Below are 445405 nucleotides of genomic sequence, written 5' to 3'. Positions count from 1 at the left end.
ATTTCTCCCAAACGATCTCTAGTGAGTGCGGGAGACCCCTCTGGCCTGCGTAACTACTGACACTTGTGGTCGCGGACCATTGCTGATAAGGATGAGGCCACAGGTTCAAATCCTGTTAGCCCCACATCGTCAAAAAGGCGTCTCCCTCAGGGAGGCGCCTTTTTCGTGTCCGGTGCTTTTTCGGGGCAGCAAAAGACCCGGTCGCTGGCGACGGGGGATGCACCAGCGACCGGGCTATGGCCAAGGCTAACAAGGGTGTTGGGGGCGGTGGGGGGTGACTTCGCGGACGGAGTGGGGATATGTGAGCGGGATCACTCTGGGGGTGTCAAGTCCGCGCCCCGTGCGCGGGCTTGGGCGGCGATCGTCTGGAGCGCTTCGAGGTGGGCTTCCAGGCGGGTGCGGCCCTGGGGGGTGAGGGAGAGCCAGGTGCGGGGGCGTTTGCCGACGAAGCCCTTGCGGGCCTTGACGTAGTCGGCCGCCTCCAGTGCCGAGACCGTCTTGCTCAGTGCTGAGTCCGAGAGGTCCAGGGCGTCCCGGGTGGTCCTGAAGTCCGCCTCCAGGCAGCTGGAGAGGAACGCGACCAGGGCGAGGCGGGTGGGGTGCTGGACGGTGGGGTCCAGGCGCGGGGGTTCGGCGGCGCTCATGTCGTCGGCCTCGTGCGGTCCGCCGGCTTCGTGCGCGCGCGGTGCAGCTGGGACCACGTCAGGGCGCCCTGGGTGATGCCGAACACGGCTAGGGCGGCTGGGGGGTTGATGGCGAAGGCCGTCACCACGGCCGCGGTGAGGGAGATCAGGACCGGGGACTGGCGCGACCACCGCTCGCGTGCGGTTCCGGTGGGCCGCAGGAGGACGCCGCCCGCCCGGGCGGTGGCGACGAACAGGGTGAGGAAGCCGAGGAGGCAGGCCAGGGAAGCCAGCATCAGGGCGACGCTGGGGTGGTCCTGGGTCGTGAGGAGCGCGAGGCCCGTGAAGCCCGCCGCGTACAGCAGGCCTGCGGCCGGGGGGTGCCAGGCGGGGACTCTGCGGGCGTTGACGGCCGCCGTGCGCGCGCTGCGGGCGGCGGCGAGGGCGGCTTCCGCTGCTGCCGGGGTGGGGTGGTCCGTCGTCATGTGATCAGCGTGGCAAGTACTTTCCTAATTGGCAAGTACTTTCACTCGATCGGGCAAGGCGAAGGCCCGGGGCTCGTGGGAGCCGCCGGGCCTGGCGTGTGGGGCGTACGCAAGTTCGCCGTTACGTCGGTGAGGGTGTGCGGAGCCGTCAGGTCTGGAGGGGGGCTTCCGTGTCCGTTGTGGGGCCGTCCGGGGCCGCCTCGGTGAGGGGCTCCGCGTCCGTGCGCGGGAGGTGGCGGCAGTTCGGGGACTTGCCGTGGGCCTCGGCCCGGATGCGCTGCTTCATCGTCGGGGGGAGGGAGCGGGTGGGGGACCAGTCCCAGAAGGGGGTCAGTGCCGGTTCCGCCGTCAGTGTCGCCGCCGCGTTGCGCGTCGGCTCCTGGTGGGCTACCGCCGCCGTGGCCGTCGTCGTGATCAGGCCGAGGGCCGTGAAGAGGGACAGGAGGGCGGTGACGATCGTGGTCCAGAGCTTCGTGACCTGCGTGCGGGCCATGGCCCCTCACTTTCGGGTTGGGCTGATTTGCGTACTTTCCTCATGATGTGTATGTCGGGCGGGGAATCACGGACCGACGCACGTGGCGTGGCGATGTTCAGATGAACACCACCCGGATGGGTGCATGAGGGAGGGAAGGGGCGAAAAGTCACGGTCCGTGGGGGTGCGATCACCCTCCGATCGGACCGGTGGCGGGCTCCCGCGCGGGGCGTCTACTCGGCGGTACCGAGCGGTAGTTGGGCGCCCGGGGAGGTCACCGATCGGTCTCGGCCGGTGTGTATAGTCGGGCGCCAAGAGGTCCCCTACGTCAAGAAAGACGAGGTCGCGCGGTGAAGAAGCTTCTCCTGGTCGCACTGGCCGCCATCGGCGGGCTCCTCGTGTACCGCCAGATCCAGGCGGATCGCGCCGAGCAGGATCTGTGGACGGAGGCGACCGACTCCGTGCCCACGGGTTCGTGACTGCCGATTCCCAGAACTCCAACAGGCCCCGATCGCGGACGCGGTCGGGGTCTTGCGTTGTCCGGTGACCGGACCTGAAAGTTTCGACGTCCACGCGATGCCGGAGAAACGGTTACGTCACGGACGTAGAAGCGATCGAAAACGGTCAAGGGGTGGCAGGAACGGGGCCGCGTGGGTTAGGACGGACAGCGGCTTCGGTGCGGTGAGCGAGGGGGCGGGTGCATGGGACCGGCGGGTTCGGTGGGGCGGCGGTGGGCCGTGCCGCTGTGTGTCGCGGGCATGATGGTGGCCGCAGCGCCGGGGGCGGTGGCCCGGGCGGCCGAGGCGCCGTCGTACGCGTACGACACCGAGGCGCGCGGCGTCAACGCGGCGAGTGCGACCAGTGACGCCGTACGGCTGGAAGCGGGGGGTGTCTACCAGAGCGCGCTCGTGGGGCGGGGGAAGGCGTACTTCAAGGTCGAGCTGGACGCGCGGACGACGACGTACGTGTCCGTGACCGCCGTGCCGGGGGGTGACGAGGAGCTGTCGTTCAACGACGGGGTGAAGGTTTCTCTTCAGGACTCCAATGGGCTCAACTGCTCCAGTGACACCGCGACGTTCGGGTCCGTCGTGGGGGCTCGGCCGGTTACCGCTTGGGCTGTGCGGGAGGTTCGGGCGGGGCGGTCGGTCTGTCAGGACGCGGGGACTTATTACGTCGTGGTGGAGCGGGCCGGGGAGGGGGCGCGGGGGTCTGCGAGTCCTTCGGGGGATGGGGAGGGGGGTTCGGGGGACGTGTTCGGGACGCCGTCCGGGTCTTCGGGGGGCTCCTCTTCCTCTTCCTCTTCCTCTTCCTCGCCGGGTTCCTCCTCGTCGGGGTCCGGCGGGTCCTGGGGGCTTGAGGTGGCTGTTGTCGGGGAGCCGCCTCTTGCTGAGGGCGGGGCCACCGTGGCGCCCAAGGGGTGGAGTTCCGCTACGCCTTCTCCTATGGAGGGGGATGCGCGGCGGCTGCCCGGTGGGGACGGGTTCGCCACCGCCACCGACCTGGGGCAGGGGGCCTGGCGGGACGACATCCTGCCGGGGCAGACGCTGTTCTACGCCGTTCCCGTCGAGTGGGGGCAGCAGGTGTATGTCGCCGCTGAGCTGGGGAGCGGCGGTGACGGGTCCGGGTATGTCGCCTCCGCGCTCGACGTCACCCTCTACAACCCCGTCCGCGCCAAGGTCGACGACCTGCGGTTCGGGTACGACGGGGAGCAGAAGGCGGGTTCCCTGCGGCCCCTCGCGCCCGTCGAGTACGCCAACCGGTACTCCGCGAACGAGGCCGTCAGCGGGATGCGGTTCGCCGGGGGGTACTTCCTCGCCGTCCATCTCTCCGCGCAGGTCGGGGAGAAGTTCGGGGACTCGGCGTACGGGGTGACGCTGCGGGTTCGGGTGAAGGGGGCTGTGCAGGCGGGGCCCGGGTATCGGGGGGAGTCCGTGCCGGGTGGGTTGTTCGGGACGGGGACCGGGACCGGGGGCGCGAGTGGGGGTGCTCCCGCGCATTCCGGGGAGACCGATGCCGCCGGGGTCGAGGAGGGGGCGGGGGGTGGTGGCGTGGCCATGGTCGCCGTCGCCGCCGGCGGGTTCGGGGTGGGGACCCTCGTACTCGTCGTCCTCGGTGTGTGGACCGTCGTCGGGCGGCGGCGGGCCGGTCAGATGCGGGTCAGGGCCCAGAAGCCGATCGCGTAGCAGGTCAGGGCCAGGAGGAGGAGGGGGATCGCGATGGCGGGGGGCGGGCCGGGGCGGGGCGCTGCGCGGCTGTGGCGGGCTGTGGTCTGCGCGGGCTGCGGTGTCGCGGTCTGTGGGGGGCGGGCCGTGTAGGTCGCGGTGGAGGCGGTGTCGGGGGTGCGGGGGAGGGCGTAGGTGGTGGGGTCGTAGGGGGGTGGTGGGGTGGTGTGGACGGGGGTGAAGGCTGGGTCGTGGGGCTGGTGGGGGGTCAGTGGGGGTGGGAGGTGGAAGCTGCCTGTGTCCGACATCGTGGGGGTCGGTGTCGGTGTGGGCGGCGTGTGGGGGTGTGCGGTGGGGGGTGTTGTCGAGGGTGGGGCTGCGGCTGGGCCCCAGCCGGCTTGGGTCGTGGTGGGGGTGGTGGTGGGGGTGGGCCAGGTGGGGGGTGGGGGTGTGGTCGGCCTTGGGGGGATGGGGGTGTTTGCCGGGGTGCGGGGGGCGTCTTCAGACTCGTACCCGTCGTAGCCCTTGGACCGGGGTTCGCCGTACGACTGGCCGGTGTACGACGGGCCCGTGCCCGTCGCTGTCACGTTCAGGGACGTCGACGTGGGGCCCTCGGGGGTGAAGCCCTTGGGGAGGGGGCCCAGTTGGTCGAAGATCTCGATGGACTCGTCGTCCGGGGTGGGGGTGAGGAGTTCCGTGGCCGTCAGGAGGGCCTTGCGGGCGCCTGTGGCGGTGCGGAAGCGGGACGTGGGGTCCGGCTGGAGCAGGGAGGCTATGACCTGCCAGAGGGGCGCGGGGATGCCCTGGGGGGCGCCCGGGGTGCCGTGTTCGGCGAAGTGCTGGATCAGGGCCTTGGCGTCCGGCTTCTTGCCCTCCAGGAGGTACAGCGCGACCAGCCCTACGGCGAACAGGTCGGCCGGGAAGTCCGGGTCGGCGCCCAGGAGTTGCTCGGGGGCGATGTAGCCCGGGGTGCCGACGACGAGGTTCGTGTCGGTGAGGCGCGGCTCGCCCAGGCGCATCGAGATGCCGAAGTCGGACAGGCGCAGGCGCGGGCGTGCCGTACCCGTCGCCTCCAGGAGGATGTTCGCCGGTTTGATGTCGCGGTGGACGACGCCCTCGGCGTGCACGGCGGCGAGGCCGGCCAGCAGCTGGTCGACCAGGACGCAGACGAACGGCGGCGGGAGGGGGCCGTAGTCGCCTATCAGGTGGACCAGGGAGCCGCCCGCGACCAGGTCCATCGTGAAGAGGACCTTGTCGTCGTCGGCGGCCCAGCTCGCCGGGGCGAGGACGTGCGGGTGGTCGATGCGCAGGGCCTGTTCGCGGACGAACCTCAGCAGGGAGTGGGCGTCGCTCTGCTGGAGGACCTTGGCGGCGACGTACCGTCTGCGGCGGTGGTCCCAGGCGCGCCAGACCGCGCCGACTCCGCCGCGGCCGATCGGGTCGACGAGTTCGTAGCGTCCGGCGAAGACCTCACCCATGCCGTGTACCCATGCTGTGTGGCGCTCCTCCCCCTGCGGTCGCCCCTGGGCGGGGCGGTGTCTCGCTGTGCCGTTGTGCCGTTGTGCGGTCACTCCTTTTTACTTCGCGCCCGCGCCTCGCTCAGGGTTTCGCCCGGGGATTTCTCCGGGTTGTGTCCTGCGGTGGTGCGGGTCCCCCGTGATTTGCTGCTGTTCGCCCTCGAAGAGGGTGGTTTCCCCCGTGGAGCCGACCGGGCCCGTCCGCCGAACCCCCTTCGGCGTCCGGGCCTTCGGTCAGTTCTGGTGGGACTGGTAGTGCGTCACCGCGTCCGACGTGCGGCCCGCGCCGTAGACCCGGAGGAACTCGGCGAGTTCCGGGTGGGTCGGGGCGAGGGTGTCCGCCGCGTCGATGATGTCGCCGGCGGCGGCGACCGAGCGCAGCAGGGACTGGATCTCCCGGACCACGCGCTTGACGGTGGGAGCACCTGAACTGCTCGTCGTCTGCGTGGTGTTGCTGAGCACGGAGCCTCCCTGCGAACGCTTGATCTCGTCCATCCGCTGGGTCGCCTCGGCGGCGCTGACGCTGCCGTCCGCGACCTGGGCGGCGAGGTCTTGCAGCAGTTGTACGCGCTGCACGACCGCCGGGTTGCCGATCTTCGCGCGCTGTCCGCTCATGAGTTGGGACAGCATCGGGGCGGAGAGCCCCAACACGCCTGCGAGACGAGCCTGGTTGAGACCAAGATCGTCGATGAGCTTGCGGAAGAGCGCCCCCAGCGGCTCTCCGTACCAGTTCCGCTGAAGCTCCCGCGCTCTCGCGGTCGCTTCCTGTTGTGCGGCGTCCATTCGCGTCTCCCCATCGCTTCCCCAGAAAACCGCGGTTCGCTGTAGCGAACCACGTCCGAGCATCTTACGGAGAGTGGTCGGTCGCGGGGACCCCCAATCTTTTTGCGGGATCAGGGGGGTGACCCGGTAGTCTGGTCTCCGACGTCCCTCGGAGCGGTGTTCCTTGTGGGTGTTCTGGGGCCTTAGCTCAGTTGGTAGAGCGCCGTCTTTGCATGGCGGATGTCAGGAGTTCGACTCTCCTAGGCTCCACCGCAGGTCAGATACCCTCCGCAGGAAACTGCGGAGGGTATTTTCATGATCGGAGTCCGCATAGAGTCCACATCCCCTGAGGATTCGCTCCGATCGAGGGACTGGACTCTGTGCAACGGGCACGTAGAGTGGATTACACCGAGAGGGGCAGGCCGTCTCCCCGCGCGCGCCTGAGACGCGCCTCTCGCGTACCTGCTCTGCGTCGTCGGGGAGGATGACCGGAGCGGGCAGAGGCCCCCACCGCTGAAGTCGGTGGGGGCCTTCTGATGTTCAAAGTAAACCGCCCCGGAGTCCAGTGGACCCCGGGGCGGGACGCCTTGACTGAGTCTTAGCGTCTAACGGCCGAAAGGCGGAGACGCGCACGCCCGCCAGCCGCTCTTGTGCCGCACACCAGCCCAGGCGGAGCAGGGCGGTGAGCGGTGTCTACGGTGTCCCCCACTAGCAAGATCATTAAATTTGCCTGGCTGGGCAAAGACACCAGACCATGATCCATACAGCTTGGTCGAGTGCCTCTCGACCCCATGCCCGACTGGGTACTCACCCGCCGCTGGCAGATCGGGGAACGCATCCGCCAAGAGCGCCTCCGTGCGGACCTGACCCAGGTCCGGCTGGGTGAGCTGATCGGCCGTGACCACCGGACCGTGCACCGTTGGGAGACTGCCCAGCGCATTCCGAACCTGGTGGATCTACTGCTCCTCGCTCACGCCTTCGGCATCGAGGTGTCCGACCTTGTGGGATGACCCGCCGCCGGCGTACGGGGGTACGCGCGGCGGCGGGCCTGGCCGCCTCTCCGTGGGGGACGTACGGGCGGCCGTCGTACCCGCTCTCTACCGTCCGGCGCCGCCGCCGTCACGGGAGAGCGCGGGGGATCGCGGGGTGCCGTTGTGGCCGGTGTCGTGGGTGCGGATGCGGACCCGGCAGTCGATGGCGGCGGAGTGGTCGCCCCGGGCGGCGGCCTCCTGAGCCATGCGGGCGAAGGCGGCGCACTCGGTGCAGGTGTCGACGGTGGGCGGAGGAGGGGTGGTCGTCACGGGATGTCTCCTTCGAGTTCGTTGATCGCGCAGCCGAAGCCGGGCGGGCACTGGAACACCTCGACGCTGAGGTCTATGCGGGCTATGCGGCCCTCGGCTCGGCCGGCGGACACCGCGAGGGTGTGGGGCAGGAAGCGTGCACCGCACCAGACGCACGCCCAGCCCGAGTAGCGGTCGCGCGGGAGACTGGCGGCATCCGGGAGCTTGTGCTTCACGGCCGGTCCGCTTGTGGGGTGAGGCCGTACATGGTGCGGCAGCCGCCGCACGCGTACAGGACGTAGGCCGCGCGTCCCTCTTCGACGAGGCTGATCACCCGTAATCCGTACGCGTACGCCCGGTGCCAGGTGCACCAGCCGTAGACGCCCGCCCCCTCGGCGGCCCGCCCGTTCACGAATGGCCTTCTCGGTTGTCCCTGATCAGGCACCACAGGGCGGTTGCCGTCTCGCAGCGGGTGCTGTCGTCAACGCACTGCTCGCACATGCCCGCGTGCGCCCGCAGTGTCTGCGCGGCAGCCTCATGGGTGCACGGGTGGCAGGCGCGGGGGAACGTCGAGTAGTGACCGCGCCGACGCTCCCCGAGGTCTACCGCCGTCGCGGTCGTGATCTGTATCCCGCACCAGACACACGCGACGCCCCGGGCCTCCGGCTGCGGCAGGTTGTCGAGTTCCGGCAGCGCCAGCAGGGCGAGCGCGTCGATGGGTGGGGCAGTCTCGGGTGGCATGTCACGCCTCCACGGTCACGGTGATCCGTCTCACACCGCGACCGTAGGGGCGTGCAGGTCATGCGAGTGGTAGGAGTCCTACCACCTTGTCCGGGGGTAGGATTCCTACCACCTAAACGATCACACGGGTACCCCGAGCGACATCGCCAGCTCCCGCGCATCCCTCTGCACCATGCGTGGCCCCGCCTTCGCCAACCCCGGCAGCGCCCGACGCGCATACAAGCTGTACTGCAACGTCTCCCGGGATTCCTCGAACGCCTTCTTCAGGTAGCCCACCGACGCGGCCCCCTCGCCGAGCAGGTCGTGAGCGCGAGCCGTCTCCGCGAGGTGGTACGAGCGGCGGGTCGCCGAAGGGATCAGGTCCAGATCGAGGCCGTTGGCAACCTCCAGCGCCTTGACCGGCTGGACGAGGTCGTTGTGCATGGTGATCTTGTACGCGTCCACGATGCCCCTGCCGAAGATCAGCCACGGGTGCGCGTAGTCGTCACCCAACTGCGTCGCAGCCTTGTCGGCCTTGTCCCAGTACCGCTGGGCGTCCCCATCCTGCCCCGTCTTCGCATACGACAAGGCGACCGCCAGATAGAGGAGACCCCGGCGGGCGATGTGGTCGGGGTCGTCGTCGAGCGGCAGGAGCGCGGCAGCCTGCTCGGCGAGATCGACGCGAGCCTCGGCGGCCTCCCCCGCGTCACGGTGGACATGGTTCACGTACCAGGCCGCAGCGGCCATCGCGCGCGGGCTGTCCGCGTCCTGCGCGGCACTCATCGCCCGATCCCCGGTGAGCACGACAAGATCCGGAGCAGGCTGGAAGCTGAGGTAGAGCTGGGCGAGGTGGTACGTCTCGGCGAGCGCCACCAGCGCCCGCCGCCGACCGGTGCCCTCCAGGAGTCGGGCCGACCGTTGCGCGTCTGCGAGGAGCCCGGGGACGAGGGCAACGATGCCCGTGCGGTGGTCGCCCTCGGCATGCCAGAGCTTCCACGCCTGCCTCAGCCTGGCGTCGAGGTGTTCAGCAGGCGCGGGTGGACCGTCCGGGGTGGCGAGGTGGTAGCTGGTCAGGGCCCGCTTCAGGAGCGGGAGCTTCTCGTGCTCGGCTTTGGAGTAGGTGGCGGCGGCGATGCGGTCGTCTCCGAGAAGTTCGGTGATGTCGTCTACGCCCAAGGTGTGGGCCAGGCGCAGCAGCTTAGGCAGCCCCGGCATGCCAATGCGGTCTTTCTCGACGGCCCTGACCCATTCGACGGATTGCCCCATCACGTCGGCGACGTAGGGGCGCGTCTTCCCGGAGCGCTCGCGGGCCCGCTGGAGCCTCTGCCCGAAGGTAAGCGTAGGAGTGGTCGGGTCCGGGGTAGCATCAGACGGCATGGCCTTGCCTCTCTCTGAACAGCTCGACACTGCCAGGGTAGAGGCGAGGCCCTTTGCGTGTGAGGGCTCGGTGCAGACGGCCCTCGATCGGGCGGCAGGAACGACGAAACCGCCCCCTCCCGAAGGAGGGGGCGGTAGTCACGCGCCGTCGGGTATCCGGGTCTCGACTCTGGTGATCCGCTGCTCGTGGTCGTCCAGGCGGCGGCCGTGCTCGTCGAGCTGGTCGTCGTGGGTGCCGAGGCGGGGCATCACGCCGGGGCGGGCCGGGACGCCCGGCCGCGCTGGGACTCCGAGCCAGTCGTCGCGCATCTCGTCCACCAGATCCGCGATCCGCAGGACCGCGCGCAGCAGGCGCCACAGCAGTCCCGCGAAAGCGGCCAGTGCGACGACTCCCACGGCCCACGCAACCATCATGTCGACGGTCGCCACGCCGGTCGTAGCCTCCGCCGTCATCTACCGCCCTCGCCCTCGTCGGTACGCAGCCACCCCGGGAGGAGCGCCTGAACACCGGGCAGCGCCATGACCCGGGTCACGCCGGCCGAGACGGCGAGCGCGCCCGCCACCCACGGCAGGGCGGCCGGGATACCCGAGGCGGAGACGACCGCGGGGAGGACGGCTGCGATACCGAGCGCGGTCTGGAGGACGGTGCGCGCGGTGCGCTTCGCTGCGTCGGACATGGGTCAGGCTCCCTTCGCGGCGAGGGCCGCGGTCAGCTTCTCGACGGCCGTGGTGAGGCTGTCGACCTTGGCGACGAGGACATCGAAGTGGGAGTCGCCGTACTCCAGGAACGTCCCGGCGGGGGTCGGCACGGGCTTGCCCGCGGCGTCCTTGCGGAAGCGGTTCGGAATCGGCTGCGCCCAGACGGCGGTGGCGATTTCCTTGGCAGTGGGCATGTCGGTGTCCTCCTCGGACGTGGGGTTGGTGCCCTTCGCGAGGGCTATGAGGCGGGGGAAGTTGATCGATCCCGGGTCGCCGTGGGTGTTCTCCGGTACGTGCATGTGCCCACACACGCCGCGGAACCCGTTCCACTGCTCGCCCGTCATGCGGGCCCGAGTCGCGCCGTACGACCCCGGGTAGGCGGGCCACGACGACGGGCCGCTCAACGGGACGCCGTGCTGCCGGTTCATCCACCGAAGGAATGCCGCGAGTTCGGCGAGCGCCCAGTCGGGAGCCTCGGGCCAGAAGATGAAGTCGGCGTTCTGCCGCTTCCCCGCCTTCACCCACTCGGCCCGGGTCGCCGGGTCGCAGGTGCCGACCAGCTCGATCTGAGCGACGTTGTTCGTGTTCGTCTCGACGCCGCCCTTGAGGTTGACGAGGGCGCGCGCGGAGACGTCTATGTCGAAGTGCTGGTACCAGCGCAGCTTCTTCGCCGCGGTGTCGGGCACAGCGGTGAGGGTCGGAGCACTTGCACCGCCGCCGTAGTCCGGCAGCGTCCGCCCCTCCGTCGTGTGCAGCACGACGACGTTGACCTCCATCGGGCTCCCGCCGTACTTCCCCTGATAGCGGTACTGCTGGCTGGCTCCCGGGTAGAGCTGGGGTCCGGTCTTGGACATGGTGTTCCTCTCGTCAGATGAGCCGTGCGTATGTGGGGGCGCCGCCGATGCAGCCGCCCGTGCCGAACTTCCCGCCGGTCGTGGCGCCGCTGGTCCGCCGGACGTTGATCTGGACCTTGAGCTGCCGCGCGGCGCGGTACGGGGTGAGATCGAGGGAGAGCGACGCGAACGAAAACGAGAACGTTGCAGGGACCGATCCCGAGGCAACAACCGTGGTGTCGTTGAACAACACCTGCCACGCGCCGCCCGTGTTCGTCGTCCCGACCTGGTCCCCGATGAACACCAGGCCCAAGGCCAACGTTGCGGTGCGCGGGCTGAGAATCCCCTCCCACAACGTGGTGAAGGCGGTGGCGTCCTCGTACGCCAACCCGTGCAGCGACGTCGGGTAGAACGGCATCTCGTCCCGCTCCCACCCCGCCCGCCGCAACGCGGCAATCTCCGACTCAAGGCGGGCGATCCGCTGGAGCAGGCCCGGAGTCTGCGCTGTCTGCGGCATCACGCCCCCACACAGGTCAGGCGAACCCGCTCGGGCCCGGCCGCCGCGGTGTTCTCGATGCGGACGATCCGCAGGACTGCCTCCCGGCCATGCGGAGACTGAGGCTCGGGGTCGATGACGAACAACGCCTCGTCGCCCACGCTGTAGCTGCCGAACTCCGGGTCGGTGTCCGCCGACACCTCGAAGACCGGCTGCACCTGCGCCTGCGACTGGGCAGTCAGCGCCGACGACGTCAGCCCTTGCACCTGCGCCTCGTCGATCACCCCGTCGTACGACGCCACCCCCTCCAGGAGCGGCCACCCCGAGGCGATCATGTCGTCCGCCGACGCCGTCCGTACGATCCGCGCCTCGCCCGTCCCAGCCCCGAGCCCGGACATCTCCGTGACCAGCGAGGTCCCGTCCTCGGGCCAGTCGTACGAAAGGATCGAGCCGTATCCTCCGCCCTTCGAGAAGACCAGGCCCGACTGTGCCGCCGTACGGCCGCGGCGGGGAAACCACGTTTTCACCCTGCGGTAGCGGACTGGCGGGTTGTTGTTCGCTGGGGATGTCCAGCCGACCTCGACGCCGAAGTCGAACCCGTCGTCGGCGCCGGAGAGTTCGACGATCGCCTTGTAGATCTCGGGCCGCTCGTAACCGAAGTACGTGGCGGACCGAGTGATGCCGTCGCCGGTCCCGGCCAGGGCGGACGTGTCGAGGCGGATGTCCCCGCCCGCCTGATCCCGCGCATACCGCAGCAACGACCACACGATGTGCTTCTGGTCGGGGTAGAGCCGCTGCGAGGCCGGATTGGTGCCGACGTACGTGGGGTCGATGAGCAGCGACGTGTCTGTGGACAACGTCCGCTTCACATAGCGGTGCTGGAAGTACGACAGAAGTTCCGCCGCCTGGATTTGCTTCCCGCCCCGGGCGGACGTACGGGTCCACACGATCCCGGCCCATACGATCACCCCGTCGCGGTCGACGTACAGCGTCGTGCGGGCCGGGGTGGACGCGGTCTCCGGGTCGAGCGGCAGCGTCTCCGTGGAGTACGGGATGGTCCCCGTGAGCGTGCCGACGCCGTTCAACTCGCAGCTGTACGAGACGTCGGACATGGGGAGTTCGGCGAGCAGCGTGTCCGTGCGCAGGTCGCAGAACAGGTACGTGTACGTGTGTGCCGCGCTGGCCTGTGACCCGGCCAGCAGTGCCGACGCGAAGTCCACGGGCGCGCTCATCAGGCGATCCTCTGCGCGCGCAGCCACGACCCGGCCCGGAGGATGGTGGCTTGCGCGGCGTTGGTCGTACCCTGCGCCCACCTCAGCCTCAGAAGACCGGACGTGCCAACGGTGGTGATCCGGCCCTTGAAGTGCGCGCTGACGTCAGTGCCGCCGCCGAACGTGCCGAGGAGCCGGACGGTCGACTCGTCGGTGACGACGACGTCCATACCCGTTGCGGCGTTCTGAGCAGGCCCGTTCCGCGACCACCTGAACGTGCTGCCCGCAGGGATGCTCCACACCGCGCGGAGATCACCGGGGCCCGCTGAGAAGGTCTGCCCCGTGTAGGCCAGGAGACCATCGATCAAGTAGGTGGCGTTCGCAGCGAGGGAGACAAAAAGGTGGTCGTCGTCCTGGAGGGTCGCGTTGCTAACGGACTCGTCCGCCGCCTTGTACGCGGTGATCCACGGCGAACCCGCTGAGGAGAGCAACTGGCCCGTGGTGCCGTCGCCCTTGCCGTAGACGAAGGTGTCCGTGTCGGTCCGGTAGCGCACCTGACCAGGAGCCGGGTGGTCCATGTCGACGGTCGACAGGATCGGCACAATGCCGCCCGCCGCGACGGAGTAGATGCGGACGTCGCCGATGTTGGCGTTGGTCACGCTCGTCTGCGACGGACCGATCGCGATATCCGCGAGAATCTGCGCGTTGCTCGGCAGCGCGGGCCGCACCGCCGCGCCCGCGCTCGCCGCGTACGCCCCTTGGATCACCTCCAGGCGCCACTCCGACGCCGAGCCCGAGTACTCGGCGTCGTACACCGAGGCCACCACGCAGTCCCGCCGGTACTGCCCGGCCCCGCCGGCGGGCTGCACGGTGAGGGTGACGTCGCCGTCGTTCGCGCAGATGTAGGTACCGACGCCCCCGGTGTCGTGCTGGTCGATGAAGCAGACGCCGCCGCTGACGATCACGGTCATGTTCGGGGTCGACGCTGCTCTGACCTTCAACTGGTAGTTCTGGTACGACGGCTTCACGCCTTGCCTGATCCGCAGCGGGGTCGCCTCGTCGAAGCTGAACCCGGAGTACGACATCAGGCCCGTCAGGGCCAGCCGGTCGTTTCGGGCCGGGTAGTTCCCGGCCTGCAACCAGGCCGGGGGGTTGATCGCGGCCACGGGCCGCCTCCTCTCTTACAGGCTGGTGTCGCGCCAGGTGACGGTGAGCAGGGACTCTTGCCCGGGGGAGCCCGGCAGCGACGACCCTCGGTAGGCGAGTTCGTTCGGGCCGGGGGTGAGCAGGGGCCACACCGAGCCGGCGCGCACCCACGCCCTACGCGGAGCCGTCCCCATGTAGAGGACCGCCCGCGACCGGGTGTCGATCAGCACGTACTCCCCGGCCTGGAGGTCGGCGTCGAGCTGGAGGATGCCGCCGTTCGTCACCTGCTCGACCGCCGGATCAGACACCGGCCCGTCAAGGCGCAGCACCGGATAAGCCGGGGACGCGCCGCCGTTGACCGCCGTCAGCCGCCCCGAGGTTCCCGCGCTGCCGTACGACCTCGGGTAGGCCATCGGGTACGTGCGGCCGGCAGACGGGCTGTACGCGGTCGTCGACTCCGACCGCTCTTCGAGGCCGTACAGGTAGGGGTCGGCGCAGTACCACTCGATCGCTGCGTCCCCGATCCGCCACAGCGCCTCGGCGTCGTACGGCAGGTTGCGCCTCCGGACCTTGCCGTAGACGAGCGTCCCCTGGTCAATGAACTGGAGCGTGGCGGGCTGCGCTTGCGGCTGTGTCGCGGCCCGCAGCGCGAGGGTCAGCGCGCGGAGGTCGTCCGGCGAGTCACCGCGGATACCCAGCTTGAGCTGGATCGTGCGCGGTCCGGTGTAGTCGGGGCCCGTGTAGTCCCCGTGCTGGCCCGGCCGCTCCACGTCCTCGGCGCGGATGTCCGGGAGGTCGTCCAGCCCCTCCACGGCGGTGACCGCGTACGGCGTGCCGGGCCCGATCAGCAGGTCCCCCCACTGCACGTTGCCGAGTCGCTGCTGCGCCATCGTCACCGCCCCCCGACCAGGCCCTGCCACGACAGCGCGCGCAGGATGCCGTCCGGCGTGGCGTCCCCGCCGGACAGGTAGAAGTTGTTCGTCGTGTCTCCGCCGCTGGCCCCGCCGCCGTACACCGCCGCGACCTGTCCGGCCGTCGGAGTCGACGCGAGCGCGCGGGTGCCGACGTCGAGCGCGGCCCCGGCCATCGAGCGCGCCGCGTCCCGGACGCGGGCGACGGACGCGAGGATGCCGACCCGCAGGCCCTCGCCGTCCATGCGTCCGATGTCGCGGAAGGCTTGGCTGGGGGACTTCGTCCGGTGGACGTCCTTGACCGTCGTCAACATGCCTTGGGCGATCCGCTTCATCTGCGCCTCGATCACCTTCTCCTGGCTCTTCAGCCCAGCGACCAGTCCCTGCGCCGCGCGGATGCCCGCGCCGTACAGGGCGTCGCCCACCGTGTTGCCGGTCGCCGTCGCGCTCTTCGCCAACTGCGCCTGAAGGCCGTTGATCTGCGCGAGCTGCTGCGGTGTCGCCTTCGCGAGCGCGGCGGCCGTCGCCGCGCCCCCGGCCACCCCCGCGTCAGCGATCTGCTGGAGCAGGTCCGCGCGCAGGCCCGACTTCTTCAGCGCGGCGATGTTCGCCTGGAACTCGGTGCTCTTCTTCAGCGCCTGCTGGAGCCCGACCGTGATCGCTGTGACGCTGTTGACGTCCTCGCGCCCGGTGGTGATGTTGGCCTCGTCGAGGATGCCCGACGTGATGTCCCCCGCCGCTTTCGCGCGCGCCTTCACCAGGTCGTCGAGACGCTTCTGCGCCGCCGCGAGTTGCTTGAGGACGCCGTCCCGCTTGGTGACCTGCGTCTGGAGTTCAGCGGTCGCCTTCGCCAACACCTTCCCGTACCCCGAGCGGACGTTGGCGGGGAGTGCCTTGGTGATCGAGCCGAGGGTGGCACGCAGCTTGGAGGTGGTGCCGTCGATACCCCGGATGAACCCCTCGATGAGCAGGCGTCCGGCTGGGGTGAGGATCTTCGCGTCCCTCTGCTTCGGCCCCTTCCAGTCCGTCAGCTTGCTGGTCAGGCCCGACAGAGTGGACTGCACGTCGGCGATCTTCGACTTGATGCCGCTGATGAACCCGGAGATCAGCGAGGCGCCCGCGCTGGCTAGCCGTCCGCCGAGGTTCCCGAGCGCCGATGCCGCGCGGCCTGGCAGCGACGCGACCAGGATGACGGCCTCGCCGATCTTTGTGCGGATGGTGCTGATCATCCGATCGTGCGCGGCTCCGGCCGCCGCCATCAGCCGCCCGGCCAGCGGCGCGAGCGCCGTAGCCAGCTTCATGGGCAGGCCCACGAAGAGGCTGATCGCGATGGACACCATCCCCGAGACGGCCTTCTTGACCCCGTCCATGGCGCCGGACACGTCACCCCGCAGGAGTGCGGTCAGGGCCTGGAGAGCGGGGGCCACGACGGTGCGGATCACGACCGTGAGGCCCGTCGCGAAGAGCGCGGCGAGCTGGCCGACGCCGGACAGGATGGGCCCGATCGCGGGGGCGAGCTGGGCCATCAGCAGGGCCGCCAGCCCGGCGACGGCCTGGAGCAGCGGGGCGAGCGCGGCTAGGAGTTCACCGCCCGCTACCCCGAGCTGCACGAAGCTAGGGGCGAGCTTGACCAGGAGGTCGCCCAAGTTGGTCAGCGTGAAGATCAGCTGCCCGGCGAGGAGCTGGGCGAGCGGATCGATGATGGCCGGGAGCTGCGCCAGGATCGGGGCGAGCGCGCCTTCTAGGACCTTCGCGACCTGATCGACCACCGGGGCGAGCGCCTGGAATACGTCTTGGCAGGCCACCAGAAGCGGAGTCAACGCAGGTAGGAGCGCTGCGGCAAGTCGCCCGATGACGGGCAGTAGGGGCGACGCCGCGTCGACCAGCACCCCGACGGCGGCAGCCGCCTGTTCCAGGACGGGGCCGAGCGCGGTGATGATCGGCTGGATTCCGGCGCTCAGTGCGCGAATCAGGGTCTGCGCGGGGGGACCGAGGGCGGTCAGTACGGGGGCGATCCCGGCCAGGGCCTGCCCGAGGAGCGGGGCGACGGTGGCACCGAGCGTGGCCATCGTTTGAAACAGGGCAGTTAGCCCGTTTTGAACTGGGACCGATGCGGTGACCTTCGCGATCTCCCCGGTGATGTCCCGGAGGATGCCGAGGAATGCGCCCCCGCCGGGGCCCGCCGCGAAGAGGTTGCTGAGGATCTGGCCGACGTTTCCGCCGACGTCGGCCAGCGTCCCCAGCAGGCTGACCGCCTGGTCGATGGCCTTCTGTAGGCCCCCAGACTCGAACGCGGCCCCGAGCCTCTGGCCGATCCGGGTAGCGGCGTCTCCAGCCCCCGCAGTCAGCCGTTCAAAGGCGGGCCCCGCCGCCGCAGCGACCTGCCCCAACCCCGTGACCAGCAGGCCCGGAACCTTGCTCAGGTTCCCCAGACCTTTGCTGGCTGAGCCGAGCGCCTTCCCCAACGTGCCGCTGTCCGCCAGCCCCTTGGCCGCGTCCAGCGTCCCGGCCGCCATCCCTCGTAGCGCGCCCGCCGTCGACAGGAGATTCGTTCGTAGCGTCGGCAGCACGGACTTGCCCGTACGCTCCAGCCGGTCCGCGAGCCCCTTGAAGAACTCCTGCTGCACACCCTTCTGGAGATCGCGCAACGCCGGGCCCGCATCCCGCACCGACCGCGCGAACTCCTGCGCAGAAGGGGCCAACCCCTTGAGCGCCTCGTTGAACTCCTTCGTCTTGCCGGGGTCCAACGCGGCCGACAGTGCGTCGCCCATCCCCTGCGTCGCGAGCTTGACCGTTCCGGCCGCGAGCGCCACCGACAGGAGCCCCGTCGCCGCGAGGCCGGATGCGGGCAGTATCTCGGCAACCGCTGCCGACGCGCCGGCGAGCAGCGGCAGCGCGGCGCCAACCGCCGCCGTTACCTTGCCCATCGACGCGGCGACGCCGCCGAGCGATCCCGCCATGCCGCCGAGACGGCCGAGGATGCCGGTCAGCCGGTCCATGCCCCGGACGCGGTCCTCGTCCACGTTGACGTGTACGTCGACCTCGACGTCCGTGTCGTCCACGTGGCGCGCAGCAGCAAGCAGGGACGCGAGCTGAGCCGTCGCCTGCTGCGTCGCGGCCCGCACCTCGACGCGCGGGTGCTCATCGCTGATCCGCTGCATGTGCGCCTGGAGGCGCTCCATCTGACGGACCGCGTCGTCGATCGAGATGTCGACGCCAATGCGCTGCGAGTCGAGCTGCGCGAGTTCGCGGTGGATGCGGACGAGGTCGCGGTCGAGCGGGTCGCTGTTCCCGTCGATCTCGACCTGCGGCAGATTCCTGAGGAGGCGGTCGAGTTCCCTGTTGACGCCCCGGCCGAGCGCCGCGCCCATCGAGGAGCCCTGCGTGGAGGCGTCCGCGACCGCACCGGACACACCGTCCAAGTTGACCTGGAGGTGCGACACCAAGTTCGGCAAGTTGATGTCGTTGGCCACAGCTCACCTCCTCGGCGGTTACTTGCGGTGCATCGCGGCGAACCCCAGAAGGGAGCTGCCGTCGGCGGGTTCGGTCTCACGTCGGCCGCCGGTCTGGTGGGCGGCCTGGTGCTCGTCGGCCAGCGTCATGAGCTGGCCGAGCGTCATGTCCCAGAAGGCGTCGGGAGGAATGTGGAGGGCACCGACGGCGAGATAGAAGAACTGTCCCCAGGGAAAGGCAGCAGCGTCGCCTCCGCCGGGGTCGGGGCGTTTCCCGGGCTCCGGGACTCCAGCGCGCGGCCGAGCGCGGCCGTGAACGCCTTTGTGTATTCGTCGAGGCGGCCGGGGTCGAGGAGGTCGTCGAGCATCACGCCGTCGGCGCGGCGGCGGTACACGATGTCGCTGATGGTCCGCTTTCCCTTCGCGTCCACGTGCTCGCGGATGTGTGGCTCGAAGCCTCCGGGGCCGACCGTTCCGGCGCCGATGATCTGCGAGAGCGGACCGAAAGCCGCGCCATCACCGGTGGAGTCGATCGCGGTCTGGACGGCGCCGACGCTGCCGAAGCGGGCCTCCAGCAGGGCAAGGGCGCGGAAGCTGTAGCGGAGCGGCACTTCGGTGCCGTCGGTGAGGGTGACGGTGCCGCCCTCGGCGAGGAGGTCAAGGCCAGTGGTCATGGTGGGTCCCTACGTGAGTGCCGGGGTTCGGCCTGCGGATGAGGAGGGGGACCGGGCGGGCGCGCTGAGCGATGGACGCGCCCGCACGGGGTCACGGGGTCGCGGCCGTCGCGATCGCGGTGGCGGTCTCGTTGATCGTCACGTCGATCCAGTCGCCGGTGCTGATCAGCGGCACGGCGCGCGCCTCGTTCTCCGGGGTCTTGTAGTCCTCCTCGGCGAGGCCGAGGCCCGGGAAGCTGGACATGATGCACTTCAGCAGCGCGAAGTGCACGTCACCGCCGACGAGGTCACCGCCGGACGTCGGGGTCTTGGCCTCGATCTTGAAGGGCTTCGGCTTGGCGCCCTTCTTCAGCTTCCACTTCGTCGTCTGCGACGGCGTGGCCCCGGAGTCGGTGACGGTGCTGTCCATCAGCGCGACGAGGACGTCCATCGACAGCTTGGCGTGCGGCCACGACACGGTGATGTTGGAGATCGACGAGTCGCTGTCGAGGAGCCCGTTGTCGCCGCGCAGCTCCTTGACCTCCACGTCGCCGGAGATCTCCAGCGCCTTGATGCCGGGCACGTCGATGCCCGCGGCGTACGACGGAGTACCGCCGTCCGGGTCGGAGAGCAGCGGGAAGATCTTGCAGTCCTCCACCGCGTACAGCTTGGTCACTCGGGAGATGGCCATGAGAGTTGTCCTTCCTGGTGCCGGGGTTCGGCTCAGCTCGGGGGCGGGGTGTCCGCCAGGTCGGCGGGGACGACGCCCAGCACCGAGCCCGGCAGCAGCTCGGCGAGCGCCTCGTCCGGGACGCCGGCGGCCTGGGTGGGGATCGTGGAGTCGACGACCCACCAGCACGTGCCGGGTCGACCGGCGGTCGGGTAGACGATGGCGGCGCCGTCGGTGACGGTCTGCTCGGGGAGCGTCAGGTAGGCGGTGTCGGGGCGCGGCGGCCACGACGGGGCGAGGTAGGAGATGACCTCGTCGCGGTCCATCGGGAGGTACACGGGGTCGCTCACGGGGTCACCTCGTCGCGCAGGAGGGTCCGCCGGACCGTGACGGTGATCGAGTGCCGGACGCGGTTGTCCTCGATGGGGATGCGGTCGATGTCCTGGACGCGGACGGCGGTGACCTTCGCAGGGTGCGCGGGAAGGGTGCAGCCGTGGAGGGCGTGCGCGATCGCCTCGGCGAGGCCGTACCGCTCGGTGACCTTCGTGGTGGCGGCGCCGGTCTGGACGCGGGCGCGCTGAACGAGGTCGACGATGACGGTCTCAGCGATGTTGATCTCGGCGTTCGGGTCGCCGAAGTCGCCGTTGGCGATCGTGTCGAGTCCGGCGGGGATGCCTTCCTGGACGACGACGTACGGCTCAGCCTGCCCCTCGCGGGGGCCGTCACGGAACACGGGTACGCCGAAGCTCAGGGACTCCAAGTACGCCTTGATCGCGCCGGACGTGGTGGCGGCCATCAGCGCCGTCCGATCTGCGAGGCGTGCGCCCGCCAGAAGATCGGCGTCAACTCGATCGCCGGACGAAGGAACGGTCGCGGCGCGGTGCCGGGGTGGTTGACCTGCGCAACCGGGTGAGCAGCGCCCGGCCAGAACAGGGCCTTCTTGTCCTTCGGCTTGATGACGTGCGGCGCGGTCCCGTACTCCACGTCGGCCGCGTAGCTGACGTTCGTACCGACCGCGTACCCGAGCGACCGGCCGCCACCTTCAACGCGCGAGACGATCGAGGAACGCAGACGGCCGGTGTCCACGGGAGCACGGCGGCGCGCTTCGTTCTGGACATCGATACGGGTGCGATCGACGGCCTTCGCGACGTCCGCCGACATGCCGCCGAACCAGCGGCGCAGGCCGGTCTCGTACGCGCGGGTGTTGATCGTCGTCGTCGCCTCGGCCCGCATCCGTGTCGAGACGCGCGCTCTCGCCCTCACCATCACACGCCCCCGATCAAGGTGTGACCCCGATTGAGATAGCTCGCGAGGAGGGCGTCTACCTGCGTCGATCCGGTCGACGACGACGGGGAGACGTCCTCCGACGACGAGGCGTCGGTGTTCTCGATAGCGACGTTGTTTCCCTCGTCGTCGACCTGGAGCGACGGATCGGTGGCCGCGTCCGCATCCGACGGCGCAGCCTGCGCCTGGAGGTCGGCGGCCAGCAGCGCGCACGCCTGCGCGACGAGGAGCGGCACCTCGGCGTACCCGAAAACGCCGGCCACCTCGACCTGCCGCGCACCCCACCGATCCCACAGCCTCGCCCAGCCGCCGTTGTACGACTCAGCCCCGACCACCAGGTCGTCCCAGCCACCGAGCCTTAGGTGCACGGCGTCGACCTGTCCGAGCACGTCAGACGAGGTGACCCGGTAGGCAGACGACGGGACCGACGGGGCGTCGTCGGACGCCAGCACAGGCCGGACCGAGGACACCGTGCGGACGCGGCGCGGGAGGATGATCAGTCCCCCCGCGCCCACGTCACTCACCACCACCAGGGGAGTTGGCTCGAAGAGGTCCTGCGTGTACCGGGTGATCCGCTCCATGGCAGCAGCGATCCAGGCCGCGACGTCGGCGTCATCGCCGGTCACGCCCTTCTCGCGCGCGTCAGCCAGGGAGCAGTACGCCATCGGTCAGCCCTCGGCGCTCTCGGCCTCGGCCGCGTCCAGCTCACGGCGGACGCCGGTCGTGATGACCGAGTCCTTCACCGCGATCTGCCGTGCGTAGCCGCCGGGGTGGGTGTGCACGACCGGGCCCGTGGGCTCGCCGGTCCCCGCCGCGTCGAGCGCGCGGAACGCATCGTCGGGCGCGGTCTGGCCGATCTGCCAGCCGACACCGGCCGGGTACTCCTGGGTGCGGACGGCGGCGGGGTTCGGCTGCTCGGTCTCGTCCTCGGTGGTCTTGCGGGTGGTGGCCATCGGTGGCTCCTCACGGTGTGGCCGGCGGTTGGGGTGGGCGCGGCGCGGGGGAGGGCGCCGCGCCCGGAGAGGGGGCGTCAGGTCGCTGCGGCGAAGGTGATCCGGACGAACGCCTGAGGCGTGTGCACGGCGACGTTCGCGCGCCGCTCCGCGAGGATGACCAGGGTGTTCGCGGTGAAGTAGTCCGCGTGCGAGTCGGTCATGAGGATCGTGATCCCCTGCCGCTCCCACAGCGTCGCCCCCGTACGGAACCCGCCGAGGAGCGCGGTCCCGGCCGCCATCGCCACGGTGGTGACGACGGTCAGGCCCCACAGGCGCATCGGGGCGCCGGGGTCGGTGACGTTCGCGATGACACGGAACTGTCCGTTGTCGTCCTCGTCGAGCTCGATGTCCTGCCAGTCCATCGGGTTGAGGACGATCGCGGTCGGCGGGTAGAGCGCCAACTCCCCCTGGGTCTTGGCCTTGCGGACCGTGATCAGCTTGACGTCCGTCGACCCCACGCCGGGCTGGTAGGAGCCGATGCCGGGGGTCGTCAAGATCCCCTGCATCTCCGTGGTGCCGTTCCCGGTGAGGATCTCGCGGTCCATCTTGTACTCAAGGCCGTACGTGAGACGGCCGTTGATGTAGCCCATGAGCTGCGAGTTGTCGTCCGCAGCCTGCCGGGTGATGGGCACCCAGTGCGCCACGGTCTTGAGCGTCGTCGTGATCAGGTCGAACACGAACGGGCCGGACTTCGGCTTGTCGCCGCCCTCGGCGACGACCGCGGCCTTGTTCCACGTCGACTGCGGGCCGGACGCGTCTCGCATGTACTCCAGCGTCGTCCCGTCCGACGTCTGCCGGTCAAGGAGGCCAGCGACGAGCAGGGGGAAGTCGGGGTTGTTCGGGATGATCCCCGGCACCCGGGTGTTTTGCTGCGGCTGCGTGGTCGTGGTGACCGTGCCAGCGGGGGCGGCGCGCTGGTCGACGGGCTGGGAGAAGTCGACGCCGAACTTGCCGCGCATGCCGCCGGAGCGGAAGGTCTCCAGTGCCACGGAGCGGACGAACGCTTCGGCGACGGTGACCGGGTGGTTGTTGCCGCGCTCGTCGGGCTGCATGCCGGGCTGCTGCCGCTGGCCGGGAGAGGGCTGCGGGTCGCCGGGCGGGACGAGGCCCTGGAGCTGACGGAGGCGGGCGTCGCGCTGGTTGGCCTGCTCGATCTGCGCACTGACCTGGTCGGCGCGCGCGAGCAGCTCCTCGATGTCACCGTCGTAGGTCGGGTCAGCAAGGAGGCGGGCGACCTCGTCGCGCTGCTCCAGCAGGGTGGGGGCGCCGCCCTTGATGGGGTAGATCGGTCGTCCGTCGCGGCGGCGACCGATGGGGCGGATCTTCGCGAAGTTGCTCACCGCGAGTCCTCTCGGTCCGTGGACGGCTCGCAGCCGCCCATACGTGATGGGTGTCTGCGGTCCGTCTGTCACGGCCGGTGGATCGCGCCCGGCAGCGCACTGGGCTTTCACGTCCGGTCAGTGCGGCCCGGATGGGGGGAGGGTAGATCGATTCGGCGGGTGCGCGGAGGTGGGGGCTGCAATCCGCCCGTCAGCCGGTGGCGACGCCGGTCAGACGCAGCAGCGCCGCCCGCCGCTTCCGCTCCTGCATCTGCTCGTCGACCTCGGCCGCACGGCGCTCCTGCTCCTCCCGGATACGGTCGGCGATCGTTGGGGCGTCGACCTCCGCGTACAGCTCGCCCAGTGCGCTGCGTACGGTCTTCAGCTTCGAGCCGGGCACGGCCGCCATGCGGGCGGTAATCTGCGAGACCTCCACCAGCCGCGCCGACTTGATGTTGTTGAGGAGTTCCTTCCGGGCCTCCTCCTCCATCTCGTACAGCTTCTTCCAGTCCGGGAGGTCGGTGCGGACGAACCCCACCGACAGCTCGGACGCGCTGCCGCTGCGCGCCATGGTGCGCGCGTCCCGCCCGGCCGCCGTGTCGTCGTACCGGCCGCTGATGTACAGACCGTCGTCCCGCTCCTCGGCGGTGAAGGTCCCGACCGGCTGCATGGGGCTGTGCATGAACAGCAGGGCGTACGAGCCCCTCAGCCCCTTGCGGAACGTCCGCTGGTGAAAGGTCGTGCCGTAGCTGTCGACGACTCCGTACTGGCAGGCGCGGCCCTCGAAGGTCCCGTCGTCGCCGTCGGCTACGCGCCAGTCGATCTCGTCAAGGCTGCGGAACTCGATCTCCGTCATCACTGGCCTCCCTTGGCCTGGTTGAGGGCGTGCGCGGCGTACACCTCGGCCACGCCGTTCATCACGTCGCGGTGCGCCGACGACAGCTTCGGGGAGTACCGGTACACCGCCCTGTGCTGCTTGTCGCGGCCGTCGTATTCGTAGACGACCTGCCCGTGGGCAAACGTCATCAGCTTGGGGACTTCGCCGTCAGTCCCGAGGCGAACGGCGATGTTCTGCTTCCCGTCGTACGGCCCTCGGCGCACCTCACGGAACGGCACGCCTGGCGGGCAGTAGGCGCCGGTGTATTGGGCGTGCCCGGCGGGCTGGAGGATCGCGCGGACCTCGCCGCGCAGCAGGGTGGCCATGGTCAGGACTCCTCGAACGAGTAGGTCAGCGCGCACCGGCACTGAATGGATTGCGCGGCCGGTGCGGTCGGGTCCGCCGGCCACCGCGACTTGGTGAGGGTGAACCGCTTGTTCATCGCGGCCGTGCTGCCGTTCTCCTGCCGGTGGGTCTCTCGCGTCCGCTGGTCGCCGGTCGCCAGCCATGTCTTCTTCGTGGCGCCCGCGTCCAGCGCGGCAAGGAAGCTCGCCTGTGAGTACCCGCCGACGGTCTCGGTGCGGGCGATCATCGTGGCCCGGTAGTCGCCCAGGTTGGTGAACACCTGCTGGATTCGGGCGCGCAGCTCGGGCACCGACTCCCCCTCCGCGACGCCGTGCGCGAGGAGCTGCGAGCGCAGCACCTGCTCCGTAGTCGCGGTGACCTGCCCAGCCAGCTCCTCGATCCGGTCGGCCAGGGCGCGCGTCACGTCAGGCTCGTCGAGGTCGAACGACCCGCTGATCGAAGCCCCGCCTCGGCGCCACACGCGCTCGATCCACGGCCGCAGCGCCTCCGCTGTCCGCCGCCTCCAGTAACGGCCGTCGAACAGATCCCGCACGCTGACGCGCTCCTCCCAGCCCTCCGGGCCGGACGCGACGTCCATGTCGGTGAGGCGCGCGGCCGGTACTTCCTCCGGGTCCGGCGGCGCGAGGAGGACTTGCTTCTCCCGAGCAAGTGCGCAGGACTGCGCCCGCACCTCGCTGAGCCATGCCGCCGATCGCTCGGGCTTCTTCATCAGCCGGTCGAAGTCGCGGAGGGTGCGCTCCCGCTGTTCCCGGGCGAGGGCCTGCACCGCGCGCCGGCCGTTGGGCTCCAGGTCGTCGTACGCCGCGTTGATGTCGGCGAGCGACGGGGACGACGGGGTGTCGTCGGCGCGCTCCAGGCGGGGCGTCGGATGGTCGTCGACCTGCGGCGGAGTACCGCCGAGCAGCCGTACTAGCACGGCCTCAACCGCCCGCTCGACGACGGCGCCGACGTCCGGAGACGACGGGGCGAGACGGGAGAAATCGACGTCCCACGACCGCGCCTCGTCGGTCCCGGGCGCACCCTGTACCGGCGCCCACTGCGCCCGGTACGGCGTCAGCGTGTGCTCGCCGATCCCGCCCGGCAACGGCTCCTTACCCAGCTCGGCGCGCGCCTCGTCGATCGTCAGCGTGTCCGCGTACACCGAGGCCCGGGTCCGGTTCGCGATCGAGTCCCGGCCCTCCTGGAGCGCATCGACTCCGGAGAGATCCCACTCGGCTTCCTCGTCGTCGGACGGCAACAGGCGGAGGTCGATCTCGCTGCCGATGATCTCCAGCTTGGGAACGATCGTGTCCGACCACAACGTGGTCTTCGCCGCCGCCCGGTTCTCGTACGTGGTGCCGCCCGCGAGGTAGTCGTGCGGGATACCGAAGGCCATCATCACCTCGGCGCCGTTGGCCATGCGGCTTTCGAGATACTCCATCTCGGCGGCCGTGAACGTCAGCCGCTCATACCCGATGCCCTTCTTGCTGCCGTTCTGCCCGCCGCCGGGCGACGACCGTACGAGGAGGGTCTTCCCGGCGTTCTCCGGGCCTTGCATCGACGACCGCCACGACGCCTTGACCTGAGTGAACTCCCGGTCTTCCATGTCACCGAGGTAGACGACGCCAGCCGGGCGGCCCCCGTTCTTGTACGACTGCCGTTGCCACTCACGAGCGTACGCGTCCATGTCGACGGCGTGCCGAGCCGCGCGCCACGGCGGCAGGCAGCCGAGCGGGTCCCACGGATGCGGGTAGCGGAGCCACAGCATCTCCTCAGGGAGCACCGGGACCTGTGTGCCGTCTCCGCGCCGGATCATGAACCCGACGATGTTCGCGGTCGTCGGACGCTGAGCGAGCGGCCGGTCCACGATGACGTCCACCTGGTCGAAGACGAGGTGCACCTCCGTGACGTCGCCGAGGCCGGTTTCCCCCCGGTCCAGCCACACGAACGACTGCCCGGCCAGCTCCAGTTGCTGAAGGAGCAGGGACTTGAAGACGCGGGCGGACGTCAGGGGATTGGGCCGCTTGTTGAACAGGTGGGCGACGGGGTGGCCATCGATGATGTCACCGTCCGGCCGTCGCACAACGAGGGGGACAGAAGACCCGTTGTCGGCGATCGCAGCAACGCACCGGTACGCGACCGCGCTGTTCGCGTAGCCGCGGGCCTCGGCGTCCAGCGCCATGGTGAGGGAATGCTGACCACCGATGGAGGCGACGGTGATGGGCATGCGGTCCCGGAGCATGTCGAGTCCGAGCGCGGCCCGGGTCTCGGCGGCCCGGCGAAGGGCCCGGTTCCTGTACTGGCTCACGGTGGTGTCCTCCTAGGCGATCGCGGCGGTGTTGCCCGCGCTCGCGAGCATGAGATCGGTGAGGGCCCACACGTACGCGTCAAGCCGGTCCGGGCTGGAGTCGCCGGGGACCCACGTGGTGAGCTGCTCCTCCAGGTCGGGGAGCGAGCCGACGATGTGCGCGGAACCTTGCTCGGTGAGCGCGGCCACCGGCTCGGCCCGGGTGACCTTGCCCCGCGAGGCCGTGACGGTCCGGTAGTTCACGGTCGGGTCGATCTGCCGGATGACGGTCCCGATCCACTCCCCGCCGTTGTTGACCTCCGCCACGATCGCGTCGGCCCGGTGCTCGTGGTACGCGCGGATCGCCCGGCGCGCAGCTTCGACCGGCGGCATCCGCCCCGACAGGTCGTCGAGCGCGTACCCGTGCTGGCGGGCGAACCCGTTCCGATCCGGGATGTACTGCTGACCGCGCCCTGCGACGACGATGCCCATCTCGTCGGCGTCGTCGTGGCTCGTGGCGGCGGGGTCCATGGCGACGACGACACTGGCCAGCGGGGGGATGGCGCCGACGCGCGCGGTGTCGAGCCCGGCCCGCGACCAGAGGGCGCCCTCGATGTCCTCCAGCAGGATGCCGTCCAGCTCCTGCGCTTCGGTGCGAGTGCCGGCGTACTTAGCGATCAGCTTGTCCCGCTGCTCCTGCGGGAGGTGGACCGCGTCGCGGGTCCGGCCGCGCGTCATGATGACGTCCGCGCGCCGGGTCAGCTCGATCAACTCGGTACGCGGCTTCGGCGTCGTCGACCCGATGTAGTGCGGGTTCGGTCCGATGCGGAGACCCATCTCCGAGTGCGTGATCGCGTCACCGAGGCGGCGCTGCGCGGCGACCTCCTCCATCCACACCAAGCACCGGTTGCCACCAGCGCGGAGGCGCTCCACGTCGTCCGGGGTGTGGCAGCCGAAGAGCTTCGCTTCGGCGCCGGACGGCCACCGCGCGAAGGTGCCGCCGGCCGTCGTGCGGAGGACGACGCGCGGGTCGTGGGTGCGCAGCCCGGATGGGCCGTTGACGCACGCTTCGACTGCGTCGCCTTGGGTCGGGGCGATGATGGCCATGCGGTGCCCGCCGCGTAGCCGCGGGTCGCACGGGGGGCCGTTGACGTGGGCGACCATGTAGCGGGCGCACCCGTCGGTCTTGCCAGTGCCCCGCCCTCCGAGCTGGAGCCACCAGCCGAGCGTCTCGATCGCCGGGGGCGGGACCTGCCACGGGTACGGCTTCCACTTCCCCCACCGCTTCTGCCACAGCCGGTCCGCCAACTCCTGCTCCAGCAGCTCCAGCTCGGCGGGGCTCATCCCGGCGAGGCGCGCGTCGAGGTCGGCCGGGGCGATCACGCGTCGTCCAGGGCAGCGAGCTCGTCGGCGAGCGCCTTCACGCGGGCGGTCATCTCGTCGGTGACGGTGACGTTGTGTTTCACCGGGGCGTACAAGCCGAGCAGCTTCGCCTCGTGGTCCATCGCCCGGATGATCGCCTCGCCCGCCTTCGGCGCGTGCATGCCCCCGGCGCGGACCATGGGCATCAGTCCGTCGACGACCTGTCGGCAGGTGGCGAGCTGCTCGCCGACGTACGCGCCGAAGCTCTCGGCTGCTTCCTGGTGAAGGCGGGCCCGGCCGCGCTTCCATGCCTGGTAGGTGTTCTTGACGTCGGCGCCGATCTCGGCGGCGATCTCCCGGAACTCCATGCGGTCGCGGGTGCGGAGGAGCATGACGCGGTCCTCGCGCTCGCGCGCGATGTCCTCGTTCATCTTGGTCGCCACTCCGTTACCTCCCTGTCGTGGAAGGTACGGAAAACGGGCGGGTCAGGATCTTGGGGGCTGCAATCCGCCGGGTACGACGAGGCCCCGCCGACGCTGGTCGACGGGGCCCGGTGGTGCTGGGTCAGCAGGCGTCGTACTTCCAGGCCGCACCCTCCCGCACCCACGCCTGCCCGGCCTGGCTGAACTTGGGCAACGACACCTCGTACGAGACCCGCGCGAGGTCCCCCGCGATCTTGTCCACGGTCACCGACTTCACGGTCTGCGCCCCGTAGTCGGCTTTCGCCTGCTGCACCACCCCGGCGTAGGCGTCCTTGCCGATCTGCCCCTGGCAGCGCTTCGACAGGGTGTCGTACGCGCTGGCGTCGCCCTTGAAGTAGGCGGCGGTGTACGCGGTGACGGCCTGCTCCAGGGCGGCGGTGCCGGTGGCGGACGTGGGCGTGGTCGACGCTTCGGCGGGGCTCGGTTCGCTGCTCGGGGTGCTCACGCTGGGCGTGGTAGGCGCGGCCTTGCCGTCGTCGGACGAGGAGCAGGCGGCGAGCGTGGTGAGCGTGAGGATCGCGGTGGTCGCGGTGATGGTGGCGCGGATGCGCATCGTGTCCCCCCTTGGACAGTGTGTGAGTGGATGGTGCCACAGGGGGCAGACAGCAGGGCCTCGCCCGGGGGGATTCCGGCGAGGCCCTGTGACCAGTCTGCTACGCGGGTGTGCCAGCGGTCAGTGGCCGCAGTCCTTGACCCACCAGCCGCACTTCGCGCAGTACTCGTAGGCGGCTGCAAGGAGACGTCGGATCATCAGTCGGTCACCCCCTCGGCGATGTGCACGTGCGTGTAGCTGGGCCGGTCGGGCGGGGCACTGGTGTAGATCGACATCCCCTTCTGGCCTTCGAGAGGGGTCACGCCGAGAAGCGTGTGACCTGCGCATTCGCGGCAGGTTGGGCGCCCCTTCTGCGGTGGGGGAGTGGCGGACGAATCGGACATGCGGCGGGCTGAGCGCCACAGTGCCGCCGTACCGGCCGTGACGACGAAGAGCACGCCCGCCGCTTCGTCGATGGCGAATGCGACCGCCACCACCACCCCGCCGAGGACGGCCAGCGCGCACGCGCCAGACGCCCGCGACGGCTCCTCCGCCTCCTCGCTCGCCTTGCTCATCCGATGCGCCCGTACGTGTTGTCGCCGAGCCAGTTGGCGGCGAGGGCGAGCGGGACGGCCGCGAATCCGGCCACGCCCGCGCTCGTACCGAGCGTGATCCCGCACCAGGCTCCGCGCTTCAGCACTCCGGCGTCGTGGTCGTTGGCCTTCTTCACGCACGCGATGAACACGGCGGTCAGGATCAGCACGAGGCATGACCCGGGCCCGGAGAGCGGAGTGAAGGTCGCTCGGGCGGCCAGTTGGCCGGGCTGCTCGCCGACGCCCCACAGCAGGGCGGCGTCGCCGAGCCAGTTGGACAGGCCGAGGACGCTGCTGGAGGCGGTTCCGATGAGTCCGGCGATGCCGAGGGTGGTGAGGCAGCCGTACGACCAGGACAGGAGGAACGGCAGGAAACGCGCCGCGTGCTTGACGGGGTCCTTCCTCAGCGGCTTGAGGCCGGGCCACCAGATGGTGAGTTCGTAGCCGAGGATGCAGAGTCCGACGGTCACGCCGCCGTAGGTCACGTAGTTCACGAGGGGTCCTAGCGCAGGACGGCCACGCCGAGCGCGGCGAGGGTGAGGATCAGGGCCGCGGTCCCGGTGATGGGCGGGATGGTGCGGAGGTCGACCAGGGCGAGGCCGATGAGGGAGGCGGCGAGCGCCAGCACGAAGAACACGGCGAACGCGGCGGTGCTCACGGGCGTTGTCCGGCGGCGGGCGGGAGCGCGGGGGCGAGCTGGGGGAGCTGCGCGAGGTGGGGTTCGTGGCGCTCGATCTCGGCGCGGATGACGCCTCGGATGGTGGAGTCGCCGGGCGCGGTGCCGTACGCGGTGATGAGGGCGGCGCGCATGGCCGACGTCGAGGGGCGGGTCCCGGCGTCGTAGAGCGGGCGGACGGCGGCGCAGCGCGGGTCGGCGTACGTGATCGCGGGCGGCTGCTGCGCGGTGGCCGGGGCCGGGGCGGCGGCGGGGAGTTGCGGGGCCTGAGCGGGCATCGGCGGTACGGGCGCGGCCTTGGTCCGCTCCATGGTGACGACGGGCGCGGCCTGCGTCGCCTCCGCCCTCGGCACGGGGGTGGCCGCGAGGTGCAGGAGATGCGCCAGCACGGCGGGCGGGACCATCGAGGTGACCGCGATCAGCCACGGCTGGTTGTGGTCCATGTGCCCGGTCTGCACGAGGTGCGCAACGACCTGGGCAGCGAGCGCGAGGCAGATCGCGAACCCGGCGCCGAGGGTGGCGGACCAGCGTCCACGTGCGCCCTTGGGCCGGGTCGCGGCGACGACGGCGGCGATACCGGCGTACGCGGAGAGGGAGAACGGCATGCCGTACGCCCAGGGGTCGGACCAGCCAGCCATCTTGGCGACGTGGTACTCGCCGGGCATCGACATGAGGAGGGTGGCGGCGAGGACAGCGGGGCGGCCGGCGGTGGTAGCGAGTCTGGCGTACCAGGGGCCGGGGGGTGGTGCGGTGTGCGTAGGCTTCTGCTTAGCCATGTGGAGTCACGTCTCCTGTGGTCAGAGCCTCGGCCTGGATGACCGTCCCGGCCGGGGCTCGCTTGTTGTGGGGCGTCGTCGGGCGTCGTCGGCCCGTCCGAACAGCCGAGAGGGGTACCCCTCTCGATCGGAAGGGTACCCCTCTAATGGGTGCTCATGCAGCCCTACGCTCCGGTCAGGAGGTGCGGATCATGGCGGGCGAGGCTGAGGCGGTACGTGCTGCGCTGCGGGCGCTGGAGGCGATCAGTGATCCGATGGAGCGGGCGCGGGAGACGTCGGCGCTGCTCAGGGACTGGCCCGGGCTGCACCGGGAGTTGCGGGAGGTGCGGCAGCAGGCGGTGATCTCGGCGCACGACGAGGGGCGCACGTATGACGAGATCGGGGTGGAGATCGGGACGTCGGGGTATCGGGCGTCGCAGATCGCTCGGGGTGTGGTGAAGGGGTCGCGGCGCGACGACGCCCCGTCGGCGGAGGACTGACGGGCGTCTGGCCCGCGTCGCTCAGCGCCTACGGAAAGAGGAGACGGGAAACTCCTGCTCAACGGGTGTGCGGCGACCTGCTGGCGCTCACACTGGGGGCATGGCTTCCATCGACTTACAACCGCTGCTCCGCGTGATCTCCTTCGGGTTCGGCCACATCGGAACCCTCGACGAGACGACAGGCGCCCCCCTCGCGCCCCCACAGGCGGACATCACCCTCGACCTGCGCCGCGTCCTGCGGAACCCCCACCATGATCCTGCGATGCGGTATCTGACCGGCCTCGACGAGGTGGTGTACGAGCATGTGCGAAGCACTCCGGGCGCCGAGTCGCTGGCCTATAACACCGCGCTGGCCACGCACATCCTGATGGACCAGGCGCACCCTGCGGAGTTCACGGTGGCGGCGGGGTGCGCGGGCGGACGTCATCGAGCGGTCGGGATGGCGCGAATGGTTCACGGTGCGCTGATGGAGTACTCGCGGGCGGGCGCGTACCGGGTGGAGTTGATCCACCGGGATGTGCATCGGCCGGTGCTGCCGTCGTCGAAGCACGCGTGACGACGCCCCGTCGCCTGCCGTCGTCGGACGGGGTGACGGGGCGTTGGTCTGCGTCGGCTAGTAGGTCCCCCACTCCATGGCGAACATGTTCGGCGGCTCGCTGTCGTACGCCTCGTTCTCGGCGTTGATCGCCTCGCACCGGCACTTGCGCGGCGCCCAGGCGGGGCCGTCACCTGTGTTGACGGGGCAGTCGTCGTAGTGGTCGGGGTCGGGCTGCTGAGGCATGGTTCCCCCTCGGTTGGTGGGTTTCAGGATGGCCGACAGCGGGGTCAGTTCTCTACTGAGGCGGGGCCCTCGGTGACCGTGATGACGCGCTCCATCAGCCGGTGTTCCCACGTCGGCTGCATCTCGCGCCGGGAGCCGAGCCGCTCCAGGGCCTTGGCCTTCGACTCCCAGGAGGCGTCGATGCCCGAGGCGCGCTGCCAGGGCTGGCTGGTGGCGGGGCGGGACTGGATGAAGTAGGTGGTCCGGGTCTGGTCCATGGGTCCTCCGGTCAGGTGGTGGGGTCGGTCGTCGTGGCGATCTGTTCGGCGTAGGGCAGCACGGCGCGCACGCGCTCGATGGCGGCCTGCGCCTGCTCCAGCTCGGCGGTGAGCCGGTCGATCTCGCCCGCCAGGTAGCGGACGTGGTCGCGGTTCCCTCGGGCGACCTTGCGCGCGGTGTTGCAGTCGCGGATCTCCGCCTCCATATGGGCGCGGAGCTGGGCGGCCTCGGCGGTGGTGAGGACGCCGCGTTCGGCGCGGGAGAGGAGGACACCGAGTGCCTCGCGGCGGGTCCAGCGGAGCTCGTCTTCGTCGTCGGCCGTGCCGTGCTCGGCCTCATACCGGCGCTTCGCTGCGCGCACGATCTCCTGGAAGAAGTTCGCGTCCTGTTCGGTGAAGTCGCCGCTGCCGCGCACGCTGATCGTCTCGCCGTCGACCTCGATGGAGCGGCAGGTGTCGGGCTCGGGTCGTACGCCGGTGAGCATCTCAGTCAGCCGGGTGACGCGGCCGTCGTCGGTGGGCGTCGTCGGCCCGTCGGGGGTGGTTTCGACGGGCGCCTGTAGGGCGTTGGCAAGGCGTCCGACCTCCGTCTTCACCCTGTTGACGGCATCGACGATGGCTCGGGCGTCGCGGCTCAAGGCGCTCATGCGGGGTGGTCCTTCCGGGTGCAGGTGTGCGGGGCGCCGGCCGTCGTCCACCACGTCTCGCAGCACGGGGTGACGAGGTCGGTGACGGTGGTGTCTTGGGCGGTGGTGTAGGGGCGGAGGGCGCGCTCCAACTCGGCGCGGGCCGCGCGGAGTTCGTCGCGGCTGTAGGCGTGGTGGGCGATCGCCACGGCGAGGAGCACGGAGGCGGCGCCGAGGAGGAGCGCGTACGGGACGGAGGCCGTCCAGGTGCGGACGGCGAGGTGGGCGACGGCGAGCGCGACAACCGCGTAGAGGGCGGCGAGGGCGTGGGTGAAGCGGCGCGTCACGGGACGACCCGGATCACGGCGAGCGGGGTGCCGGCGGTCAGCTCGGCGTGGAGCTGGCGGAGGCGGAGCATGGCGCGGGCGTCGCGGCGGGAGAGTCGGCCGCGGGTGGAGGCGGGGAGGGTGCGCCAGCAGGCGAGGCAGAGGTAGTGGTTGCGGTGGCGGCGACCGGTGGGGCAGCCGGGGCACTTGGGGTCCATGGGGTCCTCCGGGGGTCTGGTGGATCAGGCGGCGAGCGGGAGGCGCTGTACGGGCCCCTGAGGGCCGTTCAGTGGATCACTGGACGGGAGCACCACCACGCCCGCGTGCGCCCGCTCCCGGCGCTCCTTCGACTTCCGCGCCTGCGCCCGCTTGCACTTCACGCACGCCTCCTCCCCCAGGCGGCGGTGCATCCAGTAGCCCCGCGTCGTCCCGCCCGCCCGGTGCGCCTCGGCGAGGAGTTGGCGCCGGTTCGCCTCCACCGCCTCGTCGTGCGCCGACTGGCAGCGCGGGCAGATGCTCTCCTTGCGGCGGATGTGGATCTGGTAGCCGCGTTCGGTGCCGCAGCCCATGGCCCGCGCCTCGAAGTCGACCCCGCCCCACACCCCGTGCTGCTCCCCGGTGGCGAGGGCGTGGTGCTGGCAGGCGAGGAGCAGGGGGCAGGCGTGGCACTGGCGGGCGGCGTACTGGCGGTCGGTGGCGTTGGGGCTGAAGAACGGCTCAGGGTCGGTGCGGCAGGAGAGGCCCTCGGTGCGGGTCATGAGGTCGTGGAGGGCGGCGGTCATCGGATACCCCCTGGGGTGTTGGTCGTGGGGCGGTTGGCTTGCGGTGCGGGTCAGGTGGTGGGCTGGTCAGGTCATGCACCAGCCGCTGTCACAGAGACCGTCTGCCTCGTCGAACATCGGCAGCAGGTCGACGCCGTCGGGGATGGCCTCGCGGAGTGGCTTGCCGAAGCGGGTGAGGTAAACGTGGTCCTTGCCGAGTTCGTCGCGGCGGCGGTTCAGTAGTCCTTCGAGCTGGCACGCCTTCTCGAACAGGTCGGGTTCGTCGCGCCGCTGGTCGTGCCAGGTCTCCGGGCGGTGGAATGGACAGAAGAAGCAGCTGCTCTTGGGCGGCACGGGAAGCCCGGCCTCACGGATGACCCGGGCGCAGTCGGTACGTCGCAGCCCTAGATCCAGCAGCGGGTACGTGACCACCTCGTGCGGTTCGGTGCGCCGGTTGTTCGCGCGGTGGATCTCGTCGACGGAGATCCCTATCCCGATCACGGCCGGGGCCGCTTCGGTTGCGCCGCGCCGCTTCAGTTCCTTCCCGATCACCTTGATCTTGAAGTCGGCGGTGCACGAGCGCTGACCGGGGGCCCCGTTGGACATGCGGACCGGGATGGGCAGCGAGCGGGAGCCCTCGCGGGTCAGGCGTCCCCACAGGGTTTCCACGGTGCCGTCGCGCTTCACCCGGTCCAGCACGGCGAGCTCTATGCCGTGACGGGCGGCGAACGGGCGGGCGTGTTCCTCGACGTACCGCAGGGTGGCCGGGTTCTCCGAGTCATCGCCGACGTTGGCCATCAGGAACAGAGGGAAGTCGATGCGCTGCTGAGCGGCGAGCACGAGGAGGGCGGTGGATTGGACGCCACCGCCGTAGCTGATGGAGCGCAGGTTGGTGGTCACGCGCTGTGCCTTTCGTGGTTGGTGGTGGCGTGCCAGTCGGCGCAGCCCTGGCACAGGTCGGTGGCGCCGTACGGCAGGGGCATGGAGCACTCGGTGCAGCGGGTGAGGGCGGCGCGGGCCTGGACGGCGGCGAGTGCGGCGTCTGCGGGCGGCGCGGTGGCGTCTCGACCTTCACCGGCGGCTGACTGGCTTTCACGGGCTTCGCCCGCGCGCGGCTGTGGCTGAGGTTCAAGGCCAGCCATGTTGTGGTCGGGGAGGGGGTCCCTACCGAAGGTAGGGATGTACTGGTAGACCCCCGCCACGGACGCTGTCCGGAAGGCGTCCACGGACGCTGTCCGGGGGCGTCCACGGACGCTGTCCGGATTCTCTACGGTGGCTTCGGAACCCCCGGCACGGACGCTGTCCGGACCGCGTCCGTCGTCGCTGTCCGGAGGGTTTTCCACAGCGTCCGTGGACGCTGTCCGAGGGGCGTCAGCCTCCAGCGCAGCGACCGCCGCAGCGGTCTCGGCCGCCTTCTTCTTCGCGTACGCCTTCCGCTGTCGGGTCTCGGTCATGTGGTGGAGGTGCGCTCCCCAGTCCAGGCCACCGCTGAGCGGCATGAGGAGCTGGTACATCGGGGACGCGTTCGGCCGGCGGCGCCGGGCGAGGACACCGACGCCCATCAAGACCTTCACGGAGTTCGTGACGGTCTCCTGCGAGCAGCCGGACAAGGTGGCCAAGGTGTCGCGGCCGGGGAAGGAGTTGGAGCCGTCCGCGTCCGCGTACGTGGCGATCCACACGCCGACGCCGACGGCGCGCGCCACCTCGGGCACGCCCTTGCCGACGCGCAAGACCTCGGCCCTGAGGGCGTTGATCCACGCGTTGCGGACGCTCTGCACGCGGTCGTCGGCGTTCAACCTGGTCTTCCCTTACTGATGTTGCGGAACCGATCCGGCAAGATCTCGGGGGCGGACTCGTACGACCGCCCCCGGGGTGCGGAGCTAGCGGACGTACTCGTCGCGGCGGCGCTGCTCCTGGCGGCGCCGGTGCTCCTTCAGCTCGTCCTCGGACGGCTTGGTGACCGTGACGTCGAGGAGCGCGCCGTCCGGGCGCTGCGGGCCCTCGCCGACCTCGTCGAGCGTCCCGTCGATCTGACGGCCCCTCCACATCGCGCGCTTGGCGTCCGCGAGGGCGGCGGCGTCCTCGTCGGATCGGGCGACCTCGCACGAGGTGATGCGGACCTTCACCTCGGGGTCCTTGTCCTCCTGCTCGGCGTGACCGGTGTAGCTCTTGGAGGTCAGTTCGACGATCGCGAACACGGTGCGGCCGGGCTTCTCGAACAGGCCGCGCCGCATCTCGCGGGTGAGGCTGACCTCGATCGCGCCGGACGCGGAGTCGAGCTTCACGGTGGGGACGTCGGCGGGGGAGAGCTTGGGCATGTGTTGGGCCTTTCCGAATTGGGTGGTGCCGGGGTGGGGGCCGGTCCCGCCGTGGGGGTCGGCGGGACCGGGTGACGGCCGGGCGTTGGGGTGCCCCGTGTGCCGTCGGAGTGGTGGCTACTTGGCCATGAGCCCGGCCCTGACCGCAGCGGTGATCTGGTCGCTGACCTTGTCGCCGAGCTGGGTGGCGACAAGGTCGCGGGCCTGCTTGACGGCGTCGGCGATCTCCGCGCTGAACGCCTTGTGGACCTCGTCCCGGACCAGCGTCTGAAGGACGGTGCCGCCCTCACGCCGGTACTTGTCGGCGGGCTCGTTCATGAACTTGCGAGCTTCGTCGACGATGACCTCGGACAGGGTGGTCTGCTGCCCGGTCGGCTCGCCCCATGTGTTGGTCTTGTGGATGGGCCGGTTGACCGCCTGCTCGATCGCCGGGCGGATAGCGGCCCTGATCTCCTCGTCGCGAATCTCGGTGACCCGGTCCTTAAGCCGCGGGTAGCGGTCGTCACGGACGACGCTCGCGACGATCCGGTCCGCGACCAGGTCGGCGACGGTCTTCTCCTTGCCGTCAGGGACAAGGTCGCCGTCCTCGTCGTAGCTCATGACCTCTGCGACGACGGTGCTGAGGGTGATGTCGTCGACCTTGATCTCGATGTTCATGCGGTTTGCTGTCCGTTCTGGTGGTAGGCGGCGGCCGTCTCGGCGGCCTGGATGGCGAGGGCGTCCTCCGCGCAGACCTTGTGCGCGGGCTTGCCCTTCGAGTCGCGGAGGCTGGTGTCGAACCCGCAGTACCGGCAAGGGAGTTCGCGCTCAGACCAGTGCGAGGAGTCGCGCCAGTCGAGGAGCGCCCCGGGGGTGTACGCGGGCTCGGCCGGCGGGGCGCGACGGCGCCGACGGGCGGTCACGACGCGAGTCCGAATACGCTCGTCCGGTCGGCGAGGAGCCGGATCGCGGCGGCGGCCTGCTGGGGGACGACCCCGTTGCCGAGCGCCTTGAGCTGGGCGCCGCGCGGCAGGCCGGGGACGCCCGTGACGTGGCCGGCGGGGAGGCCCTGCATCCACTCGACGAACGGCGGGTCTAGTCGTCCCAGAGCGTCGGTTGGCCGGGGTGCGGAGCGTCCGAGGATGGACTCCCAGCGCCGGACGGCGGGCTCGTACTCGCCCCACGCGACACCCTGTTCGCCGCCGAGGGCAGTGTCAGGTCCCCGCTGCTGCCCCGCTGGTTCGGTCCGCCCTTCGTCCCGTCCGTTGCCCGAGGTGCCGGCAGCAGGGCCGTCGCGTCCGTCAAGGTCGTCCCGTACCCGCTGCTGTACGGCGATCCGTCCGGCCGCCGGTTCCTGGTCCCCCTGGAGTCCGCCACGGTCGGCGTGGGCAGCAGCGTTGGCGCCAGCGAGTCGAGCGACGGGCGTACCGCAGCCCCGGCCGACGTCGACTGGTTGTTCCCGTACGGCGTCGCTGTCGGGGTCGGCAGCAGATGTGCCACCTCGGCGGCCAGGCATTTCCCGTGCGTCCCCGCTTCCTGCGACGGCGTCCGCCTGGTCTGCCGGTTCTCGTTCTCCGACGCGCGCGGGGTCGGCAGCAGCGTCATCGGGGCGCCCGAGTTCAGGGTCGGTGCAGTTGTGGCATCCGGCGCAGAATCCTCCGGCGTCGTGCATCCACTCGCCGCATTCGCAGGTCGGACACCGGGGCTCGTCGGCAGCAGGGAGATGGTGTGCCGCAGGTTCATCCCGCCGTCCGCTGCGTGCCCGATCCCGTTCGCCTCCGACACCGTCGGCGTCGGCAGGAGCTGCACCACGTTCGGCAACGCGTCGCTGAAGCCCTTCCCTCGGGCGTCCCGCGCTCGCGGCGTCGGCAGGCCAGGCGAGGAGGATGACACGTCGACGCTGGTGGGGAGCACCAACGGCGGACGCTCCGAGCACACCCCACTCCGCATCGAACCCGAGGCGGGCCAGGTCTGCGAGAACGGCACCGAGTGCCCGCAGAAGAGGTTCATCGCCGACGTCTCCCACACACCACGTGCAGGGTTCCACGTCACCGTCGGCCGGCGCGGAGAGAAGGCCGGGGACATTTTCGATCACCACCAGTCGGGGTCGGAGTTCGGCGACGGCGCGGGCGACATGCCGCCACAGGCCGGAGCGGGTGCCCTCGGCGAGGCCCGCGCGGCGCCCGGCGAGGCTGACGTCCTGGCAGGGGAACCCGGCCGTGAGGATGTCAACGGGCTCCACGTGCCGGAAGTTGATGGCGGTGAGGTCGCCGTGGTTGGGGATGTCGGGCCAGTGGTGGGCGAGGATCTGGGCGGCGTACTGGTGGGTGTCCTCGCGGCCGTCCTTGTCCGGCGGCTCGTACTGGGAGTGCCAGGCGACCGTGCCGCCGAACACCTGCTGTACGGCCATGTCGAGTCCGCCGTAGCCGGTGCACAGGGAGCCGATGCGGGGTGTCACCGGGGCACCGCCTCGCCGAGCGGCCACACGCGGATCACGCACCCCGGCATCGTCAGCACGTCGACCGCGTCCGTCCCGGCGTACCACTTCCCGAGCTGGCTGTAGCCGACCACGCGGGCGTCGTCCGCCCAGACGACGCCGGTCAACGCGTCCTCCGTCGACCTGAGGATCTTCGAGAGGTCCGGCGTCACCGACGGGCGCGCGGGCGCGGAGTCGCGGAGCAAGTGGGCGTTGCGGCCGGTCCGGTAGTGCCCTTTGGGGCGGGCGAAGGTGAACACCATCGACGCGACGAGCGGGCCGTCGAGCGGCGTCCAGCCGTCCAGCCCCGCGATGGCGTCCAGCGCGGCCTGCTTGACGTCCTGCCGCCACGGCTTGACCTTCTTCGACGACTCGATCATCACGCCGTTGCCCACGTGGCGCTTCGAGCCCTGCGGGGCGGGGAGGCCGTAGACGGTGATGGAGAGGCCGGGTGCGGGCCGGGGCCCGGCCGCCGTGATGGCGGCCGAAGCCTCGGGGTCGAACAAGGTGGTCACTCGGCACCACCGGTCGGCGGGGTGCTGGTGAGCGGTCCGGTCTCGGTGTACGTGCGGCACGTCCAGCAGATCCGGCCGCCGGTCGTGAGGAACGCGTGCAGCGTCGTCCGCTCCTCGGCGGGGCAGTGGGCGAGGTCGGTCACGAGCGCCTCGACCGGGCGCAGCATTCCGATGTGCGGGTCCGCGGGCTGCGCCGAGGGACGACCCGCACGGCGGCGTCCCTTCCCCGGGCGGACCAGCGCGCAGAGCATCGACAGGGCGCTCACGAGCGGGCCCCCGTCCCCGGCTGACGGGTCGACGGCCACGACTGCCCGTCCTCCGCCGACGGCGTCTCGGCGGCCGTCGGCTGGCCGTTCTGCTGCTCGTGCTGCTGTCGGATCTCCCCGGCGGTCACCCTCGGCTGCGGGAACTCCTCCTCCACGGTGATCTCACCGCGCCGGATCGACTCCGAGATGATCGAGAGCTGCCCGAGGTCGAGGTTCGTCCACTTTCCCGACGGACGCCCGGAGCGGTTCTCCTCCAACTGCTCAACGGTGACGCCGAGGCCCTCGAAGTGGGCGATACAGTCGGCGGCGCGCTGCGCGAGCGGCTTGCTCCCCTGCCCGTTCTCCACGGTGTTCGTGGCGATCGCCTTCGCCTGCTCGCGGAACCAGTCCGGCAGAACGGAGAAGATCATTTCCCGGAGACGGCGGGCGCCGTTGTTCGAGTTGTTCTCGTAGACGTCGCGCGGGTCCTCCAGCCGGGTACCGCCCGAGTCCTTCGTCCACCGGGTGTGCGGCACGATGAACGTCGTGGACGCGCGCTCGTTGGTCTCCAGATCCCACGCCCACGCCTGCATCTCCGACTCGCCGGCCGCGTCGTCGCGACGCAGCTCGTGCACGCCGTAGTGGATGTTCGTCCAGCAGCGGGCCAGCTCCTTGGCGAACTGGATCGTCTCGCCGGACACGTTCGAGGAGCCACGGCGGAAGCGGAAGAACGAGCGGACGGCGAGGCTGTGCTGCTCGAACCCGGTGCGCATCTTCTGGACCGCGATCGCCTCGTTGCGGGGGAACTGGCGGGCGACGATCACGGCGGCCTGTACCTCGGCGACCGCGCGGGACTGCTCGACCGCCGTTCCCTGCCCGATGAACGTCGGCGCGGGCGCGGCCGGGGCCGCGAACTGCTGCTCTACGGGGTAGTTCACAGGTACTCCAGGGTGTCTCGGGTCTCGGCCCAGCCGGGGAGGGAGAGGGGGACGACGTCGTCGCTGTAGCCGGGCCAGTAGCCGGTGCGGGTGCACTCGGCGAAGACCTCCAGGGCACGGCGGTTGCGGGCGGCGCCGATCCGGCGGGCGGTCGCGTTCACCTCGACGACGGTGATCACGTACGGGGCGGTCTTCTCCTGGCAGACGAAGACGAACGCGGCGTCGTCGTCGGCGATCCCGAGGGCGCGGCAGCCGGACCGGTAGGTGTCGTCCTGCTGGTGGTAGCCGTACTCCTCGATCGCCCGCTCCAGCGCCTCCGGGTTCGCGCTGCGGCAGGTCTTGTAGTCCGGGATGATCAGCCGCCCGGAGCGCGGGTTCGGCAGCCAGTCCAGCCGGGCCCGCCGCATGACGCCGGTCGGCTCGTCGCGCCAGAACAGGGAGCGCTCGGGGGTGCCGTGCTCGGGGTCGAACAGGAGCGAGGCGACAGGGTGACGTCGGAGGACGTCCGCCATCGCGTGCACCTGCTCGTACTCTCCGCGCTTCAGCGGGACCGCCCCGGCCTCGCGGGCCTCGGCGACCTCGGCCTTCGCGACCTTCGTGTCCCACCGCTCGTAGTCGACGAGCTGGAGCGTGGGGCCGTTGCCGAGCACGAGCCTGTGGGCGGCGTTGCCGATGTCCCACACCTTCTTCGGCTCCTGCGGGTTGTCCTGCTCGTAGCGGAAGTGCGCGGGCGAGGACGGCGCGAGGAGCTTGCGGGCGCCGCTGGAGGAGAGGGCGTACCGGTGGGAGTGGTACTCCTCGTTCGTCATCTCGTAGATGCCGGGCTCGGTGATGGGGTCCGGGCCGGCGGCCGGGGCCGAAGCCCCGGCTTGCACGACGGTCGTCATGAGGCGCCGTCCTTCCTGGGGGTGTGCTGGCACTCGTGCTGTGCGGCGAGCGCCATGAGGTCGACGAGGGAATGCGGGCCGACGCCCTGGAGCAGGCCCCCGCACGAGCGGTGCCGCAGCTCGGAGATGGGCCGGTCGGTGCCGTCGCTGGTCGTGAACACGGGCGTGTACTCGGCGAGCCGCCACCCGTCGGGCCCGGCATGCATGCGGCCGGTGGTGTAGCCGTCGCGGTACGCACGGTCGGCCTCGGTGGGAGTGGCATCGGCCCCGACGGGGCTGCTCTTCTCCCGCTCGATCCCGGCTGCCGTACGGCGGAGGCGCTCGACCGCGTCACCCCGGCCGGGGTCGCACTCGTAGTCCTGCGGCAGCGCGGCGATGGCGTCGGCCGCACGACGGAGGACCGCGGCCTCGCACCCGGCGGTGTACTGCGCGAGTACGTCGCGGGCGATGGGGCCCGGTTCGGCGGCGTCCGCGTAGTAGGCGCGCAGGGCGCTCTCGATGACGTGACGGATGCTCATCGGGTCCCCCTGACGACGGCCCAGCAGCCGAGGAGCCAGAAGGCGAGGAACGCGCTGGTGATGATGACGATCACTCGTCGGCCTCCTCGTCGTACTCCGAGGTGACCTCCAGCGGGACGACCGTGTAGCCGGTCGGGCCCTGCTCCCCGTCGACCGTGGCGTGCAGCTCGGCGACGCCGTCCTCCGGGTCCGTGACCCAGTCGATGGCGGCGGCCGTCGGCAGGTCGCGGCGGGCGTGGTCCTCGCAGTGGGCGCGCGCGGCGTCCGGCGTGGAGTAGAGGCCGAGGGGCATCGAGTCCCACTGCGCGCGGTGAATGATGAGCGCGGGCGCCTCGGGCTCGGGCTGGAGGGTCTGCGTCGGCGCGAGCCGCCGCGTGATCCCGTCCGGGACGAACTCCTCCGCCCCCGTGAGCTGCGCCGTCGGGCACGGCCAAGGCACCGTGTAGTCCTTACCGCGCCCCAACGCGTCTGCGTCGATGCACACCGGGCAGGGACCCATCGGCGAGTCGGTGTGCAGGTACCGGATCTGACGGAGGGTCCCCTCCAACTCGGCGACCCGAGCCCGCAGTACGCGACGGTCCCGACGCGGCGACTCCAACGCCACCCGCAACCGCTCGTACGCCAAGTGCTCCGACCCCACCTCCGCGCGCAACTGCTGAATTTCCGCGTCCCGCACGATCACCTGCTCGTGCAGCCGCCGCGTGATCGGGTCCCGGAGAATCCGGTCCGAGACCCACGCCGCATGCATCGCAACCTTGTTCTCCGGCTCCGCCAGCCACCCGCGAACTCGCTCACGCGCCGCCCTCACCTGGGCGTCCGGCTCAGGCAAGAACCGCCGGTCCGAGTAGAGGAATACGTCACGGAGCGCGTCCTCCCACGGGCTCAACACCAGCGAGGCGTGCATCCGAATCGGCAGACGCCACCCGACACGGGCAACCCCGGGGACCTGAACCTGGACCAGCACCTGCTGCTCCTGCTGGCCGATCCGGTCATCGCGGTCAACCAGGGAGATACGGACGAGGATCGAGTCGCTCACGCCGCACCACCCAGCAGCGGCAGCTCCGTACCGAAGATCTCCTCCAGCTCCATCCGCGTCGACATCACCAGACGCGGGCACTTCTCCGGGTCGACGCCGTCGATCACGTACAGCACCGCGCCGTTCCGCGTGTGCGGGGTCGCGCGCCAGACGTTGCCGTTGGGGGCGATCAAGTCGCCGGACGTGGGGTGGGTAATCTCGATGGCCACGGTGGCCTCTCTTTCTGTGATGGGTAGGGGCGCCGAGTCGGGGGTCGCCGGGCCGGGAAGTCGGGCGGCCCTTCGGCGCATCAGGGGTCAGGCGCTGGCGGCGAGCTGCTGGCCGTGCTCGGCCATCCAGCCGCTGACCTTGTTCAGGTCGAAGCGCCGGCCACGGCCCGCGAAGGGCTCCACGGGCATTCCCGCCTTGATCCACTGGAGGACGGTCCAGTCGGACACGTCGTAGTACTTCTCCAGCTGCTTCTGGTTGAGCAGCGGGACCAGGCCACCCGGGAGGGAGACGACCTGGCGGTCACTCTTCTTCGGCATCGGAGGAGTTCAACCTTTCTACTGTTGGTGTTGAAGGTGAAGGCATGCGGAAGAGGTCCTGGAGGGGTTGTCCAAGCGCATCGGCGATAAGCCATGCGGTGCGGAGTCGGCACTCGTTGCGGGCGGTCTTTCCCCTTCCTGCAACCCTGCCGACGGCTGCTGCGCTGATGCCGCGCCCTTCGGGGTCGACCCGCCTGGTCTCGGCCGCCAGCTTCGGGCCGGATAGTCCGGCCCGCTCCATGGCGGTTCTGAGTGGCTGGCCTTCGCCCTTGCGGTGCAGGTTGGTCATGCGGGACCTCGTGCCGATTGGTGTGTATCTGCCCCACCAGGTGAGGCGTTGCAACAGTTCTACAGTTGAAGTTGTGGTTGCGTCAACAGGGTCTCGCCGAGTTTCGCCGAGAGAGGGGTGGGGGCTTCACGTCTATCGAATGTGCGTTCTATGGTGGTGGTACATGTTGTGCGCGGTGGCGTACGACGGGGAGGTTGCGCGCCGCCATGGAACCGGCCAACCTTCTACTTTTAGTTGCGTAAAGTAGAAGGTGAGGGCACCCTTACGCCTGTGAGTGACCAGGGAGAGGGCGAGACGTTCGCCGAAGCGCTTGCCGCGTTGAAGGCGGAGTACGACGTCAGTGACAGTGAGATCGCGCGGCGCCTCGAAAAGCAGGGCCTGAAGCTCTCCGCCGCCGCAGTGAATCACTGGTCGCTCGGCAAGCGCGTTCCACGCTCCGATGCCATCCGCGCCCTGTCTGCCGCCTTCCCTAAGTTCAGCGAGCTGAGACTCTTCGCTGCCACCGGAAAAAGACCGCCTGCCCCGCTTTCGCCGGACCGCCGGGAAGCGATGCTGAAGGAGATGGACCGACTTACGGAGGAACAGCAGAAGATGCTGTTGATCCAGGCCAGGGCCCTAGGTGACAGCAACGAGCAAAACGTCTGATTGGCTATCAGAAACTCACGTACAACCCTCGCTTGCCTAGCTGAGTCTCAACAAGAAGCGGACTTCGTCACTCCCCGCTACTGAATCTGCACAGGGCGGTCGCTTTCCGCTGACTCGCGGGGTACGGTCGAGCGCACGGCCGATGTCCTCCCCCATTGGCATCACCACGCCACACGTGTAACCAGGGGGGAATCATGTGCATCCGTGTCCGCTACGCGCCTCTCGCCAGGCTCAAAGAGCCCTGGGATGCCGAGCAGAACCTGATCACTCTGCCCAGCGAATTGCTACACGAATTCGCCCTCCGAGCGCTCCGCGCCGTTCTTTCTGAATTGGCCGTCGAGCAGCCGGAGTTGGGTGCACGATGCTGGTGTGGGGATCCCATCGGGCTACTGCCCCGCATACCCAACCAGCGACAGACTGACGAGGTGATGCGCCTTGGCGCCTGAACCCGAGCAGGTCGGCAGCCCCAAGTGCGGCTGCCACGACTGCTACATCGACTACCCGCCCGAGACGCACGGCGAGCGCCCACCGAACTCCGCGTGTGTCGGCCCGTGGAGGGCGCGATACCGCACCGGCGGAAAGCACCGAAGCAAGACCCTGCCCTCCCGCGCGGAGGCGACGGCATTCCTCGCCACCACCCGCAGGGGGCGCAATGCCTCGTAGGGCCACCAACAACCCCCGCCAGCTCAGGACGAAGTCGTGCGGCTGCATCCTCTGCATGGAGGAATACCCGACCGACAAGTTCGGCGACCGAAAGCGCCGGCGCGACTGCCTCGGCTCCTGGCAAGCCCGGTACCGCGACGCCGACGGCAACCAGAAGGCGAAGAACTTCCCGAAGGCCAAGGACGCCAACGCCTTCCTCGACAAGGTCCGGGAAGCCGTCCGCTCCGGCACGTACCTCGACCCCAAGCGCGGCGAGATCACCCTCGCCACTTGGTGGGAGGAATGGTGGCCCGGACACATGCCCGTCCGACCCACCACACGCAACCGTAAGCTGTCGCTGTGGACGTGCCACATCGAGCCCAAGTGGAGCAAGCGGAAGCTGAGTTCCATCCGGCACGCCGAAGTTCAGGCGTGGATGCGGACCGACGTGAAGGGCCACGCCACCCAGGTGAAGGTCCGTGAGTTGATGCGCGCGTTGATGCGCGCCGCAGTCATCGACGACCGCATCGTGAAGAACCCGCTGGACTCGGTCACCATCACGGCGCCTGCCCCGGCCAAGCACCCGGAAGAGCTCAAGCCGCCCACCGAGGAGCAGTACGCCCTCGTCCGCGAGGTGATCCCCACCTGGTACCGCCCCCTCGTCGACTTCGCGCACGAGACGGGCATGCGCTGGGGAGAGATCGTCGGCCTGAGGGCTTGCTACCTCGACCTGGACAAGGGCACCGCCGAGGTCCGACACATCCTGGTCGACGACAAAGGGACCATCGTCCGCCAGGCAATGCCGAAGACGGTCGCGGGCTACCGCACGGTGCCGCTCACCTCGGCGGCCGTCGCCGCCGCTCGGCTCATGTTGGAGCGCCTGCCGGCCTCCACCGCCGTGACGGCCGTAGGTGACGGGCTCTGCCCGGAAGAGCTGGTGTTCCGCGGCCCCATGGCTGGCGAGGTCCGCTCGCTGAAGGGGGTGAAGACCAAGATGGACGGGGTGCTTCGAGGCAACAACTTCCGTAGGAGGGTATGGATTCCCGCGATCAAGGAAGTGGGATTGGCGCGGCTCATCAAGGACCCGGAGACGGGCCGGGAGGAGTACTGGCCGCGCCTGCACGACTACCGGCACGCGCTGGCGAGCCGTCTGCACGCTCGCGGTGTGAGCGAGAAGGACGTCCAGCTCATGCTGGGGCAGGAGCGCGGTGGCCGGGTCACGTGGCTGTACACGCACGGCAGCGAAGGTGCTGCGGACCGGGTGCGTGAAGCTCTGGAGGGCGGCGGCGATGGTCGTCACCTGCGGGCCGTCTCGTGACGCCGCACGGGGGTGGAGTCCACATCGAATCCACAAACCCCACTCGGTGAGGCTCGGCGACACTCGGCGAGCCTCGTTTTCGGTGGGGCGCAATTCCCTGACCTGCACTCGGAGCTACTCGGCGAGACTCGGCCAGCCTCGGTAATCACGTGACGTGATTTTGCATGGCGGATGTCAGGAGTTCGACTCTCCTAGGCTCCACTTCTTTGGACCCCCTCTGACCTGCGGAAACGCTTGTCGGAGGGGGTCTTTTGTGTCTCCTGTGGGCACACTGGCTCTGATTGGGGACGTGGAGCCTTTTGCGCTGTTCCGGCGGTGGGGGGGGCGGCGCATGGTGCACATCGAGGTTCGGTAGCTCTCTGAGGGGAGGTCTCCCGTACCGTCCGCTGGCGCGCGGGAGGGGTTCGGGCGGCAGTGGCCGCTGGGGTGGATATGGGGGCAGGGGGGCGTCGCTGATCTGCGGTCGCCTCAGGGGACCCTTTTCCGCAGTGGATCGGAGGGCGCTGCCGGCGTATGCAGCGCGGGTCTCGCCTGTGGGCAGCGCGGACAGCCGAAAGCTCCCGGGACCGACGTCGATGTCACCGATGCCGGGAACTTTCCACCCCGAGATCTCCCGCCTGGCCGGGCCTGGCTCGTCATCGGGGACCGGTGTGCAGCCAAGCCACTGGGTACAACCTTTCACTTCACAGCACTTGGGGAGCGCGAGGGAGGAGTCCTGCCCCCCTGCTCCGCGCTCCCCGAGTCTCATGTCAGCTGATGTGGGCTCTCGGCTCTGGATCGAGCGTTACTGGGATTGCCAGGTGCGGGGACCACGCCGGGCGAAGGAAGCGCAACAGCTCCCGTTCGGGACCACCCCCGCATGTGCGGGGACCACAGCGCGTGAGCTGGGGCTTTATCTGGTTGCTGGGCTGGGTTTCGTTACTTGTGGGGGAAGTTCCGGTCGGCCTCGGTGTTCGTGGCGTTCATCGGTAAGGCAGAGGTTCGGGAATCTGGGCAATGCCGACACGTCCCATCCCTGCTTCGGGGTCGACTCTTCTGGGCTCTGCATCCCCGGGTCACCTGACCCTGACGTAGACGCTGATGCGTGCCCCGTTGACCTGCGTTGATCCATGTCGGCGGAAGTGGTCGCGCAAGGTGGTCGTCTTTGCCTTGTCCTGGGGTGTGGTCGGGCCCCCTGTGTGGATCACTATGAGGCGGTCGAATCTCAGCATCCGGGTGGGTATGGCCTGGGCGGGGAACTCGATGCCCGTCAGGGTGTTCGAGGCCTTGGGGGTCTGGGCTAGGGCCAGGTCCATGGGGAGGGGGGTCGTCAGGGTGCGGGATTGGGACGGGAGGTAGAGGACGCCGTCGGTCGGGTGGGCTGTCTCCTGGACGGTTGTGGTGATGGCCGTGGCGTTGTTCGTTCGGCTCTCGGGAGTGCGGAGGGCGAGGCTCGCCGGGGTTAGGGCCAACAACGCCGTGAGTGTTGCTACGCCTGTGATTAGCGGGGTTCTGCGGAGCGTGTAGTCCAGGCACGCGCCCAGGAGCAGGGCCGTTCCCGTGCTGCTGAAGAGGACGTAGCGGTCCACGAACACCGGCTTGATCAGGGAGGCGAGGAGCAGGAGGAGCGTCGGGAGTACGGCCAAGGGGACGGCCAGCGCCTTGAGGTGTACGGGGCGCCGCAGCGGCGTCACCGCGCAGGCCAGCGCCAGCGCCGTCATGAGCAGGACCCCGGGAAGCCGTACCGGGCTCTCGATCCACGCCAGTTGGGACGACTGGCCCGCGCTGCGGAGCGCCAGCGGGAGCAGGCCGGCGACGATGACCCCGGCCGTCCATCCCCACGCCCTCAACGCCCCCCCGACGCGAGACGAGCAGCGTGACCCCGTGAGCCGCCAGAGCCAGCGCCGCGAACTCGTGGAGCAGGCACGCCAGCAGCATCGTCGAGCCGTACAGCGGCCAGCGCCACCGCGTGGGGGTCACCAGCGCGTACGTCGCCCACGTGACCAGCGCGCAGACCATCGCGTACGACCGGCCCTCCTGCGCGTACTTCTGGACCTGCGGGAGGACCGCGAACGCCAGCCCGGCCAGGAGACCGGCGCGCGGGCCCGCCAGGCGCAGGCCCAGGAGCGTGACCCCGGCCGCCGCCGAGGACATCGCCAGGGCCGAGGGGAGCCGTAGCGTCAGCAGGCCGTCGCCCAGGACGGTGAAGACGGCGTGCATCACGGCGTAGTACAGGGCGTGGACCAGGTCGACGTGCTGGGCCGTGGCCCAGATCTGGGCCAGGTCGCGGTGGGCCAGGTCGTACGTGACCGCCTCGTCGCCCCACAGGGTGTTCTGGCGGCGGATGCCCCACAGGCCCAGGGCCAGGGCCAGGGCGGAGGGGGCCAGGGCGATGGGCCAGACAGAAAGACGAGGGCGTACGGGGGTGGAGACCGGCTCGGCTGCGACAAGAACGGACATCAATGGGGCCCTTCCGGTGGCGGGCCGTCAGCGTGCCCGGGCCCCGTTGACCCGTTGCTGATCCAAGCTGACCGGACGGTCAGGGAAGGGCTCCGGCGCTGTGCGAGGCTGCACCGCATGCGGATCCTGGTGGTCGAAGACGAGGTGGACCTTGCGCAGACCCTGCACACCGGACTGACCGCCGAGGGCTACAGCGTCGACCTCGCGCACGACGGACGGCAGGGCCTGTGGATGGCCCGGACCGGCGAATACGCCCTGGTCGTACTGGACTTGATGCTCCCCGGCCTCAACGGGTACAAGGTCTGCGCGCAGTTGCGCCGGGAGGGCAACGCGACGCCCATCCTGGTGCTCACCGCGAAGGACGGGGAGTGGGACCAGGCGGAGGCGCTGGACACGGGCGCGGACGACTACCTCGCCAAGCCGTTCTCGTACCTGGTGCTCGTCGCGCGGCTGCGGGCGCTGGTCCGGCGGGCGGCGGCGGTCGCGCCGCCCGTACTCGCCGTGGGGGACCTGTCGTTGGACGTCGCCGGGAGGGTCTGCCGGCGGGCCGGGACGCGGGTGGATCTCACGCCCCGGGAGTTCGCCGTGCTGGAGCTGCTCGCGCGGCGGGCCGGGCAGGCGGTGTCCAAGGCGGATCTGCTCTATCACGCCTGGCCCGACGAGGCGTTGGATCCCAACCTGGTGGAGGTGCGGGTGAGCGCGTTGCGCAAGAAGGTGGACGCCGCGTTCGAGCGGCAGTCCCTCCAGACCGTGCGGGGTACGGGGTACCGGCTGGTGGACGACCGTGAACGCGGCTGAGCGGCGGCGGAGTTGGTGGCCTCGGTCGGTGCGGGCCGTCTCCGCGGTGACCGCCGCGGTGACCGCCGCCGTCATCCTGCTGGGGATCGGCTGGCGTACGCATCACGAGGTCGACCACGAGAGCGCGCGGATCGTCGAGGAACAGGCTCGTCTGCAACTCTTCGCTCTCGTCGACCAGTTGAAGGATGGGGCGGTTCCCAGTCGCAGGAGTGTCCTGCCGTTCGAGGTCGTCGCGACCGACCGGCTCAGCCCTGTCGCCGCCGGCGGGGGCATGGACTTCTTCGATCCCCGCACCGGCCATGCGCTGCCCGCCCCGCCCAGGGTCCACGCGCCGGTGAACGCGATCACGGAGGACAGCTGGGGCTACACGATCCAGCCGCTGACCATACCCGAGCGCAGCGACTACGACCCGCCCGTGAACGAGTTCCACATAGCGGGCCAGACCCACCCCGTCCTGTCCGTCGACATCTGGGCCGGTGAGCTGGGCCGCGGCAGGGCCACCGCGCTGGGCGTCGCCGCCGACGCCACGCTGCGGGCCTACGTGGTGGCGCTCCCGGACACGGCCCGCGCGATCACCGGCACCGTCGACGGCCTGCTGCTGCGGGCCGCCCTCATCGGCATCGTCCTCGTCGCCGCCGCGACCTACGGCGCCGTACGCATCGCGCTGCGCCCCATCGAGGCGATCCGCGTCCTCACCGCCTCCGTCACCGCGACCAACCCCCGTGAACGCGTCACCGTGCCCGCCTCGGGGCACGAGATCGCCGCGCTCGCGACCACCATCAACACCACCCTCCAGCGCCTCGACACCGCCGCCACCCAGCAGCGCCGGTTCGTCGCGGACGCCGCGCACGAACTGCGCAGTCCGCTCACCACGTTGCTGGCCAGCCTGGAGGTCGCGCTCGCCTATCCGGAACGTACGGACTGGCCCGCCGCCGCGACCACCGCCGCCCGGCAGACCCGGCGGCTCCAGGCGCTCGCCGAGGATCTGTTGCTCCTCGCGCGGATGGACACGCGGACGGCCGGTGGGGACGAGGCCGTGGACCTGGCGGGGGTCGCTTCCCGGCTCGTCGAGCAATATCCGCTCGGGGGGAGGGAGTTGGCGCTCAAGTTCGGCGGTGCGGAGACCGCGTACGTCCTCGGGGACGCCGACGGGTACGAGCGGCTGGTGCGCAACCTAGTCGACAACGCCGTCCGGCACGCCGCGCACCGGATCCAGGTCACCGTCCGGGAGGAGGGCGGGGAGGTCGTGCTCGCGGTGCACGACGACGGGCCGGGGGTGCCCGGCGCGGATGCCGAGCGGATCTTCGAGCGGTTCGTACGGCTGGACGACGCGCGCTCCCGTGACCACGGGGGGACCGGGCTGGGGCTCGCCATCGCCCGAGACCTGGCCCAGCGGCACGGCGGCACCCTCACGCTCGCGCCCCGGACCCTCGGGGCGTGCTTCCTGCTCCGGCTTCCGCCTGCCGAAGCGAGTCCAACTGATCGCATAGTTGGATCGAACGGGAGGTAATCACCCGCCGGATGGGGGACGTTGGGGGAAACCCGAGCGGCTGGAGGAACGGCGTGAACAAGAAGCAGCGGCGGCAGATCATGGCCGAGGTGTACGCGGAGCGCGAGCGGCTGCTGCCGCTCCGGGGGCAGGCCTCGCGGACCACCATCGAGATGGTGCGCTCCAGCGCGGGCAGTGCGCAGGAGCCGGAGATGGTGCCCTACCTCAACCTTGCCTACCTGCTCGGCGTGAAGCGGGGGCTGGGCGAGGACGCGCTGATGGCGTTCGGGCTGTCGCTGGCGAACTGGGCGGTCGCGGCGGTCGCCGAGGTCGCGCGGTGCACGGGCCGGACGGTGGAGCAGGTGGTCGACGAGTACGAGACGGCGATCATGGCGGCGGGGGCGGAGCTGCCGGAGGAGGAGAAGGTGCCGCTGGACGAGGAGGCGGTGCGGGAGAAGTTCCGGGACGAGGACTGAGAGCCTGCGCTCTCAAGGCGGGGCTCTTAATGCGGGGGAGCGGGCGGAAGCGCATCGGAAGCGGATCGGCTCTGGTGGCGGAAGCGGGCGTACTGGTCGGATCGGCGGTGTCCATCAGCCGCTCCGCGCGCTTCTTGCCGTCGGCTCGCTGCCGACTCGTGCGTCTCACGGGTCGTGAATGTTGGAGTACCCATGAACGACCCAGGACCGCCACCGTCCCCGAAGAATCCCGGGGACGGCTTTCCCGTCGCGCCGGCGGCCTACCACGGTGTGGGGCTCGTCCCCCCGGCCGGGCCCGCCCGCACCTGGGGGCTCGCCGTCGTCGGCGTACCGCTGGTGCTCGTGCTGCTCCTGACGCTGGCCGGGAGTCTGTCGGGCGGCAGTGACGACAACTCCGCCCGGTCCGGCAGCACTTGGAGCGGCTCGTCGGGGTGGCCGGGTACGTCGGAGTCGTCGTCCCCGGCCGACACCTCCGCCGGCTCGTGGGGGTGGTCGGGTGCCTCGGAGTCGGAGACGGCCACTGCTCCCTCCTACTCCTACGAGGAGAGCGTCACGCCGTCCGATTCCGCCTCCGCCTACGTGGAGAGCGCCACCCCGACCCCCTCGCCGTCCCCGTCCGGCCCCGAGGCCGTCGTCACCGCCTACTTCGCGGCCATCAACAACGGTGACTACTCGACCGCCTGGTCCCTCGGCGGCAAGAACCTCGACCCCGACTACGACGCGTTCGTCGCGGGCTTCGCCACCACCCAGTCGGACACCATCACCGTCACCTCCGTGCAGGGCGCCGACGTACATCTGACGCTCGTCGCCCGCCAGACGGACGGCACGACGAAGACGTACGACAAGGTCTACACCGTCAGCGGTGGAGAGATCGTCAAGTCCTCGGGCAATCAGATCAGTTGACCATCCGGCAGGAGTCCGTCGTGACCACGCAGGTGATCCATCCCCGTCCACCGGACCCGGGGCACCAACCACCGCAGGCCCCCCGCGCGCACGCGCGCACCAAGGCCACCCGCCTGCTGTCCGCGGGCACTTACCTCGACGTCGGCTACCGCCGCGCGGTCATCCGGGAGTTGCTGCGGTACTACCCCCGGGTCGTGGCGCCGTCGTACGGCTACGACGCCGTGTCGGTCCTCGCCCACGCGCTCGCCGCCCGCCGGCTGCACCGCCTCCAGTGGGCCGTGGGTCTCGGCTCGGCCGTCGTGATCTGGTGGCTGCTGGTCCAGGGCACGCTCAGCGGCCTCACGGCCGTGCTGTTCCTGGTGTGGGTGGTGTGGGGCGCCGCCTATCTGCGGCGCATCGCGACCCTGCACATCCTGATGACCCGGCTCAAGGAGACCCGCCCCGACGGCGGTTTCGACGGCGCCTACCCCGCCAACCGGGCCCTCACCGACGCCGTCGTCCACAAGATCGACCAGGAGCAGTCCAGCAGCAGCGGCATCGTCTTCTACGGCGGCTTCCGGCCGTTCGTCGGCGCCGGTGAGCTCATGCGCGAGTGGTCCAACGCCCAACTCCTGCTCGGTGCGCGGAAGAAGGAGATCGACACCCGGAAGGGCGGCGGCGCCACCGTGGACCTGGCGGCGCGTGAGACCCCCGTCCCGTTCACCGTCCGCGAGATCACCGACTACGTGGCCACCCGGATGCGGGCGGAGCTGCGCGAGGAGGCACGCGAGGACGAGCGCATCGAGGGCCTGACCGTCGAGCAGCGCCGCTTCACCACCGCGATCCGCACCAACGACCGTACGCGCGGGCCCGGTTGGTCCCAGCTGCCCGGCAGGGACGACCTGCCCGGCATCCGCTGGCGGGAGGACTACGACTCCGCCCGCGAATACCTGTGCGTGCGGGTCGGTTCGTGGAACGAGGAGCTGGTGACCTCGATCTTCGTCGGGTTCGACCTCAAGGGCGACACCCTGCACACCGAGTTCTACACCTACGTACTCGGGCCGCTGGTGGGGGACTTCCACCTCGCCGACCGGCTGCCCGACACCTTCGACGGCCGGCTGGCCGTGCGGGTCGCGTGGGGCATGGTCAAGGCCGTGCCGATGCGCGCCCTGGTGCTGCCGCTGTGGCCGCTGTACCTGGTCCCGCAGCGGTTCCTGCCGGCGGCGGTACGGCGGCTGCTGCGCCCCGGACGCAGCCGCGCCAGCGTCGCCGGCGCCGAGGTGAAGCTCGTCTCGGTCGACAACAGCGAGTTCCAGCTGGGCCGTTACGTGACCAAGGCGGTCGACTGCGGTGCGCTGACCAGCGTCCGGGAGATGGCCACCAGCGACGTCTACCACCACTTCTTCCAGAAGACCGACGCGATCAAGTACATGCAGATCGTGCAGCGCCGCACGCTCCAGAACATCCGGGCGTTCCTGGCGGAGAAGAAGGTCGATCTCGCCGAGCACGACCGGGCGCAGACCAACATCCTGATGGGGGACAAGAACCAGGTGATCACGGGCGACAACAACCGTGACTTCGGCTACGAGTACCACGAAGCCGGCGGCGGTCCGTCCGGTTCGTCCGGCGATCGAGGGGGGCAGTGACCATGACCGAGCACTACAAGTTCGGCGACAACAACCAGGTCGTCACCACCAGCGGCAACAAGCGGTTCGGCTACAACTACAACGAAGCACCGGCGGCACCCGCCGTCGAGGAGCGGGCGCAGGCGTCGGGGACACCCACGTTTCCCTCCGACGACGTCCGTGCCCGCAGCGTCTTCGTCGTGCACGGCCGCGACGAGGAGGTGCGCTCGGCGATGTTCGAGCTGCTGCGCCGGCTGGACCTGAAGCCCCTGGAATGGGAGCAGTTGGTGCGCGCCACCGGCAAGGCCTCGCCCTTCCTCGGCGAGGTCGTCGCGCACGCGCCGTCCCAGGCGCAGGCGGCGCTGGTGCTGCTCACGCCGGACGACATCGCCAAGCTGCACCCCCAGTTGCTGGGTGACCGGGAGAGTGCCGACGAGACCCAACTCACCGGCCAGCCACGGCAGAACGTGCTGATCGAGCTGGGCATGGTGCTGATGGCCTATCCCGAGCGGACCGTGATCGTCGAGGTGGGCCGGCTGCGGCAGCCCGCCGACACCGCGGGGCGCAACGTCATCCGGTTCGACGGTTCGGAGGAGTCCCTCAGGAAGATCGTCGCGCGGTTGAAGGTGGCCGAGTGCCAGCTGGACGACTCCCGGGGCGACTGGCTCGACACCTCGCGCTTCGAGAACCTGTCGGCCTATCGGCGGGTTGCCTGAACGGCCGCCTGTACGGGGTGAGTTGAGACGGCGGCGGGTGTGGGGGCGGGCGCGGTGGGGACGCTCGCCCTCACATTGCCTCGCCCTCACACCGCTGCCGGCCCCGACGCGAGGTTGCGCAGGAAGGCGCCCAGCTCCCGCATGTCGATCCGCTCCAGGTCCGACGGCCGTACGATCACCCGCAGTTCGCGGCAGATCGCGCCCTCCCGGGAGCGGGCGACGAAGGACATCAGCAGCAGCCGCAGCAGGCTGTCCTGGTCGAGATGGCCGAGCCGGGCCAGCCCCGAGCCCACCAACGGCATGGCCACACACTCCAGTTGGGCGTGGCCGCGCAGCGCCTCCCACAGCCGGGTCAGCCCGGCCGAGAGGTCCTCGACGCTGGAGGCGGCCACGTAGTCGTTGCCGATCCGGCTGTACGCGACGGCGAACACCAGCCGGGGCCGGGCGCCGAGCACCGCGACCGTCCCGACCGGGTACCGGTCCAGTTTGCCGAGCGGCTTGCGGGCCCGCTCCTCGCGCGCGACCGGGGTGAAGGGGGCGAGCGCCGCGTCCAGTTCGGCGTCCAGCCGCCGTACGTCGCCGTCGTAGCACCGGGCCAGCAACTGGGCCTGCACGCTGGCGCCGTTGATGACGACGGACGCCTCCGGCTCGGTGTCGAAGGTGTCGCAGAATCCGACGACCAGGTGCGCGTCCTGGTCGAAGACGTCGCCCGCCTCGACCACCACCGTCATGTCCGGCCGCCGGAACTCCTGCCGTACCTGCTTCACCGGCCGGGCCGCGCCGAGCCCCCACACCAGGCAGGCGCCCACCGACACCACGCTGACGACGCCGGCGTCGGGCAGGCCGCCGGGGAAGAACTGGCCGGCGAACTGGAGCACCGCCGACACGCCGCCGAACGCGACAGCCGCGTTCCGGACGAAGACCTGCCGGGCGCGGCGGGTGCCGTACAGCCGCCGTAGCAGCCGTGGCGTACCGAGTCCACCGGAATCACCCGAACACATCGCTCCTCCAAGGCATCGTGATAATCTGCCAGTCACTTGAGAGTTACGCAGAGTGGCGCGCAGATGCGGCGGGGGCGACGCGGGTGGCCGATGCACAGACGCACATCCAAGTGAAGGTGTTGGGGCCGGTCCGGCTCGAAGTCGACGGTGTCGCGGTGCGGTTGACGCCGCTGACCACCCGGCTGCTGGTCCGTCTGGTGGCCGCCGAGGGCGAGGCCGTTCCGGTACGGCAACTGCGGCGTGACGTATGGGGGTTGGCCGACGAGCCGCGCCATCTGGCCCAGCGCAACCGCAACGAGGTGCAGAAGCGGGTGCTGGAGCTGCGGCGCGCGCTCGATCCCCGGCAGGACGGCACCGGCGCGCGCGTCCTGCGCACCGAGCAGCATGTCACCGTGCACGGGACGGAGTCGGCGTACCGACTGGTGCTGCGGGCCGGGGAGTTGGACAGTGCGCGGTTCGTCGACGTCGTCCGCGCGGCCCTGCTCGATCCGCCCGCGACCGCCGCGCATCGGCTCGACGAGGCGTTGTCCCTGCTCTACGGGCGTCCGCTGGCCGAGGTCGACGGCGAGGGGTTCGCGGAGCCGTTCATCCGCCGTCTCGCCGCTCTGCGGGATGCCGCTCGGCGTGAACTCGTGAGTGTCCAGGCCGACTTGGGGCATCCTGAACTCGCCCTGCCGGTTGCCGAGTTGATCGTCCGGGACCATCCCGACGACTCCGAGGCCGCGCGCACCCTGGACGCTCTGCGGGCCGCGCTGCGTGCTCGGCACGGTGCCGAACTCATGCGTCACCGGGTGCCGTTGCCTGGGCAGCGGGCCGATGTCGTGCTGGTTCGGGGGGACTTGTTCGAGCAGACCGACTCCAACCTGGTGGTCGGGTTCACGGACACCTTCGACACCGAGTCCGATCAGTCGATCGTCATCAGCAGTGAGAGTGTGCAGAGTCAGCTCGTGGACCGGCTGTTCGCCGGGGAGCGGCGGCTTCTGGACGAGAAGCTCAGGTCCGGGCTGCGTACGGTTCGGGCCGTTGCGACTGAGAGCGCGCGGGCCAAACCCCGTGGGCGGCGCGTGCGGTATCCGGTGGGTACCACCGTTGTCGTCCCTGTGGACGGTGGACGGCGGGTGTTCGCGACGGCGTACTCGCGGATCGGCAATGACCTGGTGGCCCACTCCGGGCATGACGATCTGCGTGTCAGCCTGGAGAGTCTGTGGGCGTCGGTCGCGGTGCACGGGCTGTTCAAGCCGGTTGCCGTTCCGCTCATCGGGTCCGGGCTCGCGCGGGTCACCGATCTCGACCGGGGACAGCTTGTGGGGCTGATCGTCGACTCGTTCATCGACGCGTGCCGCCGCTATCCCGCGCTCACGCCCGAACTCCGCATCGTGGTGCGGCCGGAGGACCTGGCTCGGACCGATCTCTCGCTGGTCGAGAGACGGTTCCAGGAGTTGGTGCCGGACGGGCCGACTCTCGCCGGCTGAAGGTGAGACCGGGCGGCGGGTGTTGGTTCCCGCCCCCCGAGCCGGTGGGTTCCTCCGCATCCTGGGCTCCCCGCGGCATCGTCCCACCGGTCACGCGGTCCGCCACCGCCGCCCGGCCTCACCGGGTTCCACTGCACCGCGTCCGCCGCTTCCGGGGGCACCCGCCCTCCGCTTCCGAACCGATTCCGGTCACGAGGACGGTGTGGGGGCCCGCAGCGCGATGCGGTAGCCGGCCGGGAGGGTGGGGCCGGCGGTGAGGGTGCCGTCGAGGAGTTCGGCGCGTTCCCGCAGGCCGATCAGGCCGTGGCAGGCGCTGGGGAGGGGGACGGTGGGGCGGGTGGGGGCGGTGTTGGTGACGGTGACGCCGAAGTGGTGCGGGTCGTGCCAGAGGTGGATGTCGGCGCGGGCGCCCGGGGCGTGCTTGCGGACGTTCGTGAGGGCCTCCTGGACCGTCCGGTAGATCGTGCGCTGGGCGGTCGTGCTGATGCCGGGCGGGAGTTCGCCGGTCAGGGTGGTTTCGATGCCGCTGCCCGCGATCAGCCGTTGCAGGTCGGCGAGGGTGGGCTGGGGGGAGAGCTCGGTCTCCTTGCCGCTGGAGGCGCGCAGCAGGGTGACCATGTGGCGGAGTTCGTCGAGGGTGTTCACGCTCAGCGTGCGGATCGCACGGGCGCCGTCACCGGCCTGCCGGGGGTCGTGGGCGGCGACCTGGAGGGCCGCCGCCTGTACGGCGATGAGGCTGACCTGGTGCGAGACGACGTCGTGCATCTCGCGGGCCAGCTGGGCGCGTTCCCGGGCGAGGACGTTCTGCGCGTACAGCGCGCGCTCGTGTTCGCGGGCGTCCTCGATCTCGACGAGCTGTCGGCGCAGGTCGTGCCTGGCCTGGACGAGCTGGCCGACGAGGACCGGGGCGAAGGACGTGGCCAGCGTGTAGACGGACTGGACGAGCGTCCAGGTCCGGTCGCCGGAGAACGACTCGGACAACGGCCACACGAGGGTGCCCGCCGCCGTGCTCAGCAGGGCGCAGCCGACCAGCAGCGGGCGGTTGCGGGTGCGCGTGGCCAGCGTGTACAGGGCGGCGAGCGGCGCGACCGCCACGTCCAGGAACAGGGTCATGGGCAGGGTCAGCAGGACGACGGCCAGCGGGATGTACCGGCGCAGCAGCAGCCCCGCGCAGCCCAGGGCGGCACACGCCCACATGAACGGCGTCGCCTCGTCGTGCAGGTTGCCCCACGCGTCGAGCGCGGCGAGCACGGCGAGGCCCGCGTCGAGGGCGGGACGCGGCACACGCCGCCACAGCGCCCGGCCCGTGTTCATCGCCGACCGTTCCCCGCCGGCACCTGCATGTCGTCCACTGTCGTTTCTCCTCTCACCCGTCTCTTCCGCTGCCGACGGTACGTCCGGTACGTCACCCGGTGACCGGGTACGCCGGGAAGGGTGGCCACCTGGCGGGGGAGATCCCGCCGGTCGGGGGGGCTCACGTACGGTGGGCTCGCCCGCGCCTCGTCCTTCCTGGTCAGCAGCTCGAAGACCGGCGAGCGGCTCAGCAGCGCCCAGTGGCTCCTGATCACGGCCGTCGCGTCGGCCGTGCCGACGGTCGTCCTGCTGCTCGGCGCGGGGTGGGGGTGGTGGCCCTCGGAGGGGGTCGAGTACGTGGCCTTCGCCGTGAACGTGGTGCTGCTGTTCGCGTGGGGTCTGCTCGCGGCCCGCGCCGCCGGGCGCACGTGGCTGTCCGCCTGGACGATCGGGGTGGCGGACGCGCTGCTCGGGCTTGCGGTCGTGGCGGCCAACGCCGTCATCAAGTAGGCGTCACCTCGCGGCCCGCGACCTCCTGCGGAAGAGGGCGGGCAGGCCCGGCGTCGTCACGAAGCCCTCCGCCCGGCCGCAGGCCAGTGCGATCCGCAGCAGTTCGCCGCTCTTCTGGAAGAGGATGTAGCGGGGCTCCCAGATCGGCCGGTACTTGGCGTTGGCCCGGTACAGCGACTCGATCTGCCACCAGCGGGAGAAGAACCCGAGGACGGCGCGCCACAGCCGCAGCACGGGCCCGGCGCCGAGCCGGTCCCCGCGCTCGAAGACCGACCGGAACATCGCGAAGTTCAGCGAGACCCGGGCGAGGCCCACCTCGTCGGCCCGCCGCAGGAGTCCGATGACCATGAACTCCATGAGCCCGTTGTCGCCGGCGCGGTCCCGGCGCATCAGGTCGAGGGAGAGCCCTTCGCGCCCCCAGGGGACGAAGCTGAGCAGCGCGCGCAGTTCGCCGTCCGCGTCGTGGCACTCGACCATCACGCAGCGCCCGTCGTCCGGTGCGCCGAGTCTGCCGAGCGCCATCGAGAACCCGCGCTCGGTCGCCCCGTCGCGCCAGCGGTCGGCGTCGGCCACCAGGCGGGCCGTCTCCGGCTCGGGGATGTCCTCGTGGCGGCGGATACGCACGGTGTATCCGGCGCGCTCGACCCGGTTGTACGCCTGCCTGACCCCGCGCATCGCGCGCCCTTCGAGGGTGAAGTCCGCGACCTCGACGACGGCCTCGTCGCCCAGTTCGAGGGCGTTCAGACCGTGCCGTGCGTAGATCACGCCCGCTTCCTCGGAGGCCCCCATGACGGCCGGGACCCACGCGTGTTCACGGGCCTCGGCCAGCCAGGCGTCGATCGCGCCCGGCCACGCCTCGGGGTCTCCGACGGGGTCGCCGGAGGCCAGGGAGACACCGCCGACCACGCGGTAGGTCACCGCCGCTTTCCCGCTCGGGGAGAAGACGGCCGCCTTGTCGCGGCGCAGGGCGAAGTAGCCCAGGGAATCGCGCTCGCCGTGCCGGTCCAGGAGGGCGCGCAGCCGGTTCTCGTCGTCCTCGGTGAGCACCACCCGGCCCCTCGGGCTGCGGAACGCCACGTACAGGACGCTCAGGAACAGCAGGGCCGCCGTCACGTTGAGGGTGCCGTCGACCCAGCCGGGGACCTCGATGAGGCGGGATGCCTTCTCGGTGGGATCCAGGGTGACGAAGCGGGCCAGGACGTAGCCGAGCCGGTCGGACAGGCTCGCTCCCGTGGCGGTGCCGGTCGCCCCCACCAGCGCCACGCCCAGCGCGCTGCCGAGGACCAAGCCGCCGGCCAGGGTCGCGAGCGCCGTCCGGGGGTTGGAGCGGTCGCCCTTCGACGTGAACTCCCGGCGCCCCACGATCAGGGCCAGCAGGAAGAGGGCGGTGAGCGCGGCGGAGGCCCAGTTCATCCAGTGGTGGCCGAAGTCGACGTCCTCGTCGGGCACGAACAGGAAGAGGGCCATCCCCGTCAGGGTCAGCGCGGCCAGGACCGTGTTGACGATCCACGCCGCACGCTTGCGCCTGCGCATCGCCACGGCCAGCCACAGCGCGAGGATCGCCGACACCAGGCCGGCGGTGAGCAGGTACGGGGTGAAGTACTCGCCCTCGTCGTACCGCCGCAGCCGGTCGTGCAGGGGGACGGAGAGCACCGCCAGGACGTTGAGCAGGGCCATGGCACGCAGGTACCAGACGGCGGCCGAGGCTGCCGCCCGGCGGTATCGGGGCGGTTTCACGGTTGTCGTGGGCGGGGTGGTCTGTGCGGTCACGTCTACGACATTCGCGAAAGTCCGGAGCAATCGGCATCCGGCAACCGGGGGCACGTACCCCGCCGGGTGGCGGGGGATGACCGGCCACCTGCCGGATACCGGCGGACCGGGGCGTCGGCGAGGTTGGAGACACACACCCCCACCGGCAAGGAGAACGTCATGAGTGTTTCGCTGTCCAAGGGCGGCAACGTCTCGCTGAGCAAGGAGGCGCCGGGGCTGACGGCCGTACGCGTCGCCCTCGGCTGGGACGTCCGCACCACCACGGGCGCCGACTACGACCTCGACGCGAGCGCGCTGCTGTGCGGCGAGAACGGCAGGGTCCTGTCCAACGCGCACTTCGTCTTCTACAACAACCTCAAGAGCCCGGACGGCTCCGTCGTGCACACCGGCGACAACCTGACCGGTGAGGGCGACGGCGACGACGAGGTCATCGAGGTGAACCTCGCCGCCGTCCCCGCCGAGGTCGCGAAGATCGTCTTCCCCGTCTCCATCCACGACGCCGCCGCCCGCGCGCAGAGCTTCGGGCAGGTGCGCCAGGCCTACATCCGGGTCGTGAACCAGGCGGGCGGGGCCGAGATCGCCCGCTACGACCTCAGCGAGGACGCCGCGTCCGAGACCGCGATGGTCTTCGGCGAGCTGTACCGGCACGGCGCGGAGTGGAAGTTCCGCGCCGTCGGCCAGGGCTACGCGTCCGGTCTGGGCGGGATCGCCCAGGACTTCGGCGTCGACGTCTGACCTCTTGTTCTCTATCTGCTCCGGGAGTTCCTCATGTCCATCACCCTCACCAAGGGCCAGACCATCAGCCTGGCCAAGTCCGACACCACCCCCCTCACCTGCGTACGCATGGGCCTGGGCTGGCAGGCGCGGCCCCGCAAGGGGTTCTTCGGGAAGCTGATGGGTCCCGCCGAGATCGACCTCGACGCGTCCGCGGTCCTCTACTCGGGCCGGACCGTCGTGGAGGTCGTCTTCTTCCAGCACCTCGTCTCCACCTTCGGCGCGGTCAAGCACTCCGGCGACAACCGCACGGGCGGGGAGGGGACCGGGGACGACGAGGCCATCACCGTCGACTTCACGCGGCTGCTGTCCGAGGTGGACCAGATCGTCTTCACCGTCAACTCCTTCACCGGGGTGACCTTCGACGAGGTGGACAACGCGTACTGCCGCCTCGTCGACGAGAACACCGGCGCGGAACTCGCCCGCTACACGCTCTCCGGCGGGGGCTCCCACACCGCGCAGATCATGGCCAAGTTCTCCCGCACGGACGCCGGCTGGCAGCTGGCCGCCCTCGGCGAACCCGCCTCCGGGGCGACGTTCCAGTACCTGCTGCCCGCCATCGACCGTCATCTGTGACGCGTCTACCGGAAGCCGAGATGCGGATCGCAGCCGGTCAACTCGCCGCTGGCGGCCCACAGTTGAGCGGCGACGGACGGGTCGGCCATGTGGGAGGGGACGGGCTCGCGCCGTGGTGTGCCGCGCAGGCCGAAGACCCTCGGACCCCACAACTGCCCTCCCCGCACCCGCGGATCGAGGACGGCACGGACGACCGGCCACGCCCCCGCGTCCTTGCCCTGCACCAGCAGCCCGGCGGGCAACGCGCGCAGCCGCTCGCCGGGAGTGGTCACGCTGACCGGCGGGCGGGACGGGGTGAGGGCGTCCAGCGCGCCGCCGGGGTGCGCCACCACGCTGAGCGCCGTGCTGCCGACGGCCCGCAGACGGCGGTCGAGTTCGAAGCCGAAGGACATCTGCGCCAGCTTCGACCGGCCGTAGGTGCGCTTGGGCCGGTAGTCCCGGGCCGACTGGAGATCGTCCAGGTCCAGCCGCTCGGACCGCGCGGCGAAGCTGCCCACCGTCACGACGCGGCCCGCCGAGGCGGACAGCAGGGGGGCCAGTCGCTGGGTGAGCGCGAAGTGGCCGAGGTGGTTGGTGGCGAACATCAACTCGTGGCCGTCCGCGGTCTCTTGGCGCGGTGGGTCGTCGAGCGCGATCCCCGCGTTGTGGACCACCGCGTCGAGTCGATCGAGGTCCAGCCCGTTCAATGACGACAGGTCGGCGAGGTCGAGCCGGAGGTGCCGTACGTGCGCGCCGGGGACGTGGGAGCGGATCGAGGTCATGGCGGCGTCGGCCTTCGTACCGTCCCGGCTGCCGAGGACGACGACGGCACCGGTGCCGGCGAGCTGCTCCGCGACGAAGTAGCCGATCCCGGCGTTGCCTCCGGTGACGAGGAAGGTCTTGCCCTCGGCGGGCGGCAGGCGGTGGACGTCCCATGGGGGGCGCTGGGAAGACATGGTGGCGGGCTCCTTGTGGTCGGGGGTGGCTCCGACCAAGCTCGCATCCGCCGCCGACAGACCGCCGACAGACTTCCGACATGCGCCGGGGCTGTGCCGACGGGGTGAATTGGGTGGGTCCGACCGAGGGGATCGGTGCGTAGGGAGGATTCGCGGGGGGTGTCCCGTGCTCGAATTCCCCCGGCTTTGCTCACGGATCGTTGGGACGGTGTCTGCGGTGAAGAGTTTTCGGCGCGTTGCTCTGGTCGGTTCGGCTTTGCTGGCCTGCGTGGCGCTTGCTCCGTCGGCGGCGGGTAGGGATGCGGGGTGGAATTCCGCTACCGCGACGTTCTACGGCGGCGCCGACGCCTCGGGGACCATGGGGGGTGCCTGCGGCTACGGCAACCTGTACGACCGTGGCATCGGCATCATGAGTACGGCGGTCAGCACGGCTCTCTTCAATGACGGCGCGGCCTGCGGGGCTCGGTACAAGGTCCGATGTGCGGAGAGCCGCAGCTCGTACTGCATTCCGGGAGCTGAGGTCACGGTGACGGTCACCAACCTCTGTCCCCCGAACTGGGCGCTCCCCTCTAACAATGGGGGGTGGTGCAACCCGCCGCGTCAACACTTCGACCTCTCTCAGCCGGCCTTCGAGAAGATCGCGAAAATCTCGGCGGGCATCGCGCCCATCGAGTACAGCGAAGCGGACACCGACAGGAATACGCCACTCAAGTTCACGATGAATGGACGTGACTTCTTCAACCTGGTCCTCGTCGACTCCAACTCGCGATGGGGTACCAAGCAGGTGTTGATCAAGGGCAGTAGGACCAGCTGGTTGCCGATGACGCGTAACTGGGGTGCGAACTGGCAGTCGTTGGAATCCCTCAGGGGCCAGTCCCTCAGCTTCAGGGTGACCGACACCCACAACCGCACCGTGACCGCCACGAACGTCATCCCCGCGAACTGGAGCTACGGCCTGACCTATGCGGCACCCGGGTTCTGAGCAGCCGTTCGACGTTGGCCCCGGCCGGGTGACTGGCCGGGGCCGGTTTGTTATCGGCGGTGTGTGCCGAACTCGCACCACACCACCTTGCCCGGGTTCCTGCGCTCCGCGCCCCACTTGTCCGCCAGCGTCGCGACGAGCAGCAGGCCTCGGCCGCCGTCCTCCCTCGGCACGGGGACGATCGGCAGCGTGCCGTCACCACTGTCGTGGACCTCGACCCTGACGCCGGCGTCTCCGTGCGGGCGGAGGCGGAGCAGGAAGAAGCGGCCCGGGGGGACGCCGTACAGGAGGGCGTTCGTGGTGAGTTCGCTGACGCACAGGAGGACGTCGTCGAGGGGGGCGCGGGTGTTCCAGGTGGTCAGGGTGGTGCGGGTGAAGTCCCGGGCGGCGGGGATGGAGCGGCGGGAGCGGGAGTAGAGGCGTTCGCGGGTGGTGGGGAGGTGGGTTTCCACGTTCATGGGACGAGGGTTGCGAGTGGTGGAGATCATGTGGCAGTGACGCAGCTGGTACATCGCGTTTGTACCGGCCCGCACCAGTGAGAAACGCCGAACGGGTGGGGAGTTGGGCGGCATGGGAGCGAAGAAGCCCCGGCGTAATGCCACGGCACACAAGATGGTCGGTTCCGCGCTGGCCGCCCTCCGGCACAAGGCCGGGTACACGCAGGAATCGCTAGCACAAGCGTTCCGTATCAGTCTGGGCAGCCTGTCGTCGTATGAGCAAGGGAGACGGCCACTTCCACAGGACATCGCGGAAAAACTCGACGACTTCCTCGACACGGGTGGGGTGTTGACCAGGCTGGTCAAGAATCTGCCCGAGGCGGACCTGCTGGAGTTGTGGGCGAACGAGTTCCTCACGGAGGAGATGAGGGCCATCTTCATCTCCTGGTTCGAGGTGCATGTGATCCCTGGCCTGCTCCAGACGGACCGGTACGCCCACGCGATATTCCGGTGCCGTCTACCGGCGTTCAGCGAGGAGAAGTTCGCGGAGGCGGTGGCGGAGCGCGCCGAGCGCCGGGGGATCCTGCATCGGGACGAGCCGCCGATCTCGACCTTCGTGATCTGGGAGCCCGCGCTGCGGATGCCGGTCGGAGGGCGAGAAGTCTGGCTGGAGCAGTTGCGGTACATCCGAGAGTGCTGCGATCTGCCCAACTGCACCATTCAGATTCTGCCGTTGGACAGGCCGGGGCACGCTGGTCTCGACGGGCCGTTCGTCCTGCTGGAGACGCCCGACAACGACCGGCTCGCCTACATGGACAGCCAGAAGGGCAACCAGCTGATCGCAGATCTGAAAGACATTGCGGTGCTCACCCAGAGGTATGGGATGCTGCGTTCACAGGCCCTCAGCCCCGACGATACGAGGGCTCAGTTGGACCAGATGCTTGGAGAGCAAGAGCGATGAGCAACACGGTACTTCGGTGGGTCAAGTCGAGTTACAGCAATCCTGATGGTGCCGCCTGCGTCGAGGTCGCCTGCCATTGGGTCAAGTCGAGCTACAGCACCGACGAGGGCGCCAACTGCGTCGAGGTTGCCACCCACACCGCCGCGATCCACATCCGCGACTCCAAGACCCCCGAAGCGCCGTACCTCACCATCGCCCCCACCACCTGGACCGCGTTCCTCCACAGCACCGCCAGCTGATGAAGTCGAGCAGCGGTGGCGCCACAGGGCAGCCGAGAGCTCGGAGGGGTCGAGCCGGATGAGCATCCGGATGTGGACCTACCGGTAGAGGAAGGTCTCGCCGGAGCCGGTTCGTCTGATCCCCATGGATTCGATGGATTTGTCGCGGTCTTGGCGTCGGTCGAACTCACGCAGCGCCTCCACGCCGGACGGCGGGAGAAGGTGGGCTACTTGGGCGATGAGACCAGGAAGCGGAGTGCCGATCAGGGACGCGCTGTCATTGATCGCGGCGAGCGCGAACAGGTTGTCGTGCGGGTCCTCGAGATGCACCTCTGCCAGGCCTACGGCGACGAGTCCGTGGCGCAACGGTTCGGGGGAACGGGTTCTGACCGATACGGACGCCATGCGCTGACCATAGGCACTCAGTACCGCTGCGGCCCGCCGGTCCATGCCGTCCATAACCCTCCGCCGGAGCGGATCCGGACCGCTCGCGTATGCGGAGACGAAATCCCCTACCTCGGAATCCAGTTCGTGCGGAATCCTGACTCTCAGGTATCCGTTGAATCGTCTGTCCTTGAAGCGCGACGGACTGACTTGCGGGCCGCTCATTTCATGGTCATGTTCTCGGCGGGACAAGGTAATCTCCACTCCACCGGTATCCGGCTTGCAGGAGTTGCTGGATCTCGCGAGCGAATACGGTGGGTTCCACGCGTTCATCGTTCCAATAGGTACCTGAGGTGGGGGTTCCGACGTACACCGTGCCGCGGTGGTTGATGATGCTCTGGATCCATGCGTCATTTTTGCCCAGGGTCCAGGGGTCGGCAATGAGCTTCCTGTAGCCCGGCCACTCACCGGCAACGCTTGTGTCAGGAAGGCGCCCGATGACAGGTATGCCCTGGCTGGGATGCCAGGCCTCACCGGGGCCAAGGACGTCTGTCGCTACATTCGGCGGCGCCCACTGGTAGCCGGTGCCGTCGACCACGGCACGCGGTTCGCCCAGTCCGCCGCGGCCAAGTCCGCTGAACGCGCCGCCAAGAGCACCGAGCAGCAGGTCGCCAGGGGTGACCGGTTCGCATAGGGCGGTGTCGAATGCCCAGGCATAGGCGGCGCCGACGCCAGCGTTTACCGTGGCGGAGGTCACGGTGGCCGCGGTGGTGCCCGCTTCGAGGCCCAGGAATTCCACAGCAGCGGCGCCCGAGGCGGGCATGAAGAGGCCGGCGCCGATGCCGTAGAGCGCGCTCTTTCCGGCGGCCCTGCCGAGGCCGCTCCAGCTGAAGTCGTTCTGGTGGCTGAGGGTATAGCTGATGCCGCCGAAGACGCCTCCGACGATGCCGCCGACCGCCGCACTCACGCATGCGGGGCAGGCACCGGAGGGGTCAGTGAGCGTGGTCGGGTCGTCGTCGGCGTACGCATACGCCGAGATGGCCGGTTCAGCCAGGGAGCTTCCGGCGGGGTCGGTGCTGGTGAATCGGCCGGTGCTCGGGTCGTAGGTGCGGGCCCGGAGCTGATAGCCGAGTGCCGTGCCTGCGGGGTCCTGGTACTGGCCGGTGTAGGCGAAGGGGTTGGCGGGCGCGCTGGTGGTCAGTGCGGTTGTCTTGGTGGTGCCGTAGGCGTCGTACGCGTAGGTGTACTGGTCGACCCCGGCCGCGCTCGTCAGGTCGGTGACGGAGCCGGACAGGTCGTGGTGGTCGTAGAAGTTCCCAGCGCTTGTGTGGAGCAGCTCGGGTTCGCCGAGCGGGTCGTAGCGGTAGTCGGCGATCAGCGTGCCGGAGCCATTAGTCTCGTCTGAGACCTGGGGCAGCGGGTTGTTGACATCCCAGTGGGTGATGCGGGAGAGAGTGCCGTCGGTGCGGGTCGTGGTGCGGTTGCCGGTGGCGTCGTAGGTGTAGGCGTAAGCGTGAGAGCCGACGGTGGCGGTGGTGAGCTGTCCGGCGGCGTTGTAGGCGAAGGTGTTCGCGCCTGCGGTGGTCTGGGCGCCGTCGGCGTTGTATTTGTAGGGCGTGGTGGTGGAGCCGGTGGTGCTGGAGGTCAGTTCGTCGGCCGCGTCGTAGGCGTAGGACGTGCTGGTGGTGGCGGCCGAGGTGCTGGCCGCCTTGGTGAGGCGGTTGCCGACCTTGTCGTAGGTGTAGGTGTTCTTCGACGAGCCGGTGGGGCAGCCGGTGGAGCCTGAAGGGGCGGTGCACTCGGACAGCAGCCGGCCGTTGGCGTCGTAGCCGTAACTGGTCGGCGGCGCGGTCGTGCCGCTCCGTACGGGCGACACGGTGATGAGCCGGCCGTTCACGTCCCGGGTGGCGGTCCAACTTGTCAGAGTGGCAGTGGAGTTGGCCGATCCGATGGTGGCGAGCCGTCCGGCCCGGTCGTAGGTGCGCGACTCTGTATATCCGTTGGCCGTGGGGAGTGTGGTGGTGAGCAGGTTTCCGGCGGCGTCGTACGTGTGCCTGACGGTGGCCGAGTGCGCGGTCTGGGCCGTGATCTCGTCGTCGGAGTTGTAGGTGAAGGTGGCCTTGGTGCCGTCCGGGTAGGTCCGGGCGGTCACGTCGCCGTCGTCGTCGTAGGTGTAGGTGAACGGCGTGGTGCTGCCGGGGACGGAGAGGGTGAGCAGTCGGCCCGAGCCGTCGTAGGTCGCGGTGCGGCTGCCGGTGGCGTCGGTGACGCCGGTGACCTGGCCTGCCGCGTCGTAGGTGTAGGCGGTGGCGGTGGTGCCGTCGCTGTAGGTCGTTCCGGTCGGCAGGCCTCTGCCGTTGTAGGAGGTGGTGATTGTCTGGCCACGGGCGTTGGTCGTGATGGTCGGGTTGCCGTCCACGTCGTAGGCCTGGGAGACGCTGCGGCTGAGGGGGTCGGTGGTTTTCGTCAGGCGGTGGGCGACGTCGTAGGTGTAGCGGGTGGTGTGATTGTCGGCGTCGGTACGGCTGGTGATGCCACCGAAGGAGTCGTAGGTGTACGCGGTCACGCCAGCGTCGGGCGCGGTGACCGAGGTGAGGCGGCTTGCGGCGTCGTAGGCGTAGGCGGTGGCCTTGCCGAGAGCGTCGGTCGCGCTGGTGATGTTGCCGTCGGCGTCGTAGGAGCGGTGCGCGGTGGCGCCGGTCGGATCGGTGACGCCGGTCGGGTTCCCGGCGGCGTCGTAGGCGTACGTCCACGTGTAGTCAGCCGGGGTGGCGCCGGAGACGTTGCCGCGGGGATCGGTCGCGGTGAGGCGGCGGCCGTCGTCGTCCACCGTGTAGGTCGTCTTTCCGCCGAGCGGTGAGGTGACGGAGACCAGGTCGTGGTCGGCGTCGTAACCGTAGACGGTGGAGTAGGAGCGCCCGCCGGTGATCTTGGTGTTGTTGTTGGTGTCGTCGTACGTGAAGCCGGTGTTGTCGCCTTCGGGGCGGGTGATCTTGGTGTTGTTGTTGGTGTCGTCGTAGGTGTACGCGGTCGCCCTGCCCAGCGGATCCGTGATGGTCACCGGTCTGCGGTCCGCGTCGTATGCGGTGGCGGTGGCGGCCCCAGACGGATCGGTGACCGTGACTCGTTCGCCAGCGCTGTTGTAGCCGTACTTCCAGGTGTAGTTGGCCGCGTTGGCCCCGGAGACATTGCCGCGCGGGGCGACCATGGAGACCAGTTGGTGGGCCTTGTCGTAGGTGTACTTCGTGGTGGCGCCCAGCGGGTCCGTGACGGAGGCGACCAGGCCGGCGGTGTTGTAGGCGCGGGAGGTGGTCTCGCCGCCCGGGCCCGTGACGGTAGTCATGCGATCGGCCGCGTCGTAGGCGTAGGCCGTGACGGCGCCGAGCGGGTCGGTGGCTGAGGTGAGATTGTGCGCCGCGTCGTAGGCGTACGTGGTCTTCTTGCCGCGCGCGGTGGTGATCGAGGTGACGGCGTCCGCGTCGTCGTACGTGGAGGTGGTGGCGTGGCCGAGCGGGTCGGTGCTGGTCAGGCGTCTACCCGAGGAGTCGTAGGTGTAGCTGGTCCGCTCGTTCAGTGGGGAGGTGACGGAGGTGAGGTTCCCGGCCGTGTCATAGCCGTACGACGTGGTCTTGCCGCGAGGCGTCGTTGCCGAGGAGACGAGGCCCATCGTGGTGGTGTACGTCAGGCTCGTCACTCCGCCTGCCGGGTCCGTGACCGAGGTCAGGTGGCCTGCGGTGTCGTAGCTGTACGTCGTCTTCTTCGCGCGCCCGTCGGTGTGGCTGGCGACGTTTCCGGAGGCATAGGTCCACTTCTCCGTCGTGCTGGGCGTCGCATGAGTGATCAGGTGGCCCGACGCGTCGTAGTCGTAAGTGGTGTGGTCGCCGAGCGGGTCGAGGACGGAGGTGCGGTTGCCGTAGCCGTCGTAACCGAAGTAGGTCCGGTTGCCGAAGGGGTCGTAACGGGCCGTCAGCAGGCTGCCGGCGTACAGGTCGCTCCACACCCCGCCGTCCGAAGCGGTGATGTCGGTTTCCCCGGACCGGTACGCGAACGTGCTCGCCGAACCCGTGGCGTCTGTCTGCGTGACGACCCGGCCCGAGGAGTCATAGCCGTTGCTTACGACGTCGTGGCCGCGCGGGTCGTTGATCTTCGAGAGCCGACCGGCGGCATCGTAGGAGTAGGTCGTGGTTCCGCCGACGAGATCGGTAACCGTCGACAGTCGGCCACTGGAGTAGCCGTAGTCGACATGCCGTCCGTCCGCCAGGGTGGCCTTGGCCAGCTTGCCGCCGCTGTACGACAGGGTCACCGTTCGTCCGGCCGGGTCCGTGATGGTCACCGGCAGGCCGCCGGAGTAGGTGAAGGTCAGTCCCTGGCCGGACCGGTCCTTCCGGCTGGCGAGCAGGCCCGTGGTGGTGAAGGTGAGGACCTGGCCCTCCAGCGTGGTCAAGGTGTAGCCGCCGCCTGAGACCGCTGTCAGGGTCGATCGGGCCAGGACCGGCGTCGTGAACGTGCCGCTCGATGTCTTCGTGTAGGTGAACCGGGCCCCGTTCTCGTCGCGGACGGTGACGTTGCCGTCAGCGGCTACGGTCAGGGAGACCTCCCAGGGCAGGGTCCAGCCCGCGCCGAGAGCACCTGACGTGGTGTCGTTCGAGGAATAGCCGCGTGACAGGGCGAAGGGCACGCCTGCGGCGGGCACCGTAGCGTCGGTGAACGACTCGGTGAACGCGCCCGTTGCGGTGTTCACTGGGTCGCAGTCCAGCGCCTGTGGACGGACCGCTCCGGAGGCGGTGCCGCCGCATTGGCTGCCATAGGCCTGTGCGACCTCTATGGCGGAGAGAGTGTGGGCGTTGACGGCCCTTCCGCCGGACGTTCCGCCGGAATTCGTCACGGTGCCGACCACATTGAGACCGACGTACCTGGTGCCACCCGTGGGGCAATTCGCGGGCACGGTGTACATCGTGGAGACCCGGGGCGGAGTCGGCGTTGGGCCGCCGTTGCTCGTGTTGAGCCGCGTGAAGTACGAGTGAGCTGTCACGACTTGGCCGTTGTCGATGGTGACGTTCGAGCCGCATCCGGAGAGCTCCCAAGTGACGTGCACCTGGTACGTCACGTCCAGATAGGTCCCGCTCGTCGAGTCCCAGCCGTCGACCGAGTTCCAGATGTTCGCGCTCAGTGTCAATGTTTCGCCGGGAATGACCGCGCCTGTGTTGAACGAACCTGGCGAGACCTCGGTGTTGGACCAGGACCGCGGATCGCCGGCCGGTCCCGCCATCACCACGTTGTCCGGTACGCCCCACATGCTGGTGTCGGCGGTCACGGCCTCCGAGGTATCCGTCGAATGACCTGGCATCTCGGCGGCTTTGCTGACGGTCTTGCGGAGCGACGCCTCGGAAGGGTGGCCCCCGCGCAGGGACACTGCCTTCGTCGCGGTCGAACCGGTCGCACGGTCGCGCGCGACTTCCATGCGACGTTGCGAGAGCGACATCGCGTGCTGTGGTTCCACAGGGGTGGGCTTGGCCGACGTGAAGGATCTGTCACCGGCGGAGGTCGCGGTAGCTGCTACAGCAGGCACGGCCGTGATCATGCTCGCCAGCACGGCGAGAACAACTCCCGATCTGAGCAGACCAAACCGACGCACGTTCACAACTCGGCCCCCCTGGGCCCGGCGTGACGAGACAGTAGACCGATCATGGACACGCCAGAGTGAATGCTTTCCTGCCGGGTTTGCGAGGTCAACGCCCATGGCGTCGAGTCAGTCGAAGACGCACCTTTTCGGCCGAGTGGCGGAGGCCGGAGCGTAGGCCGTCGAATCTTCTCCTGCTCCCACTTGGGGCTTTCAAGTGGAGCAATTTGCCCTTTGATTGCCATTTTTGTGCTCGCGGCAATCGCCTGCGCGGAACCGGGAACGTTTCATTTCAGGGATTCGATCAATTATGGCCGTCCATTCGTCGGATATCGTTCTTGAATTGTCCAAAACCGTTCCGGTATTGCAGGTGAAGTTTGCGATGCGCTATGGGAAATCTGGCTCCTTGATCCCACGTGGCCGTCGACTGACATCCGTGGGGCCCGCCCAGGGCCCCGGCGTTTGCCCGGGTCGTCCGGTTTGATCATGTGATGCCGTAGAGGCTGAGGACGAGGGTGCGTTCGGTGTGGGCTCGGCGGCCGGCGGCGGTGTTGACGTACCCGGCAAGCTTGAGCGCACCGCGGATCAGGTCGCGGACGGCGGCGAGGACTGAGGGCGTGTTGTGGGTCCTGACCTGGGACTTGTCCTCGTTGAAGGTCACATCCCGACACCAGTGGACGGTGTTCTCCACGGTCCAGTGCCCGCGAGCCCATGAAGCGATCTCGGCGGCACTCGCTTCCTCGGCGGGCAGGTCGGTGATGGCGTAGACGGTCTCGCTGGACCACTTCTTCGCTCCGTAGAGACGGCGTCTGCGCTGGATGCGCAGGACCTGGGCCGCGTGGGGAAAGAGCAGGCCGTTGACGGTGACGACCTGGACGAGACGCTGTTCGTGGCGGCCGTGGCCGCGGGCGTCGTCACGGTGGATGACGGGGATCTCCTTCCAGGGCAGGGCGTGGAGCTGACGGGCTTGGCCGCGCTGGTTGTTCTTGATGGTCAGCAGGTAGTGGGCGCCGCGTTCGTGCAGGTAGGTGGCGTGGTCGCGTTGGGCGTGGAGGGCGTCGGCGGTGACGACGGCCCCCTTGAGATCGGCGTCGTCGAGCTGGTCGAGCAGGGGTTGGAACTCGGGGATTTCGTTGGTCTTCGCGCCGATCTCGCGGGAGGCGAGGGTGATGCCGTCGCCGTGCCGGACGGCGGAGAGCACGAAGACGCGGCTGCCGTCCGGGCGCTTCGCACTGCGCAGGCACTTGCCGTCCACCGCGATGGCCCGGCGCCGGGAGCGCACCGGTTCGGCGCGGGCGGCCGCCCGGTGGGCGCGGCGCTGTTCGCGTTCGATGCCGCCGTCGGGCATGAGCGGCTCGGGAGAGTGGGACACCGTGGACAGCAGGGGCCGCAGGTGGTCGTAGCCGGCCGCGCTGACCTCACCGGGATCGAGCCGCCCCAGAACGGTGCGCAAGGTCTTCTCGCTCGGGATCCGGTAGCGGCCGCGCAACGGATGGTAGGGCAGACCGAAAGCGGCCAGTTCCTCAGGCGTCGCACGTCGGCACCACTCCGCCGCCGCGGTGATGGAGTCATGGCCCGCCGGGGTCATCGCACAGACCACCAGGGCCAGCAGCGAGGAGACCCGGTAGCGCACCCCGCACGCCCCGCGAGGATCGGTGACCGACTCGAACTCGGCAACCAGGCCGCGGACTTGGTCTCGCGCGGCATCCGAGCCGAGGGCCTCCAGGCGGGGCGCCGGAGAGACGGGAACGACGGCAGGGGATGATGGAGGAACGAACACGGCACCTTCGTGGATCTTGCAGCGTAGAGAACTCCATGATCCACAGGTGCCGTGTTCATCTGCTTCCGAGGCCCGCCAGCATGATCAACCGGCCCAGGCCGGGGCGATCCGGGCAAACGCCGGGGCCCTGGGGGCCCGCCGTGAGGACCGAGTGGTCATGGCCGGGCGAGTTCCGTCTCTTCCGCGCGCACCGGCCGCTGCGCCAAGCTCCTCGCGGCGATCCAGGCGAGCAGCCCGACGGCAGCGGTCAGGGCGCCGCCCGCCGCGAAGGACGGCCCGGGGGCGCGCTCCAGCAGCGTGGGCAGCAGCAGCATGCTGCTCATACTGGCGACGTGCAGCTTGACCGAGTCGGCGGTGAACAACCTCAGCCGCTCAGGCCCCGGCAGGGCGCCGATCTCCGCGTTGAGGCCGATCGAGGTCAGCGGTACCAGCGCGCCCATGGACGCGGTCACGGCCACGACCTCCAGGAGGCTGCCGCTGAGGGCCAACGCGGCCAGCAGCAGCCCCCGTACCGTCCACATCAGGCAGTACACGCCCGGGAAGCGGCCCGGCAGGGACACGTTCCCGGCCAGCAGATTGCCCGCCACGGCGCCGATCCCTATTGCGGACAGCACCACCGCGTACGCCCCGGCGCCGAGGTGCAGCCGACCGGTCAGCCAGACGGGGACGCCGATGGTGAGCGCGGTCGAGAAGAACTCCCCAACGCCGCCGAGCGCGAGCGCGCACCCGATCCCCGGATGCGCCCGCAGCACCGCGAGCGCCCGGGGCGCGGCTGCCTCGGTGTCTTCGCGTGTGGGCCCCGTCGGTCGGGGTGCCGTGGTCCGGCCGAGCCAGGCGAAGGCCGTGGCGGACACGGCGAAGGTGGCGGCGTCCAGCAGGAACAGCCTCTCGGCGGGCATGAAGGCCAGCAGCACCGCGGCCGACCCGGGGCCGAGGAACCAGGTGAGCCGGTTGGAGATGTCCATCAGCCCTGTCACCTGCCGTACCCGGTCCTTGTCCACCAGGCCCGGGACCAGGGCTGACAGGCTCGGGCCGGTCAGCGCGTCACAGGTCCCGATCAAGGCGATGACGATCAGCACGCCGGCCAGGCCGAGCGACTGCCACAGCCACGGCATCGCGCTCACCACGACGACCTGCACCGCCTCCACCGCGGCGAGTGCGCGGAACGCGGCGAAGCGTGCGATCAGCTTCCGGCCGAACGTGCCGATCAGCAGGTGCGGCACCGACTCGACCACCACGACCAGGCCCATCGCGACCGCGCCGGATCTCTGCCAGGCCGTCCAGGCCAGGGCGAGGGTGAAGAAGCGGTCGCCGAAGACGGACAGTGTCTCGGCGAGCCACAGGACCAGGACGGGGCGCTGCCGCAGCAGGCTCACGTAGCTCACCCGCGTGACTGTAGGGGGCGGGCGGGTGACACGAGGCGTGTTAGGCCGCTCCTCCGTCGAAGGCGGTAACTCTGCGGGCGGGGCAGGGGTTCGGCAGGCTGCCGTGGTACGTCGCTGAGGCTCAGCTCTCCTCAGGGGTCGCGTCCGTCGGCTTGCGTTCCGCGACGTACGTTCCCCGCTGGGGCACGGTGAAGACCCACCCCTCCTCGCGGAGGTACTTCACCGCGTTGCGGACGGTCGCTCGGGCCACCCCGAAGCGCTGGGTCAGCGTGGACTCGGACGGGATCTTGCGGTTCACCTCGATGCTGCCGCTCTTGATCTCCGCGATGAGCAGCGCGGCGATCTGCTGGTACACCGGCGTCGGGGCCTCGTGGTCGATCTCAGACATATGGCCAGCGTAGACAACTGGCCATGTTGTCGTTCGCTGCTAAACGAGCATAAACTTCGATGGACCTACGTATACAAGTTGGGTTAGTGTGCGGGGACGACAAGACCCCGGCGACGGAGGCGGCTGGTCCCCGCCTTGATCCGTCCCGGGGCATGGCCGACAGCTGAAAAGGAGCTGACGACATGCGCGATTTTATCGTGCGCACCCTCTCCCGCGCCCTCTGCAACCTCGTCCCCCGACGCCGCCCCGGACGCCACAGCGCCACCCACCTCACCCTCGCTCCCGGACCCGTCATCCCGGTAAGCCCCTGGTCACGCCCCTGGACCTCGCCGTCCAAGGAGGAAGCCGCGGAGATCTTCCGCCGTCAAGCGGAGGAGGCGGAGCTTCAGCGGGAGCGACGCCGGGCGGCCGAGCCGGTGGGGGTGGTCGTGTGAACCTCGACCGCGTGACCGGAGGTCCCGAAGGGTTCCGGTCCCCGTCTTCCGGCCCCGCTGACTACCCTGGAACCATGACCACACGGGAAGAGCTTCACGCGCTCATTGACCGCGTGCCTGACAACGACATCGACGCCGTGGCGCAGAGCCTGCGGCCGTTCATAGGGTCCACCGACCGTCCGGGACGTCCCTCGTTCATCGGGATGGGCCGTTCCGGGCACTCGGACACGTCGGCCCGCGCGGACGAGATCCTCCGGGAGACGGGGTTCGGCGAGTGATCGTGGTGGACACGGGCCCCCTCGTGGCCCTCGCGGACGCCGACGACGCCTACCATGCCGCGTGTGTCCGCTGGTACGACACCGTCCACCCACGCAACCTCGTGATCCCGGCACCGGTCCTCGCCGAAGCCTGTCACCTCATCGGCACCCGGTGCGGCGCCCAGGTCGAAGCGGCCTTCCTCGACGCGCTCGCGGCCGGGGACCTCGGTACGGTCACGAGCGTCATGCCCGAGGACATCCGGCGCATGGCCCACCTCGTACGCCAATACGCCGACCTGCCGCTAGGCGGCACCGACGCCTGTGTCGTCGCGATTGCGGAACGGTGGCAGACCAAGCAGGTCGCGACCGTCGACCGCCGCCACTTCACCGTCGTACGCCCCTCTCACGTACCCGCGTTCGAGCTGCTCCCCCAGAACCTGTAGCCCCCTGGACCACGCACCCCCTACCGTGGCGCCATGAGCAACCACCCCGACGCACCTGTCCCTCCCTTCGAACCCCCCTACTACGTCTCCGTGTTCACCACCATCCGCGCCCAGGACCAGCAGGACTACGCCGAAACCAGCGCCCGGATGGAGGAGTTGGTGAAGGGCATCCCTGGGTACCTGGGCATGGATCACGCGCAGACGCCTGGTGGGCTCGGGATCACCGTCGGGTATTTCCGGGACGGTGAGGCGCTCGCCGCGTGGCGGGGTGATGAGGAGCATCGGGCCGCGCAGAAGCGGGGGCGGGCGCAGTGGTACGAGAGTTACTCGTTGCATATTGCCAAGGTGGAGCGGAGTAGTGGGTTCACGCGGGGATAGACGTGGGCCGGACCGCGAACGGGCGGAACATCGCCCGGAGGGTTTCGTGGTCCGGGGTCCAAGGGGTGCCGGGGTGCGTGCGGGTGAAGTGCTGGGGGTTGTTGAGGAAGGGGACGTAGACGCCTAGGGCCAGGTCCAGGAGGGGGTCCATGTCCACGGGTGTGTAAGTGGGGGGCTGGGCCTGGCAGTTGGCGAACAGTGCCGTGAGGAGCGCGCCCGTTGAAGGGGGTGTGGGGTTCGTCAGGTGGTGGATGCCCGTCACGCCCTGGGCGCTCAACTCGTGGGCCTCGGCCACCACATGGTCGACGGGGACGATGTTGAAGGGCTCATCGGGCAGCGCCCGCACGCAGGGGCGAACCGTGGGCGGCACCGCCCGGTAGTACGCCGCGAGCAGTTGCTGGATCTTGTACGCCCCGCTCGGCGTCCCGGGATACGCCAACGTCCCGCTGTGCCCCACGACCACCGACGGCCGCAGCACCCGTACGGGCATGTCCCGCACCTCCGACACCACCCGCTCAGCGGCGATCTTGCTCAACTCGTACGGCGTCCGCGCCGCCGAGGGCGACGCTGGGACCTCCCCGATCGCGCCGGTCGCCGTACCCGCGACGTACGCCGTACTCAGGTAGTTGAACCCCTCGGCGCCGGCGGCGCGCGCCAACTCCAGTAGCCGGCGCGTGCCTTGGACGTTGGTGCGGAAGGTCGTGCGCCAGGTGGAGCGGCGGAAGTGGAGGACGGCGGCGGAGTGCCAGACCTCGACGCGGGCCCTCCCCAGCGGGAACGGCGTCGTGAGGTCGCCCTCCACGACCCGGGTACGTCTCAACGCCCCTGCGAGCAACTGGGGTTCGACCCCGTACGCCGACGCCGCGCGTCTCAGCGTGTCGTGCAGACGCGACCCCGGCGCCCGGACCAGGCACACGAACTCGTCGTCCGTATGCTCCGCCAGTCGGAGTAGAAGTGCCGCGCCGATCAGGCCGGTTGATCCGGTGATGACGTGAGTCTTGGACATCAGTGCTCCCAACTGCGCAGAACCAGGGCCGTGTTGTGGCCCCCGAAACCGAAGGAGTGGCTGACGGCGATCGCGGGTGAGGCGGTGCGGGCGGTGGTCACGAGGTCGAGGTCGGCTGCGTCGGGCGTCAACAGACCGGCGATCGGAGGGACTTGGCCGTACGACAGGGTCAGCGCCGTCAGTGCCGCCTCCACCGCCCCCGCAGCGCCGAGGAGATGCCCCAGCGCCCCCTTCGCGGAGGTCACCGAGGGCCCGTGCGGAAAGCAGCGGGCGATCACAGCGGCCTCCGCCTTGTCGTTCAACGGGGTGGACGTGCCATGGGAGTTGATGTGATCCACGTCCGAGGCGTCCACTCCAGCCGACGCCAACGCACCGCGCACCGCCCGCTCCGCCCCCCTCCCCGTCGGGTCCGGCGCCACAGCATGATGCGCGTCGCCACTCGCGCCGTACCCGGCGAGGACCGCGTACCCCCGCCGCCCCCGCCTCTGAGCGTCAACTACCCGCTCCAGCACGAGAATCCCGGCCCCCTCCCCCATCACGAACCCGTCCCGCGAGGCGTCGAAGGGCCGTGACTCCCCGCGCCGCGACAACGCCCCCATGCTGTCGAACCCGGCGATCCACAGGGGGTGGACGGCCGCGTCCGCGCCCCCGGCGAGGGCGACATCGCAGACGCCGTCCCGCAGTAACCCCATCGCCGTACCGATCGCCGTGGCCCCCGAAGCGCAGGCCGTGGAGACCCCGGAGACCGGCCCGCGCGCCCCGATCCGCAGGGCGACCTGTGCTGCGGCCATGTTGGGCAGGAACATCGGCACGAGGTACGGAGACACCTTGGCGCCGGACAACAGCCGCTCGTGCTGGCCGAGTTGGGACTCCGTCCCGCCGAACGCGGTCCCGACGACCACGGCGACCCGCTCACCGTCCCAGCCCCCGGGATCCAGCCCCGCATCGGCAAGGGCCTCGTCGGCGGCGGCGAGAGCGAACCGGGTGTGGCGGTCGTACTGCCAACTCTGCTTCAAGGACGGCGGGTCGGAGATCGTGCACGCGAACTCGGCGTTGAGGCCCTTGAGTTGAGGGACACGAGCCGCCGTCGCCCGCCCCTCAAGGACCGTACGCCACGTGGCCTCACGACCGGTGCCCCCCGGCGTCACCAGCCCGATTCCGGTGACCGCGACCTCAACTCCGTTCATTCCGCGCCTTCTCCACCAGTGCGGCCGTCGCCGCGACCGTCAGCCCGGGGTCCGCCTCCGTGTCCGGCAGGGCGATCGACCAGTGGTCGGAGAGGGTGACGAACAGCTCCACGACGGCGAGGGAGTCGAGGTCGAGGTCGGTGAACGTGGCTTCCGGTGTGGGGGAGTTGACGTCGAACTTCGTCGTCAGGAGGTGCACGAGGTGGTCGTACACGGGGGATTCGGTGGTTGTCATGGCAGGCTCCTTCTTCGGATCGGGCCAGGTCAGCGCGGCGGAGCCCCAGGTCAGGCCGCCGCCGAACGCGGTGAGGAGAGTGCGGGTGCCGGGCGGTACGGCGCGGCGCGCCACGACGTCCGCGAGGACCAGGGGGATGGAGGCGGCGGCCGTGTTGCCGACGTCGTGGATGTTGCCGTGGCGGTGCTCGGCGGCGATGCCGAGGCGGTCGGCGACGGCGTCGAGGATGCGTTGGTTGGCCTGGTGGCCGATGAAGGCACCAACGGAGCTTGTGGGCCAGTCGAGTTGGGCCAGCGTGCGGTGCGCCGAGGCCGTCATGCGGCGTACGGCCTGGCCGTACACCTCGCGGCCCTTCATCCGCAGGGTGTGTGCGGCCGTGCCGTCCAGTCGCGCCGGGTCGGGCCAGCGGGAGCCGCCCGCCTCGATCATCACGTGGTCCGCGCCGGTGCCGTCGCTGCCGAGGTCGGTGGCGAGGATCGCGCCGGGTTCGTCGCGGGTGCCGCTGCTCAGGACGACCGCGCCGGCGCCGTCGCCGAACAGGATCGCCGTGTTGCGGTCGGCGGGGTCGATGATCGTGGAGTACGTTTCCGCGCCGATGACCAGCGCGGAGGTGGCTGCGCCGGCGCGGATCCAGGCGTCTGCGGTGGCCAGGGCGTACACGAAGCCGGAGCAGACCGCTGCGAGGTCGAAGGCGGGGATGGTGCCCAGGCCGAGTCTGCTTGCCACTTCCGGGGCGGTGGCCGGGCAGGGGTGGTCCGGGGTTGTCGTTGCCAGGATGAGGAGTTGGGGTGGGGGGAGACCGGCGAGCGCTTGCTTCGCGGCTCCGGCCGCCAGGTCCCCCGTACTCGTACCGGGAGTGACATGGCGTCTGGCCGCGATACCCGTACGGGTCCGGATCCAGTCGTCCGAGGTGTTCAGGCCGCTCGCGACCAAGTCCTCGTTCGTCACGGTGAGTTCGGGAAGACAGGCGCCGACACCTCGGATCACCGAGGCGGGGGTGGGGGACATGCGATGACTCGCTCCGTGAGGGGGGTAACGCCGGGTTCCAGGAAAGCGGTTGTGGACACCGGGAGTCATCACTCACACGGGGGGCGGTCGGGGCGCCAAGGGAGGTGCGGCGGGTTCGTAGACTGCCGTCATGGCATGCCGGATCAGCGAACTCGTCATCGACTGCGTCGACCCCGAGGGGCTCGCCGCCTTCTGGGGGGACGTGCTCGGGTACGTCGAGGTGGGGCGGGAGGAGGACGGGAGCATCGAGATCGGGCCGCCGGGGACGGGGTTCGGGGGCCCGCAGCCGACACTCGTCCTCAGCCCGACCCACGACGCCCGTCCCGTGAAACTCCGCCTCCACATCGACGTGAGCCCTACGGACCGGGATCAACAGGCTGAGCTGGAGCGGCTGTTGGGGCTCGGGGCGCGGCATGCGGAGATCGGGCAGAGCGGGGAGGAGAGCTGGTATCCGCTGGTCGATCCTGAGGGGAACGAGTTCTGTTTGCTGCGGCGGCGGATCGCGCCATGACCTCAGTGAACAGCCTCGTCGCGTCGAGGCGTGATTTTTCTGCTTCTGTTCAGGCTGCCGAGCCCGATGCCCTGCGGGAGGCCGATGCTCTGCAAGAAGCTCAGTTGCTCGACTCGCGTGTGTGCCCGCTGACTTCGACGGCCGCGCTCCTCTTCGAGCTGCGTACCTCGTTGCAGTTCGACGCCGGGAACGCCGCGCTGCTCGTCGTGCGGGGGCTGCGTTCCTTCGCGTGGAGTTCCTCGGTGGTGCCGGTTCCGTTCGCGGCGTTGACCGTGGTGTCCGGGCTGCCCGATCCAGCTGCCGGCGTATTTCGCGCGAGGTTCGATTTCTTCCCTGCCGCGCGGCTTGAGGTCGTGGGCTCGCAGGCCGATTTCTACGTCCTGGAAGTGGACGGGATCGGCGATGTCCCGCCCGACTATTCGGGTACGGACCATGAGCGCATCGCGCGGGAACTGCCTTCGTGGTCCTCCCTGTGCCGGCCGGTCCAGGTGTCGACCGCCTAGCCTCACGCCGGTACCCCCCCTCCCGTGCACCACCCTGAAGTCACCTGGCACAACCCCCGTCATCCTCGCGAAGAATTTGCTGAAGTTCGTTGTCTCGCCGAAGCCCAGGAGGGAGTTGGAGGACGTGGCGTCGATGTTCTGACGGGTGAGGGGGCGAGCCCAGAAACAAGGGCTCGCCCCCTCTTCTACGACCCCGACCCCATCCGATCCACCGGAATCCACAGCGCCGCGTCCGCCTCCGCCCCCGCCTCCCGCAGAGCGACCCGCAGAATCTCCGGCCCCGGCCGGCTCTCGTACGGATTCGACGGGAACCACTGCGTGAACACGTCCCGCCACAGGTACTGCAACGCCAGCGGGAACGCCCCCGAGTTCTCGAACACCGCCCACGTCCCGGCAGGGACCGTGAGGACGTCCAGATCCTCGGGGATCTCCCGCCCCGGCGACGTCAACACGCCGTGGTAGTAGTCGAGTTCGGTGCCCTCCGCCCGGCTCGGGTCGAGCTGGTCGCTGACGCCTACGACGCCGTACGGCTCCTCGTCGGACAACGCCGTGACGCGGGCCATCGTCTCCGCCCCGATCCCCCGGATGAACTCGGCGATCGCCGGGTTGACGCCCTCGTGCACGAGCGGCACCCGGGCCCTCCTCCCCACCACCCGGAACTCCCCCTTCTCCACGATCCGGTACCGCATGCTGCTGCTCCCTTCGACGACGAGCCGGAAGGACAGCCGGGGCTGGGAGCACAGCGCCGCACCCGTACGGCGGGCCTCGCCCGGGCCCACGCCGTGCATCGCGCGGAACGCCCGTGCGAAGGACTCGCCCGAGCCGTAGCCGTACGTCGTCGCGATGTCGAGGAGCGTCCGCCCGCCCGCGAGCACCTCCGCGCCCGCCACGGTCAGCCGCCTGCGCCGGATGTACTCCGAGAGGGGCTGGCCCGCGAGGGCCGAGAAGAGGCGGCGCAGGTGGTACTCGGAGGTCAGGGCGATCCTCGCGAGGTCGGCGGCGTCGATGTCCTGGTCGAGGCGGGCCTCGATGTGGTCCATCGCCCGGTTGAGGTGCTCCAGCATGTCCGGTGTCCTTCCTGGTTACGGGTTCACGGTAGGAAGGGGACGGGGGGCCGGACCCGACATTCCGTGCCCGGTCAGGTCAGTTCCAGCTTGGGCTCGTCGGTCCAGTTCAGGATCAGGTGCACCACCGGCGCCGAGACCAGCACGATCAGGGGCGGGGTCAGCCACCACGGCATACGGGTCGCGAGCCCGACGATCCCCACGACGCCCGATACGGCGCCCACGCTCAGGGCGAGCCGGCGCGGGTACGGCGACGGCAGGAAACGGGGGTGCTTGCGGGGGCGTACGAGGCGGACCGTGCCGATGGTGAGGAGGAGCCCGGCGAGGAGGGCGTCGTACGTGCCGATCGCCGCTTGCGGCTGGGGTTCGTCGCGGGGCTCGTCCGTGGTGTGCTGGCGGACCTCGCCCTTCGCGATCCCGACGAGGTGGTCCCGCCAGGTCGTACCGGTGATCTCGTCGCCCTTGTGCAGCCCGTCCGCGAGGGGGCCGTCGGCGCCGAAGGACGTCTCGTACGTCCAGAACGGGGCCTCGGTCGTCGTCGCCGTCATGTCCCTGCTGCCTTTGCGATGCCGCTTGACCTTGTCGACCCGCATCGGGACGTCCCGCAGGCAGTCGTCCCCCGCCCGGACCGGGCCGTCGCACACGCTCGTCGCGCGGTACGCGGCGTACTCGTCCGCCGACGACGGCATCCACACCGTGAACACCACCCAGGCGAGGGCCGCCGGTGCCCCCGCCAGCAGGACGAGGAGGGCGCCCCTCACCCGGGCACGCCTCGCGCTGAACTGCCTCTTGGTCTTGCCCCAGGCCGTTCCGGTCACCGGCATGCGTACCCGCCCCCCTCGTCCTGCGGACCATCATCGGCGGCGGGGGCGGGCGGGGGTGAGGTGGGGGGTCGGCAGTGTGCGCGGGTGCCGGGCTGCCGGGGTCCGGCAGTGGGGTCGGGCAATGGAGTCGGGCAGTGGGGTCCGGCAGTTTTCTGCAAGGGATTCCTGCACCAAGTTGCAGCGAAAGCCATTGCGTGGGCACAGATCGCTCTGGAAATATTCACGACGTCAGCAGCCGATGCCAGAGTCGGAAGTCACCGTCCGGGGGGAATGAATGGACTACTCGATATTGGTGCCATTCCTGCCGCGCCGGACGGAACAGGTTCTTCCTTTCGCTGCGCTGGTGGAATGGACCGGAGCCGCCAGGCTCTGGCAGGGGCAGAGTCTCCTGATGGAGCCTTTCCAGAGTTTCTCCGCAGCAGCCGGTGCCGGATTCCGGGTGCCGACGGGACTCGGGGTCACGCTGATGCCGCTGCGGCACCCCTTCGAGGCCGCGCACAAGGTCAAGACCCTGGCGATGGCGACCGGCGAGGAGGTCGTGGCCGGCTTCGGGCCGGGCGCGAAGACGCTCCAGCAGAGCCTGCTCGGCGCCCCGTACCGCAGTCAGCTCGGGGCGGTTCGCGAGTACATGACGGTCGTACGGGGGCTGCTCAGCGGCGAACCGGTCGACTTCGACGGCGAGTACTACACCTGCCACGCGGGGATGGGGCCGGCGATGTCCGCGCCCGTGCGGCTCGGGCTCGGGGTGCTGCGGCCCGGCATGGCGCGCCTCGCGGGTGAGGTCGCGGACGTGGCGATCACCTGGCTGACGCCCGCCGCCTATCTCGACGGTGTCGTCCGGCCCGCGCTGCGGGAGGGGGCTCGTACGGCTGGTCGCGCCGCGCCGAGGATCACCGCGATGGTGCCGGTGGCGCTGGAGCGGGCCGATCGGGACGTTTCCGAATTCGTGCTGGCGAGTAATTCCGCGCATATGCAGGCGCCGCACTATATCGACATGCTCGGGAAAGCGGGGATCGATTTTGCCGAACGCGATCCTCGGTCTGCCGGGCGGATCATGGCGGATTCCGGGGCGTTCGTCTACGGGAATCTCGATCAGATCGTGAAGCAACTGGACGAGTATCGGGATGCCGGGGTCGATGAAATCGTGCTCAACCTGACGGGTGTGTGCCGGCTTTACGGGGCCAGTGCCGCAATGGACGACTTGAAGAAGATTCTGGCTGCGGTCGGCGCGGATCGGAGAGACTCCGGTGAATGAGGAACTGATCGCCCGGGTGGGGCATCATCTGCGGTCCTGGGTGACCGGGCGTCCGCTGGGCGCTGCCGCGCCGGAGAGCGGTGACATGTCGTCGCTGGGTACCGCCACCGTCGTGCTCGAAGACGCGGCCGGGCTGGACGCGCTGCTCGGCTCCGACGTCGTCGGGGCGGGGACGGTTGTCCTCGCGCCGGAGACGCGGGGTCACCGTGACGCCACGGTTGTCGGGTACGAGGGTTCGCTGAGCGGTTCCGAGGGGGACGCGTCGGTCGACGACGTGCTGTTCCTCCAGATCCAGGATTACGGGGTCAGCCCGTACATGTCGCTGCTCGGGACGACGCTGGTGCGGATGTCCGGGGTCACGGACTTCGAGTTGTTCCTCGCGGATGCCGATGCGGCTCGGGGGGAGGGGCGGTTCGCTTCCTTCGCGGTCAGTCCGGCTGTGCAGCTTGCCGATCTTTCCGCGCTTGGTGCGCGGGTTCCTGGGGATGGGCCGGGGACTCGGCTGTACGTGGGTGGGGACGGGGGTGTGTCCGTGTCGCCGCAGGGGTTGCGGCTGGGGACCGTTGGTGACTCTGCGGCTGAACTGCGTGCGGAGTGGGAGCGGTTGAACGCGGTGCCGGGTGCGGTGCCGGGTGCGGTTCCGCTCGGTGCGGCTGTGCCGGAGGCGCTGCGGGGGGATGCTGTGCGCCAACGGCCTTGGCTTGCGCGGTACTTGGTGACGCTCGATGTTCTGCGCGATCTTCAGACGCGGGGTATCACGGAGCCTCGGGTTTCGGGGTTCGGGCATCGGCTTGTGCCTGAACTCGTGGAGTTCGAGGGGGCGTTGGACGTCGACGATCCTGAGGCGCCGATTCTGTGCTGGACGGCGGAGCAGGCGTACGTCAGGGTGCCGGGGATCGGGCGGACCTTCCAACTCGGGCGCAGGGCTGCGGAGATCACGGAACTGGTGCTGGTGCTCGGTGCCGCTGAGGCTGCGGCGCGGCATCCGAACCGGGCCGAGGTCGAGCGGGTGCTCGCGTTCTTCGCCGGTAAGGGAGTCGTTGTCGGGGAACTCCCCTCGCCCGAACTTGTGTTGGAGGCGACCTCATGACGACGCTTGCCGTCCCGGGCCTCGCCGGAGAGATCCTCGCCGGTTACGGCGACCGCGCCCGCGTACATGACCTCTACGACGAGGCAGGCGCCCCGGTCTACCACGACCTCGCCGCCGCCGACACCACCGAGATCCGGGAGTTGACGCGGTCCGTCCGCGCCGTTCCCGGCAAGGTGCTCGAACTCGCCGCCGGTTCCGGGCGGTTGACGCTTCCGCTGCTCGCGCTGGGCCGTGAGGTCACCGCGCTGGAGCTGAAGGAGAGCATGGTGGCCCTCCTCAAGGAGCGGCTCGCCGAGGCCCCTGCGGGTATGGGGGCGCGCTGCACGGTGGTCCAAGGGGATATGTCCGCCTTCGAGTTGGGCGCGCGTTTCGCCGTCGTCGTACTCGGCACCACGTCGATCTCGCTGCTCGATGCGGACGGCCGGGCCGGGCTCTACGCGGCCGTCCGTACCCACCTCGAACCCGGCGGCAGGTTCCTGCTCTCGACCGTCGATGTGGCCGACGACGGTGCTGACTTGGACCTGGAAGCCTCGGGTGCCAGTGGTCGGCGGTATCGGATGATCGAGCACTGGCGTGCTGGTCAGGAGGTCCGCAAGGTGACCATTCTGGCGCCCGAGCGGGAGACGGCGGGGGACGGGCCGGTGCCGGTGTTCACCACCGCGATCCGGGTTCTGCCGCCTGACGATCTAACCCGGGAGCTGGCGGCGGCGGGTCTGCGCGTTGTCGCGCGGCACCCTTTGCCCGCTGCGTCCGCCCGCCATACCGGTGTACTTCTGGAAGCGGAGGTCGCGTGATGTTGTGGCCCTCTCTGCTTGAACCCCGTCTGCATGGTGCGGACGAGTTGTGCGCCGTGTCGGCGGACGGTGTCCGAGTCCGCTTCCTGGACGGCCGTGAACTGCTCGACGGATCCAGCGGCTTGTGGAACGTGAACCTTGGTTACGGCAACGAGGCGATCGCCGATGCTTGCGCTGACGCTCTGCGCGATGCCTCCTATCTGTCGGTGTTCCGCTACGAGAACGTCTATGCCAGGCGTGCGGCGCGGGCGCTGGTCGAGGCGGCGGGCGCCGACCACTACGGCCGGGTCGTCTTCTCGACGTCCGGCGGCGCCGCGAACGACCTGGTGATGAAGCTGGCCCGGCACTATCACGCTCTGCGCGGGGAGGGTGCGCGCAAGCTTGTCGTGGGTCTGCGGGACAGTTATCACGGCCTGACGTTCGGTGGGTTCGCGCTCACCGGTGAGAATCTTGGGCAGGCCGTGTACGGGGTCGATCAGCGGCTCGTACGTCATGTCGCCCCCAACTCCGTTGACGAGCTAACCCAGTTGGCGGCCCAGCAGGGCGGTCGGATCGCGGCGGTCGTCGTGGAGCCGGTGCTCGGCAGTGGGGCGGTGCCGCTCACGCCGGAGTACGTGGCGACGCTGCTCGAACTCCGGGACCGGTACGGGTTCCTGCTGGTCGCCGACGAGGTCGCCACGGGGTTCGGCCGCACCGGAGACTTCTTCGCCTCCCAACGCTGGCCCGCTCCACCGGATCTCCTCATCACCTCAAAGGGCCTGACGAACGGCACGCAAGCGGCGGCGGCCGTCCTGCTGCCCAGCGCCCTCGCGGAACCCTTCGACGCGGCCGGCGACATCCTCGTCCACGCGGAGACGCAGGCGGGAACGCCGGTCACGTGCGCGGCGATTCTGGCGACGGTCGAGGAGATGCGGCGACTCGACGCGGTCGCGTCTGCGCGACGCCTGTCGGCGGTGCTGGACGAGAGGCTCGCGGAACTGGTCGCCGCTGAGCCGCTGGTGTCGGCGACGACTGGCCTCGGCTGCTTCCGGTCCATCCGGTTGCTGACGCCTGGCGGAGAGCCGTTGCCGCAGCAGGAGGTGCCGGGGGTCGTCGCCGCGATCCGCGCGGCGGGGGCGATCGTGCATCCCAGCGTCAACGGGGTGCAGATTCTCCCGGCGCTGGTCTACACGGACGACGAGGTCACCGAACTTCTCGACTGCGTACGGGCCGGGGTGGCTGCGCATGCTCGTCAGGCTGAGGTGGTTTGAGTGGGCGGGGCGGTGGACTTCGGGGGTGCGGCGGCGGGTCTTGGCGGCGCGGCGGTGAACCTCGGTGGTGTGGCGACGAGTCGTGGTGGTGCGGTGACGGACCTTGGTGGTGTGGCGGCGGATCTCGGCGGCGTGGCCACGAGTTCCGCTGGCGTGGCGACGAGTTCTGGTGGCGTGGCGGTGAACCCTGGCGGTGCGGTGACGGGCCTCGATGATGCGGCGGCGAACCTCGGTGGCGTGGCCACGAGTTCCGGTGGTGAGGCGGCGAGTTCTGGTGGTGAGGCGGCGAGTTCTGGTGGCGCGGCGACGAGTTCCGCTGGCGTGGCGGTGAACCCTGGCGGTGCGGCGGCGAACCTCGGTGGTGCGGTGACGGACTTCGGCGGCGCGGCCACGAGTCCCGGCGGCGCGGCGGCGAGTTCTGGTGGCGTGGCCACGAGTTCCGCTGGCGTGGCGACGAGTTCCGCTGGCGTGGCGACGAGTTCTGGTGGTGCGGCGGTGAACCCTGGCGGCGTGGCGACGAGTTCCGGTGGCGCGGCGGCGAACCCCGGCGGCGTGGCGGCGAGTCCCGGCGGCGTGGCGGCGAGTCCCGGTGGCGTGGTGACGGACCTTGGTGGTGCGGCGGCGAGTTCCGGCGGCGCGGCCACGAGTTCCGGTGGCGTGGCGGCGGACCTCGATGGTGCGTTGGCGAATTCCGGCGGCGCGGTCACGAGTCCCAGTGGTGCGGTCACGAGTCCCAGTGGTGCGGCGGCGAGTTCCGGTGGTGCGGCGGTGAAGCTCGGTGGTGCGGCGGTGAGTTCCGGCAGCACCGCAGCGAACCCCACCAACACCCCGTGGAACCTCAGCCCCCGTCGGCCCACCCAAGTCGTCCACGGCATCGGCGGATTGGCCAAGTGGCTGAGCCACCAGAAGGGTCGGACTCTGACCCTCCTCGCCGACCCCGCCGTTGCAGAGTCGGAGACAGTTGATCGGATCATCGCCTGCGCGGCCTGGGCGGATCGGGCCGTGGAGCTGTACGTTCCCGACGGGCCCGGCACTCTGGAGAGCGTGACGGAGTTGGCCGAACGGCTCCGGGGTAGTGAACTCGTCGTTGCGATCGGTGGGGGCACCCTGCTTGATCAGGCCAAGCTCGCGGTGCTGATCAGCGCAGCCCCCGTCGTACGGGACCGGCTGGCGGCGCGCGGGCGGAGTGGGCTTGTGCTGCTGCCCGCCGAGGCCGAACCCGCCGTACCCGTCGTCACCGTGCCGACCACCGTCGGTACCGGCAGCGAACTCAGCGGTGGTGCCTGTCTCGCCGGGCCGCAGGGCAAGCGGCTCGTGCTCGGGGGTGGGCTTCAGCCGGACGTGGCCGTGCTCGATCCGGTCGCCACGCGGACGCTGCCCGTGGAGCTTCTCGCCGAGGGTGTCTTCGAGGTGTTCTTCCGGGTCGCCGGGATGTACGTCGGGGACCCGCAGGACCTGCCCACGGAGGACGCGTTCACGCTGACGCTGCTCCGGCGGATGACCGAGCTGGGCGCGGAGTTGGCGTCGGTCCGGCGGGCCGGTCTCAAGCCCGGGGACGCGCTGCGGCTGGAGATCGCCAAGCTCAGCGGCGTGAGCCACGGACCGTGGTTCAACGCCGGCCGCGATCCCTCAGCCTGCAAGGGCTGGTACCTCGCCAACGAGCTGTCCACGGGCCTCGGCCTGCGCAAGATGACGGCCGCCGCCGCCGTACTGCCACCCCTGTGGCGCCGCATCGCGGAGGGCGACGTCCACTGGGGCTCGGCGCGTCGGCTGCGTCGGCTCTGGCAGGCAGTCACCTCGGCCCACAGCCCGGCGCTGCCGGAGGACCCGGTCGAGGGGATCGCGGCGCTGCTGGACGCCTGGCTGATCGGACGGGACATCGAGGCGAGCGAGGAGCGCACGGAGCTGATCGCCCGGTCCACGCTGCGCGCATGGGGCGACGGCCTGCCCACGCTGGGCGCGCTCACGCTCACCGACGTACGGCGGGTACTGACCGAGGCTGTCCACCGGCTGCCTGCCGCTGAAGCCGTGCATCGGCTGCCTGCCGCTGGGGCTGTCTGCCAGGCGCCTGCTGCCGAGGCTGTCCACCGGCCGTCCACGGCTGGGGCCGTCCGCCAGACGCCTGCCGCCGAAGGCGTGCACCGGCTGCCCACCGCTGGGGCCGTCTGCCAGGCGCCTGCCGCCGAGGCCGTGCACCAGCTGCCTGCCGCTGGGGCTGTCTGCCAGGCGCCTGCTGCCGAGGCTGTCCACCGGCCGTCCACGGCTGGGGCCGTCCGCCAGACGCCTGCCGCCGAAGGCGTGCACCGGCTGCCTGCCGCTGGGGCTGTCTGCCAGGCGCCTGCTGCCGAGGCTGTCCACCGGCCGTCCACGGCTGGGGCCGTCCGCCAGACGCCCGCCGCCGAAGGCGTGCACCAGCTGCCCACCGCTGGGGCTGTCCGCCAGGCGCCTGCTGCCGAGGCTGTCCACCGGCTGCCCACCGCCGAGCCCGTCCACCGGCCGTCCACGGCTGGGGCCGTCTGCCAGACGCCCGCCGCCGAGCCCGTCCACCGGCCGTCCACCGCTGGGGCTGTCTGCCAGGCGCCTGCTGCCGAGGCCGTGCACCGGCTGTCCACGGCTGGGGCCGTCTGCCAGACGCCCGCCGCCGAAGGCGTGCATCGGCTGCCTGCCGCTGGGGCTGTCTGCCAGGCGCCCGCTGCCGAGGCTGTCCACCGGCTGCCCGCTGCCGAGCCCGTGCACCGGCTGTCCACGGCCGGGGCCGTCCGTCAGACGCCCGCCGTCGAAGCCGTGCAACGGCCGCTCGCCGCAGAGGCCGTCCGTCAGACGTCCACCGCCGCAGCCCTCCACCGGCCGCCCACCGACTAGGCGGCCCACCACAGACTTCCGTCGGCAACCGTCGGCGGCTGACCCGAAACACCAAAGGGAGGGGGAAACACCATGCAGACCGTGAACACCACGTCCGCGCCCCTGGAGCTGGCTCTCCAGGAGCTGGACCAGCAGCTCGACATGCGGGAGATGGAGGCGCTCGACGCCCCGGACTTCAGCTGGAGCGCGGCGCTCAGCGCCATCGGCGGCCTGAGCGCGGGCGGCGTCATCTCGTACGTCTCCATCGTCACGCTCGCCACCTGAGCCGGCTGAAGTGGCTCAGCCACTGAGCCACTGATCCACGCCGCTCGCACCCGAGACCCCCGAAGGAGGTGAAAGAAATGAAGGAGAACACGAACCCCGCTCTGGAACTGGCCATGCAGGAGCTGTCCATGGAGGAGCTGGAGGGCATGGAGGCCCCCGACTGGTGGGACAGCTTCCTCGCCAGCGCCGCCATCTCGGCCGGCGTCAGCGCCGCCTACAGCACCATCGCCGTCACCTCGGTCATCGCGACCTGAGTCTGAACGGACACTGCCCTGTTCCGGAGGCCGGCCATTGGCCTCCGGAGCAGGGCCGCTCCGAACGAATATACGTGCGGCCCCGAGCCGCAGGGGAGGACATGGCGTGACCGACGCCATCGACATCACAGGACTCACGAAGCGCTACGGCGACCACACCGCCGTCGAGGACGTGTCCTTCACCGTCCGTTCGGGCCGGGTGGTGGGCCTCCTCGGACGCAACGGGGCCGGCAAGACCACGACCCTGCGGATGCTGCTGGGACTCGCGCGCCCCACGCACGGCACCGCCACGATCTTCGGCCACCCGTACCCCCAACTGCCGCGCGCAGCGCACCGCGTGGGCGTCAGCATCGACGGCATCGGCCCTTCCGCCGCCGCCTCGGGCAGGGCCGACCTGCGGATCTGGGCCCAGGCGATCGGCCTGCCCCGGACCCGCGTCGACGACGTCCTCGAACAGGTCGGACTCGCCTCCGACGCCCACCGCAAGGTCCGCGACTACTCGCAGGGCATGCGGCAGCGGCACGCGCTGGCCACCGCGCTCCTCGCGGACCCCGAGCTGCTCATCCTCGACGAACCCGCCAACGGCCTCGACCCCGACGGCATCCGCTGGCTGCGCGAACTCCTGCGCTCCCTCGCGGCCGAGGGGCGCACGGTGCTGGTCTCCAGCCACATCCTCGCGGAGGTCGAGCAGATGGCCGACGACATCGTCATCCTCCAGAAGACGCTGCGATACAGCGGCACGGCCGCCGAGTTGACGCGCGACGGTGAACTCAGCCTGGAGAGCCGCTTCTTCGACCTCGCCGGTCCCGCTGTGAAGGAGGACGTCCGTGCGTGACCTGATCGGAGCCGAGTGGCGCAAGATCTGGACTGGGCGCGCCTGGTGGGGAGTTGCCGCGTTCATCGTCCTCATGTGTGTGATGGCGGACGCCGGTTTCGTCCAGCAGGACGCCGCGAAGAGCGGCGCGAACGGGGACATCACCTCCACCCTCGTACAGGGCTGGTTCATGGTCGAACTCGCCGCCGCTGTGATCGCGATGCTCTCGGTGACACGGGAGTTCGGGAACGGCGCGATCAGCCGGTCCGTGCTGCTGGGCGGCGGGCGGGCGCGGCTGCTTACGGCGAAGCTGGTCGCCGTCGTCGGCTGCGGCGCGGTGTTCGCGCTGGCCGCCGGGGCGCTGGCCGCCGTCAGCCCGTGGGTGTTCCTCGTCGGGCGCGACCGGGGGCCCGAGTGGACGATGACCACGACGTGGACGCTGCTCGGGGTGATGCTGACGATCGTGGTCGGCGCGGTGTGGGGGGCGCTGCTCGGGCTGCTGATACGGCAGCAAGTGGCCGCGATCCTCGTCCTGTTGGTGAGCACGTGGCTGGTCGGGGAGGGGCTGCTGAGGGTCGTCCCGGCGGTCGGCAGGCTGACGATCGACGAGGCCATGGCATCCGTGTACCGGGGCGGCAACGAGAACCTGCTGCCGATTCCGTGGGCGCTGCTGGTGCTCGCGGTGTGGATCGGGGCAGGGACGTTCGCGGCCCGGACTCTGTTCCTGCGCAGGGATCTGCCGTGAGAACGGCACTGAAGCGGGGCGGCGAGGAGACGCCGGGCCGGGGCCAGGAGGAGACGCCCGAGGGTGTCGCCGGGCCCCGCCGCCGAGGCTTCAAGTGGGCACCCGGCGACGGGAGTCGACTCAAGCGGGCCCAGGAAGAGAAACCCCCAGCCCCCCTCCCCGACCGCCCCCGCCTAGCCCCCGACGTCCGCGTCCACGAACCCATCGAGCCCGGCGCCCCCTGGCTCGTCCAATCCGGTTCCCAGCGCTACCTACGCGTCGCCCCCGGCATGGCAAAGCTCCTGACCCTCGCCGACGGCACCCGCGAAACCGAGGACCTCGCAAGGGAGTTGGGCTGGTCCGTCGAGCTGGTCGGCGAGGGCCTGTTGCGCGCCCAGCGAGGCCGGCTCCTCGAAGACGCGGACAACAAACCGCGCCGGGACCGCCGCATCACCTTCGTCCCACCCCTCACCATCCAGTTCACCGTAGTCCGCCCGGAACGCATGCTGAACGTGTTCCGCCCCCTCACCGCCCGCCTGGCGCACCGGAGTTGGGGGATCGTAGCGGCGGCCCTCGCCGGTGCGGGGCTGCTGGCCCTCGTCGTACAGGCGCAGACGACGATCACCGCCCTGTCCGAGCCGATCTCCTGGCCCGCGCTGCTCGCGCTGCTCGTCGTCACGTACTGCGGCACCATGCTGCACGAGCTGTCCCACGGCCTGGTCCTGAGCCACTACGGCGGCCGGCCCAGCCGGATGGGCTTCATGCTCTTCTACCTGACGCCCGCGTTCTTCTGCGACGTCTCCGACGGCTGGCGGCTGCCGAGGAACCGGCAGCGCGTCCGGGTCGCCCTCGCGGGGATCGCCACGCAGAGCCTCATCGCCGGTCTGGCGGGCGTGAGTTCGGTCGTCGTGGCGCTGGCCGGGGGCCCGATGGGGCTCCGCGATTTCCTGCTCCTCCTCACCGTCACCAACTACGTCTCCGGCCTCTTCAACACGATCCCGTTCGTCAAACTCGACGGCTACCTCGCGCTGATGAGCCACCTGGACATTTCCCACCTGCGCGACCGCTCCATCACCGACGCCCGCCGCCTCGTCGCCCGGCTGCTGTTCGGCGGCCGGTACGAACGTGCGCTGCCCGGCGTCGAGTGGGCGCCGCTGTTCGGGCTGGCCTGCATGGCGTTCCCGCTGTACGTCGTCAGCATGGCGTTCACCCTCTGGGGTTCGATCCTGGAGAGCGCGGGCATGGTGGGCGCCGTCCTCGTCTCGATCGCGCTCGGCTATCTGTCGCTGCGTGTGTACGTCGGTGTCGCGAAGCTCCTCGCGGAGGCGCGTACGGCCGGGTCGGCGACCTGGCGGCGCGTCACCGTCTCCCTCGCGGCGGCCGGAGCGGTCGCGGCGGCACTGCTCGGGATCTCCGTGCCGTACACCGTGACCGGCGGTTTCGTCGGGGAACAGGGGCGGACGGTCCTCGTCGCGACCGGCACGACCGACCGGGACGCGATCTCGCCCGGCGCGGAAGTGAAGTTGCTCAGCGGGGGCGTCGTCCTCCAGAAACAGCTGGGTACGGGGACGGTCTCGTCCGGCGAGTTCGTGCAACTGTCGGTGCCGTTCTCCGCGTTCGTGCCGGTGACCGGGCTCGACTCGCTGAAGGTGCCGGTCGACGGGGTCGTCCTCGACGGGGCGCGGCTCGCGCCCGGGACCACCGGGCAGGCCGTGGTCGACGCGGGGACGCGGAGCCTCGGTGACTGGCTGTACCTGAAGTATGTGGCGCCGTTCTGGCGTTGATGCTGCCTCTGAACTCCCGTACTCCTGAAAGCGGTTGAACCTGACATGGACGCGTATCGGCGTGTGATGTTCCTGGCGCCGGGAACCCCCTTCTTCGACCGGACCGAGGCGGACGCCTCCGACCCGGACGACGACTTTCTCGCGTCCGAGCCGCCCGCCGACTGGTCCTGCCACACCGGCACGGACTGGACGATGCTCACCCCGCACGGCTACCAACTCCCCGCGCAGGGCTGGAAGGTGCACGTCTCGGCGACGTCCGAGAACGCGCGCACCATCCTCGACCGGTCCTGGGAGTGGCTCGTCGAGCAGCGCATGGCGTTCAAGTTCATCCGCAGCAGGCAGGTGCTGTCGCGTCGCAACGGCAAGTACGGCGACCGGGGCGCCAGCGGCAAGTTCATCACCATCTACCCCGAGGACGAGGCTCGACTGGCCTCCGTACTGGGCGAGTTGGGGGAACTCCTCGACGGGGAGCGAGGCCCGTACATCCTCAGCGACCTCCGCTGGCGGTCCGGCCCGCTCTACGTGCGGTACGGCGGGTTCGTCGCGCGCGTGATGAAGACGGCGAAGGGGGAGACGGTCCCGTGTATCGAGGACCCCGAGGGTCGTTTGGTCCCCGACGTACGCGGCCCCTCCTTCCGTCCCCCGGAGTGGGTGACGATCCCTGAGTGCCTCGCACCGGCCATGGAGGCGCGCAACGCGGGTACGTTGCACGACTTCCCGTACCGCGCTGAGCGTGCCCTGCACTTCTCCAACGGCGGCGGGGTGTACCGGGGTACAGACACGCGCACCGGCGAACCCGTCCTCCTGCGTGAGGCCCGCCCCCTCGCCGGGATCGACACGCACGGGGAGGACGCGGTCGCCCGCCTGGTGCGCGAGCGCGACTGCCTGGAACGCCTCGCCGGGCTGCCGTGGGTCCCCCGCTTGATCGAGGCGCGGGTGGGACACGAACATCACTTCCTGGTAAGGGAGTTCGTGGAGGGCGAGACGCTGGCGATACGTACGACCCGGGACAACCCGGCGTCTCCATCAGCGGACCCGTCCCGGACGGCGGACTACACCCGCTGGGCGATCGACGCCCTGAACCAGATCGACGAGGGCATCCAGGCGATGCACGCCCGAGGCGTAATCTTCGGCGACCTCCACCCCGGCAACATCATGGTCCGCCCGGACGACTCGATCGCGTTCATCGACCTGGAAACGGCGACAACAGACCTAACCTCCCGCCAGATCCACGCGGCCCCGGGTTTCGCGGCACCACCCACACACCGAGGCACGGCGATCGACCGCTACGCGCTGGGCTGCTTGCGAATAGCCCTGTTCACACCGCTGACGAGCCTGCTGGCATGGGGCCCGGAGAAGCTGGACCAGTTGATCGAGCTGATCGAGACGAGGTATCCGGTGCCGGGGGACTTCGGCGCGAAGGTACGGGCGGACTTGGGCGCGGCTCCTGAGGGGGACGGCGTTCTTGAGGGGTACGACGTGGAGGCGCGCGCGGACCTCGACGCCGACGCGCATGACTGGTCACCCGGCGTGCGGCTCACGGCCTCGGGGGGTGCCGGTGCCCAAAACCCGGCGCCCGCCGAGCAGTTCACGACCCCGGTCGACACCCCCTCCCCCACCGCCATAGCCCAAGGCATCCTCACCACCGCCACCCCCACCCGCCAAGACCGCCTCTACCCCGGCGACACAGCCCAGTTCCTCCTTCCCGAGGGCGGCACCTGCCTCGCCTACGGCGCCGCCGGCGTTCTCTGGGCCCTCGCCGAGACCGGCGTCGAGATCCCCGACGCGCACGTCGACTGGCTGGCCGACGCCGCGCAGCGGACCGTGCATCCGGCCCCCGGCCTCTACACCGGCACCTCCGGCGTCGCCTGCGTCCTGCACCACCTCGGTCGTACCGACGCCGCCGAGCTCATGAAGGACGTGGGCGAACCCCTCAACGACACCCTCCTCGACGGCCGTGCCGGACTCGCCCTCGCCCAGCTCTACTTCGCGCGCGCCACCGGCGACGATGACGCCCTCAAGCAGGCCACCCTCCTCGCGGAGCGCCTCGTCGAGAGCGCGGCGGGGCAGCCGACCCGGCGTGGTGAGGCCGGGCTGTTGCGTGGTCGGGCCGGTACCGCGCTGCTTCTGCTGCGGCTGCACGGATACACCCCCGACACCGCCCTCCTCGACGCCGCCCACGACCTCCTGGACGCCGACCTGCGCGCCCTCGGCTGGACGGACGACGGCTGGACACCCGGCTCAGCCGGTACGCGGCCCACGTTCGCGGCGGGCAGCGGCGGTACGGCCATGGTGCTCAAGGAGTACCTCGCCCAACGCCCCGACGCACAGTACGAGTTGGCCTGCGACACCGTCCTCCGCTCGGCCCTCGACTGCGTACCCCACACCGCCGGCCTCTTCCACGGCTTCGCGGGCGTCCTCCTGACCGCCACGAGGCTGGGCGGCACCACGGAGGCCCGCCAACTCCGCCTGTACGAGGTCCCCCACGAGGGCATGCCCGCATTCCTCGGCCTGGAGAACGTCCGCCTGACGACGGACCTGGCGACCGGCGCGGCAGGCGTCCTGCTGGCCCGCAGCGTCTCAACTCCCCTGGCGTTCCTGTGACTCCGCTCGTGTCGGTGATCTGCCCGACGTACAACAGGTCGCGGAAGATCACCGAAACCATCGACTCGGTCCGCGAACAGACCGTCCAGGACTGGGAGTTGCTCGTCGTCTCGGACGGCTCCGACGACGACACGGACGACTGCGTACGCAACTCCGCACGCCACGACCCCCGCGTAAAACTCCACCGCCTGGACCGCACCGGCCACCCCAGCGCCCCCCGCAACGCCGGACTGGCCCTGGCCCAGGGCGAGTTCATCGCCTACCTGGACCACGACGACCTCTGGCGCCCCGACCACCTCGACACCCTGCTCGAACTGCTGCGCACCGGCGCTGACTTCGCGGTGACAGGCTGCACGTACCACGACGCGACCGGCGCCGAAGCCGCCGAGTTCGCCCCGCTGTCCGCCTTCTGGCACCCCCAACTCCAGCTCCTGGGCCCGATGTTCGAACCGTCGAGGGCGGGCCACCGGCGTGGCGTCGTGGAGGGCGTAGGCGGCTGGCGCGGCGGCGCGGGCCTGGAGGACTGGGACCTGTGGCTGCGGATCGCCGACGCGGGCCACAGCTTCCGTACCGCCGTGGAACCGAGCGCGGCCCTCCTGATGGACGGCGGCACCCGCAGAAACCGTATGGCGCGCCCCCACCGCCTGCCCCTGGCGATCGTGGACGACGCACGCAAGGCGCACGCCCTGCTGGGCGAACTCCGCTCCGGCCGGTACGACGAGGCGTTCCGCGAGGCCGTGTTCGCGGACACGCGGGACTGGTACCGGCGGATGGACGCCTCCGGCGACCTGGTGAAACCGGCCGACTGGAACGGGGACTTGGACGAGGAGATCCGCCGCGTGGTCTCGGGCGAGGTACGCCTCTTCGACGAACTCGTCCTGGTCCCGGAGCGGGGAGGTTACGCGATCGCCCGCAACCTCCTCTGCTCCAGGGCCGAACACGCCCGCCGGGCAGCCAGGTTGGTGCCCTCGGTCCAGCCGCGTGTACTGCGGCTGGTGAGGGACCTGGCCGAGGGCAACCCCAGCGGGCGTACCTCAGATGAGGCCCAACTCCTTAGCCCGTAGCGCTGCTTGGAACCGAGTCGCCGCCTGCAAATGCTTCAGCAGCTCAGCGACCCGCCCCCGGTACGTACGGACGGAGATCCCCAGTTCGCGCGCCCCGACCTCGTCCTTGTCGGCGTGCGCCATGACCTCAAGGACCTTCAGATGCGTGCCGTCCAGCAGGCCGGGGTCGAGCAGCGCCGACGCGTCCAGCGCCTTCGACCAGCACAGGTCGAAGAACGACAGGAGGACACCGGCCCGCGCCCCCTGCTCGACGAGCGCGCCGCCCGGCGAGGCGGCGTCCGGCTCGGCCTGGACGAGGGCGGTCTCCCGGTCGGCGATCAGCACCCGCTGGAACTCGCCGTCCAGCAGCCGGACTTGCGCACCGTACCGGATCAGCTCGGCGAAGAGCGCGGACGTGGCCTCGTCCTTCAGGGCCCGCCGCTGGGCGAGGACCTTCACGGTCACCCCGCGCCGCAGGCAGGCGACCCCGACGCGGATCGCCTCCGGCGTCAGGGTCCGGTCGGGCTGCATCGTCAGGACTTCGCGCCGGGCCTGGGACGTGAGGTCCGCAGCCCAGTCGCACACGCTCCGGTCGTTCTGCCGCAACTCCCCGTCGGGGTGCCGCAGTAGGGACTGCCGGATCAGCGAGTAGCCGAACGACAGGATCTCCTGCTGCTCCGCGTGGAGCTTCCGGAGCCGCTCGTCGAGCTGGCGCCCGACGCTCTCGATGTCCTCGCCGGTTTCCGGCAAGGGTGTTGTGTAGACACTCATGACTGTTTCCCCCGTGGTCGAGTCGAGTGGTGGTGCGGGTGGTTACAGCGGGCCGGTCACAGCGCGGACGAGGCGATGACCGCCGTGAGCGCGCCGATCGTGGTCCGGATCGACTCGCCCAGTTCGGCGGCCTGCGCCTGGCCCTCGGTGAGCGTGGTCAGCCGCTCGTCGAAGCCCTGCGGGAGGACGGCCGTGAGCCCCGAGTGGCGCAGGACGGCGAGCAGGACGGCCGTACGCTCGTCCGGCTCCTGCCCCTGCGCGAGGACGGCGGTCAACCGCCCGCGCAGCGCGACGAGTTCGGACGGGTCGGTGACCGGGTGCTTCACCGAGCCGAACGCGCCGAGGACGCGCCGCCCCTGCTCCTGCACGATCCCCTTCGCCAGCAGCCCCTGGTACGCGGCGTCGAGCGCGGGCTCGCGTACGGCCAGCAGCCATTCCCGGGGCGTCTCGTCGGGGTGGGTGCGCCGGTGCTCGTCCATGGCTGTGGCCGCCGCGCTCACCGGGGCGGGCCCGGTGGGCAGTTCCAGTTCCAGCAGGGCCGCGGCCGAGGCCGCGAGGGACACCCGGAGCGGGGCCTCGCGCAGTTCGCCGGTCTTCTCGTCGAGGGCGAGCAGCACGATCTGTTCGCCGATGGTCAGTTGAGTGGTCATTGAAGCCCCCGGTTTTTCACGTAGAGGTATACGAACGGAGTCAGGGGGGAGGTCCTGACGGCAGAGGGAAGCGGTCGACTTGCCCTCTGCGACGCCTCGCGTCCCGGTGGACGCGTAGGAGGAGGCGGGCCGAAGAAGCTCTCACGGACGAAGCCGTCGGGCGGCGTCCGGACGCTCACTGTGGTGTCGGCGACCGGTGCGGCGAGGCCTGCGGGGTCGCCAGGGCGAGTGGGACGGCGAGCAGCGCGCTCACCGCCGTTTTTCTTATTAGCCTGCACATTTCAATCCCCCTTGCTGGTGACGCCAAGGCAGGATCGCTGCGGCGCCGTCGAGCGGGGTCGGTCCTCCCCGGCGGCCGAGGCGTGACCTCGACCGGCCACCCCGACCGCCCATGTGTGGGGCGGCCCGCAGGTACGCGAAGGGGTGCTCTTGAGCCAGATTAGGCACGAAACTCAGCCACGATCAATGAAAAGCCAGGTGAGAACATCGTGAAGCGCCGCGTCACGCGGTACTGACATGACCGAAACGAACCCGGAAGAACGGACCCGAAGTTGGAAGCGTCGCCCGCGCAGGGAACCATGGTCGGCCTGTTCTGGATCGAGGAGCCCCGCGTCTGCCTGGGCGCACCTCCCGCCGAGGGAATCGCGGGGGTCTTCCTCTCCCCCACGGAACTCTCGATCACGGGCCCGGCCCTGCGCATCCTGCCCTGGGCGGACATCACGGACATCCAGGTCGAGCACATCCCCATACGCTCGGCCCCCGCCCGCTGGGCGATCCGAGCGGCGACGGTAGCGGCGGCGGCACTGGACGTCTGGTCACCGACGGACCCACCAGAACTGACGGTAGTGATCCACACAGGCGCCCAACGCACCGAAGCAACGGCCCCCTCGGCCGCAGCCACGGCGTACACCCAACGAGAGGTAGACCTCTCCCTAGCCCTGCTCTCCCACTTCGTACGAGGCACGGCTTCCCCCGCCACCCTGACCGACTGGTGGACGAGGACCCGCCCCACAGAAACCCTGCACTCCCGCGACCGCGAAACGATCCTGGAGGAGTGGCTGGGCCCGCTGCTGTGACGTACGTCAGGGCACGAGGCTCGTGAGGTCGAGGTCCAGGGGGAAGGGGGCGGCGGTCTTGAGACGGTCCCGGGCCGCCGACTCCTCGGACACGACCTCGACGACGAGGACGATGTCCTCGGGGGCGTACCAGGTGCGGTCGGGGTCATACGGCGGACTCCGACTGTTTGAGTAGATTCCCGGCCACCGTGTACGCGTGCCTGCGGTGCGAGTAGAGCAGCGAGCCTGCCGTGCAGGCCACTGCCAGCAGTGCGACGGCCTCTTGGGCCGTGTCCGCCCCGGGTGTCCGGAGCGCCCAGGCACCCGTCGCCAGGACGGCCGCCCCCATCAGCACATTGCTGACACCCAGCGGGCGGCTGCTGCCCGCACCGAAGCAGCCGCACGGCTCGGTGCTGCCCCGTACCAGCCCGAGGATTCTGGCACCCGCGAAGAGCGCCCCGAACACCACCAGCAGCACGTGCGCGACCCCGCGCAGAGGGGGACCGCCGTGGCCACGGCCACCGAGATCTCCCCGATCGCCACGGCACGGATGACGGTTTCGGGGATGGGGCGTCTGTCGGGCCGCAGTTCCCCCACGGCCGTGGCCGAGAGAGCCGGCGCGACGGTTTTGGCCGCGCCACTGCGTATCAATAGAATGCCGTACCTGATACGGCCCGCTCTCAGCCGGCCAGGTACTCGACGTCGAGACTGTCGGAATGTCCGGGCCAGGAGAGGGAGAATTTCCAGCATCCCGGCTTCGGCATGTCGACGAGAGAAGGACCGGGTCCTCCGGCGATCGAGCGCGTTACGACCTCGTTCGTGCCGGCGAGGCTGGCTTTGATGGTCAGCTTGTCATCGGGTCCCATATCGGCAGCGCCTTCGGAGTCTTTCGGAACCCAGAGAATCTTGTTCTCCCGCCCCTTGGCGGTCGGCGCATGATAGGGGAAGCCGAAAAGCACGGCGGCGATCTCGCCCTTTTCCCCGACCATGTGACGCTGGGCTCCGCCCTGCGGGAAGTCCTTGCGTGCCCATGAGGGGAGAGCGTCGTTCCGCACCACGGGCCGACAGCGGCCACCCGCCTCCGACTTCGCGGTGTTCGGGCTGTCCCCGGATCCGCTACAGCCTGTTGCCGCGAGCGTCACCGCGGCCACGAAAGTCAGCAACCGACTCAGGCGTACAGACATCCCGACTCCGATGCAGGGCGAGCCGCTCGCCGAGCGGACCTCAGCGAGTCGATTTGAACGGTGAATGAGAAGTCGTGACTCTTTCATGACTTCTGTAAGACAGGAACGCGCTAATCGGCCAGGCCGGCAGCTGCCCCACCTGCGGCGCGCCGGTCACCGACAGATTCCGGAAACATGGCTGCTTTACCGGGCCGGAGGCAAAATACCCCGTCTCCGCTTGTTGATGCCGCAACGGCCAGGGCGGTACGGGAGGCCCGGATCGTTCCCGCCCGAGCCGCTCCTGAACGACTGAAAACAGCTCTTCGAAAGGTAATGGTTTCCCCATGTCCTCCGATGTTCCAGCAGGCCGGCTGGAACCGAGGTCGGCTACCGGTTGGCCCACACGACATGCGACTCGGCGCGGAACGTGGATCTCTCATCGGCTCGGCGTGCCCCGTGCCCGGTCACCCTGTGCGGCGGGCCGCTACGCCGCTGTGGTGTGGCTGAAGCCGAGGGAGGCCAGCCCCTCGGCTCGGCACAGGCTGTCGGACGGGCCGCCGACTTCGGTCTGGAGGAGCTGGTAGGCGGCGCCCTGGGACTGGCCCCAGTGCATCGCGGCCCTCCACAGGGCGCGGCCCAGACCGCGTCCCCGCGCCTCGGGCAGGACGGTGAAGTACTGCGGCATGAGCTGGGGGCATCCGGTCGCGTCGGGGCGTACCTCCATGGGACCGATCGCCCCCACGATCCGGCCGTCGACGGCGGCGGCGAGGACCGGCCCGCACCGCCCGGCCCGCATCCGGCCGTGGAGGAAGGCCAGGCCGTCAGCGGCCATGGACTCGGCGAACGCCCCGAAGGTCTCCCGTACGGCGGCAGGCCAGTCGGTGACGGGACGGACCCGGCCGCCGGGAGCGGGGCACGGGCGGCCGGTGAAGTCCTTCAGCTGGATGCGCGTACCGCGCGGGAAGCCGGTCTCGGGGCCGAGCGGGCGCACCACCCGGGCCCTCGTCACGCCGTGCGCGGCGGCCTCGTCGACGACGTTGCAGTGATGCCCGTAGGCGAAGACCTTGACGGTGCCGCGCCCACGCCGGGCCAGCGTGGGAATGAGCGTGCGGTCGGGCCGGTGCACCACATCGCCGCGGAGCACGGTCTCGTCCTTCTCGCCGCCCCAGCGCCGGTCCTTGTCGTAGCAGGACTTGCGCGTCGTCGTCGACGAGTACGGCTCCGGCGGTGGCGTGCCCCCGGAACTCCTTGCGGCTGGTCAACTCGGCGTCGGTGCCGAGGAGTTCCAGGACCGGTGCGAGGAACTCCTTCTCGCCGGGCCGGGTGTCGACGTACGCCGTGAGGGTCTCGCGGATGTGGTCGCGGGCGATGGCCACGGGCTGCTCCTCGAAGGAGGGGGGCTTCATGCTTGCCGGGTTACGAGGGTGCTCCCTCGGCGCTCAGTAATACGCCCTGTTTATGCGGGGGCACGCATAGTAGCTTCCCGGTGTGGGCGGAGATTCCGTGTGGAGGGAGACATCTCGTGCTCTTGGATGGTGACGCGTGGAGCGACTGCTTCGACTCGATGCGGAGCGAGGCGTGGCGGCTGGAGACGCTGCCGGTCTACACGATGCCGCAGGAGGCGGAGAAGCCGGCGAGGTTCCTCGCGGGGGAGAAGTCGCCGGACGGCTACGCGTCGGCGTGGATGGATGAGGTCCGAGCATGGACCGCGGAGGGCAAGTACGTCGGCCGCGTCCACATCCTCACCCGCCCCCTCTCCGACTACCTCCGCTTCGAGTTCGAGTACTACTACCGCCACCACGTGACCGCCGGCGAGGACATCCGCATCCTCGACCTCACCGACCGCCCGAACCCCGGCCTCCCGGCCCAGGACTTCTGGATGTTCGACGAGTCCAAGGTCGTCCTCAAAGATCCCGCGTCAGCCCCAACCGCATGAGCGTCATCACCAAGGCCGTCCTCACCCTGGAGCGGCACTGCGCAGTCAGGTTGCCGAGCTCGCCGCACGCGGTGTGCCCAAGGGGGTGGAGCAGTACATCGCACAGACAGTTCTGGCGGAGGGCGTAGAAGCGCGGGCCGGACGTCAGTCGACCTTGACGAGGAATCCATCGTCCGGCCCGTCGATCAGCCCGTTCAGGTCGTAGAACTGGCTCAGAAGATTGCCGCCGACCCCATTACTCGTTTTGCGGATGGGCTGCATGCTGAAGTTTCTTGGGTCCTGGCGAAATTTATACTCTGAGCCTGGATTCACTAAATTCGAAGACCCTGTTTACCGTGTGTGAGCCGCATTGCCCGGCGGATGAGTTCCGCCGGGCAATGCGTTTACACGCGGGTTCGGGACCTAGTCTCCGACGAAGTACAGGTATCCCGATTTACGGATGGCCCGTCGAGCCCCGTCGAGGACCTGCTGGATTTTCGGCGTTACCTCGCTGGACGGGAGGGCTTCCAGTTCTTCTACGAATCTGTACAACTGATACGAGTTGAACATTGTATCCCCGTACTGCATTACGCCACGCCGCAGACTGGTCTCTGGAGCCTGCCGACACATGGCGCCGAATGAGTCTTCGGCGTCATCGCTGATGCACTCCAGCTCATCGCGTCTAACATCCTTGACATATATTCCGAGGCCCATTGCGCGATTCCTTCCCGGGCTAGGAGATGGGGAACATTGTGATTACATCGCCCCACTTGCTGCAGACCAGCATGATTCTACTGGTGGCCTGTGCGCCTTGGTCTGCCGAGGTGACCCCTACGTTGGGGATGCCACTGTCGAAGACGCGCTCGTAGTAGTTATCCGCGTTGGGGCCCGTCATTTGGGTCTCCAGGCCCTTCTGGAATATGTGTTCCAGTTGTTCGTCGGTCAGATCTGCCCGGAAAAGTCCCTTGCTGGGGTCCGTCAGGGATCCACCAGGGAAGTGATAGTCCCTGATGTCGTCGATGGCCCGCTCGTCAAGCTCGGGGAATTCGAAGCCGCATGGTACTGTAGCGGCCTCTAGCTCAGATGAGTAGAGCACCGGAGTGAAATCCCGGAGGTCACTGGTTCGAATCCAGTGGGGCCGACGAGGTGCCCGTGCCGCGTAACACGGGATAGCCCAGCAGGTGTATGCGATATCGGACCGCAGCCCGATCCCTGCTGGTTCTATGGCCCCTAGCTCAGTCTGGTAGAGCGCCGCCCTCATAAGGCGGAGGTCCCTGGTTCAAATCCGGGCGGGCCAACTGTGGGGTAGCTCCCCTGTCTCTGAAACTCCCCCTGATCAGGGGATGGAGGAGACGCGCGTTTCGTCTAGCGGTCAGGACTCCTCCCCTTCCGGGAGGCAACACGGGTTCGAATCCCGTAACGCGCCTACATTCCCTGTTGGTGTAATCGGCAGCACACCGGGTTCTGGCCCCGGCAATCAAGGTTCGAGTCCTTGACGGGGAGCTTTGGATCTGTAGCTCAGTTGGTAGAGCAGGGGACTCTTAATCCTCTAGCCGTAGGTTCGAGTCCTACCAGATCCACTAGGAGTGATTCACGGTTCTACTCCTATGTCTAAACTCTTCCCGTGCGTGTTTCCGGATCATGTAAATACCGGGCCCGCCCACTTAGGCAAAACGGCAAAGCCGTCTGGCTAAGGCCCAGATGCGTGGGGGTTCGAATCCCTCAGTGGGTACGGAGTGAGAGACGCAAGCGAGGCATGCACTCCTCGGCCGTCAGAGGGCGGCTCTCTCACAATGGGACGTAGCTCAACTGGGAGAGCACCGGTCTCCAAAACCGGAGGTTGTTGGTTCGAAGCCAACCGGCCCAGCATCGGTTGCCGTCTCCTCTGACCGACTGACCGACTCGCGGTCATGACGCGGCAACACCACCGTGGCACATACGAGGTGGCCCAGACATACAGCGCTGGGGGAATCGGTGCAGGCCCACTGACACCAGCTCGGTCCTGGTGGTGGGTCCCTCTGGTCGTAGCTCAGTAGGCAGAGCGCCGCATTTGGGATGCGGAGGCCGCAGGTTCGAGACCTGCCGACTAGACCATGCCAGGCCCCCGAGGAGGGGCCTTCTTTGTTGTTACCTCAAGGAAGTGGTGCACCAATGTTCGACGCCCAGGACGAGCCCGAGGGCCCCCGTCTGCGTGCTGCCGACCAGCCCAACCGGGCTCAGCGCAAGAACAGTTGGCGTCAGGACGCGATCTTCGAGCTAGAGGATCTGGCCGACCTGTACGGCGTGGACGTGTCGGGGGTGCAGCTCGGATGACCAGGGGTCCCGCGCCCAAGGACAACGCGCAGAGGCGCAACACCCACCAGCACGCACAGAAGTTGCCGGCGGAGCCCCAGCCCGGCCGTGAGCTGCCGAAGGGGCTCGGGATCACGACCCCCGGAGCCAAGCGGTTCTGGAAGACGTGGAGCACGGCGCCGCAGACGGCGGCTTGGGCTGAGACCGACTGGGCTGAGCTTGAGCTGACGGCAAAGCTCGTGGATGGCCTCTTCAAGGGCGATTTGAAACTAGCCGGGGAGATCCGGCAGCGGGTTGCCAAGTGGGGCGCGACGGTCGAGGACCGCGCCCGTCTCCGAATGACTTTCGACAAGCCCGATGAGAGCGAATCCTCAGCGTCTTCTGAGGCTCCTCCGGAAGTCGACATGGACGAGGAGCTTTACAAGCTGCTGAACGGCTCCTAGTTCTGCAATCCGATTGCATCACCTACCGCTGATGCAAATAGATTCCTCGCCAATTCCAGACGTTCACAAGCTGCACTCCATCTTTTACTGGGCTCCGAATCAGGGTCTTGAGCATAAGTGGGATTCGACCGCACGAAGTCCGCAGCCTTTATGAGGGCACGAACTTCAGAATCCACCAAGTTCGCAGCCTTCTTCAATTTCTCGTCCGCAACAGCGGGCGTGATCTCTGCACGGATAGCACCCCTCGCCATCGCCGCGGCGGCACGGTAATCGGTCTCAACTTGCGCAGTCCACTGACCTGCGCGGAGTGATTCAACAAGACTCGTCGCAGCTTGATCTAAAGCCGTGATCTTGACGTCGAACTTGTCAATACGCCCCTTTAGTTCGGTTCTGCCTTCTTTCTCCAGTTCTGCGGCACTCTGGTGCGCCGCCACTTTGAGGTTCCCTCGCCCCGACATACCAGCCCCGAGGACAGCCCCCGCCGCACTCGTGAAACCGGTGATGGCCGCCGTCCACATCGCCACTAGTCCCTGATCCACACACGGCATTTTTCCCCACCGCCCGGTGCTTCGCACCCCTACTCAGGTTGAACTCGTAGGTTCCGTCGGGTCGTGACGTTCCTTGATCCTCGCGGTACGACGGGATCATGAGGTACGGGCAGCGGGGCGGGTACACGCCCGCCGAGCAGGAGCGCAGGGAGCGGCTGCGTCTGGAGGCGGCCGAGTGGTTCGGGCGGGGCGAGTCGACTGCTGTGATCGCGGCGGAGTTCCGGGTCTCCGGGCGTGCGGTGCGCACGTGGCGCCGGGCCTGGAAGGCGGGCGGTGTCGAGGCGTTGCGGTCGAAGGGGCCGGTGTCGCGTGAGCGGCTGTCGGTGCGGCAGTGGCTGCGTCTGGAGGCGGCGCTGGAGCGGGGGCCGGCCGCATTCGGGTTCACCGACGACCAGCGGTGGACGCTGAAGCGGATCAAGACGGTGATCGGGCGGATGTTCCACGTCGGGTACACGGTCGAGGGCGTGTGGAAGCTGATGCGCCGGCACGGCTGGTCCAGCCAGGTCCCGGTGCGCCGGGCCGTGGAGCGCGACGAGGAGGCGATCGAGATGTGGAAGGAGCAGGTGTGGCCGCAGGTAAAACCACCGCGGAGCACCTGGGCGCCTACGTCTGCTTCGAGGACGAGGCCGGGCAGGGGCTGAGGCCGCCGAAGGGCCGGACCTGGGCGCGGGGCACGGCCGGTGGTGCGGGTGCGTGGCAGAGGCAGTGGGCGGGTCAACGTGGCAGGAGCGGTCTGCTTCCGCTCCGGCCACCGTGCTCACTTCTTCTACCGGCTGCACGTCTGCCGCGGGCGGCGCGGGGAGTCGAAGACGTTCGCCTGGAGCGACTACCGGGACCTGATCGAGGCGGTGCACCAGCAGCTGGACGCGCCGCTGGTGTGGTGCTGGGACAACCTCAACGTGCATCTCGACGCGCGGCTGACACGGTACGTCGAGGAGCACAGCGACTGGCTCACGGTGTTTCAGATGCCCGCGTACGCACCCGAGTTGAACCCTGCCGAGGGCGTGTGGTCCCTGCTCAAACGGAGCATCGCCAACTTCGTTGCCGCAGACCTCGACGGACTCGTCCGCATCGTGAAGCGCAGGCTGAAGAAGATCCAGTTCCGACCCCATCTCTTGATCGGCTGCCTGACAGCAACCGGGCTGACGATCGAAGGGCCGGAACCTACGAGTTCAACCTGAGTACTCGTTTTGCGGATGGGCTGCATGCTGAAGTTTCTGGGGTCCTGGCGAAATTTATACTCTGAGCCTGGATTCACTAAATTCGAAGACCCTGTTTACCGTGTGCGAGCCGCATTGCCCGGCGGATGAGTTCCGCCGGGCAATGCGTTTACACGCGGGTTCGGGACCTAAGGACTGTCCCGTAAATGATCTTCGAGCTGTCTCGGGCGTGGTTGGCCGTCGTGCGGGCCGCTCGTCTATCCGGCGAGGGCGAGGTTGTGTATCCGGGCGATGCCGAGCATGGCGTGGTGGACGCCATCGCCTTTGAGGCGGCAGTCGCGGAGGATCTTCCAGGTCTTCATGCGGGCGAAGACGTGCTCGACGCGGGCGCGGACCTGCTTGTGGGACTTGTTGTGTGCTTCCTTCCAGTCCGGAAGGTCTTCGCCCTTGCGCCGGCGGTGGGGCATGACGAGCCCGGTCCCGGGATAGCCGCCGTCGGCGATCGTCATGGTCTTGCCGACAGCGGCTTTGGCGCCGGATTCCTCCCACGCCTTGCAGTCGTTGCGGTTTCCGGCGAGAGGCCGGCCCACCACGACGACCAGGCGGGTGTCGGCGTCGATGACGACCTGATGGTTGGTCGAGTACCGGTAGTTCTTGGACTGCTCCGCGACCGTGTGGTCCCGGGTGGGGACCAGGGTGCCGTCCACGATGAGCACGGTGTCCTTGGCGAACCGCTTGCGGGGCTGGAGCGCGAGCATCGGCCCGAGGTGGTCGATGATGCGGTCGGCTGCCGACTTGGACACCCCGAAGAGCGGGGCGAGCTGGCGCATCGTCAAGTTCGTGCGCCAGTACGCCGCGACCAGCAGAGCCCGGTCCTCCAGCGGGAGGCTCCACGGCCGGCCCTTGCGGACCGCATCCGCACCTTCGCGCCGCAGTACGGTCACCAGCTTGCCGAACAGGCGGGGGCTCAGCCCGGTGAACGGGGCTATCCAGGACGGCTCCGACGCCGTGATCACACCAGACACATCAAGATCATCTCACCCGTGACCAGCAGTTACGGGACAGCCCTTAGTCTCCGACGAAGTACAGGTATCCCGATTTACGGATGGCCCGTCGAGCCCCGTCGAGGACCTGCTGGATTTTCGGCGTCACCTCGCTGGGCGGGAGAGCCTCCAGTTCTTCTACGAATCTGTACAACTGATACGAGTTGAACATTGTCTGCCCGTACTGCATTACGCCACGCCGCAGACTGGTCTCTGGAGCCCGTCGACACATGGCGCCGAATGAGTCTTCGGCGTCATCGCCGATGTACTCCAGCTCGTCGCGTCTAACATCCTTGACATATATTCCGAGGCCCATTGCGCGATTCCTTCCCGGGCTAGGGGATGGGGTACATCGTGATTACATCGCCCCACTTGCTGCAGACCAGCATGATTCTACTGGTGGCCTGTGCGCCTTGGGTTGCCGAGGTGACCCCTACGTTGGGGATACCACTGTCGAAGACGCGCTCGTAGTAGTTTTCCGCGTTGGGGCCCGTCATTTGGGTCTCCAGGCCCTTCTGGAATATGTGTTCCAGTTGTTCGTCGGTCAGATCTGCCCGGAAAAGTCCCTTGCTGGGGTCCGTCAGGGATCCACCAGGGAAGTGATAGTCCCTGATGTCGTCGATGGCCCGCTCGTCAAGCTCGGGGAATTCGAAGCCGCATGGTAGTGGCCACGGCACCCCACCACGCCGCACGTCTGGATCTTGCGACGGCTTGCCTGGCGAGCGGAGAGATCGAAGGAGCCGGCGCGAAGCTCTCGGAAGTGTTCGCTGCGGGGACTTACACGGCGAGCATCACCATCAGGCTCCGCGATCTGGCCGCACTCCTCGGCAGCGAGCCGTACCGTGGCGCGCGGTCGGCGGTCGATCTGCGCGCACATTTTCGAGGTGACCGGCCGTCCCGGCTTTCGCCGACAACCTACGGAGCCTTGATGACCACTCGGCCCACACCTGACCCTTCCGTCACCGACCGCGGCCTTCTCACCACCAAGGCGTACGGCACGGGTGAGCACCTTGCCGCCCGCCAGTCCCTGTACCGGTGGCAGACCCCGCGCCACGACCTCCCGGGCATCGTCGTGAACGAACTGGCCGACGTACGCGGCGCGGTCGCGGACGTCGGCTGCGGCAACGGGAAGTTCGTCACCCGGGTACGGGGGGAGCGTCCCGACTTGCGCGTGCTCCCCATGGACGTCTCCCCCGGAATCCTCGGCGCGGTCCCCGGGGCGGTCGTCGCGGATGTCCAGCAGCTTCCCGTCGCCGATGGAGTCCTCGGCGCGGTCCTGGCGCTGCACATGCTGTATCACGTGCAGGATCAGGCGCTGGCGGTGCGGGAGTTGGGCCGGGTCCTCGCGCCCGGCGGTATCGCGGTCGTCTCCACCAACAGCCGTACCGACAAGCGGGAACTGGAGCAGCTCTGGCGCCGGGCCGCAGGCGATGTGCTCGGCATCGAGAAGGGCCCGGCCCGAGTACAGCTCTCCGCCCGCTTCACTCTGGAAGACGCCCCGGCGATCCTCGGCCAGGTCTTCGGCGACCTTCGGACGATCCCTCTCCCCGGGGTGATCGAGGTGACCGAGGCCGAACCGGTCGTCGCGCACTTGGCCTCCTACGAAGCCTGGGCGGACAAGGAGGGCGTTCCGTTCCGGGAGACGATCGAGCGCGCGCGAGAACGGGTCGACGAGGTCATCGAGACGGAGGGCTCGTTCCGCATCACCTGCCTGGGAGGCATCCTCGTCTGCCGAGGGCCCAAGGGGGCGTCTTAGGCGGAGGTTCGCCAGGTCAGGGGCGTAGGGGTCTTCTTGGCGACCAGCGTCCTGTGGCTCGGCGGCCGTTTCAGCGGAGGGCCTCATGGACGTGTCGTCGGAGCGTCGCGTCGCCGAGGTCGTCCAGGGGACGCCAGGCGAAGCCGTTCACTTCCTCTGCCTGCAAGGTGATGTCACGGTCTCCGGCCAGCCGGAACAGGTACCTGAAGTCGAAGTGCTGGTGCGCCGGTTCGTTCTTCGCGGGGTTGGCCGGGATGGCGTGGACATCGATGTGGACCGGCAGGGTCAGGAGCGGGGTGACACCGGCGGAGATGCCGGTCTCCTCGGCGAGTTCGCGCAGGGCGGCGTCCAGGAGGGTGCTGTCCTCGGGCTCCAGGTGTCCGCCCGGGGTGAGCCAGGTGCCGAGGGCGTTGTGGTGGATGAGGAGGACTTGCGCGTCGTCGTCGACGAGTACGGCTCCGGCGGTGGCGTGTCCCCGGAACTCCTTGCGGCTGGTCAACTCGGCGTCGGTGCCGAGGAGTTCCAGGACCGGTGCGAGGAACTCCTTCTCGCCGGGCCGGGTGTCGACGTACGCGGTGAGGGTCTCGCGGATGTGGTCGCGGGTGATGGCCATGGGCTGCTCCTCGACGGAAGGGGCTTCATGCTTGCCGGGTTACGAGGGCGCTCCCTCGGGGCTCAGCAACACGCCCTGTTTATGCGGGGGCACGCATAGTAGCTTCCCGGTGTGGGCGGAGATTCCGTGTGGAGGGAGACATCCCGTGCTCTTGGACGGTGACGCGTGGAGCGACTGCTTCGACTCGATGCGGAGCGAGGCGTGGCGGCTGGAGACGCTGCCGGTCTACACGATGGCGCAGGAGGCGGAGAAGCCGGCGAGGTTCCTCGCGGGGGAGAAGTCGCCGGACGGCTACGCGTCCGCGTGGATGGACGAGGTCCGCGCATGGACCGCGGAGGGCAAGTACGTCGGCCGCGTCCACATCCTCGCCCGCCCCCTCTCCGACTACCTCCGCTTCGAGTTCGAGTACTACTACCGCCACCACGTGACCGCCGGCGAGGACATCCGCATCCTCGACCTCACCGACCGCCCGAACCCCGGCCTCCCGGCCCAGGACTTCTGGATGTTCGACGAGTCCAAGGTCGTCCTCATGAACTACCGCCCGGACGGCACGCAGACCGGACGTGAGTTGTACGAGGGCGACCCGGAGCCGTACCGGAGCTGGCGACGGCTCGCGGTCGCGGAGTCGGTGCCGTTCCTGGAGTACGTGAGTGGCGCGCGTCGACCTTGACCTGAGAGGTATGCCGGATGACGACGGAGACGGGCAGTGACCGGCCCGGGATCGCGGCTGCGGTTGTTGTGCGGGACGGGTGTGTGCTGCTCGTTCGGCGGCGGGTGCGGGAGGGGGAGTTGTTGTGGCAGTTCCCGGCGGGGGAAGTTGAAGCCGGGGAGTCGGCGGAGGAAGCCGCTGTGCGGGAGGTGGGGGAGGAGACCGGGGTGGTGGTGAGGGTGGTGCGGGGGCTTGGGGGGAGGGTGCATCCCAAGACGGGGCGGCGGATGGCGTACGTGGCCTGTGAGGTGGTTTCGGGGGAGGCGTACGTCGCGGACCGGGAGGAGTTGGCCGAGGTGGTGTGGTGTGGGGTGGGGGAGCTTCCTGAGTATGTGCCGTATGGGGTGTACGGGCCGGTGCAGGAGTATCTCGACCGGGTGGGGGCGGTTTAGAGGGAGGCGAGGAAGGCGGTGAAGGCGGGGGTGGGGATGTGGAGGGTGGGGGCGTTGGGGAGGGCTTTGGAGTCGCGGATGAGGGTGGTGGTGGGGGTGGGGGCGATTTCTACGCAGGCGCCGCCGTTTTCGCTGTGCGTGGATTTGTGCCAGGTGGCGACTTGTACGCACTGGCCGCCGTTGTTGCTGTAGGAGGAGGTTCGCCAGGCGGAGGTGGCTACCTCTACGCACTGGCCTCCGTTTTCGCTGTACGAGGACTTTCGCCAGGTCAGGGGTGAAGGGGTCATGGAGCCCCATGCTGAGTGGTCGCATGGGGCTCCGCCAGGTCAGATTCCGCCGAACTCAGGGGAGTTGAGGGCCGAGAGGAAGGCCGTGAAGGCTTCCGGGCGGACGTTCAGGGCAGGGCCCGACTGGTTCTTCGAGTCGCGGACGGGGACCATCCCGTGGGACGCGGCGAGGTTGGTGGCTACCTCGACGCACTGGCCGCCGTTGCTGCTGTACGAGGAAGTGAACCAGAGAGGGTGTTCGGTGCTCACGGAGTGCCCCTTCGAAACTTTCTGATCATGGCCACAGAGTCCGCTTGGGAGAACGATTCGGCCTGAAGCTGATGGTAGGCCGTCAGCGCCGGTACGACGAATGTCTTGTCACGTTCGAGGTGGCCGCGGAGTGCGGACTCTGCGAAGGACACCAGAGCGCGGTCCGGCATGGTCAGGAAGGTGATCGGCAGGTCGAACGGTCGGCGCTCTCCCAGGGCGAACGGGGCGATCTGGAGGTGAGTGTTCGGCAGCTCCGCGAACTCGATCAGCTTGTCCAACTGAGCGTTCATGACCTCTGGTCCGCCCAAGGGGCGATGCAGGACGGCCTCGTCCAGTACCGCGACGACCAGCGGCGCAGGCGTCCGCTTCAACGTGGCCTGCCGATCCGCGACCAGCGCTATCCGCTCATCGGCCTGAGTGCTTGTGATTGCACCCCGCCTCACCTCGCTCTGCGCGATCACTGATGCGTACTCCGGTGTCTGGAGCAGGCCGGGGATGACGCTGACCTCGAACAGACGGATCTCGACCGCCTTCGCCTCATCCACCAGGAACTGCGGGAACCCCTCCAGCAGCCCCGCCCTGTTCATCTTTCGCCACTTGCGCTCGAACATGTCTCCGGTGCCCAGCGCTACGTCGACGCTTCTGGCCAGCGGAAGAGTTGGCTTCTTGCGAGCCGTTTCGACCGCCGAGATGTGGGAGCTGGAGAAGTTCGTGCGGAAGGCAAGCGCCTCCTGCGTCAAGCCCTGCTTCTCGCGTTCTTCGCGAAGAAGCGCTCCGAACGCCGCCTCCGGCGAGCTGTCAGGGTTGAGTTTCTTTCGGTTCAACGGCTCATCCACCGTCCTTCCAATCCGGCCGAGTCAGTTGAAGAATTCCCGGCGGCTCGGTCACTCTGAGGCTCACGGTAGTGGACTTGTTACGGAGAGGAGTGGTCATGTCCGGAAAAAGCGCTGAACCAGAGCCCGAAGTGCCGCCCCCGGTACCGGAGATCGGGACGCTGTACCTGGATTCCGTACGGGGGTTGGTGGGGGAGTTCAGGGGCACCTGGGCGGGACGCTGGCTGCTGCGGCCGGTCAGGGGCGGCGTGGAGTGGGAGGTGGAGCCGGGCGACGTACGCGCGTTGAACGCCGAGCAGCGGTTACGGGCCCAGGTCAGGGAGGCCAACGCGCGCAGCCGGGGGGAGGTGCTGTGAGGGAACGGGTGCTGGCGGAACGGGAGTTGGTGGTCCGGCGGTACCGGGAGGGCGTCCCGCTCAGCCGGCTCGCGGAGGAATACGGCGTCAGCGCGGGGTGGTTGGGGCGGCGCTTCGACGAATGGGGCGAGGAACGGCGCGGGTTGGTCGACGCGCTGCTTTACCGCAGGGCGGGTGCGCGCGTCTTCAGGGGGCGCGCGAGGCGCCGTACCAGTGAAGAAGTTCGCGAAGCGCGCGCGGAGTTCGTGGCGGCGCGGGACAGTGTTGAGGCGCGGTATCGGGAGGGGGTGTCGGCGGCGGCGCTGGCCCGGGAGTTCCGGGTGAGCCCGACGTTCGTCGCGGAGCGGCTGGTCGAGTGGGAGGTGCCGCGCAGGGAGCCGCGGGCCTCTGCACCGTCGTACGGAGAATCTCTCAACTGACTTGTGAGGGCGCCATGTTGCAGTGCACCGCCGTGAAGCTTCTGCCCGTGCGGGACGTGCTGGCCTTGCTCAAGGCCAACCACGAAGAGCCGTACGACCACGCCGAGTTCGCGGACGGGTACGTCTGCTGCGAGCTCGCCGAGGGGCACGACGGGGACCACGCGGACTTCCTGTGGGACGGGTTCGCGCTCGACGAGGGGCAGTGGTTCCTGTGGGGGGAGGAAGAGTTCAGGTTCACCGTGCTGCGCTGGTGCCCGGCGTCGCACGAGGAGGGCGACGCGTGCGGGCTGTACGACGGACACTCCCTCGCCCACGCGTGGGACGTGACCGACCCGACATCCGACGCGTTGCTCCAGGACCTGCTCGAGAACCCGGAGAAGTGGGGGCTCCCTCGGGAGTTGTAGCGGTGCCGAGTTCGTCGTCTGGCGCACCGGGCTCGTCCGGGGGCAGGACAGTCCGGGGTTTCTTGTGCCGTTTCAGGAGGGGGCGGCGCGGCGGTACCGGGTCACTGGTCTCTTCGGTGACGTCGATGTTAGGGAGGCAGGGATGGTTGTCTGGCATCCGGGGGTTGTGCGGGGGCCCAGTGGGTTGTTCGTCTCGCTGGAGGTTCGGGCCGAGCGGGGTGAACTCCTCGGGGCGGAGTGGGAGTTGGGGGAGCGGCCTATCGGTGTCACCTCCTCGGCAGGTGACTCGTCGGAGACCGTACGACGTACGGCCGTTGGGGGTGCTGGGTTTGCGCGCGGGAGCGTAGTGGGTGGTGCTGCAACTGGGCTGCCGTTTGCGGAAGTTCACTCGAACGAGTGAATGATCGGAATCCTCTTCCCCGCTTGTGTGAGTTGGCCCTACCGTCTGTGACCAACACAAAAAAACGCCCCGAGGGATCGTTCACAGCGATCCGACGGGGCTAAGCCGAACAGCCAGCTAGAGGAGCTGATCGACCTATGCGCGATTTTATCGTGCGCGCCCTTCTGAGCGCCCTGCGTGTCCTCATCCCCCGCCGTCGTCCCGGACGACACAGCGCGGACCACTTCACCCCCACCGCGCCCCCCACCCCCGTAATCCCCGAAAGCCCCTGGTCACGCCCCTGGACCAGCCCCTCCAAGGCCGAGGCCGCCGAAATCCTCCGCCGCCGGGAACAAGAACGGGCACAGGCGGAAGCGGAAGCGGCATGGCAACAGCAGGAACGCCGCCTCCAACGCGAACGGCTGTACGCCGCCGAGCTGGCCTCGATGGGGATCGACCACCCGTACACGTACCCGGGCGCACCGTTCACGGAGTTCCCGGCGAGGGTGTGAGCGGGGCCTGGACGGGAGGGGATCACGGCATGACCTGGGGTCCTCTCCCCTGCACCGCCACGAGCCGGACCCGTTCACCGCAGAGTTTGGCCATGTCACCGATGCCGTACGTCGTCTCGGACATGGTCCCAGTGTGCCGAACAAGCCGGGGATGCCTCCACCGCTGGCACCCCCGGCCGCCCGTCAACCCCGTGGCGTCAGTCCTTGACGTAGTCCCACGCCACCCAGCCCCACTTGCCCTTGTTCGCGCCGGACATCACCTTGCCGCCCTCCCAGTTCGTGCCGCCCTTGTTGGCGAGGCAGTAGGAGGTGAACTTCGTGCCCTTGGTGAGTATGCCGAGGGACGTGGAACCGGTGCCCGGAGTCTCGCGGAGGTTCACGTTCGCCGTGACCGTCATGTCCAGCGGGACCGGGAAGGTCATGTCCTTCGTGCACTGCGAGGGCAGCGCGGACGCGGCGGGCGCGGTGGCCATCAGGCCACCGAAGAGGGCCGCCGCGGACAGGGCCGTCGCGGCGATTCGGCCGAGGGTGCGCATGCGCAACTCCTTCTAGATCGTTTTTCGGACGCCGGAAAGAGTAGAGGGCCGGTGTGCACGAGCGGCGATCGGACGGCGGAGGAGTTGTGGGGAGGGCTTACGCCTCCGGGACGGGGAGTTCGTCCAGGTCCAGCGTGAAGGTACGGCCGTCGGCCAGGGGGATGGGGAGCTTGCCGGTGCCGTACTTGTGGGTGTGCGTCGTGATGTAACCGTCGCCGGTGGGGCTGGTGTGGACGAGCACCTCGCGGGCGTACGGGTCGACGACCAGGTAGACGGGGATGCCGTAGCGGCCGTACTTCGCCGTGCAGTCGTCGTAGTCCTTGCGGGCGGAGGAGACGGACACGACCTCGGTGATGAGGAGGACGTCCTCGAAGCTGTAACGCTTGTTCTGCTTCTGGGCGTCCTCGCGGATGATCGCGAGGTCGGGGGCGGAGTACTCGTCGGCCGGGAAGTTGAGATACACGTCGGATGTCACCCGTGGGTGACTCCCCAGCGTGAGCGTGGCGATCTGCATCGAGCGGATCGTGTTGGAGTGCTCGAAGCTCCGCGGAGTCATGATCACCTTCCCGTCGACACCGAAGAAGACCGTGTGCCCTTTGGGAAACTCGGTGCGCATGACAGCCTTGGCACTCATCGACAGCTCCTTCCCGTCGCTGCGCAGCGTATCGCCGATGGCCGGTCGGACGGCATCACGGTGAAGTTCAGCGGTTGTCCGTCCGGCTGATGTACAGGACCCGTACCGCCTGGTCGCGGTTGACGCCCAGGTGGTAGTCGAGGGGGCCGTGCTGGGTGGCGTGGCCCGGGCCCGTGCTGGGGCGGTCGATGTGGGTGGTGAGCCAGGTGCGTACGGGCGCGGGGGCGCCGGTTGCCGCTTCGGCGCAGGACAGGAGGAAGCGGGTCGCCTCCGCGACGTCCTTGCCGAATGCCTGGCACGCCAGGGACGTGAGGGTGTCGGTGGTCGACTTCGTCTCCACCACGCCGATGCGCAGGGACTTCCGTCCCGCGCCGGTGCCCATGCGGCGGTCAGTGTTCGGCATGTCGCGGTACGTCAGGTGCCAGTCCTTGCCGAGCGCCTGCTCGAAGGGGGCGGCGGTGAAGGGCTTCGCGTCGGAGCGGGGCTCGTGCGGCGTCGCGGTGCAGGCCGTTGCCGCGAGGAGGAACGGGGTCAGGCAGGCCAGCGTGCGGAGGAGGGTCGGCATGGTCGGAGTCAAGACCCGGGGGTGGTGGCGGCTCGGGCGACACGGTGATCATCGGGGCCGGACGGGGGATTAATCAGACCTACATGATCAATACGCTTAGATTCTGTGCATACCCCTCCTGCTGACGTGTCGTCACGTGACCACAGGCAGGGAACCCGATGTACGAGAAGATCACCCGCTGGCCGGGCCGCACCCTCGCGGCTCTCGTCGTGCTGTTTCTCGGGATCGGGGCAGCGCCTGCGCTGGGTGAGCCGACGGGGGTGCGGGATGCGTTGGGGGGCGGGGGCGCGCGGTTGTTGGTGGAGTGGCCGGGTGGGGTGGGGGTGCTGGGGGATTCGCTGAGTGGTGGGGGCGGGTATCGGGTGAGGTTTACGCCGGGGGAGGGGGCGGAGGAGGGTACGGGGGAGGGGCTCGCGGGGGAGATGCGTGCTGGTGAGGGGCGTGCGGTTGAGGGGCGGGGGGATCAGCCTCGTACGGCGCCTCGACCTCGTACGGTGCCTGAGTCTCGTACGGCGGAGCAGCCCCGTACGGAGGGGTCTGGCGCGCGGCGGGAAGAGGCGAAGGCGTCGATCTCGCCGGAGGACTCGGTCGCGCCGAAAGCCTCTGCCGCACCGAAAGCCTCTGCCGCGCCGGAGTCGTCCGCTGCGCCGAGGTCGTCCACTGCGCCGGGGACGTCCGCCGTGTCTGGGACGTCCGACGACCCCAAACCCCCCTCCCCCAGCCCCCGTTGGCGGACGGTCGAGCTGTCTCGGGAGGTCGCCGGGCGGGACGGTGCGCGGGGGATCGAGCTGCCTGCCGCGCCTCGCGGTCGGCCGTACACCGTGACCTTCACGCTTCCCGAGGCCCGGCCCGCGTGGGTCAGTGTGCTGGGGGACGGGGCGGACGGGGTGTTCGCGGAGGGCGCTCGGCGGGACAACCGGTTCGACCGGCGGGAGCGGGGCGCGGACCTGGTGTTCACGGAGGCTGTACGGACGATCGAGCTGACCGTGTCGGAGGGTGCGCCGGAGGGGCTGGTGCTGGCGGGTCCGTTCGGGTCGGTGAAGGACGAGCCCGGCGCTTCAAACGGGGGCGACCGCTCAAAGAAGCCTCGCGACAAGGCAGTTGAGAAGCCCGGCCACCTCAACCTCAACGCCCCCCGCGCCGCGACCCCCGCCCAGACCTCCCGCCGAGCCTCCGCCTGCACCCCCTCCGCCGGTTTCACGAACTGCACCCTCCTCAGCTACACCGGCGCCGACCAGACCTTCACCGTCCCAACAGGCGTCAGCAGCCTGAACGTTCAGCTGTGGGGCGCGGGCGGCGGCGGCGACAACTCCGCGTACTACTCCGGCCAGGTAGGCGGCGCAGGCGGCGGCTACACGACCGGCACCCTCGCGGTCACCGCAGGCCAGTCGCTCACGGTGATGGCGGGCCAGGGCGGCAACGTCAACTCGACGGCCACGACGTACGGCGGCGGCGGCGCAGGCGGCGCCTCCCCCGTCACCCCCGGCGCGATCGGCGCGAGCGGCGGCGGCATGTCCGCCCTGTGGAACGGCGCGAGTTTCTCAACTCCCTTGCTGATCGCGGGCGGTGGCGGCGGAGCCTCCCCCGGCGCGGACACGCAGAACCCGAAACCGGGCGGCGGCGGTGGCACGAACGGCGGCGGCGACGGCAACACCAACACCTCGGGCCAGGGCGGCACGCAGACGGCGGGCGGCACGGCCGGCGCGTACGGCAGCCAGTGCGAGGCGACCAGCAACACGGCGGGCCGCCAGTGGTTCGGCGGCAACGGCTTCAACACCCTGTCCAGTCGGCGGGGCGAGGGCGGCGGCGGTGGTGGCGGCGGCTACTTCGGCGGTGGCGGCGGCGCCTGCCAGCCGGGCGCACCAACTCTGAACCCCAACGGCCCTGGTGGCGGCGGTTCCGGCTACATCGGCGGCGCCGGTGTCACGGGCGCCTCGACGACCGCCGGTTCGAGCCCCACCGCCAACAACCAGGGCGGCGCGGCGGCCGGTACGGGCTCGGCCCAGTACCCGGCGGGCGTCGCGATCGGCGGCGCCGACTCCAAGAGCGGCGGCAACGGCGCGGTCGTCATCCAGTGGGTGACGCAGACCAAGTTGAGCGTGACGAAGACGGCTTCGCCGAATCCGTACGTCCCCGGCAACCCCGTCACCTACACGATCACCGTCGCCAACGCGGGCCCGGCCCCGGCGACGAACGCGAGGATCACGGACACGATCCCGGCGGGCCTGACGGGTACGACCTGGACCTGTACGGCGTCCAACGGCAGCTCCTGCGGGGCGAGTTCGGGCACCGGCAACACCCTGAACACGACGGCGACCCTCGCGGCGAACGGCACGGCCACCTACACGGTGACCGGCACCACCTCCCCCTCCGCGACCGCCGCCCTCACCAACACGGCGACCGTCACCCCGCCGAGCGGCGTCAACGACACGACCTGCGGGGCGAGTTGCTCCGCGACGGCGACGACCCCGGCGGCACCCCGCGCCGACCTCGCCGCGACGAAGACGGCGAGCACGGCGAACGTGTCGCCGGGCCAGACGTACACGTACACGCTGACCGGCACGAACAACGGGCCGTCCACGGCGACGAACGTGCGGATGACCGACACGCTGCCGTCGAACGTCACCTTCCAGTCCGGTTCGGGCTGTACGGCGTCGGGCCAGAGTGTCACCTGCGGTCCCGTCGCCTCGCTCGCGCCGGGTGCCACCCAGTCCTGGACGATCACCGTCAAGCTCGCGTCCTCGTACAAGGGGAACGGCTCCGACATCGGGAACACGGCGACCGTCGCGACCGACACGACCGACCCCAACTCGGCCAACAACACGGCGACTTCGGGCCCGCCGCCGATCGTCGCGCAGTCCGACTACGACGTGACGCCGAGCGGTCCGGGCGGGACGGTCGCGCCGGGGCAGACGACGACGATCCCGGTCGTCGTGAAGAACAACGGGCCCGCCGACGCGGCCGGGAACGTCACGGTCACGGTCACGCTGCCGACGGGGGTGACGGCCTCGGGGACGCAGCCGTCGGGGTGCACGGCCAACTCGGCGGGGACGGTGGTGACTTGTACGGTCACCTCGCTGGACGCCGGGTCCTCGCTGAACCTGCCGATCAGCGTGCTCGTCTCGCCGAGCGCGGCGCCCAACAGCACGCTCACCCAGCCCGGCGGGATCGTCGTCAGCGGGCCCAACGACAACGTGACCAGCAACAACACGGCCGATGTGGTGGTGCGGACGTCCGGTGCGGTCAGCGATCTGGCCGTCACCAAGAGCGCGAGCCCGACGAACGTCAACTACGGCGAGAACACGGTCTTCACGGTCACGGTCACCAACAACGGACCGAGTGACGCGGCGAATGTGCAGGTGAGCGATCAGCTGCCGAGCGGGCTCACCTATGTGAGCGACGACTCCAACGGGGCGTATTCCGGGGGCGTTTGGAAGCCCGGGACCGTCGGGGCGGGCAAGAGCGTCACGCTGAAGATCGCGGCCAGGGTGAGCAGTACGACGGCTCAGACCAACACGGTCACGCAGGCGACGTCCGACTCGACCGATCCGACGCCGTGTTCGGGGAGCTGCGCGTCGGCGACCGTGACGCCGGTCGCGGCCGATGTGGCGACGACGAAGACGGCCACGGGGACGCCGATCGCGCCGGGGGAGACGTTCCAGTACGACATCAAGGTCACGAACAACGGGCCGTCGGCCGCTGCGGCGGTCGCCGTCACGGACACGCTTCCGTCCCAACTGACCTTTGTCTCCTCGGCGTCCGGCTGTACGGCCGCCGGTCAGAACGTCAGCTGTCCGCAGACCGCGTCGCTCGCGAACGGGTCGAGCCAGACCTTCACGATCACCGTGCGGCTCGCGTCCACCTACACCGGGAACGGGTCCGACGTCGCCAACACGGCGACCTCGACCTCGACGACTCCCGACCAGACGCCGGGGAACAACACGTCTCCGCCCGCGTCTCCGCAGGTCACAGCACCTAAGACAGGGCTGACCGTGTCCAAGGTCGGGTCCTCCACCTCGTACCAGCCCGGTGAGACCTTCTCGTACACGGTGACCGTGAGGAACGCGGGGCCGTCGACCGCGCTGCCGACCGTGACGGACACGCTGCCCGCCGGGTTCTCCAGCTTCGGGTGGAACTGCGCCGCCTCCAACGGGAGTTCGTGCGGGGCCGCGTCCGGGAGCGGGAACATCTCCGACAAGCCGAGTGTCGCGCCGGGTGGGACGATCACGTACACGATCAGTGGGACGGTGCCTGCTTCGACGTCCGGGAACCAGACCAACTCGGCGACGGTGACGCCGGGTTCGGGGTCGACGGACTCCGGGTGTTCGCCCTCGTGCACGTCGTCGGTGGTGACCAACGGGCCGAGCGTGCAGGTGACCAAGACCTCGGCGCCGGCTCCTGCCAAGGCCGGGCAGACGGTGACGTACACGATCACGTTGAAGAACAGCGGTACGGGGGACGCGAGTTCGTTCACATACACCGATGACTTGAGCGACGTGGTGGACGACGCGTCGTTCGTGGCGGGGTCGATCACGTCAACTCCGGTCGGTGGCACGGGGAGTTATGACTCCGGCGCGAAGAAGCTGACGTGGACCGGGGCCGTCGCGGCGGGGGCGACCGTACGCGTGACGTATCAGGTCACCGTGGGGAATCCGCCCGGCGGGAACCAGGTGCTGAAGAACGTGGTCGCGGCACCGGGGACCAACTGCGCTGCTGGATCTACCGATTCGGCCTGTTCCGACGACAACGGGGGTGGCATTCCCCGGCTCGCGATCAGCAAGGCCAGTGACGCGAACGGGACCGTGCATCCGGGGCAGAAGGTCACGTACACGGTGACGGTGCGGAATCCGGGGACGGCCACTTATACGGGGGCTGGTTGGTCGGACGATCTGACCGACGTCCTCGACGACGCGGCGTACGGCGGTGACGCCACGGCGTCGGCCGGGTCCGTGTCGTACGCGGAGCCGAAGTTGAGCTGGAGCGGGAACCTTGCGGCGGGGGCGTCGGCGACGATCACGTACTCGGTGACCGTGAGTTCGCCGGATGCCGGGAACAACGAGCTTGTCAACCAGGTCACTTCCAGCACGGATGCGGATTGCTCGGCGTGTACGACCACCAACGGCGTGGCCGGGCTGAAGATCTCGAAGTCGGTGTCCAACGCGAATCCGAAGCCGGGGTCGAAGGTGACGTACACGGTCACCGCGACGAACACGGGGTCGGTGACGTACACCGGGGCCTCCTGGTCGGACGACCTGACCCGGGTGGTGGACGACGCCGCGTACAGCGGTGATGCGGCGGCGTCTTCGGGTGCGGTGTCGTACGCGGCGCCGGTCGTGAAGTGGACCGGCGATCTGGCGGCGGGGGCGACGGCGACGGTCACCTACTCCGTGACCGTGAACAACCCTGACGCCGGGGACAAGAAGCTGGTCAACTCCGTTACCGGGCCCGCTGGTTCGACGTGCGACCCCTGTACGACGACGAGTTCGGTGCCGCAGCTCAAGCTGACCAAGACGTCCTCGCCGGCGAATCCGGCGGCGGGGCAGACGGTGACGTACACGGTGGTCGCGGAGAACACGGGTGCTGCCGCCTACACCGGCGCGACCTGGTCGGATGACCTGTCCGACCTGATCGATGACGGGACGTACGCGGGTGACGCGGCGGCTTCTGCGGGTGCGGTTAAGTACGCGACGCCAACGCTCACTTGGACCGGCGACCTCGACCCCGGCGACAAGGCGACCACCACCTACTCAGTGAAGCTCGCCAACCCGCTCTCCGGCAACAAGCAGCTGGTCAACAAGGTCGTGTCGACCACGGACACCAACTGCGCCTCGGGGTCGACGAGTTCGACCTGCGGTGACCAAACGCCGGTCACCGTCCGCGAGTTGACCATGAAGAAGACGGCGTCCAACACGGCGCCGAAGCCGGGCGACACCATCACGTACACGGTGACCGTGGAGAACACGGGGACGGCCGCGTACCCGGGTGCCACCTGGTCCGACACGCTGGTGAACGTGCTCGACGACGGGGCGTACAACGGGGACGCCTCGGCCACTTCCGGGTCGGTTTCGTACGCCTCTCCGAAGCTCACCTGGACCGGCGACCTCGCCGCGGGCGCGACCGCGACGGTCACCTACACCGTCACCCTCGCCGACCCCGACGACGGCGACCAGGTCATCAAGAACACGCTTGTCTCGACCTCCGACGGCTCCAACTGCCAGGCGGACAGCACCGATCCGGCGTGTACGGCGGGCCCGTACGGCATCCCCTCGCTGACCCTCACGAAGACGGTCTCCCCCGCGAACCCGCTCCCCGGCGACACCCTCACCTACACGATCAAGCTGGTGAACAGCGGCGCGACCGACTACCCGGGCGCGAGCTTCAGCGACGACCTGACCGGGGTCCTGGACGAAGGGGTGTGGGGGAACCGGACGACGGCCACGACGGGAACGGTCAGCTACACGGCGCCAGTTGTGAGCTGGAGCGGCACCGTCCCCGCCGGTTCCACGCAGACGGTGACCTACCAGCTCAAGCTCAACAACCCGCGCACCGGCGACGGCACGATGGTCAACACCGTTGTCGGACCGGCCGGTTCGAACTGCAAGCCGGGTTCCACCGACAATCGCTGCTCCAGCGACGTCGGCGGTCTGCCCGAACTGCACATCACCAAGACGCAGTCCCCGGCGAACCCGGTCGCCGGGCAGAAGGTCACGTACAAGGTGGCCGTCGAGAACACGGGTAACGCCGTCTACAACGGCGCGACTTGGTCCGACGACCTGAGCGAGGTCCTGGACGACGCGGTGTACGGGAACGACGCCTCGGCCTCGGCCGGTTCGGTGTCGTACGCGGCGCCGGTCGTGAAGTGGTCCGGCGATCTGGCGGCGGGCGCGTCGGCGACGGTCACCTACAGCGTGACCATCAACGCGCCCGTCAGCGGCGACCAGAAGCTCACCAACTCCGTGGCGGGGCCGCAGGGTTCCAACTGCGAGGCGGGTTCGACGGACGACGACTGCTCGGCGTCCAGCGGGATCGGCGTGCTGAAGATCGCCAAGAGCTACAGCCCGCAGGTCGCGACGCCGGGGTCCGTGATCACGTACACGGTGACCGTCGAGAACACCGGCACCGGGACCTACCCGGGCGGCTCCGGGTACGACGACCTGTCCGGGGTGCTCGACGACGCGGTCTACAACGACGACGCCTCGACGGACGGTGGATCGATCAAGTACGAGGCACCGAAGCTGACTTGGACCGGTGACCTGGCTGCCGGGGAGAAGGCGACCGTCACCTACAGCGTCACCGTCAACGACCCGGACACCGGCGACAAGAAGCTCGCGAACGCGGTGACCGGTCCGGCGGGATCCAACTGTGCCGCTGGTTCGGTCGACCCGGCTTGCGCACCGACGCCCGCCGGGGTACCGACGCTGGCGATCAGCAAGACGGCGTCCAGCAACCGGCCCACGCCGGGTTCTGTGGTCACGTACACGGTGACCGTGTCGAACACGGGGACGGCCGCCTATGCGGGCGCGGTGTGGTCCGACGACCTGACGGACGTCATCGACGACGCGACGTACGGCGGTGACGCGGCGGCGTCTTCGGGTGTGGTGTCGTACGCGGCGCCGGTCGTGAAGTGGACCGGCGATCTCGCGGCCGGTGCCTCCGCGACCATCACCTACTCCGTCACGGTCAAGGCCCCGCTCGCCGGGAACGGCAAGCTGGCCAACGCGGTCACCGGCCCCGCCGGGTCCAACTGCCAGTCCGGCAAGCAGAGTTCGGAGTGCTCGACCGGGGAGGACCCCGGCGACGGGATTCCGCAGCTCACGCTGACGAAGACGTCGAGCCCGGCGAACCCGGTGCCGGGGACGAAGGTCACGTACAAGGTCGTCGCGAAGAACACGGGGACGGCGGTGTACAGCGGGGCGACGTGGTCGGACGACCTTACTGGGGTTCTGGACGACGCAACGTACGGGGACGACGCGGCGGCTTCTGCGGGAGCCGTCAAGTACGCGGCGCCGAAGTTGACTTGGACCGGCGATCTGGCGGCGGGCGCTTCCGCGACCACCACCTACTCCGCCACCGTCAACGCCCCCGACACCGGCGACCTTACGTTGAAGAACGCCGTCACCGGCCCCAACGGCACGGAATGCACGGCCTGTTCGACCTCCAGCGGCGTCGGCGTCCTCAAGCTCAGCAAGACCTACACACCGGACACGGCGACCCCGGGCTCGAAGCTGACATACACGGTGACCGTCGAGAACACGGGCACCGGTACCTACCCCGGCGCCTCGTGGACCGACGACCTGACCGGTGTCCTGGACGACGCGACGTACGGCGACGACGCTTCGGCCTCCTCCGGTGAAGTGAAGTACGCGGCACCGAAGCTCACTTGGACCGGTGACCTCGCGGCGGGCGCCTCCGCGACCACCACCTACACCGTCACCGTCCACGACCCCGACACCGGCGACAAGAAGCTCGGCAACGCCGTCGTCGGCCCCAAGGGCTCCAACTGCGCGGCCGGTTCGACCGACCCGGCCTGCACACCGACCCCGGCGGGCGTCCCGACCCTGTCGATCACCAAGACGGCGTCCGAGAACCGGCCCACGCCGGGGTCGAAGGTCACGTACAAGGTGGTCGTCGAGAACACGGGGACGGCTGCCTACAAGGGCGCGTCCTGGTCGGACGACCTCACGGACGTCGTGGACGACGCGACGTACGGGGACGACGCTTCGGCCTCTTCCGGTGAGGTGAAGTACGCGGCACCGAAGCTGACTTGGACCGGCGACCTCGCGGCGGGCGCCTCCGCAACTGTCACCTACTCCGTCACCGTCAAGTCCCCCCTCTCCGGGAACGGCAAGCTCGCCAACGCGGTCACCGGCCCCGCCGGTTCCAACTGCCAGGCCGGCAGCAAGGCCCCCGAGTGCTCGACCGGCGACAGGACCGGCGACGGGATTCCCCAACTCACCCTGAACAAAACGGTGTCGGAGGCGAACCCGAAGCCGGGGACGACGGTGACGTACACGGTCGTCGCGAAGAACACGGGGACGGCGGTGTACACCGGCGCCTCCTGGTCCGACGACCTGACCGGGGTCCTCGACGACGCGGTGTACGGCGGCGACGCGACGGCCTCTTCTGGTTCCGTCTCGTACGCGGCGCCCGTCGTGAAGTGGACCGGCGATCTGGCGGCGGGCGCGTCGTCGACCACGACGTACTCCGTCACGGTCGACACCCCCGACGCCGGGGACAAGAAACTGGTGAACTCCGTTACCGGGCCCGCGGGTTCGGTGTGCGATCCCTGTACGACGAACAGTTCCGTACCCCAGCTCAAGCTGACCAAGACGTCCAGCCCGGCGAACCCGGCGGCCGGGCAGACGGTCACGTACACGGTCGTCGCGCAGAACACGGGTGCCGCCGCCTACCCCGGCGCGACCTGGTCGGACGACCTGTCCGAGCTGATCGACGACGGGACGTACGCGGACGACGTCTCGGCGTCTTCGGGTGACGTGAAGTACGCGGCGCCCACGCTGACTTGGACCGGCGACCTCGCGGCCGGCGCCTCCTCGACCACCACCTACTCCGTCAAGCTCGCCAACCCGCTCTCCGGCAACAAGAAGCTGGTCAACAAGGTCGTCTCGACCTCGGACACCAACTGCCCCTCGGGGACGGCGAATTCCGCGTGCGGTGACCAAACGCCGGTTCCGGTCCGCGAGTTGACCATGAAGAAGACCTCGTCCAACACGGCACCCAAGCCCGGCGACAAGGTGACGTACACGGTCACGGTCACGAACACGGGGACGGCCGCCTACCCGGGCGCGACCTGGTCCGACGACCTGAGCGGCGTGCTCGACGACGCGGCGTACGGCGGTGACGCGGCGGCCTCTTCTGGTGAGGTGAAGTACGCGGCGCCGACGCTGACTTGGTCCGGTGACCTCGCGGCGGGCGCCTCCGCGACCACCACCTACACCATCACCCTCGACGACCCCGACACCGGCGACCAGACCCTCAAGAACACCCTGGTCTCGACCTCGCCGGGCGCCAACTGCGGTTCCGGTTCGACGGATTCGGCGTGCACGGCGGGCCCGTACGGCATCCCGTCGCTGACCCTGACCAAGACCGTCTCCCCGGGCACCCCCCTCCCCGGCGACACGATCACCTACACGGTCACCGTCCAGAACACGGGCACGGCCGCCTACACCGGGGCCACCTTCACGGACGACCTCACGGACGTCCTGGACAGCGCGACCTGGCTCAACACCACGACGGCGACGGCCGGTTCGGTGGCGTACGCGTCCCCGAAGCTGACCTGGACGGGCACGGTGGCGGCGGGCGCGACCGAGACCGTCACCTACGCGCTGAAGCTCAACAACCCCAAGACCGGCAACGACACGATCCTCAACTCGGTTGAGGGCCCGCCCGGTTCGAACTGCAAGAAGGGTTCGACCGACAACCGCTGCTCGGCCGCCATCGACGGCCTCCCCGAGCTGCACCTCACGAAGAAGTCCTCGCCGGCCAGCCCGGTCGCGGGCGGCAAGACCACGTACACGGTGACTGTCCAGAACACGGGCAGCGCGGCCTACAAGGGCGCGGTGTGGTCGGACGACCTGAGCGGGGTGCTGGACGACGCGGTGTACGGGGGTGACGCCTCGGCCTCTTCCGGTGAGGTGAAGTACGCCTCTCCGAAGCTGAGTTGGTCCGGCGATCTCGCGGCGGGCACCTCCGCGACCATCACCTACTCCGTCACCGTCAACTACCCTCTCACCGGCGACGGCACCCTGAAGAACGCCCTCACCGGCCCCCAGGGCTCCAACTGCGAGGCGGGCTCGACAGACGCCGACTGCTCGACCTCGAACAGCATCGGCGCCCTGAAGATCGCCAAGACGTACAGCCCCCAAGTCGCCCTCCCCGGCGGCAAGATGACGTACACGGTCACCGTCGAGAACACCGGCACCGGCGCCTACCCGGACGCCACGTTCACCGACGACCTGACGGGCGTCCTGGACGACGCGGTGTACGGCGACGCCTCGGCCACCTCCGGTTCGGTGTCGTACACGGCCCCTGTCGTGAAGTGGACCGGCGACCTCGCCGCGAAGGCCAAGGCAACGATCACCTACACGGTCACCCTCAAGGACCCCGACACCGGCGACCAGCACCTCACCAACTCCGTTGTGGGCCCGCCCGGTTCGAACTGCGCGGTCGGCTCCACGGACCCGGCCTGCGCACCGCCCCCCGCCGGAATCCCCTCCCTGGAGCTGGCCAAGACGGTCTCCACGAACCGCCCGACGCCGGGGACGAAGGTCTCGTACACGGTGACCATCCAGAACACGGGCACGGCCGCCTACGAGGGCGCCTCGTGGTCGGACGACCTGACCGGGGTGCTGGACGACGCGGTGTACGGGGGTGACGCGGCGGCGTCGGCCGGTTCGGTGTCGTACGCGGCGCCGGTCGTGAAGTGGACCGGCGACCTCGCGGCGGGCGCGTCCGTCACCGTCACCTACTCCGTCACCGTCGACAACCCGCTCAAGGGTGACGGCAAGCTGACGAACGCGGTGACCGGTCCGGCTGGCTCCAACTGCCAGGCGGGCAAGAAGGATCCGGCCTGCTCCACCGGTGACGATCCCGGGGACGGCATCCCCCAGCTGAAGTTGAAGAAGACGGTCAGCTCGGGGACCGCGACGCCGGGTTCGAAGGTGACGTACACGATCACCGCGCAGAACACCGGAACGGCCCTGTACACCGGGGCGAGTTGGTCCGACGACCTCAGCGCGCTGCTGTCCGACGCGGTGTACGGCGACGACGCGGTTGCCTCGTCGGGGTCGGTGGACTACGGGGCCCCGATGCTGACCTGGACCGGTGATGTGGCCGTCGGTGAGACCGTCACCACGACCTACTCGGTGACCCTCAACAACACGACGACGTCGACCAACCCCCTGAAGAACACGGTCACTTCGACGTCCGACACCAACTGCCCCTCCGGTACCGCCAATTCGGACTGCTCATCGACCCTCGGCGTTCCCCAGTTCTCCCTCACCAAGACCGCCTCGACGAACCACCCCCTCCCGGGGCAGGACGTCACGTACACGGTGACCGTCCAGAACACGGGTTCCGTCGAGTACAAGGGCGCGGCCTGGTCCGACGACCTGACCGGTGTCCTCGACGACGCGGTGTACGGCGACGACGCCAACGCCACGTCCGGAAAGGTGAGTTACTACTCGCCTCGGTTGAGCTGGACCGGTGACGTCCCCGTCGGCGGGACGGTCACCGTCACCTACACGGTCAAGGTCAAGTCCAACCCCGCCCAGCTCGGCGACGGCGTCCTAGCCAATGCCATCACCTCGGCCTCGCCGGGCAACAACTGCGCGGTGGGGACCAACTCCGGTTGTTCCACGACCTCCAGCCCTGTTCCGACCCTGAAGTTCACCAAGTCGCGGACCACGCCCGTCGTGTTGCCGGGGGCGAAGGTCGAGTACAAGGTGACCGTCGAGAATCCGACGGCCTCCGACTACCCGGCAGCGTCCTGGAGCGACGACCTCAGCGGGGTGCTCGACGACGCGGCGTACGGGGGTGACGCGGCGGCCTCCTCCGGTTCCGTCTCGTACGCCGAGCCCGTGCTGAAGTGGAGCGGCGACGTTCCCGGCGGGGCGACGGTCACCATCACCTACTCGGTCACCGTCGATGTGGTGGACCGGGGCGACGGGAAGCTCACGAACACGGTCGTCTCCGGGGTGCCCGGCACCAACTGCCCTGCCGGGTCCAGGAATTCGGCCTGCTCCTCGGGCAGCGGCACCAGCGGCGTCGTACCGCGTCTGAAGATCGTGAAGAGCGTCGACGCTTCTGATGTGCTGCCGGGTGATCTGCTGAACTTCAAGGTCGTGGTTACGAACGACAGTGCCGCCGACTATCCCGGGGCTACCTTCACGGACCAGATCGTGCAGGGTGCCGGGCTGCTCAACAAGCGGGCGGTGAAGGCGCCGAGCGCGGATTCGGGGACCCTTACGCCGGGTTCCGGGCTGGCGTACACGTGGGTCGGGGATGTCGCTGCGGGGGCCTCGGTGACCGTGACGTACACGTACATGGCCAACGCCGTGCCAACTGCCGGTGCTCGTAAGGTCGTCAACGAGGTGACCGACGCCAGCGCCAACACCTCGTGCTACGGCAACACCGCCGACGGTACGTATCCCCCGGGGTGCGGGGCGACGGTCAACACGCCTCAGTACGAGTGGGGTGAGGCGCCGGACTCGTACCGGACCTTGGCGGCCTCCGGTGGGCCGTACCACGCGATCGTGCCCGGTCTGTACCTCGGCAAGGGGTCGTTCCCGGACATCGACGGGCACCCCGGGAGCGCGCGGCTCGACGAGGGCGGGCGTGGTCCTCGGGTACTGCCTGCCGCGTACACCGGTGGTACGGGGTACTCGACCACCGTCGATCTCACCAACACGACCGGTACGGCCACGCTGCTCGCCGCCTGGCTCGACTACGACTTCAACGGCCGCTTCGACCAGGGGGAACGGATCCTCCGGACCATCCCCGCCGGGGCGCGGTCGACCGTGCTGGACTGGGCCGACGCCTCCTTCGCCAAGGCCGGTACTACGTACCTACGCCTGCGGTTGTACGGGGCCCAGGTGCCGGCCGGGCGTAGTCCCGACGTACCTCCGGGGGAGTCCCTCGTCCGGGTCGGTGGTCACCTGCGGACCGTGCCCACCCAACGGGCCCTGCCCGCCGACCCCCAGCCGTACGGGTACGGCGGTGCCGGGCAGGTCGAGGACTTCCGGGTGCGGGCGAGCACCGGGAAGCTGAACGTGCGGATCACGTCCGACAATGCGCATCCCCGGCCCGGGGACAAGGTGACGTACACGGTCACGGTGTGCAGTGCCACCGGGGCGCCGTATGTCGGGGCCACCGCCTCGGCCGGCTTGGCCCAGGTCCTCAAGTACGCGACGTACAACGGTGACGCCGCTGCCTCCAACGGGACTGTCCGGTACGGGAGTTCGGCCGTCAGCTGGACCGGGACCGCGCCGGGTGACTGTTCGCATCCCGCTCGGATGACCTTCTCCGTGACGTACGGGCGGGCGCATGTGCCGCCGGGGACGGTCGTGGACGTACCCGTCGTGGGCGGGCCCGGGGCCAGCAACTGCCCTGCCGGGTCTTCCGCCGCCGAGTGCAACGCGTCTGCCGTGTTCAGGGGGCATGGGCAGCTGCCCGATACCGGGGGCGGGCGTGGGGTGTCGCCGGTGTGGGGGGTGGTCGCGGGTGTGTCGGTCGGGCTCGGGGGCCTGCTGTGGCTCGCCATGTGGATGCGGCGTCGGCGTGGATGGAGGGTCGGGCGATGAGGCGGGTGGTTACGGCGGCTCTGGCCGGAGCTCTGCTGGTCGGCGGTTCGACGGTGGACGGGGCGAGCGCGCTGCCGGTTTCCCGGGTGGCGGCGTTCGGTGAGGGGCGTTCCGCCGGCGGGCCCGGTACGACCGTCCTGCTCATGGGCATCGATGAACGGACGCTCACGCGCGAGGAGTTGAGGAAGTTCCACGCGAGCGGGGAAGCGTGCCACTGCACCGACACGCTGATGCTCGTCCACATCTCCGCCCGGCAGGACCGGGTCAGCGTCCTGAGCCTGCCCCGCGACTCCCTCGCGCGAATCCCCGCGCACCGGGACGCCGGGTCCGGGGAGTGGGTGCCCGACCATGACGCGAAGATCAACGCTGCGTTCCGGGAGGGCGGGGCGGCGTTGTCCGTCCGTACCGTCGAGGAGATGACCGGGGTGCCGGTGGACCGGTATCTCCAGGTCGACTTCCGGCGGTTCGTGGACTCCGTGAACGCGGTGGGCGGGGTGGATGTCTGTACGGCTCGGGGGATGAACGACCCCGGTACGAAACTGGAGTTGACGCCGGGTACCCATCGCCTCGACGGCGGTCGTTCCCTCCAGTACGTCCGCTCCCGCAAGTTCGACGGCGCCGCCGACATCGGCCGCGTCCAGCGCCAACAACGTTTCCTGGTAGGCGTGTTGAAGCGGCTCCAGTCCAACCCCGTGGACATGCTCCGGCTCAGCCGCACGCTGCTCGGCTCCGTCACCGTCGACCAGGGCTTCAAGGACGCGGAGTTGGTGTCCCTGGCGCAGGCGTTGGTGCGGCTCGCGCCGTCCGCCACCGAGTTCGCGACGGTTCCCATCGGGGGGTTCGAGGATGTTCCCGAGGTGGGGTCGACGCTGGTGTGGGACCGGGGGCGGGCGGATGAGGTGTTCGCCCGGTTGCGGGAGGACCGGGCGTTGACCTCGGCTTCTTCTCTTCAACGGCCTTCTGAGGTACCTGAGTTCGGGTCTTACGAGCCTGTGCGTGGGGGGACGATGGTGTGTGGTTGAGGAAGTGTGCGGCGGGGTTGTTGCTGGGTTCGGTGTGTGCACTCATCCGTGGCGTTCTGGACCGACCCTGACACGGCGGCGGCCCGCCAGGTAGTTGAGTTCCGCGAGGCCGGTCGCCTGGCCGACGCGGCACGCATCGAACGCATCTCCCATGATCCGCAGGCGAGTTGGCTGACGGACTCCAACCCCGGCCCGGAGACTGACCTCTGCGGCGTCGGCTTCGGTCCGGTTCGCGATTCTGGTCGCGTACAACATCCCGAACCGGGACTGCGGCTCCTTCTAGTCCGGGGGCGCGACCGACTACCGGACGTACATCGACTCCTTCGCGGAGGGCCTGGCCGACCGGGCCGCCTGGGTAATCCTGGAACCGGACGCGGTGCCTCAAGCGCTGTCCGGCTGCAAGGCGGCCAGCCTGAAGGAACGCCTGGCGCTCCTCTCGTACGCCGTGTACCGCCTGAAATCCCACACCGGCACACGGGTCTACCTGGACGCCGGCCACCCGGTCTGGATCACCGACCTGCCGTGGCTGGCAAGGGCGTTGAACCAAGCGGGGATCTCACGAGCGGACGGCTTCTCTCTAAACGTCTCCAACTTCCACACGACACCGACAGTCCTGACGTACGCCCGCCGCCTGTCCAACACCCTGGGCGGCACCCCCCACTTCGTGATCGACACAAGCCGCAACGGCAACGGCCCGTACGCGGGCCCGGACGCGTGGTGCAATCCGCCGGGGCGGGCGTTGGGGGTGCCTCCGACTGCGGACACGGGGGAGGCGGATGTGGATGCGTACCTGTGGATCTAGAGGCCGGGGGAGTCGGACGGGGGGTGTCGGGGTGGGCCGGGGGCGGGGGTTTGGTGGGGGGAGTATGCGGTGGGGTTGGCGGGGTAGGGGGTATTCCCGCGCGGGCGGGGACCACTGCTGAAGCCAGGCTCCGGGAACATCCCCGCACGCGCGGGGATTACAGGGCGAGGACAGGGGCGGTCACGACCGCCACGGGACCACCCCCGCACGCGCGGGGACCACAGACCCCGACCTGATGCTTTACTCCGCCGGCAGCCCGGAATCCGTCACTTCCAGAGAAGCGGACATTTATCCCTCGCTGTCCCTCCCTGAAGATGCCATCGCCCCTCATAGTGCACCGCCAGAACCTCGCGCGGACGCGATACCGCACAACCCCTACCCCGAGACGCCCCCAACGCGTCCCGAACCGTACGCTCCCAGACTCGTGCTCCGGCCCCTGACCCCGCGTGCCCCACGAACCCCCGGTGGCCGCTTTCGCGTGGATGCCATCCCCGTACCGGCGACGAACCCCGCACGAGGCCCAGACCCTCGGCCCCCGCCCATCCCCTGCCGTCAGTTGGACGGTTGCACCCCCACGTGAACCTCAGCCCCGTACACACCAGAGTTCACCCCGCACCACCAAGCCGGCGCGCGAGTTCCGCGTCCGCCGCGCGGTCCTGCTCGGGGGCGGGGTCCTGGGCCGGGTCGCTCGACGGCTCAGGACCCCGTGACGCGAGAGGCGTCAGGCGGAGAAGCGGCCGTCGCGGACGCCGGTGAGGAAGGTGCGGAAGGCGGCGGGCGGCATCAGGAGAGCCGGGCCGTCGGGGTTCTTGGAGTCGCGGAGGGCGATGGCGGTGGGGAGGGGGGTGGCTTCTACGCAGTTGCCGCCGCCGTTGCTGTAGGAGGACTTCACCCAGGCCACTCCTGCCAGGCTGGATGCTTTGACCGTGATGGGGTGGCGGTTCATGCTGCGCTCTCTCGTGCTAGTCGGTGCAGAAACTTCGGGGTGTCCCGAGGGGGAAGCGCGTTCGAGGCCATCGCGTCGAACATCCGGGAGAACCGGTTCACTTCGCGAGGCTTGTCGGAGACGGCGACGGTGCGCATCGCTGTGTCGCTCTGGATGGTCGTCGGCAGCCCTTCGCTCAGGATCATGATGCTGATGTCGTGAAACGCTACGTACCCGGGCTCGCCTTGCGGAAGCACCTGCAGTGTGACGTTCTCCAACTCCTCCAGGCTCAGGAGCTGTTCGTACTGGTCACGCATGACATCCGCACCGCCCACGGGATAGCGCAGGGCCGGTTCGTGGAGGATGGCCCAGAGCTTCACGGGGCTGTCGCTCCGGGTCAGCGCCTCCTGCCGCTTCATGCGCATGTGCACGCTCTGCTGCACGAACTCGGTCGTCATCTCGTCGATGGGCTTGTGTAGTTCATGTACGGCCTGCGCGTATGAATGGCTCTGGATGAGGCCAGGGACGACCTGCGGGTGGAAGGTCCGGATCTCACGCGCCGCCGCCTCGATGCCCAGAAACCTCGGCATTCCCGACAGCATGTTCGTGCTGCCGTCCGACCACCACTCGCGGCTGGACGACTCACGCTGGAGGACGATCAGCCTGTCGACCTGCCTGTCGTCCGTGATGCCGTACCGCTCCAGCAATTCCCGCAGGTGGCCTGCCTGCCGGAAGGACTTCCAGCCGGTCTCGACGCGCTGGAGCGTGCTCTCGTCACAACTCAGTCCATCGACAGCCTGAGCAAGGGTCAGACCAGCCTCCTTGCGTAGCTGCCTCAGCTCGTGGCCGAGACCGATACGCCGGGCGGTTGGCTGTGGCCGAGCGGCCATGTGCTCTCCGTTCTCGCGTATGCGCTCACGGTGACCCGCGATGTGCACAGCGTGGCAGCCAGTCGGGCGCCACGGAAGCCATGCGTTCGCTTTGGCAATTGCCATTTTTCTCGGCAGGGCTGAATCGAAGCAGATTCTATTGCGCACCCGACAGCACACCGAGGACCGTTGTTCCGCACCCGACCACAAAACCCCGGCGACCGCTCGCGACGGCCCCGGGGCGTGGTCGACGCCTTCCTCCCGTACCGAAAGGGCCACGCCAACATGCCCAACCGTACCGCCGAGCCCCCGGACGGCCCCCGCCCTCCGCACCCCGGCCTGACCCTCCACGTCTACAAGGTCGACCGCCACGGCACGGTCACCGAAGACCAGGGCCCCCGCACCTTCCGCATCGACCCCAAGAACCCCCCGCCCCTCTTCCCCACCCGAACCGCCCCCTGCGCCTGCCCCCGCTGCACCACCCCGCCGGACCTGACGACCATGCGTACGACCCTGGCGAGGCTCCTCGACGACAAGGGCAACCCGGCAACGCCCCCGCCCCCGGACCTCCCCACCCTGATCGAAACCCTCCGCGGCCACCTCCACCTCCTCCTCCCGGAGGTCGAGGCAGCCGCCCTGAAGCTCGGCAAGGACAGCGTCCTGCGTTACTGCTGCCTGGCCTGTATCGGTGAGGCCCGCCAGAAGCTCGGCACCGGTCCGCACCCGCAGGGCGAGTACCGCAGGGCCCTGCGCCTGGCCCACTCCCTGAACGCCCTGTGCGAGCACTACGAGGAGCTGATCCCGAGGGCGACCCCGTGAACGACCGCTGGCGCACGATCGCCTACGTCACGGTCCTGCTGTCGATGGCGTCGGCGCTGGTCTGGGGGATCGCCTCGAACGGCCCGCCGCCTCCCTGAATCCACGGCACGGCGGACAGCAGCTCACCGTGCCCTCCCCGCCCCGTCCGTACGCCGCCCCCACGGCATACGGACGGGGCAACCCACCCCAAGCTCAGCCCCTCGGCCGCTCATCCGCCACGAACGACCCCAACGCCGGAGTCGTCGTGATCCACCCCTTCTCCCGCAACGACCGCGTCGCGTTCCGCACGGTGTCCCGGTTCACCCCGAACTCCTCCGCCAACCGGACCTCGGACAACTGGAAGCGAGGCGGATACTCACCCCCGCACGCGCGGGGACCACGGGAACGGCGGCGGGGTGTAGGTCGCCGGCTCGGGACCACCCCCGCACGCGCGGGGACCACGCCCGGATGAACGGCGGGTGGCAGCTGGACCTGGGACCACCCCCGCACGCGCGGGGACCACAGACCCCGACCTGGTGCTTTACTCCGCCGTCAGCCCGGAATCCGTTACTTCCAGAGAAACGGATATTTCTCCCTCGCTGTCCCTCCCTGAAGATGCCATCGCCCCTCATAGTGCATCGCCAGAACCCCGCGCGGACGCGATATCGAACAACCTCAACCCCGAGACGCCCCCAACGCGTACCGAACCGTACGTCCCCAGAGTCGTGTTCCGACACGGTGCCGCCCCCCTGACCCCGCGTGCCGCACGACCCTCGGTGGCCACTTTCGTGCGGATGCCATCCCCGTATCGGCGCCCCCCCGCACGGCGGGAGAGTCGCGAACGGAGAGCCCGTCCCCGCCTGACCTGTACGGCGGGAGAGCCGCAATCGGCGGGCTCGCCCCGCCGCACCGGCATGGCGGGTGAGTCGCGTACGGCGGGAAGCGGGGTGCCGGGGGTGCGGCGCAGCCCGTCGCTTACGAAGACAGCAGCGCACGGCTCGATCTACCCCACTGGCCAACACCGTCCGCGACGGGCTCGCCGCACCCCGGCACCCCCGACCCACCCCAAGCCCTCACCGCCCCCACTCCCCGAACACCCACCGCAGACGCCAACTGACAACCACCCTGACCTGGTAAATCACGCAGAACGCCCCCAACCCACCGACACAACGAACTCCCCAACATCCAGCCCCCGTTCCGCTCCCATCACCCCCCACACAGGACTACCGTTGACGCCCACGACGAAGGGGAACGTCATGCTGGACGAAGCAACCCTGGCCCTAGCCGCATCCGTGGGAACAGCAGTCGCCCAGGCCGCCGGAACAGACGCATGGACGACATTCAGGGACCGCCTGGCAAGCACCCTGGGCCGAGGCAACGCAGAGCGAGAAGCGGCACAAAGGGAACGCCTCGACCGCACAGCGGGGAGAGGAGAGGAAACGGCAGCAGCCTGGCGCACGCGAACAGAAGACCTACTGGAGGACCTGCCCCCGGCAGAGCGAGCCGCCCTGGAAGCCCAACTAAAGGCTCTGGTGCGAGAGTTCAACAACCCCGGAATCCACGGCAACCTCTTCCTGGGCAACACCGCCATCCAGCACGGCAACGACAACATCCAGGTGAACAGGTTCGGTCCGCATCAGTGAACCGGCGAAGAAAGAGCACCTTCCACGGCCCAGGAGCCATCCAGGAAGGCTCAGGCAACCTCCAGATCAACGTCCACGACAACCGCATGACGATCCTCGCGGCCTGCGTCGTAGGCATAGTCTTCGGCACAACCCTGGCGGTAGTCCTACTGAGCGGCGGCTCAGGCAAGAAGGACACACCCGCCAACACCCCGGACACATCGACGAGTTCGGCGACAGAGACGACCCGCACGGACACAACCCTCACCGGCAACTTGGTGAACGACGACAGCGGCCTCTGCCTACGAGCCCCCGGCACAGCCCCCGGCCTGGTCCCCGTCCTGGCAACCTGCACGAAAACCCCCGACCGCACCTGGACCCTCCCCACAGGACACGACAACAGCGAGGCCCGAGCCCTACGCAACAACCACAGCACCCGCTGCCTAACCCACCGGCACGGAAAACTCCGCCCCGGTCCCCCAACTCCCCTGCACCACAAGCCCGAACGCCCACTGGCAAGTCCTCTGGGGAACCGGCGACAGAGCAGGCCACTTCATGCTCCGCAACACGGCCAACGCGAAATGCCTGATGGCCCAGGGAACCGACCAGAACAGCCCCACGGCCCAGATCTCGTGCGGAGAGCAGTACGCCGACCAGTGGTGGCACGTCACCAGGTGACCCGCCCAGCTACCCCGGCCCCAGGGCCCCGGCGTTTGCCCGGATCGCCCCGGCCTGGGCCGGTTGATCATGCTGGCGGGCCTCGGAAGCAGATGAACACGGCACCTGTGGATCATGGAGTTCTCTACGCTGCAAGATCCACGAAGGTGCCGTGTTCGTTCCTCCATCATCCCCTGCCGTCGTTCCCGTCTCTCCGGCGCCCCGCCTGGAGGCCCTCGGCTCGGATGCCGCGCGAGACCAAAGTCCGCGGCCTGGTTGCCGAGTTCGAGTCGGTCACCGATCCTCGCGGGGCGTGCGGGTGCGCTACCGGGTCTCCTCGCTGCTGGCCCTGGTGGTCTGTGCGATGACCCCGGCGGGCCATGACTCCATCACCGCGGCGGCGGAGTGGTGCCGACGTGCGACGCCTGAGGAACTGGCCGCTTTCGGTCTGCCCTACCATCCGTTGCGCGGCCGCTACCGGATCCCGAGCGAGAAGACCTTGCGCACCGTTCTGGGGCGGCTCGATCCCGGTGAGGTCAGCGCGGCCGGCTACGACCACCTGCGGCCCCTGCTGTCCACGGTGTCCCACTCTCCCGAGCCGCTCATGCCCGACGGCGGCATCGAACGCGAACAGCGCCGCGCCCACCGGGCGGCCGCCCGCGCCGAACCGGTGCGCTCCCGGCGCCGGGCCATCGCGGTGGACGGCAAGTGCCTGCGCAGTGCGAAGCGCCCGGACGGCAGCCGCGTCTTCGTGCTCTCCGCCGTCCGGCACGGCGACGGCATCACCCTCGCCTCCCGCGAGATCGGCGCGAAGACCAACGAAATCCCCGAGTTCCAACCCCTGCTCGACCAGCTCGACGACGCCGATCTCAAGGGGCCGTCGTCACCGCCGACGCCCTCCACGCCCAACGCGACCACGCCACCTACCTGCACGAACGCGGCGCCCACTACCTGCTGACCATCAAGAACAACCAGCGCGGCCAAGCCCGTCAGCTCCACGCCCTGCCCTGGAAGGAGATCCCCGTCATCCACCGTGACGACGCCCGCGGCCACGGCCGCCACGAACAGCGTCTCGTCCAGGTCGTCACCGTCAACGGCCTGCTCTTTCCCCACGCGGCCCAGGTCCTGCGCATCCAGCGCAGACGCCGTCTCTACGGAGCGAAGAAGTGGTCCAGCGAGACCGTCTACGCCATCACCGACCTGCCCGCCGAGGAAGCGAGTGCCGCCGAGATCGCTTCATGGGCTCGCGGGCACTGGACCGTGGAGAACACCGTCCACTGGTGTCGGGATGTGACCTTCAACGAGGACAAGTCCCAGGTCAGGACCCACAACACGCCCTCAGTCCTCGCCGCCGTCCGCGACCTGATCCGCGGTGCGCTCAAGCTTGCCGGGTACGTCAACACCGCCGCCGCCGCCGAGCCCACACCGAACGCACCCTCGTCCTCAGCCTCTACGGCATCACATGATCAAACCGGACGACCCGGGCAAACGCCGGGGCCCTGACCCCGGCCCGCCCAACACCGCATGCACGGCCCGAGCGACCCGCTCGATAGTGGCGACCCCGTATTTCATACTCGCATTCCCATGAGTGAACACCGTAATGCTGTACGTCTGCCCACCCCCGACAAACACCCCACTGCTATGCACCCGCCACCCCAGACTGGCCCGCTGAAGCCACCCGTTCTTAATATGAACCCGCACGGACCCAGGCGCCCCTTTACTGACCCCCCACCTCTGAGATTTCACCACCTTCCCCATCAATTCCAGCATGTACGACCGTGAGGCAGCGTCCAGTACGTCGTTCTCCTGAACCAACAGCCCCGTCAACCTCTGCTGATCCCGCGCCGTAATCTGCGTCAACCCCCAGTACCCGTACGGATTCGGCTCGGTCTGCGTCATCTTCGCCGCCTTGAGAAACCCTCGTACTTTCTGCACCCCAAGCTGATTCCACAACACATTCGTCGCCGAATTCCCCGACCGCGTAATCATCGAGGCGGCCAGCTCCTTCTCCCTCTCCGTGAGCCCCCGCTCATCCCTCTGCGCGTCCCACAACAACGCCCCGAGCACCGTCACCTTCACCACACTCGCCGCGTCGAACGCGTACGCACTCCGCAGCGCACACCACGTCCGGCTCCCCCGATCGTGCACCACCACGGCGACCGTCCCCCGCCGCCCCTCCAACGCCTCCACGATCCCCGCGCGCACCTTCGCCGCGAGCCCCTTCTTCCCCGACGTACAACTCACCCCGGCCGCAGCCCCCGCCTCCCCGGCCCCGCCCAGCACCACCAGACACACGCACAAGACCTGCGCCCACCACACCCGCCCCCTCATTCAGGATCAGGATTCGGCGGCGGCCCGACCTCGGTGACAGGCGCGGGATCCCCACTAGGCACTGGCGCCACATACGGCACGCTCCGCGCGGTCCCAGGCTTCACACCGTAAACAAAAACGGCATCCTCCAACGCCAGCACACCCCACAACCGCCGAGCATCAGCAAGCCGCAGATTCACACACCCATGAGACCCCCCGGCAAAAAGATCCCCATAGGTCCCATGAAACGCCTGCCCCCCATCAAAGAACTGAGAATACGGCATAGGGGCCCCATCATAAAGACTGGAATAATGATCCCGATCCCGCCAATAAACCCGATGCCACCCCACCCGAGTCTCATACCCATCTCTCCCCGACCGCACAGGAACAGGCTTATAAACAACCCGCTTCCCACTCTGCACCCACATCAACTGCCGAGTCAGATCAACACAAGCAACCCGGTACTCCCGCACCGGGCACTTCCCCCCGACATTAGGATTCCGAGCAGCCTCCACAACCAGCACCATCCGATAAGTCCCCAACCCGGCATACCCATCGGCCGGCGTAACCCCATTCCTCCCCTGAAACCCCCGAATAGCCCGACAGTCCCCCAAGGACTGAATCCCATCCACCACCAACCCCAAATGCCGCTCAAGCTGCCGCTGATAGGGCCCAGTACCAGCAGCACAAACAGCAGGCGCAGCCCCCGCAGGAGCCGCCACCACCCCCACGGCACACAAAACCCCCACCACCCCGGACACCCACCGCCCGCTCTGCCTCATCCAGCACCTCCTAGAACGCGGCCCCTACCGCATCCCTCCCACCCACCCCAAACCCCCACGCCGCAACCCCCCGCTTTACCCCCGATCGGCGGAGGCCACCCCGACGGCAGACGGATGACACCTGCGAGAAAACGCCACAGTTCGTCTCTTCAGCCGTCAGACCCTCACTCCTCCCAGCCCCCCGAAACCCGCCGGTAAGCCGCCCGCGCGTCCACCACCCGAGCCAGCGCCGTCCCCGCCAGCGCCGCGCCCAGCAGACACGCCAGCCACAGCGCGTCCCGCGAGACCGCCCAGGTCAGGGTGCCCGCGGGCGGGATGGCGAAGCCGTTGAGGAAGAGCCAGCACAGGGCGGCCGTCCCCGGCGCAGCCGTGAAGCGGGCGCACAGCCCGAGGACCGCGGCGAGTGCGGACAGCGCGAGGAGCGCGAGGTGCGGGCGGTCCATGCCGACGGTCGTGTTGAGGACGCCGACCAGCAGGAGCGCTCCGGCGAAGGCGCCCGCCCAGACCAGGGGCGTGGCCACCGGTTGGGGTACGGGCCGTACGCCGCCCGTACCGAAGTCGCTCCACTCGATCATGTCGACGCTCCTCCTCCGTCCCGCCCTACGCCGCGCGGGAACCCGTCCCGCCCTGTGCCGCGCGAGACCCTGGCCCCGCCTTACGCAGCGCGAGACCCCGGCCCCGCACAACTCCGCGCGAGACCCCCGGAATTCTCCCACCCGGCGCTCAGCTCAGCGGTCTGGACGGCCAGTTGAGCAACCTCGCCCCGATGACGGCGGTTTGGAGGGCATAACGGTGCGCGGGGTCGGCGGGGTCGACGCCGGTGAGGGTGTGGATGCGTTCGAGCCGGTACGTCAACGCCCGTACGCTCAGGGAGAGTTCACGCGCGGCAGCGGCGGCGACGCACCCCGTGTCGAAGTACACGGTCAGCGTGTCCAACAGCGGCTGCGCCCCGCCGCGCGCCTGTTCCAGCGCGGCCAGCGTGTGGTGCACGAGATCCATCAGTGCCTGCCGGTCGCGCGCGAGCACGGGGAAGACGAGGAGATCGGCGGCGCGCAGCAACGGGTCGTCGAATCCCATGCGTTGAGCGACATCGAGCGCATTGAGGGACTCCTCGTACGAATGCCCGATGCCCACCGCCCCCGTACGCGTCCGCCCCACCGCGACCTGCCCGGCGCCGCCGGTCACCGCGTGGACGAGCTTCGCGAAGTGGACGAGTACGTCCTCCTGGTCGCCCGGCGCGACGCACACCATCCGGCCGTCCTTGGTGGTGAACAGGATGCGCCGGTTCTCGAAGCGGGTGAACAACTCGGCGGCCACCTGCCGGGGTACGGAGTCGGACTCGTCGTACGCCTCCGGTCCCGCCGCCACGGCGACCGCGTGCGCGCGCGAGAGGCGCAGCCCGAACCGCTCGGAGCGGGCGGCGAGTTGGCCCGGGTCGCCGTGGCCGGCGAGCAGGTCGTCGATGAACTCCCGCCGGGCGGACTCCTCTTGGCGCACGACGAGCCGTTGGGCCCGCTCGTACCCGTCGGAGAACGCGTCGACGGCCTGTTCGAGGACGCCGAGTACGTCGTCCAAGTCGGCGTCGGCGGGCCGGTGTTCCCGCCCCGCGCTCAAGTAGGCCCGCACCAGCGGTCGCCACGCCACCCCGGCCTCCGCCGCGCGCGCCCCCAGCGCCCGCCGCGACTCCAACTCCCCGCGCGTCAGCCGCCGTCCGGTGCTCACCGCGTCCGCGAGGATCTCCGCGAACCCCTCGACGAACACGGCCGTCCCCCCGTCCCCCTCCACGCCGTACGCCCCCTCTCTCATCGCCTGCTGCGTACGACGCTCGGCGGGGGCGTACGGATGCAGAGGGCTCCGCCCGGTGCGGCCGAGGTCGCCGCCGGGACGCGGTCGGCGGATGCGGGTGGCTTCGGCCGCGAGCACGCCCGCCCCCGACGAGGCTCCCCTCACGCCGGTCCCGCCCGTCGTCGTCCGCCGCGCCCCCGCCTTCGCGTCCGCCCCGCCCATCGTCGCCCTCCCCGCCCTCGTCGCCGTACCCGCCGTCTCACCCACCCGCATGCGCCGCCTCCCTCTGCCGCGCACGCCCCACCGCCGCCGTCCGCGTCAGGCGCCGCGCCAGAGGTTCCGTCCAGCGCGCGGTGAGCGGGCCGAGAAGGACCAGGATCAGGACGTACGCCGTGGCCAGAGGCCCGATGCGGGGTTCCACCCCGACCGCGAGGCCCGCGATGACGATGGAGAACTCGCCGCGTGCGACGAGGACTCCACCGGCCCGCCAGCGTCCGGGGACGGAGATGCCCGCGCGGCGGGCGGCCCAGTAGCCGGTGGCGATCTTCGTACCGGTGGTGACCAGCGCGAGCGCGAGCGCGGGTACCAGTACCGGCGGGATCGCCGAGGGGTCCGTGTGCAGGCCGAAGAAGACGAAGAAGACGGCGGCGAAGAGGTCACGGAGCGGGGTGATGAGGTTGCCCGCGCCCTCCGCGACCTCCCCCGACAGCGCGATCCCCACGAGGAACGCCCCTACGGCGGCGGACACTTGGAGCTGCTGCGCGATCCCGGCGACCAGCAGGGTCAGGCCGAGGACGACGAGCAGCAGCAGCTCGGCGCTGTCGGAGGCGACCGCGCGGCTGACGAGACGCCCGTGGCGCAGCGCGACGTACAGCACCGCCCCGACCGTACCCAGCGAGATCAGCAGCGTGAGCGCGCCGCCCGCGAGGCTGACGCCGGCGAGGACGGCCGTGAGGATCGGGAGGTAGACCGCCATCGCGAGGTCCTCCAGTACCAGTATCCCGAGGACGACCGGGGTCTCGCGGTTGCCCAGGCGGCGCAGTTCGCCGAGGACCTTCGCTATGACGCCGGACGACGAGATCCAGGTGACACCGGCAAGGGCGACCGCCGCGACGGGGCCCCAGCCGAGGAGCAGCGCCAGCACCGCGCCCGGCGTCGCGTTGAGCACGAAGTCGACGGCGCCGGACGGGTATTGGGTCTTCAACGTGGTGACCAGATCGGACGCGCTGTACTCCAGTCCCAGCATGAGCAGCAACAGGATCACGCCGATCTCGGCGCCGGTCGCGATGAACCCCTCGCTCGCCTCCAGCGACAGCAACCCGCCCTGCCCGAAGGCGAGTCCGCCGAGCAGGTAGAGGGGGATCGGCGAGAACCCGATCCGCCCGGCGAGGCGTCCGAGCAGGCCCAGGGCGAGAATGATCGCCCCGAGTTCGATGAGCATGGCGGTCGTGTCGTGCACGGGCGTCTGACCTCCGTCGATTCGGTTCAGGTCGCGGGCGTCTGTGCCGACGCGGCGCCGTCCCGGAGGCGGGCGCGCGCGTCGTACGTACGTGAAGGTGATGGGGTGTTGTCGGCGGGCCCGAGGTTGGTACGCGGTGAGCGGTACGTCGGGCCGGGGGGCGGGCAGCGTTAGAAGCTGCGGCCGGTATCAGGAACGCCGTCGCGGGCGGCGTTGTCGACACGTACGGCACGGATGCCCTGGTACATGGGTACGCCCCCTCTCCCCGACGTTCGTAAGTATTCGGTAAAGAACTTTACCGTATCTCTCCTTGCCGCGCGGCAAGTTCAGCGGGGGAGGGTGAGCTTGCGCCTGCGGGGGCGGGTGGTCAGCTTGAACGCGATCATGGCGCTGAGCAGGCCTGATGCGAGGGTGAGGGAATCCGCGAACGATCTGCCGAACTGGTCCCGCAGGGGTTCGAGGAGCACAACCATGACGACCACCCCGGCAACCCCCGCCGCCACCGCGGCTCCCCAGAACCTGTGCCGCGCGAAGAACCACTGCACCAGCAGCAGCAACACGGGGTAGGCGAGCATGCCGGTCTCCTCGCCGACCAGGCTCAGGATTCCGGCGGTCACCGCGATGACGGCGAACCCGGCGAGGGTCACGAAAGCTGCCTCGCCCCAGGACACCGGTTGCTGGTGGTCGTGCATGGATTCCCCCGCTTCCCGAGACGTCGCTCGACCACCGTAGTGCGGATGAACCACCCCTGAGGCTGGCAGAGTTGGGGTGATCGGCGTGGGTGCGTGGTCGGCGTGCCCGGGAACCGGGACGGAAGGCACCCCGTGAAGCGACTCGTCGCCCGCCTGTGGCGGCTCATTCGAGGATCTTGGCAGTGGCGGATCCTGTGGCTCGCCCATGCCAAGTTCATGGTCGGGGTGACGGGGGTCGTGCGGAACGACGCGGGGCAGGTGCTTCTGCTCAAGCATCGGCTGTGGCACCCGGAACGGCCTTGGGGCCTGCCCACCGGCTGTGCGAACAAGGGGGAGGAGTTCCCGCTGACCGTCGTGCGGGAGGTGAAGGAGGAGACCGGGCTGGACGTCGTACCGGGGCGCCTGCTGAAGCTGACCAGCGGCTACCGGCTCCGGCTGGAGGTGGCGTACGAGGCCCGGCACACCGGCGGCACGCTGAAGATCGACCCGTTCGAGATCCTGGAAGCCCGCTGGTTCGACCCGGACGAACTGCCGACGGCGATGCAGGACTCCCACCGGGAGCTGATCAGGAGCACGGAGCCGTCTGCGGGGAGGGCCTGATCCTGTGGCCTGACCCTGGTTTCACGTGAAACATGGCGGTGGGGATGGCGACTTGATCATGTCGCCAGCCCCACCATTCCGTCCGACCCACCGTTCCGCCCAGCTAGGTCAGCCGTGCTTCTTCTGCTGAGTCTCAGCCTGCGCGGCCTCGGCTTCCTTCGCCTCGACCTCAGGATCGAGCCCGGTGTTGTCCACCGACTTCAACCCACCCGCCGCCGGAACCTCCGTCGCGGCCGGGGGCTCGACCAGCCAATCGGGGTTGGCCTGCCGCTCCCACCAGCGCCAGGCGGCGTACGTGCCCCCGGCGAGGACGCCGAGAACCGCGAGCCCCTTGACGGCACGTCCCGCGCGGGCGCGGCGGCGGTTGGCGCGGACCAGGCGGTCGATCTGCGCCGGGGTCACCTGACCGCGCAGGGCGGCAAGGGCGGCGGCGCCGCGAGACGCCGCCTCGTCCCGGACGGGCCCCGCCGCGGCCACCGCCTGTTCGAGGCGCGGACGCGAGTAGTCGGCGGCCTGACGCGAGTACTCCGCGGCCTGCCGCGCGGCGACCCGCGTACGGAGCGCCGCCTCGTGCGCCGCGTGGTCCACCTTCGGCGGGACATGGGTCCGCGCCTGTTCGAGGCGCGGCGCGAGATGCGCGTCGTACTGGACCCGGGCCTGCTCGGCGGCCTGGGACACTTTCGGCGCGAGCAGTTCGGCGGCCTGGGACACCTTGGGCGCGAGCCGTACCCGCGCCTCCTGCGCGTAGTGCGCGGCCTTTTCCTTCGCCGTGTCGGCGTAGGGCGCCACCACTTCCGCGGCGTGCAGGACGCTGTCCTTCGCCGAGCCGGTCGCGGCGCGCACGCTGTCGATGCGGGTCACGGGTTCCTCCTCCTCGGTGGCGTACGTTCCATCGCTGTTTGTCGGCTGTCCACCCAATTGAGGATCATGCCTGTTCCGGTGGGACCGGGCCTGCGGAGGCGGGCATACGGGTGCCGATCGGGCATGCCGTCGACGATGCCACGGAACCGCTCCCCGCGCAGGAGGACGCCACGAGACGGGCAAAGGGCGGCCGTGGGAGGATCGGGGCGTTAGAGAGCCGGTGTCACATCCCCGGCCGGGCGCCCGCCGCCTGGCACGCCCGCTCGCCGCGTTGCCGAACCGCCCACGTGGCTCCGCCACGAGGACGCTCCGGCGCCTTGCGATCGCACGCACCAGACGACGCGCGCTGATCCGACCGGGGATGTGACACCGGCTCTAAGAAGGCAGTCGACGAAAGGCACACCCGTGGCCGACACCATCGCCACCCTCAAGACCAACCACGGCGACATCGTGATCAAGCTTTTCCCGGATCACGCCCCCAAGACGGTCGCGAACTTCGTCGAACTCGCCACCGGCGCGCGGGAGTGGACCAACCCGACGACCGGCCAGAAGACCACGGACAAGCTGTACGACGGTACGGTCTTCCACCGCGTGATCGACGGCTTCATGATCCAGGGCGGCGACCCGCTGGGCAACGGCACCGGCGGCCCCGGCTACCGCTTCGCGGACGAGTTCCACCCGGAGCTGAAGTTCTCCAAGCCGTACCTGCTGGCCATGGCCAACGCCGGCCCGGGCACCAACGGCTCGCAGTTCTTCGTCACCGTCGGCCCCACCCCGCACCTGAACAACCGCCACACCATCTTCGGTGAGGTCATCGCGGGCACCGAGGTCGTCGACGCGATCGCCAAGGTCGACACCGGCCGCAACGACCGCCCGAAGAACGACGTCGTCATTCAGAGCGTCGTCGTAGAGCAGCGCTGAGTCCGGCCCCGGGATCCTTCCGGGGAACCTTTCGCCCCGCTCGTCCGTGAAACAGGATGAGCGGGGCAAAGCGTTGTGTACGACCCACTCACGACCGACCCACTCACGACCAGCTACGACCAGCCAGGGGGACCAGTGGACCAGGCGCAAGGCGGCGGACGTCAGGAGGCGCTCGGCCTGCCCGGGTGTTACCGCCACCCCGACCGGGAGACCGGCGTGCGCTGCACCCGCTGCGAGCGGCCGATCTGCCCGGAGTGCATGGTCAGCGCGTCGGTGGGCTTCCAGTGCCCGGAGTGCGTGAGCAACGGCTCGGGTACGGGCCACGCGCCGGACGCGAACAGGCCGCGCACGATCGCCGGCGGCAGCATCGCCGAGGACCCCCGGCTGGTGACGAAGATCCTGCTCGGCATCTGCGCCGTCGCGTTCCTCGCCCAGCAGGCGCTGGGGGACGAGTTCACCGACCGGTTCGACCTGATCGGCCGCGCGCTCATGCCGGCGCTCGGCTGGGACCAGCTCCAGGGCGTCGCCGAAGGCCAGTGGTACCGCCTGCTGACCTCGATGTTCCTGCACGGGAGCATCATCCACATCCTCTCCAACGCGCTGAGCCTGTGGTGGATCGGCGGTCCGCTGGAGGCGGCGCTGGGCCGGGCCCGCTATCTCGCCCTGTTCTTCGTCTCGGGGCTGGCGGGCAGCGCGCTCACGTACCTCGTCGCCGAACCCAACCAGGCATCCCTCGGCGCCTCCGGCGCGATCTTCGGCGTCTTCGGCGCCATGGCCGTCCTCATGCGCCGCCAGCGCTACGACATGCGCCCCATGATCGCCATCCTGGTGATCAACCTCATCATCACGTTCGGCTGGAGCGGCATCGCCTGGCAGGCCCACGTAGGCGGTCTGGTCGCCGGTGTGATCATCGGCGCGGGCATGGTCTACGCGCCCCGCGAGAAGCGCACGATCGTCCAGTACGGCACCTGTGCACTGGTCCTCGCCGCAGTCGTGATCGTGACCCTCTTGAGGACCTCTCAGCTCACCTGAGCCCAGAGTTGTCCACAGTCTGTAGCACACTCTGCGCACCCTGTGGAAGAACGAGTTCGCCCCCTGTCCCCGACCGGCGTTCTAGCAGGTCAGGCAGGGGGCGTACGCGTTTTCGAGGGGTTGTGGGTTCGTCGTACCGGCGTCAACGTCCTGGGAGTTATCCACAGATCGTCGTTCTTTTTCCCCACCGTGTGGACAACGACCCCTGGCCTGTGGATAACTCCCCGAACAGCCCTGGGGAAAACTCCGGTACTAGGCCCAGGACCCCGTCACTTCCACTGCGTCGAGACACCGAACCCGGCGGCGATGAACCCGAACCCGACCACGATGTTCCAGTTGCCCAACGCGTCGAGGGGGAGGTCCCCGTCGGTCACGTAGAAGAGGACGATCCAGGCCAGCCCGATGAGGAACAGCGCGAGCATGACCGGTGCCACCCACCCCCGGCTGGTCAGCTTGATCGCGGTCGCCTGCTTCGCCGTGGGCGGCGTGTAGTCGGCCTTCTTACGGATGCGTGACTTCGGCACGAGGGTCTCTCCTGCTGGCAAGGGGGACACGGAGCGCTCCCCCGGGCGTCGGTTAGCGTAGTGCTTCCACGCCGCCGAAGGAGATAACGGTACGTTGAGCAATTCTGCCGACTCCCCCGGGACGGGTTCAACGGGTTCCGCCCCCGGTCGTACCGTTCGTGTCCGTCCGATGCGTCTTCTGACGGCCGGAGTCTTCGCTCTCGCGGGCCTGATCTTCTTCACCAGCTTCGACACCGCCAAGGGCACCGACATCCGTACGGACGCCTCGCTCCTCAAGCTCTCCGACCTCATCCAGCAGCGCAGCCGCAAGAACGGCGAGGTCGACGAGTCCAACGCGCGCCGCCGCGAGGAGGTCGAGAGACTCGCCGCGTCGGACGCCGGACGCTCCACCACCGAGGACCGGAAACTCGCCGCGCTGGAGCACAGCGCCGGCACCCAGGAGATCAAGGGCAAGGCCCTCACCGTCACCCTCAACGACGCCCCGCCGAACGCCACCGCGAAACTCCCCGGCTACCCCGCCCCCCAGCCCGACTACCTGGTCATCCACCAGCAGGACCTCCAGGCCGTCGTCAACGCGCTCTGGCAGGGTGGCGCCCAGGGCATCAAGGTGATGGACCAGCGCCTCATCTCCACCAGCGCCGTCCGCTGCGTCGGCAACACCCTGATCCTCCAGGGCCGCGTCTACTCGCCCCCGTACAAGATCCAGGCGGTCGGCGACCCCCGGAAGCTGAAGGACGCCCTCGCCGCGTCCAAGGCGATCCAGAACTACCGGGTGTACGTCGACGTCTACGGCCTCGGCTGGAAAGTCACCGACGACGGCACGGTGACGCTGCCCGGCTACTCGGGCACAGTGGATCTGCACTACGCCGAGCCTGTGGAGTAACCGGGGGGTCCCGTGCCGCTACGGGGGATCGTCAGGACCGTCAGCGAGCTGTGCGTGACCGTGGGCGCGGTGATCGTCCTCTTCGTGGTCTACGTCCTGTACTGGACCGGCGTCCGCGCCGACCACGACATGGCCGCGCAGATCGACGCGCTGGAGCACAGCTGGTCGAGCCCGGCGCCGGTCGCCTCGACCCCCTCGTACCCCTACCGGAGCGCCAAGCCCTTCGCCGTCATGTACATCCCCCGGCTTGGTTTCACGTGGAACAAGCCCGTCCTCGAAGGGACCGCCGTCGGGACCCTGAAGAAGGGGCTCGGGCACTACGCGGACACCGCCGTTCTCGGGGGCGTCGGGAACTTCGCCGTCGCGGGGCACCGGCGGACGTACGGAGATCCGTTCAAGGACTTTCCCGAGCTGCGCCGGGGTGACGCGGTGGTGGTCAGCGACGGGACCACCTGGTTCACGTATCGGATCGACAAAGGGCCCTACAAAACCGTACCCACCGACGTTGAGGTGATCGCCCCTGTGCCACGTAAGTCGGGGTACACGGCGCCGGGCCGGTACCTCACGCTGACCACGTGCGATCCGGAGTGGGGCCACAGCCACCGGCTCGTCGTCTGGGCGCACCTGGACTCCACGACGCCTGTGGACGAAGGCAGGCCCCCGGCGCTGCGCCGTTAGTCTGGTGCGGTACGGCGTGAGTCTGGTGCCGTGGTACGACGGAAGGGACGGCATGTACGGCTGGATCTGGCGGCATCTGCCAGGCAATGCGTTGATCAAGGCACTGATCTCGATCGTGCTGGTCCTCGCTGTCGTCTACGTCCTCTTCCAGTACGTCTTCCCGTGGGCCGAACCGCTGCTTCCCTTCAACGATGTGACGGTGGACAACCAGTGAGCGCGCGCATTCTCGTCGTCGACAACTACGACAGTTTCGTCTTCAACCTGGTCCAGTACCTGTACCAGCTGGGCGCCGAGTGCGAGGTCCTGCGCAACGACGAGGTCTCCACGGCCCACGCGCAGGACGGCTTCGACGGCGTTCTGCTCTCGCCCGGCCCGGGTACGCCCGAGGAGGCCGGCGTCTGCATCGACATGGTCCGGCACTGCGCCGCGACCGGCGTCCCCGTCTTCGGCGTGTGCCTCGGCATGCAGTCCATGCAGGTCGCGTACGGCGGCGTCGTCGACCGCGCGCCCGAGCTGCTGCACGGCAAGACGTCCCTCGTCGAGCACGAGGGCCGCGGCGTCTTCGCCGGCCTGCCCTCGCCGTTCACCGCGACCCGGTACCACTCGCTCGCCGCGATGCCGACGACCGTCCCCGCCGAGCTGGAAGTCACCGCGCGCACCGAGGACGGCATCATCATGGGCCTGCGCCACCGCGAACTCCCCGTCGAGGGCGTCCAGTTCCACCCCGAGTCCGTCCTCACCGAGCACGGCCACCTCATGCTCGCCAACTGGCTCGCGGAGTGCGGCTACACGGACGCCGTCGCCAGATCGGCCGGCCTCGCGCCGGTCGTGGGCAGGGCCACCGCGTGACCGCGCTGCGCCCGGAGCGCGAGGAGGCGTACGGGGGTGCTGCGTACGGCGGAGAGAGCTACGACGCCGGCGCCACGTACGGCTCCGGCGTTCCCGTCGGTCCCCGCGACGAGGAGACCGTCGCGCTGCGGATACCCGAGCAGCCCCACGGCGGTGAGCCCATATCCGCTTCTGCGGGGATGGCGGCGGCACCCGGCTCTCTCGCCCCCCTCGGGGGACGCGCGGCCCGCAGGAAGGCCGCCAAGGGCCGCCGCGGGCGTGTCGTCGCCGCACCGGCGGAGGAGTCCCGGCCGCTCGGCCAGGGCGGCGCCCCGCTGTCCCGCGTCGAGGCCCGCCGCCAGGCGAAGGCGCGCAAGCCCAGCCCCGCCGTCCTCGCCAGCCGCGCGCTCGGCGAGATGTTCATCACCACCGGCGTCCTCATGCTCCTGTTCGTCGGCTACCAGCTCTGGTGGACCAACGTCCGCGCGCACGCGCAGGCGGGCAGCGAGGCCGACCAGCTCCAGAAGGACTGGGCCAGCGGCAAGGGCGCGCCCGGCACGTTCTCCGCCGGGCAGGGGTTCGCCCTCCTCCACATCCCCAAGCTCGACGTCGTCGTCCCCATCGCCGAGGGCGTCAGCAACAAGAAGGTCCTCGACAAGGGGATGGTCGGGCACTACGGCGAAGGCACCCTCGCCACTCCGATGCCGGACGCGAAGACCGGGAACTTCGGGCTCGCCGGACACCGCAACACCCACGGCGAACCGTTCCGGTACATCAACCGTTTGCAGCCCGGTGACGCGATCGTCGTAGAGACCCAGGACGAGTACTTCGTCTACAAGATGGCCTCGATGCTGCCGGTCACCTCGCCCAGCAATACCAGCGTTCTCAACGCTGTTCCGCCCGGTTCCGGCTTCACCCAGCCCGGCCGTTACATCACCCTCACGACCTGTACCCCGGAGTTCACCAGTAAGTACAGGTTGATCGTCTGGGGCAAGATGGTCGAGGAACGGCCGCGCAGCAAGGGAAAGCCGGATGCGCTCGTCGAGTAGGGGCAGACAGACGTGACAGCGACGACCGACGGGACGACCACCCTGGACACCGGGTCCCCCGCGCCCCGCCGCAAGGGTGGGCGCCTCGCCACCGCCGTGAGCGTCCTCGGCGAACTCCTCATCACCGCCGGTCTCGTCCTCGGGCTCTTCGTCGCGTACTCCCTGTGGTGGACCAACGTCATCGCCGACCGGGAGGCCGCGAAACAGGGCGACAAGGTCCGCGACACCTGGTCCAAGCCGGCCGGGCCCGGCGCCCTCGACACGAAGGACGGCATCGGCTTCCTCCACGTCCCCGCGATGAAGAACGGCGAGGTCCTGGTCGAGAAGGGCACGTCCTCCGATGTCCTGAACGAAGGCGTCGCCGGCTACTACACCGACCCCGTCCAGGCGACCCTTCCGGGTGGCAAACAGGGCAACTTCACCCTCGCCGCCCACCGCGACGGCCACGGCGCGAAGTTCCACAACATCGACAAGCTGAAGAACGGCGACCCGATCGTCTTCGAGACGCGGGACACGTGGTTCGTCTACAAGGTCTACTCGGTCCTTCCCGAGACCTCGAAGTACAACGTCAAGGTCCTCTCCCAGATCCCGAAGGAGTCGGGGACGGAGAAGGCGGGGCACTACATCACGCTGACGACTTGTACGCCGGTGTATACGAGCCGGTACCGGTATGTGGTGTGGGGCGAGCTGGTGCGGACGGAGAAGGTGGACGCGAAGAGGACACCGCCGAGGGAGTTGAGGTGAGGTCCTTAAAGGACCTCACCTCTGTGGATAACTCGGCTGACTGAGTGACTTCAAGTCACTCAGTCGTTCACACCGCGCTCATGATCCGCCGCAGCCTCGCCTTGTGCTGCCGGAGCCGCCTCTCGACGTCCTGTACGTCGGCCCGCAGCGACACCAACTCCTTGCGGTGCTCTCCCGACGTCTCGATGAGCGCGTTGAACATGGGGACGACGGTCTTGCTGAGGATGTGGACGATGCGGTCGTCGATGCGGTCATCCACAGCCTGGAGGAAGGGGTCGGAGAGCCTGTGGACAGAGTTATCCACAGGCTCGGAGCGGACCATGTACTCCATGTCCAGGAGGTACACACGCACCTGACGTGCGGTTTCGCTGTCGCGGAGGAGCATGGCGACGTTGAGGACGGCTCGGCGGGAGTAGAGGGCGAGGGACCGGGTGCGGGACTGAACCCCACTGAAGTCCTTAAAGGACTTCAGTTCTGTACCTGTCAAAACCCGGTAGCCATTGGCTTCCAGCTCCGCTCGGTGGTCCTTGACGAGAGACATGATCGCCTCCGCCCCCACCCCGAAGTACTTCGCCACCATCGCCGTCGTCACATGCACCCCATCCGGCAGCAACGACAACACCTTCACCCGGTCCAACACCTCCGTCCGCTCCGCCACACTCTCCCGCAGCGACTTCGACTCCAACAGCACGGTTTCGTTGATCATGTCCTGCAAACGAGTGAACCGATCCGAAGACACGATCGACATACGAACAGATGAGCAACGAAAAACCCCGGCCCCCTCACGACGAGGGAACCGGGGTTTCGAGGTGGGACCGGACGTCAGTCCTCCGTGCGGAACGCCGCCCCATTGAGCCCGCCGAAGAAACCGCCGCCGCCGTTGTTGTTGCCCCCGTTGTTACCGCCGTCGACGGTACCGAGGTTGACGGTCTGGCCGGGTTGCACGGTCTGCCCGGGGCTGGGGTTGGACCCGAACACCCGGGCGTTGTCGTCCTGCGGCCCCTGGATGTTGCCGACCTGGAGCCCGGCGTTCTGAAGCGCCTGCTTGGCATCCTTCAGGGTGAGCCCGACGAGGTTGCCCGGCACCTGGGTCTGAGCCTGGCCGACCTGGATGTTGACCGTGGTGTCCTTGTTGACCTGCTGACCGATCGACGGGTTGGTCGAGACGACCTTGCCGTTCTGGTTCTGGTCCTGGACCTGGACGTTGGAGCAGGAGCCGGCCGTGAGGTCGTTCTGCTCGATCCGGGCCTTGGCGTCGTCGCAGCTGAGCCCGGTGACGTCCGGAACGGTCTCCTTCGCAGCAGCCTTCGCGACGGTCAGCGTGATGGTCGACCCCTTCTCGACCTGGTCGCCGAGCTTGGGGTCCTGCGCCAGAACCTTGCCCGGCTCCTCGGTGGACTCCTGCGTCACGGTCTTGACGTTGAACTGGTACTCGTCGCCCTCAAGCTTCTCCGTGGCCTTGTCCACGTCCTCACCGAGAACACTGGGAACTGCCACCTTCGGCGCCCCCGTGGAGATCACGAGCTTGACCGTCGTCTGCTTGTCGACGGTCGCCCCCGCAGCCGGGACCTGGGAACAGACCTTCCCGGTCTCGGCGTTCTCACAGGGCTTCTTCTCGGCGACCGCGACCTGGAGATCGCCGTTGACGGCAGTCTGCCGAGCCTGTTGTTCCGTCTGCCCGACGAAGGACGGCACCGCAGTGGTGTTGTTCTTGGCCCCGTCCCCGTTGGTGACGTACCACCCGATCAGCACCGCCCCCACCAGCACCAGCACCGCAGCCAACGCCAGCACGATCGTCGACGTGTTCGACTTCTTCTGCTGACGCCGCCGAGCCGGCCGGTCGTCGTACCCGGCGAACCCCCCGTCATCGGGGTTCATCGGCGGCAACATGGTCGTCGCCCCCGAGTCGGACCGCAGCGCGGTGGTCGCCTGGTCGTCGCCGTAGCCGCCGTATCCCACCGCGCCGAACGCGGCGGTGGCCTGCACCGGCTGCCCGTCGAGGCACGCCTCGATGTCGGCCCGCATCTGATCGGCGGACTGGTAGCGGTAGTTGGGGTCCTTGACGAGCGCCTTGAGGACGATCGCGTCCATCTCCGGCGTGATCTCCGGATCGAAGACGGACGGCGGCTGCGGCTCCTCGCGGACGTGCTGATAGGCGACCGCGACGGGGGAGTCGCCGACGAACGGCGGCCGTACGGTGAGCAGCTCGTACAGCAGGCAGCCCGTGGAGTACAGGTCGGAGCGCGCGTCGACCTGCTCCCCCTTCGCCTGCTCCGGCGAGAGGTACTGGGCCGTCCCGATGACCGCGGAGGTCTGCGTCATCGTCATCCCGGAGTCGCCCATCGCGCGGGCGATGCCGAAGTCCATGACCTTGACCTGGCCGGTGCGCGTCAGCATGACGTTCGCCGGCTTGATGTCGCGGTGGACGATGCCGCTGCGGTGCGCGTACTCCAGCCCCTGGAGGATGCCGACGGTCATCTCCATCGAGCGCTCGGGCAGCAGCTTGCGCCCGGAGTGCAGGAGTTCGCGGAGCGTGGAGCCGTCGACGTACTCCATGACGATGTACGGGATCGAGACCCCGTCGAGGTAGTCCTCGCCCGTGTCGTAGACCGCCACGATCGCGGGATGGTTGAGCGAGGCGGCCGACTGGGCCTCCCGGCGGAACCTGGCCTGGAAGGAAGGGTCGCGCGCGAGGTCCACGCGCAGCGTCTTCACCGCCACGGTGCGGCCAAGGCGGGTGTCATGCGCGAGGTAGACCTCCGCCATGCCACCACGGCCGAGCACCTGGCCCAGCTCGTACCGGCCGCCTAGGCGACGCGGCTCTTCCATAGCTCTTTACCAGCCCTCTCCGTCGGTCCCGACCGGGATACAGGTCCGGTCGGCGGCTGCCGTCCGGGGATACGCTACCCGGCTCGCTCTGTCTCACCTGGCCAAGCGTGTTACTCGATACAGGACCGGTATCGCAACGTGCACCGATGCGCGGATTACGTGAGCGGGGTCACTTCTTGTTGCCGATGACTGCCTGCATCACGGCCTTCGCCACCGGTGCGGCGAGACCGCCGCCGGTGATGTCCTCGCGGACGGCGGAACCGTCCTCGACGACGACGGCCACGGCCACCGGCGAGGAGCCGTCGGCCAGCTTGGCGTAGGAGATGAACCAGGCGTACGGCTTCTCGCTGTTGTTCAGACCGTGCTGCGCGGTACCGGTCTTGCCGCCGACCTTGACGCCGTCGATCTGGGCGTTCTTCCCGGTACCGGTCTCGACGACCGTCTCCATCATGTCCTGGAGCTTCTGCGCGGTGGCGGAGGAGACCGCCTGGGAGAGCTCCTTGGGTTCGGTGGTCTCCAGGGTGTCCAGGTTGGGCGACTTGAGCGAGTCCACCATGTACGGCTTCATCAGCTTGCCGTCGTTGGCGACGGCCGCGGCGACCATCGCCATCTGGAGCGGGGTGGCCCGGTTGGAGCCCTGCCCGATGCCGTCGAGGGCGTTCTGCGGGCGGTTGTCCTCGGGGTAGACGGACTCGGCGGCGCGGACCGGGACGTCCAGCTTGCCCTCGTTGAAGCCGAACTTCTCGGCCTGCGCGATCATCTTCTTGTTGCCGACGTTGTCGGACATCTTCGCGAAGACGGTGTTGCAGGAGACCTCCAGCGCGAACCGGAAGTTGGCGTTCTCGCAGCCGCTGTGCTCGTTGCCGAGGTCGGTCGAGGACTGCGGCAGCCGGTACGGGTCCGGGGTGTCGGTCTTGTCGTCGATCCCGGAGACGATCCCGTTCTCCAGCGCGGCGGCGGCCGTCACGACCTTGAACGTCGACCCCGGCGGGTACGTCTCGCGCAGCGCCCGGTTCAGCATCGGGTCGTCGGGGTCGTTCTTCTTCTGTACGGCGGTCCACGCCTTGCCGTCGGCCGTGGACTGCCCGGCGAACTTCGAGGGGTCGTACGAGGGGGTCGAGACCAGCGCGAGGATCTTGCCGGTGGTCGGGTCGATCGCGGCGGCGGCGCCCTTCTTGCCGGCGAGACCCTCGTACGCCGCCTTCTGCGCGGCGGCGTTGAGGGTGGTGACGACGCTGCCGCCCGCGCGCTGCTTGCCGGTGAGCATGTCGAGGGTGTTGCGGAAGAAGAGGCGGTCGTCGGTGCCCGAGAGGATGCCGTCCTCCAGGTTCTCCAGGAAGTTGGAGCCGAACGCCTGCGACGAGAACCCGGTGACCGGCGCCCACATGGCGCCGTCCTTCCAGGTCCGCTTGTACTTGTAGTCCCCGGTGGTCTCCACCGAGCCGGTGATCGCCTTGCCGTTCACGATGATGTCGCCGCGCGGGATGGAGTACCGGGTGATCGGCACCCGCCGGTTCTTGTCGTCGGTGGCCAGCTCGTTCGCCTGGACGTACTGGAGCCAGTTCCCCCGTACCAGCAGGGCGAGGATCAGCAGACCGCAGAAGATCGCGACGCGGCGCAGGGGCTTGTTCATGAGGGTCGGACCACCTGGGTCATCTCGGCGTCGGGGCTGGGAGCGGGGGCCGGGGCCGGGCGGCGGGCCGTGTCGCTGATGCGGATGAGGATGCCGATGAGCGCCCAGTTGGCGATGACGGAGGAACCGCCGAACGCCAGGAACGGCATCGTCATACCCGTCAGCGGAATGAGGCCCATCACACCGCCGGCGACGACGAACACCTGGAGGGCGAACGCGCCGGACAGGCCGATGGCGAGGAGCTTGCCGAACGGGTCGCGCGCGGCGAGCGCCGTACGGATGCCGCGCTCCACGATCAGCCCGTACAGCAGGAGCAGGGCCATCAGTCCGGCCAGGCCCAGTTCCTCGCCGAAGGTGGCGAGGATGAAGTCGGAGTTCGCGGCGAACTTGATCAGTTCGGAGTGGCCCTGGCCCCAGCCGGTGCCGAGCGTGCCGCCGGAGCCGAAGGCCCACAGCGCCTGCATGGCCTGCTCGGAGTGGCCGATGACGCCCTGCTGGGAGAGCTTGTACTCGCCCATCGGGTTCTGCCACGCCTCGACGCGCTGCTGGACGTGCGACTCGAAGCTCGCGACGCCGACCGCGCCGACCGAGGACATCAGCAGACCGAAGACGATCCAGCTGGTCCGCTCGGTCGCGACGTACAGCATGATCACGAACATGCCGAAGAACAGCAGCGAGGTTCCGAGGTCGGTCTCGAAGACCAGGATGAGGATCGACAGGAACCAGACCACGAGGATCGGCCCGAGGTCGCGCCCGCGCGGCAGGTAGAGACCGAGGAACCGGCGGCTGGCGAGCGCGAGGGCGTCCCGCTTCACCATCAGGTACCCGGCGAAGAAGATCGCGAGCACGATCTTCGCGAACTCACCGGGCTGGATGGAGAACCCGGCGACCGAGATCCAGATCTTCGCGCCGTAGATGTTCCGCCCAAGGCCGGGGACCAGCGGCAGCAGCAGCAGGAAGATCGCGCCGGCCATCGAGATGTACGTGTAGCGCTGGAGGACGCGGTGGTCCTTCAGGAAGATCAGGACGACGATGAAGAGCGCGATGCCCATCGCCGTGTACATGAGCTGCCGGGGCGCCGCGTTGCCCGCCTGGTCGGCGTTCTGGAGGAACTTCGACTGGTCCAGGCGCCAGATCGCGACCAGCCCGAGCCCGTTGAGCAGCGTCGCCAGCGGCAGCAGCAGCGGGTCGGCGTACGGCGCGAACTTCCGTACGACGAGGTGTGCGACGCCGGCCAGCAGACCGAGTCCCAGGCCATAGCTGAGCAGCCCCGCGGGGACCTGCTCGTTGATGGCGAGGCCCACGTTGGCGTAGGCGAACACCGGGATGAGGACGGCGAACACCAGCAGTCCCAGCTCGGTGTTGCGTCTGCTCGGCGCGCCGATGGCACCGATCGTGGACGTGTGGTGCGTCGGTGTGTTGGTAGTACTGCTCATCGTGTGACGGGGCCTCTCACGGCTTGCCTCTTGCTTGCCTCACGGCTCGCTACTGCTTGCCGCACAGCGAGACGACCTGCTCCTCCTCCTGAGAGAGAGTCGGCCCGGGGCTCGGGGTGGGCGACGGGCTGGCCGCCGGGGACGGGGACGCGTTCGGTGCCGGGCTCTGCGTACCCGTCGTGGCCGACGGGCTCGGCGTCGGCTTGGACGCGGACGACGAGGATCCGGTTCCCGAACTCCCGTCCTGCGCCTGCTTCTTGCACGCGGACGCCTGGACGGACAGCTCGTCGAGTTTCTTCTGGGCGCCCTTCAGGCTGGACGCCGGGATCGTCTCCTCGACCTGCTTCTGCTGGTACTGCGGGAGGTACTTGAGTTCGATCTCGGGGTGGTCCTTCTCGACCTTCGAGAGCGAGACCCAGGCGAGGTCCTGGCTGATCCCCCGGTACAGCGCGAGGTGCTCGCCCTTGGCGGCGACGTAGTACTGCGTCTGCGTCCACCGCCAGCCGCCGTACAGACCGGCGCCGACGACCGCGAGGGCGAGCGCGCTGTACAGGGAGACCTTGAGCCACTTACGGCTCTTGCGGGGTTTGACGAAGTCGTCCTCGGAGTAGTCGCCGAAGCCGTCGGTGGAGATGAAACCGGTCACGTCCCCCGATCCGGGGGGCCCGAACTCGCCGCCGCCGGGGTTCGCGCGGTGCCGTCCGAGGTTCGCGGCGCGGCCGGCCGGGGTCTGCATGATGCCGTTGTCGTGCGGCTGCTGGAGCTGGTTCTCGGCGACCGCGCCGACGACCACGGGGGTGTCGTACAGCTGGCTCGCGAGGGTGTCACCGGTGTCGAGGTCGAGGACGTCCGCGACGATCACGGTGATGTTGTCGGGGCCGCCGCCGCGCAGGGCGAGCTGGATCAGCTCCTGGATGGTCTCGTGGGGCCCCTGGTAGCTGGCCAGGGTCTCTTCGAGGGTCTGGTGGGAGACGACGCCGGAGAGGCCGTCGGAGCAGATCAGATACCGGTCGCCCGCCCTGACCTCGCGGATCGAGAGGTCGGGTTCGACGTGCTCGGCGGAGCCGAGGGCGCGCATCAGGAGGGAGCGCTGGGGGTGGGTCGTCGCCTCCTCCTCGGTGATCCGGCCCTCGTCGACGAGGCGCTGCACCCAGGTGTGGTCCTGCGTGATCTGGGTGAGGACGCCGTCGCGCAGCAGGTAGGCGCGCGAGTCGCCGACGTGGACGAGGCCGAGGCGCTGGCCCGTCCACAGCAGGGCGGTCAGGGTCGTCCCCATGCCTTCGAGCTGGGGGTCCTCGTCGACCAGCGAGCGCAGCTGGTCGTTGGCGCGCTGCACGGCGTTGGCGAGGGAGGTGAGGACGTCCGAGCCGGGGATGTCCTCGTCGAGCGCGACGATCGTGGAGATCGCCTCGGAGGAGGCGACCTCGCCGGCGGCGGCGCCGCCCATGCCGTCCGCGATGGCGAGCAGGCGGGGCCCGGCGTATCCGGAGTCCTCGTTGCCCTCGCGGATCATGCCCTTGTGCGATCCGGCGGCGAAGCGCAGGGAGAGACTCATGCGCACCTCACCGGTCGGTTCGGCGTAAGGCCGGTCGTGTCGAGCCACACTGCCCACCCTCCGGTCGGGAGCTCGCTCCGCTCGCGCTCATTCATGATGCAGCACTACTTCCGCAGCTCGATGACGGTCTTGCCGATGCGGATGGGAGCACCCAGCGGGATGGGTGTGGGGGTCGTCAGCCGCGTTCGGTCGAGGTACGTGCCGTTGGTGGAGTTGAGGTCCTCGACGATCCAGTTGCCGTCGCGGTCCGGGTAGATCCTGGCATGGCGGCTGGAGGCGTAGTCGTCGTCCAGCACGATCGTCGAGTCGTGCGCGCGGCCCAGGGTGATGGTCTGGCCCTGGAGCGCGACGGTCGTGCCGGTGAGGGTGCCCTCGGAGACGACCAGCTTGGTGGGTGCGTTACGGCCCCGGCGGCCCCCGGAGGCGGGCTGCTGGCGCTGCTGCGGGGGCGCGGCGGCGGCCTGCTGCTGCCGTCGTCCCTGCTGCGCGTTCTGGTCACCGCCGCGCCGGGAGCGCTGCGAGCCGCGCTGGGTGACGCGCGTACCGAACAGGTCGCTGCGGATGACCTGTACGGCCACGATCACGAACAGCCACAGTACGGCCAGGAAACCCAGCCGCATGACCGTCAGGGTCAGCTCTGACATTGCCCCCGCTTCACCCTTCGGCTTGCCTATAGATAACGGTGGTGCTGCCCACGACGATCCGCGAGCCGTCGCGGAGCGTAGCGCGGGTGGTGTGCTGTCCGTCCACCACGATGCCGTTCGTGGACCCGAGGTCCTGGACGGTGGAGGGCGAACCGGTACGGATCTCGCAGTGCCGGCGCGAGACGCCCGGGTCGTCGATGCGCACGTCGGCGTCGGTGGAGCGGCCGAGGACCAGGGTCGCGCCGGAGATCTGGTGGCGGGCGCCGTTGATCTCGATCCAGTGCCGGGCGCGGGAGCCGGGGGCGGGCGCACCGGCGAGGCCGCCGCCGCCCTGTCCTGCCGGGCCCGCCTGGCTCGCCGGGCCCGCTGGTCCCGCGCTGGGCGGGTAGCCGTATCCGGGACGCCCGGGCGGCGGGGAGGCGGGCATCGGGGGTGCGCCGTACGGCGCCGGGGCGGCCGGTCTGCCGGCGGGGGCCTGCTGGTCGGTCGAGCCGGAGAGGGTGCGGCTGCGGACCCGGTACAGGCCCGTGTCCAGGTCGTCCGCCTTCTCCAGGTTGACCTTGATCGGCCCCATGAAGGTGTAGCGCTGCTGCTTCGCGTAGTCCCGCACCATCCCGGCCAGTTCGTCACCGAGCTGTCCGGAGTAGGGGCTGAGGCGCTCGTGGTCGGGCGTGCTCAGCTCGACGATGAAGTCGTTGGGGACGACGGTCCGGTCCCGGTTCCAGATCTGGGCGTTGTTGTCGCACTCGCGCTGGAGCGCTCCGGCGATCTCCACGGGCTGGACCTCGGACTTGAAGACCTTGGCGAAGGTGCCGTTGACCAGCCCTTCCAGGCGTTGTTCGAACTTCTTCAGAACTCCCATGGGGCACCTCCTCCGTCGTGACGGCTCTGTCGTTGTCGCTGTGGGCCGTGCTGTTCGAACGTCTCGTGCTGTTGCTCGTACTGCTTACTGATCGTATCCACGCGGCGGTGAAAGAGCCGGTTCCCCTTTCGCGCCGTGCTGCCGAGGATCGTAGAGGCGCTCACGGACCAGTGTCCCGCACCTGACTGTGCACCTGCTCCGGCTTCCTGGGAGACGGGGGAACACCGGTACGAGGTTGATACGTGTCACTCACCGGGGCGGGACGGTGGGTACCCCTGTGTGACAAGTGAGGTGAAGGGGCCGGATCCCCCGTGGTAATGTTTTCCACGTCGGAAGGGGCCAGCCCACAAGGGCGGGAACGCGGAAGACACACCCAATGCGCGGGTGGCGGAATAGGCAGACGCGCTGGATTCAGGTTCCAGTGCCCGAAAGGGCGTGGGGGTTCAACTCCCCCCTCGCGCACAGTGACAGAAGGTCCCTCCCCGGGTTTCGGGGAGGGACCTTCTGCGTTGTGGTGATGGTGTTGGTGCGGTGTTGTGTGATTTTCCTGTCGGTGTGAGGTCTCTCTCATCGGGTGGCGTTGTGCGTGAGAGAGAGAGGGGGGCAGCCGGTCGGCTGCCCCCCTCGGCGCGCTAGCTGGTCAGTCGGTCGAGGATGCCGGCCACTTCCGCCGGTTCGAGCAGGAAGCCGACGTGGCTGGTGGTGAGGGTGTGTACGTCGTACGGGTTGTCGGGGGTCAGGGCGTCGGCTTCGGCGATCAGGCGGTCCTGCATGGCTACGGGGAGCGTCCGGTCGTCGGCCAGGCGGATGTAGGTGCGGGGGATGGTGCCCCAGGTGTCGGCCTGGACCCGTGCGTCGGACATCATCACCGCCAGGGACTCGTCCGGCTGGAGGATGTTGAGGAAGGCCCGGAACTGGTCGTCGGTGCCGTCCGCCATGATCGCCGCCTTGGCCGCGGTGAACAGGGTCGGGTCGGCGGTGCGGTAGTTGGCCCGGCCGACGCCGAGTTCGGCGGGGTCGCCGACGTTCAGTGCTGCCAGCGGGGCGAGCAGGTTGTCGGCGAACTCGGGTTCCTGCATGTACTCGATGGGGTTCGAGCGCTGCACGCACGACCAGGCGGAGATGTACACGAGCCGGTCCACCAGGTCGGGGATCGTGTTGCCGACCCCCGTGATGGTGGTGCCGCCGAGGCTGGCGCCCACGAGGACGACCGGCCCGTGCTCGGCCACCCGCCGGACGACGTCGACGACCATGTCGACGTTGTCCTGAAGGGTGACCTTGGCCAGGGTCGACGGCTCGGCCGCCCAGGCGTCGAGGTCCTGGGGGGCCTGGTAGGCGGCGGAGTACTGCGCGTCGAAGCCGTGTCCCGGCAGGTCGACGGCGAGGCTGCGGTGGCCGAGCAGCGCCAGCTCGCGCTGGACCGGGGTCCACATCAGCGAGCTGGAGCAGGAGCCGTGCACGAGCACGAACGTCGTACTCGGGCGGGAGGGGTTGGTGGAGACGGATGTCATACGGATCAGTCCTATGTCCGGTGGGCAGCGCGGTACGCGGGCATGGCTGAGAAGCCGATGCCGGCGGGATGACTTCTTAGGCTGCGGTCCGGAGGCGGACGAACATGTAGGACATGCCGAGGACCTTATCCGATGACTGGATCATCGGCCTGGGGGTTTCTTCAGGGGGTCTGGCCCTCGTTGCGCGGGGTGCGGATCCACTCGTTGCCGCCCAGGGGGTAGTCCCAGATGTCCCGGCCGTCGTCGGCGCTCGTACGGAACGGGGTGCCCTTGTTGTCGATGTGGACGGTGCCGGTGCGGGCGCCGCTCGACCAGTTCAGGGTGAGGTCCCAGCGGACGTCGTGCGCGGACGTCGTCGCGTTGATGTAGAAGACCTCCGGGTCCGATTCGCTGACCTTGTACGGGAAGTCGCGCTGGCCGCCCTTCACCGTCACCGCCGGGCTGCCCTGGTCCAGGTCGACCGCGAACGACTTCGTCTCCACGTTGCCGCCGCAGCCCGAGCCCATGGCGTACACGTTCCACGCGAGCGGGGTGTGCTTGGTCAGGATGCGGACGTTCAGGGACTCCAGGACGACCGTCTCCTGGCCCGTGCCCTGGAGGGTCAGGCCGATCATCTGCTGGTTCGCGGAGACCGCGCCGTTCGCCGCGGCCCAGCGGGGGGCGTCGGGTTCCGGTGCGGGCGGGCCCATCTGGGCGGGTTCGCTGTCCACGAGGAACTGTTGGCTACAGGGGGACTCGTAGACGTACGGGCTGACGCGGACCGTCAGGGGGGCGCCGGTGGGTTGGGGGGCGGCTTCCGGGGCCGACGCCGAGGGGGCCGTCGTCGAGGGGGACGCGGAGGGGGTCGGCGAGGTGCTCGGGGAGGGGGTGGGGGAGGGGGTTGCCGAGGGGGCGGCGATGGTGGGGGTGGTGAGGCCGGCCGCTTTCTCGTCCGGGGAGGCGTTGTTCGGGCGGTTCGCGACCAGGGCTGCGGCGGTTAGGGCGGTGACCAGTGCTGCTGCGGCTATGAGGGTGGCTTTGCGGGGGAGTTTGCGGGAGGGGGGTGGGCCTTCGAGGGTGTCGGGGGTTTCGGTGGGGGCGTTCGGGGCGGCGGGGGTTGTGGGGGTGGCGGGCTGCTTGGCCCAGGTCGGGGTGGTGGGCTCAGGTGCGGGTGCGGTGGGGGGCGCCGGGGTGGTCTCGGGGGCCGTCTCGGCGGTCGGCTCGACAGGGACGTACGGGTCCGTCGTCTCCTTCGTACGGCGTCTGCGCGCCGTGTCCGCGAGGATCCAGTGGCGGTGGAGGTCCACCAGTTCGTCGGGGGTCGCGCGGCAGGCTCGGGCGAGGCGTTCGACGGGGGCGTACTCGGGGGGTACGGCGGTGCCGTTGCAGTAGCGGTGGAGTGTCGACGTACTCATGTGGAGGCGCTTGGCGAGGGTGCCGTAGCTGAGTCCTGAACGGTCCTTGAGGGTGCGCAGGCGTGCCGCGAATTCCTCGATGTCGTCGGCCCCCACCGTCGCTGACACCTGTCGCTCCCTCTTTCCGTGTCCCGTTCGCGCGTTCCAGGCGGACCGCGTTTCCCCTGGTGGGAGTGTGTTTTTCCGTTCCGGCGTTCCCAACTGGGCGCTGGGCGTGGCGGTTGGGACGGATCGCCCCACAAGCTCGGGTCATCCAAGCACCACACCGACCCGAACGACTAAGGGGCAGCTCAGCCATGTCCGGTTTCCGTACCTCCCGTACCCGTCGTGTCCGTCTCGTGAGCGTTGCGGCGGGCGTCGTGATGGCCGCGTTGTCGATGACCGCCTGCAAGGACGGGACGGGGGTCGATGTCACCGGGGTGCCGGTGCCGGCGTCCTCCTCGGACGCGCCGCCCGCTTCTGCTCCGGCTCAGGGTTCTGGGGGTTCCACGGCCGGTGGGTCCACTTCGACGGGGGGTTCGTCGGGCGGCTCGTCCGGTGGCTCTTCGGCCGGCTCGTCCGGCAAGGAATCCTCCGTTTCCGGCGGCACCTCCGGGGGTACGTCGGGCGGCTCCACCGGCAAGCCCTCCGCCGGGAAGTCCGCCTCGCCCGTCACCTGCGAGGGGTCCAACACCAAGACCGTCGCCTCGCCCGTCAACCGGCCCGTCAACCACATGCTGCTGACCGTCACCAACACCGGCAGCAAGCCCTGCTTCCTGTACTACTACCCGGCCGTCGCCTTCACCGGCGCGCAGTCCGTGCCGCCGGTCATCGAGGACTCGCAGCCGCAGGCCGTCGTCACGCTGGAACCGGGGCAGTCCGGGTACGCCGGGGTCGCGCTCGCGGCGACCGACGGCAGCGCCTCGGGCAGCCGTACGGTGAAGTCGCTGGCGGTGTCCTTCTACGGCCGTGACATGGACGGCGGCAGCGTCGGGACCAGCGCCAAGCCGAAGCTGCCCGCCGGGGGCGTCTACATCGACGACTCCCTCCAGGTGACGTACTGGCAGCAGGACATGGACGACGCCCTGATGTGGTGAACGGCCCGCGCGGGTAGCTAAGTTGGCCCGCATGGTTCAGGGGGCGGGCAGCGTGGCGCGGCGTCGGTACGCGGCGGAGAAGAAGCAGGCGGGGGTCGGGCGCGCGTCCGTCCTGATGGCGCTGGGTACGGTCGTGTCGCGGGCGACGGGGCTGATCCGGCAGGTGCTTCAGGCGGCGGCGCTCGGCACGGGGTTGCTGGCCAGCACGTACAACACGGCCAACACCGTGCCGACCAGCCTGTACACGCTGCTGATCGGGGGTGCGCTGAACGCGGTCCTCGTTCCTCAGCTCGTACGGGCGCGGGCCACCGACGCCGATGGCGGGCGGGCCTACGAGCAGCGGCTCGTCACCCTCGTCGTGACCGTTCTCGCGGTGGGTACGGCGGTGGCGGTGTGGGCGGCGCCGGAGATCGTGTCCCTCTATATGCGGGACACTCCCTCCCATCACGCGGCCTTCGAACTGACCGTCACTTTCGCCCGGTTCCTGTTGCCGCAGATCTTTTTCTACGGGGTGTTCGGGATGTACGGGCAGGTCCTCAACGCGCGGGAGAAATTCGGCGCGATGATGTGGACTCCGGTGCTCAACAATTTCGTGCTGATCGGGATGTTCGGGTGCTATCTCGGGTTCATGACTGTTCCCGAGCGGGTGCAGGACATCACGGATACGCAGGTGAGGTTGCTGGGGATCGGCACCACTGCCGGGATCGTCGTCCAGGCCCTCGCGCTGATTCCCTTCGCGCGGGCCGCCGGGTTCCGGTTTCGGCCTCGGTTCGACTGGAAGGGGACGGGGCTTGGGGGGAGTGTCCATGCTGCCAAGTGGACGTTGTTGTTCGTTCTCGCCAATCAGGTTTCCCTGACTGTCGTCACGAATTACGCCAATGCCGCTGACAATGCTCTGCCTAGTGGTGGCGTGGGGTATTCCTCCTACACCTACGCCCAGACCATCTGGATGCTGCCCCAGTCCATCGTGACGGTCTCGCTGGTGACTGCTCTGCTGCCCCGGATGAGCAAGGCTGTCGCCGAAGGGCGGCTCGGGGATCTTCGGGGGGATATCTCGCGGGCGTTGCGGGTGAGTGGGGTGGTGATCGTCCCTGCGGCTTTTCTTTTCCTGGCGCTCGGACCTCAAATAGCGACGGTTGTCTTCGCGCACGGTGCCGCCGACGCGGAGTCCGTCCGTCCGCTGGGGCAGATGCTTCAGGCATTCGGCCTGGGACTGATCCCGTTCTCCGCGCAGTATTTGCTGCTCCGGGGTTTTTATGCCTTCGAGGACACTCGCACACCGTTCTTCATGACGTGCTGGGTCGTCGTCGTGAACATCGCACTGGCGAGCGTCTGCCATGCGGTGCTGCCGGCTCGGTGGGCTGTGGTGGGGATGGCCGGGGGGTACACGGTGTCCTATTTCGCCGGGTTGCTGATAACTGTGCGGGCGTTGAGGAAGCGGGTCGGGGGGCGGTTGGATTCTGGGGAGGTGCGGCGGTCGTACACGAAGGTGGTTTTCGCGGCGGGGGTCGGTGCGGGGGCTGGGTGGGTGGTGGCTCGGGTTTGTGAAACGGCTCTGGGTGGAGGGGTGTTGGGGGCGGGGGGTGCGCTGGCTGCGGGGGTTGTGGTGGTGGGAGTGGTGTTTCTCGGGGTGGCTCGGGTGGTGGGGGTGGGGGAGTTGGGGAGGGTGCCGGGGTTCAAGTGAGGGGTGGGGAGTCGGGGAGGGCTCCGGGAGTCACGTGAGGGATGGGGTGCGGGTGGGTGACGGAGTTGTCCACAAGTCGGGAGTTATCCACAGGGTGTGCCGGGTTTCGGGGGATGGCTGTACGGTCGGGGCGAGTTGATGATCGTGCGGTGGTGCACGGGGGAGGCGGTCGGTCGTGAGCGGGGTTCGGATTCCTCGGGTGGCGGGGTTCGCGGAGTGGAACGGGGACTCGGGCGAGTCGCCCAAGGAGGCGGGGAAGGGGCTGCGGCGGGCGGTGCCGCGGAGTGCGCACGCCGGGTTCGAGGTGGACGAGGCCCGGCCCGAGGTCGTCGCCGTCGTGGAGGAGTCGAACCGGGGCCGCATCGCCGAGCTGACGCCGATAAGGGTGGGGCGGATGGCGGCCTCGCCGTTCGCGTTCCTGCGCGGCTCCGCCGGACTCATGGCGTACGACCTGGCACGCACGCCCGCGACGAGAATCCCGGCCCAGATCTGTGGCGACGCGCACGCCGCGAACTTCGGTCTGTACGGCGACGCCCGTGGGCATCTGGTCATCGACCTCAACGACTTCGACGAGACGGTGATCGGCCCCTGGGAGTGGGACCTCAAGCGCCTCGCCGCGTCCCTCGTGCTCGCGGGCCGCGAGGCCGGTGCCGACGAGGACACGTGCCGTGAGGCCGCGCACGGCACGGTCGGTGCCTACCGGCGCACGATGCGGCTGCTGGCCAAGCTGCCCGTCCTCGACGCGTGGAACGCCATCGCCGACGAGGAACTGGTCTCCCACAGCGACGCCCGCGATCTGGTGGGCACGCTGGAGAGGGTCTCGGAGAAGGCCCGCGCCAACACGAGCGGGCGCTTCGCGGCGAAGTCGACGGAGGCCTCCGAGACCGGCGGACGCCGCTTCGTGGACGCGCCGCCCGTCCTGCGCCGCGTCCCGGACGAGGAGGCGTCGGCGGTCGTCCTGGGCTTGGAGTCCTACCTCACGACCCTCTCCGAGGACCGTCTTCCCCTGCTGGCCCGCCACTCGATCCACGACGTCGCGTTCCGCATCGTCGGCACGGGCAGCGTGGGTGCGCGCTCGTACGTGGTCCTTCTCCTCGACCACCGCGGCGAGCCCCTGATCCTCCAGGTGAAGGAGGCCCGCCCCTCCGCGCTGGTCCCCCACCTGGTGACCGCCGGTTTCCCCGTCGACCCCGTCGACCACGAGGGGCGCCGGGTCGTCCTCGGCCAGAAGCGCATGCAGGTGGTCAGCGACATCCTCCTCGGCTGGACGACGGTCTCCGGCCGCCCCTTCCAGGTCCGCCAGTTCCGCAACCGCAAGGGCAGCGTCGACCCCGCGGCCCTCGCGCCCGACCAGCTGGACGACTACGCCCGCATGACCGGCGCGCTCCTGGCCCGGGCCCACACCCACAGCACCGACCCCCGCCTGATCGCCGGCTACTGCGGCAAGAGCGAGGAACTGGACGAGGCGATCGCGGAGTTCGCGGTGAGGTACGCGGACCGAACGGAGGCGGACCATGGGGCGCTGGTGACAGGAGTACGGGAGGGGAGGGTGGAGGCGGAGATGGGGGTGTGAGGGAGGGATGCGTGGAGGCGGGGGCGTGGGCCTGGCTGAGGTGGCTCACCTCGCGGCCGTATCCCTGCCAGGATTCGTACGCACCCGGCGTCCTCGGCGGAGCGATTACGCTGGGCGGGTGACGACCCCCGAAGCTGAAGCTGAGCCGGCGCGGCCCGAGGAGCGGCTCGCGCAGGCCGTGCGGGCCGCCGAGCAGGCGCTGATCGAGTTCGAGATCGCGGTGGAGACCTTCCGTGTGGAGGTCGACAACTTCTCCCGGCTGCATCACCAGAAGCTGGGACCGATGTACGCCCGGCTCGATGAACTGGACGCGCAGATCGCGGAGGCGAGGGCCGCGCGGACCGGTGACCCGGAGGACGTACGGATCGCGGCGGAGGCGCGGGCGCGGGTGATGCCCATGCCCGGCGTCGAGGAGCTGTTCCACGGCTGGATGGACGGCGACGGACTGTTCCCGGAGGCGGTGGCGATGCTGACGGAGCAGCCCGTACGCCCCCCGGAGCGCGTCCGCCCCAGCGACGAGGCGCGCAAGCTGTACCGCGACCTCGCCCGCAAGGCGCACCCCGACCTCGCCCAGGAGGACGCGGAACGGCTCCGCCGCGAGGAGTTCATCACGCGAGTGAACGCCGCGTACGCCCGTGGCGACGAGGCGCTGCTCCGTGAGCTGTCCGAGGAGTGGGCCGCGGGCCCGGTCCCCCCGGAGCGCGAACCCGCTCCCGGTGACGTCCTCTACGCCCGCCTCGAATGGCTCGCCCAGCGCAAGGAGATGCTGGCCGCGCTCGCGAAGGAGCTGGAGGACAGCGCGATCGGCTCCATGCTGAAGCTGGCGCCGGACGATCCTGACCGTTTGCTGGAGGAGATCGCCGAACAGTTGCTGACGGACGTGGCGAACAGGGAGCGGGAACTGGCGGGGTTGCTGGGGTAGTTGGGGGCGGGCGTGTACGGGGCTGGTGGGGCTGCAGTGGTGGTTCGGGTGCGGGTTGGTGGGTGGCTGGGCTTGGGGCGTCGGCGCTTGCCCGCGCTGGCGGGGTGTCGCTGCGCCCACCCGTGCCGCCCTGGGGGTCCCCCCTGCTCGAAGAGCTTGGGGGAGGCACGACTGCCCGCAGCTAGAGCAAGGGGGTGGAGCGGGTGCGGGGCGGCTGCCCGTAGCTGCGGCAGGGGGGTGGGACAGGTGCGGGACGGCGGGTGGTGCGGCACGACTGCCCGCAGCTACGGCGAAGAGGGTGGGGCAGGCGCGGTGCCGGTGGGGTAAGGCTCCGCCCGACGCCAGACGCCCGCACCCTGCCTGCCGCCCGGTCCCGCATCCCGCCCGCACTACCTGCCCTGCATCCCCCTGCCCCGCACCTTGCCCCACCCCGCCGTGACCGTTTGTGGGCGTCGACGTGTGGGACCGGTGGTCCCCGGCCGGCCGGGCGCGTGGTTCGGGTAGCGTCGGGGCATGAGTTTCGGAGCTGGTGTGCCCACGGTCGAGGTCGCGGACCTCAAGGACGGCGACTTCCTGCTGGACGTCCGCGAGGACGACGAGTGGCAGGCGGGCCATGCCGCCGGTGCCCTGCACATCCCCATGAGCGACTTCGTGGCCCGCTACGGCGAGCTGACCGAGGCGGCCCCGCAAGACGCCCGAGTCAACGTCATCTGCCGCTCGGGCGGACGCTCGGCCCAGGTCACGGCGTACCTCGTCCAGCAGGGCATCGACGCGGTCAACGTCATCGGCGGAATGCAGGCATGGGAATCCGAGGGCAAGCCGGTGGTACGCCCGTCGGGAGACCCGGGCACGGTGGTCTGAGCCGGGCCGGGACAGTGGGGCGCACGCGCTTGGTTGAAGCCCCAGCGCGGGGCGCCGCTCGGGAGACCCGGCACGGTGGTCTGAGCAGGGTCGGAACAGTGGGGCGCACGCGCTTGGTTGAAGCCCCAGCGCGGGGCGCCGCTCGGGAGACCCGGCACGGTGGTCTGAGCACGGCCGGGAAAGTGGGGCGCACGCAGTTGGTCGAAGCCCCAGCGCGGGGCGCCCCTCGGGAGACCCGGGCACCGTGGTCTGAGCACGGCCGGAACAAGGGGCGCACGTACTTGGCCGAAGGCCCAGCGCGGGGCGCCCCTTGGCGGGCGGGAAACAGCAACGCCCCTGTTCAACAGGGGGCGCCGGAACGCCCACCGGGGTGCATGTTTCCCACGGCGAGCCGCATATCTTTTAGGGGCGCGGGGAACTGCGCGACCAGCCACAACGGCGCCGCACCCGCCACACAACCCCCCCTGGCACCCCCATTAGGCATCACCCCAACGAATACGCCCCCAACAACTCCCCCAACGCCTCCTCATACCCCCCCGCCGCCCCCAGCGACAGCTCAACCTGCTTCGCCCAAGCGTGATACCGATGCAACGAATAATCCGCATCGGCCCCAAACCCCCCATGCAGATGCTGAGCCGTCTGCACAACCCTCCGCACCCCCTCCGCAGCCCACACCTTGGCCACAGCCACATCCCCGGCAACCGGCAGAACCCCCCGCGTGCCGGAGGCAATGCGCCAGGCGGCCTGCCAGAGGGTCGCCTCCATGGCGCGAAGGTCGATGTACCGGTCCGCAGCCTGCACGGCAACCGCCTGGAACGTAGCGATCGGATACCCGAACTGCTCCCGCCCGGCCGTGTACTCCGCGGTCATCAGCAACACCCGCTCCCCCAGGCCGGAGGCCACCGCACAGGTCCCCACAGCCAGCACCCCCCACAACCACTCCCAAGCCCCGTCCCCCTCCACGACGTACTCCCCCGCAACCCGCACGGACTCCAGCCGCACCTCCCCCACCCGCTCCCCGGCGGTCGACACCTGCTCCCCGAGCACGACATCCCCGACCGGCACGACGGCCAGCACACTCCGCCCGTCCCCCACATGCGCCGGTACGACGACGAGGTCCGCGTCGAACGCCCAAGGCACCACCGTCTGCACCCCATCGAGCACCCACCCCGCCCCCTCCCGCCGCGCGGCAACCGAGAGTTCGGCCCCGTCATGCCCCGTCCGCCCGTGCGCGGCGACGGTCAACACCGTCTCCCCCCGCCCGGCCGCCCCGAGCACCGCCTCTTTCAACTCGACGGCCCCGTACGCCTGGATCGCGGCCGACGCCGCGACGCTCTCCAGCAACGGCACCCGCGCGAGCACCTTCCCGGCCTCCCGCAGCACCAGACAGAGCGCGACGACATCGAGCCCGGCCCCGCCGTACTCCTCGTCGAGCAGCAGACTCAGCAGATCCGCGTCCGCGAGCTTCGCCCACAGCTCACGGTCGAACCCCTCGGCGACCGGCCGCCCTTGGGTCTTCGCCGGTGACGGCACCCCGTCGGGCGCCACCCCCGCGAACACCCCGCGCGCCGCCTCGGCCGCCGCCTGCTGCTCCTCGCTGAACGTGAAGTCCACGGCCTGGTCCTCCCGACGGGGTCCACTCAAATCTGACGGTCCGTCAAGATAGAACAGGTTCTAGAAGAAGGGAACGCCCACACCCCTTCACCTGTCGAAGTCCACCTTCACCCCCTCCGTCACCGGACGCGACTGACACGCCAGCACATACCCCGCCTCCGTCTCCTCCGGCTCCAGCGCGAAGTTGCGGTCCATCCGCACCTCCCCGGACACGAGGAACGCCCGACAGGTCCCGCAGACACCCCCCTTGCAGGCGTACGGCGCATCGGGCCGCACCCGCAGCACCGTCTCCAGCAGCGACTCCCCGTCCTGGACGGGCCAGGTCCCGGACCGGCCGTCCAGCCGGGCCGTGAGCGTGCTGTGCGCGGGCGCGGACGGCCGTGTCGGCGCGGGCGCGTCGGCCACGTGGAAGATCTCCTGGTGGACCCGCTCGCGGGGGACCCCCAGCTCACGGAGCGCCTCCTCCGCACCGGTCACCAGCCCGAACGGCCCGCACAGGAACCACCCCGCCACGTCGCCGACCGGCAGCAGCGCCGGAAGCAGCGCGGTCAGCCGCTCCCGGTTCAGCCGCCCGGACGGCAGCCCCGCCTGCTGCTCCTCCCGCGACAGCGCCGTCACCAGCTGGAACCGGTCCGGATAGCGGTCCTTGAGGTCGGCCACCTCCTCCAGGAACATCGTCGACGCCGCCGTACGGTCACCGCGCACCAGGCAGAACCGGGCGGTCCGCTCCCGCGCGAGGAGCGTCGCGGCGATCGACAGCACGGGCGTGATCCCGCTGCCCCCGACGACCGCCGCGTACAGCCCCGGCGCCGGTTCCAGCGTGAACCGTCCGGCCGGGGTCATCACCTCCACCTCGTCCCCGGCGGCGATCTCCTTGAGCGCGTACGTCGAGAACGCGCCCCCCTCCACCAGCCGCACCCCCACCCGCAACGTCCGAGGCCCCTCCGCACCCGGCGCCGGTGAACAGATCGAGTACGTACGCCGGATCTCCTCACCGTCGACCCGCCGCCGCAGCGCCAGATGCTGGCCGGCGGCGTGCCGGTACGCCTCCCGCAGCTCCGGCGGCACCGCGAACGTCAGCGCCACGGAGTCGTCCGTCAGCGGCTCCACCTCGGTCACCCGGAGCGCGTGGAAGCGGGCCATCACAACTCCTTGAAGTGGTCGAAGGGTTCGAGACAGGACCGGCACCGCCGCAACGCCTTGCAGGCGGTGGACGAGAACCGGCTGAGCAACTCGGTGTCGGCGGAGCCGCAGTGGGGGCAGGGGATGGGGACGTCGTCCACCAGGGCGCCCGGCGAGCCGGCCGGGGTCCCGTGCGGCGGGCGTTCTTCAGAAGCCGCACCCGCAACCCCCGCCCCGCGCGTCACCCCCAGACTCACCGGCACCGGCCCCGCACCACCCCTCACCCGAGGCGGCGCGATCCCGAACTCCCTGAGTTTCCGGCGGCCTTCCTCCGTGATGTCGTCCGTCGACCACGCCGGAGCGAGGACCCGGCGGACGGTCACCTCGCGCATGCCCTCCGCCCGCAGCGCCCGTTCGATGTCGGCGGACATCGCCTCCACCGCCGGACAGCCCGTGTACGTCGGCGTGAGGTCCACCTCGACCGCGCCCGGCCCCTGGACGTGCACCGCGCGGACCACGCCGAGTTCGCTCAGGGTCAGGACCGGCAGCTCGGGGTCGAGGACGGAGCCCGCGACCGCGAGGAGCCTCTCCTCCAGGGCCGTCACCATGACGCCCCCGGGTGACTGCGGTGCAGATGCTGCATCTCCGCGAGCATCCGGCCGAACGACTCCGTGTGCAGCCCCTGCCGACCGGCGCCCGCCCGCCACGCGCCGGTGCGCGGACCCTCCGGGACGGGCAGCCCGGCGCGGCCGAGGACCTCCTCCACCGAGGTCCGCCACGCCGACTCCAGCGGCCCGGGGTCGACGCCGAGGCCCTCCACCGGCTCGAACAGCTCGCCGGTGAACCGCCACAGCGCCTCGCACGCCGTGCGCATCCGCGCGTGGCTCTCGTCCGTGCCGTCGCCCAGGCGCAGCGTCCACTGCTCGGCGTGGTCGCGGTGGTACGCGGTCTCCTTGACGGCCTTCGCCGCGAGGCCGCTGAACTCGCCCTCCCCGCGCGCGAGTTCCCCGTACAGCAGGTGCTGGTACGTCGAGAAGTAGAGCTGGCGGGCGATCGTGTGCGCGAAGTCGCCGTTCGGCTGCTCCACGAGCTGGACGTTGCAAAAGGCGCGCTCCTCGCGCAGGTAGGCCAGTTCGTCCTCGTCGCCGACCAGCGAGAGGAGGACGCGGGCCTGGCCGAGGAGGTCCAGGGCGATGTTCGCCAGGGCGAGTTCCTCCTCCAGGACCGGGGCGTGGCCCATCCACTCGCCGAGGCGGTGGGAGAGGATCAGCGCGTCGTCGCCGAGGGCGAGCGCCGGTGCCGTACGCGTCGGCGTCACAGGTGCTTCACCCCCTCCGGGATCTCGTAGAACGTCGGGTGGCGGTACGGCTTGTCGGCGGACGGGTCGAAGAACGGGTCCTTCTCGTCGGGGGAGGAGGCGGTGATCTCGGTGGAGGGGACGACCCAGATGGAGACGCCCTCGCCACGGCGGGTGTACAGGTCGCGGGCGTTGCGCAGGGCCAGTTCCGCGTCCGGGGCGTGGAGGCTGCCCGCGTGCGTGTGCGCGAGGCCTCGGCGGGAGCGGACGAAGACCTCCCAGAGGGGCCAGTCGGTGGTCATGCGCGGGCTCCTGTCTCGCCGGTGTGCTTCGCGGCGTGGGCCGCCGCCGCTTCCCTCACCCAGGCGCCGTCCTCGTGGGCCTGCCTGCGCTGGGTGATGCGCTGCTCGTTGCACGGGCCGTTGCCCTTCAGGACCTCCTTGAACTCCGTCCAGTCGATCGGGCCGAAGTCGTGGTGGCCCCGCTCCTCGTTCCACCTCAGGTCCGGGTCCGGGAGGGTGAGGCCCAGGGACTCGGCCTGGGGGACGCAGATGTCCACGAAGCGCCGGCGCAGGTCGTCGTTCGAGTGGCGCTTGATCTTCCACGCCATCGACTGCGCGGAGTGCGCGGACTCGTCGTCCGGCGGGCCGAACATCATCAGGGACGGCCACCACCAGCGGTCCACCGCGTCCTGCGCCATCGCGTGCTGTTCGCTCGTGCCGTTGCTCAGAGCCAGCAGCAGTTCGTATCCCTGGCGCTGGTGGAACGACTCCTCCTTGCAGACGCGGACCATCGCGCGGGCGTACGGGCCGTACGAGCAGCGGCACAGGGGGACCTGGTTCGTGATCGCCGCGCCGTCCACCAGCCAGCCGATCGCCCCTACGTCCGCCCAGGTCAGGGTGGGGTAGTTGAAGATCGAGGAGTACTTCTGGCGGCCCGTGTGGAGCTTGTCGAGCAGTTCGTCGCGGCTCGTGCCCAGCGTCTCCGCCGCGCTGTACAGGTACAGGCCGTGGCCCGCCTCGTCCTGCACCTTCGCCATCAGGATCGCCTTGCGGCGCAGGGAGGGCGCCCGGGTGATCCAGTTCGCCTCCGGCTGCATGCCGATGATCTCCGAGTGCGCGTGCTGGGCGATCTGCCGCACGAGCGTCGCCCGGTACGCGTCCGGCATCCAGTCGCGCGGCTCGATACGGTCGTCCGCCGCCACGGCCGCGTCGAAGAGGCGCTGACGGTCGCCGTCGTCCCCGGACTCCGGCGTTCGCCGCTCCGCTGCCACTGTCGCCATCCCGATCCCCCTCACCCTCTCCCGACCGATCGTTCGGTCCGTCGAATTCCAGGATGAAACCCCCGCCGAGCCATGTCAACCGCTGTGGATAACCGTTCCTAGTCAGTGAGCAGGAGTGGGTCTTGGACCCATGCCTGGTCACTGCGGACATCCCGAACGGTGTTGGGTGTCCTGGTCGCCCGCGTTCGCTCCGCGTCCGGTGGCTCGCATCGTGTGCGTGGTCCGGGAACGCGGGGGCGGGGTCCCTCACGCCCGAGGGTGTCCGGTCGGGCCTGGACGGTCCGATGCCCGCGACGATCACTCCGGTCGTCGCGGGGCGGGGCCGTCCGACGCCGGATCGGATGCCCTTGGGCGCGTCGCCCGATCGCGATGCTCGCGGCATCGTGACGGGTGGTCTGACGGTTCTTCGTGGTGAGGGGCTTCTTCCAGTACTGCGCGCCCCACATCGAGGTGTACGCCGGGTCGACAGCGATGATCGCGATGCCGGTCGCGTCGGCCATCGACGTCAGCCGAGCACGGAGCTTCCCGGTCGGCATACCGGAGACGATCTGCTTGAAGCGTTTCCTGCGACCGTGCTTCTCGCGGGTCTTCTCCGCCGTGAAGTCGAGGTCCTCGACAGCGATCGCCTTGACGCCGCATGACCTGGCCCAGTTCAGGAGCCGCGTGAGGGCGTGGCGGACCTGCGCGTCGCGGTGGTCGGCGGTGCCGGACAGGTCGTAGAAGAAGCGGCGCGGGCTGCCGATGGGGTTGCCGTGGGTGTCGAGGCGCCAGGCGGCGAGGTGATCGGCATTGGTGTCGACACCGATCACCCCCTCGGCGAGAGCTGCGGCCAGGGGGATCGTCCGGGTGACGGGGAAGGTCCAGGCGGCGGTCAGGTACCAGCGCCCGCGCACCGTGTCCCGGTGGATGCGGTAGGCAACAGCCCGGTTCACCTCGACGCGGTCGGCCCACTCGGTTGCCCGGTGCGGGAAGGACACCCGCGCGGCCAGGACGTACCGGCCGTGCTTGGCGTTCGCGTACCCGGCAAGTGGCGCGGGGAGCTTGATGCTCACCTCGCCGTCCGGGGCGACACGGATCGTCTCGTTGCCGTGGCGCTTGCCGGACTCCCCGTCCGCCTGGAGGAACCAGCGCCCGGCCTCCCACCGCTCACGCCACCCGGCCTCGGTGAGCCGGGCGGCGTCGAGGTGGTGACGGGTGGCGAGCAGACGCCTGCCGCCCCGCACGACACGGACGACACCGGCCTCACGATCAGCACGCACAGCGGTCAGCCGGTCTTGCAGGACGTGCAGGCGGCGGGACTTGTGGAACCACTCCCCCTGCGAGCAGTAGCCGCCCGGCGCCCGTTTGCCGCCCTTCTCCCCGAGGGGGAGTGACAGCCGGTGCCGGATCGTGCGGATGCCGGCTTCGAGGGACTGGACGTGAGCGGCCTGTCCGCGCCGGGCCAACGCCCACTGATCATGCGTGGCCTTCGTGACCGCCCCCGCCCAGCGCGACGACGACAACGGCGTCAGCTCCCGCTTACGGACCGCCCACGTCTCAGCGGAATGCTCCAGCCCGTCAGCACACCGCACCTTGAGATCCCAGGAGGCGAGCGAGCCCAGATGCGCACCCACCAGCCGCAGCACCTCCTCGTCCTCAGGCGGCAGACCCTTCAGACGGGCACGTATCGCCACACCGGCGGGGCCGGGCACCACGAACGGAGCCGCCACCTCCCGCAGCCCGCTCATCCCGATCACCCTCCCCTCCGGAACCGAAGACCTTCCCCATCACCCTCAACGACCACCACCGGGAAAGGTCACACGTTCGACGAAAGAAACTTTGTTCCCTCGCGCGTGAAGCACTCGCCAGGGCTCGGACACACCCCTGTGTGGCCAGAACGCACTCCCGTGCTGTTCCACCGCAGCAGTCCACAACCCCTGTGGACAACTCCCGAACCAGCCTCACCCGGCCCCGAAGGCTGCGCCCGCCCCACCGCCTGAGTACCGTGCCGTGGAGCCGTCCCCCCGACGGCCACCCGACACCCAGACCTGAACCACCGGAAACGGGGCGCAATGAACACGCGTGACGACGCTTCGCGCGGGCCGCAGGAGGACCCGAAGCCGCACGCGCCCCGTGAGGGGGCGGACGGCACCGAGAGCGTCGGCTCGGCCGAAGAGACGGACGACGCCACACCGGACCGGGACGCGCTCGACCTGGAGTCGCCGGACGCCGACACCTCGCCCCCCGACGCCCCCGACAGTGAGTCCCCCACCCGCCTGACCGCCCTCTCCCTCCGCGCCCAAATAACCGTCGCCGGAGTAGTGGCCCTCGTCGCCGCCGTGGCCCTCGTGCACATCGGCATGGTCTTCCTGCACATCGCCCCCTCGAACACCGTCAGCAAGCAGCACGCGCGCGCGGTCGACGACTGGGTGTACCCGGAGTTCGAGCAGAACTGGAAGCTGTTCGCGCCGAACCCGTTGCAGCAGGACATCGCGGTGCAGGTGAGGGCCGAGGTGCGGTCGGGGGACGGCGGGTACCGGACGACAGGGTGGTTCGACCTGTCAGCGGCGGACGGCAGGGCGATCGACGGGAACCTGCTGCCCAGCCACACGCAGCAGAACGAGCTGCGGAGGGCCTGGGACTTCTTCACCGGGACGCACGACAACGACAACCGCGCCGTCGGGATGCGGGGCGCGCTGTCGGAGGAGTACCTGCGGCGGATCGTCGTGATGAGGCTGGAGCGGGCAGGGACGGTCACGGAAGGCGGCACCCTCGCGCGCGTACAGGTGAGGTCGCGTACGTCGAACGTCGCGCCCCCGAAGTGGAGTGACGAGAAGGTGTCGACGCAGCCGACGTTCAGGGTGCTGCCCTGGTGGCGGGTGCCCGCCGCAGAGGCGAACGGGGGAGTGAAATGAACACGGTCGTCGCGAAGGGCCTCGCCCGGGTGACGGAGTCCGCGCTGGGCCCGTACCAGAGCGCGGTGATACGCATCGGCTTCAGCGCCACCTGGCTGCTGTTCCTGCTGCGCGAGATCCCCAACCGCACGGAGCTGTACGGCCCGGACGGCCCGTGGAGCTGGCAGCTGGGGCGCCGTCTGGTCGACGTCAACGGCGCGTTCACGGTGCTGATGTGGTCGGACGCGCGCGCGTGGTTCGAGGTCGTGTACTTCCTGGCCCTCGTCTCTGCGGCGCTGCTGCTCGTCGGCTGGCACACGCGCGCGATGTCGGTCGTCTTCATGGTCGGCGTCCTGTCGCTCCAGAACCGCAGCGTCTTCATGGGCGACGGCGGCGACAACGTCCTGCACCTGATGTCGATCTACCTGGTGTTCACCCGCTGCGCGCGCGTGTGGTCGCTGGACGCGCGCAGGCAGAGCCGTACGGCGCTGGCGCGCACGCGCGGGGAGCACGTGCCCCGCGACTGGGTGGGCCCGGCCCTGTGGGTCGTCCTGGGCGGCACGCTGGCCGTCGCGACGGGCGCGGGGTGGCTCACGGACGGCGAGTGGTTCGTCCCGGCGCTCCTGTGGGCCGCGTGGGCCGCGCAGGGCGTGTGGTGGTTCGCCGCGCGCCGTACGGGCGAGCTGCGGGCCCTGTGCGACATCACGGCGAACGTGCTGCACAACGGCGCGCTGATGGTCGTCATGGCGGAGGCGTGCCTGATCTACGCGACGGCGGGCTGGTACAAGATCCAGGGCTCGCGCTGGCAGGACGGTACGGCGGTGTACTACCCGCTCCAGCTCGACTCGTTCTCGCCGTGGCCGGCGCTCGCGGACATCCTCGCGGCGAGCGGCACGCTGGTGATGATCGCGACGTACGGGACGGTCATCGCGCAGGTCGCGTTCCCGTTCACCCTGTTCAACCGGCGCGTCAAGAACGTCCTGCTGGCGATGATGATGATGGAGCACGCGGCGATCGCGGTCGTCCTGGGCCTGCCGTTCTTCTCGCTGGCGATGATCGCGACGGACGCGGTGTTCCTGCCGACGGCGTTCCTGCTGTGGGTCGGGGCGAAGGCGGCACGCGTGCGTGGAGGCACGGTCGTGTCGGGAACGGACGTCGAAAGGGACGTCGATGCGGACAAAAAAGTGCACGTAGGCTCGACCGCATGACCGACCTGGCCGCCTGGCACCGCCTCGCCGGTACCGCCGTACTCCTCGACGGCTTCCACGCCCTCAAGCACGCCCTGCGCTTCTCCGCGCAGGTCCCCCTCGCGGTGGCCACCGACCGGGCCGCGGCACTGGCCCTCGCGGACGACCTCGCGCCGGACGTCCGCGAGCCGCTCGCCGAGCTGCTGACGGAGGTCACCCCGGAGGAGTACCGCGCGCTGGTCCCCCGCCCCCACCCGACGGGCGTGGCGGCCCTGGCCGTACGGCGGCCTCGCGCGGCCAACCTGGCGGCGCTGGCGGCCCTCCCCCGTACGACCCCCGTCGTGGTCCTCGACAACCCGCGCAACCTCGGCAACGCGGGCGCGGTGATCCGTCTGGCCGCCGGTTTCGGCGCGACCGGCGTGGTCACGACGGGCACGCTGGACCCCTGGCACCCCACGGTCGTCCGAGGCGGCGCCGGACTGCACTTCGCGACGGCGGTCGAGCACCTGGAGGTCGCCGACCTGCCCCCGGGCCCGGTGTTCGCGTTCGACGCGGAGGGCGACGACCTCCGGGGCGTGAAGCTCCCGGACGACGCCGTCCTCGCGTTCGGCTCGGAGCGCAGCGGCCTGTCCGCCGAACTGCGCGCCCGCACGGACCACTTGCTGTCGCTCCCGATGCGCCCCCAGGTGTCCAGCTACAACCTCGCCACGAGCGTGGCGATGACGCTGTACCACTGGAGCGCCGGTTAGCCCTCCCTGCGGACCTCGACGACCCGGAACCGGTTCGCCACGAACGCGCCGTCCGTGAGCGCCGCGTTGGCCGCCGGGTTGCCCCCCGAGCCGTGGAAGTCGGAGAACGCGGCTGTCTGGTTGACGTACACGCCCCCCGTGAGGTTCAGCGACAGTTGCGCGGCCTCCTCCAGGCACGCCTCCTCGATGGCCGTCTCCACGCCCGCGTCGGTCGTGTACGCGCCGACCGTCATCGCGCCCTTCTCGCGGATCGTGCGCTTCAGGAGCGCGACCGCGTCGAGGGAGGAGTCGACGGCGACGGCGAAGGAGACGGGGCCGAAGCACTCGCTGAGGTAGGCGGCCTCGGCGTCCGGCTTGGTGCCGTCGAGCTTGACGACCAGGGGCGTGCGGACGACCGCGTCGGGGAACTCGGGGTTGGCGACCGCGCGCGAGGCGAGGGCGACCTCGCCGAGGGCGGAGGCGGCCTCCAGGCGGGCCTTGACGTCCGGGTTGACCAGCGCGCCCAGGACGCCGTTCGCGCGGGCGTCGTCGCCCAGCAGGCCGTCCACCGCGCGCGCGAGGTCGGCTACGACGTCGTCGTACGACTTGAGGCCCTCGTCCGTGCCGATGCCGTCGCGCGGGATCAGCAGGTTCTGCGGGGTCGTGCACATCTGGCCGCTGTAGAGCGACAGGGAGAACGCCAGGTTGGCGAGCATGCCCTTGTAGTTCGCCGTGGAGTCGACGATCACCGTGTTGACGCCGGCCTTCTCGGTGTAGACCTGCGCCTGGCGGGCGTTGGCCTCCAGCCAGTCGCCGAACGCCGTCGAGCCCGTGTAGTCGATGATCCGGATCTCGGGGCGCGTCGCGAGGGTCTTCGCGATGCCCTCGCCCGGCCGCTCGGCGGCGAGCGCGACGAGGTTCGGGTCGAAGCCCGCCTCCGCGAGGACCTCGCGCGCGATGCGCACGGTGAGCGCGAGCGGGAGGACCGCGCGCGGGTGCGGCTTCACCAGGACCGCGTTGCCGGTCGCCAGGGACGCGAACAGGCCCGGGAAGCCGTTCCACGTCGGGAACGTGTTGCAGCCGATGACCAGGCCGATCCCGCGCGGGACGGGCGTGAACGCCTTGTGCAGCTCCAGCGGGTCGCGCTTGCCCTGCGGCTTCGACCACTGCGCCGTACCCGGCGTGCGGACCTGCTCCGCGAACGCGTACGCCACCGCCTCCAGGCCCCGGTCCTGCGCGTGCGGGCCGCCCGCCTGGAACGCCATCATGAACGCCTGGCCGGAGGTGTGCATCACCGCGTGCGCGAACTCGTGCGACCGGTCCGAGATCCGCTTCAGGATCTCCAGCGAGACCAGCGCGCGCACCTCCGCGCCCGCGTCCCGCCACGCCTTCTGGCCCGCCTTCATCGCGGGCAGCAGCACGTCCGCGTCCGCGTGCGGGTACGTGATGCCGAGCTCCGGGCCGTACGGGGAGACTTCGGCGCCGACCCAGTCGTCCGTACCGGGCTGGTCCAGGTCGAAGCGGGTGTTCAGCAGGGCGTCGTACGCCGTCTTGCCCGCCGCGAGGTCCAGGCTGCCGTTCTCGCCGTACGCCTTGGGGTGCTCGGGGTGGGGGGACCAGTACGCGCGCGTGCGGATCGCTTCCAGCGCCTGGTCGAGGGTGGGACGGTGCCGTGCGATGAGGTCGGCGGCGGTGAGTTCGGCGGCCATGCGGGACCAACTCCTGGGGTGGATGCGTCTGTGTGTCTGGGCAGGAACAGCCGGTCACCGCTAGAGTAACCGAACGATCGGTCGGGACAAGGGGTCCTGCTGCATCTGTGGAAAACCCCGTGCGGGAGGATCGCGCACATGACAGCTATCGACCTCAGCAGCCCCGTGGCCGTCGTCGGCGCCGGAACCATGGGCCAGGGCATCGCACAGGTCGCTCTGGTGGCCGGGCACCCCGTCAGGCTGCACGACACGGTGCCGGGCCGCGCGCGGGAGGCCGTCGACGCGATCGGCGTCCGCCTGGACCGGCTCGTCGAGAAGGACCGCCTCACCGCGGCCGACCGGGACGCCGCATGCGCGCGCCTGACGGCCGTGGAGAGCCTCGCCGGACTCGCGGACTGCGCGCTCGTCGTGGAGGCCGTCCTGGAGCGGCTCGACGTCAAGCAGGAGCTGTTCCGCGCGCTGGAGGACGTCGTCGCGGACGACTGTCTGCTCGCCACCAACACCTCGTCCCTGTCGGTCACCGCGATCGGCGGCGCGCTGCGCAACCCCGGCCGGTTCGTCGGCCTGCACTTCTTCAACCCCGCGCCGCTGCTGCCGCTCGTCGAGGTCGTCTCCGGGTTCGCCACCGACGTGTCGTCGGCCACGCGCGCGTACGAAACGGCCCGCGCGTGGGGGAAGAATCCGGTCGCCTGCGCGGACACGCCCGGGTTCATCGTCAACCGGATCGCGCGGCCCTTCTACGGCGAGGCGTTCGCCGTGTACGAGGCGCAGGGCGCCGATCCGGCGACCATCGACGCCGTCCTGCGCGAGTGCGGCGGCTTCCGGATGGGCGCCTTCGAACTCACCGACCTGATCGGCCAGGACGTCAACGAGTCGGTGACGCACTCCGTGTGGAAGGCGTTCTTCCAGGACGTCCGGTTCGCGCCGTCCCTCGCGCAGCGCCGTCTCGTCGAGGCGGGCCGTCTCGGCCGCAAGGCCGGTCAGGGCTGGTACGAGTATGTCGACGGAGGTGCCGCCGAGCGTTCCGAGCCGCACACCGCTGAACCCGCCCAGGCGCCCGTCTACGTCGTCGCGGAGGGCGACCTGGGCCCCGCCGCCGACCTCCTCCCGCTGATCCGCGAGGCGGGCATCCAGGTCCGTGAGGACGAGGAGGACCACGGCACCCGGCTCGTCCTGCCCGGCGGCGGTCAGCTCGCGCTCGCCGACGGGCAGACCTCCGTCGAGTTCCGGGACGTCGTCTACTTCGACCTCGCGCTCGACTACCGCAAAGCCACCCGGATCGCGCTCTCCGCGTCCCAGGACACCTCCCCGCAGACCCTCTCCGAGGCGATCGGGCTCTTCCAGGCGCTCGGCAAGGACGTCAGCGTCCTCGGTGACGTCCCCGGGATGATCGTCGCCCGTACGGTCGCGCGGATCGTCGACCTCGCGCACGACGCGGTCGCCAAGGGCGTCGCGACCGAGGAGGACATCGACACGGCGATGCGGCTCGGCGTCAACTACCCGCTGGGGCCCTTCGAATGGAGCCGCCGCCTGGGCCGCAACTGGGCGTACGCGCTCCTCGACGATCTGCACCTGCGCGATCCCTCCGGGCGGTACGCGCCCTCCCTCGCGCTCTACCGGCACGCGTACGCCTCCGACAAGCGGCAGGGGAGCACGTCATGACCACCGCCAAGCGGGACACGTACACGCCGGAGACTCTGCTGTCCGTCGCCGTCCGGGTCTTCAACGAGCGCGGGTACGACGGGACGTCCATGGAGCACCTCTCCAAGGCTGCCGGGATCTCCAAGTCGTCGATCTACCACCACGTCGCCGGGAAGGAGGAGCTGCTCCGGCGGGCCGTCAGCCGCGCGCTGGACGGCCTCTTCGCGATCCTCGACGAGGAGCCCGCGCGCGCGGGACGTGCGATCGACCGGCTTGAGCATGTCGTCCGCCGTATGGTCGTCGTTCTGATCACCGAGCTTCCGTATGTGACGCTTCTTCTCCGTGTTCGCGGTAACACGGACACGGAACGCTGGGCCCTGGAACGCCGCCGCGAGTTCGACCACAGGGTCGCCGAACTGCTCACATCGGCGTCCCTTGAGGGCGACGTCCGGGCCGACATAGACGTACGCCTCGCCACCCGCCTCGCCTTCGGAATGATCAACTCCATCGCGGAGTGGTACCGGCCCGACAGCAGGGGGGCGGGGGAGCGGGAAGTGGCGGACGCGGTGACGCGGCTGGTGTTCGAAGGGTTGCGCGGCGTGTCGGACGACTGAATCTCGCCCCCGTCAGGAGGCTGTTTCGGACAGAAACGGTCAATGAAGGGCGAAACATGTCGGAAGTCACCACCCCGTACGCGACCGGAACCCCCTGCTGGGTCGACCTGATGGCCGCCGATCAGCAGGCCGCGCTGGATTTCTACCGGGATCTGTTCGGGTGGCAGGGGGAGGCCGGGCCCGCCGAGTTCGGTGGGTACGCCGTCTGTGAGCTGCGCGGCAAGGCCGTCGCCGGGATCGGGCCGCGGATGGCTCCCGAGGCGCCGGTCGTGTGGACCGGCTACCTCGCGAGCGACGACGCCGAGAGCACCCAGCAGAAGATCGTCGCCGCGGGTGGCACGATCCTCGTTCCCGTCATGGACGTCGGCAACCTCGGCCGGATGCTCATCGCCGCCGACCCGCAGGGTGCCGTGTTCGGCGTCTGGCAGGCCGGGGAGTTCGGCGGTGCGCAGATCGTCAACGAGGCGAGCGCGCTCACCTGGAACGAGCTGCACACCAGCGACGTACCCGCCGCGACCGCCTTCTACGGCGCGGTGTTCGGCGCCGAGGTCGCGCCGTTCGAAGGCGCCGACTCGTACTGGGAGTTCCGCGTCGGCGGCCGGGCGGTCGGTGGCGTCACGCTGCTCGCCAACGACCCGCCCGGCACGCCCGCGCACTGGCTGACCTACTTCTCCGTGGACGACGTCGACTCGACCGTCGCCGCGCTCGTCCGCAGCGGCGGCACCGTCCTCGCGCCGCCGTTCGACATGATCGCCGGACGGATGACGGTCGTCGCCGACCCCCAGGGCGGGATCTTCGCGATGATCAAACCCCAGCCCATGTAAGGCAGTTGGGCCATACGCGTCGTCCCTGCGGGCGCGCGGGATCGGTACGAGGGTCCGGCGCCCGCAGTCTTCCTCGGTCCGCGAGCAGCGCCTCCCGGTTCACGTGCGCGTCCTGAACGACTCGGCGTCGAAAGGCGCGTCGGGGTACGTGTACGGGTGGTCGATGCCCATCGTCGCGAGGGCGGCGGCTCGCCTGCGTTCCCACTGGATCCGCAACTCCCAGGCGCTCAGCGCCAGTTGGTCGTTCTCGATCTGGAGGCGGAAGATTTCAGCGGCTTCTTCTTTGCTGATGCTGGTCCAGGGGCGGGACCAGGGGCTCGGGGGGATGACCGGCTCGGGGGCCGGTGCGGATGCCGGTGCTTGCGCTTGTGCTGTCAGGCACTTGCGGCGGTGGCCTCGGGCCGGGAAAGCGAGGGAGAGCAGGGTACACAGGGACGCCAAAATGGCGCGCGCGATACAGTGGCGCACGGCGACAGGTCCTTCCAAGAGCATGTCGTCACGGCCTCACCAGCGGAGTGTTCGTAGTACTCCGGGCCCTGGTGGGGCCTTTTTCATGTTGTTGCGTATCACGCTAGCACCAAGATTCGCTTTGCGATGCGAAAACCTCGGAATCTGCTGTGAGTTGAGGATCAAGCCAAGTCAAGGGGCGTCGCCCGCAACGAAGTTGGCTGAAAGATCACTCGTGTGGTTGGGTAGGACATGCTTTCGCGCGTGCGAAGAAGTGTTCGCGCGCCACGCGCTGTGCGTCCCCCGAGCCGGCGCAACTTCAGCCCTCGGTCGAAGACCCAAGGAGACGAAAAGTGCGTATCGTTCGGCAAATCGCGGCAACGGCCGCTGCTTCCGCTGTGATCCTCGGCGGTGCCTTCCTCACCGCCCCCGCCGCCTCGGCGGCGTCCCTCCCCTCCGCGTGCAACCTGATCGTCACGCAGACGAAGGAAGCCTCCACGTCGGTCAACCTCCGCAGCGGCCCCGGCACCAGCTACACGTCCCTCGGCATCCTCGCGACGGGGGTCAACTTCACCGAGTACTGCACGAAGGACTACGCGTGGAGCTACGGCAAGGTGACGAGCGGGGCGAACAAGGGGAAGACGGGGTGGGTCAAGTACTCGCTGCTGAACCCGGTCGAGAGCTGACGGGTTCGCGGACGCGGCGCTCACGTGAGGAGCGCTTCTCGCGGCTCTGAGTGATCAGTTCGGCCGGACTCTCCCGCCTGGGCGCGGAGGGGCCGGCCGTTCGCTCGTGTGGGATGTTTCGGCGCGGACTTCTCAGCCGGACCGGCATGATGGGGAACGGGCGCTGTCCCCCTCGCCGGCGACCAGGCAAGGAATGCACTGTGCTGATGACCGGCTCTCCCCCCGTCGACGACGACCGAGGCTGCCTCCGGCTGGTACTCGCCGTCCCCTTCACCCTGCTCACGCTCATCGCCGCGTACTTCTGCCGGACGGCCCTGACCATCAGTCCGTCCGGCGTCTGGGACGACGACGCGTACGCCGGGATCGTCCTGTCCTGCGTCGTGACCCTCGGGACGGCCGCGGCCACGGCGGCGCTGTGGGTGGTGCCGTCGGTACGGAGGATCACGCCGTGGTGGTGGCTCCTTCCGGCACTGCTGTCGGGCGTGGCGGCGGGAGTGCGCTGGGCCGTCGGCGGTTAGGCCGCGGTGGCCTATTGCGGTGTGCTCGTGTTGGTCGATACTCGCGGTATGGAGATGGTGGTCCACCCCGAGTCAGGCTTGAGCAAGGCCACTTGGACGGAGCAGGACCTTGACGCGATGTCGTTCGACTCGTGTCAGATCCACGCCCTCGCCATCACCGACGACGAGGGCCCGCCCGACGACCTGACCCCCGAGGAGTTCCTTGAGCAGGACGACCTCGACGACACCGCGCCGTCGGGCCTGCGACTGCACCTCGACCTCGATTACATCGTGCGCCGGGTCGAGCCGCCGTCGCCCGGGCGGGACGCCAGGTTCTGGGTCTCACCGGCCACGCTGGTCTTCGGCTGCGTGGGCCCGATATCCGGCGACCTGCGCGCCATCTACCTGCCGCTGCGAATGAGGAGGCTGCAACAGTTAGGACCGACGCTCCCCCGCGATGAGAGGCAGTGGCGCCTGGAGGGCGACGGCTTCCTCCTGGAGTTCAGCGCCTGGAATTTCACCCTTCACCTGCGCCAACTGCCGCGATACGGCAGGCGAGTGCTACGGATGGCAGACCGCGGAGGGATCAACTTCGAACCGCGCGCTTTCACTTAGGGCGTGTCCAGAGCTGTGATCGGTTCGAAACGGGTCACCTGGTCCGCCGTCGGAACTCGCCTCGCGGATTTCAGCCGATGAGCGGTAAGCGACCCTCACGTCTGCGGTTCGAGGTCCTCCTCCTCGAAGACCAGCAGGGTGCGGCTGCTGAGGACCTCGGGGATGCTCTGGAGGCGGGTCAGGACCAGTTCCCGTAGGGCTCTGTTGTCCGGGGTGTGGACCAGCAACAGGACGTCGAAGTCGCCGCCCACCAGGGCGATGTGGGACGCGCCCGGGAGTTGGCGGAGTTGTTCTCTGACCGTGCGCCAGGAGTTCTGGACGATCTTCAACGTGATGTACGCGCTGGTGCCCTGGCCGGCGCGTTCGTGGTCCACGCGCGCGCCGAAGCCCCTGATTACGCCGTCCTCCACCAAGCGGTTGATCCGCGCGTACGCGTTCGCGCGCGAGACGTGCACCCGTTCCGCCACCGAGCGGATCGAGGCGCGGCCGTCGGACTGGAGCATCCGCAGGATGTCGTGGTCGATCGCGTCCAGCGGGCGCGCAGGCGGAGCGGGGATTCCGGTTTCCGGGTTTTCGGCCATTTGTTCAGGTGCCATGTCCCCCCGCCTCCCTACCATGGACGTACTGCGTCCATCACAGGTTGTGGAGAACCGTTTGTCCACAGCCTGAGGGCACCCGTAGCCAAACTGTGCCGACGACCGAACAATCGGTAGGGAGACGTATCGCACTCGACGCGTCTCCCGTAGCCGCTCCCACGAGGAGGTGCCGTCATGACGGTCATGGAGCAGCGAGGCGCGTACCGGCCCACACCGCCGCCCGCCTGGCAGCCCCGGATGGACCCCGCGCCCCTGCTGCCGGACGCGGAGCCGTACCGCGTCCTCGGCACGGAGAAGCCGGTGGACCCGGAGCTGCTGCTGAGGCTGCACGCGCAGCTGGTGCGAGGACGGCGCTACAACGCGCAGGCGACCGCGCTGACCAAGCAGGGACGGCTCGCCGTGTACCCGTCCAGCACCGGGCAGGAGGCCTGCGAGATCGCCGCCGCGCTGGCCATCGAGGACCGCGACTGGCTGTTCCCGAGCTACCGCGACACCCTCGCCGTCGTCGCACGCGGCGTGGACCCCGTCGAGGCGCTGACCCTCCTGCGCGGCGACTGGCACACCGGCTACGACCCGTACGCGCACCGCGTGGCGCCGCTCTGCACGCCGCTCGCCACCCAGCTCCCGCACGCCGTCGGCCTCGCGCACGCGGCCCGCCTCAAGGGCGACGACGTCGTCGCGCTCGCGCTGGTCGGCGACGGCGGCACCAGCGAGGGCGACTTCCACGAGGCGCTGAACTTCGCCGCCGTCTGGCAGGCGCCGGTCGTCTTCCTCGTCCAGAACAACGGCTTCGCGATCTCCGTGCCGCTCGCCAAGCAGACCGCCGCACCCTCGCTGGCCCACAAGGCCGTCGGGTACGGCATGCCGGGCCGCCTGGTCGACGGGAACGACGTCCTGGCCGTGCACGAGGTGCTGACCGACGCCGTACGGCACGCGCGCGCGGGCGGCGGGCCGACGCTGATCGAGGCCGTGACGTACCGCGTCGAGGCGCATACGAACGCGGACGACGCGACGCGCTACCGGGGCGACGCCGAGGTCCAGGCGTGGCGCGAGCACGACCCGATCGCGCTGGTGGAACGCGAACTCACCGCGCGCGGGCTGCTCGACGACGCGCACGCGCAGAAGGTCCACGACGACGCCGAGGCGATGGCCGCCGACCTGCGCGCCCGCATGAACCAGGACGCCGCGCTCGACCCCGACGACCTGTTCGCGCACGTGTACGCCGCTCCCACTCCCCAACTGCGCGAACAGCAGGCCCTGTTGCACGCGGAGATGGAGGCCGGGGCATGACCACCGTCGCCGCCAAACCGGCCACCTTCGCGCAGGCCCTCACCCGCGCCCTGCGCGACGCGATGGCCGCCGACCCCACCGTCCACGTCATGGGCGAGGACGTCGGCACCCTCGGCGGCGTCTTCCGCGTCACCGACGGCCTCGCGAAGGAGTTCGGCGAGGACCGTTGCACCGACACGCCCCTCGCGGAGGCCGGCATCCTCGGGACGGCCGTCGGCATGGCCATGTACGGGCTGCGGCCGGTCGTCGAGATGCAGTTCGACGCGTTCGCGTACCCGTCCTTCGAGCAGCTCGCCAGCCACGTCGCGAAGATGCGCAACCGTACGCGCGGGCGGATGCCCCTGCCGATCACCATCCGCGTCCCGTACGGCGGCGGCATCGGCGGCGTCGAGCACCACAGCGACTCCTCCGAGGCGTACTACGCGGCCACCCCCGGCCTGCACGTGGTCACCCCCGCGACCGTCGCCGACGCGTACGGGCTGCTGCGCGCCGCCATCGCCTCCGACGACCCCGTCGTCTTCCTGGAGCCGAAAAGGCTGTACTGGTCGAAGGACACCTGGAACCCTGAGGAGCCGTCGCACGTTGAACCGATCGGACGCGCGACGGTGCGGCGCTCGGGCGGGAGCGCCACGCTGATCACGTACGGGCCCTCGCTCCCCGTCTGCCTCGAAGCGGCCGAGGCGGCGAAGGCGGAGGGCTGGGACCTGGAGGTGGTCGATCTGCGCTCGCTGGTGCCGTTCGACGACGACACGGTCTGCGCGTCCGTGCGGCGCACCGGGCGGGCGGTCGTCGTCCACGAGTCCGGCTCCTTCGGGGGGCCGGGGGGCGAGATCGCCGCGCGCGTGACGGAGCGCTGCTTCCATCACCTGGAAGCGCCGGTTCTGCGCGTGGGCGGCTTCGACATCCCCTACCCGCCGCCGATGCTGGAACGGCACCACCTGCCCGGTGTCGACCGGATCCTCGACGCGGTCGCGCGTCTCCAATGGGAGGCCGAGAGCTGATGGCGCAAGTCTTGGAGTTCAAACTGCCCGACCTCGGCGAGGGTCTCACCGAGGCCCTGATCGTCACCTGGATGGTCCAGGTCGGTGATGTCGTCACCGTCGATCAGCCTGTCGTCGAGGTCGAGACGGCCAAGGCGATGGTGGAGGTGCCCTGTCCGTACGCGGGTGTTGTCACGGCTCGGTATGGCGAGGAGGGTACGGAACTCCCTGTGGGGGCGCCGCTGTTGACGGTCGCGGTGGGGCCGACGGATGGGGTGGGTTCGGCCAGCGCCGAGGGCTCCGGCAACGTCCTGGTGGGCTACGGCACGGCGGAGCCGCCGGCGCGCAGGCGCAGGGTACGGCCGTCGGTCGGTGGCGCTGCGGTTCCCGGTGGGCGCGGACGGGACACGGGCGGCAGGGCCGAGGCGGCTCCCTCGGGGGCCACACGGGCCGGTGACGGGCGCGGTGTCGCCGCGATCCGGGCGTCCGCCGAGGTCGGGGCGGCGGCCGTGGGCACGGGGTCGTGGCACGGGCTGAACGGGGACGCGGGCGACGGGCCCGTACCCGTCATCTCGCCCCTCGTACGGCGGCTCGCGCGCCAAGGCGGCCTGGATCTGCGGGAGTTGACGGGCTCCGGGCCCGAGGGGCTGATCCTGCGGGCCGATGTGGAGGACGCGCTTCGGGTCGCGGCCGTGCAGGGGCGTACGGCGGCTGGTTCGCATGCCGATGTGTACGTCGGTGAGGGCCCCGTTCCCGTTTCCGGCGGGACCCGGATTCCCCTCAAGGGGCTTCGTGGGACTGTCGCCGACAAGCTCACCCGGAGTCGGCGGGAGATTCCGGACGCGACCTGTTGGGTGGACGCGGATGCGACGGAGTTGATGCGGGCGCGGGCCGCGATGAACGGGGCGGGTGTGCCGAAGATTTCGCTTCTCGCGCTGCTCGCGCGGATCTGTACGGCCGCGCTGGCCAAGTTCCCGGAGCTGAACTCGCGCGTGGACGTGGAGGCCCGGGAAGTCGTGCTGCTGGACGCCGTGCACCTCGGGTTCGCCGCGCAGACGCCCCGGGGGCTCGTCGTACCCGTCGTCCGGGACGCGCACGCACGCAACGCCGAGGGGCTGTCGGCGGAGTTCTCCCGGCTCACCGAGGCGGCTCGTACCGGGGGGCTGAAACCGGCCGAACTCAGCGGTGGGACCTTCACGTTGAACAACTACGGGGTGTTCGGGGTCGACGGTTCCACGCCGATCATCAACCATCCCGAGGCGGCGATGCTCGGCGTCGGGCGCATCGTCCCCAAGCCGTGGGTCCACGAGGGTGAACTCGCCGCGCGGCAGGTCGTGCAGCTGTCCCTCACCTTCGACCACCGTGTGTGCGACGGAGGTACGGCGGGTGGGTTCCTCCGGTACGTGGCGGACTGCGTGGAACAACCGGCGGTGCTGTTGCGCACGCTGTGACGTTCCACGTGATCGGGGCGGCGCGCATACTCGGGGCATGACCTCGAACGCGCCCCCCTACGACGCGATCGTCCTCGCGGGCGGCGGCGCGAGGCGCCTCGGCGGCGCGGACAAGCCGGGTGTGCGGGTGGGGGGACGGGCCTTGTTGGACCGGGTCCTCGGGGCGTGTGCGGATGCGGGGGTGACGGTGGTTGTGGCGGCCCCGCGCCCGACGTCCCGCGCGGTGGCCTGGACCCGCGAGGACCCGCCGGGCGGGGGCCCGGTCGCGGCCCTCGACGCCGGGTTGCTCCGCACGAGCGCCGACAGGGTGGTGGTCCTCTCCGCCGACCTGCCGTTTTTGGCGCCGGGGACGGTGCGGGGGTTGTTGGCGGGGCTGGGTGGTGCCGGGGGCGGCGTTGGGGATGTGGCTGAGGGCCGTGTTGAGTCGCAGGGCGCGGGGGTTGCCGGGGAGCGGGGCGGGCGGGACGTATGCCGTACGCCAGATGAGACGCGTGATGTGGGCGTTGCCGGGGGGCGTGGCGAGGGTGCTGTTAGCGGGCGGGGCGGGCGGGATGTACGTCTCACGCCGACCGAGGCGCGTAGCGCGGGTGCTGCCGGGGGCCGTGGTGAGCGGGGCGTACGTCTCACGCCGGTCGAGACGCGTGACGTGAGTGCTGCCGAGGGCCGTGGCGTGGTGGACGGCGCCGAGATGTCCGCCGGGGGTGCTGCTGAGGGCCTTGTCGGAGACGCCGGTCCGGGCCGCGCTGAGGTGCAGGGCGGAGGCGTTGGCCCAGGGCGTGCCGAGGTGCGTGGCCGGGGAGTTGGCCCGGAGCGTGTCGGTGGCGCCGTCGACGGTGTTCTCCTCGTCGACGCCGACGGTCGTGATCAGCCGCTCGTCGCCGCGTACCGTGTTGCCTCCCTCCGTCGTGAGCTGGACGCGCTGCGTGTCGAGCACGGGAGCCTCGTCGGGCTTCCTCTGCGCAAGCTCACCGCAGGACTCGTACTTGCCCGTGTCCCGGACCCCGTCGCGTCGTTCGACTGCGACACCTGGGACGACATCGCCGCCGCCCGGGCCCGGATCAGGGAGCATGAGCACGTGTTGGATGAATGGATCTCCGCAGTCAAGGACGAGCTGGGTATCGAGCTCGACGTCGATACGACGGTCCTGCTGGACCTCGCCCGCGACGCGGCGCACGGCGTGGCCCGGCCGGCCGCTCCCCTGACGACGTTCCTCGTCGGGTACGCGGCGGGCCGTACGGACGGCAGCGCGGAGGCTGTCGCGGAGGCCGCCCGCAAGGCCACTGCGCTGGCTCTGCGGTGGGCGGAGGAGTCGGAGGGTGCTGAGGGCAGGCCGACGGACTCGGCACCGCCGAAGGACGGCGGGCCCACGGACTCCGGCCCGGCCGCAGGATGACCCGGCGCGGCACAGGTCTCGGTATGGACAGGGGGCCGGGTACCGCTGACGCCGACGGCGGGGTCATCGGCCGGGGGCTGGGGACTGGCACTGGTGACGGGGTTACCGGCCTGGGGCCAGGGACCGGCACTGGCGACGGGGTCACTGGCCGAGTGCCGGGGGCCAGCACGGACGACGCAGTCACCGGCCGAAGGCCAGGCACCGGTCTCGGCCAGGACGAGGACTTCGACGTCGAAGAGGCGCTGGCGCTCGTACGGAACTCCGGGAGCACGGGGAGCACCGGGGGCGCTGCGAGTCCCGGGGATGTCCGGAACACCGGAAGCCCTGGGAACGCGGAGAACTCCGCAAGCCTTGAGGGCACTGGAAGCTCTGGAGGGGCTGGGTGTGCGTGTGGTGCCGGGGGCGCCGGAAATCCCGGGCATGCCGGAAGCTCTGGAGGGGCTGGGCGTGCGCGCAGTGCCGGAGACACCGGGAGAGCCGGGAACCCCGGATGCACCGGGAACCCGGGGCGCACCGGAACCCCCGCCACCCCCGACCCGCACCCATCCGCCCCACCCACGAACAACCACGATGACCTCTGGGACTCCCCCTTCCTCGAAGAGCTAGGGAACGGCAGCCCGCCGGCAGAGGGAAATGGCGCTTCCGTCCGCCCCGGTGCCACCCCCACCACTACTCCGACCGTCCGCTCCGGTGCCACCCCCGTCCCCTCGACCGCTCGCCCCGGGACCACCTCCGCCACCCCGACCACCAGCCCCGGTGCCACCTCGGCCACCTCAAACGCCCGCCCCGAGTCCACCCCCACCTCCCCAACCCCCCACCACCAAGCCACCCCCTGGCCCCAAGCCCGAGCCCTAGCCGCCCGCGCCGGTCGGAGCGCCGCCGCTCGGCGTACCCCCCTCTCCGTCCCCCTCGACCGTGCCCTCGGTCTCCCCCTCGCCGCCCCCCTCTCCGCCCTCACCGACCTCCCCTCCTTCGACACCTCGGCGATGGACGGGTGGGCGGTCGCGGGGCCGGGGCCCTGGGTGGTCCGGAAGGAAGGGGTGCTGGCCGGGCAGGGTGGGGTGAAGCGGCTCGGGGATGGGGAAGCCGTGGGGATCGCGACCGGCGCGCGGATTCCGTTGGACACGACCGCCGTGCTGCGCAGTGAGCATGGACGGATCGACGACAAGGGACGCCTGCATCCGACGAGGGACGTCCAGCATGGGCAGGACATCCGTCCCAGGGGGCAGGAGTGCCGTACCGGGGATCTGCTGCTGCCTGAGGGCGCCGTCGTGACCCCGGCTGCGCTCGGGCTCGCCGCCGCCGCCGGGTACGACACCCTCGCCGTCACCCCCCGCCCCCGCACCGAACTCCTGGTGCTGGGCGACGAGTTGCTGACGGAAGGGCGGCCCCACGAGGGGCTGATCCGGGACGCGCTGGGCCCGATGCTCCCGCCATGGCTGCGGGCGCTCGGCACGGAGGTCGTGGCCGTACGGCGGCTGGGCGACGACGCGGAGGCGTTGTACGAGGCCGTCACGTCGTCCGGCGCCGACCTGATCGTGACGACGGGCGGGACGGCGGGGGGACCCGTGGACCACGTCCACCCCATCCTCGCCAGGGTCGGCGCAGAGTTGCTGGTCGACGGGGTGAAGGTCCGGCCGGGGCACCCCATGCTGCTGGCCCGCGTCAAGGAGTGCCAGCACCTCGTAGGGCTCCCCGGCAACCCCCTGGCCGCCGTCTCCGGCCTGCTCACCCTCGCGGAACCCCTGCTACGGGCGCTGGCCGCGCGCAGGGCCGCGGAGCCGTACGCGCTGCCGTTGAAGGAGACGGTGCAGGGGCACCCGTACGACACGCGGTTGATCCCGGTCGCCGTACGGGGGGACCGGGCCGTACCGCTGCACTACAACGGACCGGCGATGCTGCGGGGGATCGCGGTGGCGGACGCGCTGGCGGTCGTACCGCCCGGCGGGATGCGGGCGGGGGACGAGGTGGAGTTGCTGGACCTGCCGTGGGAGTGATGTTTCACGTGAAACACGCGTTCGAGTGTTTCACGTGAAACATGTCATTCAGTGAGGGGCAGGCACTCGGCGAGCAGGTCCACGACGTCGCGCCAAGCTCGCTCCGCGTGCCGTGGGTGGTGGCCGACGCCAGGGACCGTGGCGTGGTCGACCGGTGGGTGGTGGAAGGCGTGCAGGGCGCCGCCGTAGACCACGAGCCGCCAGTCGACGCCCGCCGCCTGCATCTCGGCGCTGAACGCGTCCCGTTGCGCGGGCGGCATGATCGGGTCCTCCGACCCGACCCCGGCCCATACCGGGCAGCGGATGCGCGCCGCCTCGCCCGGTCGGCCCGTGATCAGTCCGTTGACCGTCCCGATCGCGCGCAGATCGACGCCGTCCCGCCCGAGCTCCAGCGCGATCGCGCCCCCGGTGCCGTAGCCGATGGCGGCGATCCGGTCGGGGTCGGTCCGGGGCTCGGCGCGGAGCACGTCGAGCGCCGCGTGGCCGATGCCTCGCATCCGGTCGGGATCGGCGAGCAGCGGCAGGCACCGGGCGAGCATCTCCTCGGGGTCGCCCAGATAACGCCCGCCGTGGAGGTCGAAGGCCAGCGCCACGTACCCCAACTCGGCGAGCGCATCGGCCCGACGCCGCTCGACATCGCTGAGCCCCATCCCCTCGGGCCCGACCAGCACAGCGGGCCGACGCCCGGTACCGGCCGGGAGTGCGAGGTAGCCGCTCATCGTCAGGCCGTCGGCGGCGTATGAGACTGTCAGCGTCGTCATGAGCTGGACTGTAGTGATCGCCGGGCCCGTTGGGGCTGGCGCTCTGCTGCTGGCAGAAGACAGATTTCCGCCGTCCGCTACGCCGGTTCGACCACCGTCGCTCTGCTGACCGTGACCACCCTGTCCCCCCGTTCCAGCGTGGTGAGGCCGGGGTCCGCGTAGTCCAGGAGTTTCTTGCCCCGTACCACCGCGACGATCAGGTCCTCGCAGGTCCGGGGTGCCGCGCCGATCTCCTCGGGGGTGATCGGGCGTTCCACGATGTCCAGGCCGCTGCCCAGGGTCATCAGGTCTTCGAGGGTGTTCGCTACGACCGGGCTGACCATGGCGACACCCAGGAGGCGGCCCGCCGAGCTGGAGCTGGTGATCACCGTGTCGGCGCCGCTCTGCTTCAGGAGGGGGACGTTCTCGTCCTCGCGGGCCGCCACCACGATCGTGGCGCGGCGGTTCAGCTGGCGGGCCGTGAGGGTGACCAGGGCCGTCGTGTCGTCGCGCTGGGGGCAGACGATGACCTGGGCCGCCGTAGAGACCTCCGCCTTCAGCAGTGTTTCCGAGCGCGTCGCGTCGCCGGTCACCGCGACGAGGCCGTCCTCCGCCGCCGTCATGACCGCCTTCTTCTGGGCGTCCACGATCACGATCCTGTCCTTCGCGATGCCCTGTCCGACCAGCGCCTCCGCCGCGTGGCGGCCCTTCGTGCCGTAGCCGACGACCACGACGTGGTCGCGCAGGCGGGAGCGCCAGCGGTGGACGCGGACCTGTTGGCGCGTGCGCTCGGTCAGCACCTCCAGGGTCGTGCCGACCAGGATGATCAGGAAGACGACGCGCAGCGGGGTGATGACGACGATGTTGACGAAGCGGGCCGTGTCGCTGACCGGGGTGACGTCGCCGTAGCCCGTCGTCGAGAGCGTGACCGTCGCGTAGTACGCGGAGTCCAGCAGGTCCACCGCGCCGTCGGAGTTGTCGTTGTAGCCGTCGCGGTCGATGTAGACCAGGAACGTCGTCAGCGCCAGCACGAACAGGGCCAGCAGCAGGCGCCTGAGCACCTGCTGGAGCGGGGGGACCCCGCTGCGGGTCGGCATCGTCACCGCGCGGCTCGCCTCCGCGTCGTCGCGGTTGTCGGAGCGCGAGCGGTACCACAGCGTGCGGAACAGGGAGAGCCTGCTCAGCTTCCTCGGCTGGCGTGGGTGGTCCTTCATACGCGTGCCCCCCTGGGGTGGTGATCCGGTCGGTGGGCACCATGGTTCCTGGCGGCGGTGTGGACGTCACACCCGCCACACGCGATGCGTGTCCGCGTTTCGCCGAGCCTTCGGAGGCCCTCCTTGCGTGACCACACTGTCGTCGTCGGATTCGGTACGAAGGGGCGTTCCGCGATTCGGACCGCCTGTGCGTCGGGGCTGCGCCGGGAGCAGGTCGTGGTGGTCGATCCGAGTGCGAAAGTGATCGAGGCGGCCACGGCCGAGGGGTACGAGGGGGTCGTGGGGGACGCGACCCGCAGCGACGTCCTGCGGCGGGCCGAGGTGCACAAGGCCGGGCGGATCATCATCGCGACGCAGCGGGACGATACGGCCGTCCTCGTCGCCCTCACCGCGCGCCAGCTCAATCGGGGGGCGATGATCGTCGCCGCCGTGCGGGAGGAGGAGAACGCGCCGCTGCTGCGGCAGTCCGGGGCCGACGAGGTCATCACCAGCGCCGGGGCCGCGGGTCGTCTGCTCGGGCTGTCCGTTCTTTCACCTGCCGCCGGGGTCGTGATGGAGGGGCTGTTGCGGCAGGGGAGCGGGCTGGACATCGTCGAGCGGCCCGTCACTCGCGCGGAGACCGGGAAGACTCCCCGGGAGACCGAGGATCTGGTGGTGAGTGTGGTGCGGGGGCATCGGGTGCTGGGGTACGACGATCCGGCGGTCGGGGTGCTGGAGCTGACGGATCGGGTCGTGACGATCGTGCGGTCCTCGGGGGTGGAGGGGGCAGCGGGGGTGCGGCCGGGTTTCGCCGGGTGCGAGGAGTAGCGTCGGGGGCATGCGTGCGATCACTGTTACGGAACCTGGTGGGCCCGAGGCGTTGGTCTGGGCGGACGTCGAGGATGCGGTGGCCGGGGCGGGGGAGGTGCTCGTCGAGGTTGTCGCCGGGGCCGTCAACCGGGCCGATCTGCTTCAGCGGCAGGGGTTCTACAACCCGCCGCCCGGCGCCTCGCCCTATCCCGGGCTCGAATGTTCCGGGCGGATCGTCGAGGTGGGGTCCGGGGTGAGTGGGTGGCAGGTCGGGGACGAGGTGTGTGCGCTGCTTGCGGGTGGGGGGTACGCCGAGAAGGTCGCCGTTCCCGCGGGGCAGTTGCTGCCGGTTCCCAAGGGGGTCGACCTCGTCCGGGCCGCCGCGCTTCCTGAGGTTGCCTGCACTGTCTGGTCCAACGTGTTCATGATTTCCCATCTGCGGCCCGGGGAGACGTTGCTCGTCCATGGGGGGTCCAGTGGGATCGGGACCATGGCTATCCAGCTCGGGAAGGCGGTCGGGGCGAAGGTTGCGGTTACCGCGGGTACGCCGGAGAAGCTGCGGCGGTGTGCCGACCTCGGTGCCGATGTGCTGATCAACTATCGCGAGCAGGACTTTGTGGCGGAGGTGCGGGCCGCGACGGGGGGTGTTGGGGCCGATGTCATCCTCGACAACATGGGGGCGAAGTATCTCGACCGCAACGTCCAGGCTCTTGCCGTCAACGGGCGGCTCGCGATCATCGGGATGCAGGGTGGGGTCAAGGCGGAGCTGAACATCGGTACGTTGCTTGCCAAGCGGGCGGCGGTCAGCGCGACGTCCCTTCGGGCTCGGCCGTTGGAGGAGAAGGCGGCGATTGTCGCGGCGGTTCGGGAGCATGTGTGGCCGCTGGTGTCGGAGGGGCATGTTCAGCCGGTTGTGGATCGGGAGATTCCGATGGCGGAGGCGGCTGAGGCGCATCGGGTGGTGGAGGGGAGTGGGCATGTGGGGAAGGTGCTGTTGGTGGTGGGGCGGTAGGTAGCGGGGGGCTGGTGTTGGGGGTGGGTGCGGGTTCGCTGTGGCTGGTCGCGCCCGCGCGGCGGTAGCCGCACATTGATACAGCCCCGCGCCCCTTAGGTTGGTTGGGGTGGCTGTGGGCTGTTGGCCGGTGGGTCGGACACAGCCCCGCGCCCCTGAGGTCGGTGGGGGGTGGCTGTGTCTGGTTGGGCTTGCGTGGCGGTGGCGGTGGGGCGAACGCAGCGCTGTGCCCCTGAGGTCGGTGGGGGCTGTGTCTGGTTGGGCTTGTGCGGCGGTGGGTCGACCGCAGACCCGCGTCCTTGAGGATCGGTGCGGGTCAGCGGCGGCGTAGGCGTAGGCCCGCCATGGTCAGGGCCAGGCCCAGGCCGATCAGGACCAGGCCGGTGCCCAGGGGGAGGATTCGCAGCGTCGAGGTGGTGGTGTCTGCTCGGCGGAGGGTCTGGCGGGTGGGTTCCAGGGGGATGGGGGTGGTGATCGGGCTGGGTTTCGGGGGAGTGGTTTCCTCCGAGGCCGGGTCCGGCGCGGGTGGTCGGCCCGGGCGTTCGCGGCCTTCTCCCGGGCCGCTTCCGGCGCGGTCGGGGGTGGGGTGGGCCGTGGGGGTGACGGGTGGGGGCAGGGCGCTCGCCGTGCCGGCGCCGTACAGGAAGAGCACCGCGCACACCGCGAGGCTTGCGGCGCGGAGCCCTCTCGGCGTACGTGTTGTGGCTCTGGTGCTGGTGGACTGCGCCGAGGTGTTCCCCGACGACGAGACCCGGCCCCCTGCCGTACCCCCGACTGCCGTCGTTCCGGTCGGGTTGCCCGCGCGTGCGGTTCGCCCGCTTGCCGCGCTCCTCGTGGTCGGTTGTTTCGGCTTCGCCGATCCTGCGGCTGGCTGTCCCGGCTCCGCGCACGCCGCTGCTGGCTGATCCGGTTCCGCGCACGCTGCGAGGCTTGCGGCGTGCAGTCTTCGCGGCGTACGTGTTGTGGGTCTGGCGTCGGTGGGCTGTGCCGAGGTGTTTCCCCGCGACGTGGCCCGGCCCCCTGCCGTACCCCCGACTGCCGTCGTTCCGGTCGGGTTGCCCGCGCGTGTGGTTCGCCCGCTTGCCGCGCTCCCCGCTGTCGGCTGTCCCGGCCTCGTGGTCGGTTGTTTCGGCTTCGCCGATCCTGCGGCCGTCTGACCCGGCTCCGCCCACATCGCAGCTGGCTGACCCGGCTGCGCCTGCCGGGCGGTCGGCTGTTTCGGCTTTGCCGACCCTGCGGCCGTCTGACCCGGCTCCGCCCACACCCCCGTCGGCTGTCCCAGCTCCGCCCACACCCCCGTCGGCTGACCCAACTCCGCCTGCCCTGCGATTGGCCGTTCCGACTCCGCCCGCCCCTTTGCCTGGCCCGCCCGTCTCGGTGTCAGCCGGTCCAGTGCTGCCTGTTCTGTGGTCAGGCGTTCCGGCTTTCGCCGTCTCGCTGTCAGGCGTCTCAGCCCCGCCCGTCCCGCTGTCCTCGGTGAGGGAGGGGGCTCCCTTCGGGCGGTGGGTGTCACGGTGGGGTCCTTGCTGTGCGGGGTCGGGCAGGTGCCGTGGGGTCAGGGTTGCATGGTGGGGAGGGGGCGGCATTTCGGGCCGCGTGGGGGTGGGGCCTGGTCGGAGGGGGTGGGCGGGTGGTGGAGTGGGTGGGTGCGAGAGAATGGCGGTATGGAGATGCCGAGGAACGAAAGGTCGCCGGAGAACGCCCAGAAGATCCTGGTCGTGGGCCAGGACGGCATGGCGCTCGGCGGAGTTGATATGGATGACGAGGGCCGGGAACTCCCCGTGACCGAGATGGTCGAGCAGCCCGCGAAGGTCATGCGCATCGGAAGCATGATCAAGCAGTTGCTGGAGGAGGTGCGGGCGGCTCCTCTCGACGAGGCGAGCCGGGTGCGTCTCAAGGAGATCCACGCGAGTTCCGTCAAGGAGCTGGAGGACGGGCTCGCACCTGAGCTCGTCGAGGAGCTGGAGCGGCTGTCCCTGCCGTTCAACGAGGACTCCACGCCCAGCGACGCGGAACTCAGGATCGCCCAGGCCCAGCTCGTCGGCTGGCTCGAAGGGCTCTTCCACGGGATCCAGACGACCCTGTTCGCCCAGCAGATGGCCGCGCGGGCCCAGTTGGAACAGATGCGCCGGGCACTTCCGCCGGGCGTGGGGGGCCACGAGGGCGGGGAAGAGGGACACCCGGGCGCCCGTACGGGTGGGCCCTACCTCTAAGCCGTACACACAACAAAGAACGCCCCGGACGTCAACCGTCCGGGGCGTCGTCGTACCGCTACACCACTCAGGACGGCGGGTTCCCCGTCGACACGTTCAGCTGGATCTCCGGCATGTTCTTCGGGTCCACGTCCGTGTCCGCCGCCGGGAACTGGTTCATCACCGTGCCCTCACCGAACGTGTTCTCGTCCACGTTGACGATCTTCGGGCGCCAGCCGGCCGCCTGGAGGCACGCCTTGACCGAGTCGATGTTCTTGAACTTGAAGTTGGGGACGCGGATCTTGGCCGGGTCGTTGTAGGACTCCTCGGGCTCGGAGCACTCCGTGTCCTCGATGGTCTTGGACGTGTCCGGCCCCCGGTGCCCGGCGGCGACCGACGGGGACGCCGTCACCTCCAGGATGCTGTCGTCGTCCTTCGTCCCGCCGCCCGCGTTGAGGGCGATGGCCACGAGGAGCGCGCTGACCGCGACGACGGCGGCGACGACGGAGCCGATGACGAGGGGCCGAGTGCTGCGGCGACCGCCGGTGGGCACGGGCGCCGGCGTCGAGGGCCCGCCGTTCATCGGGTACGTCTGGGCACCGTACGCGGGCGCCGGCGTGGCGTACCCCTGCTGCGGATAGCCGTACGAAGGCGGCGGCGGCGTCGCACCGTAAGGACCGGGCTGAGCCCCGTACGGACCGGGAGCCGGCGTGCTCGGACCCACCGGCGGGAACACCGCCGAACCCACCCCCTGCCCGCTGCTCGTGGGCTGCCCCGGCACGATGCTCGGCGGCGCCGCCTGGAAGGACGCGGCGACGCGCAGGCACTCGTCGCGCATGGCGACGGCGCTCGGGAACCGTTCGTTGGGGTTCTTCTTCAGCGCGCGGGCGATCAGCGCGTCGACGGCCGGCGGCAGCGCGCGGTTGATGGAGGAGGCGCGCGGCGGCTCCTCCTGGACGTGCGCGTAGGCGATGGCCAGCGGCGAGTCCGCGTCGAAGGGGAGGCGCCCGGTGACGAGCTGGAACAGCATGATGCCGACGGAGTAGAGGTCGGACCGCGCGTCCACCGCGCGCCCGAGCGCCTGCTCCGGCGAGAGGTACTGCGGCGTCCCGACGACCATCCCGGTCTGCGTCATCGACGTCACCCCGGACTGCATGGCCCGCGCGATGCCGAAGTCCATGACCTTGACGACCCCGCGCTTGGTCATCATCACGTTGCCGGGCTTGATGTCGCGGTGGACGAGCCCCATCTCGTGGCTGATGTCGAGCGCCGCGAGGACGTCGGCGGTGATCTGGAGCGCCTTGTCGGCGGGCATCGCGCCGTACTGCGTCACGTCCGTGTCGAGGACGGAGCCGAGCGGCCGGCCCTCGACGAACTCCATGACGATGTACGGCGTCGTCTCGCCGCCGCTGACGTCCTCACCGGTGTCGAAGACGGAGACGATGTTGGTGTGGGAGAGCTTGGCCACGGCCTGCGCCTCGCGCCTGAACCGCTCCCGGAACGCCTCCTCCCGGCCGAGCTGGGAGTGCAGCGTCTTGACCGCGACCTGCCGGTCGAGGACGGAGTCGTAGGCGAGGTGCACGGAGGCCATGCCGCCCTCGCCGAGCAGCCCGCGTACCTGGTAGCGTCCGCCCGCGAGCGACTGCCCCGTGAAGCGGCCGTCTGCGCCGTCGTGGCTCATTGTCTGCGCGTCCCCCATCAGGCCGTCGCCACCGCGTTCGTAGTGACCGAGACCATTGATCCCATGCGTCAATCTCGGCCAAGTCTGCCTCAGGCCCCTCACACGTCAAGCTCGGTGCCCGTTCCGTGACCGTACGCGAAAGAAGCACCGCACGAGCGTCACAGCCTCCGCATCACCGGAACACGGAATGTGCACGAGCACACGTCCGGGCGGGCTCCTCACAGGGGCCTTCCCGGATCGGGGGCCCGGCGGGAGGCTGTAGCGTGGCCGACGGAGACCGTGACAACACCGCGCGCACCGCGGGCAGAAACGACGGCGAGGACTGATGGCACAGCAGCAGCGCTCTCAGGGCCCGTCCGACCCCGAGGCGACTGACGGCGGTATGTCGGACGCGCCGGAACAGTGGGGCAACGGCGGCCTGGTCGGTGACGGACGTTACCGGCTCACGCGCAGACTCGGCCGGGGCGGCATGGCGGAGGTGTTCGCCGCTGAGGACGTACGCCTCGGCCGGACCGTCGCCGTCAAGCTGCTGCGCTCCGACCTCGCCGAGGACCCGACGTCCAAGGCCCGCTTCACGCGCGAGGCCCAGTCGGTGGCCGGTCTGAACCACCACTCCATCGTCGCCGTGTACGACTCCGGCGAAGATGTCATGGCCAACGGCCAGGCCGTGCCGTACATCGTCATGGAGATCGTCGAGGGCCGCACGATCCGCGATCTGCTGCTGAACGCGGAGGCGCCCGGTCCCGAACAGGCGCTGATCATCGTCTCCGGGGTCCTCGAAGCGCTCGCGTATTCGCACCAGCACGGCATCGTGCACCGCGACATCAAGCCGGCCAACGTGATCATCACGCACAACGGCGCCGTCAAGGTCATGGACTTCGGCATCGCCCGCGCGCTGCACGGCGCGTCCACGACGATGACTCAAACCGGCATGGTCATGGGGACGCCGCAGTACCTCTCCCCCGAACAGGCGCTCGGAAAGGCCGTCGACCACCGCTCCGACCTGTACGCCACCGGCTGCATGCTGTACGAACTCCTCGCGCTGCGGCCCCCGTTCGTCGGCGAGACCCCGCTGTCGGTGGTCTACCAGCACGTCCAGGACATCCCCGTACCCCCCTCGCAGGCGTCCGGCGGCGCCTCCCCGCCGGAGCTCGACGGGCTCGCGATGCGCGCGCTCGCGAAGGAGCCGGACGACCGGTTCCAGACGGCCGAGGAGATGCGCGGGCTCGTCCAGTACGGCCTCCAGATGCTGTACGACCACGGCGCGCACACCGGCACCTGGAACACCGGCCCGGTCACCGCGCCGATCGCCGCGCACCCCGTCACCGGCGGCTACTCCAGCACGACGATGATGCCGCAGGGCGGTCACGGCGGCGCGACCTCGCAGATCCCGCAGCCGATCCTGCCCCAGGGGTACGGGGGCGGCGACGACGGCGGCTTCGAAGGCCACGGCAACCACGGCAGCGGGCGCGGGAAGCTGTGGATCCTCGCGGTGCTGGCGATCATCGCCATCGCGGCGGGCGTCGCGATCGCGCTCCAGAACACCGGCGGCAAGGGCGGCGGCACGGACCCCACTCCGACGCCGACCGTCTCGTCCACGACCAGCTCGGACTCCTCGTCGCCCTCGCCGAGCGAGACCGAGTCCGACGATTCGAGCGACTCGTCGACCGAGAACAGCACGACGTCCGGCGGGAGCGGGAACTACCCCGACCCGTCCACGCCCAAGCCGTCGCCGACGCCTTCGAAGACGCAGGAACAGAGCAGCGAGCCGACGCCTTCGGGCGACGACTCGCCGGAGCCGTCGTCGGACCCGGGCACCACCGGGGACACGTCGACGGGGACGACGAACCAGGGGAGCACGGGGACGTCGTCCGGTACGAACAACGGGGGGACGTCCGACGGCGGGACGTCCAACGGGGGGACGTCCGACGGCGGTACGACGGGGCTGGGCGGGCTGACCGGCGGCTGAAACGCCGGAGCTGAGCAGGAGGGGGCGCGTGCCGATCGGTACGCGCCTCAGTCTTTCTCCGTGTGCACCGTCGCGTACTGCGGCGTGACCCACAGATAGACGGGGTCCGCCGGCGCCTCCCCCGGGAACAGCGCCCGCTCCTCCACCGTCGGCTCGGCCGTCTCGCACAGCCCGACGACCTGCACCGACCAGTGATCGGCCGCGCCGGTCCCGTACGCCACGATCTGCCCCGCGCACGCGCGCTGGTGGGCGCACAGCCGCAGGAGCAGCCGGTCCGCGACGACGGCGTGGCGGGCGGTCGCGAGGAACGGCAGCGCGCGGACGCTGGCCGCGACCTGGCCGTGGTCGGCGTCGGCGAGGAGGTCGAGGGCGTGCCGGGTGTCGGCGGTGAGCGGCATGACGTCCACTGTGGGCGCGGTCCCACTGGCGGGGACAGGGCCTGATGCCCCTGGGGAACGGGACGTAAGTCCCGAGTAAGAGGGAGTGCGCCGGAGTACGCCGGTTCCGGGGCGACGTTTCGATCTTCTTCGAAACGTTGGACCCGCCCGCTTCCGATCTTGCATGCTCTTGATCGATCTCGACCACATCGCACACCCTTGGGGGAATCATGCGCAAGATCGGTCTCGCCTTCGCGGCCGGTGTCGCCGGAGTCGCCGTCTTCGCCGGGTCCGGCTCGGCCCAGGCGCTCACCTTCAACAACGACCCCTGCCTGGACCTCTCGCAGATACAGATCTGCGAGAGGGGCACGCTCTACGGGTTCGCCAAGCCGGCGGGCCCGACGCTGAACCCGTGCGGTATGCCCTGGCAGTCCCGGGTGGTCGGCTCCTGCTGAACCGCTTCGCCGAAGCCGAAGGGGAGCCCGCCCGGGCATGCGGGCGGGCTCCCCTTCAGTTCCGCTCGCTTCAGTTCTGCCCGCCCACCTGCATCCGCGCCACGTACGCCGCCGCCTGCGACCTCCGCTGCATCCCCAGCTTCGCCAGCAGGCTCGACACGTAGTTCTTGATCGTCTTCTCCGCGAGGTGCAGCTCCTCGCCGATCTGCCGGTTCGTGAGGCCCTCGCCGATGAGGTGGAGGATGCGGCGCTCCTGGTCGGTGAGCCGCTCCAGGCGTTCGTCTCCCTTGGGGGCGCCCTCCCGCAGCCGCTCCAGCACGCGCGCGGTGGCGACGGGGTCGAGGAGGGACTTTCCCGCGGCGATGTCCCGTACCGCGGACAGCAGTTCGTCGCCGCGGATCGCCTTCAGGACGTATCCGGACGCGCCCGCCATGATCGCCTCGAACAGGGCCTCGTCGTCCGCGAAAGAGGTCAGTATCAGACACTTGAGGGACGGGTCCTGGGAGCGGATCTCGCGGCACACCTCGACGCCGCTGCCGTCGGGAAGCCGCACGTCGAGGACGGCTACGTCGGGCCGCAGGGCCGGGATACGGGCGAGCGCCTCCGCCGCCGTACCCGCCTCGCCGATCACCTCGATGCCGTCCTCGACCGCGAGCAGCTCGCGCACGCCACGCCGTACGACTTCATGGTCATCGAGGAGAAAAACCCTGATTTCCGCCTTTTCGTGCACGAGATCAGTTTCACACACAACCCTTCCCGTGGCCGGGGAGCGCGGGATAACGTGCCGTTGCTCCGGCCTCCTGCGAGGCTGTGACCAGGGCCCTTCACGGCTTTGCCGAATTTACTTGGAAATCCGAGTAAAAACGCAGGTCAGAAGGGGTTTCACAGAAATGTGGAGCACTGGGTAACGTGAGCGCCCCAGGGCGCTCGCCGGAGCTCATGTCACGCCTGTTCCGGCCGAATGGCGCCCACCCCGCGCACGGGTGTCCGGAAACAGGTAGGCCGCACTGGACCCCGGCAACCCCGGGAGCCGGACCGACGGAGGAGCTACACGTGACCGTGGAGAGCACTGCCCCGCGCACACCGCGACGCGGCGGCGGAGGCAAGGCCGCCTCGAAGAAGACCACCGCACCCGAACTCGTGCAGCTGCTGACCCCCGAGGGCAAGCGGGTCAAGAACGCCGAGTACGACAAGTACGTCGCCGACATCACCCCCGAACAACTCCGCGGCCTGTACCGCGACATGGTCCTCACCCGGCGGTTCGACGCCGAGGCGACCTCCCTCCAGCGCCAGGGCGAACTCGGCCTGTGGGCCTCGCTGCTCGGCCAGGAAGCCGCTCAGATCGGCTCCGGACGCGCCCTGCGCGACGACGACTACGTCTTCCCGACCTACCGCGAGCACGGCGTCGCCTGGTGCCGGGGCGTCCCGCCCGAGAACCTGCTCGGCATGTTCCGGGGCGTCAACAACGGCGGCTGGGACCCCAACAGCAACAACTTCCAGCTCTACACGATCGTCATCGGCTCCCAGACGCTGCACGCGACCGGGTACGCGATGGGGGTCGCCAAGGACGGCGCGGACAGCGCGGTCATCGCGTACTTCGGCGACGGCGCGTCCAGCCAGGGGGACGTCGCGGAATCGTTCACCTTCTCCGCCGTCTACAACGCGCCCGTCGTGTTCTTCTGCCAGAACAACCAGTGGGCGATCTCGGAGCCGACCGAGAAGCAGACGCGGGTTCCGCTGTACCAGCGGGCGCAGGGGTACGGGTTCCCCGGGGTCCGGGTCGACGGCAACGACGTGCTCGCGTGTCTCGCGGTGACCAAGTGGGCGCTGGAGCGGGCGCGCAGCGGGGAGGGGCCGACGCTGGTCGAGGCGTACACGTATCGGATGGGGGCGCATACGACGTCCGACGATCCGACGCGGTACCGGCTGGACGACGAGCGGGTGGCGTGGGAGGCGAAGGACCCGATTCTGCGGCTGCGGACGTATCTGGAGTCGTTCAAGGGTGTAAACCACCCTGAAGAGGGATTTTTCGAGGAACTCGAAGCCGAGTCCGAGGCGTTGGGCAAACGAGTGCGCGAAGCGGTCCGGGGGATGCCGGACCCCGACCGGTTCGCGATCTTCGAGAACGCCTACGCGGACGGGCACTCGCTCGTCGACGAGGAGCGGGCTCAGTTCGCCGCCTACCAGGCGTCGTTCACCGAGGCAGAGGGGGTCTGACACACATGGCAGTCGAGAAATTGGCAGTGGCCAAGGCGATCAACGAGTCGCTGCGCCGCGCGCTGGAAGAGGACCCCAAGGTCCTGGTCATGGGCGAGGACGTCGGCAAGCTCGGCGGCGTCTTCCGCGTCACCGACGGCCTCCAGAAGGACTTCGGCGAGAGCCGCGTCATCGACACACCACTCGCCGAGTCGGGCATCGTCGGTACGGCCATCGGGCTGGCCCTGCGCGGCTACCGCCCGGTCGTGGAGATCCAGTTCGACGGGTTCGTCTTCCCGGCGTACGACCAGATCGTCACCCAGCTCGCGAAGATGCACGCGCGCTCGCTGGGCAAGGTCAAGCTCCCCGTCGTCGTCCGGATCCCCTACGGCGGCGGTATCGGCGCGGTCGAGCACCACTCCGAGTCGCCCGAGGCGCTCTTCGCGCACGTCGCGGGGCTGAAGATCGTCTCGCCCTCCAACGCGGCGGACGCGTACTGGATGATGCAGCAGGCCATCCACAGCGACGATCCGGTGATCTTCTTCGAGCCGAAGCGGCGGTACTGGGACCGGTCCGAGGTGGACACGGAGGCGATTCCGGGGCCGCTGCACAAGGCGGTCCGGGTGCGCGAGGGGTCCGATCTCACGCTGGTCGCGTACGGGCCGATGGTGAAGGTCTGTCTGGAGGCCGCCGACGCCGCCGCCGAGGAGGGCAAGTCCCTGGAGGTCCTCGACCTGCGGTCGGTCTCGCCGCTCGACTTCGACGCGATCCAGACGTCCGTCGAGAAGACCCGGCGGCTCGTCGTCGTCCACGAGGCGCCCGTCTTCTTCGGCTCCGGCGCGGAGATCGCGGCGCGGATCACCGAGCGGTGCTTCTACCACTTGGAGGCGCCTGTGCTGCGGGTCGGTGGCTATCACACCCCCTATCCGCCGGCCCGCCTCGAAGAGGAGTACCTACCGGGGCTTGACCGGGTGCTCGACACCGTCGACCGTGCCCTGGCGTACTGAGGAGAGGGACGTGACGACGATGACCGAATCCGCGGTACGCGAATTCAAGATGCCGGACGTGGGCGAGGGGCTCACGGAGGCGGAGATCCTCAAGTGGTACGTCCAGCCGGGGGACGTGGTCTCCGACGGGCAGGTGGTGTGCGAGGTCGAGACGGCGAAGGCGGCTGTGGAGCTGCCGATTCCGTACGACGGGGTGGTGCGGGAGTTGCGGTTCGCCGAGGGGGCGACTGTGGATGTGGGGGTGGCGATCATCGCGGTGGAGGTGGGGGGTGCGGTGGGTGCTGGTGCGGCGGTTGATGTGCCGGCCCAGGCGTCTGTTGCTGAGGAGCCGAAGCCCGAGGGGCGTCAGCCTGTGCTCGTCGGGTACGGGGTGGCGGCGTCGTCGACCAAGCGGCGGCCTCGCAAGGGGGTCGCGGAGGTGCCTACCGCTGCCGCGCCCGCTGTGCAGGCGGAGTTGAACGGGCATGGGTACGTGGCAGCGGCGCCGGTTGTCGAGGAGCGTGCGGAGTCCGTTGGGCGTACGGAGCCTGCTGGGCGTACGGAGTCTGCTGAGCGGCCGTTGGCCAAGCCTCCGGTGCGGAAGCTCGCGAAGGATCTCGGCGTGGACTTGGCGACGGTGACGCCGACCGGCCCCGACGGGGTCGTCACGCGGGAGGATGTGCACAAGGCGGCGGTGCCTGTGGTGACTCCGGCGGTGGTGCCGGCCGTCGCCGTACCGGCGTACGACACCAGCCGTGAGACCCGCATCCCCGTCAAGGGCGTCCGCAAGGCGACGGCAACGGCGATGGTCGGCTCCGCCTTCACCGCGCCGCACGTCACGGAGTTCGTGACGGTCGACGTCACCCGGACCCTGAAGCTGGTCGGGGAGCTGAAGCGGGACAAGGACCTCGCGGGCCTGCGGGTCAACCCCCTGCTCCTGATCGCCAAGGCGCTCCTGGTCGCGATCAAGCGCAACCCGGAGATCAACGCGTCCTGGGACGAGGCGGCGCAGGAGATCGTCCTCAAGCACTACGTCAACCTCGGCATCGCCGCCGCGACGCCGCGCGGCCTGCTCGTCCCGAACATCAAGGACGCACAGGCCAAGACGCTGCCGGAACTGGCTGCGGAGCTCGGCGATTTGGTGACGACGGCCCGCGACGGCAAGACCTCCCCGGCGGCGATGCAGGGCGGCACGGTGACGATCACCAACGTCGGCGTCTTCGGCATCGACACGGGCACGCCGATCCTCAACCCCGGGGAGTCGGCGATCCTGGCGATCGGCGCGATCAAACTCCAGCCGTGGGTCCACAAGGGCAAGGTCAAGCCCCGGCAGGTGACGACTCTCGCGCTCTCCTTCGATCACCGGTTGGTGGACGGCGAGCTGGGCTCGAAGTTCCTGGCCGACATCGCGGCGATCCTGGAACAGCCGAAGAAGCTGATCACTTGGGCGTGAGGCGCTGCGCGGTTGGGATAAGTTGAACGCTGAAGGGACGGCCGCAAGTTCGGATTGCGGCCGTCCCTTCGTGTTGCGGTCAGTTGAGCACGTACACCGGTGCTCCCTCTTCCGTCGCGCCGCGCGAGCGGATGCAGGCGTGCGTCCGCAGGAGCCGCAGGCACTCGTTGACGCGGTGCACGGTCAATCCCGTGCGCGCCGCCAACGACTTCAGCGGCTGCCGCAGCTCACCTTCCTCCACGAGGACCGGCGCGATGACGACCGCCAGCGTCCAGACGTCCTCCGTCACGGAGAGTCGCCGACGCCAGTCCGCGAGGACGGATTCCGTGGTCGGGTGCGGGGAGTTGGGGGACGCGAGAGCCAGGGTGTCGAACCGGGTCGCGATGCGGTTCATGGCCTCCGCGATGCTCTGCTGGGCGGTGAGGTTCTCCCGCTGCATCGCGAGCATCTCCCTTTGCAGGGACAGGGATTCTTGCTGTGCGGTCGCAAGTTCCTCGTCGATGCGAAGGTTGTGTTCTTCGAGGCGGACGATGGCGTCGGCTACCTGGGCGGGCATGGCGTAGACGACGGGGGCGCCGGGGGCGGTGGGCTGTACCTCTGCCTTCTGGAGGGAGTACGAACCCTCCTGTTGGACTGTCGCGATGACTTCCGCCGCCCACTGTTTGAAGGGGGCGCAGGAGGGTTTGGTGCAGGCGTTCACGAGATGGAGGAGACCTTGGAGAGAGATGAGATTCAGGTCTCGGCGCCACTCTCTACCTGCGGGAACGCTGAGACCGTAACCTCCAGTTACGGTCTCGAGAATCTCTCGGTGGTCTTCGGGGACGTGGTCGGCGAGAGCCTTCCGAGAGTTTGTGTGCCCCAGTTCCGCGCACACATCCACCGCCGGAAACCAATGCGTCCCGTCCGGCATCGTGAGCCGTCGGACCCGGGCGCCCGTCGCCGCGTACACGAAGTCGCTGATGTCGATGGCGTCTTGTCGCCGCTTGCAGGGTTCATTCATGTGAACCACCTCCGCTACGGAACGTAAGGCGGAGGGATTCGCATATGCCATCGGAACTAATGATGTTCACTCTTTCGAGTGGTTTAGCTCTGAGTGGCTTGCGGTGCTGGGGAGTTCAGGGCAACGGCGCCGGTTGCGGGGCCAGGGGGAGAGGGCGGCCCCATACCCTGTGCGCCGCGTTCAACACCGCGTCCGTCAGGCGCGTGCTTGCGTGCCGGAGGCGTGGGCGGGGGTGTGCGGCGGCCTGGCCCTGGGTGCGGATTCGGGTGTCGTGGGGGATGTGGATCACCGCGGCGGCTCGGTCGGTTGCGGACGTGAGGGTTGCGCGGAGAGGGGCCGGGAGGCGGCCGTCCGTCGTGCCTACCAGCGCGATGATCGTCCGGGCCAGGGGGAGGGCCTCCGCGTCCAGGGTTTTTGTTGCCTGGATCAGGGAGTGGATGCCGTCCGCTGTTGCCGGGGCGCACAACACCGGGATCGCGTACGGGAGTTCGTACCAGTCGCGGGTCAGGGCTCGGGTTCCCGTGTGGCGGGCCGTGAGGAGGTCGTGGGACAGGGGGTGGGGCGTGTCCGCTACGACCGCCTGCCAGCCGCCGATCGCCGCCAACTGGTACCAGGCCGTGGGGAGTTGGGGGAGGTCGAGGAGGGGTGGGGCGTGCCAGGCGCGGGTGTCGGAGAGGATGTGCGGGCCGGTGTCCTCCACGGCGCACGCTTGGCGTACCGCCGTACGCGTCAGAGGTTGGTCCGGGGGCAACACCGCGAGCCCCGTTGCCCGTTGGGGCGCGAGGTGGGGTGGCCACGACGACGCCAGCCTCGGCGCGAGGTCCAGCAGCACCGTGTCCGCGACGCCGGCCAGCCTCTTCGCCAACAGGTGCGCCACCGTCGTACGGCCGCTGCCGCCCGTCGCGGCGAGGACCGGGACGAGCAGGCGGGAGCCGACAGGGAGGTGCGGTACCGCGACCGGTGCCGTGCCCATCGTCCCCCCTCGCCGAACGTTTCCGACGTGCGACTTTACGCCGACCCGCAGGCGGATCCGGCGGGGATCGTGTGAAAGTGCGAGCGGTACGGTTCGCGCAGCAGTACGAACCAGTGATGAACTCGCCGTACGAGGGAGCCATGTCCGAGCCGCAGTACCGCCCCTGGGGGACGGTGACCCCCGAGTTCTGGTCCGTGTCCACACCGCCGGGGCTCTCCGCCGAGACCCTCCGCGCGCGGCTGGTCAAAGTCGCCGAGGTCGCGCAGTCGGGGCAGCCCGCCGACGCGGCGGTCCTCGCGGAGAAGCTGGACCAGGACGTGACGCGCGAGTACGGGGGGTTCCACCTCTACACCGCTCAAGTCCGGGAAGTCCGCGGCTACTTGGCCACTCTCACCGGCGACCACTCCACCGGCCTGGCCTGGTACCTCCACGGCGCACAACTCCGCGCGACGATCCAGGGCGCGGACCATCCCGACGTAGCGGCGGCGTCCCGACGGGCGTTCAGCCTGTGGCGAGCAATCCCGTCCGACAACCTCGAACGCCCGCATCTGGGCGCGGAGTTGCTTCGCGTGACGACCGAGTTGCATGGGGAGGGGGCGGCGGTGGTGCGGCGTACTCGGGAGTGCTTGTACGACCTTGTGCTGCCGACGTCGTAGGGGGCGTTTTTCTCGTGGTGCGGCGCGGTGGACGGGGCGGCGCGGCGGTCAAATACTGTTCTGTATGCCCGAGTTGATGTCGGAAGACGCTGTTCGCGATGTTGCGAGGTCGATTGCTGAGGCGCGGTCGGCGGGACATGGGGAGGTTTCCGCCGTGCATGTCCTCCTCAGCATCGCGCGCCATCGGGGTACCGCGCGCAGCTTGTTGGACGCGGCCGGCGCGGATTATGAGACCGTCCGTGCGGCTCTGGTCGCTGGGGAGGGTGGTCGTCTGGGGCGTGAGCTTCCGTGGTCGCGCGAGATGGAGACGATCCTCCATCTGTCGCAGAGCCTCACCAGGAAGTACTTCAACTCCACCCACCTGCTCGGCCTGATCCTCGACCACGACGAGGGGTGTGTTGTCCTGCTGGAGGGGTGCGGGGTGCAAGTGGCTGCGCTGCGTGCGGCGGTGGCGGCGGAACTCGGCTGACCGCGTGGCGTTCTTGTGGTGCTCAGCGGCCCGGGAGGTCCAGCTCTGCCCACACCGTCTTGCCGACGGTGAGCCGCTCCACCGACCAGCGGTCCGCGAGGCGTTGGACGATCAGGAGGCCTCGGCCGGTGGTCGTGTCGGGGGCGGGGGTGCGGTGCTCGGGGAGGGTCTCGCCCTTGGGGTCGGTCACCGCGATGCGTAGGGACTTGGCGGTGAGGGACGTCTCTACGCGGTAGAGGCGGCCGGGGAGTCGGCCGTGGAGGATCGCGTTCGTGCACAACTCGCTGGTGATCAGGGCGGCGTTGAGGGTGAGGGCGGGGTGGCCCCAGGTGGTGAGGAGGGTGGTGATGTGGCGGCGGGCGAGGGGGACGGTGCGGGGGGTGGGGGTGTAGGTGACGGTGTCGAAGTGGATGAGGGCCGGGACGGGGCAGGAGTCGGTCATGGGGAGCTCCTCGTGCGGTGGGGTGTGGGCAGCGCGGTGCCATCCCCAACTCGTTTCGCCGTGTGGCGGGTTGTGCACTTAAGGTAGCGTCGAGTTCGCATGCGCAGCAATCGAACATGGCAGAAAAGTTGATGCCTCGATAGAGGGAGACGCAGGGTGGGGAACAATCCGGACCGCGGGCGCACCATCACCACCGTCCTGGGACGTCGGCTCGGCGGCGAACTGCTGAAGATGCGCGAGGCACGCGAACTGCGCCAGGCGCATGCCGCCGAGGCGCTCACGGCGTCGGTGGCCAAGGTCGCGAAGATCGAGCGGGGCCAAGTCCCCTTGCGGGACCCGGACGTTCGGGCGCTGTGCCATCTGTACGGCGAGAACGACGAGGCCATGATCGGGAGGTTGCTGGCGCTGGCGAAGGCGGACCGGGAGCGGCGTAAGGCCAAGGGGTGGTGGAATCAGTACCCCCAGCTGCCTGCCATGGTCGAGTACGTCGCGCTGGAGGACATCGCCACGACCATGCGTATCTGGGAACTGACGTTCATCCCGGGGCTGTTGCAGACGCCGGACTACGCACGCGCGGTGGCGGTCGGCGCGGGGTCGTGGAAGGACCCCAGCGACATCGAGCCCTTCGTCGAGGCGAGGCTGGCCCGGCAGGCACGGCTGCGGTCCGACCGGCCGCTGGAGGTGTGGGCGGTCGTGCACGAAGGAGTCCTGCGACAACTCGTTGGCGGAAGCGCCGTGATGCGGGCACAGTTGGAGCACCTGCGGGACATGGCGGGACGGCCGAACGTGAAGTTGCAGGTGCTGCCCTTCCACGTGGGTGCTCACGCCGGCATGACCGGCGCCTTCACCATCGTGTCGTTCGCTGAACCCGGTGCTCTGGACGTGGTGCATGTGGACACCAGTTCATCGTCGGTCTGGCTGGAGAGCGATACTGATGCCGACCAGCACAACGGGCTCTTCGACCGGATCGCACGGGTGAGCCTCGCGCAGCAGAACTCGGTCAAGCTGATCGAGGGGATCCTGAAGGAGATGTAGTCGAGGTGGCCGCGTTCGAGTTCGTCAAGTCCAGCTACAGCGGTGGCAGCGACGGTCAGCATTGCGTAGAGGTCGCCCGCAACATCCCCGGCACCATCGCCGTACGCGACTCGAAGAACCCCACCGGCCCCCTCCTCCACCTCACCCCCTCCACCTGGACCTCCCTCCTCAAGGCGCTCTGAGCCTTCGTAAGGAACAGCCATCCCCCTCGCTCAGTTCCCCGTGTTCAAGGGATGGCAGGACGTCGATCCGGCCCGTCACCCCTTCGACCCCGATACCGCGCTCCCCGGCGTCCGCGAGGTCGTCTCCTCCTCGGCCGGTTCGGAGTGTTCTGTCGCTCTCGGTCTCGGTGAGCGTTTCGGGAGGTGGGCCTATCGGGCGCTGGGCTCGGTCGACGAGCACAGACACTCCGGCGCCCTCATCAGGGAACTCCCCGCATATTCCGACGACCCCGAACAACTCGCGCGCAGATACACCAGCGTCCTGCTGCAATGGCGGACCTGGCTCGAAGACCTCGCAGCGGCCTTCGCCTCACTGGCCCCCGCACCGGACGCCGACGCGGACGAGATCCGGAAGGCCCGCGCACGAGCCGTCGCCCCCCTCGTGACGCTCGTCGTCGAGCGGACGGACGCGGGCGAGCTGTGGCTGCCGGCCTGCGAGGACGCGATCGCGTGGTACCTGGAGACGACCGGCATGCCGGCGATCGAGGCGGAAGAGCTGGCGGACGCCTTGGTGGACTCGGAGTTCAGGAGCTGGGTCTCCCCCGACGCCGAGGCCGTGGGCCGGGTCCGGTCGGCCATCGGGGCGCATGATGCGTGACGACCTCGCCGCCTGGCTGAGGGTGCGTTCGCAGATTGGCTGGGAGGAGACGGCCGCCCCGCTGACGGGACCGATCCGAGGGCGCCGGGACGGAATCGCGCACCTCACGGTCGTACATGAGGAACGCTTCCGGAACGCGTGGAGTTCCGTACGGAAGGACGCCGAGGCGGGACGGTCTCTCGACTTCCCGCGTCTCGTCGCCTGGCAGAGCCTGGTCCTCGGCCGGGAGCAGCTCGCGTTCCGCCGGTTTCCCGCGTTCGCGAAGGGCGGGGACGAGCGGTACGGGGTGGACGCCGGGACCCCGGCCCTGTTCGACGCGTGCCTGGCGGAGGCGACCGGCCCCGCCCCCGTCGCTGCCAGAGCCGCACGCCTCTACCTCGACATCTCCTTCTTCCACCCTTTCGAGGACGGCAACGGACGTTCGGCCCTCCTCGCACTCGGGTACGTGCTCGCCCGCGAGGACATCGTCCTGGACGAGGTGGCTCCCCTACGGATCCCCAGATACGCGGACGACGAGCCCGGAGCCCGCTCCCTGACCCACCTCGTCCAGACCTTGGCTCTCGCGGCGCGACGGAGAAAACCTTCCAGCCTCGATGCGCCCGCGCTGGCCGATTCCATGATGGTGAAGTGATCGTCTTCTCGGTAATGTTTGGGCATGCCCGGCATCCCGCCATTCGAGACTTCACGCGACCACGTAATCGGGGGAAAGGAGTCAGGGCTTTCTCCCTCTTACGGCGACGCAAGGGAGGACAAATGAATCGCAACGCTTCACGGACGGCGGACGTTTCCGTGGTCGCCGCCCTCCCCGCAGAACGGAGCACCGGATGACCGGCACCACCCCCGACACCGCTCGCGGCGCGGGGGAGAGCAGCTGGGTTCTTCCTCTGCTGGCCCTCGTCCCCGCTGCGGCTCTCGGATTCTTCACAGACCTTTCCGCCCCCTGGCTCGCGCTTTCCTGGATTTCCGTCGCATTGTCCGTGATATTGCTGGCGGCAGGTTGGGTGACAGTGTTCCGGAACGGGATGCGCGGCGCTTCCGCGTGGGGAATCTGCGTATTCGCACACGCCGTGATCCTCTTGCAGGTGATCGCCGTAGCCCGGAACTGATCCGGGCGAGGTGACCGGATTCGTCGGCGTCGACGGAGCCGGCAAGTCCACGACGATCCAGTGCGGCACCGTGCCGGAAGTGTTCGCCGAGATCGCCGGCCTCTTCCTGGACGTATGGAACAGGACGACGGAGGGCGTCGGTGGCGTGGCCGTCGCGGGAGGGGGGGCCGTGGGGAGGGGACCGGTCGAGGTGAGGGCGGCACGAGTGGTGCTCCGGCGGGAACAGGGAAGCCCGCACGGGTCCGTCGTACACGCCACCTTTCCTGTCTACCTGTAGTCCGAAAGCTGACCCCATGCCCCTGCCCCCCTCGAACATGACCGCCGCTACGGCGAACTCGACCAGGTGATGCGCGCGTTCACCGGGCAGCCGGCCGACGACACCTCGGAGAGTCCCCGCCAGGCCCTCACCGCCTACCTGCGCCACACCTGGCACACCCGCCCCTGGGCGCTCGCGCAGGCGGAACGGCAGTTGAGGGAGTACGCCGAGAACCCGCCGGGACGGCTGAGGCTGCGGCTGGGCGAGTGCTACGCGCTGCCGGACGTCGGCGTACCCGAGGACGGCATCCGGCAGTGGCTGTCCTGCCTGGCCGACCACATCGGACACGGCGTCGAGGAGGGCGAGGCCCCACCTCGTCGCCCGCCTCACCGGCGAGATCCACGAACTCCTCGCGCTCGGTCCGGAGGAGTCCGAGCACGCCCTAGCCCTGGCGGAACTCGGCATGGAGATCGACCCACCGGCCCCGTACGCACCGAGCGCCAGGCTGACTCTGCTCGTGTCCCCTCCACGAGATGCGTGAGCGCGTTCGCCCCCCCGTACCAGTGCACCCCCGGTGCTACGCTTCGCGCGCCGATCGTCAGGCGCGCGCCGACCGGGCGCGTACACGGGTGGACACGGCCGATTCCGGCCGGTGGGACGAAGGGGGAGTTCAGCCATGGCTGAACCCGATCTGGGTGCGGATTCCGACACCTTGAAGAAGGGTGCCAAGGACGTCGTGGAGGCGCTGCGGCCGACCGAGGGCTTCAGCCTCGAAGGCACGGCGGGCCGGAGCGGGGCGTTCGGGGAGTCGGCGGCGGCCGAGGCGTTCGCCGCGTTCTGCGGTACGTGGCAGGTGGGCGCGCAGATCCTCAGCGGCCGTACCGCGAAGATCGCGGCGGGTGTCACCTCGTCGTCGAGCACTTTCAAGAACACGGACGGAGACGTCCACAACACCGTGAACTCCGTCAAGACCGACTAGGGCGAACGGTGGCAGCCTCACTCGGATCGACAAAAGATCCGCAAGCACTCATTCCCGGTGATGTCCACGCGTTGACCGAACTCGCCGAGACCATGACGAAATGGTCGGGGAAATTCGACGACGTCGGGTCGAATCTGAAGGACGTGAAGGTCCCCGGCTGGAAAGGCGAGGCCAGCGACGCGTTCTGGAAGAGCCTCTCCGGGGAGAAGGGCAACTGGTACATCGCCTCCGACCACATGGCGGGAGCGGCGAAATCCATCAACGCGTACCTCGGCGTACTGCGCTGGGCCCAGGGCCAGGCCGCCGACGCGATCGAGAAGTGGGACGCCGGTGACCACGCGGCGGCGCAGCAGGTGCTCGGCACCGCGCGCACCCAGACGCAGGAGGCGGCCGGCACCCTGTCGACCGAACTCGGACAGCTGGCCGGCGGCGCTCCCGACAGCCCCAACTGGCTGCACCAGGCGGCGGACCTCGCCAAGGACCTCGGCATCGGCCAGAGCACCTCCGCGCCCGCCGAGGAGCTGTGGCAGTACGGCAACAACCCGGCCGACCAGCACAAGCGGAACTGGGGCCACCAGAACCCGAACGCCCCCGCCGAGGACCCCACCGGCAAGGTCAGCTGGTCGGTGCGGATCGCCGAGGTCACCGGCGGTGCCGAGGTCTGGTCCAAGGACGCCAAGGGCGAGGTCACCGTGGGCGGCGTCAAGCTGTCCGGGGAGGCCGGCGTCAAGCTGCTGGGCCTGGACGGTTCCGCCGTGGCCGGGATCACGGACGGCAACCTGGAGCTGAAGGCGACCGGCAGCGCGTACCTCGCCAAGGCCGAGGCCAAGGGCGGTGTCGAGTACGGCATCCTCGGCGCCCAGGCGTCGGGCAGCGCGTTCGTCGGCGCGAACGCCGAGACCAGGCTCAGGGCCGGCAAGGACGGACTGCACGGCGGTGCGGAGGCGTTCGCTGGTGCCAAGGCAGAGGGGTCGGTGTCCGCGTCCGTGGCCGGTGTCGGCGCGGGTGTGACCGGCGAAGCCTGGGCGGGGGCGGGCGCCGCGGCCGGTATCGACGTCGGCAAGGGGGAGGACGGCAAGTACCACATCGGCGGTGAGCTGGGCGTCGGTCTGGGCGTCGGCGCCAAGGTGGGGTACCAGATCACCGTGGACCCGGCCGAGGTCCTCGACACGGTCGGCGACGCTGCGGACGCGGTCGGCGATGCGGCGGACTACGCCTGGGACCACACGCTTGGCGGCTGGCTCTAGGCCCCGGGCTCAGCCACCCGTCGTCCGCTCATGAAGGAACATGAAGGAATCGGATTCACCATGGCCACCACGTTGCCGGTCAAGATCTCGTTCTCGCTGCCGGACGGCTGGCAGCCCGCCCCGCCGGACGAGGTGGGCGCACCCTCGGTCGCCTTCGTGGCGCTCCACCCCGCGTCCGTCGACGGCGGCTTCACGGCGAACATCACCATCGCCGGCCGGATGCGCAACGACGGCGCGACCATCCGCCAGATCGCGTACGAGTCGGTGCGGCGGCTCGCGCAGGCGGGAGAGGTCCAGGTCCTCAAGAAGCAGGACGTGGGCACTCCGGACCTGCCGGGCCTGACGGACTCCCCCGGAGTGGTGCAGAACCTGCGCCTGTCCACGACCCTCCACGGCGCCCCGCTGGAGCTGGCGCAGAGCCAGGTCTACCTGGGCCTGGAGGACACGAAGAACCCGGCGAAGCGGGCCGTGATCGAGCTGGTGCTCACCGCGAAGCCGGAACAACTCCCGGAAGTCCTGGAGGACTTCAAGGAGTTCGTCCGCTCGGTGCGGGCCGACGGGAGCTAGGCGGACCAGACCCGCGCAGGAATCCGGTCGAGCACGTCGTACAGATACGCGAGGTGCTCGTCCATCCCCTGCGGCGTGAGCCGCCCCTTGTACCAGGTGATCAGCTCGCCGCCGTGCAGCCGGACCGGGGCCGCCTGCGGGTTCGCGGCCAGGAAGGGCACGACCCCGTCGGCCAGAGCGGCACGGGCGAATGCCTCGTCGTCCGCGAGCACGGTGAATGCCTCGTCGAACTCCGGCACCCCGAGCCGCACCGTACGCCCGCGCCGCGCCACCCCGTCCAGCGCCTCGGGCCGCCGTACGACCAGCTCGGGTCCGGTGCCCGGCGCGGTGACCGCGAACACGGTCCAGTACACGGGCCGGTTGGGTCCCGGACCGGTGCCGTCGACCCCGATGGTCCCGGTCGTGTACTCGAAGCAGCAGAAGCTCCGCCCCCGCTGCTCCCCGCTGATGTAGTGCCGCCCGAGCAGCCGGCTCCCGCTGACGGGCAGCGGCGCCATCCCGCAGAGCCGGTCGATCACCCCGTACGTGGCCTCCTGGTACCCCCACCCCCGCCCCTGAGCCACCTGTACGGCCTGGGCCCTCGCCTCGGCACCCTCCACCTGGCTCCTGCGACTGCGCGCGAACGCGGTGATCACGACGGCGAAGATCCCGCCCACGAGCAGGATCACGAGCACGGGCATCAGTACGTCCATGGGACGCGATTGTGTCGGATGTTCGGTCCCCAGCAAACGCCGAGGGGGCCCACCGCAACCCGCGCGGTGGGCCCCCTCGCACACGACCTACTTCAGGTTCGCGAACCCGTAGTTGAGCAGCTTCGTCGCGTCCTGCGCGCGGACCGTCGCGTTCGTGGACGCGAGGACCGTGCCGACCATGGTCTTGCCGTTACGCGTCGCCGCGAACACGAGGCAGTACTTCGCCTCGGGACCCGACCCCGTCTTGACCCCGATCGTGCCGCTGTAGCTCGACAGCAGCGTGTTCGTGTTGGTCCACGCGGCCATCTTCCGGCTGGTGCCGGTCTTCGTGACCGTCGTGGCCGTGTACGACTTGGTCTTCACGATCGCCCGGAAGTTCGCGTCCTTGAGCGCGTTCTTCGCGAGGGTCGTGAGGTCCTGCGCGGTCGACGCGTTCTTGCCGTTGCCGATGCCGTCGAAGGAGTCGAAGGACGTGTTCTTCATGCCGAACGACTTCGCCTTGGCGTTCATCTTGGAGATGAAGTTCTTGACGCGCGCGTCACGGGTGGATCCCGTGCCGTACTTGTCGGCGAGCGCGTAGGCGGCGTCGCAGCCGGACGGCAGCATCAGCCCGTACAGCAGCTGACGGACGGTCACCTTGTCGCCGACGATCAGCTTGGCCGACGACGCGTTGTTCTTGACGATGTAGTCGCTGTAGGCCATCTGGATCGTGACCTTGTCGTTCAGGTTCAGCTTCGGCTGAGACAGAACGACAGCGGCGGTCATGATCTTCGTGGTGGAACCGGTGGAGAGCTTCGTGGTGGCGGCCTTGCCGTACGCCTTCCCGCTCGCGTTGTTCATCACATAGCCGGCCTTGGCCGCGATCGACGGCGCGGTGACGGCCTGCGCGGGAGCCGCGGCGAGGGCGCCGGTCGCGAGCATCGCGACGGCCGTCGCGGTGACGGCGGCGGCTCTGCGGACCGGCTTGCCCTTGAGTGCGGTTATCAACTGAAATACCCCGATTACGTTGAAATGCCCCTGAATGCGGCCGGATTGGGTGGGGGGACGAGCAGTGGCCGCACACTTGTGACACGTACCTAGCACAGAAAGTTGTGCGTACGGTTCCGGGAATTTTGAATCTCTTGGGGAAGGTGAGGTTTTCGGACAAGATCACCGTCCGCATGGTGAAACGGTTCCCCTCTTGCGTACGTGTTGTATCTATCCTGTCCGCATGCCGTCAGCCCCACCCGTCCCCGCCACCAGGCAACCCGCCGCCGAACGCGTCTACGCCCACGTCAAACAGGGCGTCCTGGACCGCCGCTACGAAGGCGGCACCCTCCTCACCGAAGGCGAACTCGCCGACGCCGTAGGGGTTTCGCGGACCCCGGTCAGGGAAGCGCTGCTGCGCCTGGAGGTCGAGGGCCTGATCAGGCTGTACCCGAAGAAGGGCGCGCTGGTCCTGCCGGTCTCCGCGCAGGAGATCGCCGACGTCGTCGAGACCCGGCTGCTGATCGAGAAGCACGCCGTCCGCAAGGCGGTCCCCGCGCCCGCGGCCCTGATCGAGCGGCTCGCGGAACTGCTGGAGCGGCAGAAGGAGGAGGCGGGGCGCGGCGATCTGGCCGCCGCGGCCGTCACCGACCGGTGCTTCCACGCCGAGATCGTCCGCAGCGGCGGCAACGAGATTCTTACCCGGCTCTACGACCAACTCCGCGACCGGCAGCTGAGGATGGGCGTCGCGATCATGCACGCGCACCCCGACCGGATCGCCAAGTCCCTCGTCGAGCACGAGCAGATCCTCGACGCGCTGCGGTCCGGCGACGCCGAGGCCGCCGTATCCATCGTCTGCCGCCACGTCGACTGGTTCGCGCACCTCGCCCGGGGCGATGTCCGGTGAGGAACTCCACTCTCCCGGGTGACCCGCCCGGCGGGCGCCGCGCTGTCGTCATGTGGTCCATCGGAGTGTCGGTCTACTTCGTCGCCGTCATCTTCCGTACGTCGCTGGGGGTCGCCGGCCTCGACGCCGCCGACCGCTTCCACGTCGGCGCCTCCGCGCTGTCGACGTTCTCGATCCTCCAGCTCCTCGTGTACGCCGGGATGCAGATACCGGTCGGCCTGCTCGTCGACCGGCTCGGTACGAAGCGGGTGCTGACCATCGGCGTCGTGCTGTTCACGGCGGGACAGCTCGGGTTCGCGCTGTCACCGACGTACGGCACCGCCCTCGCGTCGCGCGCGCTGCTCGGCTGCGGCGACGCCATGACCTTCATCTCCGTCCTGCGGCTCGGCAGCCGCTGGTTCCCCGCGCGGCGCGGCCCGATGGTCGCGCAGCTCGCCGGGCTCGCGGGGGTCGCCGGGAACCTGATGTCGACGCTGGTCATCGCGCGGCTCCTGCACGGCGTCGGCTGGACCGCCGCGTTCGCGGGCAGCGCCGGGCTCGGGATCGTCGTCCTCGTACCGCTGGTGCTGTTTCTGAAGGACCGTCCGGACGGGTACGAGTCCGGTCCGATGCCGCATCAGGGCGCCGCGTACGTCCGCCGCCAGATCGCCACCGCCTGGCGCGAGCCGGGGACGCGGCTGGGGATGTGGGTGCACTTCACGACCCAGTTCCCGGCGATGGTGTTCCTGCTGCTGTGGGGGATGCCGTTCCTGGTCCAGGGCCAGGGGCTGACGCGCGGCGCGGCGGGCGGTCTGCTGACCCTCGTCGTCCTGTCGAACATGGTCTTCGGTGTGGTGTACGGCCAGCTCATCGCCCGGCACCACGAGGCGCGGCTGCCGCTGGCGCTGGGCACTGTCTTCGCTACGGCCGTGGCGTGGGCCCTCGCGATCGGCTACCCCGGCGACCACGCGCCGACCTGGGTGCTCGTCCTGCTCTGCGTCGTCCTCGGCGCCTGCGGACCGGCGTCCATGATCGGCTTCGACTTCGCGCGCCCCGCGAACCCGCCCGAGCGCCAGGGCACCGCCTCCGGCATCACCAACATCGGCGGCTTCACGGCGTCGATGACCACTTTGTTCGCGATCGGCGTCCTGCTCGACGCGACCGACGACAACTACGGGATCGCGTTCTCGTTCGTTTTCGTTCTCCAGGCGATCGGAGTCGGTCAGGTGCTGCGGCTGCGGAAGAGGGCGGCGCGGCGGGAGCGGGAGCGGTTGGTGGCGTCTCGGGTGGAGACGGTGCACGTTCCGGCTTGAGCCGGGGGGTACGGGTACGAGGCCGGCGCGGGCGTTCATATGACCGCCCGCCTTGGCCTCCGTACCCGCTACGGCGTGACCGTGAAGTTTCTGAGGATCGCCGCCGTCAGCTCCGGGTCGCCCTCCGCCTTGACGCGGTCGGCGACGGTGTCCAGGGTGACGCGGCCACAGGCCAGCCGCACGTACGTCTCCCAGTCGAGGACGAAGGAGGCGGCGGGGCCCAGCGCGGGGACCGTCTCCAGGGTGCCCCTGCCCTGCATGTCGACGCGGATCGTGCGCAGGAACTCGACCGGGCCGGTGATGTCGAAGACGATCGCCGAGCTGCGGGGGGCGTTCGACTTCTCGGCGACGATCGCGGGGAGCGCGTCGAGGAGGACGTCACGGGCGATGTGCGCGCCGGGGGAGTCGAGGTTGCCGGGGCGGTTGAGGGCCGCGCGGAGGTCCTGTTCGTGCACCCAGACGTTGAACGCGTGGGAGCGCATGGACGCTTCGAGGGTCAGCTCCGTGCCCAGCGGGCCGCGGACCTTCGCCGCGGGGTCGCGGTTCTCGTTCCGCAGCTGGCGGTTGCGGCGGATGATCGTGTACTCCAGCTCCGACGTCATCTCCGGGGAGGTGTGGTGACGGCGGACGTCCACCTGGACCTCCATGTACCGCTGGAGGTCGGTCGTCAGGTGGAAGAGGTCGCGGGGCAGGGAGTGGATCGGGCGCGGGTCGCCGTACATCTCGCAGTCCAGGCCGATGACGTGTGAGACGACGTCCCTCACCGACCAGCCGGGGCACGGCGTACGGAGGTTCCAGTCCGCCTCCACCAGCGGCTCCACCAGCTCGGTTATCGCTTCTATGGAGTGCGTCCAGGCGTCGGCGTAGGGCTGGAGGGTGGGATGCAGACTCACGGAACGGGACCCCTCGGCGGTCGGTACACGGGCGGCGGTCGATGGCGGCGTTGCCAACGGGATTTGTCGGCTGCTGTCGGCGGGCGTCTTAGCACGCTAAGTTACGCTGCTGTGGTCGCCCCCGGCAGTGCTTTCGTGTGACGATCGTAGGCCGATGTGGACGACTCGAATGCCAGGACGGTGGTAGTGTGCGCGCCTCGTTGATCCAAGTCGCCGTGGACGAGGGCGAATCGGTCGAAGACCGGCGGGGGCGGGTCGCCGCTCTCGTACGTGCGTGCAGTGACTCCGATCTCGTCGTCCTTCCTGAGCTGTGGACCACCGGGGCGTTCGCGTACGAGCTGTTCTCGGCGGAGTCCGAGGAGCTGCGGGGCGCGACGTACGACGTGATGGCCAAGGCCGCCGCCGACGCGGGGGTCTGGCTGCACGCCGGGTCGATTCCCGAGCGCGGGGACGATGGGGCCCTCTACAACACCTCCCTCTTTTTCTCACCGAGCGGTGACCTCGCCGCGACCTACCGCAAGATCCATCGGTTCGGCTTCGACCAGGGCGAGGCCGTGTTGATGGGCGCGGGGCGCGAACTCGTGACCGTCCGTCTGCCTGACACCGTCGTGGGTCTCGCCACCTGCTACGACCTCCGTTTCCCCGAACTGTTCCGCGGTCTCGTCGACTTGGGCGCCGAGACCCTGGTGCTGTCGGCGGGCTGGCCGGAGCGCCGCCGGTCCCACTGGACGCTGCTGGCTCAGGCACGGGCTGTCGAGAACCAGGCGTTCGTCGTTGCTTGTGGAACGGCCGGGACGCATGCCGGGGTTCCCCAGGCGGGTCACTCGATCGTGGTAGATCCGTGGGGGGCTGTGGTGGGGGAGGCGGGCCACGGTGAGGAGGTCCTCACCGTGGAGTTCGAGCCGGGGCGGGTGGGGGAGACGCGGGAGGTTTTTCCGGCGTTGAAGGACCGGATGCTGGGGTTGACCGCGCCGGAGAGGTGAGGGGTGGGTGGTGGGCCGGCCGGGGTTTGTGGCGCCGGGTCGGCTGAGGGTCAGTCGTCCTCGCGCTCCTTCTCCGCGAGATGGATGACGCACACCGTCACCGCGATCAGCAGCGCCGGGTCCGCGTCCTCGCGGACGACGTCCACGCCGTACGTCTCGCGCACGTGCAGCCAGCGCCGGGAGATCACCGCGAGCAGCTCACCGTCGTACTCGACGGCGAACTCCCGGTCCATGATCTTGCCGCTGACGTCGAGGTCGGTGCCGTCGACGAGGGACACGCGGTAGTGGTTGCGCAGCAGGGAGAGGCGCTTGCGGCGGACGGTCGCCAGCGCCTCGCCCTCCCGCTCGATCACCATCGTGTCGCGCAGGGCGAACATCTTCTGGTGGATGTCGATGAGGACGCGCCCACGCGTGTCCTTCAGCTCGAAGGTGTCCCGCAGCCGCATCGCCTTGCCGTCGACCAGGAACACCTTCTGGCCTCGGTCGTCCTCGATCCAGTAGTCCTCGCCGAAGCCGAGGAGCCGGTCGCGTACCAGGAATCTCATGCCGGTACGGCTTCCCCGCCGCCGGGTCCGAAACGCCGCCTGTACGCCGACGGGCTCAGTCCGGTCGCGTGCCGTACGCGTGCGCGGAGGTTCGCCGCCGTCCCCAGGCCCGCGCGCGCGGCGACGACGTCCAGCCGTTCCTCGCCGCGCTCGATCAGCCGGCACGCGAGCGCGACGCGTTCGCCGGTGAGCCAGGCGAGCGGCGTCGTGCCGAGCTGGGCGCGGAAACGGCGGTGGAGGGTCGCGGGGGAGACGGAGGCGTGGCCGGCGAGGTCGGCGACCGTCAGGGGGGTGCCGAGGCGCTCCTGGGCCCACTCCAGGAGCGGGGCGAGGGATTCGTCGGGGACGTGCGGGACGGGGCGTTCGACGAACTGGCGCTGGCCGCCGTCGCGGTTGGCGGCGAACACGAGACGCCGGGACACCGCATTGGCGATCTCCACGCCGTGGTCCCGCCGTACGACGTGCAGGCCGAGGTCCAGCGCGGAGGCGCTGCCGGAGGCGGTGAGGATGTCGCCGTCGTCAACGAACAGGACGTCCGGTTCGAGCAGCACGCGCGGGAAGCGCGTCCGGAACGACTCCTGCCACATCCAGTGGCACGCGGCACGTCTGCCGTCCAGGAGACCCGCCTCGGCGATCGTGAACGCGCCCGAGCAGAAGCCGACCAGCCGCGCTCCTCGCGCGTGCGCGCGCCGGATCACGTCGAGGACCGTACGCGTGCGCGGGACGAGCGCGTCGGGGCGGTTCGGGACGATCAGCGTGTCCGCGTCCTCGGCGGCCTCCAGGCCGGCCACTCCGGTGAGCGTGAAGAAGCCGTCGCGCATGCGCGTGTGCGGGTCGGCCGCGCAGAGGGCGAAGTCGTACAGCTCACGGCCGAGTTCGGGGCGGCGCAGGCCGAAGATCTCGATCGCGCAGCTCATCTCGAAGGGGTTGGAGTTGTCGTCGACGATCAGGACGACGCGGTGCGGTCGGGGCGGGCGGGGCGGACGGGTCGGTGGCTTCGGCTGCGAGGATCCTTGCGGCATGTGCGATTCCTAGCACTCGCCGGGGGCGGTCGGCCAGCGTCAGCATGATCGGCATGAGCAACGAACCGATCTCCCTCGCCGCCGCCCTCGCCTCCTTCGACCAGCAGTGGAGCCCTCGCATCGTCACGTCGGTCAACGACTACGACGTACGCGTGACCCACGTCGAGGGGGAGCACCTCTGGCACACGCACGACCACACCGACGAGTTCTTCCTGGTGATCGAGGGCGAGTTGCGTATCTCCCTGCGGGAGCCCGCGGGTGAGCGGACCGTCGTCCTGGAGAAAGGTTCCGTCTTCACCGTCCCGCGCGGGGTGGAGCACAAGCCGTACGCGCCCGTACCGACCGACATCCTGCTCCTCGAACCGACCGGCACGTCGACCGTCGGCGACCGGCACGAGGAGGTCCCGGACCACGTGGACGCGACGACGGGGCACGCGCTGTCGTGACTGTCAGTGGTCGGTGGCACCCTTGAGGGCATGAGCGACACCACTCCGCGCCGCGTGCGCGTCCGGGCCCCCGAGCTGGTCGGCAAGGGCGGCTGGCTGAACACGGGCGACCGCCAGTACACCCTGTCCGACCTGCGCGGACGCATTGTGATTCTCGACTTCTGGACGTTCTGCTGCATCAACTGCCTGCACGTCCTGGACGAGCTGCGCGAGCTGGAGGAGAAGCACGCGGACACGGTCGTCGTGATCGGCGTGCACTCCCCGAAGTTCGTGCACGAGGCGGAGCACCAGGCGGTCGTGGACGCGGTGGAGCGGTACGGCGTGGAGCACCCGGTGCTGGACGACCCGGAGCTGGCGACGTGGAAGCAGTACGCGGTGCGCGCGTGGCCGACGCTGGTGGTGATCGACCCGGAGGGGTACGTCGTCGCGCAGCACGGGGGCGAGGGGCATGTGCACGCGATCGAGCGCCTGGTGACCGAGCTGGAGGCCGAGCACGGCGCGAAGGGCACGCTGCGGCGCGGAGACGGCCCGTACGTCGCGCCCGAGCCCGAGCCGACGGCCCTGCGCTTCCCCGGCAAGGCGCTCCTCCTGCCGTCCGGGAACTTCCTGGTCAGCGACACGACCCGGCATCAGCTCGTGGAGCTGGCGCAGGACGGCGAGAGTGTCGTACGCCGGATCGGCACCGGCACGCGCGGGTTCGCGGACGGGACCGCCGAGGCGGCCTTCAGCGAGCCGCAGGGGCTCGCGCTGCTGGACGACGGCGCGGTGGTCGTCGCCGACACCGTCAACCACGCGCTGCGCCGCGTCGACCTCGCGACCGGGGACGTCACGACGCTCGCCGGGACCGGCCGGCAGTGGTGGCAGGGGTCGCCCACCTCGGGGCCCGCGCGCGAGATCGACCTCTCCTCGCCGTGGGACGTCGCGCTCTTCGGCGGCAAGGTGTGGATCGCCATGGCGGGCGTGCACCAGCTGTGGGCGTACGACCCGGTCGCGGGGACCGTCGCCGTCGCGGCCGGGACCACCAACGAGGGGCTCGTGGACGGGCCCGGCGCGCAGGCGTGGTTCGCGCAGCCGTCGGGGCTCGCGGCGGCGGGTGATCGGCTGTGGCTGGCCGATTCCGAAACGTCGGCCCTGAGGTGGGTCGATGCGGACGGAAACGTTCACACGGCGGTCGGAACCGGTCTCTTCGACTTCGGCCACCGGGACGGCGCCGCCGATCAGGCGCTGCTCCAGCACCCGCTGGGGGTGACGGCTCTCCCCGACGGTTCGGTGGCGATCAGCGACACGTACAACCACGCGCTGCGCCGGTACGACCCGGCGACCGGCGAGGTGACGACCCTCGCGACGGATCTGCGCGAGCCCTCCGACGCGGTGCTGGTGGGGGACGACCTGGTAGTCGTCGAGTCGGCCCGCCACCGGCTCACGCGGCTACGGCTCCCCGAGGAGGCGGTACGGGTCGAGGCGGTCGCGCACCGCACGCAGCGCGCGGCGACGGAAGTGTCCGCCGGAAAGCTCCAACTGGACGTCGTGTTCCAGGCACCGGCGGGCCAGAAGCTGGACACGCGGTACGGCCCTTCGACACGGCTGCTGGTGTCGTCGACCCCGCCGGAGCTGCTGCTGTCGGGGGAGGGGGCGGGTACGGATCTCGCGCGGGTGCTGGAGCTGAATCCGGCGGTTGCGGAGGGGGTGCTGCACGTATCGGCGATGGCGGCGTCGTGCGACGACGACCCTTCGATCGAGTACCCGGCGTGCCATGTGCACCAGCAGGACTGGGGTGTGCCGGTCCGCCTTGTCGAGGGCGGGACGGACCGGCTGCCGCTGGTGCTCGCGGGGATGGACCAGTAGCTCTGTGGGGGTAGTCCGCGAGAGGTAGCTCCCAGGTCTGACGGGGGGTAGGCGTCATGGCTTGCGCCGAGGCGCCGTACCCCGCCAGACGGCTGCCGCGCGCTCCGCGTCCATCACCTCGCCGCGGCGTTCCGCTCCGCGTGCATCGGGTCCGTGTCCTGCGCCCGCAGCGGCAGCACCAACACCCCCGCGAGCGCGGTGAGTCCGGCGCACACCCAGAAGACCTGCGTGTACCCCGTCCACGTCGCGACCGTCCCGACCGCGAGGCCGCCCAGGAACATGCCCGCCTTGAACGCGCTGGAGTACAGCGCCGACGCGGTGCCGAAGCGGCCCGGCAGACTGTCCTGGAGCATCACGACCGGGATGTTCAACGCCACCGCCGCCCAGGCCGCGTTGAGCGGCTGGAGCGCCAACAGCGCCGCCCGGCTGGTGCCGGCGACCGGCAGCAGCGCGAAGAACGCCGTCGCGCAGACCGTCGCCGCGATCAACAGGCGCCGCTTGCCGAGGCGTTCCGCCCAGACGCCGACCAGCACCATCAGGGGTATCTCGATCGCCGCGCTCACACCGAGCAGCAGACCCGCGAACTGGCCACTCATACCGAGGCCGTCGGTGATGTGGAGCGGCAGGTCGATCTGGTACATCGCGTTCGCGCCGAGCAGCAGGACGACCGAGCCCAGCACCAGCAGCGTACGCGGGCCGACACCGGCGAACATGCCGCGCAGGCCCGGGAGTTGGTCGTCCGGCGCCGCCGTCTCCGTGGCGCGCGGGTACGGCAGACCCCAGCGGCACAGCACCGCCGCGACCAGCGAGAGGCACGCCGTCGCCGCGTACAGCACCGCGAACGACCACTGCGCGACGATCCAGAACGCGAGCGGCGGCCCGATCACCCAGGCCAGCGAGGTCACCGAGCGCAGGAAGCCGTTGAAGAACGGCGCGTCGACGCCTCGGTCGTCCGCCAACTCCCTGGTGTACGCGAAGAGTTGCCCGAAGCAGGCGCCGCCGAGGCCGAACAGGACCATGCCGGTGACCAGCAGCAGCGCGTAGTCCCGCAGGAACGTGTAGCAGAGCGCGCCGGACGCGTTGAGCAGCGCGGTCAGCACAAGGATCGCGCGCCGGTCCTTGAACCGATCGGAAACGGCCCCGACGACAACGTCCGTACCGATCTCGGCGATCGACCGCGCCGCGAAGAACAGCCCGACCATGAGGGGCGTGGCGGCGACCGCCTCCGTGAGGAACAGACTGGTGGTGGGAACGAGAAACGCCCCCGCGACGCCGACCGCACCGGTGGCGGCGACCAGATTCCGTACGGCCGGATCGGCGACGAGCCGCCACCGCCCGGCCTTGGCGGTACGGGCGTTCACCGAGGGGTTCCCGGCGGGGGGACTGGCGCTCACGTGGGGCTCCTGGCTGGGGTACGGGTGTTCACGTGGGGCTCCCGGCGGGCGTGCCGTCGGTGAGGTTGATGCCGTGCGGGCTACGGGAGTTGGCGGTCGGGGGTGTCCCGTCGGCGAGGGCGGTGCCGTCGTGAGCGCTGCGCACACTCCCCGCCGCGTCCCCCGCCCCCGACTCCCCCTGCCGGTACGGCGACCAAGCCACCGGCGTACCCCCGACAGACACCCGGCGAGCCGACCGGGACACCGGTCGACCCGGATGCCGTCGGTGACGAACCCGAGCCCGACGCCTGCCTCGTACAGCACCTCGACGACCGGCCTGACGGCCCGGTGCGGCAGCGCTTCTCCCCCACCGGCGAGGATCACCGCGCGGGCACCGGATCCGGCCAGTCCGCGCGCGAGCCCCAGGGCGAGGCCCGACCCGATCCGGCCGCAGTACGGCACCCGCGAGCCGGCGCACCCGGGACACCCGGGACCGCACACGGCCGTCGAGCAGGCAGAACGCGATGGTGGTCAGGCATACGTGCGGTCACTTTCCCGAACCCGATGGGGAATCGAGTGATTCGAAGGCAGTCGTGGGAGCGCTCCCACGAGCCTTCCCGGCATGCCCCGACCTTGTCAACCGGTCGCCCCGAGCTCGTGTGCGGGGACGCCTGATTGGCCGGAAAACCACGCCGCTTGACAGGTATCAGGGATTGAGCAAGCCTGCTTGGGAGCGCTCCCACAAGGGGATGCGTACGTCGTGTGCGGTACGACCTCAGAGTGACGGACGCCTTGAGCGGAAGGCGCCGTACGCCGTACGTCGTGCCGTCGCAGGGAGGCGGAACGGATGACCGCTACGAGTACGGAGCCCGTGGGGAGCGAGGCGGTGCGAGGGCTGCCGGCCGACTTCGTCTGGGGGGCGGCCACGGCCGCGTACCAGATAGAGGGAGCCGTCGCGGAGGACGGACGCTCGCCGTCCGTCTGGGACACCTTCAGCCATACGCCGGGCAAGGTGGCCGGGGGCGACACCGGCGACGTGGCCTGCGACCACTACCACCGGATGCCCGAGGACGTCGGACTGCTGTCCCAACTCGGCCTGGACGCCTACCGGTTCTCTATGGCCTGGCCGCGCGTCCAGCCCGGCGGCACGGGCCCGGTCAACGCGCGTGGAATCGCCTTCTACGACCGTCTGGTGGACGAACTCCTGGCCAGGGACATCACCCCCTGGGCCACCCTCTACCACTGGGACCTGCCGCAGGCGCTGGAGGACGCCGGCGGCTGGCCCGAGCGCGACACCGCCCACCGGTTCGCCGAGTACGCGGGGCTCGCGGCGGACGCGCTGGGCGACCGCGTGAAGCACTGGATCACCCTCAACGAGCCTTTCTGCTCAGCCATGTTGGGCTACTACTTCGGCAACCACGCGCCGGGCAGGCAGAGTTTCCCGGACTTCACAAAGGCGGCCCACCACCTGCTGCTGGGCCACGGATTGGCGGTCCAGCGGATCCGCGAGGCCGTGCCGGACTCCCAAGTCGGCATCACCCTCAACCCGTTGGTCGCCCACCCCGCCTCCGACGCGCCCGAAGACATCGAGGCGGCGCGGCGCGCGGACGCGATCGGCGCGCGGATCTACCTGGACCCGGTGCTGCTCGGCCGCTACCCGGCCGACCTGCTCACCGACCTGGCCAAGCAGGACGCGCAACTCCCGGTCCAGGACGGTGACTTGAGGACCATCGCGCAGCCGCTGGACTTCCTGGGGGTGAACTACTACTTCCGGGACGTGGTCCGCGCGACCGACGAGCCGCACGGCTACGAGGGGGTTCCGCAGACCCACCGGCCCTCGACCGCGATGCCCTGGGAGATCTACCCGGAAGGCATGACGGCCCTCCTCACCCGGCTCAGCCGGGAGTACCCCGCGCTGCCGCTCTACATCACCGAGAACGGCGCCGCCTTCGACGACAGCCACTCCCCTGTCGACGAGACGGGCCGCATCCAGGACAGCGACCGCACCGCGTACCTCGCCGACCACCTCGCCGCGATCGGCCTCGCGCGGGCGGCCGGGGCGGACGTACGGGGGTACTTCTGCTGGTCGCTGATGGACAACTTCGAGTGGGCCTACGGGTACGAGAAGCGGTTCGGGATCGTGCACGTGGACTACGAGACACAGGTGCGTACGCCGAAGGCGAGCGCGCTGTGGTTCCGTGACGCGGCGCGGACCTGCCGGGAGCAGTGAGCGGGGTACTAGTACCTGAGGGGTAGCTCCGGGGTATGTCGTACCCCGGAGCTACCCCTCAGGAGCTACCTCTCCAGCGGGACTCAGCCCTCCAGGAACGCCGTCAGCGAGTTCGCCAGCAGGAACGGGTCGTCCGCGCCGCACATTTCCCGCGCGCTGTGCATGGAGAGGATCGCCGCCCCGATGTCGACGGTCCGGATACCGTGCCGCGCGGCGGTGATCGGCCCGATCGTCGTCCCGCACGGCATCGAGTTGTTGGACACGAACGACTGGAACGGCACGCCCGCCTTCTCGCAGGCCGCGGCGAACACCGCGCGGCCCGAACCGTCCGTCGCGTAGCGGTTGTTGACGTTCACCTTGAGGATCGGGCCGCCGTTGATCCGGGGGTGGTGTGTCGGGTCGTGCCGCTCCGCGTAGTTGGGGTGCACGGCGTGCCCCGTGTCGGAGGACAGGCACACGGTCCCGGCGAACGCCCGCGCCCGGTCCTCGTACGACCCGCCGCGCGCGAACACCGAGCGCTCCAGCACCCCGCCGAGCAGCGGCCCGTCCGCGCCGGTGTCGGACTGCGAGCCGTTCTCCTCGTGGTCGAACGCCACGAACACGGGGATGTACGGGAGTTCGTCGCCGAGGTGGGTCGCGACGGCGGCCAGCGCGGCGGTCGCCGCGTGCACCGACAGGAGGTTGTCCATCCGGGGCCCGGCGAGGAACTCCTCGTCGCGGCCGAGGTAGGCCGGCGGCTCGACGGAGTGCGTCATCAGGTCCCAGCCGGTCACCTCGCCCGGCGCGAGCCCCGCCTCCTCCTCCAGGAACGCGATCAAGTCCCCTTCGTGCGCGTCCCCGAGACCCCACACCGGCTGCAAGTGCCGCTGCTTGTCCAGCTTCAGGCCCTCGGCGGTGACCGATCGGTCGAGGTGGATGGCGAGTTGGGGGACTCGCAGCAGCGGTCTGCCGACGTTCACCAGGCGGGACGAGCCGTCGCGCAGGGTGAGGCGGCCGGCGATGCCGAGGTCGCGGTCGAGCCAGGAGTTGAGCAGCGGGCCGCCGTAGATCTCCACGGCGACCTGGCGCCAGCCGTGCGCGCCGGTGTCCGGGAGGGGCTTGACGCGGAGGTTCGGCGAGTCGGTGTGGGCGCCGACGATCCGGAACGGCGTATGCGCCTGGGCGCCCTCGGGGACGTACCAGGCGACGATCGCGCCGCCGCGCAGCACGTACAGGCCGCCCGTCGCGCCGTCCCACGCCTCCGTCTCGGTGAGCTGCCGGAAACCGGCCTTCTCCAACCGGTCCGCTGCGGTGGCCACGGCGTGGTACGGCGTCGGGCTGGCCGTGAGAAATGACTTGAGATCGTCGGTGTGGCCGCGGTCGAAGCGGATGGGTTGGGTCATGGAGTCACTTTAACTACGGGCGGGGCGGGGAGGCGGGGCGGTATGAGGGGGGTACCTCTCCAGTATTACGACCCCGAACCGCCTCCCCCGCCCACCCGTCACGTCCCGTGTCACCGCGGCGACGTCAGGTTGCCGACCGGGTCAGCGGCTGGTGGCCCTGCCTGCTTCGGCCGCGTTCTTCCGGGCGGTAGCGGCGATGCCGGCGGCGTGGGTGATGAGCTGCCGGATCTGAGTTTCGTGGGTGGCGGCGAGCTGGTCCTGGCGCTGGGCCCTGGACCGGCCGGTGGTGATGAAGGCGTGCAGCAGGTCGGCGGGGCCCTCCAGGGCGACGTGCGCTGCGGCTCGCACCTCGGCGCCGGAGCTGCCGAAGAGCTGGGCGGCGCGGACGCGTTCGTCCTGGGTGCGTGCGAGAGCCTCGCCGGTGGCGAGGAACTGGTGCAGCGCGTCGGCGGTGTCGGCGTCCAGTGCCTTGTTGATGGCCTCCGTCTCGATCGGGCCCGCGCCGGTGAGCGCCCGGACGACGCGCAGGCGCATCTGCTGCTTCACCACCTCGTACTGCCCCGTCGCCAGAAACGCGCTCACCGCCGCGCCGTCGCCCTGCAGGGCCTTCGCCGCGGCGGCGCGGACCTCGGGGAAGTCCGCGGTCTCCGCGAGGTGTTCGGCATCCGCGCGGTCGTCCTGGGCGTCGGCGTCCTTGCGGCCGGTGCGGAGGTAGGCGGCGATGTCGGTGTCACTGCCGGCCAGGGCCACGAGGGCCGCGGACCGGCTCCGGGGGCGGCCGGTCTTCGCGGTCGCGAGGGCCACGGCGCGGCCTTCGGGCGCGAGCTTCGCCGGGTCGCTTCCGGTGTCGGCGGCCTGCCCGGCGAGCTTGTCCGCCTCGACCCGGAGGTTCTCGGCCGCCCGGACGGCGGCCTGTCGGCCGGCGGCGCGCTGGTCTTCCTGAGCTTTGAGGCCCCTGGCGCGGGTGATGGCCTCGTTGGTCCGTGCGGCCAGCTTCACCGCGTCGGTACGGACGGCGAGGTCGTGGACCTTCTTCGCCTCGGTGACGTCCGCGCCGGCTGCTGCGGCGGCCTTCCGCGCCGTGGCGGCGTGGATACGGGCCTGCTTGACGGTGGTCGCGGCCCGTGCGGCGCGGGCCGCCGCTGCGGCGGCCTTGCCCGACTTCGCCGCCTGGGCGTCCAGCCGGGCGATCGTGGCGTGTTCCTGGTCGTGGGCACGGGCTGTGTACTGGCCGACCTGGAGGAATTCATGGACGTCGGCGGCGGTGCCGTCGATGGCCAGGCGTCCGGCTGCCTGGACGCCTGCACCACCGGCGGCGATGATCCGCGCGACCTCGACCCGTTCGTCCTGCTCGCGCCGGTCGAACTGCCCGTGGGTGAGGAACTCCCGGATCTTGTCGGGCGAGCCGCTGTCGAGCGCGGCGATGCCCGCCTTCCGGACCTCGGGGCCGCCCGCGTTGATGATCTGCGCGACCTGTACCCGCTGGTCCTGGAACAGCGGGGCCTGCCACCCGTCCTTGAGGAACGCCCGGATCGTGTCCGCCGAATTGCTCTTGAGGGCGTTGCGGACGGCCTCCCGGAGGCCGGCGCCGCCGAGGTCGTAGAGCCGGGAGGTGGCTACCCGATCGTCCGAGTACGACAGGTCGGCAGCCTGGGACAGGAACGTCGTGACGGCGTCGTCACCGCCGACGAGCGCGGCTTCCGCGGCCTCCTTGACCCCCGGACCGCCCGTCTCCCACAGCTGGACCGCCTTCGCCCGGTCGGTCTCCGGTGCCGAGTCATCGGCTCGGGCGGGGCTGGGAACTGCTCCCAGCAGGCCCAGGACGAGCGCGCCGGGCAGCAGGCTCAGACACAGCGCGCGTCGGGGAAAGGTCACTGCGAACTCTTCTCGTGCACAGACATAAAGCAAAGTAAGTGGTCGACCGTGACAGTAAAACCGTATCTGCGCACAAGCAACTTGAATACAATAAAGGTAATTTCATGATGAAACCGAGCAAAGTTCCCGTAGGGGCGGAAGCGACACCACGCCCCGCGCCGCGATCGTCGCGGCGCGAGGCGTGGACCGGAACACCGGTGGGGCCTACGGCCTAGCCGTCGTAGACGCCCCAGTTCCGTACCGTTCCGTGGCCGGAACAGTTGCCGACGAAGTGCCAGTAGCCGACGCCCACCAGCGGGCCCCAGATCTGGGTGAAGTCCGAGCACTGGGTGTACGAACCGGATCGGCCGTAGTCGACGTTGCAGTCCGCCTCCCACCACGTGCCGTGGTTGACGAAGTTGTTGCAGTAGTTCACGTGCTTGATCGAGGGGCTCGCGCTGCTGTCACCCTTGACGATCTTCACCTGGCCGGTGGGCGCCTGCGCCGGCTTCGCCGCCGCGCCCGTCGGCGCGGCCACGGCGGAGGTGGTTCCCGCCGCGAACAGCAGCGAACTGGCTGCCAGTACCAAGTAGCGTTTCACTTTTCCTCCTCTTACTGGAACGCGCAGGTTCCATGAGCGGTGGACGAGTCGCTTGCTGAACTTGGTGCAGCCATGAAGCTAAAGGGCGGGGGGAGGTGGAAGGCATAGTTCCGACGCGCGATTCGCAGAACGTCCGAAAAAGGCTGATCGCCCGGGATGCGCCTGCATCGAGCGGCTGGGGACGGCGGCGGGCGGGGGCATGCCGGACAACGCGCCGAGGCCTACGGGGACTTGGGGCTCGTGCTGCACGGAGGCCGGCTCCTCGGAGTCGGGGGACAGGGGGCACGGAAATCACCGGACGTCGCCCAGGGACGCCTGCCACCGCCCTCGCGGCAGACGGCACACCCCGTCCGACGTGATCCGCAGAGCCGCGCCGAGCAACGGCAGCGAGCCCTCGGCGCGGGCCCAGGAACCGTCGGAGTGGACGAGGCAGGCGGTACGGGTAAGTCCCCGTGTTTCACAGGCGAGTTGGACGCCAGGAGCCGTGACCTCCAGCATCGACCGGAGCTCCCACGCTGCGGCGGCATCGACGACGGGACAGCGCTCGATGCCGCGATGGTCCCCCTCCGTCTCCCGGGCGGACGCGAGCAACTCTCCCTGCACGGCCGGGTAGTTGTCGCCCGACCGGGTCACCATGAATCCCGCCGTGGCCCCTCACCCTCCGACTCCCACCAGAGCGGGACGAGTTGGTGCCGAGGCGTCCGGGTGACCGGCGCGAGCCGGCGGGAGGCCGGGACGGTGACCCGGGCCGCGAGGGCGATGGCCTTCCGCTCCCGGTCCATCACCCCGACTTCCCTCGCGACGGCGACCTTCGTCCGCAGCCGCTGCTCCGCGCTCGTCGGCTCGGCGGACCCGGGCTCCACGGTCCACTCGACGCCGCCGAACGGCGCACGCACGAGTGGGTCCCGCCCGACCCCGGACAGGACCCACTCACACGCAGCTCAACAGACGTCAGCGCACAGCCCGTTGGCGAGACCGGCGCTCTCTCAGAACGCCGCCTCGTCCAGCTCCATCAGGTCCAGCTCCACCCCGGAGGCGACCTTGCGGGCCAGCGTGACACCGGGCAGGACGTTCGCAGCGAAGAACTTCGCGGCGGCGATCTTGCCGGTGTAGAACGGCTTGTCCTTGGCCGAGGCCGTCTCCAGCTTCTCGGCGGCGACCGCGGCGCCCTTGAGCAGCAGGTACCCGACGATCACGTCACCGGACGCGAGCAGCAGGCGGGTCGTGTTGAGGCCGACCTTGTAGATGTTCTTGACGTCCTGCTCGGTCGCCGCGAGGTCGGTCAGCATCAGGCCGACGATGGCCTCCAGCTCGACGGCCGCCTTGGCCAAGTGCTCCCGGGCGCCAGAGAGTTGCTCGCCGCCCGTGCCCAGCGCGAGGAACTTCTTGATGTCCTCGGCGATGCCGTTCAGCGCGGCGCCCTGGTTGCGGACGATCTTGCGGAAGAAGAAGTCCTGGCCCTGGATCGCGGTCGTGCCCTCGTAGAGGGTGTCGATCTTCGCGTCCCGGATGTACTGCTCGATCGGGTACTCCTGGAGGAACCCGGAGCCGCCGAAGGTCTGGAGCGACTGCGCGAGCTGCTCGTACCCCTTCTCCGAGCCGTACCCCTTGACGATCGGCAGGAGCAGGTCGTTCAGCGCGTGCTCGGCCTTCGCGTCCTCGCCGTTCGCCTCCTTGACCGCGATCGCGTCCTGGACGGAGGCGGTGTAGAGGACCAGGGCCCTCATACCTTCGGCGTACGCCTTCTGCGTGATGAGCGAGCGTCGTACGTCGGGGTGATGCGTGATGGTGACCTTCGGCGCGGCCTTGTCGCCGAACGCCGCGAGGTCGGTGCCCTGCACGCGCTCCTTGGCGTACTCAAGGGCGTTGAGGTAGCCGGTGGAGAGGGTGGAGATCGCCTTCGTGCCGACCATCATGCGGGCGAACTCGATGATGCGGAACATCTGGCGGATGCCGTCGTGCTTGTCGCCGATCAGCCAGCCCTTGGCGGGGTGGCGGTCGCCGAACGTCATCTCGCAGGTGTTGGACGCCTTGAGGCCCATCTTGTGCTCGACGTTCGTGGCGTACACGCCGTTGCGCTCGCCCAGCTCGCCGGTCTCGGAGTCGAAGTGATACTTGGGGACCAGGAACAGGGACAGTCCCTTGGTACCGGGTCCGGCACCCTCGGGGCGTGCGAGGACGTAGTGGAGGATGTTCTCCTCCATGTCGTGCTCACCCGAGGTGATGAACCGCTTCACACCCTCGATGTGCCAGGAGCCGTCCTCCTGCTGTACCGCCTTGGTACGACCCGCGCCGACGTCCGAACCGGCGTCCGGCTCGGTGAGGACCATCGTCGAACCCCAGGTCTTCTCGACCGCGATCGTCGCCCACTTCTTCTGCTCCTCGGTGCCCTCCTCGAAGAGGATGCGCGCGAACGCGGGACCGGAGGTGTACATCCACACGGCCGGGTTCGCGCCGAGGATCAGCTCCGCGAACGCCCAGATCAGGGACGGCGGCGCGGTCGTCCCGCCGATCTCCTCCGGCAGGCCGAGCCGCCAGTACTCGGAGTCCATGAACGCCTTGTACGACTTCTTGAAGGACGGCGTGACCGGCGCGGTGTTGGTCTCGGGGTCGAAGACCGGAGGGTTGCGGTCGGCGTCCGCGAAGGACTCGGCCAGCTCGTTCTCCGACAGCCGCGTCATCTCCGACAGGATGCTCTTCGCGGTGTCCACGTCCAACTCCTCGAACGGGCCCGTGCCGTACAGCTTGTCGCGGCCCAGGACTTCGAAGAGGTTGAACTCGATGTCGCGGAGGTTCGACTTGTAGTGCCCCATGGTGATGGCTCCGTCAAGAGATCGGCGAGGCACTGTGTTCCTCGCGCGGTGGTTTCACGTACCAGCTAGTAGCTACGATGATGCTACCCGTCGGTAATAAGTGGCAACCCCGATCCGGTCAACTGTGACTGGTCACACCGCGACGGTCAGCGTGGCCGTGTACCCGGCCCCCGGACTCCCCTGCACCGACGCCATCTGCTGGTCGTGGCCGTCCCGGAAGACCATGTCGGTCTCCAGGGTGAGCCGGGCCAGGTTGGGGATACTTCCGGCGTACCCCTCGGTCGCGTACACCGTGTCGCAGACGTCCTTCGGGAAGGCCAGCTGCGAGGTGTTCGTGATCGCGGTCGCGGCGGTCGCGTCCGCGAGGGAGCCGTACACCTCGAAGTGGATGTGCGGCCAGCGCCCCGGGTAGCACCCCGGAAAGATGCTGGTGAAGGTGACCTGCCCCTTCGCGTCGGTCTCCTGCACCCCCCTCAGGTAGTTCTCGTCCGTCACACCCTCGGTGTACAGGGAGTAGTCCCCGGCCCGGTCGGCCTGCCAGATGTAGACGGCCGCGCCCTTCTTGGGGGTACTACACCCGGAGGCCGAGTCCACGACGGTCAGGGTGACCTTGAGAGGTACGCCTTCAGCGGTACCTCCCGCCGAGTTCCCGAAGCTCTTCGTGATGTCGCTACGCACGACACCGCTCTCCTTGAGCACGTTGACCCCGTTCGACCCGTCCCCGGGGTAGGGCCCGGCGGTCTCCTCGGGAATCACGGCACACTCGGCAGAGTCGGCGGTGCCACTCGACGCCGGGCTCCCCGAAGGGGCCGACGCCGTTGCCGGGTCACCCTCCCCCTCCGCACTGCACCCCACAAGAGGCACCAGCCCCACCCCCGCCACCAACCGGATCATCCGCCGCCGGGCAAGCACGGGAAGGTCGTACGACAACCCCCGGTCGTGCTCGTGAACCCCTTCACCGGAGTACTGGTCCCGCTCACCGTCACGTCGCTGCATAGCCGTCCCTCTGCTGGTGCGTTGTCTGCCCAGTCAGACGCTATGAGTGAGAGGGGGCGTCAGGCCAGGCCAGGGGCTGTCGATCGGCTGTCGGTTTCCACGTGGCTCCGGAGAGGGGCGCGGCCGGCCCTGGGCGGGGCCCACGCAAAGGCCGCCCGAGCCCCAGCCCCCACCCGACTCTCGATAGGCTGGAGCCATGTACGGATACGGCCAGCCCATGGGTGAGGGTGCCGCCCAGCAGCAGTACGCGTCGCCGCAGCAGCCCGGCGGGGTCGGTGGGTACGGTCAGCAGCCGCCCCTCTATCCGGAACCGTCGCCTCCGTCGCTGTCCGACGCGGTGCGGGCGTTCACCACGGGGCAGATGGCCGCCGAGGATTTCCAGCAGATCTTCGCTACGTCGAAGGTGTACTGCCCGCGCGGGGACACCCCCGGGTTCCTCGCCCTGCACAACACCCAGCAGCCGGTCATCCCCATGTTCAGCTCGCTCAAGGAGCTGCGCCGTTACGCCGGCAAGGAGTCCAAGTACTTCGTCATCACCGGCGCCGAGGTCATCGACCTGCTCCCCACGGGGTACGGCTTCGTCCTCGACATGGAGGGCGAGCACCGCATGGTGTTCGACGCGAAGGCGGTCGAGCAGATGGTGGAGTTCGCGATGCGCAGGATGTACGGCTGAGGGTGGCTCCGCAGAGGTACGGGTCTGACATACCCGTACCCCTCAGGTAGGGGCCCTCCGAGCGGGGCCCCCGTACCCGTACCCCTCAGGTGGTAGACGTCCGCCGTCCACCCCGCCGCCCCGTACCGCCGCCGGCCCCGGCACCAGTACCCCGGCCACCCCTGCCGCCACCGGCCCCGGCCCCCGTACCCGTAGCACCTGAGCCCGCCGCACCCCCGGCCCGCCGCCCGCCGGCCGCGCCCCGCCCACCGGACGCCGCACCACCCGAGGACGCCGCGCCCGCCGACGACGTACCGCCCCTGCCCCGGCCCCCGCCGCCCCCACGCCCCTCGTTCTTACCCGGCGCCGAGGCCGACGCCGAAGCCCCGCCCCCACCGCCCCCGCGCCGACGCCGGGACGACCCACCGGCCCCGGACCCCGTACCCCGCTGCGGAGCCACCGGCTGCGGCACCTCGATCGTCACCGCGACCCCCGACGGCTCACGGGCCCCCGTGATCGTGGACAGCTCGGGGTCCGTCGAGACGATCCGGGACGTCCGCGGCCGGATCCCCGCGTCCGACATCAACCGCGTGACCTCCCGCTTCTGCTCCGGCAGGACCAGCGTGACGACGGTCCCGGAACCGCCCGCGCGCGCGGTACGCCCACCCCGGTGGACGTAGTCCTTGTGGTCGGTCGGCGGATCGACGTTGACGACGAGGTCGAGGTCGTCGACGTGTATGCCACGCGCCGCCACGTTCGTCGCGACGAGCGCCGTGACCTGCCCGGTCTTGAACTGGTCGAGGGTGCGATTGCGCTGCGGCTGCGAGCGCCCGCCGTGCAGCGCGGCGGCCCGCACCCCCACCGCGAGGAGCCGCTTCGCGAGCCGGTCGGCGGAGCGCTTCGTGTCGAGGAAGAGGATGACGCGCCCGTCCCGCGCGGCGATCCGCGTGGTGACGGCCTTCTTGTCGGTCTCGTCCGCGAGGTGCAGGACGTGGTGCTCCATCGTCGTCACCGCGCCCGCCGACGGGTCGACGGAGTGCGTCACCGGGTCGGTGAGGAAGCGCTGGACCAGCCGGTCGATGTTCTGGTCGAGGGTGGCCGAGAACAGCATCCGCTGCCCGTCGGGCCGTACCTTCTGGATCAGCTTGGTGATCTGCGGCAGGAAGCCCATGTCGGTCATCTGGTCGGCCTCGTCGAGGACCGTGATCCGTACGTCGTCCAGGACGCAGTCCCCGCGCTCGACGAGGTCGTTGAGGCGCCCGGGGCTCGCGACGACCACCTCGACGCCGCGCCGCAGCGTGTCGGCCTGCCGGGTGATGGACAGACCCCCTACCACGGTAGCCATACGCAGGTTGACGGCCGTCGCGTACGGCGACAGCGCGTCGGTGACCTGCTGGGCCAGCTCCCTCGTAGGTACTAGTACCAGCGCGAGGGGCGACTTCGGCTGCGCGCGCAGTCCCGCCGTACGCGCGAGGAGCGCGAGGCCGAACGCGAGGGTCTTGCCGGAGCCGGTGCGGCCACGGCCGAGCAGGTCGCGCCCGGCGAGGGAGTTCGGCAGCGTGGCGGCCTGGATCGGGAAGGGCGTGGTGACGCCCTGCGCGGTCAGCGTCTTCAGCAGCCCGGCCGGCATGTCCAGGTCGGCGAAGTCCGCGACGGGCGGCAGCGCCGGCGTCGTACTCTTCGGCAGCCGGAACTCGCGCGGAGCGGACGGCGCGGCCGACGACCGCGAGGAGCCGGACGGCGAGGGCGACGAGGCACGCCGGTTCGGCCTCTGGGGTCTGCGGGACATAAGGGGTCCACCTTCCTGGAAACAGTCATGGCTTCCCGGAAGCGGGTCTTCCCGGAAACAGCGCAAACCGGGGCCCGCACCAGACGGTGCGAACCCCGGCGAGCTTGTGCTACGTCCGACGACTAGGCGGGGACGATGTTCTCCGCCTGCGGGCCCTTCTGGCCCTGCGTGACGTCGAAGGACACGCGCTGGCCCTCCTGGAGCTCACGGAAGCCCTGGGTGGCGATGTTCGAGTAGTGGGCGAAGACGTCGGGGCCGCCGCCGTCCTGCTCGATGAAGCCGAAGCCCTTTTCAGAGTTGAACCACTTGACGGTTCCCTGTGCCATGACGATCTCCTTCAGGTAGAGCAGAGGCCCCATCCGGAGATGCCCGGAAAACAAATAATGCGCCCGAAGGATGCAATCCCGTCAGGCGCACATAAGTCCATGGGTACCGCAACTGCAACACAGGAACCGTAACACAGCCTGCGCGCGATACACGATCATTTTTTGCCAACGAAGTACGGCCCGACGTGCGGCCCCGGGGGCTCGGGAATGCCCGCCGCGCGCCCACGGTTGTGGGGACTGGCAGGAAGTTCACCGTTCAACTAAAATCGTCGTACGACGTCGTGTCGTACGCCGTCCGAGGAGGAACCGACATGCCCGCAGTGACCGTCGAGAACCCGTTGACGCTCCCCCGTGTCACCGCGCCGGCCGATGCCGTCGCGCGCCCCGTGCTCGCCGTCACGACCGCGCCGAGCGGTTACGAGGGCGAGGGATTCCCGGTGCGCCGGGCGTTCGCGGGCATCGACTACCGGCGTCTCGACCCGTTCATCATGATGGACCAGATGGGTGAGGTGGAGTACGCGCCGGGCGAGCCCAAGGGCACGCCCTGGCACCCGCACCGCGGCTTCGAGACCGTCACCTACATCATCGACGGGATCTTCGACCACCAGGACAGCCAGGGCGGCGGCGGGACCATCACCAACGGCGACACCCAGTGGATGACGGCCGGTTCCGGCCTCCTGCACATCGAGGCGCCGCCGGAGTCCCTCGTCCTGTCCGGCGGCCTCTTCCACGGCGTCCAGCTCTGGGTCAACCTCCCCGCGAGGGACAAGATGATGGCTCCCAGGTATCAGGACATCCGCGGCGGCAATGTGCAGCTGCTGACCACCCCCGACGGCGGCGCGCTGCTCCGCGTCATCGCGGGCGAGCTCGACGGCCACGAGGGTCCCGGCGTCACGCACACGCCGATCACGATGATCCACGCGACCGTCTCCCCCGGCGCCGAGCTGACCCTCCCCTGGCGGGAGGACTTCAACGGCCTCGCGTACGTCCTCGCGGGGCGCGGCTCCGTCGGCACGGAACGCCGGCCGATCCGGCTCGGGCAGACGGCGGTCTTCGGTACGGGGTCCTCGCTGACGGTCCGTGCGGACGAGCGGCAGGACGCCAACACCCCTGACCTGGAAGTGGTGTTGCTGGGCGGCCGCCCCATCCGTGAGCCCATGGCCCACTACGGACCGTTCGTCATGAACACCAAGGCCGAACTCCAGCAGGCGTTCGAGGACTTCCAGAAGGGGCGGCTGGGGTCGATCCCGGCGGTGCACGGGATGTAGGCCTTCGGAGGCGGGGTGTACGCGGCCGTGGCTCTCAGGTCGTACGGGTACTACGGGTATTACGGGTACTACGGCAGCAGTCGTCACCGGTGGCGCCGGGCTCCGCGCTCCCGCCGAGCGTGTCGGCGTCGGCCTTGACCACGTACACCTCCCACGGCTCCGCGCCGGGGCCGTGCACCCACACCTTGTCCTGCACGGCGTAGCAGCACGAGGTGTCGTTCTCCTCGAAAGTGGCGAGACCGGCCTCCTTGAGGCGGCCGGTCGCGGCGCCGACCTGCGCGGTGGACCCGACCTCGACACCGAGGTGGTCCAGGCGGGTCGCCTCGCCGGGCTCGCCTTCGATCAGTACGAGCTTGAGGGGCGGCTCGGCGATGGCGAAGTTGGCGTACCCCGCGCGCCGCTTGGCGGGTTCGGTGCCGAAGAGCTTCGCGTAGAAGGTGATCGACGCTTCGAGGTCGCTGACGCGTAGGGCGAGCTGGACGCGGGACATGGAACGGCTCCCATCTGCTTGCATTGATGTTCTTCGATGCAAGCTTGCGCCTTGTATAGAAGGATGTCAATATAGAGGGATGTCGAAGCAGGAACTCGTGGTGCTCGGGCAGGACTGCTGTACGGGGCTGACGGCCGCGCCGCTGGACGACGCGCAGGCGACCGACCTGGCCAGGACCTTCAAGGCGCTCGGCGATCCGGTCCGGCTGCGCCTGCTGTCGATGATCGCCTCCCGGGCCGGCGGCGAGGTCTGTGTGTGCGACCTGACCCCGGCGTTCGACCTGTCGCAGCCGACGATCTCCCACCACCTGAAGCTGCTGCGGCAGGCGGGGCTGATCGACTCCGAGCGGCGGGGGACGTGGGTGTACTACCGGGTGCTGCCCGGGGTGCTGGACCGGCTGGCCGGGTTCCTGACCAGCGAGGCGGCGACGTGAATGTGCCGCTCGGGCGCCGGGCTCTCGCCGAAGCGGTCGGGTCGGCGGCCCTTGTCGCGGTGGTGGTCGGCTCGGGCATCCAGGCGACGGAGCTGACCGACGACGTCGGGGTCCAGCTGCTGGCGAACTCGCTGGCCACGGTGTTCGGGTTGGGGGTGCTCATCGTGCTGTTCGGGCCGGTTTCCGGTGCGCACTTCAACCCTGTGGTGACGCTCGCGGTCTGGTTCGCCGACCGTCGTACGCCTGGCGGGCTGACGCCGCGTGACCTGGCCGCGTACGTCCTGGCGCAGATGGCCGGGGCGGTTGCGGGCGCGGTTCTGGCCGATGCGATGTTCGGGGAGCCGTTGGTGCGGTGGTCCACTCATGACCGCTCGGCCGGGCATCTGCTGCTCGGCGAAGTGGTTGCGACTGCTGGGCTTGTGCTGCTGGTTCTCGGCTTGGCGCGGACTGGTCGAGCGCGCTTCGGTCCTGTCGCCGTGGCGTCCTACATCGGTGCGGCGTACTGGTTCACGTCCTCGACGTCGTTCGCGAATCCGGCGGTGACGGTCGGCCGGGCCTTCACGGATACGTTCGCCGGGATCGCGCCGGCTTCGGTCGGGCCGTTTGTTGTGGCTCAGGTGGTCGGTGCGGGGCTTGGAGTCGGGCTGGTGGCTGCGGTGTTCGTACGTCCTGTGGGGGGACGGGGCGGGGCTGTCGGTACGGGCGTCGTGGGCGCAGTGGACTCCGTGGGCATCGCGGACGCCGTGGACGCTGCGGACGTCGCGTACGCCGTGGACGTCGCGGGCGCTGCGGATGTCACGGGCGTCTCGGAAGCCGCGGGTGTCTCGGGCGTCACGGAAGCCGCGGGCGTCTCGGGCGTCACGGAAGCCTCAGTCGTCGCGGGCGGCGAACCCGAACTCACCACCTCCTGACCAGCCCTGACCGGAAAGGCACCCGCCATGACCACCCCGTCCGTCCTCTTCGTCTGCGTCCACAACGCCGGACGCTCGCAGATGGCCGCCGCCTTCCTCACCCACCTCGCGGGCGCCCGAGTCCAGGTCCACTCTGCCGGTTCCGCCCCCGCCGACACGGTGAACCCCGCTGTGGTGAAGGCGCTGGCGGAGGTGGGCATCGACATCGCGGCCGAGGTCCCCAAAGTACTGACGGCGGAAGCCGTCCAGGCATCGGACGTCGTCATCACGATGGGATGCGGCGACACCTGCCCGATCTTCCCCGGCAAGCGCTACCTCGACTGGCAACTCCCTGACCCGGCAGGACAGGGAGTCGACGCCGTACGCCCGATCCGCGACGAGATCGAGAAGCGGGTCCGCGGTCTGATCGCTGAGATCGCTCCGGAGGGCTGAGATACCTACGTCGTTTCACGGCAGCAGTCAGCCCCCGTTGCTTCTGAGAGTGAAGCGACGGGGGCTGACAGGTACTACGCGTCGAAGCTGCGGGCGAACTCGACGAAAGTGGCGAAGGCACGGGGACTCAAGGTGAGGCACGGTCCCCCCAGGACCTTGCTGTCACGGACTGGAACAACACCTGTTGTAACTGCCAAGTCAGGAGCCCACTCAAGGCAACTCCCTCCTCCGTTGCCGCTGTAGCTGGACTTGACCCACCTAACGTCAGAGAGGTCAAAGGTGGTGCTCATTTGGGAAGTTCCTCCAAAACGGACCGGATGAAGCCCGCAGAGTCGGCAGGGGACAGCGCAGATGCGCTAAGCAGATCGTAAGCCCGGAGCTTCGTGTCCGCTTCGTCCTGTTCCTCGATCAGGGTTCCTGTGGTGATGGCCTCCTCGTAGGCCACAACAGCCCCGTCTTCCAAGCGCCACAGCGCCAACGACCCCCCGGCAAGCGCATGTCCCCCAAAGGCGAAGGGGAGAACCTGAACGTAGGTGGTGGGAGTGAGCGCAAGCGCAAGTAGCTTCTCCAGCTGCCTACGCATCACCTTTGGACCGCCGTACCCTCGCCGTAAAACCGCCTCGTCCAGCACCGCAGAGAAGTCGGGGCGGGGGTCACCCAAGAGCAAGTCGACCCGAGACATCCGCCCTATGACCAGGTCTTCGATCTCCTGCTCCGTGGCCTTCGGGTTGTGCGTACGGAACTGCGCACGGGCATAGTCCTCGGTTTGAAGCAAACCGGGCACGATCTGTGGCGCGTACTCCTTGATGACGGTTGCCCGTGCTTCCAGTTCCATCCGCCGCTTGAACCGGTCGGGATGGATCTCCTTACGGGCCAACAGATACAGGTCCGTAAAGATCGAATCCGTCCCAAACGCCGCATCGAGTCTGGGCGGCAGCCCTGGCGGCACCGGCGACTCTGCCCGTTCGATTCGGGACAGGTGGGCTTTGGAGACGTTCACGATCTCGGACAGGGCATCAAGGCTCATGTGCGCCTGCTCCCTGTAGTAGCGCATCTTTGCCCCGAACAAGTGTCTGGCCGACCTGTCCGGGGTCAGAGGCTTGGGCTTGGCAGGCATATGCCCTCCATGTTCCAACTCTCATTGCGAGACATGCACTTGTAGCGATGGTAGGTCGCTGCCTGCAAACCTGAGGTCACACAGAGCAAATTGCTTTGCAGGCTTGACAGCCGTAGCGGATCGGCAGAGGGGCGCGGTCGCGAACCATGAACAGATCCCTGACAACGATCCCGATAGCTGCCGTGGCTGAGCTGGAAGCGCTCGTCGACTCGCGGGCGTTCTGGCGGCTGGGACAAGACAGCCACCGAGACTCGGAAAGGGTTGGAATGGCTCTCCCGTCTGATCTCGAACCCGTTCCGGTTGAGGGGTGCGCCGTCTGTGAAGCCGCTGACCGGTTCCGGAACAGAGCGCGCGCCTTGGCCGGGCCGCTGGGGGTCCGGTTCGCTAACGAAACGATCACTGAGCACCCGCACACCGCGCGTGTGGAGGCGGAGTCATGACCGTCTCTCAGAGCCTGGCAGCAACCTCGCCGAGCAACGAACTGAACGGAGGCAGCGGAATGAACGCTCCCGACCCCTCGCGGCCTGTGCCGGAAGTGGGGGCGCTCCTCATGGATGTGACGCGGGATCAGGTAGGGAAGTTCAGGGGTGAGTGGGCGGGGAGGTGGGCGCTGCGGCCGGTGAAGGGTGGGGTCGAGTGGGACGTGGAGCCCGGTGACGTACGGCCGGTCACGGCGGAACAGAGGTTGCGGGCTGAAGTGGGGAAGGCGAACGCGCGGAGTCGGGGTGAGATCGCGTGAGGCATCAACTCCCCTTGCCTGAAAGCTATGTGTGTGTTGCGCGCGCTGAGGGTCGTGTGCGCGGCACGAACGACGTGGCGCCTTTCGTCTTCGACACATCCCAAACGATCTCCCCAGTCCTCGCGATGCGCTGGCTGCATCGGCAGGCTCTTCGCCTTGCCGAACGAGTGGACCCCGACCCCTCGTCGGTTGGCTGGGCTCCTCCTGGGGCGTTCCGCCCGTACGTATCCGGCGGTGATCCTGCTGGTGAACTCCGTTGGTGGGCTGCTTACTTCATGCCGCACGGTGAAGCGCAAGAGCTTCTCAAAGCGGGGGTTCCGCTCACGGCGGTAGTGGAAGACAGCGTTGCAGGGTGCCGGTACGTGCTGTTCACGCAGTCGCTCCAAGCACCGGCAGTAAGCCTTCCCCCTGAGCCCCCGCCCTGGTCACAAGAGTCGTGCCGACGGCGGCACGACTCTTCCCCTTCCGATCAGGGCGGGCCGAACCATCGCGGAAAGCATCGACGCGCTCGGTTGTTCGTCTGATGCTCATCCGCCACAAGTACTCGCCTGCCGCGCCTTTTGGCCGGCGAGTGCGACCGGCACTCGACAACGGCGGAACCCACGTGCAGCCCTCGTAGTCGGCCGCACCGAAGACTCCGCCCCCTGCCCCATGAACTCTCGCTCTGGGGCAGGGGGCGGGACCAACCCCGATCGGCTTTCTGCATGGCGGCTGACGGCCGACCGGGGCCACACCTCAAGTACACAAGGAGCACGCGCCCATGAGCAAGACGATCACGCTGGAAGCCGTCGGGGGCCAGTACCTCCCCCTGGACGTCCCGGACGAGGGCGACGGCTCGGCCTCCACCGATCACGAGTGACGGCGGGGGTCAACGGTATGACTCACAGGGACGTCAGCATGTCCAGCCCACCCCGCCGCAGGATCGGCGCCGTCAGCCTGGTCCTGGACCAGGACGACCGCGTACTTCTGGTGCAGCCCGCCTACAAGTCGGGGAAGTGGCAACTTCCCGGCGGTGGCGCTCAGGAGGGGGAGGCACCGGCGGATGCGGCGGCGCGTGAACTCGCCGAGGAAACCGGCCTGGTCCGCGAGATCAGCCACGCCCTCGTCATCGACTACATGCCCGCGAGCAGTGAAACCGCTGAGGGTTACAACATCGTCGTGGACGGCGGAACGGTGACCCCGGAGGAAGCGGACGCCGTGGCCGTACCCGACAGTGCGGCTCGCGAACTGTCGGCGCTCAAGTGGGTTCCCCTGGACGACCTCGACGTACACGTCGAGACCTACCAGGAACGCCGTATCCGAGAAGCCCTGACGGCGCTCAAGAACGGCCACCGCATCCCGATCCTCACGCGCGGCGAACCCGCCGCCTGACCGCATGAACTCCCGTCCGGCTGCCCCGCATCCCGTGAAGCGAGGCGGCCGGGCGGGTCGCACCGCCAGAACAGCAGCAAGCCCAACGAAAGCAAGTCCCGATCTCAGAGAACGGAGGACCTCGTGCAGCTCGTTGCCTCGCTCCCCCTTCAGGGAGACGCCCCGGTGGCTGTCGCGCCGAAGGGGCTGCGGCCGTACGCGATCAAGGACGCGCGGTTGCATCCCCGGTCCGACGGCGCGGTTCTCTCGGCGCCTGTCTACGACCCGGAGACACAGACCGCCCGCTTCGCGGACGGATCGCCGTTGACGTCCATGGCGACCTCGAAGAAGACCAACCCTGATGGTGACCCCAAGAACCCTCCGCCGAGTGACGAGGGTGGCGACCCTGGGGTATTCGAGTGACGAAAACCGTTCTGGTCGTGGACAGCCCTTACGACGCGGGGACCGACCTCGTCGTGGAACGGCTGTTCACGGCCGGTGTCCCGGTGTTCCGCTTCGACACCCGAGAGTTTCCAGGCGAAATCTCGGTCCGGGCAACTCTCGGTGATGGGGAGTGGGCGGGGTCTCTCGAAACACCCCATCGTCGCGTCGAACTGTCCGACGTCGGGGCCGTCTTCTGGAACCGGCCTCGCTTGTTCGAGTTCCCGGATCTCTCCGAAGCTGACGCCCACTGGGCGCGAGGAGCCGCACGGATCGGATTCGGCGGAGTTCTCACCAGCCTTCCCGTTCCCTACCTGAACCATCCGGCCAAAGCTTCCGCGGCAGAGTTCAAACCCGTACAGCTCCGCACCGCCCACATGTCAGGGCTCAGTACACCGCGCACGCTGATCACGAGTGACAGTGCGGCGGTCCGTGAATTCGCTGCGGAGATCGGAACCCCGCTGATCACCAAGCCTCTCGGCAGTCCGTACATCACGCACTCGGCTGGTACCGAGTCGATGTACACCCGAGAGGTCTCGTTGGAAACGCTGGACGGCGTGGAGACCACCGCGCACCTGTTCCAAGAGCGCGTACCCAAGGCGTACGAGGTGCGCCTGACCTACATCGGGGGAACCTGCCGGGCTGTCAGGATCGATGCGGGGAGCGACATTTCCCGTGTCGACTGGCGGGCGGATTACGACTCGCTGAAATACAGCCCGATCGAAACACCGGCAGAAGTCGCGTTCGGGGTGACCGTCTACACCGCTCGTCTGGGACTTGAGTACGCGGCTTTCGATTTCGTGGTGCGCCCTGGCGGTGAATGGGTCTTCCTGGAGGCCAATCCGTCCGGACAATGGGCCTGGCTCGAAGCGCAAGGCGCCCGGATCGCCGAATACATCAGCCGAACTCTTGAGAGGTGGTGTCACCTGTGACAGATAATTTCCGGACTCGGAAACTTGCCGATCAGCTCAGAGAAATGGGCGCCGTGCCTTCCGGCCACTGGCATAAGGCGTTCGCGGAAACACCCCGGCATGCGTTCGTCCCCGAGTATTTCCTTTCCCGGGGCGGTGTCCCGACCAGGTGGCAGAAGCTCACCGTTGAGCATGGTCACGCTTGGCTCTGGCCGATCTACGACAACAACACACTCGTCACACGGCTTCAGCCGATCAGGGAAGCCGGTGACGGGTTCTTCACCGGGGTGCCCACGTCGTCCAGCACACAGCCGAGTCTCACGGCCCGGATGCTGGAAGCCGCCGAACTCACCCCGACCGACGAGGTGTTGGACGCGGGTACGGGCACCGGCTACCAAGCCGCTCTCCTCCTGCACCGGCTCCACGACAGCGCACAACTCGTCTCGGCGGACATCGACCCCGACCTGACGGACTCCGCGCGCCGGGCACTCGCGTCGCTCGGGCACACACCCGAGGTCGTGACGACGGACATCCGTACGCACGACTGGGGACGGACGTTCGCCAAAGTGATCGTCACCTGTGCGCTGCCCGAGGTGACCGAGACGCTGCGGGCGGCTGTCGCCCCCGGTGGACGTCTGATCGTCAACCTGTTCCCGCCCATGAGCGGCGGACTTGCTGTCCTGGATGCCAAGGAGGACGGCAGCCTTGAAGGCCGCTTCCACGCGGACGGCGGCTCCTACATGGCCGCCAGAGGGAAGACACCCCAAGCCGATCCCCCCGTGGCCGAGGTCTCCGCGGAAGGGCGCCCGACCGACGTACCGGTGGATGCGTTCGACGACTACCACTTCACGTTCCTGCTCGCCGTGCACCTTCCCGGCGCGCAGCTCCAGTACGGCACGGACGACGACTCGCCCTCGACCGTCATGCGCCGGCTCGTGATGCCCGATGGCGACTGGGCCGAGAGCGTGTACGTCCCCGGCGCCGGGCCGTACGTCCGCGAAGGCGGGGACACCGGCGTCTGGGACACCGTGGAACGCTGGTGGTCCTGGTACCTCGCCCAGGACCGCCCGCCATGGGACCGGTTCGGGCTCACCGTCACCTACGAGGGACACACCCTCTGGCTCGACTCCCCCGAAAACAAACAGTTATGGCGCCTGCCCGTCTGACCCCCGAGCCGCCCCGCCCGTGTGCCCCATGGCATGCGAGCGGGGCTCTCTTCCCCTACGACACGGACGAACGAGGATCACGGCCGACCATGCCGCTGCAATGCACCGCCTTCACCGAGCTGCGGCTGCGCATCCTCAGACTCAAGGGCGAGAGCTAATCAGCTTTGTCCGGCTTCGCAGGGTCGATGACGAACGTGCCTTTCCCCCACTCGGTGAAGACCAGCCCGCGTTCCCTGAGCACCCCCACGGCCCGCCGGGCAGTCATGCGCGCGACTCCGAAACGCTCGGACAGTTCGGCGTCACTCGGGATGCGGTCTCCCGGCCCGTACGTCCCGTTCTGGATCTCCGCTGCGAGCGCGTCAAGCACCCGTAGGTACGGGGCACGGGGCGTGTACGAGGGCTGCGGTCGCTCGGGCATGGCGAAAGCGTAGACAACGGGTCACCCCATGGCGACTTAGATCAGTAGATCTGCTGTATGGGTAGATGACTTAGAGGAGTTGCTCTATCGTCGTCTCAGAACGAACAGAAACACCCCGGGTGGACCGGTCCTAAGCGGTCCACCCGGGGCTCGCCAAGACAGCTTTAGGGAGCTGACTGACGTATGCGCGATGCTATCGCCCGCGCCCTCACCTGGGTGCTCGCCGTCCTCACCCCCCGCCGACGCCCCGGGCGTCACAGCGCCGAATTCCTCACGGTGCAACCGCAGATCACCGAGGCCACCCCGGACGTCATCCCCGCCTCCCCCTGGTCCCGCCCGTGGACCAGCGCCACGAAAGAGGAGGCCGCCGCACGGTTCCGGCAACAAGACGCGGACACACTCGAACTCCACCGACAGCGGGAACGGCGCCACGCGCTCACGCTCGCCACGATGGGCATCGACTACCCGTACATCTACCCTGATGCCCCTTTCGGTCCCGAAGCGTTCACCGCGGCAGGGGTGAACGTATGAACCACGACGGACTGACCGGCACACTCTCCGCCCCCTTCGGTGCCGCGTGCTGCCGCTGTGAACGGTGGAGCGCTGCGGCGATCCCGTGCCGCTACATCGAGCGCGCGAGCGGCCCCGGCGTCACCCTCTACGCCTGCCCGGACTGTGTCCTCGTCGTCGGCGTGGGACCTGTGGCGGACGACGTGATCCACGGGATGACGGAGAACGGCATCTGACCAGACGCCAACAGGGCGGCCCCGTACGGCACTTCGCCGGGCGGGGTCGTCCTTGCGAGGTAGGCCGGACGACGGTCGGCGGCGGTGGAGCCGTAGTACCTGTGGCTCCCGAGTGCTACGACGCGGCGGCGCCTCGGACCCGCCCCGCTCACCCCGCCTCGAACAGCTCGAACCAGATGCTCTTCCCCTCCCCCCTCGGATCCACCCCCCACCCATCCGCAAGGAGATCCATCAGCACCAACCCCCGCCCCGACGACGCCAGTTCACCGGGCCGGCGTTTGTGGGGCAGGTCGTCGCTCGTGTCGGTGACCTCTACGCGGAGGCGTCGCGTGCCAGGGGGGCCGGTGATTTCTGCCAGGAGGAGGGCGTCCGCGTCGGTGTGGACGAGGACGTTCGTGAGGAGTTCGGAGAGCAGGAGGACCGCGGAGTCGAGCTGGTCCGGGGAGGGCCAGTCGTGGAGGAGGTCGCGGAGTTGGTGGCGGGCCTCGGCGACGCGTTCCGGTTCGGACTGGGCGATCGTCAGGAGCGTACGGCGAGGGAGCGTGCGTACGGCGGGGCCTGCGGGCGTGCGGGAGAGGAGCAGGAGGGCGATGTCGTCCTCGCGGCGGTCGGCGAGGGGGCCGATCGTGTGGTGGGAGGAGGGGCCGAGGACCGTCTGGACCAAGGCGTCGGCTAGTCCTTCCAGTGTCCCCGGGTACGACTCCAGGGTCTCCCTGATCCGCTTCCACCCCGTGTCGAGGTCGTGCCCGCCGGTCTCCAGCAACCCGTCCGTGCACAGCATCAGCGTCTCGCCGGGGTCCAGGGTGAGCCGGGACGTGGGGTAGTCGGTGTCCGGGTCGATCCCGAGAGGGAGGCCGCCCGCCGTGGAGCGGAGCAGGACCGTGCCGTCGGACATGCGGACCGCCGGGTCGAGGTGGCCGGCGCGGGCCGTCTCCAGGACGCCGGTCTCCGGGTCGACCTCGACGTAGAAGCAGGTCGCGAAGCGCGGGGAGTCGTCCGTATGGGTGAGGCCGTAGAAGAAACGGGACGCCCGGGAGAGGACCGCGTCGGGCCGGTGCCCCTCGGAGGCGTAGGCCCTGAGAGCTATCCGCAGCTGGCCCATCAGGCCCGCGGCGCGTACGTCGTGGCCCTGGACATCCCCGATGACCAGCGCGAACCCGCCGCGCGGCAGCGGGATCATGTCGTACCAGTCACCCCCTACCTGAAGGCCACCCCCGGTCGGGATGTAGCGCGCGGCCAGGGTCATGCCGGGTATCTCGCCCAGCGTCGGCAGCATCGAGCGCTGGAGGCCGTCGGTCAGTTCGCGCTGGGTCTCGGCGGCTCCCGCCCTGCTCAGGGCCTGTGCCAGCATGCGGGCGACGGTCGTCAGGACCGAGCGCTCGTCCGGGGTGAAGGCGACGGGGTAGGTGAACGCGGCCATCCACGCACCCATCGTCCGCCCGGCGACGGTCAGCGGGAGGAAGGCCCAGGACCGGCGGCCGAAGTGGGCCGCGAGGGGCCAGGTGAGGGGGTAGCGCTCCTGGTACTTCTCGGGGGAGGAGAGGTATACCGCGCGCCCCGTACGTACTACCTCCGCAGCGGGATAGTCCGTCTGCACCGAGAGGTGCGTGAAGGGCGCCTCCTCGCCGGGCTGCTGCCCGTGGTGCCCGATCACCGTCAGCCGGTCGCCCTCCACCCCGAAGACGGCCAGCCCGTCGGGGGTGAACCCCGGCATCGACAGCCCGGCTGCTACCCGTAGTACTTCAGAGGTAGACCGCGCCTCCGCCAGCGCGCGCCCCGCGTCCAGCAGGAAGGCCTCCCGCGAGCGCCGCCAGTCCCCGGTCACCGCACGCCGCCCCGCCGGGGTGCCCGGCGCCGGTTCGGTCACCTCCTGGAGGGTGCCGATCAGTTCGTACGCGCGCTTCACCGGATCGAACGACGGCTTCGAGCGGCTGCGTACGACCCGGACGACCCGCCCCTGGTCGTCCATGATCCGGATCCGGACCTCCGCGAGCGTCCGCTCGGCGACGGCGAGCTGGATGACGCCGGTGATCTCGTTCCAGTCGACGGGGTGCAGCCGGGCCCGGGTCCGGGCCTCGGTGAGAACCGTTTCTTCGGCGGGCAGCCCGAGCAGCCGGGCCGCCTCGGCGTCGAGGGTGACGAGGCCGGACGCCGTGGACCAGTGCCAGACGCCGGTCGAGAGAGCGGCGAGGACCTGCTCCACCGCGGGCAGGGGCTCACCAGTGCGCATTGCCCTACTTTAAGAAGATTTTCGGCCAGGACGCCAGTGTTGTCGTACGACCGCCGTCCGCCCGCCCTTATTCGGAAGGGTGGTTTCAAGGCGGCCGGTACCCTTGAGGCGACCGAGGATCGCAACACGCGTGACCGAAATCCACGTAAGGACGATGAACGAAGATGCATCGGTACAGGTCCCACACCTGCGGCCAGCTCCGCGCCTCTGACGTCGGTGCCGACGTCCGGCTGAGCGGCTGGCTGCACAATCGGCGCGACCTGGGCGGCATCCTCTTCATCGATCTGCGCGACCACTACGGCATCACGCAGCTCGTCGCCCGGCCCGGCACCCCCGCGTACGACGCCCTCGACAAGGTCAGCAAGGAGTCGACCGTCCGCGTCGACGGCCGCGTTGTTTCACGTGGAACAGAGAACGTGAACGCCGACCTCCCCACCGGCGAGATCGAGGTCGAGGTCGCCGAGGTCGAACTCCTCGGCGCCGCCCAGCCGCTCCCCTTCACCATCAACGCCGAGGACGGCGTCAACGAGGAGCGCCGCCTGGAGTACCGCTTCCTCGACCTGCGCCGCGAGCGCATGCACCGCAACATCATGCTGCGTACGGCCGTGATCTCGGCGATCCGGCACAAGATGGTCGCCCTCGGGTTCAACGAGATGGCCACCCCGATCCTCACCGCGACCTCCCCCGAGGGCGCGCGCGACTTCGTGGTCCCCTCCCGGCTGCACGCGGGCCGCTTCTACGCGCTCCCGCAGGCGCCGCAGCAGTTCAAGCAGCTGCTGATGATCTCCGGGTTCGACCGGTACTTCCAGATCGCGCCGTGTTTCCGCGACGAGGACGCCCGCGCCGACCGCTCGCCCGGCGAGTTCTACCAGCTCGACGTCGAGATGAGCTTCGTCGAGCAGGAGGACGTCTTCCAGCCGATCGAGAAGCTCATGACCGAGCTGTTCACCGAGTTCGGCGGCGGCCGGGAGGTCACCTCGCCGTTCCCGCGCATCCCGTTCCGCGAGTCGATGCTCAAGTACGGCTCCGACAAGCCGGACCTGCGCGCCCAGCTCGAACTCGTCGACATCACCGACATTTTCGAGGGCTCCGAGTTCAAGGCGTTCGCCGGGAAGCACGTACGCGCGCTGCCTGTGCCGGACGTCTCCGCCCAGTCGCGGAAGTTCTTCGACCAGCTCGGCGAGTACGCGATCTCGCAGGGTGCGAAGGGTCTCGCCTGGGTGCGCGTCGGTGAGGACGGCTCGCTGTCCGGCCCGATCGCGAAGTTCCTCACCGAGGAGAACGTCGCCGAGCTGACCAAGCGGCTCTCGCTCGCCGCCGGGCACGCCGTGTTCTTCGGCGCCGGTGAGTTCGACGAGGTCTCCAAGATCATGGGCGCGGTCCGCGTCGAGGCCGCCAAGCGCGCCGGGCACTTCGAGGAGGGCGTCTTCCGGTTCTGCTGGATCGTCGACTTCCCGATGTACGAGAAGGACGAGGAGACCGGCAAGATCGACTTCTCGCACAACCCGTTCTCCATGCCGCAGGGCGGGATGGACGCGCTGGAGAACCAGGACCCGCTGGACATCCTGGCCTGGCAGTACGACATCGTCTGCAACGGCGTCGAGCTGTCGTCCGGCGCGATCCGGAACCACGAGCCGGACATCATGCTGAAGGCGTTCAACATCGCCGGGTACGACGCCGAGACCGTCGAGCGCGAGTTCGCGGGCATGCTGCGCGCGCTGCGGTTCGGCGCCCCGCCGCACGGTGGCATCGCCCCGGGTGTCGACCGCATCGTCATGCTGCTGGCCGACGAGCCCAACATCCGCGAGACCATCTCCTTCCCGCTCAACGGCAACGCCCAGGACCTGATGATGGGTGCGCCTACGGAGCTGGAGGAGTCGCGGCTGCGGGAGCTGCACCTGAACATCAGGAAGCCGCAGCCGAAGTAGTCACCGGGTAGTACCTGAGTAGGGGGCCGGGGATCATGGCGATCTCCGGCCCCCTACTCGTTGCTTACGTACAGCCGGAGCCCACGGTGGTGACAGGCTTCTTACCTACCTTCCTTGCCATGACGGGAAACGAGAGCACCGAGAAGGTTCAAGGCCCCAGGCACAGAAGGAACTTGACGCGCCGTAAGGTCGTCGTCGCGGGTGGCGCCGCCGTCGCCGCGGTCGGGGGCGCGAGTGTGCTGGCGGTGAGCGCGAGCGCCGGCGAGCCGGGCAAGGGGACGGGTGCGGGCACTGGTGCGAGCGGCAAGAAGGTCACCGCGTCGGCCTCCGCCTCCGCCGGGACGGTCTGCTACAAGCTCACCTCCGAGACCACCGAGGGCCCCTACTACATCGACGCCGACAAGCTCCGCCAGGACATCACCGAGGACAAGGCGGGCATCCCGCTGACCCTCCAGCTCAAGGTGATCGACTCCGAGACCTGCAAGCCGGTGCCGAACGCGGCGGTCGACGTCTGGCATTGCGACGCGCTCGGGCTGTACTCCGGGTACGAGTCGTTCTCGCAGGGCGGTGGAGGCGGCGGGGGTGGGACTCCGCCGAGCGGGACTCCGACGGACGTCCCCAGCGGTACCCCGACGGGTGAGCCCCCGTCCGGCGGAGGCGGCGGCGGTGGCGGTGGCGGCGGGCACGAGGAGCCGACCAGCGACACCCGCTACCTGAGGGGTACGTGGCGTACGGACCGGAACGGCAACGTCACCTTCAGGACCGTCTTCCCCGGCTGGTACCAGGGCCGCTGCGTCCACATCCACACCAAGGTGCACGTCAACGGCGAGTGGACCGACGCCGGGTACGAGGGCGGCACCACCTGTCACACCGGGCAGCTCTTCTTCGACGAGGACACGGTGGTTCTGACAGAGGCCGTCGAGCCGTACTCCACGAGTACGGCGACCCGGACCACCCTCACGGAGGACACCATCTACGACCAGAGCGGCACGACCGGCGGCCTGCTCAAGCTGAAGTACAGCAAGAGCAACATCGTCAGGGGCGTCGTCGCCTCCCTCACGATGGGGGTCGACCCGGACACGACGAACGAGGGCACCGGCTGACCGGGGCGGCGACCTGATCGACGTACGGATCGTGAGTACGGCGGCCCCTTTCGCGCGACGGTGCGGAAGGGGCCGTGTTCTTGGCTTTGATGTGGAGCCGAACTCGCTGTCTGATGAGGCTTGTTGACTGAGCGTCATGAAGCCGGACGCCCTCCCGGCCTACGATGACGCGATGAAGTACGTGATGGTGCCGGGTGGTTGGCAGGGCGGGTGGGCATTCGACGCCGTGGCCGACGAGTTGAGGCGGGACGGCCATCAGGTCGAGGCCGTGACCCTGGCGGGGCTGGAGCCGGACGGCCCGGCCGACGTGGACCGGCCGCCGAACCTCGACGCCCATATCGCCCAGGTCGCCGAGATCGTCGAACGCGGCGACGGGAAGCCCGTCGCGCTGTGCGGGCACAGTTACGGCGGTATGGTGATCGCCGGAGTCGCGGACCGGCTCGGCGACCGGCTCGACCAGGTCGTCTACATCGACGCGTACGTCCCGGCCGACGGGGACTCGTGCTGGTCCCTGACCAGCGACGACTTCCGGGAACTGTTCATCGCCGGCGTCCGCGCCGACGGCCGGTGGGTCGCCGTACCCGAAGGGCTCGACCCCCGCGCGCGACCGCACCCGCTGCCGAGCTTCGTCCAGGCGGTCGGGCTGGGAGGCGGGCCGCGCGGCGGGACGTACATCAGTGGTGGTGCCTGGCCGGGCAGCCCGTTCACGGATCTGACCGAACGGCTGCGGGGGGAGCCGGGCTGGCGGGTGCACGAGATTCCTGTCGGCCACAACATCGCGCGGCGTGACCCCGGGAGCCTCGCGGCTGTGCTGCGCGCGCTGGCGGCGGGCTCTGTCTGACGTACTCGCAGAGGGGCGCGGCGTTCGCGTGGGGTGGGTGGGGCGAGGTTTCTCCGGAGGGGCTGGAGGCGTCTGTGAGGGCCGTGCGGAAAAAGTCTGGTCGTGCGGCAACCTTCCTTCACCCGGCGCCCACTGACGGGTCGTAAGCAGCAGCGCACCCGCTGCACAGCAGACCCGTAAGGACTTCCTTCGTGGCAACTTCCTCTCACCGCCGGTCAGTTCGCAAGCGCCGCACCCTCATGGTGTCCGCCGCAGTCGTGGCCGCCGGGGTCGGGGCCGGGGTGTTCGTGCTGAACGCGAACGCCGGGGCGGCGGACCTGTACCACCAGACGCTGGCAGCGAAGGACGGCTGGGCGTCGTACGGGAGCGGGACCACGGGCGGGGCGAAGGCCGACGCCGCGCACACCTTCACCGTCTCCACCCGCGCGCAGCTCGTGAAGGCGCTGGGGTCGGCGGCGGACAGGACGCCCCGGATCATCAAGATCAAGGGCACCATCGACGCGAACACGAACGACGCGGGCAAGAAGCTCACCTGCGCGGAGTACGCCTCAGGTACGGGGTACTCGCTGGCGTCGTACCTGAAGGCGTACGACCCCTCCACCTACGGACGTAAGAAGCTGCCGTCCGGGACGCAGGAGAAGGCGCGGGCCTCGGCGCAGGTCAAGCAGGCCAAGAACATCGTGTTCAAGGTGCCCGCGAACACGTCGATCGTGGGCGTGCCGGGGTCCAGGGCCGGGATCACCGGGGGGAGCCTCCAGATCCAGAACGTCGACAACGTCGTCGTCCGCAACCTGACGCTGTCGGCGACCGAGGACTGCTTCCCGCAGTGGGACCCCACCGACGGCAGCACCGGCAACTGGAACAGCCAGTACGACTCGGTGACCCTCCGGGGTGCCACTCACGTATGGGCGGACCACAACACGTTCACCGACGCGCCGCACTTCGACGGGGTCAACCCCAAGTACTACGGGCGGGAGTACCAGATCCACGACGGGGCGCTCGACATCACCAAGGGCTCCGACCTCGTCACCGTCTCCCGCAACGTCTTCACCTGCCACGACAAGACGATGCTCATCGGGGCCAGCGACACCGACAGCACCGGGAAGCTGCGGGTCTCCATCCACCACAACGTGTGGAAGGGGGTCGTCCAGCGGGCGCCGCTCGCGCGCCTCGGGCAGGTGCACATCTACAACAACTACTACGACATCACCACGCTGAACGGCTACACCCCGCAGTACAGCATCAACGCGCGCGCCAAGGCGCAGGTCGTCGCCGAGAACAACTACTGGAAGGTCCCGGCGGGCACCAAGCTCTCCAAGCTCCTCTCCAGCGACGGCACCGGCTCGGTCAAGAGCACCGGCAACCTCGTCAACGGCGCCTCCACGGATCTGGTGTCCCTCTACAACGCGGCGGCGTCCAAGGACGTGAAGGCGACGGTGAACTGGACCCCGACGCTGACGGCAGGACTCGAATCCACCGCCAGGAACCTCCCCACGGCCCTCGCCTCCACGACCGGCGCGGACACCCTCAAGTAGTCCCCGTGTAGTACCTCGGAGCCACCGGCTCCGGCCGGTCGCGCGGCCACCGGGTGGAGGGACACGGAGGCCGCGCAACGAAGGTGGCCGGTCGGCCCCGGGTGTTCCCCCGGGGCCGACCGGCCACCTCTCGTACGTAGCTCCGGAGTATTACGCCGGCTGCCCGCCGAACCGCTCCTTGTACGTCTCCAGGTCCTCGTCCGTCAGCTTCGCGAACAGGACCGGCGGGACGGTGAAGGGGGTACCGGCCGGGACGGCGGTGAGGGACTTCGCCGCGTCCGGGGTGATCCAGGCCGCCGTGTCGTCGGCGAGGGCGAAGGACTCGCGCATCGTCTTCGACGTCGCCGGGATGAAGGGCTCCGAGACCACCGAGTACAGGTGGATGAGGTTCATCGCCGTACGGAGGGTCAGCGCCGCGCCCTCGGGGCTGGTCTTGATCTCCAGCCAGGGCGCCTTCTCCTCCAGGTAGGAGTTGCCGGCCGACCACAGGGCGCGCAGCGCGGACGCGGCCTTGCGGAACTGGAGCGCGTCCATGTGCTCCTCGTACTCCGCGAGCAGCCGGGCGATCTCCTCGCCGAGCCGCGCCTCGGGCTCGCCCGCCTCGCCGCCCGCCGGGACCTCGTCGCCGAACCGCTTCTTCGAGAAGGACAGGACGCGGTTGACGAAGTTGCCGAGCGTGTCGGCGAGATCCTTGTTCACGGTCGCCGTGAAGTGCTCCCAGGTGAACGAGGAGTCGTCCGACTCGGGCGCGTTGGCGATGAGGAAGTACCGCCAGTAGTCGGCGGGGAGGATGCTGAGCGCCTGGTCGGTAAAGACCCCGCGCTTCTGGGAAGTCGAGAACTTCCCGCCGTAATACGTCAGCCAGTTGAAGGACTTGACGTAGTCGACCATCTTCCACGGTTCACGGACGCCGAGTTCGGTCGCCGGGAACATCACCGTGTGGAAGGGGACGTTGTCCTTCGCCATGAACTCCGTGTAGCGGACGGTGTCTTGAGACTCGTACCACCACGACTTCCAGTCCCGGTTCGCCGGGTCCTGGTCGGACCACTCCTTCGTCGCGGCGATGTACTCGATCGGCGCGTCGAACCAGACGTAGAACACCTTGCCGTCGGCGGCGAGTTCGGGCCAGGTGTCGGCCGGGACGGGCACGCCCCAGTCGAGGTCGCGGGTGATCGCGCGGTCGTGCAGACCCTCGGTGAGCCACTTGCGGGCGATCGACGAGGAGAGGTGCGGCCACTCCTCCTCGTGCGCCGCGACCCACTCCTCGACCTCGCGCTGGAGCTTCGACTGGAGGAGGAACAGGTGCTTGGTCTCCCGGACTTCGAGGTCCGTCGAGCCGGAGATCGCGCTGCGCGGGTTGATCAGGTCGGTCGGGTCGAGGACGCGCGTGCAGTTCTCGCACTGGTCGCCGCGCGCCTTGTCGTACCCGCAGTGCGGGCAGGTGCCCTCGACGTACCGGTCCGGGAGGAAGCGGCCGTCCGCCGGGGAGTAGACCTGGCGGATCGCACGCTCCTCGATGAAACCGTTCTCATGAAGTTTCCGCGCGAAGTGCTGGGTGATCTCGACGTTCTGCTCGCTGGAGCTGCGGCCGAAGTAGTCGAAGGCGAGCGCGAAGCCGTCGTACACGGCCTTCTGCGCGTCGTGCGCCTGCGCGCAGAACTCGTCGACCGGGAGGCCCCGCTCCTTCGCGGCGAGTTCGGCGGGGGTGCCGTGCTCGTCCGTCGCGCAGATGTAGAGGACGTCGTGGCCGCGCTGGCGCAGGTAGCGGGAGTAGACGTCCGCCGGGAGCATCGACCCCACCATGTTGCCCAGGTGCTTGATTCCGTTGATGTACGGAAGGGCGCTGGTGATGAGGTGTCGAGCCATCGGGGGCTGCTCCCAGGTCGGTTTTGGTTCTCAGGATTCTTGAAATCGTAGCCGACGTGTGTATGCCGCCCGCGCCCCCTTTTTTCCCGGGGGAGCGCGGACGGCATCCGAAGTACTACGGGTATGACGGAGCTACGGGTATTACGGGCGCCAGTTCTTCAGGACGCCCTCGTACAGCTCGTCGTCCGTGAGTCCCTTGGGGGTAGGACCCGCGTGGAAGAAGGACGTGTTGTCCGTCTTCAGCTTGCGGAGGTAGTCGAACGCCTTGTTCTCGTGCTCGCCGAACGCGACGAACGAGAAGAAGAGGCGGGGGTGGGTCTTCGCCGCCTCCGTCAGGGACTGCGTCGCCGGGGTCTTCGCGTCCGGGGCGCCGTCCGTCTGGAACACCACCAGCGCCGGGGCGTCCGGGTCCGCCGACGCGTCGAGGTGCTTCGTGATCGCCTCGACCGCCGCGTGGTACGTCGTACGGCCCATGCGGCCCAGGCCCGCGTGCACGTCGTCCACTCTCGTGTTCGCGTCCTTGTCCGCCAGCGCGAGGTCCGTGGTTCCGTCGACCTCGGTCGAGAAGAACACGACGTGGACGGTCGGGTCGGCGGGGGAGAGGTGCGCGGCCAGCGCGAGGGTCTGATCGGCGAGGGCCTGCGCGGAGCCGTCCTTGTAGAAGGGGCGCATCGATGCGGAGCGGTCGAGGACGAGGTAGGTGGTGGCTCGGGCGGTGGTGAGGCCCAGGTGGGCGAGGGTTAGGGCGGCGGAGGTGTGGGCGGTGGTGAGGTGTGGGGGGATGGTGGGGGAGGCGGTGGGGGCGTCGGCTTCGAGGTCGGCGGCCGGGGTGAGGGTGGGCTCGGCTTCGGCGGCCGGTTCGGCGGGGGCGTCGGCCTCGGTGGTGGGCTCCTCGGGGGCGGCTTCAGCGAGGGCCGGGGAGGCGGCTTCGGTTTCGGCGGCCGGTTCCTCGGTGGGCTCGGGGGCGACTTCGGCGGAGGCGGGGGCCTCTGCTTCGGGGGCCTCGGCGGCGGGCTCGGGGGTGAGGGGCTTGGTCTCGGGAGTTACGCCGTCGGTGGGTTCCGGTGTCGCTTCGGGGGCCGGGGTTTCGGCGACGGTCTCGGTGGGAGCGGCCTCGGGGGCCTCTGCCTCGGTGGCGGCTTCCTCGGAGGTCTCAGGGGCCTGAGCCTCGGCGGGGTCTACCTCGGAGGTAGCGGGGGTCTCTGCCCCGGGCGCGGCGGACGGCTCCTCGGCGGGGGTGGCCTGGTCCTCTGCCTCGGAGGTCTCAGCCGTGGCCTCGGTCGGGGGCGCTTCGGGCTCCGCCTCGGCGGCCGGGGCCTCGGTGTTGTCGGACGCGGGGGTCGACGGTTCCGGCTGGGCCTCGGGAGCGGTGGGCTCGGGGGTGGAGGCGTCCACGACGAGGGCCGGGGAGGTGGAGGGCTCGGCGTCGGTGGCCGGGGCGTCGGCCTCGGCGGCGGGCTCCTCGGGGGCGGTCGTGGGGAGTACCGGTACTACGGGGGGTGCCGGGATCTCCGTGGGGGAGGGCTCTGCTTCCGCAGCCGGTTCCGGCGTCGACTCGGTGTCCGGCGCCTGCATGGGTTCTGCCGATTCGGGCTCGGCCTTCTCCTCGACCTGCGCCGCGTCCACGACCTCCGCTTCGGCGGCGGGCTCCTCGGCGACCGGCGTTTCGGTGACCTCGGCCTCGACCTCGGCTTCCGCGACGGCCGGCGTCTCGACGGACCCGACCTCAGCCTCGGCCTCCGGCGCCTCCGCGACCTCGGCCGCAGGCACGTCGTCCGCCTCGGCTTTCTCGGGGACCTCTACACCCCCTACGACAGAGGTAGCACCGGCGTCGTCCGCCTCCGATACCTCAGCGGTACCCGTAGTACCCGTAGCTCCCACGACGGACTCGGCCTCAGCCGGAGCTGCGACGTCAGCGTCGGTATCGGTTCCGGCCTTGGCCTCAACCTCAGCCGCGACCTCCGCCGAACCGCCCGCCGTCTCAATCTCGCCCTCCGCAACCCCCTCCGGGGACTGCGTCGGTGCCGGGACCTTCACATTGTCGAACGCCGCCGAGACCAGATCGTGCTCGGACGAGTCGGACTGGCGAGGCTCGGGGACGGGCGAAGGCGCGGCGGCCGGTGAAACAGCGGGTGTCGGCGCGGGCGCCTCAGCCGGGCTCTGCGCCGCAGGCTCCTGCTGGGAAGGGACCTGGTCCGCACCCTCTGCTTCGGCGGCACGCTCCTTGCGTGACCTGCCGAACGCGTTTCGCAGGAGAGTGAGAATACCCATGTGCGCAACCCTTCACGTGAGTTGAAGCCCGTCAATCCCTGGCCAGGACGGACACGTAAGGTTAGCGGCCCCACATGGCGATCTTGGGCAGGGGTGAGCGGGACAAGGGGCCAGGTGTCAAACACCCGCCACCGACCGGCGACAACATAAACCGGCCAACTCCGCATCTCCACAAGGGCGTTCACCGCATAGCCCGACAACACCCCGCGAGTCCCCCACCCGTTCATCCACCGTTCACTCACCAGCCCCGCTCCCGCACGGAGGCCCCCCTAGCGTCACGCTGACACCAAGGGCACGCAAGGGGAGAGCAAAGTGCGCAAGCTGCTGCCGATCATCACCACGCAGACCGGTTCCCATCCGGGCGGCCGATCCGCCATGACCTGTCGTTTCCGGTGTGGTGACGCCTGCTTCCACGAGGTGCCCAACACCAGCGACAACGCGTACGTCGGCGACGTGATCGCCGGTGCGCTCAGCCGCCGCGCGATGGTGCGGGCCGCCGCCGTGGTCACCGTCGCCGCAGCGGCGGGCGCGGCCACGGTCACGAACGCGCCGTCGGCCGACGCCTCGACCCTGGGGGCTAAACCGGTAGTACCCGGGAGCTACGGCCAGCCGTCCGAGCAGGCCGCCCGGGGCCTCCGGTACGGCGCGGTCGCCCCGAACCTCACCGACGCGGTCGTCATACCCGAGGGCTACGAGCAGAACGTCGTCGTCCGCTGGGGCGAGCCCATCGTGAAGGGCGCCCCCGCGTTCGACCCGGAGAACCAGACGGCCGCCGCGCAGGCGGGCCAGTTCGGGTACAACAACGACTTCCTCGCCCTCCTCCCCCTGCCGGGCGAGTGCGACCGCCAACTCCTCGTCGCCAACCACGAGTACACCGACGAGATCCTCATGTTCCGCGGCTACGACCCGGCGAACCCGACGCGTCAGCAGGTCGAGGTCGCCTGGGCCGCGCACGGCCTCGCCGCCGTCGTCGTCCAGGAGGACCGCAGGACCGGCAAGCTCACCGCCGTACCCCGTCACCACCTCAACCGGCGGGTCACCGCGACCACCGAGTTCCGGCTGACCGGGCCCGCCGCCGGGTCCGACCTGCTGAAGACCTCCGCCGACCTGACCGGCCGCAAGGTGTACGGGACGCTGAACAACTGCTCCGGAGGTACGACACCCTGGGGTACTACGCTGCACGGCGAGGAGAACTTCAACCAGTACTTCGCGAACTCCTCGCGCGCGACCGACAAGCGGTACGGCATCGGCACCGGCGCCACCGAGCGCAAGTGGGAACGCTTCGACAAGCGGTTCGACGTCGCGCAGGAGCCCAACGAGGTCCACCGGTTCGGGTACGTCGTCGAGTTCGACCCGTACGACCCCTCCTCCACGCCGCGCAAGCACACCGCGCTCGGCCGCTTCAAGCACGAGGCCGCGACCGTCCGGCTCACCGCCGACGGGCGTCCGGTGATCTACTCCGGTGACGACGAACGCTTCGACTACTTCTACAAGTTCGTCGGCAGCAAGAAGATGAAGCGGGGTTCGTCGCGGGCCGTGCGCGAGCACAACCTCTCGCTGCTCGACGAAGGCACGCTGTACGTCGCGAAGTTGACCGGTGACTCGCCCGCGATCGAGATCGACGGGACCGGAAAGCTGCCCGCCGACGGGGAGTTCGACGGCAGCGGCGAGTGGATCCCGCTCGCGACGGCGACCGCGAAGGGCGCCGTCTCGCACGTCGAGGGCATGACCGCCGAGGAGGTGTTCGTCTTCACGCGGCTCGCCGGGGACAAGGCCGGCGCGACGAAGATGGACCGGCCCGAGGACATCGAACCCTCCCCGGTCACCGGCAAGGTGTACGTCGCGCTCACCAACAACTCGAACCGCGGCGTCGGTTCGAACGCGAAGGCGGACGAAGCGAACCCGCGCAACGCCAACAAGCACGGCCACGTACTGGAGTTGACCGAGCACCGGAGCCGTCCCGAGTCGCTGAAGTTCGGCTGGTCGCTGTTCCTCGTCGCGGGTGACCCGAACGACCCGAACACCTACTTCGCCGGCTTCCCCAAGTCCGCTGTCAGCCCCATCTCCTGCCCGGACAACGTGGCGTTCGACCCGCACGGCAACCTGTGGATCTCCACCGACGGCAACCAACTCGGTTCCCACGACGGCCTGTTCGGCGTCGCGACCAAGGGCTCGCGCCGGGGTGAGCTGAAGCAGTTCCTCACGGTGCCGACCGGCGCGGAGACCTGCGGCCCGCTCATCCAGGACCGCCGCGTCCTCGTCTCCGTCCAGCACCCCGGCGAGATCGACGGCGCCTCGGTCGAGAAGCCGGCCTCCACCTGGCCCGACGGCCCCGGCAAGATCGTCCGCCCCTCGGTCGTCTCGGTCTGGCGCAAGGACGGCCGCGACATCGGCGTCTAACTGTCTTGTGCGTGGCTGGACTTGTCCCACCCGGCCGCGAACGCCCAGGTGACCCCCGTCCCCGCCGAGAACCGCAGCATCCCGGCGGGGGCGTCCTGGTACACCGGAACCTCGTTCATGAACGGCGTCACTTTTCCCTTTTCGCACGGAACGGAGAAAGTGGCGCCACCGGGCACCACATCGATGACGAGCCGCCCCACGCCTTCGCACTCGAAGGCGACGGCGAGTGTGCCGCCCGCGCGCATGCCACCGGGGAGCGGGTACTCCGCGTTGCCGGTCTGTACGGCTCCTTTGGCCGCAACCGTCATACCCTCCAACTCGGGTACCCCGACCACAGCCGCTCGCCTGGTTCCGGTCTCGGCCGGTCGCACGGCCGCCGCACTCGCCGTCGGCCGTTCCGCGGGCTGCGAGGCGCCTCCCGCGCTGCAACCGGCGAGCGCCAACGCGGCCACCGAGGCGGCCGTCCCCCATACCTTCGTCCTGGTCATGATGCGAACATTCGTTCCCCGTGCCTGACCTGGTCAAGAGGGTCTGAGCAACCTCAGAGCTACGGAAACCGCCTCGCTCACCCCATAGGGGTACGACTACGGTCGTCACTCATGAGTACTACGACCCCCACCACCACCCTCTGGCGTCCCACCGGTCCCGAGGAACTCGCGTTGGTCGAGGCGAGCGGGTGGACGGCGTGGCCGCCTCGGCTGGTGGAGCAGCCGATCTTCTATCCCGTACTCAATGAGGACTACGCCGTGCGGATCGCGCGGGACTGGAACGTACCCGCGTGCGGGGTGGGGTACGTGACGCGGTTCGAGGTGGAGAGCGCGTTCTTGGCGCGGTATCCCGTGCGGCAGGCTGGTGGGGAGACCATTCTGGAGCTGTGGGTGCCCGCGGAGGAGCTGGATGAGTTCAACGAGCACATCGTCGGACGCATCGAGGTCGTCCGGGAGTTCCGCTGACCCGGCCGTACGGCCCTGGGGGAGGGTGGTCGGCGCCTGGTGCGCGGGCCTGGTGCTGGCCGGGGTGAGCGTGGTCGTCGGCTGCCGGGTCGCGGACGTCGACGCGGTCACCCCGGTGCCCCAACTCCTCGCGTTCCTCCCGTGGTTGCTCGCACCCGTGACTGCCGCCGCCCTCCTCTCCCTGCTCGTCCGCTGGTGGCCGGGACTGCTCTGGGCCGCCGTCGTCCTCGGCTCGCTGGCCTGGTTCCTCCAGCCGTACGGCACCGCTCGCGAACCCGGCGGCCCGGTCGCCGCCCGCCTGAAGGTGCTGACTTCCAACGTCGAGTTCGGCTGGGCCACCGACGCCCTGCTGAGGGCCGTACGCCGTGCGAGCCCCGACATTGTCTTCGTCCAGGAGTGCGAGTACGGCTGTCAGGCCACCCTGCGCCGCGAACTCGCCGCCCCCTACCCGTACCGCCAGGCCATCGAGGGTGATACCTCGGTAGGGTCGGTCATCCTCAGCCGTTACCCCCTCACCCCGGCCGCGACGATCCCCGCCGAGATGGGTATGCCGGGCGCGGTGGCCGACGTCGACGGGACCGCCGTACGCCTCCAGCTCGCCCACCCGAAACCGCCGCTGCCCGGTCAAGTTGACCTGTGGAAGAGGGAGTTGGGCCGCATCGAGGCGTGGGCCGCCCGGCAGGCCGGACCCGTGGTACTCGCGGGGGACTTCAACGCCTCCCAGGACCACGCCGCCTTCCGCCGCATCCTCGGCACGGGCCTCCACGACGCCGCCCGCCTCACCGGAAAGAGCCACGAGCCGAGCTGGCCCTCAAGTACTACCCCCACGTTCGGAGCCCAGATCGACCACGTCCTGCTGAGCGACGACTTCTCGGCGTCGCAAGCCCGTTTCCTCGACCTGCCGGGCACGGACCACCGCGCACTGCTCGTGAACATCGCCCTGCGCCGGCGGGGCTGAACCGCATACGGGGGTGCCGGGCTCTGTGCGAGGGGGGCTGAATGCGGGAGGGGAGGCGAGCCTCGGCCGCGTCGAGGGCGGTGTGGGTCGTCCCGGTGTTGAGTGCGGGAGGGGGGCGAACCCTGGACGTGTGCGCCCTGGCTCCAGCGGTGTAGGTGTAGGTGCAGAGTGCGGGAAGGGGCGAACTCCGAGTGGGCGGGCTGGACTTCGCGCGAGAGGGCGGGCTTCGTACGAGCGGGGCGGGCTCTGTACGGGGGAGAGGCCGAGCTTTGCGAGGGGGCGCCGCCTAGCTCTGCGAGGGGGTCGCTGCCTGCACGGCCGAAGCTGATCCCCGTGCGCGACGGGTCCTCTACGGATGCTGCTGATCCCCATGTGGCGACGGGTTCCCCACGGATGCCGCTGATCTCCGTGCGGCGTCGGGCCTCCATGGATGCCGCTGACCCCCGTCCGGCAACGAGTCCCGCGCGGACGCCGCTGGTCCTCGGCGGGACGGTGGTCCCCGGTCCCGCTCCCTCAGGTTCGCCCCCTCACACCCGTGCCCGCACCACCTGCGTCACCCACGTAGCTCCCGCGACCGCCAGCCCTCCGGCCAGCAGCAGCCACGACGCCGTACGCAAGGTCTCGGTCAACGCGTCGTACACGGCCGCAGCGGCGAGCCGGTGGGCCGGATCGGTGAGGCCGTCGAGGGTGAGGTAGCGGGCGATCACGACCGCGAGGCCGAGGAGCGCGCCGCCGAGTGCCGTACCGAGGGCGGTCGCTGTCAGGGCCCGACGTCGGCATGCGGCGACCGCGATACCGACCCCGCCGAACACCACGGCCGCGACGGGCAGCCAGAACCCGGCAACGTCCAGCACGTGATACCCCCGGCGTAGGGCGTCCAGGTTCTGCCGGGGCAGCAGGGTCACCGGGGCCGACGTGAACGAGGCGTGTCCGAGGGCGAGTTGACGCCCGGAAGTAGGCCCCGGCGGCAGGCCACCAGCCTTGCGAGCCGACGCCCCACCGACTGCCTCCCGCGCTGGAGCTACGGCGGCTGCCTCACGCCCTGGTGCTACACCGACTACCTCCCGCCCGGGCACCACACCGACCGCTTCCCTCCCCGGTGCTACGCCAGCCGCCTCTAGTCCGCGCGCCCCACCGACCACCTTCCCCGCCGGTGCCATGCCGAACACCTCCCGCCCTGGTGCTACGCCGACTGCCTCCCGCCCGGGCGGGACGCCGACTGCTTCTCTTGCCGGTGCGACGCCAGCTGCCTCTTGTCCGCGCGCCGCGCCGATCGCCTGCCTCGCCAGCGGCACGCCGAACACTTCACGCCCTGGTGCTACGCCGACTGCCTCCCGCCCGGGCGGGACGCCGACCGTTTCTCTTGCCGGTGCGACGCCAGCCGCCTCTAGTCCGCGCGCCCCACCGACCATTTCCCCCGCCTGCGCCATGCCAACGGCCACCCGGGCGGGTGCGATGCCAACCACCTCATGCCCCCGCGCCCCACCAACCGCCCCCCGCCCCGTCACCCCGACAACCACCCCCCGCCCCGGTTCCTCCAACGCCCGCATCATCGCCGCGTACGCCTCCCGGTTCCCCTCGTCCCACGCCGCGCGATACGCGGCCGTCGCGGTGAACCGGCGTACCTCGTCCTCGACGACCCGCCGTGGCACGCCCGGTGCGTCCCGGGCGACGCCCTCCACGATGGTCCGCCGTACCGCCGCGTCCGTGGCCAGCGGCGCGAGCGCACGGACGTACCGCTCCTGGTCCCGCAGGTCGTACGAAGCCCAGGCCGCGAGGGTCGAGAGGGGGACGAGGAGGCAGGCGAGGGCGACGAGCGCGGCGGAGACGGCCGTACGGGTATGACGGGTACTACGAGGGTTACGGGTACTACGGGTCACGCTGGTAAGGGCCACGCCTCCAGGCAAGGGGGTACCTGAGGGGTACGCCAGCGGGTTGCCGCCATGTGGGTGCGTACCGACTCTCCACCCCCTCCCCCCTCCGGTGGAGGGTTCACCCGAACGGGTGTTTCCTGGTGCTGGGGAGAAACGGGGACGTTCAGGGGAGAAGGAGGCCGAATCATGCGCAGTACTCCGGTCCTGCGGACCCTGGCCGCGGCCCTGCTCACCGGTGGCACGCTGGCCGTGGCCGCGGCGGGCACCCACGCGGCGACAGCGCCATCGACCACGCCGGCGACCACCTCACCCGCCTTCGCAGAGGGACGCGGCGGCGGACACGGCGGAGGCGGCGGCCCGATCTGGGGCACCGTCGTCTCGGGCACAGAACTCAACGTACGGTCGTCGCCCACCACGAACTCGGGCGTCGTCACCGCGCTCTCCCCCGGCAGCCAGGACCGTGTGCAGTGCATGGTCCAGGGGCAGAGCGTCAACGGGAACCCCTACTGGTACTGGCTCGTCGGCGCCCAGGGCTGGGCCAGCGCCGCGTTCGTGAACACCGGCGGCGCCTGGGTGCCGACCTGCTCCGACCCCTGCCCCCAGTGGAAGAACGGGAACTGGAGCAACTGGGACGACCCCTACGGCTGGAACAACTCCTACGACCCCTACGCCACCTCGTGGAGCGCCGCGGGCTCCGGTTCGTGGAGCGCCTCGGGCTCGTGGAGCTGGAGTTCGGCCGGATCCTCGGGCTGGTGGTGAGCGGATGACGCGACCGTGACAGGACCGGGCCCCGGCGGGTGGACGACCACCCGCCGGGGCCCGGCCCTGTCGGCCTCAGGTACTACCCGGTTACAACCGGGGAGCTACCTCAGCGGACGCGATGCCCCTCGCCGTCCTCGTGGGTGTAGTACCGGTAGAAGAGGACGACGAAGACGCCCGCCGCGACCCCGAGGGACATCATCACGGAGCGCCAGATCGTCGCACCGGTCTGGCTGTAGGCGAAGCCGAACGCGCAGCCCGCGAAGGACGCCCACAGCACGGCGTGCACCTCGCGCTCCAGGCGCGGGGCGACGGCGCGCACCGCGACGTACGCCGCCACGAGGGCGAGGGCGCTGACGAAGCCGAGCAGCAGGTTCCAGCCGGTGATCGGGCCGCCCGAGCGGCGGACGGCCGCCACCCAGTACCCGTACACGAGTCCTAGTACCACCGGACCCGCCCAGGCCGCGATCCGGTGGGTACGGGCGCTGAAGACGTGGTTCGCATCATGTGGTGCGGGTGCCGCGTGAGCCATCTGGAGTACTCCTCTCCGGGTATCCCCCACCCCCTGACCTCCAGAGCACACCCAGGGAGTGACGCTGGCAAGTCGGTCTCCGTGGGGATGCGGACGACAGCGCCGCGTGGTCCCCTCGGCCCATGCGGCTCGGGCTCTTCGGCGTACGGGGGCGCAGGGTGACCTGGCTGGTGCCGGCCGCCCTGCTAACCCGGGATCACCCTGCTGGACGTGGGGACCAATGTGCGGTTCCACCGAGTTTCCGGGCAGAGGCTCGGTCCTTCAGGGCCTGGGGGAATGCCCGCGCCCGCGTAGCGGGGCAGGAGTAGCCGGATCGCCGCCGGGGCGATCCGGCGTACCGGAGGACTCAACCGCTTGCCGCAGATACCACAGCATCTGTCCGTGGGCGGAGCGTCCGTCACGCTCGGCTGATGCCTTGATGGCGGCGTGCAGGTCATCGGGGAGGCGGAGATTGAAGTTCACCATGCACCCAGAGTAGACCCGGAACGGTATTGATCTTAGACCCAAAGTGAACCCATAATGGGTGAATGAGTCGTTTCCGGATGTACCCGACGCCCGCGCAGGCGGAGCGGATGCTCTCGCACTGTGCGCACGCCCGGTACGTCTGGAACCTCGCCGTCGAACAGCACTCGCACTGGCGCCGTTGGCGCGGGTCCGCTCCCGGTTTCGCCGAGCAGTGCCGTCAGCTCACCGAGGCCCGGCGTGAGAACGAGTGGCTGGGTGCCGGGAACGCGGATGTGCAGCAGCAGGCGTTGAAGGACTTCGCCCGGGCCAAGAACGCCCGCTTCACCTCGGGGTTCGGTGAGCCGACCTGGCGCAGGAAGTTCCGGCACGAGGGCTTCCGCGTCATCGGCACCGACCGTGTACCCGAATACGACACCGATGGCTCGCCGAAGCTGAACGCCAAGGGCAAGCAGGTCATGGGCCGCTCGGTCGTCGTGCGGAAACTCAACCGCAGGTGGGCGCAGGTGAAGGTGCCCGGCTGCGGATGGGTCCGCTTCCGCCTGTCCGCCAAGGGCAAAGGCGCCGCCCCGCCCTCCGCGAAGACGTTCCGCGTCACCTTCAAGAACAGCCAGTGGCACATTGCGTTCGCCGTCATCCCAGGGCTGACCCCGGCGCCCGGTACGGGTGAGGTCATCGGCATCGACCGGGGCGTGAAGATCACCGCCGCTCTCTCCGACGGGCGCACCCTCAACTGCCCTCAGCTCACCGTCAGGGAACGCGCCCAGGTCCGCAAGCATCAGAGGCGCGCCGCCCGCGCGAAGAGGGGCAGCCCCGAGAAGACCGCCGAGTACGCGAAGGTTGCCAAGCTCAAGGCCCGTGAAGCCAACCGGCGCAAGGACTGGTGCGAGAAGACCAGCACCATGCTCGCCCGCACCTACGATGTCGTGCGGTTCGAGAAACTGAACATCAAGAACATGACCGCCAAGACCAAGGCCAAGCCGGACCCAGACCGGCCCGGCCAGTACCTCAAGAACGGACGGGCGGCCAAGGCCGGATTGAACCGGGTGATCCTTGCCCAGGGCTGGGGGCTGCTGAGGCAGCGCACCGAGCACAAAGCCCCTGGCCGCGTCGAGGACGTACCCGCCCCGTACACGAGTCTGCGGTGCAGTGCCTGCGGATGGATCGACAAGAACTCGCGCAAGAGCCAAGCCGAGTTCGAGTGTTCCTCCTGCGGCTTCACCTGCAACGCGGACACCAACGCAGCAGTCAACGTCGTGGCAGGACAGGGCGGGATTCCCCGCCCCCGGCGATCAGCCGGTGCCGGAGGGACGACACCGCCCACACGGCGGTCGAGCGTCCGTGAACCTCAACCCGTATGGGTTGGAATCCCCCTCTTTTAAAAGAAGGGGAGGATGTCAAATCGAGTCGTTCTGCGTGTTCGTCGTCGCGATCGCGGCGGTGCTGTGCGGGGTGCGGACGACCGCGCTGTTCGCCGTGGCGTCGCTCGCCGCGTTCGTCCTCACCGAGCTGCGTGAGCCGGACCGGTACAAGGCGGGGAGCGTCGACCTGGTGCTCGTCGCCGTCGGCGGGGCCCTGTCCGTCCTGGCGTGCGCGGCGCGGCTGCGGACCGAGCGGCGCATGGTGCGCATGACGGACGTCGCCGACACCACCCGGCGTACGGTGCTGCGCCCGCTGCCCGTCGACTGGGGCGGGCTGCGGCACGCCGAGGTGTATCTCGCCGCCGACGCGGACGCCCGGGTGGGCGGCGACTTCTACGACATCCAGCCCGGCCCGCACGGGACCCGGGTACTGGTGGGGGACGTCCAGGGCAAGGGTCTCGCCGCCGTCGAGGCAGCGGCGGCGCTGCTCGGGACGTTCCGGGAGGCCGGGTACCACGAGGCCGACCTCGGGGTGGTGGCCGCGCGGCTGGAGACGCGGATGCTGCGGCACCGGGGGCACGCGGCGGCGGTCGGGCGCGACGAGGGCGACCGGTTCGCCACCGCCGTACTCCTCGGGTATCCCCCCAAAGGAGCGGTCGGGGGTGTGGCGGTCGTCGAGGTGGTGGTGTTCGGGCACGAGCCGCCTCTGGCGGTGGGTACCGGAGGGGTACGGGTACTGGGGGACGAGGCCGGGAGCGAGCTGCCGCTCGGGCTGGGGGAGCTGGGGGTATCGGGGGACCCGGGGTACCTGAGAGGTACCCCTGAGGTACTACGGGTCGAGGTCGGCGCGGAGGAGACCGTCCTCCTCGTGACGGACGGAGTGACCGAGGCACGGGACGCGCAGGGGCGGTTCTACCCCCTGCTGGAGGAGCTGACCCAGGCTCTGACCAGCGACGCAGGGCTCGCGGACCCGGACCGGCTGGTGGCGTTCGTACGGGAAGGAGCGCTGCGGCACAGCAGGGGGAGACCGGGGGACGACACGACGGTCTTCGCCGTACGGATGGTCCCCGAGGGGTGAGCGGGGGCCGGTGGGGGCACGGGGGTTTGCCGTTCCGGGGCTCCCGATCGCGGCTGTAGCGGCTACGGTGCTGACGTAAGTGATCCATCAGGGGGAGGGACCCATGCCCGGAACCGTGCTGCTGCTGGCGGCTTCGCCTGTCGGCAAGGGGCGCCTGGTGGATGCCGCGTCCGTGCTGCCGGTGCTGGCCGCGGTGCCGCCCGCCGTGCTGGCCGGCACCGACACCGCCAACGTCGTCGAACTCGCCGACCCGCTGGAGCCGCAGGCCGTCCTGACCCGGCTGCGGGCCGCCGCCGGGTCGCCGGGACCGCTCACCCTCTTCGTCGCCGGCCAGCTCCAGCTCGACCGCCGCCAGCGCCTGCCGCACCTCGCACTCGCCCGCACCACCCCCGCGACCGTCCGCTACACGGGGTTCCCCTGGCACTGGTTCCGCGAGGAACTGCGCCTGCGCGCCCCGGGTACCACCACCGTCCTCCTCGACCTCCACGCCGACGCCGACACCTGGGAGTGGCTCCGCGACAACCCCCTCGGCTGCGGTCCCGACGTCGCCGTCCACGGCCGGATCGTCCCGCCAGGCGGACGGCGGGGCACGGGGACACCGGCGTACATGAAGGCCGTGGGGACGATCCTGCGCAGCGGAGGCCGACCGGGCATCGAGCAACTGCACGGGGCCGCGCTGGCGCGGGTACGGGGTGACGGCGAGAGCGCGGATCTGGTGATCGGGCCGGGTACGGGGTGGGGGGCGGGTGCGGCTGGTACGTACGGCGCGAGTACTACGGGTATGACGGGTACGGGTACGACGGGCCCCCGAGCCCACGGCGAACCCCACCCTGCTGCCCCGGTGGTAGTACCCCCACCCCCGAAGGGCGCCCCTCGCATCCCGTCGCAGTCTCCTGCGCACCCGCTCACTCCAGCTACCTCTCAGGGGGTACCCGGGGATGCGGTCGGCTCTTGGGGGGTGCCTGGGGGTGCGGCTGGTCCTCAGGGGGTACCCGGGGATGCGGTCGGCTTTCGGGAGGTGCCTAGGGATGTGGCTGGTCCTCACGAGGTACCCGGGGACGCGGCCAGCCCCCATGACGTACCCGGCGGCACCCCCGCCGACGACCCGCACGCCGCCATCACCGCAGCCGTGCAGAGCGGCCGGCACGGCGACGCCGACGTGCTCGCGGCCCGGCAGGAGGAGACCGCCGTGGAGGCGTACGGTCCCGGCTCGGACGAGGCGCTGCACTGGGCCGAGGTGCGCGCCGACCTCGCGATGCTCGCGGGGGACGCGGAGCGCAGCTGCCGTACGTGGCTGTCGGTGGCGTCGCTCAGACTGGCCGCCGGGCAGCCGGTGGACGCGCCCGCGGTGGAGGCGGCCGTGGACCGGGCGCACCACCAGTGGGGCCGTATCGACGCGCTGACCCCGGCGCGCGAGCTGGCCCCCGCGCTCACGGCGCTGCGTACCCGGGTCCCGGGGCGCAGGGAGGGCGCGCTGGACCACATCCGGCAGCAGCTCAGGTACCTGGAGAACGAGGCGCGGGCGACTCCGGCGGGGCGCTGAGGGAACGGGTCACCGGGCTGTTCGTGAGCTGGCACCGAGGAACGGTCACTGAGAGCGGCCCCTTCCATGGGCTGGCCCGAGCACTGTCGCCGAGCGGTCTCTTCGGTGGGCTGCTCCGAGCCCTGTCACCGAGCAGTCCCTTCCGTGGGCTGACCCCAGCCCTCTCACCAAGCGGCCCTCTTCCGCGTCCTGCCCGGGGCCTTGTCACCGAGCGCCCCCTCCGTGCCTGCCCCGAGTCCTGACCGCGCTCTGATCGAGCCCTGCCGGGACGCCGGTCGTGCTGGTCACGCCAACCGAGGGCCGGGTCGGGGTGCCCGTGGCCCAGGGGCTCGTGCGCCTGTAGTCGCCGGGGTGTGCCCCCGTAACCCCTGCCCCTCGCGCCCTCGTAGTCCCCGGCCCGCTGTCACCGTCCCCCGCCCCCGTAGCTGCCGGCCCGCTGTACCCGTAGCCCTCGCTCCCACACCCCCGTAACCCCCGCCCCACCTCCCGTAGCCACCGGCCCGCCGCCTCCGTACCCCCTGCGTAGTCCCCGCCTACCCCCCACCCCCAACCCCGTTCGGACCACCCCCGCCAGAACCACCCCGCAGGCGTACCCCGCTACCCCCTCGGTATCACCCGTACAGCCCCACCCCACGGGCCCCCACCACCCCACCCTGCTATCCACGGAAGGAGGGGGGCGTTGCACCGCTGGTCCGAGCTTCGGGAAAACGAACGAAGGATGTGCCGCCCATGGCCACCACCACGCTCGCCATCAACTTCACCCAGGGACTGAACGACGCCTGGTCCAAGGTCGCGCAGTTCGTGCCGAAACTCGTCGGCTTCCTGATCATCCTCGCCATCGGCTGGTTCGTGTCGAAGATGATCGCCCGGGTCCTGGACCGCGTGCTGCGCAAGGTCGGTTCGGAGCGGCTCGCGGACCGGGCGGGGGCGGACCGGTTCCTGCGCGACTCGAAGTACGACATGACCGGGATCGTCTGCAAGATCGTCTACTACGCGCTGATGCTGATCACGCTCCAGCTCGCGCTCGGCGTCTTCGGCACCAACCCGGTCAGCACGATGATCAACAGCATCGTCGGCTGGCTGCCGCGCGGCATCGTCGCGGTCGTCCTCGTGGTCGTCGCGATGGCCATCGCCAACGCGGTGCGCGCGATCGTCGGCAGCGCGCTGTCCTCGATGTCGTACGGCCGTACGCTCGCGACGGTCGTGTGGGCCTGCATCCTCGCGCTCGGCGTGATCGCCGCGCTCGGCCAGGCGGGCATCGCGACGACGGTCACCCAGCCGGTGCTGTACGCGGCGCTCGCGGCCGGCGCCGGGATCCTGATCGTCGGGGTCGGCGGCGGGCTGATCGGCCCGATGCGCCAGCGGATGGAGCGGCTCCTGACGACCGCCGAGCGCGAGACGACGCGGGCCCGTGACAGCGTCACCGCGTACCAGGCCGGCCGGCAGGACGCGATGAGCAACCAGCCCGTGCGGGAGCGCACCGACCAGGACATGTAGGCCGCGGGAGGGCCGGCTCGTACCTGAGTACTACACGGGTAGTACCGGCACGGTCCGGCCCTCGGCGCTGTGCTCAGCCGGCGCCGTACGGGTCGAAGGCGATCCCGCTCGGCTTGCCCTTGTTCAGGGTGTCGTTGAACTTGCTGTCCTGGAGGGGGAAGTTGGCGTTGCCCCAGTCGGAGTTGTTCATGATGGTCTGGAGGTTCTTCGACGGGTCGTTGCTCGCCGGGTAGTGGTCCCAGCTCACCAGCGCCGGGTGGTCCCAGCCGCCGTCGGGCCAAGCCTCGGGCGTCTCACCGGACTTGGCGAAGCGGAAGGCGTGGGTGGAGACGCCGTCCTTGTGGTAGACGATCTTCGCGTGGACGCCGTCCATCGGCGCCTGGTCGACGGGGATCGTGTCGAACCCGCCGTGCCGCGAGGCGGAGATGTACGACGGCTGCGCCGCGCCCTGCTTCACCCAGACCACCACGCACTCCCAGTCGTGGCGGTGGCCGAGCCCCGAGATACCGGTCGGGTCGGCCTGGTCCTTCTCGAAGTACAGGGTGTAGATGATCGCGCACCAGCCGTTGTTGCACTTGGCGCGCGCGTACGTGTTCGCGTTGCCGAGGTGGTCCGTGCGGCAGCCACCGCCGATCGAACCGCTCGGGTTCAGGCCGCCGTTGAGGTTCCCCCACAGGTCGATCGCCGCCGCCGGGAGGCAGCCGTCCGTGTCGTAGTCGAAGTACGGCTGGAAGGTTCTCTGGAACGACGTCGAACTCTCGGGCAGATTCGACAGGTTGGGGGCGGCCGAGGCCGTTCCGGCGGTGAGGCCGACGGCGAGGGACGTGGTGGCCGCGGCGACGAACGCGGCCTTGGCGAGACGCTTGTACTCCTGGAACACGTGCGGGTCTCCATGTGCTCGGGGGTGGTTCAGCGATGCTGAAGTGACCCTGACAGCACAGAAGTTGAGACTACAAGCGCTTTCTGTGAACTGATCCTTACGGTTTTTCCACAACCAGGTTGTGCTGGTGGACCAGCCAAGTGATCGCGGTCAGCCGGCACACCGCGTAGTCGTGGCCCACCGGCTCGCGCCAGTCGAGCTCGTCGAGGGCGTCCAGGAAACCCAGGGCGTAGTCCGCGAGGTCCTCGCGGTGCGGCGGGCGGGGGATCAGGCCCGCGTGGTTCGCCGCCAGCCGGTCGCGCAGCTCGGCGACGTGCTGGTCGACCTCGGCCACGAAGCCGGGCTCGAACGCGAACTCCGCGAAGCGCGGGGCGTACGAGCTGCTGATTCGGGCCAGAGGGGACATTTCTCCACGGTAAGGGTGTAGACGGCTAATACCGGAGAGCTAGACGGCGTGATTCCCGCCACCCGGCTCACGCCGTACCCCGGCCCGGCTCCGCTCGCGGCCCGCTGCTCAGCGACCGCCCAGCTGATCCGCGGTCTGTGCGGCGGGGTGCTCCTGGCCGGTCCCCGTATGCCCCGTGGTCGACGCGAGGACCAGGGCGGTCACGGCGATGAGCGCGGCGACGAGGCCGCGGGTGACGGTGGTGGTGGTTCGGGGCACGGAGGACCTCACAGGAGGTGGTGGCTACAGCGGGGCGGTGGCGCGCTGTACAACGTGCGTGTTCGGGGCGTCACGCGGCGTTCGAGGTGTCGACCAACCTAGGGGTGTACGGGTATGAGGGCAAGGGGGTGACGAGGGAGTTGTGCAAGCGGTTTCTGTGCGGGATATGAAGGGCGTATCCGTACGGGGCGTGCGCCGGACGGCTGTTCGCCGGACCGGTACTCCAACGCCGCCGGAAACACCGCCGAGTTCAGGAATCCCACGCCGCCCCTACACCTGCACCCGCCCCTGCCTGCGCACGTCCGCCAGCCGCAGCGCGCCGAGTTGTACGCCGATCTGGGTCGCCTCGTTCGCGACGTCGCCCATGCCGCCGTTCGTCAGGGTGTACGCGTCGTCGCCCGCGCGGACGGCGGCGACGTCGAGGGTGAGGGTGGCGGGCTCGCCGTCCTCGTTGTGGCTCGTGAGAGTGACATGGAGACCCTGTCGTACGTCCCCCACCTCAGGTAGGGGTACCTCGGTCACCATGACGTCCTGGACGGCCTTCTTCGGCGAGGTCGCGGTGAAGCGGGCGCACACCTGGGGGATCGTCTTCAGCCACGCCAGCGCACGGTCCACCTCCGCGACGGGGCGCTGGGCGGTCACCTGGAAGCGGAGCTGCGCGTCGGTGTCGGCGTCGTCGAGACCGACGGCGGCGCGGGCGGGGGCGCCGAGCAGTTCGTCGGCGTACAGGGCGTCGAGGAAGCGGGCGCACTCCGGGGCCGTACTGGTCGACTTCAGCACCCCGTCCCGCCAGTTCGCCGCGCCCCGGGTCGCCGTCCAGGGGGCGCCCAGGTCGGCGACGGTGAGCAGCGCGGCCCGAGCCTGCTCCTCGCTCAGCACCCCCGGCGCCTTCGGACTCGCCTGCGGGGACGGGGACTTGGCGATGGTCGGCGTGGGCTGCGGGGCGACCGCCGGATGTTCGAGACCGAGCGCCGCGCACCCCGCCATCGCCCCCGCACACACCAACGCCACGCTCACACCCAGGGCTCGACGCACCGCACCCGCCTCCTGACACAGGGACACCTGCCCCTACGCCAGCACCCCGCCCGGGGGCCGGCCACCGTGGCGGTCCGTCCGGGGGACGAGGTTCCTGCGGGTGGGTGTGCGGGGGTAGTACCTAGCCCTCCAGCGCCTCCAGGTACAGCTTCACGTACCGCTCGACGTCAACCTCCAGAGCTACGTCCACCAGTACCCCTCCGCGGCCCTGGCCGTGGACCTCCGCCTCGCCGGGGCGCGGGCGCCGGTCGACGACCGTCTGGCCCCGGGTCGGTCCGGGGGCGAGGGAGATCTCGACCGGGAGGAGCGCCGTGGTGAGGCCCCCGGGGTCGGCGACCGCGCAGACCGCGCCCGCGTCGCCGAGGCAGCCGGTGGGGCTGGGGTCGCCGCTGGTGTCGGGGTCGCGGTGGGCCAGCAGGTCACCCGTCAGACGTAGTACCGGGTCTCCGCTCGCCCGCAGCCGGGCGATGTCGTCCCCGGGGACCAGGACCTGCCGGAAGACGTCCAGCCCGTACATCGTGAGAGGGACCCCGGCGCTCAGCAGGACGGCCGCCGCCTCCGGGTCGTGCCAGACGTTGAACTCCGAGACGGGGGTGGCGTTCCCGACCTCCACCGCGCCGCCCATGAAGACGATCCGCTCGATGTTCGCGGTGACCTCGGGGTACGTCCGCAGCAGCAGCGCGATGTTGGTGAACGGGGCCGTCGGGACCAGCGTCACCTTGCGCGGCGACGCGAGGATCTCGCGCCGCAGGAGGGAGACGGCGTCCAGCTCCACAGGGGTACGGGTAGGGGGTGCGAGACCGAGGTCGCCCATGCCGTCCACGCCGTGCACGTGGTGCGCCGAGCGCGCCGGTTCGATCAGCGGGCGCTCCGCTCCCCGGGCGACGGGTATGTCCGGCGCGCCCGCCAGCTCCAGCACGGTCAGAGTGTTGCGGACGACGCCGTCCACATCGGTGTTCCCGGCGACACAGCTCACCGCCCGCAGGTCGATCGCCGGGTGCCGGACGGCGAACAGCAGAGCCAGGGCGTCGTCGACACCGGTGTCCACGTCCATGATCACGGGGGTGGGCTGGATGGTCACGGGACCTCTTCCGGGTGGCGGTCGTGTCGGGTGGCAGCACTGCCGAGCCTAGGCGGTGTCGATCAACCTCACAGGGCGGTTTCTCGCACACCCGTAGACGTACCCCGCAGGTACACACCGGGGGCGTACCCCGCAGGTACCCCCCGTGCGCACCCCCTTACTCCCACAGCCCGGTCCCCCGCGCCGCCACCTGCCCCCCGATCCGCCGCACCAGCTCCGCCGGCTCCACCTCCCCGACCTGCCGCCCGTCCCGCAGCCGTACGGCGGCCCGCCCGGCCGATGCCTCCCGCTCGCCGATCACCGCCTGGTACGGCACCAGCCGGGCCGCCCTGATCCTGGCCCCCAGGGTCCCCTGGTCCGGCCCGGCGTACGCGACCCTGATACCTGAGGACTCCGCCTCACGTACTAGCTCCAGGGAGTGAGCCTCCTGCGCCTCGGAGACCGGGAGCACCGCGAGCTGGACCGGCGCGAGCCAGACGGGGAAGGCGCCCTTGTGCTGTTCGATCAGGTGGGCCACCGCCCGCTCGACGCTGCCGATGATGCTGCGGTGGACCATCACCGGCCGGTGCTTCGCGCCGTCGGCGCCGATGTAGCTGAGCCCGAACCGCTCGGGCTGGTGGAAGTCGATCTGCACGGTCGACAGGGTCGCCTCGCGCCCCGCCGGGTCGGTGATCTGTACGTCGATCTTCGGGCCGTAGAACGCGGCCTCGCCCTCCGCCTCCTCGTACTCGATCCCGTCGAGCGCCTTGCGCAGCAACGCGGTTGCTCTGCTCCACAGTTCGGGACCGGCGACGTACTTGCCGCCCTCGCCGGGCAGTGACAGCCGGTAGCGGGACGCCTCGATGCCGAGGTCGTCGTACGCGCGGCGGATCAGGCGCAGCGCCGATGCCGCCTCGTCCACGGCCTGGTCGAGGGTGCAGAAGACATGCGCGTCGTTCAGCTGGATCGCGCGGACCCGGGTCAGGCCGCCGAGGACGCCGGACAGCTCGGAGCGGTACATGCCGCCCAACTCGGCGATTCTGAGCGGGAGTTCGCGGTAGCTGCGGGCGCGGGAGCGGTAGATCAGGGCGTGGTGGGGGCACAGGCTCGGACGCAGGACGACGTCCTCGGAGCCGAGCCGCATCGGGGGGAACATGTCGTCGCTGTAGTGGTCCCAGTGGCCCGAGATCTCGTACAGCTCCCGTTTGCCGAGGACCGGCGAGTACACGTGCCGGTACCCGGACCCGACCTCCAACTCCCGTACGTACTCCTCCAGTTCGTGCCGTACGACCGCCCCGTCCGGGAGCCAGTACGGCAGGCCGGCGCCGATCAGGGGGTCGGTGTCGAAGAGGTCGAGTTCACGGCCGAGGCGGCGGTGGTCGTCGTACGCGGCGGCGTCCTTGTGAGAGTTCATCGGAGGGTCTCCTCGCTGGTGGGGAGGGCGAGCGACCCCACGCGAAAGCCCCGGGGCACTCGCCCCGGGGCTTCGTCGATCAGCTCAGCTGTCAGCGCGCCGGGACCTGGTCCGGCGTCGTCGTGGAGAACGAACAAGCGCGCTTCATATGGTCACGCTAGCGCGTGAACGCGCCGAGTCTCCAGCGGTTTTACGGGTACTACGGGTATGACGTGGGTCACGGCACCCGAGCGCCGTAGCTCCCAGGTACTACACGGGTACTACTCCCTCACGACTGCGCGCTCCGCCGACGTCGCGTCGCCACCACGACCGCCGCGCCGCCCGCGACGAGCGCCGCCGCACCGCCGACGATCACGCCCGTGTTGCCGTTCGCGCCGGTCTCGGCGAGGTTCCCGCCACCGCCGTTGGGCGTGGGCGCTGCCGGGGGAGTGCTCTGAGAGGCGGACGGCGTGGGCGACTCGGAGGAACCGCCGTCGCTCGGCGGCGTAGAAGACGACGGCTCCGAGGCGGACGGGGACGGCAAGGTCGAGGACGGCGGAGTCTCCGTGCCGCCGGACGGCGGGGTGGCGGCCGGGGGCTGCTCGGCGGGCGGGGTGGCCGGCGGCGTCGGGGCCGGCGGCTGCTCGGCGACGGTGCAGTCCTTCGTACCGCCGTTCCAGGCCGCGATCAGCTTGTCCTTGATGACCAGGCGGTCCGGGCCCTTCGGCAACTCACCATGTTCGAAGCCGTCGTTGGCATCCTTCTTGCCGTCGAACTTCACCGCGCCCCGGTAGAGGTCGACCTGCGCGAAGCAGCCCGCGTTCGGGACGGCGAGGTCGAGCGTGTCCTTCTGGCCCTTCTTCACCGTGACGGTGTCGAAGTCGACGAAGACCTGCTCGCCGGAGGTGTTGAAGGTCGCGCCGTGCGCGAGGTACGAGGCGAGGGAGACCGTGCAGGTGCCGCCCGCGCCGAGCACGGTGACGTGGACCTTCCCGTCGCCGGAGGGCTTGAGGTTCTGGTCGTCGACCTTCACCGAGTCGAAGAAGGTGTTTCCGTCGAGCGAGAACTGGCAGCGGTCGGCCTCGGTCTTCTGGCCCGCGCCGGTGCCGGGCCGGTACTGGCCGCCGTTGTTCCAGCCGTGCCCGCCGCCGGTGGTCGCCCACGCGCCGGACGCGGCGGCGACGGAGGCGGCGCACAGGGCGAGCGACGCGACGCCCGTCCCCAGCAGGCGGCGCGCGGTGACACTTCTCGCTATGGACATGCGTATCCCATCTCGGCGCATCGATCTGACGGAACCTCAAGTCAGTCGGAGCCAGGGGTGGTTGGTCGGATCACGTGGCTGGTCCCGCACAACTGCCGGGCTGTGGCAGCCGTATGGACCAGGAGGAACACCCGGCGCACGGATCGGTGCGCCAGGGGTGTGGGAGCCATCGTGATCTTCGCGTGGGAACGCTGTCAACTCGCCTATGGTCAAGGCGAGTTGACGAATCGTCAGCCCCCGTTGTTGTTACCGCCGTTGTTGTTCCCGCCCGCGTTCGGTGCCGACGTGACGCCCGCGCTGGCACCGGCGATCTTGTCGATGTCGACCGGCGTCGAGGTCGAGGTCGGCGGCGGGGTGAGGACGAGCACCTGCCCGCCGGGGACGCCGGGCGGCGGCGTCAGGTCGGACTTGGGCAGCTTGGGCGGTGTGGTCTGCTGGAACAGGGACTGGTCGATGTCGACGAGACCCGTCTGCTCCATCACCGTGATGTGGTCGAGGACCGTGTCGTTGGCCTGGTCGGCGAGCGCGCGCACCAGCGTGTTCTTGGTGGTCGAGCGGACCTTCGCGACGGTGTTGAAGATCGAACCGTGCGTGATGCGCAGGATGTTGGCGAAGTCCCGGTCGAACTGCTCGCCCTTGGTGTCGGACGTCAACTGGCTGACGAAGCCGACCTGTTGGGGACTGGCCACGTTCGGCAGGGTGACGTTGAGCATCGGCGCGATCTTGCGGCACGTCTCGTCGAGGGCGGCGTGGCCGTCGATGAGGTGCTGACTCGCCACGATGACACCCTGGCTGGTGCCCTTCTGCACGCCGAGCTGGCCCACCGGGTACTCCCACAGACCGGCCGCGCGCACCTTCACCACGAAGTCGCGGTCGCCCTCGGTGAGAGGGCCCCACTGGGTGTTGGCGATGATCCTGTCGTTGGAGGCGGATGCTGTCTCCACACCCAGCATCGATGGGTAGACGAGTGCGGCGAGGGTCATGCTCAGGGCGCCGCCCACGAAGAGAGTGCCCATCGCGTTGCGTGAAAAGCGCACCGTGCCTCCTGCCCGGTCGGGGAGCCCGCCGCGCGAGGGTGGCGGGATCGGACGTACAGGAGTACGGACGGAATCGGCCGGTGACTCACCCGGATGGCAAAAAGTTTCTTGGGCGGGCTTTGGGCAAAGTGCGGGCGAGCGCTTGCTTACCCCGGTCTTACATTCGCCGCATGCCCCCACAACCACGCGCACCGCAGCTGCCCGTACTGCCCTACCGGAAGCCGACCAAGGGCCGGGACTACTGGGTGATCGACGACGTCATACCTGAGGTGGACGCCGTACGGGAACGGTGTCTCGCCCACGACGACTGGGTCAGGGGGTACCCGTACACCTCCGAGACCTGGCCGGGGCTGCGGGCCATGCCGGGGCTCCAGCCCGGTGAACTCGCCCGGGTGGAACGGCTGGTGATGCGGGCGACCGGGGCGAAGAAACTGTGGGTGCAGGAGGCGCCCGGCGGGGGCACCCTCAACCACAACTGCGTGCAGGTCGTCGGCGAGGGCGAGAGCGAGCCCCGGCCGCACACCGACTCGCGGTCACTGTGCCGGTACGCCGCCGTCCTGTACCTCAACCCCGTAGCTCCCAAGGACTGCGGCACCGCCTTCTACCGCCAGTCCCTGTCCGGTGGCCGGCTCGGCGGCAACGTCGTCCAGTCCCCCCACAACAACCTCGTCGACGCCCTCGGCACCCGCTTCGTCGCCCCCGACGCCTTCGAGGAGGACGTACGCGTCCCCCACAAGTACAACCGCCTCCTCCTCTACAACGCCAACCTCGTGCACAGCGCGACGGGTTACTGCGGGACGACCCTGGAGGACAAGCGCATGACGGCGGTCTTCTTCTGGATGGCCTGAGCGAGACCGCCCCCGCACCCGGCCGCCCCGTCATCCCCCAACACCCCACCCTCCCCTCCCCTTTCACCCCTCGCGCACGTTTTCGAGCCCCGTCCCCAGGCCGAGTGATACCTACGCCTCCTCGCGCCATTCACGCTCGGCAGCAGTGTGCTTACGCTGTGATGGGTGACAGGGTGGCGACCGGCGCGAACACGGGGGACAGATGGGATTCGGCTTCGGACAGCGGCGGGGCGGTCAACTGCCGGTCGAACTCACGAGCTTCGTGGGCAGGTCGGAAGAACTCGCGCTGCTGCGCGACGCGTTGGGCCGCGCCAGGCTGGTGACGCTGGTCGGCCCCGGCGGCGTCGGCAAGAGCCGTACGGCGCTGCGCGCGGCCGGCGTCTCGGCGGCCCGGTTCGCCGACGGCGTCCGCCTCGTCGAGCTGTCGGCCCTGCGCGACCCGGAGTTGGTGCCCGCCACCCTGGCCGGCGTCCTCGAACTGCCGGAGCAGCCCGGCATGAGCCCGCTGGACGCGGTCGTCGAACACCTCCGCGACCGCCGCATCCTGCTCGTCCTCGACACCTGCGAACACCTCGTCGACGCCTGCGCGATGCTCTGCGACATCCTCCTGCGCGAGGCCCCGAGCCTCAGCGTGCTCGCGACCAGCCGTCAGCCTTTGGACGTACCCGGTGAGTACTGCGTCCCCATCACCCCGCTGAGCAGGCAGGACGCGGTCGACCTGTTCGTGCAGCGCGCGGCGGCGGTGAACGGCGGCGTGCTTCTGGACGAGGGCGACCGCGAGCGCACCCTCGCCCTCGTCGACCGCCTCGACGGCATGCCGCTCGCCCTCGAACTCGCCGCCGTACGCCTGCGCGCGGTCCCCCTCGCGGAGCTGGTCGCACGGCTCGACCAGCGCTTCGAGGTGCTGACCGGAGGCCGCCGTACGTCCCTGACGCGCCACCAGACGCTCCGTACGGCCATCGACTGGTCGTACGACCTGTGCACCCCGCACGAGCGCCTGCTGTGGGCCCGACTCTCCGTGTTCGCCGGGTCGTTCGAGCTGACGTCGGCCGAACAGGTTTGCGGCGACGGTGAGTTGCCGCCAGGCGAGGTCGTGGAGGCCCTGATCGGCCTCGTGGACAAGTCCGTCGTGCAGCGCATCGGCGAGGACGGCGGACGCTACCGCCTCCTCGACACGATCCGCGAGTACGGTGCCGGACGCCTCACCGCCGCCGACCAACAGGCCGTGGAACAACGGCACTTCGCGCATTACGAACGTCTCGTGGGCCGGTTCTGGGACGAGTTCCTCAGCCCCGCGCAGGTCGCCCTGCACCGTGCCGTCCGCGAGAACATCGCCGACGTCCGGGCCGCCCTGGAGTACGGCTGCGCGGCGGAGGGCCGGGGCGTGGAGGCGCTGTGGCTGGCGGCGCGGCTCGGGCCGTACTGGCGGGCCGCCGGCACCCTCTCCGAGGGCCACCACTGGATCGACAAGGGCCTCGGACTCACCCCGCAGGACTGCCCCGAGCGGGCCTGGGGCCTGCTGATGACCGGCATCTTCGGGGTGTGGGCGGGCGACCTGGAGACCTCCCTCGACCGCTTCCCCCAGGCGTACGACGTGGCCCGCAGGTGCGGCGAGGAGCGGGTGGTCCTCTCGGCCGAGGGATACCTGGGAGCCATGACCGCGTTCGGCGGCGCCGTCGATCAGGGGCTCGCCGAGGTCGAGGTCGCCCGGCGGCGCATCCTCGACTCCGGGGACGGCCTCGCGATCGGCGTCATCCACTACGAAGCCGCCCTGCTGCGGGCCGTGTTCGGGGACACCAAGGGCGCGCTGGAGCTGTGCGAGACAGGTATGACATACCTCGACGGGCGCGGGGAACGGCAGCTGTACGCCTCGACCGTCGCGACGAAGGGGCTCATCCTCCACCTCGCCGGGGAGCACGCCGAGGCCGTCGAGTGCTTCCGGCTCGGCCTGGACGCCGCCGCCGAGATAGGGGAGATCCTGGTCGCCGCGCTCAGTTGCCTCGGCCTGTCCTGGCACGCCGAGCAGCACCAACGCCACGTCCGCGCCTGCTGGTTGATGGGGTACGCCGAACACGCCCGGCGTCTCGGCGGCGACCCCGTCACGCTCCTGCCGCGCCTGCTGGAGGAGCAGGAGGCCGTCCAGAAGTCGGTGCGGGCCGCCCTCGGGAGCGAGGCGTTCGAGCGCTGGCGGGAGATCGGGGCGCGGATGTCGGGGCGCGAGGTGCTGGAGGCGGTCCGCGCCGACGCCGACGTACCCGTCCCCGCCGATGTCCCCGCCGACCGTCGTACCCCCCCTACCCGTCATACCCCCGACGGCCACCGCTCCCTGGACGCCCTCACCCGCCGGGAGCGCGAGGTCGCCGCCCTGGTCGCCCAAGGGCTGTCCAACCGGGAGATCGCCGAACGCCTCGTCATCTCCAAACGGACCGTCGACGCGCACGTCGAGCACATCCTGGCGAAACTCGGCATCACGTCCAGGACGGAGATCCCGACGACCGTCGGACCCTGAGGACTACGGGTATGACGCCGCCCGCCCGGTAGGGGTACGTACGCATACGGCAATCCGCCCGGACCGGCGGCTAGGTGTACGGATCTTCCCGCGCCGGACTGCGCCCGCCCCCTCCGGTACGGGAGCCTGGTCGTGCCGCCCAGGGGAACGGGAGGTGCCGGGGCCGACAGGCTGGACCCCCACGGCCACTGTCATGGCATGGCCCCCGGCACCCACCTCCCCTCGGCGGCGACAAGCGGGGCTGCCCCTGGTCGGCGGGGCAGCCCCACCCCGGCGCCGCCCGGCGGGAGCACACCGGCCTCCCGCTCGGCGGCGCCGGGGCAACTCGGCTACTTCTTGCGGAACTTGGCCGTCAGGGTGTGGTTGCGGCCGTCCGTGAAGCTGACGATCGCCTCGCCGCCGGGGCTGCCCGCGTACGGCTTCCCGTCGAGCAACCACCCTGCGAGGACATGGCCCTTGGCGGGCTTCGCCGTCACGATCGCGGTGTCTCCGGCGGCGTACCCGCCGGTGCGGGACGCCGTGAGCGTGCCGTGGCCGTGCGGGCAGAGTTCCAGGACGTACGTCTGCCGGGCGAAGACCGCCTCCAGTCCCTGGTCCGTCTCGCCGACCTGGACGCCGACGCGCGACATGTCACCCGCGTACGAGCCGCTGCTCAGCTTCCACCCGGCGAAGCTCCAGCCGGCCGCCGGGACCGCCTCGTACAGCAACTCGGTGCCCACGATGGGGTCTTCGGCGGCGAGGGACTTCTTCGTCGTCTTCGCCTTGACCGTCCCGCTGCCGGACGACTTCGTCGTCACCTTCGCGGTGGGCGTCGCGCCCTTCTTGAACACGGCTTGCAGCGTACGGTCGTTGGCGGTCGTGATCGCGAACCGGGTTGCCTTGGACGTCTGTTGCTTGCCGTCGAGCATCCAGTGGTCGAACACGTACCCCTTGGCGGGGGTCGCGGTGAAGTAGATGGTCGCGTTGTGCGCGTACGGGCCCGGTGTCTCGGGGGTGACCGTGCCGGAGGCGGCGGGGGAGACGGACGTCGTGACGCCGCACAGCGAGTCGTCCGTGACGGCCTTGCGGTACGCCGCGACCGCCTTGCCGCTGGTGCCGAGGACGGCCGCCGAGTCCGCCGAGTCGGTCTGCGTCAACGGCTTGCCGAGCGCCAACCCCCGGTAGTTCTGGCGGGCGTTGGAGAACCGGTTGACCCGCCCGCAGGTGCCCTTCGTCGCCGTGCGGCAGCTCGATTCGTACGCCATCAGCGTCGAGAACTCGCCCTTCGAGGGGAAGTAGCCGCTCGCCCCGTTGTCCGGCTGGGTCGGGTCGGTCGTCCAGTCGTGGTTGGAGCCGAGGTTGTGGCCGATCTCGTGGCCGAAGGAGTAACTCGCGATCGCGGACTGCGCGACGACCGTGTACGTCCACTCCGACCAAGACGGCCCCGGCGGCGCGGGGATGTACCCGATGCCGCCCGCCGCCTTGCCCCCGGCGATGACGCTGACCTGGTCCGCACCGTACTTGTCGCGCAGCGCGGGCAGCGTGTCGGCGACCCCGTCGACCTTCTTCGCGAACGCGGCCAGCGAGGCGCTGGAGACCGTGTCGTACGCCGCCGTCACGTCGACCGGCGTCGTGAACACCAGCCGCAGCCGGACCTTGATGCCGCTCGCCGCGAACGCCTCGTTGGCCAGCGAGACCCCCTTCACGACCTGCGCGCGGATCTGGGCCTCGCCGCCCGCCTCGGCCTTGGCCTTCGGGGTGTAGGCGACCAGCGTGTCCACGGTCGCGATGCCCGCGCCGCCCTTGCAGTTCGCCTTGGGCGCCTTGCGGGCCCGAACTCCCGGCCCTGGCGCGGGGTTTGCGACGCGGGGCGGGACGGCGTGGGTCTCGTGTTCGTCGACCAGGGGCGTCGTCTCGGAGATCAGCACCTTCCCGGGGCCGGTCGTGCTGATGTCGAACAGGGCGCCGCCCAGGGCGAATTGGGCGCCCAGGTACTCGTTGCCCGGCTTGGCGTCGCAGCCGCCGGCCAGGGTGACGAGGACCGTCTGGTCGGTTGTGCCGGGGACCTCGCCGTGCCAGACGAGGTTCCCGTCGATCGTCTCGCGGCCGGTCTCCACGGCCTTCACGAGGACGTCGTCGAAGAGCGGGAAGCGGACCTCGCGGCCCGGCTGCGGCGGCTCGCAGATCGGCGCGAGGCCGCTGTCGCGGACGGTGCCGGTGCGCTGGCGCACGGCGGTGCCGGGGGTGGAGGTGGCGTCGGGGGTACGACGGGTACGGGGCTCACCGGAGGTACTACGGGTCTCGGGGGTGAAGACGTCCGCCGGGTCGGAGGCCGCCCCAGCCGCCGTAGCTCCGAAGACGGAGGAGACCTGAGAGGTACGCCCTTGGGCGGAGGCCGGCGTGAGGCCCGCCCCGCCGAGGGCCACGGCGCCCAGAGCCGCGCAGGCCGCCCAGCGGCGGGCCCGTACCCCGGAGGTACCGGGTCTGAGTCGGATCTGACGGATGGTCATGCACTGCCTTCCTGGTTGTCCCCCGGCCGCTGTCCCGCTCCCTCCCCCGGAGGTGTGACCGGTCCTGCGGGCGCCCTGCGCGCACGGCTCCCCGGAATCACCCGTGAGTGATCGTCGTATTCACCCGTCAGGCCGGGGGAAATCGCGCACCCGTGCGGCTCAGCCTCCGGAGTGGCGGAGCGGGTGCGCGGGGGAGCGGACTCGAACATCGCCGTATGCGTACAAAACGACGGCTCGCCGTCCTCGGGTCGCTCTCCTGCTCGGCCCTGATGATGACGGGCCCCGCCTTCGCCGAGGCCGCCGCCTGCACCGCGCCCCAGGGCAACTGGACCGGCTTCCAGCTGGACGGCGCCCACACCAGCGTCAGCGCGCAGTGGAAGGTCCCGACCGCCGACTGCACGACCGCGACCGGCAACCCCAACGGCCTCACCGACGAGTGGGTCGGCTTCGGCAGCGGCGACAGCTGGAAGGACCCGCTCAACCAGATCGGCACCAGCGTGGAGTGCACCGCCGGAAAGGCGTCGTACTACGCCTGGTGGGAGCAGTTCCCGGCGAGCTACGTCTACGCCAAGCGCGCGGTCGGCCCCGGCGACGTCGTCCAGGCGAGCATCAAGACGGTCAAGAACTCGCAGGACTATGAGATGACCATCAAGAACGTCACCCGCGACTGGTGGCAGACGGTCCACGTCACCGGCCCGCCCACCGGCACGCAGGTCGAGGTCGTCACCGAGATTCACGACTGGGGCGCGGCCGTCACCAACGGCGTCCGCTACGACAACGTCCTCGTCGACGGGAAGCCGTTCACGAACTTCTCCAAGGCGTACTACCTGTACTCCGCCCAGTTCGGCGGCGTCTGCGTCGACACGACGACCAGCGGTACGAGCACGCTGCTGACGCCGACGAAGAAGACCCAGATGCGAGCGGTGGCCCGGGACGCGGTGATCCACCCGGGCTGACCCCCTACCGGAGAGGTACCCGGGTAGACCCCGGGGAGTACGCCCCGCGCCGTCCTCGCGCGGGGCGTCCCTCCGGAGAGCTACCGCACTACCCGTACCGACTTCCGCTTCAGCCACGGCAGCGGCGGCACCGCCGACCCCAGGTACGGGGTGATCCGCACCTCGAAGTGCAGATGCGGTCCGGTCACGTTGCCGGACGCCCCCGACAGCCCGATGCGCTGCCCGGCGGCCACCCGCTGCCCCTTGCGGACGTCGATGCGCGAGAGGTGGGCGTACTGCGTGAAGTAGCCGTCCCGGTGGCGGACCAGGATCTGGTTGCCGAAGCCGTCGCCGCAGGTGGTGACGCGGACCTCGCCCGCGCCGACCGCGTACACGGGCGTACCGGTGCCCACCGCGAAGTCCTGCCCGGTGTGCCGGTGCTGCCAGCGGCTGCCCTGCGCGGCGTACCCGGCGGAGAGCCAGTAGCCACGGGCCGGCGCCGTCCACCGGGAGACCGCGCGCGGTGCGGCCGTCGCCCGGCCCCGGGGGCAACTCGCGCCCTTCCCCGAGGGGTTGACCGCGACCGGGTCGCCGAGGGCGCGCTCGTGCGCCCGCAGCATGTCCCACAACCGGTTGCGGAGCGTCGTACGACGGCGCTCGGCGGCCCGGATCCGCTTCGGCGCCGCGTCCGCCCGGCGCAGCGAGCCGACCTGGGCGCGCGCCCGTTCGTGCTCCTGGACGAGGCGTGCGGCGCGGTCGCGGAAGGGCTCGCCGGCTCCGGCAGGCGCGGCGGTGAGGGCGACCAGCAGGACCGCTCCGATCGCGGCGCCGAGGCGGTGGGTGCGCGTGCGCTGTTTTCGTAGCATTGTCGGATCATCTAGGCCGGATGGAGTCCCTGAGAGGTACGACAGACGGGTTGCCCGGCCGTTCCCCCGGATGGCGTCATACCCGTGACCCAAGCGGGCGTGATCATCGGAATGTCGGGCCCGGCCGACGTACGGCCCGTGCTGGCATGACCCCGTGCCCGTACGGAAAGGACCCCCCACCGTGACCTCTGGTCTGCGCCTGTCCCGGATCGCCCTCGTCCCGGCCGCCGTCTGCCTCGCCCTGCTCCAGCCGGTCACCGCGGCGGTCGCCGACGGCCCCGACAAGGAGGGCGGGAAGAAGGCGGCGCCCCCGATGTCCATCGAGATCTCGGACGGCGTGGACAAGGCGGCCAGCGGCGACAAGCTCGCCTACCGGATCATCGTCCACAACCAGGGCGGCGAGGCCCTCGGCAACCTCCGTATCGAGCAGCGCGCCCCCGAGACCGCGGGCCGACCCGAGGCCTCCGAGGGCGGCCAGGTAGGCAGGAGCGGCGTCATCACCTGGACCGCCGACGTCAAGGCCGGGACGAAGGCCGAGTTCACCTCCCGCATCGAACTCGGCAGGACGGACCAGAAGGCCCTGCGCGCGGCCAGCACCGCCTGCGCCTTCCTCGACGGCGCGAAGGCCCCCACGGTCTGCGCCAGCGACCTCGACACCCTCCCCGGCGGCGCGGCCGGCCCCGAGGGCACCACCGCCGGGAAGAAGACCGGCGGCATCGGCACGACACAACTCGCCCTCGGCGGCGCGGCGGTGGCGGGCATCGCGGCGCTGTCCTTCGTGGCGGTACGGCGGCGGCGCGCCAACGCGAGCTGACGTCGGGCGATATGACGAACCATCACTTCTTGCCCATCAGCGCCCGGTACGCAGCCGACGACTTGGGGTTCGACCGGCACCGCCACACCCCGTGCGGACAGTAGTCGCTGATCGTCTGGTACAGCGGCTTCTGCCGGGCCATCCACGTCAACATGCCCCGTACGTAAGCCGAGTTGTCGCCGTTCTCGTACAGCCCCCACTCCGGGAACGCGATCGGCTTGCGGTGCGCGCGGGCGAAGCGGACGTGTTCCCTGAGCCCGTACGGCTCGTCGAGCTGAGCCGTGAACGACATGCCGCGCGGCGAGTCGTAGGCGTCCATGCCGATGACGTCCACGTGTCGGTCGCCGGGGTAGCAGCGGGTCCAAGGGATCGCGTCCCGGCCCCTGTTGGGTGTGAACTCGAACCGGAACCGCTGCCCGGGCACCGACCGCATCGCGTCCACGATCCGCACCCAGTACTTCTTCCACGACGCCGGGTCCGGGCCGCAACGGTGCGTGTACGTAGTGCCGTTCATCTCCCAGCCGAGCACGAGCACCGTGTCGCGCAGGCCGAGGGAGACCAGCCGGCGGGCCAGCGCGTGGAAGTGCGCGTCGTACAACCCCTGTGCCCCGCTGCGGAGTTCGGCGCGGACCGTCGCGTCGGGGAGGTGGGCCTCGTTGCGTTCCAGGAGCGGCACGTTGAGGACGAACAGGCGGTCCTCACGGGCCGCCCGCCACGTCGCCCAGTGCGCCAAGTACCCGGGCGCGCCTTCGATGTTGCTCCAGCGGTCGCCCGGCAGATAGGCGTGGCCGACGGTCGGGGTCGAGCGGCCCAGCCACGTGCCGAGTCCGGCGATGCGGGCGATGCCGTCGCTGCCGTAGCCGACGTACGCGCCGAACTTCACCGAGCGCGGGGACGGCGGACCCGACAGCGCCGGGCGCGCGTCCGCGTCGTACGGCGGCGGCACGCAGGACTGGCCCGCGAACAGCAGCAGGGCCAGCAGAGGGAGGAAGAGGACACGCACACGAGACGACACAGCGTGCCATCATCGCCGCGCACACCCCCGCGCGCGCCCCAACTCGCCCTCGGACCACTCGTACCGGGGATTTTCTGTCGTACGTTTCTCCGTTTTCCTACGGCGTTCCGCAGCCCTCCGCGGCTGCTTACGACGCCGGCGCGCGCGTCAGGTACACGTCCACGGCGTCCTCGTGGTCCAGGACGAATCCGTGCCGTTCGTAGAGGCGGCGGGCGGGGCTGCCCTGGAGGACGTTGAGGTGGACCGTGCGCGTCGTGCGGGCCAGGGTCTCGCGCAGGACGCCGCCGCCGATGCCCCTGCCGTGCAGGTCGGGGGCCAGGTAGAAGTGCTCCAGCCAGTCGCCCTCGGGCGCCCGGCGCAGGGCCACGCAGCCGACCGTGACGCCGTCCACCTCGATGATCCGGGTGTGACCCGGGTCGTACGCGTCCCGCAGTCGCTGGCGTACCCGGTGCTTGTCGTACCGGCCCAGGCGCTCCAGGTCCGGGCGCATCGCCTCCGCCCTGATGTCGAGCAGGGGTTCGAGGTCGGCGGGGGTCGCCGGGCGGGTGGTCCACTTTTCGGTCATGGCGAAAATCGTACGAGGTGGCTCTTGTGGGGGAGGGGTATTACTGGGGCGCTGACGTGGGTGTTTCCGGGGTTTCCGGCGGGGGGACCGGGGCGCCTGGGAGGGTCAGCCTCGCCATCGTGCCGCCGCCGTGGGCGCGGGTCAGGGTGACCTCGCCGCCCGCCTGCTGGACCGTGCGGGCCACGATCGACAGGCCCAGTCCTGAGCCCGGGAGTGCGCGGGCCGACGGGGAGCGCCAGAAGCGGTCGAAGACGTGCGGGAGTTCGTCCTCCGCGATGCCGGGGCCGTGGTCCCGTACGGTCAACGTGCCGTTCGTCAGGGCGACTTCGACCGTCCCGCCCTCGGGGCTGAACTTCACCGCGTTGTCGAGGATGTTGACCACCGCGCGCTCCAGCGCCGCCGGTTCCGCTCTCGTGTACCAGGGTTCCAGGGTCGCCGTGATCGTCAGCTCCGGGCCCCTCAGGCGGGCTCGGCGCAGGGCGTGTTCCACGGTGTCCTCCAGCGCGACCACCTGGACGCGCTCTCCTCTTTGTCCTTCCGATCTCGACAGTTCCTGCAAGTCGCCGATCAGCGAGGCCAGTTCGGTCATCTGTGCCTTCACGGACGCGAGCAGTGCCTTGCGGTCCGCCTCCGGGATGGGGCGGCCCGTCTCCTCGCTGCGGGTGAGGAGTTCGATGTTCGTGCGGAGGGAGGTGAGGGGGGTGCGCAGCTCGTGACCGGCGTCGGCGATCAACTGCTGTTGCAGCTCACGGGAGTTGGCGAGGGAGGCGGTCATCGAGTTGAACGACCGTGACAGCCGGGCGACTTCGTCCTCGGCGTCCTCCTCGACGGGGATGCGGATGTTCAAGTCCTCGGTACGGGCTACGTGTTCGACGGCTTCGGTGAGCTTGTCGACGGGCCGCAGACCGGCACGGGCGACGAAGAGGCCGGCGGCACCGGCGCCGAGGACTCCCAGGCCGGAGACGAGGAGCAGGATCAACGCGAGTTCGTTGAGGGTGGACTTGGTGTTGTCGAGGGGGAGCGCGACGAGGAAGGCAGCGGGGGACGACTCCTGGGTGTAGGCGTTCGTCACCGTCAGGTGGATGGTGAGGATGCGGACCTCGGTGCCGTCGCTGGCGGTGCCGTTGCGGTAGGTGCCGTTGCCGTCGGCGAGGTTCTTGATGACGTTCATGTCGGCCGAGGTCACCTTGATCAGCCCCTGGGAGCCGATGATGACGCACGAGGTGCCGTCGGCGGTGATCGCCTGGGAGAAGGTGCCCCGGATGCCGGGGTAGGTCTGCGCGGTCTGGGAGCAGCTGCTCAGCGCGTTCTCGATGGCACCCTTCTGCGGTCCGCTGATGCGGGCCGACCGGGAGAGGTCGTTGTCGACCTGGTCGTACAGTTTCCCCTGCACAAGGAACCAGCACGTCACCGAAACCGCCGCCACCGCGAACGCCACCGCCGCCGCGACCAGCATCGACAGCCTGGCCCGGATCGGCAGCGTCCGGAACCAGTGGGCGACCTTGCTCATTCCGCCCCGCCCTGGCGCAGGACGTACCCCACCCCACGCACCGTGTGCACGAGGCGAGGCTCGCCCCCCGCCTCGGTCTTCCGGCGCAAGTACATGACGTACACATCAAGGGAGTTGGACGACGGCTCGAAGTCGAACCCCCACACCGCCTTGAGGATCTGCTCGCGCGTGAGCACCTGGCGCGGATGCGCCATGAACATCTCCAGCAGCGTGAACTCCGTACGGGTCAGCTCGACTTGGCGACCGGCACGGGTGACCTCCCGGGTCGCGAGGTCCATCCGGAGGTCCGCGAACGAGAGCGCCTCGTCCTCCTCGACCGGCCCGGAGGCCGCCACGTAGGAGCTGCGGCGCAGCAACGCCCGTACCCGCGCGAAGAGTTCGTCGAGTTCGAACGGCTTGACGAGGTAGTCGTCCGCGCCCGCGTCGAGTCCCGTGACCCGGTCACCGACCGTGTCGCGCGCGGTCAGCATGAGGATCGGCGTCGTGTCCCCCGCGCCACGGATGCGCCGCGCCGCGGTGAGCCCGTCCATGCGGGGCATCTGGATGTCGAGGACGACGAGGTCGGGACGGTAGGCCGACGCCTTCTCCAGCGCGTCGGCGCCGTCCACGGCGACCTCGGTGTCGTACCCCTCGAAGGCCAGGCTGCGCTGGAGCGCTTCACGCACGGCCGGCTCGTCGTCGACGATCAGGATGCGCTGGATGTCACGGTCGCCTTCGGCGGGGCTCATGGGCTCGGTTTCCTCGGGTGCGGTGGGGGTGCGGCAAGGGCTATCAGCCTCGCATGTTTCCCCGGGAGCGCGGGTCTGTGACGGCCTCAGGCCGCGGCGCGACGCCGGTTGCGCAGGGCCCGGCGTGCGGCGGTCGTGCTGAGCAGGGCGACCTCGGGAGCGCGGCCCGCGCGGGCCGGCTCGTGGAGGGCGGCGGCGATCGAGAGGGCGAGGGCTGTGTCGGCGGCGCCGGCATCGGTGGTGGTGTGGGTGACCTGCTGAATCATGTCGTAACCCCTTACTGAGAGTTTCTCTAGCTGTCCGACCCGCCCGCCCGCAGCGTCGCCAGGTCCGTCTTCACCGTGTTGATCGGGATCGCGAACCCGAGGCCGACGCTGCCCGCGTCCGAGGAGCTGGACGAACTGGCCGAGTACATCGCGGAGTTGATGCCGATGATGTTGCCGTTCATGTCGATGAGCGCGCCGCCGGAGTTGCCGGGGTTGAGGGAGGCGTCCGTCTGAAGTGCCTTGTACGTAGTGGTCGACGATCCGGTGTCGCCGTTGAACTGCTGCCCGCCGAACTCGAACGGCCAGCCCCCGCCCTGCTGTTGCTGTTGCTGCTGGCCCTGGCTCTCGTCGGTGGAGACGGTGACGTCACGGTTCAGCGCGGAGACGATCCCGCTGGTGACCGTGCCGGTGAGCCCCTCGGGGGAGCCGATCGCGATGACCGAGTCACCGACGTCGACGGCGGAGGAGTCGCCGAGGGACGCGGGCTTGAGGCCGGACGCGCCCTCCAGCTTGATCAGCGCGAGGTCCTTCTTGCTGTCGGTGCCGACGACCTTCGCGGTGTACGTCTTGCCGTCGCTCGTGGAGACCTTGATCTGGGTCGCGCCGGCGATGACGTGGTTGTTGGTGAGGATCTCGCCGTCGCTCGTGACGATGACGCCGGAACCGGTCGAACTCCCGTTGTTCAGCGCCGCCTTGATCTCGACGATGCTCGGGCTGACGGCCGCCGCGATCGCCGAGATGTCACCCTTCTTGCTCGACGGCACGACGCTGGTCGTGGTGGCCGCGACCGTCTCGTCCTTGTGGGTGAGTTCCTGTATGCCGTAGGCGGTACCGCCGCCGATCGCCGCCGCGACGATCGCGACCGCCGCGAGGAGGGCGAGCGGGCCGCGGGTACGGCGCTTCTTCTGCGCGTGGACGGCGGTGGTCTGGCCGGGAGCTTCCGCCTGCGCGGCGTACCCCGGCTGATGCGGCGGCGGGGGCGGCCACTCCGGGTTCACCGGCGAAGGGTTCACGGGGGCGGAGCTGTACTGGTACGGGTTCTGCTGGTTCTCGTACTCGCCGTCGCGGCGGAAGCTCTCGGTCATGGAAAGAAGCTTCGTCCCCGACCATGAGAGCCACCTGAGTGCCCGCTGAGAACGACCCGAGAAGGTCGTTCGCCCTGCGTAAAGGCGTACGAGGGCGAATTGCCCGGCCTCTCAGGGAACTCTCAGAAACCGCCCCGGGCCTGAGAGAACGCCCGTCATACCTAAGAGGTAGGTACCTACTACGGGCACCCGCACGACCGCCGAACCACCAGCCGCGACTCGAACACCTTCACCCGCTCCCGCCGCGACCCCGCCACCCGCAGCCCGTCGTCCAGCACGAGGTCCACGGCCATCCGCGCCATCCCCGGCCGGTCGGAGGCGACCGTCGTCATCGGCGGGTCCGCCAGCGCCGCCTCCTTGATGTCGTCGAAGCCGATGACCGCCAGCTCACCGGGTACGTCGATCCGCAGCTCGCGCGCGGCCCGCAGGACGCCGATCGCCTGGTCGTCGGTGGAGCAGAAGACGGCCGGGGGACGCTGGGGCCCGGCGAGGATGCCGAGGGCGACGCGATACGCGTCGTACCGGTTGTAGGGCGCCTCGAAGAGCCGCCCCTCGGTGGAGAGGCCGGCCTCGGCCATGGCCTGGCGCCAGCCCTCCACGTGGTCGGAGACCGGGTCGCCTACCGCTGGGGTATCAGCCGTACCCCCGATACACGCGACGTACGGGTACCCATGGCTCAGAAGGTGGGTCACGGCGGCCCGCGCACCCGTGAGGTCGTCGAGTACCACGGCGACGTCGTCGATGGCCTCGGGCCGCTCATGCAGGAGTACGACGCGTGCGTCCCACGCCTCGATCTCGGCGGCGGCGAGGTCGTTGAGGGCGTGCGAGACGAGGATGAGACCGGAGACCCGCATCCCGAGGAAGGCCCGCAGGTAGTGGACCTCGCGCTCGGCGACGTAGTCCGAATTGCCTACGAGGACCATCTTCCCGCGCTCGGACGCGGCCTGTTCCACCGCGTGCGCCATCTCCGCGAAGAACGGCTGGCGCGCGTCCGGGACGATCAGGCCTATGAGGTCGGTGCGGCGGGACGCCATCGCCTGCGCGACGCGGTCGGGCCGGTACCCCAGTTCCTTGATCGCGGCGAGGACACGCTCGCGCGTGGCCGGGGCGACCGGCCGGGGTCCGTTGTTGATGACGTAGCTCACCACGGCGGTGGAGGTCCCCGCCAAACGTGCTACGTCGTCCCTCGTCACCTTGGCCACGGCGCGGAGTCTACGCGGATCAACCCCTCCCGGGCAGGGCGTGGCAGAGGTGACCGCACAGTAACCGCGCCCCGTCCGAGCAGGGCCTATACCTCGGCGGACGCCGGGACGGCCGACTCGTCCGTCTCCTCCGCCTTTGCCGGGGTCGGCTCGGCCTTCGGGGCCTCGGCGACGCGCTCCGCCTTCTCGGGCGTAACGAATCGATAACCCACGTTCCGGACGGTCCCGATCAGCGACTCGTGCTCCGGGCCGAGCTTCGCGCGCAGGCGTCGTACGTGGACGTCAACCGTGCGCGTACCCCCGAAGTAGTCGTACCCCCATACCTCCTGGAGCAGCTGCGCGCGCGTGAAGACGCGGCCCGGGTGCTGGGCGAGGTACTTGAGGAGCTCGAACTCCTTGAAGGTGAGGTCGAGGACGCGGCCCTTGAGCTTCGCGCTGTACGTCGCCTCGTCGACCGACAGATCGCCGTTGCGGATCTCCATCGGGGAGTCGTCGTTGACGATCTGCTGGCGGCCCATTGCGAGCCGCAGGCGCGCCTCGACCTCCGCCGGGCCCGCCGTGTCGAGCAGGACGTCGTCGATGCCCCAGTCGGCGGTGACGGCGGCGAGGCCGCCCTCGGTGACGACCAGGACGAGCGGACAGCCGGGGCCGGTCGAGCGCAGCAGCTGGCAGAGGCTGCGGACCTGGGGGAGGTCGCGGCGGCCGTCGACGAGGATGACGTCGGCGCCTGGGGTGTCGACGAGGGCGGGGCCCTCGGCCGGCGCCACTCGCACGTTGTGCAGGAGCAGGCCGAGAGCGGGGAGCACCTCCGTCGACGGCTGGAGGGCATTGGTCAGGAGCAGCAGAGAACTCATACGTCCGGTTCCTCCTCGGTCCCTGCGAGGACATGTGCGGCGCGGTGGATGCGCTGTACACCTGCGGTTTCCCGCTTCGTATACAACCCTTCCGAAAGCACAAAAGGACCCGGGGGCTTCGCTGCCCGAGTCCTCATGCCCAGCAGAATAGCCGACATGAGCGACAGTCCGGCAGGTCATGTGGCACGTTCCACCGTACGTCCGAATGGCGAGACGGCCAGACGCGTACCTATACGGACGTTTCTGCCTACCGCTGATGGAGTGGTGATCGATTCCGTATACGATCCTCCGCTCGCTGTATACGAAACGAGCGCCCTTGAGGGCGAAGAAAACGACACTTTCGATCAACCTCGTGATCACCTCGTGTTCGTGATCGCTCACGGGTTCACGGGGGCGGCGGACCGTCCGCACGTGCGGCGGGTGGTGACGGCGTTGCGACGATACGGTGCCGTCGTCACGTTCTCCTTCCGGGGCCACGGCGCCTCCGGCGGGCGGTCCACCGTCGGGGACCGCGAGGTGCTCGATCTGGCCGCCGCCGTCGACTGGGCGCACGGCCTCGGGCACGCGCGCGTGGTGACCGTCGGGTTCTCCATGGGCGGCTCCGTCGTCATACGGCACGCCGCGCTGCACCCCGGGGACGCGGACGCCGTCGTCTCCGTCAGCGCGCCCGCGCGGTGGTACTACCGGGGCACCGCGCCCATGCGGCGGCTGCACTGGCTCGTGACGCGCCCCTCGGGACGCCTCGTCGGCCGCTACGGCTTCGGCACGCGCATCCACCACCAGGAGTGGAACCCCGTCCCGCTGTCGCCCGTCGAGGCCGCCGCGCAGCTCGCGCCGACGCCGCTGCTCGTCGTCCACGGCGACGCGGACGGGTACTTCCCCCTCGACCACCCCCGCAGCCTCGCCGAGGCCGCCCCGGGGCACGCGGAACTCTGGCTGGAACCCGGCATGGGGCACGCCGAGCACGCCGCGAGCGAGGCGCTGCTCGCGCGCATCGCGCACTGGGGTGTCAGTCGGGCGGGCTAGCCTTTGACGTCCGGATGCCGATCGCTCACCGCATGTTTCAGAGGAACGGATGCCAAAGGTCACCGTGCGCTACTGGGCCGCCGCGAAGGCTGCCGCCGACGTCGCCGAGGAGGCGTACGACGCGGCGACCCTCGCCGACGCCCTCGCGGGCGTGCGCGAGCGACACCCCGGGGAACTCGTACGTGTCCTGGCTCGATGCTCCTTCCTCGTCGACGGTGACCCCGTCGGCACGCGCGCGCATGAGACGGTACGGCTGGCCGAGGGCGCCACGGTCGAGGTGCTCCCGCCGTTCGCAGGAGGATGAGTCACCGATGACCGACCAGCAGGGTCCCTACGACCCGTACGCGACGCAGTGGCCGCAGCAGGGCGCCCCGGAGCACGACCCCATGGACAACACCCAGCAGTGGCAGGGCGAGACCTGGGAGACCACGGTCCAGCCGTCCGTGCCCCCGCAGACGGGTTCCCAGCCGTACGGCGCCTACGCGCCCGAGGCCGCGCCGTCCCCGTACGGCTGGCAGCAACCGGCACAGGGCGCGCCCGCGCAGGGCGGCGGTCCGTACGCCGCCGACGCGTCCACCGGGGCCGGTCCGTACGCGCCCGCAGGGCACCCCGACGCGTCCTCCGGAGGGTTCGCGGCGCAGGGGCCGTACGCGCAGGCCGGGCCGTACGTGCCTGCCGGGACCGCCGGACAGGGCGTCGCGCCCGCCGACCGGTTCACGCCCGCCGAGCAGGGTGCGCCCTCCTTCGGTGCGCCGGTGGGGCAGTTCGCGGGTGAGGCCGTTGCGCCGTCCGCGCCCGCGCCCGAGCAGTCCGGCCCCGGCTACGGCCCCGCCACCCTCGCCGGCAACGCGCGCGTCACCGACGCGCAGCGGGCCCGCCTGGAGGGCCGTTCGCCGGTCATCGAGCCCGGCATGCAGCCCGCCGCGCTGACGGCCCTCCTGGGCCTCCTGCTGGCCGGTACGGCGCCTCTCGGGGTGTACGGGCTCCTGGTCCCCCTCGTCGCGCTCCAGGGCGTCACAGCGGCGGGCTGGTTCCGTCTGAACGGCATGTGGCCCGCCCGGCAGGGCATCGCGCTGGCGTTCCTGGGCGCGCTGGTCGCCGACGCGGTCCTGCTGGCCGCCGGCAAGGAGCACGCCCCCGCCGCGATCCTCGGCACCCTCGGTGTCTGGGTCCTGCTCTGCCTGATCCTCCAGCTCCGCTCCCACGCGGACCCCGACGAGCGCATGTACGGCCTGATGGCCACCGTCGCGAGCAGCGCGCTGGCGATCGTCGCGACGGGCTACCTGGGCGCGGACTCGGACGCGACGTCGGTGGGCGCCGCAGCGGTCGCCGTCGCGATCCTCGCGCGCGCGTTGCCGCTCCCGACCCCGGCGTCGGTCGTCGTCTCCCTCCTGGCAGCGGCCGGCGCGGGCATCGCGGTCGGCGGCATGACGGACGTGGGCACGGCGGGCGCCCTGGTGGGCGCGGGTGCGGCGGCCTGCGCGCTGATCGGCCACCGGGTCGCGAGCTACGACTACCCGTCGCGGTTCGTGCACTTCACGGCGGGCGTGGCCCTCCCGCTCGCGCTGGCGGCACCGGCGGTGTACGTCCTGGGCCGGGCGCTGGGATAGCCGTACGCGCGCGGGGGCTGCTCACTGTCACAGCCCCTCGACAGTTTCCGGAACCCCCTTGCCCTGAGGGTTACCGTGGGTGGCCGTAAGGACCAGGGGTCTCATGCGCCCCCGGTCGGCACTCACTGGGGGAACCACAGCAATGCGCGGCCTTCGCATACTTCTGATCGTTGTCGTCGTCCTGGGCGGGCTGTTCGTGCTCGCCGACCGGCTGGCGGTGAACTTCGCCGAGGGCGAGGCCGCCGACAAGCTGAAGACGACCGAGGGGCTCGCGGCGACGCCGGACGTGTCCATCAAGGGCTTCCCGTTCCTCACGCAGGCGCTCGGCGGGCAGCTCGACGACGTCGAGGTCGGCATCAAGCAGTACGACGCGGCGACGGGCACGAGCAGCGGCAGCATCCGCATCGACGACCTCAAGGCCAGCATGAAGGGCGTCGACTTCGACTCCAGCTTCAGCTCGGCGACGGCGGCGTCCGCGACGGGCACCGCGAGCATCTCGTACGCGGAGCTGCTGAAGGCCGCGAAGTCGGAGCCGACGCGGGTCATGGAGGGCGTGGAGGCCGAGGTCGTGGGCCTGTCGGACGGCGGCAACGGCAAGATCAAGGTCGCCGTCGAGGCGACGGTGCTCGGCACGAAGCTGCCCCAGCCGGTGTACGTCCTCAGCTCGGTGACCGTCGACGGTGACACCGTCCGCGTGCACGCCGACGACCTGCCCAGCTTCGGCGGTGTGGACGCCCCCGAGAACGAGGCCCGCAAGATCACCGACTTCGAGCAGAAGATCGAGAACCTGCCGGGCGGCATCCAGCTCGACAAGGTGACCCCGGCGCAGAGCGGCGTGGAGATCACGGTGAAGGGTTCGAACGTACGACTCGCGGGGTAGGGGGCGTAAGGCTCTACGTCCGAGGGGCGAGACGGGGGTGTCCGAACCATAGATACGGGACCCCCCCGGGTATTAGACGGGTAGTACTCAGGTACCCCCCGGGCGCCACCTGGAGCGTGATCGGTCTCGGTATCCGGACGATCGCGTCTCGCCATACGACACACCGGTGACAGCATGCCCGATCCGTCCCTACGATCGAGTCCATGCAGTGCTATTTGAGCGCCCCCCGGTCGCGGGGTCAGGCGGATCTCACGAAGCGGCGGGCAGTCGACCTGTGCCGCGTCGCCGCCATGCTCTGTATCGCTTCCTGAAACTCGCCGGCCCTTTTTCTGGGCATCGCGCGCCGCCCCCGTCTCTGTAACGGCAACTGGCGCGCCCGCAACCGCACTTCGCACACCCCCGCCGCAACTGCCCCGGAGGAGAACGAGCATGAGCCGCAGCGACGTCCTGGTCGACGCAGACTGGGTCGAGGCCAATCTCGACAACGCCGACATCGCGATCGTCGAGGTCGACGAGGACACGGCCGCGTACGAGAAGAACCACATCCGTAACGCGATCCGGATCGACTGGACGAAGGACCTCCAGGACCCGGTCCGCCGCGACTTCGTCGACCAGGAGGGCTTCGAGAAGCTCCTGTCCGCGAAGGGCATCGCCAACGACACGCTGGTGATCCTGTACGGCGGCAACAACAACTGGTTCGCGTCGTACGCCTATTGGTACTTCAAGCTGTACGGCCACGAGAACGTGAAGCTGCTCGACGGTGGCCGCAAGAAGTGGGAGCTGGACGCGCGCGAGCTGGTCGAGGAGGTCCCCGTCCGGACCGCCACCGACTACAAGGCGAAGCCGCAGAACACGGCGATCCGCGCCTACCGTGACGACGTCGTCGCCGCGATCGGCTCGCAGAACCTGGTCGACGTGCGCTCGCCCGACGAGTTCTCCGGCAAGCTGCTCGCCCCCGCGCACCTGCCGCAGGAGCAGTCGCAGCGTCCGGGCCACGTCCCGTCCGCGCGCAACATCCCGTGGTCGAAGAACGCGAACGACGACGGCACCTTCAAGTCGGACGACGAGCTGAAGGAGCTGTACGCCGAGGAGCAGGTCGACCTCGCGAAGGACACGATCGCGTACTGCCGGATCGGTGAGCGCTCCGCGCTGACCTGGTTCGTCCTGCACGAGCTGCTCGGTGTCGAGAACGTCAAGAACTACGACGGTTCCTGGACCGAGTACGGCAGCCTCGTCGGCGTCCCGATCGAGCTCGGCGCCAACAAGTAGCTCTCAGGTAGTCCCGACCTAGTACTGGAGTAGCAGCATGTGTGGAGCGAAGGCCGGCGGCCCGGACGCCTCGACGATCAAGCCCGGTGAGACCACGATCCAGGGCCAGGTGACGCGTGACGGTGAGCCGGTGACCGGTTACGTCCGTCTCCTGGACTCGACCGGCGAGTTCACGGCGGAGGTCCCCACCTCGGCCACGGGCCAGTTCCGCTTCTACGCGGCCGAAGGCACCTGGACCGTCCGCGCCCTCGTCCCCGGCGCCACGGCCGACCGCACGGTCGTCGCCCAGCAGGGCGGTCTGGCGGAGGTCGCGATCGCGGTCTGAGCGACGTTCGACCCTCAGGGCCGTACCCGTAGTACTCGGGTACGGCCCTTCGTGCTGCTCAGGAGTACGTTCGTACCGGCTGTCACGATTCCGTGACAGGGAGTCGATGATTCCGGGGAACCGCGTGCATAACGTTGTTCTCGCAGGTCACAGGGGCCGCTTGACAACAGAAAACATGCCGGGAGTTCTCATGCGTATCGCGCTTCGCGCAGCCGTCGCCGCCCTCGCCCTCACGGGGGTCGGGGTCGGCACCATCACCACCGCCCATGCCACCACCAAGACCGAAGCGGCCAACTGTGTCGGTACGGCCACCGTCGCGTCGGCGTACGGTGCCGGGTTCAAGGTGAAGCTCGTCAGCAGCGCCGACAACGGTGCGTCGGCGACGCTCGTCGACAACAAGGGCCGCTTCGTGGCCCGCGTCGACCAGAGCAAGTCGGCGAACCTCTCCGTCGGCATCAGGATCAACGGTGTGCTGAGCGCGAAGCCGGTCTTCCAGCAGCGCAGCCAGGGTGGGCCGACGCCGTGGAAGTCGGTCGCGTTCCCGGCGCTGAGCGCGAGCTGCACGCAGAAGGGCAAGCTGGTGCGCACGCAGAAGCTCGACGCCCACCAGCGCGCGCAGATCTTCAAGGTCGCCGACCAGCACTACCAGGCCCGCGTCTTCAAGGACAACAAGCTCGTGTCCTTCGTCGACGCGAACGTCCGCTCCGGCGCGGCGGTCGTCGGCAACCGCACGTTCGTCCTCATCTCCTCCGGGGAGACCCTCACCTGGACCGGCGTCGCCGGGCCGAAGGCCAAGCTGGGGCGGTACAAGCTGGTCAACGGCGTCAAGGTGAAGCTCGTCCACGACAAGAAGAAGGGGTACGGGGCCCAGGGCACCACGGGCCACGGCACCTTCCCTGTCGTCTACGCCCCCGCACGACCCGTAGTACTCCAGGACGACGCCACGATCGTCGTTCTGACCAGTAACGGGACCCTCAGCGGCTACGTCTACGGCCAGAAGCAGAAGGCCCCGGTCTACCTGGGCGCCTGATAGCTCCACGGACCTACCCTTGAGGTATGTACGCACGGCGGCGACACGTGTACTTCGCCATGATGGCCACCTGCATCGGCCTCTTCGTCCTCGCCTGGAGCGTGGTGCGGATCTGGTCGATGCCGGTGGCCGTGGGGATGTGCGTGGTGGCCATGGTCATCCCCCCGCTCGCGGCGATCGTGGCGAACCGGCGGGGCCCCGAGGACCGGTGGTGGGACGACCCGTCGGGGGACCCCAAGTCCGACGAGTGGTGGGACGAACTGGACGGGAAGAAGCGACCCCGGTAGCTCTCAGGTAGTACGACTGACGGCGACGAGCAGAGGCTCGCGGGCACCGAGCCGCGCGGCGAGCTCGGCGAGGTGGCGCGGCAGCTCCCCGATTACCTCGTCCCGCCCGCTGCCGACGACCACCTCCACGGGCGTCCGCGCCGCCGGATCCCCTGCCCGGAACCACTCCCGCGCCAGCATCGAGGGCACGGTCGCGTACGCGGGCCGCGAGGCGACGTCGATCGACCCGAGCGGAAGCAGAAGCTGGACGACGGAGACGTCCGCGGCCCCGATCCGCTCCACCACACTCCCGACACACCCCAGAAACGCCCGCACCGGCAACGGCCGCTCCCCGCTCACCGCAGCCGCCCCGACCTGGAACCAGGCGATCAACTCCGGGTTTCCGGCGGCATGTTGCGGATGCCCGATGCCGGCGTCGTTCATCCCCCACAGCGTGTCCAGCCACCCCATGGCGAGCGAGCGCTGATGAAAGAGCTGGTAGGGGTCGTTCTCGGGGTCGTGCCAGGGGTGCGGGGTGTGCTCGCCGTAGAGCGCGGCGAAGAGCGTCCCCGCCGTACGCGGTGCACCAGGGACCACCCCCGGCTGCGGGACGTTCTGTTCCATGTCACCCCTCACCATCCGCAGGACTACACCGGGTAGTCCGCGCGGTGTCGGTGTACCACGGATCGAGCCGGTAGAACGGTGGCATGAGCCGAACCGCGCACTCCCCCGAGCAAGTGGTCGCTGAACGGTTGCTCGATCTCGCGCGCCTGTTCGTCACCACGCACGTGTCCTGGAAACCCCTGTTCATCGGCGCGGTGGTCACCGGTGACGACCACGCGCGCCTCTATTTCCGTTCACCCGAGCGGGACCGTACGTACGGTGTGGACGTGCGGGTCGGCAGGACGGGTCCCGGTCTGCTCGGAGCCCTGGTCTCGCCGGGGTTCCTGGCGAACGAGCAGACGCATCGGCCGTCCACCGATCCGCACTGCGATGTGACCGTCGACCTCACGGACTACTGAGGTACAGGACCGGTAAATCGGTGGCTCCCGGCGTCAGTTCCAGGTCGGCATCATGAATTCCGGGTAGCGGGAGCCTGCCGAGCCGTGGGGGAGGATTTCGTCGATGCGGGTCAAGTCGGCTGTGGTGAGGGTTAGTTCGGCTGACGCGACGTTTTCCGCCAGGCGGGTGGGGGTGCGGGTGCCGGGGATGGGGACGATGTCCTCTCCTTGCGACAGGAGCCAGGCCAGGGCGAGTTGGGGTGCCGTGGCTTCCTTGGACTCGGCCAGGGTCGTCAACTCCCTTACCGCTTGCAGGTTCTTCTCGTAGTTTCCCGGCTGCCAGCGTTCGTCCCAGCGGCGCATGTCGTCCTCGGCGTACTCCGCGGCCGGCTTCACCGCACCCGTGAGGAAGCCGCGTCCCAAGGGGGAGTACGGGACGAGACCGATCCCCAACTCGCGCAGCAGCGGCAGGATTTCGGCCTCCACCGCGCGCTCGAAGACGGAGTACTCCGTCTGGAGGACCGACACCGGGTGTACGGCGTGGGCGCGACGGATCGTGTCCGGGCCCGCCTCACTGAGGCCGAAGAAGCGGACCTTCCCCTCGGCGATCAGCTCGCCGACCGCGCCGGCGACGTCCTCGATCGGGACGTCGGGGTCGACGCGGTGCTGGTAGAGGACGTCGATGTGGTCGGTGCCGAGGTGGCGGAGGCTCTCCTCGGTGACCTTGCGGATGTTCTCGGGGCTGCTGTCGAGGTGGGACCCGACGCGGCTCAGGTCGGAGAGGTCGGAGAGGTCGAAGCCGAACTTCGTCGCGAGGAGGACCTCATCGCGGAAGGAGGCGACCGCGCGGCCGAGGAGCTGCTCGTTGCTCCCCGTACCCCAGCCGTACAGCTCGGCCGTGTCGAAGAGCGTAACTCCCAGGTCGTACGCCCGATGGATGGTGGCGATGCCGCTCTGCTCGTCCCCGGCGCCGTAGGCCATGGTCATACCCATCGTCCCGAGACCGATCGCGCCGGCCGTCAGACCCTGGGTGCCGAGGGTGCGGAGGGGAAGTTTCGAGGTGTTCTCTGCCATGCCCTCGAAGCTACGGAGCGGACGGCCCGGCGGCATGGGGCAGCAGTCTCATAAACTTGCCTGATCCTCTCAGCCCCCGCAGCCAAGGGAGCCGCGTCGTGCTCGACCGTCTCGCCGCCGCCGTCGGACGTCACCTCGTAGTACCCGGGGGTGACACAGCCGTCCCCCACCTCATGCTCTCCGGGGTCGACGAGGAGGGGAAGTCCTACGACGGCCTCTACGAGCCCATGATCTGCTTCGTCGTCGAGGGCGCGAAGAGAGTCACGTCCGGGGACGTCACCGCGATCGCGGGCCCCGGCGAGCTGCTGCTCACGCCGCTGCACCTGCCGGCCGTCGTCGACCTGGTGAAGGTGCCGTACCGGTCCGCCGTCCTGCGGCTCGACGCGGGCACGGTCACCGAGTTGCTCATGGAACTTGAGAGCTACGGGGACTACGAGGGCTACGCGGAGTACGCCCGCTCCGCCCCGCAGGGGATCGTCAGCACGGCCATCACCCCCGCGCTCGTGGACGCCGTGACCCGCTGGGTGGAGCTGCTCGACTCACCCGAGGACATCGGCCCCCTCGCCGCGCGCACGGAGAGCGAGATCCTGTACCGGCTGCTGCGCACCGACCTCGGCCCCCTGCTGCGGGAGGCGTTCCTCACGGACTCGGCGACCTCCCGGGTCCGGGTCGCCGCGCGGTGGATCACGGAGCGGTACGACCAGCCGCTGAGTGTCGAGGAGATCGCGGCCGTCGCGCACATGAGTGCCGCCGGGCTGCACCGGCATTTCAAGGCGGTCACGGGGTTGACACCTCTGAAGTACCAGAAGCGGCTGCGGATGCAGGAGGCGCGGCGGCGGCTGGTGAGCGAGGGGGAGTCCGCCGCGCAGGTCGCGCACGCGGTGGGCTACTCCAGTGCTACCCAGTTCAACCGGGAGTACCGGACCGAGTACGGCTTGCCCCCGGGACAGGACGCGGCACGGCTGAGGGCGGAGCCGGGGGTGTACTCCGCCCCCGGCCGCGTCACCCCCTGAGTCACCCCAGGGGAGTCACCGGGTACATCTCAGGTACTAGCGCCCTGTCGGTTCAGCTGCCCTGCCCCGCGCTGTCGATCGGGCCGACCTCGACCGAGGCGCCGCCGCCCTCGGTGACGGGGAGGGAGGCGGCGCCCGGCCAGGCGAGGGAGACCGTGCGGGTGTCGTTCGGCGGGGTGACGAGGAGGCCGGTGATGCGGACGCCGGAGCCGCCGGAGTCGTTGGCCGGGTAGAAGACCGGGAAGAAGACCTCCGCGCCGCTCTTGAGGGTCGTGGCGGCGTTCGGCTGGCCGCTGCGCTTCGCGGAGATCGTGCCGGAGCTGGTCTTCAGGTCGACGCCCGCGAAACCCGAGATCGTGCAGGACTTGCCGCTCTTGTTCTTCAGCGTGACGACGACCGTGCGCGTGCTGTCGTTCTTGATCGTGTTGTCGGATGCCGTGATCGTCAGCGAGTCGGCGCCGCAACGGCCGCTCTTGGCAGCGGAGTTGGAGCCGGAACCTCCGGTGGTGGAGCCGCTTGAACCCGAACCGCCGTTTGTCGCCGACGTGTTGGAGCCCGAGCCGGTGCCGCCGGTGGCCGACCCGGCCGTACCCGAACCTCCGGTCGTCGAACCGGACGTACCCGAACCCCCCGTCGTCGCAGCGGAGTTGGAAGCAGGCGACGACGGGTCGCTCTTGGCCGTGCTGTCACTGGAGCCGCACGCGGTCAGAGACAGACCGGCGGCGACGGCAACGGCGGCGATGGTGAGCTTCTGAACGCGCATCGTGTTTCTTCCCCAACTTCGGTACGGGCGTGCCGTTTACGACTGTGATGAGAGGTCCCGGCGGCCCCTGGTTCCGCTCAACTCGCCTCTAAGACACCCCCGTTACAAGATCAATACACGAGCGCCTGCACCCCGTCCCCGAGCGCCTCCTGCACGAACACCTGCGCCCCGGCGATCCGGACCCCCTCGATCACGTCCTTCTCCGTGATGTCCCGCCGCGCCGCGCACTGCGTGCACAGCGTGACCTGACCGGCGGACAGGATCGTGTCGAGGAGGTCCGGCAGGGGGGCCGCGTGGGGGAGTTCGAACTCCGCCGCCTTGCCCGGCAGCGCGAACCACGCGGACTCGCCGGTGAGCCACAGCGACACCTCCACCCCGCTCGCCACCGCCACCGAGGCCACGGTGAAGGCCTGCGAGCAGCGTTCGGGGGCGTCGGCACCCGCGGTCACCTTGATAACCAGCTTCTTGGACATGCCGTGCAGCGTAGTGCGGCCTACGTCGCCGTCGCCGCGATCACCGCGACCAGCGTGGCGACGCTCAGCGCGGTCAGAACGCCGCTCCAGAAAGCGTCCTCGCTCATCAGCCGCCTCGCTCTGCGCCGCACCCGGCGCCCACGAGACGCCGCTCTCTGCGGCAACTCACTCTGTACGGTGGTGAGTTCGGCTTTCGGCGTCCACGGCAACGCGGGCGGGGGAACCGCGTACGCCGGGTACACCTCCTTGATCTGACCGGGGTCAGGGCGCCATGTCACGCCGGGTGCGCCTGCCTGTGGTGACGCCTCATCAGGACCCTCGCGTCCACCCCCGCGCTCAGGTCCTTCTCGTCGCTCGCGGTCTGTGCGAGCCGCACCAACTCCGCGCAGCGCGCGCAGTTCGGGTGCGGGTCGGGGACCTTCGTGATGTCCACGGTCGGCTCCAACAGCGGGTACTTGCGGGCCGCTTGGACGTTCGCCGCCTTCACGCCGGCGCCGATGCGCTCGCTGTCGGTGGGGGGCCGGAGGCTGTCGGGGTCGGCCTGCCACTCGATGCCGCCGCCGACGGGGCGGAGCATCGCGTACTTGCCGGAGCGGGCCTGGAACTCCCCCACCTTGTCGGTCGTGGGGTCGTAGAGGAGGGTTCCGGGTTCCATGGGTTTACATCCTTTCGCCCAACATCTATACGGAATGCGGTTGTTGTACTACTCTGCGCATTCCTGGGTAGTACGAGGATGACCCAAGCGGGGACGCCTTCGCACCCCGGACAGGCGCAAAGGCAACGCGGGAATGTCCATAGGCAGCAGGAGGGTGAGAAGGCGATGCCAGTCAGGAGGCCGATCACGGGGCGGAGTGGGGGACCCAGGGAGAGATTCGCGCAGGAGGTGAAGAAGGCGCGGCTCCAAAAGGGCGTCTCGTTAAGGAAGTTGGCGGAGGATCTGGGCTGGAGCGAGTCGCTGCTCAGCAGGATGGAGAACGGCGTCCTGCTCGGCGGACCGGACGTGGTCGAGGCGCTCGACGTCTACTACGGGACCGGGGACAAGCTGCTGATCCTGTGGGAGTTGGCGGTTGCCGACAAGAACCAGTTCAAGCTGAAGTACCGGCCGTACATGGAGTTGGAGGAGAAGGCCGTAGCTCTGTGGCAGTACTCCCCGACCACGATCCCCGGACTGCTTCAAAGCGCCGAGTATGCGAGGGCGGCGCTCATGGCTGGTGGTTACGAGGGGGAGGAGTTGGAGCGGCAGATCGAAGCGCGACTCGGCCGTCAGCGAGCGCTCTTCGATCCGGACAACCCGGTGCCGTTCCGGTCGATCATGTCGGAGGCCGTGCTTCGCAATCCGCTGCGTGATCCGCGGGAGTGGCGCAAGCAGTTGGAGTTCCTGCTGGAGGTGTTGGACCTGCCCAACGCCAACATTCAAGTGTTGCCGTTCGGCACGGGACTGCATCGTCTGGTCAACACCGACATGATGTTCCTGGAGCTGTCGGGCGGGAAGATCGTCGCCTACGGTGAGAGCGACGTACAGAGTGAACTGTTCGAGGAAACCAGCAGGGTTGCGGGCCTTAACCGCACTTATGATGCCCTACGTGACTTGGCGTACAGTCCCGCCGAGACACGACAGTTCATCATGCGTCTGCTGGAGGAATTGCCGTGCGATCCATCGACTTGAGCAGCGTCTCGTGGCGCAAGAGTTCCTACAGCAACACCGATGGCGGCAACTGCCTCGAAGTTTCCGACGACTTGCTCAGTACGGCTGCGTGGCGCAAGAGCTCCTACAGCAACACCGACGGCGGCCAGTGCCTCGAAGTCTCCGACAGCATCCCCTCCCTCGTCCCCGTCCGCGACAGCAAGGACCCCTCCGCCGGTTCCCTCCTCTTCGCCGCCGACTCCTGGGCCGCCTTCCTCGTTGGTATCAAGTCGTAACTCTTGGGTCGTACAACCACCCCTGATACCTACGAGTCTCCTGTGAAGCGTGCACGCCAAGTGCGCGCTTCACTTCTTTGTCCGGTTCTTTTCCGGGGGGACTTGTTGGAACGCCGGGGTCGTACGGCCCTACTCATCTCCACCGCCGCCTGCCTCGGGGTACTCGGCGGAGTCTGCACGGGCTACCTCGTCCAGGCCGAACGCTCGCCCACACCCTTGCCGCCCCTCTCCCAGGCGACGGTCCCACAGGCCAAGGGCAACACACCCGAGCCGCTTTCCGCCGCCCGCGACCGCCGCGTCAAGGTCGACGGGGATCTGAAGAAACTGCTGGTCGAGCCGCCGAAGGGAGCCAGGGAGAAAGGGGACGACGGCTGGCGGGGTGGTCCCCGCTGGATCAACCTCTCCCAGTACTCGTCCTCCTACGTCAACCCCTCCGGCGCCTTCATCAGCTCGGTCAAGAGCGAGTTCCGCCGCGCCGCCACGATCATCTGGGCCGAGGGCGGGAGCCGCACCGTCGAGGTGAAACTCGTGCAGTTCAACCAGAACGACGGCACGGTCGGCGCCTCCGAGGAAGCCGAGAACGGGCAGTACTGGTCCGACGAGAAGAGCGACACCCGGAGCTGGACCATCCCCGGCATGGGAACGCTGAACGGCCGGGCCTCCGTCCACGACACCCCTGAGCGCAAGGCCGGGTACCTCCCGCTCTACTCCGCCGAGGCCCACGCCTGGCGCGGCGACCTCTACGCCGAGATCTACATGTACGACACGAAGCCGATCCCCAAGGCCACGATCATGGGGCTGGCACAGCGGCAGATGGGGAAGCTGTGAGCGACGAGAACGCCGGGGACGTCGAGGAGACGCGTACCCCTGAGGTAGTCCCCGGGGACGACTCCGGGTCCCCCGCCGAGAAACCGGCTCGCCGGGGTCGTACCCGTCTCATACTCGGGTCCGCCCTCCTCGCCGCCGTAGTCCTCGCGGGGGTCGGGTACACCGTCGTCACCGTGCGGGGTGCCGAGCATGACCCCGGAGCCGCGCGCTGGAAGTTCCCGAAGCCTGTCGCGTCCGCGTCCGAGAAGCCGGCCGCAGGCACGTTGCGGGCGTTCTTCGTGCCCTACGGGACGTACGGGTTCCGGCCCGGTCCCGACCTGGAGGCCTACGGGCACGACGTCGAGTTCAACGAGCGGCAGGCCACCGCTGTGCGTGTGCAGCAGCTCAAGGACATGCCCCGGAAGTACCGGGACGCCGTCGAGAAACACAAGCTCAAGGGCATGGCCATGCGCACCTACCTGAGCGCGGAAACCGGCGACGACGACTCCTCCTTCATGGTCCAGGTCGGGCTGAGCCGTTTCGCCGACCGGAGCACTGTGAAGCTTGTCGAGGACGTGTACCGCGCCATGGCCGCGTCGGGCGACTTCGGCAAGGGGCCGGTGATCAAGGGGCACAAGAACGTCACGTGCCTCGCCGCGTCGGACGACAAAAAGAAGGACACGCTCGGTGCCGTTCAGTGCACGGGCGGCGTCGGTGACCTGGTCGTCTCCTTCATCGCGACGGGGACCGACCCGCTGGACACCAAGGGAATCGCCGCGTTCGTCACCAAGCAGCTCGACCGGATCGGGGATGCGGGGCGTGCGGTATGAGTGAGCAGACGCAGGAACAGGCTGTGCCGGAAGAGGTCGTCGCGCCGTCCCCCGAAGCGCCCAAGGCGCGGCGCGTGCTGCGCGGCATCCTGCGGTGGACCGTCGCCGTCGCCGTGTTCGGGGTGCTCGGCGCGGGGACGGCGTACGGGATCACGCGGATGGAGCGGACCGACGTACCCGGGCTCGGTACTACCTCCGACGGACGATGGGACTACCCCGAGATCCAGCGGCCCGTCGCCGGCGCCGATCTGCGGGCCTACGTGCTGCCTACCCCTCAGGGTGCAGTCGAGGACGTAGCTCTCAAGGGGGACGGCGGGTGGCTCGCCGTGAAGGACTTCCTCGCCGTGTACGAGTCCGCCGACAGCCGGACCAAGATGGGGGAGTACCTCAAGGACTACGGGCTGAGGCACATCGCCGCACGGGGGTGGACCACCGCCGACGGTACTCATACCTCCGTATACCTCCTGCGCCTCGACGACTCCGCCGTCGTCGACCGGCTGCGCGAGAACCTCACCGGGTACGACGCGCCCTTCTACCCCGCGCGCGGTGCCGAGGAGACCGAGTTCGACGACGGGATCCCGTACGAGTCCAACGTCCAGGGCGTCGACCGGGACGTCTACGACGAGAAGAAGCCCTACGGCGCCGAGCAGCTCCGGCAGGCGTACCTGTTCCACGCCGACGTCATGGCCGTCGTACTCCAGTCCCGCAAGGGGGCCGCCGCGAGCGTGCCGTTCCAGCAGACCGTCGTACTCCAGAGCCAGCTCCTCGCCTCCTCCCCCGGGGTGACCCCGGCCCGATGAGTGGCCCGGACCCCGGCGGCGTAAGCTGGGGTCCGGCCTTGTGTACCTGAATCGCGCCTCTAGGAGCACCCCGTGCTTGAAGTCTTCTTCGAAGCTCTCCTCGTCCTGGTCTGCGTCGGCGTGCTCGCGTTCGCCGGGCTGACCGTGAAGAAGCTGTACCAGGGCCAGCGCTGACCCCGTCCGACCAGGAAGCCTGATGATCGAGATTCCGTCCGACCTGCACAAGGACCTCCTCCCGCTGACGTTCCTCCTCGGCCAGTGGGCCGGCGCGGGCGTGCACGACTTCCCCGGCTCGGAGAAGTGCAACTTCGGTCAGGAGGTGTCGTTCACCCAGGACGGCCGTGACTTCCTGGAGTACACCTCTCATACCTGGGTACTGGACAACGACGGCAACAAGGTCCGCCCCCTGGAGTCCGAGCACGGCTTCTGGCGCATCGACGCGGACCGCAAGGTCGAGGTCACGATGGTCCGTGACGACGGCGTCGTAGAGATCTGGTACGGCGAGCTGGCGGCCAAGCAGCCCCAGATCGACCTGGTCACGGACGCCGTAGCCCGTACGGGTGCCTCCCAGCCGTACACCGGTGGTAAGAGGCTGTACGGCTACGTCAAGAGCGACCTCATGTGGGTCGGCGAGAAGCAGACTCCCGACGTAGAACTCAGGCCGTACATGTCCGCGCACCTCAAGAAGGTCGTCACCCCGGATGACGTGGCCCGCTGGGCCAGGGCCCTCCCGGAGGACATGCCGGATGACGGGATCGCTTTCTTCAAGTAGTCCTAGACTCTCCAGTGTGGTGAGCACCGACTGGAAGAGCGACCTCAGGCAGCGTGGGTACCGGCTGACGCCGCAGCGGCAGCTTGTGTTGGAAGCCGTGGACACGCTGGAGCATGCGACCCCCGACGACATCCTCGTGGAAGTGAGGAAGACGGCGTCGGGGGTCAACATTTCCACGGTCTACCGGACGCTGGAGCTGTTGGAAGAGTTGGGGCTGGTCAGCCATGCGCATCTCGGGCATGGCGCGCCGACCTACCACCTCGCCGACCGGCACCATCATCTGCATCTCGTGTGCCGGGACTGCGACCGGGTGATCGAGGCGGACATGGAGGTGGCGGGCGTGTTCACGGACGCGCTGCGGGAGCGGTTCGGGTTCGAGACCGACATGAAGCACTTCGCGATCTTCGGGCGGTGCGCGGAGTGTTCGGCGAAGGAGAGGGAGTAGCGGACTACGCGGCGGAGGGGCGGGAGCCTCGCCGGGTTCCGGGAGCAGCGTCGTAGGGTTGGGACCATGAAGAGTCCCTTGCTGTCCTTGCCGGGTGCGGTGTCCGCGGAGGGTGTGGACGACGGTGTCGCCGCCCACTACGGAGAGCTGTTCCGGGAGCAACGGGCGCTCGCCGACGGGCGGGGGTTCGTCGACCTGTCGCACCGGGGCGTCGTCGCCGTCACCGGGGACGACCGGCTGGCCTGGCTGCACCTGCTGCTCACCCAGCATGTGAGCGACCTCGCCGCGGGCGTCGCCACCGAGTCGCTGATCCTCTCCGCGAACGGGCACATCGAGCACGCGCTGTACCTCGTCGACGACGGGGCGACCGTGTGGGCGCACGTCGAGCCCGGGTCGCAGGAGGCGCTGATCGCGTACCTGGAGTCCATGAAGTTCTTCTACCGGGTCGAGGTCGAGGACCGGACTTCCGGCTTCGCCGTCGTCCATCTGCCGGCCGGGTCCGTGGTCGAGGTGCCCGCTTCCGTCGTGGTGCGGGAGACGCCGTACGGGCGTGATCTTTTCCTGCCTCGTGCGGAGCTGGAAGAGTTCGCGGGGCGGGTGGGGGATGCTGCCGGGCTCCTTGCGTACGAGGCGCTGCGGGTCGAGCAGCATCGGCCCCGGGTCGGGTTCGAGACCGATCACCGGACCATTCCGCATGAGTTGGGGTGGATCGGGAGTGCCGTTCATCTTCAGAAGGGGTGCTATCGGGGGCAGGAGACGGTGGCCCGTGTCCAGAACCTCGGGAAGCCTCCTCGGCGGCTCGTGTTTCTCCATCTCGACGGTAGCGAGGTGCAGTTGCCGGGGCATGGGGCGGAGGTTCGGGTCGCTTCCTCGGAGGGGGAGGAGGGGCGGAAGATCGGGTTCGTGACGACTGCTGCTCGGCATCATGAACTCGGGCCTATCGCGCTGGCGTTGGTGAAGCGGAATGTGCCGGTGGATGCGGAGTTGGTGGTGGGGGAGAAGACGGCTGCGGCTCAAGAGGTTGTTGTGGAGCCCTAGTTGTCCTCGGGCGGGGGGTCCGCCGTGATCTTTCCCGGGGGGGTGTTGAAGAAGGTGTTGCCGCGGATGCTGATGTCGCCGGCGCTCTGCATGATGTGGGTGGCCTGGCTGGTGGCTGTGAAGCGTGGTGGCGGGCCGAGTTTGCGGAGTATGGCCGCTGCCGCTGACGCCGCACGGGCGGCGGCGAGCGACTGCGCGCGCCGGGGATCCCCGGGAATCTTGGACCTGTCCGCTACATCGCTGATGCCACGGACCGTGAGCATCTCCAACCCGGTGGTCAGATGCGCCACATGAGCCACGCCCGCGCCTTCCATCTCGACGGCGAGCGCGTCGTTGTAGGAGCGCTTCAACTGGTCCAGCAGCGAAGCGCGTTCGTCGTTGAGTACGACGTCACTGGCCACCATTGCGCCGAAGTGGACCCCGGGCAGATCGCGTAGGGCGGACCGCGCTGTCTGCGTCATCCGGTAGGAGGAATGCCATGACTGGGGGCGGGCGTAGAAGCCCTCAGGCGTCTGCTTCCCCCCTTGAAAGGCGTAGATCTTGGTGGCGACCACGAGATCGCCGACCTCCAGGGTGTCCTTGAGGCCGCCCGCGATACCGATGAACAGGAGTGCGTCGGGGCGGAGTTGGCGTACGACATCCTCGATGAGGATCGCGGCAGGGGTGTGCGTGGAACTGACGTCCGCAAGCGCCACCTGCCAGGCGCTGTCCGGCAGTTCACCCACTTCGACGGAGAGCGCGATGCCGACCATCCGCTCCCCCAGGCCGGTGAGGAGTGACCGCACGGCCTCATACTCCAGGGGTAGTCCGGTGATGATTGCCACCAGGGGTTGCCCGTCCGGCATGTGACCACCTCGCCCGTATGCCGTCGTCCGCGTCCGTGCGACGGGGTTCGACCTCCAACACTCTAGTGTCGGCACACCGCGCGGGTACCCGTATCCAACTGCGGAATTCGGCGGACGGGGTGCAGCGCCGGGTGGTGCGGTACTACCGTGGACGGCATCCGCAGTACGGGGGACAGCATGGAGTCGGCCCTTCAAGCGCTGCTGAGCGCGCTGACCGACGGGGCGGCGGGCCCGGTCGGCCAGGACCTGGCGCGGAAGCTGGCCGAGTTCCTCGCCCTAGGCGAGCGCGGGGCCGTACCGCAGCCCCTGCGCGACCGGTTGGGGCAACTGCTGACCAACAGCCCTGACACCGCACGCGCGTTGGGCGCGGCCATGGAGAAACTCCGGCCCGGGAGCGCCGCGTTGGTGGGCGGGGACCACATCGACTTCGACGGGCTCTTCCTCGGCAACGTGACCGGCGCCGTACTGCACCAGCACTTCCACCCCGCGCCGGCGCCCGCCGAACCCGATCCGATCGCCGTCGGTTCCCTGCCGCCCGCGACGCCGAGCTTCACCGGGCGCGATGAGCTGCTCGAACAACTGGACGACTTCCTGCGCCCGGCCCCCGGGCCGCCGCAACCCGGCACGGTCACGGCGGCGGTGCTGGCCGGTATGGCGGGGGTCGGGAAGACCGCACTCGCCACCGAGGCGGCGCACGCGGCCAAGGACACGGGGTGGTTCCCCGGCGGCTTCCTCTTCATCGACCTGCACGGCCACGACCACGCGACCGTCGCCGCCGAACAAGCGCTCGGCACCCTGCTCGAAGACCTCGGCACACCGGCCGAGCACCTCACCACTCAGGAACAGCGGGTCAACCGCTACCGCAGCCAGTTGGACCAATGGCCCGACCGGGTGCTGATCTTCGCGGACAACGCGGCCTCCCCCGAACAGGTCCGGCCGCTGCTCCCCGCCGACTCCCGCCACCGCATCCTGATCACCTCACGCACCGCGATCCCCCAACTCGGCGCCCATCACCTGCCGTTGGGGCAGCTCTCGCCGAAGGCCGCGGTCGCCCTGCTCGACCAGGCGCTGCGGCTCGCCAACGGGACGGACTCCCGGATCGCCGACGCGGCGGACGCGGCCCTCGAACTCGCCGGGCTCTGCGGGTACTTGCCGCTGGCCCTCCAGATCGCCGCCGCGCAACTCGTCTGGGACCCGCACAAGCCCGTGGCCGAGGCGGTGAGCGAACTGCGCGATCAGAGAACGCGGTTGGCGTTCCTCGACGACGGGGAGCGCAGCGTACAGGCCGCCTTCGACCTGTCGTACCAGCGGCTGACCGCCGAACAGGCCGGCCTCTTAAGGATGTTGGCCGAGGCGCCGGGACCCGAGACAGGTGCCGAGATGCTTGCGGCGCTGCTCGGGGGCGCGCCTCGGCCGGGCGTGCTCGCCGCCCTGGAGCGGGCGTATCTCGTCGACCGCAGCAGCAGCCGTACGGAGTGGCGACTGCACGATCTGGTACGGGTGTTCGCCACGCAGGTCGCGGGCGACGACCCTGCCTGCGTGGCGGAGCGGGGGGACGCGCGGGAGCGTGCCCTCACGCACTATCTGGGCCGGGCCGACGAGGCCGACAACCATCTCCGGGGAATCTCAGGGGAGTTCCGCTGTTTCGCGAATCCGGACGAGGCTCTGGGCTGGCTCGACAAGGAGCGGCTCGGGCTGCTGGCCGCCGTCGAGTGGGGTGTGGCGGACCGGTACACCGCTCGCGCGCTCGACCTCGCGCTCTGCCTCACCGAATACCTGCGCGGGCGTGGGCTGTTGGAGGAGGTGCTGGCCGTCAACCGGCTGGCGCGGGAGTACGCCGCGCGCCTCGGAGACCGGCTGCGGGAGGCGACCGCCTGGCAGAACGCCGGTGACGCGCTGGCGAGTTCACGGCCGGACGAGGCGATCGAGGCATTCGGGCGGGCCGGTGACCTCCACCGGGCCCGGGGGGACCGGGTGGGCGAGGCCACGCAGTGGAACAACCGGGCGATCGCCGAGGCGTTGCGGGGTGAACTCGACGCGGCCGACGAGGCGTTCAGGCGGGCGCTCGCTCTGCGCAGGATGGCGGGGGACCTGCACGGCGAGGCGATGGTGTGGAACAACCTGGCTGTCGTACTGCGGGAGTCGGGGCGGGAGGCGGAGGCGTTCGGTGCGTTCGCCGAAGCGGGGAAACTGCTGGAGGGGCTGGGGGACCGGGACCGGGCCTCGGAGACGTACCAGAACCTCGGCAGGGCTCTGGCGGCGGCGGGGCGGGAGGAGGAGGCGGCCGAGGCGTTCGCTCGGGGGCGGGCGGTCATGGAGTCGCAGTGAGGGCGGGACTTGAGGACGGCGGGAGTGGGGCTCGTAACTGCCCTTCAGAGCACGGGAGTTCGCCGTGGTCAGTCCCGCTGCCGGGGGTTCTGGTACACGATCTTGCCGATGACGGGGGCGTTGTTGATGTTGTGCCGGAGGTCGATGTGGTCGCCGCCGTACGTGTTCGCGTCGCCCGCCTGAGCCGTGTCGGCCGTGCCGGGGCGGGGGGAGAGAGCGCGGATGACGGCGAAGGCGGCTTCGGCGGCGTTCGCCGCCGCGCGGAGCTGGGAGCCGGAGGCGTCCGCCTTCGCCTTGCGGCCGTTCGCCAGATCGCTGATGCCCCGGATGATGGCCGCGTCCACGCGGTCGCTCAAGTGGGCTGCGTGCGCAACGCCGTTGCCCTCCATCTCGATCGCCGCCGCGTCCTCGTAGTGGTCCTCAAGATGCTTCGCGACCGCAGAGAGGTCGTCGTCGAGGAGGACGTCGCCGGCGGCGATCGGTTTGAAGTGGGCCCTGGTGCCCAGCGTGTGGCGGGCCGCCTGGTCCAGGCGCTGGCTGGCCCGCCAGGAGTCGGGGCGTACCTTGAAGCCCTTCTTCGTCTCCCGGCCGCCGTGGTAGGCGTACACCTTCGTGGCGAAGACGACGTCGCCGAGCTTCACCTTCTTCTTGAGGGAGCCCGCCACCCCGACGAACACGACGGCCTGCGGCTTCAGCCAGTTGATGGCCCGCTCGGTGAGCACGGCCGCGTTCACCGCGCCCTCCCCCATCTGTACGAGGGCGACCTGCCAGGGGGTTTCGGCGAGGGGGCCGATCTGGGCCCGGGTGCCGGTGTCGTGCTCGATCGTGCGGAGGCGGTCGAGGTGAGCTCTCACCGCCTCGTACTCCAGGGGGAGGGCGGTCAGGACGACGATCGTGGGGAGCTCTGGGTTGGTCACGGAGACGGCCTCGCTTCGATGGGAGGTTCCTGAGTCCGACCGTAGAGGATCCGTCCCTCCGAAGGGGTAGGTACCTACATCTCCAGTAGTACCGTGAACGGGCCGTCGTTCGTGAGGGATACCCGCATCTGGGCTCCGAAGCGGCCCGTCGTCACCGTCGCACCCAGCGCACGCAGTTCCGATACGACGGCCTCGACGAGGGGCTCGGCGATGTCGCCGGGGGCTGCCGCGTTCCACGTGGGGCGGCGGCCCTTGCGCGCGTCGCCGTACAGCGTGAACTGGCTGATCACCAGCAGCGGGGCGTTGATGTCGCTGCACGACCTCTCGTCCGCCAGCATGCGGATCGACCAGAGTTTCCTGGCCAGTTGGGCCGCCTTCTCCTTCGTGTCCTCGTGGGTCACACCCACCAGGACACACAGGCCCTCGCCTTCGAACCCGCCGACCGTCTCGCCCTCGACGACCACGCTCGCGCCGTCCGCTCTCTGCACCACTGCTCGCATGGACCCATGATGCCGGGTGGCTCCCGGGGGCTACGCCGGGTGGTGGCTCCACGGTCGTAACCGGGTAGCTCCAGGGTCGTACAGGGTGGCTAAAGCCCCCCATCTGGGGCCGTTCGGGGGCACTCGGTCACATAGCGGCCACTTGGGGTGGCACCATGCTTCCCACACGCCCGGTCGTGGGGACGGTCGAGGGGACGGTAAGAGGCGGATGAGCACACTCAGTACATCGGGTACGCGGTACGAGGAGCACGACCTGTCCCGGCTCAGCCTGGTCGAGCTGCGCGACCTGCGCCGGGACGCGCTGCGCGACGAGGCCGATCTCAGTTACGTACGGCGGCTGTTGCAGGGCCGGATCGACATTCTGCGGGCCGAGCTGGCCTGCCGGGGGACCGCCGTGGTGGGGGGCGTGGTGGAGCGGCTCTCGGAGATCCTCGCGGACGGGCCCGCGCGGTACCGGTCCTCCGCGCGGCACGTCACCCTGGGCACCCCTCAGGGGGAGGAGTACCGGAAGCTGGCGGCGGAGATGCTGGGCGAGGTGGAGCTGTCGGACCTGTCCGCCCGTACGGACGGGGAGCTGAGCGAGGCGATGGGGAGACTGGAGACGTACGAGCAGGAGGTCTCGCGGCGGCGGCAGGGGTTGCAGCGGGCGGCGGACGACTGCGGGGGCGAGATCACCCGGAGGTATCGGGAGGGTGAGGCGCAGGTGGAGGATCTGCTGGGGTGAGGGTGTGCGCCGGGGAGGTCGTACCTCAGAGGTAGGCCGTACCTGAGAGTGAGGCCGTACCTGAGGGTGAGGCCGGTCGGGCAAATGGTTGGAGGCGTAGTCCTCAGGGTGCATAGCGTGGGCGTATGACGAACGAACCCGTGACACCTGCGCGCCCGGCCCCCGACCCCATCGACATCCGGTTGATCGCCGAGAGCGAGCGGCACGAGTGGCTGCGCGCGATGAACGTGGGGTTCCTGCGGTCCTCCGCGATCTCGGAGCCGCACGTCGAGGCGCGGCGCGTCGCGGACGCGGGGGCGCGGCCGTACGGGGCGTTCGACGGGGGCCGGATCGTCGCGACGTACCGCTCGTTCGCGCAGGAGCTGACCGTGCCGGGCGGGGCGGTCGTACCCGCCGACGCGATCTCCAACGTCGCGGTGCTGCCCACGCATCGGCGGCGCGGGCTGCTGTCGCGGATCATGCGGGAGGACCTCGGCGCCGCGAAGGAGCGGGGCGATGTGGTGGCCACGCTGATCGCCGCCGAGTACCCGATCTACGGGCGGTACGGGTTCGGGCCGGCGACGTCGGTCGCCGAGTGGAGCATCGACGTACCGCGCACGGGGCTCGACCCGCGCTGGGCCGCGCCCGAGTGCGGGGGCCGGATCGAGGTGCTGGAGCCGGAGGAGGTGCGCAAGGCCGGGCCCGAGCTGCACGAGCGGGTACGGCGCGGGCAGGTCGGCGCGGTCAGCCGCGACCAGCACTGGTGGGACCGTGATACCGGGGTACTACGGACGTACGAGGGTGAGCGGCCGGTGCCGACGTACGTGGCGTACCGCTCGCCCGCAGGCGAGGGCGCGGGCGGCGACGCGGGCCGGATCGACGGGCTGGTCGCGTACGAGGTCGACGACGCGTGGACCGCCGGCGGCCAGGCCGCCAACACACTGACCGTGAAGTGGCTGATCGGCGTAACTCCTGAGGCGGAGCGCGCGCTGTGGCACTTCCTGTGCTCGATCGACTGGGTGACCACCGTGAAGTCGGGCTGGCGCGGCCCCGACGACCTGCTGCCCCGCCTCCTGCCGGACCCCCGCGCCGCACGGATCACCCAGCTCTCGGACTGGCTGTGGGTACGGCTCCTGGACGTCGCACGGGCCCTGGAGGCACGGACGTACGACACCACCGGAGAGGTAGTACTAGAGGTGTACGACCCTGAGGGGCTCACCGGCGGACGGTTCCTGCTCTCGGTGTCACCCGGGGGTGCGTCCTGCACCAGGAGCACCCGGGGCGCCGACCTCGCGCTGGACGTGACCGACCTCGCGTCGCTGTGGCTCGGCGACGAGTCGGTGGCGCGGCTGGCGGCGCTGGACCGGGTGCGGGAGGTACGAGCGGGCGCCGTGCGCGAGGCCGACGCCCTGCTGCGTACGTCCGGGCGGCCATGGTGCCCGGACATGTTCTGAGTCGAGATCCCCCGCAGGGGGATGGTGCTGAACCTCCTCTCCGGTCACTGGTCGTACTCGGGTCGTACTTCTGACGGCGTAACTCTTCCGTAGCTGTGGCTTATGAAGTTGTGGCTGTGCTCGCGATGTTCGGTTGTGGCTGTGCGGTGGTGCCTCGTATGCGGTTGTGGCTGTGCTCATGCGGCCAGGGCCGCCGTCTGCGCGGGCTCCCGGCTCCCCTCCGGAAGGGAGCCCGACCAACCATCTGAAAGTCTGACCACGTTGACCATGTCAGGCGAAGTTGGTTGCCAACTTCACTGTACTTATGTCCGCTTGGAAGCGTCTCATAACCATCTCTCGGGGAACTGCCCAAAGATGGCGGGAAGTTGTACTGTTTCGACGTGGAGCCGGAACACGCCTCCGTCAGTGGACGGAAAAGGCCACAGCGGCCACAGAAGTCGCACCACCAGGTGGCCGACGAACTGCGCACCCGGATCAGGACCGGAGTGCTGCGGCCCGGTGAACGCATGCCCACACAGGCCCGGTTGGCCGACGAGTTCGGGGTCGAACGCGGGGCCGTACGGCAGGCCCTGCGCATCCTCCAGGCGGAGCACCTGCTCACCAACATGACCAAGGGCGCACCCGCAACTGTCGCTCTCGACCTGGGAGTTGGGCTCCAGGTGCGCGGCCCGGCGGCCCCGCCGCAGCCGACGACGGTCGGGCTCGCGCCGCGCATCGCCGAGGCGTTCGAGGCCGAGCACGTCAAGATCGACGCGCTCTGCCTGACCGCCGTGTCCCTCACACTTGCCATGGGCGAACCCCTCCGGCACATCCACGCGGGGCGAATGAAACCGGCCAAGGTCGAAGTCCGGGTGCTGCTGCCGTCGCGCAGCATTCCGCTCGCCTTCCCCGCGTCGCTGGACGGTTCGGCGTCCGGGCAACTGCGCGAACACTGGCTGCTGCACCGCAACGCGCAGGGGCAGGTCCTCAAGCACAACCTCCTCGCGCTGCGCCAGACGCACGACATCGACGTCCAAGTCGACTTCCGTGCACTGCCGTTCACGCCTCCGGTCAAGCTGTATCTGCTCAACGGGGACGAAGCGCTGTTCGCCTACTACACGTTGCGGCGGCGCGAGCAACTCATCAACGACGAGCGGGTGGAGACGTACGACGCGGAGGGCACGCAGTCGATGCTCTTCGGGTTCGGGCGGGGGGCCGGGGCGCGCGACACGGCGTTCGTCGAGCAGTCCCGGCTGTGGTTCGACGCGCTGTGGGGGACGATCAGCTCGGACCTTCAGCTCACGAGCTGACCGCCGGGGTCGTCATCAGCGCGGCCAGCATCACGGCTCCTATCGAGGTCAGGGTGGGGATCCTGGCCTTGATCCCGACGCTGATCAGCAGCAGGGCGACGGCGCCGGACGTGCCGTATCTCCACTGGACGGCCTGTTCGAGGGCGGCGGTGACGAGGGCGGCGGGCATGGGGCTCACCCCTTCCTTCTGTGCGGTGCCTTGAGGTGGACCGGCTCGATGCGGACCGGCTGGGATATGCCAGAGGCCTGCCAACTCGAACAAGTTGGCAACCAACTACACTGATGTTGTCCCCACTTGGCACCAACCTTCAAACAAGTTGTCGGCAACTGCCCTAAGATGGATCAGAGTTGTACCGTTCGACCGTGACGACCCAGGGGAAGGTGGCAGTGGACACCGGCAGAAGGCTCTCGCCTCAGGAGATCGCCGACACACTTCGGGAGCGGATCCGGGTCGGGGACCTCAAATCCGGTGATCGGCTGCCTACCCAGGCGGAGTTGGCGGACGAGTTCGGGGTCGAGCGGGGAGCCGTCCGGCAGGCGCTGCGGGCCTTGCAGGAGGACGGGCTCCTGACGAACGTCAGCAAGGGAAGCCCGCCGCGGATCGCGGAGGCGCCGGAGGGCGAGGGCGACGAGCCCCGCCCGACGATGGTCGCGCTCGCGCCGCGGTTGGTGGACGCGTTCCGGGAGCCGCGGGTGCGGATCGACGCAGTGTGTCTGACGGCGGAGAGTCTGATTCCGGCGTTGGGGGAGCCGTTGCGGTTGATCCATGCGGGGATCGCGCGGCCGGAGAAGCTCGACGTACGGATCATGCTGCCGTCACGGAAGATCAACCTCGCGTTTCCGGTCCAGGTGGGCGAGGTCGAGGGTGAAGACACCGTGCACAAGCGGTGGTTGGGAATGCGCAATGCGCAGGGGCAGGTGCTGCGGTACAACCTCAACGCGTTGCGCTCGCAGGGTGTGGACGTCCAAGTCTCCTTCCGGGCCCTGCCGTTCACCCCTCCGGTCAAGCTGTATCTGCTCAACGAGGCGGAAGCGCTGATGGGTTACTACACCGTCGCGCGCTACGAAGAGCCCTCCGACGACGGTGAGCTTCTCGACATGTACGACGTCCGGGGCACCGAGTCCCTGCTCTTCTCCTTCGAGAAGCGCACCGGGCAACGCGACGCCGCGTTCGTCGAGGAGTCGCAGCGGTGGTTCGACGCCCTCTGGGAAACCATCACGACAGACCTGACACTCTCCTAGTGACTTCTGATACGAAACAGACGGATCGGATGGCTCGTGACGGCGACAAGGCGACCGAAAAAGTCCAGGAGTTGATCGGTCGCGCCCGGGTCGTGCTGTGGGACTTCGACGGGCCCGTGTGCGGGCTCTTCGCCGGGCACCCCGCGGAGCAGGTCGCGGCGGAGCTGATGGAACGACTCGAACTGCGGGGCCTGCGGGGGCTGTTGAGCGAAGGGGAGCGCGCCAGCCTCGACCCCCATGTCGTCCTGCGCGCCGTGGACAGCCGGCGTCCCAGCAGCGACCTCGTCGTCGAGCTCGAAGAGTGGCTCACCAAGGAGGAGTTGACGGCCGCTACCTCGGCGCAGCCCACTCCGTACGCCGACCCGCTGATCCGTACGTGGGTGGCGGTCGGCGCGCGGATGGCGATCACCACCAACAACTCCCCCCGGGTGGTGGGGAAATACCTGGCGAGCCGCGGTCTGAGCGCTTGTTTCGCACCGCACGTCTACGGCCGTACCGCCGACATCCAGCTCCTCAAACCCGACCCGCACTGCCTCAACAAGGCGCTGCGGGCGATGGGTTCAGCGCCCGCGGACGCCTTGATGATCGGTGACACGCCGTCCGACCTGGAGGCCGCGCGGCGGGCGGGGGTGCCGTTTCTCGGATATGCGCGCAACAAGGTGAAGGAGGACTTGCTGCGCGAGGAGGGCGCGGAGGTGGTTGTCTCCTCGCTGGAGTCCGTACTGGTGGCGGTCAGGAAACGGGCGTAAGCGGTTGGGGAAGTCTTCCTCACGCCTGGATCATGAGGACCGTCAGCAATGTGGCGGAGGCGACTGCGAGTCCGCTGTGCCGGGCTCGCAGTCCGACTCCCAGGAGGAACAACAGGAAGACGCCGGAGGGGCCGAGCCGTGCCTGGGCCAGGAGGCCCAGGGCCAGGCTGAAGGATTCCGTCAGGGTGGACAACAGGAGCATGTTCTTTCACCTCCCGACAACTCTCGGTGAAGCCTGCAACTAGCAGTCCAATTGGACTGGTTGACGTAAGGTGGTCTTTCCCTGGTCGGTAGATCCCTTAACGGGCAGTCCAGTTGGCCGGTGGATTTGACTGAAAGTGGTTTGTCGCCGGAGCGACGGCGGTACGGTCGAAGAGTGGGCGAGCAACAGATCGGCGACGGCGGCGGCAGGGAGTTCCATCGTGTCGCCGGAGAACTGCGCACCCGGATCACCGACGGGGTCTACCCCGTAGGGGGTTTCCTGCCGTCGCAGCGGAATCTGGCGGACGAGTTCGGCGTCTCCCGGGACACCGTCCAACGGGTGCTGAAGGAGCTGGCCAGCGACGGGTGGATCCAGTCCCGGCAGGGCAGCGGATCGAGGGTGGTGTTCAAGACCCGGCGCATATCCTCCGGGGATCCGCAGCGCAAGGGCCGGGCACTGTCCCTGGGGCCGCTGCTCGCCGAGGCGTTCGAGGAGCCCGAAGTCACCCTGGATGTCTATACGTTGACGTCCGAGACGCTGAGTGCACACATGCTGTATCAGATGGAGCGCATCTACACGGGACAGATCAGCCCCAGACGGATCGCACTGCGGATGCTGCTGCCCAACGGTGCACTGTCGTATCCGCAGGTCAAAGGCGCCTGGGAAGACCGGCGGTTGCAGGAGCGAACGCAGGGCATCACCCGGGAGCACCTCGCCATCCTCACCCGCGCGTTCACGGACCTCCAGGCGCGGAACGTGGTGGAGGACATCTCCCTGGAGGTCAGGTACGTGCCCCTGACACCGACGTTCAAGCTCTACCTGCTGAACCACCGCAGTGTGCTGTTCGGTCCGTACGAGGTGGTCGAGCGTCCCATCGTCCTGGACACGGGGGAGGAGGTCGAAGCACTCGACGTGCTTGGGTACGGCGCCACCCTCACTCACCAAGTCCAGGACTCCGACCCGGACTCGGCCGCCTCCGTCTTCGTGGAGAGCATGCGGACATGGTTCGAGTCGGTGTGGAGAACTCTCGCCAAGTGACCTTGGTGTAATGGGAGTTGACTACCATGGCCGGACGACTCCCCCGCCCGCGCTGTCGAACAGGCAGACACCCAGGAGTGGTGACTACACCCACGTCCCCACTGGGTCGTTACACACATCGCGTGCCTGTCCTACCAGCGTGAGTCCATCGGAGCGGTCAGTGATCAAGCCCAGCGCCGCCTTGTCGTCGTTCGTCGAGGACGCCAAGAACAAGGCACCGGTCGCCAGCGGCCATCACAACGACAACTACGTGTGCGAACTGCCGGAGTTCCTGGCCGACAGACTGGGAGAGCAGGCCGGTACGACCGTGCTGGTGCGGGTCAGGCGGCGCGAGGCGGTGCCGGTGGTGATCCGGACCTGGCAGGACGAGGGCGCGATCCTGAAAGCCGTGCGCCCGCATCTGCCACACGCGCCGACCTGTTTGCTGCGCGCCCGGGACTTCAGCATCCACAGCTATGTGCAGGGTGTGCCGCTGTCGACGGTCTGCGGCGACGGCAAACCCGTGGACGCCCGGCTCATGTCGGCGCTGACCGAACTGCTGGCCCAGATGACGCGGGTACGGCGTACGGTACTGCCGCCGCTGCCTTCGGGCTGGCCCGCCCACGGTGCCGACAGCCAGGCGTTCCTCAAGACCCTTGCCATGGAGGCTGACCGGCAGATCAGGCTGCCCAACTGGCGTGGTTTCGGCGGCCTGTTCAGCTCGCTCGGCGTCCCGGAGGACGCGCTGACGCGCTTCGCCGAGCGGGTGCCGACGATGGCGCAGCGGCCGTACAGCCTGCTGCACACCGACCTCCACCGCGACAACCTGATCCTGCCGTACGCCCCGGTGGAGGCGGAGGTGGTCACCGTGGACTGGGAACTCGCCACGTTCGGCGACCCGTTGCAGGATCTCGCCACCCATCTGGTGCGCATGCGCTACCCGGAGCACCAGTGGAGCGAGGTGCTCGGGGCCTGGGAGTCGGCGATGCGCAGGGTGCGGCCCGTGGCCGTCACCGGCTTCGACTCCGACCTGCGGCACTACCTCGACTTCGAGCGGGCCCAGTCCCTCTACCCCGACGTCATGCGCGCCGCGCGGTCCCTCGACTCCTCTTTCACACAACGGGACTTGGACCGAGCGACCCGCGAGGTCGAGCGGGCGATGCGGGTCGCCGAACGGCCGTTGAGGCTGCGTTCCGTACCGGGCCGGGCGGAGATCGAGTCGGCGCTGTTCCGCTGGCTCGCCGCCCGGCGCGGTGGTGAGGTCAGCGGCCGGGACTGGCTCGGCAAGGCGTTCGACTGCCGGCTCGACACCGAACGGGTGCCGCTCAGCGAGGAGTTCGGGGTCGAGCAAGTGAAGGCCGTGCTCCTCGCGGAGGGCGCGGCCGGCGCCGACCAGGTGTTCAAGGGCGCCTCACACCTCAACACCGTCGTCGAGGTCCCGGGCATCGGCTTTCCGGTCGTCGTACGGCGTGAACTCCCCGACGTACGGCGGCGGGAGCGGCGTCCGCTGTACGAACACGCGGTGCTGCGCGCCATCCACGCCTCCGACGTACCGGTGCTGGCCCCCAAGACCCTTGCGCTCGGGGAGAGTTACCACGACGACCCGTTCGCGATCCACACGTACGCCGGTCCGGACCCCGAGCGGGCCCCCCGGCACCCGGTGGACGGACTGCGGCCGTTCGAGGCGGACGCGCTGGTGGACCAGTTGTGCGCGTTGACGCGGGTGGACTGGAAGTCGCTGGACCCTGAGGCCGAAAGCCGCGATTTCTACGGGCAGTTGACCTCCTTCCTGGTCGACCTGGTCTGGGAACTTCCAGAAGGCACAGCCGAGTTGGCGAGAGAGGTGGGGCTCCCCGAGGCCAACTTGCTGAAAAAGCTGCTGGGTCGGCACCGCATCACCCGCCGGGCCCCCTCTCTCCTCCACGGCGACCTCAACCCCTGGAACCTCGTCCGCCGTCACGACTCCGCCGAATTCACCATCATCGACTGGGAGTTGGCGATTGTCGGGGACCCGTTGTACGACCTGGTCCGGCACATGCACCTGACGCCGACCAAACAGGCCATCAGGGAGCGGATGTTCGAGCGGTGGGTGAAGAAGCTCGGGGCGGAGCGGGTCGCCGGGTGGGAGAACGACTGGCTGGTGTACCGGTGGCTGGAGATCGTCCGCTCCGCCTACATCGACCTCGACCGCCTCGTCAGCAGAGAGGCACTCGAAGCCCCCAACGTCCGCCGCGCCGTCGACTCGTACGGTCAGACCCTGAAAGCCGCCCTCGACGTCCTCGGCCTCCCCGTCCCCCGCGCCGCCAACCCCTACCTGGGGCTCGCGCTCACCGGGTGAGACCCCGCGAGGGCTACGCTGCGTACGCTCGTCGCATGAGTGAGAGCGGTTTGCGGGAGCGCAAGAAACAGCGGATGTACCGGGATGTGTCGGACATCGCGGTCCGGATGTTCATCGAACGGGGCTTCGACGAGGTGTCCGTCGCCGAGGTGGCCGCCGCCGCGGAGATCTCCAAGCCCACGCTGTTCAGGTACTTCCCGGCGAAGGAGGACCTCGTCCTGCACCGCCTCGCGGACCACGAGCGGGAGGCCGCGGAGGTGGTGACCGCCGGGCGGGCGCGGGGGCTCGCGCCGGTGGAGGCGCTGCGGCTCCACTTCCTGGCGGGACTGGAGGCGCGCGACCCGGTCACCGGACTCAACGATCACCCTCAGGTACGGGCGTATTACGCCTTGCTGTATGGCACGCCGTCGCTGGTCGCGCGGCTGTACGGCTTCCTGGAGCGGTCCGAGGAGGCCCTCGGTGAGGCCCTCGGCGGCACCCTCCCGGCACGGCTCGCGGCCGGGCAGATCATCGCCGTACGCCGCATCCTGGCGCTGGACAACTGGCGGCGGATCGCGGAGGGGGAGCCGCTGGAGGAGGTCGGCCGGGACGCGGTGGCGGAGGCGGAGCGGGCGTTCGGGGTGTTGGCGGCTGCGGTGGGGGAGTTGGTGGCGGGGGGTTCGTGAGGTGGGGGTCGGGCGGGTGCTTCGTACGGCCAACAGGCGGCGCACGACCGGCAGTTGCCGGGGTGCGCCGCCTGTGAGTGAACGGCCCTGTCATGACGTCTACTTGGGGTCCTGGTCGAACTTCGCGGTCGACCAGAAGTAGCCGAGGACCGTCAGGCCGACGCACCAACCCACCGCGATCCAGCCGTTGTTGCCGATCTCCGTGCCGAGGAGGAGACCGCGCAGGGTCTCGATCGCCGGGGTGAAGGGCTGGTACTCGGCGATCGGCTGGAACCACCCCGGCATCGTGTCGACCGGCACGAACGCGCTGGACAGCAGCGGCAGCAGGATCAGCGGCATCGCGTTGTTGCTCGCGGCCTCGGCGTTCGGGCTGACCAGCCCCATGCCGACGGCGATCCAGGTGAGCGCCGTGGCGAAGAGGACGAGCAGGCCGAACGCGGCGAGCCACTCCAGGACGCTCGCGTCCGTCGACCGGAACCCGATGGCCACGCCGACCGCGCCGACGAGGACGACACTCGCGACCGATTGCAGCACGCTGCCGATGACGTGCCCGACGATCACCGAGCCCCGGTGGATCGCCATCGTGCGGAAGCGGGCGATGATGCCTTCGGTCATGTCGTTCGACACGGAGACGGCCGTGCCGATCGTGGTGGAGCCGATGGTCATCAGGAGCAGGCCGGGGATGATGTAGGCGATGTAGTCGGAGCGGTCGCCGCCGCCGATGCCGGCGCTCATCGTGTCGCCGAAGATGTAGACGAACAGCAGCAACAGCATGATCGGGGTGAGGAGGAGGTTGAGGGTGAGGGAGGGGTAGCGGCGGGCGTGGAGGAGGTTGCGGCGGAGCATGGTGGAGCAGTCGCGGGCGGCGAGGGAGAGGGTGCTCATCTGGCGGTCTCCTGAAGGGAGTTGGGGATGCTGGTGAGGGGTGAGGGGTGAGGGGTGAGGGGTGAGGGGTGAGGGGTGAGGGGTGAGGGGTGAGGGGTGAGGGGTCGGGGTGGGGCGGGGGCGGGGGCAGTGCCGACCGTGTTCAGTGGTCGGCGGTCAATGCCCCAGTTGCCGAGGCCCCAGTTGACGATGCGCCGGTCGAGCTCTCGGTCAGCGCGAAGAACACGTCGTCCAAGTCCGGTGTGTGCACGGTGAGTTCGTCGGCCTCGACCCCGGCCGCGTCCAATCGGTCCAGCACGACCCGCAGTTCGCGCTGACTTCCGTCGCTCGGGATCTGGAGCGTGAGCGAGTCGTCCTGCCGGGACGCCTCGCCGAACGCGGCCACCGCGTCCTGGTACGGCGCCGGGTGCGCGAACCGGAGTCTGACGTGGCCCCCCGGCGCGAGCCGCTTCAACTCCTCGGCCGTACCCTCCGCGACGATCCGCCCGCCGTTCAACACCGCGATCCTGTCGGCGAGTTCGTCGGCCTCTTCGAGGTACTGGGTCGTGAGGAAGACGGTCACCCCGCCCGTCACCAACTCCCGGATGATCTGCCACATGTTGTGCCGGGAACGCGGGTCGAGCCCGGTCGTCGGCTCGTCGAGGAAGATGACGCGAGGACTCCCGACGAGGGTCATCGCGATGTCGAGGCGCCGCTTCATCCCGCCGGAGTACGTCGACGCCGGCTTCTTCGCGGCCTCGGTGAGGTCGAACCGGGCGAGCAACTCGGCGGTGACGCGCCGCCCTTCGCTCCTGGAGAGGTGGTGGAGGTCCGCCATGAGGAGCATGTTCTCCTCGCCGGTGATCAGCCCGTCGACCGCCGAGAACTGTCCGGTGACACCGATCGCCGACCTCACCGCCTGGGCCTGGGTGGAGAGTTGGTGCCCGGCGATGCGGGCCTCGCCGCCGTCCGGGGTGATCAGTGTGGAGAGGATCTTCACGGCGGTCGTCTTGCCCGCGCCGTTCGGGCCGAGCAGCGAGAAGACGGTGCCTTCGGGTACGGCGATGTCGATGCCGTCGAGGACGGTCTTGTCGCCGTAGGACTTGCGCAATCCGCTGGCGGAGATGGCGAGTTCGGTCATGTCAGGGTCTCTTTTCCGGGATCAGAGGCTGCGGGCGGTGATGTTGCCCTGGGAAGTGGTGGCGGTGATGACGAGGTCCGAAGTGCCGTAATTCTTGAGGGAGTTGGAGACCCGGCCGGACGAAGTCCCCGCGTCCAGCGAGGCGGAGACGCCCTGCGCGGCGCCGATCTCGATGTCGCCCTGCTGGGTCTTGAGGCCGACGGCGCCGCGCACCGCCTCGGTGACGCGGATCGTGCCGCGCTGGGTGCTGATCCCGGCGGGCCCGGTGAGGCGGCCGATCGTGATGTCGCCGTCGTGGACGGTGAGTTGGGCGCTGGCCGCCTCGTCGAGCTTGACCTCGCGGTAGCCGCCGTCGAAGGTGACGTCGCCGAGCCGGCCGACGCCGCGCAGTTCGGCGGCGCCCGCCTTGGCCACGACCCGCGAACCGGCGGGGAGTTGGACGGTGACCTCCACCGAGCCCTGGCCGCCGAGGAGTTGGGACTTCGGCGTGGGGCTCTCGATGCGCAGGACGCCCGCGTCGTACGAGACCGTCGTCTGCTCGGCCGTCTTCACGTCGCGGGACTTGCCGGCGTCGGCGGGGCGGATCTCGACGGTGGTGTCGGTGCGGTCGGCGGCGATGAGCTGGATACGGCCGGCGGGGATGGAGAGGGTGGCGGTGATGACGGCGGGGGTGTCGAACTTCTGCATGGTTCCTGTCCTTCGCTTCGTTGTTTCTGACTTTGGAAAAGCTACGTTGCGTTGGCGGATCTGGCAATGAACTCGTTGCGATGAAGTGTTATTTATGCAGGTCAAAGCCTAGAAATCGTTGCAACGGGTCTATCTTTAACGCAATGCGCGAAGGTGTGTGCGTTGCAATGAATCAGGATTGAAAGCTATGCTGGCGAGGTTCTCGAAGGTCGGTGGAGGAGGGTGCGATGCCTGGAGGCAGGCTCAGTCAGCAGGAGCGTCAGCAGATCGCGGTGGGGCTGGGGGATGGGCTCGCCTATGCGGAGATCGCGCGGCGGCTCGACCGGCCGACGTCCACGGTGACGCGTGAAGTCATGCGCAACGGCGGGCCGGTTGGGTATCGCGCCGACCTCGCGCACCGGGCCACCGAGACCCGCGCGCACCGGCGCAAGAAGGCCGCGCCCCGTGCGGCCGGTGTGGTGGTGGCGGTCGAGGGGCGCGACGCGGAGGCGGTGCGGGAGTACGAGGAGGCGTTCGCGACGCTGTTCACCCAGCAGGGGCTGCCGAACATGACGTCCCGGGTGCTGGCCGCGCTCTACGTCACGGACGGCGGGAGCCTGACCGCCGGGGAGCTGTCGGGGCGGCTCGGGATCAGCGGGGGGTCCGTGTCGAAGGCGATCGCGTTCCTGGAGGCCCAGGGGCTGGTGCGGCGGGAGCGTGAGGCGGAGGGGCGGCGGCGGGAGCGGTATGTCGTCGACGACGACGTGATGTACCAGTCGACCATCGCCAGCGCGAAGGCGACCGCCTACCTGGGGGAGGTGGCTCGTAGGGGGGTGGGGGTACTAGGCGCCGGGACGCCTGCGGCCGTACGGCTGGAGAACATGGCCCGGTTCATGGACTTCGTGGCCGAGAGCATCGCGCGGGCGGCCGATCAGGCGCGTGAGGTTCTGTACGGGGAGCCGGGGAGCGGGAGGCCGGAAGGCGGGAAACCCGAAGGTGGTCTGAGTTAAAAATGTGACTCGGTTAAGTTATGGGTTTAGGCTTGTGCCATGACTGGCGAGCTTGAACTGGAAGCGTCCCTACGGCACGAGCGAGCCCATCACGACCGCTGCCGGGCCGCCTTCGAGGCGATGGTGAACGGCGCCGACGAGCAGGTCGTCGCAGGTGAGGACGTTTCTGCATCGGGCGCCGACGCGGAGGTCCTCGGGTACCGGCTGCGCAGCCACGCGAAGGCGCTGCACGAGCTGCCGGAGGGGCCGCTCTTCTTCGGACGGCTGGATTTCGGGGACGGCCGCGCCCATCACGTGGGCCGGGTCCGGGTGAGCGAACGGCCCGCCGATCCGCCGCTGGTCGTGGACTGGAGGGCACCGATCTCCCGGGCGTTCTACCAGGCATCGGCCCGCGATCCACAGGGTGTGGATGTCCGGCGGCGCTTCGGGTGGGCGGCAGGGAGCCGGGGGAACTCGGGGGATCTGACGGGGCTGGAGGACGAGTGGCTGGGGGGTACTACCTCCGCAGAGGGACCCGGCGCCGTAGCTCCGGAGGGGTACGACGTCGAGGCCGGGGTCGATACTGCCGTCGCCGGTCTCCTCGCCCGCGAGCTGGAGCGTCCCCGGGTAGGACCCATGAGGGACATCGCCGCGACGATCCAGCCCGAACAGGACGACCTCGTACGCGCCGAACTCGGCGACTCGATCTGCGTCCAGGGCGCGCCCGGCACCGGCAAGACCGCCGTCGGCCTCCACCGCGCGGCGTACCTCCTCTACACGCACCCGCGCCGCATCCAGCGCGCCGGCCTGCTGATCCTCGGCCCGAACCGCACCTTCCTCTCCTACATCTCCGAGGTGCTCCCCTCCCTGGGCGAGACCGGCGTCCGCCAGTCGACCCTCCTCGAAGAGATCGCCCTCCACCCGGTCACCGGAACGGACCCCCGCGCCGCCGCCGTCCTCAAGCACGACCCCCGCATGGCGGAGGTACTACGCCGTGCGCTGTACGGCCGGGTCCGCGCGGACGACGCGCAGGGCGCCGTGGTCCAGGAGGGGTCGTACCGCTGGCGGGTACCGGCGAGCGAGGTCGCCGCGATCGTCCGGGCCGTCCTCGCCGAGGAGCCGCCGTACGAGATCGGCCGCGAGCGCGTACGGACGCGGATCGTCGTCCGGATGCGCGCGGAGGCGGAGCGCCGCAGCGGGACCCGGAATGCCGCCTGGGTACGACGGGTGGAGCGTGCGGTCGGCGGCTGCGTCGACGCGGTGTGGCCGAAGGCCCGGCCGGAGGAGGTGGTGTACGAACTCCTGTGTGGCGGCGAGGAGTTGGACCGGTACGCCGACGGCGTCCTGTCGGCCCAGGAGCGCACGGCGCTGGCCTGGACGCGGCCGGCCCGCTCCTGGAAATCGGTCCGCTGGTCCGCCGCCGACCTGGTCCTTCTGGACGAACTCTCAGGTCTTATCACCCACCCCGCCGGGTACGGCCACGTCGTCGTCGACGAGGCCCAGGACCTCTCCCCGATGGAGTGCCGCGCGATCGCCCGCCGCGTCGAGTTCGGCTCCCTGACCGTCCTCGGCGACCTGGCCCAGGGGACCACGGCCTGGGCGGCCCGCTCGTGGCCCGAGCAGATGCGCCACCTCGGGAAACCCGACGCCGTTGTGGTACCGCTTACTGTCGGTTTCCGCGTCCCCGGTGTCGTGCTGGAACTGGCGAACCGGGTCCTGGGAAGGCTGGAGGTCCGGGTCCCCGCCGCTCGATCCCTGCGTGGGGGAGGGGAGTTGAGGGTCACCCGGGTCGCATCCGCCGGAAAGCTGTACGACGGGGTGGCGGAGGCCGTCCGGCGGGCGCTGAAGTCGGAGGGATCGGTGGGGGTGGTCGTCGCCGACGGCCAAGTGGACCGGTTCCAGGGGATGTCGGGCGACCGGGTCGAGGTCGTCGAGGCAGGGGTGGTGAAGGGGCTGGAGTACGACCATGTCGTGGTCGTCGAGCCGGTGGCGATCGTGGAGGGGGAGGAGCGAGGGTGGCACCGGCTGTACGTGGTGCTGACCAGGGCGGTTTCGCGGATGGAGGTGGTGCACGGGAGGGAGTTGCCATGGTGAGGGGATTATTTCGATGGGGATCGGAATAAGGGGTGGGGGTGGAGTGGTTGGCCCGGGTATGACGACGATCAGCGACCCCGCGCCCCTCGGCCTCGGTACATACGGTGTCTGGCGGATCTCCGAGACACCGTCCGAGCTTGCCGTGGAACTGGAGGCGCTCGGCTTCGGTGCCCTGTGGCTCGGGAACCTCCCGGTCTCCGAATTCTCCACGGTGGAACGGCTGCTGGACGCGACCGAGACGCTGGTGATCGCGACGGGGATCGTGAACATCTGGGCCAGCCCGGCGCCGGAGGTGGCTCGCGCGTACCACCGGGTGGTCGAACGGCACCCCGACCGCTTCCTGTTGGGAATCGGCGCCGGGCACCGGGAGGCCACGCAGGAGTACGCACGGCCGTACCAGGCGCTCAACGACTACCTCGACGTCCTCGATGAGGCCCAAGTCCCGGTCAGTCGCCGGGTATTGGCGGCGCTCGGGCCCAAGGTGACGCGGTTGGGCAGGGACCGGGCGGCCGGAGTGCACCCCTACCTCGTCACCCCGGAGCACACCCGTCGTACGCGTGAAATCCTCGGCAAGGGACCGGTGTTGGCGACTGAGCAGAAGGTCGTCCTAGACCAGGACCCGGTACGGGCGCGGAAGTTGGCCATCGAGCGGGTAGCGCCCTACCTCGCACTCGCCAACTACACCGCCAACCTCCGGACGTTGGGCTACGACGACGAGGACCTGACCGCGCCCGGCAGTGACCGGCTTCTCGCCGACCTGGCGGTGCAGGGCGGGCCGGAGGCGGTTGCGGCGGGGCTGCGGGCGCATGTCGAGGCGGGGGCCGACCATGTGGTGGTGCAGCTGCTGGAGGCCGGGGAGGGCAACTCGGCTGCCGGATACCGGGAGTTGGCGCGGGCGCTCGGGCTGAGCTGAGCGGCCTCTCGGTCTGGGCAGGCTCCCCCAGACCGAGCTGTTTCCGAAGTCGCCGCGAGCGGGCCCGCCCAGGCAACAGGCGGGCCCGCTCGCCGTATCGCCGTCAGTGGATCACAGCGTCACGACCACCCCGCCCAGCGTCACCACCAGCTTGCCGTCCGACGCGAACGACCACTTCAGCGCACCGGACCAACTCGACGCGCAGCGCGAGCCGTTGGTGCCGGTCCAGAACTGGTTCGTGCTGTCGGCGTCCCCGATCGTCTTGTCGTTGGAGCCGCTGACGGCGTACCGGCAGGACGTGTTGGTGCGGAACACCGAAGTCCCCGCGTCCCACGAGTAGTTGCGGGTCGTGTTGTCGATGCTGAGGTTGTTGGAGACGGCCATCGACCCCGGGTTGCTGTTGTACGTGAACCCGTGCTTGCCGTTGCGGTAGGCGATGCTGCGCCGTACGACGTGGTTGACGGCGATGTCGTCGCCGCCGAGCTTGTACCCGTTGCGGTCGCCGTTGGAGTTGACGGTGCCGTCGGACAGCGTGCCGTTGCTGTAGGAGAGCGAGTCCTCGATGGTGACCGGACCGATCGGACCCGTGTCGGTCTTGGTGTAGAGGTCCCAGCCGTCGTCGATGTTGTTGTGCGAGACGGAGTAGCGGAAGACGTTCCCGGTCCCGGTCGTCAGCTTCGCCGCGAACCCGTCCGCGTCCTCCCCGTCGGAGTCGGCGTTGTCGTGCGACTCGGCGCTGAGGATCAGGTTGTCCGAGGGCCAGTCGCTGCTCGGCGTGGAGGAGGCGATCCGCCCCAACTGGAGCCCGGTGTCACGGTTGTAGCGGGTGATGGTCCGCTCGATGACGTTGTGACTGCCGCCGACGTAGATCCCGTTGTCCCCGGCCCGCTCGACGACGACCCCGTACACCTTCCAGTACGACCCGAAGAGTTGGAGCCCGCGGTTCGACGAACTCTCGCTCTGTGCCGAGAAGTTGAGCACGGGGGTCTCGCCCGGGTACGCCGTGAGGGTGGTCCGTGCGGCCGAAGTCCCGTTGCTGGTCTGGGGGATGGTCACCGTGGCGGACTGGTTGTACGTCCCTCCCCGGAGGTAGATCGTGCCGCCCGCGGTGACGCGGCTGATCGCCGAGGTGAGCGTCGTGGGCGCGGACTGCGTGCCGGCGGCGCTGTCGGTGCCGGTCGGGGAGACGTAGAGCGCGCCGGTCGCGGGCGGTGTCGTCGAGTCGGTGGTCGTTGCCTCGGCGTAGTCGACGTTGGGCAGCCCCTCCGACGTCGTAGGCGTCAGGCGGATCGTGTTGCTGCCCGCGTTGAGCGTGACGGTCAGCGTCTTGGTGACCCAGGTCGACCACGCGCCGGTCGCCTCGAAGGACGGTGTCTGCACGGTCGTCCCGTTGACGGCGAGGGAGGCCGGGCGGGCGGCCGAAGTCCCGTTCGCGAAGCGGATGTTGAGCGTCGCAGTCCCGGCGACGGCCGCGTTCACCGTGAACTGGGCGTACCCGCTCGTGGAGTTGGTCCCGTTGCAGAAACCGGTTCCTGAAAAGCCGGTCCAGTCGGAGTCGATGGTTCCCGTGCAGACCGCCGGGGAGGTCTCGGCCTCCTGGCGGACGGTCGCGGCGGTCGCCGGGGAGGTGCCGGTGAAGGCGACGAGGGTGCCGGCCAGGAGGGCGGAGGAGGCGAGGGCGGCTGTTCTCGCTGATCGCTGGTGCATCGTGCGGCTCCGTTCGAGTACATGACTGAGGGGTGTGTACGTGAACAGGTAGAGCTCCCGGATCTGGGGTATCCGGGCGATAGCAAGCGCTTTCTCTGGAAAGTAGGCTCACGGTGTGGACACGTCAAGAGTCACGTACTTGATCGTTGTCTATGAATGTGAACCTTGAGGTGTGGTTGGCGCCGGCCTGTGCTGTGAACGGACAGGCATCCCGAAGGCAAAGAGCGGAGGCGCTCAGGAATACTCGGTCCCGTAGTAGTCCCGCAGTACCCCTGAAGGACCAACCGGAAAGAGACCGGACAGCACCGTGAAGAAAGTCCCGTTCCCCCACACCGGGGCAAGAATCGCTTCCCTCGCCCTCCTTGCGGCCCTCGCAGGCGGCCTGGCCACGGCAACTCCCGCCCTAGCGGCTCCCTCCACCCCGGCGGCGACTACCGTCACCGTCGCCCCGGCCGCCGAACCGGCCCCCGTACCGGTCGAGTTCGTCGACCAGGCGACCAGCGCTCTGCCCACCGACGGCAAGAGCCATGAATTCACGGTCACTTACGCGAACACCACCGCGTCCGGCCTGATAGTCGCGCCCCAACTCCTGCTCGTCTCACCGGACTTGGGCCCCTTCCTGAAGCCGGCCGACGTCGAGCTGGAGCTGCGCAAGGCCGACGGCTGCTGGACCGCCGTCACACCGGGCACCCAGACCGGCACGCTCTACACGGACCTCACGACCGCGCAGCACACCCTCGCGCCCGGCGAGACACTGACCCAGGCGTACCGCCTGACCGTCACGTCGCCCGGTGTGGTCGGGACGGTGCAGCCTCGGGTGGTTCTGTACGGCTGATCGCTGATGCCGAACGAGCCGGAGTCCGCACCTTGCGGACTCCGGCTCGACTCGTTCTTTGCGTCAACCGGCCTTCATGTGAACGCAGTTGTTTCATCCGGCCGGTGCTCGCGTATAGCGGGACCTTGAGGCGGGGGCTGTGTGAGTGCAGCCGTCGCGATGCTCGGTGACCGTGTGGCAGCGAAGGTTTGCCGTGCGAGGTTACGCAACTGTGCTAGTGGAAAGAAAGAGGAAACAGGAAACTTTCTTTCAGCGCTGCCGCAAGCCCATCGCGCGTGTCACACTCGTCTTCGGTCCGAGATCTGTAGTGCTCAACTGCCCTGGATTTCTTGGTGAAGGAGCTTCCAGTGGACGTCCCCTTACGCTTCGGTGCCGAGCTGCGCAGGCGCCGACAAGAAGCTCGCAAGACCCTGCGAGAGGTAGCTCGGGAGGTTAATTACAGCAAAGCCCATTTGTGTAAGGTTGAACGAGGGGACAAGAAGCCCTCGGTCACCCTGGCGCGTCGGTGCGATGCTTTCTTCGGTACGGACGGTCTCTTCGGCCGGCTGGTGGGGGACGCGCGACCTGCCGGGAAGGGGCGGGATCGACCCCGGCGCGAAGCGATTGCCCTCGGCACCGGCTCCTTGTTGGCCTTCACCGCGGTCGCCAAGAGTAGGGGTGTCCGTGCAGATGAGCCGGATCCACCCCTGATCTCTCTGTTCCAGGATCAGTTACGGCAGATGCGGAAGATCGGCCAGGCCAGCGCTCCAGGAGCTCTGCTGGCTCAACTCCGGGATCAGACCACCGCCATCGTCGCTTTCTCGGCCCAATCCTTGGGTGCTACTCGAACGGGCCTGCTGGCAACTGCGGCCCGCTTCGCCGAGTACGCCGGTTGGATGGCCCAGGAGGCAGGTGACGTCCGGAGTGCTATGCACTGGACCGCGCAAGCGGTCGAACTCGCGAAGGCCGGGGGTGACGACCACCTGGCGGATTACGCGAAGGTTCGCCGTGCTCTCGTCACTCTCTACGACGGGGACGCGGAGGAGACGATCGCGCTCGCCCGCCAAGCGCAGAGGAGCGCTCTGCCGCCTCGGATCCGTGGACTGGCCGTCCAGCGTGAAGCCCAAGGGCACGCTCTGGCCGGCGACGTGAAAGCCTGTTTGAGCGGACTGGACCGCGCGCGCGAGTTGTTGGCGCGGGACGAGGCTGAGTCGGACGGCCTCGCGCTCGGCCCTACGCATCTCGCCGATCCCGTCTCCGTGGTCACCGGTTGGTGCTTGTACGACCTGGGTGAGCACCGAAAGGCCGCTGAGGTGCTGGACCGGGAGTGCCTGCGGATTCCACAGCACGCACTTCGTAATCGCGTCCGATATGGAATCCGCCGGGCCTTGGCTCACGCCGCATCCGGAGAGGTCGAGCAATCCTGTCAGGTGGCCGAGGAACTGCTCTGGTTCACCGGCCTCGTTCCCTCCGCCACCGTCCGAGCGGATGTCCGCCGGCTCGATCATGAATTGGCACGGTTTCGGTCCCTGCCCGTGGTGCGGGATCTCCGTCCTGCTCTGGTGAACGCCATGACCGTTACCTGACCCTGCTTGCCGCGCTTCGGTCCCAGACGGTTCCCCGGCCTGCGGTCACGCTCGCCGACTGCCGAGATCTTCACCGGTGGCCGACTGGTTCAGAGCAAGGCGAAGTCACCTGTGCCGCCCGGACTCCTGTTGAGGACGTCCGGGTGGGCAGTGCCAAAAGCCAGCCTTCCCTCAGTGGCAGAGATGCCGCTCGCACAGAAGAGAGTTTGTCGTGTCCATGATATTCGTGAACTATCGGACCAACGACGAGGAGGCAACTGCCACGCTCGTCGAGAGGGAGCTGTCCAGGGTGTTCGGAGACGAAAACGTCTTCCGGGCCAGCAAGTCGATTCCTCCGGGCGGCAGGTTCCCGCAGGAGCTTCTCACCGCTGCGCGACATTGCCGGGTGCTGCTGGCGCTGATCGGCCCCCGCTGGGCCGAGGCTCGGACCAGGGACGGCCGGCCGGCTCTTGAGGACCCCGAGGACTGGACCCGCAGGGAGATCTTCGAAGCACTGGAGACCGGAGCGCATGTCATTCCTCTGTTAGTAGGCAATGCGGTACGACTCCGGCACGATGACCTGCCCGCCGTACTGGAGGATCTGGCCGACTGCCAGTACCGCAGGTTCAGCCACCGCAACGCCGAAGCGGATCTGGCACGGTTGGTGTCCGACCTCGTCAGCCTGGTGCCTGAACTGGCGGCGGCAGCCGACCAGCGCGGAGGCTCGAAGCCCGCAGACACGGAGGAACCCGCTGAGGCGGCCGAACCGGCGATCAGAGCGCAGGTGAAGACCAAAGGGCATCGCCAGCGAGGCGGCATCGGTAACGTCAACGGTGATTTCTCGGGCACCTTCGTGAGTGAACCGCAGGGTCCTGTCCACACCGGGAAAGGGAATCTGTACCACGGCTCCGGTGACGGTGGACGGTGACCGGTCCTGGAGGTACGACTGTCAGCGACCCACAGGCAGGCGTACACACCGGAAGCGGAGATCAGTACAACTACACCTGGATACTGACCGCGACCGAAGAGCTGGTTCGCGCCGGCGCGAAGCGTTCGACGATCGTTCGCGAGCATCGCCGACGGCTCGTCAGGTGCTTCATTCCTCCTAGTCGTTACGGCAGGGCCGCCGAGCGTCTGGAGAATCCGGGCACCGTGGTTCTTCTGGACGGCCCGCCCGGTCTCGGCAGACGGACGGCGGCCACCATGCTCCTGGAACAGGCTCCGGGGCCGAAGGACCGTATCGAGGAACTCTCCGTCATGGCAGGGGACGACTTCACGGGTTCCGCGGACCGGTACCTCATGGACCTGTCGGGTGTCACCGACGCCGACTATCCGGCGGCGCAGAGCACTCTCATGCGGTACAGGTCCGTCGTCGAGGAGAAACAGGCTCGAATGGCGGTAGTCCTGCCGGCGGGATTGGGCTGGATGCTCCACACCGACCTGTCGCCGCTCGTCGTGTCACTGGAACGTCCCCGAGGCAGGGCGGTCCTCGGCAGTCACCTCCGCGTACACGGCGTCGGGTTCTCTCCCGAGCACTTGGACACCGAAGAGCTGCGGCAGATGTTCGCCACCGCTCCGATGCATGACCTCGCGCGGCTGGCCGAACTCGTCGTACAGGCACGTGACAGCCGTCGCTACGGCACCTCCTTCATCTCGTGGAGAGACGAAGCGGTGGCGGCCCTGACCGACTGCGCGGAGCAGGCAGCGGGACAGGTGCGTGTACATCGAAGCGCGGAGAAACGAGCGTTGCTCTTCAGCGCGGCGATGACGAGCGGAGCCGTGGCCGAAGTGGCGGAGAGGGGCGCAGATCTGCTTCTGGAGGTTCTTCGGTACGAACCTGAGGACACTCTGAGGCTCGCGCAGTCCGATCTGGGTGAGCAGTTGGAAGAACTCTCCATCGAACGGGACGGAACCGGGAGAATCGCCTTCAGGCGGCTTGCCTACGACAACTCGGTGAGGCGCCACTTCTGGGAGAACTTTCCGGGTCTGCGCTCCGCTTTCCGGGACTGGATGAAACGGTGCGTCGAGTTACCCGGGCTCGGGGCGGAAGACCGTATGCATCTGATCTCCAGGTTCGCTGAGCAGGCGCTGTCCGTGGGGCGTCCGGAGGACCTGTGCGACCTGGTCGAGGAATGGACGCGGCGACCCGGTAAGCGGTTTCACGCAGAAGCCGCCGCATTGCTGGAGCTCGGTCTCAGCCACGAGCGGTACGGAGCACGGTTCCGCGCGAGGGTCTACGCCTGGGTCACCAACCAGATCTCTCCGGGACTGGCCCGCGTACTGACAGATGTCTGTCGACAGGTCATCGGGGTGACTCACCCTGAGCAGGCCGCGGTCAGGCTTCGTCACCTCGCCTTTCGTCAGGATGGGAACGAGGCCCGATCGGCCCGGGAAGCCCTCCTGGATCTCGCCCGGGGAAACGGGCGTGTGTTCCGTCGGCTCGCGGACTTTCTCGCCGGTCGTCCCTCGCAGGAGACCGGGAGGTTCCTCCTCGAACTGCTCGACCCCGAGGAAATGCGCGTCGCACCCCCCTGGAAGGAGTTCACCCTGGCCTGGCGGGCCATGTCGGCCACGAACACGACGGCGGACTGGACTCCGGTCCTCCGACGATGGCTGGACCTGTCGGCGCGTGGCATCGCCGACGGCCGGTTCATGTACGCGGTACTGCTGGCAACCGTGGGTGACGACGTCCAGCTCAACCGTCTCTACGCGGCAGTCTGCGAGTGGGGTGTTCTGCCCTCCGCGGAGATGACGAACGAAGCCCGTGAACGGCTCACCGAACGATTCTGCTGGGAGATCGACCGGGCGCTCGGGCTCGACGGGGGACCAGTGGGGGTCGGTGGGCGGACGACAGGAGAAGGCTCATGAATACTCGCCGCAGGTTGCGTCTGGTCCTCCTGGGCATCGTCGGCTGTGCCGTGGCAGGCGCGGAGGCGGTCGGTTGGAGGAACTGGATGTGGTTCCCTCTCGTCGCAGTCGTCGCCGGAGCGTTCCTTGTCGTCCTCCTCGTGCCGAACACAGGTGGGAGGCATGCACGGGGCGAGGACGAACCCCTCCAGGACACTCCTGAACCCCCGACCGAGCTGCCCTATCAGGAGACCTTTGTTTCAGATATCCCGGTCCGGAGTGCCGTCGAGGACTGTCCCTTCCTGTTCTCCGCGACGATCCGGTGGCACGCTCTTCCGGATTCGCTGGGAGCGGTACCGGGGAGTGTGAGCGGTCAGGCGGTGAGTGCCGTACTGCGCAGGGTCGAGAACTGTACGGCCGGCGAGCATCCGAACCGCGCCGAATTCCTGCGTCATTGGGTGGAGGGCACAGTGGGGATGCCCTTCCGCGCGGAGTCGGGAACGCTCATGGTCCATGCCGTCGATGTGCAGTTCACCCTGCGGCACGCGGACCGCCGCCACTTGGAGGAACTCGACGACCTGAGAAGGACCGTCAGTTCCTGGGAGCGCCATCGGGACCACGAACGGAATCGGCGTGCCTATCTCAAGGACGACGTGCTGAGTTCTCCGGGGAGCGCCGCGGTCTGGTGGCTGCTTCGTCACGAGGAGGAGATCGAGCGCGCTGTGGAGATGGTCGGGCCACTGAGTTGCCTGTCCGCAGTCGCCAACGACCGGGAGATACCAGAGCCTCTCCGTCACCTGTCCGAGCCGCGTACTTCACCTTCTTGGGCCCGGGAACGGGAAGGCCGTGACCATCCGGGACCGATCGACGAGACCGCGTTCCAGGACGATGCCGTCCGACGGCGCGAGGTCGGCGAGTGGGTTTCCGCTCTGCTCGACGACCTCGGCTATGCCCGGGGTACTGACGAACGCCGAGCCTTCGTGCACCGCCTCGTTCGTATGGTGGAGACGAGCGGTCGAGCAGGAGCCGCAGAAGCGCTGAGGCAGGACCTCTTTCCCGAGCGCGAGGAATTTCCCGACGGCGGCAGTCAGAGCACGCCGACAGAAGAGGGGCAGGACCAAAACCGAGGTCATCATGCCGATCACGTGAACGCCGGACAGCCGGGGGACATGCCTGAGGCGGCAACGGACTGGTGGCACGCACTGTCCAGAGGGCCGATGCCGACCGAGGACGGAACTACTCCGCCGCAGAACGGAGTTCTCCTGCGCGAGGACCGCGACGGAGACTTCGGAGAGGGGGAGTCCCGATGACGGTACTGCCCTACACCGATTTCTTCGCGAACCTGGAGGTCTGGATCGAGAGCTGCTGCTCTCACGAGCGGTTGTGCCGACATGAGGGCGAGTGCGTCGAAGCGCCCGTCGATCTCTGCCTCCCGTTGGACGCACTGCGCGTAGCCGTACGGAGGCCGGACGCTGACGCCGAGCGCGGGGGACTGTGGCAGGACATCCTGGGCCAGTTGTGCCAGGACAGGGAGCAGCGGTGGACGCTCATCGTTCTGTGGTTGCTCGCACCCCGGTTGAAGGGGATGGCCCGTAGCGTGGCTCGTCGTACCGGAGCGGACGTCGGCGATGTTCTGTCGGAGGTTCTGACCGGTGCGGTTGAGGGCATGCGAACGGCTGTCGCCGTGACACCGGGGAACGTGGAGGACCACGTGCTGGATGCTGCCTACGCCGGTGGACGGCGCACCGGCAAACGGCCATTGGCCGAGCTGCCGGCAGAAGAGGTCGGTACCGAGTCAGGTCCCCTTGACCTGCCCGAAAAGGACATCGAGTTCGCGGAGAGCGAGGTCGTGCCGGTCCACGGGATGACCATGGGCCTCGTACAGCAGGCGAACGGAGAGCGGCTCGGCGCCATGGCACAGCGCCTCGGTCTGATGCCGCATGTCCGGGAGACGCGCAGGCTGCGCAGGGCGGGGCTGAGGAGGGCCGATGTCTGCTGCGGGAACAAGGACATACGGCAACAGGAGTTGTTCGAGACAGGGGAGGCCGCGCATGACTCGACACCGTGATGAGTCCGTACCGTTCTCCGAAGTCTTCGGTCTTCCTCCGACAGTGAGCATGAAGACCGCGGCGCGGGCGCTGAACCTCAGTGTCAAGACCGCTTACAAGCGGGTGAAGCGTGGTGAGTTCCCGTGCCGTATCCGCAAGGAAGGACGGGCCTACGTGATTCACACCCACGATCTGATGCGTGGACTCGGTATCCAGGACGTCAGGGTGCATGACGACGACGTCGAGATGGGGGCCAGGCTCGCCGATGCCACCGGCGGCATCTCACCCTTTGGGGAACCGTCGGGCTTCGTGTCTTCGTTCGCTTGATTCTCCGAATCATGTGCGGGTTCGACTCGGGTCGTCCTCCTGCACGGTTGCCCTTGCTCCATCACGTCCGGGTACCGTGCGACGAATCAACTCCTGGAGGATCGCCCCGAGTTGTCCCCCGAGCCCGACAGGTACGGCACCAACCCCCGTTCCAGCAACGCTCGTTTCCACTCCAGCCGAGCCTGCTCGATGTCGGCGGGTGAGGCGGGACCCCGGCGGGTCTGGATTGCCGTGCGGAAGACGGCCGCGACGGCGATGAGGGTGCTGAGGACGGCGATGACTCCGAGGAACCAGCCCGCGGTGATGAGGGACGCGGGCAACGGGGCGGACGCGTCGGCGAGTTGGAGGATGTAGCCGGCGAGGAGGAGGAACACGGCCGACGTCGCGGAGATGATCGGCGTGAGGACGGCGAGGGCCGCGAGCGCGGTGCTCTGCGCGGCGGGCCGACGGCTCGCGTCCTGCCGTACGGCGACGTACGCGGCGTACTCGGCTCCCGCCGCCGCCGAGATGACGTCGGCGTCGGCCAGCGCCTGTTCCTTCAGGGCGCGTTGCCCCGTCCTGACGAGTGCGAGGCGCAAGGTCTCCTCGAAGTCCGCTCGGTCCTCCGGGCGGAGGTGGTGCGGGACGGCCATCTGGTCTCCCGGTGGTGGAGTGGGCGGAGGGGGATCACCCTAGGGATCGCTCCGGGGTTCGCCCAGGGGTCGGCCGGAGATCACTCCCAGGGCCTACCCGGGTACGACTTCAGAGCCGGCCTCAAGGGGGGCACCCCCAGGGCCTACCCGGGTACGACTCCGGAGCCGGCCCCAGGAGTCACCCTCAGGAGGTCACCCCCAGGACCTACCTGGGTACGACCTCGGAGCCAGCCCGGGGGCCACCCCGAGATCTGGCTGGGTACGACCCCAAGGGCTAGCCCGGCGCTGCTAACCCGAGAGCAGGCCGGGGAATACCTGAGAGCTAACCGGGGACTACCCGAGAGCTCACCCGAAGGCGCCCCCTCAAGGTGATCCCCCAGAGGCGATCCCCGTACATCCAGCGGCAGATCAGACGTTGACGCCGAAGTCGGCCGCGATGCCGCGCAGCCCGGACGCGTACCCCTGGCCCACCGCGCGGAACTTCCACTCCGCGCCGTGGCGGTACAGCTCGCCGAAGACCATGGCGGTCTCGGTGGACGCGTCCTCGGACAGGTCGTAGCGCGCGATCTCCTGCCCGCCCGCTTGGTTCACGACGCGGATGTACGCGTTGCGGACCTGGCCGAAGCTCTGGCCCCGGTTGTCCGCGTCGTGGATGGAGACCGGGAAGACGATCTTGTCGATCGAGGCCGGTACGCCGGTGAGGTTGATCTTGATGGTCTCGTCGTCGCCGTCGCCCTCACCGGTCAGGTTGTCGCCGGTGTGCTCGACGGAGCCGTCCGGGCTGGTGAGGTTGTTGTAGAAGATGAAGTGCGCGTCGGAGGCGACCTTCCCGTTCGCGTCCAGCAGCAGCGCGGAGGCGTCGAGGTCGTAGTCGGTGCCGGTGGTGGTGCGGACGTCCCAGCCGAGCCCGATGACGACAGCGGTGAGGCCGGGAGCCTCCTTGCTGAGCGAGACGTTTCCGCCCTTGGACAGGGTTACTCCCACTGCGAACTCCTCCTCGGGGGTGGGTACTACGACCGTAGGTCGCGAGGGTGACCCGTGGGGATCGACCCTGGCCATTAAATCTACATCACTGTAGAAGTAATCGGAGGGGGAGGGTATGACATACCCCGATACCATGGAGCTACATCCGGTGGGGTAGAGGAGAACAGGGCGTGACGGACCACGAACAACGTCCCCGGCGGCGGGGGCAGGGTGAGCTGGAGGCCCTCGTCCTGGAGGCCCTGCGCGCGGCCGACGGCCCCGCGACGGCGGGCTGGGTCCAGGAACGCCTCGGCGGCGACCTGGCGTACACCACCGTCATCACGATCCTCACCCGTCTCCTGGAGAAGGGCGCCGTCACCCGCGAACGCGCCGGCCGCTCCTTCGCCTGGACCCCCGCGTCCGACCAAGCCGGCCTGGCCGCACGGAAGATGCGCAAGGTGCTCGACGGCGAACGCGACCGCGAGGCGGTGCTCGCCAGCTTCGTCACCGGCCTCGGCGCGGACGACGAGCGGCTGTTGAGGGAGCTGCTGGGCGAGACCGGGAGCGAAGGGGAAGGCTGACGCCGTATGGGGTTCTTCATCTTCCTCCCCCTGGTCCTGCCTCTGACGGCCTGGCCGATAGCGCGCCTCGCCGAACAGCACCTCCACCCGCGCGCCGCGACCCGCCTGCTCACCACGATGGCCGCCGTCATGGCCCTGTGCAGCACGGTCTGCCTGGCTCTTCTGATGGTCGTCGGAACGGCGCAACTCCCAGGTAACCCCCTGCCCGACGGGTGGTCCGACCCCGAGGTCCGCGCGGCCGTCCCGTACGACGAGGTCGCGGGCAAGGGCGCCATCCCCGCCCTCTTCGCCGTCGCCGGGGTGTGCATCCGTACGGCCTGGCGCCACTTCCGCCTCCGCCGCCGCGCCCACCGGGCGCTCGCCGGGCTTCCCTCCACAGAGGTAGCGGTACTACGGGATGACACGCCGTACGCGTACGCCCTGCCCGGCGCCCGCCGGGACCGCATCGTCGTCACCACGGCGCTGCTCGGGAGCCTCGATCCCGGTGAGCGCCGGGCCCTCTTCGCCCACGAACGCGCGCACCTCACCGCGCGGCATCACCGGTACCTGCTCACCGTCCAACTCGCCGCCCGCGCCAACCCGTTCCTGCGTCCGCTCTCAACTGCCGTCTCCTATACGGCGGAACGCTGGGCGGACGAGGACGCGGCGGCGGTGATCGGCAGCCGCCGTACGGTCGCGCGGGCGATCGGCAAAGCGGCGCTGCTGTCCCGTGGCGCACCGGTCCCCGCGCTCGCCGGGTTCGCCGCGCCGGGGCCAATTCCTCGCCGGGTGGCGGCACTTCTGGGTCCCGCGCCGTCCGTTCGGCACTGGCCGTCCGTGTTCACGGGGGTGGGGCTCGCGGCGTGGGGGGCGGCTGCGGGGACGGCCGTGTCGGCGATGTCGTCCGCGAACTCGGCGGTGACGATGTTCGTCATCCTGCATGCGGCTACGCCGTTGTGAGGTGGGGCGTCCGTCGGTGAGGGACTACTCCAACTCCGGGTGTGTGTAGGGGTGTTCGGCGTCGTGCGCGAGTTTTGGGCGGTCGGGTAGACGCCAGACGTACGGGTCCGGGACGCGGACTTCGGAGCCGGGGTCCCTTTCGGCTGCGCGGCCTCGTCGTGCCAGTGCCTCAGAGATCCGTCGGAGCACAGGTCCTCGCCGGGTGCAGGGTGAAGGTCGCCCATACGTGTTTGGTGTACGGGCCCGTCGCGTGGCCCCAGTCGCTGGCGAGGCGGTCGACGAGGATCAGGCCACGGCCGCCCTCGCCCTCCAGAGTGACGGGGGTGAGGTGGGGGAGGTGGTCGCGGTCGGGGTCGGCGACGGTCAGGTGGAGGTGGTCGGGGGTGAGGCGGAGGGTGATCTCGATGCGGGCGAGGGGGATCTTGCAGTGGGCGACGGAGTTGGTGACGAGTTCGTTGGCGGCGAGGGTGATGGCGTCGGAGAGGTCGAGGTCAACTCCCCAGTCGGCGAGGGTCTTTTGGATGCGGTGCCTGGCGGTGGGGACGTGGCGGCGGTTCTTGGGGATCTGGAAGGTGACGGTGTCGGGCATGGGGGATTGCCTCCTGACGGCTCGCCAGTCAAGGGCCGTGGAACAACGGCCTGTTGCTCATGAGGCTAGGGGCGGATCAAGGACCATCGCAATCAGAACTCATGAATGCATGCATAGGTGTCACTCGATCGTGTGATGCTGGCCTTGGGTTGACGGAGCGTGTGGCATGGTGGCGGCGAGAGGGGAGGCAGACATGCCCGCAGGTGGACGGCCGACGGTGCGCAGCAGGCGACTTGGTGCGGCGCTGAAGAGGTTTCGGCAGGCGGCGAAGTTGGATCAGCCGCAGGCTGCCGAGGTCATCGTCACAAGTCAGGCGCGGATAAGCCGATTTGAGACCGGGCATGCGACGCCACGTGTCATCGAGGTGCGGTTGCTGTTGGACGCGTACGGAGTCGTCGACCCGCAAGTCCGGGACAAGTTGGAGGAGTTGGCGAAGAACCCGAAGCCCAAAGGGTGGTGGACGGAGTACGCCGATCTGCGGCCGGACTACGTCGACTACATCGGGTTGGAGAACGACGCGACGTACATCCGCGAGTGGCAGCAGGTGTTGATCCCCGGGATTCTGCAAACGCCGGCCTACATGGATGCGGTGTTCACCACCCTGCCCGGCTTCGTCAGCCCCGAGCGTTCCGCCTACCTGTCCGAGGCGCGCCTGAAGCGACAGGACACGATCGGCGAGGGTGGGACGCGCTACTCGGCCGTTCTCTGGGAGTCGCTCATCGCGTACCCGATCGTCGGCCCCGAGGTCCACCGGGAACAGCTCTCCGCGCTCCTCCAGATCGGTAAGCGGAAGAACGTCACCATCCAGGTGCTCCCGTTCGGCGCCGGAGCCATCGCGGCGTCGCACGCCTTCTCAGCCTTCACTTTTGACGCCGAACCGGTCGTGGAAGCCGTGCACGTGGAGAACCTGTGGGGCAGTTCGATCCTTGAGGACCCTGTGGGGCTTGCCGCTTACAGTGATGCGTACGACCTACTACGATCGACGGCGCTATCACCCGAAGCGAGCGCGCGAGTTATCCGGAGCGCGCTGCGAAGCGCCAAGGAAGACGGATCGTGATTGAGGTAGTAAGTCCTTTCTGGAAGTCGTCCTACACAGTCGGCGAAGGCCAGTGCGTGGAGGTCGCCCTCACTGCCCCTTCCGGCCTCGCCGTTCGTGACAGCAAGCTCACCACCAGCCCCCTCCTCACCACCTCCCGCAAGACCTGGACCTCCTTTCTCGGCCAGTTCGGCGACGACCCCCAGAACTGACTGACCTACGGCGATATCCAGCCCCTCTCCGTCTCCGACCGAGAGGGGCTTCGTCGTCCCCGCATCGCTCAAGTGCCCTTTCTCCACGCCCAGTTGAGCCCGCGTCGATATCCAGCCTTCCAGCCCTGTTGAACCCATTGACAGGACTTACACAGACTTTAGAGGCTTGCGTGGACATGCCACTGGATGGGGAGGGTGTCACGTGTTACGCAATCGCTGTAGATATCTGCTCGCCGCCTGCGTCGCCTTCGGGCTCGCCTTCGCGCCGTCGACGGTCATCGCCGCCGAGGGCCAGGCAACGGCAGCCGCTTCGGGTGCCGTCGAACACCGCGTCTCGCCCAGCGCACAAGCGCTGACCGCGCAGTACTGGACGCCGGAACGCATGGCAGCGGCCGTACCGCCCAAGGCAGTTGGGAAGTCCGTGCCGGACAGCGTCATCGAGGAGGCGATCGGCGGGGCGACGACCGGCTCACAACCCGTCGCCGGTAAGGGAGTTCAGGGCACGCCGGGTGCGCCGAAGCTGAAGGTCTCGGCAACTCAGGTCGTGGGCAAGGTGTTCTTCCGGGGCTCCGACGGGATCGACTACGTCTGCTCCGGGTCCGCGGTCAACAGCACCAACAAGAACATGGTGTTCACCGCCGGGCACTGCGTACACGGCGGTCCCGGTCAAAGCTGGTCCTCCAACTGGCAGTTCGTGCCGTACTACGACCACGGCAGCCGGCCGTACGGGACGTGGTGGGCCGAGACGCTCGTCGCGTTCAACGGGTGGATCAACAGCGGGAACTTCGGCTACGACGTCGGCATCGTCATCACCTCGCCGAACTCGTCCGGTGAACTCGTCAACTCCGTAGGCGGGTTGGGCATTCAGTGGAACTACCCCAAGAACCGCTTCATGGTCGCGATGGGGTACCCGGCATCCGGTGCGTTCGACGGACAGTGGCAGTACTTCTGCTCCGCGACCACCTCGCAGCGCAGCTCCTCCGTCACCGACCAGATCAAGATGCCGTGCAACATGACCGGCGGCTCCAGCGGCGGGCCGTGGATCTTCGGCAAGGACGACAACGTCTACTACAGCGGCTACGTCAACGGCGTGAACAGCAACACGGAACGCCGCGACAACCCGACCGAGATGCGCTCGCCGTACTTCGCGACATGGGTCGGCGACGCGTTCAACACGTACTCTTCCTACTGACGTTGATGCGCCAACCGGCGTCCGCCGACTGACGGACGTACGACGTGGAGGGGCCAACTCATGCCCGGATCCTTACGAGTTCGGCTCGCCGTCACCATCGGCGCGCTGGCCTGCACACTGGTCGCCTGCGGAGCGGAGCAGAACAATCCCGGCTCCCCGCCAACTGGCGTCTCGGGCACGGGATCAGAGGCGGGGTCGGGCACGGGATCGGGGGCGAGCCCGGCACCCAGCACGGGCAGCGGCTCCGGCCAGAGCACCGGCTCCAGCACCTCGTGCGACCCCTCCACGTCCACCACCCCGGAGGACGCGAGCACTGCCTCCGGCACAGCCCCCGGCGACAGCCAGACCCACACGCAGGACCCCGCCGACAACTGCGTCATCGACAGCGGGATTCCCAACATGCCGGTGGATCCGTGAGCGCTTCGAGCTTCTGTTCGCCAGGGCGGTCAGTAGTACCCGTGTAATACCTCCGGGAAGTCCCGGACCCCTGAGCGCCAGGCCCCGTAGTACCCGTAGTACCTGAGGCCCGGCGCTCGATCGGCGTAACTCAGAGGTCGAACTCGTGCGGCGGCAGGTCCAGGGCGTAGCACGCCTCGCGGACCACCGCCTGCTCGTCCTTGTCGAAGTCGCCGTCCGCGCCGCCGATGACGATGCCGATCTGGATGACCGCGCGGGCCTCGGCCGGCTTCTTCTTCGCCTTGGCGATCTCCTGGAGCACGCTGACCTTGCCGAAGTCGAAGTCGGTGGTCAGCTTGTTGAGGTTGTCCTCGAAGCGCCGGCGCAGGTCGTCCGCCGGGAAGTTCTGCAACACCTCGTTGTTCGCGATGAGTTGGGCGACACGCTGCCGCTCCGACGGGTCGATGTGGCCGTCCGCCGCCGCCACCAGCGCGCACATGGCCATGCTCGCGTCCCGGAACGCGCCGCTCTTGAGGTCGTTCTTCTTCGAGACCAGCTGCGTCTGCATCTGCGTCGCGGAGTCCTTGATGCGGTCCCACAGGGCCATGAACACTCCAAAAACCAGGGGCGCCCACTCCGGCCGCCCTACCGTTGCCTGCCTATATCTTCTACAGGAACGTAGAAGTTGATGCGCCGGTTCCCGGCCAGGTCCTGTTTCTCAACCGGTTTCTACGGCCGTTTCTTTCCTCCCCGTCCGATTCATTCAAGATCCTCGCCCCGCCCGCTGAGTACCCGCACTCACGACAGGGCCGGGGTAGCCCTCTAGGGTGAGTCCGGCCTGTAACGGGGGAGATGGATGTGCCGGAGGTACGCATGAGAAAAGGCGCTGCGACAGCGGCCCTGATCGTCGTCACCGCACTGACGCTGAGCGCGTGCGGCAAGGAGCACACGTCGGCGGACGTCGGCGGCGGTACGACGGGGTCGAGCGCGGGTACGGCGGCCGAGGGAAGCACGGCCGGAGCCGGAGGAGTTACGCCGGAAGGGGCAACCCCCGGCACCCCGAGCCCCGGTACCCGTAGTACCCCCGAAAGCCGTAATACCTCCGGCGGTCCCAGTACTTCCGCCCCACCCGCCCCCGCCTACGTGGAACCCGGCGCCGGCGACGGAGCCCCCCACTACCGCGAGAACAACGGCTTCCGCATCCCTGCCGACATGTCCCCCGCGAGCGCCGCCGACGCCCAGCGCGAAGCCGCCCGCATCGAACCCGTCCTCAAGCGCCTCTGGCAGCAGAAGAAGTGGGACCCGGCGACGGTCCGCACAGCGATGCTCCAACTCGGCTACAAGGAACAGCACTTCGACGCGAAGGGCCGCTCCCTGGGCGGCACGCTCCAGGTCAAGCCGATGGACTCGCGCTACGAGAACGACGGTTACGTCACCCCCGAGGGTGCCCGCGTCGGCCTCTACGTCCACGACGACGCCTGCGTCACCGCGTTCATCCAGAAGACCAACTACCAGGTGTCGACCAACGGTCCCTACCCGGAGGGCGGTTGCTTCGAGCCGCGCGGCGGCCACTGAGCGACTAGTCGGCCTTCACCTCCGTGTTCTGGCACGCGTGCAGCAGCCACACCCCGTCGCCCCGTCTGCTCATCACGTAGAGCGGGGCGCCCTCGGAGTCCCCGTCCACCGACCGGTACACCTGCCGCACCTTGACCGCCGCCACATCGGGCCGCAGGAACTGGATGTGCACCGGCTCGTAACTGACCTCCCCGTCCCAGCTCGCCGCAGGCAGCACGGCCCGCGTGAACTCGGCGATCGCGTCGAGCCCGATGAGCACCTTGCCGTGCCCGGTCGTCCAGAGGGCCTCGGGGTGGAACAGCGCGAGAAACCCTTCCACGTCCTTGGCGCGCTGGGCTCGCTCGACCTCGGCGACGACCTTCTCGATCGCCGCGATGTCGGCCGCTTCGGTGTCTGTCGTGTTCGTTTCCATGTGGCTCATCCTTGGACCTCAAGCAAAGTCGAGGTCAAGGACAGGTTGTCGGCTCCCCGCCCGCCTGCGTCATACCTGAGAGGTAGTACTACCGTTTTGCCCCGAAGCAATACCTGAGAGGTACGACCCTGATGAGCGCCCTGCCCGCCGCGACCCCCGGCCACTTCCTCACCGCCTGGCAGCTCGACGTCCCGGCGCTGCTGCTGATCGCCGCGCTGGGCGGGGCGTACGGCTGGGGTGTGCTGCGGCTGCGGGGACGCTGGCCGGTCGTACGGACGCTCGCCTTCGCCGTCCTCGGCCTCGGCACGCTGCTCGTCGCGACGATGTCGGGACTAGCCGTGTACGACCACGTCCTGTTCTGGCCCGCCGCCGTCCAGAACATCCTGCTGGACCTGGTCGCCCCGCTCGGCCTCGCGCTCGGGGACCCGCTGCGGCTGGCGGTCGAGGCGCTCCCGGAACGGGCCGCGGGCAGGGTACGGCGGGCGATGACCGGACGGGTCGTCCGCGCGCTGACGTTCCCGCTGGTCAGCACCGCCCTCGTCCTGCTCACCGAGCTGACCGTCTACTTCACGCCGTACTTCTCGACGGCCCTGCGCGACGGCTGGCTCCACGAGCTGATGTACCTCAACCTCCTCGCCGCCGGGTGCCTGTTCGTCGTACCCGTCCTCACGAAGGAGGAGACGCTCCCGGCCTGGTGCACCCACCCCGTACGCGCCGCCCTCGTCTTCCTCGACGGCATCATCGACGCCGTGCCCGGCCTCGTCGTCATGACACACGGCTCGCTCATCGCGGGCGCCTGGTACCTGAACCACCACCCCGCCTGGGCGCCGAGCGTCCACTACGACCAGCAGCTCGGCGGCGGCGTCATGCTGAGCATCGCCGAACTCGTCGCGCTGCCCTTCCTGTTGGCGATCCTCGTGCAGTGGGCGCGCACGGAACGCGTCCAGGCGGCGGCACTCGACCGCCGCCTCGACGAGGAACAGGCGGCCCGCGCCGCCCGCTCCCATACCACCGAGCGCGCCGCCGACACCGGTGACACCGGCCGCGCCGGTCAGCCCGGGCAAGCGGATCACTCCGGTCACCCCCGTCACTCCGAAGAGCCAGACCGCGTACGCCCCTGGTGGGAGACCGAACAGAACGAGATCGCCTCCAGGATCCGCCGCCACCACGGGGACGACTGACCTGCCAGGGGACCTGAGTACTACACGGGTACTACCTCAGGACGCCGCCCGCTGATCCGGTGGCACCTCTCCCCGCTTCACGGTCTCCCCCTGTACGACCCGAGGCGTACCCTCGCCCTCCTGGGTCACCTGGTTCCCCTCCTCCTTCGCCGCCCGCGCCTCCGCCTTGAGGATCCGCGCCGACTTCCCCGCCGACCGCGCCAGGTCCGGCAGCTTCTTCGCGGCCAGCACGGCTATGACGACGATCAGGATGACCGCCAGCTCACTGAGCCCGAACACGTCAGTCCTCGCCCTCTTCGTCGTCGCCCTCGAAGAAGTCGCCGATCTCGTCGACGACCTCCGCCGCGACCATCCCGCCGACGACACCGACCGCGAGCCCGGCGGCCCCGGCCGCGACCGCCGTCCCCATACCGGGCCCGGAACGCCGGTGCTCCTCGTGGCCGACGCCGCCATGGCCGTACGCATCGTGCTTGCCGGGCTCGCCGTAGGACCCGTAGCTCCCAGGTACCCCCTGACCGGCGTACCCCGTACCCCCGTACCCGTACGACCCCCGGTGCTCCGCGAGCTGCCGTACCCACCCCTCGACCTCGGCGTTCCAGTCGCGGACGTCCTGGTGCCCGACGACATGGCGGCTGAGGGTGTCCGAGGAGGAGTACCCCGCACGTTTGTCGGCCTCAAGTACTACCTCTACCCCGGAGGGAGCAGCCAGGAAGGTCACCTCGATCTCGTTGAGGACGCCCGCGTACTGCGGCGACGGGGTGATCTCGATCTCCTGGTAGAAGGGGAGCTGCTGCCCGGTCCCGGCGATGCGGCCGTACTCCAGGTCGGCGGAGCGGAAACCGAAGCCGAGCTGGCCGAACGCCTCCAGGACCGCCTCCTGCGCGGGCAGCGGCGTGACGGTGAGCTGGTCGAGGTCGCCCTTGTCCTTGGCGCTGGCGACCGCCAGCTCCGTACGCACCCCGAGTACTACGCCCAGAGGCTGACCGTACAGCTCGGTGACCGGGGTCTCCCAGGGGAGCGTCAAGGTGAAGGGGACGCTGCGGGTCTCCCCCTCGGCGAGCCGGAAGCCGCCGCCGACGACGGTCCGGTCGAAGACGGTGACGCCGTCGCTCTCGCCCTCCTCGTGCTCCACCTCCACTCGGGCGACGAGTTCGAGCATGAGGTGCTCGATGTCGAAGTCGGCACTGCCGCCCTTGAGATGGACCTGACCGGACAGGGCGCCGCCGGGGCGGACGGGAGCCGGGTCGAGGACCGTGTCGACCGTGGGGCCGCCCACGCCGAGCGAGCCGAGCAGTCGCTTGAACACCATCGTGGCGTCCACTCCTTCTTCACGGGCCGGTACGCGCGAGGTTCTTCACACGTGGGCCTTCTACATTCAAGTAGAAGCAGCATAGGGTCGGTGGTACGGGGCGTGGCAGAGGCTTCGCGCCCGTGGGCCGGGAACGGCTGAAAACGGTTGCTGTGCGTTTCTGTGCGCGCAGGTGGGGCCGGTCTCCCGCCGGGCGCGGGAACCGGGTCTCGGCCACAATCGTTGCCAAGGTGAACGTTCGGAGTGAACGTTTCTTTGATCAAGGAGTGAACGCGTGTCCGCCAGATCGACGGACTCCCCGGGACACAGTCCCGGACCATCCCGCTCATACCTGAGTACTACGGGTCTCACAGACCGCGGCGCCCGGCGGGGTGGTGTCCGATGAGCGCCGCGGAAGCCTGGCTCGGCCTGCTGGCCGTCCTGGTCCTCACGCTGGGGACCGGGTACTTCGTCGCCCAGGAGTTCGCATACGTCTCCGCCGACCGGCTGGCTCTCGCGAGGGAGGCCGAGAAGGGGGACCGGAGAGCCACCCGCGCCCTGAAGGTGCTGGAACGCCTCTCCTTCATGCTCTCCGGCGCCCAGCTCGGCATCACGGTCACCGGTCTGGTGGTCGGGTTCATCGCGGAACCCTCCGTCTCCGCGTTGCTGAAACCGCTGCTCACCGACATCGGTGTCCCCGAGGGCGCCGTCGGCGGGATCTCGGTCGTCCTCGCCTTCGTGCTCGCGACCGTCGTCCAGATGGTCATCGGCGAGCTGGCGCCGAAGAACCTCGCCATCGCCGTACCCGAGCGGCTCGCGAAGGCGCTGGCCGGCTCGACCCTGTCGTACCTGAAGGTCGTCGGACCGCTTGTGCACGTCTTCGACGGCGCCGCGAACAGGTTGCTGCGCAAGGCCGGTATCGAGCCGGTCGAGGAGCTGCACCACGGCGCGACGCTGGAGGAGCTGGGCCATCTCATCGGAGAGTCCAGGGAACAGGGCGAGTTGCCCACCGCGACCGCCCAACTCCTGGACCATGCCCTGGAGTTCTCCGAGCGCACGCTCGACGAGGTGATGGTGCCGCGCGCCGACGCCGTCTTCATCCGCAAGGACGCGTCGCTGGCCGAGGCGGTCGAACTCATCGCGAAACACGGCCACTCGAACTATCCGGTCCTCGGCGACCACCCCGACGACGTCGCGGGGGTGCTGGGGGTACGGGAGTTGATGGCGCTGCCCGCTGATCGGTTCGCGGCCACGGCGGCCGGAGCCGCGGCCCGCCGCCCTCTGCTCCTGCCCGACACACTCCCGTTGCCCGACGCTGTGGAGCAGATGCGCACCGGGGACGACGAGTTCGCGGTCGTCCTCGACGAACACGGCGGTGTCGCCGGGATCGTCACCTACGAGGACATCGCCGAGGAACTGGTCGGTGACATCGCCGACGAGAGCGACCGCATCACCGAGATCGCCGTCGCGGACGGCGACGGGTGGCTCGTCGACGCGGGCCGCCGTCTCGACGAGGTCGCCGAGGCCACCGGCGTGGTCCTCCCCGAGGAGGAGGACTACGACACCGTGGCGGGCCTGATCGTCGACCGGCTGGGCCGCTTCCCGACCGTCGGGGACAGCCTCAACATCCCTCTCATGGACGGGAGTTCGGCAACGATCGACGTCCGTACGCTCGACCGGCACGTACCGGAGCGGGTCCGCCTGGAGGTGCGGTCGTCATGAGCTTCCCGATGGCACTCTTCGTGACCCTGTTGCTGCTCGTCGGTAGTGGGTTCTTCGTCGCTGCCGAGTTCGCGCTCGTGGCGGCCAAACGGCACCGCATGGAGAAGGCGGCGGCCGAGGGGCAGCGCGGCGCGGGCGCGGCTCTCGCGGGTATGCGGGAACTGTCGTTGATGCTGGCGGGTGCCCAACTCGGCATCACCGTCTGTACCTTGGGGCTCGGCTCGGTGTCGAAACCGGCGATCTCCCACGAACTCGACCCGCTCCTGCATAACTTGGGGCTGCCGAGCGCGCTCAGCTACGGGATCGCCTTCGCCGTCGCGATGATCGTGGTCGTCTTCCTGCACATGGTCGTCGGTGAAATGGCCCCGAAATCCTGGGCGATCGCGCACCCCGAGCGCTCGGCGATGCTGCTGTCCCCGATGTTCCGGGGCGTCGTGAAGGCCGTCCGCCCGATCATCCGCGTCCTCAACGCGCTGAGCAACGCGCTGGTCCGGCTCTGCCGGGTCACCCCGCGCGACGAGCTGACGTCCGTCCACAACCGGGAGCAACTCGCCCACCTCGTCGAGGAGTCGGAGCGGCTCGGGCTGATCAGCAAGGACGACTCCGAGCTGATCACCAACTCCCTGACGGAGCCTCAGGTGCCGGTCGCCGAACTCCAGGTGCCCGCCGTCGAGATCACGTCGATCCCGGCCGACGCGGACGTCGAGGCGATCCTCGCGCTCACCACCGCCCATGACCGCAGCCGCCTGCTGGTCCGCGACGGCGACACGGTGGTCGGCTCGGTGCACGCGCGCGACGCGCTCGTCGCCCGCTCCCGCCAACGCACCACCACCGCACGGGAGTTGTCCCGCCCGGTCCCCGAACTGTCCCCGGAGAACACGGTCGCCGAGGCGATCGAACAACTCCGGCGCCGCAGGGCGACGTTGGCGGTCGTACGGGACGAACAGGGCCGTCTCACGGGGCTGGTCACACTGGACGACCTGCTGGCGAGGCTCCTGCATCCCCAAACCGGCTGACCCTGACGGCCAACGCGCTGCCGCGCAAGGGTTCTGCAAGGCGGATGCAAGGAAAGTGCCGTACGGACCGGGCACGCGCTCTCTCGGCTGCAGTACGCAGTGAAGAGCGATAGGGGGATCGCGTGTCTTTGGGATTCACGAGCCCGGCCCTGATCGAACAGGGGCACTGGCTCACCGTACGGGACTGCAAGCGAGTTCTGGTGGTCGTTCACACATTGACGTTCGCCCAGCGATTGAGGGAGGTGTTCGGGCTGCTGGAGGGGGACTTACGCGTCCAGGTGGTGTTCACAGCGGCACCGCACGCGTTCGGCGCAGGAGTCACGCAGTATCTGGAGGGCCTCGGCATCGCCGTCGTGCCCTGGGAGGAGGCGCTGCGCACCGAGTTCGACCTGGCGCTGGCCGCCAGTTCCCGCGGGGTGCACGAACTGCGGGCCCCGGTCGTGCGTGTCTCGCACGGGGCGGGACACAACAAACTGCTCACCGACACACGGCTGTTGGCGCCCGGCGAGGTGCGCGTACCGGGCATGCTCAGCCGGCAGCATCTGCTGCACGAGGGCCGTGTCTTCCCCGCCGCGATCGTCTACGGACACGACCGCGCGCTGGAGGAACTGGCACGTTCCTGCCCCGAGGCGCTGCCGGTCGCCCATGTGGTGGGTGACCCGTGCGTCGACCGGATCGTCGCCGCTCGGCCTCAACGCGACGAGTACCGCCGGGCGTTGGGCGTCGAGGAGGGGCAGCGGTTCGTGGTCGTCACCTCGACCTGGGGCCCGGCCTCCACGTTCGGGCGGCTCGACGCGCTGCTGCCGCACCTGGTCAGCCGCAGGTCGGGCGACCGTGACCGGTTCGCGCTGCTGCTTCACCCCAACGTCTTCGCGGGGCACGGCACTTGGCAGGTACGAGGCTGGCTCGCCGGCTGCCGGGACCGCGACATCGCGATCGTGCCGCCGGAAGCGGACTGGCAGGCGCTGCTCGTCGCGGCCGACCTGGTCATCGGCGACCACGGGTCACTGACCGCGTACGGAACGTTGACAGGCGCGGCGCTGCTGCTCACCTCGGGTCCGCGCCGGGAGATCGCGGCGTACTCCCCGGCGGCGCTGCTGGCCTCCGCCGCTCCCGTCCTCGCTCCCGGACTTCCACTGGCCGACCAACTCGACTACGCGGTACGGCAGTACAGCCCCGGACAGTACGACGAGGTCGCGGCGTCGCTGTCCTCGGCGCCGGGGCAGTTCCACCGGCGGATGCGGTCGTTGCTCTACCGGCTGCTGGAGATCGGCGAACCCGCCCGCGCACCTGTCGTCCCGCCGCTGCCCGCGCCGCCTCCACTGCGCACCTGGGAGGTCACGGAGGCAGCGGGGGCGAACCGGTGAAACGCGTACCTCGTCCCGCGGTGCCGATTACCGTGCCCGCCATGCCGGTCGGTAGACCCGCGGCGTACGGCGCCGTGCGGATCAGCGTCTGTTTCCTTCCTCACGACGACAGCGGACGATCCGCTGTCCTCTGGCGGTCCGATACAGCGCACGGGACCGCGCTCGTCAGCGCCGCGCGGTACGACGAAGAAGCGGTGGCGTGCGGACACCCGTCGGGTCTGCTCCCGTGCGACGAGCACCTCCGCATGGATCCCGAACGTCCGGAACATCAGCCCCTGTTGGAGCACGCCGATGTGCTGGTGACCGGGGAGCTGCTGAGGTTCGAGGCGGCCCTGCGGCGGGTCGACGCCCTGCTGGCGAGGCATCCGGGATGCCTCGTGGCCGCCGTGCCGGGTCCCGGTGCCGGGTGCGTGATCGGCGTGCGGGACGCGCTGGGCAGCGTGCGGTTCCTGTGGCCGGAGCGGGGCGCGGGCGGGGCGCCGGCCTCGCCGGGTGTGGTCGCGTCCGTCGTCCACGCCTGGACGGCGGCGGGCAGAGCGCCGGACGCGCTGCGGTCCGTCGTACCGCTGCCGAGGCCGTAGCGCGGGCCGGCCGGGGGTGGCGGACGGCTGTCACCCCCGGCCGGTGCGTGCGGTTCACCGGTCGCGCAGGCGCGCCTCCACGCGCTCGGCGTCGGACGGGCTCAGCCGGGCGAAGAGGTCCCGGGCGTTCTCGTAGAGGCGGACGGCCGCCGCCGTGTCCCCCTGGGACGCGGCGGCCTGGCCGAGCCATTCGAGGCAGCGCGCCTCCCAGTCCACGGCCCTGACGGCTCCGGTCCGAAAGACGGCAAGTGCCTGTTGCAACAGCCGAGTTCCCTCGGTGCTCTCCCCGGAGCGCTCCAGCACGTGACCGAGCAGCGCTTGGACCCGGGTCGCTTCGTACGACTCCTCAAGCTCCGTCAATTCATCGTAGGAGAGCCGTAGTTGGTGCATCGCATCGATGAAGTCCCCTTCTGCCAAGGCGGTTTCGCCGAGGCGGCGCCGGGTGAGTGCCACTCTGTGCCGGTGACCGGCCGCCTCCCGCAGCCGCAGGGCCTCCTCGAAGTGGGTGCGCGCCTCGGCGGTTCGGCCGTCGAGAAGACTGATGTGTCCGAGGCCGCTGACCGCCTGCGCCTGCTGCCGTACGTTGCCGTCCTCGACGGCCATCTCCAGCGCCAGCCGGTACCACTCGGCCGCCTCCGCGTACCGGCCCGCGCCGCGCAGTCCGATCGCCCCGGAGGTGAGCATGCGGCCCTCGCCGTCCCGCGCGCCGTCGCGGCGGGCCGCGTCGAGGCCGAGCCGATGAGCTTCGATCCACATCCCGGTCGGGCGAAATCATAGGAAAAGGGGCCAAAGGACATCGACCAGGCGCCAGCATCGCGTGTCCCAACCCGCCCGCGCACACTGCCGTACTGCTCCCATCAGGCCGTCCCGGTGCGTGTCGAGCCAGGTCAGAGCCTCGGTGGGACCGTCGAGCGGGGTGGGTTCGGCGGCCTCCAGCGGTCCGTCGTGACCCGGCAGCCGGTGCCGGGGCACGAGGATGTCCTCCGCCGCGGCCGAGGTGGCCAGACACCAGTCCACGAACCGGCTCAAGGTGTGTTCCCGACCGGGTGGTTCCTCCCGCTCCTCACCCACTGCGCGGGCGTGCGAGCGGACCAGATCGTGGAAGCGGTACGTCGTGGGGCCGGTCTCCTGGAGGAGGTTCGACTCGACGAGCAGGTGGATGTGCTCGTCGACCGTGTACGGGCCGGTGTCCGTGACCGCGGCCAGCATGAACAGGTCGTGCACGTCGGCAGGCAGCAGACCCATCCGCCGGTAGAGGACGGCGGATTCGCCGGGCAGAAGGCCGTACGACAGGTCGAGAGCCGTCCGCATGACGGCCTCCCCGTCGACCCGCAGCATGTCCAGCACCCCTCGTCCCCGCGACAGGCTGCCGGCGAGAGCCGACACGGACTGGTGCGGGCGGACCGCGAGTTGGGCCGACGCGAGGGAGACGGTCAGCGGCAGCCGACCGCACAACTCGATCACGTCGTGAGCGGCGGAGGGGTCCGCCGCGACCCGCTCCCCGCCGCCGACGGCGAGCAGCTCGACGGCCGACTCCGGTGACAGGCCGTCGAGTTGATGCACGAACGCTCCGTCGACCCGGAGTCCGGTGAGGCCGCTGCGGCTCGTCACCACCGTCAGGCCCGTCGATGTGCCGAGCAGCAACGGCCGTACCTGCGCGGCGGAGAACGCGTTGTCCAGCAGGATGGCCAGCCGCAGTCCCGAGGTCAACGTTCGCCACAGCGCGGCGCGTTGGGCTGTGTCGGCCGGTACCGACGGTGCACCGAGCGCGATCAGGAACGCCTCCAGGACCGTCGCGGGGGACCTGGGGCCGTCCTCGCCACCCAGGTCGGCGTAGAGCTGACCGTCGGGGAAGGACGCGGCGTGCTCGTGCAGCCAGTGGGTGGCGAGGGTCGTCTTGCCGACCCCGGCCAGTCCGCTGATCACGAGAACCGGGGACGCCTGCGCGGAATGGCCCGCGCGGAGGTCGTCGAGTGCCTGCCGGTCGCTCTCCCGGTCGACGAACCTGGCGTGAGCCGGGGGGAGTTGGCGGGGTACGGGAGGGCGAGGCGGTTCGGACGGCGCGTGGAAGTGGACGCCGCCGTGGATGTCGCGAGCCTGCACGCTGGGGCCGTGGAGCACAGAGTTCCCGCCGATGACGTTGGCGGTGTGGCCCGGCAACTCGGGTTCAGGAGTGGGCTGTTGATCGCTCCGTGCCGAGGCGTGACGTCGTAACCACGCCATGACGGCGTCGTCCGTCGCTGTGTCGCGCGCGGCGAGCAGGTCCAACGCCTCGGCGGTGACCGCGTACTGAGCCGGAGCGGGTGGCCAGAGCCGGGCGAGCGCTGTGTCCGTCCGGCGCGCGGCGTCGACGAGCTGCGCGAGCTCCCGCCACGCCGGGGAATTCCGGTCGTTCCCGTGCTCGACCATGGCCGACAACAGCGCTTCCCGTCTGTCCGGTTGCGGATATCGCATGTCGGTTCCTTTCGGCTCTGTCTGTCGAGGAAGGCCCCTCGCACCAGGTGGAAAGCGAACGGAATCGTCTGGAGAGCGGTTACTTCTGGACTTATATGGTGGGCATATGGTCATGAATGACAAGGCCATGACACTCTGAATACCCGGCCAGCAGAAGGCCCTACCGGCGGGAGGACGCTGGTGGAATTCACGATTCGGCTATCGGGATCGGTCGAAGTGAGAGCCGCCGGCCGCTGCGCCGAACTCGGCTCCACGAAGTCCGCGGTCGTCCTGGCCTCCCTCGCCTGGGACGCGGGACGGCCGGTGAGCGTGGACACCCTGGTCCACCGCGCCTGGGACGACCATCCGCCGGCCAAGGCCAGAGAAGCGCTGCACGTTCACATCTCCCGGATCCGCGCCGCGTTGGGGATCGCCGGGAGCGAGGCGCCGCCCGTCGTCAGCCGAACCGGGTCGTACCTGCTGGACGTCGACCCCGACCGGGTCGATCTGCGGTACTACACGGACTACGTCGAGCGGGCGCGCGCGTTGCGGACCGGCGGCGGTGACGACGAGGCGGTGCTACGGCTGCTCGACCGCGCTGCCGGGCTCTGGCGAGGCGAACCGCTCGCCGGCATCGCCGGCTCCTGGGCCGAACACCTGCGCACCACCGTCGCCGAGACCGTCGCCGCCGCGGCGATGACCCGCGCCGAGATCCTCATGGGCGCCGGACGGTTCGCCGACGCCGTACCGGTGCTGCTGCCGCTCCTGGAGGAGCACCCGCTGGACGAGGCGCTGGCCGAGCGGTCGGCCGTCGCGCTGTACGGCAGCAGTCGTACGGCGGAGGCGACCCGGTTGCTCCAGCGGACCCGGCAACAGATCGTCCGCGACATCGGGCTCGACGCCGGCCGCCTGCTGCACCGGGTCCATCAGGGCATTCTGTCGGGGGCGTCGGCGAGGGCGCTGCTGCGGACCGGGGGTACGGGGGGTCCGACGGCGGGAGGCTTCGCGGAGAGGGGTGCGGCATCCGGCGCCTCGGTGCCGGGTGCGTCGTCGGGGGCGCCGAATCGCGGGGTGCCGTCGGGGAGTTCGGCCCATGGGACGTCGCCGGGGAGCCCGGGCGAAGGGCCGGACAACCTGCCGCGGGACGTGCCCTGGGTCGGGCGGCGCGACGAACTGCGGCGGCTCACCGCGGCGTTGCTCGACGGCGACGGCTCCGCCGCGGTCGTCACCGTCGAGGCGATCGACGGTATGGGAGGAGTCGGAAAGACCTGCCTCGCTGTCCACGCCGGACATGTCCTGCGGGGCCGCTTCCCTGCGGGGCTCCTCTTCCTCCACCTCGGCGGCCACGCGTCCGACCGGACCGCCCTGACTCCGGTGCGCGCGCTCACCGAACTGCTGCGGCTGGCCGGTATGGACAGCAGTCGATTACCCAGCGGACTCGACGAGTTGACGGAGTTATGGCACTCCGTCACGCGGGACCGGCGCATGCTCGTCATCCTCGACGACGCGAGCGGGTCCGACCAGGTCCGCCCGCTGCTTCCCGGGCACTCCCCGACCGCGGTCGTCGTCACCAGCCGGCGTCGGCTGGTCGGTCTGCCGGGGGTACGGCCCGTCTCGCTCGACGTGCTTCCGCCGGACGACGCGGTGGCGCTGTTCGTGCAGCGGCTGGGGGTGCGGGCGCGCACCTCCGAGTCGGAGGTCGCTGAAATCGTCCGTATATGCGGCTATTTGCCGCTGGCCGTCGAGATCGCCGCCAGCCGCCTGCTCGCTCGGCCGTCCTGGTCCACGGCGGATCTGCTGAGTCAACTCACGGACGGCAGTGGACAGTTGGCCGCGTTACGGGACGGGGACCGGGCGATGGCCCCTGTCTTCGCCCTGTGCTACCGGGAGTTGGACGCCGAACAGCAACTCGTCTTCCGGCGGATCGGGCTGCACTTCGGGGTGGAGTTCGGGGTGCACGCGGTGGCGGCGCTTGCCGGGATGTCCGTCGACGCGGTCGAGAGGGTGCTGGATGACCTCTATACACATCACCTTATTTCGGAGCCTTCTCCCCATAGGTTCACCATGCACGACCTTGTGCGCGGGTATGCCCGATCGTTGATCGGAAATGGCGATCCGGCAGGTGACGGAGATTCCCGGCTCGCGATCGGGCGCATGGTCGATTTTTACCTCGGTGCCGCTGATCATGCCGACCGGTTGGCCTATCCGTACCGCTCTCGCATGTCCGTTCCCGCTGGGGGTTTCTCAGGGGTGTCGTGGCCGGAAATGCGGGATGCGCATGCGGCGGAACGGTGGTTTCTCGCCGAGAGTGCGAACCTGCTGAACGTGCTGGAGTGGCTGACAAGGAACGGGTCCGATGGTCAACTAGCTGTCTGTGTGCATGTGTTGGCCGGTTTCTTGGACCATGAAGGGTGTCATCTCGTCATGGCCGATCCGCTCCTGCGGCGAGCCGTCGAGCACTGGAATGCCGTGGGTGACCCCGCGTCCCAGGCTCGTGCCCTGCTTGACCTCGGCACCATGCAGTGCCATGGGTCGCGCTACGAGGAAGCCGTCGCGGCCTTCCGGGAGGCGCTGGAGATCACCCGCGAGGTCGGGGACCCGGGGCTGGAGGCCGAGTGCGTCCACCAGCTGTCGATCCCGTTGTGGCAGACCGGGCAGTACTCGGTGGTTCGCGATCTTCAGGAACGGACTCTTTCTTTTCTGTTGCAAACAGGCGATGAGTTACAGGTTGCGCGAAGTGTCAACATGCTGGGTATAACGCATCTCCATATGGGGGAGTACGGCGATGCGTCGAGATTATTTCAGGATGCCCTCCGTCGTTTTTCCGCGCTGGGAAGTGAACGGGGCAGGTTCAGTGCGTTGAATAATTTGGCCGAGTTACGGAGAAAGTCGGGGGAGCCTGAAGCGGCTGAGCGGTTTTACTCGGAAGCGCTGAAAATCGCGGAATCCTGGGGTGGGAAGAGGGAGCAGGCCGCGATCAAAATGAATTGGGCCGGGGTGTTGAGCGAGCTGGGCAGGCCGGATGATTCTCTGTCGCTTCTGGAGAGCGTCTTGCCGGTTCTGCGCGAGGTGGGGGACCGGCGGACCGAGGCCATCGCGCTCAACCGTATCGGCACGGCGTATCGGGCTGCCGGTCAAGCGCAACAGGCGTTGCCGAGGCATCTCGCCGCCCTTGACGTGGCTCGTGGAATTCACGCGGCGGGCGAGGAGGCGGAGGTTCTGCACGATCTGGCGAGGGCTGAGGAAGAGGTTGGGCAGATTGAGCAGGCGATGGCTCATCTGAGGCAGAGTGTGTCCATTTTCAGGCGAATTGGGGCGTCGGCTGAAGAGGCTCAGGTCGAGCGTGCGTTGACCCGGTTGGCTGGGTTGCCGCGTGGGATGGGTGGGCGTTCTTAGCGGATCGGGGTTGCTCCCTTCACTAGTTGAACATCCTGGGGGTGCTGGGGTGTTTGGTGTGTGCGCTCCCTGATGGCAGAGGTACAGTGATGCCTGGTTACGGGTGCGGCGCTGCTCCGGGGGCGTCCCGTCGCGCTTGGTTATGTTCAGTTTGCGAACGCAAGGGATGCGAGTGAAGAACGTCCATTCCGGCCTCCTCGGCTTTGCTCTTACCTGCCTGGCCTTCTATGTGTACTTCAGTGGCGGGGGTGGGGTCGGCCCGAGCTGAAGGTCCTCCAGTGGCCGGTATCGCTCCCTGTATGGCTCGTGGTGGGGGCAGTACCGGCCACTGTGGGCGTTCGGGGTCTCGGTGAAGGGTTCGGTGAGGCTCGGGTAACAGGGGGGTAAATCGGCGGAAAGTCGCCCATTGGGCGTCACTCCGGGTTCACCGAGAGGTTCCTGTGCCCGCCCGAGCGCGGTGCTTATCGTGCGGAACGCCCCCTTCCGTATCGATTGCCCGGAGCCCCACCATGCCTCACCGGATATCCGCCCGCTCCACGCGCACGGCCGTCGCCGTGCTGTGTGCCGGTGGGCTCGCCCTCGCCGCCTCGGCCTGTTCGTCGGCCTCGGCGAGCGGTGGCTCGGACCACCACCTCACCGCGTACGTCGGCGGGGACACGAACATCCAGACGCTGTGGCAGGACATCGTCGTCCCGGCCTTCGAGAAGGCGAACCCCGGATATCAGGTCAAAGTGGTCTATTCGGCGCACGGTGTCGCCGACGCCGCGACGCTCGCCAAGCTCCAGGCCGCCTCGAAGACGAAGCGCGACGCCGGGTACGACGTCATCGAGTCCTCGATCACCCCGGACGCGGCGGCAGCGGGCCTGCTGACAACGGTGTCATCGAAGAACGTGCCGAACCTGGCCAAGGTGGATCCGAGCCTGCTCGGTCCGGTGAACAACGCCGCCGTCCCCTACCGGGGCTCCTCCGTAGTCCTCGCGTATGACTCCACCAAGGTGAAGACCCCGCCGAAGACGTACGACGACCTGGTCGCCTGGATCAGGGCAAACCCCGGCAAGTTCGCCTACAACAGCCCCTCCACCGGCGGTTCCGGCGGCTCGTTCGTCGAGACGACCCTCGACCGCCACCTCGACGCGGCGACCCTGAAGACCTTCCAGACGGGGTATGACGCCGCGCAGGAGTCCAAGTGGGACGCCGGGTTCTCCGACCTCAAGGGTCTAAACGGGTACGTCTACGGTAAGGGGGTCTACCCCAACGGCAACCAGGCCGTCCTCGACCTCCTCGCCAAGGGCCAGATCTCCATCGCGCCGGTCTGGTCCGACATGTACCTCTCCGCGGTCCAGAACCACACGCTCGACTCGACCGTGAAGTTCACCCAGATCTCCTCCCCGACCTTCACCGGCGGCGCCGCCTACATCGGCATCCCCAAGGGCGGCACCAAGCAGAAGGCCGCGCTGAAGCTCGCCGACTTCTTCCTGGAAGCGGCCCAGCAGGACGCGATCGTCAAGAACCTCGCCGCCTACCCGGTGATCCCCCTGACCGAACTCCCGAAGGCAACTGCCGACCGTTTCGCGGGAGTTGACGTCACCAAGCTGCGCCCCGGCTACTCCGGGAAGACCGGCAACGACATGAACAACCTGTGGCAGCAGAAGGTCCCCGGTCAGTGAGTCTCGCCGAACGCGTACGGGGCAGGGGTGCGGGGCATCGCACCCCGGGCCCCGGCCCGGCCGGCGCGACAAACCGGCCGACGGGCGGCGTACGACGCCAACGCCCGCGCCCCGGCGGCCTGTTGGTGCTCCCGCCGCTCCTCCTGGTCGCCTTCTTCGTCGGCATCCCGGTCGTCTCCGGCGTGCTGTACACGCTCGGCCACTTCGGCGGCCTCAACTCCGTCATCGCCGCGATCGGCCTGCACCAGCACACCGCCGACCACTGGTGGGGCACCCTCGGCGCCTACCGCGAGGTCCTGACCAGCGACCCCTTCCTGCGCAGCCTCACGGTCACGGTCGAGGTCACCCTCCTGAGCGTCGTCGCCGTGTTCGCGCTGGCGCTGACCGTCGCCCTGCACGCGCGCCTCACCGGCGGCCGTACCGCGAAGATCGTCAGCGCCCTCGCGATCACCCCGCTGTTCCTGCCCGCGGTGATCGGCTCGTACGCGATCCTCACCTTCTACGCGGGCGACGGCGCCTTCACCACCCTTGCGCACGCGCTGGGTTGGAGCCACGCGCCCCGCCTCAGCTACACGATCTGGGGCGTGGTGATCGGCCAGGTGTGGACCAACCTCCCCTTCGCGGTCCTCGTGCTGTCGTCGGGGCTGGCCGCCGTACCGGACGCCCTGATCGAGGCGGCCCAGGACGCGGGGGCGGGTCGTACCCAGGTAGTACTCCGGGTACTGCTGCCGATGGCGGGCGTACCGGCCGTGATCACCGCCGCGTTCACCACCATCTCCGTACTCGGGAGCTACACCGTCCCCTACCTCGTAGGTCCTACGGCGCCGACGATGCTCGGGGTGCAGCTCGCGAACACCTTCCAGTCCTACAACCAGCCTCAGCAGTCCCTGGTGATGGCGGTCGTCGTGTTCGCGCTGGCCTCGCTGGTGGGGGTGGCGTACGTCCGGGCCAACGTCCGCGAGGCCAGGAAGGCGGCGGCGACGCGATGACCGTACGCATCCTCCGAAAAGCCCTTACCGGCCTGGGAGTTGGGCTCCTGGCCCTCTTCATCCTCGGCCCGCTGCTGTGGCTCTTCCCGCACGCCTTCGCCGGCACCTGGCGCTACCCCGGACTCCTCCCGCAGGAGTGGACGCTGCGCTGGTGGCGGGCCGTCGCCGACAACCCCGACCTGGTCGCGGCGGTGCGCTGGAGCTTCATCTTCGCGCCGGTCGCCACGCTGCTGTCGGCGGTCGTCTGCCTGCCCGCCGCGTACGCGTTCTCCCGGTTCGACTTCCCCGGCCGCCGGTTCTTCCTCGTCGCGCTGTTCTCGGTGAACGCCTTCCCGAAGATCGGCCTGTACGTCGCGATGGCGTCGCTCTTCTACACGCTGAACCTGATGACGACGTTCTGGGGCGTCGTCATCGTCCAACTCCTCGGCACCGTCGTCTTCATGACGTGGCTGCCCGCCGCCGCGTTCTCCTCGGTGCCGCGCAGCCTGGAGGAGGCCGCGCGCGACGCGGGCGCAGGGCAGCTGACCGTGTTCTGGCGTGTGACCCTGCCGATCGCCCGCCCCGGCATCCTCGTCGCGGTGATCCTCTCCTTCCTCGCCGCGTTCGACGAGGCCCAGGGCACGCTGCTCGTCGGCGCCCCGGTCTACCTGACCATGCCGACCGCCATGTACAGCATGGTCACCAACTACCCCGAGGGCGTCGCGGCCGTCTTCTCGCTCCTGCTGTCCATCCCGTCCGTGGTCCTGCTGTTCGGCGTACGCCGGCACATCATGGGCGGCCATCTCGCCGAAGGGTTCCAACTGCGATGAATTCAGGGCTGGTTCTGGCCGGTCTCACCAAGACGCTCGGTGGCCGGACGATCGTCGACGGCCTCGAACTGCGGGTGGAACCCGGCGAGATGGTCTGTCTGCTCGGCCCCTCGGGCTGCGGGAAGACCACAACTCTCCGTATGGCGGCGGGATTTCTGGCCCCCGACTCCGGCCGGGTCGAGATCGGCGGCACCGACTACGCGGCCGTCCCGCCCGAACGGCGGCCCACCGCCATGGTGTTCCAGAACTACGCCCTCTGGCCGCACATGACCGTCGCGGGCAACGTCGGCTTCGGCCTCAAGATGCACAAGGTCCCCAAGGACGAGGCGAAACGGCGCGTCGCCGAGGCCCTCGACCTGGTCGGCCTCACCCACCACGCCGACAGCTACCCGGCCCGCATCTCCGGCGGCGAACAGCAACGCACCGCGCTGGCAAGGGCGTTGGCACTCCAGCCTCAACTTCTGCTGCTGGACGAGCCGTTGTCCAACCTGGACGCCAAACTCCGCGAGCGCGTCCGGGAGGAGATCCGCGACATCCAGCAACGCCTCGGCATCACCACCCTGTTCGTCACCCACGACCAGGACGAGGCCCTCAGCGTCGCCGACCGCATCGCCGTCATGAACGCGGGCCGCATCGAGCAGTACGCCGCACCCGACGACCTGTACCGCACACCGGCGACCCTCTTCACCGCGGAGTTCGTCGGCAGCCTCAACCGGCTCGATGAGGTCACCGCCGACCAGGGCGTTCTGCGCCACGCCGACGGTACGGAACTCCTGCGCTGCACCGAGCTGGTGGGCCCCGCCGGGCCGGGCAGGACGGTCGGCATCCGGCCGGAGGAGATCCGGATGGGGGCGCAGGACGGTACCCCCGCGGTAGTCAGCCGGGTACTTCCCAGGGGCCACTTCACCGAGGTGGTCCTGAGGCTGGATACCGGAGGGGTAGCTCTCAGGTCGTACCTCACAGGGGGTACGCCCGGGGTGGGGGAGCGGGTACGGGTGACCGCCGGGCGGGCCCTCTCGTACGACGCGCAGGGCGCCGCCGCGTGAGCGCGCTCGCCGTCGCCCATCGGGGCGACCCCCGGGGCGCCGTCGAGAACACCCTCGCGGCGATCCGGCTCGCGGGAGCCGCCGGGGCCGGCGCGATCGAGGTGGACCTGAGACGTACCACCGACGGCGTACTCGTCCTCCATCACGACGACGACCTCAGCCGCCTCTGGGGCCGCCCGGAGCGCATCGCCGACCTCACTCTCCCCGAGCTGCACGCCCTCGCCCCCGAGGTCCCCACCCTCGCCGAGGCCCTGGAGACCGCCGACCGCCCGCTGCTCCTCGACACCGGTGACCCCGCGCTGGCGGTCGCCGCCCTCGCCGAGATCGGCGGAACGGACGCCATGTTCTGCGGCTCGGCCGAGGCGATGGCCGCCGTCCGGGCCCGGGACGACCGCATCACCCTCTTCCTCAGCTGGTACGGCGCCGAACCCCCGGCCGAGCCGGTCCTCACCGCCGTACGCCCTCAGTACTACAACCCCGAGCACCGGTTCCTGAGCTCCGAAGAGGTACGGGTATGGCATACCCGGGGCATCAAGGTGAGCTGCTGGACGGTGGACGACGCCGCCCGGCGGGAAGAACTGATCTCCTGGGGCGTGGACGCGATCATCAGCAACGACGTGGAAGGCGTGGTGAAGAGCTGTGCGTGACGAGGTGGACCTCGACGCGGCGATGGAGGTCGCACAGGAGCTGGCGTACTGGGCGTCGGAGGTGATCCGCCGGCCTCGTCCTTCGGAGGTACGCCAGAAGGACGGCCCGGCGGACATCGTCACCGACCGTGACGAGGAGGTGGAGGCGCACGTCCGCGAGGTCCTCACCCGCGCGTTCCCGTCGTACGGGATCGTCGGCGAGGAGTACGGGACCACGGACGGCGTCCCCGACGCGCCGCACTGGCTGATCGACCCCATCGACGGCACCACGAACTACGCGCACGGCATCGGCTGGTGCTCCTTCTCCCTGGGCCTCGCCGCGCCCGACGGCAGCCCGCTGCTCGGCGTGGTGGCCGACCCGTGGCGGGGCGAGGTCTTCACCGCGCTCAAGGGCCGGGGCGCTCACCTGAACGGCGTACCTCTGAAGGCCGACCCGTATACGACCCTCACGGGCCACGTCTTCATGACCGAGTGGGCCGCGCACCGGCACTGGACCGGCCTCGACGCGCTGCTCGCGGCGCTCGCCGAGCGGCACTGCACGGTCCGCGTGATGGGGTCCACCGCCCTCTCCCTGGTCCAGGTCGCTGCGGGCCGCGCGAGCGCCGCCGCGATCGGCGAGTTCCACCCGATCGACGGCCTCCCCGCCCTGCTGATCGCGACCGAGGCCGGCGCGGTGGCCCTGCCGGAGCTGCCCGGGTACGACACACCGCTGCTGCTGGCGGCGCCGGGGGTGGCCGAGGAGGCGGCGGAGCTGCTGCGGGCCGCGCGGGGGTGACCTGTATTAACCCTGGAGAGGGACGCCGCCCGTCCCCCTCCAGGGTTACCCCGTAAGGGACCCGTCAAAGGGCCGTCCCGCGCCGTATGGGACCCGTCAAGAGGGGTCGGAAACAGCCGCCCCGGGAGGTTTGCTCGAAAGCGTCCGATCCGCTTGCGGATGCATTCGATCCTTTTCAGGAGCTCGCGATGGCCGATCTGGCCTTCGTCGTCACCACGGTCGCGGTGTTCGCGCTGGTGGCTCTCGCCGCCAAGGGGGTGGCGAAGCTGTGACCGTCGAGAACGTCGTCGGCCTGATCGTGGCCGTCGCCCTGCTGGGCTATCTCGTCCTCGCCCTGATCTTCCCGGAGAGGTTCTGAGAGCCCCATGGGTCCCGTACTCGCGGGGGTTCTGCAACTCCTCGCACTCATAGGCGCGTTGGCACTCGCCTACGTCCCCCTCGGCAACTACATGGCCCGGGTCTACTCCACCGACAAGCACCTGCGCGTCGAGAAGTGGATCTACAAGGGCATCGGCGCGAACCCCGACACGGAGATGACCTGGCCCGCGTACCTGCGCGGAGTGCTCGCCTTCTCGGCCGTCGGCGTGCTGTTCCTGTACCTGTTGCAGCGCCTCCAGGGCATCCTCCCCGGCTCGCTGGGCTTCGACTCGGTGAACCCGGCGCAGTCGTTCAACACGGCCGTGTCGTTCGTGACGAACACCAACTGGCAGTCGTACTACGGCGAACAGACCATGGGCCACGTCGTCCAGACGGCCGGCCTCGCCGTGCAGAACTTCGTCTCCGCGGCCGTCGGCATCGCGGTCGCGGTCGCCCTCGTACGCGGCTTCGCCCGCTCGCGCACCGGTGAACTCGGCAACTTCTGGGCCGACTTGGTGCGCGGTGTCACCCGCATCCTGCTGCCCGGCGCGGCGATCGCGGCGATCGTCCTCGTCGCCTGCGGCGTGATCCAGAACTTCTCCGGCATCCATGAAGTCGGTCAGTTCATGGGGAGTTCGCAGCAGTGGAACGGCGGCGCGGTCGCCTCGCAGGAGGCCATCAAGGAACTCGGCACCAACGGCGGCGGCTACTTCAACGCCAACTCGGCGCACCCGTTCGAGAATCCGACGCCGTTCACCAACCTCTTCGAGATCTTCCTGATCCTCGTCATCCCGTTCTCGCTGACCCGGACGTTCGGCGTCATGGTCGGCTCGGTGAAGCAGGGCTACGCGATCCTCGCGACGATGGGCGTCATCTGGGTCGGCTTCGCCGCGCTGATGATGTGGACCGAATTCGCCCACCACGGACCGGCGTTGACGGCTGCGGGCGGCGCGCTGGAAGGCAAAGAAGTGCGCTTCGGGGTCGGCGGATCGTCCATCTTCGCGGTGTCGACGACGCTCACCTCGACCGGCGCGGTGGACTCCTTCCACTCGTCCTTCACCGGCCTCGGCGGCGGCATCGCGATGCTGGGCATGATGCTGGGCGAGATCGCGCCCGGCGGCACCGGCTCCGGCCTCTACGGCATGCTCGTCATGGCGATCATCGCGGTGTTCATCGCGGGCCTCATGGTCGGCCGCACCCCCGAGTACCTGGGCAAGAAGATCGGCGCCCGCGAGATCAAGCTCGCCGCCTGCTACATCCTCATCACCCCGGCGCTGGCCCTGGTGTTCACGGCCGTGTCGATGGCGATGTCGACGCCGCCGCACTCGATGCTCAACTCCGGTGCGCACGGCTTCTCCGAGGTGCTGTACGCGTTCACCTCGGCCGCGAACAACAACGGCTCCGCGTTCGCCGGACTCAACGCCAACACCGACTGGTACAACACAACGACCGCGCTGGCCATGGCACTTGGGCGGTTCCTGCCGATGGTGTTCGTGCTGGCACTGGCCGGCTCGCTCGCCGAACAGCGTCCCGTGCCGGTCACCGCGGGCACGCTGCGCACCGAAAAGCCCTTGTTCACCGGCCTGTTGGTCGGCGCGATCCTCATCATCACGGGGCTGACCTACTTCCCGGCGCTGGCGCTGGGACCGCTGGCGGAGGGGCTGGCGTCATGACGACTCGTACGAAGGATCAAGAGGACGCGATGTCCACTCCCACCCTCGCACCCCACCAGGACGCCCCGACCGGACGGGACTCCGCCCAAAACCGCGTGGGCGCCGGGCTGTTCGACCCGAAGCAGCTGCTGAAGTCGGTTCCCGAGGCGGTCCGCAAGCTCGATCCGCGGGTGATGGTCAAGTCGCCCGTGATGTTCGTGGTGTGGATCGGGTCGGTGCTGACGACCGCCTTCTCCTTCAAGGACCCCACGGACTGGTTCGGTTGGACGATCAGCGCCTGGCTGTGGCTGACCGTCGTCTTCGCCAACCTCGCGGAGGCGGTCGCCGAAGGACGCGGCAAGGCGCAGGCGGACACGCTGCGCAAGGCCAAGACCGACACGGTCGCGCGCAAGGTCGACGGGACCGAAGTCCCGGGCACGGAACTGAAGATCGGGGATCTCGTCGTCTGCGAGGCGGGCGACGTCATCCCCGGTGACGGCGACGTCGTCGAAGGCGTCGCCTCGGTCGACGAGTCGGCGATCACCGGTGAATCGGCCCCCGTCATCCGGGAGTCGGGCGGTGACCGCTCCGCCGTGACCGGCGGGACGAAGGTCCTCTCCGACCGCATCGTCATCAAGATCACGACGAAGCCCGGCGAGACCTTCATCGACCGGATGATCAACCTCGTCGAGGGCGCGGCCCGGCAGAAGACGCCCAACGAGATCGCGCTGAACATCCTGCTCGCCTCGCTGACGATCGTCTTCCTGCTCGCCTGCGCCACGCTCCCGCCGTTCGCCACCTACGCGGGCACCCACCTGACGATGGTCGTCCTGGTCGCGCTCCTGGTCTGCCTCATCCCGACCACAATCGGCGCGCTGCTCTCCGCGATCGGCATCGCGGGCATGGACCGGCTCGTCCAGCGCAACGTACTCGCCATGTCCGGCAGGGCAGTTGAGGCCGCCGGGGACGTCTCCACACTGCTGCTCGACAAGACCGGCACCATCACCTACGGCAACCGCAGGGCGGCCGAGTTCGTGCCCGTGCGCGGTACGACCGAGGCCGAGGTCGCCGACGCCGCGCAGCTGTCGTCGCTGGCCGACGAGACCCCCGAGGGCCGCTCCATCGTCGTCCTCGCGAAGGAGAAGTACGGGCTGCGGGAGCGCCACGAAGGGGAGTTGAGCCACGCCGAGTGGATCGCCTTCACGGCCCAGACCCGCATGTCGGGCGTCGACCTGGACGGCCGAAAGGTCCGCAAGGGGGCAACGGCCTCCGTCGTGGCCTGGGTTCGCGAACAGGGCGGTGACATCGCCGCCGACGCCCAGGAGTTGACCGACCACATCTCCCAGGCCGGCGGCACCCCGTTGCTGGTCGCCGTCGAAGACACCGACGGGGCACGGGTGTTGGGCGTCATCCACCTCAAGGACGTCGTCAAGGACGGCATGCGGGAGCGGTTCGAGGAACTGCGCCGGATGGGCATCCGTACGGTGATGATCACGGGTGACAACCCGCTGACCGCCAAGGCGATCGCGGAGGAGGCCGGCGTCGACGACTTCCTCGCCGAGGCCACGCCCGAGGACAAGATGGCGCTGATCAAACGGGAGCAGGCGGGCGGCAAGCTGGTCGCCATGACCGGCGACGGCACCAACGACGCCCCCGCGCTCGCACAGGCCGACGTCGGCGTCGCGATGAACACCGGTACGTCGGCCGCGAAAGAGGCCGGCAACATGGTCGACCTCGACTCCGACCCGACCAAGCTGATCGAGATCGTCGAGATCGGCAAGCAACTCCTCATCACCCGGGGCGCGTTGACGACGTTCTCGATCGCCAACGACGTCGCGAAGTACTTCGCGATCATCCCGGCGTTGTTCGCGGCCGTCTACCCGGGCCTGGACAAGCTCAACATCATGGACCTGGCCTCGCCGGACTCCGCGATCCTGTCCGCCGTCATCTTCAACGCGCTGATCATCATCGCGCTCGTGCCCCTCTCCCTGAAGGGGGTGCGCTACCGGCCCGTCAGCGCCGACAAGTTGCTGCGCCGCAACCTCACGGTCTACGGACTCGGCGGGCTGATCGCGCCGTTCATCGGCATCAAACTCATCGACCTCCTCATCTCCCTCATCCCTGGGATCGGCTGACCGCCATGAACAACTCCCTTACCAATACAGCCCGGTTGCTGGTCGCGGGTCTGCGGGCACTGCTTGTGCTGACCCTGGTGACCGGCGTGATCTACCCGCTCGTGGTGACGGGGATCGCCCAGGCCGCCTTCCACGGCAAGGCGAACGGCTCCGAGGTCAAGTCCCAAGGAAAAGTGGTCGGTTCGGCCCTCATCGGCCAACAGGGCTACAGCCTCGGCTACTTCCAGGGGCGGCCCGCGAACGGCCTCGGCGCGAACTCGGTCAACACCCGGTACAAGCTGCTGCTTTCGGGGGCGACGAACCTGTCCGCCGACAGCAAGACGCTGATCAAGCAGGTCGACGACGCCAAGGCGAAGGTCGTCAAGGACAACTCCGTACCCGGCTACCCGGTGAAGCCGTCGGACGTACCCGCCGACGCGGTCACCTCGTCCGGCTCCGGCCTCGACCCCGACATCTCCCCGGCCTACGCCCAACTCCAGGTCCACCGCGTGGCGTTGAACAACCACCTGTCGGTCGCGGCGGTCGAGAAGCTGGTCGACGACCACACCGAGGGCCGCACCCTCGGCTTCATCGGCGACCCTCGGGTCAATGTCCTCCAACTCAACATCGCTCTCAAGGCACTTGTGGCCCGACAGTGAGGAAGGCGCACTGAGATGACGCGGGTGCTGGTGGTCGAGGACGACCCGCAGCTCGTCCGAGCCCTCGTGATCAACCTTCAGGCACGGCGCTACGACGTCGACGCCGCCCCCGACGGTACGACGGCCCTGCGCCTCGCCGCCGCCCGCCCGCCGGACGTCGTCCTGCTGGACCTCGGCCTGCCGGACATGGACGGCGTCGAGGTCATCAGGGCGCTGCGCCTGTGGACCCGTGTCCCGGTCATGGTCCTCTCGGCCCGGCAGGCGTCCGAGGACAAGGTGGCGGCGCTCGACGCGGGGGCGGACGACTACGTCATCAAGCCGTTCAGCATGGACGAGTTGCTCGCCCGCCTGCGGGCCGCCGTCCGCCGTACGGAGGAGACGCCCCTGGCTCCCGAGTCCAGCCGGGTGGAGACGGACGCCTTCACCATCGACCTCCTCGCCAAGAAGGTCGTACGCGCGGGCCAGGACGTAAGGCTTACGCCGACCGAGTGGCACCTCCTGGAGATCCTCGTCACCCACCCCGGCCGCCTCGTCACCCAGAAGTACCTCCTCCAGGAGGTGTGGGGGATCACCCGGGGCAACAAGACCAACTACCTGCGCGTCTACATGGCGCAGCTCCGCCGGAAACTGGAGACGGACCCGTCCCACCCCCGCTTCCTGATCACCGAGCCGGGGATGGGGTACCGCTTCGAGGGGTGAACCGGTGCAAGGGGCTTAGGTATACGGCTTGTTCAGGGTTTCCGGGCGGATTCCTTCCGGCGCGTGGATGTTTCGTGGATACCGATCGGTACAGCGATCGCCGGCCCGATCCGGTCATAGTGGACTGATAACTTCCGTTTCATCGGCCCCGGCCCAAGTGCTGTGCGGCCACCAGACCTTCGCCGATGCGCGCGACGCATCTGGACGGAAACGGAATACCCTTGCGCGTCTTTCGTGAGAACACAGGAGGAAGGCACCGCTGGCGGGTGCCGAAAAGCAGGCGGGGGCGGATGGCGGCGGCCGGGGTGATGTCCGTGCTCGCCACGGCGATCGTCGCCCCCCTCGCCTCGGCGACACTGAGCGGACCGTCGTCGCCCGACGGCGCCGCCCCGCCGGACCGCGTCACCGACACGTCCCAACTCCCGTCGAACTGGCGGAAGTCGGGGGACCGGATGGTGACCTACGACGGCGACGCGACCGGCTTCCACGTCCTCGTCGCCGACTCCGCGCACGCCTACGCCTGGCGTACCGCCGCCACCCTCTCCGAGCCCGGCGTCGACACCGACCAGTGGATCGGGCAGACCTGCGTGACCGGTTCGGGCGACAAGGCGGTCGTCGTCTACGCGCCCCGCCAGGCAGCCAACGACCAACAGGGCTTCCAGGAAGGCGCGTTCGCCGCCGTGGTCGACCTGACCGACGGCGCGGTGACCAAGCTTCCCGAACTGGTCTCCCTCGCCTACTTCAACCCCGGCTGCGGCGACGGCGAACAGGCCGTACTGACCCGGCCGCAGGGCGACGACACCCGACTGCTGACCGTCGACGCCGGACAGGGCAGGATCATCCGACAGCAGTCCGTGGCAGGGCAGTTGACCTCGGCCGTGCCCTTCGGGAACGGGATCGCCGCCTCGTCCGGCGACTCTGTCGTCTCCGTGAACGGCAAGGGCGACGTCCGTACGCTCACCCGGGCCGGCGGCAGGCCGTTCCGGCTCGTGCCGGACGCACAGACCGGTCTCGCCTACCAAGTGCCCTCCGGGGACACGGCAGTTCAGGTCCGCCGGGTGACGGCCGACGGAACCGACCACGTGCTCGGTTCGGGCGCGCTCGGCAGCCTCGCGGTGCACGGGACCGGCGGACAGGTCTTCGTCACCGGCGCCGACGCCGGAGAGAAGCTCAAGAACGCCGATCTGCCGAAGAGTTGGCGGACCCTGGACGGCGTACCCGCCTTCGCCGAGGTGTCCACGAAGGGCGCCCTCGCCCTGACCGGCGTCGGCAGCGGCACGGAAGCGGCGGGTGCCAAACCGGGTGCGGTCGCGGACGCCGGGACTGCGCAGCCTGTCGGCATCGACGCCCTCGCGACCGGCACCGGCGCCGACTTCGCGTTCCGCGTGCAGCCCGACGCGCTCGAGACGGCGCAGGGGCTGGCACGGTCACCGGCGCTCGGCGGCGGCAAGTCCGGTGCGGGCAAGGCGAGTTCGGACGCCGGTGTGCACACCGACAGCGTCCGCACGGAGCCCGTGGGCACCGAGTCCGGCGTACAGCCCCCGGCCGACGACCCCGCCCACACCACGACCGACCCCGACCGCGCCTGCGCGGTCACCCGCAACGACCCGGGCCTCCAGTCCCTCCAGCCCTCCCCGGCGATGGCCGAGTGGGCCACCGACCTCGCCGTCCAGGGCAAGCTCGACGTGCGGCGCCGCAAGGGCTGGAACGGCACCGACCTCGCGTCGTACACCCCGCAGGGCATGTTCCCGCCGCTCCAGCTCAAGGGCGGCGGACGGGTTCCCGCGCAGATCATGCTCGGCGTCCTCGCGCAGGAGTCCAACCTGGTGCAGGCGACGCCGAGGGCGTCCGCGGGGGAGAGCGGCAACTTCACGCAGGGCGGTTACTACGGCAACGCCGGCAGCGTCCACACCATCAACTGGGCCGGTGCGGACTGCGGTTACGGCATCGCGCAGGTCACCAGCGGCATGGCGAAGACGCAGACCGACTACACCGCCGAGCAGCAGAAGGCGATCACCGTCGACTACGCGGCGAACATCGCGGCCGGGCTGCGCATCCTCCAGGACAAGTGGAACCAGCTCCACGACAAGGGCGTACTCGCCAACGGCGGCGACCCGCAGTACCTGGAGAACTGGTGGTTCGCGCTCTGGGCGTACAACAGCGGCTTCAACCTGCCCAGTACGACGGACAGTTCGGCACCCTGGGGCGTCGGCTGGTTCAACAACCCGGCCAACGGCCTCTACCCGGCGGACCGGAAGATGTTCCTCTCCTCCGGGTACGGGGACTCGCGTACCCCCAACCTGTGGACCTACCCCGAAAGGGTGATGGGCTGGGCGGCGTACTCCCTGCAGAAGAACGACCCGGAGACCGGCAAGCCCGCCCCCGCGTTCACCGTCGGCTCGTGGCCGACCGGCAACGCGCCGGACGCGCAGCCGCCGCACGACACGTTCTGCACCCCGGACGGCAACGACTGCGACACCGGCAAACCGCACCAGGTGCCCGGCTCCACCCAGCCGGTGGGACCCTGCCAGCGCGACGACTTCAAGTGCTGGTGGAACAAGCCGGTGACCTGGACCGACTGCGCGAAGACCTGTGGTACCGAGGTACTCAAGTATGAGACGACCGACCCGGAGCCGAAGGTCACGCCCGTCCACCCGGCGGCCTGCACCTCCACCCTGCCGCCGAACGCACTGATCGTCGACGACGTCCCGAACACCGTGAAGTTCCGCGTCGGGTCCACCAACCCCTGTGCGGGGCAGCGGAATTGGGTCAGCCGAGGCACGCTGACGTTCACCTTCGGCTCGGCCGTGCAGAACGGGACGACGGTCTACCCCTCGAAGATCGACTTCCATCAGCTCGGGGCCGGGTTCGGCGGGCACTTCTGGCTCACCCACACCCGGGTGCCGACCTTCACGGACTCGGTCGTCACCGGCACCTGGACCCCCGACCGCACCCTCAAGGGCTGGGCCCGGGTCATGGTCCACCTGCCCGACCACCAGGCCGACACCCCCTCGGCGACCTACCGCATCGACCTCGGTGACGGCACGGTCCTGGAGAAGACGGTCTCGCAGGACACCGGCGGCAAGAACACCTGGCTCTCCCTGGGGTCGTACGACTTCCGGGGTACCCCCAGCGTCTCCCTCGGCTCGGCCACGGCCGACGGCACGGGCGACGCGGCGATCGCCTGGGACGCGCTGGCCTTCGTACCGCAGGCCGGTACACCGTCGGACGCGGTCACTCCGTAGTACCTCAGTAGGGGGTCACCGAGGCCGGGAAGGGGAACGCCCTTTCCCGGCCTCCGGGCGTGCGAGCGGCTGGTTCGGCAGCCCCCTGGACCCCGCCGACGTCATCCGCCCCTTAGGCTCCTGTTGATCGTTCGAACAGCAGGGGGGAAGAACGGCCTTGGGGAACGAGGGCGGTGGGTTCGAGGCGCTCCAGTGGGACGACCCTCAAGTGGCGGGCGGATACCGGCTGGTGGCGCGGCTGGGCGCCGGGGGGATGGGGCGGGTCTATCTGGCGTACACGCGGGGCGGCCGGGCCGTGGCCGTCAAGGTCGTGCGGCCGGAGCTGGCCGACGACCCGGTTTTCAGGAAGCGGTTCCACCGGGAGGTGAAGGCCGCTCGGCGCGTACAGGGCGCGTACACCGCGGAGTTGGTCGACGCCGACGCGGACGGCGTACCGCCCTGGCTCGCCACGCTCTACGTACCCGGGCCGTCGCTGTCCCAACTCGTCGCCCGGCGCGGGGCGTTGCCGGTGTCGGCGGTGCTGTGGCTGATGGCCGGGGTCGCCGAGGCGCTCCAGGCCATCCACGAAGTCGGCGTCGTGCACCGGGACTTGAAGCCGTCCAACGTGCTGCTCGCCTCCGACGGGCCCCGGGTCATCGACTTCGGGATATCGACGGCCCCCGACAGCACCGTGCACACCACGCAGGGCGCCACCATCGGCACACCGCAGTTCATGGCCCCGGAACAGGCGTCCGCCGGTGAGATCACCCCGGCGGCCGACGTGTTCTCCCTCGGCCAGACCGTGGCGTTCGCCGTGCTGGGGGAGCCGTTGTACGGCAGCGGTACCGCGCTCAACGTGATGTACCGGATCGTGAACTCCGAACCCGACCTGTCGGCGCTGCCCGGACAGCTCCGGCCGATCCTCGCGCGGTGCCTGGCGGCCGACCCGGCGGAGCGGGCCACCCCGGCGGAGGTCGTCGCGTGGTGCCGGCGGGAGTTGGGGCCCGAGGCTGATACCTCCGGGGGACCGGAGGTATGGCGCGAGGTCGTGGGGCCGCCGGTGCCGGCGCCCGAGCCGGTATCCCCGGTCGTTCCCACGCTGTCGGCCACCAGCCCGTGGGCGCCTCCCCCGGAGGTACTACATCCCTCCGAGGTACTACGGGCAGGGCGGCGCCGTACACGGCTGATCGCGGGCGTCGGCGCGCTGATGGCCGTTCCGCTCCTGGCGGCGCTGGCGTGGCTGGGCTCGGAGATCTCGGAACTGAACCGCGACAGGGCCGGTGCCTCCTCCTCGGCCGCGCCGTCGCCGTCGGCCTCGGGGAAAGAAGTGTCGGAGAAGGGCCTCCCGGAAGGGGCCGCCGGTGGCAAGGCGGCGGGATCGGCCGACCAGCCCTCCTCCGGCCCGCCGGAAGCGGTCGCGCATCCCCTGGTGAGGCTGGACGAGAAGAACTCGATCAGCCTCGACGCGCAGGGCCAACGCGACGACCGTAAAGGGGATGTCCGGCTCGTCTGCGGCAACTCCAGTTGCACCTTGCGGAGCAGCACCAGCGCGATGAGCTATCTCCCGGCCAAGCCGACCAATTCCTATGAGGAGTGCCGTACTTACCTCGCGGGGGCCAGCACTCGCGGCAGCGAGCTGTCGCTCGTCGTCGTGGCGGAGGGGAGCCGGATCTGCGTCAAGCACCGTTCCGGGGCCATCGGCATGCTCGTGATCCAGATCAAGTCGACCTACCTGCCCGACAGCGGGGTCAACTTCCTGATGGGGGACCTCACGGTCTGGCCGACTTCCTAGGGCTACCTCTCCAGGGCTACCTCTCCGGAGCTACCTCCTTGGGGCTACTTCTCCGGAGCTACCTCCTCCGGCGAGCACCCCGCGTTTCCCGCCCGTCACTATCATCCGCACGTGGAACGTCCCCGAAGCTCTCCCCCGCACACCCCCCTCGTCGTCTGGGACCTCGGCGGCGTCCTGGCCCCCTCCGGACAGGCCCTCACCGCACTCGCCGAGGCGCTGGACCTCCCCGAGGCGGAGTTCGCCGCCCTCTACTGGGCCCACCGGGACCCGTACGACCTCGGAGGGACCCCCACCCAGTACTGGAGTCTGATCGGCGAGGCCCTGGGCCGGACGTTCGACGCCGAGTGGATCGCGCGGCTGGACCGGATCGACACCGCCGCCTGGGCCGTGCTCGCCGACGACTCGGCGCACCTCCTGGACCGGATCGCCCGGCGGGGAACCCCCCTCGGGGTGCTGTCCAACGCGCCCGCGTCCCTGGCGACGGCCGTCCGGCAGGCCGCGTGGAGCGCGCGGTTCGAGACGCTCGTCTTCTCCTGCGACCTCGGGCTCATGAAACCGGACCCCCAGGTCTACCGCAGCGCCGACCGGCACTTCGGGCGCCCGCCGTCCGACGTGATCTTCTTCGACGACCGTCCCGTGAACGTCGAGTCGGCACGCGAGCACGGCTGGCGCGCCCACGTGTGGACGGGCGTCGCGGCGGCGACTCAAGTCCTCGTCACCGAAGGGGTGTTGGCGGGCTGACCCGCCATGCGGGGACCGACGATCACCGATACGGCTCGGCTCGCCGGGCCCCTGACACATGACGCGAAGCAGTCGACGCAGGCATTGACGCCCCGATCCGACGCGGTCACCTTGAACAGGGCCCTTGTGGGAGCGCTCCCGCATCCGACTCGTCGACGAGGACGATCACATGCCTTCTGGATCCCAACGCCCCTTGTCCCGCCGGACGTTGATGGCCGCGACCCTCGCGGGGACGGTGGCCGTCGTCGCCACCCCCGCACAGGCGACCGCCGCCACGACCCGGTTCCACACGGTGGGCCGGACCGTGCCGGGCGCCGACGGGTTCGTCCAATTCACCTGGCCCGGCGTCTACTTCGAGGCCCGCTTCAAGGGGACCGGAGTGGGCGTCGTGCTCGACGACTCCGTCAACGACTACGACGTACAGATCGACGGCGTGACCGTGACGACCCTGGTGACACCGGGCCGGACCACCGCCCGGATCGGCGGTCTCGCCGACGCCGTACACCGCGTGCGACTCGTCAAGCGGACCGAAAGCCCTTGGTCTATAGGGAAGTTCGGGGGTTTCGTGGCCGTGCGCGGTGGTGCGATCCTGCCGGCGCCGAGTGCCCGGCGCCGGCAGATCGAGTACATCGGGGACTCCTTCACCGCCGGGTACGGCGATGTCTCCGGCGTGCGTGACTGCTCGGCCGTCGGGGGCGTGGACCGGAACACGAACGCCGACCTGTCCTTCGGGGCGCTGACCGCCAGAGCGCTCGACGCGGACTACCAGATCAACGCCTTCTCGGGCCGGGGCATGGTCCGCAACTACGCCGGTACCAGCCCCGGCACGGACTACCGGACGTACTACGACCGGGCGTTGCTGAACGTCGACGGCGACATCTGGCACCGGCCGCCGAGCTGGCGCCCGCAGCTCATCGTCGTAGGTCTCGGCATCAACGACTTCTCCACCCCTCTCCACCCTGGCGAGCCCTGGACGACGCAGGACGAGCTGGTGACGGCGTTCGAAACCGCCTACCACGGCTTCCTGGACAAGCTCCGGACCCGCTACGGCCTCCACCCCCACCTCCTCCTCAGCTCCACCCAGGTCTCCACCGCCCCCTACCGTGAGACCGTCGAACGCATCACCCGTACCCGTCATACCCAGGGTGACCCCCGCGTCCACCACTGGTACTACGGCGACGCCCCCTTGGACCTCCTGGCCTGCGACTGGCACCCCTCGGCGCAGGACCACCGCACCTTGTCGGCCCTGCTCCTCGACCGCGTCTCGACCATCGGCCTGCGCTGGTAGAGCCGCACCCCCGGGCGCGGCAGGCCACCCTCTGTTGACCCGCCGCGCCCCGATGGAATCCGGGCTCAGAAGCCCAGCCTCCACCTCTGGAACCCGCCCCCGTTGCACCCCAACATGTAGGCGTTTCCTGCCCTGTTGCTGTCGAGGCAGCTGCCGCCGCCCGCGTCGGTGAGCTGGACGTTGTCCCAACCGGAGCCCACGGCACGCCAGATGCTGAGGTTGTGGCCCCAGTCGCCGGAGGAGGTGCAGGGGGCGGTGCGGACGCTGCCGTCGGCCCAGTAGAGGCAGCGGCCGGTCGCGTTGTTGCGGAAGGTGACTTCGTCGTAGTCGCTGTGGCGGTAGAGGTCGACGGTCCAGGTCTGGTAGGCGTTCCCCGGCTGACAGGGCAGGGTGTAGACGTCGCCGTTGCCGTTGCTGTCGAGGCAGCGCCCGGTCTCCCAGTTGCGCAGCAGGTTGGTGCCGATGGCGGCGGACGCGGGGGAGGCGCTGACGAGGGCCATCGCGAGGGAGAGGGCCACGGAGAAGAGCCCCGCGTACCAACGGAGGCTGAGAGCACGGGACTTCGGCAAGGATTGCCTGTTCATCGTTCGGTTCCTTCTCGGATGCGGGGCAGCGCGGGGAGCCGTGAACTGGCGTGCGCTGTCTTCCCGTTGGGTTGTGTTTCGATGTACGCGATCTACGGGACCTGTACGCACGGCGAGGACGGTCAGGTTGCACGGCACTTCCAGACTTCCGGCGGGGGCATGACCGAGGACGAGTTCGACGCGTTCTACGCGACCGCGTTCCCCCGGCTGACCGGCCAGCTCACGGCGTTCACCGGGGACCACGGGGAGGCGCAGGACGTCGTCCAGGAGGCGTTCGTACGCGCCTGGAACCGCCGCCGGGACTTCCTCGCCGACGAGGCGCCGGAGGCGTGGGTCCGCACGGTCGCGATGCGCCTCGCGATCAGCCGCTGGCGCCGGGCGCGCCGCTGGCTGGAGCTGGTGCGCCGCACCCCGCCGCCCGAGACCGCGCCGGGCCCCGGTCCCGACCGCACCGTGCTGGTCGCCGCGCTGCGCCAACTCCCCACGCCCCAGCGGATGGCGATCGTCCTGCACCACCTGTGCGACCTGAGCGTCGAGCAGGTAGCCTCCGAGACGGGCGCGCCGGTGGGCACGGTCAAGGCCAGACTCTCCCGGGGCCGCGCGACCCTCGCGAAGCACCTCGCGGTGGACGACGCACGGGACGAGGCGCGGGACGATGCGCGGGGCGGTACGGCCAGGAAGGAGAACGGCCGTGTCGGATGAACTCACCCACGCACTCCACGAGTTGGCGTCCGCCCACGAGACGCCGCCCCCGCTGACCGGCCCGGAGATCCGCGCCCGCGCGGTACGACGGTCCAGGCGCCGTACGGCAGTTGCTCTGGGCGCGACCGCATCAGCCGTCGCCCTGCTGGTCGTTGGCCTGACCCGGGGCGCCGACGACCCCGCTCCCCGCAACCACCCCCCGGCCGTGAGCCGGACGACCGGCCCCGCCCCCACCACCTCGCCCTCGCCCGCGAGTTCGGATGCGCCCGCCCCCACCACCGGCACCGTCGACCTCACCGGCCGCACCCTCACCATCGGCGGCAGACGCATGGAACTGGCCTCGGGCTTCGACAACTCACCCACGCTCAAAGGCCCGTTGACGGTCGGCGAGAAACCCGGCACCAAGACGGTGACCGTCACCAACACCACCGACGGCACCCGCTACAACGCGGTCATCTCCTCCGCGGTCGAACTCCTCGACGCCGACGGGCGGCCCGTCTTCATCGGCGCGTCCGACTCCTACAACACGGAAGGCATCGGCACGTACGAAAAAGCCGACGGCTGGCTCGCGTTGAACCAGTCCGACGCCAAGTGGTTCTACGGGGAAGCGGAGTTGGGAGAGGTCCTCTCCGTGAACCCCTGATCTGCCTTTACCGCACCGGGAACCCGAACACGTACCCCTCCGCCTTGAGGCGCGGCAGCACCCGTCGCAGCGCCGCCACCGTCTGCGACCGGTCCCCGCCAGCGTCGTGGAAGAGCAGCGTCGGCCCGTTCGGCAACTCCCGTTCCACCGTGGCGACTATGGCGTCCGTGCCGGGGCGCTCGAAGTCCTTCGTGTCGACGTTCCAGCCCAGCGGGCGCATGCCGTGCGAGGCGGCGAGCTTGCGGCTGTACGGCGTGAACGCGCCGCCCGGCGCCCGGTAGTACATCGGCCGCACACCCCCCGACGCCTCGGTGATCATGCGCTCGGCGTCGACTATCTGCTGCGACTGGTACGCCTCGGACTTCTTGTCCATGCCGGTGTCGTGCGAGACGGTGTGGTCGCACAGCCGGTGTCCGGCGGCGACGACCTTCTTCACCATGTCGGGGTGCGCCTGCGCCTGCGTCCCCACCATGCAGAACGTCGCCTTCACGCCGAACTCGCGCAATATGTCCAGCATTTGGGGCGTCCACACCGGGTCGGGGCCGTCGTCGATGGTGATGTTCACGCCGCGCGGGCCCGCGTCCGACGCGTGCACGATGGTGACGTCAACTGCCTTGGCCCGGCTGCCCGGTGACGCCGGCGCGCTCGCCTTCGGCGCCGAACCCGCCGACCCCGACGCCCCGTTCGTCGCCGGGCCCGCCTGCGCCGTCCACGCCGCCGTGCCGGCCGCCAGCAGCGTCACGCCGAGCGCGGCCCCGATCATCTTGCCGTACCAGCCCCGCCCACCGTTGTGCCGCGCCATGTCCGCCCCGCTTTCCTCGCCGGTGTCTCCCCGCAACCACCTGGCATGACGGAGTCCGGCGCCCGGCGGCTCCCTCCGTTACGGATCACGGACATTTCCGGGGGAGTTCGGGGACATAAGGGAACGGGGGCCGCGCGATCGACTCGGCGTGCGGGAAGCACCCCCGCTCGGTCAGCCCCGCCCGTCCGGCCCCCGCGAGAACGCCGTGTCCCCCGCCGTCCCCACGATCGCGTCGTCGACGAGTAGTACCTGAGGGGGATACCCCTGCACCTTGTCCCCGGGGTCCGGTAGCGCTGAGGTAGCCCATACCTCCGCCCCCGTACGGCTGTCGAGCGCCAGCAACCGCCCGTAGCGGTTGGCGAAGTACACCCTCCCGTACCTCGTCGACACCACCGGCGCGGACAGGCTCTCCACGTCCGTCGCCCGCTGCCAGAGCTGCTTCCCGTCGGCCGCCGACACTGCCGTGACCGTCCCGTCGGCCCGGACGAAGTAGACGACGCCGCCGATCAGGGTCGCCGTACCGGTCAGCGCGCGGGCCAGCGGGACGCGGGTGACGTGCCCGGTCGCCGGGTCCACCCGCAGCAGCGCGTCGTACGGACGCTCGTACCCGGACTCGTACACGTCCTCGGCGGTCTGCGGCGCGAGGAACAGGGGCTGTCCGCCGACCGCGCCGAGCGCCACCGCCTTCTTCGGCAGGGTGGCGGTCGTGGACAGGCTGCCGGCCTCGGCCCGCATCAGCTCGACCGGCGCCTGCCCGGGGTCGGTTCCCTGCTCGCACAGGGCGTACGGCACGCCGCCCAGCGCCGCCGGGGTGCAGTAATCGTCCAGCGACGGCGCCCGCCACAACTCCGCGCCCGTAGGGCCGTACGCCACCAGCTCCGAGGCGTCCGGGGACAGGGTCAACAACCCGCCGTCGTACAGCACCGCCCTCTCGGCCGTGTTGATGTCACGCCGCCAACGCGCCTTCCCCGTACGGGAGTCGAGCGCCACCACGTGCCTGGTCCGGTCCTCCGGATGCTCGTAGGCGTAGACGATCCCGCCGCGTACGCCGATCGGGCCCGCCGCCTGCGGACGGGTTCCGGTCCGCCACGCGACCTTGCCGGACGCCGCGTCGACCCTGGCGGTCGTGAACCCCGTACCCCCGCAGTAGAGGGCGCCGCTCTCCGTCACGCACGCCGGGGTGTCGTACTCAAGAGGGATGCCTTTCACCTCGTACCTCAGAGCTACCTGCCATGGGTGCCAGCCGGCGGGTAGCTCTGGGGTAGGGGTGGTACTAGTACTCGCCGCTGTGCCTTCGGGGTCCCGGCTCGCCAGGAAGACACCCGTCGTACCCGTGACGGCCAGTACCGTGCCGAGGGCGGCCAGCAGCAGCTTCGTACGGCGCTTGCGGCCCGTGCCGGTCGAGGTCTCCACCGGGATCGTGGGCGAACTCCCGCTTGTCGGGCGGCCCTTGGGGACCGTGTCGGCGGGTGCGTCCTCCGGCAGCGCCTCCAGCATGCGCTGTACGTCCGCCAGCTCCGGGCGGTCGGCGGGGTCCTTGGCCAGGCAGCGTTCGATCGTACTCAGGAGTTCCCCGGGTACCCCTGTGAGGTCAGGGGTACCGAACGCCACCTGGTACCCCGTGATGTACGGGCTGTCCGAGTCGAACGGGCCCGCGCCCACCGCCGCGAACACCAGCAGCGAACCCAGCGAGAACACGTCCGAGGCCGGGGTGACGTCCCGGGGCGACGCCATCTGCTCCGGAGACATGAACGGGGGCGTACCGATCATCCGGCCCGTCGTGGTCAGGCTCTGGTGATCGGCCGCCCGCGAGATCCCGAAGTCGATGACGCGCGGGCCGTCCTCCGTCATGAGGACGTTTCCCGGTTTGAGGTCCCGGTGCACCAGACCCACCCGGTGGATGTCCCGCAGCGCCTCGGTCAGGCCCAGCCCCAGCGCGCGCACCTCGCGCGTCCTCAACGGGCCTTCTTTCTAGACGACTTCGGCGAGATTCAGGCCCGGTACGTACAGGGTCGCCATCCATGGGCGCTCCGCGTCCGGGTCGGCGTCCACGACCGGCGCGGTGAACGCGCCGCTCACTCGGCGGGCCGCCGCGATCTCCTGCCGGAAGCGGGTGCGGAACTCATCCTCCTCCGCGTATGCCCCGCGCACGAGCTTCACCGCGACCTGTCGTCCCGACGCGGACACCCCCAGATACACGACCCCCATCCCACCTGCCCCGAGCCGCTCGAGCAGGGTGTACCCGCCTATGGACTCCGGGTCCCCGGTGTTCAGGGGTGTCATCGCCGGTCATCCTTTCCCGGGTGGGGTGGGTTACGGGGATCACAGTAGGGCCTGGGGTTTTGGGGGAGGGGCGGAGGTGGGGGAGTCTTTTGGGGCGGCAAGTCGGTGACCGTAGAGGCGTTTTGGAGCCGTTTCGGGTGAACTGCGGTTCTGCCGAGTCCAGTTGGCTACCGCTTCTGCGCCCTGTACCGCTTCATCAAGGCGGCGATCCGCGTCGGGTCCGCCTTGCCGTTGAGCTCCGTCAGGAGATCGTCGGGGCACAACTCGTAGAGGTCGCCCCACCATCGGCGTCCTCGGTTGTTCCAGATCCGGTAACCGCCCGGTACGCCCCTGGCGACGTAGCGTCTTCCGCTCACACTTCTCCGTTCCGGCGCGGTTGGCTTCAGCGCGTGACGGTACGTGGGGTGCGGGCAACCGGCGAGTGAATATGGGGGAGTTGGCGGTCGGTGTGGTGGCGGGTTGGGGGTTCGACTGAAGGGGCTGACCTTCGGTGACCGCCCGAGACGGCTCAACCGTCCGCCAACGCGGCTGCGTGCCGAGTACGACAACCCGATGCCGATGCCGATGCCGATGCCGATGCCGATGCCGATGCCGGCTCCGGCTCCGGCTCCGGCTCCGGATCACGGCGTACGGCCGCGGACGATCGGGCCGACGTTCGGGGGAGCGCACGCGAGGAGGATCTCGGCGCCGCGCGACCCGGACGTAGGACGATCCCGACACGGCCGACCGACGGCTGGACAAGGCCAACGAGCCGGACGAGAGACCCGGCGCCCCGCAGCCCCACGTACTACACGTCTAATACCCGCGCGGCGGAGACCAGCACAACAAGAAGCCCCCACCGCCATCGCGACGTGCCACGAACATCACACCCCCCATACCCCCCTACCTTGCTAACCTCAAGTCGTATTTATACGACATCACGTGAGGGTAAGCCGTGAGCAGCGTGACCCCCACCATCGGCAACCTGCCCACGTCCCTCAACAGCTTCGTCGGCAGACGCACCGAGCTGGCCGAGATCCGCCGCCTACTGACCGCCGGCCGCCTGGTGACACTCACCGGCGCAGGCGGCACAGGCAAAACCCGCCTGGCACTGGCCGCCGCAGCGGCCACCCGAAAGGCATTCCCGGACGGAGTCTGGCTGGTCGAACTGGCCACCGTACGAGACCCGTCGACTCTGCCCGCAGCAACCGCGAACGCCCTCCGCATCCCGGACCGCACCACCACCCCCGCCCTCGACCGCCTCACCCACCACCTGGCCCACCACCGAGCACTGATCGTGCTGGACAACTGCGAACACGTCATCGACGCGTCCGCAGGACTGGCAAAGACCCTGCTGTCGGCCTGCCCGCAGCTACGCATCCTCGCGACCAGCCGCCAGACACTGGACGTCACAGGCGAGAACGTCTTCGTCGTCCCCCCGCTCTCGATCCCGGACGAGGCGGTCGAACTGCTGCGGCAGCGAGCCACCGCCCTCCGCCCGGACTTCCGCGTCACCGACCAGGCCCAGGCCACCCGGCTGTGCACTGCCCTCGACGGACTCCCCCTGGCCATCGAACTGGCCGCGTCACGGCTGCGGACGCTGACCGTCGAACAGGTCGTCGAGCGCCTGGAGGACCGCTTCGCGCTGCTCACCGGCGGCTGCCGCAGCACACTCCCCCGCCGCCGCACCCTGCGCGGAATGATCGAGTGGAGCTACGAACTCTGCACGCCCGCCGAGCAACTGTTGTGGAACCGGTTGTCGGTCTTTGCCGGCGGCTTCGGCCTGGACGCCGCCGAAACCATCGGTACGGGAGACGGCATCGCGGCGCACGAGGTGCTGGACCTCCTCGACCGGCTCGTGGCCCAGTCCGTCGTACTGACCTGCGAACGCGACGGCGTACCCCGCTACCGGCTGCTGGAAACCATCCGTACGTACGGCAGGACCCGGCTCGCCGAGTCGGGTGAGGAGCGACCACTGCTGCGCCGGCACCGCGCCTTCTTCCTCGCCCTCGCGGAGCGCACCGCGTCCGCCTGGTTCGGCCCCGGCCAGGAGGAGGCGCTGGCCCGGATGCGTACCGAGCACCGCAATTTCCAGGCGGCACTGGACTTCGGGGCGAGCGCGCACCCACCCGTACCGACCCGGCCCGGCGAGCCGGAGCCGTACCCGCCGGAGTGTGAGGCCGCGGACCCCGCCGACGCACAGCAAGCCCTCCGCCTGGCGACAGCCCTCCGCTTCCACTGGTGCGCCGACGGATACCTCGGCGAAGGCCGCCGCCAGTTCGACCGCCTCCTCCCGGCGGCCCCCGAACCCACCCCCGTCCGGGCCCGCGCGCTGTGGGCCGCCGCCTGGGTGGCGATCCTGCAAGGAGATTTCGCGACGGCCGACCGCCGCCTGGACGAGGCCGAGGAACTGGCCGACCCGTCGTCCCGGCCGTACATCCTCGGCTACCGCGCCGCGTCGGCGGCCTTCCAGGGCCGGACGGCGCAGGCCGTGCCCCTGTACGAGGAGGCGCTCGCCGCTCACGAGGCGGCGGGCGAAGGACCGCAGGGGCTGTTCTGGCTGTTCCAGATGGTGCTCGCACAGGTCTGCCTCGAAAACCCGCACGCGGCGGAGGAGACCGGCAGACGCGCGACGCGCCTCGCGGAAGCGTCCGGGGAGCGGCTGTACGGGGCCTACGCGAAGTGGGCGCTGGGCTACGTGCTCTGGGCCCGGGGCGACCGGGAGGAGGGTACGGCCCTGACGCGCGCCGCGCTGGAGATCCTGCGGGGCTTCAACGATTACGCCGGGACCGTGGCGGCCCTCCAGGTGTTCACGTGGATCACCGCGTCCCGGGGCGACCACGAGCGGGCGGCGCGGCTGCTGGGCGCCGTACACGCCCTGACCAGGGACATCGGCGACAGCCCCGTCTGCACGCTCGGCGGACACCGTGCGCGCTGCGAGGAAACGGTCGTCTCCGCGTTGGGCGCGGCCGGGTACGAGAGGGCCTTCGCGGAGGGCGCCCGGCACGACAGTCCGGCGCGGGCCATCGCCCTCGCGCTGGACGACACCGGGCAGGACGGGGGCGCGCGGCAGGACGGGGGCACGCCGAGCCCCCTGACCCGCCGAGAACGGGAGGTCGCCGCGCTCGTGGCGCAGGGCATGACCAACCGCCAGGTCGCGGCCACGCTGAACCTGTCACCGCGTACCGCCGACCGCCATGTGGAGAACATCCGGACCAAGCTCGGCTTCACGTGCCGGACGCAGATCGCGGCGTGGTGGGCGGAGAGCCCGGCGCCGTAGAACGAGCCGGTACCGAGGAATCGGGGAGAACCGCACATGAGCCGGGCCGTACCCCGGGCCTGCGGCCACAAGGAAACGGTCGGCTCCCACGGCCTGCGGAGTGACGAGGACTGCGCCAACTGTTACCCGCGCGACGGTGGCCCCCGGCCGGCAGCCTTCTGGCACACCTCCGGCACGAGGTGATGAAACCAACACACACAACAAAAAGGCCCAGGTCATTAGACCTGAGCCATTTCAACGAAGCGGGTGACGAGAATCGAACTCGCACTCTCAGCTTGGGAAGCTGATGTTCTACCACTAAACTACACCCGCACAAATTCGCCCTGGAAAGATCCGGCGGGCGACTGCTCCGTCACTCTACCCCATCGCGGGAGGCTGGCGCCGGAGGCAGGGTGGTGGAGGGGTGGCGAGGAGACCCGATCCGGGTGCGTGGCAAGGGAGTTGGGGCGTACCGTGGAGACCCGGAAGAGGAGCCGAGAAGTGCGGAGTGCCGCCTGGAGGCTCGTCCCTTTCATCCCGTAATGTGACGCCCGTCGTCACGGCATCCGCCAGAGGTGACGCGGTTCTTGGGGAAGGGATTCCAGGACTTGATGGAGCGCACCGTCGTCCGTTGTGCCGATGGGCACGTATTCAGCACCGCCTCGTTCCCGATGCAGCAGGCCGACCGGCTCGGCCCGGGCCGCCTCGTCCGATGTCCCCGCTGCGCGCGGCTGCGCAGCGCGGTACCGGTCGTGGCGCAGAAGCGGTAGCTCTCAGGTAGTACCCGGGTAGTACCCCGACGCGTGGAGCCGTCCGATTGGGGCGACTCCGCGCGTCTTGCGTATCCTCGGGACGTGCTTCTCTCAGACAAGGACATCCGGGCCGAGATCGACGCCGGACGGGTACGGATCGACCCCTACGACGAATCCATGGTGCAGCCGTCCAGCATCGACGTACGACTCGACCGGTTCTTCCGGGTGTTCGAGAACCACCGCTACCCCCACATCGACCCCTCGGTCGAACAGGCGGACCTGACGCGGCTCGTAGAACCTGAGGGTGACGAGCCGTTCATCCTCCACCCGGGGGAGTTCGTCCTCGCCTCCACCTACGAGGTGATCGGCCTCCCGGACGACCTGGCCTCCCGCCTGGAGGGCAAGTCCTCCCTCGGCCGCCTCGGCCTCGTCACCCACTCCACCGCGGGTTTCATCGACCCCGGTTTCAACGGCCACGTCACCCTCGAACTCTCCAACCTCGCCACGCTCCCCATCAAGCTGTGGCCGGGCATGAAGATCGGCCAGCTGTGCATGTTCCGCCTCACCTCCCCCGCCGAGTTCCCGTACGGCAGCGAGCGGTACGGCTCCCGCTACCAGGGCCAGCGCGGCCCGACCGCCTCGCGCTCCTTCCGTAACTTCCATCGCACCCAGGTATGAGGCGGGCGCCATGACCGACGTACGAGAGAACCTCACCTACGACCGTTTCGGCACCGCCGTCCGCGAACTCGCGCAGACCATCGCCGACGACGGGTACGAGCCTGACGTCGTCCTGTCCATCGCCCGCGGCGGAGTCTTCGTCGCCGGCGGCCTGGCGTACGCGCTGGACTGCAAGAACATCCACCTGGTGAACGTCGAGTTCTACACCGGCGTCGGAACGACCCTCGAAATGCCGGTCATGCTGGCCCCCGTCCCGAACGTGATCGACTTCTCCGACAAGAAGGTCCTGATCACGGACGACGTGGCCGACACCGGCAAGACCCTCAAACTGGTCCACGACTTCTGCCTCGACACGGTCGCCGAGGTCCGCAGCGCCGTCATCTACGAGAAGTCCCACTCCCTCGTGAAGTGCGACTACGTCTGGAAGCGCACGGACGACTGGATCAACTTCCCCTGGTCCGTTGAGCCGCCGGTGGTGAAGCGCTCGGGGCAGGTCCTCGACGCCTGAGGTATTACACGGGTACAACCACGAAGGCCCGGTGTCACATTGATGCCGGGCCTTTGTCATACCCGTAGTACCTGAAACGTACCCGGCTGAATCACGGAAGCCCCGAGCGCCTCCGCCCAGGACGTGAAGAGGTGCGACCCCTTTGGTATCACTCTTGCCACCGTCTTCATCCTGATCACAGTTGCTCTCATCACCGCGAGCGGAGGAACGTCCCCGCGCACCACCACGGGTCATGTCGTCACGTGGCCGGGAGTTGGTACGACAGGACGTACGCGTCGGCAGGCATGACCGTGTCGCAGACCTCCACCGCACGGCCCTCGGTGTCGTACGCGGTGCGGATCAGGTGGAACACCGGGACGCCGGCCGCGAGGTTGAGGGTCTTGACCTCGGTGGGTGTGGGCATGCGGGAACGGATCTCTTCGTCGAAGTGGTCCAGGCGGTGACCGAGGTCTTCGAGGCGGGCGTAGATGCCGCCAGGGCCAGGGTTGGGTTCAGCGATCTGCGTGCCGCGAGCGATGTCCAGGGGGAGGTATGACGTGGCGAACTCGACCGGGCGGCCGTCGAGGAGGTAGCGGCGGTAGCGGGAGAGCACGCGACGTACGGAGCCGAGGCGGGCCGAGATGTCCGGGCTGGCCTTGACCTCCTTCACTTCGAGGCTGTCGACCTGGGGGTGGCTGCCGACCGTGTCCGCTTCGACGATGAGGGCCGCCTTTCCCTGTTCGCGGTGGCGGCGGGTGAAGCGGTCGGAGGCCAAGCGCCGTACCGGCGGGCGGGGACGGACGAAGACGCCCTTGCCGTGTTCCGCATGGACCAGGCCCTCACCCTGGAGGATCGAGAAGGAGTTGCGGACGGTCATGCGGGAGACGCCGTAGTGGTCGACCAGCTCGGCTTCCGAGGGGAGTTTCTCGCCCTCGTTGAAGCGGCCACGGTCGATGGCCTCGCGAAGTTGGTCGGCGATCTGCCGGAAGACTGCGCGATCGCTCGTCGGATCGAGGGTGCCGAGGAGGCCCGAGGGGAGGGAAGGGCTCATATGTACTCCTTTAGATATCTAGACGAGCGTGCGGGCAGTGTCGCTACCGTGGAGGGCCTAGTCAGCCGAGAGGGTCGAGGTACGTGAGCACCGAACGTCCGCACTCCGTGAGCGTGGCCGGGGTCGTTGTCGACGACCAGGGCCGGGCTCTCCTGATACAGCGGCGGGACAACGGGAAGTGGGAGCCGCCGGGGGGCGTCCTCGAACGCGAGGAGACCATCCCCGAGGCCCTGCAACGCGAGGTTCTCGAAGAGACCGGCATCAAGATCGCTCTTCCCGCGACGCTGACTGGCGTCTACAAGAACATGACCGGGCTGATCGTCTCGCTGGTGTTCCGGTGCGAGGCGGCTGACGGTACCCCTACGACCGGGAGTGAGATCCGCGCACTGCGGTGGGCCACCCGTGAGGAAGTCTCCGGACTCGCCGACGAGGCGTACGCGATCCGTGTTCTGGACGCGTTGGACTCGGTGCCTCCGCCTGCCGTTCGCGCCCATGACGGCGTGAGACTCGTCTAGCGCTGACCCGCTGCACATGGCGGCCTACCAGCAGGAAGGAACTTGTATGCATGAGTATATGAGTCAGGTCCGAGTCTGGGGGCTCAGTTGCCCAGGTTTTCCGGAAGAGGTGAGTCGGGCTCGGCGGTGGACGCGGGACATTCTGCGCGGATCACCGTTTGTCGACGATGCCGAGTTGATCGTCAGCGAGCTGAGCGCGAACGCGGTCCTGCATACGGCCAGCGGACTGGAGGCCGGGAGTTTCCATCTGGCTCTCGCGGTGTCGCCTCAGGTCGTCGCCCTGTCCGTGACCGACCACGGCGGGACGGAGACGGCGCCGAAGGTCGAGCGCCAGGAGCAGGACGCCGAGCACGGGCGTGGGCTGGGGATGGTCAGTGCGATCGCCCATCGGGTCGTCGTCCGTAAGAGCGACCACGGCCACACGATCACGGCGGAGCTGTATGCCGGCGGACCGTTGAAGGAGCATCCGTGCTGAGCGGTGGGAGCAGGCCGGGGTTCTGGTGTGAGTGCACGACGCGGAATTTCGGCGGGGAAGGCCCGGTGAGGCTTGTGGGGTCCTACGACGCGTACACGGAGGCCGAGGCGGACCGGTGGGTGTCGACGATCCTCCGCACCATCTCTACCGGCCTTGACGCCGACGCCTCCCAGCAGGCCAGCGCCTTGCCCCGTGACCGGCGTATCGACACGAGGCGAGCCTTGCTGAAGCGCGAAGCCTGTGCAGTGTCCATCACTCACGCGGACACACGCATCACGTGGACGATCCGACCCGTCGTCTTCCTCTCCCTGGCCCACCGGCAAGCGGCCGAACTCCCACCGTGCGCCCACCAGTTCCACCCCCACACCGCCGGGTGAGTTACAACTTTCTCTACTGGTTCAAGGCGGCTCGCTCCGCTCACCGCACGCGGCACGGCCCCCGGCCGGGCCTGCGCTCCTGCCTTCGTCCCGCTCCAGCCCGGCCGGCGCCCGTGCCGCGCACAGCAACAGCTGCCTAACACACAGGTACGTCGCGGCTGGGGCGGTCGGGTCGCAGCTTTACGCGGCCATGATCACTCGTGCCGAAGCAGCTCTCACCCAAAGCCGCTTCCACCGACCTTCCAAAAGTGGTAGAGCAAGACCCGCACGCCTGCGAACATATAAGCCATGGGGTACGAACTTAAGCTATCGAAAGACGGGAACCAGCTCCTTCTGGAGGATTCCAAGTCCTCTAGATTTACACTGCGAGGTGGATCAGAATTTGAGCCCAAGCCCAACGAGATCGCCCAGTTTAAGGCTATCGACTTCCTATTTTCCGCCGACAAGGCCCGCAGAGAGAAGCACGAAAGGGATTCGCTATATCTAGCCACCTTTAGCGATTCAGAATACCGCTGGAGCTGCCTGGTTTTCGAAGTGCCCAAAGAGAGCCCAGTGAAGGTGAGCGTTGAGATCGAGTGCATGGCAGGGCGACCGCCAGAGGCAACCGAAGAACTGGCTAAAGAAATCGTATTAAGAAATTTCGCAACCGAAGTTTCCACAGATTACTCACAGGACTATTCGTATGGAAACTTTTGGGGACTTGAGTGCGAATTCAGCAACCTCGAAATGACTTTCCAGGCTCTATTCGACTGCTTTGATGCATTGGCTCGGCTTGTAGATGTGGATACTCCAAGGCGTGTAGTCGATTTGCAAACTGCGTTGCGCGCTCTGCAAGGTGGCGTACCCGAGCTTTTGATTGGACTCCGGGAGAGTGAGTGGCTTGAGGTCAAGTCGCAGCCGTACGACTTGAGCGTCCACTCAGAACGCATCGAGCTCGCAAAAGATGTGGCACAGTTCGCCAACGCTCCGGATGGAGGACTGCTTGTCATTGGAGCCCGCACCAAAGATAAGGGAACCGGAGACGTGATCCAAAGGATCACCCCAATGGCGATTCAACCGAAAATTGCAGAGCGATACCGAAAGGCAATTGATCAGCGTATCTATCCGCCCATTTCGGGCCTGAAGGTAGAAAACGCGCAAGCGGCGAGGGGGAGCATCTTGTTCCTCTATGTGCCGCCACAAGCGCCAGCCGCTAAGCCTTTTATTGTCGAAGGCGCCGTTGCTAGCGACGGCCATTATGAGAATTTCTTCATGATCCCCCAGCGCCGCGGGTCTGACGTCCATCCAATCTCTGGACGGTCAATTCATGGGCTCCTTGCTGGGCGCCTCTTTCCTGAATTTGGGACTGGAGGCCAGAAAATGCAGTGATCTATCCTCTTCCCTGCCATCCCGCCATGCCTACTGCACAATTACACCACAAGCGCGCCAGATCAAACGGGGACCAGCGGGGAGCTATGGGAAATCAGGTGGGCCTATCGAGGTCACGCCGTATCCGTTCATGCAAATCAGCGTCCAGACAAGCTGCAAATGCCCGCAGCTTTCCCAAGTTGAGGGCTCAGGCGCCGTCAGTACGTGTCAGCCGTCGTAACTTTCTCTGGTCGACGGCACTGGCAGCGTGGTGGAGGCCGGTGGGGGTGCAGCGAGGCACACGCGCGCCTGATCGGTCGGCGCACCCGCCGTCGTGGCTGACTGTCGTCGGCTGAGGTTCGTGCCACAACCGTGCCAGATGCAGGGGTCAGCCACGGTCAACGCCGGTGTCCTGCGGTCGAATAGCCGCCCGCTGCCTCAGCCGACGAAGCCGCAGCTCAGGACCGAGATCACCCCGCCTCTCTCCTAAAGTGGTGGTCAGCTCCGGGCTACGTTCCTTAAATCCGCCGCCCGCTGGAGGTATCGCCACGGCGGTGTGCTCTGCACTGGCAAGATGAGGCAATGGTTCGCAGGCCGTATCCCACGTACCGTGATCAGACGTATCCCGCGACAGCGGCAGTATGGAGGGCCCTACGAGAGCTCCGCCCAGAGCCGCCAGGGTATGCGGGCAAAGGCCCGCGCCAGAAGCTGTTCAGCGCAGCACTGGAGCAGTCGGAGCAACTCTTCACCGCAGCTGCCTCGGTTGGACCGGCTTCCAGGCCCCTCGTCCTCTTCTACGGCCTGAGCCAGGCAGGCAGGGCCATCGCAGCGTGTGCACCCGTGCCTGCCGACAAATGCCGGCTGAACGGCCATGGAATCGCCGCCGCTCAGATGGACCAGCCAGACCTAGGCTCGGTCACCGTCAAAGACAAGGGCGCAGCCGGAACGCAGTCGTTCACTCAAATTGCGGCGATACTCGGGTCACGATCACTGCCTGACGAAGCCCGTCTCGCGGACGTGTGGGCATCCATCTTGGAAGTAAGCCTCTGGCCTTTGCAGTCGACAACGCGTCCGCAGCTCTCAGTCAATAGAGAGATACAAGGAGACGCGAACACCTTGCAGGCGATGGTGTCCGGCTTGCCCGGAAACCTTCAAGACCACGCGAGCCCGCAGGACCGTGAGCAGGCTGTACGTGCGTGGCTCGCCGACTACCCGTCGTTGACGGGGTACCGCTTCCGGTCGATTGGCGCCATCCCGGATAGTGGGCCGGATAGCTGGGATTCGATGCAAGGCACGATCGGCTGCCGCCTGGTATGGGATGTGGTAGGTGGAGAGGAGGCCGCCAAGCGTAGGTTCGAGGACATCGCCCCGTGGAAGGGGCGCAGCCTCTCAGACTCCACCCGAGTGATCCACGCGCGATTCGGCGGTGACGACCGCGTGCTCCACCCTCTGTTGGCCTGGTGGGCGGTGCTCTACGCGCTTTCGATGCTTGCTCGCTACCAGCCAGGCCAGTGGACTGCACAGATCGACGTGAACCGCAGCAAGGATGCTGTAGCGATCGAATACCTCTTGGACGGCGCCCTTGCTGCGGTGCCTGAGTTGATCCTCGCCGCGATCGACGAGGTGACGGCCTAGTTCCTGGCCCCAGATAGTGGCCGATGCTGAGTGTCCAACTGCTAGACAACGCCGACGAACAGCGGCGGACGAGCGTGGACGTCTGCGGACTATCAACGCAGTTGAGAGGTACACCAGCCCAAGGCAGGGCTCCTGCCCAAGTTGCTTCGGGACGAAGCAGTCATCGCCCAAGGTTTGACCATCGCGCCACCCCTCAAGCCGCCCAATTCTCGGCGTGCTCCCGTAGGTAGTCGGCGAGTTCGGGCGGATGGAGTTCAAGCGTTCTCACGGCTGAAGCGTCCAACGCGACTCGCACCGGCGAGAAGTCGCCTATGTCGGGATCAGCAAGCTCAGGGCCGCTGCGGCGGTTGAGATCCATGTCCAGCACGTCAGCGCGAAAGAAGTGCTGCACGACGGTGACCTTGTCGCCCGGCTCGGTCAAGGTCAGGAACTCGCTCGCCGGGCCGATCGTGGCACCGATCTCCTCCATCACTTCACGGCGAAGAGCCGCTTCAAGGTCGGCATCTTCAGCTTCGACGCCCCCACCGACAGTCGTGTAGTAGGAGGTGCCGCCCGGCCATCCTCGGCCAGGAACACCAGTTGACCGCCATCGAGCAGAACTGCACGTACGTTGTGACGGACCTTCATACGCCCGACGGTAGTGCGCCCACCCCGGCGAGGAGGCCCGAACCGAACAGACGGGAACGGGGGATGGGCCCGGCGCACCACTGGCGCACCAGAACGAGCGGGGAACAGCGGGGAATCACGGGGAAGGCTGCCGAGCCTGACAGGGCCGCTCACCCACCGTTCACCCAGGTCAGCGCCCATACCGCCCCCAAACGCCCGCAGCTTCCTAAGCTGAGAGTGCGAGTTCGATTCTCGTCACCCGCTCCAATTTGAACCCCCTGGTCATGGACCTGGGGGTTGTTTGTTGTCTAGACGCCTGAGGGGGCAGCCGACTGGATGCTCGACACCCGGCGATGGCCCGGCATCGTCACCGAGTACGCCGCCGACCAACTCCTGGCCATGACCGACGCCCTCCTCCGCGTCCGCGAGGCAGTACCTCGACTTCAAGGCCCTGCTCGACGGCGAAGGGCCAGCCGGCATCAATCCGACCGCCACCCGTGACGAGCAGCTTGCCGATATCTGGGCCATCTACCCACCGGACAAGGAAGCCCTGGGCGCGCTCGCCATCGAGATCGGGCGTCTCGGCTGACACCCGAGCCGGCCGAGGCATTTCGTGCACGAGTGGGAAGCTGGTGCGGCAGGGAGCGTCGTCTCGTGGGCCGGGCGTATGAATGGGGCACGGTGACCCGCCTTGTGGAGCGGAGTCGGAAGGGCCTGCGGCTCTTCGAACCCGGCCTTGAGCCCGAGGCGTACGACCCGCACTCGGACGTCGGCTTCAGCCCGCCGCGCGGTGACGATCCGCCCGGAGCCGACGGCTACGGCAAGGCCGCCCGACCGCCCACCTCACGCAAGGCGACAGGGAGGGCGGCCGGAACACGCCGGAGGCTGCCGCTGGCAAGGCGGAACGGCGAGTCGCTACCGCGCTGAACCCTCGGCGGGTGTCGGGCGGAAGGTGCGGCGGTACGCCTGGGGTGTGACCCCGATGGCGGCATGAAGGTGCCGGCGCAGGGAGACACCGGTGCCGAATCCGGCACGGTCGGCGACCCGGTCGACGGGCCAGTCGGTGGTTTCCAGCAAGTGCCGGGCCAGGTCGACGCGTTGGCGGGTGAGCCACTGGCCGGGGCTGGTGCCGACCTCGTCGCGGAAGCGGCGGGTGAAGGTACGCACACTGACGCGTGCGTGCGTGGCCATGTCGGCCAGGGTGACGGGTTCGGCGAGGCGTTCCATGACCCACGCCTGGGTGGGGGCGGTGCCGGGGGCGGAGGGGTCGGGGACGGGGCGCTGGATGTACTGGGCCTGGCCGCCGTCGCGCCACGGCGGTACGACGCAGGAGCGGGCGACCTCGTTGGCGATGTCGCTGCCGTGGTCGCGGCGGACGATGTGTAGGCAGAGGTCGATGCCGGCGGCCACCCCGGCGGAGGTGAGGATGTCGCCGTCGTCGACGAAGAGGACGTCGGGGTCGATGCGCGCGGTGGTGAACATGCGCTGCAGGCGGTCGGCTTCGCGCCAGTGCGTGGTGGCGGGGCGGCCGTCGAGCAGTCCGGCGGCGGCCAGTACGTACGTGCCGGTGCAGATCGCCACGATCCGAGTTCCGGGGCGGATGGCGGCCAGGGCCTCGCGCAGGGCGCCGGGCAGGCGGCCCTCTTCGCGGATGGGGCCCAGCGCGTGGGAGGGCGGGACGACGACGGTGTCGACGGTGGCCAGCAGGGCGGCGTCGTGGGCGACGGTGAGCTGGTAGTCGGCCTCGGTGTGGACCGGGTGGCCGTCCACGCTGCACGTGGTCACGGAGTAGAGCGGATCGCCCGTGGCGTCCCGGGCGGCGCCGAAGATCCGTGCGGGGATGCCGAGTTCGAAGGGGACGACACCGTCCAGGGCCAGGACGCCGACGTGGTGCATGGCCCGATCCTTTCATTCCTTGACCATCCGGCCACTACGGGGAGGCTGCCCGCCCGGACAGTCTTGGGGCGTGCCCGAGAGAACCGGCACGAACCACAAGAAACACCCTGCTGAAAAGAGCATGTCCTCATGGACCAGGCCACCACCCCCGCGACCATGCGTGCCATCTCCCAGGACGTCGCCGGCGCACCGGACGTCCTCACGCTCGTCGAAACGCGGCGTCCGGTCCCGGGCCGGGGCGAGATCCTGGTCCGGGTGCACGCGGCGGGCGTGAACCCGGCCGACTGGAAGACCCGCGAGCGGGGCGTGTTCGCCGACGGCGCCAGGCCGCCGTTCACGCTGGGCTTCGACGTCGCCGGGGTGGTCGAGGCGGTCGGCGACGGCGTGACACTCTTCCAGGTCGGCGACGCGGTGTTCGGGATGCCGCGCTTCCCGCACCCGGCGGGCGCCTATGCCGAGTACGTCGCCGCCCCGGCCCGGCACTTCGCCCCGCGACCCCAGGGCCTCACCCACATCCAGGCCGGCGCGCTGCCGCTGGCCGCGCTGACCGCCTGGCAGGCACTGGTGGACACCGCGAACGTCCAGCCCGGCCAGCGCGTCCTGATCCATGCGGCTGCCGGGGGAGTCGGCCACCTGGCCGTGCAGATCGCCAAGGCCCGCGGCGCGTACGTCATCGGCACGGCCAGTGCCGCCAAGCACGAGCTGCTGCGCTCGCTGGGTGCCGATGAGCTGATCGACTACCGCACCCAGGACTTTGCCGAGACCCTCCGCGACGTCGATGTCGCCCTGGACTCCCTCGGCGGCCCGAACTGGGCCAGGTCCCTGCGAACGCTACGGCCGGGCGGCACGCTGATCTCCATCCTGCCGCCGGACGACACCTTCCCCGCCAAGGAGGCCGAAGCGGCTGGAGTGCGGGCGGTGTTCATGCTCGTCGAGCCCGACCACGCGGGGCTGCGCGAGATCACCTCCCTGGTCGAGGACGGACGCCTGCGGGTGATCGCCGACGAGGTCTTCCCCCTCGCGGAAGCCGCCCGAGCTCACACACTGGGCGAAACCGGCCGCACCACCGGCAAGATCGTCCTCTCCGTCACCCCCACCCGCACCACGCACCGGACAGAACGGATTCCCAATGACGCTGTCAAGCCGTCGTGAGAGGCTCGCGGGAGCTTTTTCACGCCGCGGTGGCAGCTGGTCCAGGCAGGCAGGCGTCGAAGTTCCGGCCGTCGCGTATGGGATCGCCTGCTTGTGGGGCAGGCTGTCGTCGGCCGAGGTTCGTGGCCCAGTCGCGCTGAATACAGGGATCAGCCACAGCCCGCCAAGGAACCTGTGGCCGATTTTCGGCTTGTCCGGTCTCGAAACCGCAGGTCAGTGGCGCGGAGCGGTTGCTCTCGTCTGGATCTGTGCCGACGGCCACAGCAAGCGGGGGACACGTAGGCTCATACTGAGTCATGACAAAGCCCGCTGCACCGAAGCGTCACCTGCCCACCAGCCCCTTCAAGGCCCCGGTCGCACCAGCTCCCAAGCACTTCGCCGAAGGCGACCAGGTTACACATGACGTGTACGGTCTCGGCCGGGTGATCAGCATCGAGGACCGCATCGCGGTGCTGGTGGATTTCGGTTCGACGCAAATGCGGATCTTGAGCCCGTACTCCAAGATGACCAAGCTGTAGGACCACCGCGCCCGGTCACGGCACTCCAGGCCCCCTTCTTGGGGACCTGTAACGAAAGAGAGACCTCTCATCGATCCGACGTCGCTGTTCTCCGCTCCGGAAAAGCAACCTCGCTGCTCCACCGCAGCGTCGCCGCCTCCGACGACAAACCCCTTCCAGGCCCCGGACTTCGAGGGGGACGAGGTCTTCCTGTTCGACGACGCGCAGGATCCTGCCTCGGACACGCGCGCGGCTTAGCTCCACGAGGGACGGTGGCTTCGGCAGTCGGCCGCGGGGCGCGGCCGTCTCGTTCAGCCCCGTTCACGGTCGTTCGGACGAGACGGGGTCGCAGGTCGGTGTGGGACGTGCGGCCCCTGAAGGCAGTGCCCCGGCCCGCCGCCTCCGTAGAAAGCCCCCAGGTCGAAGACCCGGGGGTTTTGTGTTGCCTGGGTCCCCCCGACAGCCACTGGCGACACGCCCCGCGTGAGATGTGACCTTCAGCGCGGCAGCGGAGTTTCGGGGTGGTCGCCCCCGCGCCGGCCACCGGCGCCGCCGGCAGCGCTGGACACCCCGTCGGAGGAGGTCACAGCGCTGCGGGTGGAGGAGCAGGGCAGGAAGGGTCCCGCTCGCGGCGAGCAATATCTGTTCCCGTGGAATGAGAAATAGGCGCGGGACGCGGCGAGTATTCCTCGATCGTCGGCCGGGTCGGAAATTATTGACCTTTCGAGGCCCAACGGACCGTGCTACTGTCGATCTCAGTTGCAGGTGTGGTTGCCAGAAGGTTTATTCCCGACGGGTTAATCAGCACGGCGACACGGAGTTCACGCAGGGTGAATTCCTGACACCGTCTCCGAAGGAGAATAGATATGTCTACTGGCACCGTGAAGTGGTTCAACGCGGAAAAGGGCTTCGGCTTCATCGAGCAGGACGGCGGCGGCCCCGACGTCTTCGCCCACTACTCGAACATCGCCGCCCAGGGCTTCCGTGAGCTGCTGGAAGGTCAGAAGGTGTCGTTCGACATCGCGCAGGGCCAGAAGGGCCCGACGGCCGAGAACATCGTTCCCGCCTGATCACCGGCACGCATTCTTCGCAGCTGGGGCCCGCACCTTGGGGTGCGGGCCCCAGCTTGCTGCATTTCAGGGCGCATCCCCTGTCGTACTGGCTCGTTCTCGCAATTCTCTGCGCCGCTCACCTGCTGCGGGAATTCCTTGATACGCGCCACATCAAGGAAGGTTCCGCATGAATCGCACGCGCACAACTACTCACTCCCGTGGCCGCTCCGGCGCTCCGCACCGCTCCAGCAGGCCCCACGGAAACTGGCAGGCCGTACAGGGCGAGTTCGCGCCGCCGAAGACGATCACGCCGGCGCTTCCCGCCGTCGAGGCGTTCGCCGAACTCGCCATGCCCGCGCGGCTGTTGGCCACGCTGGGCCACGAGGGCGTGACCGTACCGTTCCCGATCCAGGCGGCGACCCTGCCGAACTCCCTGGCCGGTCGTGACGTACTCGGCCGGGGCCGTACCGGCTCGGGCAAGACCCTCGCTTTCGGCCTCGCCCTGCTGGCCCGTACGGCGGGGAAGCGGGCCGAGCCCCGGCAGCCGCTCGCGCTCGTCCTCGTCCCCACCCGTGAGCTGGCCCAGCAGGTCACCGACGCGCTCGCGCCGTACGCCCGGTCCGTGAGCCTGCGGCTCGCCACCGTCGTCGGCGGGATGTCCATCGGCAGGCAGGCCGGTGCGCTGCGTGCCGGGGCCGAGGTGGTCGTCGCGACGCCCGGGCGGCTCAAGGACCTCATCGACCGGGGCGACTGCCGGCTGGACGAGGTCGCCATCACCGTCCTCGACGAGGCCGACCAGATGGCCGACATGGGCTTCATGCCCCAGGTCACCGCGCTGCTCGACCAGGTGCGTACCGGCGGGCAGCGGATGCTCTTCTCGGCCACCCTGGACCGCAACGTCGACCGGCTGGTGCGGAACTACCTGCACGACCCGGTCGTCCACTCCGTCGACCCGTCGGCGGGCGCGGTCACCACGATGGAGCACCACGTCCTGCATGTGCACGACGAGGACAAGCACCAGACGACCACGGAGATCGCGGCGCGGGACGGCCGAGTGATCATGTTCCTCGACACCAAGCACGCGGTGGACCGGCTGACCAAGCACCTGCTGAGCAGCGGCGTGCGCGCCGCGGCCCTGCACGGCGGCAAGTCCCAGCCGCAGCGCACGCGGACGCTGGCCCAGTTCAAGAGCGGGCATGTGACGGTGCTGGTGGCGACGAACGTCGCGGCGCGCGGCATCCACGTCGACAACCTCGACCTGGTCGTCAACGTCGATCCGCCCACCGACCACAAGGACTACCTGCACCGCGGCGGTCGTACGGCCCGTGCGGGCGAGTCCGGCAGCGTCGTCACCCTGGTGACCCGTAACCAGCGTCGCGAGGTGAGCCGGCTGATGGCTTCGGCGGGCATCACCCCCCAGATCGCCCAAGTGCGGTCGGGTGAGGCGGAGTTGAGCCGGATCACCGGTGCGCAGGCCCCGTCCGGTGTGCCGGTCGTCATCACCGCGCCGGAGGCGGAACGGCCGCGTGGCGCGGTGTCCTCGTCCCGGGGGCGTCGTGGGCGCCGGGGGCAGGGTGGCGGCGGGCGGCCCGGTGGTGAGGCGGCGCCTCGCAGGGCACAGCAGCGGCGGACCGGGTACGGCTCGGCGGCCTAGCGCCGCGTTGTCCGCGGGCCCGCTTCCACACAATCGCGGGCCCGCCCTCGTACGCCGTCGGCTCGCACATCACAGGCCCACCCCTTTCTCGCAGGAGGCACCTTGACGCCGGCTCGGACGCAGCACGATGGAACGGTTCCCGGACCTCGGGTCTGCGACGACATGACCGTCGAGGTGGCTCTGTCCCTCATGGCCGGTGCGCGTGTCGATCACCTCGTCCTGTGCGACGGGGACGAGCAGAGCACGGGCCTCGTCACACGGGCCCGGCTCGCCGTACTGCGCGACAGCCCCGCGTACACGGACCGGCTCAGGCTGCGGGACGTTCTCGACGGGGCGTCCACCTCGTCCGGCGCCCTCGGTGAGCACGGCGTCCTCGCCCTCGCCCGCTGATCCCCCTCGTCGCCCCTACTCCCCTGTGAGGAATCATGCGCTGTGTCATCGCCCGATACCCGTTCGAGCTGACCAAGAGCGGGGTGCAGGCCTCGATGAAGGGCGTCGCGCCCGAGCTCGTCACGGGTGAGTCCGTGACCATCGGCCGCCGCCGCTACCCGGTCAAGCAGGTGGGTCAGATCATCACCCGGCAGGACCGCCGCGACTTCAGCAGCGGCGAGGTCGTCCGGGCGATGACCCGCCTCGGCTTCACCTGCCACGAGCAGCCCCAGCCCGAGCCGGCGCTGCTCGGGGACATCGCCTGGTGAAGAGACACCCCTGGTGAAGAGACACCCCTGGTGAGGTGAAGACTCCGCCACCAGAAGCTCAGTGAGGGCCCTGCCGACGCGCGTCGGCAGGGCCCTCACTGTCGTATCGCCGCCTTCTTCCACCCGCCGCCGCGGGATCCAGGATGCCTGCGCCCCTTGGACACCAAAATCTGTTCTCGCCGGAGTAGACATTGGCTCCTCGTGTGGTTACTCTTCTTCTCGTAGACGAAGTCAGAGAGACCTGGCAGACACGAACTGCCAGGTAGCAGTACCCCTTCACCCAGTGATTGGTCCAGAGGAAGAACGGAGGAGCAGACGCCATCAGGATCGCCCGGCCGGACTCGGTCCGGGTGCCGCAAGACCCCGGATTGGATGGTGGTCCCCGGTCACGCAGTCGCGATCCCCGCACCCCTCCCCTTGCCGGGCCGGGAAGCGGAAACAGAAGGCCGGCGCAGCATGAGGGCCGGCAGATGGTGTTGAATTCCCCTCGGGGCCCTGGTGCCGTACGGCACCAGGGCCCCTCGACGCGTTGCACAACGAGGTGACATGGCAGCAGATATTCCGCTCGGCGATCGTCTGGACGACGACGACTACCCCGCGTACACCATGGGCAGGGCCGCCGAAATGCTCGGCACCACCCCCGCTTTCCTCCGGGCCATCGGTGAGGCCCGGCTGATCACTCCGCTGCGTTCGGAGGGCGGACATCGCCGGTACTCCCGCTACCAGCTGAGGATCGCCGCGCGCGCCCGCGAGCTGGTCGACCGGGGGACCCCGATCGACGCCGCGTGCCGGATCGTCATCCTTGAGGACCAGCTGGAGGAAGCCCAGCGGATCAACGCCGAGTACCGCCGGGCCGCGAAGGCGGCGTCCGACACCTCCGACTCCGGTTCGGGCTGACCACGTACGACCCCGCCGTACGACCGCTCACCGCGCGGTCTGCTCCGGGAGCAGTTCGAAGGTGATGTGCGGGGACAGCGCGCGCAGGAACCCCGGCGCGTCGAAGGCTTCGCCGGCGGAGGCGACACCGGTCGTGCGGGTCCGGCCGGTGAGGATGCGGTGGACCGCCTCCACCGCGAGCGGCGCGCTGACCGCGTAGATGTCCCTGCCGCTCGCCACGGCGCGCCGTTCGGCGTCGCCGGAGCGTACGACGGCGTCGACGAGGAAGGTCTGGTCGGACCGTCCGTCCTCGTCGGCGGGGGACGGCGCCGGGGTGTCCGGGGCCGAGAGGTCCCGGGCCGCTTCGCTCGCCATGTGGGTGCGCACCTCGGGGATGGCGAGGTGGCGGGGGACGGTGACCACGTCGGCCATCGTGAACTCCCCGACGACCTCCCTGGTGCCCATCGGGTCGGGGAAGGTCCACTTCAGGAGCGTCGGCGCGTCGTCGTGGTACTCCAGCCGCCCGCCCGTGTAGCGGACCCGCCGGCCGCCCCGGCGCTCGCCGGAGACCGTGCCCGCGGTGCGGGTGCCGGGCGTGGGGTGCCAACTGCTCAGGCCGTACGCGATCTCCGCCTCGTCGGCCGCCGTCCAGTCGCCCATCGCGGCGGTGGCCAGCAGGTCGCCGAGGCCGCCGTAGAAGGCCATCGCGGGGACGACCGTCACGCCCGCCGCGCGGGCGCGGTCCGCGAAGTGGGTGAACGTGTCGAGGTTCGCCTCGATCTCGGCCGCCACGTCGACGTACGGGATCTTGGCGCGCAGGGCCGCCTCGATCACCGGCGCGGCGGTCACCGCGAAGGGGCCGGCGCAGTTGATCACGGCGTCGGCGCCGGCCAGGGCGCGGTCGAGGGAGGCGGGGTCGTCGACCGACGCCGGGCGGACCTCCAGGCCCGGGCTGGACGCCGCCCGTAGCTTGCCCTCGTCGCGGCCGGAGAGGATCGGGACGAAGCCACGCTCCCGCAGGTGTGCCACCACGAAGCGTCCGGTGTGCCCGTACGCGCCGAACACCGTCACTGTCTGTCCCTGACCCATGGGTTTCTCCCCCGTGCTTGATCCGTTACGACCATCCTGGCGGGGCGGGTAGCCTCGGTGTGAGTGTCTGGAACGACGTGCCCCGTACACTTTCGGACATGGGTACCGTCGTGGCGCTGGCCGTCACCAAGGGGATGCTGCACTTCGAACTGTCCCTGGCGTACGAGGTGTTCGGCGCCGCTCCGGCCGGCGTGACCGTTCCCTGGTACGACGTCGAGGTGTGCGGGTCGGACGCCGTGCGGCTCGGCCGGTTCCGGCTGGAGCCCGACCGGGGGCTCGGCCGGCTCCGGTACGCCGACACCGTGATCGTGCCCGGCTGGGCGGACACCGACGAGGAACCGCCCGCCGAGCTGGTCCGCGCGGTGCGGGCGGCCCACGAGGCGGGGGCGCGTGTGGCCTCGCTGTGCACGGGAGCCTTCGTGCTGGCCGCCGCCGGTCTGCTGGACGGCAGGCGGGCGACCACGCACTGGGCGCACACCGACGCCCTGGCCGCCCGGTACCCGCAGGTGGAGGTCGATCCGGACGTGCTCTACGTGGACAACGGCAGCGTGCTCACCGCCGCCGGGAAGGCCGCCGCGCTGGACCTGTGCCTGCACCTCGTCCGGCTCGACCACGGTACGGCCGTCGCCAACGCCGTCGCCCGCCGTCTGGTCGTGCCGCCGCACCGGGCGGGTGGGCAGGCGCAGTTCGTGGCCGCTCCGGTGCCCGCCCGGGACGACCATCCGCTCGCCGGGCTGCTGCCGTGGGCGATCGAGCGCCTCGGCGACCCGCTCACCGTGGAGGACCTGGCCCGGCAGGCCGGGATGAGCTCGCGGCATCTGGGCCGCCGGTTCAGGGCGGTGACCGGCACCACTCCGTTGCAGTGGCTGCTGACCCAACGCATCCGCCGTGCACAGGAGTTGCTGGAGACCACGGACGACGTCGTCGACGCCATCGCGGCGGCTACCGGTATGGGGACCGCGACGACGCTGCGGCGGCACTTCAACCGTACGGTCGGGGTACCCCCGGACACCTATCGCCGGACGTTCCGCTCATAGCCTCGGGTCGGCTCGGGACCGAGGTATTAGACGGGTACGACCACGAAGGCCCGGCGTCGTGGTGACGCCGGGCCCTGTCATACCCGTAGTACTTAGAACGTACCCAGCTTCACGATCGACAGCAGCGCCACCAGCTGGATCGCGGACGCGCCCAGCGCCTTCGGCCACAGCAGGTCGTGCGACTTGCTCACCATCAGGGTGAGCAGAACGCCGGCGGCGACCCACGTCGCCCACCCCAGCACCTGTACGAACGGCGCGTCCCCGCCGAGGAACATCGCCACGATCAGCCGGGGCGCGTCCGTGAGGGACATGATCAGCATGGAGAGGCCGACGGTCGGCTGCCAGGCACCGTCGCCGCCGAGCTGGCGGGCCAGCGTGTGGGTGACGACGCCGAGCACGAACGACGAGAGCACCATCGCCACGGCCGTCGTCAGGACGATCGGGATCGCGTTCGCGAGCGTCGCGTCGATCGCGTCCTTGCGCGCCCCGTCGAAGCCGAAGACGGCGAGCAGGCCGTAGAGGAACGTGACGATGAGGGCCGGGACCCACATCGTGTAGTCCCGCATGACGAGGAAGGTCTGGTTCGGGGCGGTGACGATCCCCTTCAGCAGCTCCTTCCAGGGCAGCCGGGGCCCGACCGGACCGGCCGGCGCGGAGCCCGCGTGGTACGTCCCGCCCGGGTTGTACTGCTGGTGGTCGTCGACCGAGAACGCCTGCGTGTGCCCGGGGTTGTTCGCGGCGTACGGGTCGTACGGGGCGCCCTGCGGCTGGCCGTGACCCGGTCCTCGACCAGGTCCTTGCCCAGGCCCCTGCCCCTGTCCCTGTCCGGGACCCTGGGGGTACCCTCCGCCGCCGAAGTACTCCGGCTCCTCCGAGCCGCCTCTCCCGCCGTCCTGCCGGCCGCCACCGGGCCCGCCGCCCGGCGCGCCGTACGGCCGCTGCTGCGGGTACGACGGCTGCGGCGGGTACCCGTACGACGGGCCGCCCTGGCCGTAGGAGGGAGCACCCTGCCCGTACGTGGGGCCCTGGGTGCCGTACGACGGTCCCTGCTGCCCGTTGTTCGGGGGGTGTTGCGGTCGCGCTTGCGGGGCGCGGTCGTCCCGGCCGCCGCGTCCGATCCTGAATCCAGCCACGCCTTCGAACGTACCTGGTCCCGGAGAGTGAGGTGGGTGAGGGGACGGATACCGGACCCCTTTGCGGCCGACCTGTGACATCCCGTAAGGGGCCGACCCCTAGTACCCGTACGCCTCAAGTACGACATGCCACGAGGGCGCCTCCCACCTCCCCGGAGGGAGGCGAGGGGCGCCCTCGTAGCCGTACTACTACCGGGGAGCTACTTCACCGGCTCAGGCTCCGGCGCGTTCTCCGTCTCCGCGGCCCCCGCCGGGTCCACCGGCGTCCGCACGGACTCCAGGAGCAGCTGGGCGACGTCGACGACCGTGATGGACTCCTTCGCCTTGCCCTCGTTCTTCTTGCCGTTGACCGAGTCGGTCAGCATGACGAGGCAGAAGGGGCAGGCCGTCGAGACGATGTCGGGGTTGAGGGAAAGAGCCTCGTCGACACGCTCGTTGTTGATGCGCTTGCCGATCCGCTCCTCCATCCACATCCGCGCGCCACCGGCACCGCAGCAGAAGCCGCGCTCCTTGTGCCGGTGCATCTCCTCGTTGCGCAGGCCCGGGACGCTCGCGATGATCTCGCGCGGCGGCGTGTAGATCTTGTTGTGCCGCCCGAGGTAGCAGGGGTCGTGGTACGTGATGATCCCCTCGACCGGCGTCACCGGCACCAACTTGCCCTCGTCGACGAGGAGTTGCAGCAGCTGCGTGTGGTGCACGACCTCGTAGTCGCCGCCGAGCTGCGGGTACTCGTTGCCGATGGTGTTGAGGCAGTGCGGGCAGGTCGCGACGATCTTCTTCGCGGACCTCGGCTTCTTCGACTCCGGCGTCACCTTGCCGTCGTCGTCCATCTCCTCGCCGAACGCCATGTTGAGCGCCATGACGTTCTCCATGCCGAGCTCCTGGAACAGCGGCTCGTTGCCGAGGCGTCGCGCCGAGTCACCCGTGCACTTCTCGTCGCCGCCCATGATCGCGAACTTGACGCCCGCGATGTGCAGCAGCTCGGCGAACGCCTTGGTCGTCTTCTTCGCCCGGTCCTCCAGGGAGCCCGCGCAGCCGACCCAGTACAGGTACTCGACCTCGGAGAGGTCCTCGATGTCCTTGCCGACGACCGGGACCTCGAAGTCCAGCTCCTTCAGCCACTCCAGGCGCTGCTTCTTGGCGAGCCCCCAGGGGTTGCCCTTCTTCTCCAGGTTCTTGAGCATCGTGCCCGCCTCGGAGGGGAAGGCCGACTCGATCATCACCTGGTAGCGGCGCATGTCGACGATGTGGTCGACGTGCTCGATGTCCACCGGGCACTGCTCGACGCATGCCCCGCAGGTGGTACAGGACCACAGGACGTCGGGGTCGATGACGCCGTTCTCCTCGGCGGTGCCGATCAACGGGCGCTCGGCCTCGGCGAGCGCGGCGGCGGGGACCGATGCGAGCTGCTCCTCGGACGCCTTCTCCTCACCCTCGGCCGTCTTGCCGCCACCCGCGAGCAGGTACGGCGCCTTGGCGTGCGCGTGGTCGCGCAGCGACATGATCAGCAGCTTCGGCGAGAGCGGCTTGCCGGTGTTCCAGGCGGGGCACTGCGACTGGCAGCGACCGCACTCCGTGCAGGTGGAGAAGTCCAGCAGGCCCTTCCACGAGAACTGCTCGACCTGCGAGACGCCGAACACGTCGTCGTCGCCCGGGTCGGTGAAGTCGATCGGCTTCCCGCCGGACGTCATCGGCAGCAGCGCGCCGAGCGACGTGCCGCCCTTCGCGTCGCGCTTGAACCAGATGTTCGGGAACGCGAGGAAGCGGTGCCAGGCGACACCCATGTCGGTCTTGAGAGCTACCGTGATCATCCAGATGAAGGACGTCGCGATCTTCAGGCCGGCGAAGAAGTAGGTGAGGTTCTGGAGGGTGGAGAGGTCCATCCCCTCGAACCACGACACCACCGGGTACGAGATGAAGAACGACGCCTCGTAGCTGTCGACGTGGTGCTGGGCACCCTCCAGCGCGTGCAGCACGAAGATGCAGACGCCGACGATCAGGATGACCGTCTCGACGAAGTACGCCTGGCCGAAGTTGGAGCCGGCGAACCGGGACTTGCGGCCCGGCTTGTCCGGTCGGCTCAGCTGGCGGACGACGATCAGGACGAGGATGCCGAGGATGGTCATCGTGCCGATGAACTCGACGAAGACGTTGTACGGCGCCCACTCGCCGACCACCGGCAGCAGCCAGTCGGCCTGGAAGAGCTGGCCGACGGCGTTGACGATCGTCAGCAGCAGCGAGAAGAAGCCGACGGCGACGAACCAGTGCGCGACCCCGACGATGCCCCAGCGGTTCATCCGCGTGTGGCCGAGGAACTCCCTGGCGACGGTCAGGGTGCGCTGTGCGGGTTCGTCGGTGCGGGTGCCGGCCGGCACGTTCTGGCCGAGGCGCATGAAGTTGTAGATCTGTAGCAGGGCGCGCGCGAACAGGGCCACGCCGACCACGATCAGGACCAGCGACACGATGATCGCGGCGAGTTGCATGGGGGCTCCTCGTGCCTGCGAGAAGGAGAGCGGAGTTACTAAGCGGTAACTTATTCAGTCCGTCCGAGGGTACCCCGTGTTCCCCGTCGCACTGTAGCCGGGCGCGGAGTGATCTGGATCGCTGAGGGTTGCCTCAGGACGGGTGGTAATAAGGCCGCCGGGGTCCCTCGTGAGTACTACCGCGTTACCCCGCGAGTACGACGACGGGTTCACCCCGAGGCCGCGAGTCCCGCCGCAGGCGTACCGATCCTGACCCATGCCCCCTCCCGTCGCGCCGTCCCCGTCCACTGCCAGACCCCCTCGGAGTCCTGGCGGTAGACATGGTCGGCCGCGACCGCGTACGCCGCGCCGGAGCCGGCCGCGTCACCGGTGCCGCGCCAGCGCCCGGACACCTCGTCGTACGCGAAGAGCCGGCCGTCGCGGGTGGCGAACAGGCCGGCGCCGCCCGCGTGGACGCCGTCGAACTCGGCCTCGCCGAGCGGGGTCCAGTCGTCCACCCCGCCGGAGCCGTTCCAGCGGTAGACGCGCAGGTCCATCCGGCTCAGCCCGTAGAGCCGCTCGCCCACGGCGAACCCGAGCGCGCCACGTCCGGTGAGGAGCCACTTCCCGGTGTCCGGCTCCCGGCGCGTCAGCGCGTGCTCACCGGCGGGTTCCGTCGCGAACAGTCCGGCCGGGCCGCCGTAGATCTGGGCCGTCGGACCGTTCCGTACCGTCGTCCACGCGCGCGTGCGCGGGTCCCATTGGCGTACGGCCCCGCTGTCGCGGACCCAGAGGTGGTCGCCGACCGCCAAGGTCTGGCCGTCCGTTCCTGCGCCGACGGACTCCCAGCCGCCCGCGTCGCCGTAGCGGAAGATCCGGCCGTCCACGGGGTTGGTGGCGAAGAGTCCGGCGGGTCCGGCGGCGATCTCCCCGGCCGGGGTGCCACCGATCTGCGTCCACCCCGTACGGCTGCTCCACGACCACACCGTGGCGTCCTTGCTGCTGATCGCGTACAAGTGGCCGCTCTCGGGGGCGGGGGAGGCGGTGCCGGACGGTGTACGGCCCTCCAGGAGGCCGCCGAGCGACACGGCCGCGATGGCTCCGGCCAGACATGCCAGGACGGCGACGAGCGCGACGAGCCGGGGCCGGGACGGTGGCTTCCTGGAAGCGCCCTGGTGGATGTGCACGTCGCGGACCTGGCCGGTCTGGACGACTGGGCTGTGGAAGACGCCGCCGCTCGCGCTGTTGTGGGTGTTCGGACGGTCGTCCGGCGGCTCGTCCCGCACCGGTCTTCGCCCCCCTATGGCGCCCCCGCCCCGGTCGTGTGATCGGTCGATGGCTCACCGTAGGGCGCGAGATGCGAAAGGGCACGACTGTTTTTGGCTAGGAACGTCCGGAAGGGGTCGAAGACCGGTCATGTGATTCAGGGGTCGTTCCGTTCATGTCATTCGTACTTAATTGCTACATTTGTGACTAATTTGTCACTGTGCTCTATGGAATCGCTGCCGCCACCTCCGCGCTCGCGCTGGCCGCTCTCCTGGCCGCCCTGCTCCGTGTCCCCGCGCTGCGCGTGGGGCTGGTCGAGCGGTGGCAGCGGGTGCGAAGGGTGCCGCTGTCCGGGGGGCCCGCGGTGGTGGCGGCCACCTGTGGGATCGCGGCCCTCGGGGACCGCACCGGCCTCGCTCCCCTCGGGCCCGACATGGGCGTGCTCCTCGTCGCGGCCGGCGCCGTCGCCCTGCTCGGTCTCGCCGCCGACCTGTGGCGCCTGAAGAACCGCTTCCTTGTGCTCGGTACGACCGTTTCGGCGGCCTTCGTGATCCCTTATGACGCGATCGGCGTCCTAGGGGGCGTCGTTGCGGTCGGGTGGGTCGTCTTCGTCGCCCTCGCCTTCCGGAGCCTCGACCACGCGGACGGCGTCGCCGGGACGGTCGGCGTCGTCACCGCCTTCGGCGCCGGGGTCTGTGCAGCCGCCGAGGTGATGGACGGGCCCGCCGTCCTGCTGAGCGTCCTCGCGGCGGCTCTGACCGGCTTCCTGATGCACAACTGGCCGCACGCGCGCGTGGGGCTCGGTACGTCGGGTGCGCTGTTCGCCGGGTTCCTGCCGGCCGCGGTCGCCGTGCGCGCGTGCGCGGAACGCGGGGCCCTCACCGGCGTGGGCGCGCTGTTCGCGCTGACGGCGGTCGCGAGCCTGGACGTCGTCCTCGTCGCCCTCTCGCGCAGGCGCGCGGGACGGCCGCTGCTGAGACCGGCGCCGGACCACCTCGCGCACCGGCTGCGCCGCCTCGGGGTCACGGACCGGGGGGCGGTCGTCCTGATCGGCGCGGCGGCCTTCGGGGGTGTCCTGGTCGGGGGGCTCGTGCACGCGGGCCGGACGGGCGTCTCGGCGGTGCTGTGGGTGGCGGCCGTCGTAGCGGTGGCAACGGCGGGGCTGCTGCGCGTGCGCGTGTACGGGGTGCGGCCGAGGCGTGCGGGGGAGACGCTGGGCGAGCGGCCCGGCGTACGGCGGCCCCGGCGCGCGCCCGGTGATCCGGGAGGGCGGCGACTCACCCTCGTACACCGCCTCTTGAGCCTTTCGAAGCCTCGGCGGAAGCCCCCGCAGGTCTCTGGAGTCACCCCTGGTGCGCATGTTCAGGCGCCTCGGAAGCCTGAGTCGTCGCAGGTCAAGGCTGCCATGCGTGTAAGGAACGGATAAGAGTTGAGTCTGTGTGACTCAGCTCTGTTGACTCGGCTGGGCGGGTGATGCACACTTGAGCCTGTTCCACTCAAGTCAGCTGGAGGAAGATCACCATGGCACGTGCGGTCGGCATCGACCTGGGCACGACTAACTCCGTCGTCAGCGTTCTTGAAGGCGGCGAGCCCACCGTCATCACCAACGCAGAGGGCGCCAGGACCACGCCGTCCGTCGTCGCCTTCGCGAAGAACGGTGAGGTCCTCGTCGGTGAGGTGGCCAAGCGCCAGGCCGTCACCAACGTCGACCGGACCATCCGCTCCGTGAAGCGCCACATGGGCACGGACTGGAAGATCCAGCTCGACGGCAAGGACTTCAACCCGCAGCAGATCTCCGCGTTCATCCTGCAGAAGCTGAAGCGGGACGCGGAGGCGTACCTGGGCGAGAAGGTGACCGACGCGGTCATCACCGTCCCGGCGTACTTCAACGACTCGGAGCGCCAGGCGACGAAGGAGGCCGGCGAGATCGCGGGCCTGAACGTCCTGCGCATCGTCAACGAGCCGACGGCCGCCGCGCTCGCGTACGGCCTCGACAAGGACGAGCAGGTCATCCTGGTCTTCGACCTCGGTGGCGGCACGTTCGACGTCTCGCTGCTGGAGATCGGCGACGGCGTCGTCGAGGTGAAGGCCACCAACGGCGACAATCACCTCGGTGGTGACGACTGGGACCAGCGCGTCGTCGACTACCTGGTGCAGCAGTTCAAGTCGGGCCACGGCGTGGACCTCGGCAAGGACAAGATGGCCCTCCAGCGTCTGCGCGAGGCCGCCGAGAAGGCGAAGATCGAGCTGTCGTCGTCCTCCGAGACGTCGATCAACCTGCCGTACATCACCGCCTCCGCCGAGGGTCCCCTGCACCTCGACGAGAAGCTGACCCGCGCGCAGTTCCAGCAGCTCACCGCTGACCTCCTGGAGCGCTGCAAGGCGCCGTTCAACAACGTCATCAAGGACGCCGGCATCGCGCTCAGCGAGATCGACCACGTCGTCCTGGTCGGTGGCTCCACGCGTATGCCGGCCGTCGCCGAGCTGGTCAAGGAGCTGACCGGGGGCCGTGAGGCCAACAAGGGCGTCAACCCGGACGAGGTCGTCGCGATCGGCGCCTCCCTCCAGGCCGGTGTCCTCAAGGGCGAGGTCAAGGACGTCCTGCTGCTCGACGTCACCCCGCTGTCCCTCGGTATCGAGACCAAGGGCGGCATCATGACGAAGCTCATCGAGCGCAACACCACGATCCCGACCAAGCGCTCCGAGATCTTCACCACCGCCGAGGACAACCAGCCCTCCGTGCAGATCCAGGTCTACCAGGGCGAGCGCGAGATCGCGGCGTACAACAAGAAGCTCGGGATGTTCGAGCTGACCGGCCTGCCGCCCGCCCCGCGCGGTGTCCCGCAGATCGAGGTCTCCTTCGACATCGACGCCAACGGCATCATGCACGTGACCGCGAAGGACCTCGGCACGGGCAAGGAGCAGAAGATGACCGTCACCGGCGGCTCCTCGCTGCCGAAGGACGAGGTCGACCGCATGCGCCAGGAGGCCGAGCAGTACGCGGACGAGGACCACAAGCGCCGCGAGGCCGCCGAGGCGCGCAACCAGGGCGAGCAGCTCGTCTACCAGACCGAGAAGTTCCTCAAGGACAACGAGGACAAGGTCCCGGGCGAGATCAAGACCGAGGTCGAGGCGTCGATCGTCGAGCTGAAGGAGAAGCTCAAGGGCGACGACACGGCCGAGATCCGCACCGCCACCGAGAAGGTCGCGGCGGTCTCCCAGAAGCTCGGCCAGGCCATGTACGCGGACGCGCAGGCCGCCCAGGGCGAAGCAGGCCCGGCGGGTGACGCGAAGGCCGACGACGACGTCGTGGACGCCGAGATCGTGGACGACGAGAAGCCCAAGGGTGGTGCCGCGTGACGGAGGAGACCCCGGGCTTCGAGGAGAAGCCCGACGTCCCCTCCGGCGCCCCTGAAGACGCCGAGCCGAAGGCCGCCGCCCCCGAGGAGGAGGCGGCCCCGGCCGGGGACGCGAACCAGACAGCCGGTCTGGTGGCCCAGCTGGACCAGGTGCGTACGGCTCTCGGCGAGCGCACCGCCGACCTCCAGCGCCTCCAGGCCGAGTACCAGAACTACCGCCGCCGCGTGGAGCGGGACCGCATCGCGGTCAAGGAGATCGCCGTGGCGAACCTCCTGACCGAACTGCTGCCGGTCCTCGACGACATCGGCCGCGCGCGGGAGCACGGCGAACTGCTCGGCGGGTTCAAGTCCGTCGCGGAGTCGCTGGAGACCACCGCCGCCAAGATGGGTCTGACGCAGTTCGGCAAGGAGGGCGAGCCCTTCGACCCGACGATCCACGAGGCGCTGATGCACAGCTACGCGCCGGACGTCACAGAGACGACGTGCGTGGCGATTCTCCAGCCGGGGTATCGCATCGGCGAGCGCACCATCCGCCCCGCGCGGGTGGCCGTCGCCGAACCGCAGCCCGGCGCGCAGACGGTCAAGGCCGAGGACGAGGCCGGCGAGGAGAAGGACAACGGCCCTGAGGAGGGCTGACACGGACGACGAGCGGAAGGGGGTGCGTCGGGGATGAGCACCAAGGACTTCATCGAGAAGGACTTCTACAAGGTCCTCGGCGTCCCCAAGGACGCCACCGAGGCCGAGATCAAGAAGGCGTACCGCAAGCTCGCGCGCGAGTTCCACCCGGACGCGAACAAGGGCAACGCCAAGGCCGAGGAGCGCTTCAAGGAGATCTCCGAGGCGAACGACATCCTCGGCGACCCCAAGAAGCGCAAGGAGTACGACGAGGCGCGCGCCCTGTTCGGCAACGGCGGCTTCCGCCCGGGTCCGGGCGCGGGCGGCGGCTCGTTCAACTTCGACCTGGGCGACCTCTTCGGAGGGGGCGCGGGCGGCGGCTCCCAAGGCGGCTTCGGCGGCGGCATCGGGGACGTCTTCGGGGGCCTGTTCAACCGGGGCGGCACGACCGCGGGCCGTACCCAGCCCCGGCGCGGGCAGGACATCGACACCGAGGTGACCCTCAGCTTCACCGAGGCCATCGAGGGGGCGACGGTCCCGCTGCGCATGACCTCCCAGGCCGCCTGCAAGGCGTGCTCGGGCACCGGCGACAAGAACGGCACGCCGCGCGTGTGCCCGACCTGCGTCGGCACCGGGCAGGTCGCGCGCGGCTCGGGCGGCGGCTTCTCGCTCACCGACCCGTGCCCCGACTGCAAGGGGCGCGGCCTGATCGCCGAGCAGCCCTGCGAGGACTGTCACGGCAGCGGCCGGGCCAAGTCCTCGCGGACGATGCAGGTCCGCATCCCGGCAGGGGTGACGGACGGGCAGCGGATCCGGCTGCGCGGCAAGGGCGGTCCGGGCGAGCGGGGCGGCACCGCCGGTGACCTCTACGTCGTCGTCCATGTCGGAAGTCATCCCGTCTTCGGGCGCAAGGACGACAATCTGACGGTGACCGTGCCGGTCACGTTCGCGGAGGCGGCGCTCGGCGGGGAGATCAAGGTGCCCACCCTGGGCGGGCCCGCGCTCACCCTGAAGCTGCCTCCGGGCACGCCCAACGGGCGCACCATGCGTGCGCGCGGGAAGGGCGCGGTCCGCAAGGACGGCACTCGCGGGGACCTGTTGGTCACCGTCGAGGTGAGTGTCCCGAAGGACGTGACGGGGAAGGCTCGTGACGCACTGGAGGCGTATCGCGAGGCGACCGCGGGCGAGGACCCGCGGGCGGAGCTGTTCGAGGCCGCGAAGGGAGCATGAGAGTGATGGACGGCCGCCGGCGCAACCCGTACGAACTGACCGAGGAGACCCCGGTCTACGTCATCTCGGTGGCGGCCCAGCTCTCCGGTCTGCACCCGCAGACCCTGCGGCAGTACGACCGTCTCGGCCTGGTCTCCCCGGACCGCACGGCCGGGCGGGGCCGCCGCTACTCGGCCCGCGACATCGAACTCCTGCGTACCGTGCAGGCGTTGTCGCAGGACGAGGGCATCAACCTGGCCGGCATCAAGCGGATCATCGAGCTGGAGAACCAGGTCGCCGCGCTCCAGTCCCGGGTCGCGGAGCTGGAGTCGGCGCTCGACGGCGCCGCAGCGACGATGCAGCAGCGCGAGGCCGCGGTGCACGCGTCGTACCGGCGCGACCTGGTGCCGTACCAGGAGGTGCAGCAGACCAGCGCGTTGGTGGTCTGGCGGCCGAAGAAGCCCAAGGACTGAGACACGGTCGAGATCGGTCAAGGGTGGACGAAACGCCGTGAAAGGGTTCGGAGTTCATGACTCCGGGCCCTTTCGTGCTTTCCAAGTGGCGGGGGTGTGAAGGGAGTTGGGGAAGGCTGAGGAGTCGTCTCCATGTGTTGTCGTTACTTGAGCGCAGTGTGATGTTGCCATCTCGTTAAGTGATTCTTCTTGACTCTGCGGGAGCGGGCCGCGTTGGCTCTCAGTACCTGGGTCCTGGAAGTCGCCGTACCCACGTCCGGAACGTCACCTGAAGTGAGCCCCCGCATGCGTCGTATCGCCATATCCGTCGTCGCTTCGACGATGACCCTTTCGCTCGCCGGATGCGGGATGCTGAACGCGACGGGGGACACGGCCGACGCGAGCCCGACGAAGGGCAACGACCTCACGGTCGGCGTGCTCATGCCGGAGAAGACCAACACCCGGTACGAGCAGTTCGACTACCCGATCATCCAGAAGACGATCGCCCAGCTCACGAACAAGCAGGGCAAGACGATCTACCAGAACGCGGGGGCCAAGGCGGCGACGCAGGTCCAGCAGATGGAGAAGATGATCAGCGACAAGGTGGACCTGATCCTCCTCGACGCGGTCGACTCCAAGGGCATCGCCGGCACGGTCGAGAAGGCCAAGGACGCGGGCGTCCCGGTCATCGCCTACGACCGGCTCGCCGAGGGGCCCATCGACGCGTACGTCTCCTTCGACAACGAACTCGTCGGGCAGGTGCAGGGGCGCACCCTCGTCGAGACGATCAACAACGCGAGCACCGCCGACAAGATCGTCATGATCAACGGCTCGCCGACCGACCCCAACGCCGGGCAGTTCAAGGCGGGCGCGCTCTCCGAGATCGACGGGCGGGTGACCGTCGCGGCCACCTACGACACCGACGAGTGGAGCCCGGCCCTCGCGCAGTCCGAGATGGCGCAGGCGATCCAGCGGATCGGCAAGAACAACATCGCGGGGGTGTACTCCGCGAACGACGCGATGGCCGGGGGCGCGCTGAAGGCGCTCGAAGCGGCGGGGGTCACCGATCTGCCGCCGATCACCGGGCAGGACGCCGAACTGCCCGCCGTGCAGCGGATCATCACCGGCAAGCAGTTCATGAGCGTCTACAAGCCGTACCCGCAGATGGCCGCCGCCGCCGCGGAGATGGCCGTCGCCAAGATCCAGGGCAAGGACATCAAGTTCGACTCGCTGACGCGGGACCGGGTGGACAGCCCGACGAACAAGAAGATCCCGGCGCAGCTGGTGACCGTGGTCGCGCTGACCAAGAGCAATGTGAAGCAGACGGTGGTGGCGGACGGGATCTACACGGTCGGGCAGATCTGCACGGCGAAGTTCGAGGCGGCTTGCGAGGCGGTCAACCTCAAGTAGGGGGTACCGGGGGTACTTCGGGGCTAGCTGTCCAGCACCGGCTTCATCGGGATCAGGAGGCCGTCCGGGGCGTGTGCCGCCGGGGTCGTCGCCATCCAGCTCGCCGGGTCGCGGTCGCCGGTCACCCGCAGGCCGGTGATCTTCGCGTCGCGGGGTACGTCGTACCAGAGCTCCACCTCCACGAGGGAGTGGCCGCCGATCGAGATCGACTCGTGCTGGCGGCGTACGGCCATGGCGAAGCTGTCGGGGCGGGCCGCGCGGCCGGTCGCGCCCTCCAGGCGCTGGTCCTTCACGGCGTAGGGGTGGAAGTCGCCGCTGGGGTTGTCGACGCGGAGTCTGGCCGCGCAGAACTGGCCGTCGGGCATGGCGTCGCTGTGGGTTCCGGTGACGCCGAGGATGCCGCAGCGCAGGGAGAGGACGGTGAAGACGAGGTGGCCGTCCTGGTGGGGGCGGGAGGGGAGTTGGGGGCTGGGGGTGGCGTTGGGTGCGGTGCCGGGGGTGGAGCCTGTGTCGCAGCTTGTGAGGAGGGCGGGGGCGAGGAGGACGAGGGGGAGGGCCAGTAGGGCCGGGAGGCGGCGTAGGGGGGTGATCGGGTGGGAGGGTTCTGGTGTGCCTCGGTTCGCCATACCTGGGATTGTGCGGGGTGCGGGCGGGGGTGGGGAGGGGTACGGCGGGGGAGGGTTGCGTCGTACTGCGGGGAGGACGCCGGGGTGTCGTCGTACCCGGGTAGTACCCGGGGCGTACGCGGGGCGTGGAGGCTCCTGCCGGGCGTCTTCGTGCGCGCGTGGTGGACCCGGCCGGACGGGGAGCGTCCGGCCGGGTCTCCCGGGCGAGCGGCAGCCCGGGTGGAGCGGTTCCACCCTGCCGTGAGTGGGTACGGTGCACCACCGTCAGCTTGTTGCAGTGCGAGGGGCGGAGGCGGGTCGAAACGGCCGTATACCGGGGGATTTCAGGTCGCGTGACCGAGGGCGCCGTGTTGCGGAGCCGGGTGGACGCCCCGCATAGTTGCGCTGCGGAAGAGCAAACTGCGGGGGTGGGATGGACGATGACCGGGCACGGGACGGAGCACCCCCCGCACGGTGCCGACCGACTGTGCGAGGCCGGTGACCGGGTCTACTCCCGCGCCGTGCGCCGTGGCCGCATCCCGCGCGCCGACGCCGGACCGGTGCCCTGTCTCCTCGAACTCGCCCTGCTGCACCCCGATCCCGACGACATGGACTGGCTCGTCCCGACCGCGCCGCAGGAGGTCATGACGCGGCTCCTGCGGGGCCTGTACGACGACGTCAGCGCGAGCCGGCGCCGGATGGGCGCGGCGGTCGCCGCCTTCGAGTGGTACGCCGGGCTCGGCGGCCCCGTCAGCGTCTCCGGCGAGGGCATGGCGCTGCGCGTCCTGGACGGGGCGTCCCGGATCCAGGCGGCGCTCGACGAGGCGACCGACGCGTGTACGACCGAGGTGCTGACCGTCCAGCCCGGCGGGATCCGGCGCGAGCACGAGCTCTCCGAGGGGCTGCACCGGGCGATGTCCTTGCGGGCGCGGGGAGTTCGGATGCGCGACCTGTACAACCACGTCGCCCGGCACGGCCAAGGGCTGTTGACCTACCTGGACTTGATGGGGGACGCGGTCGAGGCGCGCACCCTCGACGAGGTCACCGACCGGCTCATGGTCTTCGACCGGGTCGTCGCCTTCATCCCCGCCAACCCCGACCGCACGATGGCCCTCGAACTGCGTCACCCTGCCCTCATCACGTACCTCGTCACGGTCTTCGAGCGCCTGTGGCGGCTCGCGATCCCGCTCGCCGCGGCCATTCCCGCGCCGACCGTCGAGGGCGTCTCCCATCGCGAGCAGTCCATCGCGGCGTTGCTTGCCGAGGGGCATCAGGACGCGGTGATCGCGGAGAGGTTGGGGATCAGCGTCCGGACCTGCCGGGCCCATATCGCCCGGCTTTCCGAGACGTTAGGGGCGGCCAGCCGTACGCAGTTGGGTGTGCGGATCGCTCAGGTCGGGTTGGTGGGGGGTGGGGGGATGTACGGGGAGGGGCCCGGGAAAGGTGTCAGTCTTCCCGGTCAAGGATTTCCGACTGGCCTATGAGGTAGCCGAGTTGGGCCCGGCTGTCGCTGCCGAGGGTGGCGGCTAGTTTGGCTATGTGTTCGCGGGCGGTGCGGATGTTGAGGCCGAGGCGGTCGGCGATCACGGCGTCGGTGTGGCCCTCCACGAGCAGCGCGGCGATGGCGCGTTGCCGCGCGGTGACGCCGTCCGGGGACGGGCGCGGAGCAACAGGCAAGGGATGCATGGGAGTTGCCAGGCGCCACAGGCGGTCGAACGTCGTCACGAAGTGCTTGATCAGCGCGGGGTGGCGGATCTCCAGGGCGAGCCGGCCGTCGTCGTCCGCGGGGATGAAGGCGACGGTCCGGTCCACGATCATCAGGCGGTCGGTGACCTCGTCGAGGGACCGGCACTCCACGTCGCCCTTGAGCTGTTCCGTGTACCCGAGCACGCCCAGCGAGTGGCGCTGGGTGTGCTGGTAGAGGGTGCGCATACGGCCGCCGTGGTCGAGGAGCGCCTGGTCGCGCGGCATGGCCACGGCCCGGGCGCGTTCGACGCGTTCACGGCTGTAGGGGGTGTGCGGCTGGACGCTGAGCAGTTCGCGGGTGGCGCCGAGGAGGGCCTCGTCCAGTGCCTGGTTGATCCGCTCGGTGCCGCTCAGGACGCGGAGGGCGGGGGTGCCGTACGACTGCTGCGGGGCGGTGATCCGCAGCAACGGCTCGAAGGCGTCGACCAGTTCGGCCTCGCGGCGGCGTTCCTCCGCGATGCGGTTCTCGGCTGAGTCGAGCAGGCGGTGCAGGGCCACTGCCGGGGCGACCGGTTCAAGTCGGGCCAGATCGTGGGGCGTTGGGTGCAGCAGGCCGAACTGTACGAGGCACGGGGCCGGTTGGGCGTCACCGGCCGGGATCCAGCCCTCGTGCAGCGCACGGCCGTACAGCTCGCTGCCCGCCGTGTTCCTGGTGGCTCACCGCTCGTTCCCCTCCCCGTCCAGGATGCCGGATCGTGCTATCAGGTAGCCGAGTTGGGCCCTGCTGTCGCTGCCGAGGGTGGTGGCGAGCTTGGCGATGTGTTCGCGGGCCGTGCGGACGTTCATGCCGAGGCGGTCGGCGATTACGGCGTCCGTGTGGCCCTCGACGAGGAGGGCGGCGATCGTGCGCTGGCGGGGGGTGACCGTGTCCAACACCGGGTGCTGGACCGCCGGTTCGGGGTACAGGGGCGTCGCCAGGCGCCACAGGCGGTCGAACGTCGTCACGAAGTACTTCACCACCGCCGGGTGCCGGACCTCCAGCGCCAGGCTGTTGTCCTCGTTCGCCGGGATGAAGGCGACGGCGCCGTCCACGGCGATCAGCCGGTCCGTGATCTCGTCCAGCGTCCGGCAGGAGGCGTCGCCGTGCAGGCGCTCGTGAAGGGCCTTGATGGAAGGGGCGTTGCGCATGGTGTGCTGGTAGAGGGTGCGGATGCGGCAGCCTCGGTCGAGGGCTTGCTGGTCTCTGGGGACGGATACGGCGCGGGCGGCTTCTGCGGGGGCGCTGTGCAGGTTGGTCTTGGGCTGGATGGTGAGGATTTCCTGCGTCGCCTCCGCCATGGCTTCCGTGATGGCCTGGTTGATGCGGGGTTTGCTGCTGAGGATCGTGAGCATCGGAGTCTCCGCCGGCGGCGGGTCCGGGGCGAGCCTCACCAACTTCCCGAACATCTCCGTGAGTTGTTCCTCCCGCTGGCGTTCGTCCGCGATGCGGCGGGCCGACCGGCGGAGCATGCGGTGCAGGGCCACGGTGGGGGAGAGCGGTTCCAGCCGGGTCAGGCTGTCCACGGAGGGGTGCAGCAGTCCCGCATCCACCAGACAGGGCGCCGCTTCCGCCTCCACGGCCGGTATGTGCCCCTCCTCCAGCGCCCGTTCGTACAACTCCGCCCCCGGCGCGCAGAGTTCCTCCGTTCCATGGGGCACGTGCGGCGCGGTCATTCTTCGGCTTCCTTCTGCTTGAGGATCCCGGACTCGGCGATGAGGTAGCCGAGTTGGGCCCGGCTGTCGCTGCCGAGGGTGGTGGCAAGCTTTGCGATGTGGACGCGGGCCGTGCGGATGTTCATGCCGAGGCGGTCGGCGATTACGGCGTCCGTGTGGCCCTCGACGAGGAGGGCGGCGATGGCGCGTTGGCGGGGGGTGATGCCGGTCAGGGGGGTGCGGTGGGGGGAACGGGGGTGCATGGGGGTGGCCAGGCGCCAGAGGCGGTCGAAGGTGGTGGCGAAGTACGTGATGAGGGCCGGGTGGCGGACTTCGAGGGCGAGGGAGCGGTCCGTGCCGGCCGGGATGAAGGCGACCGCGCGGTCGACGAGGATGAGGCGGTCGGTGACCTCGTCGAGCGTGCGCGCCTCGACGTCGCCCCTCAACTGCTCGTAACGGGACAGGGTTTCAGGGATGTGGCGCTGGGTGTGCTGGTAGAGCGTACGGATCCGGCCGCCCCGGTCCAAGAGCGCCTGGTCGCGTTCCAGGGCCACGCCGACCGTCCTCGGGTGGCGGTCGGGGGAGGGCTGGATGGTGAGGAGTTCGCCGGAGACGGTGGCCATCGTCGCGGAGATCGCGGAGTTGATGCGGTTGACGCCGCTGAGCAGGTGGATGCCGGAGGTCTTCGTGCCGCCGCTGTCCGGCAGGGCGAGCGCGAGGAGCGGTTCGAAGGTCTCCGCGAGCTGTGTGCTCTGCCTGCGGCGCCGGGCGATGTCGTCGTCGGCGGCGCGCTGGAGGCGGGCGAGGGCGAGGACGGGGGGGACCGGCCGCATCCGCCGTACGTCTTCGAAGTCCGGTTGCAGGAGGCCTGCTTCGAGCGTGCAGGGCAGCAACTCCGCTTCGGATGCCGGGACTTGGTCCTCGCGTAGTGCGCGGGTGTACAGCTCCAGGCCCGCTTCGCACAGGTCCTCCACGCCGTGGGGTGGGTGGGGCACCGTCATGTGTCGGTTTCCTTCTGCTCAAGGACTCCGGACTCGCCTGTGCGGTAACCGAGTTGGGGGTGGCTCTGTGCCGAGGGGTGTTCGCGGGGGGTCCGGATGTTCGTGCCGGGACGGGGCGCGATGGCGGCGTCCGTGCGGCCTTCGGCCAGGAGTGCGGCGGAGGCTCGTCGGCGGGGCGGGGCACCGTCGGGTGAGAGGTGCTGGGTGGCCTTGGGGGGTTGGGGCGTCGTGTGCTGGTGCAGGGGGCGCGTACGGCCGTCCCGGGGCGCCTTCGGTGGGAGGGGCTCGGTTGAGGAGCCGGGCGTGGTCTGCCTGATCGCGTTGTCGATCCGGTCGGGGGCGGGAGGTTCCGCCAAGGTGGGGGGCCGGTGCTTGTGTTTGTGCCCCTGCTTGCGCTTGGGGAGGGGCTGGAGCGGTGCGGAGGGCTTGGCCGGGTGGGGGAGGGCTTCGACCTCCGCCCCGTGCGTACGGGGCCCGCTCAGCGCCCGTGCACAGGGCGCGAGGTTCTCCCCGCGCGCTTCCTCGGTGCTGTGACGGTGTGCTTCCACGTCACCTCATTGCTCCCTGTCCAGGATTCCGGACTGGGCGATGAGGTAGCCGAGCTGGGCACGGCTGCCGCTGCCGAGGGCTGTGGCGAGCTTAGCGATGTGGGCGCGACAGGTGCGGACGTTCATGCCGAGACGGCGGGCGATGGCTTCGTCTACGTGGCCTTCGATGAGGAGCTTGGCGATGGAGTGCTGGATGTCTGTGAATCCGTCGGGGGCCGTTTCGTAGGGCGTGCCTGCGCTCAGAGGAACCGCGCGATTCCACATGAATTCAAATACTTTGATCAGATAGCGGACGAGGCCAGGGTGGCGGAGTTCCAAGGCGACCTGGCGGTCGTCACGGATAGGGATGAAGGCCACCGCCTCGTCGCAGATGATGAGACGTTCGACCAGCTCGTCAATGGTTCGATATTCAACCTTGCCGTCTGTGAACTGGTCTACGTAAGCCAGCCGGTCGGGTAGGTAGCGCGCTGTGTGCTGGTAGAGAGTTCGGATGCTTACCCCACGCTCGATGAGTGGCTTGTCGCGCTCCAGCGCTTCGAGCAGGCGATTCTCGGGGCTGCGATGCCCGCCCGGCTGGACGGTTAGCACCTCGGTCTGGCACTGCGCTGTAGCCAGGTCGAGGGCTGCGTTGATGCGGTCGAGTCCTTCGAGCACTGTGATCGAGTGGGTGGGTGTTGCCTCCTGGGCGCTGAGGGCAAGAAACGGTTCGAATGCCTCGGCGAGAGAGATCGACATCCGTCGCTGTTCCGTGATCTCGCGTTCGATGGGGTTGAGGCGATGGGCGAGCGCTACTGCTGGCGGAACCGGACGCAGCCAGCTGGCGTCGTCCGGATCCGGGTGGAGCAGGGCGAACTCCATCAGGCACGGTGCGGACTCCACTTCCGCTCGCGGGATGCGTCCCACGCGCAGTGCGTTCGCGTAGAGGCGGCTTCCCTCTGCGCAAAGCTCCGCCACCGAGTGGGGATGTGTGCCCTTAGTCCCATTTGTTGTCAAATCTCCACCCCCCAGGGTCCTGAACATGCAGGAACATGATGCACCTATCGTGTGGCCAGGACGTGCCTGAATGAGCCATCGTCGTATCAGACGGGGGAATGAGGGGACCATCAAGTGAGGACGAAGCTGGCGATGAGTAAGAGAGTGCTTCGCTCGATACTTGTGACTGCTTTCTCTGTCGTTGTTGCCTTTGGGGCGCTGGCTGGTCCCTCCGGTGCGAAGAGCGGAGTGCACAAGGCGGGCAGCGATCGGGCTGTGGTCGCTATCGATGATGCGTCCGTTTACCCCCAAGACACCAGGTGGGACTGACTGAGATGACCACCCCGCCCGACGACCGCTCCTTCCGCCGCGAAATGGCCACCGCCTACCGCTCCGGCTGGCACTTCATCGACCTGGTCACCGCCATTCCCCACAGCGGCGACTCGCTGATGGTGGCCGTGTTCGGTGAGCCGGTGGTGGTTACGCGGGACGAGGACGGTGACGTGCGGGCGTACCGGTGTCTGCGGCGGCCCCGTGGTGCGCCGCAGCCGGTGCAGTGTGCCATCCGGTACGGAATGATTTTTGTGAACCTTGATCGACGAGACCACAGGCTGACGGACGCGGAGCCCCCCACCTCGCGGACCGTTTCAGCCACCCCCCGCAGTGCCTGACGCGATTCCCCCGTCGTAAAAGATCGCTCAGGTGCTTCCCCCCGCAGCGGCGTCACCGTGACCTGAACACGGTGACGCCGCTGTGTTTTGCGGCGACATTTCACGCTTTACGGCGATCCCCCGGTTGGCCGGAAACCGCCCCTCGGGCCCCAGGGGTCACCCGCGCCCCATGGCCCGCGTCAGTGTGATCTCGATCACCACGCGCTCGGGGTTGGGTGACGGCGTCCTCCCGTACCGCTCGGCATAACGCCGCTCGGCGTCGGCCACCTGCTTCGGCTCGGTACGGACGACAGCGCGCCCTTCGAGCGTCGCCCACCGCGCCCGGTCGACCTGGCAGACGGCGACCAGGGCCCCCTCCTCCCCGGCGGCCAGCACGTTCCGCACCTTGCTGCTGGTCCGGCTGGCGATCACCCGCGCGAGCCGGTGTTCGGGGTCGTACGTAACTCCTACCGGGACGACGTGCGGGGTCCCGTCAGGGCGTGGTGTCGTGAGGGTGCACAGGTGGTATTCGCGCCAGAAGTCGACGTACGCGGCATCCGGCGCGTCCAGATCTTGGGGGTACGCAGCCATGGCGTGAATCTAGCCGCTCGTGGCCGTTTCCCCTCCCGTTCCCCTCCCGGGCCAACCTTGAGTGGAATAGACTCAACTTTGTGGACGTTGCTCAAGTCAGCAACAGTCGGCACCCGTAGTACTCGTAGTACTCCAGGACCAGGAGGAGACCCCGACCGTGGACGCAGAGCTGACCAACCGGAGCCGGGACGCGATCAACGCGGCGAGCAGCCGCGCCGTGTCCGAGGGGCACCCCGACCTCACCCCCGCCCACCTGCTCCTGGCTCTGCTCGCGGGCCAGGACAACGAGAACGTCATCGACCTGCTGGTCGCCGTCGAGGCCGACCAGGCCGCCGTACGGCAGGGCGCGGAGCAGGTGCTCGCCTCCCTCCCCAGGGTGACGGGGTCCACGGTGGCCCCGCCGCAGCCCAACCGTGAGCTGCTCGCCGTGATCGCGGACGCGCAGGCCCGCGCCACCGACCTCGGGGACGACTACCTCTCCACCGAGCACCTCCTGATCGGCATCGCCGAGAAGGGGGGCCAGACGGGTGACGTGCTCGCGCGGCAGGGCGCGACGCCGAAGAAGCTGCTGGAGGCGTTCCGCAGGGCGCGCGGCGGCCGGCGCGTCACCACCGCCGACCCGGAGGGCTCGTACAAGGCGCTGGAGAAGTTCGGCACGGACTTCACCGCCGCCGCCCGCGAGGGCAAGCTCGACCCGGTCATCGGCCGGGACCAGGAGATCCGCCGGGTCGTACAGGTGCTGTCGCGGCGCACCAAGAACAACCCGGTCCTCATCGGCGAGCCCGGCGTCGGCAAGACGGCCGTCGTGGAGGGGCTCGCGCAGCGCATCGTGAAGGGCGACGTCCCGGAGTCCCTGAAGGACAAGCGGCTCGTCTCGCTCGACCTCGGCGCGATGGTCGCGGGCGCCAAGTACCGCGGCGAGTTCGAGGAGCGGCTGAAGACGGTGCTGGCCGAGATCAAGGACTCGGACGGGCAGGTCATCACGTTCATCGACGAGTTGCACACCGTCGTCGGCGCCGGCGCGGGCGGCGACTCCGCGATGGACGCCGGCAACATGCTGAAGCCGATGCTGGCGCGCGGCGAACTGCGCATGGTCGGCGCGACCACGCTCGACGAGTACCGCGAACGTATCGAGAAGGACCCGGCGTTGGAGCGCCGCTTCCAGCAAGTCCTCGTCGCCGAACCGTCGGTGGAGGACACGATCGCCATCCTCCGTGGTCTGAAGGGCCGTTACGAGGCGCACCACAAGGTGCAGATCGCCGACAGCGCGCTGGTCGCCGCCGCGACCCTCTCCGACCGGTACATCACCTCCCGCTTCCTGCCCGACAAGGCCATCGACCTCGTCGACGAGGCGGCCTCCCGGCTGCGCATGGAGATCGACTCCTCGCCCGTCGAGATCGACGAACTCCAGCGCGCCGTCGACCGGTTGAGGATGGAGGAGCTGGCGCTGGAGAAGGAGACCGACGCCGCCTCCCGCGACCGCCTGGACCGCCTGCGCCGCGACCTCGCCGACAAGGAGGAGGAGCTGCGCGGCCTCAACGCCCGCTGGGAGAAGGAGAAGCAGTCCCTCAACCGGGTCGGTGAACTCAAGGAGAAACTCGACGAGTTGAGGGGCCAGGCCGAACGCGCCCAGCGCGACGGCGACTTCGACACCGCGTCCAAGCTGCTCTACGGCGAGATCCCCACGCTGGAACGGGACTTGGAGGAGGCGTCCGCCGCCGAGGAGGAGGTCTCCCGCGACACGATGGTCAAGGACGAGGTCGGTCCCGACGACATCGCGGACGTCGTCGGCTCCTGGACCGGCATCCCCGCAGGGCGCCTCCTGGAGGGCGAGACCCAGAAACTCCTGCGCATGGAGGAGGAGTTGGGCCGCCGTCTGATCGGCCAGGCCGAGGCCGTCCAGGCCGTCTCCGACGCCGTGCGCCGCTCCCGCGCCGGGATCGCCGACCCCGACCGGCCGACCGGGTCCTTCCTGTTCCTCGGTCCGACCGGCGTCGGCAAGACCGAACTCGCCAAGGCCCTCGCCGACTTCCTCTTCGACGACGAGCGGGCGATGGTCCGCATCGACATGTCGGAGTACGGCGAGAAGCACAGCGTGGCCCGGCTGGTCGGCGCGCCGCCCGGCTACGTCGGGTACGAGGAGGGCGGCCAGCTCACCGAGGCGGTGCGCCGGCGGCCGTACTCCGTCGTGCTGCTCGACGAGGTCGAGAAGGCGCACCCCGAGGTCTTCGACGTGCTCCTCCAGGTGCTGGACGACGGGCGCCTGACGGACGGTCAGGGCCGCACGGTCGACTTCCGGAACACCATCCTGGTGCTGACGTCCAACCTGGGCAGCCAGTTCCTCGTCGATCCGCTGACCAGCGAGCACGAGAAGCGGGAGCAGGTCCTGGAGGTCGTACGGACGTCCTTCAAGCCGGAGTTCCTCAACCGGCTGGACGACCTCGTCGTCTTCTCGGCGCTCTCGCAGGACGAGCTGGGGCACATCGCGCGGCTCCAGATCGGCCGGCTCGCCCGGCGCCTCGCCGAGCGGCGGCTCACGCTGGACATCTCCGAGGCGGCGCTGGCCTGGCTCGCGACGGAGGGGAACGACCCGGCGTACGGCGCGCGTCCGCTGCGGCGGCTCGTCCAGACCGCGATCGGGGACCGGCTCGCCAAGGAGATCCTCTCCGGGGAGGTCAAGGACGGGGACACGGTCCGGGTGGACGTGTTCGGGGACGGGCTGATCGTGGGGCCGGCGACGGGGAAGACGCTGTAGGGCCGCGCCGGGAGGGGCGTAGTACCCGTCATACCTCCGGGGTCCGGGCGGACCGGATACGACCGTCTTCCCGGGCCCTGGTCGCCCTCGATGTTCAAGCCCCGGTCAGTTCCTGTCAGCCGACGGCTGACAGGGTCCTGCGGGGGTTGCCAGTCCCCGCCCCGCATGGGAGAGGATGGCGGCATCCGTACGAAGGGAAAAACACGGTGAGCATCGACCCGTCCTCGATTCCGAATTTCGGGGGCCAGCCCGAGCCGCAGCCCCAAGGACCGGCGGGGCCCGTCGTCCCTGACCAGGATCTTGTGAAGCAGCTCCTCGACCAGATGGAGCTGAAGTACGTCGTCGACGACGAGGGTGACCTCGCGGCGCCGTGGGAGCAGTTCCGTACGTACTTCATGTTCCGCGGCGAGGGCGAGCAGCAGGTCTACTCGGTGCGGACCTTCTTCGACCGGCCCCACCAGATCGACGACAAGCCCCAGCTGCTTGAGGCGATCGACGACTGGAACCGCCGGACCCTGTGGCCCAAGGTCTACACGCACACCCACGACGACGGCTCGGTCCGCCTCATCGGCGAGACGCAGATGCTGATCGGCGCGGGCGTGAACATCGAGTTCTTCGTCTCCTCCACGGTCAGCTGGGTCCGCGCCTCGATCGAGTTCGACAAGTGGCTCGTGGAGCAGCTCGGTCTTGAGGACGAGGGCGAGGGCGTGGAGCTGGAGAAGCCGGCGGACGACGAGCAGTAGGGCGTAGGTCCTGAGAGCTACAGGGCGAGTGGCTCCGTAGGTCTAGGTACCTACCTCCGGGGAGCCACGAGGCGCGTCTACAACGGCGTGTCCGCGAGCACCACCAGATACGCCCCGTACGCGAACGAGAGCCCGGCCAGGGCCGCGACCACCACGGCCGCGTGCCACGGCCGGGCTCTCGTCGTCCGGGCCAGGGCCGCCGCGAGCGGCAGCAGCAGCGGGAACGCCGGCAGCAGGAACCTCGGCTTCGACTCGAAGAACCCGGACCCGCCGAGGGCGATCAGCAGCAGTACGCCGGTGTACACCAGCAGGGGCAGCGGTACGCGCTCGGCGAGCAGCAGGGCGTACAGCACGACCGCGGCGCCGACGATCACGAGCGCCACCGGGAAGACGAACCGGTCCCCCTCCAGCAGCAGATGCCGCGCGAACCGCAGGGACCCTTCCCCGAAGTCGAACCGCGACCCCCACAGGCGCTGCACGGCGAAGTAGCCCCCCAGGGGATCGCCCTTCCGGACGCCGACCCACAGGACGTACCCGATCCACCCGAGGGGCGCGAGCGCGATCCCCGTCCACAGCCTGTGGGAAACCAGCGCACGGGGAACCGCGTACGGCACCAGCGCCCCGCCCCCGCGTACGGCTCGCCCTGAGCCCGGCTCCCGCCCCGATCCGGCGCCCGCCGTCTCCGCGACGTCCCCGCGCGCGCGTCCCGATGCCGCGTCCGGCGACGGCGTCTCCGCGACGTCCCCGCGCGCGTGCCCCGATGCCGCGCCCGGCGACGCCGTCCCCGCGACGACTCCCCGCGCGCGTGCCGCCTCCTCGGAAGCCGAGCCCCACCCACCCCGCGCCCGCACCACCCGCACCGCCCCGGCCCCCCACCCCGACGCCCCGGCACCCCTCCCGCGCGCGTGCGGTGACGCCCAGGAGCCCAGCCGCCACGCCCGTGCCGCCCCCGGCGTCCCCGGTACGCACCCCCGCGCGCGCACCGCCTCGCCGAGCCCCGGACCTCCCCCCGGCCGCGACACCTCCGTACCGTCCTCCCACGCGCGCGAAGGCCAAGCCCCCGTCGAGCCGCCCTCCCGCGCGCGCGAGCCCTCGGAACCCGGCCCGGAGTCACGCCCTAGCGGTGGCCTTCCCTCCACCTCTGCCATCCCCCGCGCGCGCGTTCCCCCGGAACCCGGCCCGAAACCGTGACCGCGCGGCGCCCTTCCCTCCGCCCCTGCCATCCCCCGGCCCCACCCCCGCGCGAGCGTCCCCCCGGAGCCACGCCCTAGCGGCGGTCTCCCCTCCGCCCCTGCCATCCCCCACCCCCACGCCCGTACCGCCTCACAACCCCCCGCCACCACCACAGCCGCCGCCACCGCGAACCCATTGGGCCGCGACACCCCCGCCGCAGCCGCCAGCGCGCCCGCCCACACCCACCGCCCCGTCAGCACGGCGTACAGCGCCCACGCGGCGAAGGCCGTCAGGACCGGCTCGGTGTAGGCCATCGACAGGACGACGGAGTGGGGGAGCAGGCCCCACAGGAGGACCGTCGCGGCGGCCACGGCGGGGCCGCGCAGGTGGCGGGTCACGGCGTAGATCCCGCACGCGGCGACCGCGGCGGCCGTCCAGGACACCAGGAGGCCCGCCGAGCCCGCGCCGAGGGGCGTCACGGCGGTCACCGCGCGGACCAGGGCCGGGTACAGCGGGAAGAACGCCAGGTCGCTGTGGACGACGTCCGGACCGAACCGCAGCGTGCGGCCGTAGCCGTGCTCGGCGATGCCCAGGTACCACCGGGAGTCCCAGGAGTGCCCCAGGAGCCGCAGAGGCCGCTTGCCGGCCGCCCAGGCGATCCCTGCGAGGACCCCGGCCCCGGCGAGCCGCGCCAGGACGAACAGGCCGAGGGCGCCGAGCAGGCCCGGGCGGCGCCGTACGGCGGGACGGCGCGCGACGGCTGGCGGCGGTGGGGCGAGGGCGGCGGCGGTGGTGGTGGCGTGAGTCACACTCGGCACCATGCAGGGCGATGCGCCCGCGCGCGAGCAGGACAGGGCCGGGCGGGGGCACTTTGACGGAGCGTCGGATCGTACGGAGTGTCGACGGTACGGCGTGCCGGATCGCGGTCTATGCGCCGCTCCAGAGGGACGCCGTTTCGGACATCGCCGTTCGCAGAGGGCCGGAACTTGACCGAATCGCCGTCCCTGATCGCCGTCCTTGTAAGGAGGACGATCACGACCCCTCTGCTTGATCGGATCATGACACTATCCTGGCCCGGCTGTGGGGGCTGGGACAGGGGAGGAAAGCAAGGATGAGTCGGCGTTCAACGCCCGGCACGCTGGGGGAGCTGCTGCGCGGGTACCGGTTCGCGGCCGGGCTCGGCCAGCGGGCGCTGGCCGAGCGGGCGGGGATCAGCGTACGGACCCTGCGTTACCTGGAGCAGGGCCAGATCCGCAGGCCGCACGCCGACTCGATCCGGCAACTGGTGGTGGCGCTGAACCTGTCGGACACCGCGCGCACCCGGCTGCTGGAGGCCGGTGAGGCGCCCCGGACGGCAGGGCTGCGCGTGACGGTCCTCGGCCCGCTGGCGTTGCACCGTGACGGCAGCCCCGTCGAGCTTCCGTCGGTGCTGCGGCGCAGCCTGCTCGGCCTGCTCGCCGTACAGCCGGGCGTGGTGGTCGGCACCGACGAGATCGTCGACGTGCTGTGGGGCGAGCAGCCGCCACGTACCTGCCGGCAGCTGGTGCAGACCTACGTCAGACACCTGCGTGATCTGATCGACCCCGGCCCCCCAGGGCCCGGCGAGGGGCGCGTGCTGCGGGCCACCAAAGGCGGGTACCGGGCCGACTTGTCGGCCGAGGAGTCCGATGTGGTCGCCTTCGACGAGCTGCTCGGCCGGGCCCGGCGCGCCGAGACGGACGGCGACGGCGCCGCCGCGCTGGAGGCGTACGGCCGCGCGCTGCGCTGCTGGCGAGGACCGGTGCTGGCCGACGGCGGCGAGCGGATCCGGGCGCACCCTGCGGCCGTCGCGCTCGGTTCCCGTCAGGTCGCGGCGGCCGTGGCCCGCGCGGACCTGGCGCTCGCGCTCGGCGGCGTGGAGGACGTGGTCGCCGACCTGCGTGAGCTCAGTACGCGCGAGCCGCTGCACGAGGAACTCGCCGGCCGGCTGATGCTGGCCCTGGCCGCGTGCGGGCAGCAGGCGGCGGCGCTCGACGTCTTCACCCGGATCAGCGGGCGACTCGACGCCGACCTGGGTCTTCAGCCCTCCGCGGCACTGCGCGCCGCGCATCTGCGGGTGCTCCGCGGAGATGTGCCCGAGATCCCCAAGATCTCCCTGGCGTTACCCGGCTTACCCGCGCGGGCGTTACCCCACGCTGCCGACAGACCGGTTCCGGCGCAGCTTCCCGGGCCGACGCCGGGCTTCACCGGCCGGGCCGACCAGTTACGGCAGCTGGACGCCCTGCTTCCCGCGCCGGGGGACGGCAGCCATCAGCCGCAGGGGATGGTGCTCGCGGCGATCACCGGTACCGGCGGGGTGGGCAAGACCGCCCTGGCGGTGCACTGGGCGCACCGGGCGCGCGATCACTTCCCGGACGGCGAACTCTTCGTGGACCTGCGAGGCCACTCGGCGCAGGCTCCGGTACGTCCGGTCGAGGCGCTGGCCCGGTTCCTGCTGGCCCTGGGCGTGGCGGCGGAGCGGATTCCCGGGACGCCCGAGGCCGCCGCCGACCTGTACCGCACCCTGTCGGCCGAACGGCGGATGCTCGTCGTACTGGACAACGCCGTGGACCCGGAGCAGGTCCGGCCGTTGCTGCCCGGCGGGCCGGGCTGCGTGGCGCTGGTCACCAGCCGGGACCGGCTGGCCGGGCTGGCGGCCCGGGACGGCGCCCGCCGGATCGGGGTGGACATGCTCACGCCCGAGGAATCCAGGCTGCTGCTGCGCCGTACGGTCGGCGAGAGCCGCGTCGACGCGGACCTCCAGGCCGCCGCCGACCTCGCCGACGCCTGCGGCCACCTTCCGCTGGCCCTGCGGATCTCCGCCGCCAACATCGACCACACCCCCTGGCGCACCCTGCGCGACCAGGCCGACGAACTGCGCGAGGGCGACCGGCTGACCGCCCTGTCCGTCATCGGCGACCGGAGCACGGCCGTACGGACCGCCTTCAGCCTCTCCTACCACGCCCTCGACGCACCGGTCCGGCGGATGTTCCGGCTGCTGGCCCTGCTGCCCGGACCGGAGACCGGCCTCCAGGCCGCCGCCGTCGCCATGGGCACGACCACCGAGGACGCCGCCCGGCTGGTGGAGCGGCTCACCGCCGCCCACCTGCTGCGCGAGCACCGGCCCGGACGCTATCGCTGCCACGACCTCGTCGCGCTGTACGCCGCCGAACGGCTGCGCCTGGAGGAGACCGACGCCTCCCGCCGAGCCGCCTCCGACGCCCTCTACGACTGGCTGCTGGCCGCGGTGGACCGCTGCGCGCTGCTGCTCTACCCCGGGATGAGGCAGCGCCTGCCCGGTGTCGAAGACGCTTCCCGGAGCGCTGCGGCGCCGCCGGAGATCACCGACGCCGCAGCGGCGCAGCGCTGGCTGGACGCCGAACTGCCCAACCTGGCGGCGGCCGTCCACCAGGCCGCCGCCGAGGGCCATCAGGCGGCCTGGCTGCTCGCCGGCGCCCTGCGCGGCTACGCCTGGATCCGCAAGCACACCGTGGACTGGGAGGCCCTCGGCCAGGCCGCCCTGACCGCCGCCCGCGCCGCCGGAGAGCCTCTCGCCGAGGCCGCCATGCACCACGTACTCGGCCACGCGCGCGTGCGCCAGGGCCGCGTCGCCACCGCGATCACCGACTTCGAGCAGTTGCTCACCCTCGCCGAGGCCGCCGGCTGGCCGGAGGGGGCCGCCATCGCGCACACCAACCTCAGCATGGTCACCCGGCTCAGCGGCCGGCTGCGGCGCAGCGCGGAGCACCTGGAGCGGGCCATGGAGCTCGACCGTCGCGGCGGCCTGTCGGACGGGCACCCCGTCGTCCTCGGCAACCTCGCCCACG

448 protein-coding genes, 11 tRNA genes and 15 pseudogenes (1 of these 474 running past the window's edge) are annotated in these 445405 nt (G+C 69.6%); 253 read left to right on the top strand and 221 right to left on the bottom strand.

Features of this window, described 5'->3' with window-relative positions; genetic code table 11:
* Nucleotides 1-311: 311 nt before the first annotated feature.
* The 3 genes from J8M50_RS03035 to J8M50_RS03025 all read right to left on the bottom strand — a co-directional run bounded on the left by J8M50_RS03035 (nucleotide 312) and on the right by J8M50_RS03025 (nucleotide 1601).
* A complete protein-coding gene (locus J8M50_RS03035) occupies nucleotides 312-644 on the bottom strand; it encodes a winged helix-turn-helix domain-containing protein (RefSeq protein ID WP_010353439.1) in 333 nt (110 codons plus the stop codon).
* The gene (locus J8M50_RS03030; protein ID WP_010353438.1) at nucleotides 641-1108 is read right to left on the bottom strand and encodes a hypothetical protein; all 468 of its coding nucleotides are present in this window, start codon (nucleotides 1106-1108) and stop codon (nucleotides 641-643) included. The genes J8M50_RS03035 and J8M50_RS03030 overlap by 4 nt, the downstream gene beginning before the upstream one ends.
* A 148-nt stretch (nucleotides 1109-1256) precedes the next feature.
* Nucleotides 1257-1601 (bottom strand): DUF6344 domain-containing protein, encoded by a 345-nt coding sequence (locus tag J8M50_RS03025; protein WP_010353437.1) that lies wholly within the window; start codon nucleotides 1599-1601, stop codon nucleotides 1257-1259.
* 329 nt (nucleotides 1602-1930) lie between these two features.
* On the opposite strand from J8M50_RS03025, the gene J8M50_RS03020 reads away from it, so the two are divergent.
* Nucleotides 1931-2059, top strand: coding sequence for a DLW-39 family protein (locus J8M50_RS03020; RefSeq protein ID WP_003999697.1), 129 nt, complete (start codon nucleotides 1931-1933; stop codon nucleotides 2057-2059).
* A 222-nt stretch (nucleotides 2060-2281) separates the two neighbouring features.
* Nucleotides 2282-3763 (top strand): hypothetical protein, encoded by a 1482-nt coding sequence (locus J8M50_RS03015; RefSeq protein WP_063748056.1) that lies wholly within the window; start codon nucleotides 2282-2284, stop codon nucleotides 3761-3763.
* On the opposite strand, the gene J8M50_RS03010 is transcribed toward J8M50_RS03015, so the two are convergent.
* Both J8M50_RS03010 and J8M50_RS03005 read right to left on the bottom strand, forming a co-directional pair.
* Complete coding sequence (locus tag J8M50_RS03010; protein WP_010353435.1) at nucleotides 3727-5220, bottom strand: serine/threonine-protein kinase; 1494 nt, start codon at nucleotides 5218-5220, stop codon at nucleotides 3727-3729. The genes J8M50_RS03015 and J8M50_RS03010 overlap by 37 nt on opposite strands.
* Nucleotides 5221-5493: 273 nt before the next feature.
* A complete protein-coding gene (locus J8M50_RS03005; RefSeq protein WP_010353434.1) occupies nucleotides 5494-6042 on the bottom strand; it encodes a helix-turn-helix domain-containing protein in 549 nt (182 codons plus the stop codon).
* 176 nt (nucleotides 6043-6218) lie between these two features.
* Between J8M50_RS03005 and J8M50_RS03000 the strand changes: the two genes are divergently transcribed.
* Together J8M50_RS03000 and J8M50_RS02995 are read left to right on the top strand one after the other, a co-directional pair.
* Nucleotides 6219-6291 (top strand) — tRNA-Ala (locus J8M50_RS03000).
* Nucleotides 6292-6797: 506 nt separating this feature from the next.
* A complete protein-coding gene (locus J8M50_RS02995) occupies nucleotides 6798-7031 on the top strand; it encodes a helix-turn-helix transcriptional regulator (RefSeq protein ID WP_010353433.1) in 234 nt (77 codons plus the stop codon).
* Between the two features lie 87 nt (nucleotides 7032-7118).
* Here the strand turns inward: J8M50_RS02995 and J8M50_RS02990 are convergent, their stop codons facing one another.
* From J8M50_RS02990 to J8M50_RS02840, 32 genes are all read right to left on the bottom strand, one after another.
* The gene (locus J8M50_RS02990) at nucleotides 7119-7322 is read right to left on the bottom strand and encodes a hypothetical protein (RefSeq protein ID WP_010353432.1); all 204 of its coding nucleotides are present in this window, start codon (nucleotides 7320-7322) and stop codon (nucleotides 7119-7121) included.
* The gene (locus tag J8M50_RS02985; RefSeq protein ID WP_010353431.1) at nucleotides 7319-7537 is read right to left on the bottom strand and encodes a hypothetical protein; all 219 of its coding nucleotides are present in this window, start codon (nucleotides 7535-7537) and stop codon (nucleotides 7319-7321) included. The genes J8M50_RS02990 and J8M50_RS02985 overlap by 4 nt, the downstream gene beginning before the upstream one ends.
* A complete protein-coding gene (locus tag J8M50_RS02980; protein WP_010353430.1) occupies nucleotides 7534-7713 on the bottom strand; it encodes a hypothetical protein in 180 nt (59 codons plus the stop codon). Before J8M50_RS02980 ends, J8M50_RS02985 begins: the two co-directional genes overlap by 4 nt.
* Nucleotides 7710-8042, bottom strand: coding sequence for a hypothetical protein (locus tag J8M50_RS02975; RefSeq protein WP_010353429.1), 333 nt, complete (start codon nucleotides 8040-8042; stop codon nucleotides 7710-7712). Before J8M50_RS02975 ends, J8M50_RS02980 begins: the two co-directional genes overlap by 4 nt.
* Nucleotides 8043-8162: 120 nt before the next feature.
* Nucleotides 8163-9398: a helix-turn-helix domain-containing protein gene (locus J8M50_RS02970; RefSeq protein WP_010353428.1), complete on the bottom strand. Its 1236-nt coding sequence runs from the start codon at nucleotides 9396-9398 to the stop codon at nucleotides 8163-8165.
* A gap of 138 nt (nucleotides 9399-9536) precedes the next feature.
* Nucleotides 9537-9851: a hypothetical protein gene (locus J8M50_RS02965; protein WP_010353427.1), complete on the bottom strand. Its 315-nt coding sequence runs from the start codon at nucleotides 9849-9851 to the stop codon at nucleotides 9537-9539.
* On the bottom strand, nucleotides 9848-10075 hold the full coding sequence (locus J8M50_RS02960) for a hypothetical protein (protein WP_010353426.1): 228 nt from the start codon (nucleotides 10073-10075) through the stop codon (nucleotides 9848-9850). Before J8M50_RS02960 ends, J8M50_RS02965 begins: the two co-directional genes overlap by 4 nt.
* Nucleotides 10076-10078: 3 nt before the next feature.
* Complete coding sequence (locus J8M50_RS02955) at nucleotides 10079-10951, bottom strand: hypothetical protein (protein WP_010353425.1); 873 nt, start codon at nucleotides 10949-10951, stop codon at nucleotides 10079-10081.
* Between the two features lie 13 nt (nucleotides 10952-10964).
* Nucleotides 10965-11447 carry a hypothetical protein gene (locus tag J8M50_RS02950; RefSeq protein WP_010353424.1) on the bottom strand — a complete coding sequence of 161 codons (483 nt, stop codon included), beginning with the start codon at nucleotides 11445-11447 and terminating at the stop codon, nucleotides 10965-10967.
* A complete protein-coding gene (locus tag J8M50_RS02945) occupies nucleotides 11447-12658 on the bottom strand; it encodes a hypothetical protein (RefSeq protein ID WP_010353423.1) in 1212 nt (403 codons plus the stop codon). Before J8M50_RS02945 ends, J8M50_RS02950 begins: the two co-directional genes overlap by 1 nt.
* On the bottom strand, nucleotides 12658-13803 hold the full coding sequence (locus J8M50_RS02940; RefSeq protein ID WP_010353422.1) for a hypothetical protein: 1146 nt from the start codon (nucleotides 13801-13803) through the stop codon (nucleotides 12658-12660). The genes J8M50_RS02945 and J8M50_RS02940 overlap by 1 nt, the downstream gene beginning before the upstream one ends.
* Nucleotides 13804-13818: 15 nt before the next feature.
* Nucleotides 13819-14673, bottom strand: coding sequence for a phage distal tail protein (locus tag J8M50_RS02935; protein WP_040836285.1), 855 nt, complete (start codon nucleotides 14671-14673; stop codon nucleotides 13819-13821).
* A gap of 2 nt (nucleotides 14674-14675) precedes the next feature.
* Nucleotides 14676-18167: a TP901 family phage tail tape measure protein gene (locus J8M50_RS02930; protein ID WP_010353420.1), complete on the bottom strand. Its 3492-nt coding sequence runs from the start codon at nucleotides 18165-18167 to the stop codon at nucleotides 14676-14678.
* An 18-nt stretch (nucleotides 18168-18185) separates the two neighbouring features.
* Nucleotides 18186-18338 carry a hypothetical protein gene (locus tag J8M50_RS49005; RefSeq protein WP_372462329.1) on the bottom strand — a complete coding sequence of 51 codons (153 nt, stop codon included), beginning with the start codon at nucleotides 18336-18338 and terminating at the stop codon, nucleotides 18186-18188.
* Nucleotides 18311-18820, bottom strand: a complete 510-nt coding sequence (locus J8M50_RS49000; RefSeq protein WP_010353419.1) for a hypothetical protein — start codon at nucleotides 18818-18820, stop codon at nucleotides 18311-18313. The genes J8M50_RS49005 and J8M50_RS49000 overlap by 28 nt, the downstream gene beginning before the upstream one ends.
* Before the next feature lie 91 nt (nucleotides 18821-18911).
* Entirely contained in the window at nucleotides 18912-19490 is a 579-nt protein-coding gene (locus J8M50_RS02920) for a tail protein (RefSeq protein ID WP_010353418.1), read from the bottom strand.
* A 32-nt stretch (nucleotides 19491-19522) separates the two neighbouring features.
* The gene (locus J8M50_RS02915) at nucleotides 19523-19819 is read right to left on the bottom strand and encodes a hypothetical protein (RefSeq protein ID WP_010353417.1); all 297 of its coding nucleotides are present in this window, start codon (nucleotides 19817-19819) and stop codon (nucleotides 19523-19525) included.
* Nucleotides 19816-20265, bottom strand: a complete 450-nt coding sequence (locus J8M50_RS02910) for a hypothetical protein (RefSeq protein WP_010353416.1) — start codon at nucleotides 20263-20265, stop codon at nucleotides 19816-19818. Before J8M50_RS02910 ends, J8M50_RS02915 begins: the two co-directional genes overlap by 4 nt.
* Entirely contained in the window at nucleotides 20265-20735 is a 471-nt protein-coding gene (locus J8M50_RS02905; protein ID WP_202950041.1) for an HK97 gp10 family phage protein, read from the bottom strand. The genes J8M50_RS02910 and J8M50_RS02905 overlap by 1 nt, the downstream gene beginning before the upstream one ends.
* On the bottom strand, nucleotides 20735-21418 hold the full coding sequence (locus J8M50_RS02900; RefSeq protein ID WP_010353414.1) for a hypothetical protein: 684 nt from the start codon (nucleotides 21416-21418) through the stop codon (nucleotides 20735-20737). Before J8M50_RS02900 ends, J8M50_RS02905 begins: the two co-directional genes overlap by 1 nt.
* A gap of 3 nt (nucleotides 21419-21421) precedes the next feature.
* On the bottom strand, nucleotides 21422-21706 hold the full coding sequence (locus J8M50_RS02895; protein ID WP_010353413.1) for a hypothetical protein: 285 nt from the start codon (nucleotides 21704-21706) through the stop codon (nucleotides 21422-21424).
* Nucleotides 21707-21783: 77 nt separating this feature from the next.
* Nucleotides 21784-23088 carry a phage major capsid protein gene (locus J8M50_RS02890; protein WP_010353412.1) on the bottom strand — a complete coding sequence of 435 codons (1305 nt, stop codon included), beginning with the start codon at nucleotides 23086-23088 and terminating at the stop codon, nucleotides 21784-21786.
* Between the two features lie 190 nt (nucleotides 23089-23278).
* Nucleotides 23279-23923, bottom strand: a complete 645-nt coding sequence (locus J8M50_RS02885; protein WP_010353411.1) for an HK97 family phage prohead protease — start codon at nucleotides 23921-23923, stop codon at nucleotides 23279-23281.
* Nucleotides 23923-24270, bottom strand: a complete 348-nt coding sequence (locus J8M50_RS02880; RefSeq protein ID WP_010353410.1) for a hypothetical protein — start codon at nucleotides 24268-24270, stop codon at nucleotides 23923-23925. The genes J8M50_RS02885 and J8M50_RS02880 overlap by 1 nt, the downstream gene beginning before the upstream one ends.
* A 2-nt stretch (nucleotides 24271-24272) precedes the next feature.
* Complete coding sequence (locus J8M50_RS02875) at nucleotides 24273-26597, bottom strand: phage portal protein (protein WP_010353409.1); 2325 nt, start codon at nucleotides 26595-26597, stop codon at nucleotides 24273-24275.
* 12 nt (nucleotides 26598-26609) lie between these two features.
* Nucleotides 26610-27959 carry a phage terminase large subunit family protein gene (locus tag J8M50_RS02870; protein WP_010353408.1) on the bottom strand — a complete coding sequence of 450 codons (1350 nt, stop codon included), beginning with the start codon at nucleotides 27957-27959 and terminating at the stop codon, nucleotides 26610-26612.
* Nucleotides 27956-28381, bottom strand: coding sequence for a hypothetical protein (locus tag J8M50_RS02865; protein ID WP_010353407.1), 426 nt, complete (start codon nucleotides 28379-28381; stop codon nucleotides 27956-27958). The genes J8M50_RS02870 and J8M50_RS02865 overlap by 4 nt, the downstream gene beginning before the upstream one ends.
* Nucleotides 28382-28502: 121 nt before the next feature.
* Nucleotides 28503-28973: a nuclear transport factor 2 family protein gene (locus J8M50_RS02860; RefSeq protein WP_010353406.1), complete on the bottom strand. Its 471-nt coding sequence runs from the start codon at nucleotides 28971-28973 to the stop codon at nucleotides 28503-28505.
* Nucleotides 28974-29170: 197 nt separating this feature from the next.
* Nucleotides 29171-29527 (bottom strand): hypothetical protein, encoded by a 357-nt coding sequence (locus tag J8M50_RS02855; protein ID WP_223786149.1) that lies wholly within the window; start codon nucleotides 29525-29527, stop codon nucleotides 29171-29173.
* Complete coding sequence (locus tag J8M50_RS02850; RefSeq protein WP_075693819.1) at nucleotides 29524-30039, bottom strand: hypothetical protein; 516 nt, start codon at nucleotides 30037-30039, stop codon at nucleotides 29524-29526. The genes J8M50_RS02855 and J8M50_RS02850 overlap by 4 nt, the downstream gene beginning before the upstream one ends.
* Nucleotides 30040-30047: 8 nt before the next feature.
* Nucleotides 30048-30203: a hypothetical protein gene (locus J8M50_RS02845; RefSeq protein WP_158002796.1), complete on the bottom strand. Its 156-nt coding sequence runs from the start codon at nucleotides 30201-30203 to the stop codon at nucleotides 30048-30050.
* A complete protein-coding gene (locus tag J8M50_RS02840) occupies nucleotides 30200-30997 on the bottom strand; it encodes a hypothetical protein (RefSeq protein WP_010353403.1) in 798 nt (265 codons plus the stop codon). The genes J8M50_RS02845 and J8M50_RS02840 overlap by 4 nt, the downstream gene beginning before the upstream one ends.
* 191 nt (nucleotides 30998-31188) lie before the next feature.
* Here J8M50_RS02840 and J8M50_RS02835 point away from each other — a divergent pair, with 191 nt between their 5' ends.
* Nucleotides 31189-31476 (top strand): hypothetical protein, encoded by a 288-nt coding sequence (locus tag J8M50_RS02835; RefSeq protein ID WP_010353401.1) that lies wholly within the window; start codon nucleotides 31189-31191, stop codon nucleotides 31474-31476.
* Between the two features lie 100 nt (nucleotides 31477-31576).
* Entirely contained in the window at nucleotides 31577-32032 is a 456-nt protein-coding gene (locus tag J8M50_RS02830) for a RapZ C-terminal domain-containing protein (RefSeq protein ID WP_010353399.1), read from the top strand.
* Between the two features lie 57 nt (nucleotides 32033-32089).
* Here the strand turns inward: J8M50_RS02830 and J8M50_RS02825 are convergent, their stop codons facing one another.
* The 21 genes from J8M50_RS02825 to J8M50_RS02720 all read right to left on the bottom strand — a co-directional run bounded on the left by J8M50_RS02825 (nucleotide 32090) and on the right by J8M50_RS02720 (nucleotide 43955).
* On the bottom strand, nucleotides 32090-32257 hold the full coding sequence (locus J8M50_RS02825; protein ID WP_158002795.1) for a hypothetical protein: 168 nt from the start codon (nucleotides 32255-32257) through the stop codon (nucleotides 32090-32092).
* 44 nt (nucleotides 32258-32301) lie between these two features.
* On the bottom strand, nucleotides 32302-32514 hold the full coding sequence (locus J8M50_RS02820; RefSeq protein WP_010353398.1) for a hypothetical protein: 213 nt from the start codon (nucleotides 32512-32514) through the stop codon (nucleotides 32302-32304).
* Nucleotides 32515-32525: 11 nt separating this feature from the next.
* On the bottom strand, nucleotides 32526-33161 hold the full coding sequence (locus J8M50_RS02815) for a hypothetical protein (RefSeq protein WP_010353397.1): 636 nt from the start codon (nucleotides 33159-33161) through the stop codon (nucleotides 32526-32528).
* Nucleotides 33158-33487, bottom strand: coding sequence for a hypothetical protein (locus tag J8M50_RS02810; RefSeq protein WP_010353396.1), 330 nt, complete (start codon nucleotides 33485-33487; stop codon nucleotides 33158-33160). Before J8M50_RS02810 ends, J8M50_RS02815 begins: the two co-directional genes overlap by 4 nt.
* The gene (locus J8M50_RS02805) at nucleotides 33484-33684 is read right to left on the bottom strand and encodes a hypothetical protein (protein WP_010353395.1); all 201 of its coding nucleotides are present in this window, start codon (nucleotides 33682-33684) and stop codon (nucleotides 33484-33486) included. The genes J8M50_RS02810 and J8M50_RS02805 overlap by 4 nt, the downstream gene beginning before the upstream one ends.
* 24 nt (nucleotides 33685-33708) lie before the next feature.
* A complete protein-coding gene (locus J8M50_RS48995) occupies nucleotides 33709-34248 on the bottom strand; it encodes a WhiB family transcriptional regulator (protein ID WP_010353394.1) in 540 nt (179 codons plus the stop codon).
* Between the two features lie 66 nt (nucleotides 34249-34314).
* Nucleotides 34315-35127: an adenine nucleotide alpha hydrolase family protein gene (locus J8M50_RS02790; RefSeq protein WP_010353393.1), complete on the bottom strand. Its 813-nt coding sequence runs from the start codon at nucleotides 35125-35127 to the stop codon at nucleotides 34315-34317.
* The gene (locus J8M50_RS02785) at nucleotides 35124-36023 is read right to left on the bottom strand and encodes a helix-turn-helix domain-containing protein (protein WP_010353392.1); all 900 of its coding nucleotides are present in this window, start codon (nucleotides 36021-36023) and stop codon (nucleotides 35124-35126) included. The genes J8M50_RS02790 and J8M50_RS02785 overlap by 4 nt, the downstream gene beginning before the upstream one ends.
* A gap of 84 nt (nucleotides 36024-36107) precedes the next feature.
* On the bottom strand, nucleotides 36108-36545 hold the full coding sequence (locus J8M50_RS02780) for a hypothetical protein (protein WP_010353391.1): 438 nt from the start codon (nucleotides 36543-36545) through the stop codon (nucleotides 36108-36110).
* A 117-nt stretch (nucleotides 36546-36662) separates the two neighbouring features.
* Complete coding sequence (locus tag J8M50_RS02775) at nucleotides 36663-37202, bottom strand: hypothetical protein (RefSeq protein ID WP_010353390.1); 540 nt, start codon at nucleotides 37200-37202, stop codon at nucleotides 36663-36665.
* Nucleotides 37199-37447 carry a hypothetical protein gene (locus J8M50_RS02770; protein ID WP_010353389.1) on the bottom strand — a complete coding sequence of 83 codons (249 nt, stop codon included), beginning with the start codon at nucleotides 37445-37447 and terminating at the stop codon, nucleotides 37199-37201. The genes J8M50_RS02775 and J8M50_RS02770 overlap by 4 nt, the downstream gene beginning before the upstream one ends.
* Entirely contained in the window at nucleotides 37444-38982 is a 1539-nt protein-coding gene (locus J8M50_RS02765) for a DNA cytosine methyltransferase (RefSeq protein ID WP_010353388.1), read from the bottom strand. The genes J8M50_RS02770 and J8M50_RS02765 overlap by 4 nt, the downstream gene beginning before the upstream one ends.
* The gene (locus tag J8M50_RS02760; protein WP_010353387.1) at nucleotides 38979-39515 is read right to left on the bottom strand and encodes a RusA family crossover junction endodeoxyribonuclease; all 537 of its coding nucleotides are present in this window, start codon (nucleotides 39513-39515) and stop codon (nucleotides 38979-38981) included. Before J8M50_RS02760 ends, J8M50_RS02765 begins: the two co-directional genes overlap by 4 nt.
* On the bottom strand, nucleotides 39512-39781 hold the full coding sequence (locus J8M50_RS02755) for a hypothetical protein (protein WP_141655579.1): 270 nt from the start codon (nucleotides 39779-39781) through the stop codon (nucleotides 39512-39514). The genes J8M50_RS02760 and J8M50_RS02755 overlap by 4 nt, the downstream gene beginning before the upstream one ends.
* Nucleotides 39778-40698, bottom strand: coding sequence for a hypothetical protein (locus J8M50_RS02750; RefSeq protein ID WP_010353385.1), 921 nt, complete (start codon nucleotides 40696-40698; stop codon nucleotides 39778-39780). Before J8M50_RS02750 ends, J8M50_RS02755 begins: the two co-directional genes overlap by 4 nt.
* Nucleotides 40695-41585, bottom strand: coding sequence for a PD-(D/E)XK nuclease-like domain-containing protein (locus J8M50_RS02745; protein WP_010353384.1), 891 nt, complete (start codon nucleotides 41583-41585; stop codon nucleotides 40695-40697). The genes J8M50_RS02750 and J8M50_RS02745 overlap by 4 nt, the downstream gene beginning before the upstream one ends.
* Nucleotides 41582-42103 (bottom strand): hypothetical protein, encoded by a 522-nt coding sequence (locus J8M50_RS02740; RefSeq protein ID WP_010353383.1) that lies wholly within the window; start codon nucleotides 42101-42103, stop codon nucleotides 41582-41584. The genes J8M50_RS02745 and J8M50_RS02740 overlap by 4 nt, the downstream gene beginning before the upstream one ends.
* A 70-nt stretch (nucleotides 42104-42173) precedes the next feature.
* Nucleotides 42174-43139: a hypothetical protein gene (locus J8M50_RS02735; RefSeq protein ID WP_010353382.1), complete on the bottom strand. Its 966-nt coding sequence runs from the start codon at nucleotides 43137-43139 to the stop codon at nucleotides 42174-42176.
* Nucleotides 43136-43348 carry a hypothetical protein gene (locus J8M50_RS02730; RefSeq protein WP_010353381.1) on the bottom strand — a complete coding sequence of 71 codons (213 nt, stop codon included), beginning with the start codon at nucleotides 43346-43348 and terminating at the stop codon, nucleotides 43136-43138. The genes J8M50_RS02735 and J8M50_RS02730 overlap by 4 nt, the downstream gene beginning before the upstream one ends.
* Nucleotides 43349-43435: 87 nt before the next feature.
* The gene (locus J8M50_RS02725; protein ID WP_010353380.1) at nucleotides 43436-43666 is read right to left on the bottom strand and encodes a hypothetical protein; all 231 of its coding nucleotides are present in this window, start codon (nucleotides 43664-43666) and stop codon (nucleotides 43436-43438) included.
* Nucleotides 43650-43955: a hypothetical protein gene (locus tag J8M50_RS02720; protein WP_078480740.1), complete on the bottom strand. Its 306-nt coding sequence runs from the start codon at nucleotides 43953-43955 to the stop codon at nucleotides 43650-43652. Before J8M50_RS02720 ends, J8M50_RS02725 begins: the two co-directional genes overlap by 17 nt.
* Before the next feature lie 270 nt (nucleotides 43956-44225).
* Here J8M50_RS02720 and J8M50_RS02715 point away from each other — a divergent pair, with 270 nt between their 5' ends.
* From J8M50_RS02715 to J8M50_RS02705, 3 genes are all read left to right on the top strand, one after another.
* Nucleotides 44226-44600: a hypothetical protein gene (locus tag J8M50_RS02715; protein ID WP_010353379.1), complete on the top strand. Its 375-nt coding sequence runs from the start codon at nucleotides 44226-44228 to the stop codon at nucleotides 44598-44600.
* A gap of 435 nt (nucleotides 44601-45035) precedes the next feature.
* Nucleotides 45036-45263: a hypothetical protein gene (locus tag J8M50_RS02710; RefSeq protein WP_141655578.1), complete on the top strand. Its 228-nt coding sequence runs from the start codon at nucleotides 45036-45038 to the stop codon at nucleotides 45261-45263.
* The gene (locus J8M50_RS02705; protein ID WP_223786148.1) at nucleotides 45253-46560 is read left to right on the top strand and encodes a tyrosine-type recombinase/integrase; all 1308 of its coding nucleotides are present in this window, start codon (nucleotides 45253-45255) and stop codon (nucleotides 46558-46560) included. Before J8M50_RS02710 ends, J8M50_RS02705 begins: the two co-directional genes overlap by 11 nt.
* A 1055-nt stretch (nucleotides 46561-47615) precedes the next feature.
* Here the strand turns inward: J8M50_RS02705 and J8M50_RS49630 are convergent.
* Complete coding sequence (locus J8M50_RS49630; protein WP_010353377.1) at nucleotides 47616-48389, bottom strand: hypothetical protein; 774 nt, start codon at nucleotides 48387-48389, stop codon at nucleotides 47616-47618.
* Nucleotides 48390-48508: 119 nt separating this feature from the next.
* On the opposite strand from J8M50_RS49630, the gene J8M50_RS49990 reads away from it, so the two are divergent.
* From J8M50_RS49990 to J8M50_RS02670, 7 genes are all read left to right on the top strand, one after another.
* On the top strand, nucleotides 48509-48769 hold the full coding sequence (locus J8M50_RS49990) for a hypothetical protein (RefSeq protein ID WP_010353376.1): 261 nt from the start codon (nucleotides 48509-48511) through the stop codon (nucleotides 48767-48769).
* A gap of 347 nt (nucleotides 48770-49116) precedes the next feature.
* Complete coding sequence (locus J8M50_RS02695) at nucleotides 49117-49797, top strand: response regulator transcription factor (RefSeq protein WP_010353375.1); 681 nt, start codon at nucleotides 49117-49119, stop codon at nucleotides 49795-49797.
* On the top strand, nucleotides 49784-51307 hold the full coding sequence (locus tag J8M50_RS02690) for a sensor histidine kinase (RefSeq protein WP_040836272.1): 1524 nt from the start codon (nucleotides 49784-49786) through the stop codon (nucleotides 51305-51307). Before J8M50_RS02695 ends, J8M50_RS02690 begins: the two co-directional genes overlap by 14 nt.
* A 53-nt stretch (nucleotides 51308-51360) precedes the next feature.
* The gene (locus tag J8M50_RS02685) at nucleotides 51361-51762 is read left to right on the top strand and encodes a hypothetical protein (protein ID WP_010353373.1); all 402 of its coding nucleotides are present in this window, start codon (nucleotides 51361-51363) and stop codon (nucleotides 51760-51762) included.
* A gap of 192 nt (nucleotides 51763-51954) precedes the next feature.
* On the top strand, nucleotides 51955-52665 hold the full coding sequence (locus tag J8M50_RS02680; RefSeq protein ID WP_010353372.1) for a hypothetical protein: 711 nt from the start codon (nucleotides 51955-51957) through the stop codon (nucleotides 52663-52665).
* Between the two features lie 20 nt (nucleotides 52666-52685).
* Nucleotides 52686-54290 (top strand): AbeC-like domain-containing protein, encoded by a 1605-nt coding sequence (locus J8M50_RS02675; RefSeq protein ID WP_141655575.1) that lies wholly within the window; start codon nucleotides 52686-52688, stop codon nucleotides 54288-54290.
* A gap of 2 nt (nucleotides 54291-54292) precedes the next feature.
* A complete protein-coding gene (locus J8M50_RS02670) occupies nucleotides 54293-54985 on the top strand; it encodes a TIR domain-containing protein (protein WP_029183806.1) in 693 nt (230 codons plus the stop codon).
* Between the two features lie 86 nt (nucleotides 54986-55071).
* Here J8M50_RS02670 and J8M50_RS02665 read toward each other — a convergent pair whose 3' ends face one another.
* Nucleotides 55072-55986, bottom strand: a complete 915-nt coding sequence (locus J8M50_RS02665; RefSeq protein WP_010353369.1) for a macro domain-containing protein — start codon at nucleotides 55984-55986, stop codon at nucleotides 55072-55074.
* An 83-nt stretch (nucleotides 55987-56069) separates the two neighbouring features.
* Here J8M50_RS02665 and J8M50_RS02660 point away from each other — a divergent pair, with 83 nt between their 5' ends.
* A complete protein-coding gene (locus tag J8M50_RS02660; protein ID WP_010353368.1) occupies nucleotides 56070-57458 on the top strand; it encodes an AfsR/SARP family transcriptional regulator in 1389 nt (462 codons plus the stop codon).
* Nucleotides 57459-57647: 189 nt separating this feature from the next.
* Here the strand turns inward: J8M50_RS02660 and J8M50_RS02655 are convergent, their stop codons facing one another.
* Complete coding sequence (locus tag J8M50_RS02655; RefSeq protein WP_010353367.1) at nucleotides 57648-58772, bottom strand: sensor histidine kinase; 1125 nt, start codon at nucleotides 58770-58772, stop codon at nucleotides 57648-57650.
* 120 nt (nucleotides 58773-58892) lie between these two features.
* On the opposite strand from J8M50_RS02655, the gene J8M50_RS02650 reads away from it, so the two are divergent.
* Nucleotides 58893-59261, top strand: coding sequence for a hypothetical protein (locus J8M50_RS02650; protein WP_010353366.1), 369 nt, complete (start codon nucleotides 58893-58895; stop codon nucleotides 59259-59261).
* A gap of 3 nt (nucleotides 59262-59264) precedes the next feature.
* On the opposite strand, the gene J8M50_RS02645 is transcribed toward J8M50_RS02650, so the two are convergent.
* Nucleotides 59265-61031 carry a phosphatidylglycerol lysyltransferase domain-containing protein gene (locus tag J8M50_RS02645; protein WP_050987214.1) on the bottom strand — a complete coding sequence of 589 codons (1767 nt, stop codon included), beginning with the start codon at nucleotides 61029-61031 and terminating at the stop codon, nucleotides 59265-59267.
* Nucleotides 61032-61190: 159 nt separating this feature from the next.
* Here J8M50_RS02645 and J8M50_RS02640 point away from each other — a divergent pair, with 159 nt between their 5' ends.
* Nucleotides 61191-61766, top strand: a complete 576-nt coding sequence (locus J8M50_RS02640) for a TerD family protein (protein WP_010353364.1) — start codon at nucleotides 61191-61193, stop codon at nucleotides 61764-61766.
* 33 nt (nucleotides 61767-61799) lie between these two features.
* Nucleotides 61800-62381, top strand: a complete 582-nt coding sequence (locus tag J8M50_RS02635; protein ID WP_010353363.1) for a TerD family protein — start codon at nucleotides 61800-61802, stop codon at nucleotides 62379-62381.
* A gap of 5 nt (nucleotides 62382-62386) precedes the next feature.
* On the opposite strand, the gene J8M50_RS02630 is transcribed toward J8M50_RS02635, so the two are convergent.
* Complete coding sequence (locus J8M50_RS02630; RefSeq protein WP_010353362.1) at nucleotides 62387-63316, bottom strand: SDR family NAD(P)-dependent oxidoreductase; 930 nt, start codon at nucleotides 63314-63316, stop codon at nucleotides 62387-62389.
* Between the two features lie 208 nt (nucleotides 63317-63524).
* Here J8M50_RS02630 and J8M50_RS02625 point away from each other — a divergent pair, with 208 nt between their 5' ends.
* Nucleotides 63525-64298, top strand: coding sequence for an RlpA-like double-psi beta-barrel domain-containing protein (locus tag J8M50_RS02625; protein ID WP_158002794.1), 774 nt, complete (start codon nucleotides 63525-63527; stop codon nucleotides 64296-64298).
* Between the two features lie 50 nt (nucleotides 64299-64348).
* On the opposite strand, the gene J8M50_RS02620 is transcribed toward J8M50_RS02625, so the two are convergent.
* A complete protein-coding gene (locus tag J8M50_RS02620; protein ID WP_010353360.1) occupies nucleotides 64349-64756 on the bottom strand; it encodes an ATP-binding protein in 408 nt (135 codons plus the stop codon).
* Nucleotides 64757-64868: 112 nt separating this feature from the next.
* Here J8M50_RS02620 and J8M50_RS02615 point away from each other — a divergent pair, with 112 nt between their 5' ends.
* Together J8M50_RS02615 and J8M50_RS02610 are read left to right on the top strand one after the other, a co-directional pair.
* Nucleotides 64869-65696: a helix-turn-helix domain-containing protein gene (locus J8M50_RS02615; protein WP_029183803.1), complete on the top strand. Its 828-nt coding sequence runs from the start codon at nucleotides 64869-64871 to the stop codon at nucleotides 65694-65696.
* On the top strand, nucleotides 65693-65935 hold the full coding sequence (locus J8M50_RS02610) for a DUF397 domain-containing protein (RefSeq protein ID WP_010353358.1): 243 nt from the start codon (nucleotides 65693-65695) through the stop codon (nucleotides 65933-65935). Before J8M50_RS02615 ends, J8M50_RS02610 begins: the two co-directional genes overlap by 4 nt.
* A gap of 78 nt (nucleotides 65936-66013) precedes the next feature.
* Here J8M50_RS02610 and J8M50_RS02605 read toward each other — a convergent pair whose 3' ends face one another.
* The 5 genes from J8M50_RS02605 to J8M50_RS02580 all read right to left on the bottom strand — a co-directional run bounded on the left by J8M50_RS02605 (nucleotide 66014) and on the right by J8M50_RS02580 (nucleotide 75471).
* Nucleotides 66014-66523 (bottom strand): hypothetical protein, encoded by a 510-nt coding sequence (locus J8M50_RS02605; RefSeq protein WP_040836269.1) that lies wholly within the window; start codon nucleotides 66521-66523, stop codon nucleotides 66014-66016.
* A gap of 7 nt (nucleotides 66524-66530) precedes the next feature.
* A complete protein-coding gene (locus J8M50_RS48990) occupies nucleotides 66531-71759 on the bottom strand; it encodes a DUF6531 domain-containing protein (protein ID WP_050987213.1) in 5229 nt (1742 codons plus the stop codon).
* Nucleotides 71760-72402: 643 nt separating this feature from the next.
* Nucleotides 72403-73698: an ISAs1-like element IS1629 family transposase gene (locus J8M50_RS02590; RefSeq protein ID WP_006378747.1), complete on the bottom strand. Its 1296-nt coding sequence runs from the start codon at nucleotides 73696-73698 to the stop codon at nucleotides 72403-72405.
* Between the two features lie 155 nt (nucleotides 73699-73853).
* On the bottom strand, nucleotides 73854-75083 hold the full coding sequence (locus J8M50_RS02585) for an MFS transporter (protein ID WP_223786147.1): 1230 nt from the start codon (nucleotides 75081-75083) through the stop codon (nucleotides 73854-73856).
* A gap of 121 nt (nucleotides 75084-75204) precedes the next feature.
* Nucleotides 75205-75471 (bottom strand): GntR family transcriptional regulator, encoded by a 267-nt coding sequence (locus tag J8M50_RS02580; RefSeq protein WP_010353354.1) that lies wholly within the window; start codon nucleotides 75469-75471, stop codon nucleotides 75205-75207.
* Nucleotides 75472-75653: 182 nt separating this feature from the next.
* Here J8M50_RS02580 and J8M50_RS02575 point away from each other — a divergent pair, with 182 nt between their 5' ends.
* The 4 genes from J8M50_RS02575 to J8M50_RS02560 all read left to right on the top strand — a co-directional run bounded on the left by J8M50_RS02575 (nucleotide 75654) and on the right by J8M50_RS02560 (nucleotide 76983).
* On the top strand, nucleotides 75654-75905 hold the full coding sequence (locus J8M50_RS02575) for a hypothetical protein (protein WP_010353353.1): 252 nt from the start codon (nucleotides 75654-75656) through the stop codon (nucleotides 75903-75905).
* 74 nt (nucleotides 75906-75979) lie between these two features.
* Nucleotides 75980-76183, top strand: coding sequence for a hypothetical protein (locus tag J8M50_RS02570; RefSeq protein ID WP_010353352.1), 204 nt, complete (start codon nucleotides 75980-75982; stop codon nucleotides 76181-76183).
* The gene (locus J8M50_RS02565; RefSeq protein WP_010353351.1) at nucleotides 76180-76605 is read left to right on the top strand and encodes a type II toxin-antitoxin system VapC family toxin; all 426 of its coding nucleotides are present in this window, start codon (nucleotides 76180-76182) and stop codon (nucleotides 76603-76605) included. The genes J8M50_RS02570 and J8M50_RS02565 overlap by 4 nt, the downstream gene beginning before the upstream one ends.
* A 33-nt stretch (nucleotides 76606-76638) precedes the next feature.
* A complete protein-coding gene (locus J8M50_RS02560; RefSeq protein ID WP_029183802.1) occupies nucleotides 76639-76983 on the top strand; it encodes an antibiotic biosynthesis monooxygenase family protein in 345 nt (114 codons plus the stop codon).
* On the opposite strand, the gene J8M50_RS02555 is transcribed toward J8M50_RS02560, so the two are convergent.
* Genes J8M50_RS02555 through J8M50_RS02540 form a run of 3 tightly spaced genes read right to left on the bottom strand, consistent with a single transcriptional unit; the run spans nucleotide 76970 to nucleotide 80419 of the window.
* Nucleotides 76970-77989, bottom strand: coding sequence for an SDR family oxidoreductase (locus J8M50_RS02555; protein ID WP_010353349.1), 1020 nt, complete (start codon nucleotides 77987-77989; stop codon nucleotides 76970-76972). The genes J8M50_RS02560 and J8M50_RS02555 overlap by 14 nt on opposite strands.
* Nucleotides 77989-79176, bottom strand: a complete 1188-nt coding sequence (locus J8M50_RS02550) for a beta-ketoacyl-[acyl-carrier-protein] synthase family protein (protein ID WP_010353348.1) — start codon at nucleotides 79174-79176, stop codon at nucleotides 77989-77991. Before J8M50_RS02550 ends, J8M50_RS02555 begins: the two co-directional genes overlap by 1 nt.
* Complete coding sequence (locus J8M50_RS02540; protein ID WP_010353347.1) at nucleotides 79163-80419, bottom strand: beta-ketoacyl-ACP synthase 3; 1257 nt, start codon at nucleotides 80417-80419, stop codon at nucleotides 79163-79165. The genes J8M50_RS02550 and J8M50_RS02540 overlap by 14 nt, the downstream gene beginning before the upstream one ends.
* A 130-nt stretch (nucleotides 80420-80549) precedes the next feature.
* On the opposite strand from J8M50_RS02540, the gene J8M50_RS02535 reads away from it, so the two are divergent.
* Nucleotides 80550-80930: a VOC family protein gene (locus J8M50_RS02535; protein ID WP_010353346.1), complete on the top strand. Its 381-nt coding sequence runs from the start codon at nucleotides 80550-80552 to the stop codon at nucleotides 80928-80930.
* Nucleotides 80927-81433, top strand: coding sequence for a hypothetical protein (locus tag J8M50_RS02530; RefSeq protein WP_010353345.1), 507 nt, complete (start codon nucleotides 80927-80929; stop codon nucleotides 81431-81433). Before J8M50_RS02535 ends, J8M50_RS02530 begins: the two co-directional genes overlap by 4 nt.
* A gap of 185 nt (nucleotides 81434-81618) precedes the next feature.
* On the opposite strand, the gene J8M50_RS02525 is transcribed toward J8M50_RS02530, so the two are convergent.
* Together J8M50_RS02525 and J8M50_RS02520 are read right to left on the bottom strand one after the other, a co-directional pair.
* A complete protein-coding gene (locus tag J8M50_RS02525; protein ID WP_010353344.1) occupies nucleotides 81619-82497 on the bottom strand; it encodes an AraC family transcriptional regulator in 879 nt (292 codons plus the stop codon).
* A 74-nt stretch (nucleotides 82498-82571) separates the two neighbouring features.
* Nucleotides 82572-83321 carry a monovalent cation/H(+) antiporter subunit G gene (locus tag J8M50_RS02520; protein ID WP_010353343.1) on the bottom strand — a complete coding sequence of 250 codons (750 nt, stop codon included), beginning with the start codon at nucleotides 83319-83321 and terminating at the stop codon, nucleotides 82572-82574.
* A 274-nt stretch (nucleotides 83322-83595) separates the two neighbouring features.
* On the opposite strand from J8M50_RS02520, the gene J8M50_RS02515 reads away from it, so the two are divergent.
* From J8M50_RS02515 to J8M50_RS02455, 12 genes are all read left to right on the top strand, one after another.
* Nucleotides 83596-84576 (top strand): LLM class flavin-dependent oxidoreductase, encoded by a 981-nt coding sequence (locus J8M50_RS02515; RefSeq protein ID WP_010353342.1) that lies wholly within the window; start codon nucleotides 83596-83598, stop codon nucleotides 84574-84576.
* The gene (mpaB, locus tag J8M50_RS02510) at nucleotides 84569-85666 is read left to right on the top strand and encodes a daptide biosynthesis RiPP recognition protein (RefSeq protein ID WP_010353341.1); all 1098 of its coding nucleotides are present in this window, start codon (nucleotides 84569-84571) and stop codon (nucleotides 85664-85666) included. The genes J8M50_RS02515 and mpaB overlap by 8 nt, the downstream gene beginning before the upstream one ends.
* On the top strand, nucleotides 85663-86460 hold the full coding sequence (mpaM, locus tag J8M50_RS02505; RefSeq protein WP_010353340.1) for a daptide-type RiPP biosynthesis methyltransferase: 798 nt from the start codon (nucleotides 85663-85665) through the stop codon (nucleotides 86458-86460). The genes mpaB and mpaM overlap by 4 nt, the downstream gene beginning before the upstream one ends.
* Nucleotides 86460-87710 carry a daptide-type RiPP biosynthesis aminotransferase gene (gene mpaD / locus J8M50_RS02500; protein WP_010353339.1) on the top strand — a complete coding sequence of 417 codons (1251 nt, stop codon included), beginning with the start codon at nucleotides 86460-86462 and terminating at the stop codon, nucleotides 87708-87710. The genes mpaM and mpaD overlap by 1 nt, the downstream gene beginning before the upstream one ends.
* Entirely contained in the window at nucleotides 87711-90572 is a 2862-nt protein-coding gene (gene mpaC / locus J8M50_RS02490) for a daptide-type RiPP biosynthesis dehydogenase (RefSeq protein WP_308010532.1), read from the top strand. It begins immediately after the preceding gene.
* A gap of 81 nt (nucleotides 90573-90653) precedes the next feature.
* Nucleotides 90654-90836, top strand: coding sequence for a hypothetical protein (locus J8M50_RS02485; protein ID WP_141655664.1), 183 nt, complete (start codon nucleotides 90654-90656; stop codon nucleotides 90834-90836).
* A gap of 77 nt (nucleotides 90837-90913) precedes the next feature.
* Nucleotides 90914-91090 (top strand): daptide-type RiPP, encoded by a 177-nt coding sequence (locus J8M50_RS02480; RefSeq protein WP_158002849.1) that lies wholly within the window; start codon nucleotides 90914-90916, stop codon nucleotides 91088-91090.
* Nucleotides 91091-91196: 106 nt separating this feature from the next.
* The gene (locus J8M50_RS02475; RefSeq protein ID WP_010360165.1) at nucleotides 91197-91925 is read left to right on the top strand and encodes an ABC transporter ATP-binding protein; all 729 of its coding nucleotides are present in this window, start codon (nucleotides 91197-91199) and stop codon (nucleotides 91923-91925) included.
* Nucleotides 91918-92649, top strand: a complete 732-nt coding sequence (locus tag J8M50_RS02470; RefSeq protein ID WP_010360167.1) for an ABC transporter permease — start codon at nucleotides 91918-91920, stop codon at nucleotides 92647-92649. Before J8M50_RS02475 ends, J8M50_RS02470 begins: the two co-directional genes overlap by 8 nt.
* Nucleotides 92646-94412: a daptide biosynthesis intramembrane metalloprotease gene (gene mpaP / locus J8M50_RS02465; RefSeq protein ID WP_010360168.1), complete on the top strand. Its 1767-nt coding sequence runs from the start codon at nucleotides 92646-92648 to the stop codon at nucleotides 94410-94412. The genes J8M50_RS02470 and mpaP overlap by 4 nt, the downstream gene beginning before the upstream one ends.
* A 45-nt stretch (nucleotides 94413-94457) precedes the next feature.
* Nucleotides 94458-97016: a class III lanthionine synthetase LanKC gene (lanKC, locus tag J8M50_RS02460; RefSeq protein ID WP_010360169.1), complete on the top strand. Its 2559-nt coding sequence runs from the start codon at nucleotides 94458-94460 to the stop codon at nucleotides 97014-97016.
* Complete coding sequence (locus tag J8M50_RS02455; RefSeq protein ID WP_100216937.1) at nucleotides 97013-98080, top strand: glycosyltransferase family 2 protein; 1068 nt, start codon at nucleotides 97013-97015, stop codon at nucleotides 98078-98080. Before lanKC ends, J8M50_RS02455 begins: the two co-directional genes overlap by 4 nt.
* Here J8M50_RS02455 and J8M50_RS02450 read toward each other — a convergent pair.
* Together J8M50_RS02450 and J8M50_RS02445 are read right to left on the bottom strand one after the other, a co-directional pair.
* Complete coding sequence (locus J8M50_RS02450) at nucleotides 98051-98830, bottom strand: transcriptional regulator (protein ID WP_010360174.1); 780 nt, start codon at nucleotides 98828-98830, stop codon at nucleotides 98051-98053. The two genes, J8M50_RS02455 and J8M50_RS02450, sit on opposite strands and share 30 nt — an antisense overlap.
* Before the next feature lie 56 nt (nucleotides 98831-98886).
* Nucleotides 98887-99480, bottom strand: a complete 594-nt coding sequence (locus J8M50_RS02445) for a GOLPH3/VPS74 family protein (RefSeq protein ID WP_010360175.1) — start codon at nucleotides 99478-99480, stop codon at nucleotides 98887-98889.
* Between the two features lie 551 nt (nucleotides 99481-100031).
* On the opposite strand from J8M50_RS02445, the gene J8M50_RS02440 reads away from it, so the two are divergent.
* A complete protein-coding gene (locus J8M50_RS02440) occupies nucleotides 100032-100556 on the top strand; it encodes a hypothetical protein (RefSeq protein ID WP_029184637.1) in 525 nt (174 codons plus the stop codon).
* A 6-nt stretch (nucleotides 100557-100562) separates the two neighbouring features.
* Here J8M50_RS02440 and J8M50_RS02435 read toward each other — a convergent pair.
* The 4 genes and pseudogenes from J8M50_RS02435 to J8M50_RS02420 form a co-directional block, all read right to left on the bottom strand.
* Nucleotides 100563-100709, bottom strand: a pseudogene (locus J8M50_RS02435) (Uma2 family endonuclease); the annotation flags it as partial.
* On the bottom strand, nucleotides 100702-101013 hold the full coding sequence (locus tag J8M50_RS02430; RefSeq protein ID WP_010360177.1) for a hypothetical protein: 312 nt from the start codon (nucleotides 101011-101013) through the stop codon (nucleotides 100702-100704). The gene J8M50_RS02430 and the pseudogene J8M50_RS02435, both read right to left, overlap by 8 nt.
* A 202-nt stretch (nucleotides 101014-101215) precedes the next feature.
* Nucleotides 101216-101719 (bottom strand): hypothetical protein, encoded by a 504-nt coding sequence (locus tag J8M50_RS02425; RefSeq protein ID WP_223786145.1) that lies wholly within the window; start codon nucleotides 101717-101719, stop codon nucleotides 101216-101218.
* Between the two features lie 463 nt (nucleotides 101720-102182).
* Nucleotides 102183-102884: pseudogene (locus J8M50_RS02420) on the bottom strand (GNAT family N-acetyltransferase); the annotation flags it as partial.
* A gap of 336 nt (nucleotides 102885-103220) precedes the next feature.
* Here J8M50_RS02420 and J8M50_RS02415 point away from each other — a divergent pair.
* A complete protein-coding gene (locus J8M50_RS02415; RefSeq protein ID WP_223786144.1) occupies nucleotides 103221-103634 on the top strand; it encodes a DUF6879 family protein in 414 nt (137 codons plus the stop codon).
* A gap of 402 nt (nucleotides 103635-104036) precedes the next feature.
* On the opposite strand, the gene J8M50_RS02410 is transcribed toward J8M50_RS02415, so the two are convergent.
* Both J8M50_RS02410 and J8M50_RS02405 read right to left on the bottom strand, forming a co-directional pair.
* On the bottom strand, nucleotides 104037-104327 hold the full coding sequence (locus J8M50_RS02410) for a hypothetical protein (protein ID WP_010360181.1): 291 nt from the start codon (nucleotides 104325-104327) through the stop codon (nucleotides 104037-104039).
* A gap of 19 nt (nucleotides 104328-104346) precedes the next feature.
* Nucleotides 104347-104709 (bottom strand): hypothetical protein, encoded by a 363-nt coding sequence (locus J8M50_RS02405; protein ID WP_010360182.1) that lies wholly within the window; start codon nucleotides 104707-104709, stop codon nucleotides 104347-104349.
* On the opposite strand from J8M50_RS02405, the gene J8M50_RS02400 reads away from it, so the two are divergent.
* From J8M50_RS02400 to J8M50_RS02355, 10 genes are all read left to right on the top strand, one after another.
* Nucleotides 104682-104755: transfer RNA gene (locus tag J8M50_RS02400), tRNA-Phe, on the top strand. The two genes, J8M50_RS02405 and J8M50_RS02400, sit on opposite strands and share 28 nt — an antisense overlap.
* Nucleotides 104756-104837: 82 nt before the next feature.
* Nucleotides 104838-104911 (top strand) — tRNA-Met (locus J8M50_RS02395).
* 56 nt (nucleotides 104912-104967) lie between these two features.
* A tRNA-Glu gene (locus tag J8M50_RS02390) sits at nucleotides 104968-105039 on the top strand.
* A 5-nt stretch (nucleotides 105040-105044) separates the two neighbouring features.
* Nucleotides 105045-105116: transfer RNA gene (locus J8M50_RS02385), tRNA-Gln, on the top strand.
* Between the two features lie 4 nt (nucleotides 105117-105120).
* A tRNA-Lys gene (locus J8M50_RS02380) sits at nucleotides 105121-105193 on the top strand.
* Nucleotides 105194-105271: 78 nt separating this feature from the next.
* Nucleotides 105272-105345: transfer RNA gene (locus J8M50_RS02375), tRNA-Leu, on the top strand.
* A gap of 62 nt (nucleotides 105346-105407) precedes the next feature.
* Nucleotides 105408-105480 (top strand) — tRNA-Trp (locus J8M50_RS02370).
* Between the two features lie 151 nt (nucleotides 105481-105631).
* Nucleotides 105632-105707, top strand: a tRNA-Pro gene (locus J8M50_RS02365).
* 57 nt (nucleotides 105708-105764) lie between these two features.
* Nucleotides 105765-105926: a hypothetical protein gene (locus tag J8M50_RS02360; protein WP_010360183.1), complete on the top strand. Its 162-nt coding sequence runs from the start codon at nucleotides 105765-105767 to the stop codon at nucleotides 105924-105926.
* Nucleotides 105923-106348 carry a phage terminase small subunit gene (locus J8M50_RS02355; RefSeq protein ID WP_010360184.1) on the top strand — a complete coding sequence of 142 codons (426 nt, stop codon included), beginning with the start codon at nucleotides 105923-105925 and terminating at the stop codon, nucleotides 106346-106348. The genes J8M50_RS02360 and J8M50_RS02355 overlap by 4 nt, the downstream gene beginning before the upstream one ends.
* Here J8M50_RS02355 and J8M50_RS02350 read toward each other — a convergent pair.
* Nucleotides 106345-106887, bottom strand: a complete 543-nt coding sequence (locus J8M50_RS02350; protein ID WP_141655665.1) for a hypothetical protein — start codon at nucleotides 106885-106887, stop codon at nucleotides 106345-106347. The two genes, J8M50_RS02355 and J8M50_RS02350, sit on opposite strands and share 4 nt — an antisense overlap.
* A gap of 107 nt (nucleotides 106888-106994) precedes the next feature.
* Here J8M50_RS02350 and J8M50_RS50365 point away from each other — a divergent pair.
* Nucleotides 106995-108077, top strand: a pseudogene (locus J8M50_RS50365) (IS630 family transposase).
* 236 nt (nucleotides 108078-108313) lie between these two features.
* Here J8M50_RS50365 and J8M50_RS02335 read toward each other — a convergent pair.
* From J8M50_RS02335 to J8M50_RS02325, 3 genes are read right to left on the bottom strand one after another with little or no spacing between them, the layout of a single operon-like run.
* Nucleotides 108314-109081, bottom strand: a complete 768-nt coding sequence (locus J8M50_RS02335) for an IS5/IS1182 family transposase (RefSeq protein WP_029183378.1) — start codon at nucleotides 109079-109081, stop codon at nucleotides 108314-108316.
* Nucleotides 109082-109124: 43 nt separating this feature from the next.
* On the bottom strand, nucleotides 109125-109415 hold the full coding sequence (locus J8M50_RS02330; RefSeq protein WP_010350743.1) for a hypothetical protein: 291 nt from the start codon (nucleotides 109413-109415) through the stop codon (nucleotides 109125-109127).
* A 19-nt stretch (nucleotides 109416-109434) separates the two neighbouring features.
* Nucleotides 109435-109791: a hypothetical protein gene (locus tag J8M50_RS02325; protein ID WP_100216652.1), complete on the bottom strand. Its 357-nt coding sequence runs from the start codon at nucleotides 109789-109791 to the stop codon at nucleotides 109435-109437.
* Nucleotides 109792-110027: 236 nt separating this feature from the next.
* Between J8M50_RS02325 and J8M50_RS02320 the strand changes: the two genes are divergently transcribed.
* On the top strand, nucleotides 110028-110855 hold the full coding sequence (locus J8M50_RS02320; protein WP_010350741.1) for a class I SAM-dependent methyltransferase: 828 nt from the start codon (nucleotides 110028-110030) through the stop codon (nucleotides 110853-110855).
* A 70-nt stretch (nucleotides 110856-110925) separates the two neighbouring features.
* Here J8M50_RS02320 and J8M50_RS02315 read toward each other — a convergent pair whose 3' ends face one another.
* Nucleotides 110926-111468: an NUDIX hydrolase gene (locus J8M50_RS02315; protein ID WP_010350740.1), complete on the bottom strand. Its 543-nt coding sequence runs from the start codon at nucleotides 111466-111468 to the stop codon at nucleotides 110926-110928.
* Between the two features lie 145 nt (nucleotides 111469-111613).
* Between J8M50_RS02315 and J8M50_RS02310 the strand changes: the two genes are divergently transcribed.
* Both J8M50_RS02310 and J8M50_RS02305 read left to right on the top strand, forming a co-directional pair.
* Nucleotides 111614-112138: a DUF6879 family protein gene (locus tag J8M50_RS02310; RefSeq protein WP_010350739.1), complete on the top strand. Its 525-nt coding sequence runs from the start codon at nucleotides 111614-111616 to the stop codon at nucleotides 112136-112138.
* 17 nt (nucleotides 112139-112155) lie between these two features.
* On the top strand, nucleotides 112156-112569 hold the full coding sequence (locus tag J8M50_RS02305) for an NUDIX hydrolase (RefSeq protein ID WP_010350738.1): 414 nt from the start codon (nucleotides 112156-112158) through the stop codon (nucleotides 112567-112569).
* Here J8M50_RS02305 and J8M50_RS02300 read toward each other — a convergent pair.
* Genes J8M50_RS02300 through J8M50_RS02290 form a run of 3 tightly spaced genes read right to left on the bottom strand, consistent with a single transcriptional unit; the run spans nucleotide 112566 to nucleotide 113941 of the window.
* Nucleotides 112566-112856, bottom strand: a complete 291-nt coding sequence (locus J8M50_RS02300; protein ID WP_075824999.1) for a DUF397 domain-containing protein — start codon at nucleotides 112854-112856, stop codon at nucleotides 112566-112568. The genes J8M50_RS02305 and J8M50_RS02300 overlap by 4 nt on opposite strands.
* A 39-nt stretch (nucleotides 112857-112895) precedes the next feature.
* Nucleotides 112896-113105: a DUF397 domain-containing protein gene (locus tag J8M50_RS02295; protein WP_010350737.1), complete on the bottom strand. Its 210-nt coding sequence runs from the start codon at nucleotides 113103-113105 to the stop codon at nucleotides 112896-112898.
* Nucleotides 113102-113941: a helix-turn-helix domain-containing protein gene (locus J8M50_RS02290; protein ID WP_010350736.1), complete on the bottom strand. Its 840-nt coding sequence runs from the start codon at nucleotides 113939-113941 to the stop codon at nucleotides 113102-113104. The genes J8M50_RS02295 and J8M50_RS02290 overlap by 4 nt, the downstream gene beginning before the upstream one ends.
* A 95-nt stretch (nucleotides 113942-114036) precedes the next feature.
* Between J8M50_RS02290 and J8M50_RS02285 the strand changes: the two genes are divergently transcribed.
* From J8M50_RS02285 to J8M50_RS02270, 4 genes are all read left to right on the top strand, one after another.
* Nucleotides 114037-114294 (top strand): hypothetical protein, encoded by a 258-nt coding sequence (locus J8M50_RS02285; protein ID WP_029183417.1) that lies wholly within the window; start codon nucleotides 114037-114039, stop codon nucleotides 114292-114294.
* Nucleotides 114291-114713, top strand: coding sequence for a hypothetical protein (locus J8M50_RS02280; RefSeq protein WP_010350734.1), 423 nt, complete (start codon nucleotides 114291-114293; stop codon nucleotides 114711-114713). Before J8M50_RS02285 ends, J8M50_RS02280 begins: the two co-directional genes overlap by 4 nt.
* Nucleotides 114714-114745: 32 nt before the next feature.
* Nucleotides 114746-115117 carry a hypothetical protein gene (locus tag J8M50_RS02275; protein ID WP_141655532.1) on the top strand — a complete coding sequence of 124 codons (372 nt, stop codon included), beginning with the start codon at nucleotides 114746-114748 and terminating at the stop codon, nucleotides 115115-115117.
* Nucleotides 115118-115654: 537 nt separating this feature from the next.
* Complete coding sequence (locus J8M50_RS02270; protein ID WP_010350732.1) at nucleotides 115655-116008, top strand: hypothetical protein; 354 nt, start codon at nucleotides 115655-115657, stop codon at nucleotides 116006-116008.
* Between the two features lie 197 nt (nucleotides 116009-116205).
* Here the strand turns inward: J8M50_RS02270 and J8M50_RS02265 are convergent, their stop codons facing one another.
* The 3 genes from J8M50_RS02265 to J8M50_RS02255 all read right to left on the bottom strand — a co-directional run bounded on the left by J8M50_RS02265 (nucleotide 116206) and on the right by J8M50_RS02255 (nucleotide 117743).
* The gene (locus J8M50_RS02265) at nucleotides 116206-116544 is read right to left on the bottom strand and encodes an SH3 domain-containing protein (RefSeq protein ID WP_010350731.1); all 339 of its coding nucleotides are present in this window, start codon (nucleotides 116542-116544) and stop codon (nucleotides 116206-116208) included.
* Between the two features lie 97 nt (nucleotides 116545-116641).
* A complete protein-coding gene (locus tag J8M50_RS02260; RefSeq protein ID WP_010350729.1) occupies nucleotides 116642-117178 on the bottom strand; it encodes a Uma2 family endonuclease in 537 nt (178 codons plus the stop codon).
* A 67-nt stretch (nucleotides 117179-117245) separates the two neighbouring features.
* The gene (locus J8M50_RS02255; protein WP_010350728.1) at nucleotides 117246-117743 is read right to left on the bottom strand and encodes a hypothetical protein; all 498 of its coding nucleotides are present in this window, start codon (nucleotides 117741-117743) and stop codon (nucleotides 117246-117248) included.
* 158 nt (nucleotides 117744-117901) lie between these two features.
* Between J8M50_RS02255 and J8M50_RS02250 the strand changes: the two genes are divergently transcribed.
* The 3 genes and pseudogenes from J8M50_RS02250 to J8M50_RS02240 form a co-directional block, all read left to right on the top strand.
* Nucleotides 117902-132061, top strand: coding sequence for a DUF11 domain-containing protein (locus tag J8M50_RS02250; RefSeq protein WP_263303465.1), 14160 nt, complete (start codon nucleotides 117902-117904; stop codon nucleotides 132059-132061).
* Nucleotides 132058-133083: an LCP family protein gene (locus J8M50_RS02245; RefSeq protein WP_040835347.1), complete on the top strand. Its 1026-nt coding sequence runs from the start codon at nucleotides 132058-132060 to the stop codon at nucleotides 133081-133083. The genes J8M50_RS02250 and J8M50_RS02245 overlap by 4 nt, the downstream gene beginning before the upstream one ends.
* Nucleotides 133084-133381: 298 nt before the next feature.
* Nucleotides 133382-133885 (top strand): annotated as a pseudogene (locus J8M50_RS02240) (glycoside hydrolase family 6 protein); the annotation flags it as partial.
* Between the two features lie 721 nt (nucleotides 133886-134606).
* Here the strand turns inward: J8M50_RS02240 and J8M50_RS02235 are convergent.
* Together J8M50_RS02235 and J8M50_RS02230 are read right to left on the bottom strand one after the other, a co-directional pair.
* Nucleotides 134607-134831 (bottom strand): DUF397 domain-containing protein, encoded by a 225-nt coding sequence (locus J8M50_RS02235; protein WP_010350723.1) that lies wholly within the window; start codon nucleotides 134829-134831, stop codon nucleotides 134607-134609.
* A complete protein-coding gene (locus tag J8M50_RS02230; RefSeq protein WP_010350722.1) occupies nucleotides 134828-135700 on the bottom strand; it encodes a helix-turn-helix domain-containing protein in 873 nt (290 codons plus the stop codon). Before J8M50_RS02230 ends, J8M50_RS02235 begins: the two co-directional genes overlap by 4 nt.
* A 264-nt stretch (nucleotides 135701-135964) precedes the next feature.
* Between J8M50_RS02230 and J8M50_RS02225 the strand changes: the two genes are divergently transcribed.
* Complete coding sequence (locus tag J8M50_RS02225) at nucleotides 135965-136498, top strand: DUF6415 family natural product biosynthesis protein (RefSeq protein ID WP_162138042.1); 534 nt, start codon at nucleotides 135965-135967, stop codon at nucleotides 136496-136498.
* Nucleotides 136499-136690: 192 nt separating this feature from the next.
* On the opposite strand, the gene J8M50_RS02220 is transcribed toward J8M50_RS02225, so the two are convergent.
* Nucleotides 136691-136918, bottom strand: coding sequence for a GntR family transcriptional regulator (locus J8M50_RS02220; protein WP_050987124.1), 228 nt, complete (start codon nucleotides 136916-136918; stop codon nucleotides 136691-136693).
* Nucleotides 136919-137733: 815 nt separating this feature from the next.
* Between J8M50_RS02220 and J8M50_RS02215 the strand changes: the two genes are divergently transcribed.
* The 3 genes and pseudogenes from J8M50_RS02215 (at nucleotide 137734) to J8M50_RS02210 (ending at nucleotide 140222) form a co-directional block, all read left to right on the top strand.
* Nucleotides 137734-138120 (top strand): hypothetical protein, encoded by a 387-nt coding sequence (locus J8M50_RS02215; RefSeq protein WP_141655530.1) that lies wholly within the window; start codon nucleotides 137734-137736, stop codon nucleotides 138118-138120.
* A 534-nt stretch (nucleotides 138121-138654) separates the two neighbouring features.
* Nucleotides 138655-138777, top strand: coding sequence for a hypothetical protein (locus J8M50_RS48985; protein WP_263303464.1), 123 nt, complete (start codon nucleotides 138655-138657; stop codon nucleotides 138775-138777).
* Nucleotides 138778-138928: 151 nt separating this feature from the next.
* A pseudogene (locus tag J8M50_RS02210) lies at nucleotides 138929-140222 on the top strand (ISAs1-like element IS1629 family transposase).
* On the opposite strand, the gene J8M50_RS02205 reads toward J8M50_RS02210, so the two are convergent.
* The 6 genes and pseudogenes from J8M50_RS02205 to J8M50_RS02180 all read right to left on the bottom strand — a co-directional run bounded on the left by J8M50_RS02205 (nucleotide 140215) and on the right by J8M50_RS02180 (nucleotide 145784).
* A complete protein-coding gene (locus tag J8M50_RS02205) occupies nucleotides 140215-141087 on the bottom strand; it encodes a serine hydrolase (RefSeq protein WP_263303463.1) in 873 nt (290 codons plus the stop codon). The pseudogene J8M50_RS02210 and the gene J8M50_RS02205 sit on opposite strands and share 8 nt — an antisense overlap.
* 89 nt (nucleotides 141088-141176) lie before the next feature.
* Nucleotides 141177-141848: pseudogene (locus J8M50_RS02200) on the bottom strand (L,D-transpeptidase); the annotation flags it as partial.
* A 164-nt stretch (nucleotides 141849-142012) separates the two neighbouring features.
* A complete protein-coding gene (locus J8M50_RS02195) occupies nucleotides 142013-142423 on the bottom strand; it encodes a hypothetical protein (protein ID WP_010350715.1) in 411 nt (136 codons plus the stop codon).
* 148 nt (nucleotides 142424-142571) lie between these two features.
* Nucleotides 142572-143654, bottom strand: coding sequence for a PucR family transcriptional regulator (locus J8M50_RS02190; protein ID WP_075693058.1), 1083 nt, complete (start codon nucleotides 143652-143654; stop codon nucleotides 142572-142574).
* Nucleotides 143655-143892: 238 nt separating this feature from the next.
* Entirely contained in the window at nucleotides 143893-145092 is a 1200-nt protein-coding gene (locus J8M50_RS02185) for a cation:proton antiporter (protein WP_010350713.1), read from the bottom strand.
* A 326-nt stretch (nucleotides 145093-145418) separates the two neighbouring features.
* Nucleotides 145419-145784 (bottom strand): hypothetical protein, encoded by a 366-nt coding sequence (locus J8M50_RS02180; RefSeq protein WP_010350712.1) that lies wholly within the window; start codon nucleotides 145782-145784, stop codon nucleotides 145419-145421.
* Between the two features lie 132 nt (nucleotides 145785-145916).
* On the opposite strand from J8M50_RS02180, the gene J8M50_RS02175 reads away from it, so the two are divergent.
* Nucleotides 145917-146384, top strand: a complete 468-nt coding sequence (locus J8M50_RS02175) for an NUDIX domain-containing protein (RefSeq protein WP_029183412.1) — start codon at nucleotides 145917-145919, stop codon at nucleotides 146382-146384.
* Between the two features lie 108 nt (nucleotides 146385-146492).
* Here J8M50_RS02175 and J8M50_RS02170 read toward each other — a convergent pair whose 3' ends face one another.
* Nucleotides 146493-147245 carry a DUF5324 family protein gene (locus J8M50_RS02170; RefSeq protein WP_010350710.1) on the bottom strand — a complete coding sequence of 251 codons (753 nt, stop codon included), beginning with the start codon at nucleotides 147243-147245 and terminating at the stop codon, nucleotides 146493-146495.
* Between the two features lie 405 nt (nucleotides 147246-147650).
* Here J8M50_RS02170 and J8M50_RS02165 point away from each other — a divergent pair, with 405 nt between their 5' ends.
* Together J8M50_RS02165 and J8M50_RS02160 are read left to right on the top strand one after the other, a co-directional pair.
* Nucleotides 147651-148166 (top strand): peptidylprolyl isomerase, encoded by a 516-nt coding sequence (locus tag J8M50_RS02165; protein WP_010350709.1) that lies wholly within the window; start codon nucleotides 147651-147653, stop codon nucleotides 148164-148166.
* Nucleotides 148167-148301: 135 nt separating this feature from the next.
* Nucleotides 148302-149198 carry a rhomboid family intramembrane serine protease gene (locus J8M50_RS02160; protein WP_010350708.1) on the top strand — a complete coding sequence of 299 codons (897 nt, stop codon included), beginning with the start codon at nucleotides 148302-148304 and terminating at the stop codon, nucleotides 149196-149198.
* A 269-nt stretch (nucleotides 149199-149467) separates the two neighbouring features.
* Here J8M50_RS02160 and crgA read toward each other — a convergent pair whose 3' ends face one another.
* Nucleotides 149468-149722, bottom strand: a complete 255-nt coding sequence (gene crgA / locus J8M50_RS02155; RefSeq protein ID WP_010350707.1) for a cell division protein CrgA — start codon at nucleotides 149720-149722, stop codon at nucleotides 149468-149470.
* 94 nt (nucleotides 149723-149816) lie between these two features.
* On the opposite strand from crgA, the gene J8M50_RS02150 reads away from it, so the two are divergent.
* The 6 genes from J8M50_RS02150 to J8M50_RS02125 are packed head-to-tail and all read left to right on the top strand — an operon-like array spanning nucleotide 149817 to nucleotide 153904.
* Nucleotides 149817-150605, top strand: coding sequence for a DUF881 domain-containing protein (locus J8M50_RS02150; protein ID WP_075661420.1), 789 nt, complete (start codon nucleotides 149817-149819; stop codon nucleotides 150603-150605).
* 12 nt (nucleotides 150606-150617) lie between these two features.
* Nucleotides 150618-151283, top strand: a complete 666-nt coding sequence (locus tag J8M50_RS02145) for a class E sortase (protein ID WP_010350705.1) — start codon at nucleotides 150618-150620, stop codon at nucleotides 151281-151283.
* 16 nt (nucleotides 151284-151299) lie between these two features.
* The gene (locus tag J8M50_RS02140; protein ID WP_029183411.1) at nucleotides 151300-151497 is read left to right on the top strand and encodes a hypothetical protein; all 198 of its coding nucleotides are present in this window, start codon (nucleotides 151300-151302) and stop codon (nucleotides 151495-151497) included.
* Complete coding sequence (locus J8M50_RS02135) at nucleotides 151494-152132, top strand: aminodeoxychorismate/anthranilate synthase component II (protein ID WP_010350703.1); 639 nt, start codon at nucleotides 151494-151496, stop codon at nucleotides 152130-152132. The genes J8M50_RS02140 and J8M50_RS02135 overlap by 4 nt, the downstream gene beginning before the upstream one ends.
* A complete protein-coding gene (locus J8M50_RS02130) occupies nucleotides 152129-153160 on the top strand; it encodes a class E sortase (RefSeq protein ID WP_010350702.1) in 1032 nt (343 codons plus the stop codon). Before J8M50_RS02135 ends, J8M50_RS02130 begins: the two co-directional genes overlap by 4 nt.
* A gap of 12 nt (nucleotides 153161-153172) precedes the next feature.
* Entirely contained in the window at nucleotides 153173-153904 is a 732-nt protein-coding gene (locus J8M50_RS02125; protein ID WP_010350701.1) for a class E sortase, read from the top strand.
* Nucleotides 153905-153971: 67 nt separating this feature from the next.
* Here the strand turns inward: J8M50_RS02125 and J8M50_RS02120 are convergent, their stop codons facing one another.
* From J8M50_RS02120 to J8M50_RS02090, 7 genes are all read right to left on the bottom strand, one after another.
* Nucleotides 153972-154610, bottom strand: coding sequence for a hypothetical protein (locus J8M50_RS02120; RefSeq protein WP_029183410.1), 639 nt, complete (start codon nucleotides 154608-154610; stop codon nucleotides 153972-153974).
* Nucleotides 154611-154726: 116 nt separating this feature from the next.
* Nucleotides 154727-156733 carry a Stk1 family PASTA domain-containing Ser/Thr kinase gene (gene pknB, locus J8M50_RS02115; protein ID WP_029183409.1) on the bottom strand — a complete coding sequence of 669 codons (2007 nt, stop codon included), beginning with the start codon at nucleotides 156731-156733 and terminating at the stop codon, nucleotides 154727-154729.
* Between the two features lie 169 nt (nucleotides 156734-156902).
* The gene (locus tag J8M50_RS02110) at nucleotides 156903-158366 is read right to left on the bottom strand and encodes a penicillin-binding transpeptidase domain-containing protein (protein ID WP_010350698.1); all 1464 of its coding nucleotides are present in this window, start codon (nucleotides 158364-158366) and stop codon (nucleotides 156903-156905) included.
* The gene (locus J8M50_RS02105; RefSeq protein ID WP_010350697.1) at nucleotides 158363-159802 is read right to left on the bottom strand and encodes an FtsW/RodA/SpoVE family cell cycle protein; all 1440 of its coding nucleotides are present in this window, start codon (nucleotides 159800-159802) and stop codon (nucleotides 158363-158365) included. Before J8M50_RS02105 ends, J8M50_RS02110 begins: the two co-directional genes overlap by 4 nt.
* Before the next feature lie 49 nt (nucleotides 159803-159851).
* Nucleotides 159852-161357, bottom strand: coding sequence for a Stp1/IreP family PP2C-type Ser/Thr phosphatase (locus J8M50_RS02100; protein WP_010350696.1), 1506 nt, complete (start codon nucleotides 161355-161357; stop codon nucleotides 159852-159854).
* Between the two features lie 104 nt (nucleotides 161358-161461).
* Nucleotides 161462-162001: an FHA domain-containing protein FhaB/FipA gene (locus tag J8M50_RS02095; protein ID WP_010350695.1), complete on the bottom strand. Its 540-nt coding sequence runs from the start codon at nucleotides 161999-162001 to the stop codon at nucleotides 161462-161464.
* Nucleotides 162002-162011: 10 nt separating this feature from the next.
* Nucleotides 162012-162863: an FHA domain-containing protein gene (locus J8M50_RS02090; RefSeq protein WP_010350694.1), complete on the bottom strand. Its 852-nt coding sequence runs from the start codon at nucleotides 162861-162863 to the stop codon at nucleotides 162012-162014.
* Between the two features lie 378 nt (nucleotides 162864-163241).
* Here J8M50_RS02090 and J8M50_RS02085 point away from each other — a divergent pair.
* Nucleotides 163242-163325 (top strand) — tRNA-Leu (locus tag J8M50_RS02085).
* Between the two features lie 170 nt (nucleotides 163326-163495).
* On the opposite strand, the gene J8M50_RS02080 is transcribed toward J8M50_RS02085, so the two are convergent.
* Together J8M50_RS02080 and J8M50_RS02075 are read right to left on the bottom strand one after the other, a co-directional pair.
* A complete protein-coding gene (locus J8M50_RS02080; protein WP_010350693.1) occupies nucleotides 163496-164374 on the bottom strand; it encodes an alpha/beta fold hydrolase in 879 nt (292 codons plus the stop codon).
* A 161-nt stretch (nucleotides 164375-164535) separates the two neighbouring features.
* Nucleotides 164536-165876 carry a helix-turn-helix domain-containing protein gene (locus tag J8M50_RS02075; protein WP_010350692.1) on the bottom strand — a complete coding sequence of 447 codons (1341 nt, stop codon included), beginning with the start codon at nucleotides 165874-165876 and terminating at the stop codon, nucleotides 164536-164538.
* A 188-nt stretch (nucleotides 165877-166064) separates the two neighbouring features.
* Between J8M50_RS02075 and J8M50_RS02070 the strand changes: the two genes are divergently transcribed.
* The 5 genes from J8M50_RS02070 (at nucleotide 166065) to J8M50_RS02050 (ending at nucleotide 171884) form a co-directional block, all read left to right on the top strand.
* Nucleotides 166065-166844: a DUF4232 domain-containing protein gene (locus J8M50_RS02070; protein ID WP_010350691.1), complete on the top strand. Its 780-nt coding sequence runs from the start codon at nucleotides 166065-166067 to the stop codon at nucleotides 166842-166844.
* Nucleotides 166845-166875: 31 nt separating this feature from the next.
* Nucleotides 166876-168528 (top strand): murein biosynthesis integral membrane protein MurJ, encoded by a 1653-nt coding sequence (gene murJ / locus J8M50_RS02065; protein WP_010350690.1) that lies wholly within the window; start codon nucleotides 166876-166878, stop codon nucleotides 168526-168528.
* Nucleotides 168529-168703: 175 nt separating this feature from the next.
* Nucleotides 168704-170101: a DUF2252 domain-containing protein gene (locus tag J8M50_RS02060; RefSeq protein WP_223786142.1), complete on the top strand. Its 1398-nt coding sequence runs from the start codon at nucleotides 168704-168706 to the stop codon at nucleotides 170099-170101.
* 118 nt (nucleotides 170102-170219) lie between these two features.
* On the top strand, nucleotides 170220-171023 hold the full coding sequence (locus J8M50_RS02055) for a J domain-containing protein (protein ID WP_010350687.1): 804 nt from the start codon (nucleotides 170220-170222) through the stop codon (nucleotides 171021-171023).
* Between the two features lie 531 nt (nucleotides 171024-171554).
* Entirely contained in the window at nucleotides 171555-171884 is a 330-nt protein-coding gene (locus tag J8M50_RS02050; protein ID WP_010350686.1) for a rhodanese-like domain-containing protein, read from the top strand.
* 483 nt (nucleotides 171885-172367) lie between these two features.
* On the opposite strand, the gene J8M50_RS02045 is transcribed toward J8M50_RS02050, so the two are convergent.
* The 7 genes from J8M50_RS02045 to J8M50_RS02015 form a co-directional block, all read right to left on the bottom strand.
* A complete protein-coding gene (locus J8M50_RS02045) occupies nucleotides 172368-173498 on the bottom strand; it encodes an acyl-CoA dehydrogenase family protein (RefSeq protein ID WP_010350685.1) in 1131 nt (376 codons plus the stop codon).
* 87 nt (nucleotides 173499-173585) lie between these two features.
* Nucleotides 173586-174641, bottom strand: coding sequence for a 2Fe-2S iron-sulfur cluster-binding protein (locus tag J8M50_RS02040; RefSeq protein WP_059045104.1), 1056 nt, complete (start codon nucleotides 174639-174641; stop codon nucleotides 173586-173588).
* Nucleotides 174641-175228 carry a 1,2-phenylacetyl-CoA epoxidase subunit PaaD gene (paaD, locus tag J8M50_RS02035; RefSeq protein WP_010350682.1) on the bottom strand — a complete coding sequence of 196 codons (588 nt, stop codon included), beginning with the start codon at nucleotides 175226-175228 and terminating at the stop codon, nucleotides 174641-174643. The genes J8M50_RS02040 and paaD overlap by 1 nt, the downstream gene beginning before the upstream one ends.
* Nucleotides 175222-175938: a 1,2-phenylacetyl-CoA epoxidase subunit PaaC gene (paaC, locus tag J8M50_RS02030; protein ID WP_010350681.1), complete on the bottom strand. Its 717-nt coding sequence runs from the start codon at nucleotides 175936-175938 to the stop codon at nucleotides 175222-175224. The genes paaD and paaC overlap by 7 nt, the downstream gene beginning before the upstream one ends.
* On the bottom strand, nucleotides 175935-176219 hold the full coding sequence (gene paaB, locus J8M50_RS02025; protein WP_010350680.1) for a 1,2-phenylacetyl-CoA epoxidase subunit PaaB: 285 nt from the start codon (nucleotides 176217-176219) through the stop codon (nucleotides 175935-175937). Before paaB ends, paaC begins: the two co-directional genes overlap by 4 nt.
* Nucleotides 176216-177199 (bottom strand): 1,2-phenylacetyl-CoA epoxidase subunit PaaA, encoded by a 984-nt coding sequence (gene paaA, locus J8M50_RS02020; RefSeq protein ID WP_010350679.1) that lies wholly within the window; start codon nucleotides 177197-177199, stop codon nucleotides 176216-176218. Before paaA ends, paaB begins: the two co-directional genes overlap by 4 nt.
* A 98-nt stretch (nucleotides 177200-177297) precedes the next feature.
* Entirely contained in the window at nucleotides 177298-178926 is a 1629-nt protein-coding gene (locus J8M50_RS02015) for an IS200/IS605 family element transposase accessory protein TnpB (protein WP_010350678.1), read from the bottom strand.
* A 324-nt stretch (nucleotides 178927-179250) separates the two neighbouring features.
* Here J8M50_RS02015 and J8M50_RS02010 point away from each other — a divergent pair, with 324 nt between their 5' ends.
* Genes J8M50_RS02010 through J8M50_RS02000 form a run of 3 tightly spaced genes read left to right on the top strand, consistent with a single transcriptional unit; the run spans nucleotide 179251 to nucleotide 182008 of the window.
* On the top strand, nucleotides 179251-180093 hold the full coding sequence (locus tag J8M50_RS02010; protein ID WP_010350677.1) for a DUF5819 family protein: 843 nt from the start codon (nucleotides 179251-179253) through the stop codon (nucleotides 180091-180093).
* Nucleotides 180090-181280: an HTTM domain-containing protein gene (locus J8M50_RS02005; protein WP_010350676.1), complete on the top strand. Its 1191-nt coding sequence runs from the start codon at nucleotides 180090-180092 to the stop codon at nucleotides 181278-181280. The genes J8M50_RS02010 and J8M50_RS02005 overlap by 4 nt, the downstream gene beginning before the upstream one ends.
* Complete coding sequence (locus J8M50_RS02000; protein ID WP_010350675.1) at nucleotides 181277-182008, top strand: TrmH family RNA methyltransferase; 732 nt, start codon at nucleotides 181277-181279, stop codon at nucleotides 182006-182008. Before J8M50_RS02005 ends, J8M50_RS02000 begins: the two co-directional genes overlap by 4 nt.
* Here J8M50_RS02000 and paaN read toward each other — a convergent pair.
* Nucleotides 182005-183696 carry a phenylacetic acid degradation protein PaaN gene (gene paaN, locus J8M50_RS01995; RefSeq protein ID WP_010350674.1) on the bottom strand — a complete coding sequence of 564 codons (1692 nt, stop codon included), beginning with the start codon at nucleotides 183694-183696 and terminating at the stop codon, nucleotides 182005-182007. The genes J8M50_RS02000 and paaN overlap by 4 nt on opposite strands.
* A 138-nt stretch (nucleotides 183697-183834) precedes the next feature.
* On the opposite strand from paaN, the gene J8M50_RS01990 reads away from it, so the two are divergent.
* The 3 genes from J8M50_RS01990 to J8M50_RS01980 are packed head-to-tail and all read left to right on the top strand — an operon-like array spanning nucleotide 183835 to nucleotide 186775.
* A complete protein-coding gene (locus J8M50_RS01990; protein ID WP_010350673.1) occupies nucleotides 183835-185358 on the top strand; it encodes a 3-hydroxyacyl-CoA dehydrogenase in 1524 nt (507 codons plus the stop codon).
* Nucleotides 185355-185951 carry a TetR/AcrR family transcriptional regulator gene (locus J8M50_RS01985; protein WP_010350672.1) on the top strand — a complete coding sequence of 199 codons (597 nt, stop codon included), beginning with the start codon at nucleotides 185355-185357 and terminating at the stop codon, nucleotides 185949-185951. Before J8M50_RS01990 ends, J8M50_RS01985 begins: the two co-directional genes overlap by 4 nt.
* A gap of 56 nt (nucleotides 185952-186007) precedes the next feature.
* A complete protein-coding gene (locus J8M50_RS01980; RefSeq protein ID WP_010350671.1) occupies nucleotides 186008-186775 on the top strand; it encodes a VOC family protein in 768 nt (255 codons plus the stop codon).
* A gap of 99 nt (nucleotides 186776-186874) precedes the next feature.
* Here the strand turns inward: J8M50_RS01980 and J8M50_RS01975 are convergent, their stop codons facing one another.
* Nucleotides 186875-187243, bottom strand: a complete 369-nt coding sequence (locus tag J8M50_RS01975) for a hypothetical protein (protein WP_050987120.1) — start codon at nucleotides 187241-187243, stop codon at nucleotides 186875-186877.
* A gap of 332 nt (nucleotides 187244-187575) precedes the next feature.
* On the opposite strand from J8M50_RS01975, the gene J8M50_RS01970 reads away from it, so the two are divergent.
* From J8M50_RS01970 to J8M50_RS01960, 3 genes are all read left to right on the top strand, one after another.
* Entirely contained in the window at nucleotides 187576-187908 is a 333-nt protein-coding gene (locus tag J8M50_RS01970; RefSeq protein WP_223786141.1) for an SH3 domain-containing protein, read from the top strand.
* A gap of 206 nt (nucleotides 187909-188114) precedes the next feature.
* Nucleotides 188115-188426, top strand: coding sequence for a hypothetical protein (locus J8M50_RS01965; protein ID WP_029183407.1), 312 nt, complete (start codon nucleotides 188115-188117; stop codon nucleotides 188424-188426).
* 48 nt (nucleotides 188427-188474) lie between these two features.
* Nucleotides 188475-189020 (top strand): hypothetical protein, encoded by a 546-nt coding sequence (locus tag J8M50_RS01960; protein WP_141655529.1) that lies wholly within the window; start codon nucleotides 188475-188477, stop codon nucleotides 189018-189020.
* A gap of 95 nt (nucleotides 189021-189115) precedes the next feature.
* Here the strand turns inward: J8M50_RS01960 and J8M50_RS01955 are convergent, their stop codons facing one another.
* Entirely contained in the window at nucleotides 189116-189616 is a 501-nt protein-coding gene (locus J8M50_RS01955) for an Lrp/AsnC family transcriptional regulator (protein WP_370516601.1), read from the bottom strand.
* Between the two features lie 174 nt (nucleotides 189617-189790).
* Here J8M50_RS01955 and pdhA (J8M50_RS01950) point away from each other — a divergent pair, with 174 nt between their 5' ends.
* The 6 genes and pseudogenes from pdhA (J8M50_RS01950) to J8M50_RS01930 all read left to right on the top strand — a co-directional run.
* The gene (gene pdhA / locus J8M50_RS01950; protein WP_010350664.1) at nucleotides 189791-190906 is read left to right on the top strand and encodes a pyruvate dehydrogenase (acetyl-transferring) E1 component subunit alpha; all 1116 of its coding nucleotides are present in this window, start codon (nucleotides 189791-189793) and stop codon (nucleotides 190904-190906) included.
* Nucleotides 190903-191907, top strand: a complete 1005-nt coding sequence (locus J8M50_RS01945; protein ID WP_010350663.1) for an alpha-ketoacid dehydrogenase subunit beta — start codon at nucleotides 190903-190905, stop codon at nucleotides 191905-191907. The genes pdhA (J8M50_RS01950) and J8M50_RS01945 overlap by 4 nt, the downstream gene beginning before the upstream one ends.
* Complete coding sequence (locus J8M50_RS01940) at nucleotides 191907-193337, top strand: dihydrolipoamide acetyltransferase family protein (RefSeq protein WP_010350661.1); 1431 nt, start codon at nucleotides 191907-191909, stop codon at nucleotides 193335-193337. Before J8M50_RS01945 ends, J8M50_RS01940 begins: the two co-directional genes overlap by 1 nt.
* Nucleotides 193338-193374: 37 nt before the next feature.
* Nucleotides 193375-193755 (top strand): annotated as a pseudogene (gene mobA, locus J8M50_RS49985) (molybdenum cofactor guanylyltransferase); the annotation flags it as partial.
* Nucleotides 193756-193833: 78 nt separating this feature from the next.
* Entirely contained in the window at nucleotides 193834-194730 is an 897-nt protein-coding gene (locus J8M50_RS01935) for a DUF6457 domain-containing protein (RefSeq protein ID WP_370516602.1), read from the top strand.
* An 809-nt stretch (nucleotides 194731-195539) separates the two neighbouring features.
* Nucleotides 195540-196727: pseudogene (locus J8M50_RS01930) on the top strand (molybdopterin molybdotransferase MoeA); the annotation flags it as partial.
* A 44-nt stretch (nucleotides 196728-196771) separates the two neighbouring features.
* Here the strand turns inward: J8M50_RS01930 and J8M50_RS01925 are convergent.
* Nucleotides 196772-197488, bottom strand: coding sequence for a dienelactone hydrolase family protein (locus tag J8M50_RS01925; RefSeq protein ID WP_010350659.1), 717 nt, complete (start codon nucleotides 197486-197488; stop codon nucleotides 196772-196774).
* Nucleotides 197489-197565: 77 nt separating this feature from the next.
* Nucleotides 197566-198681, bottom strand: a complete 1116-nt coding sequence (locus J8M50_RS01920; RefSeq protein ID WP_010350657.1) for a potassium channel family protein — start codon at nucleotides 198679-198681, stop codon at nucleotides 197566-197568.
* 114 nt (nucleotides 198682-198795) lie between these two features.
* Here J8M50_RS01920 and J8M50_RS01915 point away from each other — a divergent pair.
* Together J8M50_RS01915 and J8M50_RS01910 are read left to right on the top strand one after the other, a co-directional pair.
* Nucleotides 198796-199488: pseudogene (locus J8M50_RS01915) on the top strand (potassium channel family protein); the annotation flags it as partial.
* A 10-nt stretch (nucleotides 199489-199498) separates the two neighbouring features.
* Nucleotides 199499-200482 (top strand): NAD(P)H-quinone oxidoreductase, encoded by a 984-nt coding sequence (locus J8M50_RS01910; protein ID WP_010350655.1) that lies wholly within the window; start codon nucleotides 199499-199501, stop codon nucleotides 200480-200482.
* A 316-nt stretch (nucleotides 200483-200798) separates the two neighbouring features.
* Here the strand turns inward: J8M50_RS01910 and J8M50_RS01905 are convergent, their stop codons facing one another.
* The gene (locus J8M50_RS01905; RefSeq protein ID WP_050987119.1) at nucleotides 200799-201134 is read right to left on the bottom strand and encodes a hypothetical protein; all 336 of its coding nucleotides are present in this window, start codon (nucleotides 201132-201134) and stop codon (nucleotides 200799-200801) included.
* A gap of 1012 nt (nucleotides 201135-202146) precedes the next feature.
* Here J8M50_RS01905 and J8M50_RS01900 point away from each other — a divergent pair.
* Complete coding sequence (locus tag J8M50_RS01900) at nucleotides 202147-202695, top strand: bacterial proteasome activator family protein (RefSeq protein ID WP_010350653.1); 549 nt, start codon at nucleotides 202147-202149, stop codon at nucleotides 202693-202695.
* A gap of 67 nt (nucleotides 202696-202762) precedes the next feature.
* On the opposite strand, the gene J8M50_RS01895 is transcribed toward J8M50_RS01900, so the two are convergent.
* On the bottom strand, nucleotides 202763-204355 hold the full coding sequence (locus tag J8M50_RS01895; RefSeq protein ID WP_010350652.1) for a protein kinase domain-containing protein: 1593 nt from the start codon (nucleotides 204353-204355) through the stop codon (nucleotides 202763-202765).
* A 325-nt stretch (nucleotides 204356-204680) separates the two neighbouring features.
* On the opposite strand from J8M50_RS01895, the gene J8M50_RS01890 reads away from it, so the two are divergent.
* Nucleotides 204681-206324, top strand: a complete 1644-nt coding sequence (locus tag J8M50_RS01890; RefSeq protein ID WP_010350651.1) for a protein kinase domain-containing protein — start codon at nucleotides 204681-204683, stop codon at nucleotides 206322-206324.
* Between the two features lie 47 nt (nucleotides 206325-206371).
* Here J8M50_RS01890 and J8M50_RS01885 read toward each other — a convergent pair whose 3' ends face one another.
* Nucleotides 206372-206722 carry a hypothetical protein gene (locus J8M50_RS01885; RefSeq protein WP_029183405.1) on the bottom strand — a complete coding sequence of 117 codons (351 nt, stop codon included), beginning with the start codon at nucleotides 206720-206722 and terminating at the stop codon, nucleotides 206372-206374.
* Nucleotides 206723-206931: 209 nt separating this feature from the next.
* Here J8M50_RS01885 and J8M50_RS01880 point away from each other — a divergent pair, with 209 nt between their 5' ends.
* Nucleotides 206932-207156, top strand: coding sequence for a hypothetical protein (locus J8M50_RS01880; RefSeq protein ID WP_010350649.1), 225 nt, complete (start codon nucleotides 206932-206934; stop codon nucleotides 207154-207156).
* 70 nt (nucleotides 207157-207226) lie between these two features.
* Here the strand turns inward: J8M50_RS01880 and J8M50_RS01875 are convergent, their stop codons facing one another.
* Nucleotides 207227-207886 (bottom strand): response regulator, encoded by a 660-nt coding sequence (locus J8M50_RS01875; protein ID WP_029183404.1) that lies wholly within the window; start codon nucleotides 207884-207886, stop codon nucleotides 207227-207229.
* Between the two features lie 323 nt (nucleotides 207887-208209).
* Between J8M50_RS01875 and pdhA (J8M50_RS01870) the strand changes: the two genes are divergently transcribed.
* Genes pdhA (J8M50_RS01870) through J8M50_RS01860 form a run of 3 tightly spaced genes read left to right on the top strand, consistent with a single transcriptional unit; the run spans nucleotide 208210 to nucleotide 211791 of the window.
* Nucleotides 208210-209373 carry a pyruvate dehydrogenase (acetyl-transferring) E1 component subunit alpha gene (gene pdhA / locus J8M50_RS01870; RefSeq protein WP_010350647.1) on the top strand — a complete coding sequence of 388 codons (1164 nt, stop codon included), beginning with the start codon at nucleotides 208210-208212 and terminating at the stop codon, nucleotides 209371-209373.
* Nucleotides 209374-209378: 5 nt separating this feature from the next.
* Nucleotides 209379-210359, top strand: a complete 981-nt coding sequence (locus tag J8M50_RS01865) for an alpha-ketoacid dehydrogenase subunit beta (RefSeq protein WP_010350646.1) — start codon at nucleotides 209379-209381, stop codon at nucleotides 210357-210359.
* Between the two features lie 10 nt (nucleotides 210360-210369).
* Entirely contained in the window at nucleotides 210370-211791 is a 1422-nt protein-coding gene (locus tag J8M50_RS01860) for a dihydrolipoamide acetyltransferase family protein (protein WP_010350645.1), read from the top strand.
* 79 nt (nucleotides 211792-211870) lie between these two features.
* Here J8M50_RS01860 and J8M50_RS01855 read toward each other — a convergent pair whose 3' ends face one another.
* Both J8M50_RS01855 and J8M50_RS01850 read right to left on the bottom strand, forming a co-directional pair.
* Nucleotides 211871-212791: a BRO-N domain-containing protein gene (locus tag J8M50_RS01855; RefSeq protein WP_029183403.1), complete on the bottom strand. Its 921-nt coding sequence runs from the start codon at nucleotides 212789-212791 to the stop codon at nucleotides 211871-211873.
* 115 nt (nucleotides 212792-212906) lie between these two features.
* Entirely contained in the window at nucleotides 212907-213764 is an 858-nt protein-coding gene (locus J8M50_RS01850; protein WP_010350643.1) for a hypothetical protein, read from the bottom strand.
* Between the two features lie 140 nt (nucleotides 213765-213904).
* Here J8M50_RS01850 and J8M50_RS01845 point away from each other — a divergent pair, with 140 nt between their 5' ends.
* Both J8M50_RS01845 and J8M50_RS01840 read left to right on the top strand, forming a co-directional pair.
* A complete protein-coding gene (locus J8M50_RS01845) occupies nucleotides 213905-214420 on the top strand; it encodes a hypothetical protein (RefSeq protein WP_050987123.1) in 516 nt (171 codons plus the stop codon).
* Entirely contained in the window at nucleotides 214350-214889 is a 540-nt protein-coding gene (locus J8M50_RS01840; RefSeq protein WP_078480414.1) for a Clp protease N-terminal domain-containing protein, read from the top strand. The genes J8M50_RS01845 and J8M50_RS01840 overlap by 71 nt, the downstream gene beginning before the upstream one ends.
* A gap of 22 nt (nucleotides 214890-214911) precedes the next feature.
* On the opposite strand, the gene J8M50_RS01835 is transcribed toward J8M50_RS01840, so the two are convergent.
* The gene (locus J8M50_RS01835; protein ID WP_010350639.1) at nucleotides 214912-215331 is read right to left on the bottom strand and encodes an ATP-binding protein; all 420 of its coding nucleotides are present in this window, start codon (nucleotides 215329-215331) and stop codon (nucleotides 214912-214914) included.
* 156 nt (nucleotides 215332-215487) lie between these two features.
* On the opposite strand from J8M50_RS01835, the gene J8M50_RS01830 reads away from it, so the two are divergent.
* The 10 genes and pseudogenes from J8M50_RS01830 (at nucleotide 215488) to J8M50_RS01785 (ending at nucleotide 221340) form a co-directional block, all read left to right on the top strand.
* Nucleotides 215488-216366, top strand: coding sequence for a helix-turn-helix domain-containing protein (locus J8M50_RS01830; protein WP_010350638.1), 879 nt, complete (start codon nucleotides 215488-215490; stop codon nucleotides 216364-216366).
* Between the two features lie 5 nt (nucleotides 216367-216371).
* Nucleotides 216372-216548, top strand: coding sequence for a DUF397 domain-containing protein (locus J8M50_RS01825; RefSeq protein ID WP_010350637.1), 177 nt, complete (start codon nucleotides 216372-216374; stop codon nucleotides 216546-216548).
* A 40-nt stretch (nucleotides 216549-216588) separates the two neighbouring features.
* A complete protein-coding gene (locus J8M50_RS01820; protein ID WP_029183402.1) occupies nucleotides 216589-217185 on the top strand; it encodes a hypothetical protein in 597 nt (198 codons plus the stop codon).
* Complete coding sequence (locus tag J8M50_RS01815; RefSeq protein WP_050987117.1) at nucleotides 217175-217816, top strand: Fic family protein; 642 nt, start codon at nucleotides 217175-217177, stop codon at nucleotides 217814-217816. Before J8M50_RS01820 ends, J8M50_RS01815 begins: the two co-directional genes overlap by 11 nt.
* A 193-nt stretch (nucleotides 217817-218009) precedes the next feature.
* A complete protein-coding gene (locus J8M50_RS01810) occupies nucleotides 218010-218291 on the top strand; it encodes a hypothetical protein (protein WP_010350636.1) in 282 nt (93 codons plus the stop codon).
* A gap of 10 nt (nucleotides 218292-218301) precedes the next feature.
* The gene (locus tag J8M50_RS01805) at nucleotides 218302-218568 is read left to right on the top strand and encodes a hypothetical protein (RefSeq protein ID WP_010350635.1); all 267 of its coding nucleotides are present in this window, start codon (nucleotides 218302-218304) and stop codon (nucleotides 218566-218568) included.
* A gap of 69 nt (nucleotides 218569-218637) precedes the next feature.
* Nucleotides 218638-219088, top strand: a pseudogene (locus tag J8M50_RS01800) (hypothetical protein).
* Between the two features lie 135 nt (nucleotides 219089-219223).
* Nucleotides 219224-219526, top strand: a complete 303-nt coding sequence (locus J8M50_RS01795) for a hypothetical protein (protein WP_010350634.1) — start codon at nucleotides 219224-219226, stop codon at nucleotides 219524-219526.
* An 8-nt stretch (nucleotides 219527-219534) separates the two neighbouring features.
* Nucleotides 219535-220773, top strand: coding sequence for a putative T7SS-secreted protein (locus J8M50_RS01790; protein ID WP_330986371.1), 1239 nt, complete (start codon nucleotides 219535-219537; stop codon nucleotides 220771-220773).
* Nucleotides 220774-220833: 60 nt separating this feature from the next.
* Nucleotides 220834-221340: a hypothetical protein gene (locus J8M50_RS01785; RefSeq protein ID WP_010350631.1), complete on the top strand. Its 507-nt coding sequence runs from the start codon at nucleotides 220834-220836 to the stop codon at nucleotides 221338-221340.
* Here the strand turns inward: J8M50_RS01785 and J8M50_RS01780 are convergent.
* Both J8M50_RS01780 and J8M50_RS01775 read right to left on the bottom strand, forming a co-directional pair.
* Nucleotides 221337-222032 carry a hypothetical protein gene (locus J8M50_RS01780; protein WP_010350630.1) on the bottom strand — a complete coding sequence of 232 codons (696 nt, stop codon included), beginning with the start codon at nucleotides 222030-222032 and terminating at the stop codon, nucleotides 221337-221339. The two genes, J8M50_RS01785 and J8M50_RS01780, sit on opposite strands and share 4 nt — an antisense overlap.
* 87 nt (nucleotides 222033-222119) lie before the next feature.
* A complete protein-coding gene (locus J8M50_RS01775; RefSeq protein ID WP_010350629.1) occupies nucleotides 222120-223019 on the bottom strand; it encodes a D-alanyl-D-alanine carboxypeptidase family protein in 900 nt (299 codons plus the stop codon).
* Nucleotides 223020-223242: 223 nt separating this feature from the next.
* Between J8M50_RS01775 and J8M50_RS01770 the strand changes: the two genes are divergently transcribed.
* Together J8M50_RS01770 and J8M50_RS01765 are read left to right on the top strand one after the other, a co-directional pair.
* Nucleotides 223243-223905, top strand: a complete 663-nt coding sequence (locus J8M50_RS01770; protein ID WP_010350627.1) for a GntR family transcriptional regulator — start codon at nucleotides 223243-223245, stop codon at nucleotides 223903-223905.
* A gap of 50 nt (nucleotides 223906-223955) precedes the next feature.
* Entirely contained in the window at nucleotides 223956-225197 is a 1242-nt protein-coding gene (locus tag J8M50_RS01765; protein ID WP_040835338.1) for an MFS transporter, read from the top strand.
* Between the two features lie 68 nt (nucleotides 225198-225265).
* On the opposite strand, the gene J8M50_RS01760 is transcribed toward J8M50_RS01765, so the two are convergent.
* Nucleotides 225266-226090: a maleylpyruvate isomerase family mycothiol-dependent enzyme gene (locus J8M50_RS01760; RefSeq protein ID WP_010350624.1), complete on the bottom strand. Its 825-nt coding sequence runs from the start codon at nucleotides 226088-226090 to the stop codon at nucleotides 225266-225268.
* A 188-nt stretch (nucleotides 226091-226278) separates the two neighbouring features.
* Between J8M50_RS01760 and J8M50_RS01755 the strand changes: the two genes are divergently transcribed.
* Nucleotides 226279-227073, top strand: coding sequence for a carbon-nitrogen family hydrolase (locus tag J8M50_RS01755; RefSeq protein WP_010350623.1), 795 nt, complete (start codon nucleotides 226279-226281; stop codon nucleotides 227071-227073).
* 50 nt (nucleotides 227074-227123) lie between these two features.
* Here J8M50_RS01755 and J8M50_RS01750 read toward each other — a convergent pair whose 3' ends face one another.
* Both J8M50_RS01750 and J8M50_RS01745 read right to left on the bottom strand, forming a co-directional pair.
* Entirely contained in the window at nucleotides 227124-227618 is a 495-nt protein-coding gene (locus J8M50_RS01750; protein ID WP_010350621.1) for an LURP-one-related/scramblase family protein, read from the bottom strand.
* Nucleotides 227615-228640 (bottom strand): GlxA family transcriptional regulator, encoded by a 1026-nt coding sequence (locus J8M50_RS01745; RefSeq protein ID WP_010350620.1) that lies wholly within the window; start codon nucleotides 228638-228640, stop codon nucleotides 227615-227617. The genes J8M50_RS01750 and J8M50_RS01745 overlap by 4 nt, the downstream gene beginning before the upstream one ends.
* A 53-nt stretch (nucleotides 228641-228693) precedes the next feature.
* Between J8M50_RS01745 and J8M50_RS01740 the strand changes: the two genes are divergently transcribed.
* Together J8M50_RS01740 and J8M50_RS01735 are read left to right on the top strand one after the other, a co-directional pair.
* On the top strand, nucleotides 228694-229086 hold the full coding sequence (locus J8M50_RS01740; RefSeq protein WP_010350619.1) for a cupin domain-containing protein: 393 nt from the start codon (nucleotides 228694-228696) through the stop codon (nucleotides 229084-229086).
* Nucleotides 229087-229116: 30 nt separating this feature from the next.
* Nucleotides 229117-230931 (top strand): NHL domain-containing thioredoxin family protein, encoded by a 1815-nt coding sequence (locus J8M50_RS01735; protein WP_029183400.1) that lies wholly within the window; start codon nucleotides 229117-229119, stop codon nucleotides 230929-230931.
* 113 nt (nucleotides 230932-231044) lie between these two features.
* Here J8M50_RS01735 and J8M50_RS01730 read toward each other — a convergent pair whose 3' ends face one another.
* Nucleotides 231045-232325, bottom strand: a complete 1281-nt coding sequence (locus J8M50_RS01730; protein ID WP_010350617.1) for a sugar efflux transporter — start codon at nucleotides 232323-232325, stop codon at nucleotides 231045-231047.
* Between the two features lie 28 nt (nucleotides 232326-232353).
* Nucleotides 232354-232548: a hypothetical protein gene (locus J8M50_RS01725; RefSeq protein WP_158002769.1), complete on the bottom strand. Its 195-nt coding sequence runs from the start codon at nucleotides 232546-232548 to the stop codon at nucleotides 232354-232356.
* A gap of 603 nt (nucleotides 232549-233151) precedes the next feature.
* Between J8M50_RS01725 and J8M50_RS01720 the strand changes: the two genes are divergently transcribed.
* Nucleotides 233152-234534: a GH1 family beta-glucosidase gene (locus J8M50_RS01720; RefSeq protein ID WP_010350615.1), complete on the top strand. Its 1383-nt coding sequence runs from the start codon at nucleotides 233152-233154 to the stop codon at nucleotides 234532-234534.
* An 83-nt stretch (nucleotides 234535-234617) separates the two neighbouring features.
* Here J8M50_RS01720 and J8M50_RS01715 read toward each other — a convergent pair whose 3' ends face one another.
* From J8M50_RS01715 to J8M50_RS01685, 7 genes are all read right to left on the bottom strand, one after another.
* Nucleotides 234618-235916 (bottom strand): M18 family aminopeptidase, encoded by a 1299-nt coding sequence (locus tag J8M50_RS01715; protein ID WP_010350614.1) that lies wholly within the window; start codon nucleotides 235914-235916, stop codon nucleotides 234618-234620.
* Nucleotides 235917-236057: 141 nt separating this feature from the next.
* A complete protein-coding gene (locus tag J8M50_RS01710; protein WP_010350613.1) occupies nucleotides 236058-237791 on the bottom strand; it encodes an ALF repeat-containing protein in 1734 nt (577 codons plus the stop codon).
* Between the two features lie 211 nt (nucleotides 237792-238002).
* On the bottom strand, nucleotides 238003-238371 hold the full coding sequence (locus J8M50_RS01705; RefSeq protein WP_010350612.1) for a hypothetical protein: 369 nt from the start codon (nucleotides 238369-238371) through the stop codon (nucleotides 238003-238005).
* 291 nt (nucleotides 238372-238662) lie between these two features.
* A complete protein-coding gene (locus J8M50_RS01700) occupies nucleotides 238663-239007 on the bottom strand; it encodes a hypothetical protein (protein ID WP_059045173.1) in 345 nt (114 codons plus the stop codon).
* Nucleotides 239001-239267, bottom strand: coding sequence for a hypothetical protein (locus J8M50_RS01695; protein WP_040835335.1), 267 nt, complete (start codon nucleotides 239265-239267; stop codon nucleotides 239001-239003). Before J8M50_RS01695 ends, J8M50_RS01700 begins: the two co-directional genes overlap by 7 nt.
* A gap of 90 nt (nucleotides 239268-239357) precedes the next feature.
* A complete protein-coding gene (locus J8M50_RS01690; RefSeq protein WP_010350611.1) occupies nucleotides 239358-241184 on the bottom strand; it encodes an acyl-CoA dehydrogenase in 1827 nt (608 codons plus the stop codon).
* A gap of 132 nt (nucleotides 241185-241316) precedes the next feature.
* A complete protein-coding gene (locus J8M50_RS01685; protein WP_029183398.1) occupies nucleotides 241317-242180 on the bottom strand; it encodes a dioxygenase family protein in 864 nt (287 codons plus the stop codon).
* Nucleotides 242181-242376: 196 nt separating this feature from the next.
* On the opposite strand from J8M50_RS01685, the gene J8M50_RS01680 reads away from it, so the two are divergent.
* Complete coding sequence (locus J8M50_RS01680; RefSeq protein WP_029183397.1) at nucleotides 242377-242853, top strand: SseB family protein; 477 nt, start codon at nucleotides 242377-242379, stop codon at nucleotides 242851-242853.
* A gap of 85 nt (nucleotides 242854-242938) precedes the next feature.
* Here J8M50_RS01680 and J8M50_RS01675 read toward each other — a convergent pair whose 3' ends face one another.
* Nucleotides 242939-244621 (bottom strand): DEAD/DEAH box helicase, encoded by a 1683-nt coding sequence (locus J8M50_RS01675; RefSeq protein ID WP_223786140.1) that lies wholly within the window; start codon nucleotides 244619-244621, stop codon nucleotides 242939-242941.
* A gap of 122 nt (nucleotides 244622-244743) precedes the next feature.
* Nucleotides 244744-244947 carry a cold-shock protein gene (locus J8M50_RS01670; RefSeq protein WP_007502648.1) on the bottom strand — a complete coding sequence of 68 codons (204 nt, stop codon included), beginning with the start codon at nucleotides 244945-244947 and terminating at the stop codon, nucleotides 244744-244746.
* A gap of 311 nt (nucleotides 244948-245258) precedes the next feature.
* On the opposite strand from J8M50_RS01670, the gene J8M50_RS01665 reads away from it, so the two are divergent.
* Nucleotides 245259-246215 carry a pirin family protein gene (locus tag J8M50_RS01665; protein WP_010351709.1) on the top strand — a complete coding sequence of 319 codons (957 nt, stop codon included), beginning with the start codon at nucleotides 245259-245261 and terminating at the stop codon, nucleotides 246213-246215.
* A gap of 34 nt (nucleotides 246216-246249) precedes the next feature.
* Here the strand turns inward: J8M50_RS01665 and J8M50_RS01660 are convergent, their stop codons facing one another.
* On the bottom strand, nucleotides 246250-246705 hold the full coding sequence (locus J8M50_RS01660; protein WP_010351708.1) for an ArsI/CadI family heavy metal resistance metalloenzyme: 456 nt from the start codon (nucleotides 246703-246705) through the stop codon (nucleotides 246250-246252).
* A 79-nt stretch (nucleotides 246706-246784) separates the two neighbouring features.
* Here J8M50_RS01660 and J8M50_RS01655 point away from each other — a divergent pair, with 79 nt between their 5' ends.
* From J8M50_RS01655 to J8M50_RS01645, 3 genes and pseudogenes are all read left to right on the top strand, one after another.
* A complete protein-coding gene (locus tag J8M50_RS01655; RefSeq protein WP_010351707.1) occupies nucleotides 246785-247138 on the top strand; it encodes an ArsR/SmtB family transcription factor in 354 nt (117 codons plus the stop codon).
* Nucleotides 247135-247806 (top strand): annotated as a pseudogene (locus J8M50_RS01650) (aquaporin); the annotation flags it as partial. The gene J8M50_RS01655 and the pseudogene J8M50_RS01650, both read left to right, overlap by 4 nt.
* A gap of 270 nt (nucleotides 247807-248076) precedes the next feature.
* Complete coding sequence (locus tag J8M50_RS01645; RefSeq protein ID WP_010351705.1) at nucleotides 248077-248481, top strand: arsenate reductase ArsC; 405 nt, start codon at nucleotides 248077-248079, stop codon at nucleotides 248479-248481.
* A gap of 74 nt (nucleotides 248482-248555) precedes the next feature.
* Here the strand turns inward: J8M50_RS01645 and J8M50_RS01640 are convergent, their stop codons facing one another.
* Both J8M50_RS01640 and J8M50_RS01635 read right to left on the bottom strand, forming a co-directional pair.
* Complete coding sequence (locus tag J8M50_RS01640; protein WP_010351704.1) at nucleotides 248556-248771, bottom strand: DUF397 domain-containing protein; 216 nt, start codon at nucleotides 248769-248771, stop codon at nucleotides 248556-248558.
* Nucleotides 248768-249598 (bottom strand): helix-turn-helix domain-containing protein, encoded by an 831-nt coding sequence (locus J8M50_RS01635; protein ID WP_010351703.1) that lies wholly within the window; start codon nucleotides 249596-249598, stop codon nucleotides 248768-248770. Before J8M50_RS01635 ends, J8M50_RS01640 begins: the two co-directional genes overlap by 4 nt.
* A gap of 146 nt (nucleotides 249599-249744) precedes the next feature.
* Here J8M50_RS01635 and J8M50_RS01630 point away from each other — a divergent pair, with 146 nt between their 5' ends.
* The 6 genes from J8M50_RS01630 to J8M50_RS01605 all read left to right on the top strand — a co-directional run bounded on the left by J8M50_RS01630 (nucleotide 249745) and on the right by J8M50_RS01605 (nucleotide 254205).
* Nucleotides 249745-250038, top strand: a complete 294-nt coding sequence (locus J8M50_RS01630; RefSeq protein ID WP_141655547.1) for a hypothetical protein — start codon at nucleotides 249745-249747, stop codon at nucleotides 250036-250038.
* The gene (locus J8M50_RS01625) at nucleotides 250035-250337 is read left to right on the top strand and encodes a hypothetical protein (protein WP_306044418.1); all 303 of its coding nucleotides are present in this window, start codon (nucleotides 250035-250037) and stop codon (nucleotides 250335-250337) included. Before J8M50_RS01630 ends, J8M50_RS01625 begins: the two co-directional genes overlap by 4 nt.
* A gap of 897 nt (nucleotides 250338-251234) precedes the next feature.
* Nucleotides 251235-251708, top strand: coding sequence for an NUDIX domain-containing protein (locus J8M50_RS01620; RefSeq protein ID WP_010351700.1), 474 nt, complete (start codon nucleotides 251235-251237; stop codon nucleotides 251706-251708).
* 165 nt (nucleotides 251709-251873) lie between these two features.
* Nucleotides 251874-252110 carry a putative ATP-grasp-modified RiPP gene (gene tgmA / locus J8M50_RS01615; protein ID WP_010351699.1) on the top strand — a complete coding sequence of 79 codons (237 nt, stop codon included), beginning with the start codon at nucleotides 251874-251876 and terminating at the stop codon, nucleotides 252108-252110.
* 17 nt (nucleotides 252111-252127) lie between these two features.
* Entirely contained in the window at nucleotides 252128-253060 is a 933-nt protein-coding gene (locus J8M50_RS01610) for an MvdC/MvdD family ATP grasp protein (protein WP_223786139.1), read from the top strand.
* 44 nt (nucleotides 253061-253104) lie between these two features.
* Nucleotides 253105-254205 (top strand): methyltransferase domain-containing protein, encoded by a 1101-nt coding sequence (locus tag J8M50_RS01605; protein ID WP_059045182.1) that lies wholly within the window; start codon nucleotides 253105-253107, stop codon nucleotides 254203-254205.
* A gap of 154 nt (nucleotides 254206-254359) precedes the next feature.
* Here the strand turns inward: J8M50_RS01605 and J8M50_RS01600 are convergent, their stop codons facing one another.
* Entirely contained in the window at nucleotides 254360-254623 is a 264-nt protein-coding gene (locus tag J8M50_RS01600; protein WP_010351696.1) for a GntR family transcriptional regulator, read from the bottom strand.
* Between the two features lie 183 nt (nucleotides 254624-254806).
* Between J8M50_RS01600 and J8M50_RS01595 the strand changes: the two genes are divergently transcribed.
* Together J8M50_RS01595 and J8M50_RS01590 are read left to right on the top strand one after the other, a co-directional pair.
* Entirely contained in the window at nucleotides 254807-255154 is a 348-nt protein-coding gene (locus J8M50_RS01595) for a hypothetical protein (protein ID WP_010351695.1), read from the top strand.
* Nucleotides 255151-255369: a hypothetical protein gene (locus J8M50_RS01590; protein ID WP_010351694.1), complete on the top strand. Its 219-nt coding sequence runs from the start codon at nucleotides 255151-255153 to the stop codon at nucleotides 255367-255369. Before J8M50_RS01595 ends, J8M50_RS01590 begins: the two co-directional genes overlap by 4 nt.
* 148 nt (nucleotides 255370-255517) lie before the next feature.
* Here J8M50_RS01590 and J8M50_RS01585 read toward each other — a convergent pair whose 3' ends face one another.
* The gene (locus tag J8M50_RS01585) at nucleotides 255518-257599 is read right to left on the bottom strand and encodes an ATP-binding SpoIIE family protein phosphatase (protein WP_010351693.1); all 2082 of its coding nucleotides are present in this window, start codon (nucleotides 257597-257599) and stop codon (nucleotides 255518-255520) included.
* A gap of 164 nt (nucleotides 257600-257763) precedes the next feature.
* On the opposite strand from J8M50_RS01585, the gene aspS reads away from it, so the two are divergent.
* From aspS to J8M50_RS01565, 4 genes are all read left to right on the top strand, one after another.
* Entirely contained in the window at nucleotides 257764-259527 is a 1764-nt protein-coding gene (aspS, locus tag J8M50_RS01580; protein ID WP_010351692.1) for an aspartate--tRNA ligase, read from the top strand.
* Between the two features lie 119 nt (nucleotides 259528-259646).
* Entirely contained in the window at nucleotides 259647-260630 is a 984-nt protein-coding gene (locus J8M50_RS01575) for an intradiol ring-cleavage dioxygenase (protein WP_029183566.1), read from the top strand.
* A 172-nt stretch (nucleotides 260631-260802) separates the two neighbouring features.
* Nucleotides 260803-261471 (top strand): alpha/beta fold hydrolase, encoded by a 669-nt coding sequence (locus J8M50_RS01570; protein ID WP_040835684.1) that lies wholly within the window; start codon nucleotides 260803-260805, stop codon nucleotides 261469-261471.
* 191 nt (nucleotides 261472-261662) lie between these two features.
* On the top strand, nucleotides 261663-263006 hold the full coding sequence (locus J8M50_RS01565) for a pectate lyase family protein (RefSeq protein ID WP_029183565.1): 1344 nt from the start codon (nucleotides 261663-261665) through the stop codon (nucleotides 263004-263006).
* A gap of 150 nt (nucleotides 263007-263156) precedes the next feature.
* Here the strand turns inward: J8M50_RS01565 and metG are convergent, their stop codons facing one another.
* Together metG and J8M50_RS01555 are read right to left on the bottom strand one after the other, a co-directional pair.
* The gene (gene metG, locus J8M50_RS01560) at nucleotides 263157-264872 is read right to left on the bottom strand and encodes a methionine--tRNA ligase (RefSeq protein WP_010351688.1); all 1716 of its coding nucleotides are present in this window, start codon (nucleotides 264870-264872) and stop codon (nucleotides 263157-263159) included.
* A gap of 141 nt (nucleotides 264873-265013) precedes the next feature.
* Complete coding sequence (locus tag J8M50_RS01555; protein ID WP_010351687.1) at nucleotides 265014-267143, bottom strand: VWA domain-containing protein; 2130 nt, start codon at nucleotides 267141-267143, stop codon at nucleotides 265014-265016.
* 312 nt (nucleotides 267144-267455) lie between these two features.
* On the opposite strand from J8M50_RS01555, the gene J8M50_RS01550 reads away from it, so the two are divergent.
* Nucleotides 267456-269543, top strand: coding sequence for a PhoX family protein (locus tag J8M50_RS01550; RefSeq protein WP_010351686.1), 2088 nt, complete (start codon nucleotides 267456-267458; stop codon nucleotides 269541-269543).
* Here J8M50_RS01550 and J8M50_RS01545 read toward each other — a convergent pair.
* The gene (locus J8M50_RS01545; RefSeq protein WP_141655546.1) at nucleotides 269540-270031 is read right to left on the bottom strand and encodes a hypothetical protein; all 492 of its coding nucleotides are present in this window, start codon (nucleotides 270029-270031) and stop codon (nucleotides 269540-269542) included. The two genes, J8M50_RS01550 and J8M50_RS01545, sit on opposite strands and share 4 nt — an antisense overlap.
* Before the next feature lie 111 nt (nucleotides 270032-270142).
* On the opposite strand from J8M50_RS01545, the gene J8M50_RS01540 reads away from it, so the two are divergent.
* Nucleotides 270143-270496, top strand: coding sequence for a hypothetical protein (locus J8M50_RS01540; protein ID WP_010351684.1), 354 nt, complete (start codon nucleotides 270143-270145; stop codon nucleotides 270494-270496).
* Nucleotides 270441-271454: an endonuclease/exonuclease/phosphatase family protein gene (locus J8M50_RS01535; protein ID WP_078480511.1), complete on the top strand. Its 1014-nt coding sequence runs from the start codon at nucleotides 270441-270443 to the stop codon at nucleotides 271452-271454. Before J8M50_RS01540 ends, J8M50_RS01535 begins: the two co-directional genes overlap by 56 nt.
* A 527-nt stretch (nucleotides 271455-271981) precedes the next feature.
* On the opposite strand, the pseudogene J8M50_RS01530 reads toward J8M50_RS01535, so the two are convergent.
* Nucleotides 271982-272359: pseudogene (locus J8M50_RS01530) on the bottom strand (hypothetical protein); the annotation flags it as partial.
* A gap of 1155 nt (nucleotides 272360-273514) precedes the next feature.
* Between J8M50_RS01530 and J8M50_RS01525 the strand changes: the two are divergent.
* Entirely contained in the window at nucleotides 273515-274087 is a 573-nt protein-coding gene (locus J8M50_RS01525) for an SH3 domain-containing protein (protein ID WP_010351681.1), read from the top strand.
* A gap of 109 nt (nucleotides 274088-274196) precedes the next feature.
* Here J8M50_RS01525 and J8M50_RS01520 read toward each other — a convergent pair whose 3' ends face one another.
* Entirely contained in the window at nucleotides 274197-274619 is a 423-nt protein-coding gene (locus J8M50_RS01520) for a hypothetical protein (RefSeq protein WP_010351680.1), read from the bottom strand.
* Between the two features lie 527 nt (nucleotides 274620-275146).
* On the opposite strand from J8M50_RS01520, the gene J8M50_RS01510 reads away from it, so the two are divergent.
* The 4 genes from J8M50_RS01510 to J8M50_RS01495 all read left to right on the top strand — a co-directional run bounded on the left by J8M50_RS01510 (nucleotide 275147) and on the right by J8M50_RS01495 (nucleotide 280560).
* The gene (locus tag J8M50_RS01510; protein WP_029183564.1) at nucleotides 275147-276463 is read left to right on the top strand and encodes an RNA-guided endonuclease InsQ/TnpB family protein; all 1317 of its coding nucleotides are present in this window, start codon (nucleotides 275147-275149) and stop codon (nucleotides 276461-276463) included.
* Nucleotides 276464-276497: 34 nt separating this feature from the next.
* Nucleotides 276498-277520, top strand: coding sequence for a PP2C family protein-serine/threonine phosphatase (locus J8M50_RS01505; protein WP_010351677.1), 1023 nt, complete (start codon nucleotides 276498-276500; stop codon nucleotides 277518-277520).
* Between the two features lie 103 nt (nucleotides 277521-277623).
* Nucleotides 277624-279063 carry a hypothetical protein gene (locus J8M50_RS01500; protein ID WP_010351676.1) on the top strand — a complete coding sequence of 480 codons (1440 nt, stop codon included), beginning with the start codon at nucleotides 277624-277626 and terminating at the stop codon, nucleotides 279061-279063.
* A gap of 729 nt (nucleotides 279064-279792) precedes the next feature.
* A complete protein-coding gene (locus J8M50_RS01495) occupies nucleotides 279793-280560 on the top strand; it encodes a mechanosensitive ion channel family protein (RefSeq protein WP_010351675.1) in 768 nt (255 codons plus the stop codon).
* Between the two features lie 73 nt (nucleotides 280561-280633).
* Here the strand turns inward: J8M50_RS01495 and J8M50_RS01490 are convergent, their stop codons facing one another.
* The 8 genes from J8M50_RS01490 to J8M50_RS01455 all read right to left on the bottom strand — a co-directional run bounded on the left by J8M50_RS01490 (nucleotide 280634) and on the right by J8M50_RS01455 (nucleotide 287869).
* Entirely contained in the window at nucleotides 280634-281440 is an 807-nt protein-coding gene (locus J8M50_RS01490) for an NPP1 family protein (RefSeq protein ID WP_010351674.1), read from the bottom strand.
* A 97-nt stretch (nucleotides 281441-281537) separates the two neighbouring features.
* Entirely contained in the window at nucleotides 281538-281846 is a 309-nt protein-coding gene (locus tag J8M50_RS01485) for a DUF6401 family natural product biosynthesis protein (RefSeq protein WP_010351673.1), read from the bottom strand.
* Between the two features lie 108 nt (nucleotides 281847-281954).
* Nucleotides 281955-282104, bottom strand: coding sequence for a hypothetical protein (locus J8M50_RS01480; RefSeq protein ID WP_158002774.1), 150 nt, complete (start codon nucleotides 282102-282104; stop codon nucleotides 281955-281957).
* A gap of 270 nt (nucleotides 282105-282374) precedes the next feature.
* Nucleotides 282375-283091, bottom strand: a complete 717-nt coding sequence (locus J8M50_RS01475) for a hypothetical protein (RefSeq protein ID WP_010351672.1) — start codon at nucleotides 283089-283091, stop codon at nucleotides 282375-282377.
* Between the two features lie 169 nt (nucleotides 283092-283260).
* Nucleotides 283261-284220 (bottom strand): nucleoside hydrolase, encoded by a 960-nt coding sequence (locus J8M50_RS01470; RefSeq protein WP_010351671.1) that lies wholly within the window; start codon nucleotides 284218-284220, stop codon nucleotides 283261-283263.
* 157 nt (nucleotides 284221-284377) lie between these two features.
* Complete coding sequence (gene thrS / locus J8M50_RS01465) at nucleotides 284378-285613, bottom strand: threonine--tRNA ligase (RefSeq protein WP_010351670.1); 1236 nt, start codon at nucleotides 285611-285613, stop codon at nucleotides 284378-284380.
* Between the two features lie 268 nt (nucleotides 285614-285881).
* Nucleotides 285882-286853 carry an LAETG motif-containing sortase-dependent surface protein gene (locus J8M50_RS01460; RefSeq protein WP_010351669.1) on the bottom strand — a complete coding sequence of 324 codons (972 nt, stop codon included), beginning with the start codon at nucleotides 286851-286853 and terminating at the stop codon, nucleotides 285882-285884.
* A gap of 230 nt (nucleotides 286854-287083) precedes the next feature.
* Complete coding sequence (locus J8M50_RS01455) at nucleotides 287084-287869, bottom strand: DUF4142 domain-containing protein (protein ID WP_178854966.1); 786 nt, start codon at nucleotides 287867-287869, stop codon at nucleotides 287084-287086.
* A gap of 191 nt (nucleotides 287870-288060) precedes the next feature.
* Between J8M50_RS01455 and J8M50_RS01450 the strand changes: the two genes are divergently transcribed.
* Both J8M50_RS01450 and J8M50_RS01445 read left to right on the top strand, forming a co-directional pair.
* Nucleotides 288061-288738, top strand: coding sequence for a DUF6445 family protein (locus tag J8M50_RS01450; protein ID WP_029183562.1), 678 nt, complete (start codon nucleotides 288061-288063; stop codon nucleotides 288736-288738).
* 202 nt (nucleotides 288739-288940) lie between these two features.
* A complete protein-coding gene (locus tag J8M50_RS01445; protein WP_010351666.1) occupies nucleotides 288941-291247 on the top strand; it encodes a LuxR C-terminal-related transcriptional regulator in 2307 nt (768 codons plus the stop codon).
* A 329-nt stretch (nucleotides 291248-291576) separates the two neighbouring features.
* On the opposite strand, the gene J8M50_RS01440 is transcribed toward J8M50_RS01445, so the two are convergent.
* Nucleotides 291577-293736: an InlB B-repeat-containing protein gene (locus tag J8M50_RS01440; RefSeq protein WP_010351665.1), complete on the bottom strand. Its 2160-nt coding sequence runs from the start codon at nucleotides 293734-293736 to the stop codon at nucleotides 291577-291579.
* Between the two features lie 215 nt (nucleotides 293737-293951).
* Here J8M50_RS01440 and J8M50_RS01435 point away from each other — a divergent pair, with 215 nt between their 5' ends.
* Nucleotides 293952-294692, top strand: a complete 741-nt coding sequence (locus J8M50_RS01435) for a G1 family glutamic endopeptidase (RefSeq protein ID WP_010351664.1) — start codon at nucleotides 293952-293954, stop codon at nucleotides 294690-294692.
* An 80-nt stretch (nucleotides 294693-294772) separates the two neighbouring features.
* Here the strand turns inward: J8M50_RS01435 and J8M50_RS01430 are convergent, their stop codons facing one another.
* Nucleotides 294773-295537: a M23 family metallopeptidase gene (locus J8M50_RS01430; RefSeq protein WP_010351663.1), complete on the bottom strand. Its 765-nt coding sequence runs from the start codon at nucleotides 295535-295537 to the stop codon at nucleotides 294773-294775.
* A 181-nt stretch (nucleotides 295538-295718) separates the two neighbouring features.
* Here J8M50_RS01430 and J8M50_RS01425 point away from each other — a divergent pair, with 181 nt between their 5' ends.
* Entirely contained in the window at nucleotides 295719-296351 is a 633-nt protein-coding gene (locus tag J8M50_RS01425; RefSeq protein ID WP_059043902.1) for an LPXTG cell wall anchor domain-containing protein, read from the top strand.
* 22 nt (nucleotides 296352-296373) lie between these two features.
* Here J8M50_RS01425 and J8M50_RS01420 read toward each other — a convergent pair whose 3' ends face one another.
* From J8M50_RS01420 to J8M50_RS01385, 8 genes are all read right to left on the bottom strand, one after another.
* Nucleotides 296374-297366: a glycoside hydrolase family 26 protein gene (locus J8M50_RS01420; RefSeq protein WP_100216682.1), complete on the bottom strand. Its 993-nt coding sequence runs from the start codon at nucleotides 297364-297366 to the stop codon at nucleotides 296374-296376.
* Nucleotides 297367-297493: 127 nt separating this feature from the next.
* A complete protein-coding gene (locus tag J8M50_RS01415) occupies nucleotides 297494-297931 on the bottom strand; it encodes a GNAT family N-acetyltransferase (protein ID WP_010351659.1) in 438 nt (145 codons plus the stop codon).
* A gap of 40 nt (nucleotides 297932-297971) precedes the next feature.
* The gene (locus tag J8M50_RS01410; RefSeq protein WP_010351658.1) at nucleotides 297972-299441 is read right to left on the bottom strand and encodes a HAMP domain-containing sensor histidine kinase; all 1470 of its coding nucleotides are present in this window, start codon (nucleotides 299439-299441) and stop codon (nucleotides 297972-297974) included.
* The gene (locus tag J8M50_RS01405; RefSeq protein WP_010351657.1) at nucleotides 299438-300169 is read right to left on the bottom strand and encodes a response regulator transcription factor; all 732 of its coding nucleotides are present in this window, start codon (nucleotides 300167-300169) and stop codon (nucleotides 299438-299440) included. Before J8M50_RS01405 ends, J8M50_RS01410 begins: the two co-directional genes overlap by 4 nt.
* Before the next feature lie 86 nt (nucleotides 300170-300255).
* Nucleotides 300256-300435, bottom strand: a complete 180-nt coding sequence (locus J8M50_RS01400; RefSeq protein WP_029183561.1) for a hypothetical protein — start codon at nucleotides 300433-300435, stop codon at nucleotides 300256-300258.
* Nucleotides 300436-300461: 26 nt separating this feature from the next.
* Nucleotides 300462-301520, bottom strand: a complete 1059-nt coding sequence (locus J8M50_RS01395) for a S1C family serine protease (RefSeq protein WP_010351656.1) — start codon at nucleotides 301518-301520, stop codon at nucleotides 300462-300464.
* 179 nt (nucleotides 301521-301699) lie between these two features.
* Complete coding sequence (locus J8M50_RS01390; protein WP_010351655.1) at nucleotides 301700-302722, bottom strand: LacI family DNA-binding transcriptional regulator; 1023 nt, start codon at nucleotides 302720-302722, stop codon at nucleotides 301700-301702.
* A gap of 86 nt (nucleotides 302723-302808) precedes the next feature.
* The gene (locus tag J8M50_RS01385; RefSeq protein ID WP_010351653.1) at nucleotides 302809-303576 is read right to left on the bottom strand and encodes a response regulator transcription factor; all 768 of its coding nucleotides are present in this window, start codon (nucleotides 303574-303576) and stop codon (nucleotides 302809-302811) included.
* A gap of 156 nt (nucleotides 303577-303732) precedes the next feature.
* Here J8M50_RS01385 and J8M50_RS01380 point away from each other — a divergent pair, with 156 nt between their 5' ends.
* The 9 genes from J8M50_RS01380 (at nucleotide 303733) to J8M50_RS01345 (ending at nucleotide 310003) form a co-directional block, all read left to right on the top strand.
* Nucleotides 303733-304602, top strand: coding sequence for an alpha/beta hydrolase (locus tag J8M50_RS01380; RefSeq protein WP_086013960.1), 870 nt, complete (start codon nucleotides 303733-303735; stop codon nucleotides 304600-304602).
* A 49-nt stretch (nucleotides 304603-304651) separates the two neighbouring features.
* Nucleotides 304652-304906: a MoaD/ThiS family protein gene (locus J8M50_RS01375; protein ID WP_010351651.1), complete on the top strand. Its 255-nt coding sequence runs from the start codon at nucleotides 304652-304654 to the stop codon at nucleotides 304904-304906.
* A gap of 7 nt (nucleotides 304907-304913) precedes the next feature.
* Complete coding sequence (locus J8M50_RS01370) at nucleotides 304914-306212, top strand: hypothetical protein (RefSeq protein ID WP_010351649.1); 1299 nt, start codon at nucleotides 304914-304916, stop codon at nucleotides 306210-306212.
* A gap of 142 nt (nucleotides 306213-306354) precedes the next feature.
* Nucleotides 306355-307092 (top strand): LmeA family phospholipid-binding protein, encoded by a 738-nt coding sequence (locus J8M50_RS01365; RefSeq protein WP_010351648.1) that lies wholly within the window; start codon nucleotides 306355-306357, stop codon nucleotides 307090-307092.
* Between the two features lie 203 nt (nucleotides 307093-307295).
* Nucleotides 307296-307403: a putative leader peptide gene (locus J8M50_RS49980; protein WP_368431106.1), complete on the top strand. Its 108-nt coding sequence runs from the start codon at nucleotides 307296-307298 to the stop codon at nucleotides 307401-307403.
* A 118-nt stretch (nucleotides 307404-307521) separates the two neighbouring features.
* The gene (locus J8M50_RS01360) at nucleotides 307522-308361 is read left to right on the top strand and encodes a sulfurtransferase (RefSeq protein WP_010351647.1); all 840 of its coding nucleotides are present in this window, start codon (nucleotides 307522-307524) and stop codon (nucleotides 308359-308361) included.
* Nucleotides 308362-308398: 37 nt separating this feature from the next.
* Nucleotides 308399-308686, top strand: a complete 288-nt coding sequence (locus tag J8M50_RS01355) for a DUF1416 domain-containing protein (RefSeq protein ID WP_010351646.1) — start codon at nucleotides 308399-308401, stop codon at nucleotides 308684-308686.
* A 190-nt stretch (nucleotides 308687-308876) separates the two neighbouring features.
* Nucleotides 308877-309716 carry a hypothetical protein gene (locus tag J8M50_RS01350; RefSeq protein ID WP_010351645.1) on the top strand — a complete coding sequence of 280 codons (840 nt, stop codon included), beginning with the start codon at nucleotides 308877-308879 and terminating at the stop codon, nucleotides 309714-309716.
* 26 nt (nucleotides 309717-309742) lie between these two features.
* Nucleotides 309743-310003 (top strand): DUF3099 domain-containing protein, encoded by a 261-nt coding sequence (locus J8M50_RS01345; RefSeq protein ID WP_010351644.1) that lies wholly within the window; start codon nucleotides 309743-309745, stop codon nucleotides 310001-310003.
* Between the two features lie 3 nt (nucleotides 310004-310006).
* Here the strand turns inward: J8M50_RS01345 and J8M50_RS01340 are convergent, their stop codons facing one another.
* Nucleotides 310007-310606: a hypothetical protein gene (locus J8M50_RS01340; RefSeq protein WP_010351643.1), complete on the bottom strand. Its 600-nt coding sequence runs from the start codon at nucleotides 310604-310606 to the stop codon at nucleotides 310007-310009.
* Between the two features lie 83 nt (nucleotides 310607-310689).
* Between J8M50_RS01340 and J8M50_RS01335 the strand changes: the two genes are divergently transcribed.
* Nucleotides 310690-311004, top strand: coding sequence for a hypothetical protein (locus J8M50_RS01335; RefSeq protein ID WP_010351642.1), 315 nt, complete (start codon nucleotides 310690-310692; stop codon nucleotides 311002-311004).
* A 33-nt stretch (nucleotides 311005-311037) separates the two neighbouring features.
* On the opposite strand, the gene J8M50_RS01330 is transcribed toward J8M50_RS01335, so the two are convergent.
* Nucleotides 311038-312057 (bottom strand): aldo/keto reductase, encoded by a 1020-nt coding sequence (locus J8M50_RS01330; RefSeq protein ID WP_029183559.1) that lies wholly within the window; start codon nucleotides 312055-312057, stop codon nucleotides 311038-311040.
* Between the two features lie 98 nt (nucleotides 312058-312155).
* On the opposite strand from J8M50_RS01330, the gene J8M50_RS01325 reads away from it, so the two are divergent.
* Complete coding sequence (locus tag J8M50_RS01325; RefSeq protein ID WP_010351640.1) at nucleotides 312156-313070, top strand: AraC family transcriptional regulator; 915 nt, start codon at nucleotides 312156-312158, stop codon at nucleotides 313068-313070.
* 52 nt (nucleotides 313071-313122) lie between these two features.
* Here J8M50_RS01325 and J8M50_RS01320 read toward each other — a convergent pair whose 3' ends face one another.
* Nucleotides 313123-313833, bottom strand: coding sequence for a DUF4232 domain-containing protein (locus J8M50_RS01320; RefSeq protein ID WP_010351639.1), 711 nt, complete (start codon nucleotides 313831-313833; stop codon nucleotides 313123-313125).
* A 110-nt stretch (nucleotides 313834-313943) separates the two neighbouring features.
* Nucleotides 313944-314306, bottom strand: coding sequence for a DsrE family protein (locus tag J8M50_RS01315; RefSeq protein WP_010351638.1), 363 nt, complete (start codon nucleotides 314304-314306; stop codon nucleotides 313944-313946).
* A 3-nt stretch (nucleotides 314307-314309) separates the two neighbouring features.
* Here J8M50_RS01315 and J8M50_RS01310 point away from each other — a divergent pair, with 3 nt between their 5' ends.
* Nucleotides 314310-314561, top strand: a complete 252-nt coding sequence (locus J8M50_RS01310; protein WP_010351637.1) for a hypothetical protein — start codon at nucleotides 314310-314312, stop codon at nucleotides 314559-314561.
* A 19-nt stretch (nucleotides 314562-314580) separates the two neighbouring features.
* Here J8M50_RS01310 and J8M50_RS01305 read toward each other — a convergent pair whose 3' ends face one another.
* Nucleotides 314581-314961: a hypothetical protein gene (locus J8M50_RS01305; RefSeq protein WP_010351636.1), complete on the bottom strand. Its 381-nt coding sequence runs from the start codon at nucleotides 314959-314961 to the stop codon at nucleotides 314581-314583.
* A 165-nt stretch (nucleotides 314962-315126) separates the two neighbouring features.
* Here J8M50_RS01305 and J8M50_RS01300 point away from each other — a divergent pair, with 165 nt between their 5' ends.
* From J8M50_RS01300 to ygfZ, 8 genes are all read left to right on the top strand, one after another.
* Nucleotides 315127-315972: a helix-turn-helix domain-containing protein gene (locus tag J8M50_RS01300; protein ID WP_010351635.1), complete on the top strand. Its 846-nt coding sequence runs from the start codon at nucleotides 315127-315129 to the stop codon at nucleotides 315970-315972.
* Nucleotides 315954-316226, top strand: coding sequence for a DUF397 domain-containing protein (locus J8M50_RS01295; RefSeq protein ID WP_029183558.1), 273 nt, complete (start codon nucleotides 315954-315956; stop codon nucleotides 316224-316226). Before J8M50_RS01300 ends, J8M50_RS01295 begins: the two co-directional genes overlap by 19 nt.
* Before the next feature lie 105 nt (nucleotides 316227-316331).
* Nucleotides 316332-317054: a hypothetical protein gene (locus J8M50_RS01290; protein WP_010351633.1), complete on the top strand. Its 723-nt coding sequence runs from the start codon at nucleotides 316332-316334 to the stop codon at nucleotides 317052-317054.
* Nucleotides 317051-317863 carry a hypothetical protein gene (locus tag J8M50_RS01285; protein ID WP_010351632.1) on the top strand — a complete coding sequence of 271 codons (813 nt, stop codon included), beginning with the start codon at nucleotides 317051-317053 and terminating at the stop codon, nucleotides 317861-317863. Before J8M50_RS01290 ends, J8M50_RS01285 begins: the two co-directional genes overlap by 4 nt.
* Nucleotides 317860-318663, top strand: a complete 804-nt coding sequence (locus J8M50_RS01280; protein WP_010351631.1) for a hypothetical protein — start codon at nucleotides 317860-317862, stop codon at nucleotides 318661-318663. Before J8M50_RS01285 ends, J8M50_RS01280 begins: the two co-directional genes overlap by 4 nt.
* Nucleotides 318664-318859: 196 nt before the next feature.
* Entirely contained in the window at nucleotides 318860-319435 is a 576-nt protein-coding gene (locus J8M50_RS01275) for a heme-binding beta-barrel domain-containing protein (RefSeq protein WP_010351628.1), read from the top strand.
* Between the two features lie 16 nt (nucleotides 319436-319451).
* A complete protein-coding gene (locus J8M50_RS01270; protein ID WP_010351626.1) occupies nucleotides 319452-319880 on the top strand; it encodes a Fur family transcriptional regulator in 429 nt (142 codons plus the stop codon).
* 66 nt (nucleotides 319881-319946) lie between these two features.
* Nucleotides 319947-320918, top strand: a complete 972-nt coding sequence (ygfZ, locus tag J8M50_RS01265) for a CAF17-like 4Fe-4S cluster assembly/insertion protein YgfZ (protein WP_010351625.1) — start codon at nucleotides 319947-319949, stop codon at nucleotides 320916-320918.
* Here ygfZ and J8M50_RS01260 read toward each other — a convergent pair.
* Entirely contained in the window at nucleotides 320915-321763 is an 849-nt protein-coding gene (locus tag J8M50_RS01260; protein WP_010351624.1) for a 5'-methylthioadenosine/S-adenosylhomocysteine nucleosidase family protein, read from the bottom strand. The two genes, ygfZ and J8M50_RS01260, sit on opposite strands and share 4 nt — an antisense overlap.
* A 177-nt stretch (nucleotides 321764-321940) precedes the next feature.
* Between J8M50_RS01260 and J8M50_RS01255 the strand changes: the two genes are divergently transcribed.
* Entirely contained in the window at nucleotides 321941-324091 is a 2151-nt protein-coding gene (locus tag J8M50_RS01255) for a tetratricopeptide repeat protein (RefSeq protein ID WP_143573299.1), read from the top strand.
* A gap of 68 nt (nucleotides 324092-324159) precedes the next feature.
* Here the strand turns inward: J8M50_RS01255 and J8M50_RS01250 are convergent, their stop codons facing one another.
* Together J8M50_RS01250 and dtd are read right to left on the bottom strand one after the other, a co-directional pair.
* A complete protein-coding gene (locus tag J8M50_RS01250) occupies nucleotides 324160-325008 on the bottom strand; it encodes a 5'-methylthioadenosine/S-adenosylhomocysteine nucleosidase (RefSeq protein WP_010351622.1) in 849 nt (282 codons plus the stop codon).
* 74 nt (nucleotides 325009-325082) lie between these two features.
* Nucleotides 325083-325508 carry a D-aminoacyl-tRNA deacylase gene (gene dtd, locus J8M50_RS01245; protein WP_029183557.1) on the bottom strand — a complete coding sequence of 142 codons (426 nt, stop codon included), beginning with the start codon at nucleotides 325506-325508 and terminating at the stop codon, nucleotides 325083-325085.
* 208 nt (nucleotides 325509-325716) lie between these two features.
* Between dtd and J8M50_RS01240 the strand changes: the two genes are divergently transcribed.
* From J8M50_RS01240 to J8M50_RS01230, 3 genes are all read left to right on the top strand, one after another.
* On the top strand, nucleotides 325717-326232 hold the full coding sequence (locus tag J8M50_RS01240; protein ID WP_010351620.1) for an RsiG family protein: 516 nt from the start codon (nucleotides 325717-325719) through the stop codon (nucleotides 326230-326232).
* A gap of 125 nt (nucleotides 326233-326357) precedes the next feature.
* On the top strand, nucleotides 326358-327665 hold the full coding sequence (locus J8M50_RS01235) for a GNAT family N-acetyltransferase (RefSeq protein WP_010351619.1): 1308 nt from the start codon (nucleotides 326358-326360) through the stop codon (nucleotides 327663-327665).
* A 380-nt stretch (nucleotides 327666-328045) separates the two neighbouring features.
* Nucleotides 328046-328954 carry a winged helix-turn-helix domain-containing protein gene (locus tag J8M50_RS01230; protein ID WP_370516608.1) on the top strand — a complete coding sequence of 303 codons (909 nt, stop codon included), beginning with the start codon at nucleotides 328046-328048 and terminating at the stop codon, nucleotides 328952-328954.
* On the opposite strand, the gene J8M50_RS01225 is transcribed toward J8M50_RS01230, so the two are convergent.
* Complete coding sequence (locus J8M50_RS01225) at nucleotides 328944-329123, bottom strand: hypothetical protein (RefSeq protein WP_010351617.1); 180 nt, start codon at nucleotides 329121-329123, stop codon at nucleotides 328944-328946. The genes J8M50_RS01230 and J8M50_RS01225 overlap by 11 nt on opposite strands.
* A 218-nt stretch (nucleotides 329124-329341) precedes the next feature.
* Here J8M50_RS01225 and J8M50_RS01220 point away from each other — a divergent pair, with 218 nt between their 5' ends.
* Nucleotides 329342-330196 carry a FadR/GntR family transcriptional regulator gene (locus J8M50_RS01220; RefSeq protein WP_010351616.1) on the top strand — a complete coding sequence of 285 codons (855 nt, stop codon included), beginning with the start codon at nucleotides 329342-329344 and terminating at the stop codon, nucleotides 330194-330196.
* 29 nt (nucleotides 330197-330225) lie between these two features.
* Nucleotides 330226-330945 carry an HAD family hydrolase gene (locus J8M50_RS01215; protein WP_010351615.1) on the top strand — a complete coding sequence of 240 codons (720 nt, stop codon included), beginning with the start codon at nucleotides 330226-330228 and terminating at the stop codon, nucleotides 330943-330945.
* Nucleotides 330946-330964: 19 nt separating this feature from the next.
* Here the strand turns inward: J8M50_RS01215 and J8M50_RS01210 are convergent, their stop codons facing one another.
* Entirely contained in the window at nucleotides 330965-331147 is a 183-nt protein-coding gene (locus J8M50_RS01210) for a hypothetical protein (protein WP_010351614.1), read from the bottom strand.
* Nucleotides 331148-331321: 174 nt separating this feature from the next.
* On the opposite strand from J8M50_RS01210, the gene J8M50_RS01205 reads away from it, so the two are divergent.
* The 3 genes from J8M50_RS01205 (at nucleotide 331322) to J8M50_RS01195 (ending at nucleotide 335167) form a co-directional block, all read left to right on the top strand.
* The gene (locus J8M50_RS01205; RefSeq protein ID WP_010351613.1) at nucleotides 331322-332185 is read left to right on the top strand and encodes a GntR family transcriptional regulator; all 864 of its coding nucleotides are present in this window, start codon (nucleotides 331322-331324) and stop codon (nucleotides 332183-332185) included.
* Between the two features lie 160 nt (nucleotides 332186-332345).
* Nucleotides 332346-334502, top strand: coding sequence for a phosphotransferase family protein (locus J8M50_RS01200; RefSeq protein ID WP_010351612.1), 2157 nt, complete (start codon nucleotides 332346-332348; stop codon nucleotides 334500-334502).
* Nucleotides 334503-334537: 35 nt separating this feature from the next.
* Nucleotides 334538-335167 carry a TetR family transcriptional regulator gene (locus J8M50_RS01195; RefSeq protein ID WP_029183555.1) on the top strand — a complete coding sequence of 210 codons (630 nt, stop codon included), beginning with the start codon at nucleotides 334538-334540 and terminating at the stop codon, nucleotides 335165-335167.
* 99 nt (nucleotides 335168-335266) lie between these two features.
* Here the strand turns inward: J8M50_RS01195 and J8M50_RS01190 are convergent, their stop codons facing one another.
* The 3 genes from J8M50_RS01190 to J8M50_RS01180 all read right to left on the bottom strand — a co-directional run bounded on the left by J8M50_RS01190 (nucleotide 335267) and on the right by J8M50_RS01180 (nucleotide 337859).
* Nucleotides 335267-336052 carry an ABC transporter permease gene (locus J8M50_RS01190; RefSeq protein ID WP_010351610.1) on the bottom strand — a complete coding sequence of 262 codons (786 nt, stop codon included), beginning with the start codon at nucleotides 336050-336052 and terminating at the stop codon, nucleotides 335267-335269.
* Between the two features lie 142 nt (nucleotides 336053-336194).
* A complete protein-coding gene (locus tag J8M50_RS01185) occupies nucleotides 336195-337172 on the bottom strand; it encodes an ATP-binding cassette domain-containing protein (protein ID WP_010351609.1) in 978 nt (325 codons plus the stop codon).
* Nucleotides 337173-337193: 21 nt separating this feature from the next.
* Nucleotides 337194-337859: a DUF4097 family beta strand repeat-containing protein gene (locus J8M50_RS01180; RefSeq protein ID WP_010351608.1), complete on the bottom strand. Its 666-nt coding sequence runs from the start codon at nucleotides 337857-337859 to the stop codon at nucleotides 337194-337196.
* Between the two features lie 227 nt (nucleotides 337860-338086).
* Here J8M50_RS01180 and J8M50_RS01175 point away from each other — a divergent pair, with 227 nt between their 5' ends.
* The 3 genes from J8M50_RS01175 to J8M50_RS01165 are packed head-to-tail and all read left to right on the top strand — an operon-like array spanning nucleotide 338087 to nucleotide 341834.
* Nucleotides 338087-338848, top strand: coding sequence for a GbsR/MarR family transcriptional regulator (locus J8M50_RS01175; protein ID WP_010351607.1), 762 nt, complete (start codon nucleotides 338087-338089; stop codon nucleotides 338846-338848).
* 39 nt (nucleotides 338849-338887) lie between these two features.
* Nucleotides 338888-340921, top strand: coding sequence for a HelD family protein (locus J8M50_RS01170; protein ID WP_010351606.1), 2034 nt, complete (start codon nucleotides 338888-338890; stop codon nucleotides 340919-340921).
* A 58-nt stretch (nucleotides 340922-340979) separates the two neighbouring features.
* Nucleotides 340980-341834, top strand: coding sequence for an LLM class F420-dependent oxidoreductase (locus J8M50_RS01165; RefSeq protein WP_010351605.1), 855 nt, complete (start codon nucleotides 340980-340982; stop codon nucleotides 341832-341834).
* 111 nt (nucleotides 341835-341945) lie between these two features.
* Here the strand turns inward: J8M50_RS01165 and J8M50_RS01160 are convergent, their stop codons facing one another.
* Complete coding sequence (locus tag J8M50_RS01160) at nucleotides 341946-343541, bottom strand: right-handed parallel beta-helix repeat-containing protein (protein WP_010351603.1); 1596 nt, start codon at nucleotides 343539-343541, stop codon at nucleotides 341946-341948.
* A gap of 307 nt (nucleotides 343542-343848) precedes the next feature.
* On the opposite strand from J8M50_RS01160, the gene J8M50_RS01155 reads away from it, so the two are divergent.
* The 7 genes from J8M50_RS01155 to J8M50_RS01125 all read left to right on the top strand — a co-directional run bounded on the left by J8M50_RS01155 (nucleotide 343849) and on the right by J8M50_RS01125 (nucleotide 351142).
* Nucleotides 343849-344376 carry a hypothetical protein gene (locus J8M50_RS01155; protein WP_010351602.1) on the top strand — a complete coding sequence of 176 codons (528 nt, stop codon included), beginning with the start codon at nucleotides 343849-343851 and terminating at the stop codon, nucleotides 344374-344376.
* Between the two features lie 347 nt (nucleotides 344377-344723).
* A complete protein-coding gene (locus tag J8M50_RS01150) occupies nucleotides 344724-345941 on the top strand; it encodes a helix-turn-helix domain-containing protein (protein ID WP_050987153.1) in 1218 nt (405 codons plus the stop codon).
* 217 nt (nucleotides 345942-346158) lie between these two features.
* Nucleotides 346159-346848 (top strand): toll/interleukin-1 receptor domain-containing protein, encoded by a 690-nt coding sequence (locus J8M50_RS01145; RefSeq protein ID WP_010351600.1) that lies wholly within the window; start codon nucleotides 346159-346161, stop codon nucleotides 346846-346848.
* Nucleotides 346845-348788 carry a hypothetical protein gene (locus J8M50_RS01140; protein WP_063748017.1) on the top strand — a complete coding sequence of 648 codons (1944 nt, stop codon included), beginning with the start codon at nucleotides 346845-346847 and terminating at the stop codon, nucleotides 348786-348788. The genes J8M50_RS01145 and J8M50_RS01140 overlap by 4 nt, the downstream gene beginning before the upstream one ends.
* Nucleotides 348785-350077, top strand: coding sequence for a hypothetical protein (locus tag J8M50_RS01135; protein WP_050987151.1), 1293 nt, complete (start codon nucleotides 348785-348787; stop codon nucleotides 350075-350077). The genes J8M50_RS01140 and J8M50_RS01135 overlap by 4 nt, the downstream gene beginning before the upstream one ends.
* Nucleotides 350074-350835 carry a hypothetical protein gene (locus tag J8M50_RS01130; protein WP_010351598.1) on the top strand — a complete coding sequence of 254 codons (762 nt, stop codon included), beginning with the start codon at nucleotides 350074-350076 and terminating at the stop codon, nucleotides 350833-350835. Before J8M50_RS01135 ends, J8M50_RS01130 begins: the two co-directional genes overlap by 4 nt.
* A 49-nt stretch (nucleotides 350836-350884) precedes the next feature.
* Nucleotides 350885-351142, top strand: coding sequence for a helix-turn-helix transcriptional regulator (locus tag J8M50_RS01125; RefSeq protein WP_010351597.1), 258 nt, complete (start codon nucleotides 350885-350887; stop codon nucleotides 351140-351142).
* Between the two features lie 86 nt (nucleotides 351143-351228).
* Here the strand turns inward: J8M50_RS01125 and J8M50_RS01120 are convergent, their stop codons facing one another.
* Nucleotides 351229-351774 (bottom strand): hypothetical protein, encoded by a 546-nt coding sequence (locus tag J8M50_RS01120; protein ID WP_010351596.1) that lies wholly within the window; start codon nucleotides 351772-351774, stop codon nucleotides 351229-351231.
* Nucleotides 351775-352182: 408 nt separating this feature from the next.
* Complete coding sequence (locus J8M50_RS01115; RefSeq protein ID WP_010351595.1) at nucleotides 352183-352758, bottom strand: TerD family protein; 576 nt, start codon at nucleotides 352756-352758, stop codon at nucleotides 352183-352185.
* 170 nt (nucleotides 352759-352928) lie between these two features.
* Between J8M50_RS01115 and J8M50_RS01110 the strand changes: the two genes are divergently transcribed.
* Nucleotides 352929-353318: a BlaI/MecI/CopY family transcriptional regulator gene (locus J8M50_RS01110; protein WP_010351594.1), complete on the top strand. Its 390-nt coding sequence runs from the start codon at nucleotides 352929-352931 to the stop codon at nucleotides 353316-353318.
* 6 nt (nucleotides 353319-353324) lie between these two features.
* A complete protein-coding gene (locus J8M50_RS01105) occupies nucleotides 353325-354257 on the top strand; it encodes a M56 family metallopeptidase (RefSeq protein ID WP_010351593.1) in 933 nt (310 codons plus the stop codon).
* A gap of 169 nt (nucleotides 354258-354426) precedes the next feature.
* Here the strand turns inward: J8M50_RS01105 and J8M50_RS01100 are convergent, their stop codons facing one another.
* On the bottom strand, nucleotides 354427-354846 hold the full coding sequence (locus tag J8M50_RS01100; RefSeq protein WP_010351592.1) for an ATP-binding protein: 420 nt from the start codon (nucleotides 354844-354846) through the stop codon (nucleotides 354427-354429).
* 166 nt (nucleotides 354847-355012) lie between these two features.
* Between J8M50_RS01100 and J8M50_RS01095 the strand changes: the two genes are divergently transcribed.
* The 4 genes from J8M50_RS01095 to J8M50_RS01080 all read left to right on the top strand — a co-directional run bounded on the left by J8M50_RS01095 (nucleotide 355013) and on the right by J8M50_RS01080 (nucleotide 357703).
* Nucleotides 355013-355903: a helix-turn-helix domain-containing protein gene (locus J8M50_RS01095; RefSeq protein WP_223786137.1), complete on the top strand. Its 891-nt coding sequence runs from the start codon at nucleotides 355013-355015 to the stop codon at nucleotides 355901-355903.
* A complete protein-coding gene (locus J8M50_RS01090; RefSeq protein WP_010351590.1) occupies nucleotides 355900-356094 on the top strand; it encodes a DUF397 domain-containing protein in 195 nt (64 codons plus the stop codon). The genes J8M50_RS01095 and J8M50_RS01090 overlap by 4 nt, the downstream gene beginning before the upstream one ends.
* Nucleotides 356095-356296: 202 nt before the next feature.
* The gene (locus J8M50_RS01085) at nucleotides 356297-357286 is read left to right on the top strand and encodes a trypsin-like serine peptidase (RefSeq protein WP_010351589.1); all 990 of its coding nucleotides are present in this window, start codon (nucleotides 356297-356299) and stop codon (nucleotides 357284-357286) included.
* A 60-nt stretch (nucleotides 357287-357346) separates the two neighbouring features.
* The gene (locus tag J8M50_RS01080; RefSeq protein ID WP_158002773.1) at nucleotides 357347-357703 is read left to right on the top strand and encodes a hypothetical protein; all 357 of its coding nucleotides are present in this window, start codon (nucleotides 357347-357349) and stop codon (nucleotides 357701-357703) included.
* A 130-nt stretch (nucleotides 357704-357833) separates the two neighbouring features.
* Here the strand turns inward: J8M50_RS01080 and J8M50_RS01075 are convergent, their stop codons facing one another.
* A complete protein-coding gene (locus tag J8M50_RS01075) occupies nucleotides 357834-358289 on the bottom strand; it encodes a tellurite resistance TerB family protein (protein ID WP_010351587.1) in 456 nt (151 codons plus the stop codon).
* Between the two features lie 266 nt (nucleotides 358290-358555).
* On the opposite strand from J8M50_RS01075, the gene J8M50_RS01070 reads away from it, so the two are divergent.
* Nucleotides 358556-359257 (top strand): hypothetical protein, encoded by a 702-nt coding sequence (locus tag J8M50_RS01070; protein WP_223786136.1) that lies wholly within the window; start codon nucleotides 358556-358558, stop codon nucleotides 359255-359257.
* Between the two features lie 4 nt (nucleotides 359258-359261).
* Here the strand turns inward: J8M50_RS01070 and J8M50_RS01065 are convergent, their stop codons facing one another.
* Nucleotides 359262-359669: an SgcJ/EcaC family oxidoreductase gene (locus J8M50_RS01065; protein WP_010351585.1), complete on the bottom strand. Its 408-nt coding sequence runs from the start codon at nucleotides 359667-359669 to the stop codon at nucleotides 359262-359264.
* A 131-nt stretch (nucleotides 359670-359800) separates the two neighbouring features.
* On the opposite strand from J8M50_RS01065, the gene J8M50_RS01060 reads away from it, so the two are divergent.
* Nucleotides 359801-360850, top strand: coding sequence for a cytochrome c oxidase assembly protein (locus J8M50_RS01060; protein WP_010351584.1), 1050 nt, complete (start codon nucleotides 359801-359803; stop codon nucleotides 360848-360850).
* Between the two features lie 36 nt (nucleotides 360851-360886).
* On the opposite strand, the gene J8M50_RS01055 is transcribed toward J8M50_RS01060, so the two are convergent.
* The gene (locus tag J8M50_RS01055; protein WP_010351583.1) at nucleotides 360887-361129 is read right to left on the bottom strand and encodes a twin-arginine translocase TatA/TatE family subunit; all 243 of its coding nucleotides are present in this window, start codon (nucleotides 361127-361129) and stop codon (nucleotides 360887-360889) included.
* A 1-nt stretch (nucleotide 361130) separates the two neighbouring features.
* A complete protein-coding gene (locus J8M50_RS01050; protein WP_029183551.1) occupies nucleotides 361131-362159 on the bottom strand; it encodes a sporulation protein in 1029 nt (342 codons plus the stop codon).
* A 381-nt stretch (nucleotides 362160-362540) separates the two neighbouring features.
* Here J8M50_RS01050 and J8M50_RS01045 point away from each other — a divergent pair, with 381 nt between their 5' ends.
* The 4 genes from J8M50_RS01045 to J8M50_RS01030 all read left to right on the top strand — a co-directional run bounded on the left by J8M50_RS01045 (nucleotide 362541) and on the right by J8M50_RS01030 (nucleotide 366824).
* Entirely contained in the window at nucleotides 362541-363860 is a 1320-nt protein-coding gene (locus J8M50_RS01045) for a hemolysin family protein (RefSeq protein ID WP_010351581.1), read from the top strand.
* The gene (locus J8M50_RS01040) at nucleotides 363857-364876 is read left to right on the top strand and encodes a hemolysin family protein (RefSeq protein ID WP_010351580.1); all 1020 of its coding nucleotides are present in this window, start codon (nucleotides 363857-363859) and stop codon (nucleotides 364874-364876) included. The genes J8M50_RS01045 and J8M50_RS01040 overlap by 4 nt, the downstream gene beginning before the upstream one ends.
* Nucleotides 364877-365004: 128 nt before the next feature.
* Nucleotides 365005-366243 carry a hypothetical protein gene (locus J8M50_RS01035; RefSeq protein ID WP_010351579.1) on the top strand — a complete coding sequence of 413 codons (1239 nt, stop codon included), beginning with the start codon at nucleotides 365005-365007 and terminating at the stop codon, nucleotides 366241-366243.
* 41 nt (nucleotides 366244-366284) lie between these two features.
* Complete coding sequence (locus J8M50_RS01030; protein ID WP_040835623.1) at nucleotides 366285-366824, top strand: hypothetical protein; 540 nt, start codon at nucleotides 366285-366287, stop codon at nucleotides 366822-366824.
* Nucleotides 366825-366878: 54 nt separating this feature from the next.
* On the opposite strand, the gene J8M50_RS01025 is transcribed toward J8M50_RS01030, so the two are convergent.
* Together J8M50_RS01025 and J8M50_RS01020 are read right to left on the bottom strand one after the other, a co-directional pair.
* Entirely contained in the window at nucleotides 366879-367580 is a 702-nt protein-coding gene (locus tag J8M50_RS01025) for a tetratricopeptide repeat protein (protein WP_010351577.1), read from the bottom strand.
* A gap of 15 nt (nucleotides 367581-367595) precedes the next feature.
* Nucleotides 367596-369278, bottom strand: a complete 1683-nt coding sequence (locus J8M50_RS01020) for an ATP-binding protein (RefSeq protein WP_223786135.1) — start codon at nucleotides 369276-369278, stop codon at nucleotides 367596-367598.
* A 216-nt stretch (nucleotides 369279-369494) separates the two neighbouring features.
* Here J8M50_RS01020 and J8M50_RS01015 point away from each other — a divergent pair, with 216 nt between their 5' ends.
* The 17 genes from J8M50_RS01015 to J8M50_RS00935 all read left to right on the top strand — a co-directional run bounded on the left by J8M50_RS01015 (nucleotide 369495) and on the right by J8M50_RS00935 (nucleotide 391112).
* Nucleotides 369495-372653: an AfsR/SARP family transcriptional regulator gene (locus tag J8M50_RS01015; RefSeq protein WP_223786134.1), complete on the top strand. Its 3159-nt coding sequence runs from the start codon at nucleotides 369495-369497 to the stop codon at nucleotides 372651-372653.
* Nucleotides 372654-373162: 509 nt separating this feature from the next.
* Nucleotides 373163-374320: an extracellular solute-binding protein gene (locus tag J8M50_RS01010; RefSeq protein ID WP_010351574.1), complete on the top strand. Its 1158-nt coding sequence runs from the start codon at nucleotides 373163-373165 to the stop codon at nucleotides 374318-374320.
* Entirely contained in the window at nucleotides 374317-375309 is a 993-nt protein-coding gene (locus tag J8M50_RS01005; RefSeq protein ID WP_141655545.1) for an ABC transporter permease, read from the top strand. Before J8M50_RS01010 ends, J8M50_RS01005 begins: the two co-directional genes overlap by 4 nt.
* On the top strand, nucleotides 375306-376118 hold the full coding sequence (locus tag J8M50_RS01000; RefSeq protein WP_010351572.1) for an ABC transporter permease: 813 nt from the start codon (nucleotides 375306-375308) through the stop codon (nucleotides 376116-376118). The genes J8M50_RS01005 and J8M50_RS01000 overlap by 4 nt, the downstream gene beginning before the upstream one ends.
* Entirely contained in the window at nucleotides 376115-377164 is a 1050-nt protein-coding gene (locus J8M50_RS00995) for an ABC transporter ATP-binding protein (RefSeq protein WP_010351571.1), read from the top strand. The genes J8M50_RS01000 and J8M50_RS00995 overlap by 4 nt, the downstream gene beginning before the upstream one ends.
* Nucleotides 377161-377811 carry a glycerophosphodiester phosphodiesterase gene (locus J8M50_RS49620; RefSeq protein ID WP_010351570.1) on the top strand — a complete coding sequence of 217 codons (651 nt, stop codon included), beginning with the start codon at nucleotides 377161-377163 and terminating at the stop codon, nucleotides 377809-377811. The genes J8M50_RS00995 and J8M50_RS49620 overlap by 4 nt, the downstream gene beginning before the upstream one ends.
* Nucleotides 377804-378586 (top strand): inositol monophosphatase family protein, encoded by a 783-nt coding sequence (locus tag J8M50_RS00985; RefSeq protein WP_010351569.1) that lies wholly within the window; start codon nucleotides 377804-377806, stop codon nucleotides 378584-378586. Before J8M50_RS49620 ends, J8M50_RS00985 begins: the two co-directional genes overlap by 8 nt.
* Before the next feature lie 86 nt (nucleotides 378587-378672).
* The gene (locus J8M50_RS00980; RefSeq protein WP_075661388.1) at nucleotides 378673-378858 is read left to right on the top strand and encodes a hypothetical protein; all 186 of its coding nucleotides are present in this window, start codon (nucleotides 378673-378675) and stop codon (nucleotides 378856-378858) included.
* Nucleotides 378855-378944, top strand: a complete 90-nt coding sequence (gene kdpF, locus J8M50_RS00975) for a K(+)-transporting ATPase subunit F (RefSeq protein WP_010351568.1) — start codon at nucleotides 378855-378857, stop codon at nucleotides 378942-378944. Before J8M50_RS00980 ends, kdpF begins: the two co-directional genes overlap by 4 nt.
* 7 nt (nucleotides 378945-378951) lie before the next feature.
* A complete protein-coding gene (gene kdpA, locus J8M50_RS00970) occupies nucleotides 378952-380616 on the top strand; it encodes a potassium-transporting ATPase subunit KdpA (protein WP_010351567.1) in 1665 nt (554 codons plus the stop codon).
* Nucleotides 380613-382730, top strand: a complete 2118-nt coding sequence (kdpB, locus tag J8M50_RS00965; protein ID WP_010351566.1) for a potassium-transporting ATPase subunit KdpB — start codon at nucleotides 380613-380615, stop codon at nucleotides 382728-382730. The genes kdpA and kdpB overlap by 4 nt, the downstream gene beginning before the upstream one ends.
* A gap of 5 nt (nucleotides 382731-382735) precedes the next feature.
* Nucleotides 382736-383368: a potassium-transporting ATPase subunit C gene (locus J8M50_RS00960; protein ID WP_010351565.1), complete on the top strand. Its 633-nt coding sequence runs from the start codon at nucleotides 382736-382738 to the stop codon at nucleotides 383366-383368.
* Nucleotides 383369-383383: 15 nt separating this feature from the next.
* Nucleotides 383384-384067 (top strand): response regulator, encoded by a 684-nt coding sequence (locus J8M50_RS00955; RefSeq protein WP_010351564.1) that lies wholly within the window; start codon nucleotides 383384-383386, stop codon nucleotides 384065-384067.
* A gap of 266 nt (nucleotides 384068-384333) precedes the next feature.
* The gene (locus J8M50_RS00950; RefSeq protein ID WP_223786133.1) at nucleotides 384334-387312 is read left to right on the top strand and encodes a hypothetical protein; all 2979 of its coding nucleotides are present in this window, start codon (nucleotides 384334-384336) and stop codon (nucleotides 387310-387312) included.
* 157 nt (nucleotides 387313-387469) lie between these two features.
* Entirely contained in the window at nucleotides 387470-389083 is a 1614-nt protein-coding gene (locus J8M50_RS00945; protein WP_010351561.1) for a serine/threonine-protein kinase, read from the top strand.
* A 111-nt stretch (nucleotides 389084-389194) separates the two neighbouring features.
* A complete protein-coding gene (locus J8M50_RS00940) occupies nucleotides 389195-389824 on the top strand; it encodes an HAD family hydrolase (RefSeq protein WP_010351560.1) in 630 nt (209 codons plus the stop codon).
* Nucleotides 389825-389993: 169 nt separating this feature from the next.
* Nucleotides 389994-391112, top strand: a complete 1119-nt coding sequence (locus tag J8M50_RS00935; RefSeq protein WP_223786132.1) for an SGNH/GDSL hydrolase family protein — start codon at nucleotides 389994-389996, stop codon at nucleotides 391110-391112.
* Between the two features lie 65 nt (nucleotides 391113-391177).
* Here J8M50_RS00935 and J8M50_RS00930 read toward each other — a convergent pair whose 3' ends face one another.
* A complete protein-coding gene (locus J8M50_RS00930) occupies nucleotides 391178-391696 on the bottom strand; it encodes an RICIN domain-containing protein (RefSeq protein ID WP_010351557.1) in 519 nt (172 codons plus the stop codon).
* Nucleotides 391697-391855: 159 nt separating this feature from the next.
* Between J8M50_RS00930 and J8M50_RS00925 the strand changes: the two genes are divergently transcribed.
* Together J8M50_RS00925 and J8M50_RS00920 are read left to right on the top strand one after the other, a co-directional pair.
* Nucleotides 391856-392398, top strand: a complete 543-nt coding sequence (locus tag J8M50_RS00925; RefSeq protein ID WP_040835654.1) for a SigE family RNA polymerase sigma factor — start codon at nucleotides 391856-391858, stop codon at nucleotides 392396-392398.
* A complete protein-coding gene (locus J8M50_RS00920) occupies nucleotides 392388-393041 on the top strand; it encodes a hypothetical protein (protein ID WP_010351555.1) in 654 nt (217 codons plus the stop codon). The genes J8M50_RS00925 and J8M50_RS00920 overlap by 11 nt, the downstream gene beginning before the upstream one ends.
* A 7-nt stretch (nucleotides 393042-393048) precedes the next feature.
* On the opposite strand, the gene J8M50_RS00915 is transcribed toward J8M50_RS00920, so the two are convergent.
* The 4 genes from J8M50_RS00915 to J8M50_RS00905 form a co-directional block, all read right to left on the bottom strand.
* A complete protein-coding gene (locus J8M50_RS00915) occupies nucleotides 393049-393843 on the bottom strand; it encodes a polysaccharide deacetylase family protein (RefSeq protein WP_010351553.1) in 795 nt (264 codons plus the stop codon).
* 171 nt (nucleotides 393844-394014) lie between these two features.
* Nucleotides 394015-395802, bottom strand: coding sequence for a serine/threonine-protein kinase (locus J8M50_RS00910; protein ID WP_306044387.1), 1788 nt, complete (start codon nucleotides 395800-395802; stop codon nucleotides 394015-394017).
* A 12-nt stretch (nucleotides 395803-395814) separates the two neighbouring features.
* Nucleotides 395815-396126 (bottom strand): protein kinase family protein, encoded by a 312-nt coding sequence (locus J8M50_RS49615; protein ID WP_306044385.1) that lies wholly within the window; start codon nucleotides 396124-396126, stop codon nucleotides 395815-395817.
* A gap of 167 nt (nucleotides 396127-396293) precedes the next feature.
* Complete coding sequence (locus tag J8M50_RS00905) at nucleotides 396294-396482, bottom strand: hypothetical protein (protein ID WP_010351552.1); 189 nt, start codon at nucleotides 396480-396482, stop codon at nucleotides 396294-396296.
* Between the two features lie 578 nt (nucleotides 396483-397060).
* On the opposite strand from J8M50_RS00905, the gene J8M50_RS00900 reads away from it, so the two are divergent.
* Nucleotides 397061-399385 carry an ATP-binding protein gene (locus tag J8M50_RS00900; protein ID WP_010351551.1) on the top strand — a complete coding sequence of 775 codons (2325 nt, stop codon included), beginning with the start codon at nucleotides 397061-397063 and terminating at the stop codon, nucleotides 399383-399385.
* A gap of 241 nt (nucleotides 399386-399626) precedes the next feature.
* Here the strand turns inward: J8M50_RS00900 and J8M50_RS00895 are convergent.
* Nucleotides 399627-399697 (bottom strand) — tRNA-Gly (locus tag J8M50_RS00895).
* A gap of 254 nt (nucleotides 399698-399951) precedes the next feature.
* Here J8M50_RS00895 and J8M50_RS00890 point away from each other — a divergent pair.
* The 3 genes from J8M50_RS00890 (at nucleotide 399952) to J8M50_RS00880 (ending at nucleotide 401302) form a co-directional block, all read left to right on the top strand.
* The gene (locus J8M50_RS00890; protein ID WP_141655544.1) at nucleotides 399952-400134 is read left to right on the top strand and encodes a hypothetical protein; all 183 of its coding nucleotides are present in this window, start codon (nucleotides 399952-399954) and stop codon (nucleotides 400132-400134) included.
* An 84-nt stretch (nucleotides 400135-400218) separates the two neighbouring features.
* Nucleotides 400219-400794 (top strand): dCTP deaminase, encoded by a 576-nt coding sequence (dcd, locus tag J8M50_RS00885; protein ID WP_010351549.1) that lies wholly within the window; start codon nucleotides 400219-400221, stop codon nucleotides 400792-400794.
* A 10-nt stretch (nucleotides 400795-400804) separates the two neighbouring features.
* Entirely contained in the window at nucleotides 400805-401302 is a 498-nt protein-coding gene (locus J8M50_RS00880; protein ID WP_010351548.1) for a phosphoribosyltransferase, read from the top strand.
* A 238-nt stretch (nucleotides 401303-401540) separates the two neighbouring features.
* Here the strand turns inward: J8M50_RS00880 and J8M50_RS00875 are convergent, their stop codons facing one another.
* Nucleotides 401541-402332 carry a GntR family transcriptional regulator gene (locus J8M50_RS00875; RefSeq protein WP_010351547.1) on the bottom strand — a complete coding sequence of 264 codons (792 nt, stop codon included), beginning with the start codon at nucleotides 402330-402332 and terminating at the stop codon, nucleotides 401541-401543.
* Nucleotides 402333-402439: 107 nt separating this feature from the next.
* On the opposite strand from J8M50_RS00875, the gene J8M50_RS00870 reads away from it, so the two are divergent.
* The 5 genes from J8M50_RS00870 to J8M50_RS00850 all read left to right on the top strand — a co-directional run bounded on the left by J8M50_RS00870 (nucleotide 402440) and on the right by J8M50_RS00850 (nucleotide 406681).
* Complete coding sequence (locus tag J8M50_RS00870; protein ID WP_029183546.1) at nucleotides 402440-402847, top strand: NUDIX hydrolase; 408 nt, start codon at nucleotides 402440-402442, stop codon at nucleotides 402845-402847.
* A gap of 46 nt (nucleotides 402848-402893) precedes the next feature.
* Nucleotides 402894-403322, top strand: a complete 429-nt coding sequence (locus J8M50_RS00865; protein ID WP_029183545.1) for an ATP-binding protein — start codon at nucleotides 402894-402896, stop codon at nucleotides 403320-403322.
* 65 nt (nucleotides 403323-403387) lie between these two features.
* Nucleotides 403388-403699, top strand: a complete 312-nt coding sequence (locus J8M50_RS00860; protein WP_010351544.1) for a hypothetical protein — start codon at nucleotides 403388-403390, stop codon at nucleotides 403697-403699.
* A gap of 288 nt (nucleotides 403700-403987) precedes the next feature.
* On the top strand, nucleotides 403988-405067 hold the full coding sequence (locus J8M50_RS00855) for an AlbA family DNA-binding domain-containing protein (protein WP_107115989.1): 1080 nt from the start codon (nucleotides 403988-403990) through the stop codon (nucleotides 405065-405067).
* 561 nt (nucleotides 405068-405628) lie between these two features.
* Nucleotides 405629-406681 carry a YaaC family protein gene (locus J8M50_RS00850; RefSeq protein ID WP_372462326.1) on the top strand — a complete coding sequence of 351 codons (1053 nt, stop codon included), beginning with the start codon at nucleotides 405629-405631 and terminating at the stop codon, nucleotides 406679-406681.
* Between the two features lie 193 nt (nucleotides 406682-406874).
* Here the strand turns inward: J8M50_RS00850 and J8M50_RS00845 are convergent.
* A pseudogene (locus J8M50_RS00845) lies at nucleotides 406875-407186 on the bottom strand (NUDIX hydrolase); the annotation flags it as partial.
* Complete coding sequence (locus J8M50_RS48970; protein ID WP_233450294.1) at nucleotides 407150-407308, bottom strand: hypothetical protein; 159 nt, start codon at nucleotides 407306-407308, stop codon at nucleotides 407150-407152. The gene J8M50_RS48970 and the pseudogene J8M50_RS00845, both read right to left, overlap by 37 nt.
* Nucleotides 407309-407717: 409 nt before the next feature.
* Here J8M50_RS48970 and J8M50_RS00840 point away from each other — a divergent pair.
* Together J8M50_RS00840 and J8M50_RS00835 are read left to right on the top strand one after the other, a co-directional pair.
* Nucleotides 407718-407876: pseudogene (locus tag J8M50_RS00840) on the top strand (ASCH domain-containing protein); the annotation flags it as partial.
* 92 nt (nucleotides 407877-407968) lie between these two features.
* A complete protein-coding gene (locus J8M50_RS00835; protein ID WP_141655543.1) occupies nucleotides 407969-408214 on the top strand; it encodes a hypothetical protein in 246 nt (81 codons plus the stop codon).
* Here J8M50_RS00835 and J8M50_RS00830 read toward each other — a convergent pair.
* On the bottom strand, nucleotides 408203-409183 hold the full coding sequence (locus J8M50_RS00830) for a GlxA family transcriptional regulator (protein ID WP_010351541.1): 981 nt from the start codon (nucleotides 409181-409183) through the stop codon (nucleotides 408203-408205). The two genes, J8M50_RS00835 and J8M50_RS00830, sit on opposite strands and share 12 nt — an antisense overlap.
* A gap of 129 nt (nucleotides 409184-409312) precedes the next feature.
* On the opposite strand from J8M50_RS00830, the gene J8M50_RS00825 reads away from it, so the two are divergent.
* From J8M50_RS00825 to J8M50_RS00795, 7 genes are all read left to right on the top strand, one after another.
* On the top strand, nucleotides 409313-410335 hold the full coding sequence (locus J8M50_RS00825; protein ID WP_010351540.1) for an NADP-dependent oxidoreductase: 1023 nt from the start codon (nucleotides 409313-409315) through the stop codon (nucleotides 410333-410335).
* A gap of 296 nt (nucleotides 410336-410631) precedes the next feature.
* Nucleotides 410632-410853, top strand: coding sequence for a hypothetical protein (locus J8M50_RS00820; protein WP_029183542.1), 222 nt, complete (start codon nucleotides 410632-410634; stop codon nucleotides 410851-410853).
* A gap of 845 nt (nucleotides 410854-411698) precedes the next feature.
* The gene (locus J8M50_RS00815; RefSeq protein ID WP_010351538.1) at nucleotides 411699-411902 is read left to right on the top strand and encodes a cold-shock protein; all 204 of its coding nucleotides are present in this window, start codon (nucleotides 411699-411701) and stop codon (nucleotides 411900-411902) included.
* A 169-nt stretch (nucleotides 411903-412071) separates the two neighbouring features.
* On the top strand, nucleotides 412072-413538 hold the full coding sequence (locus tag J8M50_RS00810; RefSeq protein WP_010351537.1) for a DEAD/DEAH box helicase: 1467 nt from the start codon (nucleotides 412072-412074) through the stop codon (nucleotides 413536-413538).
* A gap of 162 nt (nucleotides 413539-413700) precedes the next feature.
* A complete protein-coding gene (locus J8M50_RS00805) occupies nucleotides 413701-413928 on the top strand; it encodes a hypothetical protein (RefSeq protein ID WP_010351536.1) in 228 nt (75 codons plus the stop codon).
* A 35-nt stretch (nucleotides 413929-413963) separates the two neighbouring features.
* Nucleotides 413964-414236, top strand: a complete 273-nt coding sequence (locus tag J8M50_RS00800; protein ID WP_010351535.1) for an SCO5918 family protein — start codon at nucleotides 413964-413966, stop codon at nucleotides 414234-414236.
* A 546-nt stretch (nucleotides 414237-414782) separates the two neighbouring features.
* Complete coding sequence (locus J8M50_RS00795) at nucleotides 414783-415133, top strand: helix-turn-helix domain-containing protein (protein WP_010351534.1); 351 nt, start codon at nucleotides 414783-414785, stop codon at nucleotides 415131-415133.
* Between the two features lie 27 nt (nucleotides 415134-415160).
* Here the strand turns inward: J8M50_RS00795 and J8M50_RS00790 are convergent, their stop codons facing one another.
* Nucleotides 415161-416201, bottom strand: a complete 1041-nt coding sequence (locus J8M50_RS00790) for a saccharopine dehydrogenase family protein (RefSeq protein WP_010351532.1) — start codon at nucleotides 416199-416201, stop codon at nucleotides 415161-415163.
* A 98-nt stretch (nucleotides 416202-416299) separates the two neighbouring features.
* Between J8M50_RS00790 and J8M50_RS00785 the strand changes: the two genes are divergently transcribed.
* The gene (locus J8M50_RS00785; RefSeq protein WP_010351531.1) at nucleotides 416300-417238 is read left to right on the top strand and encodes a helix-turn-helix domain-containing protein; all 939 of its coding nucleotides are present in this window, start codon (nucleotides 416300-416302) and stop codon (nucleotides 417236-417238) included.
* Between the two features lie 92 nt (nucleotides 417239-417330).
* Here J8M50_RS00785 and J8M50_RS00780 read toward each other — a convergent pair whose 3' ends face one another.
* The 3 genes from J8M50_RS00780 to J8M50_RS00770 form a co-directional block, all read right to left on the bottom strand.
* The gene (locus J8M50_RS00780; protein ID WP_040835617.1) at nucleotides 417331-418452 is read right to left on the bottom strand and encodes a Yip1 family protein; all 1122 of its coding nucleotides are present in this window, start codon (nucleotides 418450-418452) and stop codon (nucleotides 417331-417333) included.
* Between the two features lie 119 nt (nucleotides 418453-418571).
* Nucleotides 418572-420854, bottom strand: a complete 2283-nt coding sequence (locus J8M50_RS00775) for a (Fe-S)-binding protein (protein WP_010351529.1) — start codon at nucleotides 420852-420854, stop codon at nucleotides 418572-418574.
* A gap of 209 nt (nucleotides 420855-421063) precedes the next feature.
* Entirely contained in the window at nucleotides 421064-422119 is a 1056-nt protein-coding gene (locus J8M50_RS00770; RefSeq protein WP_010351528.1) for a hypothetical protein, read from the bottom strand.
* Nucleotides 422120-422319: 200 nt separating this feature from the next.
* Here J8M50_RS00770 and J8M50_RS00765 point away from each other — a divergent pair, with 200 nt between their 5' ends.
* The 6 genes from J8M50_RS00765 (at nucleotide 422320) to J8M50_RS00740 (ending at nucleotide 429144) form a co-directional block, all read left to right on the top strand.
* Complete coding sequence (locus J8M50_RS00765; protein ID WP_010351527.1) at nucleotides 422320-423525, top strand: MraY family glycosyltransferase; 1206 nt, start codon at nucleotides 422320-422322, stop codon at nucleotides 423523-423525.
* Nucleotides 423526-423620: 95 nt separating this feature from the next.
* Complete coding sequence (gene dnaK, locus J8M50_RS00760; RefSeq protein WP_010351526.1) at nucleotides 423621-425459, top strand: molecular chaperone DnaK; 1839 nt, start codon at nucleotides 423621-423623, stop codon at nucleotides 425457-425459.
* A complete protein-coding gene (grpE, locus tag J8M50_RS00755; protein WP_010351525.1) occupies nucleotides 425456-426094 on the top strand; it encodes a nucleotide exchange factor GrpE in 639 nt (212 codons plus the stop codon). Before dnaK ends, grpE begins: the two co-directional genes overlap by 4 nt.
* 33 nt (nucleotides 426095-426127) lie before the next feature.
* Nucleotides 426128-427303 carry a molecular chaperone DnaJ gene (gene dnaJ, locus J8M50_RS00750; protein WP_010351524.1) on the top strand — a complete coding sequence of 392 codons (1176 nt, stop codon included), beginning with the start codon at nucleotides 426128-426130 and terminating at the stop codon, nucleotides 427301-427303.
* 5 nt (nucleotides 427304-427308) lie between these two features.
* The gene (locus J8M50_RS00745) at nucleotides 427309-427755 is read left to right on the top strand and encodes a heat shock protein transcriptional repressor HspR (protein WP_010351523.1); all 447 of its coding nucleotides are present in this window, start codon (nucleotides 427309-427311) and stop codon (nucleotides 427753-427755) included.
* Nucleotides 427756-428040: 285 nt separating this feature from the next.
* Nucleotides 428041-429144, top strand: coding sequence for a sugar ABC transporter substrate-binding protein (locus J8M50_RS00740; RefSeq protein WP_029183541.1), 1104 nt, complete (start codon nucleotides 428041-428043; stop codon nucleotides 429142-429144).
* 23 nt (nucleotides 429145-429167) lie between these two features.
* Here the strand turns inward: J8M50_RS00740 and J8M50_RS00735 are convergent, their stop codons facing one another.
* Nucleotides 429168-429770, bottom strand: a complete 603-nt coding sequence (locus J8M50_RS00735; RefSeq protein WP_010351521.1) for a hypothetical protein — start codon at nucleotides 429768-429770, stop codon at nucleotides 429168-429170.
* Nucleotides 429771-430189: 419 nt separating this feature from the next.
* Between J8M50_RS00735 and J8M50_RS00730 the strand changes: the two genes are divergently transcribed.
* Nucleotides 430190-431233 (top strand): helix-turn-helix transcriptional regulator, encoded by a 1044-nt coding sequence (locus tag J8M50_RS00730; RefSeq protein ID WP_010351520.1) that lies wholly within the window; start codon nucleotides 430190-430192, stop codon nucleotides 431231-431233.
* Here the strand turns inward: J8M50_RS00730 and J8M50_RS00725 are convergent.
* The 5 genes from J8M50_RS00725 to J8M50_RS00705 all read right to left on the bottom strand — a co-directional run bounded on the left by J8M50_RS00725 (nucleotide 431196) and on the right by J8M50_RS00705 (nucleotide 435669).
* Nucleotides 431196-431993, bottom strand: a complete 798-nt coding sequence (locus J8M50_RS00725) for a helix-turn-helix transcriptional regulator (protein WP_010351519.1) — start codon at nucleotides 431991-431993, stop codon at nucleotides 431196-431198. The genes J8M50_RS00730 and J8M50_RS00725 overlap by 38 nt on opposite strands.
* Before the next feature lie 159 nt (nucleotides 431994-432152).
* A complete protein-coding gene (locus J8M50_RS00720) occupies nucleotides 432153-433148 on the bottom strand; it encodes a helix-turn-helix transcriptional regulator (RefSeq protein WP_010351517.1) in 996 nt (331 codons plus the stop codon).
* The gene (locus J8M50_RS00715; protein WP_010351516.1) at nucleotides 433145-434128 is read right to left on the bottom strand and encodes a helix-turn-helix domain-containing protein; all 984 of its coding nucleotides are present in this window, start codon (nucleotides 434126-434128) and stop codon (nucleotides 433145-433147) included. Before J8M50_RS00715 ends, J8M50_RS00720 begins: the two co-directional genes overlap by 4 nt.
* Nucleotides 434125-434676, bottom strand: coding sequence for a hypothetical protein (locus J8M50_RS00710; protein ID WP_010351515.1), 552 nt, complete (start codon nucleotides 434674-434676; stop codon nucleotides 434125-434127). Before J8M50_RS00710 ends, J8M50_RS00715 begins: the two co-directional genes overlap by 4 nt.
* Before the next feature lie 6 nt (nucleotides 434677-434682).
* Nucleotides 434683-435669, bottom strand: coding sequence for a helix-turn-helix domain-containing protein (locus J8M50_RS00705; RefSeq protein ID WP_075661381.1), 987 nt, complete (start codon nucleotides 435667-435669; stop codon nucleotides 434683-434685).
* A gap of 314 nt (nucleotides 435670-435983) precedes the next feature.
* On the opposite strand from J8M50_RS00705, the gene J8M50_RS00700 reads away from it, so the two are divergent.
* Nucleotides 435984-436319 (top strand): Rieske (2Fe-2S) protein, encoded by a 336-nt coding sequence (locus tag J8M50_RS00700; RefSeq protein ID WP_010351513.1) that lies wholly within the window; start codon nucleotides 435984-435986, stop codon nucleotides 436317-436319.
* A gap of 156 nt (nucleotides 436320-436475) precedes the next feature.
* Here the strand turns inward: J8M50_RS00700 and J8M50_RS00695 are convergent, their stop codons facing one another.
* Nucleotides 436476-436889, bottom strand: a complete 414-nt coding sequence (locus J8M50_RS00695; RefSeq protein ID WP_010351512.1) for a pyridoxamine 5'-phosphate oxidase family protein — start codon at nucleotides 436887-436889, stop codon at nucleotides 436476-436478.
* A gap of 157 nt (nucleotides 436890-437046) precedes the next feature.
* Between J8M50_RS00695 and clpB the strand changes: the two genes are divergently transcribed.
* Both clpB and J8M50_RS00685 read left to right on the top strand, forming a co-directional pair.
* Nucleotides 437047-439644, top strand: a complete 2598-nt coding sequence (clpB, locus tag J8M50_RS00690; RefSeq protein ID WP_010351511.1) for an ATP-dependent chaperone ClpB — start codon at nucleotides 437047-437049, stop codon at nucleotides 439642-439644.
* Nucleotides 439645-439850: 206 nt separating this feature from the next.
* Nucleotides 439851-440387, top strand: coding sequence for a YbjN domain-containing protein (locus J8M50_RS00685; RefSeq protein WP_029183540.1), 537 nt, complete (start codon nucleotides 439851-439853; stop codon nucleotides 440385-440387).
* Nucleotides 440388-440464: 77 nt separating this feature from the next.
* Here J8M50_RS00685 and J8M50_RS00680 read toward each other — a convergent pair.
* A pseudogene (locus J8M50_RS00680) lies at nucleotides 440465-440974 on the bottom strand (hypothetical protein); the annotation flags it as partial.
* A 1697-nt stretch (nucleotides 440975-442671) separates the two neighbouring features.
* Here J8M50_RS00680 and J8M50_RS00670 point away from each other — a divergent pair.
* Nucleotides 442672-445405, top strand: the 5' portion of a protein-coding gene (locus J8M50_RS00670) for a BTAD domain-containing putative transcriptional regulator (RefSeq protein WP_010350804.1). 830 nt of this gene lie beyond the right edge of the window; only the first 2734 of its 3564 coding nucleotides appear in the window; its start codon is at nucleotides 442672-442674; its stop codon lies off the right edge, out of view.

It is taken from the genome of Streptomyces acidiscabies (assembly GCF_020010905.1).
GTDB classification, from domain to species: Bacteria; Actinomycetota; Actinomycetes; order Streptomycetales; family Streptomycetaceae; genus Streptomyces; species Streptomyces acidiscabies.
Note: the sequence above shows the minus strand (reverse complement) of the source record. Positions and strands in the feature narration are given on the sequence as shown.

What these genes read in the sequence shown, in the direction of transcription:
- J8M50_RS01280 (WP_010351631.1), top strand. Translation starts at nt 317,860, where the DNA reads ATGAGTGAGCAGACGCAGGAACAGGCTGTGCCGGAAGAGGTCGTCGCG.
- J8M50_RS02180 (WP_010350712.1), bottom strand. Translation starts at nt 145,784, where the DNA reads ATGCACGACCACCAGCAACCGGTGTCCTGGGGCGAGGCAGCTTTCGTG.
- J8M50_RS01630 (WP_141655547.1), top strand. Translation starts at nt 249,745, where the DNA reads ATGAACAGATCCCTGACAACGATCCCGATAGCTGCCGTGGCTGAGCTG.
- J8M50_RS00785 (WP_010351531.1), top strand. Translation starts at nt 416,300, where the DNA reads ATGGGTACCGTCGTGGCGCTGGCCGTCACCAAGGGGATGCTGCACTTC.
- J8M50_RS01445 (WP_010351666.1), top strand. Translation starts at nt 288,941, where the DNA reads ATGGGATTCGGCTTCGGACAGCGGCGGGGCGGTCAACTGCCGGTCGAA.
- J8M50_RS01920 (WP_010350657.1), bottom strand. Translation starts at nt 198,681, where the DNA reads ATGAAGGACCACCCACGCCAGCCGAGGAAGCTGAGCAGGCTCTCCCTG.
- dtd (WP_029183557.1), bottom strand. Translation starts at nt 325,508, where the DNA reads ATGCGAGCAGTGGTGCAGAGAGCGGACGGCGCGAGCGTGGTCGTCGAG.
- J8M50_RS01795 (WP_010350634.1), top strand. Translation starts at nt 219,224, where the DNA reads ATGGCTGAACCCGATCTGGGTGCGGATTCCGACACCTTGAAGAAGGGT.
- J8M50_RS02900 (WP_010353414.1), bottom strand. Translation starts at nt 21,418, where the DNA reads ATGGCGTACTGCTCCCTGGCTGACGCGCGCGAGAAGGGCGTGACCGGC.
- J8M50_RS01190 (WP_010351610.1), bottom strand. Translation starts at nt 336,052, where the DNA reads ATGAGCACCCTCTCCCTCGCCGCCCGCGACTGCTCCACCATGCTCCGC.
- J8M50_RS01620 (WP_010351700.1), top strand. Translation starts at nt 251,235, where the DNA reads ATGTCCAGCCCACCCCGCCGCAGGATCGGCGCCGTCAGCCTGGTCCTG.
- J8M50_RS02885 (WP_010353411.1), bottom strand. Translation starts at nt 23,923, where the DNA reads ATGACGGAGATCGAGTTCCGCAGCCTTGACGAGATCGACTGGCGCGTA.
- J8M50_RS02300 (WP_075824999.1), bottom strand. Translation starts at nt 112,856, where the DNA reads ATGACCCCTTCACCCCTGACCTGGCGAAAGTCCTCGTACAGCGAAAAC.
- J8M50_RS02010 (WP_010350677.1), top strand. Translation starts at nt 179,251, where the DNA reads ATGAACACGCGTGACGACGCTTCGCGCGGGCCGCAGGAGGACCCGAAG.
- J8M50_RS01080 (WP_158002773.1), top strand. Translation starts at nt 357,347, where the DNA reads ATGCCCGGATCCTTACGAGTTCGGCTCGCCGTCACCATCGGCGCGCTG.
- J8M50_RS00960 (WP_010351565.1), top strand. Translation starts at nt 382,736, where the DNA reads ATGAACAACTCCCTTACCAATACAGCCCGGTTGCTGGTCGCGGGTCTG.
- J8M50_RS03035 (WP_010353439.1), bottom strand. Translation starts at nt 644, where the DNA reads ATGAGCGCCGCCGAACCCCCGCGCCTGGACCCCACCGTCCAGCACCCC.
- J8M50_RS01370 (WP_010351649.1), top strand. Translation starts at nt 304,914, where the DNA reads ATGACCGACCAGCAGGGTCCCTACGACCCGTACGCGACGCAGTGGCCG.
- J8M50_RS01105 (WP_010351593.1), top strand. Translation starts at nt 353,325, where the DNA reads ATGGGGTTCTTCATCTTCCTCCCCCTGGTCCTGCCTCTGACGGCCTGG.
- J8M50_RS02270 (WP_010350732.1), top strand. Translation starts at nt 115,655, where the DNA reads ATGCGCGATTTTATCGTGCGCGCCCTTCTGAGCGCCCTGCGTGTCCTC.
- J8M50_RS02575 (WP_010353353.1), top strand. Translation starts at nt 75,654, where the DNA reads ATGCGCGATTTTATCGTGCGCACCCTCTCCCGCGCCCTCTGCAACCTC.
- J8M50_RS02550 (WP_010353348.1), bottom strand. Translation starts at nt 79,176, where the DNA reads ATGAACGGAGTTGAGGTCGCGGTCACCGGAATCGGGCTGGTGACGCCG.
- metG (WP_010351688.1), bottom strand. Translation starts at nt 264,872, where the DNA reads ATGGCTCGACACCTCATCACCAGCGCCCTTCCGTACATCAACGGAATC.
- J8M50_RS01940 (WP_010350661.1), top strand. Translation starts at nt 191,907, where the DNA reads ATGGCGCAAGTCTTGGAGTTCAAACTGCCCGACCTCGGCGAGGGTCTC.
- J8M50_RS01160 (WP_010351603.1), bottom strand. Translation starts at nt 343,541, where the DNA reads ATGCACCAGCGATCAGCGAGAACAGCCGCCCTCGCCTCCTCCGCCCTC.
- J8M50_RS01985 (WP_010350672.1), top strand. Translation starts at nt 185,355, where the DNA reads ATGACCACCGCCAAGCGGGACACGTACACGCCGGAGACTCTGCTGTCC.
- J8M50_RS02555 (WP_010353349.1), bottom strand. Translation starts at nt 77,989, where the DNA reads ATGTCCAAGACTCACGTCATCACCGGATCAACCGGCCTGATCGGCGCG.
- paaB (WP_010350680.1), bottom strand. Translation starts at nt 176,219, where the DNA reads ATGACCACCGACTGGCCCCTCTGGGAGGTCTTCGTCCGCTCCCGCCGA.
- J8M50_RS02635 (WP_010353363.1), top strand. Translation starts at nt 61,800, where the DNA reads ATGTCCATCACCCTCACCAAGGGCCAGACCATCAGCCTGGCCAAGTCC.
- J8M50_RS01440 (WP_010351665.1), bottom strand. Translation starts at nt 293,736, where the DNA reads ATGACCATCCGTCAGATCCGACTCAGACCCGGTACCTCCGGGGTACGG.
- J8M50_RS01665 (WP_010351709.1), top strand. Translation starts at nt 245,259, where the DNA reads ATGCCCGCAGTGACCGTCGAGAACCCGTTGACGCTCCCCCGTGTCACC.
- J8M50_RS02695 (WP_010353375.1), top strand. Translation starts at nt 49,117, where the DNA reads ATGCGGATCCTGGTGGTCGAAGACGAGGTGGACCTTGCGCAGACCCTG.
- J8M50_RS02410 (WP_010360181.1), bottom strand. Translation starts at nt 104,327, where the DNA reads ATGGGCCTCGGAATATATGTCAAGGATGTTAGACGCGATGAGCTGGAG.
- thrS (WP_010351670.1), bottom strand. Translation starts at nt 285,613, where the DNA reads ATGAACTCTCACAAGGACGCCGCCGCGTACGACGACCACCGCCGCCTC.
- J8M50_RS02005 (WP_010350676.1), top strand. Translation starts at nt 180,090, where the DNA reads ATGAACACGGTCGTCGCGAAGGGCCTCGCCCGGGTGACGGAGTCCGCG.
- J8M50_RS01030 (WP_040835623.1), top strand. Translation starts at nt 366,285, where the DNA reads ATGCCGGTCGGTAGACCCGCGGCGTACGGCGCCGTGCGGATCAGCGTC.
- J8M50_RS02615 (WP_029183803.1), top strand. Translation starts at nt 64,869, where the DNA reads ATGGGAGCGAAGAAGCCCCGGCGTAATGCCACGGCACACAAGATGGTC.
- J8M50_RS02015 (WP_010350678.1), bottom strand. Translation starts at nt 178,926, where the DNA reads ATGAGCGGGCTGCGGGAGGTGGCGGCTCCGTTCGTGGTGCCCGGCCCC.
- J8M50_RS03005 (WP_010353434.1), bottom strand. Translation starts at nt 6,042, where the DNA reads ATGGACGCCGCACAACAGGAAGCGACCGCGAGAGCGCGGGAGCTTCAG.
- J8M50_RS02960 (WP_010353426.1), bottom strand. Translation starts at nt 10,075, where the DNA reads ATGTCCGACGCAGCGAAGCGCACCGCGCGCACCGTCCTCCAGACCGCG.
- J8M50_RS01850 (WP_010350643.1), bottom strand. Translation starts at nt 213,764, where the DNA reads ATGGGCACGGCACCGGTCGCGGTACCGCACCTCCCTGTCGGCTCCCGC.
- pdhA (WP_010350664.1), top strand. Translation starts at nt 189,791, where the DNA reads ATGACGGTCATGGAGCAGCGAGGCGCGTACCGGCCCACACCGCCGCCC.
- J8M50_RS02955 (WP_010353425.1), bottom strand. Translation starts at nt 10,951, where the DNA reads ATGTCCAAGACCGGACCCCAGCTCTACCCGGGAGCCAGCCAGCAGTAC.
- J8M50_RS02910 (WP_010353416.1), bottom strand. Translation starts at nt 20,265, where the DNA reads ATGGCCGCCACCACGTCCGGCGCGATCAAGGCGTACTTGGAGTCCCTG.
- J8M50_RS48985 (WP_263303464.1), top strand. Translation starts at nt 138,655, where the DNA reads ATGCTCCGCAACACGGCCAACGCGAAATGCCTGATGGCCCAGGGAACC.
- J8M50_RS01500 (WP_010351676.1), top strand. Translation starts at nt 277,624, where the DNA reads ATGCCCGGAACCGTGCTGCTGCTGGCGGCTTCGCCTGTCGGCAAGGGG.
- J8M50_RS02515 (WP_010353342.1), top strand. Translation starts at nt 83,596, where the DNA reads ATGGACTACTCGATATTGGTGCCATTCCTGCCGCGCCGGACGGAACAG.
- J8M50_RS01275 (WP_010351628.1), top strand. Translation starts at nt 318,860, where the DNA reads ATGATCGAGATTCCGTCCGACCTGCACAAGGACCTCCTCCCGCTGACG.
- J8M50_RS02105 (WP_010350697.1), bottom strand. Translation starts at nt 159,802, where the DNA reads ATGAGCAGTACTACCAACACACCGACGCACCACACGTCCACGATCGGT.
- J8M50_RS01990 (WP_010350673.1), top strand. Translation starts at nt 183,835, where the DNA reads ATGACAGCTATCGACCTCAGCAGCCCCGTGGCCGTCGTCGGCGCCGGA.
- J8M50_RS02605 (WP_040836269.1), bottom strand. Translation starts at nt 66,523, where the DNA reads ATGAGCGGCCCGCAAGTCAGTCCGTCGCGCTTCAAGGACAGACGATTC.
- mpaM (WP_010353340.1), top strand. Translation starts at nt 85,663, where the DNA reads ATGACGACGCTTGCCGTCCCGGGCCTCGCCGGAGAGATCCTCGCCGGT.
- lanKC (WP_010360169.1), top strand. Translation starts at nt 94,458, where the DNA reads ATGGACGCGTATCGGCGTGTGATGTTCCTGGCGCCGGGAACCCCCTTC.
- J8M50_RS00745 (WP_010351523.1), top strand. Translation starts at nt 427,309, where the DNA reads ATGGACGGCCGCCGGCGCAACCCGTACGAACTGACCGAGGAGACCCCG.
- J8M50_RS01415 (WP_010351659.1), bottom strand. Translation starts at nt 297,931, where the DNA reads ATGACCGAAAAGTGGACCACCCGCCCGGCGACCCCCGCCGACCTCGAA.
- J8M50_RS01025 (WP_010351577.1), bottom strand. Translation starts at nt 367,580, where the DNA reads ATGTGGATCGAAGCTCATCGGCTCGGCCTCGACGCGGCCCGCCGCGAC.
- J8M50_RS02665 (WP_010353369.1), bottom strand. Translation starts at nt 55,986, where the DNA reads ATGTGTTCGGGTGATTCCGGTGGACTCGGTACGCCACGGCTGCTACGG.
- J8M50_RS02445 (WP_010360175.1), bottom strand. Translation starts at nt 99,480, where the DNA reads ATGACCACTCAACTGACCATCGGCGAACAGATCGTGCTGCTCGCCCTC.
- J8M50_RS01520 (WP_010351680.1), bottom strand. Translation starts at nt 274,619, where the DNA reads ATGGCTCACGCGGCACCCGCACCACATGATGCGAACCACGTCTTCAGC.
- J8M50_RS00820 (WP_029183542.1), top strand. Translation starts at nt 410,632, where the DNA reads ATGACAAAGCCCGCTGCACCGAAGCGTCACCTGCCCACCAGCCCCTTC.
- J8M50_RS01100 (WP_010351592.1), bottom strand. Translation starts at nt 354,846, where the DNA reads ATGCCCGACACCGTCACCTTCCAGATCCCCAAGAACCGCCGCCACGTC.
- J8M50_RS49615 (WP_306044385.1), bottom strand. Translation starts at nt 396,126, where the DNA reads ATGACACCCCTGAACACCGGGGACCCGGAGTCCATAGGCGGGTACACC.
- J8M50_RS00695 (WP_010351512.1), bottom strand. Translation starts at nt 436,889, where the DNA reads ATGGCTGCGTACCCCCAAGATCTGGACGCGCCGGATGCCGCGTACGTC.
- J8M50_RS02040 (WP_059045104.1), bottom strand. Translation starts at nt 174,641, where the DNA reads ATGGCCCGCTTCCACGCGCTCCGGGTGACCGAGGTGGAGCCGCTGACG.
- J8M50_RS02525 (WP_010353344.1), bottom strand. Translation starts at nt 82,497, where the DNA reads ATGCTGGAGCACCTCAACCGGGCGATGGACCACATCGAGGCCCGCCTC.
- J8M50_RS01810 (WP_010350636.1), top strand. Translation starts at nt 218,010, where the DNA reads ATGACCGGCACCACCCCCGACACCGCTCGCGGCGCGGGGGAGAGCAGC.
- J8M50_RS01980 (WP_010350671.1), top strand. Translation starts at nt 186,008, where the DNA reads ATGTCGGAAGTCACCACCCCGTACGCGACCGGAACCCCCTGCTGGGTC.
- J8M50_RS01635 (WP_010351703.1), bottom strand. Translation starts at nt 249,598, where the DNA reads ATGCCTGCCAAGCCCAAGCCTCTGACCCCGGACAGGTCGGCCAGACAC.
- J8M50_RS01910 (WP_010350655.1), top strand. Translation starts at nt 199,499, where the DNA reads ATGCGTGCGATCACTGTTACGGAACCTGGTGGGCCCGAGGCGTTGGTC.
- J8M50_RS00980 (WP_075661388.1), top strand. Translation starts at nt 378,673, where the DNA reads ATGGGACCCGTCAAGAGGGGTCGGAAACAGCCGCCCCGGGAGGTTTGC.
- J8M50_RS01510 (WP_029183564.1), top strand. Translation starts at nt 275,147, where the DNA reads ATGAGTCGTTTCCGGATGTACCCGACGCCCGCGCAGGCGGAGCGGATG.
- J8M50_RS01700 (WP_059045173.1), bottom strand. Translation starts at nt 239,007, where the DNA reads ATGGTGACCCGGTCGGGCGACAACTACCCGGCCGTGCAGGGAGAGTTG.
- J8M50_RS02725 (WP_010353380.1), bottom strand. Translation starts at nt 43,666, where the DNA reads ATGCCGAAGAAGAGTGACCGCCAGGTCGTCTCCCTCCCGGGTGGCCTG.
- J8M50_RS03030 (WP_010353438.1), bottom strand. Translation starts at nt 1,108, where the DNA reads ATGACGACGGACCACCCCACCCCGGCAGCAGCGGAAGCCGCCCTCGCC.
- J8M50_RS01410 (WP_010351658.1), bottom strand. Translation starts at nt 299,441, where the DNA reads ATGAGCAAGGTCGCCCACTGGTTCCGGACGCTGCCGATCCGGGCCAGG.
- J8M50_RS02540 (WP_010353347.1), bottom strand. Translation starts at nt 80,419, where the DNA reads ATGTCCCCCACCCCCGCCTCGGTGATCCGAGGTGTCGGCGCCTGTCTT.
- J8M50_RS02480 (WP_158002849.1), top strand. Translation starts at nt 90,914, where the DNA reads ATGAAGGAGAACACGAACCCCGCTCTGGAACTGGCCATGCAGGAGCTG.
- J8M50_RS02355 (WP_010360184.1), top strand. Translation starts at nt 105,923, where the DNA reads ATGACCAGGGGTCCCGCGCCCAAGGACAACGCGCAGAGGCGCAACACC.
- J8M50_RS02820 (WP_010353398.1), bottom strand. Translation starts at nt 32,514, where the DNA reads ATGGACCAGACCCGGACCACCTACTTCATCCAGTCCCGCCCCGCCACC.
- J8M50_RS01900 (WP_010350653.1), top strand. Translation starts at nt 202,147, where the DNA reads ATGGAGATGCCGAGGAACGAAAGGTCGCCGGAGAACGCCCAGAAGATC.
- J8M50_RS01785 (WP_010350631.1), top strand. Translation starts at nt 220,834, where the DNA reads ATGGCCACCACGTTGCCGGTCAAGATCTCGTTCTCGCTGCCGGACGGC.
- J8M50_RS02100 (WP_010350696.1), bottom strand. Translation starts at nt 161,357, where the DNA reads ATGAGTCTCTCCCTGCGCTTCGCCGCCGGATCGCACAAGGGCATGATC.
- J8M50_RS01485 (WP_010351673.1), bottom strand. Translation starts at nt 281,846, where the DNA reads ATGTCCCCTCTGGCCCGAATCAGCAGCTCGTACGCCCCGCGCTTCGCG.
- J8M50_RS02970 (WP_010353428.1), bottom strand. Translation starts at nt 9,398, where the DNA reads ATGCCGTCTGATGCTACCCCGGACCCGACCACTCCTACGCTTACCTTC.
- J8M50_RS01675 (WP_223786140.1), bottom strand. Translation starts at nt 244,621, where the DNA reads ATGTCCCGCAGACCCCAGAGGCCGAACCGGCGTGCCTCGTCGCCCTCG.
- J8M50_RS01355 (WP_010351646.1), top strand. Translation starts at nt 308,399, where the DNA reads ATGTGTGGAGCGAAGGCCGGCGGCCCGGACGCCTCGACGATCAAGCCC.
- J8M50_RS01040 (WP_010351580.1), top strand. Translation starts at nt 363,857, where the DNA reads ATGAGCTTCCCGATGGCACTCTTCGTGACCCTGTTGCTGCTCGTCGGT.
- J8M50_RS01255 (WP_143573299.1), top strand. Translation starts at nt 321,941, where the DNA reads ATGGAGTCGGCCCTTCAAGCGCTGCTGAGCGCGCTGACCGACGGGGCG.
- J8M50_RS01600 (WP_010351696.1), bottom strand. Translation starts at nt 254,623, where the DNA reads ATGCCCGAGCGACCGCAGCCCTCGTACACGCCCCGTGCCCCGTACCTA.
- J8M50_RS01845 (WP_050987123.1), top strand. Translation starts at nt 213,905, where the DNA reads ATGTCCGAGCCGCAGTACCGCCCCTGGGGGACGGTGACCCCCGAGTTC.
- J8M50_RS02720 (WP_078480740.1), bottom strand. Translation starts at nt 43,955, where the DNA reads ATGACCAACCTGCACCGCAAGGGCGAAGGCCAGCCACTCAGAACCGCC.
- J8M50_RS01235 (WP_010351619.1), top strand. Translation starts at nt 326,358, where the DNA reads ATGACGAACGAACCCGTGACACCTGCGCGCCCGGCCCCCGACCCCATC.
- J8M50_RS02905 (WP_202950041.1), bottom strand. Translation starts at nt 20,735, where the DNA reads ATGGTGAGGGCGAGAGCGCGCGTCTCGACACGGATGCGGGCCGAGGCG.
- J8M50_RS01540 (WP_010351684.1), top strand. Translation starts at nt 270,143, where the DNA reads ATGAGTACTACGACCCCCACCACCACCCTCTGGCGTCCCACCGGTCCC.
- J8M50_RS03015 (WP_063748056.1), top strand. Translation starts at nt 2,282, where the DNA reads ATGGGACCGGCGGGTTCGGTGGGGCGGCGGTGGGCCGTGCCGCTGTGT.
- paaD (WP_010350682.1), bottom strand. Translation starts at nt 175,228, where the DNA reads ATGGTGACGGCCCTGGAGGAGAGGCTCCTCGCGGTCGCGGGCTCCGTC.
- J8M50_RS00805 (WP_010351536.1), top strand. Translation starts at nt 413,701, where the DNA reads ATGACCGTCGAGGTGGCTCTGTCCCTCATGGCCGGTGCGCGTGTCGAT.
- J8M50_RS00915 (WP_010351553.1), bottom strand. Translation starts at nt 393,843, where the DNA reads ATGGCGCGGCACAACGGTGGGCGGGGCTGGTACGGCAAGATGATCGGG.
- J8M50_RS01750 (WP_010350621.1), bottom strand. Translation starts at nt 227,618, where the DNA reads ATGAGATTCCTGGTACGCGACCGGCTCCTCGGCTTCGGCGAGGACTAC.
- kdpA (WP_010351567.1), top strand. Translation starts at nt 378,952, where the DNA reads ATGGGTCCCGTACTCGCGGGGGTTCTGCAACTCCTCGCACTCATAGGC.
- J8M50_RS01000 (WP_010351572.1), top strand. Translation starts at nt 375,306, where the DNA reads ATGACCGTACGCATCCTCCGAAAAGCCCTTACCGGCCTGGGAGTTGGG.
- J8M50_RS49980 (WP_368431106.1), top strand. Translation starts at nt 307,296, where the DNA reads ATGCAGTGCTATTTGAGCGCCCCCCGGTCGCGGGGTCAGGCGGATCTC.
- J8M50_RS01925 (WP_010350659.1), bottom strand. Translation starts at nt 197,488, where the DNA reads ATGACGACGCTGACAGTCTCATACGCCGCCGACGGCCTGACGATGAGC.
- J8M50_RS01765 (WP_040835338.1), top strand. Translation starts at nt 223,956, where the DNA reads ATGTGGTCCATCGGAGTGTCGGTCTACTTCGTCGCCGTCATCTTCCGT.
- J8M50_RS01685 (WP_029183398.1), bottom strand. Translation starts at nt 242,180, where the DNA reads ATGCAGCGACGTGACGGTGAGCGGGACCAGTACTCCGGTGAAGGGGTT.
- J8M50_RS02815 (WP_010353397.1), bottom strand. Translation starts at nt 33,161, where the DNA reads ATGAGCGCCTTGAGCCGCGACGCCCGAGCCATCGTCGATGCCGTCAAC.
- J8M50_RS02225 (WP_162138042.1), top strand. Translation starts at nt 135,965, where the DNA reads ATGCCCAACCGTACCGCCGAGCCCCCGGACGGCCCCCGCCCTCCGCAC.
- J8M50_RS02950 (WP_010353424.1), bottom strand. Translation starts at nt 11,447, where the DNA reads ATGCCGCAGACAGCGCAGACTCCGGGCCTGCTCCAGCGGATCGCCCGC.
- J8M50_RS00790 (WP_010351532.1), bottom strand. Translation starts at nt 416,201, where the DNA reads ATGGGTCAGGGACAGACAGTGACGGTGTTCGGCGCGTACGGGCACACC.
- J8M50_RS01320 (WP_010351639.1), bottom strand. Translation starts at nt 313,833, where the DNA reads ATGCGCGTTCAGAAGCTCACCATCGCCGCCGTTGCCGTCGCCGCCGGT.
- J8M50_RS01590 (WP_010351694.1), top strand. Translation starts at nt 255,151, where the DNA reads ATGAACCACGACGGACTGACCGGCACACTCTCCGCCCCCTTCGGTGCC.
- murJ (WP_010350690.1), top strand. Translation starts at nt 166,876, where the DNA reads ATGGTTCAGGGGGCGGGCAGCGTGGCGCGGCGTCGGTACGCGGCGGAG.
- J8M50_RS01585 (WP_010351693.1), bottom strand. Translation starts at nt 257,599, where the DNA reads ATGCGCACTGGTGAGCCCCTGCCCGCGGTGGAGCAGGTCCTCGCCGCT.
- J8M50_RS01135 (WP_050987151.1), top strand. Translation starts at nt 348,785, where the DNA reads ATGAATACTCGCCGCAGGTTGCGTCTGGTCCTCCTGGGCATCGTCGGC.
- J8M50_RS01360 (WP_010351647.1), top strand. Translation starts at nt 307,522, where the DNA reads ATGAGCCGCAGCGACGTCCTGGTCGACGCAGACTGGGTCGAGGCCAAT.
- J8M50_RS01075 (WP_010351587.1), bottom strand. Translation starts at nt 358,289, where the DNA reads ATGGCCCTGTGGGACCGCATCAAGGACTCCGCGACGCAGATGCAGACG.
- J8M50_RS01315 (WP_010351638.1), bottom strand. Translation starts at nt 314,306, where the DNA reads ATGTCCAAGAAGCTGGTTATCAAGGTGACCGCGGGTGCCGACGCCCCC.
- J8M50_RS02775 (WP_010353390.1), bottom strand. Translation starts at nt 37,202, where the DNA reads ATGAACATCGAGATCAAGGTCGACGACATCACCCTCAGCACCGTCGTC.
- J8M50_RS00825 (WP_010351540.1), top strand. Translation starts at nt 409,313, where the DNA reads ATGGACCAGGCCACCACCCCCGCGACCATGCGTGCCATCTCCCAGGAC.
- J8M50_RS02705 (WP_223786148.1), top strand. Translation starts at nt 45,253, where the DNA reads ATGCCTCGTAGGGCCACCAACAACCCCCGCCAGCTCAGGACGAAGTCG.
- J8M50_RS01305 (WP_010351636.1), bottom strand. Translation starts at nt 314,961, where the DNA reads ATGGAACCCGGAACCCTCCTCTACGACCCCACGACCGACAAGGTGGGG.
- J8M50_RS02320 (WP_010350741.1), top strand. Translation starts at nt 110,028, where the DNA reads ATGACCACTCGGCCCACACCTGACCCTTCCGTCACCGACCGCGGCCTT.
- J8M50_RS02245 (WP_040835347.1), top strand. Translation starts at nt 132,058, where the DNA reads ATGAGGCGGGTGGTTACGGCGGCTCTGGCCGGAGCTCTGCTGGTCGGC.
- J8M50_RS01965 (WP_029183407.1), top strand. Translation starts at nt 188,115, where the DNA reads ATGACCGGCTCTCCCCCCGTCGACGACGACCGAGGCTGCCTCCGGCTG.
- J8M50_RS01735 (WP_029183400.1), top strand. Translation starts at nt 229,117, where the DNA reads ATGAGCGACACCACTCCGCGCCGCGTGCGCGTCCGGGCCCCCGAGCTG.
- J8M50_RS00925 (WP_040835654.1), top strand. Translation starts at nt 391,856, where the DNA reads ATGACCGAGGACGAGTTCGACGCGTTCTACGCGACCGCGTTCCCCCGG.
- J8M50_RS00700 (WP_010351513.1), top strand. Translation starts at nt 435,984, where the DNA reads ATGACCACCCCGCCCGACGACCGCTCCTTCCGCCGCGAAATGGCCACC.
- J8M50_RS01170 (WP_010351606.1), top strand. Translation starts at nt 338,888, where the DNA reads ATGACTGGCGAGCTTGAACTGGAAGCGTCCCTACGGCACGAGCGAGCC.
- J8M50_RS02080 (WP_010350693.1), bottom strand. Translation starts at nt 164,374, where the DNA reads ATGACATCCGTCTCCACCAACCCCTCCCGCCCGAGTACGACGTTCGTG.
- J8M50_RS02680 (WP_010353372.1), top strand. Translation starts at nt 51,955, where the DNA reads ATGAACGACCCAGGACCGCCACCGTCCCCGAAGAATCCCGGGGACGGC.
- J8M50_RS01895 (WP_010350652.1), bottom strand. Translation starts at nt 204,355, where the DNA reads ATGAGCCACGACGGCGCAGACGGCCGCTTCACGGGGCAGTCGCTCGCG.
- J8M50_RS01045 (WP_010351581.1), top strand. Translation starts at nt 362,541, where the DNA reads ATGAGCGCCGCGGAAGCCTGGCTCGGCCTGCTGGCCGTCCTGGTCCTC.
- J8M50_RS01855 (WP_029183403.1), bottom strand. Translation starts at nt 212,791, where the DNA reads ATGAATGAACCCTGCAAGCGGCGACAAGACGCCATCGACATCAGCGAC.
- J8M50_RS01165 (WP_010351605.1), top strand. Translation starts at nt 340,980, where the DNA reads ATGACGACGATCAGCGACCCCGCGCCCCTCGGCCTCGGTACATACGGT.
- J8M50_RS02315 (WP_010350740.1), bottom strand. Translation starts at nt 111,468, where the DNA reads ATGGCCATCACCCGCGACCACATCCGCGAGACCCTCACCGCGTACGTC.
- J8M50_RS00855 (WP_107115989.1), top strand. Translation starts at nt 403,988, where the DNA reads ATGGGGTACGAACTTAAGCTATCGAAAGACGGGAACCAGCTCCTTCTG.
- J8M50_RS01175 (WP_010351607.1), top strand. Translation starts at nt 338,087, where the DNA reads ATGCCTGGAGGCAGGCTCAGTCAGCAGGAGCGTCAGCAGATCGCGGTG.
- J8M50_RS01450 (WP_029183562.1), top strand. Translation starts at nt 288,061, where the DNA reads ATGCCCCCACAACCACGCGCACCGCAGCTGCCCGTACTGCCCTACCGG.
- J8M50_RS01020 (WP_223786135.1), bottom strand. Translation starts at nt 369,278, where the DNA reads ATGCGATATCCGCAACCGGACAGACGGGAAGCGCTGTTGTCGGCCATG.
- J8M50_RS01770 (WP_010350627.1), top strand. Translation starts at nt 223,243, where the DNA reads ATGCCGTCAGCCCCACCCGTCCCCGCCACCAGGCAACCCGCCGCCGAA.
- J8M50_RS02640 (WP_010353364.1), top strand. Translation starts at nt 61,191, where the DNA reads ATGAGTGTTTCGCTGTCCAAGGGCGGCAACGTCTCGCTGAGCAAGGAG.
- J8M50_RS01745 (WP_010350620.1), bottom strand. Translation starts at nt 228,640, where the DNA reads ATGCCGCAAGGATCCTCGCAGCCGAAGCCACCGACCCGTCCGCCCCGC.
- J8M50_RS01575 (WP_029183566.1), top strand. Translation starts at nt 259,647, where the DNA reads ATGACGGGAAACGAGAGCACCGAGAAGGTTCAAGGCCCCAGGCACAGA.
- J8M50_RS02920 (WP_010353418.1), bottom strand. Translation starts at nt 19,490, where the DNA reads ATGGCCATCTCCCGAGTGACCAAGCTGTACGCGGTGGAGGACTGCAAG.
- J8M50_RS01690 (WP_010350611.1), bottom strand. Translation starts at nt 241,184, where the DNA reads ATGGGGCACTACAAGTCGAACCTCCGCGACATCGAGTTCAACCTCTTC.
- J8M50_RS01645 (WP_010351705.1), top strand. Translation starts at nt 248,077, where the DNA reads ATGACCACCCCGTCCGTCCTCTTCGTCTGCGTCCACAACGCCGGACGC.
- J8M50_RS01400 (WP_029183561.1), bottom strand. Translation starts at nt 300,435, where the DNA reads ATGATTCAGCAGGTCACCCACACCACCACCGATGCCGGCGCCGCCGAC.
- J8M50_RS02965 (WP_010353427.1), bottom strand. Translation starts at nt 9,851, where the DNA reads ATGACGGCGGAGGCTACGACCGGCGTGGCGACCGTCGACATGATGGTT.
- J8M50_RS02535 (WP_010353346.1), top strand. Translation starts at nt 80,550, where the DNA reads ATGGCATGCCGGATCAGCGAACTCGTCATCGACTGCGTCGACCCCGAG.
- J8M50_RS01525 (WP_010351681.1), top strand. Translation starts at nt 273,515, where the DNA reads ATGCGCAGTACTCCGGTCCTGCGGACCCTGGCCGCGGCCCTGCTCACC.
- paaN (WP_010350674.1), bottom strand. Translation starts at nt 183,696, where the DNA reads ATGGCCGCCGAACTCACCGCCGCCGACCTCATCGCACGGCACCGTCCC.
- J8M50_RS02895 (WP_010353413.1), bottom strand. Translation starts at nt 21,706, where the DNA reads ATGGCCACCACCCGCAAGACCACCGAGGACGAGACCGAGCAGCCGAAC.
- J8M50_RS48995 (WP_010353394.1), bottom strand. Translation starts at nt 34,248, where the DNA reads ATGACCGCCGCCCTCCACGACCTCATGACCCGCACCGAGGGCCTCTCC.
- J8M50_RS02745 (WP_010353384.1), bottom strand. Translation starts at nt 41,585, where the DNA reads ATGACGACCGTCGTGCAAGCCGGGGCTTCGGCCCCGGCCGCCGGCCCG.
- J8M50_RS02450 (WP_010360174.1), bottom strand. Translation starts at nt 98,830, where the DNA reads ATGAGTGTCTACACAACACCCTTGCCGGAAACCGGCGAGGACATCGAG.
- J8M50_RS03025 (WP_010353437.1), bottom strand. Translation starts at nt 1,601, where the DNA reads ATGGCCCGCACGCAGGTCACGAAGCTCTGGACCACGATCGTCACCGCC.
- J8M50_RS01715 (WP_010350614.1), bottom strand. Translation starts at nt 235,916, where the DNA reads ATGACCCAACCCATCCGCTTCGACCGCGGCCACACCGACGATCTCAAG.
- dnaJ (WP_010351524.1), top strand. Translation starts at nt 426,128, where the DNA reads ATGAGCACCAAGGACTTCATCGAGAAGGACTTCTACAAGGTCCTCGGC.
- J8M50_RS01240 (WP_010351620.1), top strand. Translation starts at nt 325,717, where the DNA reads ATGAGCACACTCAGTACATCGGGTACGCGGTACGAGGAGCACGACCTG.
- paaA (WP_010350679.1), bottom strand. Translation starts at nt 177,199, where the DNA reads ATGGCGACAGTGGCAGCGGAGCGGCGAACGCCGGAGTCCGGGGACGAC.
- J8M50_RS01455 (WP_178854966.1), bottom strand. Translation starts at nt 287,869, where the DNA reads ATGGGCACTCTCTTCGTGGGCGGCGCCCTGAGCATGACCCTCGCCGCA.
- J8M50_RS01625 (WP_306044418.1), top strand. Translation starts at nt 250,035, where the DNA reads ATGACCGTCTCTCAGAGCCTGGCAGCAACCTCGCCGAGCAACGAACTG.
- J8M50_RS02235 (WP_010350723.1), bottom strand. Translation starts at nt 134,831, where the DNA reads ATGAACCGCCACCCCATCACGGTCAAAGCATCCAGCCTGGCAGGAGTG.
- J8M50_RS02855 (WP_223786149.1), bottom strand. Translation starts at nt 29,527, where the DNA reads ATGAGCAAGGCGAGCGAGGAGGCGGAGGAGCCGTCGCGGGCGTCTGGC.
- J8M50_RS01300 (WP_010351635.1), top strand. Translation starts at nt 315,127, where the DNA reads ATGCCAGTCAGGAGGCCGATCACGGGGCGGAGTGGGGGACCCAGGGAG.
- J8M50_RS02305 (WP_010350738.1), top strand. Translation starts at nt 112,156, where the DNA reads ATGACGACGGAGACGGGCAGTGACCGGCCCGGGATCGCGGCTGCGGTT.
- J8M50_RS00775 (WP_010351529.1), bottom strand. Translation starts at nt 420,854, where the DNA reads ATGCAACTCGCCGCGATCATCGTGTCGCTGGTCCTGATCGTGGTCGGC.
- J8M50_RS02740 (WP_010353383.1), bottom strand. Translation starts at nt 42,103, where the DNA reads ATGAGCATCCGTCACGTCATCGAGAGCGCCCTGCGCGCCTACTACGCG.
- J8M50_RS01095 (WP_223786137.1), top strand. Translation starts at nt 355,013, where the DNA reads ATGGTGGCGGCGAGAGGGGAGGCAGACATGCCCGCAGGTGGACGGCCG.
- J8M50_RS00810 (WP_010351537.1), top strand. Translation starts at nt 412,072, where the DNA reads ATGAATCGCACGCGCACAACTACTCACTCCCGTGGCCGCTCCGGCGCT.
- J8M50_RS01880 (WP_010350649.1), top strand. Translation starts at nt 206,932, where the DNA reads ATGCGCAAGATCGGTCTCGCCTTCGCGGCCGGTGTCGCCGGAGTCGCC.
- J8M50_RS01475 (WP_010351672.1), bottom strand. Translation starts at nt 283,091, where the DNA reads ATGGCGGGGTGCGCGGCGCTCGGTCTCGAACATCCGGCGGTCGCCCCG.
- J8M50_RS01495 (WP_010351675.1), top strand. Translation starts at nt 279,793, where the DNA reads ATGGCCACCACCACGCTCGCCATCAACTTCACCCAGGGACTGAACGAC.
- J8M50_RS03010 (WP_010353435.1), bottom strand. Translation starts at nt 5,220, where the DNA reads ATGGGTGAGGTCTTCGCCGGACGCTACGAACTCGTCGACCCGATCGGC.
- J8M50_RS02190 (WP_075693058.1), bottom strand. Translation starts at nt 143,654, where the DNA reads ATGAGAGAGGGGGCGTACGGCGTGGAGGGGGACGGGGGGACGGCCGTG.
- J8M50_RS02840 (WP_010353403.1), bottom strand. Translation starts at nt 30,997, where the DNA reads ATGGCTAAGCAGAAGCCTACGCACACCGCACCACCCCCCGGCCCCTGG.
- J8M50_RS01670 (WP_007502648.1), bottom strand. Translation starts at nt 244,947, where the DNA reads ATGGCACAGGGAACCGTCAAGTGGTTCAACTCTGAAAAGGGCTTCGGC.
- J8M50_RS00955 (WP_010351564.1), top strand. Translation starts at nt 383,384, where the DNA reads ATGACGCGGGTGCTGGTGGTCGAGGACGACCCGCAGCTCGTCCGAGCC.
- dnaK (WP_010351526.1), top strand. Translation starts at nt 423,621, where the DNA reads ATGGCACGTGCGGTCGGCATCGACCTGGGCACGACTAACTCCGTCGTC.
- J8M50_RS02530 (WP_010353345.1), top strand. Translation starts at nt 80,927, where the DNA reads ATGACCTCAGTGAACAGCCTCGTCGCGTCGAGGCGTGATTTTTCTGCT.
- J8M50_RS00930 (WP_010351557.1), bottom strand. Translation starts at nt 391,696, where the DNA reads ATGAACAGGCAATCCTTGCCGAAGTCCCGTGCTCTCAGCCTCCGTTGG.
- J8M50_RS02265 (WP_010350731.1), bottom strand. Translation starts at nt 116,544, where the DNA reads ATGCGCACCCTCGGCCGAATCGCCGCGACGGCCCTGTCCGCGGCGGCC.
- J8M50_RS02095 (WP_010350695.1), bottom strand. Translation starts at nt 162,001, where the DNA reads ATGTCAGAGCTGACCCTGACGGTCATGCGGCTGGGTTTCCTGGCCGTA.
- J8M50_RS02260 (WP_010350729.1), bottom strand. Translation starts at nt 117,178, where the DNA reads ATGAGTGCCAAGGCTGTCATGCGCACCGAGTTTCCCAAAGGGCACACG.
- J8M50_RS02610 (WP_010353358.1), top strand. Translation starts at nt 65,693, where the DNA reads ATGAGCAACACGGTACTTCGGTGGGTCAAGTCGAGTTACAGCAATCCT.
- J8M50_RS02000 (WP_010350675.1), top strand. Translation starts at nt 181,277, where the DNA reads ATGACCGACCTGGCCGCCTGGCACCGCCTCGCCGGTACCGCCGTACTC.
- J8M50_RS02285 (WP_029183417.1), top strand. Translation starts at nt 114,037, where the DNA reads ATGTCCGGAAAAAGCGCTGAACCAGAGCCCGAAGTGCCGCCCCCGGTA.
- J8M50_RS01430 (WP_010351663.1), bottom strand. Translation starts at nt 295,537, where the DNA reads ATGCTACGAAAACAGCGCACGCGCACCCACCGCCTCGGCGCCGCGATC.
- J8M50_RS02655 (WP_010353367.1), bottom strand. Translation starts at nt 58,772, where the DNA reads ATGAACACGGGCCGGGCGCTGTGGCGGCGTGTGCCGCGTCCCGCCCTC.
- J8M50_RS01780 (WP_010350630.1), bottom strand. Translation starts at nt 222,032, where the DNA reads ATGGACGTACTGATGCCCGTGCTCGTGATCCTGCTCGTGGGCGGGATC.
- J8M50_RS00730 (WP_010351520.1), top strand. Translation starts at nt 430,190, where the DNA reads ATGACCGGGCACGGGACGGAGCACCCCCCGCACGGTGCCGACCGACTG.
- J8M50_RS00800 (WP_010351535.1), top strand. Translation starts at nt 413,964, where the DNA reads ATGCGCTGTGTCATCGCCCGATACCCGTTCGAGCTGACCAAGAGCGGG.
- J8M50_RS01225 (WP_010351617.1), bottom strand. Translation starts at nt 329,123, where the DNA reads ATGCCCGCCGCCCTCGTCACCGCCGCCCTCGAACAGGCCGTCCAGTGG.
- J8M50_RS01435 (WP_010351664.1), top strand. Translation starts at nt 293,952, where the DNA reads ATGCGTACAAAACGACGGCTCGCCGTCCTCGGGTCGCTCTCCTGCTCG.
- J8M50_RS01195 (WP_029183555.1), top strand. Translation starts at nt 334,538, where the DNA reads ATGAGTGAGAGCGGTTTGCGGGAGCGCAAGAAACAGCGGATGTACCGG.
- J8M50_RS01010 (WP_010351574.1), top strand. Translation starts at nt 373,163, where the DNA reads ATGCCTCACCGGATATCCGCCCGCTCCACGCGCACGGCCGTCGCCGTG.
- J8M50_RS02230 (WP_010350722.1), bottom strand. Translation starts at nt 135,700, where the DNA reads ATGGCCGCTCGGCCACAGCCAACCGCCCGGCGTATCGGTCTCGGCCAC.
- J8M50_RS01380 (WP_086013960.1), top strand. Translation starts at nt 303,733, where the DNA reads ATGAGCGACAGTCCGGCAGGTCATGTGGCACGTTCCACCGTACGTCCG.
- J8M50_RS01120 (WP_010351596.1), bottom strand. Translation starts at nt 351,774, where the DNA reads ATGGCCGTCCCGCACCACCTCCGCCCGGAGGACCGAGCGGACTTCGAG.
- J8M50_RS01180 (WP_010351608.1), bottom strand. Translation starts at nt 337,859, where the DNA reads ATGCAGAAGTTCGACACCCCCGCCGTCATCACCGCCACCCTCTCCATC.
- J8M50_RS01535 (WP_078480511.1), top strand. Translation starts at nt 270,441, where the DNA reads ATGAGTTCAACGAGCACATCGTCGGACGCATCGAGGTCGTCCGGGAGT.
- J8M50_RS01640 (WP_010351704.1), bottom strand. Translation starts at nt 248,771, where the DNA reads ATGAGCACCACCTTTGACCTCTCTGACGTTAGGTGGGTCAAGTCCAGC.
- J8M50_RS01395 (WP_010351656.1), bottom strand. Translation starts at nt 301,520, where the DNA reads ATGACCGAGAGCTTCCGCCGCGACGGCGAGTACGAGAACCAGCAGAAC.
- J8M50_RS01335 (WP_010351642.1), top strand. Translation starts at nt 310,690, where the DNA reads ATGAGCCGAACCGCGCACTCCCCCGAGCAAGTGGTCGCTGAACGGTTG.
- J8M50_RS02860 (WP_010353406.1), bottom strand. Translation starts at nt 28,973, where the DNA reads ATGCGCATCCGCGCCACCATCACCGCGACCACCGCGATCCTCACGCTC.
- J8M50_RS01720 (WP_010350615.1), top strand. Translation starts at nt 233,152, where the DNA reads ATGACCGCTACGAGTACGGAGCCCGTGGGGAGCGAGGCGGTGCGAGGG.
- J8M50_RS01740 (WP_010350619.1), top strand. Translation starts at nt 228,694, where the DNA reads ATGAGCAACGAACCGATCTCCCTCGCCGCCGCCCTCGCCTCCTTCGAC.
- J8M50_RS00850 (WP_372462326.1), top strand. Translation starts at nt 405,629, where the DNA reads ATGGTTCGCAGGCCGTATCCCACGTACCGTGATCAGACGTATCCCGCG.
- J8M50_RS01375 (WP_010351651.1), top strand. Translation starts at nt 304,652, where the DNA reads ATGCCAAAGGTCACCGTGCGCTACTGGGCCGCCGCGAAGGCTGCCGCC.
- J8M50_RS00735 (WP_010351521.1), bottom strand. Translation starts at nt 429,770, where the DNA reads ATGGCGAACCGAGGCACACCAGAACCCTCCCACCCGATCACCCCCCTA.
- J8M50_RS02425 (WP_223786145.1), bottom strand. Translation starts at nt 101,719, where the DNA reads ATGTCTGTACGCCTGAGTCGGTTGCTGACTTTCGTGGCCGCGGTGACG.
- J8M50_RS02560 (WP_029183802.1), top strand. Translation starts at nt 76,639, where the DNA reads ATGAGCAACCACCCCGACGCACCTGTCCCTCCCTTCGAACCCCCCTAC.
- J8M50_RS01350 (WP_010351645.1), top strand. Translation starts at nt 308,877, where the DNA reads ATGCGTATCGCGCTTCGCGCAGCCGTCGCCGCCCTCGCCCTCACGGGG.
- aspS (WP_010351692.1), top strand. Translation starts at nt 257,764, where the DNA reads ATGCATCGGTACAGGTCCCACACCTGCGGCCAGCTCCGCGCCTCTGAC.
- ygfZ (WP_010351625.1), top strand. Translation starts at nt 319,947, where the DNA reads ATGAAGAGTCCCTTGCTGTCCTTGCCGGGTGCGGTGTCCGCGGAGGGT.
- J8M50_RS01955 (WP_370516601.1), bottom strand. Translation starts at nt 189,616, where the DNA reads ATGGCACCTGAACAAATGGCCGAAAACCCGGAAACCGGAATCCCCGCT.
- J8M50_RS00795 (WP_010351534.1), top strand. Translation starts at nt 414,783, where the DNA reads ATGGCAGCAGATATTCCGCTCGGCGATCGTCTGGACGACGACGACTAC.
- J8M50_RS01215 (WP_010351615.1), top strand. Translation starts at nt 330,226, where the DNA reads ATGGCTCGTGACGGCGACAAGGCGACCGAAAAAGTCCAGGAGTTGATC.
- J8M50_RS00720 (WP_010351517.1), bottom strand. Translation starts at nt 433,148, where the DNA reads ATGACCGCGCCGCACGTGCCCCATGGAACGGAGGAACTCTGCGCGCCG.
- J8M50_RS00715 (WP_010351516.1), bottom strand. Translation starts at nt 434,128, where the DNA reads ATGACGGTGCCCCACCCACCCCACGGCGTGGAGGACCTGTGCGAAGCG.
- J8M50_RS02070 (WP_010350691.1), top strand. Translation starts at nt 166,065, where the DNA reads ATGTCCGGTTTCCGTACCTCCCGTACCCGTCGTGTCCGTCTCGTGAGC.
- J8M50_RS00740 (WP_029183541.1), top strand. Translation starts at nt 428,041, where the DNA reads ATGCGTCGTATCGCCATATCCGTCGTCGCTTCGACGATGACCCTTTCG.
- J8M50_RS02255 (WP_010350728.1), bottom strand. Translation starts at nt 117,743, where the DNA reads ATGCCGACCCTCCTCCGCACGCTGGCCTGCCTGACCCCGTTCCTCCTC.
- J8M50_RS01885 (WP_029183405.1), bottom strand. Translation starts at nt 206,722, where the DNA reads ATGCCGCTCACCGCCGACACCCGGCACGCCCTCGACCTCCTCGCCGAC.
- J8M50_RS02620 (WP_010353360.1), bottom strand. Translation starts at nt 64,756, where the DNA reads ATGAACGTGGAAACCCACCTCCCCACCACCCGCGAACGCCTCTACTCC.
- J8M50_RS01365 (WP_010351648.1), top strand. Translation starts at nt 306,355, where the DNA reads ATGCGCGGCCTTCGCATACTTCTGATCGTTGTCGTCGTCCTGGGCGGG.
- J8M50_RS00935 (WP_223786132.1), top strand. Translation starts at nt 389,994, where the DNA reads ATGCCTTCTGGATCCCAACGCCCCTTGTCCCGCCGGACGTTGATGGCC.
- J8M50_RS01655 (WP_010351707.1), top strand. Translation starts at nt 246,785, where the DNA reads ATGTCGAAGCAGGAACTCGTGGTGCTCGGGCAGGACTGCTGTACGGGG.
- J8M50_RS01330 (WP_029183559.1), bottom strand. Translation starts at nt 312,057, where the DNA reads ATGGCAGAGAACACCTCGAAACTTCCCCTCCGCACCCTCGGCACCCAG.
- J8M50_RS02250 (WP_263303465.1), top strand. Translation starts at nt 117,902, where the DNA reads ATGTACGAGAAGATCACCCGCTGGCCGGGCCGCACCCTCGCGGCTCTC.
- J8M50_RS01815 (WP_050987117.1), top strand. Translation starts at nt 217,175, where the DNA reads ATGATGCGTGACGACCTCGCCGCCTGGCTGAGGGTGCGTTCGCAGATT.
- J8M50_RS01555 (WP_010351687.1), bottom strand. Translation starts at nt 267,143, where the DNA reads ATGGGTATTCTCACTCTCCTGCGAAACGCGTTCGGCAGGTCACGCAAG.
- pknB (WP_029183409.1), bottom strand. Translation starts at nt 156,733, where the DNA reads ATGGAAGAGCCGCGTCGCCTAGGCGGCCGGTACGAGCTGGGCCAGGTG.
- J8M50_RS01545 (WP_141655546.1), bottom strand. Translation starts at nt 270,031, where the DNA reads ATGACCAGGACGAAGGTATGGGGGACGGCCGCCTCGGTGGCCGCGTTG.
- J8M50_RS02330 (WP_010350743.1), bottom strand. Translation starts at nt 109,415, where the DNA reads ATGGGCCTCGGAATATATGTCAAGGATGTTAGACGCGACGAGCTGGAG.
- J8M50_RS01145 (WP_010351600.1), top strand. Translation starts at nt 346,159, where the DNA reads ATGATATTCGTGAACTATCGGACCAACGACGAGGAGGCAACTGCCACG.
- J8M50_RS02205 (WP_263303463.1), bottom strand. Translation starts at nt 141,087, where the DNA reads ATGAGGGGGCGGGTGTGGTGGGCGCAGGTCTTGTGCGTGTGTCTGGTG.
- J8M50_RS00780 (WP_040835617.1), bottom strand. Translation starts at nt 418,452, where the DNA reads ATGTCACAGGTCGGCCGCAAAGGGGTCCGGTATCCGTCCCCTCACCCA.
- J8M50_RS02360 (WP_010360183.1), top strand. Translation starts at nt 105,765, where the DNA reads ATGTTCGACGCCCAGGACGAGCCCGAGGGCCCCCGTCTGCGTGCTGCC.
- J8M50_RS01340 (WP_010351643.1), bottom strand. Translation starts at nt 310,606, where the DNA reads ATGGAACAGAACGTCCCGCAGCCGGGGGTGGTCCCTGGTGCACCGCGT.
- J8M50_RS49000 (WP_010353419.1), bottom strand. Translation starts at nt 18,820, where the DNA reads ATGACCACTGGCCTTGACCTCCTCGCCGAGGGCGGCACCGTCACCCTC.
- kdpB (WP_010351566.1), top strand. Translation starts at nt 380,613, where the DNA reads ATGACGACTCGTACGAAGGATCAAGAGGACGCGATGTCCACTCCCACC.
- J8M50_RS01260 (WP_010351624.1), bottom strand. Translation starts at nt 321,763, where the DNA reads ATGCCGGACGGGCAACCCCTGGTGGCAATCATCACCGGACTACCCCTG.
- J8M50_RS02120 (WP_029183410.1), bottom strand. Translation starts at nt 154,610, where the DNA reads ATGATCAACGAAACCGTGCTGTTGGAGTCGAAGTCGCTGCGGGAGAGT.
- J8M50_RS02805 (WP_010353395.1), bottom strand. Translation starts at nt 33,684, where the DNA reads ATGGACCCCAAGTGCCCCGGCTGCCCCACCGGTCGCCGCCACCGCAAC.
- J8M50_RS48970 (WP_233450294.1), bottom strand. Translation starts at nt 407,308, where the DNA reads ATGAAGGTCCGTCACAACGTACGTGCAGTTCTGCTCGATGGCGGTCAA.
- J8M50_RS02520 (WP_010353343.1), bottom strand. Translation starts at nt 83,321, where the DNA reads ATGCCGGTGACCGGAACGGCCTGGGGCAAGACCAAGAGGCAGTTCAGC.
- J8M50_RS01070 (WP_223786136.1), top strand. Translation starts at nt 358,556, where the DNA reads ATGAGAAAAGGCGCTGCGACAGCGGCCCTGATCGTCGTCACCGCACTG.
- J8M50_RS02090 (WP_010350694.1), bottom strand. Translation starts at nt 162,863, where the DNA reads ATGGGAGTTCTGAAGAAGTTCGAACAACGCCTGGAAGGGCTGGTCAAC.
- J8M50_RS02780 (WP_010353391.1), bottom strand. Translation starts at nt 36,545, where the DNA reads ATGCCCAAGCTCTCCCCCGCCGACGTCCCCACCGTGAAGCTCGACTCC.
- J8M50_RS02830 (WP_010353399.1), top strand. Translation starts at nt 31,577, where the DNA reads ATGGCTTCCATCGACTTACAACCGCTGCTCCGCGTGATCTCCTTCGGG.
- J8M50_RS02570 (WP_010353352.1), top strand. Translation starts at nt 75,980, where the DNA reads ATGACCACACGGGAAGAGCTTCACGCGCTCATTGACCGCGTGCCTGAC.
- J8M50_RS00865 (WP_029183545.1), top strand. Translation starts at nt 402,894, where the DNA reads ATGCATGAGTATATGAGTCAGGTCCGAGTCTGGGGGCTCAGTTGCCCA.
- J8M50_RS01680 (WP_029183397.1), top strand. Translation starts at nt 242,377, where the DNA reads ATGTACGGATACGGCCAGCCCATGGGTGAGGGTGCCGCCCAGCAGCAG.
- J8M50_RS01345 (WP_010351644.1), top strand. Translation starts at nt 309,743, where the DNA reads ATGTACGCACGGCGGCGACACGTGTACTTCGCCATGATGGCCACCTGC.
- J8M50_RS01840 (WP_078480414.1), top strand. Translation starts at nt 214,350, where the DNA reads ATGGGGAGGGGGCGGCGGTGGTGCGGCGTACTCGGGAGTGCTTGTACG.
- J8M50_RS01125 (WP_010351597.1), top strand. Translation starts at nt 350,885, where the DNA reads ATGAAGACCGCGGCGCGGGCGCTGAACCTCAGTGTCAAGACCGCTTAC.
- J8M50_RS01060 (WP_010351584.1), top strand. Translation starts at nt 359,801, where the DNA reads ATGAGCGCCCTGCCCGCCGCGACCCCCGGCCACTTCCTCACCGCCTGG.
- J8M50_RS02975 (WP_010353429.1), bottom strand. Translation starts at nt 8,042, where the DNA reads ATGCCACCCGAGACTGCCCCACCCATCGACGCGCTCGCCCTGCTGGCG.
- J8M50_RS01050 (WP_029183551.1), bottom strand. Translation starts at nt 362,159, where the DNA reads ATGGTGTTCAAGCGACTGCTCGGCTCGCTCGGCGTGGGCGGCCCCACG.
- J8M50_RS01865 (WP_010350646.1), top strand. Translation starts at nt 209,379, where the DNA reads ATGGCAGTCGAGAAATTGGCAGTGGCCAAGGCGATCAACGAGTCGCTG.
- J8M50_RS01460 (WP_010351669.1), bottom strand. Translation starts at nt 286,853, where the DNA reads ATGTCCATAGCGAGAAGTGTCACCGCGCGCCGCCTGCTGGGGACGGGC.
- J8M50_RS00830 (WP_010351541.1), bottom strand. Translation starts at nt 409,183, where the DNA reads ATGCACCACGTCGGCGTCCTGGCCCTGGACGGTGTCGTCCCCTTCGAA.
- J8M50_RS02670 (WP_029183806.1), top strand. Translation starts at nt 54,293, where the DNA reads ATGACCGAGCACTACAAGTTCGGCGACAACAACCAGGTCGTCACCACC.
- J8M50_RS01660 (WP_010351708.1), bottom strand. Translation starts at nt 246,705, where the DNA reads ATGTCCCGCGTCCAGCTCGCCCTACGCGTCAGCGACCTCGAAGCGTCG.
- J8M50_RS02630 (WP_010353362.1), bottom strand. Translation starts at nt 63,316, where the DNA reads ATGTCTTCCCAGCGCCCCCCATGGGACGTCCACCGCCTGCCGCCCGCC.
- J8M50_RS00995 (WP_010351571.1), top strand. Translation starts at nt 376,115, where the DNA reads ATGAATTCAGGGCTGGTTCTGGCCGGTCTCACCAAGACGCTCGGTGGC.
- J8M50_RS00880 (WP_010351548.1), top strand. Translation starts at nt 400,805, where the DNA reads ATGACCGACGTACGAGAGAACCTCACCTACGACCGTTTCGGCACCGCC.
- J8M50_RS02195 (WP_010350715.1), bottom strand. Translation starts at nt 142,423, where the DNA reads ATGATCGAGTGGAGCGACTTCGGTACGGGCGGCGTACGGCCCGTACCC.
- J8M50_RS02580 (WP_010353354.1), bottom strand. Translation starts at nt 75,471, where the DNA reads ATGTCTGAGATCGACCACGAGGCCCCGACGCCGGTGTACCAGCAGATC.
- J8M50_RS00815 (WP_010351538.1), top strand. Translation starts at nt 411,699, where the DNA reads ATGTCTACTGGCACCGTGAAGTGGTTCAACGCGGAAAAGGGCTTCGGC.
- J8M50_RS01405 (WP_010351657.1), bottom strand. Translation starts at nt 300,169, where the DNA reads ATGAGCCCCGCCGAAGGCGACCGTGACATCCAGCGCATCCTGATCGTC.
- J8M50_RS01595 (WP_010351695.1), top strand. Translation starts at nt 254,807, where the DNA reads ATGCGCGATGCTATCGCCCGCGCCCTCACCTGGGTGCTCGCCGTCCTC.
- J8M50_RS01960 (WP_141655529.1), top strand. Translation starts at nt 188,475, where the DNA reads ATGGAGATGGTGGTCCACCCCGAGTCAGGCTTGAGCAAGGCCACTTGG.
- J8M50_RS00875 (WP_010351547.1), bottom strand. Translation starts at nt 402,332, where the DNA reads ATGAGCCCTTCCCTCCCCTCGGGCCTCCTCGGCACCCTCGATCCGACG.
- J8M50_RS48990 (WP_050987213.1), bottom strand. Translation starts at nt 71,759, where the DNA reads ATGGAAGTCGCGCGCGACCGTGCGACCGGTTCGACCGCGACGAAGGCA.
- J8M50_RS01570 (WP_040835684.1), top strand. Translation starts at nt 260,803, where the DNA reads ATGAAGTACGTGATGGTGCCGGGTGGTTGGCAGGGCGGGTGGGCATTC.
- J8M50_RS01835 (WP_010350639.1), bottom strand. Translation starts at nt 215,331, where the DNA reads ATGACCGACTCCTGCCCCGTCCCGGCCCTCATCCACTTCGACACCGTC.
- J8M50_RS01185 (WP_010351609.1), bottom strand. Translation starts at nt 337,172, where the DNA reads ATGACCGAACTCGCCATCTCCGCCAGCGGATTGCGCAAGTCCTACGGC.
- mpaD (WP_010353339.1), top strand. Translation starts at nt 86,460, where the DNA reads ATGTTGTGGCCCTCTCTGCTTGAACCCCGTCTGCATGGTGCGGACGAG.
- J8M50_RS01210 (WP_010351614.1), bottom strand. Translation starts at nt 331,147, where the DNA reads ATGCTCCTGTTGTCCACCCTGACGGAATCCTTCAGCCTGGCCCTGGGC.
- J8M50_RS02935 (WP_040836285.1), bottom strand. Translation starts at nt 14,673, where the DNA reads ATGGCGCAGCAGCGACTCGGCAACGTGCAGTGGGGGGACCTGCTGATC.
- J8M50_RS02110 (WP_010350698.1), bottom strand. Translation starts at nt 158,366, where the DNA reads ATGAACAAGCCCCTGCGCCGCGTCGCGATCTTCTGCGGTCTGCTGATC.
- J8M50_RS01890 (WP_010350651.1), top strand. Translation starts at nt 204,681, where the DNA reads ATGGCACAGCAGCAGCGCTCTCAGGGCCCGTCCGACCCCGAGGCGACT.
- J8M50_RS02880 (WP_010353410.1), bottom strand. Translation starts at nt 24,270, where the DNA reads ATGGCCACCCTGCTGCGCGGCGAGGTCCGCGCGATCCTCCAGCCCGCC.
- J8M50_RS02215 (WP_141655530.1), top strand. Translation starts at nt 137,734, where the DNA reads ATGCTGGACGAAGCAACCCTGGCCCTAGCCGCATCCGTGGGAACAGCA.
- J8M50_RS01065 (WP_010351585.1), bottom strand. Translation starts at nt 359,669, where the DNA reads ATGGAAACGAACACGACAGACACCGAAGCGGCCGACATCGCGGCGATC.
- J8M50_RS02825 (WP_158002795.1), bottom strand. Translation starts at nt 32,257, where the DNA reads ATGCCTCAGCAGCCCGACCCCGACCACTACGACGACTGCCCCGTCAAC.
- J8M50_RS02835 (WP_010353401.1), top strand. Translation starts at nt 31,189, where the DNA reads ATGGCGGGCGAGGCTGAGGCGGTACGTGCTGCGCTGCGGGCGCTGGAG.
- J8M50_RS01130 (WP_010351598.1), top strand. Translation starts at nt 350,074, where the DNA reads ATGACGGTACTGCCCTACACCGATTTCTTCGCGAACCTGGAGGTCTGG.
- J8M50_RS01605 (WP_059045182.1), top strand. Translation starts at nt 253,105, where the DNA reads ATGGGCGCCGTGCCTTCCGGCCACTGGCATAAGGCGTTCGCGGAAACA.
- J8M50_RS02945 (WP_010353423.1), bottom strand. Translation starts at nt 12,658, where the DNA reads ATGAGCGCGCCCGTGGACTTCGCGTCGGCACTGCTGGCCGGGTCACAG.
- J8M50_RS01945 (WP_010350663.1), top strand. Translation starts at nt 190,903, where the DNA reads ATGACCACCGTCGCCGCCAAACCGGCCACCTTCGCGCAGGCCCTCACC.
- J8M50_RS01385 (WP_010351653.1), bottom strand. Translation starts at nt 303,576, where the DNA reads ATGAGTTCTCTGCTGCTCCTGACCAATGCCCTCCAGCCGTCGACGGAG.